This window comes from Spiroplasma endosymbiont of Halictus nicosiae, assembly GCF_978018445.1.
The window spans coordinates 749,728-1,211,100 of the sequence record NZ_OZ389573.1 but is presented as its reverse complement, the minus strand read 5'-3'; the positions used below and the strand labels follow the sequence as shown (position 1 = coordinate 1,211,100).

The following is a 461,373-nucleotide window of genomic DNA, read 5'->3' as shown; positions in this document are numbered from 1 at the left end:
ATAAAAACTACTCAAAATGGATATTATACTGTTTTTACACCATTTTGAAATAAATTAAAAGAACATTTTAACGTTAATAAGATTGTTTCTTATAAGGTTAAATCCTTTTCGCCCCAACAATTAAAAAATCTTGAGATTTTACAAGACATTACAAATGTTAAATCTAGTGATTTTAATTTACCATTAGTATCTGAAAAAGTTAAAACAGCAATTTTTCAGTTAGATCAAAACTATCATCAAACTCGTGATTTTGTTGATTTAGAAACTAGTACAACAAAAATTAGTACTGCCTTAAAATTTGGCATTATTTCAATTCGGCAATGTTATCTTTGAAGCATTGAAAAATTTGGTGTTTTTGATAACGCTTTTGCGCGCCAATTAGCATGGCGATATTTTTATTATCAAGTAACTTAATAATGCGCAATTACATCAACAATGATCTTTTAGTGAAAATTGAAATAAAAAAATAATAATTGACTGGACAAATAATCTAGAATGATTGCAAAAGTGGCAAAATGGTGAAACTGGATATGATTTTATTGATGCTGGAATGAAGGAGTTAAAAGAAACAGGGTTATTACATAATCGAGCAAGAATGGTTTGTGCTTCGTTTTTAGTTAAGAATTTACAAATTGATTGACGTAAAGGCGAACAATATTTTGCTCAACAGTTAATAGATTATGACCCTATTATAAATCAATGCTCATGACAATGAGTAGCAGGGACGGGATTTGATGCTCAACCATTTTTTCGAATTTTTAATCCTGAGTTACAACAAAAAAATATGATCCAACAGCAAAATATTGTAATAAGTTTTTAAAAAACCGCCCCACAATTAATAAAATTTTTGATTACAAAATGTCTGTTAAAAAAGCGTTAGAAATTTATAAAGGTAAATAACCATTATGGAAAAATTCTAGCAAAGTTCATATTTTTATTTTGGAAAAATATTTTATTTTATTAAAAAATAAAAAAATATTGTATTATTTTAATATTAATAGTATACTATGGGTAAGGAAAAGTATTTTTCCTAAATCTCTAAAGTAAACAGAATAATTATATAAAGGATTTATAATTACACTACTATCTCTCCCCTTTAGGTTATTTCTTATCTTTTCTTTTTATTAATTAAGTTACCATAAAAAAATAATTTACATAAATCCTTATTTCGCCAACATAATTATTTTTGTTACCCAAACAGAAAAAAAGCAATCAACCTGTTGGGAAAGCCAGTTGATTGCTTTTTAATTTGTTAATTTAATTTGTTCTAAAAATTCAAATGTTTTTTTCCCAACAATAACTTTTTTTTCAATTTCTCCATCAACTTTATAAATAACTTTATTAAACAAACCATTGATATCAATACCAATCACTTGCGATAAGATAATTTCTTCATCTAAAAAGAAAATGGTTTCATCATTTACTTTAATTCATAAACTATTATTAACTAATGTTTGAATAATTAAATAACTTAAAATTAAGCCATAATTACAAATTGCAATAATTACAAATAAATAAGCAAATGTATTTGAGATACTTGATAAAGTCATTAATAAAATATAATCAATAATAATAAAAATATTAAGTGGAGTTAAAAGCAGATAGATGGTAATAAAGATAAAAATTATCATTGCTTTTCATTTATATTCTTTAATTGCCTTATTATTTTCTTTTTGTTTTTGATAATGAATAAAAAATAAAGTATGAAAAGTATATAAAGTTAACATTAAGATTAATGAAAAAACTAAAATAATATGCATTTTCATTGTTTAATTAACCTCCCCTATTTTGTTGTCATGTTTTAAAAATTGTCATTGATATTTTAACATCATTTGTAATAAAGCGATAAATTTTTTCAGTAGTACTAATAAAAAAACCGATTTGATAAAAACCATTAAGATTAAAAATACTTGGTAAAACAAAATTAATATCTTTTAATCAAATAATAAGATTTTGATCTTTAGTTTCAAAAACTAAGCGGTAATTTGTAACATAAATGGTTTCATTAATTGTTTCCTTACCATTATTAGTAGTAAGATTTAAATAACCAGCCAAGTATTCAATATAATATTGCTCTTTTATTTGTTGAGTTAAGTAGTATATATTTTGTTGAAGTTCTTTTGGTTTTGTTATTTCATAACCAATAATTGGTGCTTGATAATAACAAATTTCATTTTTTGGCAATTCATATTTAATTTTAATTACGACTAAATTATCATTTAAGAATGTTTGATTGTTATCAATCATTTTTTCTAGTTCATTTTTCTTTTGTTTAAAATGTTTTATTTTTTGTTGCTGGCATAAAGCTAAAATAGCAACAATAATTATTGCAACACCTAAAATAGTACTAAATAAAATAATTCCAATTAAATAATTATGATTCATGCTTTCACACCTTATAAATTAGATATGGCGTTTCTAAGCCTTTTACAATAATCATAAAACGTTTTTGTTCCGTATATAAATAAAAGCCTTGATATAGAATATTATTAATTCGAAAAATACTTAATTCAAGATTATTAACTTCACTTAATGGTCAAGTTGTAGTAATGTCTTCATTTATAATTAAAATTCTTTGGTTTGTAATAAACATATGACCATTTTGAAATTTAATTTGATACATTTCTTTAATTCTTTTACCTTGCTCATAACCAACACTAATTCCATTTGAAAATGGAATTGTACATTTGGAATGAGTTTGATTATTTTTTAATTTATGGGTAAGGTAAACAGTAACAGGAATATTACTAAATACTTTTTCACCTGGCTCTAATTTAAATTTAACGTTAATTTCTTGCAAAGTTAATTTTGATAAATTATTATTAATATATTCTTGATTTTCAACTTCTAATTGTTTAAAAATTTGAAAAAAAAGTTGCTTTTTTTTTTGATAAAATCATCCTAAAAAACCAATAAAAATAAATAATAAACTAAGAAAAACTCCAATTATAATTCATGCTAAGATTGTCATTTTCATCAACTTCCTATTTTAAAATATTAATGCCATTATTAAAATTATTAATAAAAGTTTGGAGCATTAATTCTTCTGCTGAATTTCGTGGTTATTCAAACCTATTATAATAATAAATATTAATTAAATTTTTTGTTTTTTGATTTAGTTTATCATAATATTTTTTATTAATTAAAAAATGGGTTCCTTGATTAAGGACAATACTTGATAGATAATTTTGTCATTGTTTTTCATTTTTATTTTTTTCTGCTCATTCAGCAAAGTAAGTATTCAAAATCCGATTATTTTTATGATAAATAAAATGAATTTCCCCTTTTTTCGCATTATTAACTAATCTTGTGTATAAAATTTTATTTGGTAAAAACGGATTATTCGGTGAATTAATTGCTTGAAAAGTGATTGGAGTTAATTGTGCTAATAGAATATCATTGCAAAAAATTGAATGAATTTCTTTTGGCAAAGTTATTTTTTTAACAACATAGCTATGTTGTTGATTATCTAAAACATTTAATAAACGTGATAATTCTAATTGATAAACTAACGCTAATTTCATAATTCGGCAAAGTTTAATTGTTAAAATCACTTGTTTAGCAACACTTAAACTATAATAATAATTAACATATGTTTCATAAACTTCTTGATGATCCACTAAATTATCGTTAATATTCATTAATAATGCTTCTAACTGCGGTACAAACGTTTTGTTTGACTGAAGATATTCATTCAAATGTTTTTGACAAAAAACATTAAAAAAATAAGGTACTTTCTCTGTTGATCTTAAATCTAAAAAAGATGTTTTAATATTTTTAAAAAAATGTTTAAAATGATAACGATTTAAATAATAATGATTTTTACTAATATCAAGCGAATAAAGATTGTGCTGATCAACTTTATTATTACATTCTTGTAAAATACATTTTTGTTTAATACATTTTTTTAAAACTTGTTGATAATGCTTTGTTTCTTGTTCAATATATTGTTCTTTTAATGTTAAGTCCCCTACTGCTTGTAAAATTGAAATATATTGAGCGCGATTTTTAGTTGAATTTAATATCTTCGTTTTGCAACAATTTGCATATTGCTCATTACTTAAACAAATACATGCTTCATTATCATCAAAAGTAAAAATTGGTCGATAATGTTTATGCAAATAATCTAATTGATCATCATCTAAATAATAACTTTTTAATAAAGCATCAAACATTGCTTTCTCGGAACTTTTAAACGTATCTTTCAACTGCTTTTCTAATCCATTTTGCATGTAAAATAATTCCCATCTGTTGTTTATACTCTATTATAATTATAAACTTATCTAGTTAATTTTGCTATAAAAAAGCGTTTTACTGTTAGTAAAACGCTCAAAGGCAACATATAGATTTTTTTCTACCAACATTGCAATTAGTTATTATTAAATAATTTTATAAACAATTACTTTAAAAGTAATATTTTGGACCGTTAAATGATTATACAATTATAAAGAGTACTTATTTACAATGTTGGTTTCATTTTGTAGTTTTTTACAAAGGAAACATATAATTAAAAACATAATTAATTATTAAGATTGGACCATATTAATAACTAATTAGTCTTTATGCAACCTATTTTAACTACATTGTTATTATATTTTATTTGCAAAAATTTTGCAAGTATTTTTTAATTTAACAAATTATTTTATAAAAAAGATTGGGACCGTTGCAAAGATACGGGTTGTTAGTGTAAATTGTACTATGAAGTGTAGCAGTTTATTTATTATCATTATAACATCAATAAAATAAATGTTCAATATAATTTATTTTAAAAAAATTTAGTATTTTTGTTTTAAATTTATGAATTTTAGCACACTGAAAAATAAAATGATTAAAATTTTTATAAGTAATTATATTAAAAATTAAACATTTGTATAAAAACTTCTTTTGAAGATAGTCAATGTAAAGATTTTTTAAGTTTAGAGTTTATTATATTAGCAACTTCTTGATAATAATTTCTTGAATAAATACTTAAATCAATTCCTTTGGAAAATCAATGTCTAAAATCACGAATTGATCTTTCAACTTTGGGTTTTTGAGTTGGAGTTCCAGCATCACAAAAATATACTTTAGCATTTGTTATTTTTTCAATTTTTTCAATCAGCAAATTCTTTGCCTTGATCTGTTATTGTTTTTTTGCATCTATCTTTAAAAAATCTGTTAGAAAAAATTCGTTTTAATACGTTTGTAACTTCTTTTGTTGTTTTTTCTTTTAATGGTTCAATAATTTTAAATTGGGTTAATTCTTCGATTAAAACTAAACAAACACTATTATTTTTACCAACCATAGTATCCATTTGAAATCAACCAAATTTATTTTTATCATGTTTTTCTTCTTCAATAGTTCTAAAATTTCTTATTTTTCCACGGTTATCAATCCTATTTTTTGTTTTATATTTTCTACCATGAAAATACAAATTATCTTTCTTGAAATTTAAAAATCCCAAATGAATATATTTATATAAAGTTTTAAAACATACCGGAAATTTAATACCAAACTCTTTTTCATATTTTTTACAGATTTGTTCTGATAAATCATGAAATTTGTTATATTTTTCATCTAGTCATTCTAAAATATTTAGCAATAATAATGATTTTTTAAAACATTTTTGTTGTTTTTGTAAATAATATTCGTGTGCTAATTTAGTGTCATATTCATTATCTTTTAACCTTTTTATTTCTTGTCTAATTGTATTGCGATTTTTATGCAATATTTTTGCTATTTTAGATATATTGGATTTACCATTTTTTCTTTTTAAAGAATCAAGTTCTAATAAATCTTTTAACATTACTCTTTCTTTAAAAGAAAAATGATGCTTTGTTTTATCAATTTTAAAAAATCCTTTCTTTTATATACAAAGCTAATTATATAGTTTTTTGAGGTTTTGGGCGAGCGGTTGATTTTCTTAAATTTTTGTGATAAAATAACTTACAAGTTAAAAAACTTTTGAGGTTCTTTCAAACAAATTTGGGAACCTTTATAAAATTCTTCGCTTAACGCTTAGAATTTTAATAACCATTATAATTCATCCCCTTTCTAAAATATATTTAAATTGCTTGACTTGCATATATATATATATATATATAATGTCAATAAATCTTGATAAAAAGTTTCAAGATAAGAAAGGAAATTATACAAAATGAAAAAACTTTTAAGTTTATTAAGTGTATTAACAATTAGTAGCTCTGCAATCCCAAAAACAATTGCTGCAAGGCCTTATCAAAAAGAAAATAATAACAACAATCTAAGAGAAACAATGAAATCAGATTCAAATAATTTAGAAACTTCAAATAGAAATAAAAGAGAAGATGAAATTACTTACATTTCCGAACTTTTAGATATTAACTTAGAAGTAGCAGTACCAACTGTTGCTCAAACAGAATCTTTATCTTGTGGCCCAGTAATAGCAGAGTCAATTTTAAGATCTTTAGGTCTTAGAAATTTTAGAACGCCAGATACTCCATTATATTCATGTCAACAACATTTAATTGGTAATATGGAAACAACATTGCAAATAGTAGATAATTTCAACTTTTTAGGAGGAGGAACTATTGTACCAAATTGAACAAATACAGTTAATAATTATATTATTAATAATAGATTAAATAATTTTAGAAGATATATTGCACATTCATTAAATCCAAGTATTAATGACCCCACACTTGCTGGAAGCACTAGAGTTGGCGTTGATTATAATAATTATAGATAATAATTTATATTTTAACTATATGGATCCAGATGGTGGTGTTATGAGAAGATTTTCAAGCAATCAATTAAATTCTTTATTATCTAATGGTGGTTTTTTAATTTATCACGATCCACGAACAATGGATCATAATATTCAAATACACGAATCAATGGAAATTGGTAGTGCTTTATGTAATAACCCCAGAACATCTCTTGGTGCAGCAGCAGGAACCGGTGCTGCAATTGGAGCTATTATTGGTACATTATTAGCTTTAACAATTAGAGTTGTTAAATGTGATTAAATGAAAAAAATATTAAGTCCTTTAAGTTCAATCACTTTAATTTGAACAAGTACAACAAGTTTAGTTGCTTGTTGTAATACAACACAAGAATATACAAAAGAACAATTAGCAAAATTAAAAGAAGAAAATCAAATAAATACAAATAAGCAAGAAATAAAAGACAATTTAGAATGAATGGCGCCACAAGAAAAACCATTTAACAAAATTGATAATAAATGATATTTTGTTGTGTGGCATGGTAATGTAAATGATGATTGAAAAATTATTAAATTTAAATATGATAAGTATGAAAAAAAGTACTTGACCATCTAAATTATTTCATTGTTTTGCTATTCGTGGTTGAATGACACGCGGATTAATACGGCAGTCCAAACAATGTCGTAAATGCTCTTTTTTTCATTTTGATTTATCAATTCAAATGATAATTAAAGAAATTATTAAAGTAATTAAAGGTAATATTGTAAATACTAATCCCGTTTTAGAAACTTTTAATCGTGGAATATCAATTTTCATATCTACTTTTGGTTTACTACTAGCAACAAATATACCCTGAATTCCGTGTGTAAATAAAGGTCTTAATAATATGGCAATTCCATTACCTCAATATTGACCATAATTATATCAATTAATATTATCTTTTATTGCATTAATAATGCCATATTCTAATCAACAATTTAATTCTAAAAATATCAATGTATAAAAACTAACTACTCAACTACGAATTTTATATTTCCTTTCTCATTCTCTAATATCTTTATGAGTTCAATTATAAGTCGGAATAGGGTCTTTTTTAAATCAATTTCAAGGTAAGGCACCCTTTAATCAAGTCGTTTTATCTTGTTTTATAATTATTTACCTCATTTAATTTTTTATTCATTTTTATTTAATTCTAATCATTTTTTATTAAATAATTCTTTAATATCATTTCTATTATTTGAAATAATTCTTCATACTGGGTGTTTTTCAAGTAAGTTTAATTCATTAATAGTTGTTGCACTATTTATTTTTCTTATCACTATATCATAAGAATCCGATGTTTCTTTTGAAAAATCAGTATCCATATCACGCTTATAAATAGAATGCGGTTCATCTTCCCTTAATTCGCTATTATTTATTAATTTTCTTTTAATTGTTAAATCTTTAATAACAATATTATTTGTTTCATTTGAAATTGAGCCATCTTGCTTAATCATTATTCTTTCATATGAATTATCTGCTAAAAATGTAAAAATTGATTTTTGTGATATTGTTTCAAAATAATATGTTACAAATTTATTAGCAGATGCATAATCTGTTATTGAAATTGATATTTTATAGTAATATTTTGTTAAATCATAATTTGGAATTTTAAATGTTAATTTTTCGTTTGCTTCTGGATATACAGCCAAATAAGTTGTATATTATTTTTTCAAGCAGTTACAAAAACTGAAATTTTACTGTGTGGCGGAACCTTTATTGACTGAGACGAAACAATTTATAGTCATAGTTTCTGTTGTTGTTTTAATTTCTGTATCAGAAGAGCTTGAAGTATCTGCTATAGTATAATTTTGCGATCCTCCTCACGTATATCCACCACTAACCTCAACTGCAACTTCAAGTTTTGCTCCTAAAACAACAGGGACACCAGCATTACTACTAGCTTTTGCTGTAACTTTAGTATTTACATTTGTACTTCAATTATCAGTATTTGATGTTGTTTCTGATTTAGTGAATCCATTCATTTTTTGAAATGTATTTGTTTCTGTTAATTGATTAGAACAAGAAACTGTATTCATAATTTGTTCATTATCAGTATTATTTTATAAAGTTGAGTTAAACGCTGGACAAATATTATCAATAACTTGTTCTAAATTATATGATTCATTTTTTGGTTATCATTTATTACAAGATCAGATATTACTATTAAATTATCTAAATTAATGTTAGAAATTGGTCTAGGACTAGAACTGTGATTTTCTTTTTTATTATAGTATAAATATAATCCTCTTTTTATTTGCTCTTTCATATTAATAATATCCTGTTCAATTAATTCTAAAATTTCATACTCATATACACTTTTATCAGAACCTCCTGATCCGAAGTAAAGTTTATTATTTAAGACTACACCAGAAGAAATAATTCTTCCTCCTGTAGTAAGAACAATTTTTTGACTTTCTGTTTCTGGATCATATTCATATACTTTACAATCATAAGATCCAAAATAAACTTTATTATTTAATGCCAAACCAGAAGAAGTAACACTACCGTGTGTAGTAATAACAACTTGTAAAAATGAATCAATTAAATTTGAATCTCTTTTATTTTTTAATAATTTTTCTGAATTATTAGAACTATTGAAGAAGCAAAAGATGATAAATATGAATTTGGTTGATTTCAAATGGACACTATGGTTGGTAAAAATAATAGTGTTTGTTTAGTTTTAATCGAAGAATTAACGCAATTTAAAATCATTGAACCATTAAAAGAAAAAACAACAAAAGAAGTTACAAAGGCATTAAAACGAATTTTTTCTAATAGATTTTTTAAAGATAGATGCAAAGGAATAATAACAGATCAAGGCAAAGAATTTGCTGATTGAGAAAAAAATGAAAAAATAACAAATGCTAAAGTATATTTTTGTGACGTTGGAACTCCAACACAAAAACCCAAAGTTGAAAGAGCAATTCGTGATTTTAGACATTGATTTTCCAAAGGAATTGATTTAAGTATTTATTCAAGAAATTATTATCAAGAAGTTGCTAATATAATAAACTCTAAACTTAAAAAATCTTTACATTGACTATCTTCAAAAGAAGTTTTTATACAAATGTTTAATTTTTAATATAATTACTTATAAAATTTTAATCATTTTATTTTTCGGTGTGTCAAAATTCAAAAATTTAAGACAAAACTACTAAATTTTTAAAAATAAATTATATTGAACATTTATTTTATTGATGTTATAATGAAATCAAATAAAGTACTATACTTCATAGTACAATTTATATCTTGCTAATTAATAGTTATGAATACAGCATTATCTGTTTATCTTAATCAAAGTCATTAATTTACAAAATCGCAAAAAAAAAAAAAAAAAAAAAAAAAAAAAAAAAAAAAAAAAAAAAAACAAGTTAACAGTTCTATTGGTTTCTTTACTGACAAAATGCCATGTTGGGGAACCTTCCACTAAAAAATATGTAATTATAAAATTAAATAATTGTAGAACCAACATATTTAATTTTTAAAGTTAATTTTCAAATAAAAAAATCAACCCAATAAGGGTCGAATTTTTTTGTCCTATTTCATCGTTTATTCTACAAAATTAAATAATACCCGTTTATATGCAACACTCCCAAAAGATTTAAAAAAATAATTTTTTCTTTTTTAAAGATGCCAATAAAATAAGAGTTTTTGAAAAAAAATTAGTTATTAATTTATCCATTCTAGAAAAAATAAATATGTTAAGATATTAGTAAAGGAGGAAAATATGAGAATTTTTAAATATTCTTTTACACATTCTCGGCCTTGACCAATTTTATTATTTTTATAAGCATATGATACCCCGGCTTTTGCTAAAATATCATATTTTACTGCTAAATCAATTAATTCATAATATTTATCAATTCCTTCATTATAATTAATATCAACAAGAGCTGTTTTAAAAGGCGGTGAGACCTTATTTTTAACCACTTTAATTTTTACTCTTTATTGGCGGTTGCTACTCCTGCTGTTGTTAGTGTTTCAGTACGACGAATATCTAATCGGACAAAAGCATAAAAACGAAGAGCACGCCCCCCTGCTGTTGTTTCAGGATTACCAAATAAAACACCAACTTTTTCGCGAATTTGATTAATGAAAATAACGATTGAATTTGTTTTATTAATTACTCCGTTTAATTTTCGTAAAGCTTTACTCATTAATTAAACGTGCTTGCACACCAATTGTTACATCACTCATTTCTCCCTCTAATTCTACTTTGGGCACTAATGCGGCAACAGAATCAATGACAACTAAATCAATTGCATTCGATTTAACAAGTGTTTCTAAAATATCTAATGCTTGTTCACCTGAATCAGGTTGGGCAATAATTAATTCAGCAATATTAACACCAAGTTTTTTAGCATAATTTGGATCTAAATCGTGTTCAGCATCAATAAAGGCTCCTCGCCCACCATTTTTTGTACTTCAGCAATAGCATGTAATGATAGAGTTGTTTTTCCTGATGAATTCTGGCCCAAAAATTTCAATAATTCGTCCTTTAGGATAACCACCAACTCCAATTGCTTCATCAAGTAATAAACTTCCAGTTGAAACAGCTTCAATTGTTAGGTTGCTTTTATCCCCTAATTTCATAATAGCGCCTTTACCATATGTTTTTTCGATTTCTTTCATTACTGTTTTTAAAATTTCATCTTGGTCAACGGTTTTTGTTTCAGGAGGAACTGGTTTATTATCTTCCATTATTTTATTCTCCTTTCTGTTTATTTTTATCTTTTTTTACTATTAATTCCTTGTTTTTTTTCTAAAATTTGTTCTAAATGTTTAATTATTGTTGTAACAGTTGCAATTTTTATTTTTTCTCGTGATCAAGTTGGATTAAATGTTAATGCGAATGTTGTTGCTTGGTTTTGAAAAAGAATAGTTGCAAACACAGTTCCAACTGGCAAGTTGTCTAATTGGCCTGGACCAGCATTACCGGTAAAACTTATGGCAAAATCACTATTAAATTGTTTTTGACAAGCAAAAGCCATTGCCTCAGCTGTTTCTTTTGAAACAACACCATATTTTGTAATTATTGATTGGGAAACATGACCAAGTTTAATTTTAATGTCATTAGTATAAGTAACAATACTGCCTAAAAAAACATGACTAGCATTTGGAACATTAGTTATATAATGACTAAAAAGACCTCCTGTTATTGATTCATATGCTGCAATTGTCATTTGTTTTTGTTGAAGTAATTGTACTAGTTCTTTAACCATTTTTCCCCTCACCTCATAAACTTTCTTTAATATTATACATTTATATAATATAATATGTAAGTAATATTAACATATCAAGGATAAGATATTTTTAGAAAAGAGGACTTAAAATGAATTGAGCTAATCGTATTACATTAATTCGGATTTTTTTAATCCCAGTTATTATTGCTTTAATGGTAATTGTTTCATTTGAAAATAGTTCCTTATATAATGGATGAGATCAATGATTAACAATTAAAGGAGATAATGTTGCTTATTCATTGCCAATTAGTTATTTAATTGCTGGGATTTTATTTATTATTGCTAGTTTAACTGATTTATTAGATGGTTTTATTGCTCGTCGCTACAATCAAGTCACAACATTCGGTAAATTTTTTGATTCAATCGCCGATAAATTACTGACAAATACTGTTTTAATTGTCTTTGCTTGTGCAAACATTATTCCAGTTTGAATGGTTGTATTGTTAATTGCTCGCGATTTTGTAATTGATGTTGTTCGCCAAATTTTAGCAACACAAAAAGTGGTGATGGCTGCTAATCAACTGGGACGTGTGCGAGCAGCAATGGAGATGTTTGGAATGACAATTTTATTTTTTATTGGTTTTCGTATGTTTAATGGTCATTCTTTAAAAACAGGCCAATGAGATGAATTTGGTTGAGTAAACCAAATTATTATGATTCCAATGTATTTAGCAACGGTATTATCATTAGCGGCAGCAGGAAATTATATTTTCTTAAATCGTAAAACATTATTTGATATGACAGTTATTAAAAAACCAAAATTAGAAAATGGACAAGAAAATAATGAAAAAAACAAATAGTAATAGTTTAGAATGAGCTGTTGTTACTGGTGCTAGTAAAGGATTAGGATATTGTTATTGCAAAGAATTATTAAAACTTGGTTATAATGTTGTTGCTGTTGCGCGTGATACAACCCCTGTTACTGCTTTACAACAAAAATATCCAACACAAACAATTAAAATGATTAATTATGATTTAAGTAATTTAGAAAATTGTGAAAAATTATTTAATGATGTTGCAAAAGATAATGTAACAATTTTAATTAATAATGCTGGGTATGGTGTATGAGGTTATTTTAATGAATCTAGTTTAGAGCAAGAAATGAATATGATTGATTTAAATATTAAAGCGCTCCATATTTTAACAAAATTATTTGTACAACGTTTTATAGCGCAACAACAAGGACGTGTTTTAAACATTGGTAGTTTAGCGGCATTTACGCCAGCCCCAGTTTTTTCTAGTTATTATGCATCAAAAGCTTATGTCTGAAGTTTCGGAGTGGCGATTAATACGGAATTGAAAAAAACAAAATCACCAGTTCGAGTTATTACCTTATGTCCAGGACCGTTAAAAACTAATTTCTGAAATCGAAGTAGTAACCAGAAAGATGCAAAATATCATTCAACAGTGAAAGTTATGAAGACATCTACTTATGCTCGAAAAAGTTTACTAAAAGGATTAAAAGTAAAAAGAAAAAATTATATTGTAACAGGTAGTGTTAATAAAATTGTAAAAAAATTAACAAAATGAAGTCCCCAAAATTGAGTATTAACATCGGTTTACAATTATCAAAGAAAACGAAAATAAAAACAACAACAATGTTGTTGTTTTTATTTTTTATATTTCATGTTCTTTATCTGATACATATCCTTCATCAATATTATCAATTTCGTTAAGAATTTTTTGATATTGTTGACCTTGTTTCGGAATATTAGATGTTATCTTTTTTTCTCGCACTGGTTTAATTATTGTTGGATTGCTTTTTTAAAATTGTTTTGGTTTTGACTCTAATGCAATATTTTTAGTATTGTTTTCTAAAACAAAATCTTCCTCATTTTCTTTTGCTATTTTAGCAAGGGCTTCATAATATTGTTTTTCTAATTCAACATTAGTCGTTTTTAACTTATTGACTAATTCTTTATAACCTTCAATATGTTCTTTATATTCTGCTATTTCTTCTTTTAAGAGATGAATAAAATTTTCTGATCTCTTAATAGTTTCAGCTTTGTCAAAACCCATTTTAATTAAAACATGATTAATTGCACCACGTGCTATTTTAAAAGTTTGTGATAGATCACCAATCACTTTCCAACTTACTCTTTTTAGTTTGTTTTTTACTTTCATATTAAATTTTTCTTTTAATAAAAAGTCATTTATTTTAAAATATTAAATAATATTTTAAAATCATATACAATAAATTTTTTCTACCATATTTTTTGTAAAGTTTATATTTAATGATAAACAAACTAGTTTTTTGCGGCAGCAATTTATTAATTATATATAAAAAATACCTAATTTTTATTTTATCTTGTATTCTCATCAATATTTTTATTATTTTCATTTTCGTGTTCTATTGAATTTAATTGTTCATTAACTGATTTAATTTGTTCTTTTTGTCAATTTGATAAGTTTGGTTTAATGGTAGGATTGGGAATTATTCTGTTTGTAAAACTTCTTGGTTTTGGTTCCACTTTTCTTAAATTATTTTTTACTTTGACAATTTCTCCTAATAAATCATTAGTTTTTGATTGTTATAAAATTTGATTTGTTCCAACTCTTGTTTGTATATTTTGATTTTTAACGTCTGGTACATCTTTACTTTGCTTTGAAAATAAAGTATCAAATTCAGCAAGAATATTTTTATAAAATTCTACAAGTTTTTGATTATTAATTTCATCTTTACTATCATCATTTTCAAGATTGTTATTTTTTAAAAGTGCTAACTTTTCTAACAATTGCTCTTCATTTTGTTTATTTTTAAGTTTTTTATTTTTTTGAAATTTTAAAATTAATCATGAAATTAAAGCACCTAACGGACCAAATATAAATGAAGAACAAATAAAAAAAAGAAGTTTTGTAAAATTTTTTCTCATCTTTATTTGCCATATTTCTTGCATTACTTTCTATAATTTTTTAAGTTATTTACTTATAATAAAAGTCATATACTAAACAAATAATACAATATTTAATCATTTATCGCAATACTATTCTAAAAGAAAAAATCAATTAAAAAATTGATTTTTAATAAAAAAGAAATCTTGTTTTTTTACTATCGACCATATGATTCATCTTCTTCAGTTTCTGTTGTTAAATTTTGATTAAATTTTGTTCGTGGTAATGGTACTGGTGCTTTTGCTTCTGTTTTTAATGATGATTGTTTTTCTTCTGCTAAAAAACTATTTAATTCGGTTAGCATAGCTTTATATTTATTAGCTTCTGTTTGATCATTACCATATGTTTTCTTTACTTGTGGTTTTAATGGTTCTACTAAACCTTTAATTTCTGGATTTGGTGTAGATAACAAATCAACTTTTTGCATTTCTTCATTTAAAAATTTACTTATTTCAACTTCTACTGCATTCAAAGTTCGTGTTGTTGCTTCTTGAACCTGACTTTTATTAAGACCAAGTTTTGTTAACATTGTCTTAATTGATTTTCTAATTGATCGATAAGATTCTTTTAAAGCTCCTTTAATTTTTGATGTAATTTTCATCTTAAATTATTCTTTTTCTATATTTAATTAATCTAATAAAATAATTAATTAAAGTCATTAGAATAATTGGGAGTCTTGCATATAAACGGGTATTACTTAATTTATTTAAAAACAAGAAACTTTTTTCTTTTATAAAAACATAATAACACAAAAAAAAAAAAAAAAAAATACAAAAAATAATTTCATATTTTAACATACTAAAAAATAGTTTAAAAACTAAAATTAAATTATTTTAAATTGTAAACTGTAATATTTAGTAACTAAGTATGGAAAAGATAATGTCATTAATACTGTTAATAAGATAGTAACTAATAATGTAAAAGAAAATGAATAAATTATCCGCGTAATTTATTAGCGGTAATTTATTCAATATTGTGAGCGTAGCGAACACGCGAAGTGTGCCGCGCAAGCTAAATTTCTAGGAGGAATTAAGTTATACCAGTATGGTTAACATGAATATTTAGTATTGTTATTATTTTAGGAATTCTTGCTTGAATTGGTTTATCGATTTATCAAAAAATTCGTCAAATTCAAGGAAAAAAAGATAAAAAAGAAATTAAAAATAAGGAGGATAAAGAATAATGTTAGGTATGTATTTAACAACAGATGTTAATTTTCTAGCTGCAGATACTCCTACTATTTCAGGTGGAATGGATTCTATTTGAAGTGGTTTAGAACAAGCTATGATGAAAGTTAAAGATGCTGTTTATGCTGTGTTACCACAATTAATGACATTTCTTGGTGATACATGAATTATTTTAATTCCATTTGGAATTTGAGTAATTATTAAAATATTAAACTTTTTCCGTGTCATGTTAAAAGGATTTTAATATTTATTATAACTGATCCATTCATATATTTTAGCTATGGCACACTAGTTTTTATGTGAGTTGATTAATTATAAACGTATAATTTTATATTTTAATAGCTATTAGTTAAAACTAAGTAGTTATTTTCAGTGTGCCTTAATTTTTAATTTTATATATTTAACAATGTTTATTACAATACATATACATTATTTAAACATTAGTATAACAATGTTTATTACAATACATATACATTATTTAAACATTTTATAGTAAAGGAGGATTAGAATGAAATTTATTAGTCCGTTGTCTTGGCCAGGCGGAAAAGCTAAACACTTTAATAAAATTAAAGCATTATTACCGGCTAAATTTGATAAATTTATAGATTTATTTTGTGGCGGTGCTTCAGTTGGCTTAAATGTGTTAGACCAGCAGTTATGTGTAACAAAGTAGTTTTTAATGATTTACATAGTGACTTGATTAACTTTTGACGGGAAGGGATTCACTTAATCGAATTAGATTATTTACAAAAATTGGCATATCCTAATTCAAAAACTATTGATGAAATGAAAGAAAAGATAGAAAATGATTATTGTTTGAATACAGGCTAAAAATTATTAATTAAAAATGCTTTAACTTTTAACGGAAAAGAATGAGGAACTTGAACAGATAAAAGATTACAACAAAATTTTAATTTTAATAAATTATTGAGAATTCAAAATATTAGAAGACTATTAGTTGATCCTAAAAATAATATTGAGTTCTATAATTTGGACTATAAAAATATTATTAATAAATATTATATGGATAAAAATATTGTTTGATATTTAGATCCACCATATTATTATAATAAAGGAAGAGTTTATAAACATTCAAAAATGAACTTTTATGAACTAAAAGATAATATTTTAAAAATTAAAGGTAAATGAATTTTAAGTATTGATAATTCTGAATTTATTAAAGACTTGTTTAAAGAATTTAATATTAATGAATTTGAATGAGTGTATAGTTCTACTAATTGTCATAATAAAAAGTCAAAACTTGGCTAAGAATTAATTATTACAAATTTTAGGTAGTTTGATTAATTATTAAACTTAAATGTCAAATTTGTCATTCTATTTTGAATAAAAAATTTGTTGGTAGTTTGTTTTGAGTAATGTATCATAAACCAAGTTATAAAAGTGGTTTTAATACGGCATTGTGTAAATATAATATGGAAAGTAAGGTGTTTTTATGAGTTTTTATAAGAAGAATATTAACGTACAAAATTATTTTATTCGAACAGAATTTATAGTTTTTCAAACTGACAAAGCTTCGTTTATAAATTTATTTAACCACAATAAACATATTGGTTTTTGATTAAATAATAAGTTTATTTATTTTAGTAAAAAACATTCTGATCAATTAGCTATTGGTTTGATTTATGATAATTCTTATTCTATTGTGAAATATGATGAAAATTTAAAACGACATTTTTGGAAATATTTAACTGGAACACAAATAATTAATTTGTATAATCAATATAAACAAAATTATTTTATACAAATGAAAAAAGCATTATTCCCTGCTGAACCTCAAAAAGTAAAAACAAATAACAATAATAATTTAACAAATTGAACTGTTGAAAAAGAACAAGAATTGATTAATGATTTGAAAGATTTAAATTAAATGAGTTTATATAATTATTGAGTTCAATTTGTAAATTATATTATTGGTTCAAATGCTCCCGATTTTATATATGTTATATCGTTTGTATTATTTATCGTTTTATTTTTTGGAATGTTTTTTAAACTTATTCAAAAAATGTGGAGTTTTTAAAAATGCAAAATGATTGAGAAAAATTAAAAGAGTTTTTTATTCATGTCTTTTTGTTTATAAATAAAACAAATGTTGAAAATATTACAACTTTAAATTTAACACAAAATGAATATTTAACTTTGATGGTTGGTGTTTGAATTGTAATTTTGTTTTTAACTTGGTTTTTATTGTGAATGATTTTTAAAATAGTTGGGTATTTTAAATAATGAAAAAGTTTGTATTTTTTTTTAAAAAATTATTCTTATATTAGCGGTTCAATGGTTTTGTTTAGTTGAATTGATTTGTTACTTTGAATAATTTCATTAAATTATAATGGTTTAGTATTTTGACTATTATTTGTTTTACAATGTGTATATTTTTTTGGTGATTATGAAAAAATATTTTTTATCAGTTAAATGCATTTAGGTTAGTTGATTTTGTTTGAGATAATCCTTTGTCAGTTATCATTGGTAAGTTAGGAACAGGTAAAACATTATTTTTAACTTATTTGTCTCAGTCTATGAAATTATTAACAGATGAAATTTATAGTAATTATCCATTAGAAAATGACAAGGTTAAAGTTTTAATATTTAAAAATTTGGATTTTACTGATCGAACAAAACCAGTTCCTCCAGATGATAGATAGTGTTATTTTATTTGATGAAAGTTATTTATATATTTATGGAACTAGTCCGCACGATGAGAAAAAAGTTCATAGTGGTAAGATACCGTGAATTGTTTTAGCAAGACATTTTGGACATCGTGCTTTGTTTGCTGCTCAGCGTGAGGGTATGATTTGAAACAATATTAGGCAATTAGCAAGTGGTATTATTATTCCAATTTCACTTAAAAAACCAATTGTTAAAAAAGGATTTAATATTTTTAATCGTTTTTTTATTATGCGAATTGGTATTTTTCAAGATATTACTGATTATGAAATTTGAAAAACAAAATCAGTTGAACGATTGTCAGAAGGTAAACTAGCAAAATATAAGTCGGATGTTGAATTAGGAATTCGGTTTTTTAAGATAATTATTCCGCTTGAATTTGCTAATAAATACGATAGTTATTGATTAAGTTTTGTTCATGATTTGAAAAACGATGAGGTTGTTAATAAAAAAGAATACTTTTGAAAAGATATATCAAAATTAAATAATAAACAACGCTTAGAATTGTTTGATATTGATATTTTGAAAAAGAATTTAAAACCTAAAAAAGAAAAAGGAAGTGGTAAAGATGATTAATTTATTATCAGAAAGTAAGTAATTGAGACAAAATTTTTAGTTTTATTTTTGATGTATTTTTGTTTATTTTTGATGTGATTTGAAATACTAAATTGCCAATGACAAAAACAACGATTGCTTATTTTGTGATCTTTTTTATGGTTATTAAATTATCAATTTATGCTATTCATGGTACATCAACACAATATAATGAATTAGGTTTAACTGTTCAAAATAGTACATCAAAATTATATTCTTCAACAGCTCGTGGAGTTTTAGATAGGCGCTGTGTATATATAAACGGCAAATTTATATCTTGTTAAGTTAATAATAAAATATTTTTAATAAATTGCAACAACTTTTTCAGAAAAAATTAAATTTTTGTAATTTTATCTTATTTTATTCATATTTAAGAACACTAAAAAATAATTTATTAAATTTTAACTAATAAATTTATTTAAAATTTTGTAAAAACATTGTCTTTGCACTTAGTCAATTTAAACATGGTCGGAGTTTATCATTTATAACATTAATTACTCAATCTATTATTTTTTGACTAATATTATTAAAATCAATTCCCTTAGAAAGTCAATATCTAAATTCACCGTTCATATGCTCAATTAATGGTTTTTGTTGTGGTTTACCGGGGTCACAAAAATAAACTTGTGTTTCAGCAAATATTTCCATTTCTTTTCATTTACTAAATTCTTTTTCACGATCTGTTATTATTCCTTTAATTTTTCCAATTAAATTATTATTTTTAGCAATATCTTTAAATTTTTCTAAAACTTCATTAGCAGTATTATTTTTGTAATTTCATTACAAAATAATTTTTACTTGATTGTTCTACTAAAACTAAATTACTAGATTGATGGTCTTTTTCTATAACAGTATCCATTTCAAATCATCCAACATTAGAAACTTTATTTTCAATATCTCAAATTGATTTAAAGTTAGTTAATTTACCACGATTATCAGTTTTTCCTTTTGTTTTATATTTTTTACCACGATGGGGTAAATTTTCTTTTTTTAATCCAAATTCACCTAAGCGAATTCATTTATACAATGTTTTAACACAAGCAGGAAATTTAACACCAAAAAAATATTATTAGAAATTATTATTGATTATCCGACTCTGATCACCTCAATTTAGAATTAAGACATATAGATAATACTATTGCAGCTGATTTTCCTCTCCAATTTGATGGACATTATAATATTCTTTTAGGAGGTGCCGATAGTAGTCATTCAATTAATTGATTTTCTATTCAAAATGCATTTACTACTCTACATAATTGAAGAAATAATAATAGTAATAATGATTTAATAAAAAAGCTTTGGGATATATAATTTTAGTGATTTCAGAAGCTTTAAGATTTAGAAGTGTTTTTAATTTAATTTTAAATAATATAATCGAAGGTTATAGCAATATATATTGAAATCCTACAGAAAATAGTGGTCATACCAATGTTCGTTCTATTGTAACAAATTGACAATCTATAAGCAATAATATTATTGACGCAATTAATAATATTCAAGCAAGATTTGGTAATATCAATGAAGTTATTAATGAATCATTTTATAATTTATTATCACAATTACCATTAAATACAATTGCTCAGGCTCTTGCAAATACAGATGTTAGAATTATTCTTGGGTTACTTATGCAACCAACTTTAAATTGTGATAGAAGAACAAGAAGTATAAATAACAATATAAAAAATGAATATTGTGATGCGATTAAAGGGACAGAACAAAATTACCCTTTAAAAAATAAAAAAATAACTTCTGTTAAAATTTTAGATGAAAATAATAAAGGTGACAATTTAAAAAGTGGAGATATTTTTGTTGGAATAACTGAAGGACTTTATTTTATTCGCAAAAATGGAGTAGTTTTAAAAGTAGATAATATTGATAATGATAAAAATTGACCATACCGAAATAATAAGTATAAAAGAATTTGGCAACGGTAATTTTTATGTTTCTGCAAATGACGAAAAAGTTTATTTTTTAAATACAAAACTTATAAATGATGGACATATTATAGGAGAAATATTATGAAATGCTGAAAGTTCTAGCTTAGAAAAAGAATTAAAATTATATTATGATAAAAATAAAGAAAATAAAAAGTTAGATTTTGAATCAACATTACATAATTATTGAAATACAAAATCATTTTTACTAAATTTAGATAAAATTAACCCTGTTGAAAATTTTAATAAAATAGAATTTTTAGGAGATACCGATAATAATTGTTGAGGAACTATGGTAACTTGAGGAAGTTGAGTTTATACAAACAATTGTAAAGCAAGTTGAGGAAAAGTTAAAAAATTAAAAGGTCAAGATATTAATAGCTTTAAAATAAATGTTCAATATAATTTATTTTAAAAAAATTTAGTAGTTTTGTTTTAAATTTATGAATTTTGGCACACTGAAAAATAAAATGATTAAAATTTTTATAGGTAATTATATTAAAAATTAAACATTTGTATAAAAACTTCTTTTGAAGATAGTCAATGTAAAGATTTTTTAAGTTTAGAGTTTATTATATTAGCAACTTCTTGATAATAATTTCTTGAATAAATACTTAAATCAATTCCTTTGGAAAATCAATGTCTAAAATCACGAATTGCTCTTTCAACTTTGGGTTTTTGAGTTGGAGTTCCAGCATCACAAAAATATACTTTAGCATTTGTTATTTTTTCAATTTTTTCTCAATCAGCAAATTCTTTGCCTTGATCTGTTATTGTTCCTTTGCATCTATCTTTAAAAAATCTGTTAGAAAAAATTCGTTTTAATGCGTTTGTAACTTCTTTTGTTGTTTTTTCTTTTAATGGTTCAATAATTTTAAATTGGGTTAATTCTTCGATTAAAACTAAACAAACACTATTATTTTTACCAACCATAGTATCCATTTGAAATCAACCAAATTCATTTTTATCATGTTTTGCTTCTTCAATAGTTCTAAAATTTCTTATTTTTCCACGGTTATCAATTCTTTTTTTTGTTTTATATTTTCTACCATGAAAATACAAATTATCTTTCTTGAAATTTAAAAATCCCAAATGAATATATTTATATAAAGTTTTAAAACATACCGGAAATTTAATACCAAACTCTTTTTCATATTTTTTACATATTTGTTCTGGTGAATCATGAAATTTGTTATATTTTTCATCTTTAAAGAAAATTGATTTAACTCGATTATTTTGAAATAGATTAAATGATATAGAAAAAAGAATGTGGATAAGACATTTAATATGGGAATCTCTTTCTAGACAATCTCCTATTATGTTTGGTTGTTTATTTGATGACAACGAATATGATGATGAAGGATGTGATAGATCTTATCATGCTGCATTAATTGTTGGAATCAAACCAAATAAAGAAAATATACTTGAAGATACTTATTATGTTAGAGATCCATGAAGAGACAGTGAAGCTGAATTTATTCCAGATCAAACTACAGAAATTTCAATGACGGGGGAACAAATTTTTAATATTTTATTTAATCAAATAGAAAATGGTATCGTATTAATTCATGAAGATGTTTTTCAATTATTTTGTGAAAAAGCTATTAGTATTTTTTCATCAATTTGAGAAATGGTAAAATCATAATTAATAGCAGCTATAGTATAGTAGAATTAAAATATGAAAAAAATATTAAGTCTTTTGGGAACAAACACTTTAATTGGAACAAGTACAACAAATTTAGTTGCTTTTAATAAACCACAATATAGCGAAAAAGAATTAGCAGATTTAAAATAAAAAAATAATATAAAAACAAAAAATGGTATTTTAGAATGAATAGCAATCAAGAAAAACCATTTAATCAAATTGATAATAAATGATATTTTGTTGTGTGGCGTGTTGATGAAAGTGCTGATTGGCGTATTATTAAGTTTAAAAATAATGAAATGACTATTAAAATTGATAATTCTAATAATCGGCAATTGCAGAAAACTGATTTAGGTATGGGAAGAGATTTATATATTACAAATGATTCAGGGTTTGTTAAATATGTGACACATTGAACAGATGATAATGGTTCTTACTTTAAATCAGTTTATCGTTGAAATAATGATAGCGAACCAAAAATATATGTTGAAAATAAATTAAAAAGTTATTTAGATTTATAAATCTAAATAACTTTTTATATTTCTAATGTAATTAATGATAATTTTTCATTATTTTTATTAAATAATTGTAAATTATTAATATTAATTTGTTCTTTTGTGGGTGGATAGGAAAATATTAAACTATTTGATTGTTTTAAAAAAATAAGAACTGTGATATTTGAATATGAGTTTTCATCTTCAATGCCATTTTTATACAAATATCATTCATTATCTTCGATTAATTGTAAATATGTATTTCTGTCTTTTCTACTGACTTTAGTTCCGATAGGACAATTTTTGATTAATTCTAAGTTAATATCTTTTCCTTCAGTAATTTTTTCATTTATTTTTTCAATAAAAATATTTATATCATAATTCCCATAACATCATATGCCAGATATTTCGATTTGATTTAAATTAAATAGTTTTTCGTGTTTTAAAAAAGTTATTTTAATACTGTCCTCAACTAAATTTTTAGTTATACTCACTCAATTTGATTTAGAATAAAGTAATTTATTTCATTGAGAAAAATAGTTTAAATAATCTTTTATTTTGTCATTAGAAACAATTAAATTAGTTAAATATTTGCCATATCACCATCAGATAGTTTAATTTCAGCAGGAATAAGAGAAGGTATATTATTTGTTTCTAATTCACTTGTTATGGATAATCAATTAAAGTAATTTGCTTCTAATTGATAAATATAGTTTTCTGAAATATCTTTGTTTTTAACAGTTACTTTAATTTCATCATTTTTATTAATATTATTTTGATTTTTTAAATTTCAATCTGTAATTTGTCCTGTTTTAGGTAAAATAAACGGTGTATTTGGTTCGCTATCATTATTTCAACGATAAACTGATTTAAAGTAAGAACCATTATCATCTGTTCAATGTGTCACATATTTAACAACCCCTGAATCATTTGTAATATATAAATCTCTTCCCATACCTAAATCAGTTTTCTGCAATTGCCGATTATTAGAATTATCAATTTTAATAGTCATTTCATTATTTTTAAACTTAATAATACGCCAATCAGCATTTTTATCACCACGCCATACAGCAAAATATCATTTATCATCTTTCTCATTAAATGGTTTGTCATTTGAATAAACCTCTTCTCAATAATTTATTGGTGTTGTTGGAATAGAACCACCAGTAAAATTAAAATATGATGAATTTAATTTAACTTTGCAATGTTCAAACTCTCAATATCCAGTTTCTACCTCTCTTGGATTAGATATTAATTCAAAATAATAAGGGGCAAATAATTTAACATCATCATTATAGCCTTTATTAATTGCATATTTACTATATGTATAATTTGATAACATGTATATCACTTGTTTAATTCTTTTTACATATCTTTTATGTAATTCACTTGGATTGTCTAATTTTCAATTTTCAAATAAACCATCAATAACATTTTCGGGTTTTTGACCTTCAAATTTTTGGCGTAGTTCAGCCGCTTTATTAGTGGGATTTCCTTTTTCATCATATTTTGCACCTTGAAATTTTCGATCATAATTATAACGATAAGTTAAATAATTTAATAAAACTTTTTCTAAACCATTATTTTTTATTAAACTTAAAATATCATCTGGTTGAATATATATTTTTGCAATAAACCACGGTAAAAAACTTTCGGTAAATCAATATTGAAATACTCTTAAATTAGGTTTTGTTTCAATAGACATAGATAGCAACGGTACTAAATTAGCATTTTCAACTATTGATGAAGGATAAGAATAAACACCATTAATATTACCTCAACATTTAATATTTCCAAATAACATTGATTTAGGATATTTAATCTCAATCCCAGTAAATACTGTATCTTCGGGTAATGATTTTTGTAAAACTAAATGAATACTATATTTGGTTTTTTAATTTAAAATCAGTCACCTTAACTAAATGAGTAGATTTAATAATATCAACACCATCAGGTGAATAAGGTCTTTTATATTCTTCGATAATATAACATTCATTTTTATTGTCTTCGGTAATTTGTTCATTAATAGATACTATTTTTAAGTCATAGGATTCTAAAAATTCTTTGTCTTTTTTGAAATATCATTAATTAAAATATCTTTTTCTTCAATTATTACATAACTTGTGCTATTATCTTGGACTGTGGTGTTTTGTTGAATTTGTAATTTAAAATTAAAATCACTAATTTCATAACCAGTTATTTTAATATATTCATCTTTGTCAATAAAACCTATTTTAACGCTATTTTGAGAGTAGTTTAAGATTGGTTTTTGCTTTGTCTTAACAAGAGATTATTAATTTTATAAATATATAAGGTTCTTGCACGGGCTTCTGTAAATAATTGTTCTAAATCAGGGTCGCTGTACTGCGATTGACTAGCAAAATCTAATGGAATACTATCAATTGAATAGTCAATTGGTTCATCATTTTCTGCTAATTGTGCTAACATTTTTTCAGATGGTTTTAACATTATTCTTGTTTTCCTTCTTCATTAGGCATATTTATAATAGTTTCATTGTTATTTAATTGTCTGTTTAAAGTAGCATTTACTGGTAAGCGAACATCAATAATTAAATCATCAATATTTTTAATATTAAATGTTCTACTGTTTAAAATAGCATTATCATATTTAATTAACTTAATAATGAATTCAGTTAATTTAATTTCTCTAATATATATCATTTGTTCGTATGATGCGTTTGTTTGAATATTTACTCCCGCAACTTCTGCTTGTGTTTGTTGGACTCCCTTGGCGATTGCGGGAACATGATGGCGATTTATTTTATAGTAATTAGTTAATAATCAATCATATATTTTGGTTAATTGTTCACCTTTAAAATTACCAGCAATATAGTTTACTGGTTGAAAATTACTATCAGAGTCTCCTTCAACTAATAACAAGTCATTTTCAACAAATAAAGCCAACATTTTACTAATTTCTTGGTCAACCACACCAGTAACTCCATTAGTATTAATGGAAAATTTACCACTATTTAATAATGGATCTAACATTATCTTTTCAGCAATAATATCTAAAAAATACTAGCAAATTGTTTACCATAACGAGCAGAAGGCTCAAAATTAGGGTTATTAGGAATAATTTCAATTGGTATAAAATTAAGTGGCAATATTTCTTCTCTTTGTAAAGTTGTATAGTTATTTCATTTAGCATCATCAATATATAAGTCGGTAATAGTGCTGTATAATTGTGTTTTTAACTTTCTAATAACTTTTACTTGTTTAGTTACATAATCAATTTCTAATTTTTCAGTAATAAAAACACTCTGGTCATTTTTAATATAAGGGTAGTAATCAAAAGTACAAGATACTAAATTACCTAATTCGTCATATTGCTTATTATAAAAATAAATAGTAATAAAATTAAGTTTTAAATTATTAGCAAAAATAAAATATGCACCTTTACCATTCTTATTAATTTTATATTCGTTATATCAATTCTTATTAGTAAAGTCTTGCATTTTTAAAAAGTTATTAATTAATTTAGTATCTATCTGTTTATTATTAATTGGATTATAAATGCTAATTTCTAAATCTCGTGGATTTAAAAAATTAGCATTATCTTCACAAATTCTTTTTTCTAAAATCTCCTTATGTTTTTGAACAGTAACATTTTTACGATTAGTAATCGTTGATGCTAAATTAAGATAATAACTATCAATATCATATTCTTTTTTTAATTTCTTTTTTGCTAATAATAATCCCATTTATATCACCTCTTTATTTCGTATCTTCTTTTTTAATAACATCTTCAATACTATCTTGTTTTTGTTGTTTGTTATGAGTTTTGATAAATCTAATAGTTTCAATAATTAAAACTATAATTCCTGCTCCAATAAGCATTGCTGAAACAATAACATATGCTGATCAAGAAATACCCAATGTTTTTTCTCCGATAAAACAAATAATAATTCCGGCAATAAAAAACAATGATGAAACTCCAAAGATTTTCAAAAACATAATCATATCTTTAATAGTTACTTTTGGCATAATACCATCTCCTTCCTAACTTACTTTTTTTCTTTCAATATACAATCCTTTAATTTCAACACTATTTGATATTGATGATAATTTAAACTCACCGTTGGAAAATAATTGAATGGTAATTCAACAACTTGGATTATTTCCATATGATATTCCACTTGCTAATTGACCTTTAAAGTTTATATGCGTAATTATATATAGTTCTATCTCAAGCGTTGTATAACACCATAAACGATAATAATATTCTGACTTATTAAAATTTTTAATTTTATATCCTTTAGAATCTTGAACAAAATCACTAGTATCAACAACTTTTCAATCATTTGATATTTTAGATAAATCTTTTTTCTGTAAATAAAATTTATCTAAATATTTAGTACTACCAAATGTATCATCAGTACTTTCAATTCCCGCAACTGTACTATCAATAATCATATAATCAGCAGTATTTTTACAACCTTCAAAACTAGGGTCTCAAATTCTTAATTCCCCGTTTTCAGCATTAAAATCAGCATTAACACACGACCACTACTATTAGGTAATAAAGTTATTTTATTTTGTTTTAAATCTGAAACCATTAATTCATCAGCAGTATTTTCAATAATTGTTTTATTATCAATTTTAATATCACTACCGCCACTTTGTTTTGCTTTTCAGACACCATTTTTTCATAAATAGTATCATTATCAAAGGGAACATTTATTTCATTATTGTTATTTTTAACAATAGTTTTATTGTCAATCTTAGTTTTTTCTTTTTCTATTAAAGCATCAACTTCTAATTGAGTATAATATGATTCTAAATCAATCATTGTTAAATCAATACCTTCTTTTTGAAAAGTACGAAACATTTTCTTTAAAGTTGTTAAATTAGCCAATGATTTTGCATAGGTAGGCAATAGACCTTGTCAAATAATCATGGGGTCATTTTGCGATGAATAATTAATATCACCAACACTCATATTTGCCGAAGTAAAAAATTCAATTGGAATGCGGTTAAATGTTCAATGCTCAATCGTAATAAACACCATATTAATACAAATTTTCTTTAATAATGGATCTTTAAATGTTTCAAACTTTAGTTTTGAAAATGGATAGTTTAAGTAAGAATTAATCATATTTTGGGCTCTTAAAGCAAATGTTTTAAATCATAATTTTACATCACCTTTAAAAAACTTATTATAACGAACTGGAACTTGTGTAATTTTACCTGTCATTGGAATAAAATTATTATAATTTTCCAAAGTAACATTTTGTCATAATTCATTTAACATTTAATCATCTCCTTATCATTTACTTTTTTAGAATATATTTTCTTTAATATAAATTTTTTACTATTTAGTAATGTTTTTGTTTTAATTGTTTTGTTTAAATCTTGTTTTGTTTTGAGTTGTTTATATGCTTGAAATACTAATCCATTACCTAACAAACTAGTAACCGCACTATCTTCTAGCGTATTTAACAATTTATCTTTATTAAAGTTATTTTTAAATTGTTCTTGCATTTTTAATATCTTAGCAATTGTCCGATATATTTTAAAACTATTTTTTACTACTTGCTGATAAGCAAATGGGGCAAAAGAAACTAAATTAAACAAACTTGTTTTTTTAAATCCCCAACCAATAAACCACTCACTGTTCATATAGAATTTAAACGGTTCGGGAGCCAAAACAAACTGTTCTGCTTTGATTAAAGTTGTCATAACGACAATAGGGACATATTTAGGATTTTTATAATATATTGTTAAAGCAACTTCACCCGCAACTGATAATGGAACAATTTTAACTGCTAAAAAACATCAGAACCATAAGCAAAAGGTAATAATTGACTTTTTTTAATAGCCTTAGTTTCAAATTTAGATAATATTTTTTTAGTTTTATCAGTAATTTTACTAATTACTTTTTACTTAATAGTAATTATTTGTTTTTCAATTGGGGCTAATAATTTTTTAGTTACTTTTTGAATATAAAAATTTGGGTTTAAATGATTTAAAATTTTATTTAATTTAATTGGTTTTTGATGAAAAATATTTAATAATTTATTATTATATATTTTACTGCCTCGCATTAAATTAGCATTTAATATTAGGTTTTTACCAACACCTTTTTTATGAAGATTAGTCATTATGTTATATCACTCATTAGTATTAATTTTGCTTATTTTATCAATATTTAATCCATATTCAGACAATCATTTATTAGTATTTATTTCATTTATGCGTGGTATTTTTTGAACTAATGTAGGACTTATTTTTTGAATATTTTTTTCAATTTTTAATAAATTATTAATTGTTTCTAATTTAGAAACTTTAAAACCCTTATAAAAATCATTTCGGGCTAATTTTTCAATTGTATATAATAAAGTTTCATTATTAGCTTGTTTTGTAAAATCAAATATTAATTTATCAGATAAAATCTTTTTACCTCTAACTTGTCTTACAACATCTTCTAAATTATTAGCAGTTATTACACCTAATTTTTCAAGTAGTTTAGTTTCTTTCGCTAATTTTAAAATTTTAGTTGTTCGAGCAGCACGCGTTAATTTTCCAATACCATCAATTGCTGGTAGCAAATTTAAGGCAGTACTTTTTGCTGTCACTTCTGATGTTAATTTATCGTATATTTGATTTACGGCAAAATCGGTTGCTGTTTCTACTCCAAATGAGATAAATGCTGCGGCAAAATTAGATAATCCCGTGCCAAGACCAACAGCTGAAGCAATACCACCAGTTAAAACTGATAAACCAAGAGCTAAAACTTGAATTCCTAAAAATTCTAATAACTGTAAACCAAAATTTTTTTCTTGTTGTTGGATTGACAATCTAGTTGGATTTTTTTAACAGCATAAATAAGGGCTGTTTTAGATGTTCCAATTGGCTATATATCAAACTAAAAAGTACTATTTTTTAGTACTATTAAGAATTTTTAATTTTAACATCAATCGGATTTGTTTGACCAGTAGCGTTGTTTTTACCTTCAATTTGTACTGCAACTGTTTTATCATTTGTAATATCAATTGGTCAATCTTCACTTTTACTTTCAATAAAGTAATCAAAATCACTTTCAGTTAAAGAACTATTTACTGCTTTTACTGCTTTTAAAACAACATCTTTAAATTGTGGTTTTAACTGTTCGGCTGTTGCTTTTGTTGGGTCTGCAACATGAATAGTTGGTTTTTCTAATTTATTAATTTTACTAATATCAATTTTTGAAACAATATGTTTAATAATTCCTTTTGGTTCAAGCACTACTCCACCTAAATATAAAACTCTTTCCATAATCAAAGTATTACCTATTCCAGTACCTAACGCAGCAGCACCAACTCTTAACGGAGTATGATCTTTTTTGCGTAAAATAAGAGGGTAATATTTTTTGCTAAACTTAAAGGCAATTGCATTAACACCATTTGGTAATAATTCAATTGTTCCTTCTAAACCATCTTTATTAATAATTGGTAATTTTTTAGGAACCATATAGTATGTTGTTCCTTCAACAGTTTTCATTGCTCCACTTGTTGTGATTACACTATTTATTTGGTCGTTTGCTCCAAGTTGTAACTGTAATTTATTACGAATTCCACGAATAAAATCAGCCGAATCTAAAACAATTGTTTCTGATGGAGTAAAGCCGTTTTCATATATTTTATCCATAATTTCATCATGGATTTGTAAAGCATTTGTATCATCTGCTTTTTGGCCTTGAATAGTTGTAACTGTTCCTTTATTAATAATTTCTAAAATTTTATTGCGTTTATAAGCAACCTCAGTATCCATTGTTTGCTCAATATCGGCAGCCCAAAGATTAGGATTAAAATCATTTTCTACAGGGTCTAATTTACGAGCAAAAGTTAAAATTGTATCTAATTCAACAACTCCATCTTCAAATTCTACTGTTGAATATTTTAGAAGATTATCATCGGTATTAAATACTTGTCCATCTTTTCCCAAACCTTCATTATATTTAATATTTTTCTTTCTTTTATATGTTAAACCAAATTTATTTGCTTCTTTTCACGCAAATAAAGCTTCTCAACTAAATTTTTGTTGATAAGTTTGTAAATATCATTGTTCAAATGTTTCTCGGTCTCTTTGTGTTGCTTGATTAGCAATATCGCCAAAAATTGTTTTTGGATCCATATTTTTATTCCTTCTTTTTATTTATTAAATACATTGTCTGTATCTAAAATATTGTTTTCTTTGTTTACTACTTTTGGTACGCCCCCAGTATTAACTGTTTGTACCTTAATTAATTCATCATAAACACTTTGCAATTGTGTTTTAATGATTTCAATATCATCAGTAATATCATAAGATTTTAATAAAACATTTTTAAAATCTTCATTATCAGTTGAAGAATTAATAAAATCAATTACTTCAATTTGTTTTAGTTGAATTGTTTGTTGTTCAATTTGTGAAGTTAACTCAGTATTTTTTGCTTGTAGTTCGTTGATTTGCTGATTATTATTTTCTAAATTACTTGAATTAAATTCTTCAACTTCAGCAGTATTTTTTAAAATAATTTCAGCAGTTTTAATATCTAAACTACCATCTTCATTTTTAATAGGTTCATTATTTTCATTTATAAGAACATATTTTACATTTTTTAATGCCATTGTTTTTCCTCCTATTTTTTAATATTTGTATTTGTTCTTTTTCTAATCGCTTTTTGTATAATTTCAAAACTATCTACTCTAAAAGACAAAAAATAGCGTTTAGTTTTTATATTTAACTGATTAAATACTGAGCCTTTAATTTTTATCTCATCATCTTTTTTTAATTTCAAAAACTCAGTTAAAACAGATGGGTTATATATTGATAATGTTGAGTAATTTAATCCTTCTCACTGACATTTAGCCGAACAAGCATCAACTTCAACACCACCAGCAACAAGAGCCTTAATTTTTGTTTTAATAGGATTTTCATGTAATATAACAGTTAATTCTAACTTATTAACTTTTTTACTTTTTGTTTTTGTCTTATTAGTAGTGATTGTTGTTTTAGATAAATTACTTTTTGTTTTTACCATTATTTATCACTTCCTTTTTTTAAAAATATTGCAAATGTTTTCAAGCATCTAATTCATGCTCTGTCATTTTAATATTTCCTTTATAAACATAATTTTTCTTAACAACTGGTGATTGTAAAACATAATTTAAATTAAATAGATATTTGCATAAAACTTTTAAACCGCCAATGAATTTAGGGGTAGATAATGGATTTTTTATTTTTAAACCTTTGTGAAGTTGATAATCTTCAATTATTACAATAACTTTATTTAAATAATAACAAATTTTATTTTTAAATTGATTTAATATTAAATACACATTATTTATTGCTTCTTCTTCATTTTTGGAATTAAAAGTAATATTATTAATTATTTTCTTTTGCAAAACATTATAGATAATAATACCAGTTTGTCCAATTCCAGCAGGGTCAATTGCAATAATATATTTTAATTTATTTGTTTTATTTTTTTCTCAATTTGTAATATCTTTCAACCATCTTTAGCCAAATCTAAAATATCATTAATTTTGTAATGTTGCATATATGAATTAATAACATCTCATTTATCTTCAAATAAATTTAAATACATTTTTGCTCATTCTAAACACTGTAAATCATAATTATTTTTATGGTGCGAAATACGACAATCAACGGACTTACAATTAACTCAATCAAATGATGTTCTTATTTCATTTCAAGTTTTATTGATATATTTACTTTTATATTCTTGCATAATATTTTTTTCCTTTCTTTTTATTTATATTTTTTAAATAAAAAGAAAAATCCTTTGTTGGTTAATATTTTGTTATTTAGTAAATAATGTATTGTATTTTGCCTTTATTTGAAAGGAAATTTATAAAAAAATATCGTTTATTTTGTGTAGGGAAAACAGAATAACATCTGTTTTTATGATAAAAATTCTAAATTTAAAGATACTATCCGATGAATAATGCAAATAAATTTATGTTTTTAATATAAAAATAAAAAAACAATCTCACAAGAATTGTTTTTTGCCGGTTCATCGTACAGGACGCCTAAAAAAATAAAAACCTTTTAAAATTAGCAATAACCTTAAAAAGTATTTTTTAGTGTGTCAAAATTCATAAATTTATAAATTATTTTTGTTGAATTTTTTATAAATTTTGTTATCATTCAATTATAAGCGAAACTTAATTTGTTTCTAATTACTTAATTTTATTAAAAACCTAAGAATAATGAATACTACCCAAAATATTATCTAAATCAGTATTACTATAATCCTTAGGTAAATTATTTATTAAAGTTGTTCATTTGCCATTAGTATTTGGTTTTTCGTTTCTTGTTAATCATTTTTTAAATTTATTAAGAAGGGATGTCTTTTTTAATGTAAAAGAAACAATAATTCTATCAGAAAATAAAGTATAAAAAATAGTTCCACCAGTTAAAATACTAGCATCATCTGATACAATCAGAAGCCATGTATCATCAGAAAAATGTATAGTTAACGCCTGATAAACTTTATCTAAGTTTCCAACAATAACAGGACTATTATCAGTAATTTGGTCAATAAACTTAATATCACTTTCTTTGATATGCAAATTATGATGAAGAAAAGCAACTTTAATTGTTTCAGAATTATTATTAGGTAATTCTCCTATATTAGGATTTGTTGTTAAAGAAGTTAAAGAAAATTCATTTGTCATGAAATTTACTTCAATGGGTGATTCAGTATTGTCAATATTCAACTCCCTTTCATTATACAGTACTGTTGCAATTGTGTTATTAAAGGATTATCTTCTTGTAATTGGCTTAAAATTGTATGTGAAAAATTATTTTCAAGAGTTCCTAAATTTCGATTTGGAATAACCCTAGATAGAGTAACAACGGGATTATAATTAATTGTAAAAGTATTAATTCTAGAAATTATTCTATTTGTTCCTATCATAATACTTTGTTGTAAATGTCCTGTTGTCCTTGTTTCTGTAATACTATCAAAAATAAAGTTTTCTAAAAAAGATGGCTGTGAAAAAATTGAGTGATTTAATGCCGCATTAACTGTAGATATTAATTCTGCCAATGACTTAGGAGTATTTCTTTTCTCAATGGTATGATCTTTTATTACATAAAAGTTATTTCTTAAATTGGCTTTTTTGCATTATCTGATAATGGATAAACATTATTGGCTAGTAAATTTGGAATAGTTCCAAAAGTTATAGTTACACCAATTAATAAGTGTAATATTTTTTTCACTTTTTTCTTCCTTTCTTTTTATTAGTAAATAGTTAATTCTAAAATATTATAACATTTTTAAAATATATGTTATTTTTGCATTTAATATTATTTTCCGTAAATTTCAGATAATTTAGTTGCAACAGCTTCAACATTTAAACCAATAATAATTTGAATGCCCTTTGTTTTAGAAACTAACACTAAGCCAGCAACGCCGGCTGCTTTAATTGCTGCTTCATCAATTTTTGTGTGTCTTCAACTGTTAAACGTAATCTAGTCATACAGTTATCAACTTTAACTAGATTATCATGCCCAATTGCATCATAAATTACTTGTGCTAATTTTAATGGTCCATTAGGGTCTTTTTGAATGTCAATTAGTTGATTAACACTATTTTGTGAAGTTACAAATTTACTATCCGCTTGACCACTTCCAGGAACATTATTATTTGTTAAAAGTTGTTGTTGACTTGTTTTTTTCTTTGCATTATGTTTAACTGTTTTTTGTAATCCTATTACTTCTTCTTTACGTCCAGGTGTTCCTAAATTCATTTTTTTAATAAGATATTTAAAACCAAAAAAGTAAGCTGCTCCCTCAACTAATCCAATTGGAATAATCATTAATGAGTTCCCTAATACTTTATAAATACCAGCTTGTAAGTTTGATGATATTGTTGACATATCTCATGAAGTTTTAATTGATACAGCTCAATCAATGAAACCAGCCGAGAACCAAACCCAACACGGATTCCAAAGCCAACAGTTAATGTTGAAAATAGACCAGCTAAAACAGCATGTAATCCTAATAAAATCGGAGCTAAGAAAACAAATGAAAATTCAATTGGTTCTGTAATTCCTGTTAAAAAACTAACTCCGGCAGCTGAACCTAAAATCCCGGCATATTCAGCACGACGGATTTTATCTTTAATTGATAAAATCATTGCTGCACAAGCTGCTGGTAAACCAAATATCATCATTGGGAAGAATCCTGATTGGAAAATTCCACTTCCTCCTGCTAAACCAAATTTAGCGTCAGCATATAGTTTTCCTAAAAAGACGTTAATATTACCATTGACTGTAGTAATAATTCCAGTTGTATTTCAATCACTAATTGATAATACACCATTACTATCAATACTATATACAGCTCATTGTAGCATTCCATCAACAATTTGCCATAAATTAGTTCCTTGATAATTCATCAAGTGCCCAATAATTGGTTGTTGGAATCATAAATAAGTGTTTAATACTTGGTGCTAACCAAATGGTAATAATAACCGGTTAAAAATAGCATAGAAGAATGCTCCTAATGGAGGAATCGCTCCTAAACCATAACCTAAGTATTGTAATCCTAATTGAAATCATGATCAAATTGCTGCTAATGCAAATGAACCTAAGAGAAAATAAACTGCTGTGATCATTGGTACAAATCGACGACCTGAAAAAATCCTAAGGCTGCTGGTAACTTAACGTCAGAATATTTGTTATAAATTAGTGCAACAAGACAACCAGCTAAAATTCCGCCAAAAACACCCATACTGATGTTATATTTTGCACCATAACCTTTAACAGCATCACCAACATTAAAATAAAAAACATATAAAATTTGTGAATGCGGTTCTGCCCAAAATTGATTATCTTGAAAATTACCAATTGATGTATTTCCTAACAAAACATTATTGTAATATCACTGTGGGACAATCCTCATTAGTTCTTCTATAACAGTCCATCCAAAGAAAGCAACTAATGCTGCTTCTCCCCGAAAATCTTTGGCCATCCCAAACCCTAATCCGATTGTAAATAATGGTGCTAAATTACCAATAGCAGAATTACCAACCGCTTAAAAAATTGAACCAATATATCAAATTGCTGACAATGTTCCCGTTTGAGTTAATTCTGGATTGATTGAAGCATCATTCATAACCCCCCAATCGTAATAACAAAGCAGCAATTGGTAATACAACAATTGGAAATTGTAATGCTTTTCCTAATTTTTGTAAATATTGTATTTTATTTGTTTCCTTTCTTTTTTAGCTTACATAAGTTGATATGTTTTAACTAAAATGATTAAAAGATTATCTATTAAGTTTAATAATTGTAACTAGGCCAACTATTAAGGATATTGCAAATAATGATGTTAAGATTAAAAAAATATTTCGTTTAATTTCAAACAAAAGACCTCGTTCACGCTGAACTCCTAACCCTTGTTCTTTAAATTTATTATTTTTATTTCGTCAATATAAAAATTAGTAAGTATAAGGTTTGAGCCAATAATTTATTGTCCATTTTAAATATCCTTTTCTACTTTTTAACTATATGTTTTATTATTTTCTTGAATAGTATTTAAAAAATAATGTTATTTTATTAATAAGGGTCGGAAGTCCTAATTGATATTACAATCTGCAATGTCAAAATTTATAATAAAAAAATAAATATTTTAAATATTCTTTGTTTTATAAATAATTTAATTAATATGACTATTATCATTTTTTATACTTTATTTTTATATGAATCAAACAGTTAATTTTAAATGTCCATAATCTTTTTTTCTAAGCATAAGTATGATTACTTATGCTTGCATTATAACACTTTTGTTTTCTAAAAAAAGAAAATATAATTTTTTATAAAAAAATTTTATACTAAATTTAAGAAATTAAAAACCTTCTTTCTCAAGAAGGTTTAAGTATTAGTTTTCCCTAAATTATTTTTGTAATTGTTGATCATAATATTTTTTTGTTTTATTAATATTGTTTTTGCCAACAAAAACAAAGTTATGTTTTGATTTAATACAATCTGGATTGATACAATGCAATTTATACTCACAAGGTTTTGAGCGACAGAAAAACACCGGTTGTTCACACATTTGGCATGATAAAATTGATTTTTGTGATTCTTGCATTGCAGCACATTTTTTACATTCTTCAGCATGTTGTTCGCAGCCAATGAAGACACTATCTGGCATTGCTAATCTTTTTTTTGTTTCAGTTGAATTGTTATTTTTGAAAGCCATAGTTTTTGTGTTCTCCTTTCATAAAATACTTGTAATAAACACCTCTCTTATCAAAAAATTATCGGCGCCAATAGTAAAAACATTAATGCCGATGAATGATAAAACTTATCTTTAAGGGTTAATACAAATTTTAGTATATATTTTTTAGTAAAAATTAACAATGTTATTCCTTTCAAAAATGTTGATTATTAAGGGTTTGATGAAATAATTTGGTAATTTATGGTAAAAATTAAAAAAATAACTTATTTTATTTAAAATAATTTATAATTATTTAATTTGATTTAACTTATAAACTATAAAATAGAATTTATTTTAAGTTTAAACTTGAAAAAATAAAAAAATACAATAAGATTATCGATAATATTAATCGAATAGAAAGGAAACATATAAAAAATGAAAAAAATTTTAGCAATTCTAGGAGCAATTAGTTTTTCGGCAGTTGGAGCAAGTAATGCTATTGCTTGTAATGCAATACATGAAAATGAAATTAAAAGTCTTCAAAATCGATTATCAACATTAAAAGGGAAAATTAATAACTTAAAAAATATTAGTGAAGAAGAAAAAGCACAATTAAAATTTGCCTTAATAGAACTTGAAAATCAGTTACAAACATTAACTTCCCCTGGAATTAAATCAATGTCAAAAACAGAACTTGATTTATTTAAAAAAGCAATATCTTTTTTAGAACAACAATTTAACAAATTAAGTTAAATAAATATTTTTTTTCAAATAGTTAATGTTCTCAATATTTAAATTAAAAATGTTTCTTTTAACTGGGTATTTCCAGTTAAAAGAAACATTTTTTTATTTCATTACAAGTTTTTATTTTTGAAGAGTATCTAAAAATTGATAAACTTCGTCATAATTTGGTTCAGAAGAAATTGGTAAAACAATTTGTAAATAAATAATTTTATTGTCTTGATCTAAAACCATTACACTTCGTAATAATAAGTTATTAAATGGAAAGTATAATTTTGTTTGTGTTCCAAATTCACGATAATTAGTATCAGATAATAGAATATGTTTTGAATTAATAAAAGCTTCACATGCTCGTTTCAAAGCAAATGGCAAATCACGTGAAATTGTTATTAATTGAAAATTAGGATATTTACTAATAATTGTTTCATTAAATTGTTTTGTTTGTGTTAAACAAACACTAGTATCTATACTAGGTACTGTGGAAATAACTTTATATTCTTTTGTTATGGTTGCTAATTCAAAATCTTGTCAATCAACCATATCAGCTTTAAATGATACTTTGTCACCAACTTGAAGATGATCTTTTGCAAGCAAATTTTTAACATCGCCGCTCATTGTTCCTACTGCCATAAAAATTGTTTCCTCCCTTCTTTTATAAGAATATTATATCCTAAAATATTATTATAATAATAAAATATTTCAAGCATTTTCAATTATTGTTGCTATAACTTCGTCAGCAATATAATTAATCGGATTTATTGTTCGTTGTAATAAACAAATAAATTCAATGTTTTTCTTTTTATTTCCTAAAATTGGAGAATAGTCACAATTGATAACACTGAAACCATTATTAAGACCTAAAGTAAAGATTTTTTTAATAACATCATAGTGCGTTGCTTTATGATTAATTTTTCCTTTCTTAACAGCTTCTTTTGTACTCTCAAACTGTGGTTTAATTAAGAAAAAAGCATAATGATTTAATAATAAAATATCTTTTAAAGATGGAATAATTTTATCTAATGAAATAAAAGAAACATCACAGCAAGCAAATTCAATTTCATCAGGGGCAAATAATGCTTTAGTAACATATCGAAAATTAGTTTTCTCTAATGAAACAACCTGCGGATTATTGCGTAATTTTCAAGCTAATTGGTTTGTACCAACGTCGACAGCATAAACTTTTTTAGTATGATTTTGTAATAAACAATCGGTAAAACCACCAGTTGAAGCACCAATGTCAAGGCAAACTAGGTTTTTAACGGTTAAATTAAAAGCAGTTAAACCTTTGGCTAACTTTTCCCCTGCTCGGGAAACATATTTTAATGGTTCACCACGTAATTTAATAATACTATTTTCTTTTACTAGTTCACCTGGTTTTAAAGCTGGGACATTATCAACTAAAACATTGTTTGCTAAAATCATTGCTTTAGCTTTTTCACGCGAAGGAGCTAAATTATTATTAACCATTAACTGGTCTAACCGAATTTTCATTAAAATTTATTTTCCCTTTCATTTACTTTTCTTAAATGCACGTTGGTTTTGATAACGAAATAATAATCGTTGCTTTCGATTTTTTGTTTCCCGATAAGTTTCTAAGATTGTATCTTGTGCTAGGATATAATTAGTAATTTCTTTTAAAAAGTAAGCACCATATGATAATGATCATTTTAATGAAACAAAATTTTGATCAATTTTAGCTTCAATAATTTTTGAATAATTACTAATAATATAATTACATTCTAACATAATGTTATTAATATTATTATATTTAAAAAGATAATATGTTGTTTGTGGTAATTGATATTTTTGTGCTAAAAAAGCAAGATTTTTTGGAATAATTAATTGTTGAGTATCTAAGTCAATTGTAATATCAACTGGTTTTTATAATGGCACATAGTGGATTTTTCCCGATAAAGTTAATAACCGTTGCTAGTATCTTGTGACATTTGTCACTTTTTCCCTCATTTGTTATTTGCTCAATTATAATAATTAAACTTGTTATTTTCCATCTAATCACCCATTTGACTAAAGTAATTATACCAAATTTAGGATGAACAAAAAAGGATTTAGATAATAATTTTATTTGCATTAATTATCCTAATATTTCAAATTTAATATTTATACTTTCACTTATAATTTAGCAAATAATTATAACTTATTTTTTTAAAAAATATATTACTTTTTTTTAAAAAAATAAATATTTTTAAAAGGTAAATTATTTACAATTTTAATCTTAAAAATGGGAAAAAAATTGATATTTTAATAATTATCACTAAATTAATTGTGCCATAAAATGAGAAGAATATAATGAAAGTGTAAATAATATTTACGGCGTCAATATAGATATTTTTACAGGAGATGATTAATAATGTTTGATTATAAGAATATCTTAGTTGGTGTTGGAGCAATTGCGTTGGCAACTACCCCGGCATTATTATTATCGAATACAACATTTATCAATAATACATACAATAAAACTGCACATAATATAAAACCGAGGAAAAACTAGGAATAGCATATCAACAATTTTATCAAAATAATAAATCAAATATTAATCTAACAAATATTAAAAATTTAAAAGATGGGATTAATGAATGGGATTATTATTTTGTTTACTCACACTTATACTTAAATCATGCTTTATTAACCAAGGTTCAAAATTATTTAGGATCAGTTGGCGGAGTTATTACAGCCTTATTCACAATCCCAGAAATTGCAACTGTCGCTGGAATTGTTGCTGCATTATTAATTGCACAATGATATGTCTGAAATATTCCATCATATGATCAGGGTAATGGTGTTGGTATTAACTTAATTGGAGTAGTTCCTCAAATTATAATTTCTGTTTGAGCACAATAAGTTATTAGTTTATTATCAAAAACAGACAAGGCCCAGATTTATTATTTACACTACTGCTAGTTTATACTAGCAGTTTTTAAATTTAGTTTTTAATTAAATTTAAACAAATAAAAAGAGCACTTTGCTCTTTTTTTCTTTCATTTTCAATTTCTTGTTTTTGTTCTTGCTGTGTTGCAATATGTTCTTTATAAATTTTTATCGTTTGTTCTTTAGTTAATTTTTCTAATCTTGCTGGTTTAGGTACTACATTTGGGACGTGTTTTATTCCCCCTGTATAAAAGATTGAATTACCTGTTTGTAATATGTTTTCATTTTTGCTATCAGTTTCAGATGAAGGGTTACGAACTTCTAGTTTTGGATTTGCTTTTAATTCAAAAGTATTTAGTTTACTTTTTAAATTACTTAAAGTTTTCTGTGCGACATCAATAATTTCTGGTCTATTTACAATATTTTCTTTATCTTTATCATTGTCAAAATATTGTAAAACTACCCCATTAAATAATTCATTATAAAAATTTTTAATGTCTGATAGTTCTTCTAAGTTTATTATTTCTTTTAAATTATTATCATTTGAGATAACTTCTTGGTATATTTTATATTTTTCATCTAATTCTGCTTTAAAATCTGCATATTCATTAGCAATAACTTTTAAATTATTAATAAATTCGATTCTTTTCATTGCAATTTTCTTTCAATATTGTTTTTAATTATTATTTATGAAATAATAATTAAAGTAATTTATTTTAAAATTAGTTTTAAAATCATATACTTATTAAGTTTATCATAATTTATTAGTACAAACATTAATAAGAAGCAAATAAAAACTCAACATTTATTGAGTTTTTATTATTTTTGTTAATTAAAATGTTTTAACAACTTTTTGAATTTCTTCATCATATTGGTCAATTAACTCATCTGGACTTAGGGCATTGGTTGGAGTAACTTTTGTTCCTGCAACAAGAATTGGTTTATTAACAGTAGCACCAACAAATTCTCATGTTCCTTTTAAATATTCGGTGTGATTTCCCCATGGATATCAACCAAAAGGAGCTCCTTGGGTTGTTAAAATTTGTATTTTTAAATGTGGTAATAACCCGACTGCATCACCTTTTTTTGCATATTTATATGAAAATGTTTTATCTGCAACTAACACATGATCTAAGTAATTTTTCATTAAGCCAGAAACATTAAAGTTGTTCATTGGACATACAACAATAACTTTTTGTACTTCTTTTAATTGATTAATATAAACATCAGCATCCTCTGCACTAAAATAAGTACCAAAATTATCACGCGTAAGTGTTTTAAGGGCCATTGGGGTTTCGTTTAAATCTAAATGAATAATTTCATCGTTTGCATTTGCTGCTTGATAATATTTAAGAAAACGAGCTGCTAAAGCTTTTGAATATGATTTTTCATTAGGGCTAACCGTTCCATAAATTACTAATACTTTATTTGCCATGATTATCGTTCCTTTCTCGTTTTATTTTATCATATTTTATTTTCTAAACTAATTAATAATATTGTCAGAAACTGTTGCAAATGATAATTTTTGATAATTTAAAAAATTTAACAAAATTTTTAAAATAGCAAATCATTTTTAGCATTTTAATAATATAATAATGTTATGAAAAGAAGAAAAAAATATTATGTATGATAAAAAAAGCAAGGTTATTGTTAAAATAACAAATATCACGCCGTTCGGTGCTTTTTGTGAATTAAAAGATGCAGCTGGTTTAATTCATATTAGTGAATTTTCTGATTTCTTTGTTCGAGATATTCGAGAATTTGTTAATGTTGGTGACAATGTTGAAGTAGAAGTTCTTGATTTTGACCTCGTTAAAAAACATATCAAATTAAGTTACAAAAATTGCCGTCCAGAATTATTGAAAAAGGACAATAATTTATGTAGTATTCATTATTCTTAGGTTTTTAATAAAATTAAGTAATTAAAAACAAATTAAGTTTCGCTTATAATTGAATGATAACAAAATTTATAAAAAATTCAACTTTTTTTAAAAATATAATTTTTAGTTGAAAAAAATAATTTATAAATTTATGAATTTTGACACACTAAAAAATATTTTTTAAAGTTATTGCTAATTTTAAAAGGTTTTTATTTTTTTTATAAAGATAAAAATTGATTTTGAAATTGATTTAAATTAAATATATTAAATTCAATTTTTTCTTTATTATTTTTATTAGTTTTATCAACTTTCTCATCATTAATTTGATTATTAAGTCTTAACATAGAAGCAATTAACATATTGATAAATGTTTCTTTACAATATATTTTTGCGCCACGCCCTTTAACGGCCTTAATATAATGCGATACATCACTCTCAACATGACAACCAATATTATATTCTAATGATTGATTTACAATACCTTCTTCATTACTTTTAATTAATTCAATGGTTTCTAATAAAAATATTTTTTTATTACCATTAACATATGGTAAATGACATATTAAAAAATCTAATAATAATTTATAATTTCCAGTAAAGAAATATATTTTTGCTAATTTATATTTTATTCTATGAATTTTGATTCTATTTCGATTTGGGAATAATTGTTTAAATCTATTTGATATTTGATTAATATCATAAGTATCCATTGATTTAAAAATTTTATCAATAAAATTATCAATATTAGATTTATTATTTTTATTCTTATGATTTTTATTCATCATTTGAAAAACGCCTTTTTTCTTTTTCATTTTTATTCTGGTTTTTGTTGACTTTTCTATTTGCATTCTCTGTTATATGTAAAATATCTTTATATCTTTTTCCATCACCTATAAAAGACACATATTTATTTTTTAAATTTATTTCAATTCTTTCGTATTTTTTTAAACCTAATTCTTAATCTAAAGGATAACGATTTATATTTTCTTTTTTTTCTTTGTAAATTGTACTATGAAGTGTAGCAGTTTATTTGTTATCATTATAACATCAATAAAATAAATGTTCAATATAATTTATTTTTAAAAAATTTAGTAGTTTTGTTTTAAATTTATGAATTTTGGCACACTGAAAAATAAAATGATTAAAATTTTTATAGGTAATTATATTAAAAATTAAACATTTGTATAAAAACTTCTTTTGAAGATAGTCAATGTAAAGATTTTTTAAGTTTAGAGTTTATTATATTAGCAACTTCTTGATAATAATTTCTTGAATAAATACTTAAATCAATTCCTTTGGAAAATCAATGTCTAAAATCGCAAATTGCTCTTTCAACTTTGGGTTTTTGTGTTGGAGTTCCAGCATCACAAAAATATACTTTAGCATTTGTTATTTTTTCAATTTTTTCTCAATCAGCAAATTCTTTCCCGCGGTCTGTTATTATTTCTTTACATCTATCTTTTAAAAATCTGTTAGAAAAAATTCGTTCTACTGCGTTTTTAACTTCTTTTGTTGTTTTTTCTTTTAATGCTTCAATAATTTTAAATTGGGTTAATTCTTCGATTAAAACTAAACAAACACTATTATTTTTACCAACCATAGTGTCCATTTAATATCAACCAAATTCATATTTATCATGTTTTGCTTCTTCAATAGTTCTAAAATTTCTTATTTTTCCGCGATTATCAATCCTATTTTTTGTTTTATATTTTCTACCGTTAAAATACAAATTATCTTTCTTAAAATTTAAAAATCCCAAATGAATATATTTATATAAAGTTTTAAAACATATGGGAAATTTAACACCAAACTCTTTTTCATATTTTTTGCAGATTTGTTCTGGTGAATCATAAAATTTGTTATATTTTTCATCTAGTCATTCTAAAATATTTAGCAATAATGATGATTTTTTAAAACATTTTTGTCGTTTTTGTAAATAATCTTCGTGTGCTAATTTAGCGTTATATTCATTATCTTTTAACCTTTTTATTTCTCGTCTAATTGTATTGCGATTTTTATGCAATATTTTTGCTATTTTAGATATATTGGATTTACCATTTTTTCTTTTTAAAGAATCAAGTTCTAATAAATCTTTTAACATTACTCTTTCTTTAAAAGTAAAATGATGCTTTCTTTTATCCATTTTAAAAAATCCTTTCTTTTATATACAAAGTTAATTTATAGTTTTTTGAGGTTTTGGGCGAGCGGTTGATTTTCTTAAATTTTTGTGATAAAATGACTTATAAATTAAAAAAGATTTTGAGGTTCTTTCAAACAAATTTGGGAACCTTTATAAAATTCTTTGCTTAACGCTTAGAATTTTTCCCAAATATTTTGAAAAGCGCGGCAAAATTTTTTAAACTTTAAGGCATTTTTCACAAAACTTATGGAAATCACCGCGAGCCCAGATTTAGTACAATATAATCAAAATAATAACCATTATAATTCATCTCCTTTCTAAAATATATTTAAAAGCGCTTATATATATAATGTCAATAGATAATGATAATGAATCAATTTGTTCTTTTGTTTCAGCTGTTACTCATCAAAATTCAAATCATGATGAATTTAAAAGAAGCATAGAATCTAATTGTGAATTAAATTATTATCTTGCGTCAAATTCTTGAACACCAAGAAAAATTACTGAAGTACAAGGGCAAGTAACTGCAACAGCAATATTTCAAAAAGATGGTGCAGATAATATAAAATCTAGTAGTTTATATGTTGCAACAACAAAAGGATTATATTATTTTTATAGAGATTCTTGAAATCCAAGCAAAATTACTGGAATTAATGAAATAATTACTAATATTAATCTTGCACCAACCGGAGCAGCATACTTTACAATTTAAAATAAAAAAAATATTAAGTCTTTTGGGAACAATCACTTTAATTGGAGCAAGCACAACAAGTTTAGTTGCTTGTAATACACCACAAAAATATACAACCGAAGAATTAGCAAAAATAAAAGAAGAAAACAAAATAAATACTACTAACCAAGAAATAAGAGATAATTTAGAATGAATATCATTACAAGAAAAACAATTTAATCAAATTGATAATAAATGATATTTTGTAGTATGGCGAAATGATGATAATGGTGATTTAAAAATTAGTAAATTTAAAAATAGTGTAAAATTGAATATTGGCGAGACATATAATATTAACGAGAGCTTACTTTTATTCAATGGAAATTTTGCTGCTAATTTAAAAATTGATTTAGAAGTTATTTTAAAAAACGGAATTCCAATTACCTGATTTTTTGATAGGGATAGCACTTTTTTAAAATCTGTTTATCGTTGAAATTTTAATACAAATATTCCTAGTTTAACTGTTGATTCTAAAACTGGTGAAATAAAAGTTGAAGATAAATAAATATAAAAACTCATTTAATTAATTAAATGAGTTTTTATATTTCTAATGTAATTAATGATAGTTTTTCATTATTTCTACTAAATAATTCCAAATTGTTAATATTAATTTGTTCTTTTTCGGTAAAAATTATAATATCATAATTTCCATAACCTCATATGCCCCATATTTCAATTTGATTTAAAATAAATAGTTTTTCATCATAAGTTATTTTAATAATATCTTCAACCAAATCTTTAGTCATATTTGCTCAAACCGCCTTAGAATAAAGTAATCTATATCATTGTGAAAAATAGTTTAAATATTCTTCTATTTTGTCATTAGAAACAATTAAATTAGTTAAATATTTTCCATATTCGCCATCTGATAATTTAATTTCAGCAGGAATAAGAGAAGGGATATTATTTGTTTCTAATTCATTTGTTAGTGATAACCAATTAAAATAATTTGCTTCTAATTGATAAATAAAATTTTATGAAATATCTTTGTTTTAAACAGTTACTTTAATTTCATCATTATTGTTATTGATATTATTTTGATTTTTTAAATTCCAATCTGTAATTTGTCCTGTTTTAGGTGAAATAAATGGTGTATTTGGTTCTTTATTTCCATTTTAACGATAAACAGATTTTAAAAAAGTGCTATCCCTATCAAAAAATCAGGTAATTGGAATTCCGTTTTTTAAAATAACTTCTAAATCAATTTTTAAATTAGCAGCAAAATTTTTATTGAATAAAAGTAAGCTCTCGTTAATATTATATGTCTCGCCAATATTCAATTTTACATTATTTTTAAATTTACTAATTTTTAAATCACCATTATCATCATTTCGCCATACTACAAAATATCATTTATTATCAATTTGATTAAATTGTTTTTCTTGTAATGATATTCATTCTAAATTATCTCTTATTTCTTGGTTAGTAGTATTTATTTTGTTTTCTTCTTTTATTTTTGCTAATTCTTCGGTTGTATATTTTTGTGGTGTATTACAAGCAACTAAACTTGTTGTGCTTGCTCCAATTAAAGTGATTGTTCCCAAAAGACTTAATATTTTTTTCATTTTAAATTGTAAAGTATGCTGCTCCGGTTGGTGCAAGATTAATATTAGTAATTATTTCATTAATTCCAGTAATTTTGCTTGGATTTCAAGAATCTCTATAAAAATAATATAATCCTTTTGTTGTTGCAACATATAAACTACTAGATTTTATATTATCTGCACCATCTTTTTGAAATATTGCTGTTGCAGTTACTTGCCCTTGTACTTCAGTAATTTTTCTTGGTGTTCAAGAATTTGACGCAAGATAATAATTTAATTCACAATTAGATTCTATGCTTCTTTTAAATTCATCATGATTTGAATTTTGATGAGTAACAGCTGAAACAAAAGAACAAATTGATTCATTATCATTATCTATTGACATTATATATATAAGCGCTTTTAAATATATTTTAGAAAGGAGATGAATTATAATGGTTATTATTTTGATTATATTGTACTAAATCTGGGCTCGCGGTGATTTCCATAAGTTTTGTGAAAAATGCCTTAAAGTTTAAAAAATTTTGCCGCGCTTTTCAAAATATTTGGGAAAAATTCTAAGCGTTAAGCAAAGAATTTTATAAAGGTTCCCAAATTTGTTTGAAAGAACCTCAAAATCTTTTTTAATTTATAAGTCATTTTATCACAAAAATTTAAGAAAATCAACCGCTCGCCCAAAACCTCAAAAAACTATAAATTAACTTTGTATATAAAAGAAAGGATTTTTTAAAATGGATAAAAGAAAGCATCATTTTACTTTTAAAGAAAGAGTAATGTTAAAAGATTTATTAGAACTTGATTCTTTAAAAAGAAAAAATGGTAAATCCAATATATCTAAAATAGCAAAAATATTGCATAAAAATCGCAATACAATTAGACGAGAAATAAAAAGGTTAAAAGATAATGAATATAACGCTAAATTAGCACACGAAGATTATTTACAAAAACGACAAAAATGTTTTAAAAAATCATCATTATTGCTAAATATTTTAGAATGACTAGATGAAAAATATAACAAATTTTATGATTCACCAGAACAAATCTGCAAAAAATATGAAAAAGAGTTTGGTGTTAAATTTCCCATATGTTTTAAAACTTTATATAAATATATTCATTTGGGATTTTTAAATTTTAAGAAAGATAATTTGTATTTTAACGGTAGAAAATATAAAACAAAAAATAGGATTGATAATCGCGGAAAAATAAGAAATTTTAGAACTATTGAAGAAGCAAAAGATGATAAATATGAATTTGGTTGATTTCAAATGGACACTATGGTTGGTAAAAATAATAGTGTTTGTTTAGTTTTAATCGAAGAATTAACGCAATTTAAAATCATTGAACCATTAAAAGAAAAAACAACAAAAGAAGTTACAAAGGCATTAAAACGAATTTTTTCTAATAGATTTTTTAAAGATAGATGCAAAGGAATAATAACAGATCAAGGCAAAGAATTTGCTGATTGAGAAAAAATTGAAAAAATAACAAATGCTAAAGTATATTTTTGTGACGCTGGAACTCCAACACAAAAACCCAAAGTTGAAAGAGCAATTCGTGATTTTAGACATTGATTTTCCAAAGGAATTGATTTAAGTATTTATTCAAGAAATTATTATCAAGAAGTTTCCAATATAATAAACTCTAAACTTAAAAAATCTTTACATTGACTATCTTCAAAAGAAGTTTTTATACAAATGTTTAATTTTTAATATAATTACTTATAAAATTTTAATCATTTTATTTTTCGGTGTGTCAAAATTCATAAATTTAAGACAAAACTACTAAATTTTTTTAAAATAAATTATATTGAACATTTATTTTATTGATGTTATAATGATAACAAATAAACTGCTACACTTCATAGTACAATTTACACTAATAACTGCTTCTTTAGTTTGAATTTGTTATGCTGTTATTAGTCCAGAAATTAATTACCAAATAGCTGTTACAAATATTTTACAAGCTTTTTTCGCTAGTATTATCTTTATAATTAAACTAATTAATGTTATTCGGAAAAAAGATACGAATGAGTTTCGGATTTTATTAGAAAAATGTCATTTTAAAAAACAAAAAAAGACTAAATAGAATGCGAAATAATAAAAGAAAAAGTTATTCTTTGAATAACTTTTTCTTTTATTATGTTTCATTTAACTAATCTTGTTATCTTGTTTTAAAATTATTAATAATTTGTTGTTGAATTTCCAAAAAAACTGCTGGATTCATTTTTAAATATTCTTTTACACGTTCTCGGCCTTGACCAATTTTATTATTTTGATAAGCATATCATACCCCGGTTTTTGCTAAAATATCATATTTTACTGCTAAATCAATTAATTCATAATATTTATCAATTCCTTCATTATAATTAATATCAACAAGAGCTGTTTTAAAAGGCGGTGAGACCTTATTTTTAACCACTTTAATTTTTACTTTATTGGCGGTTGCTACTCCTGCTGTTGTTAGTGTTTCAGCAGGACGAACATCTAATCGGACAGAAGCATAAAAACGAAGAGCACGCCCCCCTGCTGTTGTTTCAGGATTACCAAATAAAACACCAACTTTTTCGCGAATTTGATTAATGAAAATAACGATTGAATTTGTTTTATTAATTACTCCGTTTAATTTTCGTAAAGCTTTACTCATTAAACGTGCTTGCGCACCAATTGTTACATCACTCATTTCTCCCTCTAATTCTACTTTGGGCACTAATGCGGCAACAGAATCAATGACAACTAAATTAATTGCATTCGATTTAACAAGTGTTTCTAAAATATCTAATGCTTGTTCACCTGAATCAGGTTGGGCAATAATTAATTCAGCAATATTAACACCAAGTTTTTTAGCATAATTTGGATCTAAAGCGTGTTCAGCATCAATAAAGGCTCCTCGCCCACCATTTTTTTGTACTTCAGCAATAGCATGTAATGATAGAGTTGTTTTTCCTGATGATTCTGGCCCAAAAATTTCAATAATTCGTCCTTTAGGATAACCACCAACTCCAATTGCTTCATCAAGTAATAAACTTCCAGTTGAGACAGCTTCAATTGTTAGGTTGCTTTTATCCCCTAATTTCATAATAGCGCCTTTACCATATGTTTTTTCGATTTCTTTCATTACTGTTTTTAAAATTTCATCTTGGTCAACGGTTTTTGTTTCTGGAGGAACTGGTTTATTATCTTCCATTATTTTATTCTCCTTTCTGTTTATTTTTATCTTTTTTTACTATTAATTCCTTGTTCTTTTTCTAAAATTTGTTGTAAATGTTTAATTATTGTTGTAACAGTTGCAATTTTTATTTTTTCTCGTGATCAAGTTGAATTAAATGTTAATGCGAATGTTGTTGCTTGGTTTTGAAAAAGAATAGTTGCAAACACAGTTCCAACTGGCAAGTTGTCTAATTGGCCTGGACCAGCATTACTGGTAAAACTTATGGCAAAATCACTATTAAATTGTTTTTGATAAGCAAAAGTCATTTCCTCAGCTGTTTCTTTTGAAACAACACCATATTTTGTAATTATTGATTGGGAAACATGATCAAGTTTAATTTTAATGTCATTAGTATAAGTAACAATACTGTCTAAAAAACATGACTAGCATTTGGAATATTAGTTATATAATGACTAAAAAGACCTCCTGTTATTGATTCATATGCTGCAATTGTTATTTGTTTTTGTTGAAGTAATTGTACTAGTTCTTTAACCATTTTTCCCCTCACCTCATAAACTTTCTTTAATATTATACATTTATATAATATAATATATAAGTAATATTAACATATCAAGGATAAGATATTTTTAGAAAAGAGGACTTAAAATGAATTGAGCTAATCGTATTACATTAATTCGGATTTTTTTAATCCCAGTTATTATTGCTTTAATGGTAATTGTTCCATTTGAAAATAGTTCCTTATATAATGGATGAGATCAATGATTAACAATTAAAGGAGATAATGTTACTTATTCATTGCCAATTAGTTATTTAATTGCTGGGATTTTATTTATTATTGCTAGTTTAACTGATTTATTAGATGGTTTTATTGCTCGTCGCTACAATCAAGTCACAACATTCAGTAAATTTTTTGATTCAATCGCCGATAAATTACTGACAAATACTGTTTTAATTGTCTTTGCTTGTGCAAACATTATTCCAGTTTGAATGGTTGTATTGTTAATTGCTCGCGATTTTGTAATTGATGTTGTTCGCCAAATTTTAGCAACACAAAAAGTGGTAATGGCTGCTAATCAACTGGGACGTGTGCGAGCAGCAATGGAGATGTTTGGAATGACAATTTTATTTTTTATTGGTTTTCGTATGTTTAATGGTCATTCTTTAAAAACAGGCCAATGAGATGAATTTGGTTGAGTAAACCAAATTATTATGATTCCAATAATTGGAGCAGCTATTTATGGTGGTTATTATGCTTACTCACACTGAGATGATATTAAACATTTTACTAGTGAATCATTAAAAACAGTAGAAAGTTATATGACATCGGCCAATAATTACTTTTAAAAAGTATGACAATTTGTAGATAAAATGTTATAAAATAAGATTTTTATAAATATTTAATTAAAAAAGTGCTATTAAGTTAATCTTAATAGCACTTTTTAACTAATTGTCTCTTCGAAAATAGTTTGAATATTATTTAATAAATTTCCTTTAATATATGTTAATTCATTATCTAATAAATGACAACTAGTTTTAACATCATATCATAGGACTTGGTCATTAATTGTTGTTTTTTTAAAGTTAATTTTATTAATATTTTCTTTTAATAATTCTAATAGTTTATCACTTTCCAAATGATCAATAATTAAATTAATTGCTTGTTGATTTGAAGTAAATTTATATCCTTCAAAAAAGTTAATAAAATTCATTGCATATTCTTCTTTTCATTTTGGGTTTGTTGAAAAAATATAATCTTTAAATTCAAATAAATGCATTTTTTGATTAAATGATCAATAAAAAGCTTTAATTTGACTAATAACCTCTGGACTAATTTGTAATTTTTTTTCATTAACATTAAAAGTTGAACTTAAAAATTGCATAAATAAATTAAGAATAATGTTTTCAGCAGCTGTTTTAACTTCTTTATGATATTTATAAAGGTTCTTTTGAATTAAAGGAACATCATAAAATAAATTATAATCAATTAAAAAGACATACTTAATCCGATTTCGTAGATAATTATCATACAAAACTTGATAAATTTTTTTATTCACAATTACATTACTATAATAATTTGTAATTAATTTATCATTAATTGGTAAAGCTAATAAATAATCAATAAAAAACTTATTCAATCCTTGGTACTGAAACGGCATAATTTGATGATATGATAAAAAATATTTTCGATATTGACTAATACTCATTTTTCGTCAAATTGCTTCAGAACTAGTTGGATTAGAAAAATCAAATGTTAATTTTTCTGATTTAACAGTTGTTCATTCCGAAGGTTCTTTGACAATTGGTTCAGGGTCATCTTTTAAAATAATATTCCGTTTTGTTGGGTCAATATAATTATCGTCATCATTTGTCATAATATGTTGTTTGTTAAATTTAAAATATTTTTCTTCATTAGAAGAATTATTAACTATTAAATCAGGAATATCATGTAAAGCAATTACAGGTTTTTCCTTTTCATTTTTAATTGGATATAATAACTGAATAAAATTGAGATACCGGTCTGGGAAAGATAGACTACTAAAATCAATTGTTTTGCGTGGTGATGTTGCTTTTGCTGGTGGTTCAGATTTTTCTTTTTGTTCATAATTAGAACTTAACTTTGCAATTGGCTTTGTTGAAGGCGACACAGATGGTTCAACTATGTCTTCTTTTTCTTGTTCTTGTCGACTAAATGATTCTAATGTTTCATTACCAACATAATGATATCCGCGGAGAAAAATAACCCGGTTATCTTTTAATAATGTAATAAATTGATTTGCCTGGTCAGAAGTTACGGTTGGAAAATAAGTATGAATTAAATTTAATAATTCTGCTTTAATAATCCGATTACCATTTTTTGGTAAATATGTTTTAAATAAATATATTTCTAAATCCTTAAGATTTTTCATTTTTTTAATTTTAGTTAAATCAAATTTCATAAGGCCTCCTATTTACCAATAATTTTTTGAACAATCATATTAATAATATCTGCTTGGTAATTTTTAAATAATCAATTACTATGTAAAATTGCTTCAATTTTTCATCCGCGGTCAACCAAATACTTTTGACGATAAAAATCATATTCTTTTTGTTCAACCCCAATTGGATATGTTAAATCATCACAAATAATGCCTAATACATAATGGTCCTTTTTCTGATCATATACTGTAACATCAATTTGATAAGTTCCTTGCACTGTATATGTTGCAATTTGATAACGTTCATAACCACTTAAGGCTGCTGTTAAAGCAGCGGCAACTTCTGTTGTAAATTGTCGATTAATTTTAGAAATTTGCTGTTCTTGGTCATAACTTTTTGCTGTTGTTAACTTTGCTAATACTTTGTCTTCTTGATCTTTACCACGGTTTAATTGTTCAACATATTCTAAATAATATTTAAAGTACCGCGGACCAGGATGTTTTGAATCTTCTGAAATTAATGCTGATGGAAATGACTTAACAATATAAATTTTTTCTTTAGCCCGCGTAATTGCCACATTTAAGCGATTCTCACCACCTGCTTGCGATAAAGGACCAAAAAATTGTGCAAATTTATTATTTTCATCTCGGGCAAAACCAATTGAAAAAATAATAATGTCACGTTCATCACCTTGAATATTTTCAAGATTTTTAACAAATAATCCTTCATTACCACCATTATGCATTCGATGTAATTCTTTTTCTAATGCTGGTGTTTTTTCAAATTCCTCAGTTAAATATTGTCAAATTAAGTTTTTTTGCACTTCATTAAAAGTAACAACCCCTATTGTTTCTTGTTGTTTTCGAGTTGTAATAATTTCTTTTAGTAACATAACAATTCGTTTTGCTTCAGGAATATTCCCGCGGTTTTTTCATACCCCATCGGGAACATCAATTAATTTTAATGGAAAATCTTTTTTTGTCTTATTTGAAATCATAATTAAATTATTATCATAGAAAGCGGCATTTGAAAAATTAATTAATTCACTATACTTTGACCGATAATGAAATCGTAACATACTAGAATTATATTGCTTACTAGCAAAATCAAGCAAACTCTTATCAGTTAAGGTTGTTTCAAGGGCTAATAATTCTTCGTTTTGTTCTAATCCATCATAATCAAACCGAGATGAAAAGAAATTTGTTGGTCCTAATTGTTTTTTATCCCCAGCAACTAAAATTCGTTCTGCCCGATAAATAATTGGAATTGCGCGCTCAACAAAAATTTGTGATGCTTCATCAAAAATTAATTGGTCAAATTCTTGATGATTTAATGGTAATAATTGCGAGGCAATATCTGGGGTTACCATAATAACAGGAAATAAAATTTTAATTAATTCATAATTATTTTTTAAAAAATAAGTAATTGACCGTTTTGTTTTCTTTCGACATTCTTCAATAATTTTAGGCAATGTTTCAATATAATTTGTTTTAATAACATCCCGAATTTGTTGATGGTATAAATAAGTTAAATATTCTGTTGTATTAACCATTGATTGATTGCTTAATTTAGTTAGTTCTTCTCGTCAATTTAAAGTTCCAACTTTTAATAACTCAGCATGTTCTGATTGAAAACAATGAACAAAATAATGTTGATAAATTAATGGCATATCTGCTTCAGTTTTAACAACAGTTCCTAAGTAAGTATATAAGTCATAATTTTTGTCTTCCCGACGAAGACGATCATTTTGGTCAATCATTTCTAAACGATTAACAAAATAATCAATATTTTTAAATTCCCTTGTTAATGCATCAATTAAAGCTGCTTCCTCAATTTTAAATAAATTAAATTTATTTTCATCAACACTATTAATCGTATAACTAACAATATTATTTTTTAATACATTAAATATTAAAGCTAAAAATTTATGTGGTTTTAAACCTTCTGCTTTTTTTAACATTTTTTTAAATTCTTTTGCCCGAAAACGATGATAAATTTCTGCAAAATGCGGAAAATCATTAAACAATGCTAAAAATTTTTGAACTATCATTGTATTTTGATAAATTCGATGACAATGACAATAATAATCTTCATATTCTAATTCAAAATAATTAAATTGACTTAATAATTCAAAATCTAATGATAATGGATGGTCCTTAACATTATTTAAAAATTGTAAATAATCTTGATAAGTATTTTGGCGCGCAAAAATTTTATATTTCTTAATATTATCAAATAACTGATCCATTTTAGTTAGATACATTGCACTTTCTACTTCTGGATATAATTGATTAATATTATTAATACTATCTAAAATTTTTTGATAAAAACTCTCTTTTTCTTCTAAGTTAGTAATCATTAAACAATAATTTTGAATTTTTTTCATATTATTATAAACAACTTTAATTGCATCTTGTTTTTCAGCACAAAATAGAGCACGTTCCCCACGACATAAATTATTAACAATTAAATTACTAATTGTTTGAGATTTTCCTGTTCCAGGTGGTCCTTGAATAATTGTATTTTTTTCTAATGCTTTCTTAATGGCCACTTTTTGAGAAATATCATAATTGTTAATTGCCATTACTGTTCTTTCATTTAATTCTTCTTGATATCGCAGTTGGTTTTCTGCTCAATCCTCCTCAATATTATATTCATTTTGAAACATTTGACTAACAGAATGATCAGAAACTTTCTCTAAATCACAATAATCACGATATAACGTTGTTGATGAAATATTATACATTCCAAGATAACAATCAAAAACTAATCCTAAATTATTAACTTGATAATTATTAATTAAATATTTATCAAAGTTATCAACAATATTAGAAGATAATTGCTCATTTTGTTTGTAGTAATTTAAATTGTATAAATAATTTATTTTATCTTCATTTTTAATCTTAAATCCTAATGTTTTTAAATCAGTAATTGTTTTTTGAAAAATATCATCTGTTAAAGTTAGAGAATCAAAACTAAATTCTGCAACATTATAATTACTATATTTAATTTGACTTAAGCGAATTGCTGAATTTAATAAAATTTCATCATGTTTTGTTGCTAAAACAATTTTAGTTTTTGTGCGACTAAGTTCATTAAGTGGTCACAATAATAATGGCGCACGAAAAACTTTTTGTGATTGTGTTAGTCCTTCAATGTATGGTCAACCAATATATAATAGATTAATGTTTCGTTCAAAGTAATATAATTTAGCATCTTGTAAAATTCGCGTAAATTTATTAAAAATTTTTGTTGTTTTTTCACTAATAATTTTTTCTAATTTTAATAAGCTTTCCTCACTAACTTTTTTTCCGTCTTTCTTAACAAACAATGTAAAAATAAATTCAAGAATTTTTGAATAATGCAAAATGGGATACTTATTAAATGCATGTTGCTTTAAGTGTGAAGCAAATTCTGCATCATTTTTACTTTTATTAATAATTCCTCCAACGTAACCACAAATTTCCCTAATTGTTTCTCCAGATAATTTAGTAATAATAAGATTTTCTTTCTTATTAATATTTTTTCAAACTTTTTCTGGGTCTTGGTTTGATAAAAATAATAAGTCTAAGAAATTAATAATATTTTTACTTTTTGTGTTAATTCTGGTTAAAAAAATGTCTCCCACTGATTTATCATTTAATAGTCGTTTTTTATACTCACTTAAAATCGTTAGAATATTTTTTTTCATAGTCTTTCTCTTCCTATTAATATTACTTATATTAGCACATTTGTTAAAAGTTGTAAATTATTGTAGAAAGGCAAATGTCTTAAAAATAAAATTTTATGAAATAAATTTAGTTAAAAACTACAATAATTTTCAAAAATAGTATATGATTGAAGTAGTGTATGACTAATTTATTTAGTAGATAACATTATGTTGATGAGGATAATAGTTAAAATTCAAACATTACAAAAAAATTATACCATTAAAGATAATTGCTATTTAGTTCAAAAGAAACAAAATTCAAATGAATATTTCTTTTTTGCTAACGTGAAAATATTACCTTGATGAAATTATGAATATGTATAGTGTAAACCAATTAGAACAAAACAACTCTTATTAAAGGGTTGTTTTTTTATTTGAAATAAAACAACTCCTAAAAGGAGGTAATGATAATTAAGCAACAAAAAATATGTGATGTTAATGATTGTTATAAAGTAATATCATTCATTACCGAAGAATTTTTATCAAATAAAGTTTTATGAACTTGTGAAAAACATAAAGATTTATTGAATAAAGTAAAAGATAAAACACAAAAGCGGTTTTATAAACGTTTAGAAAATTCAAAAATTATCTTTGATTGAGAAACTGGGTTTTTAAAACTTAAATTTTACAAAACAACTTAATGCAGAGTGGGACGGTTATTTTAAATAACTAAGTGCTTCCATAAGAACATGAGTTTATACTCATTCCCACAGCCAGCCGATGCGAGTAATGAAACAGTGTATGAGGAAATATGTAAATCGGCGCTGGTTCATTAGAACTAAGCGATAGTCATGATGTGTCCAAGGCTAACATCAAACGACAATAAATATTGAGATGGTGACACAAACAATTAAATTTGCATTTAGCATTCGGTCCTTTGCATGGGTGCGAGTAAATTTAATTTCAAAAACTGAGCGTCAAATCCCAGAGCGAAAGCACAAATGGGCACGGATAAAGGAAGACATATATATGTCTGGCGTCAATATTAAAAAAACAAATGTGTATTATTAAACATTCAAATAATTAACATACCGCCACCGCTCACCCCCAGTGAAGCGGATGGCGTAGTAAATAAATAGATAAATACTTATATAACTAATTCTCGCTGGCACTCACTCCCAAGTGAAAGTGCCAGCGAGTTAAAACTAGGAGGAATTATAATGACAGAATATAAAAGTAAATATATTAATAAAACTTGGAATGAAATAAAAACATCATTTGATTGAGTTAATTGTCAGCCTATTAATTGTCGTATTTCACATCATAAAAATCATTATGATTTACAATGTTTAGAATGAGCAAAAATGTACTTAAATTTATTTAAAAATAGATGAGATGTTTTTGTTTCTTATATGCAACATTACAAAATTAACGATATTTTAGATTTAGCATCAGATGGTTGAAGAATATTACAAATTGACCAAAAAATTAAAGGAGTAATTTAGGAGGTTTATATGTAAATTGTAAATGCAAATGTAGCACTTTATTTGATTTCATTATAACATCAATAAAATAAATGTTCAATATAATTTATTTTAAAAAAATTTAGTAGTTTTGTCTTAAATTTATGAATTTTGACACACCGAAAAATAAAATGATTAAAATTTTATAAGTAATTATATTAAAAATTAAACATTTGTATAAAAACTTCTTTTGAAGATAGTCAATGTAAAGATTTTTTAAGTTTAGAATTTATTATATTGGCAACTTCTTGATAATAATTTCTTGAATAAATACTTAAATCAATTCCTTTGGAAAATCAATGTCTAAAATCACAAATTGCTCTTTCAACTTTGGGTTTTTGTGTTGGAGTTCCAGCGTCACAAAAATATACTTTAGCATTTGTTATTTTTTCAATTTTTTCTCAATCAGCAAATTCTTTGCCTTGATCTGTTATTATTTCTTTGCATCTATCTTTAAAAAATCTGTTAGAAAAAATTCGTTTTAATGCGTTTGTAACTTCTTTTGTTGTTTTTTCTTTTAATGGTTCAAGAATTTTAAATTGCGTTAATTCTTCGATTAAAACTAAACAAACACTATTATTTTTACCAACCATAGTTTCCATTTGAAATCAACCAAATTCATATTTATCATGTTTTGCTTCTTCAATAGTTCTAAAATTTCTTATTTTGCCGTGATTATCAATCCTATTTTTTGTTTTATATTTTCTACCATGAAAATACAAATTATATTTCTTGAAATTTAAAAATCCCAAATGAATATATTTATATAAAGTTTTAAAACATACTGGAAATTTAATACCAAACTCTTTTTCATATTTTTTACAGATTTGTTCTGGTGAATCATGAAATTTGTTATATTTTTCATCTAGTCATTCTAAAATATTTAGCAATAATGATGATTTTTAAAAACATTTTTGCTGTTTTTGTAAATAATCTTCGTGTGCTAATTTAGCGTCATATTCATTATCTTTTAACCTTTTTATATACAAAGTTAATTATATAGTTTTTTGAGGTTTTGGGCGAGCGGTTGATTTTCTTAAATTTTTGTGATAAAATAATTTATAAGTTAAAAAAAGTTTTGAGGTTCTTTCAAACAAATTTGGGAACCTTTATAAAATTCTTCGCTTAACGCTTAGAATTTTTCCCAAGTATTTTGAAAAGCGCGGCAAAAGTTTTTTTAAACTTTAAGTAATTTTTCGCAAAACTTATGAAAATCACCCTGAGCCCAAATTTAGTACAATACTGACTTTTTATATTTCTAAATCTTCAACTAAATTTTTAGTCATGCTCATTCAAACTGCTTTAGAATAAAGTAAAATATATCATTGCGAAAAATAGTTTAAATAATCTTCTATTTTGTTATTAGAAACAATTAAATTAGTTAAATACTTACCATATTCTCCATCGGACAATTTAATTTCAGCAGGAATTAAAGAAGGAATATTGTTTGTTTCTATTTCGTTTGTTAATGATAATCAATTAAAATAATTTGCTTCTAATTGATAAATGGAGTTTTCTGAAATATCTTTGTTTTTAACAGTTACATTATTGTTATTGTCTTTGTTTTTTTTCACCAATACTTTGTTGTTTTAAATTTCAATCTGTAATTTGCCTTGTTTTAGGGTCAATAATTGGTGTATTTGGATAATTTTTTTTGTTTCAAAGATAAACTGATTTAAAATAATTTGGATAATTTGTTCAATCTTTTCAACTTTTACCATATCCAACTTGTAAATCACCAAAATTCTTCATTAATCAATCGCTAGTGGTATCAATTCTTATTTGTATAGCATTATTATTAAACATACTAATTTTTCATTCATTATTAAACAAACCATGTCATATAACAAAATATCACTTATTATCAATTTCAATAAATGGTTTTTCTTGTGGTGCTATTCATTCTAAATTGTTTTTAATAGTTTCATTTGTTGTATCTATTTAGTTTTCTTTTTTTAAATGTTCCAATTCTTCGGGTGTATATTTATGTATTTTAGTTTTATTATTACAAGCAACTAAATTTGTTGTACTTGTTCCAATTAAAGTGATTGTTCCCAAAAGACTTAATATTTTTTTCATATTTTAATTCTACTTGATTAAATAAAATATTAAAAATTTGTTCCCCCGTCATTGAAATTTCTGTAGTTTGATCTGGAATAAATTCAGCTTCACTGTCTCTTCATGGATCTCTAACATAATAAGTATCTTCAAGTATATTTTCTTTATTTGGTTTGATTCCAACAATTAATGCAGCATGATAAGAGCTATCACATCCTTCATCATCATATTCGTCGTCATCAAATAAACCACCAAACATAATAGGAGATTGTCTAGAAAGAGATTCCCATATTAAATGTCTTATCCACATTCTTTTTTCTATATCATTTAATCTATTTCAAAATAATCGAGTTAAATCAATTTTCTTTAAATTATATCCAAAACTTTCCTTAATTATCGGGTTTGTGTTAAATAATTCAATTACACTTGAGAACGAAACACCCTCATCATTTATAATTTAAATTTTTTAAATTATTTGTTTGTAAATAACTAATATCACTAATTATATTTTCTTCTTTTTGATAAGAACTAGCGGCAATTGTTGTTGGGACAGCAGTTCCACTAATAATTAATACACTTAATAAACTTAAAAGTTTTTTCATTTTGTATAATTTCCTTTCTTTAATCTTGAAACTTTTTATCAAGATCTATTATTGACATTATATATATACAAGCGCTTTTAAATATATTTTAGAAAGGAGATGAATTATAATGGTTATTATTTTGATTATATTGTACTAAATCTGGGCTCAGGGTGATTTTCATAAGTTTTGCGAAAAATTACTTAAAGTTTAAAAAAACTTTTGCCGCGCTTTTCAAAATACTTGGGAAAAATTCTAAGCGTTAAGCGAAGAATTTTATAAAGGTTCCCAAATTTGTTTGAAAGAACCTCAAAAATTTTTTTAACTTATAAATTATTTTATCACAAAAATTTAAGAAAATCAACCGCTCGCCCAAAACCTCAAAAAACTATATAATTAACTTTGTATATAAAAGAAATGATTTTTTAAAATGGATAAAACAAAGCATCATTTTACTTTTAAAGAAAGAGTAATGTTAAAAGATTTATTAGAACTTGATTTTTTAAAAAGAAAAAATGGTAAACCCAATATATCTAAAATAGTAAAAATATTGCATAAAAATCGAAATACAATTAGACGAGAAATAAAAAGGTTAAAAGATAATGAATATGACGCTAAATTAGCACACGAAGATTATTTACAAAAACAACAAAAATGTTTTTAAAAATCATCATTATTGCTAAATATTTTAGAATGACTAGATGAAAAATATAACAAATTTCATGATTCACCAGAACAAATCTGTAAAAAATATGAAAAAGAGTTTGGTATTAAATTTCCAGTATGTTTTAAAACTTTATATAAATATATTCATTTGGGATTTTTAAATTTCAAGAAATATAATTTGTATTTTCATGGTAGAAAATATAAAACAAAAAATAGGATTGATAATCACGGCAAAATAAGAAATTTTAGAACTATTGAAGAAGCAAAACATGATAAATATGAATTTGGTTGATTTCAAATGGAAACTATGGTTGGTAAAAATAATAGTGTTTGTTTAGTTTTAATCGAAGAATTAACGCAATTTAAAATTCTTGAACCATTAAAAGAAAAAACAACAAAAGAAGTTACAAACGCATTAAAACGAATTTTTTCTAACAGATTTTTTAAAGATAGATGCAAAGGAATAATAACAGATCAAGGCAAAGAATTTGCTGATTGAGAAAAAATTGAAAAAATAACAAATGCTAAAGTATATTTTTGTGACGCTGGAACTCCAACACAAAAACCCAAAGTTGAAAGAGCAATTTGTGATTTTAGACATTGATTTTCCAAAGGAATTGATTTAAGTATTTATTCAAGAAATTATTATCAAGAAGTTGCCAATATAATAAATTCTAAACTTAAAAAATCTTTACATTGACTATCTTCAAAAGAAGTTTTTATACAAATGTTTAATTTTTAATATAATTACTTATAAAATTTTAATCATTTTATTTTTCGGTGTGTCAAAATTCATAAATTTAAGACAAAACTACTAAATTTTTTTAAAATAAATTATATTGAACATTTATTTTATTGATGTTATAATGAAATCAAATAAAGTGCTACATTTGCATTTACAATTTACATATTAAACCTCATAATTAATTCTATTTTCTTCTAATGGTTCATTAGTATTAAATAAATTAATTTTATTTTTAAAATTCATCATACTAGTATTTAATTTATTTTTAAGAGTTTTTTCATGATAAGTTGCTTTTTTAACCAAAACACCTTTACAGTAATGTGATATATCACCCTCAATATGACAACCAATATTATTTCATAATGTTTGGTTTCTGACACCTTCTTCATTATTTTTAATTAATTTAATTGTCTCTTTTAAGAATTTCATTTTTGATTCTTTTATAAAAGAAGCACTGTTTTCTAAGCGTTCTAATAATTCTTCATATTTACCATTAAAAAAATAATCGACTGCTTTATGGTATGTTTCTCTGTTTTCTTTGTTTTTACTTTGATAAGGATATAATTTTTTAAATCTACTTGTAAGGTGAAATTTATCTATCGTGTAAAATGTACTTTATTTTTAGGAAAATATTCTTGAATAAATTTTGCCATATTTTTAATTCAAGGTGCACCATCTCCTAATACCATAAATTCAATATTGTCATTAATATCATAATAACTTGTAATTAATGTAAATAATTTACTAACAAAATTAATTAATTTACTATTTTTTTAATATATTCTGGAATATTATCTAGTTCTATAACTCCTAATTTATTTGCAATTACAGGTCTTTTTTAGTTGATTTTGTTTTATCAAAACCAGTATGAACAGTTGAAAATATACTATGTTTTTTTATTTTTTCTTTCCCCTTTTTATTTTCATTTCACATTTTTAAATAAGTTCCATCAATTTGAATATATAAAGTATGAGGTACCTTTATTTTTTTATCAGTTTTATTAATATAATATTCTTTATCAATTTTTGCATTTTTCATAATATTTGAAATTGTTTTTATACAAATTTTTACATGTTCCATAGTATCTAAAATATCTTGATATGTTTTTTTATTGCCAATAAATGATAATATTTTTTCTTTAACAGAATTATCTATTCTTTGTCATTTTTTAATTCCTAAAAGTTTATCCAAAGGAAAAATATATTCTTCTTTACCTGTTTCTTGATTAATTTTATAATATTTTCTTCTTTTAAAAGTTATTTTCCCATTTAAAATAGTTAATTTTCTTGATTTTATTTCTTTTACTTTATAATTTTTAAATTCTTTTAAAGTTTCATCAATTTTATAATTTTTAAAAATTCATTCATCACAATCTTCTAAACTTTGTTGAATAATTTCAATACTTTGTATATTTAATAAATTAATAAAATTCTTTAAAAAATTGTTATCAACATTTATCATTTTTATACCCTCTTTTCTATAGTTTAGGACTTTAGCACAAAAATAATGAAAATGCAAAAAAAGATATTATTTTTTATTTATTGTGTTATAATTAAAGTGTTAATTATTAGCAAATTAATTTAACTGAAAAAAGTAAAATAATTTACTTTTTTTTATTTTGATGTAAAATATAGGTAATAAAAAAAGAACCAACTTGGTTCTTTTGTTATATTTTCAGGATTAATTACTCTTTTATTTAATCATATTGTTTAAATAATAGCAATTTTAATATGCAAAAAGGAGTAAAAAATGAAAGAATTTAATCCAAAAACAGCAAGTTTGGCAACTTTTTATCGTAAAATAGAGCAATTTTGAGAAAATAAATCACCTAATAAACCATATACTTTGAACGATTTAACCGATAAACTCAACCTTTCTAGCAGATGAAGACATGAAACTTACAAGAGCGAAAAAATAATATCTTTAATACAACGACAAGTTGATAGAATTGAAAGTGAAATAATTAATTTTATGATGAAATCACCTGATGGTGTTAAATTATATTGACAACGAGCATTTAATTATAAATATTCACTGCAAGAAAAACAATTAGAACAAGAATTAAACTTAAATAATCAGCAACCAATAATAGTTAATTTACAAACTGATATTAGAGATATTAAAAAAGAAAGTGATAATAATGCTTAATCATTTTACTTATTTGTTAGAAACTCCTTATTGGTTATTACAAAATAGTAGTATTGGTAATAAATACCCCTTTACTAAAAAATATGAGTTAGTTAATGAAATTAATCAAATTGGAACACGATATAGTGGTAAGACTATATCAAATATTAAAATGTTTGGTGAATTATTAAAAATTAGTTTATTAATTAAACAACCAATTTGTATCATTGCTAGTATGTATTGGAGTAAAGATTTAAAAGATAGTGTATTTCAAAATATATGAAATATGTTAGATGAAAATCATATTCCTTATATTATTAATTTATCAAATTTTACTTTTACTTTATCAAATGGTAGCAAAATATATTGTAAAGGTTTACATTCACCAAGTCGGAAAGAAAAATTAAAAGCATTTGCTGATTTAAATAAATATAAATTAGTTATTGATTGACGAGAAGAATGTGACCAATTTCAACAAAAAGATTTAAGTGATTTAGAATTTGCTATTCGTGGTTATCAAAATAAAATAACAATTAATACATGTAATCCTGAAAGTTTTAAAAGATATATTGTTGGTTATTGTAATGAATTATTACCTTTTAATGAAGAAATAATGTGTAGTAAATATGAACAAATAAAATATATTGAAAAATGAAATATGAAAATTATTATTCATTATTCTAGTTGAAGATTAAATTATGAATTACCACAAGATAAAGTTAATGAACAATTAAGATTAGAACAATTAGATATTGAAAGAGCAAGAGTATGAAGTTGAGGTTTACCAGGTAATACTAGTGGTTCAATCTTTGCAAGATATATTGATATTATGCAAGCAACAGATATTATTCAACCAACGAAATTATTAGGTGGTGTTGACTTAGCAAACTCCACTAGCCCCAAAGGACATACAACAGCAGCGAGTTTTTGAATATATAATTCATTTGATAAAAAAGCATATAAAGTTGCTGAATATACACACTCAAATGCTACTCAACAATTTAAAGGACCATTAGAACAAGTAAAAGATATTTTAGAGTTTTACAACAATCAATTAAACCAATACTTTAATTTAATTCAACAAGGTATATCAATTAATGTTGATGATAGTGCTTATGCAACACTAGAAAGTTTAAATAGAGAAAAATATAATTATACTTTTGGTCAATACATGCATTTTAAACCAGCACAAAAGCAGAAGTTTAAAATAAAACATCGTGTAGAAGCATTTACAATGTTAATAAATACTAATCAATTAAAATGATTATGAGAAAAATGTCCTGTAAGTAAAACCCAATATGAATTAATTCAATGAGAAGATAAGCCTGATGCAAGAGAAGAACGAATGTTAGACTTATATGATGATACATTTGATAGTGATTTTTATGCTTTACACTTTGAATTATTACCAATGGTTAAGCATAATAGTTCAGCAGATTATAAATTATGACAACAAAGGGAGTGATTAACTTAATGAAAAAAGATATTTATGTAATACATGATGAGCGTGTAATAAATGCAAAAAGACCTTATATGTCTGTTTGTGGACAAGTTAAAAAAAGACTTTGTCAAGAATTAAAAAAAGATAATATCGCAATATGTAATTTAAATTTATATAACGAATATATTAAGAAATACCAAAAAGTTAAAGTATGTGTACAAGTTTTAGCAAATGAACCAAATTTATTAACAGTAAATATAATTAATTATGCACTTATTTTAAAATTAAAGGAGCAAAATAACAATGAATAACACTTTCCCTAGTTTACCAAACTTAAATGATATTAATAGTGTTTTAAAATATTATAACTATGATTGAACTATTAATTTAGCCAATATTATTGCTCGCCATCAAATGCGATTAGTAAATGGTAAAGATATTTTATTTAAGTCTCATCGTAAAGATATTTTAGAAAAATTAAATTGATGATATGAAACTTATAAAATAAAAGAAAAATTAGATAGTAAAACTATCTTTGGTTTATTAGAAACTAGTGATGGCAATATTGATTTATGAATTAATCCTTTTAACTTTACATCACGCGTAAGTAAAATAAATGAATTAGAACAAGGTGCCGATATTTGATTAAATTATCATCAATCAGATAGTGGTTTTATTTTAAATTTAATTTGTACCAAAGATAAAATAGTTATTAAAGGTTGACCTAAAAATAATGAAGTAATTGTTGGGCAAAGTAAAACACAAATTAAAGATGATGTTAAACCTGTTTTAGTCCAAGAATTTAAAAATAAATTAGGTATAGTACCTTTTTGAGAAATGATAAATGAACCTAATCCTTTATTTTTATCAACATCAACTACTTTAAATCCTTGACCAACAATGGCAAATTGTTATAAATTACAATTTGATTTAGAAGATAGTTTTAATATTAAATCAAAAGAAAGATGAGCAAATCGTACTCATTGATATGGAATATTAGATGATGATTTAATGACTGCTTACAACAAAGGTAATAAAAAAGTATTACAAGATGCTTTTGATGATATTTTTATTCAATCAGGTCAATCAGCAGTTGATGGTCAATTATCACAATCTTTACAAGTAGTACAAGGAACACCAACTTTAGAAACATATACTGAAGATCAAAAAGCAATTATTGAGCAAGTATACTTAGCATGTCATTTTTCTAGTCCTTTTGGTGATAAATCAGATAACGACCAAAATAAAACACAATCATTATTAACTAAAACGAAAGATTTAGAAAAACAAGCTTATTTACAAGCATATCGGATTCAATATTATACTAAAATGTTTGATACAGTTTTAAAATACTATGGTTTATGAGATAGTATTGGTGAACGACCTTATGGTTTTGATTTTATTAGTGCTAGTTTAGTTGACCAAATGCGACAAAATGAATTAATTACTGCTAGATTAGATAATGGTACAATTGAACCAATAAGAGCAATTACTGAATATGATAATATTGATGAATTAGAAGCAACCAAATATTTTGAAAAAGTAGAAGCATGACAAGATAAAATGCAAAATAAAGAAATCGAACATAATAATAAATTACTAGAATATGATGAAACTGGTAATAATCAAAATGCCTTACAAGGTAGAACAGAAATTAAGGAGAATTAATAAATGAGTAGAATTAACCCAGGTGTTATGGAAGAATTAAGAAGACAAGCCCACGATACTTTAATAGATATCAGAGAAAATATACGAGATAATAGACATTGAATGGTATTTCCTTTTAATGTTTATAGTTCATATATTCCTGATACAGAAACTGGTTGAAAACCCAATAATGCTAAACCAAGTGATTATGGTAGTTATTCACGCATATTTGATAATATGGAAAGTACGATTGCTCAATGACAAGGTAGTTTAAAAATAGTCCAAAAATATAAAGGTGAAGAAATTACTATCTTAACGATTGATGATTTTAATAAACAACCTATTAATTCAACTATATGAGCAAATAATGAAACACCTTTTGCTATAAAATTAAAAGATGAAAATAATAATGTTTATTGAAAATTAATTGATGGTGAAAACATTTATGATATTAATAGAATGTTAGAATACTTAAATCAATATAAATTAAGTTATTTTATGAATAATGATAATAAAGCCGATAACTTTTATACAAAAGAGGTTAAAGTTGGTAAATATTGAGATGCATATATGATTGATGATAGAAGTTCAATTCAATTTGGTGAAGCAAAATTTGAACAAGTATTTACTCAACAATCAACTGAAAGACAATATACTTTATTAATTTTAGATGAAGATGTCGATAAATTAAATATAAATGATTATTATAATTTTTATACAGTCTTTAATGACCGTAGTTTAAATATTGGAGGTGGTGATATTAATTCTGCACCACAAGATAGACAATGATTATATCCTTCAAATGTTATTAATTATTATTCACCTTATGATGGTAGTTTCTTATGACAAGAAATTACCTTTTCAAGTATTAATGACAAAATTAGTCATAGTGGTTTATCAGTACGACAATTTATTCAAACAAGTGCCCCAGGTGAGGGTTATTGTTTTCCTAAAATAACTTATGATGAAAAAACAAATACACCAACCATTGAATTAGATGAGGTTTTATTAAAAGACCCGGGCGTTAGAGCAATGGCAGTTAAATTTTATGGTAATCCAATCTTTTTTGATATGCCCGTTATTGGTCGACCAATTATTAAAGGTCAATTTAATAAAAAAGTAATGAATTCTCGTGATTTATTAATGTATAACATGTTTCCTTGTCCACCTGATAAAGTAAATACTTATGCATCACCCGAAGTAAGTTGATATAACATTCAAGGAATACAACCAACAATAATAACTGGTTATAAAGACTGAAAAACAGATATGGAAAGCAGATACGACTTTTGAAAACAGAAAAATAGTGAGGGTATTGTTATAACTGACCCCGCTACTACATCAGCAACCAATTCTACTGTTGGTAGAAATATTCATAAAGAAGATAAAGATTCTAAATTTTACTGATCTAAAGATTGAAAAATAACACCACCAAGCAAAATAAAAACAAACAGTGGTACAGTTAATAATATCATTAGTACGCAAGCATCATCATATTTTAGAAGAAAAGATGAATTTGGTAATACTGTTGGTCAAGTTCAAATTGAATATAATAAAATGGGTTTTTGTAATGTTTGAGATATTTTAAATATGAATAATTTTATTAATCGTCAAATTACCGTATTACCTTTAAACTATACGCAAAAATTAGTATTTAATCCTTTTACTATACCGGGTGGTGTTGGTAAATTCTTAAACTTTATTTCATTTGGTATTCCCTGAGGTTGAGTAATTAATCAAAATGAAAAATCATGACCTAATTTCCAATGATTTAATGGTTTTATGAGTGCAAATATTTATAGTTTTTATAATGATGCATTTTGATCTGAAAACTCAAAAGGTAAAGGTTATTTACCATTTGAAATATTTAGAGAACAAGGAAATGATAAAATTGGTGCTATGATTGGTGCTAATGCTACTAGTTTTAGTTTTACTACTTTATTAACAGACAAATTAAAAGGTACTGTTTTAACTAAGGATGGTAAATCAACAGAACGAATAACTTATTCAACTTATAATTTAAAACAATTAAATCCTAAAACTAATCGTATCTATTTAATTAACGAATTAGTAAGAGCAGTTGATGCACAAACACCAGTTAGTGATAGTGAAAAAGATAATGATTGTGAATTCTTACAAACACCAGATGGTACAAATTGTAGTTATATAATTGATATGTTTTCAATTCAAGCATTATATAAAGGTAATTTTGAAATTATCTTTTATGCTGATAACCCATATACTAACAATGAAGAAGATTATTTAAAATTATCAGTATGAAGTTTTCGTGGTAAAACAAAAAGTGTATTAAACAACTATTTACGAGATATGACAACTAATTATAAAACTAGTTTCTTATTACCCCATGACTATGAAATACCAACATTTAATTATCCAAAATATGTATTACCACCAGTACCATATAACTATAAACCATATACAATAAATATTATGCGTTCTGATGTAGTATTACCATTATTAACTAGAATTACAGCACCAGCACAATGTAAGCAAGATTCATTTAATAATTTATTTTCTGATGAATTTAATGAAGGCTATTATGAAACTGAAATTGATTTAAAACAAATTGACCCAACAATTCAAAGTATTAGTAAATTCCAAGATGCTTATAAAACTATTGAAATAAGTAATTTAGGTAATTTACAAGTTGAGTGTGCACAAGCAAATATAGAGAATTTTATTCCTAATAGAAATGTTGATATTTTAGGTGGTTTAAATAGTTGCAATAATTCTTATGGTTCATTAGAGAATATAACTTTATATGAATCGGGTTATTCACAAACTGATAAAGTTAATTTTGAAAATACAATAACTTTATATACAGATAATATAAATAATGAAATTAAAACATTTGCTACCGCTTTTACTAATGGTTTACCAAAAAAGAATTATTTTAATATATATAACACACCAAATTATAACTATGATTTAAGATTTTTATTACAAATAACAAAATTATTTAATCACGACAAAGATAAAATTAAAGAAACATATTTACAAGCATACTATACAAATAATATGAAATTAAAAATTAGATTTACAAAAGCATTAATTGCTAAATTAGTATTTATTGAAATAGGATATTTTGGTAATAATAAAGATATAACAATAGATGTTTCTAATCCAAATGTTTTGGGAATTAGAAATAAAGGCGATAGTCCAGTTAAAATTACAATTAAACCAAGATAAAAATAAAAAGAGATGTAAAATCTCTTTTTCTATTCTCCGTTAACTTTTACATTACCATCATTATCAATTATTAAGTCGGGTAATTTTTGTTCTTCACCATTTCAACGATAAACTAATTTAAAATATTTCCTGTTGTCTTCAGACCAATATTTAATTTTAAGTGAATCTCTATAAACAAAATATAATTCTTTTTGTCTTTGTTTTCCGACAATAGAATCACCATAATTAATCAATATTTTATCTTTACCATTATTATTAGGTATTATTTGTTTTGGAAATTCATCATTTTTAAATTTATTTATATTTCATTGATTATTTCCTTTTCATACTACAAAATATCATTTATTATCAATATTATTAAATGGTTTTTCTTGTGGTGTTATTCATTCTAAATTGTCTCTAATGGTTTGGTTTTTTGTATCTATTTTGTTTTTCTCTTTTAGTTCTTTTAATTCTTCGGGTGTGTATTCTTGTGTTGTATTACAAGCAACTAAACTTGTTGTATTTGTTCCAATCAAAGTGATTGTTACTAAAATGCTTAGTATTTTTTTCATATTTATTTTTAACTAATTTATTTAACTAATTTATTTGTTAATAATTTTTTATTTTCTACTATAACTTTATTATAATCATTATATTTAGCAATAGAAGTCTTAAGAGTTAACTTCACATTTCTAAGTTGCCCTAAAACAGCATGATCATGTCTTGAACCGGGTGTTCATCATACATTACCGCTTAGTTCAAATTTCATTTTAAAAATATTTTCATTTCATTCTAATGATACATTATGTCAAAGTTGTCCTTTTCTTAAATTACTTTTATCATTATAAGTTTCCATATTATTGAAACCATTTTTTAAATCATTTCCATTTATAGTAACTATTTTATTTAATGGGAAACCAATGTTTTTTCCACCAGAATAAGCTCACCCTTCATTATCTGTTCATCAATTTGACCCATAATCATATTCTAAAATAATTGACGAATAATACTTCAAAAATTCTTCTTTTGATGAAGCATATTTTGTAATATCAACCGAAACGAAATTATCTTCTATAACACTTTTGGTAACGCCATTCCCGCAATTTATATAAACTTCTTCATTAACTGGTCCTATGTTGGGTCGAGAAGGGTCATTGCTTCTATCTTGAATGTATCTTAAAGCTTTATTTGTTAAACTTGTATTTAATTTAACATCTTTAAAATTTTTGTTATTTGTTAAAGTAACATCAAAGACCATAGCACCTTTATAGTTTTTATTATCAACGCTTGCAATTAAAGTTGCATTTTTATATTCTTCAGATTTACCTGGTTCGGGATTTTTCAAATTTACACTTTTAAAGTTTCATCATTCATTATTTTCTAAAAAAGAATAATAAATATCAACAAAAACATCTTGCTCTGAATTATTAGTCATTAATCCCAATAAGATTTCTTGAGCAATTTCTTTTTCTGTATTTAAATTTTCTGTATAAACAATAAAAGGAATTGATTTTAATCTAGTTATATTAATTTTTTCTGTTTCATTATCATTTGGTACTGTTATTATATATGGTTTATTTGCAACTATTGTTGGTACAGCAGTTCCACTAATTGTTAAGACACTTAATAAACTAAGTAACTTTTTCACGCTTGTTGTTCTCCTTTTCTTAATCTTGAAACTTTTTATCAAGATCTACCTGCATTATATATATACAAGCAAAATTAGCGCTTATTTTAATAAATTTATCTTTTAAAATACTCTTAATTACGCGTTTTAAGGGCTAAATTAGCAGTAAAATATATTAAGTTATATTTTCTCTCCCCCTTCTTCTCTATATTAATAGTTGTATTATTAAAATAATAGTGTAAAATAATGTTAACGGTTTATCCTTTTAACAAAAAAGTAATTTACGGTTTATGCTTTCCGCCTTAAAAAGACTTATGCTGACTTGTTATTCGAACAAGAATAAAAAAAGAGAGGTTTATAAAATGGCACTTACAAAAGAACAATTAATAGAACAAGGTTTAAGTGAAGAAATAGCAGATAATATTTTAAATGAATTTCATAATGAAACAAAACAAATTATTGAAGGTATTCAAAAACGAAAAGATACTATTTCAAAAGAAAAGTATTTTAAAGTTGTTAGTGAATTAGATGAATTAAAAGCATTTAAAGATGTTCCATCTACTAAAATTGAAGATATTAAAACTAATTTAAATAAAGTTAGTGGTAGTTCTTTATCTGAAAAAATGCAAACTTTAAAAGAATTAAAACCTGATTTGTTTGTTAAAGAGCAATCATCAGTTTCACCAACTAATTTTATTAAAGATATGATTGAAAAATCAAATGAAAATAAAAATGATGAAATTGAAACTATTAAAGAAAAAGGAGCATATACTCCTGATGAAATTAAAAAAATAACTGATTATACACTTAAAAACCTTAGATAATAAGGGAGTGAAATATTATGGCAACAATTAATTTGCCACAAGTACCTTTTACATTAGAAGGTAATACAACAGGTCAAAAAGCCTATGTTGATATGGTTAATGCATTATTGCGTGGACCTTTATATAATGAATATGCAAGTATTATGCAGTATGCAACAGCAACCGCAGAACAAGTTGCTTGGTTACCTAATGCTGGACAAGCATTATATAATTTAACTCATCGTGTGGTATGGCAAGAGGATTATTCATTACCAAATGGTGGGACAACTCAAACAATGGGATTAACAAGAATTCCAGTTCCTATTGATAAAAGATTTAATTTAAAATTAATGAATGAAGCTTTTGATTTAGCATTAATAGAACAAAATATTAAAAATGGTGTTATTGCTGATGCTATTTCTAGTGTTGTACAGAATAAATTTGTTAATTTAAAATGTGAATTAATTCAGGCTATTTATGATTATTGTTTAGCAGATGGTCAATATGAAGTAATTCCATTTCGTAGTTATACAGCAGAAAATGCAGATGATGCAAATAAAGCATTCTTTACATTAAATGAAACTTTGATTGAATTAACAAATCAAATTAGTAATTTATATTTTGGTTTGCCAACCGATAAAATGTTTATGGTTTTAGGACGAAGAGCATATTTAGGATTAACACCTGCTTATTTAAAAGTAATTGGTTCACAAGCTCAATTAAAAGCAATGGTTAATGGTGAATTATATGAAAATACAGCAATGGGTATTCCAGTATCTAAAAGTTTTCATTTAGAAAAAACATATACAAAAGGACAAGTTAACCGTGATAAAGGTTATAATTTTAATAATGTAAATGGTTTATTATTAAATAAACAAGTATGAGCTTATCCAATTAATATGGATACTATTCAACAAGTTTTAGATAATGATACTGCTAATCCTAAATGAATTGGTAAAGTTCAATATGCAACACCAACTATTTTATATCCTAAAACATGTAAAATTATTTTGGAAAAACAACCAAGCCAAGATGAAATTACTGCCGCTAAAAGTAATCTAAATAAAACTTTTAGAGTTCCAGTTGATTATCTAATTTCAGCATCAAAACCAGAATCAAAACCAAATAATCAAGGTTAATATAAAATGAATTTACTAATATTACGCGTTTTAACTTTATTAGTATCTAATTTAGAAAATAAACCTTTAATAAGTAAATTTGTAAATTTAATTAATAGAGTTAATCAAGTTAAAAATAAAATATTAAAGCCAATTAATTATATTAGTGATAAATATAATAAAATTACAAATAAAGTTGAAGATATTTATCAGTGATTAAATCCATTTACTTATTTAGATTTAATTAAAAAAGGTCATAAAAAAGAAATTCAACAAATATTAAGTCAATTAGAAAAAGATAATAATATTAAAAATAGAAAACAATTTAAAAATGAAAATTATTTAAATACTAATTGACAACCTTTAAATAGTAGTTGACTTGATAGTGGTATGTTTAATATTACAAATAAATTAACTTTAACAGGTAATTTAACTATTTTAATATATACAAAAACAGCAAAACATCCGAAATTTTATGGACCTTATGTTTATCCTAGTGTTCCAGTTGAAATATGAAAATTATTAAGTAATGCTGTATCTAATGCAGGAACTTTATTTTGGCGTTATTGATTAAGAAAATGATTACCTAATCATTTAAGATATTATATTAAAAAACGATTACCACAAGCATTAAAAGAAAAATATCCCAAAGGAACTACTAAATTAACATTACCAACAGTTCAAAAATTACAACAAATTAAAAAGTTTATTAATAATTTAAAAATTGGACATTTTAATTTTAATTTTGCTGGTGAAATTAATAATAAAAAATGATATCGTGAACGCCGAAGTGATGTTAAAAATATTAAGAATTTATATAAAACACCAGTTAAAAATATTTTTTACAAAACTAATCAAACTATTAAAAAAATTAAGAAAGCAAAAGCAAGAGTTAATAGTTATAAGCCAAGTAATTTAAAAAATAAATATCGTAATAAATTAAGAGGTGTATTATATGAAAAATAATTTAAATAATTTATTATTTATAACAGTTGAAGATGTCAAAGAAAGTAAACTTTGACAACCTATTAATGAAAGAAAACAATCTGCTTATAATGATAATTTAATTTATAATGCTATTTTAAAAACTAGTTTATGAATGGATAGATTATCAGGTGGAACAATTTCCGATAAGATTAATAAAAAAGAATTATTTCCATGAGTAAAAAAAGATAATACTGGTTTAATTGAATATGATAAATGATTAAGTTATATTCAATCTGCTTGTTTATTAGCAGTTATTAATTGATATTTACCAAAAGGAGTAAATGATTTAACTGGTAGTGCATCATTTTCACAAGGTGGAGTTGCTTATTCACAAACTAATGACCCTGAAGCAAATGAAAATATTACCAGAGATGTTAAAAATGCTTTAAAATTAGCAGGTGAAATAATTGATATTATATCTAGCTAGTAAAACAGTATCTAGACCATATAATTATAGTTTAGATAATTATGCTCATTCATGAGAAGAAGAATATAAACATATTAGTAAAAAAACTTTTTATCCAACATTATTATTTTGATTAAAAGAACGATTGCAAACAGATAATTCAATAAATATTTTTTATCCAACTGTTAATGATTTTTCTAAAATTGATTATAACGAATATATTAAACTTATTGTTCCATTTGATAATGATAGTATTTATTATGAAAATAATGTCTGAAAAGCAAAACAAAGTGGCGATATTCCAACAGATATTATTAAAGATAGTGATTTAAATAAAAATTATATTGAAAAAGTTGATGGTAAATATATTGTAAAAACATCACAAGATATTAATCTTAAACAAGATAAATTAATAAGTGGAACAAATATTAAAACTATTAATGGTAATTCATTATTAGGTAATGGTGATATACCTATTAATGATGATAGTTGAGAATTAATTAATTATCCAGAAGCAAACGAAAAATTAACATTTAAAATTCCAAATTATGATTTAACAAAATATTACTATAAAATATCAATTTCAATAACAGATTATGCATATGCTAATAAATTTGTAACATATTATTTGAAACAATATCACAAAAATCAATTTTTACATTTTTAGCAGATAATTCATATGAAAGAATAACAATTAAGCAAGACGGCTCAATTTCAAATTACACAAATAATATTGTTATTAAAGATTTAACAATTAAAAGAAAATTAATAAATAATAGCGAATTAAGGGCAGATGAACCGCATTTTATTTATAAGCGTGATATGGATACTGATTTTTCAAAAGAAACATCGGATTCTTATGATATATTGATAAGAAAAATAAATAGTGCAACAACTATTAATGAATTAAACTTACTTGAAAAACACCCAGTATGAAGAATTATTTCAAATAATAGAAATGATATTAAAGAATTATTTAACAAAAAATGATTAGAATTAAATAAAAATGAATAAAAAATTAAATGAGGTAAATAATTATGAAACAAGATAAAATGACTTGATTAAAGGGTGTCTTACCTTGAAATTGATTTAAAAAAGACCCTATTCCGACTTATAATTGAACTCATAAAGATATTAGAGAATGAGAAAGGAAATATAAAATTCGTAGTTGAGTAGTTAGTTTTTATACATTGATATTTTTAGCATTAAATTGTTGATTAGAATATGGCATGATTAATGCAATAAAAGATAATATTAATTGATATAATTATGGTCAATATTGAGGTAATGGAATTGCCATATTATTACCCCCTTTATTTACACACGGAATTCAGGGTATATTTGTTGCTAGTAGTAAACCAAAAGTAGATATGAAAATTGATATACCACGATTAAAAATATCTAAAATGGGATTAGTATTTACAATATTACCTTTAATTACTTTAATAATTTCTTTAATTATTATTTGAATTGATAAATCAAAATGAAAAAAAGACCATTTAAGACATTGTTTAGAATGTCGAATTAATCCGCGTGTTATTCAACCAAGAATAGCAAAACAATGAAATAATTTATAAGAAAGGAAATATTAAAATGGAAATTAGTAATGAAATAGTAATTGCTTTACTTGTATTAGCAGGTGCAGGCGGAATGGGTAGTCTTGGTATTCTTGGATTATCTGCTAAAAAAATTAAAAAATATAAAGCAGAAATTAGAGAATTAAGAACTGCTGTTATTGCCCACGAAAAACATTTACGAGGGCCTGATTATGCAACAGAATTAGCATTAAAAACAGGTCAAATTAAAAATGTTAAAAAACAAGTTAAAGTAAATGACAAAAAACAACAACAAAAAGATGCTATTAGACAACTAACAAATAGCATTTAAAAAATAACCAATTAAGGTTATTTTTTATTTTTCTTTATTGTGTTTTATATAAAAATTAATAAGATGTTCTATTCGTTGTGAATAAGTAAGGCCATTAAATTCATTTCAAACTTTTTCTTCATTTTCATTTAAGTAAATATTAACATTACGAATTAATTTAGAATAATATTTTTCTGTTTTTTGATTATATGAATTTTTCATAATATTAACCTTCATAATTAGCAATAATAATGGCATCTCGTAAATGATTACTTATTTTCTCATTATTATAGAATCAACCTTTACCATATTGATAAGTTAAATTATTATCTTTATCATATTTTCATATACAACTATCATTATATTTACTTAAATTTTCCATATTTTTAACAACTGATTTAGTATGTTTTGGTGATACTCAATTAACATTATTTAATTCGTGTGTATCATATTTAATTACTTCAATTATTTTTAATAAATCATCACGGTCTTTTGAACCATTAGCATTTGTATATAAACAATCTTCAATATTAATAATTGCATCTTGTTTTAACTTATCTAAAATAATATCGGTTTGTGTAATTCAATAATGATTTGTATATTCAGATTTATCAATTAATTTATTATCTTCAAAAATAGCAACGGCCGTAGTGCCAGTTCCTGATGGGTCAATACCTATTTTTATCAAGTCGCTCATTCCTCATCGTTGTTAACTGTTGGTAATACATTTGATATATCTTCTTCTTTTACTACATTATTATCTGTCAATCTTTCATTTGATTCATGTAATAAATTATTATTTGATATATTTTCGTTGCTAATTTGACTCTTATTTATGTTTATATTATTATCATTATCAATATAAATCTTTTCATCATTAGTTGTAATAACTGCTTGGTCTGATTTATAAGCTTGTTGTAATTCGACTGACATAATACCTCATTTTCGCAATAAACTAGTTAATACTGTTTTAAGTGCCATTTCATCAAAACTAGCAATATAAAATGATTTATTTTTAGCATAAGTTTTAGAATATTTCATAAAATGATTTTCCATTTGTTCTTTTGTCATATATAATGTTTTTTCAAAACCATTAACCATTTTAAAATATGCTACATAACCTATAATTGGTAATTTTTCTCTTTCATCTTCATTTTGTATTCAATTAAAACTAGTTCCTTTTAATCTATCATAATTTACTAATTCATTTTCTCTGACGTCTGATACTGACATATCTAAATATTGACCGCTTCTTTGAGCTAATTGAATATAACCTTTATAACCCATTTGAAATTGTGCTTGATTAATTCATTCTTGGATTTCACGACCATTAATAATTCTTGTTATTTTAGTATTATATGGAACGACATAAGCATATCCGAATTGCTTTTCCATAGGTAAATTTAATAAAACACCTTGATAACAAGCGGTCATAATTGTTTTTGGGTCTGCTTTTTGTAATAATTCATTACTGTTTGATATTGAAACTATATTACTCTTAAATCTTGCAATTTCATTTTCATTTGAAAATTTACTTTTTATTCATTCTGTTGCTTTATCTGTTCTTAAAAATTCAACAATATTTGCCATATTATTTTTCTCCTTTATTTATTTTAAAATTAATACCTTTAATACCAATTAAATTAATATCTTTATTACTATCTCATTGTTCTTTAATTTCATTTTTAACAATTTGTTCATCAACAATTAAATAGTTTTTAATAAGATTAATAAGTTCTAATTTATCAGCTTTTTGTAAAAAATCATCATTAATACCTATAACTTCAATATCTTTAACTAATAATTTTTCTTTACGAAAATTACTAGTAATAATTTTTAATTCTTGCTCTTGTTTTGCTACACTTTTAATTTCTAAAAATTGTTCTTTTTTGTGATTTTCAATAATTTCATTTTGTTTTTGAAATTGAATATTAATAACACTATTTTTAAAAGAATCATGATTACTTTTAATATTATTTTCTAAATTCAAAATATCTTTTCTAATAAAATTTAATTCATCTTTAAAATTTTTTATTAATTCTAATGGTTCTCTAAAAATATAATCAATTTTTGAAACTACTAGTTTTAAATCTTTTAGTGATTGTGATTTATATTCTCCATTTATTAATCAAGCTTGTTGTCGATATATAAATTCTGCTAATTCTTGCCCATTTTCATCAATTCATTTTTTAATTGTTAATGCTTTTAAACTTAATTCTTTAAAATCATTTCCTTTTAAATAAAATGGATAAGTAATATTTTTAACTTCATTATTTAATTTTAAGTCTTCCATAATTAAATTTCCTCCAAATTCATATTCATAATTAAATTATCAATATACTCATAAGCACCGTCTTCTGAGTGACATTCTTCTAATGCTATATTAAATAAGTCTTCTTCGGTATAAACCTTACCATCTTCATCTTTTCACATATTTACTCACATCCTTGTCATTTAATATTTTCGTTTTCTAAATCAATAATTGTAGTTTTACAATAATTTAAATTTTCAGAATAAATTCTTGCCTCATCAAATGTATAAAAATATGTAGTATTTAAGCTATATTTATCTTTTGTTACTAATAAGTAACTTTTATTCATAATTTATCACCTCATAATCTGCTTCTTCATCTGCTAAATAATCACTAATTAAACTTTTAACTTCATCAATTTCATATCATTTGCAATTTAAGTCAAAATTTGTTGGCAATGAAATATTACCCACATGTCGTTCCTCATCACCAAATTTAAGATATAAATTTAACTCTAAATTATCTAAATAATCACTATCAATTTGTGCATAAATAATATCTTTATTGGTAATTTTTAATGCTTTATTACATATCATTTTTTATTTCCTCCTAATTTTGTTTTCCTAATGCTCAATGTTCATCAGTCATATCTTCAAATGATACTGAATAACTTTTAAGCATTAATTCATTTAATTTATTTTCTTGATTACATTTTAAGCAATAACCTCAATATCTTTTTTTAAGACAAATTTTATTTAACTTTTTCATATAAACCTCCTAAATTATTCCTTTGATTTTTTTCTCAAATTGCAATATTTTTCAACCATCAGAAGCTAAATCTAAAATATCGTTAATTTTGTAATATTGCATGTAAGAAGCAATAACATTTCATTTATCTTTAAATAAATTTAAGTACATTTTGGCTCATTCTAAACATTGCAAATCATAATGTTTTTTATGATGTGAAATACGACAATTAATAGGTTGACAATTAACTCAATAAAATGATGTTGTTATTTCATTTCAAGTTTTATTAATATATTTACTTTTATATTCTGTCATTTATTTTTTCCTCCTAGTTTTAACTCGCTGGCACTCACTCCCAAGTGAAAGTGCCAAGCGAGAATTAGTTATATAAGTATTTATCTATTTACTTACTACGCCATCCGCCTCACTGGGGTAAGCGGTGGCGATATGTTAATTGTTTGAATGTTTAATAATCCACAGTTGTTTTTTTAATATTGACGCCAGACATATATATCTTCCTTTATCCGTGCCCATTTGTGCTTTTGCTCTGGGATTTGACGTTCAGTTTTTAAATTAAAAATTCACTCGCATTTTAAAGGACCAAATGCTATAAAACTCCAACCAACCACACTTTTCGCAAATTTAATTGTAAAGTCACTATCTTTATTTTTATTGTCGTTTGATATTAACCTTGGACTTATCACGACTATCGCTTAGTTCTAATGAACCAGCGCCGATTTACATTTTTCCTCATACACTATTTCAGTACTTGCCTCGGCCGGCTGTGGAATAAAAACACTTAGTTATTTAAAATAACCGTTCCGCTCTGCATTAAGTTGTTTTATAAAATTTAAGTTTTAATAAACCAGTTTCATAATCAAAGATAATTTTTGAATTTTCTAAGCGTTTATAAAACCGCTTTTGTGTTTTATCTTTTACTTTATTCAATAAATCTTTATGTTTTTTACAAGTTCATAAAACTTTATTTGATAAAAATTCTTCGGTAATGAATGATATTGCTTTATAGCAATTATCAACATCACATATTGTTTGTTGCTTATTAATTTTCATTACCTACTCCTTCCTTTATTAAGTTTTTTTATTAGCAAATTAATTAACTGAAACAGAGAAAGGACAACACCTTAAAATTGGAGAAAAAACACAGGTACACTTTATAAAGATTTCTAAGATATTTAATAAATGTGTAAACAACTTAAAGAGGGTATCAAAAAGTTGTAATAAAAAGTTTCTATTTTAAGAATTTAAGATGCTGTCCTTTCTCTGAATCAATTAATAATTTTGGTTTTACAAATAAAAAAACCATTTTAGTAAATGGTTTATTATTTTTATTCAATTTCTATGTATTTGTTAAAACCCTTCTTTTTTCCATGCGACCTACTGGATCATAAACAATAATTGCTGGTTGTTTTTCATTATTATTTTCATCAAACAAATCAATTACCGGACGATTATCGTTTTCTTTTTTAATACCTATCTTATTTTGCTTTGCTAAATATTGCGGTGAAAAACGATCAATTGGTAACACTTTTTCACTTTTAAGATTAGCAGTATGTAAATTATATTGTTTTGTTAATTCTTTATTTGTTGTATTAACTGTTTTAAAAATATTATCATATTTTGCCAGACTAAAGTTATAAATTCCATCACGGTTAGCTTGTTCACGACGAACTTTTACTGCTTGCATTTCTTTATCACGACGAGCATAATATTCAGCAATCATTTTATTTGCTGGTTCAACCTTACCTGTATTACTATGACGAATTAACTTTTCTAATGTGTAAGAATTTATTTTTTTATTTAATAACTGATTTTCTTTTTGATTTAAGTTTTTATCTTTTGTTTTTTCAATATCCATATTTTCTCCTTATAGTCCTGTTTATTATATCAAATTTTATAAGTATTAACTTATAATAATTTCAAAAATCCATTATTAATTTAGCAAACATTAGTAAATCTTGTTCGTTAACTTCATCTTTTGAAATCTAAGATACCTATTATTATATTGAATAATAATAATTTTTTAAAAAAGCACCCTCGTTCCTTTAACAACTTAATTGCTCAATATAATATTTCCTAAAAATTATTTGTAATACAATTATTCCTTTATAACTTTCTTATTTTAATTTTGCCAAGTTTTCGTAAGTGTTGTTTTAACCCATGATGTCATCAAAAATGACAAGCGTCAGTTATCACAATAATTGTGACAGGAATCATTGCCATTGCTAAACAAGAAGGAATAAAATATCAATTATTTAAATTATAAACTTCTAAATCATTTAAGTTTAGTACTTTATTATTAATTCAAGGAATAAACAAAATAACAATATTTAATAAAACTGCTCCTATTGCAGCATAAATTAATGGTCGATTAATAATTGGAGTAAAACGTTGTTTTATTTTTCAATTTGTTAAAGTAACAGTATTAACAAACATACTTGGTGCACAAGTTAAAGCAATAAAAATTCCTGTTCGACCAAAATCAGAAATTTGCAATTTCATTTCAATTGTAATATTAGAATCACTACTTCGTAAAAAATCAAAAACTATTTGATAACCATAAGCTTCGTATGCTTGAGTTGGAACAAAACTCATTCCAAAATAATAAGCGCCAACACAAACACTTGTTGTTAAAATTGTAATGCGAATCATTGGTCCTCAAATATTTCGAAATAAGGGATTCTTCCCTTGCACAGGTTTAATTGTCATTAATGTATCATCATTATCAGCCATTCCAATACAAATTGCTAAAATTGATTCAATAACTAAATTCATTCATAAAATATCAGTTGCTTCAACTGGTGAAACATGGTTAATTAAGGATAAAATAAAAATTGATAAAACATTTGCTAAATTAACTCCAATCACAAACGTAATTGCTCGGCGAATTTTTTGATAAACATTACGGCCTTCATTAACCCCTTTAATAATTGTTTCAAAATTATCATCCGTTAAAATAACATCAGCTGCTTGTTTTGCAACATCTGTTCCAGTAATTCCCATTGCTACCCCAATATCAGCTTTTACTAAACTTGGAGCATCATTAACCCCATCTCCTGTCATTGACACAAAATAATCTTTCTGCTGTAAAATATTAACAATCCGAACTTTATGTTCAGGATTAACTCGTGCAAATACTTTAATATTATCAACAATTCGAATTAATTGCTTATCTGTCATTGCATTTAACTGCTCTGAAGAAATTACTTCATATTCTGAATAAGCTAAGTCTAATTCTTTTGCAATTGCTAGAGCAGTTGTCGCATGATCACCAGTAATCATAACAACTTTAATTCCAGCAGCATGTGCTTTTTTTACTGCTTCAATAGCAGATTGACGAACAGGGTCAATCATACCAACAGTTCCTAAAAAAATTAATTTTTTTTCTAACGCCTCGGGGTCTTGTTCATCATCAAAATTAGTATTATAAGCAAAAGCTAATACCCGTAATGCTTGCGCTGATAAATCATCTGCTAACTTTAACAACAATTCTTTATCTTTTTTTGTTAATGTTAAAATTTCATTCTGAATCATAATGCGATCACAACGTTCTAATAAACTATCCAATGCACCTTTTGTAAAAGTTGTACTAACCCCTTCAATCACATTTAAAGTTGACATTAATTTCCGTTCAGAATCAAAAGGAACTTCATCAATTCGTTCTCATTTATCACGTGAATCTTGTTCATCATAAGCAAATAATTCAGCATAATCAACTAATGCTAATTCTGTTGGATCACCAATCCGTTCTTTATCTTCAGTAACACTATCATTACATAAAACTAATGCTTTCAAAAATAAATCTTGGTGCTTATCCAGACTACTATTAACGTATTCGTCAGCATTAATTACAGCATTATTCATCATTACTTTTTTAACTGTCATTTTATTTTGTGTTAAAGTTCCTGTTTTATCAGTACAAATAACATTGACACTTCCTAATGTTTCCATACTAGCAAGTTTTTTGACAATCACATTTTGTTTTGCCATTCGTTTGGTTGAAAATGATAAAGTAATCGAAACAACTGCTGCTAATGATTCTGGAATCACCCCAATTGCTAAAGTAATTGCTACCATTAAATAATTAGTTCATCCACTTTTATTACCATTAAAGTATAATGCTAAAAAAATAACAATAGCAATAATAAAACTTAAGCCTGCAATTCAATACGAAAACTTTGTTAGTTTTTTTTCTAAATTTGTAGCAGTTTCTTCTGTTTCATTAATTGTTGTTACAATTTTTCCAATTTCTGTTTGTTGACCAGCCTTAATAACTACACCAACTGCTCGACCATTTGTAATAAAAGTTGACATGAAAGCAATATTTTTCATTTCTGCCAAAATTGTTGTTGATTCAATTGGGTAAGCTGTTTTATGAACAGGAACACTTTCTCCCGTTAAAATTGCTTCATCAATAAATACATCAGATTGTTCAATAATGCGTAGTTCCGCTGGAACATATTTTCCTGCTTCTAAAATAACAATATCACCAACTGTTAATTCATTGGCTGGAATTTCTTGCTGAGAATCATTTCGAATTACGACCGCTTTTGGTTTTGATAAAGATTTTAAAGCTGCCATTGATTTCCGTGCTTTTACTGTTTGGATTGTTTCTAAAATTGCATCAAGGATAACAATTGCTGCAATTACTGAAAAATCAATAAAATATTCGCCCTGAATTTGTCAATTATTTCCAATCATTGGCGCAATTACTGAAATTACAGCTGCTGAAATTAAAATTAATTGGATTGGTTCAATTAAGGCTTTGCCAAAAATAACATATCATGGGGTTACTTTACTTTTTGGTAATTCATTTTTTCCATATTGTTTTTGCCGAGCAATTACTTCTTCTGAAGTTAAGCCCGTTTCAAAATTAGTTTTTAAATTAGTTTCTAAGTTGCTATTATTCTGGGATATGTATTCTTCCATTACTAATGACCTTTCTATTTTACTGTGTTGTTAATTATTATACCTTAAAAATTTTATTTTAAAAAAGTTATTTTTACTTCTTAATCATGAATTTTTTTGTAAATAAAATTATTTATTTTTATTTAAGGTATAAATAAAAAATTAAAATCAGAAATAATATTTCTGATTTTAATTTTACTTAAATTATAAATTTTTATGGCGCTTAACAAGATTCGTTTGGTTAATGCCAAACATTGAATAATAAGGATTTCGTCATTTTACAACACCTTGCCCCATTCGTTTGTAATTGTTTGAAGCATTACGTAATAAATTAATCCTTTGCTTCGTTAATTCTAATAAATTACCTTGCCTAAAAGAAGGTCGCTTTTGATAAATATTTGTTATCTCTTGTTGTTTTTTATTTTTTAATGTCCTTTGCTGAGAATGTTTTTTTGTATCTTTTTTAATTTTTTTTAAACTAAGTTCTTGTTTTCGCTGCTGGGTTTGACCTATTAGACCTGAATTATAATTTGCTTTAATCTTAATATTATATTGTTGTCGCATTAAATTTAAAATTGCTTCTTTTTGAGCAAAAGTTAATTCTGTTTTTGCTTTTAAAATTCGTTCAATTGAAAGAAAATTCAATTTTAGTGAATTTAAAAATTTAAAAGTTTTTAACGCTTTTGGATCTAAATTTAATTTGTTCAACATTACCCATCATTCCTTTTATTGGATATATTATACATTTTTTCTATTGAATTAAAAATATTTTTTCATAAAATAGGTTAAAATTTCTTGTTGTGAATAAATATGAACATTTTTCTTCACTGCAATATAATGATGCTTTTGAAAAAAGCAACAGCTGGTAAAAAATAATCCACAGTAATATCTAAAAAACCGTTTGTTTGTGCTTCTAATTCTAACTGTTTTAGCAATTTTTTGCCAAAATATCACCCTTGATATTCAGGGTCAAGATATAAATCAGTGATTTGATTTTGTTGGGGGTGATAAGCACTATAACCTAAAATTTTATTTTCAAAACTAATTACATATTCTACTTTGGTTTCTAATTTTTTATAAAAATTATTATTCTGAAAATACTGTAAAATAACTTCTTGTTCTAAAAGATTATAATCATCAAGACTAATTTTCTCAATTTTTTTGTCTTAACTGATTAATTTGGTCTTGATCAATAATTGTAGCTTTTCGAATCATTCGTGCTTCCTTCCTTTTACATTTTTCCTTTGCTATTTTAAAATAATCAAAAAAAAAAAAAAAAAAAACACCGATATGAAAGTATTATTATCTACTTTACCTTAATCATAACATAAAACCTGTTAATCCAAACAGATGTTAACTCTAATCTTTGCTAAAAATAATTTTAAAAAAATAACTCATTAGAATGAGTTATTTTTTTTCTTTATGTAAAGTATGTTGGTTACATTTTGAACAATATTTTTTCACTTCTAATTTGTCCTGTTGTTTCTTTTTGTCACGTTTTGCAATGTAGTTTTCTTCCTTACATTGTTCACAACGTAAAATTATTCCTTCACGCATTTGTTTACTCCTTTTTTCTGCTTAAATCTTATTCTTCCCAAATTTTACAACAAATATATTATAGCAAATTAATTTAAATTTGTCAATACAAAAATTGCTTGGCAAAGAATTGCAATTGGAATTAGTACAACGGAAAGAATTAAAACCATTTTTTGACGTCGCAAATTGATCTTTGACAAAAGCTTCAACACTGCCATATTCGGCAACAACATCAACTACTTTTGTTACTTTTGTAATTTCTCCTGCAACCATAAAAATTAAAGTATCACAAAACTTCTCAATTTCTTCCATATTATGGGAAATTAATAATAATGCTTTATTTTCATTTGCTAAAAAAATACTTAAAATCTCATATATTTTATCTTTAATTTCTAAATCTAAGCCTGTTGCTAATTCAACAAAAATAATCAAATCTGGGTCAACAATTAATGCTAATAAAATATTAATCTTTTGTTGTTGTCCGCCAGATAATTTTGAAATATCCTTGTTCATATTTTTTTCAATTTGTAAATTTAATAAAAGTTTATAAATGTTTTCTGGTGGAATTAATAAATTATAAGCTTTTAAATACAAATTTAAAATATCATAACCAGTAATGCCACGAGGATATTTAGATTCTTGCAATTGCATCCCAATCCGAATTCCAACTTGTTTTTCACTGCTGCCATTGGAAAAACGACGTAATTGGGCTAAAATCTCACATAGAGTTGTTTTTCCCTGTTCCATTTGGTCCAACAACTCCAATTTGATCTCCTTTTTGTACAGTTAAACTAACATTTTTTAAGACATGTTGTTTTCGAAAAAATTTATTAATATTAGTACATTTAACTAAAAAGTCTGTTCCCAAATTAGTCATTTTTTATTCACTCCTCGTGTTTTTATCTTTCATTACTAAAATTATATATTAAAAATCAGTCAAAATTGACTGATTTTTAATTTATTTTTTACTTTTATCTAAAATATCATGAATAGTTAATTGTAATTCTTTTGTTTCATCAATTGCTAAATCTTTTTTAAAGTTAGCTTTCGTTACTCTTTTATTTTTAATTTGTTTAAAATCAACTTTTTGCATTGTTTGCTCATGATTATTTGAAGAAACATTTCTTAAGCCAACCTTAATTGTTCCAGCTGGAGCTTGTTCAATTGCTTTTAATCATTCTGTTCGTGATTTTGCTTTAATAATAGGTTTATCTTTTTCGCTATTATTAAACTCAAAATTAATTTGTTGTTGTCTATTTTTAAGCAGAGTTTTCACTGTTGTGACCACTTTTCCAAAAGATGGTTTTTCTTCGTAAAAAGACGGAATTGTCGGTTTTATATTTTTTTGTTGATTATTTTGTTGTGCCTGTGCTTTTACTAAAGCTACTTTAGCTTGCTCACGTTGTTTCTTTTCAATTAACATATCTGCTGTTGTTTTCACTTTTCCAAAGGTTTTGCGAACAAATAATGGCGATGGTTCTTGTTCAGGTGCAGATACTATTCTACTAGTTTCCACATTTGTTAAATTTTGCTCTAATTGTCGTTTACTTTGTTGTTCTTTTCGAATTTTCTTTTTTGTCTCTTTTATATTTTTATTTTTCTGGCGCATTTTTTCTCCGCGTGGTTTACCCACAATGTTTTTGTTAATTGTTTTCTTATTATTTGCATGATAGTCAAGCGTTGTTATTGGTTCTGTTGTTGCAATAACTTGCTCAACTTTATAAATTTCTTCTGGTGGAATCATTAATGCTAATTTAACATTGGGATCACTTTCTTCATCGTTAGTATTTTCTGAGGTGATTGTTTCCTGATTATAACTTTTTTCATTTGGTTCTGTCTTATTAACAGCAGAATTATTCGTTGGTTTTTTTACTTCAATTAGGGATTTGATATTGTTTACATTATCATGTTCATTATGATAAAACGAATGCTTTTTTGCAGCTGCACTACTATTTTCTAATCCTTTTTTTGATGGAATTAGTTTTAAATCATAATAATGGGGAATAACAATATCAACAATATTTTCAAAGCCTAACGTATGATTAACAGTAACTAATTTATGAACAGGCATTTTATCAGTATTAAATATCTCAATTTCATCGTTTTGATTTAAAATATGTAAAATATCTTTCCCTTTTGTTAAAAACGTTCAGCGGAGAAGTTCATTAATATCTTTATTTAACTTATATAATCGTGTTCCTTTTACTGGCCGTGTTGATGTAGGAATTTCTGTTAAATCAATTTTTTTCCCAGTATTAAGATTAGTAATTAATACTAAATTATCATCTTCACAATAACCGGCATTAATAACTACATCATCACGTAGATTAATTGATTTTACCCCTGCTGTTCGTAACCCTAATGTGGGAATTTGTTTTTTACGATATTTAACACTAAAACCGTTTGCTGTTGTTATGACAACATATGGATGATGATCAACTAATTGGCTAGCAACAACTTCATCATCATTTTTTAAATTAATAGCTTTAAGAGCCTTGCTAATTCGTGTTGCTTCAAAATCTTTAACAGCTGTTTTTTTAATCATTCCATTTTTAGTTGCCAACATAATGTATTGTTCTTTTTTATTAAAATCATTTAATAAGAAAGCACTAATAATTTTTTCTTCTCCTGATAACTCAGAAATAGTATTAACATGTTCACCAATATCACGTAACCGAACAGTTTTAATTTTATAAACTGGAATAATAACATAATTTCCTTTTGAAGTAATTAATAAAATTTTATCAGAAGTATTAGCTTGAAAATCAGCAATTCATAAATCCCCTGGTTTTCGTTTAAATTCTTCAGTTGCTAACCGTGCTAATTGATTATTTTCTAACGCTTTTAAATACCCATCTCGTGAAATTCAAATGTTCAAATCTTTTTCAATAATTGTTTCTGTTTTTTGAATTTCAATTGCTTCAATTTCATTCTCAATCACACTACGACGACGTGAAACAAACTTTTTCTTAATTAATTCTAATTGGTGAATAATAACACTATTTAATTTATTAATATCACGTAAAATTGCTTTTAATTCAGCAATTGTTGCAATTAATTCTTTTTGTTCTGCTTTTAATTGTAAAATATCTGTTGAAGTTAACCGGTATAATCGTAACTGGACAATTGCTTCGGCTTGAATTTGGGTAAAACCGAATTTTTTCCCTAAATTATGAATTGCATCACTGCGATCTTTTGAATGGCGAATAACGGCAATTACTTCATCTAAAATACTAATTGTTTTGATTAACCCAGCAACAATTTCTGAGCGTTTTTGTGCTCGTGCTAATTCAAAGCGAGAACGATGAGTAACAACTGCTTGTTGATGTTCAACATAGTGGGTTAAGATTTCCTTTAATCCTAATTGTCGTGGTTGTTTATTTGCAATAGCAACCATATTAAAATTATATGAAATTTGTAAATTAGTATTTTTTAATAAAAATTTCCGTACGGTTTCAACATTAGCTTGTTTACCTAATTCAATCACAATTCGTAACCCTTTGCGGTCTGTTTCATCACGAACTTCCTTAATATTTAATCCTGGTTCATTATATTTAATATCATCAATCTTTTTAACTAAATCTTGTTTAACAACTTCATATGGAATTTCAGTAATTATTAAAGCATTGTTTTCAAATTCAATTTTACTACGAACAATAATTTTGCCTTTTCCTGTTTGGTATGCCTCTAAAATTCCACTTTTTCCCTGAATAATCCCCCCCGTTGGGAAATCAGGTCCTTTAACATATTTTACTAAATCCTTAACCGTGCTGTCTGGTTTTTCAATAAAATGAATTGTCGCATTAATAATTTCATGTAAATTATGTGGTGGAATATTTGTTGCATATCCAGCAGCAATTCCAGTTGAACCATTAACTAATAAATTTGGAAATAAAGCTGGTAATACAACAGGTTCTTGTTCTGAATCATCAAAATTAGGGGCAAAAGCAACTGTTTTTTTATCAAGATCTTGTAGTAAAAATGAGGAAATTTCACTTAAACGAGTTTCAGTATAACGCATTGCAGCCGCTGGGTCCCCATCAATTGAACCATTGTTTCCATGCATATCAATTAATGGATAACGGACTTTTCAATCTTGCGATAACCTTACCATTGCATCATAAACTGATGTATCACCATGCGGATGATATTTACCAATTACTTCTCCGACAATCCGTGCCGATTTTTTATAACTCGTATTAAAAGTTAATCGTAATTCATTCATTGCAAATAAAATACGGCGTTGCACTGGTTTTAAACCATCACGAACATCAGGCAAGGCTCGATCTTGAATAATATATTTGGCATAACGACCAAAGCGTTCTGACATAATATCATTTAAACTATAAACTAATTCATTTTCTTTTTCGTTATTACTCATTTTTAAATTCCTCTCTGTAAATCAACTTTCATCATTTCATTCTTGATTATAAACTTTTTATAATCAATTTAATAAAATAACTTTTGCCCTAATTTTGTTAATATTCAATAATCCTTATATTTATTAGTAAGTAAAGAGTTGCTTGTTGATGAGTTAATAATAATAATGTCCGGAAATATGCTAAGATTGGGTCATTAAGATTATTACAAATTTCGATTAACTGTAACAACTCTGCTAAAATATTTGTTTTGATTATAAATTCTTGTTGATAATAAATTGTTGTTGCTGATTTAATCATATATTTACCCATTTTAGATAACCAATCAATTTCACATTGATAAAATAAGGTTCCTTCAATTAATAATAATTTATAAATTGTTAAATTTAATGTATTTAATTGTTGATTAATTTTTAGTGGTAAATTGTTAGGTTTAATTAATATTCTTTTTTTTAATATTAATTCCCATATTAATTTTTTGCCAAGCAAATAAAATTATTAATATATTATAATTATAATAGTCTAATTCAAATGCAACAATTTTATCGTTAAAAAATAAATGCCTTCTTTTGTTAACAAGTACAAGTTACTACTTGGTTCTAATTGATAAAGCGGTGTTACTTGTTGCATATTTTTTCAAAAAACTTATTTTTCCGCAGTTTGTTGCGCTGCTAATAGTAAACTTTCATAACATCAATTTAATGCTATTTCATCTGCTATCGCAAGTTCAATCGTTGTTCCAATTGTATTTTCACTATCTTCACTGCCATTACTTGTTCAAACTTCTAATGTCAATCTTGTTTTTCTTTCTTTTATTTTAATAAGTCATAACTGAAAATTTTGATATTGACTAAGAGTTAGATTGGTTTGATTTAGGGTATTAATTAACTTTTTGATTGCTTGTAACATTGTTGTCCTACTTAATTAATGATTGCTTGAAAATCATCTTCTAAAGTAAATTTAACATTTTCATCAATTCAATCTTTTCGTTTTTTAGCATCATCACCCATTAAGGTGACAATCCGTCTTTCAGCCATAACAGCATCATCAATTGTTACTAAAATTAGCTGACGAGTTTGGGGATCCATTGTTGTTTCTCATAATTGTTCTGCGTTCATTTCCCCTAGTCCTTTATAACGCTGTAATTCAAATTTACCATGAAATTGACTTAATTTATTTTTTAATTCTGTTTCATCTCATGCGTATTCAATATGTTTATTTTTGGTGCTAGTAATTTTAAATAAAGGTGGTAAAGCAAGATAAACCCGATGATTTTCAATTAATGGTCGCATATAACAATAAAAAAATGTTAGCAATAAAGTTTGAATATGCGCACCATCCGTATCCGCATCAGTCATAATAATTACTTTGCCATAATTGGCATAATTAATATCAAAGCCATTTCCGACTCCAGCACCAATGGCATTAATCAATACATTAATTTCTTCATTATTCATTAAATCTTGAAGTTTTGCTTTTTCAGCATTAATCACTTTCCCGCGTAACGGTAAAATTGCTTGAAAACGACGATCACGCCCTAACTTGGCACTTCCCCCCGCCGAATCTCCTTCAACTAAAAAAATCTCATTATTAAATTTATTTCGATTTTGAGCTGGGGTTAATTTTCCGGTTAATAAGCGATCACTATTACCACGTTTTTTGCTATTACGAGCTGCTTCGCGTGCTTTCCGAGCCTCTTCACGAACATTACGAGCTAATAATGCTTTTTCAATAATAGTATAAGCATTTGTCTTATTTTCTGTTAATCAAAATCCAAATTGCTTTGCTACAATTGTTTCAACAACAAGTCGTGCTTCATAAGTTCCTAATTTTCCTTTCGTTTGACCTTCATACTGAATTAAATTTTCAGGAATTTTTGCTGAAACAATGGCTGTTAATCCTTCCCGTGTATCAACCGAATCAAGATTCTTATCTTTTTCTTTTAATAAACCTTCTTTGCGAGCATAATCATTAATTACTTTTGTTAATCCTGTTCGAAATCCAGCAACATGACTACCACCTTCACTTGTTTTAACATTATTTGCAAAACTAAGTAAATTTTCATTAAATTCAGTTGAATATTGTAACGCTATTTCAACTTCAATTTGTTTTTCTATCCCTTTTAACATAATAATTGGAGTAATACTTTTTTTACCTTCATTCATATAAGTAATGAATTCTTCCAAACCATTATTAAATAAATATGATACTTTTTTATCAGTGCGTTGATCAGTCAATGTCAACTTAACCCCACTATTTAAAAATGCTGATTCACGAATTCGTTCTGAAATTGTGGAAAAAGAAAAATCAATTACTTTAAAAATCTTATGATCAGGTAAAAAAGTAACTGTTGTTCCTGTTTTTGTTGTTGTACCAATTTTTGTTAACGGTTCTTTAACTTGCCCACCATTCGCAAATTTAATACTTCAAACTTTGTGGTCACGATAAATTGTGATATCAAAAGTTGACGATAAAGCATTAACAACAGAAGAACCAACACCATGTAATCCTCCTGATGTTTTATAACCATCACCACCAAATTTTCCCCCAGCATGTAAAACTGAAAAAATTACTTCTGGCGTTGATTTACCAGATGAATGAATTCCGGTTGGAACACCACGACCATTATCTGCCACCGTAATCGCATTATTTTTATAAATAATAATATCAATTTCATTGCAATAACCAGCTAATGCCTCATCAATTGAATTATCAATAATTTCTCAAACTAAATGATGTAATCCACGAACATCAGTTGAACCAATATACATTCCTGGACGTTTTCGAACCGCATCTAGTCCTTCTAAAATCTGAATTGATGATTCATCATATTTTAATGTTTTATCTTCAATACTCATATTCTCTATCATTCCTTTTAAATATAATTTTCACTATTAATATCTTATATTATAATGCTTTTATTTACAATTATTTACTAAATTATTTCTAATTGCTATATAATAATTGCTATATAATAGTAAAAGAGAGGCGAAGGAATGACATTATATGGATATTTAGGGACAGCTATTACGGCAATAATTGGTTACTTAATTGGTTCTTTTAGTTGATCAATCTTTATTAGTAAAAAAATTTATAAAATTGATGTGCGAGATTATCATTCTAAAAATGCCGGAGCCACAAATACTAGTCGTGTTTTAGGAAAAAAATGAGGTTTCGCCATTATGTTTTTAGATATGCTAAAAGTTACTATTACAATGTTTATTGCCTTTGGTATTAGTTGTATTAATATTAATGAGGTTAATTTTGGCTCAACTAGTTATTATATTCCAGCTTTTTTTGTTTTAATTGGTCATTCTTATTCAATTTATTATAAATTTAAAGGCGGTAAAACAGTTTCATCTTTTTTAGGGTTATTATGAATGACTAACCCATATTACTTTTTAATTGCTACAGTTGTTTGATGAAGCACAATTTTTATTTGAAAACGAGTTTCTGTTTCTTCAATTTTAGCAGCATTTTTTACAGGAGCATTATGTTGAATCCCACAATTAAGTGGCATTGATGTTATTAACTTTAATGGTGATTTACTTCAAAATTCTCATCTTGTTTGAGTGAATTACTTACATTATGTTAATTATGAGAATTACTATGATAGTTTAGCTTTAATTAATATTATTATTACTTTAAGTGCTATTTTCTTAATCTTAAAGCATCATCAAAATATTGTTCGTTTATTAAAAGGAACCGAAAAACCTTATGATTTTAAAGGGAAATCTGATTTAGAAAATGGTAATCTTCCAAAACATAATCAAATCAAAAAATATTAATGAATTATCCATGTTTTAATTACTTAATAATTCTAATTGAAAAATGCTTTCAGTTTTTTATAATGAAAGTATTTTTCAATTTTAAAATTTTTATTTATTAATAAAAAATTAACTAACCTTAAACTCTATTATTTGTAAAAATGAATATTTACCATCATTAGGAATGTTCTTAACGTTAGGTTGAAAAAAGAAAGAATAAGATAATAACCCTGAAGCAAAATTTATACCACCGTTTCGTGAACTTTCTAATAATAAGACTTTTGGTCAAAATAATTCTTTCTATAACAAAAGATGATTCTTTTTTGATTAGATTAATTTTCCATGTATTCGTCGTGAATTTATTTACATATGACGTGAATTTATAAACTGTGTTGGTGTTTCTCAATTTAAACAAGGTCTTATCTTATCATTAATTGTATTAATTATTCAATCTATTTTATCTTGTTTAATAATTTTAAAATCAGTACTTTTCATTCTTTCTACAATTTGTTTTTGTGTAGGACTACCTTTATCACAAAAATATACATTTGTTTTAAGATGTTTTTCAATATCTTTTCAATTTCAAAATTCTTTTCCTTGATCAGTTATAATTCCCTTTAAATGTTTTTTTAAAAGTTTATTTTTAAAAATTTGTTTTAAAGTTTTTAATACTTCTGTTGAATTTTTTTCTTTTATTTTTTTTAAAAAGGTAAATTTAGTTAATTCTTCTGTTTTTAGTTAATTCTTCTGTTAATGTTAAACATGCTGATTTCTTATCTTTACCAACAATAGTATCCATTTGAAATCAACCAAAAGTACCTTTTTCATGTTTTGCTTGTTTAATAGTTTTAAAATCATTGCTTAAATTACCACGTTTATATTTTTTCCCTTTATGTATCTTTTTTTACTATGAAAATACAAATTACGTTTATTTAAACCAAATAAACCTAAATAAATATATTTATAAAGTGTTTTAAAACACATAGAGAATTTATCATTAAATTCAATTTCATATAATTTACATATTTGTTTAGGTGTATAATGAAATTTATTAAATTTTTCATCTAATCATAATAATTGTTTAAAAGTTAAAGTAGTTTTCTTTTTACAATTTTTATGATTTTCTAAATATCGTTTATGTTCTTGCATAGGATGATATCGTTTAATATGTTTATAATGTTTTAAGTGATATTTAATAGTACTTTTACTACGACCCATATATCTTGCTATTTTTGATATATTTAAAATATAAATATGTAAATTGTACTATGAAGTCTAGCACTCTACTTAATTTTATTATAACACCAATAAAATAAAATGATTAAAATTTTTATAGGTAATTATATTAAAAATTAAACATTTGTATAAAAACTTCTTTTAAAGATAGTCAATGTAAAGATTTTTTAAGCTTAGAGTTTATTATATTAGCAACTTCATGATAACAAAATTTATAAAAAATTCAACTTTTTTTAAAAACATAATTTTTATTTGAAGAAATAATTTATAAAATTATTAATAATTTATAATTTCCAGTAAAGAAATATATTTTTGCTAATTTATATTTTATTCTATGAATTTTGATTCTATTTCGATTTGGGAATAATTGTTTAAATCTATTTGATAAATGAAATTTATCTAAACTTATGATACAGTGTTATTTTTATATTTTGCTTTTACTACTCTATAAATTTTTTTAATTTGTTTTTCACCATCACTTAATATTAATTAAATCTGCATTTTTAAAAATATTAGATATTGTTCTTTCACAAAGATTAGCGTTTTCAACAGTATCTAAAATATCTTTATATCTTTTTCCATCACCCATAAATGAAGTAATTTTATTTATTAAATTTTGTTCATTTCTTTGGTATTTTTTTAAACCTAATTCTTGATCCAAAGGATAGCGATTTATATATTTATTTTTTTCTTCATCATATTTAACATATCTTCTTCTTTTTAAAGGTATATCTCCATCTTCTGTTCTAATTGTTTTTGGTATTTTTGATACAACCTTATATCCTTGTAATATTTGTCCTTGTTGATATAATTTAAATATCTCATTATCTCTTTCAATCAAGAAATTTTTAGTTTCATTTTTTGTTTCTATTCTTTTATTTTCTTTATAATTTCCTAATAAATTTTGTTTTAATTCCATTTTATAATTTCCTTTCGTAATTAAAGAATTTTTTAAATTATTATATTTAATACTTTAAATAATTTTATCAAAAAAAGGAGGCTAATTAAAAATGCAAGATTTTACTAAAATTAATAACAAAAAACGAGTTACTAGTTATGAACATTTAAATAAAAAATATGATTTAAATTTCAGTGACTATAATTTTGGCTTTGATTAAAAAGTATTTAAAGATTTTGTTGGTGATAGTTATGCCCGATATTTTACTTCGCCAACTTTTTTTAAGTTTGTTTCAGCGGTGCGTGGTACTAATAAAACATGAAATCATTTAGCAGAAAAATTATTTTTTGCATGTAATTTTACCGATGCTTCATCTAATATTCTACGAAGATATGCCAACACTCACGAAGATACTACATTTGGCGATACAATTAATGTCTGTAACTATTTATATGATAAATATGGGATTGATATAGGACCCGACAATGAAAATGGCATTGTTTGACCTAAAAATGTTAAAGAAGGTGGAGAAATTGTTTTTCCTAGTGGTGTTCGCATTGCTTTTGCGGGTTATGCTAATGGTAATAAAATTATGGGAAAAGTTGGTAAAGGTAGTGGTATTATATCGGCGTGAACAGATGAAATGATACATGCTGAAGAAAAAGAAATTTTAACGGACAAAGAACTAGATAAAAGATATAATAATTTAAGAGTTTCAATGTTTCGTTCAAAAAGTTTAAAAGTATCTTATGAAAAATATATAGACGAAAATGATAATGAACAATATAATTTAGATAATCCTATTCCAGTAACAGAATTATCTTGGACATTTCAAGAATGAGACAACATAGCAAAACAATACATACAAGTATATTCAGAAAACAAAAAAGCATTTAATGGTTTGGGTATTTTTAATTTACGATTAACAATGGGTGCTGTTTGAAATAAAATACCTAATATTACTAAAAAACTTGTTTTAACAAACAAACAAGAGCGACCTGATTTATTTGAACTTAAATACTACGGTTTTGAATATAAGGATAATGACCCCAGTATTTATGTTTTACGAAATTATCATAAATATATTAAAGAGTATAATTTACAAGATTTTTATAATTCCAATACAAAACAGTATCAATTTGATAGTTATTCAATTGGTGTGGATTATGCTAATGGTAGTGAAGACCACACGGTGTTTTTATTTAGTGGTTATAAAATTAATGAAAATAATGAATATGATAAATATTTAATTGAAGAAAATGTTGTTACCCCAAAAAACGAAATGAATTTAAATGAAATAGTTGAACATTACGGACAATGAATAATCAATACTTTTGATAAATTTTATGGTTTTGAATATGCTACATTTCATTATGATATTAATGCCCACGATTTTATGCAAAAATTGCAAGAAGATATTTACCCTTATTTGGGTTATAAAATTAAAATGTTTAAAGCTAAAAAACATCAAACTTCGTTGAATAAAGAAGCGGGTATAATCAATCGTGTAACATGAATAAGAAAAATGTTTGTCTAAGGCAAAATATATGGTATTTTAAATAATTTTCCATTTTTAGATAAGTGCATTAGTGAACTAAGATTTAGTGATACCAAAACAAACACACCCGATAGTAAAATGTACCATGACCCATATGATGCTTTGTTTTATGGTTCTTATCCATATCGTTTTAAAATGGGAATATAAAAAAGGTTTTAAAAACCTTCTAAAATTTATAAATTTTATTTACTTTTTATTTATTAAATAAATAGTTCAGGATGACAATTTTTATAACTTAATTTAAGATGTTTTCTAACTGAATTAAAATCTAGTATCTCAACTTCAATTTCATCACCAACATCAAAAAAATCTCTAATATCTCTAACAAAGTAATCTGAAATCTCACTAATATGAATTAAACCATCAGCCTTTTCTGCTCTATAAAAAGCACCATAAGGTGTAATGTTTGTTATTTTAACATTAACTTTATTTCCTTTTTTATACATAAAATTAAATATCCTTCCTTTCTTTAAATGCTTTAATTATATCATTAAGACTATAAAAATCATTTGCAGGAATTGGGTGAGCGGTTGATTTTCTTAAATTTTTGTGATAAAATAATTTACAAGTTAAAAAGATTTTGAGATTCTTTCAAATAAATTTAGGAACCTTTATAAAATTCTTCGCTTAACGCTTAGAATTTTTACTAAGTATTTTGAAAAGCACGGCAAAAGTTTTTTTAAACTTTAAGGCATTTTTCGCAAAACTTATGGAAATCACCGCGAGCCCAGATTGATTAAAAACTTTAAATAATATTGAAAGGATAATTATTATGAAGTTGTTGAAATTAGTTAAAAAACATAAAATAATATCAATATATATAATATTATCTACCATTTTCATTTTATGCATGATACAAACAATCTAATTGTTGAAGGAAGTTATCCTGATAAATTATATTCTATTGCCTTAGGAGGATTTTTCAATAAATTTGAAAAAAAATGAATTTATATAGTTTTAATATAGATACATGAAATTCAGATGTTTATTCAAAAGAATGAGATAGAAAATATCCTGATGATTATTTCATAAATTAAAAAAGTCATTTTAATAAATGACTTTTTTTACATTTCTATTGTAACTAATGATAATTTTTCATTGTTTTTATTAAATAATTCTAAATTATTAATATTAATTTGTTCTTTTTCAGTAAAAATTGTAATATCATAATCTCCATAACCTCATATTCCTGATATTTCAATTTTGCTTAAAAAATTAATATTTTGTGAAAAAAGTATTTTAATATTATTTTCAACAAAATTATTAATTAAATTTAATTATTCTGATTTTGAATATATAATGCTTTCTTTATGAAAATCAAATAGTTTTTCTAAACATATTTCTAATTTATTATTAGAAATAATTAAATTAGTTAAGTATTTGCCATATTCTCCATCTGATAGTTTAATTTCTGCCAGAATAAGTGAAGGAATATTATTTGTTTCTAATTCGTTTGTTATTGATAATCAATTAAAAAAATTTGTTTCTAATTGATAAACTTTATTTTCTGAAATATTATTATTTATATTTTTTAAATTATTTAATTTTATATTTTCTATATTAATATTTTTTAAATCAGAAAAATTAAAATATGATGATTTTAATTTAACTCTGCAATCTTCAAATATTCAGTAATCTTTTTCTGATTCATTTGGTATTGAAACTAGTTCAAAATAATACGGAGCAATTAATTTAATATCATCATTATAACCTTTATTTACTGCCATATTACTATATACATAATTTGACAACATGTATACAGTTTGTTTAAATCTTTTTACTGCCCTATCATTAAGATAAGATGGGTTTCTAAATTTTCATTCTTCAAATAAACCATCAATAACATTTTCTGGTTTTTGTCCTTCAAATTTTTGGCGTAATTCAGCAATTTTATTTATAGGATTTCCTTTTTCATTATATTTAGCACCTTCAAATTTTCTATCATAATTATATCTATAAGTTAGCATTTTTTCAATACATCTGCTAAATTACCTTTTACAGGTGCTTGTTTAAATTCTAAAACAACATTACCATAATTATTATCATTATTATTTTCAATTGTTGATACTCATTTTGCAACATCACGAGTACCAATACCAATACCTAATGAATAATTTGCTACTTGAACATAATCATTATCTTTTATAGTTATTTGATTACCTTCTGGTCAGTTTGGTTTTGGGGCTTCTGAAGGAAATGTTGCACTAGTTCCAGTAAAATTTATTTTTCCACTAGCAATTCTAACATTATTAAATACTTTTTTTGTTTATTAGATGGTAAATCATCTATACTAGTTAAAATTAAACAATCCTTTTCCTCAATATAATTTAATGCAATTACTCATGATAAAAAACTATATCCTAATCAATATTGAAATATTCGTACATTAGGTTTTGTTTCAATTGGCATTGATAGTAAGGGTACTAAGTTAGCATTTTGAATAATTGATTGTGAATAAGAATAAACACCATTCACATTGCCTCAGCATTTAATATTTCCAAATAACATTGATTTAGGATATTTAATTTCAATTCCAGTAAAGACAGTATCTTCGGGTAATGATTTATGTAATACTAAATGAATACTATTTTGATTTTTTCATTTAAAGTCAGTTATTTTAACTAAATGAGTAGATTTAATAATATCAACACCATCAGGTGAATAAGGGCGTTTGTATTCTTCAATGATATAACATTCATTTTTTTGTCTTCGGTAATTGGTTCATTAATAGATACTATTTTTAAGTCATAGGATTCTAAAAATTTTTTGTCTTTTTTTGAAATATCATTAATTAAAATATCTTTTTCTTCAATCATTACATAACTTGTGCTATTATCTTGGACTGTAGTATTTTGTTGAATTTGTAATTTAAAATTAAAATCACTAATTTCATAACCAGTTATTTTAATATATTCATCTTTGTCAATAAAACCTATTTTAACGCTATTTTGAGAGTAGTTTAAGATTGGTTTTTGCTTTGTCTTAACAAGAATTTTTTATTAATTTTATAAATATAAAGGATTCTAGCACGGTCTTCACTAAATAATTGTTCTAAATGGGGGTCGCTATACTGTAATTGAATAGCAAAATCTAACGGAATACTATCAATTGAATAATCAATTAGTTCATCATTTTCTGCTAATTTTGCTAACATTTTTTCAGATGGTTTTAACATTATTCTTGTTCTCCTTCTTCATTAGGAATATTGATAATAGTTTCGTTGTTTTTTAATTGTCTATTTAAAGTAGCATTTACTGGTAAGCGAACATCAACAATTAACTCGTCAATATTTTTAATATTGAATGTTCTACTGTTTAAAATAGCATTATCATATTTAATTAACTTAATAATAAATTCAGTTAATTTAATTTCTCTAATATATATCATTTGTTCGTATGATGCGTTTGTTTGAATATTTACAGCAGCAACTTCTGCCTGAGTTTGTTGTGCTCCCTTAGCAATGGCGGGAACATGATGTCGATTTATTTTATAGTAATTTGTTAATAATCAATCATATATTTTAGTTAATTGTTCACCTTTAAAATTACCAGCAATATAGTCTACTGGTTGAAAATTACTATCAGGGTCTCCTTCAACTAATAACAAGTCATTTTCAATAAATGATGCCAGCATTTTACTAATTTCTTGGTCAACCACACCAGTAACTACATTAGTATTAATAGTAAATTTACCACTATTTAATAATGGATCTAACATTATCTTTTCAGTAATAATATCTAAAATACTAGCAAATTGTTTACCATAACGAGCAGAAGGCTCAAAATTAGGGTTATTAGGAATAATTTGAATTGGAATAAAATTAAGTGGTAATATTTCTTTTCTTTGTAAAGTTATATAGTTATTTCATTTAGCATCATCAATATATAAGTCGGTAATAGTACTATATAATCGTGTTTTTAACTTTCTAATAACTTTAACTTGTTTAGTTACAGCATCAATCTCTAATTTTTCAATAATAAAAATACTCTGGTCATTTTTAATATAAGGGTCATAATCAAAAGTGCAAGATACTAAATTACCTAATTCATCATACTGGTCATTGTAAAAATCAATAGTAATAAAATTAAGTTTTGAATTATTAGCAAAAATAAAATATGCACCCTTACCATTCTTATTAATTTTATATTCGTTATATCAATTTTTATTGGTAAAGTCCTGCATTTTTAAAAAGCTATTAATTAATTTAGTATCTATTTTTTGATTATTAAGTGGATTATAAATGCTAATTTCTAAATCTCGCGAATTTAAAAAATTAGCATTATCTTCACAAATTCTTTTTTTTAAAATCTCATTATGTTTTTGAACAGTAACATTTTTACGATTAGTAATCGTTGATGCTAAATTAAGATAATAACTATCAATATCATATTCTTTTTTTTTTTTTTTGCTGGCAACAATCCCATTTATAACACCTCTTTATTTTGTTTCTTCTTTTTTAATAACATCTTCAATACTATCTTGTTTTTGTTGTTTGTTATGAGTTTTGATAAATCTAATAGTTTCAATAATTAAAACTATAATTCCAGCTCCGATAAGCATTGCTGAAACAATAACATATGCTGGTCAAGAAATACCTAATGTTTTTTCTCCTATAAAACAAATAATAATTCCTGCGATAAAAAACAATGATGAAACTCCAAAGATTTTCAAAAACATAATTACATCTTTAATAGTTACTTTGGGCATAAAATCATCTCCTTCCTAACTTACTTTTTTTCTTTCAATATACAATCCTTTAATTTCAACACTATTTGATATTGATGATAATTTAAACTCACCGTTGGAAAATAATTGAATGGTAATTCAACGACTTGGATTATCTCCATATGATATTCCACTTGCTAATTGACCTTTAAAGTTTATATGCGTAATTATATATAGTTCTATCTCAAGCGTTGTATAACACCATAAACGATAATAATATTCTGACTTATTAAAATTTTTAATTTTATATCCTTTAGAATCTTGAACAAAATCACTAGTATCAACAACTTTTCAATCATTTTATATTTTAGGTAAATCTTTTTTCTGTAAATAAAATTTATCTAAATATTTAGTAGTACCAAATGTATCATCAGTACTTTCAATTCCCGCAACTGTACTATCAATAATCATATAATCAGCAGTATTTTTACCACCTTCAAAACTAGGGTCTCAAATTCTTAATTCACCAGTTTCAGCACTAAAATCAGCATTAACACGACCACTACTATTAGGTAATAAAGTTATTTTATTTTGTTTTAAATCTGAAACCATTAATTCATCAGCAGTATTTTTAATAATTGTTTTATTATCAATTTTAATATCACTACTGCCACTTTGTTTTGCTTTTCAGACACCATTTTTTCATAAATAGTATCATTATCAAAGGGAACATTTATTTCATTATTGTTATTTTTAACAATAGTTTTATTGTCAATCTTAGTTTTTTCTTTTTCTATTAAAGCATCAACTTCTAATTGAGTATAATATGCTTCTAAATCAATCATTGTTAAATCAATATCTTCTTCTTGAAAAGTACGAAACATTTTCTTTAAAGTTGTTAAATTAGCCAATGATTTTGCATAGGTAGGCAATAGACCTTGTCAAGTAATCATAGGGTCATTTTGCGATGAATAATTAATATCACCAACACTCATATTTGCCGAAGTAAAAAAATCAATTGGAATGCGGTTAAATGTTGAATGCTCAATCGTAATAAACACCATATTAATACAAATTTTCTTTAATAATGGATCTTTAAATGTTTCAAACTTTAGTTTTGAAAATGGATAGTTTAAGTAAGAATTAATCATATTTTGGGCTCTTAAAGCAAATGTTTTAAATCATAATTCTACATCACCTTTAAAAAACTTATTATAACAAACTGGAACTTGTGTAATTTTATCTGTCATTGGAATAAAATTATTATAATTTTCCAAAGTAACATTTTGTCATAATTCATTTAACATTTAATCATCTCCTTATCATTTACTTTTTTAGAATATATTTTCTTTAATATAAATTTTTTACTATTTAGTAATGTTTTTGTTTTAATTGTTTTGTTTAAATCTTGTTTTGTTCTGAGTTGTTTATATGCTTGAAATACTAGTCCATTACCTAACAAACTAGTAACCGCACTATCTTCTAGCGTATTTAACAATTTATATTTATTAAAGTTATTTTTAAATTGTTCTTGCATTTTTAATATCTTAGCAATTGTCCGATATATTTTAAAACTATCTTTTACTACTTGCTGATAAACAAGTGGGGACAAAAGAAACTAAATTAAACAAACTTGTTTTTTTAAATCCCCAACCAATAAACCATTCACTGTTCATATAGAATTTAAATGGTTCAGGAGCTAAAACAAACTGTTCTGCTTTGATTAAAGTTGTCATAATGACAATAGGGACATATTTAGGATTTTTATAATATATTGTCAAAGCAACTTCACCCGCAACTGATAATGGAACAATTTTAACTGCTAAAAAAGCATCAGAACCATAAGCAAAAGGTAATAATTGACCTTTTTTAATAGCCTTAGTTTCAAATTTAGATAATATTTTTTTAGTTTTATCAGTAATTTTACTAATTACTTTTTGTTTAATAGTAATTATTTGTTTTTCAATTGGGGCTAATAATTTTTTAGTTACTTTTTGAATATAAAAATTTGGGTTTTAATGATTTAAAATTTTATTTAATTTAATTGGTGTTTGATGAAAAATATTTAATAATTTATTATTAAATATTTTACTGCCCCTCATTAAATTAGCATTTAATAGTAGATTTTTACCAACACCTTTTTATGAAGATTAGTCATTATGTTATATCACCTCATTAGTATTAATTTTACTTATTTTATCAATATTTAATCCATATTCAGACAATCATTTATTAGCATTTATTTCATTTATGCGTGGTATTTTTTGAACTAATGTAGGACTTATTTTTTGAATATTTTTTTTCAATTTTTAATAAATTATTAATTGTTTCTAATTTAGAAACTTTAAAACCCTTATAAAAATCATTTCGGGCTAATTTTCCAATTGTATATAATAAAGTTTCATTATTAGCTTGTTTTGTAAAATCAAATATTAATTTATCAGATAAAATCTTTTTACCTCTAACTGTCTTACAACATCTTCTAAATTATTAGCAGTTATTACACCTAATTTTTCAAGTAGTTTAGTTTCTTTCGCTAATTTTAAAATTTTAGTTGTTCGAGCAGCACGCGTTAATTTTCCAATACCACCAATTGCTGGTAGCAAATTTAAGGCAGTACTTTTTGCTGTCACTTCTGATGTTAATTTATCGTATATTTGATTTACGGCAAAATCGGTTGCTGTTTCTACTCCAAATGAGATAAATGCTGCGGCAAAATTAGATAATCCCGCACCAAGACCAAGAGTCGAAGCAATACCACCAGTTAAAACTAATAAACCAAGTGCTAAAACTTGAATTCCTAAAAATTCTAATAACTGTAAACCAAAATTTTTTTCTTGTTGTTGGATTGACAATCTAGTTGGATTTTTTTAACAGCATAAATAAGGGCTGTTTTAGATGTTCCAATTGTCATATATATCAAACGAAAAAGTACTATTTTTTAGTACTATTAAGAATTTTTAATTTTAACATCAATCGTATTTGTTTGACCAGTAGCGTTGTTTTTACCTTCAATTTGAACTTCAACAGTTTTATCATTTGTAATATTTATTGGTCAATCAACACCAGCACTTTCAATAAAGTAATCAAAATGACTTTCAGTTAAAGAACTATTTACTGCTTTTACTGCTTTTAAAACAACATTTTTAAATTGTGGTTTTAACTGTTCGGCTGTTGCTTTTATTGGGTCTGCAACATGAATAGTTGGTTTATCTAATTTATTAATTTTACTAATATCAATTTTTGAAACAATATGTTTAATAATTCCTTTTGGTTCAACCACTGCTCCACCTAAATATAAAACTCTTTCCATAATCAAAGTATTACCCATTCCAGTACCTAACGCAGCAGCACCAACTCTTAACGGAGTATGATCTTTTTTGTGTAAAATAAGAGGGTCATATTTTTTGCTAAACTTAAAGGCAATTGCATTAACACAATCTGGTAATAATTCAATTGTTCCTTCTGAACCATCTTTATTAATAATTGGTAATTTTTTAGGAACCATATAGTATATTGTTCCTTCAACAGTTTTCATTGCTCCACTTGTTGTGATTACACTATTTATTTGGTCGTTTGCTCCAAGTTGTAACTGTAATTTATTACGAATTCCACGAATAAAATCAGCCGAACCTAAAACAATTGTTTCTGATGGAGTAAAGCCGTTTTCATATATTTTATCCATAATTTCATCATGAATTTGTAAAGCATTTGTATCATCTGCTTTTTTGCCTTGAATAGTTGTAACTGTTCCTTTATTAATAATTTCTAAAATTTTATTGCGTTTATAAGCAACCTCAGTATCCATTGCTTGCTCAATATCGGCAGCCCAAAGATTAGGATTAAAATTATTTTTTACAGGGTCTAATTTACGAGCAAAAGTTAAAATTGTATCTAATTCAACAACTCCATCTTCAAATTCTACTGTTGAATATTTTAGAAGATTATCATCGGTATTAAATACTTGTCCATCTTTTCCCAAACCTTCATTATATTTAATATTTTTCTTTCTTTTATATGTTAAACCAAATTTATTTTCTTCTTTTCACGCAAATAAAGCTTCTCAACTAAATTTTTCTTGATTAGCAATATCGCCAAAAATTGTTTTTGGATCCATATTTTTATTCCTTCTTTTTATTTATTAAATACATTGTCTGTATCTAAAATATTGTTTTCTTTGTTTACTACTTTTGGTACGCCTCCAGTATTAACTGTTTGTACCTTAATTAATTCATCATAAACACTTTGCAATTGTGTTTTAATGATTTCAATATTATCAGTAATATCATAAGATTTTAATAAAACATTTTTAAAATCTTCATTATCAGTTGAAGAATTAATAAAATTAATTACTTCAATTTGTTTTAGTTGAATTGTTTGTTGTTCAATTTTTGAAGTTAACTCAGTATTTTTTGCTTGTAGTTCGTTGATTTGCTGATTATTATTTTCTAAATTACTTGAATTAAATTCTTCAACTTCAGCAGTATTTTCTAAAATAATTTCAGCAGTTTTAATATCTAAACTACCATCTTCATTTTTAATAAGTTCACTATTTTCATTAATAAGAACATATTTTACATTTTTTAATGCCATTGTTTTTCCTCCTATTTTTTAATATTTGTATTTGTTCTTTTTCTAATCGCTTTTTGTATAATTTCAAAACTATTTACTCTAAAAGACAAAAAATAGCGTTTAGTTTTTATATTTAACTGATTAAATCTGAGCCTTTAATTTTTATCTCATCATCTTTTTTTAATTTCAAAAACTCAGTTAAAACAGATGGGTTATATATTGATAATGTTGAGTAATTTAATCCTTCTCACTGACATTTAGTCAAACAAGCATCAACTTCAACCCCACCAGCAACAAGAGTCTTAATTTTTGTTTTAATAGGATTTTCATGTAATCTAACAGTTAATTCTAACTTATTAACTTTTTTATTTTTTATTTTAGGTTTATTAGTTATTGATTTTTTAGATAAATTACTTTTTGTTTAAGACATTATTTAACATCCTTATTAGATAATTTGTCATATTTTGAACTGTCAACTAATATTCAATCGATAGAACCTGTTGAATATGGATTTTTGTAAAAATCTTCTTTATATAATTGTTGTTGTTTTAATTCTTCAATTTCACTACCTAAATTTTGATTAAAATTATGTGCCATATCTATTTGTTGTTTAAAACTATTTATTTATTGCTCTTTTTCAGCAAGTTCTTTTTTAAGTGTTTCATTTTCTTCTTTAAGTTTGTTAAATTTAATTGATTTTGTTATTGTCATTATTTATCACTTCCTTTTTTAAAAAATATTGTAAATGTTTTCAAGCATCTAATTCGTGCTCTGTCATTTTAATGTTTCCTTTATAAATATAATTTTTCTTAACAACTGGTGATTGTAAAACATAATTTAAATTAAATAGATATTTGCATAAAACTTTTAAACCACCAATGAATTTATAAGTAGATAATGGATTTTTTATTTTTAAACCTTTGTGAAGTTGAAAATCTTCAATTATTAAAATAACTTTATTTAAATAAGAACAAATTTTATTTTTAAACTCATTTAATATTAAATACATATTATTTATTGCTTCTTCTTCATTTTTGGAATTAAAAGTAATATTATTAATTATTTTATTTTGTAAAACATTATAAATAATAATACCAGTTTAACCAATTCCAGCAGGGTCAATTGCAATAATATATTTTAATTTATCTGGTTTATTTTTTTGTTAATTTGTAATATTTTTCATCCATCTGATGCTAAATCTAAAATATCGTTAATTTTGTAATGTTGCATATAAGAAGCAATAATATCTCACTTGTTTTCAAATAAAATTAAGTACATTTTTGCTCATTCTAAACATTGCAAATCATAATGCTTTTTATGATGTGAAATACGACAATTAATAGGTTGACAATTAACTCAATCAAAAGATGTTGTTATTTCATTTCAAGTTTTATTAATATACAAACTTTTATATTCTGTAATTATATATACTCCTTAATTTTTTTATTTGTTGATCAAATTTCATCATTAATATTATTTGCAGTTACTGGATAAGCACATATCATTAATTCTTGTAATTTATTTTTAATTTTTTTATTTCATTTTTTCATCAAATATTTTCCTTTCTGTAAAAAAAGATAATATTCCCTTATTAGTTAATATTTTGATATTTAGTAAATAATTTATTTTAGTATTTAATTACTTCGCCGCCCGCTCCACTTTGAAGGTGAGCGGGGGCGGATAGGATATTTTGATAGAGTTTACCCCCATACGGAAATAAACAAAAAAAAATTTACCCAGTTATTAATTAAGCTTAATCCATCCCTAGACAACTTTTTATATAAAGAAAATAACCTTTTGGAGTTCCAACCCTCTTGTTTTTTAGTGTCCGATATTGTTTTTTTCGGTTTAACAGCACTCTTTTTATGAAAACAAGCTAAAAAACACATGCTCTGACATTTCGCAAGTGATTAATCTTGCCGAGAATTAAAAGAAATAAATAGGAGTAGTAAATCCAATCGTTTTCACACTTTCTTTAAAGCTTCGTACCATAGATGAGTTATCCATCTTTAAGCATCAAAATATTAAGTTTTAGATTGCATTACATTATTCATTAGATAGTACCTTTATTAAAAAATGATATTATTAGTTGTTAAACCGAAAAAATATAATAAATTACAGAAAGGAAATTATAAAAATTAACTAATTTGTAGGGTAAAATAGGTTAATTTTTAATTTTAAAGATACTATCTGATGAATAATGCAAATAAAAAAATCGCTCTAATAAACGATTACTTTAATTTGTATTTAATTACTTTATTTATAATTTTTATAAAAAATAAGCTTTTTTCCGACTACCCAAATTATTATCGTTATTTACAAACAAAAACTTCATTAATAAAAGTCGATGAAGAAATTATTACCCTTATTCAAAATGAAAAACTCAATAACAAATTTCTTAATTCCTATGGAATAAGAAGATGAAAAATTTATCTATTTAAGGAATTATACCTTTCTACTGAAAAAATCGTTCCCGTCATATTAAAAAATCATTAAGTCAAAGAAACAAAAAGAATTTACTAAAACGTAAATTTAACCAATTGAAACCAAATCGAGTATGAAGTACTGATATAACTGTCATTAAAAATAATCATACTGAAAAATCCAATTTAATTTCATTCATTGATTTAGCAACAAGAAAAGTAATTGCTTATACAATCTCAGATTCAATGACAACTTCAGTATTAATAAAAACTTTATTAAAAGCAATAGCAACAGTTTCAAATAAAAAAGATCTTAAGAAATTAATAATTCATTCAGATCAAGGCTCAATTTATACTGCTAGAGAATACATTGAATTCTGTAGAAAATATAAATTTAAAATAAGTTACTCAGCAATAGCTACTCCAGCTGATAATGCTGTGCAAGAAAGTTTCTATGCTAGATTAAAGTGTGAAACCTTCTATAACAATTATAATACGCAAAATAAAATAAAAGACATAATTTTTATTAAAAAATATATTGAATTTTATAATACAACTAGGTATCATTAAAAAAATAAAATAAATAAAATTTTGTCCTATTAAAGAGGTACACTCCCATTATTTTATAAAATATCCCATTTAACCTCTTAATTTTTTTCTAATTTAAGTTTAATTTTTATTATTTCTCAAATTTTTTCGGGAATAATACTAAAACTAATAAATTTAAAACTATATCCTTGGTTAATTAAAATAGCTAAAGTAGTTCCATATTTATTTAAATCAACAATGTACATTTTACTAGCATCAGAAGGAATTTTAATTTCAAATAAAAATGGATAATATTGGGGTCCATAAGAAATAAAAAAGTCTTTTCTTGTTGATACATCTGAATAAAAAATATCACTTAAAGCACTCTGTTCATTCCTTTTAAAACTTTGAAATAAATCTTTAATATTTGTCGAATCTTTAATTTTTTGTTTAACTTCTATCATTGTTTTTTTAACAACATCTTGATTAATTTTATTATCAGAAGTTTTCACTATTAATTGTCCTTCTTTTAAATTAAAAGACCTCTCATCCATTCGTCGGTATATAACATTTTGAGAACTACTTTTGACCTCTAATAAAAAATTATTTCCCAAACCATCCGCTATACTACTGTGACTAACTAATCCTGAAATATTACAAGGTGCTAAAATACATGCATGTGATTTTGCAAAATTAGGTAAATTATGAATTAATTGATACATATTTTCTGTAATTAAATATTTAGCAGAAGAAGCCCCTATTCCTTCGGGCTGTATTTTATTATTTTTAAAAAAAGATAACCGATTATCTGCCAATTCACGCCATCTTTTTGATTTTTCAATTTTAGGTAATGGTACTATTAGTCTATTGTCTAAAACTCTTTTTGAATCATTTTTTTCAACAAATGTTATATCTTTAAAATCTTTACTAAGATTATTTTAAAAATCATTTTTCAAAGGTTCATTATTTTGTGTTATATCTTGATTATTACTTTTGATTTTTTTATTTTGTTCACTAACTTCAAATGTTTTCTCATCATCAGAATCATCATCTGTTGGATTAAAAAAAGGTTTATTTAAATTATTAATTATTTTCATCTTATTATTCTACTTTCTTTTTTTTATAAATAACTGCTTATCATAATTTTTTAGTTGATGAATAAGCCTTAAGAAAATTATAACACCTTTTCAATTGCTGCTAATAAATATGCTTTTAATTTTGTTTGTGTTTCATATGTATTTTGTAAAGTATTTGTAAAATTATGTGCGGAAATTGGGGAATGATTATCAATTCCATTTTTGTAAGCATATTGTAATATTTTTACTATCTTATCAAACAAAGTATCTTTGTTATAATCATCAGTTGTATTATGCAAAAAATCAACTAAATCTTGTTTAACTCATTTTGTTGTTTCAATCCCTGTCCAACTTGGATGATCAAGAGAAGTTTGGTCAGTATTAATTCAACAATTACTTGTTTGTTTTGTCTCATCTCATATATTATTTTGTGCATCATACCCACATTGTGCTGAATAAATATTTTTTAATGCATCAAAAGTTGAAGTGGCAATTTGTTTTAAAGCACTAGTCACAACATAATTTTCGCCATAAATTTTAGATTGTTCGGTATCAACACCAACTATCTTAGCATTGACTTTATTAACTTTAATTTGATTAATTGTATCTTGAACTTGTGCACCAGCAACCGGAAAAATAATATGAGCGCCACGAGCTAATAATTCATCACTAATAATTTTGCCATCACCAGCTTGAAATGATTGTGAAAATCATGATTCATTCTGTTTTAAAACATTTTGCACTTTAACAATTGATTGTAAAGTTGTTATTTCTGGATTAATATTTTGAACTTGGTTTAATATATCATGTTTTATATTATTTCATTTACTATTTACTGAAGAATTAATAATAGTATTAAATAAATCAATTCCAACTAAAAAACCTCACATATAATTTGAAACAGCAACTGGATTATCCATCCCACCATAACTACCAACTTTTAAGTGTCCATTATATTCATTTTGGTGCGCATTTAAATAAATGCTTGTTGCTAAACTCACATAAAAGCCAGAAGCTTCAGCTTGATAAGTAATTCCAATAATATTTTTTGCTAATGGTGCCTTCTGGTTCATATTAAGATGAATGTTTTGACTACTTCCATCAATATAAATAATATTATCAACTAAACCTGCTGCTCAACCAATGTTATTACCATGGTTGAAACCAGGTAAAACTAGTGTCTTTGCTCCTGCAATTGAAGATGTAATATAAGCATTTTTATAATCACCAGGCGTTTGATTAACTGATTCAAAGTAACTTGCTCGTCAGTTTGAACTTTTTCAATTTTGTGGTGGAACAATTTGATTTTTTTGTGCAAAAACATATTTACTTGCTCCCTCTCATGCGGATTGATTAAAAGCAAGATCATTTACAGTTCCCCCATCAGTAATAACCCAAATACTATTATCAAAATTATACTTCTTTACACAAGCAAAAACACTGCTCACTGAAGTGCCAATGATACTTATCATCATCAAACTTTGTAAAATTCGTTTCATATTTTTTGCTCCTTTTTTACTTAATGTTTGTAAAAACAAAAAGATCAACCTGGTTTTTCATTAAAATGAGTGGTTAATGTTTAAAAAGCAAAAGCATTAACCTATAGCGTCTTTTTCCAATGGTAAGACGTAGAAACACTAGACCATATTACTAGTATATACAGGTATATCATTTATTTTTATACTTATATCATAACTTCTTTTTTATCAAAAAGCAATTAAAATAAAAAAACAACCCGGGTGAGATTGTTTTTTAAGGTATCCATGAAGTATAAGATAATATAATACAAAGTATGGTCATATTAATAGGGCTAAACTTGTGCTGTTTATTATTAATTTAATAAAAGTACAATTCTTATACTTCCCTAGACATTTATTATTATATAGTTCAAAAAATAAAATTCAATAAGATTTAAATAACTTTTAGATTTTTTTTAAATTTGTTGTACTTTATCCTACAATTTACATTTTAGAACAAAATTGAAATAAAATTAAAACAAAACAGCGTAAATAATGAAAAACTAATTTTAGTCTTGTATTTCTTTGCATTTAGTCGTATGATTATTTTAAAGGATATAGGTAACAATTTTGTAATAAATTAAAATACTGGGTTGTTTATTAGTGGAATTTTAAATCCCCTACTGGTGTTTAAAATTTCCCCCACCATTTACAATAACATATCAAAAAGATTAAAAAGATAAGGGCGTGCAAAAAATGAAAAGATGATGCTGCTGTTTTAAAAACAATTGTTGAACGTTCTCCTTGTCCATTAGTTGCAGACATCCATTTTAATTATGAATTTTCTTTAATTGCTGCTGATGCTGGTATTAGTAAAATTAGAATTAATCCAGAAAACATTGGGAGTATTGAAAATACAAAAAAAGTTGTCAAAAAATGTCTTGAAAAAAAGATTCTAATTCGAATTGGGGTTAATTCTGGTAGTTTGTTATTAGATCTTGTCAATAAATATGGTTGAACTCCTAAAGCAATGATTGAAAGTGCTCGTCGTCATATTGAAATTTTAGAACATCTTAGTTTTTATGATATTATTTTATCTTTAAAAGCAACCGAACCATTAATGGCAATTGAAGCTTATACCTTAGTAGCTAGTCAAGAATGAAATTATCCCCTTCATCTAGGAATTACTGAAGCTGGTAGTCATTATACCGGAACAATTAAATCATGTAGTGGTTTGTTACCGCTTCTTTTTAATGGTATTGGTGATACGATCCGAATTAGTTTATCAACTGATCCAATAAGCGGAGGTGGAAGTTGCTAAACGAATGTTAAATTCATTAGGACTTTATGATAACATTGTTGATGTAATTGCTTGCCCAACATGTGGTCGTTTAGAATATGACCTTTTCCTCGTTCTAAAAGAATTAGAAGAATATACAAAAGATTTAAAAATTCCATTAAAAATTGCCATTTTAGGTTGTGTTGTTAATGGTCCAGGAGAAGCTAAACAAGCTGATTTAGGAATTGCTGGTGGTAAAAATGGTGGAATTATTTTTTAAAAAGGTAAAATTTATAAATCATGTAAACAAGAATATCTTGTTCCAGAATTAAAACTATTAATTGATGAATATTATCAAGAATGACAACAAAAAAACATTCAACAATAATAAAACCTTTTATGATAAAATAAAAATTGGAAAGAAAATAGAGGTGAATGATATGAATATGTGTTGTTCCGCAAAAAATCATGATTGTTTTTCGTGTCGTACTTGTAGTAAACCAAAAGTTGGTTGTCGTTCTTGCTTAATTTGTATTTCTTGTACAGATTGTGTTAATAAAAAATGTGAGTGTTGTAAAAATAAACGTTAAAAAAACTAGGTAATTACCTAGTTTTTTTAATTCGAAATTAAATGACTATATGGAAACTCATTTAGCAAAAAATCAAACCAACCTGGATTTGGATTGATATAGGGATAAATTCGTTCAAATTGCTCCAATGCACTATCAAAGTCATCATGATTAATATATCCTTTTGCTACTAAATACATAAAAACAATTGATGCACTACGGTTAATTCCTCAAACACAATGAACATAAATTTTTTTATTTTTAATATTATTATCAATAATCTTTAATGCTTGAATTACAATATTAGGATCTAATTCTTGTAATGTTGGATAATCTTTAAAATTAAAATAAACATGTTTGTCATCAATTCAAAGATATTCTTGATTATCATTTTTAATATTATATTTTTGAATTTGTTCATGATAAATTTCTTCAGCACAACTAATTACTAACGCAGCATCATGTGGAACACTATGACGATCACCAAGATACAAATTATCGATAATTTTCTTTGCGGACATTTTTATTCTCCTAAATCTATTTTTATTTTACCATTTTGTTGAAATGGGTCAGTAAAGTGTTTTGCCTTAATCATTGCAATTTCATCCTTATAAGGAGCAAATGCATGATTCTTTTCTCCTACATATGGTGTCTCTAAAATCTTAATGATCCCATCTAATTTAGGATGATAAATTATTTTTAAAAGGGTTTCAAATCCCAAGTAACCATAACCAATGTTTTCGTGCCGATCCTTATGGGCATTTAAAGGATTTTTACTGTCATTAATATGTAAACATAATAACCGGTTTAAACCAATTAATTGCTCAAATTCTATAATAATATCATCTAATTCTTCTGTCAAGTGATAACCAGCATCATGCATATGACAAGTATCTCAACAGATTCCTAATTTATCATTTAATTTAACATTATCAATAATATATTTTAGTTGTGCAAAATTTGTTCCTAATTCGCTTCCTTTACCAGCCATTGTTTCTAAAGCAATTGTTGCTTTTTGATTAGGTGTTAAAACTAAATTTAATCCTTCAATAATGCGATCTAATCCAACTTGTTCTGGTGCACCAACCGCGCTTCCAGGATGTAAAACAATTGTTTTAATTCCAATTTCATCAGCACGAGTAATTTCTTTTTTAAAAAATTCAACAGCTATTTCAAAAGTACTAGAATTAGTTGTGTTTGCTAAATTAATAATATAAGGAGCATGAATAATAATATTATTGATATCAAAATGATGTTCTTTTAATTGCTGATAAAATTCTGGAATAAAAAATTGCTCCGTACTAACGCGAATAGTATTCTGGGGTGGTCCTGTATAAATCATCATTGCATTAGCATTATTATTTAAACTTTCATTTAAGGCACCAAGCAAATAATTTTGCTGCTTGTTCATACTAACATGACTTCCTATAATTAAATTATAATCTTTCATTTTAAGGTCTCCCTTTCTTTTTAATTAATTTTATAATATCATATATAAGATAAGAAAAATAACTTATTTATGAAAGGATCAAAATGATTAACGAAAAAAACATTGAAAAAATTAAACTAAGAATTAATCAAATTTACCAAAAAATTATTATTAAAAAGAATGATAAAATTGTAGCTTGAGAAGGAATTAATCTATTATGCTTGTTAAGTTTAATTTTTAATTTTTTGTTAACAATTTTTAATTTTGTTGTAGCATATAACCTACATTTTACTATGCGCAAAGCTGTCTTCTTACCTCTTGGTATTGTTTTTTTACTAATAACTTTAATAAATTTTATCTTATTAATTTTTGTTAAAAAACGTCAGAAAACATTAATTAATCAACTTAAAATTAATTTAAATAAAACATTATTAATTAATATCTATAATGATATCTTTAAGACCATTTTTAAAACATTAACAATTAGTGATATTAGTTCCCAATGAACAATTACACCAAATAATCTGCCACACTTATCTGATTTTAAAGTAAATGACAATATTATCATTGGTCAATATCACGGTTATAATTTTAACTTTGGTTCTATTAATCAAGCAACAACTACGGTTGTTGATAATCTTCAACCAAATTTAATTCCGAAACCTTATAACCTTCAATATTATCGTTATTTATTTTTAACAATAACTGTTCCTTCTTTTAATGATCAAAATTTTGAAATTACACGAAAAAATAAATATCAAAAAAATAACTTAATTTTTGATAACTTTTTTTGATATGACCAAACTAAGGCGGATTTAACATTAACTCTTAAAAATCTTATTCTAGAAAATATGACAACAACAAAAATGATCACAAATATTAAAGTAACCAACCAAACATGATCATTCCAATTAGCAACTAGTGCAATAAATCATAGTAAAGATAATTATAATAGTTTATTAAATATTAGAATTAGTTTAAATGAAAAAGTCATGTTAAAGAATATTTTACTAATGTTAAAACATGACTATGAAATATTACAAAAAGGGTTTGTCTGATTAAATTTAATTGCACAAAAAGATTAATATTTATCTACTTTATAATTAGCAATAAGTTTGTCTAGTTTATGAGCTAAAATTTTAGCTTCTGGATCAGAAACAATAATCGCAGCTTTAATTTTCTTATATTCTAAAACTGAGGTGGAAACAATAATCACTTCATTATTAAGATCATTGCCTTCATAATGATCACGTGCTGGTAAACGAATAATATCATTAGGATAATGAACATATTGTAACCCTGAGACAATAGCATCTGCTTTTGAAGTAATAATCATTAAACTACGATATTTAAATTTTGGGAAGATAATATCAATTGTAATTGCTTGTACTACGACAAGTAAATATGAAGCAAATAAGGCAGAACCAAAGAAGTATTTAATTTTATGACTAGTGAAATCACTACCATATAAACCACCATGATCAATTTTAAAACCAAGGCGTTGAATTTGATCAATATCTGCTGCTCAGTTTTTTCCAAAATAAATACTTGTTAATTCACTACGACTTAATAATGTTGTGTGAATTGCTAACATTACAACAATAATAATATAATTAACAATTCGATTATAATTAGCAATTGAAATTTTCTTTTTAGCTGAATAATAAGCAAAAACAAAATCAGTTCCAGCTGTTGATGCTCCCCCCTTATAAACTAAGCCATAAGCAATTCCATTTAAAATTCCTGCTACCGCTGCAAAAACAAATAATCAAATCTGATACATTCCACCATAATTACTAAAAATATTTAAACTATTATAATTAACAATAAAAAATAATTCTTGCGGATTAATAACCGGGATATAAGCAAATGCAAAGTGAAAACCATTTTGCAAACCAATATAAACAATTGTACGAAAAGAAAAACGAAGTCCAACTTTAATGACGCCAAAAATAAATAATGGGATATTAAACACAAAATAAAAAACTCAGTACATACTTGTTTGCATTTGTAACTGATCTTGGTTTGGTCAAATTCCAACCGCAATTCCACGGGCAATCCCTCCAATTCCACTTGGAGTAATCCCATTACTTGTTGTTGCTGCAATAAAGTAATCATAACTAGCCATTCCTAAAAAAGCAGCAAAAATAATATAAGCATAATCACGGAATAAACGTGATTTAAAATAAGCTTTAAAACGTAAATTAAATTCTTTTCGTGAAATCCGTTCACGACTACGGGTTTTTCTTTCCGTTGTTTTTTCTTTCGGATAAAAATCTGATGGTTTGTTTGTAATACTATCAGGGTTAACTCCAATGTTGTTACTATCTCCTTCTGCTGTTAATCTTTTTTCTTCTTCGTTAACCATTTTTCGTTATTCCATGCCCTTTCTTAACCTTAATTATTACTAATAAGTATAACATCATTTAAAAATTAAAAAACAACCAAAAGGTTGTTTTTTAATAAAATTAATTAATTATTAATTATTCACTTTTTAAACGAATTGTAACTTTGAATGAACCAACTTTGATTGGATCATAATCATTTCTTGTAATATCAACTACAGTATAATCTCGTTGTAACTTTTTGCTTTTTGAAGTTCCAAATTTAACACTTCTGCTTGCTCCTTTGTTTGAAGGAATAAACACTGGAATTTTTTGATAATCTAATGCTGGAATTGTCATATAAACAACAATTTGTTGATATGGTGAGTCAACATCTTTCAATGCTTGATTTAAGTATTTAACAAATTCATTACTTACTAATTGTGTTCCAAAGTTTTTATCTTCCACAAATTGATGTGATTGATTATGGGTAATGTAAAACGAAACTTTTGCATCACAATTTACTAATAAGTATTTTTGTTGTACTGTTGCACCATTATATGTATATGATGATTTATCTTGACATTTTTCAGCAATTGCTGCCGCAATTTCATTTGCAACTGTTTCAATTTTATATAATTTTTCATTATTTAAATCATATTTTGCTGATTTATTTCATAATAATTCATCATCATTAACACGAACTTGTTCTAAAAAAATAATTTACGTAATCATTTTTTAGAAGCATTTTTTCATTCATCTTCCCCTAAAATTACTTTACTTGGTCCTTCTGCTTCTTTTGTTTTTGAACGCATTACTTGAATAATATCTAATGCAACAGGAGTTTTTTCTTGTTTATCAACTAACATTAATGAAGGCCCAAATCCTGATAATACATTATGTGTATTTGGTTTAAATAATTTAATTCATTGGTCATGTTTAATTTCAAATAATTCATTAATTGAATCTAAATCATCTTGTGAAGATTGTGATAAATCAATAATATAATTTGAACTTAATAAGTTAAATAATCTTCTTAATAAATATTTTAATGTATTAACTGTTTCATACATTTTGAATTTATGAATTGGATCATTATCTCATGGTGATAATGCATTATTATAAATAATTTTTAAAGCAATATAATTAATACTTGATTTTTTAGCAACTTGTGCAATTGCCCCTGCTTCAGTATCAATTACATCAATAGTATGCCCATATTTATCAACCATTTCCTTAAATTGTTTTGAGTTATAAATCAGCATATCTGCTGTTCCAGTAACTCCTTCTGTTAACCCTAATTTAAAGTCTTTAACAACTTTAGCGAATTCACCATCGAATTGGAATGATTCAGGTTCATTAACAATATGGTCGCATGTAAAAAAGAAGGGTTTTAACAAATACATAGAAATTGAATAAAAATAATAAACCATTTACTAAAATGGTTTTTTTATTTGTAAAACCAAAATTATTAATTGATTCAGAGAAAGGACAGCATCTTAAATTCTTAAAATAGAAACTTTTTATTACAACTTTTTGATACCCTCTTTAAGTTGTTTACACATTTATTAAATATCTTAGAAATCTTTATAAAGTGTACCTGTTTTTTCTCCAATTTTAAGGTGTTGTTCTTTCTCTGTTTCAGTTAATTAATTTGCTAATAAAAAAACTTAATAAAGGAAGGAGTAGGTAATGAAAATTAATAAGCAACAAACAATATGTGATGTTGATAATTGCTATAAAGCAATATCATTCATTACCAAAGAATTTTTATCAAATAAAGTTTTATGAACTTGTGAAAAACATAAAGATTTATTGAATAAAGTAAAAGATAAAACACAAAAGCGGTTTTATAAACGCCTAGAAAATTCAAAAATTATCTTTGATTATGAAACTGGTTTATTAAAACTTAAATTTTATAAAACAACTTAATGCAGAGCGAAACGGTTATTTTAAATAACTAAGTGTTTTTATTCCACAGCCGGCCGAGGCAAGTACTGAAATAGTGTATGAGGAAAAATGTAAATCGGCGCTGGTTCATTAGAACTAAGCGATAGTCGTGATAAGTCCAAGGTTAATATCAAACGACAATAAAAATAGAGATAGTGACTTTACAATTAAATTTGCGAAAAGTGTGGTTGGTTGGAGTTTTATAGCATTTGGTCCTTTAAAATGCGAGTGAATTTTTAATTTAAAAACTGAACGTCAAATCCCAGAGCAAAAGCACAAATGGGCACGGATAAAGGAAGACATATATATGTCTGGCGTCAATATTAAAAAAACAACTGTGGATTATTAAACATTCAAACAATTAACATATCGCCACCGCTCACCCCCAGTGAGGCGGATGGCGTAGTAAGTAAATAGATAAATACTTATATAACTAATTCTCGCTTGGCACTTTCACTTGGGAGTGAGTGCCAGCAAGTTAAAACTAGGAGGAAAAAAAATGACAGAATATAAAAGTAAATATATTAATAAAACTTGAAATGAAATAACAACATTATTTTATTGAGTTAATTGTCAACCTATTAATTGTCGTATTACACATCATAAAAAACATTATGATTTGCAATGTTTAGAATGAGCCAAAATGTACTTAAATTTATTTAAAGATAAATGAGATGTTATTGCTTCTTATATGCAATATTACAAAATTAACGATATTTTAGATTTAGCTTCTGATGGTTGAAAAATATTACAAATTGACCAAAAAATCAAAGGAATAATTTAGGAGGTTTATATGAAAAAGTTAAATAAAATTTGTCTTAAAAAAAGATATTGAGGTTATTGCTTTAAATGTAATCAAGAAAATAAATTAAATGAATTAATGCTTAAAAGTTATCAGTATCATTTGAAGATATGACTGATGAACATTGAGCATTAGGAAAACAAAATTAGGAGGAAATAAAAAATGATATGTAATAAAGCATTAAAAATTACCAATAAAGATATTATTTATGCACAAATTGATAGTGATTATTCAGATAATTTAGAGTTAAATTTATATCTTAAATTTGGTGATGAGGAACGACATGTGGGTAATATTTCATTGCCAACAAATTTTGACTTAAATTGCAAATGATATGAAATTGATGAAGTTAAAAGTTTAATTAGTGATTATTTAGCAGATGAAGAAGCAGATTATGAGGTGATAAATTATGAATAAAAGATATTTATTAATATCAAAAATGGAATTTGTATTAGGTAATTTTAATAATGTAACTTCACAGTTATTTTATACATTAGAAGAAGCAAAAATTACTGCTAATATTGACAATAAAAAAGGATGATTAACAACAATTATTGATTTAGAAGATAAAAAAATGACAAGGATGTGAATAATATGTGAAAAGATGAAGATAACAATGTTTATACCGAAGATGATTTATTTAATATGGCATTAGAAAAATGTCATTCAGAAGAAAGTGCTTATGACTATATCGATAATTTAATTAATGAAATGGAATTGGAGGAAATTTAATAATGAATAAATTTATTGGAATTGGTAGAATAACAAAAGATATTGAAATTAAAAAAACAAGTAATGGAAAAGAATATGTCATATTTCAATTAGCAATAACTCGGCCATATTCTACTCAAAAAGAAACTGATTTTATACCTTGTCAAGTTTGAAATAAACAAGCAATTACTTTACAAAAATATTGTCAAAAAGGTAGTCAAATAGCAATTACTGGTGTTTTACAATCTTTTAAAGATAAGGATAATAAAATACATTGAATAGTTCAAGTATCTAATTATGAATTTTTACATACAAATAATGATTTAAAAAAATCTGATAAACCACAAGAAAAAATAGAATTTAATTCATCTGAGACAAAAGAATTATTTAATAATGATAATCAAAATATTGGTAATGATGAAACAATTTTATGAGATTAGATTTAAAACCTTTATATATTTTTAATGATGAATTACATAAGTATAGTATTTTAATACCTAGTGTAAGTAAAATTGTTAATATTTTAGTGCCAAAAGATTTTTCACAAATTGATGAGAATATTTTAAAATTAGCACAAAATCGTGGAATATGTTTACATAATATGATTGATGTTTGAATAAAAAATAATTTTGATGATGAATTAATTGAATTTATTGATTGTGAAATAAAATCACATCGTGAATTATTTAAAAATTTTAGAAAACTATATCAAGAAACTTTTAAAGATATTAAATTTAAATATTATGAAACTAAAAAAACACTTTATAGTCCTTTAATGTGTGGGACAACTGATTTTATTGGAATAACAACTGATAATGAATATATAATATGTGATTGAAAAATTACTAGTTCTAATGAGAAAACAGATATTGAACGCTATATTTGGCAGTTAAAACTTTATTATTTATTAGAAAAAGACTTTTGTATAGATAATAAAAAATTAAAAATAGTAATTAAAGAAAAAGTTGATATTACTAAACAAAATTTAGAACAAATTAAAGAAGCAATTTTAATATGACAAGAAAGAGAGGAATGAGAAAATGCCACAAGAAACTAAAAAAACATTAATAGCAAGTATTGGTGAAATACAACACGATTTATCATTATATTTAGAAAAAAACCAAACAATGCAAATGAATGGTAGAACAATTTATAACTATTTTGGTGAAGCACAAGTATTAGAATTAGTTAAAAAAGAATTTAAAAAGCATCATATTACATATATTTGGAGTTATGTGAAAGATACTTTAAAAGTAATTAATGATATACCATATTTTGAAATGGAATTAACTTTATGTAAAGAAACAGAAGAAATTAAAACTTATTGACCTTTTACAGGGAAAAATACTGACCCCGCTAAAAGTATTGGGTCAGCATTAACTTATGGAGTTAAATATGTTTTAAGTAAATTATTAGGTTTACCAACCGAAGAATTAGACCCAGATAATAGTGAAATAAGTAAAATTAATTCTAAGCAAGAAAAAGAACAAACAGAAATTATTAACAATTCAAATCCAAATTGAATGAGTGAACAGCATTTTAATAATATTAAAAATTTTATTACAAATACAAAAATAGAACAAGATATTATTTCAAAAGGTAAAAATTGATTAAAAGAAGAATTAAATGTTGAAAAATTATCACCAGTTCTGATTAGAAAACAAAGCGAAGATTTTTATAATCAATTTAAAGAAAGATTTTTAAGATAATGATAAAAATTGGTATTGACCCATCAGGAACTGGTACTACGGCTATTGCTTTTTTTAAAGATAATAAATTAATTGAAAAATTAGAATTTACAAATAAAGATTGAATTAATCATACAAATGAAATTCGGAGATATAAATTTATTAGTTTATTTAATCCAGACGAATATATGTTTAATATTGAAGATTGTTTATATACATCTGCTAATGCTAGTAAGGATAGAGATGATTTATTACGATTATTAGGTGCAATAGAAAATAAATTAAATGAATTACAAATTAAATTTAATTGAGTATCACCAAAACATACTAAATCTGTTGTTAAAAATATGGAAAATTTAAGTAAGTATAATGATAGTTGTATTCAAGAATTTAGTAAAGATCAAAATTTAACTTATGAATAACAAGGCAATGTTTTTGAAAAAGATGGTAAACCAACAAAACGAATAACTTATTCAACTTATAATTTAAAACAATTAAACCCTAAAACTAATCGTATTTATTTAATTAATGAATTAGTAAGAGCAGTTGATGCTCAAACACCAGTTAGTGATAGTGAAAAAGATAATGATTGCGAATTCTTACAAACACCTGATGGTACAAATTGTAGTTATATAATTGATATGTTTTCAATTCAAGCCTTATATAAAGGTAATTTTGAAATTATCTTTTATGCTGATAACCCATATACTAACAATGAAGAAGATTATTTACGCTTATCTGTATGGAGTTTCAGAGGTAAAACAAAAAGTGTATTAAATAATTATTTACGTGATATGACAACTAATTATAAAACTAGTTTCTTATTGCCTCATTACTATGAAATACCAACATTTAATTACCCACAATATGTATTACCGCCAGTTCCATATAACTATCCAGAGTATACCAAAGATATTATGCCTTCTGATGTAGTACTACCATTAAAAACTAAAATTACAGCACCAGCACAATGTAAAAAAGGAATTAGAGAAAGTGGTCTTCCAGTTAATTTATTTTCTAATGATGAATTTAATTATGGTTATTATGAGATTGAAGTTGATTTAAAACAAATTGACCCAACAATTCAAAGCATCAGTAAATTTCAAGATGCTTATAAAATAATAGAAATAAGTAATCTTAATAGTATACAAGTTGAATGTGGACCACCTGAAATAGAGAATTTTATTCCTAATAGAAATGTTAATTTAAATGGTGGTGGTTTTACTTGTGATTATGATTTTGGTTCATTAGAAAATATTACTTTACAAGAAGGTGGCCGTTCACAAATTGATAAAGTTAATTTTGATAATACAATAACTTTATATACTGATAATATAACTAATGAAATTCAAACATTTACTACTGCGTATACTAATGGTTTACCAAGCCATAATAATTATGAAAATAGATATAAAACAAAAAATAGTGGTTATATAAAATTTTTATTACAAATAACAAAGTTATATAATAATGACAAAGATGAAATTAAAGAAACATTTTTACAAGCATATTATACTAATGATGTAAAATTAAAAATTAGATTCTCAAAAATATTATTATCTAAATTATTTTTAGGTATTAATAATTCTGCTTTTTATCATTTTGGTAATAATAAAGATATTGTATTAGATGTATCTAATCCAAATATATTGGGTATTCGCAATAAAAGTGATAATCCAGTTAAAATTACATTTAAACCAAGATAAAGAAAAAAAGTAGAGTAAGCTGGACTAATCCACTGGGCCTATTACTTTTAAAATAGGGACTTACTCTACTTTTATTAATTTAATTATAACATATAATTATTTAGGTCAATAAAAATCCCAATTATTTCTTTATCATTTATTTTAAATTAACTTTTTATTCTCCATTAACTTTTACATTATCTTTATCATCAATAATTAAAGTAGGTTCTTGTGTATCTAAATTTCAACGATAAACTGATTTAAAATGAGTTCCATCATCTTTTTTTAGTCAAAAATAACTTACAGGCTCTTTTAAAATAAATAAATTAAATAATTTTTTTTCATCATTTGATGATATAAGTTTATATATATCATAATTATCAATAACTTTTTGGCCATTATCATTATAATGTTTAAATTTAACAATTCTTCAATTATCATTTTTATTACCGCGTCATATTACATAATAATATTTATCTTTGTTAAATGGAGATTCTTGTGGTGCCATTCATTCTAAATTATCTCTAATTTCTTGGTTAGTAGTATTTATTTTGTTTTCTTTTTTTAAATGTTCTAATTTTTCTTTTGTATATTCTTGTGGTTTATTACAAGCAATTAAACTTGTTGTACTTGTTCCTATTAAAGTGATTATTCCTAAAATACTTAATATTTTTTTCATTACTTATTTTCTCCTTTATTTTATAAAAATAAAAATTATTAACTTTTTTATTCTAATTAAATATTTTTAATCCTATTCCAATATCTAATCATATTCCTCCTCCAGATTCAGAACCTCAAATTTCTACATCATAAAATGACATAGCTTGTAAAAAAAGTGATTTCTTTTCTCAATAAAAAGTAAAAAAATAAAAATGATGTGCTTTAAAAGTGGCATTCATAAATGTAGTATTAACTTTCTGAATTAAAATAGTATTATCATTATTAATATATTTAATAGCTTCATCCGGATCATTAATTTTATAATTAGTTAATTTATCATTATAATTGTTAATTATTACTCTATTAATTGAAGTACCTACAAAAGCTGTATCTCCCCAACTCATTTTAGTAAAAAAATCTTCTTCATTTCCCAAAAATTTAAACTTAGTATAATTAAATGGAAAATCTGAACCAAAATTTAATGTAAACCATAAAATTCCACCTTTTTGTTTTTTACCTCAATCTATTCAAAAAGATTTTTTCTTATGATCATCATTATAGTATAATATTTTTTCTTGTTTTTTATAAGAACTAGCGGCAATTACTGATGGCACAGCACTTCCACTAATAATTAATAAACTTAATAAATTTAGTAATTTTTTCATTAATTGTATTTCTCCTTTTCTTAATTTTAAAACTTTTATCAAAATATATCGATATTATATATATATATATATATACATACAAGCAAAATTAGCGCTTATTTTAATAAATTTATCTTTTAAAATACTCTTAATTACGCGTTTTAAGGGCTAAATTAGTAGTAAAATATATTAAGTTATATTTTCCTTCTTCTCTATATTAATAGTTGTATTATTAAAATAATAGTGTAAAATAATGTTAACGGTTTATCCTTTTAACAAAAAAGTAATTTATGGTTTATGCTTTCCGCCTTAAAAAGACTTATGCTGACTTGTTATTCGAACAAGAATAAAAAAAGAGAGGTTTATAAAATGGCACTTACAAAAGAACAATTAATCGAACAAGGTTTAAGTGAAGAAATTGCAGATAATATTTTAAGTGAATTTCATAATGAAACAAAACAAATTATTGAAGGTATATAAAAACGAAAAGATACTATTTCAAAAGAAGATTATTTAAAAGTTGCTAATGAATTAGATGAATTAAAAGCATTTAAAGATGTTCCATCTACTAAAATTGAAGATATTAAAACTAATTTAGAAAAAGTTAGTGGTAGTTCTTTATCTGAAAAAATGCAAACTTTAAAAGAATTAAAACCTGATTTGTTTGTACAAGAACAACCAGCAGTTTCACCAACTAATTTTATTAAAGATATAATTGAAAAATCAACTGAAAATAAGAATGATGAAATTGAAACTATTAAAGAAAAAGGAGCATATACTCCTGATGAAATTAAAAAATTAACTGATTATACACTTAAAAACCTTAGATAATAAGGGAGTGAAATATTATGGCAACAATTAACTTGCCACAAGTACCTTTTATATTACAAGGTAATACAACAGACCAAAAAGCGTATGTTGATATGGTTAATGCTTTATTGCGTGGACCTTTATATAATGAATATGCAAGTATTATGCAGTATGCTACTGCAACCGCAGAACAAGTTGCTTGATTACCAAATGCAGGACAAGCACTATATAATTTAACTCATCGTGTGGTATGACAAGATGATTATTCATTACCAAATGGAGGGACAACTCAAACAATGGGATTAACAAGAATTCCAGTTCCTATTGATAAAAGATTTAATTTAAAATTAATGAATGAAGCTTTTGACTTATAGTGTTGTACAGAATAAATTTGTTAATTTAGAATGTGAATTAATTCAGGCTATTTATGATTATTGTTTAGCAGATGGTCCAATATGAAGTAATTCCATTTCGTAGTTATACATCCGAAAATGCAGATGATGCAAATAAAGCATTCTTTACATTAAATGAAACTTTGATTGAATTAACAAATCAAATTAGTAATTTATATTTTGGTTTACCAACAGATAAAATGTTTATGGTTTTAGGTCGAAGATCATATTTAGGATTAACACCTGCTTATTTAAAAGTAATTGGTTCACAAGCACAATTAAAATCGATGGTTAATGGTGAATTATATGAAAATACAGCAATGGGTATTCCAGTATCAAAAAGCTTTCATTTAGAAAAAACATATACAAAAGGACAAGTTAACCGTGATAAAGGTTATAATTTTACTAATGTAAATGGTTTAATTATTAATAAACAAGTATGAGCTTATCCAATTAATATGGATACTATTCAACAAGTTTTAGATAATGATACTGCTAACCCTAAATGAATTGGTAAAGTTCAATATGCAACACCAACTATTTTATATCCAAAAACATGTAAAATTATTTTGGAAAAACAACCAAGCCAAGATGAAATTACTGCCGCTAAAAGTAATCTAAATAAAACTTTTAGAGTTCCAGTTGATTATCTAATTTCAGCATTAAAACCAGAATCAAAACCAAATAATCAAGGTTAATATAAAATGAATTTACTAATATTACGCGTTTTAACTTTATTAGTATTTAATTTAGAAAATAAACCTTTAATAAGTAAATTTGTAAATTTAATTAATAGAGTTAATCAAGTTAAAAATAAAATATTAAAGCCAATTAATTATATTAGTGATAAATATAATAAAATTACAAATAAAGTTGAAGATATTTATCAGTGATTAAATCCATTTACTTATTTAGATTTAATTAAAAAAGGTCATAAAAAAGAAATACAACAAATATTAAGTCAATTAGAAAAAGATAATAATATTAAAAATAGAGAACAATTTAAAAATGAAAATTATTTAAATACTAATTGACAACCTTTAAATAGTAGTTGACTTGATAGTGGTATGTTTAATATAACTAATAAATTAACTTTAACAGGTAATTTAACTATTTTAATATATACAAAAACAGCAAAAAATCCGAAATTTTATGGTCCATATGTTTATCCTAGTGTTCCGGTTGAAATTTGAAAATTATTAAGTAATGCTGTATCTAATGCAGGATCTTTATTTTGGCGTTATTGATTAAGAAAATGATTACCTAGTCATTTAAGAAATTATATTAAAAAGCGATTACCACAAGCATTAAAAGAAAAATATCCCAAAGGAACTACTAAATTAACATTACCAACAGTTCAAAAATTAAATCAAATTAAAAAGTTTATTAATAATTTAAAGATTGGACATTTTAATTTTAATTTTGCTGGTGAAATTAATAATAAAAAATGATATCGTGAACGCCGAAGTGATGTTAAAAATATTAAGAATTTATATAAAACACCAGTTAAAAATATTTTTTACAAAACTAATCAAACTATTAAAAAAATTAAGAAAGCAAAAGCAAGAGTTAATAGTTATAAGCCAAGTAATTTAAAAAATAAATATCGTAATCAATTAAGAGGTGTATTATATGGAAAATAATTTAAGTAATTTGTTATTTATAACAGTTGAAGATGTTAAAGAAAGTAAACTTTGACAACCTATTAATGAAAGAAAACAATCTGCTTATAATGATAATTTAATTTATAATGCTATTTTAAAAACTAGTTTATGAATGGATAGATTATCAGGCGGGACAATTTCCGATAAAATTAATAAAAAAGATTTATTTCCATGAGTAAAAAAAGATAATACTGGTTTAATTGAATATGATAAATGATTAAGTTATATTCAATCTGCTTGTTTATTAGCAGTTATAAATTGATATTTACCAAAAGGAGTTAATGATTTAACTGGTAGTGCATCATTTTCACAAGGTGGAGTTGCATATTCACAAACTAATGACCCTGAGGCAAATGAAAATATTACTCGTGATGTTAAAAATGCTTTAAAATTAGCCGGTGAAATAATTGATATTATATCTAGTAAAACAGTATCTAGACCATATAATTATAGTTTAGATAATTATGCTCATCCATGAGAAGAAGAATATAAACATATTAGTAAAAAAACTTTTTATCCAACATTATTATTTTGATTAAAAGAACGATTACAAACAGATAATTCAATAAATATTTTTTATCCAACTATTAATGATTTTTCTAAAATTGATTATAACGAATATATTAAAATTATTGTTCCATTTGATAATGATAGTATTTATTATGAAAATAATGTCTGAAAAGCAAAACAAGGTGGCGATATTCCAACAGATATTATTAAAGATAGTGATTTAAATAAAAATTATATTGAAAAAGTTGATGATAAATATATTGTAAAAACATCACAAAATATTAATACTAAACAAGATAAATTAGTAAGCGGTACAAATATTAAAACTATTAATGGTTCTTCATTATTAGACAGTGGTGATATATCTATTAGTGGTGGCAATGATTGAGAATTAATTAATTATCCAGAAGCAAACGAAAAATTAACATTTAAAATTCCAAATTATGATTTAACAAAATATTACTATAAAATATCAATTTCAATAACAGATTATGCATCTGCTAATAAATTTGTAACATATTATTTTGAAACAATATCACAAAAATCAATTTTTACATTTTTAGCAGATAATTCTTATGAAAGAATAACAATTAAGCAAGATGGCTTAATAAAAAATGATACAAATAATATTGTTATTAAAGATTTAACAATTAAAAGAAAATTAATAAATAATAGATAATTAATGGTAAATGAACCACATTCTATTTATAAGCGTGATATGAACACTGATTTACCCAAGTATCAAGAAGAAACATCGGATTCTTATTTGAAATTTAAATCATTAATTTTTTCTGACTTATCTTTTAAATTAACTTCTAAAGCAGTTTTCTCCTCAGTAACTTTTTCTAAATTAGTTTTAACTTCTTGTATTTTTTGTTCTAAAGAAAATTTATTTTGTTCACTAGCTGCTAACTTCTCTTTTAACTGAGTAACTTCCATTTCCAATGTAGAAACTTTTTCTTGTGATTCTTTTGTTAACTTACTAATCTCTAGTTTTTTAGTTCTATTTCTGCTTTAAGACTAGTATTGTGACTTGTTGCATCAGCAATTTGTTTTGCTAATCCTTCTTTAACTTGTTGCATCATCTGTAATTGAACCTCAAGTTGTTGCTTGTTTTGTTCTAAAGCAAGTTTTTCTTGTTTAGTAAACATTAACTGAGTTTACAGATTACCAATTGTTAAATTTAACGTACTATTCATTGATTTTGTGATTTCTAATTCCGATTTAAGACTAGTATTGTGACTTGTTGCATCATCTGTAATTGTGTTTCAAGAACTTTCTTACTTTGTTCTAAATCAGTTTTCTCTTGCTCAGTAGCTATTATTTTCTTTCAAAGTAAATCAATTGTTGAACTTAATTCTTTAATTTGTACTTCAGTATCATAAATTACTGGAATAAAATCTCTTAATTTTGGTTTCCCAACATTAGTAGTTAAATAATTAACCTTTCAATCAAAAGATTTTCCGCCATAATTTCATTCTCCTGATAATTTACTATTATTTTCTAAATTGTAAGGATAGATTGCATATCCTGCTGGAATAGCAGTTGATCCAATTGTTAGTATACTTAATAAACTTAAAAGTTTTTTCATTTTTTTATACTCCTTCCTTTCTTAGACAACACTAAGATAATTCTATGATATCCTCAAAACAAAGAAAATAATTTTCCGTTTTTAAATATTTAATAATATTTTTTTGTAAATTATAATATAAAGTGCAATAAAATATCTCAGAAAGGAATTGATTTTTTAATGGAAAGAAAACATTATTTTATTTTACGGTCTTTAGTAGCTAAGTATAGAAAAGATAATGTTATTAATACTGTTAATAAGTTTATTCAATATAGTCAACAATTTTTAGCATTGTTATTATATTAGGTATTTTTGCTTGAATTGGTTTATCGATTTATCAAAAAACTCATCAAATTCGAGGAAAGAAAAAAAGAAATTAAAAGTAAAGAGGATAAAGAATAATGTTAGGTATGTATTTAACATCAGCTATTAATTTTCTAGTTGCAGATACTCCTACTATTTCAGGTAGCATGGATTCTATTTGAACCGAATTAGGTAATGCAATGATGAAAGTTAAAGATGCTATTTATAATGTGTTACTACAGTTAATAACCTTCAAAATCATTAATTTACAATTTACATTTTTGTTTCATTGTCTTGCCATAAGAAAAGAACATCCTTTCAATAAAATTATATAACAGAAAATGTTTGTCTCTTTTTTCTGTCAATTTTATTTTAGATGTTCATTATAAAATTGTTTTTTTATTATTTATTCTACAGTTAAAATTTTAACTTTATAAGGTTCTTGAATTCCCTTAATTTCAACTAAATCTCCAGCTTTTTTGCCAATAATAGCTTTTGCAATTGGTGATTCATTCGAAATTGTATTTTTAAAAGGATTAGATTCAACAGCACCAACAATTTTTAATTCATATTTTTTATTAATCAATAAATTAGTAAATGTTACTGTACTTCCCAATTTAATAATTCCTGTTTTTGATTTAACTTCCTTAATTTCTTTTGCTTTTGTTAATAGTGATTCAATTTCTTTAATTCGTCCTTCAACTTCCGCTTGACGGTTTCGTGCTGCATCATAATCAGCATTTTCTGATAAGTCTCCCTGTGCACGAGCTTCTTTTAACTCTTCAATAACTTCGGGACGAATAACATTAATTAAATTATCTAATTCTTCTTGTAAGTCTTTAATTCCCTCTTTAGTTAACAAAATTTCTTCATTCATGGTGTTCTCTCCGTTCCTCTCTGTTTTTTTAATTACAACAATCATTATTATACCTTAAAAAAGCAATAATAATGGGGTTTTTTATTTTTTATCAAGTAATAAAGCCTTAATTTTTGTTGCAATCATATCAATTGCAATTTCATTTCCTTTATAATATGGCACAATAATATCGGCATATTTAATACTTGGCTCAACAAAGTACTCATGCATTGGTTTTACCGTTGTTAAATACTGATTAATAATACTTTCAACTGTTCGCCCCCGTTCTGATAAATCACGTGTTAAACGTCGAATAAAACGAATATCATCTTCTGTTTTAATAAAGATTTTAATATCCGATAATTTACGAATTTCTTCTAATGCTAAACCTAAAATACCATCAAGAATAATCACATCACCACTTTTTATTTCCGTTGTTTGGATTGAGCGATTAGAAATTGTAAAATCATAATTTGGCATTTGAATATCTTGATGATTTTTTAAAAGTTCTAGATGATTAACTAATAATTCTAAATCAAGGGCATTTGGATGATCAAAATTAATTCTTTTTTGTTCTGCTAATGTCAAATCGTCTAATTTTTTATAATAATGATCCATTTTTAAATAAACGATTTTTTTCCTTGCAAAATTTCAGCAATTTTATTTGCAACTGTTGTTTTGCCACTTGCAGTCCCACCAGCAATAGTAACTAATTGCACCTTTTTTTTTGGTTTTGATTGCATTTAATTCCTCCTCTTATTTTCTTATTCTAGTATATCATAAAGTAAAACAATTTAACTTTTGTTAAATTGTTTGGTTATTCTTCATGCTCTGATTCATCTTTTTTCTCATCAAGACTACTACTTTTTTTAATAATAAGATTTAATTCCGTGAGCAAATGTTCTGCATCTTGATAATTAACATTATTTGTCGCTTGATATAATGCTTGATTTCGTTCTAAATAATTTTTAATTTCATGACGAATTTCTAATGAAACATATTTTCAATCATCTCTAACTTTAAATTCGGTATCCAATTTAGCTTGTAATTCAGGTTATTTTTTCATTCGACGAAGATATTTTGCACGATAGTAAGTAAAATATCAAATTGTTGCAAAACTCACCGAAAAACCAACAAATGCTAACTCAATTGCTGCTTTTGATAATTGCACTCTCTCGCTTTGTACCAGTTGAAGTAACAATATTATTGATTAAACTATAATAATGTCATCCAAAAACAAAGCATAAAATAACAAGGACAATTGGAAACGCAATATACTCTCATATTCGCATCTTAATTTTCCGCTGATAAGCTAATTTTAGTGTTACAGCAATTACCATTCCATAAATAAAAATTGTAATAGCTGATGATGCTTCAGTTAATGATGAAACATCAAATGGTTGTTGATAAGTCATTGCTTCTGCTTCGGTTGCCATAAAACCAAATTGCTTTGTTAAACTAATCCCTTTAATAATATCGGGAATTGCTAACCAAATAAAAATCATTAAACTTGTAATAACTAAGTTTAAAATTGAAGCACGAATTGGTAATCCATCTTTATTTAACTTACGTAAATGATCTGGTAAATACCCTTCTGCCGATAATGGTTACAATGAAGTTCCCCCATATAAAGCATTTTGCATTGCGACATTTACTTTTAATGCTAAAGCACTAATAATCATAATAATTGGACCACCATATAAAATAATCTTATTATTAAAACCTAAACTTCATGTTCCCATTTGCATATTTTGGACAAATTCAGTAAAAGCGGAAAAGAAAATAATTGAAATAACAATATAGAAAATTGTACTAATTAACATAATTAGTGTAATTCCACGGCCAATATTTTTCTCTGGATTACTAATATTTTTCCCAGCAGTTGAAAAAACTTCAAAACCAGCAAAGAAGAAAAAGCATGAATTAAAAGCTTTAATAAATCCTGGCAACGAAAATTTCGTATGATGTCCTCAATAACTTAAATTTTCATTACCATTTTGAACGGCTAATACTAAACCAGCTAAAATTAAAAAACCAGCTGTAACTCATTTAATAATCCCCGTTCCATTTGCTAATTTTTTATATAGTTTCATTCCTCCAAAAATAATTGCTGCTGCTGACATATAAATCGAAATTCCAATAAAATCTAATCATAAGTCACCAAATGATCCTCAGTTCGCAGCATACCAAGGTACAGTAACACTTCGATCTGGATTCATTTTTGATATTCAATCTGCTCCGAATGAACCCCGAATCAACATCATTACTTGAATCCTAATTAAAAATGGTAAGGAAACATATTGCATAAAAGCAACAAAAATTCCCCAAAATTTACCGAAACTTGTTCGAACATAAATGTATGAAGCTCCATTATTATTAGAATGATGAACTCTGACCATTTTAGCAAATGCTCAAACACATATTCCTGCAATTAAACCTTCAACTGCAAATAATCAAATAACATGAATTCCAATTGAGTCAGGTTGTGAGATATTTCATAAAATAGCGAAATTCCCTATAAAACCAATTCCAACAGTATAATTAAAGCCTAATCAAACAAAATCTGCTAAACTAAATTTCTTATTTTGTTCTTTTTTAAGCATAAAATAGTTTTTTCCTTTCTTCTAAAAAACTTGGTTAATATTTAATTGATGATATATTCACATAAAAATTAAATTATAACACTCAAATTATTTAAATTTTTTATAAATAGTTTACTTATAATTATAGCAAACAGAAAAAAATTACAAGTATGATGATAACCTTAGAATAAAGTTTTAGGTACTAACTACTCCCAAAAAAACCATAGTTTTTTGAAAAACTCCTTATATTATATCAGCAATTTTTACTCTTTTAATAAAATTTAACACTTCCAATTTTCATTTTTGTTCAGACATGATATATAGCCATTCAAGAATAAGTACATGAAATTATTCTTGCTTTTAGATATTCTCCTTCAAAAAATAAATTATTAATATATAGACTGGAAAATTGTTCTACATAATTTATAAAAATCATAGGAACAAAATTAAGAAAATCATATTTTTCATTTAATTAAATTTATTTTTTTTACTTTCAATTTTTTTATCATTTGTAATTGGACCAGTTATGCCTCAATTTAAATTTAAATTTTTTAATATTACTGAAGGATTATTTTTTTTATTCAAATTTGCAATCTGTTCATACTTATCACTTTCTTTTAGCAGTGTTGATTTTGAAGGTTTAATTGAACTTTTATTATGTTCATTAGGTCAAACTAACAAATTAATTTTTGTATCTTTTTCATTTGAATCTGAATTATCATTTTTTTGTTTTCTTCTTTTTGTGTTTCTTTATCACCAACATTATTTTCAAAAGAAATTGAAACACTACCAAAATATAATGGGTCATCATCTGAAACAAAAATTCTTGCAGATGTTAATGAAATAAAATTTACATATATATTAGTGTTTCGTAATTGAGGATACAAGTTAAATATTCTTTCTACAACATCTAACTTATTAATCCTTCCTAAATCAGTAATTGTAATTATTGAATTTAAGTCAATTCTTTGTGGGGTAAATGTTACTAATATTTGTGCATCATTTCTTCCAAATGTTGAAGTTAATAAAGTTGCAGTTGAATAAGTAATGTTTTCTAAAACAACATCAGTTCAAGGTTCAATAATATCTAGAAAACCGGGAAAATTATTTATTATATATTGTATAATTGTAGTTCCAGGATTATCTGGTATTATTCCAAGATTAAAGTTGTTTCTATTATCAAATAATACATAAGAATAATTATTTTTATTTGAATTACTTGTGCTTGATTATTTAATAATCTGTTAATAGTTATATCATTTCTATTAATATTTCTATTTAAACGAACAACTTGGTCTAAAATATTTTCTTCGCTATTTGTAGGAATTTTTCCTAATTTAGTATTTTTTATTAATTTTGGTAAAAATTTATCATTATTTTCTCTTTTCTTTCTTTTGCAATTTTCTATATCATTTTTTTCATAACTACTAGCAACAATAACAGTTTGCATTGTAGTTCCACTGATAGTTAATACACATAATAAACGTAGTAATTTTTTCATTTTGTATTTCCTTTCTGAAATTGTGATAATTTTGTTATGTTGCTAAATTAATAATTGATTTTTGGTAGTATTCATTATTCTTAGGTTTTTAATAAAATTAAGTAATTAGAAACAAATTAAGTTTCGCTTATGATTAAATATGATAACAAAATTTATAAAAAATTCAACTTTTTTTAAAAATATAATTTTTAGTTGAAAAAATAATTTATAAATTTATGAATTTTGACACACTAAAAAATACTTTTTAAAGTTATTGCTAATTTTAAAAGGTTTTTATTTTTTTATAAAGATAAAAATTGATTTTGAAATTGATTTAAATTAAATATATTAAATTCAATTTTTTATTTATTATTTTTATTAGTTTTATCAACTTTCTCATCATTAATTTGATTATTAAGTCTTAACATAGAAGCAATTAACATATTGATAAATGTTTCTTTACAATATATTTTTGCGCCACGCCCTTTAACAGCCTTAATATAATGCGATACATCACCCTCAACATGACAACCAATATTATATTCTAATGATTGATTTACAATACCTTCTTCATTACTTTTAATTAATTCAATGGTTTCTAATAAAAATATTTTTTTATTACCATTAACATATGGTAAATGACATATTTAAAAATCTAATAATAATTTATAATTTCCAGTAAAGAAATATATTTTTGCTAATTTATATTTTATTCTATAAATTTTGATTCTATTTCGATTTGGGAATAATTGTTTAAATCTATTTGATAAATGAAATTTATCTAAACTATATGATACAGTGTTATTTTTATATTTTGCTTTTACTGCTCTATAAATTTTTTTAATTTGTTTTTCACCATCACTTAATATTAATATTTTAGTATTTTCATTAATATCATAAATATCCATTGATTTAAAAATTTTATTGATAAAATTATCAATATTAGATTTATTATTTTTATTCTTATGATTTTTATTCATCATTTGAAAAACGCCTCTTTTCTTTTTCATTTTTATTCTGGTTTTTGTTGACTTTTCTTGATCAACACCAACATGCATAGTCGCAAGAAATATTTTATTTTCAATTTTTTTTATTTTCTCGCATTGGTTCAAAAGCTCCGTCAATTTGAATATATAAAACATTATTTGGAATTTTAATTTTATTATTATTTTTATTACCAATGTAATCGATTTCTTCTAAATCGGCATTTTTAAAAATATTAGATATTGTTCTTTCACTAATATTTGCATTCTCTGTTGTATGTAAAATATCTTTATATCTTTTTCCATCACCTATAAAAGACATATATTTATTTTTTAAATTTATTTCAATTCTTTCGTATTTTTTAAACCTAATTCTTCATCTAAAGGATAACGATTTATATTTTCTTTTTTTTCTTCATCATATTTAACATATAATCTTCTTTTTCTGTTTTAATTGTTTTTGGCAATTTTGATATCACCTTATATCCTTGTAATATTTGTCCTTGTTGATATAATTTAAATATCTCATTATCTCTTTCAATCAAGAAATTTTTAGTTTCATTGTTTGTTTCTATTATTTTATCTTTTTTATAATCTTCTAATAAATTTTGTTTTAATTCCATTTTATAATTTCCTTTCATATAAACAAATTATTTTAAAATATGATACTCAATACTTCACATAATCTTATCAAAAAAAGGAGGCTATTTAAAAATGCAGGATTTTACCAAAATTAATAACAAAAAACGGATTACTAGTTATAAATATTTAAATAAAAAATATGATTTGAATTTTAATGACTATAATTTTGGTTTTGATTGAGAAGTATTTAAAGACTTTGTTGGTGATAGTTATGTCCGATATTTTACTTCACCAACTTTTTTAAGTTTGTTTCAGCGGGGCGTGGTACTAATAAGACATGAAATCACATAGCAGAAAAATTATTTTTTGCTTGTAATTTTACTGATGCTTCATCTAACATTTTACAAAGATATGCCAATACCCATGAAGATACTACATTTTGCGATACAATTAATGTATGTAATTATTTATACGATAAATATGGGATTGATATAGGACCCGACAATGAAAATGGCATTGTTTGACCTAAAAATGTTAAAGAAGGTGGCGAAATTGTTTTTCCTAGTGGTGTGAGAATTGCTTTTGTGGGTTATGCTAATGGTAATAAAATTATGGGTAAAGTTGGCAAAGGTAGTGGTATTATATCAGCGTGAACAGATGAAATGATAGATGCTAAAGAAAAAGAAATTTTAATTAAGTGGGTAGATTTAATAATATCAATGCCATCAGGTGAATAAGGACGCTTATATTCTTCAATAATATAACATTCATTTTTATTGTTTTTGGTAATTGGTTCATTAATAGATACTATTTTTAAGTCATAGGATTCTAAAAATTCTTTATCTTGTTTTGAAATATCATTGATTAAAATATCTTTTTTATCAATTATTACATAACTTGTGCTATTATCTTGGACTGTGGTGTTTTGTTGAATTTGTAATTTAAAATTAAAATCACTAATTTCATAACCAGTTATTTTAATATATTCATCTTTGTCAATAAAACCTATTTTAACGCTATTTTAAGAATAGTTTAAGGTTGGTTTTTGTTTTGTCTTAACAAGAGATTATTAATTTTATAAATATATAAGGTTCTTGCACGGGCTTCTGTAAATAATTGTTCTAAATCAGGATCGCTGTACTGCGATTGACTAGCAAAATCTAACGGAATACTATCAATTGAATAGTCAATTGGTTCATCATTTTCTGCTAATTGTGCTAACATTTTTTCAGATGGTTTTAACATTATTCTTGTTCTCCTTCTTCATTAGGCATATTGATAATAGTTTAGTTGTTTTTTAATTGTCTGTTTAAAGTAGCATTTACTGGTAAGCGAACATCAACAATTAACTCGTCAATATTTTTAATATTGAATGTTCTACTGTTTAAAATAGCATTATCATATTTAATTAACTTAATAATAAATTCAGTTAATTTAATTTCTCTAATATATATCATTTCTTCCTATGATGCGTTTGTTTGAATATTTACACCAGCAACTTCTGCCTGAGTTTGTTGTGCTCCCTTAGCAATGGCGGGAACATGATGTCGATTTATTTTATAGTAATTTGTTAATAATCAATCATATATTTTAGTTAATTGCTCACCTTTAAAATTACCAGCAATATAGTCTACTGATTGAAAATTACTATCAGAGTCTCCTTCAACTAATAACAAGTCATTTTCAATAAATGATGCCAGCATTTTGCTAATTTCTTGGTCAACCACACCAGTAACTCCATTAGTATTAATAGTAAATTTATCACTATTTAATAATGGATCTAACATTATCTTTTCAGCAATAATATCTAAAATACTAGCAAATTGTTTACCATAACGAGCAGAAGGCTCAAAATTAGGGTTATTAGGAATAATTTGAATTGGAATAAAATTAAGTGGTAATATTTCTTCTCTTTGTAAAGTTGTATAGTTATTTCATTTAACATCATCAATATATAAATCGGTAATAGTACTATATAATCGTGTTTTTAACTTTCTAATAACTTTAACTTGTTTAGTTACAGCATCAATCTCTAATTTTTCAGTAATAAAAATACTCTGGTCATTTTTAAGATAAGGGTCATAATCAAAAGTGCAAGATACTAAATTACCTAATTCATCATACTGGTCATTGTAAAAATCAATAGTAATAAAATTAAGTTTTGAATTATTAGCAAAAATAAAATATGCACCTTTACCATTCTTATTAATTTTATATTTGTTATATCAATTCTTATTGGTAAAGTCCTGCATTTTTAAAAAGCTATTAATTAATTTAGTATCTATTTTTTGATTAGTAAGTGGATTATAAATGCTAATTTCTAAATCTCGCGGATTTAAAAAATTAGCATTATCTTCACAAATTCTTTTTTCTAAAATCTCATTATGTTTTTGAACAGTAACATTTTTACGATTAGTAATCGTTGATGCTAAATTAATATAATAACTATCAATATCATATTCTTTTTTTAATTTCTTTTTTGCTGGTAATAATCCCATTTATAACACCTCTTTATTTTGTATCTTCTTTTTTAATAACATCTTCAATACTATCTTGTTTTTGTTGTTTGTTATGTGTTTTGATAAATCTAATTGTTTCAATAATCAAAACTATAATTCCAGCTCCGATAAGCATTGCTGAAACAATAACATATGCTGGTCAAGAAATACCTAATGTTTTTTCTCCTATAAAACAAATAATAATTCCTGCGATAAAAAACAATAATGAAACTCCAAATATTTTCAAAAACATAATTACATCTTTAACTTCTACTTTTGGCATAATAACATCTCCTTTCTAATTTACCTTTTTTCTTTCAATAAACACAAATCCCAAAGATCTAAATGTTGCTGGACCATTAACTCCAATATTAATCAATCCATCAGGATTAATAGATAATGCTAAACATGCACTATTAACACCTATTTGATCATATATAACACCTATTGTTTGTCTAAAACTATGCCTTGTTTGCAACATCCCTTGACTTTTTAAATCTCCTTTGATATTTTTTCCTGAGGCTCAAATTCTATAAATATAATTTTCTTTATCAAAATTAGGAATATTATATCCTTTTTGACCAACTTTAAAATCACTAGTATCAACAATTTCTCAATCTGGAACTTTTGGTATAACAATTGATTTTTTTAATTCATCTAAAATTTCTTCTTTTATTTTTGCAAGTTTTCATCTTTAATTTTTTCTATAACAAGTTTATCTAATAAAGCATCAACTTCTAATTGAGTATAATATGCTTCTAAATCAATCATTGTTAAATCAATACCTTCTTCTTGAAAAGTACGAAACATTTTCTTTAAAGTTGTTAAATTAGCCAATGATTTTGCATAGGTAGGCAATAGACCTTGTCATGTTGCCATAGGGTCATTTTGTGAAGAATAATTAATATCACCAACACTCATATTTGCCGAAGTAAAAAACTCAATTGGAATACGGTTAAATGTTCAATGTTCAATCGTAATAAACACGATATTAATATAAATTTTCTTTAATAATGGGTCTTTAAATGTTTCAAATTTTAGCTTTGAAAATGGATAGTTTAAGTAAGAATTAATCATATTTTGGGCTCTTAAAGCAAATGTTTTAAATCATAATTCTACATCACCTTTAAAAAACTTATTATAACGAACTAGAACTTTTGTAATTTTACCTGTCATTGGAATAAAATTATTATAATTTTCCAAAGTAACATTTTGTCATAATTCATTTAACATTTAATCATCTCCTTATCATTTACTTTTTTTAGAATATATTTTCTTTAATATAAATTTTTTACTATTTAGTAATGTTTTTGTTTTAATTTTTTTGTTTAAATCTTGTTTTGTTCTGAGTTGTTTATATGCTTGAAATACTAGTCCATTACCCAATAAACTAGTAATTGCACTATCTTCTAGCGTATTTAACAATTTATCTTTATTAAAGTTATTTTTAAATTGTTCTTGCATTTTTAATATCTTAGCAATTGTCCGATATATTTTAAAACTATCTTTTACTACTTGCTGATAAGCAAGTGGGGCAAAAGAAACTAAATTAAACAAACTTGTTTTTTTTAATCCCCAACCAATAAACCACTCACTGTTCATATAGAATTTAAACGGTTCAGGAGCCAAAAAAACTGTTCTGCTTTGATTAAAGTTGTCATAATGACAATAGGGACATATTTAGGATTTTTATAATATATTGTTAAAGCAACTTCACCCGCAACTGATAAAGGAACAATTTTAACTGCTAAAAAAACATCAGAACCATAAGCAAAAGGTAATAATTGACCTTTTTTAATAGCCTTAGTTTCAAATTTAGATAATATTTTTTTAGTTTTATCAGTAATTTTACTAATTACTTTTTGTTTAATAATAATTATTTGTTTTTCCATTGGGGCTAATAATTTTTTAGTTACTTTTTGAATATAAAAATTTGGGTTTAAATGATTTAAAATTTTATTTAATTTAATTGGTGTTTGATAAAAAATATTTAATAATTTATTATTATATATTTTACTGCCCCTCATTAAATTAGCATTTAATAGTAGATTTTTATCAACACCTTTTTATGAAGATTAGTCATAATATTATATCACTCATTAGTATTAATTTTACTTATTTTTTCAATATTTAATCTATATTCAGACAATCATTTATTAGCATTTTTTCATTCACGCGTGGTATTTTTTGAACTAATTTAGGACTTATTTTTTGAATATTTTTCTCAATTTTTAATAAATTATTAATTGTTTCTAAATTAGAAACTTTAAAACCTTTATAAAAATCATTTCGGGCTAATTTTCCAATTGTATATAATAAAGTTTCATTATTAGCCTGCTTTGTAAAATCAAATATTAATTTAGAAGATAAAATCTTTTTACCTGTAACTTGCCTTACAACATCTTTTAAATTATTAGCAGTTATTACACCTAATTTTTCAAGTAGTTTAGTTTCTTTTGCTAATTTTAAAATTCTAGTTGTTCGAACAGCACGCGTTAATTTACCAATTCCACCAATTGCTGGTAACAAATTTAAGGCGGTACTTTTTGCTGTTACTTCTGATGTTAATTTATCATATATTTGATTTACGGCAAAATCAGTTGCTGTTTCTACTCCAAACGAGATAAATGCTGCGGCAAAATTAGATAATCCCGCACCAAGACCAACAGCCGAAGCAATACCACCAGTTAAAACTGATAAACCAAGAGCTAAAACTTGAATTCCTAAAAATTCTAATAACTGTAAACCAAAACTTTTTTCTTGTTGTTGGATTGACAATCTAGTTGGATTTTTTTAACAGCATAAATAAGGGCTGTTTTAGATGTTCCAATTGGCATATATATCAAACAAAAAAGTACTATTTTTTAGTACTATTAAGAATTTTTAATTTTAACATCAATCGGATTTGTTTGACCAGTAGCGTTGTTTTTACCTTCAATTTGGACAAAAACCTTGGTATCATTTGTAATATTTATTGGTCAATCAACACCAGCACTTTTAATAAAGTAATCAAAATCACTTTCAGTTAAAGAACTATTTACTGCTTTTACTGCTTTTAAAACAACATCTTTAAATTGTGGTTTTTACTGTTCGGCTGTTGCTTTTGTTGGGTCTGCAACATGAATAGTTGGTTTATCTAATTTATTAATTTTACTAATATCAATTTTTGAAACAATATGTTTAATAATTCCTTTTGGTTCAACCACTGCTCCACCTAAATATAAAACTCTTTCCATAATCAAAGTATTACCCATTCCAGTACCTAACACAGCAGCAGCAACTCTTAACGAAGTATGATCTTTTTTGCGTAAAATAAGAGAGTCATATTTTTTGCTAAACTTAAAGGCAATTGCATTAACACCATCTGGTAATAATTCAATTGTTCTTTCTGAACCATCTTTATTAATAATTGGTAATTTTTTAGGAACCATATAGTATGTTGTTCCTTCAACAGTTTTCATTGCTCCACTTGTTGTGATTACATTATTTATTTGGTCGTTTGTTCCAAGTTGTAACTGTAATTTATTACGAATTCCACGAATAAAATCAGCCGAACCTAAAACAATTGTTTCTGATGGAGTAAAGCCGTTTTCATATATTTTATCCATAATTTCATCATGAATTTGTAAAGCATTAGTATCATCTGCTTTTTGGCCTTGAATGGTTGTAACTACTCCTTTATTAATAATTTTTAAAATTTTATTACGTTTATAAGCAACCTCAGTATCCATTGCTTGCTCAATATCGGCAGCCCAAAGATTAGGATTAAAATCATTTTCTACAGGGTCTAATTTACGAGCAAAAGTTAAAATTGTATCTAATTCAACAACTCCATCTTCAAATTCTACTGTTGAATATTTTAGAAGATTATCATCGGTATTAAATACTTGTCCATCTTTTCTTAAACCTTCATTATATTTAATATTTTTCTTTCTTTTATATGTTAAACCAAATTTATTTGCTTCTTTTCACGCAAATAAAGCTTCTCAACTAAATTTTTGTTGATAAGTTTGTAAATATCATTGTTCAAATGTTTCTCGGTCTCTTTGTGTTGCTTGATTAGCAATATCGCCAAAAATTGTTTTTGGATCCATATTTTTATTCCTTCTTTCTATTTATATTAAATACATTGTCTGTATCTAAAATATTGTTTTCTTTGTTTACTACTTTTGATACGCCCCCAGTATTAACTGTTTGTACCTTAATTAATTCATCATAAACACTTTGCAATTGTGTTTTAATGATTTCAATATCATCAGTAATATCATAAGATTTTAATAAAACATTTTTAAAATCTTCATTATCAGTTGAAGAATTAATGAAATCAATTACTTCAATTTGTTTTAATTGAATTGTTTGTTGTTCAATTTGTCAAGTTAACTCAGTATTTTTTGTTTGTAGTTCGTTGATTTGCTGATTATTATTTTCTAAATTACTTGCATTAAATTCTTCAATTTCAGCAGTATTTTTTAAAATAATTTCAGCAGTTTTAATATCTAAACTACCATCTTCATTTTTAATAGGTTCATTATTTTCATTTATAAGAACATATTTTACATTTTTTAATGCCATTGTTTTTCCTCCTATTTTTTAATATTTGTATTTGTTCTTTTTCTAATCGCTTTTTCTATAATTTCAAAACTATCTACTCTAAAAGACAAAAAATAGCGTTTAGTTTTTATATTTAACTGATTAAATACTGAGCCTTTAATTTTTATCTCATCATCTTTTTTTAATTTCAAAAACTCATTTAAAACAAATGGAGTATATATTGATAATGTTGAGTAATTTAATCCGTCTCATTGACATTTAGCCGAACAAGCATCAACTTCAACACCACCAGCAACAAGAGCCTTAATTTTTGTTTTAATAGGATTTTCATGTAATCTAACAGTTAATTCTAACTTATTAACTTTTTTTTTTTTTTATTTTAGGTTTATAAGAAGCAATAATATCTCACTTGTTTTCAAATAAAATTAAGTACATTTTGGCTCATTCTAAACATTGCAAATCATAATGCTTTTTATGATGTGAAATACGACAATTAATAGGTTGACAATTAACTCAATTAAATGATGTTGTTATTTCATTTCAAGTTTTATTAATATATTTACTTTTATATTTTGTCATTTATATATACTCCTTAATTCTTTTTATTTGTTGCTAAAATTTCACCATTAATATCATTTACTGTTACCAGATAAGCTTGTATCATTAATTCTTGTAATTTATTTTTAATTTTTTTATTTCATTTTTTCATCAAATATTTTCCTTTCTGTAAAAACATAATATTCCTTTATTGGTTAATATTTTGATATTTAATAAATAATTTATTTTAATATTTAATTACTTCGCCGCCCGCTCCACTTTGAAGGTGGGCGGGGGCGGATAGGATATTTTGATAGAGTTTACCCCCATACGGAAATAAACAAAAAACAGTTTACCCAGTTATTAATTACGCTTCATCCATCCCTAGACAACTTTATACAAAGAAAATAACCTTTTGGAGTTCCAACCCTCTTGTTTTTTTAGTGTCCGATATTGTTTTTTCGGTTTAACAACACTCTTTTTATGAAAACAAGCCAAAAAACAAATGCTCTGACATTTCACAAGTGATTAATCTTGTCGAGAATTAAAGAAATAAATAGGAGTAGTAAATCCAATCGCTTTCATACTTTCTTTAAGGCTTCGTGCCATAGATGAGTTATCCATCTTTAAGCATCAAAAAATATTAAGTTTTAAAGATTGAATTTTGGATTAATCGTTAGATAGTATCTTTTTTTATCTCATTATCTTTTTTAATTCTTTGTTTATTAAATATATTTTTTAGTAATTATATTTAACAATTAACTAACAACTAAATAAAACAATTATTCAAAATTTTTTAAGAAAAGAAAGGATGGATTTTTCTGAAAAAACATATTTTATTAAGTGTAAAAGATACTATCTAACGATTAATCCAATAAATATAAGTATTTTTTACAAAATAAAAAGCACTTTATTCTTTTTCAATAAAGTGCTACATTTGCATTTACAATTTACAAGTAAAATTATCAACATCTTTAAAATTATTTTCTTTTGTTTCTTTATTAACTTGTTTTAATTTAAATGTATTTCTTCATTGAGCAATAATAGTTGCATTACCAATAATTGCTAATGTAAAATCTGAATAATCTTGGGGAATACTATTAATTGGTTTATATCCACTTGTAGTCATTGGAATAACTCCGTTTGTAATAACAAAAGGAAAGATAAATCATTTATCTAATTCTTGTATTTTTCTTTTAATAACTTTTGAATCAGTAGAGGCCATTCTCATTGCTGTATATAATACTTGGTTATTAATTTGTATTGCTTCTTTTGAATTATTTTTGTTTAAATTTATCTTTTATGCCTCCTGTATTATTGCTTTCGTTTTGTTCATCTTCATTTTCTAAATCAAATTTAGAATTAGTTTCTAATTGTTCTTTATCAATTTTTTCAACTTCTTTTATTGCAAATGTCATAGGAATACTGTCAACAGTATAAATATATTTAGCATGAGACATAGTTGCATTTTCTAATCTTGTGTTATTAATATCTACTAAACGGATTTGGTCAATAATTCCTGCTTGTTTAAATTTTAATGAGTAGGGGCGTTCACTTTTATCTCAATTGTTATTTTCAACTTTTCAATATTTATGAAATATTCATCAACAAGCAAATAAACGATATAAATAATCTAATAAGAACTCTTGTCATACTGCTTGCGATTCAATATCTTCTGCTTGCATAATTAATGTTTGATTTTGATTAGTATAAGTTCCTTGTTCATCTGCTTGTCATGATAAACCAATACCACGAAATACAATTTTTAAAATATGGTCAGTATCTAGATTATAATCACTAGAATTATATTGTCCTTGCGTATAATTAACAGTTGCATTACCACTTTTTTCATCATAATTATTATTTACATTTTGAATAACAAAATCACTTTCATAATCATCTCAGGTTTTTTTCTTATCTTTTACATTACTAATTTCAGCAGCAGTTGCTTGAATATATCCTCTTGCTCTTGAAAATCTTCTTGTTTTCTTTTTAATAAATAAATTATCTTGTAAATCTTCAATTAATCACATAGTAGGATAAATATCTGGATAAGAATTTAACATAGTTGAAGATGCTTGACCTTGTTGATTAACACGAATAAAGTTAGGAATTTGTATTAATGGAAAACGACCTAATTTATTAATATATGTTCTTTTTTCAATTTTTAAACTTTCATTTATTTTGCCACTAACTGCTCCTGCTTCGGTATTTTCATCATTAGGATATGAATCAATTTGAATATATTTATCATTAATAATTACATGAAATATATAACCAGTATCATCTTGATTAGGTAATATTCAAATATCTGCTGCTTGTTCCTCTTCATTAATTTTAGATACAAAATTAGTAAATAAAGCAGTACCTAACATAATATCTAAATCACCATCGCGTGTTTCATATATAAACATAACAGCAACACCTAATAATGATTTAGATCATGACATTTTAATTAATTTTTCATAAACTTTTCTTTTATGATATCAATTTTGTCAATGTATTAATGCTTGTTCATTTTCACTATCACATAATAATCCACGACCAATTTCCATTCTTACTTTTCTTTGAGCAACAATTAATGGAACATTTAATTTTCAATTACGATTATTAAATTCTAATCATCTATTAATATTTTTATTCATTTTCATTTACTCATAATCTAGCAAGATGACAAATTAATAACTTACTTTCTTTTTCTACTTTATCCATTTTTAAGACTCTATATTCATTTTTATACTTATAAACAAAAATATTATTTTTAGGAACATTCTTTTTATATTTTCCAATAATCTTATCTAAATCAATTAAATATATATACATTTTAAATATACTCCCTTATTAATTTGTTATTTGATGATTGAACAATATCTCTAATATATTCAATAGCACCAATAAATGCATTAACATGGTCAGCAACTAATCACACACTTTTATCAACTTCTTCAAATCTTAATAATTTACCATACCGATATTTTTTTCACTATTAAGAACATCAATAAATGCTCTACCACCAGCACCATAATCAACATTAATAGTTAAACCACATTCAATAAAGATAGTACTATTTTTTAAACTAGATAAATAAAATTGAATAATATCATCTGCCTGTTCAAAAACATCTTTATATTCCATTGTTGCATTTGAATGAGTATATTTACCTATTTTATGTACTTTTTTTAAAGTTGAATTATATACCCATAAACTAGCACTTGTTTTATAACCATTAGGACTATCTGCTTGTGCATAATCAACACCAGCCAGTAATTTGTCAAAACTTCATGTTAATTTAGTAAATTTAAGATATCTAGCAAATACAGCACCTTTTAATTGTCCAGGCAATCCTCAACTTCATACTCTTGATCTAATTGGGTCTATTTTTTTTTAACTCTAATTGATTACGAATTACATCATCATCTAAATAAGTATTAAGTCTTCAACTAGAATAATGAATAATAACTGTTTTAGTAAATTTCTTATTCTTTTCATAATAATTAATTTTAAACTTTCCAACTTGATCATATTTTAATCGCATTAATTGTTCATCAAATGGCATTATTTCATTACAATATTTAATAATATATCTTCCTAATGATTCAGGGTTAGATGAATTAATAACAAACTTTCTTTTAGCACCACGAACAGCAAAGGTTAATTCTCTAATATCTTCTTTTGTTAACTGGTCTGCTTCTTCTCTTCATTCAATAGCAAATTCATATTTATCTAAATCAGCAAAGGCTTTTAACTTTTCTCTTTTAGTAGCAGAATGTAGTCCTTTACAAATAATATAAGTACCATTATCTAATGTAAAAGAATGTTCTGATAAATTAATTTTATAATTAATATTCATAGCATTAAGAGTATTTTGTATATTTTCAAATACTCCTTTTCTAATATCTTTATTCATTTTCATAACAGCAATAATAAATATTGGTTTATTTACTAATAATGATATAGCACATGATTTACCAATTGGATTATCTTTAATCATAAATGTTTTAGCACTATAACGACTTCCTATTTCATTATATTCATCAGCAGGATTATATTTTTCTTTTCAAGGTGCATTAGGAACATTTTGCTGATAAAATCATCTTGGTATTTCATCAAGATGTAAAAAATGTTTAAGCATCTTTTATCACCTCTTTTATTTTTGGTAAATCAACATTATCAAAATTAACAACAATATTTGCATTATTTTTATTTGTATCCTTAACATATTTTTCAACATATATTTTCTTACCCCCGCCATATTGGTCATTTAAAAAAGCTAATTCCAATTCTATTTCTAATTTATTTATCATATCCTTAATAAAATCAGCACTTTTTGTATCAACTTTATCTTCTCAATCATTAAATGAAAAAGATTATAAGAAAAAACGAAAAAAATCTATTAAAAAACTGTCTGAATTTACATAAGAACAAAAAGAATGATTAAATATAAGATTTAATAAATATCATGATACACCATCATAAATTATTAGAAAGTTTAAAAAAAGTTTGGTGTTAAATTTCCAGCATGTAAAAAAACTTTATATAAATAAATGAATTTATTTAAATTTATTAGGATTAAATAAACAAAATTTATGCCATCATGGTAAAAAATACAAAAGAAAAGGAAAATCTGATAATGGTGGAAAATTAGATGAAAGATTTAAATCAATATGAGATATTGAAAATAAAGAATCTGATGTTGGTTGATTTGAAATGGATACGGTAGTTGGTAAAGACCATCAATCTTCTGTTTTAGTTTTGGCAGAGAAATCAAGTAAAAAATACTTTGCTATGAAATTAGAAAAAAATAATTCAAGTGAAGTTTTAGAAAAACTTGAATATATAGTTAGAATTAATGGTTTAGTTGGAAAAATTAAAGGAATAATAACTGATCAAGGTAAAGAATTTAGTAAGTTTGAGGAAATGGAAAAGATTACTGGTTTTAATATTTATTTTTGTGACCCTGGTAAACCACAACAAAAACCATTAATTGAGTATATAAATGGTGAGTTTAGACATTGATTTAAAAAGGGAACAGATTTTAATCCTATTAGTCAACAAAAAATAGATTGAGTAGTTGATGTTATGAATGAAAAATAAAGGCCTTGTTTAAATTGAAGAACATCTAGGGAAGTATTTTTAGATAATTTTAGCTAGGTTTATTTACAAAATTTAATAAATTATTTTTCAGTGTGCCTAAATATGCTTAGAATAGACTAAAATTACAAATATTTTATTTTTTTGAAAAAATAGTTGCATTTCTTTAAAAGAGTGTTATTATCAAAACAACAAGAGACAGAATTTGCTGCTTGAATTTACACAGTGCAAAAAAAAAAAAAAAAAAAAAAAAAAAATACTTTAATGCCCATTAAAATATTTTTAAAGATTACTTTCTTTAATTTTGTTACATAATTACATTTAAAACTTATGCTGGTTAATTAACCTTGTTGCTATTTCTTCAATTGTTTTTTTCGTAATTTACGATTAGTAGTCATATTAGGAGGTAGCGTAATATTTAATTTTTGTAATAGAAAATCAAATGAAAATTCAACTTTACTAATTTTAGCAATTTTAATTTGTTTTTTTAATGCATATTGAGTGACATAATATAAATGTAATGGTGAATTTAAAACAAAATTTAACGAATTATTTGCTCGATCATATCAGTTTGGTACTCGGTTTGAATTAAAATAACGAATCATTGCTTGGGGATTATTAGTCACTAGATAATAACTATTTTTAATATTAAAGGCAGCTAATTGCCCCGTATAAATTTGCGTTCCATCCATTACCATTGTAAATTCATCAATATAGTCTTTAATTTCATCTAGTAAATGGGATGAAAAAAAGACAGTTTTACCGCGAAGTGTTAATTGTTTTAAGTAAAAAATAATTTTTTTTCGATTATTAATATCTAATCCCGCTTCTGGTTCATCTAAAATTAAAATTTCAGGATCATAAATAATACCTTGAATAATCATTACTCTTTTTTTCATTCCTGTTGAAAATGAATTAACATCTTTATCACGGTGTTCTCAAATTTCTAATGATTTCATTAAATATTCAATGCGGTCACGAAGATATTTCCCTCGTAAACCATTTGTTTTTCCTAAATATTTTAAAAAATTATAAGAACTAATATTTTCAGGAAAAGTAACAAACTCAGGAACATAACCAATCATTTTTTTCATACTAATTTTTGTTGCTTTTTTACCAAAAATTGTAATATCACCATGAAAGCCCTTTAAACCACCAATTAAAGATTTAATGAAAACTGTTTTTCCACTTCCAGAAACACCTAAAATGGCATGTAATTTTCCACGACTAACATTAAAATTAAATGGACCAACAATACTATTTTTAAACTTTTTGCTAAAATTACGCGAAGCAATTGCCACATCGCTAAGTATTAATGCATTATTATTCATGTTTTAACATCTCCTTTCCCCTACCTTAAGTAATATTTTTGCGACGTAAAATTAAATAAGCATTAATTAAAAATAAACCAGATATTCCTAAATAAACATATAACAATAAATTAATATTTAAAAATGGTGTTACATCAAGGTCAACTTTTTTTTCTTGTTGTAATGCTATTGGGAAATCTTGATAACTCATTAAATAATTGTTTTGAACACTAAAATCAATATTACTTCGTTGCAATGGTTCAAATCAAAATGGAACATATGATAAAGAACTTGTTCAAATTTGATTTCAATGTTCAATAATATTAATTTTAGAAATTAATTCATAAGTTTGCATTAAATCATCATATTTTTGTCATTCGGTATTTATTTTAATTGGTACACTTTCAAGTAATTTATAATCCATTATTTTTTTTAAAATATTAATTTCAATTTCTCTTAAAACATAAAGTGTTTTAATTTCAAAACCATCTTCAATTATATCTTCAGCTCCAAAATAATTAAGAATTCAATCTTGAAACTCAGTACCATTATCATATTCTGAATCAACTGGTGATATCCCAGTTCGAGCAAATTCAAAACGAAAAACATTTACTGGATTAAATCCATTTGGCTCAGATAACTTTCGTTTTTCTGTTCCTACTTTACTATCAGATGATGATAAACTATAATAGGATTTATCTAAATCAAAGTAAAATAATGAATTTCCATTTAAATCATTTGTTCTAAGATACAAGTCTCACGATTTTGCACTTCTTCCAATAAAGTTAATAGCGTCAAGTAATTCTTGATGAATTTTATTATTTGAATCTAATTCTCCTGGTGATTTGAAAAAGAAATTTGTCGCAAAGTTTACTTTCATTTGAAGATTACTTCCGCCAACTTTATTAAAAATTTCAAAAATAGTTTCATCCTTATTATCATATTTATATTTTGTTATTTTATCTCACTTATTAAGTTGGCTAATTGTATAACTATCTTCTTTTGGTTTTGTTAAACCTAATGATTGATAAAATTCTAATCGTTTAATTCGTAAATTAGGATTACTTGTAATATTTTCATAGTCTCGCGTTTTAAAAACTTTATCTAAATCATCATAATCTCACGAATTATAAAAATCTCAAATTTTGCTAGTTAAATTATCATATTTAATTAATTTTTTTTCTAAATTTCTTTTAAAATTAATTGTACTTTTAATAATATGCACAGGATAAGGCTGCTTAGTCATATTAGTGTCAACAAATGATAAATCAATTGTATTAGCTAAACTCATAATTAACGAATATGGCATCCCACCAACTAAAAATAAACTACAGAAAATAACAACAATTAATAAAACTACTTGTGAATTTAAAAAAGTTACCGCAAATAAAATACCACTTGATGCAAAAAAAGATAATGCTAAAGAATATAAAAATAATTTCAATAATAAATTTTGATAAACTTGTAAATACTCTGGATCATTATTAATTAAATAACCAATATAACCAATTCCTAAAGCAAATAAAATAATTGTTTCTAAGAAAAAGATAATCAAAATTCAAAGTGAAATTAATTTTAAGAAAAATAAAGTAAATCGAGAATATGGTTTGGAAATTAAAAGTAAATATGTCCCATCTTCAAATTCTCGACCAAAAATTTTAATGATAACTAACAACACAAACAATAATAATAAAATATTATTAAAAATAAACACTCCGTATTGAAAATTTTTTAAAAAATCATAAATATTTGTTGAAGATAAAAAAAGAGTAATCGCAATTGCACCAAATAAAACAAGTGACAACAACACTAAAACTCAAACTGCCATTGAACGGCGGATTTTAAAAATTGAAAATGATATTATTGAATATCATGAATTTGATTTACCTTTTTTAAGCATTTTATTCTCCATCTATTTTCTTAAATTACTCAATTTATGTCTTTTAATTTTATAGCAAAGTATTTATACAATATGTATTGTATCATTTTTTAATTTGTTTTACTAGTATAACTAATTTTTAAATTATATTTAAAATTACCTTGTAAGTGAAATTAATCAAACACTTGTTCATGAACATATGGCATATATTAATAATTTTTTCATTATTTTTTAAATCAACAAATTTTCAACTAATTTTTAAGTGTTTGACATCACCGTTTTGATAAATATTTGTAACTTCAAGTTTTGGTAGATATTGTTTATTTAGTACCGATGCTAAATTATTTTTTTGGGCTTGAGAAATTTCAATTCTTGTCCCTAATGCTGGTAAATAAGCTTGTCATGCATCAGTAAAGACCATTGAGTTATCATATAATTTTAAAAGAGAATTAAAATGTTTTGTAAAATCTGTTTCAAAATCAGTAAGATATTGATTAACATCTCTTGTCATATTTGTCTTAGTTAAAAGACTGTTTTTACTATCTCATGGCTTTTGACTTGGATCATATGTTCGCAAACTTGCTAGTATTGATTATTCTTAGATTTTTAATAAAATTAAGTAATTAAAAACAAATTAAGTTTCGCTTATGACTAAATGATAACAAAATTTATAAAAAATTCAACTTTTTTTAAAAATATAATTTTTAGTTGAAAAAATAATTTATAAAATTATGAATTTTGACATACTAAAAAATACTTTTTAAAGTTATTGCTAATTTTAAAAGGTTTTTTATTTTTTATAAAGATAAAAATTGATTTTAAAATTGATTTAAATTAAATATATTAAATTCAATCTTTTCTTTATTTTTATTAGTTTTATCAACTTTCTCATCATTAATTTGATTATTAAGTCTTAACATAGAAGCAATTAACATATTGATAAATGTTTCTTTACAATATATTTTTGCGCCACGCCCTTTAACAGCCTTAATATAATGCGATACATCACCCTCAACATGACAACCAATATTATATTCTAATGATTGATTTACAATACCTTCTTCATTACTTTTAATTAATTCAATGGTTTCTAATAAAAATATTTTTTTATTACTGTAAATTGTAAATGCAAATGTAGCACTTTATTGAAAAAATAAAGTGCTTTTTATTTTGTAAAAAATACTTATATTTATTGGATTAATCGTTAGATAGTATCTTTTACACTTAATAAAATATGTTTTTTCAGAAAAATCCATCCTTTCTTTTCTTAAAAAATTTTGAATAATTGTTTTATTTAGTTGTTAGTTAATTGTTAAATATAATTACTAAAAAATATATTTAATAAACAAAGAATTAAAAAAGATAATGAGATAAAAAAATAAAGATACTATCTAACGATTAATCCAAAATTCAATCTTTAAAACTTAATATTTTTTGATGCTTAAAGATGGATAACTCATCTATGGCACGAAGCCTTAAAGAAAGTGTGAAAGCGATTGGATTTACTACTCCTATTTATTTCTTTAATTCTCGGCAAGATTAATCACTTGCGAAATGTCAGAGCATTTGTTTTTTGGCTTGTTTTCATAAAAAGAGTGTTGTTAAACCGAAAAAACAATATCGGACACTAAAAAACAAGAGGGTTGGAACTCCAAAAGGTTATTTTCTTTGTATAAAGTTGTCTAGGGATGGATGAAGCGTAATTAATAACTGGGTAAACTGTTTTTTGTTTATTTCCGTATGGGGGTAAACTCTATCAAAATATCCTATCCGCCCCCGCCCACCTTCAAAGTGGAGCGGGCGGCGAAGTAATTAAATATTAAAATAAATTATTTACTAAATATCAAAATATTAACCAATAAAGGAATATTATGTTTTTTTACAGAACAGTAAATGATATTAATGGTGAAATTTGAGCAACAAATAAAAAGAATTAAGGAGTATAGAAAAATGACAGAATATAAAAGTAAATATATTAATAAAACTTGAAATGAAATAACAACATCATTTGATTGAGTTAATTGTCAACCTATTAATTGTCGTATTTCACATCATAAAAAGCATTATGATTTACAATGTTTAGAATGAGCCAAAATGTACTTAAATTTATTTAAAGACAAGTGAGATATTATTGTTTCATATACGCAATATTATAAAATTAACGATATTTTAGATTTAGCATCCGATAGATGAAAAATATTACAAATTGACAAAAAAATAAAACAAATAAATTAAAATATATTATTGCAATTGACCCTGCTGGAATTGGACAAACTGGTATTATTTTTTATAATGTTTTGCAAAAGAAAATAATTAATAATATTACTTTTAATTCCAAAAATGAAGAAGAAGCAATAAATAATATGTATTTAATATTAAATGAATTTAAAAATAAAATTTGTTCTTATTTAAATAAAGTTATTGTAATAATTGAAGATTATCAACTTCATAAGGGTTTAAAAATAAAAAATCCATTATCTACTCCTAAATTTATTGGTGGTTTAAAAGTTTTATGCAAATATCTATTTAATTTAAAATATATTTTACAATCACCAGCATTAAGAAAAATTATATTTATAAAGGAAATATTAAAATATCAGAGCACGAACACGATGCTTGGAAACATTTACAGTATTTTTAGCAAAAGGAGAGTTGATAAAAATGGCACAAACAAAAAGTAATTTACCTAAAAAATCAATAACTAATAAACCTAAAATAAAAAATAAAAAAGTTAATAAGTTAGAATTAACTGTTAGATTACATGAAAATCCGATTAAAACTAAAATTAAGGCACTGGTTGCTGGTGGTGTTGAAGTTGATGCTTGTTCGGCTAAATGTCAATGAGACGGATTAAATTACTCAACATTATCAATATATAACCCATCTATTTTAACTGAGTTTTTGAAATTAAAAAAAGATGATGAGATAAAAATTAAAGGCTCAGTATTTAATCAGTTAAATATAAAAACTAAACGCTATTTTTTGTCTTTTAGAGTAGACAGTTTTGAAATTATACAAAAAGCGATTAGAAAAAGAACAAATACAAATATTAAAAAATAGGAGGAAAAACAATGGCATTAAAAAATGTAAAATATGTTCTTATTAATGAAAATAGTGAACCTATTAAAAATAAAGATGGTAGTTTAGATATTAAAACTGCTGAAATTATTTTAGAAAATACTGCTGAAGTTGAAGAATTTAATGCAATTAATTTAGAAAATAGTAATCAGCAAATCAACGAACTACAAACAAAAAATACTGAATTAACTTCACAAATTTAACAACAAACAATTCAATTAAAACAAATTGAAGTAATTGACTTTATTAATTCTTTAACTGATAATGAAGAATTTAAAAATGCTTTATTAAAGTTTTATAATATTACTGATGATATTGAAATCATTAAAACACAATTGCAAAGTGTTTATGATGAATTAATTAAGGTACAAACAGTTAATACTGGGGGCGTACCAAAAGTAGAAAACAAAGAAAACAATATTTTAGATACAGACAATGTATTTAATAAATAGAAAGAAGGAAGTAAATTATGGCACAAAACCCACAAAGAATTTTCGGAGATATTGCTAATCAAGCAACAAAACGAGATCGAGAAACATTTGAACAATGATATTTACAAACTTATCAACAAAAATTTAGTTGAGAAGCATTATTTGCGTGAAAAGATGCAAGTAAATTTAGTTTAGCATATAAAAGAAAGAAAAATATTAAATATAATGAAGGTTCTGGTAAAGATGGGAAAGTATTTAATAATGATGATAAATTATTAAATTATTCAGAAGTAGAATTTGATGATGAAATTGTTGAATTAGATACAATTTTAACTTTTTGCTCGTAAATTAGACCCTGTAGAAAGTGATTTTAACCCTAATCTTTGGGCTGCTGATATTGAACAAGCAATGGATACTGAGGTTGCTTATAAACGTAATAAAATTTTAAAAATTATTAATAAAGGAGTAGTTACAACCATTCAAGGCCAAAAAGCAGATGATACTAATGCTTTACAAATTCACGATAAAATTATGGATAAAATATATGAAAATGGATTTACCCCATCAGAAACAGTTTTCTTGGGTTCGGCTGATTTTATTCGTGAAATTCGTAATAAATTACAGTTACACTTGGAGCAAATGACCAAATAAACAATGTAATTGAAACAAGCGGAGCAATGAAAACTGTTGAAGGAACAACATATTATATGGTTCCTAAAAAATTACCAATTATTAATAAAGATGGTTCAGAAGGAACAATTACTTTATTACCAGATGGTGTGTTAATGCAATTGCCTTTAAATTTAGTAAAAAATATGACCCTCTTATCTTACGCAAAAAAGACCATACTCCATTAAGAGTTGGTGCAGCTGCATTGGGTACTGGAATGGGTAATACTTTGATTATGGAAAGAGTTTTATATTTAGGTGGGGCAGTAGTTGAACCTAAGGGAATTATTAAACATATTGTTTCAAAAATTGATATTAGTAAAATTAATAAAATAGATAAACCAAATATTCATGTTACAGACCCAACAAAAGCAACAGCTGAACAGTTAAAATCACAATTTAAAGATGTTGTTTTAAAAGCAGTAAAAGCAGTAAATAGTTCTTTAACTGAAAGTGATTTTGATTACTTTATTGAAAGTAAAGGTGAAGACTGACCAATTAATATTACAAATGATAAAACTGTTGAAGTTCAAATTGAAGGTAAAAACAACGCTACTGGTCAAACAAATTCGATTGATGTTAAAATTAAAAATTCTTAATAGTACTAAAAAATAGTACTTTTTCGTTTGATATATATGCCAATTGGAACATCTAAAACAGTCCTTATTTATGCTGTTAAAAAAATCCAACTAGATTGTCAATCCAACAACAAAAAAATTTTGATTTACAGTTATTAGAATTTTTAGGAATTCAAGTTTTAGCTCTTGGTTTATTAGTTTTAACTGGTGGTATTGATTCGGCTGTTGTTCTTGGTGCGGGATTATCTAATTTTGCCGCAGCATTTATCTCGTTTGGAATAGAAACAGCAACCGATTTTGCCGTAAATCAAATATACGATAAATTAACATCAGAAGTAACAGCAAAAAGCATTGCCTTAAATTTGTTACCATCAATTGGTGGAATTGGTAAATTAACGCGTGCTGTTCGAACAACTAGAATTTTAAAATTAGCAAAAGAAACTAAACTACTTGAAAAATTAGGTGTAATAACTGCTAATAATTTAGAAGATGTTGTAAGGTAAGTTACAGGTAAAAAGATTTTATCTTCTAAATTAATATTTGATTTTACAAAGCAGGCTAATAATGAAACTTTATTATATACAATTGGAAAATTAGCCCGAAATGATTTTTATAAAGGTTTTAAAGTTTCTAATTTAGAAACAATTAATAATTTATTAAAAATTGAGAAAAATATTCAAAAAATAAGTTCTAAATTAGTTCAAAAAATACCACGCGTGAATGAAAAAATGCTAATAAATGATTGTTTGAATATGGATTAAATATTGATAAAATAAGTAAAATTAATACTAATAAGTGATATAACATTATGACTAATCTTCATAAAAAAGGTGTTGGTAAAAATCTACTATTAAATGCTAATTTAATGAGGGGCAGTAAAATATATAATAATAAATTATTAAATATTTTTCATCAAACACCAATTAAATTAAATAAAATTTAAAATCATTTAAACCCAAATTTTTATATTCAAAAAGTAACTAAAAAATTATTAGCCCCAATTGAAAAACAAATAATTACTATTAAACAAAAAGTAATTAGTAAAATTACTGATAAAACTAAAAAAATATTATCTAAATTTGAAACTAAGGCTATTAAAAAAGGTCAATTATTACCTTTTGCTTATGGTTCTGATGTTTTTTTAGCAGTTAAAATTGTTCCTTTATCAGTTGCGGGTGAAGTTGCTTTAACAATATATTATAAAAATCCTAAATATGCCCCTATTGTCGTTATGACAACTTTAATCAAAGCAGAACAGTTTGTTTTAGCTCCTGAACCGTTTAAATTCTATATGAACAGTTAATGGTTTATTGGTTGGGGATTTAAAAAAACAAGTTTGTTTAATTTAGTTTCTTTTGCCCCACTTGTTTATCAGCAAGTAGTAAAAGATAGTTTTAAAATATATCGGACAATTGCTAAGATATTAAAAATGCAAGAACAATTTAAAAATAACTTTAATAAAGATAAATTGTTAAATACGCTAGAAGATAGTGCGGTTACTAGTTTGTTAGGTAATGGACTAGTATTTCAAGCATATAAACAACTCAGAACAAAACAAGATTTAAACAAAACAATTAAAACAAAAACATTACTAAATAGTAAAAAATTTATATTAAAGAAAATATATTCTAAAAAAAGTAAATGATAAGGAGATGATTAAATGTTAAATGAATTATGACAAAATGTTACTTTGGAAAATTATAATAATTTTATTCCAATGACAGGTAAAATTACACAAGTTCCAGTTCGTTATAATAAGTTCTTTAAAGGTGATGTAGAATTATGATTTAAAACATTTGCTTTAAGAGCCCAAAATATGATTAATTCTTACTTAAACTATATATTTTCAAAACTAAAGTTTGAAACATTTAAAGATCCATTATTAAAGAAAATTTGTATTAATATGGTGTTTATTACGATTGAGCATTGAACATTTAACCGCATTCCAATTGAATTTTTTACTTCGGCAAATATGAGTGTTGGTGATATTAATTATTCATCGTAAAATGACCCTATGATTACTTGACAAGGTCTATTGCCTACCTATGCAAAATCATTGGCTAATTTAACAACTTTAAAGAAAATGTTTCGTACTTTTCAAGAAGAAGGTATTGTTTTAACAATGATTGATTTAGAAGCATATTATACTCAATTAGAAGTTGATGCTTTAATAGAAAAAAAAAAAAAAAACTAAGATTGACAATAAAACTATTGTTAAAAATAACAATAATGAAATAAATGTTCCCTTTGATAATGATACTATTTATGAAAAAATGGTGTCTGAAAAGCAAAACAAAGTGGCGGTAGTGATATTAAAATTGATAATAAAACAATTATTAAAAATACTGCTGATTATATGATTATTGATAGTACAGTTGCGGGAATTGAAAGTACTGATGATACATTTGGTACTACTAAATATTTAGATAAATTTTATTTACAGAAAAAAGATTTACCTAAAATATCAAATGATTGAAAAGTTGTTGATACTAGTGATTTTGTTCAAGATTCTAAAGGATATAAAATTAAAAATTTTAATAAGTCAGAATATTATTATCGTTTATGGTGTTATACAACGTTTGAGATAGAACTATATATAATTACGCATATAAACTTTAAAGGTCAATTAGCAAGTGGAATATCATATGGAAATAATTTCCGATGGTGAGTTTAAATTATCATCAATATCAAATAGTGTTGAAATTAAAGGATTGTATATTGAAAGAAAAAAGTAAGTTAGGAAGGAGATGGTATTATGCCAAAAGTAACTATTAAAGATATGATTATGTTTTTGAAAATCTTTGGAGTTTCATTATTGTTTTTTATTACCGGAATTATTATTTGTTTTATCGGAGAAAAAACATTGGGTATTTCTTGACCCATATGTTATTGTTTCAGTAATGCTTATTGGAGCAGGAATTATAGTTTTAATTATTGAAACTATTAGATTTATCAAAACTCATAACAAACAACAAAAACAAGATAGTATTGAAGATGTTATTAAAAAAGAAGATACGAAATAAAGAGGTGATATAAATGGGATTGTTACCAGCAAAAAAGAAATTAAAAAAAGAATATGATATTGATAGTTATTATCTTAATTTAGTATCAACGATTACTAATCGTAAAAATGTTACTGTTCAAAAACATAATGAAATTTTAGAAAAAAGAATTTGTGAAGATAATGCTAATTTTTTAAATACACGAGATTTAGAAATTAGCATTTATAATCCACTTACTAATCAAAAAAAAGATACTTAATTAATTAATAGCTTTTTAAAAATGCAGGCTTTACCAATAAGAATTGATATAACGAATATAAAATTAATAAGAATGGTAAAGGTGCATATTTTATTTTTGCTAATAATTCAAAACTTAATTTTATTACTATTGATTTTTACAATGACCAATATGATGAATTAGGTAATTTAGTATCTTGTGCTTTTGATTATGACCCTTATATTAAAAATGACCAGAGTATTTTTATTACTGAAAAATTAGAAATTGATTATGTAACTAAACAAGTAAAAGTTATTAGAAAGTTAAAAACACGATTATACAGTACTATTACCGACTTATATATTGATGTTGCTAAATGAAATAACTATACAACATTACAAAAAGAAGAAATATTACCACTTAATTTTATTCCAATTGAAATTATTCCTAATAACCCTAATTTTGAGCCTTCTGCTCGTTATGGTAAACAATTTGCTAGTATTTTTTAGATATTATTGCTGAAAAGATAATGTTAGATCCATTATTAAATAGTGGTAAATTTACTATTAATACTAATGGAGTTACTGGTGTGGTTGACCAAGAAATTAGTAAAATGCTGGCATCATTTATTCAAAATGACTTGTTATTAGTTGAAGGAGACCCTGATAGTATTTTTCAACCAGTAGACTATATTGCTGGTAATTTTAAAGGTGAACAATTAACCAAAATATATGATTGATTATTAACAAATTACTATAAAATAAATCGACATCATGTTCCCGCAATCGCCAAGGGGGAGCCCAACAAACACAAGCAGAAGTTGCGGGAGTAAATATTCAAACAAACGCATCATACGAACAAATGATATATATTAGAGAAATTAAATTAACTAAATTTATTATTAAGTTAATTAAATATGATAATGCTATTTTAAACAGTAGAACATTCAATATTAAAAATATTGACGAGTTAATTGTTGATGTTCGCTTACCAGTAAATGCTACTTTAAACAGACAATTAAAAAACAACGAAACTATTATCAATATGCCTAATGAAGAAGGAAAACAAGAATAATGGCAAAATATTGTAAAAATTGTGAATGTCCAGTTAATTTAATTAACTTTGATTATTGTTTATTTTGTAATACGGTCTTATTGAAAAAATGACATCTAAACATATAAACAATTTAAAAAAAACAAAAGAAAAAAGAGGAAAAGAATAATGTTGAAACCATCTGAAAAAATGTTAGCACAATTAGCAGAAAATGATGAATTAATTGACTATTCAATTGATAGTATTCCATTAGATTTTGCTAGTCAATCGCAGTACAGCGACCCTGATTTAAAACAATTATTTACTGAAGACCGTGCTAGAACCTTATATATTTATAAAATTAATAAAAAATCTTGTTAAGACAAAGCAAAAACCAATCTTAAACTACTCTCAAAATAGCGTTAAAATAGATTTTATTGACAAAGATGAATATATTAAAATAACTGGTTATGAAATTAGTGATTTTAATTTTAAATTTATGTAATGATTGATGAAAAAGATATTTTAATTAATGATATTTCAAAAAAAGACAAAGAATTTTTAGAATCCTATGACTTAAAAATAGTATCTATTAATGAACCAATTACCGAAAACAATAAAAATGAATGTTATATTATCAAAGAATATAAAAGATCTTATTCACCTGATGGTGTTGATATTATTAAATCTACTCATTTAGTTAAGGTGACTGATTTTAAATGAAAAAACCAAAATAGTATTCATTTAGTATTACAAAAATCATTACCCGAAGATACAGTATTTACTGGCATTGAAATTAAATACCCTAAATCAATGTTATTTGGAAATATTAAATGTTGAGGTAATATTAATGGTGTTTATTCTTATCCTTCATCAATAGTTGAAAATGCTAATTTAGTACCGTTGCTATCTATGCCTATTGAAACAGAACCTAATTTAAGAGTATTTCAATATTGATTTACCGAATGTTTTTTACCGTGGTTTATTGCAAAAATATATATTCAATCAGATGATATTTTAAGTTTAATAAAAAATAATGGTTTAGAAAAAGTTTTATTAAATTATTTAACTTATCGTTATAATTATGATCGAAAATTTCAAGGGGCAAAATACGATGAAAAAAGCAATCCTACAAATAAAGCGGCTGAATTACGTCAAAAATTCGAAGGACAAAAACCAGAAGATGTTATTGATGGTTTATTTGAAAATTGAAAATTAGACAATCCAAGTGAATTACATAAAAGATATGTAAAAAGAATTAAACAAGTGATATACATGTTATCAAATTATACATATAGTAAATATGCAATTAATAAAGGCTATAATGATGATGTTAAATTATTTGCCCCTTATTATTTTGAATTAATATCTAATCCAAGAGAGGCAGAAACTGGATATTGAGAATTTGAAGATTGTAAAGTTAAATTAAATTCATCATATTTAAATTTTATTGGTGGCGTGAGGCCACCAACTCCAATAAACTATTGAGAAGAGGTTTATACATATGATAAACCATTTAAAGAAGTTGATAATAAATGATATTTTGTCGTGTGACGATATGATGAAAATAAAGATTGAAATCTTGTAAAATTTAAAAACAACACCAATGCAAATTTTGTTAATGTCATAACACTTGAAAAAGTAGATAAATATTATTTATATTTAGGAAATTATTTTAAACCACCTCTAGATATAGGTGCCGGTTTAACTTATACTAACTTGTATATATATAAACCAGCAACTTTTCCTTATGTATATCATTGAGATAAAAATAATAATTATTTTAAATCAGTTTATCGTTGAAATAATCATAGTGAACCAAATACGCCATTTATATCACTTAAAACTGGACAAATTACAGATTGAAATTTAAAACAACAAAATAATATTAATAGTAATGATGAAATTAAATTAACTATTAAAAACAAAGATATTTCAGAAAACCCTATTTATCAATTAGAAACAAATTATTTTAATTTATTATAAATAACAAATGAATTAGAAACAAATAATATCTCTTCTCTTATTCCTGCTAAATACTAATTTGATTTGTTAATTCAATCAAAGTTTCATTTAATGTAAAGAATGCTTTATTTGCATCATCAGCATTTTCAGTTGTATAACTACGAAATGGAATTACTTCATATTGACCATCTGCTAAACAATAATCATAAATAGCCTGAATTAATTCACATTCTAAATTAACAAATTTATTCTGTACAACACTAGAAATAGCATCAGCAATAACACCATTTTTAATATTTTGTTCTATTAATGCTAAGTCAAAAGCTTCATTCATTAATTTTAAATTAAATCTTTTATCAATAGGTACTGGAATTCTTGTTAATCCCATTGTTTGAGTTGTCCCACCATTTGGCAATGAATAATCATCTTGTCATACCACACGATGAGTTAAATTATATAATGCTTGACAAGCATTAGGTAATCAAGCAACTTGTTCTGCTGTTGCTGTTGCATATTGTATAATAATAATCAATTAATTTTTTAATTTCATCAGGAGTATATGCTCCTTTTTCTTTAATAGTTTCAATTTCATCATTCTTATTTTCAGTTGATTTTTCAATCATATCTTTAATAAAATTAGTTAGTAAAACTGATGGTTGTTCTTCAACAAACAAATCAGGTTTTAATTCTTTTAAAGTTTGCATTTTTTCAATTTTTGCTTTGCTTCATTAAACTGATTTAAGATATTTTCTGCAATCTCTTCACTTAAGCCTTGTTCTATTAATTGTTCTTTTGTAAGTACCATTTTATAAACCTCTCTTTTTTTATTCTTCTCTGATAGCAAGTCAGCATAAACTCTTTTTTACGGAAAAAAGATTAAAATAGTTCACAATTACAATATATTTTGTATACAAATACTAAACAAATAATATAAAAGTGTTATAATAAAATTGAAATAATTATTTATTAGTATATAACATAAGGCAAGAATAATGTAGGGTCATTCTCTTTTTTATTTAACTAAAATAATAATATCATACTATTTTACCAATACAATATTTAATACAAAAAAAAAAAAAAAAAATAAACTTAATATATTTTATTGCTAATTTAGCCCTTAAAACGCGTAATAAGGGTTATTTAACAAGATAAATTTATTAAAATAAGCGCTAATTTTGCTTGTATATATAAAAAATACTGGTAAATTTTGATAAAAGGTTTCAAGATAAAGAAAAGGAGAAAAACAAGTATGAAAAAATTACTTAGTTTATTAAGTGTATTAACAATTAGTGGAACTGCTGTACCAACAACAATTGCCGCTAGTCCTTATCAAAAAGAAGAAACTAAATTAGAAAATAATGAAATTAGTTATTTACAAACAAATAATTTAAAAAATTTAAATAGAGTTAAAAGACAAGAAATAACATATTTAATATTAGAAGATGTGTTAATTGATTTAAGAAAAACTAGAATGAAAAAACCAATGCAATTTCAAAAAACTGATTCATGATGTACTATTGCAGTTTTAAAAAATATAATAAACCACTATTACTAATTTTGTCATTAATACTTGAAAAGCTAATTTCTTGTCATAAGAAATCACCATCTTCTACGGAATAATAATTAACATTTGATGGATATAATCATTGTCTATCTTGGGGTGCAGAATTAATATCACCATCACCAATATTTAAACCACGGTCATTAAATACAGTATAAAAATTATAATAATCATTAATATTTAATTTAGTAATATCTTCATCTAAAATTAATAAAGTATATTGTCGTTCTGTTGATTGTTGAGTAAATACTTGTTCAAATTTAGCATCACCAAATTTAATAGAACTTACATCATCAACTATATAAGCATCTCAATATTTACCAACTTTTACCTCTTTTGTATAAAAGTTATCGGCTTTATTATCATTATTCATAAAATAACTTAATTTATATTGATTTAAGTATTCTAACATTCTATTAATATCATAAATATTTTCACCATCAATTAATTTTCAATAAACATTATTATTTTCATCTTTTAATTTTAAAGCAAAAGGTGTTTCATTATTAGCTCATATAGTTGAGTTAATTGATTGATTTTTAAAATCATCAATCGTTAAAATATTAATTTCTTCACCTTTATATTTTTGGACTATTTTTAAACTACCTTGTCATTGAGCAATCGTACTTTCCATATTATCAAATATTCGTGAATAACTACCATAATCACTTGGTTTAGCATTATTAGGTTTTCAACCTGTTTCAGTTTCAGGAATATATGAACTATAAACATTAAAAGGAAATACCATTCAATGTCTATGTTCTTTTATACTTTCTCTTATATCTATTGCAGTAGCACCTGCTCCTGTTCTTAATCATTGCATAGCTGCTGGACTAATTTTTTGCATTTGTTAATTCTCCTTTATTTTTGTTCTACCTTGTACGGCATTTTGATTATTACCAGTTTCATCATATTCCATTAATTTATTATTATGTTTTATCTTTTGTGCATGCCTTTTATCTCAGTATTTTTCAATTTTTTCATAATATTTGATTGCTTCTAATTCATCAACATTATCATATTCAGTTATCGCTCTTATTGGCTCCATTGTTCAATTATCTAATCTAGTAGTAATTAATTCATTTTGTCGCATTTGATCTACTAAACTAGCACTAACAAAATCAAAACCATAAGGGCCTTCACCATTTCCATCTCATAAACCATAATATTTTAAGACAGTATCAAACATTTTAGTATAATATTGTTTACGATATGCTTGTAAATATGCTTGTTTTTCTAAGTCTTTTGTTTTTTTTATTAATGATTGGGTTTTATTTTCTTCACTATCTGAGGCATCACCAAAAGGACTAGAAAAATTACATGCTATATATACTTGTTCAATAATTACTTTTTGGTCTTGTGTATATGTTTCTAAGGTTGGTGCCCCTTGTACTACTTGTAAAGATTGAGATAATTGACCATCTACTGTTGATTGACCTGATTGAATAAAAATATCATCAAAAGCATCTTGTAATACTTTTTTATTGCCTTTGTTATAAGCAGTCATTAAATCATCATCTAATATCCCATATCAATGCGTACGATTTGCTCATCTTTCTTTTGATTTAATATTAAAACTATCTTCTAAATCAAATTGTAATTTATAACAATTTGCCATTGTAGGTCATGGATTTAAAGTTGTTGATGTTGATAAAAATAAAGAATTAGGTTCATTTATCATTTCTCAAAAGGGCACTATACCTAATTTATTTTTAAATTATTGAACTAAAACAGGTCTAACATCATCTTTAATTTGTGTTTTACTTTGACCAACAACTACTTCATTATTTTTAGGTCAACCTTTAATAACTATTTTATCTTTGGTACAAATTAAATTTAAAATAAAACCACTATCTGATTGATGATAATTTAATCAAATATCAGCACCTTGTTCAATTTCGTTTATTTTACTTACGCGTGTTGTAAAGTTAAAAGGGCTAATTCATAAATCAATATTTCCATCACTAGTTTTTAATAAACCAAAGATAGTTTTACCCATTAAACTTACTGTTAATTCATTTTTATCTAATTTTTATTTTATTTTATAAGTTTCATATCATCAATTTAATTTTTCTAAAATATCTTTACGATGCGACTTAAATAAAATATCTTTACCATTTATTAATCGCATTTGATGAATAGTTCAATCATAATTATAAAATTTTAAAACACTATTAATATCATTTAAGTTTGGTAAACTAGGGAAAGTATTATTCATTGTTATTTTGCTCCTTTAAATTTAAGATAAGTACATAATTAATTATATTTACTGTTAATAAATTTGGTTCATTTGATAAAACTTGTACACATACTTTAACTTTTTGATATTTCTTAATATATTCGTTATATAAATTTAAATTACATATTGCGATATTATCTTTTTTTAATTCTTGACAAAGTCTTTTTTTAACTTGTCCACAAACAGACATATAAGGTCTTTTTGCATTTATTACACGCTCATCATGTATTACATAAATATCTTTTTTCATTAAGTTAATCACTCCCTTTGTTGTCATAATTTATAATCTGCTGAACTATTATGTTTAACCATTGGTACTAATTCAAAGTGTAAAGCATAAAAATCACTATCAAATGTATCATCGTATAAGTCCAACATTCGTTCTTCTCTGGCATCTGGTTTATCTTCTCATTGAATTAATTCATATTGAGTTTTACTTACAGGACATTTTTCTCATAATCATTTTAATTGATTAGTATTTATTAACATTGTGAATGCTTCAATACGATGCTTTATTTTAAATTTCTGCTTTTGTGCTGGTTTAAAATGCATATATTGACCAAAAGAATAATTATATTTTTCTCGGTTTAAACTTTCTAATGTTGCATAAGCACTATCATCAACATTGATTGATATACCTTGCTGTATTAAATTAAAATATTGATTTAATTGATTGTTGTAAAACTCTAAAATATCTTTTACTTGTTCTAATGGTCCTTTAAATTGTTGTGTAGCATTTGAGTGTGTATATTCTGCTACTTTATATGCTTTTTTATCAAATGAATTATATATTCAAAAACTCGCTGCTGTTGTATGTCCCTTAGGACTAGTAGAGTTTGCTAAATCAACACCACCTAATAATTTAGTTGGTTGAATAATATCTGTTACTTGCATAGTATCAATATATCTTGCAAATATTGACCCACTAGTATTGCCTGATAAACCTCAACTCCATACTCTTGCTCTTTCAATATCTAACTGTTCTAATCTTAATTGTTCATTAACTTTATCTTGTGGTAATTTATAATTTAATCTTCAACTAGAATAATGAATAATAATTTTCATATTTCATTTTTCAATATACTTAATTTGCTCATATTTACTACGCATTATTTCTTCATCAAAAGGCATTAATTCATTACAATAACCAACAATATATCTTTTTAAACTTTCAGGATTACATGTATTAATTGTTATTTTATTTTGATAACCACGAATAGCAAATTCTAAATCACTTAAATCTTTTTGTTGAAATTGATCACATTCTTCTCTTCAATCAATAACTAATTTATATTTATTCAAATCAGCAAAAGCTTTTAATTTTTCTTTCCGACTTGGTGAATGTAAACCTTTACAATATATTTTGCTACCATTTGATAAAGTAAAAGTAAAATTTGATAAATTAATAGTATAAGGTATATTATTTTCATCTAACATATTTCAGATATTTTGAAATACACTATCTTTTAAATCTTTACTCCAATACATACTAGCAATAATACAAATTGGTTCTTTAATTAATAAACTAATTTTTAATAATTCACAAAACATTTTTATATTTGAAATAGTCTTACCACTATATCGTGTCCCAATTTGATTAATTTCATTAACTAACTCATATTTTTAAGCAAATGGATATTTATTACCAATACTACTATTTTGTAATAACCAATAAGGAATTTCTAACAAATAAGTAAAATGATTAAGAATTATTATCACTTTCTTTTTTAATATCTCTAATATCCGTTTGTAAATTAACAATTATTGGTTGTTGATTATTTAAGTTTAATTCTTTTTCAAGTTCTTTTTCTTGTAGTGAATATTTATAATTAAATGCTCGTTGCCAATATAATTTAGCACCATCTGGTGATTTCATCATAAAGTTAATTATTTCACTTTCAATTTTATCAACTTGTTTTTCAAGCAAAGGAACTATTTTTTCGCTCGCATAAGTATCATATCTTCACTTGCGAGAAAGGTTGAATTCATTGGTTAAAACATTCAAAGTATAGAGTTTATTAGGTGATTTATTTTCTCAAAATTGCTCTATTTTACGATAAAAAGTTGCCAAACTTGCTGTTTTTGGATTAAATTCTTTCATTTTTTACTCCTTTTTGCATATTAAAATTGCTATTATTTAAACAATATGATTAAATAAAAGAGTAATTAATCCTGAAAATATAATAAAAGAACCAACTTGGTTCTTTTTTTATTACCTATATTTTACATCAAAATAAAAAAAGTAAATTATTTTACTTTTTTCAGTTAAATTAATTTGCTAATAATTAACACTTTAATTATAACACAATAAATAAAAAATAATATCTTTTTTTGCATTTTCATTATTTTTGTGCTAAAGTCCTAAACTATAGAAAAGAGGGTATAAAAATGATAAATGTTGATAACAATTTTTTAAAGAATTTTATTAATTGGCACTGTGTATATATAAACTGCAAATTTATATCTTGTTAAGTTAATAATAAAATATTTTTAATAAATTGCAACAACTTTTTCAGAAAAAATTAAATTTTTGTAATTTTATCTTATTTTATTCATATTTAAGCACACTAAAAAATAATTTATTAAATTTTAACTAATAAATTTATTTAAAATTTTGTAAAAACATTGTCTTTGCACTTAGTCAATTTAAACATGGTCGGAGTTTATCATTTATAACATTAACTACTCAATCTATCATTTTTTGACTAATATTAGTAAAATCAATTCCCTTAGAAAGTCAATATCTAAATTCACCGTTCATATGCTCAATTAATGGTTTTTGTTGTGGTTTACCGGAGTCACAAAAATAAACTTGTGTCTCAGCAAATATTTCCATTTCTTTTCATTTACTAAATTCTTTTCCACGATCTGTTATTATTCCTTTAATTTTTCCAATTAAATTATTATTTTTAGCAATATCTTTAAATTTTTCTAAAACTTCATTAGCAGTATTATTTTTTAATTTCATTACAAAATAATTTTTACTTGATTGTTCTACTAAAACTAAATTACTAGATTGATGGTCTTTTTCTACAACAGTATCCATTTCAAATCATCCAACATTAGAAACTTTATTTTCAATATCTCAAATTGATTTAAAGTTAATTAATTTACCACGATTATCAGTTTTTCCTTTTGTTTTATATTTTTTACCACGATGGGGTAAATTTTCTTTTTTTAATCCAAATTCACCTAAGCGAATTCATTTATATAATGTTTTAACACAAGCAGGAAATTTAACACCAAACTCCAAGAAATAACGATAAATTAATTGCTCGGGTGTATCGTGGTATTTATTAAATCTTATTTTAATAAAATCTAACTGCTCTTTTGTAAATCTAGGTAGTTTTTTAATGCATTTTTTACGTTTTTGTTTATAATCTTTGTGTGCTTGATATGGATTATAATCTTGTATATTTTTAAATCGATTTATTTCTCTTTTAACAGTATTAACTCCACGACCCGTTTGTCGTGATATTTCAGATAAATTAATTGTGTCATTTTTCTTTTTACAAGTATCAGATAATAATAAATCCTTAAATAAATCTCGTTCATCAAATATTAAATGTTTAAATTTTCTCATTTTTATACAAATTCCCTTCATTTTTTCTTATTTAGTTATGAACATTTAAATAAAAAATATGATTTAAATTTTAGTGACTATAATTTTGGTTTTGATTGAGAAGTATTTAAAGATTTTGTTGGTGATAGTTATGCTCGATATTTTACTTCGCCAAGTTTTTTTAAGTTTGTTTCAGCGGGTCCTGATACTAATAAAACATGAAATCATTTAGCAGAAAAATTATTTTTTGCTTGTAATTTTACTGATGCTTCATCTAATATTTTGCGAAGATACGCCAACACCCACGAAGATACTACATTTGATGATACAATTAATGTGTGTAACTATTTATATGATAAATATGGGATTGATATAGGGACCAACAATGAAAATGGAATTGTTTGACCTAAAAATGTTAAAGAAGGCGGCGAGATTGTTTTTCCTAGTGGTGTTCGTATTGCTTTTGCTGGTTATGCTAATGGTAATAAAATTATGGGTAAGATTGGTAAAGGTAGCGGTATTATATCGACATGAACAGATGAAATGATACATGCTGAAGAAAAAGAAATTTTAACTGATAAAAAACTAGATAAAAGATATAATAATTTAAGAGTTTCAATGTTTCGTTCAAAAAGTTTAAAAGTATCTTATGAAAAATATACTGATGATGATGGTAATAAACAATATAATTTAGATAATCCTATTCCTAAAAAAAGAATTATCTTGGACATTTCAAGAATGAGATAATATAACAAAAAAATATATAACAGTAACAACATATTTTCATAAAACATATTCTAATCAATTTACTTTTAATCCTTTTGATAAATACCATGTTTTTTATGAAAAATTTGTAACACCATTTTTACCTTTAAATGAAAGAATTAAAAATATTTTAAAAGAACACAATCAGGTATATTCAGAAAACAAACAAGCATTTAATGGTTTGGGTATTTTTAATTTGCGTTTAACTATGGGTGCTGTTTGAAATAAAATACCTGATATTACTAAAAAATTGTTTTAGCAAATAAAGAAGAACGAGCCGATTTATTTGAACTTGAATACTACGGTTTTGAATATAACGATAATGACCCCAGTATTTATGTTTTACGAAATTATCGTAAATATATTAAAGAATATAATTTACAAGATTTTTATAATACAAATACAAAACAGTATCAATTTGATAATTATTCAATTGGTGTTGATTATGCTAATGGTAGTGAAGACTACACGGTCTTTTTATTTAGTGGTTATAAAATTAATGAAAATAATGAATATGATAAATATTTAATTGAAGAAAATATTGTTACACCAAAAAAGGCAATGAATTTAAATGAAATAGTTGAACATTACGGGCAATGAATAATTAATACATTTGATAAATTTGATGGTTTTGAATATGCTACATTTCATTATGATATTAATGCACACGACTTTATGCAAAAATTACAAGAAGATATTTACCCTTATTTGGGTTATAAAATTAAAATGTTTAAAGCTAAAAAACATTAGACATCCCTTAACAAAGAAGCAGGTATAATCAATCGTGTAACATGAATAAGAAAAATGTTTATTCAAGGCAAAATATATGGCATGTTGGATAACTTCCCATTTTTAGATAAGTGTATTAGTGAACTAAGATTTAATGATACCAAAACAAACACACCCGACAGTAAAATGTACCATGACCCATATGATGCTTTGTTTTATGGTTCTTATCCGTATCGTTTTAAAATGGGAATTTAAAATATTTATGTTAATACTATTGAAATAAAATTAAAGAATATTTCACTTAATTTTTATCTATATGTTTATTAAATCTGAAATAGCAGATTTTTTTAGGTTTTGGGCGAGCGGTTGATTTTCTTAAATTTTTGTGATAAAATGACTTACAAGTTAAAAAAGATTTTGAGGTTCTTTCAAACAAATTTGGCAACCTTTATAAAATTCTTCGCTTAACGCTTAGAATTTTTCCCAAGTATTTTGAAAAGCGCGGCAAAAGTTTTTTTAAACTTTAAGTAATTTTTCGCAAAACTTATGAAAATCACCGCGAGCCCAGATTGACCCTTTCCCTATAAATAAATTAAATAATTTCCTTTCAAACTCTTAAATAGCCCTTGTATATATATAATTGTGACAACCAAGTTTAGTTGCTTGTAATATTTTTAATAAAGATTTTAATAATAAAATTAAAACACTTGAATATACAAAAGAAGAATTAAAAAAACTTAAAGAAAAAAACAAAATAAAGACAGCAAATCAACAAATAAAAGATAATTTAGAATGACTAGCACCACAAGAAAAGCCACTTAATAATGTTGATAATAGATATTATTTTGTTGTATGGCGTGAACAAAAAGAAGATAATTGATATAGTACTTTATTTATACATAATTCTGACAAAGCTAGAACAATAGACAGATTATTAGCTATTACTAAGGGAGGGGGATTCCTTGATTTATTTGCAGGTGGTCGCGGTGGTGGCATTTTAGAAAGAGCATGAATTAATGATAATGGTACATATTTTAAATCAGTTTATCGTTGAAATAATAATACAGATATACCAATTTGAATATAAATAAAAAAACTGGTAAAGTAAAAGTTAATGAAATATAAAAAGTCATTTATTAAAATGACTTTTTATATTTCTAATGTAATTAATGATAATTTTTCATTGTTTTTATTAAATAATTCTAAATTACTAATATTAATTTGTACTTTTTCGGTAAAAATTGTAATTTCATAATGTCCATATCCTCATATTCCAGATATTTCAATTTGATTTAAATTAAATAGTTTTTTATCAAAAGTTATTTTAATACTATAATGAATTAAATCTTCGATTGTACTAATTCAATCTATTTTAGAATAAAGTAATTTATATCATTCAGAAAAATAATTTAAATAGTCTTCTATTTTGTCATTAGAAATAATTAAATTAGTTAAATATTTTCCATATTCTCCGTTTGATAATTTAATTTCAACAAAAATAAGGAAGGGTATATTGTTTGTTTCTAATTCATTTGTTATTGATAATCAATTAAAGTAATTTGCCTATAATTGATAAATAGGATTTTCTGAAATATCTTTATTTTTAACATTTACTTTAATTTCATTATCTTTGTTATTATTAACTTGTTGTTTTAAATTTCAATCTATAATTTGTCCTGTTATTGGGTCAATAATTGGTGTATTCGGGTAATTATTTGTGTCTCAACGATAAACTGATTTAAAATAATTTGGATAATTTGTTCAATCTTTTCAACTTCTACCATATCCAACTTGTAAATCATCAAAATTTTTCATTAATCAATCGCTAGTGGTATCAACTCGTATTTGTACTGCATTATTATTAAACATATTAATTTTTCATTCATTATTAAATAAACCATGTTATATAACAAAATATCATTTATTATCAACTTTTTTAAATGGTTTTTCTTTTGCATAAACTTCTTTTCAATAATTTATTGGTTCAGGTAGAATAGGACCACTATCACTAAAATTAAAATACATTGAATTTAATTCAACCACACAATTTTTAAATTCTCAATAACCAACTTCCCCTATCTCTGTAGGTTTAGATATTAACTTAAAATAGTAAGAAGAAAATAACTTAATATCATCATTATAACCTTTATTAATGGAGTATTTGCTATACGTGTAATTTGAAAGCATATAGATAATTTGTTTAAATATTTTGACAGATTTGTGATTAATAAGGGTTGGATTATCTAATTTTCAATTTTCAAATAAACCATCAATTACATCCTCGGGTTTTTGCCCTTCAAATTTCTGTCTTAATTTAGCACTTTTATTTATAGGATTACCCTTTTCGTCGTATTTTGCCTCTTTAAATTTTCTATCATAATTATAACGATAAGTTAAATAATTTAATAAAACCAATTTTAAACTATCTTTGTCTATTAAATATAAAATATCTTCTCCTTGAATATAGTTTTTGGCAATATTTCATGGTAAAAAACTTTCGGTAAATCAATATTGAAATATTCTTAAATTAGGTTCTGTTTCAATTGGCATTGATAATAAAGGTACTAAACTAGCATTTTCAACAATTGAAGATGAATAAGAATAAACACCATTCACATTTCCTCAACATTTAATATTTCCAAATAACATAGATTTAGGGTATTTAATTTCAATTCCAGTAAATAATGTGTCTTCTGGCAATGATTTTTGTAAAACTAAATGAATACTATTCTGATTTTTTCACTTAAAATCAGTTATTTTAACTAAGTGGGTAGATTTAATAATATCAATGCCATCAGGTGAATAAGGGCGTTTGTATTCTTCAATGATGTAACATTTATTTTTGTTGTCTTCTGTAATTTGTTCATTAATAGATACTATTTTTAAGTCTAATGCTTCTAAAAATTCTTTATCTTGTTTTGAAATATCATTAATTAAAATATCTTTTTCATCAATAATTACATAACTTGTGCTATTATTATCTTGAATTGTGGTGTTTTGTTGAATTTGTAATTTAAAATTAAAATCACTAATTTCATAACCAGTTATTTTAATATATTCATCTTTGTCAATAAAACCTATTTTAACACTATTTTGTGAGTAGTTTAAAGTAGGTTTTTGTTTTGTCTTAACAAGATTATTAATTTTATAAATATATAAGGTTCTGGCACGGTCTTCTGTAAATAATTGTTCTAATTCAGGGTCGCTATATTGTGATTGAGTAGCAAAATCTAATGGAATACTATCAATTGAATAGTCAATTGGTTCATCATTTTCTGCTAATTGTGCTAACATTTTTTCAGATGGTTTTAACATTATTCTTGTTCTCCTTCTTCATTAGGCATATTGATAATAGTTTCGTTGTTTTTTAGTTGTCTGTTTAAAGTAGCATTTACTGGTAAGCGAACATCAACAATTAACTCGTCAATATTTTTAATATTGAATGTTCTACTGTTTAAAATAGTATTATCATATTTAATTAACTTAATAATGAATTCAGTTAATTTAATTTCTCTGATATATATCATTTGTTCATACGAAGCATTTGTTTGAATATTAACACCAGCAACTTCCGCTTGTGTTTGTTGAGCCCCCTTAGCGATTGCGGGAACATGGTGGCGATTTATTTTATAGTAATTAGTTAATAATCAATCATATATTTTGGTTAATTGTTCACCTTTAAAATTACCAGCGATATAGTCTACTGGTTGAAAATTACTATCGGGGTCTCCTTCAACCAATAATAAGTCATTTTCAATAAACGAAGCCAACATTTTACTAATTTCTTGGTCAAGAACACCAGTCACTCCATTAGTATTAATAGTAAATTTACCACTATTTAATAATGGGTCTAACATTATCTTTTCAGCAATAATATCTAAAATACTAGCAAATTGTTTACCATAACGAGCAGAGGGATCAAAATTAGGGTTATTAGGAATAATTTCAATGGGTATAAAATCAATTGGTAGTATTTCTTCTCTTTGTAATGTTGTATAGTTATTTCATTTAGCATCATCAATATATAAGTCGGTAATAGTACTATATAATTGTGTTTTTAACTTTCTAATAACTTTTACTTGTTTAGTTACAGAATCAAGTTTTAATTTTTCAGAAATAAAAATACTTTGATCATTTTTAAGATAGGGGTCATAATCAAAAGTACAAGATACTAAATTACCTAACTCGTCATATTGGTCATTATAAAAATCAATAGTAATAAAATTAAGTTTTGAATTATTAGCAAAAATAAAATATGCACCTTTACCATTCTTATTAATTTTATATTCGTTATATCAATTCTTATTAGTAAAGTCTTGCGTTTTTAAAAAGTTATTAATTAATTTAGCATCTATCTGTTTATTATTAATTGGATTATAAATGCTAATTTCTAAATCTCGTGGATTTAAAAAATTAGCATTATCTTCACAAATTCTTTTTTCTAAAATCTCATTATGTTTTTGAACAGTAACATTTTTACGATTAGTAATCGTTGATGCTAAATTAAGATAATAACTATCAATATCATATTCTTTTTTTAATTTCTTTTTTGCTGGCAACAATCCCATTTATAACACCTCTTTATTTTGTTTCTTCTTTTTTAATAACATCTTCAATACTATCTTCTTTTTGTTTTTTGTTATGTGTTTTGATAAATCTAATTGTTTCAATAATTAAAACTATAATTTTAGCTCCGATAAGCATTGCTGAAACAATAACATATGCTGGTCAAGAAATACCCAATGTTTTTTCTCCGATAAAACAAATAATAATTCCGGCAATAAAAAAGAATGATGAAACTCCAAATATTTTCAAAAACATAATTACATCTTTAACTTCTACTTTTGGCATAATAACATCTCCTTTCTAATTTACCTTTTTTCTTTCAATAAACACAAATCCCAAAGGTCTAAATGTTGCTGGACCATTGACTCCAATATTAATCAATCCATCAGGATTAATAGATAATGCTAAACATGCACTATCAACACCTATTTGATCATATATAACACCTATTGTTTGTTTAAAACTATGCCTTGTTTGCAACATTCCTTGACTTTTTAAATCTTCTTTGCTATCTTTTTTTGAGGCTCAAATTCTATAAATATAATTTTCTTTATCAAAATTAGGAATATTATATCCAGTTTGACCAACTATAAAATCACTAGTATCAACAATTTCTCAATCTGGAACTTTTGGTATAACAATTGATTTTTTTAATTCATCTAAAATTTCTTCTTTTATTTTTGCAAGTTTTTCATCTTTAATTTTTTCTATAACAAGTTTATCTAATAAAGCATCAACTTCTAATTGAGTATAATATGCTTCTAAATCAATCATTGTTAAATCAATACCTTCTTCTTGAAAAGTACGAAACATTTTCTTTAAAGTTGTTAAATTAGCAAATGATTTTGCATAACTAGGTAATAAACCTTGTCATGTTGTCATTGGGTCATTTTGTGAAGAATAATTAATATCACCAACACTCATATTTGCCGAAGCAAAAAACTCAATTGGAATGCGGTTAAATGTTCAATGCTCAATCGTAATAAACACCATATTAATACAAATTTTCTTTAATAATGGATCTTTAAATGTTTCAAACTTTAGTTTTGAAAATGGATAGTTTAAGTAAGAATTAATCATATTTTGGGCTCTTAAAGCAAATGTTTTAAATCATAATTTTACATCACCTTTAAAAAACTTATTATAACGAACTGGAACTTGTGTAATTTTACCTGTCATTGGAATAAAATTATTATAATTTTCCAAAGTAACATTTTGTCATAATTCATTTAACATTTAATCATCTCCTTATCATTTACTTTTTTTAGAATATATTTTCTTTAATATAATTTTTTTACTATTTAGTAATGTTTTTGTTTTAATTTTTTTGTTTAAATCTTGTTTTGTTCTGAGTTGTTTATATGCTTGAAATACTAGTCCATTACCTAACAAACTAGTAACCACACTATCTTCTAGCGTATTTAACAATTTATCTTTATTAAAGTTATTTTTAAATTGTTCTTGCATTTTTAATATCTTAGCAATTGTCCGATATATTTTAAAACTATCTTTTACTACTTGCTGATAAACAAGTGGGGCAAAAGAAACTAAATTAAACAAACTTGTTTTTTAAAATCCCCAACCAATAAACCACTCACTGTTCATATAGAATTTAAACGGTTCAGGAGCCAAAACAAACTGTTCTGCTTTGATTAAAGTTGTCATAACGACAATAGGGACATATTTAGAATTTTTATAATATATTGTTAAAGCAACTTCGCCCGCAACTGATAATGGAACAATTTTTACTGCTAAAAAAACATCAGAACCATAAGCAAAGGGTAATAATTGGCCTTTTTTAATAGCTTTAGTTTCAAATTTAGAGAATATTTTTTTAGTTTTATCAGTAATTTTATTAATTACTTTTTGTTTAATTGTAATTATTTGTTTTTCAATTGGGGCTAATAATTTTTTAGTTACTTTTTGAATATAAAAATTTGGGTTTAAATGATTTAAAATTTTATTTAATTTAATTGGTGTTTGGTGCAAAATATTTAATAATTTATTATTATATATTTTACTGCTCCGCATTAAATTAGCATTTAATAGTAGATTTTTACCAACACATTTTTTATGAAGATTAATCATAATATTATATCACTCATTAGTATTAATTTTGCTTATTTTATCAATATTTAATCCATATTCATATAACAATTTATTAGCATTTTTTTTATTTACGCGCGGTATTTTTTGAACTAATGTAGGGCTTATTTTTTTGAATATTTTTCTCAATTTTTAATAAATTATTAATTGTTTCTAAATTAGAAACTTTAAAACCTTTATAAAAATCATTTCGGGCCAATTTACCAAATGTATATAATAAAGTTTCATTATTAGCCTGCTTTTAAAAATCAAATATTAATTTATCAGATAAAATCTTTTTGCCTGTAACTTGTTTTACAACATCTTCTAAATTATTAGCAGTTATTGTACCTAATTTTTCAAGTAATTTAGTTTCTTTTGCTAATTTTAAAATTCTAGTTGTTCGAGCAGCACGCGTTAATTTTCCAATACCACCAATCGCTGGTAACAAATTTAAGGCGGTGCTTTTTGCTGTCACTTCTGAGGTTAATTTATCGTATATTTGATTTACAGCAAAATCAGTTGCTGTTTCTACTCCAAATGAGATAAATGCTGCGGCAAAATTAGATAATCCCGCACCAAGACCAACGGCGGATGCTACACCACCAGTTAAAACTGATAAACCAAGGGCTAAAACTTGAACTCCTAAAAATTCTAATAACTGTAAACCAAAATTTTTTTCTTGTTGTTGGATTGACAATCTAGTTGGATTTTTTTTAACAGCATAAATAAGAGCTTTTTTAGATGTTCCAATTGGCATATCTATCAAACGAAAAAGTACTATTTTTTAGTACTATTAAGAATTTTTAATTTTAACATCAATCGGAGATGTTTGACCAGTAGCGTTGTTTTTACCTTTAATTTGAACAGAAACAATTTTATCATTTATAATATTAATTGGTCAATCTTCACCTTTACTTTCAATAAAGTAATCAAAATCACTTTCAGTTAAAGAACTATTTACTGCTTTTACTGCTTTTAAAACAACATCTTTAAATTGTGATTTTAACTGTTCTGCTGTTGTTTGTGTTGGATTTGCAACATGAATAGTTGGTTTATCTAATTTATTAATTTTACTAATATCAATTTTTGTAACAATATGTTTAATAATTCCTTTAGGTTCAACTACTGCTCCACCTAAATATAAAACTCTTTCCATAATTAAAGTATTACCCATTCCAGTACCTAACGCAGCAGCACCAACCCTTAGCGGATATGGTCTTTTTTGCGTAAAATAAGAGGGTCATATTTTTTACTAAATTTAAAGGCAATTGCATTAACTTCGTTTGGTAATAATTCAATTGTTCCTTCTGAACCATCTTTATTAATAATTGGTAATTTTTTAGGAACCATATAATATGTTGTTCCTTCAACAGTTTTCATTGCTCCACTTGTTTCAATTACGCTATTTATTTGGTCATTTGCGCCAAGTTGTAACTGTAATTTATTACGAATTCCACGAATAAAATCAGCCGAACCCAAGACAACTGTTTCTGATGGCGTAAAGCCATTTTCATATATTTTATCCATAATTTCATCGTGGATTTGTAAAGCATTTGTATCATCTGCTTTTTGTCCTTGAATAGTTGTAACAGTTCCTTTATTAATAATTTCTAAAATTTTATTGCGTTTATAAGCAACTTCAGTATCCATTGCTTGCTCAATATCAGCCGCCCAAAGATTGGGATTAAAATCACTTTCTACAGGGTCTAATTTACGAGCAAAAGTTAAAATTGTATCTAATTCAACTGTTCCATCTTCAAACTTTACTTCAGTGTAGTTTAAAAGACTGTCATCAGTATTAAATACTTTTCCATCTTTTCCTATACCTTCATTATATTTAATATTTTTCTTTCTTTTATATGTTAAACCAAACTTATTTGCTTCTTTTCACGCAAATAATGTCTCTCAGCTAAATTTTTGTTGATAAGTTTGTAAATATCATTGGTAAAATGATTCACAATCTTTTTGTGTTGCTTGATTAACAATATCGCCGAATATTCTTTGTGGATTTTGTGCCATAATTTTATACCTTCTTTCTTATTTATTAAATACATTGTCTGTATCTAAAATATTGTTTTCTTTATTTTCTGATTTTGGTACGCCCCCAGTATTAACTGTTTGTACCTTAATTAATTCATCATAAACACTCTGCAATTGTGCTTTAATGATTTCAATATCATCAGTAATATCATAAGATTTTAATAAAACATTTTTAAAATCTTCATTATCAGTTAAAGAATTAATAAAATCAATTACTTCAATTTGTTTTAATTGAATTGTTTGTTCTTCAATTTGTGAAGTTAACTCAGTATTTTTTGCTTGTAGTTCGTTGATTTGTTGATTACTATTTTCTAAATTACTTGCATTAAATTCTTCAACTTCAACAGTATTTTTTAAAATAATTTCAGTAGTTTTAATATTTAAACTACCATCTTCATTTTTAATAGGTTCATTATTTTTATCAATAAGAACAAATTTTACATTTTTTAATGCCATTGTTTTTCCTCCTATTTTTTAATATTTGTATTTATTCTTTTTCTAATCGCTTTTTGTATAATTTCAAAACTATCTACTCGAAAAGAAAAAAAATAGCGTTTAGTTTTTATATTTAATTGATTAAATACTGAGCCTTTAATTTTTATCTTATCATCTTTTTTTAATTTCAAAAAAGCAGATACAACTGACGGATTATAAATTAATAATGTTGAGTAATTTAATCCTTCTCACTGACATTTCGCAGAACAAGCATCAACTTCAACACCGCCAGTAACCAGTGCCTTAATTTTAGTTTTAATTGGGTTTTTATGTAATCTAACAGTTAATTCTAATTTATTAACTTTTTTATTTTAGATTTATTAGTTATTGATTTTTTAAGTAAATTACTTTTTGTTTGTGCCATTTTTATCAACTCCTTCTGTTATAAAATATTGTAAATATTTTCAAGCATCGTGTTCGTGCTCTGTCATTTTAATATTTCCTTTATAAATATAATTTTTCTTAACAACTGGCGATTGTAAAACATAATTTAAATTAAATAGATATTTACATAAAACTTTTAAACCACCAATAAATTTAGGAGTAGCTAATGGATTTTTTATTTTTAAACCTTTATTAAGTTGATAATCTTCAATTATTACAATAACTTTATTTAAATAAGAACAAATTTTATTTTTAAACTCATTTAATATTAAATACATATTATTTATTGCTTCTTCTTCATTTTTAGAATTAAAAGTAATATTATTAATTATTTTCTTTTGCAAAACATTATAAATAATCATACCAGTTTGTCCAATTCCAGCAGGGTCAATTGCAATAATATATTTTAATTTATCTGGTTTATTTTTTTGTCAATTTGTAATATTTTTCATCCATCTGATACTAAATCTAAAATATCGTTAATTTTGTAATGTTGCATATAAGAAGCAATTACATCTCAATTGTTTTCAAATAAAATTAAGTACATTTTGGCTCATTCTAAACATTGCAAATCATAATGCTTTTTATGATGTGAAATACGACAATTAACAGGCTGACAATTAACTCAATCAAATGACGTTGTTATTTCATTTCAAGTTTTATTAATATACAAACTTTTATATTCTGTCATTTATTTATACTCCTTAATTATTTTTATTTGTTGCTCAAATTTCATCATTAATATCATTTACCGTTACTAGATAAGCTCGTATCATTAATTCTTGTAATTTATTTTTAATTTTTTTATTTCATTTTTTCATCAAATATTTTCCTTTCTGTGTAAAAAAACATAATATTCCTTTATTGGTTAATATTTTGATATTTAGTAAATAATTTATTTTAGTATTTAATTACTTCGCCGCCCGCTTCACTTTGAAGGTGAGCGGGGGCGGGATAAGATATTTTGATATAGTTTACCCCTATACGGAAATAAACAAAGAAACAGTTTACCCAGTTATTAATTACGCTTCATCCATCCCTAGACAACTTTATATAAAGAAAATAACCTTTTGGAGTTCCAACCCTCTTGTTTTTTTAGTGTCCGATATTATTTTTTTCGGTTTAACAGCACTCTTTTTATGAAAACAAGCCAAAAAACACATGCTCTGACATTTCGCAAGTGATTAATCTTGCCGAGAATTAAAGAAATAAATAGGAGTAGTAAATCCAATCGCTTTCACACTTTCTTTAAGGCTTCGTGCCATAGATGAGTTATTCATCTTTAAGCATCAAAATATTAAATTTTAAGTGCCGCATTATTCATCGGATAATACCTTTATCGAAAGGATTTATAAAAATATCGTTTATTTTGTGTAGGGAAAACAGAATTTAATCTGTTTTTTTATGATAAAAGTTCTAAATTTAAAGATACTATCCGATGAATAATGCAAATAAATTTATGTTTTTTAATATAAAAATAAAAAAACAATCTCACAAGAGTTGTTTTTTGCCGGTTCATCGTACAGGACGCTATTTATTAAATATACAAAGTATTGAAATTATTCAACAAAGTTTAGAAGATTGTGATGAATGAATTTTTAAAAATTATAAAATTGATGAAGCTTTAAAAGAATTTAAAAATTATAAAGTAAAAGAAATAAAACCAAGAAAATTAACTATTTTAAATGGGAAAATAACTTTTAAAAGAAGAAAATATTATAAAATTAATCAAGAAACAGGTAAAGAAGAATATATTTTTCCTTTGGATAAACTTTTAGGAATTAAAAAATGACAAAGAATAGATAATTCTGTTAAAGAAAAAATATTATCATTTATTGGCAATAAAAACATATCAAGATATTTTAGATACTATGGAACATCTAAAAATTTGTATAAAAACAATTTCAAATATTATGAAAAATGCAAAAATTGATAAAGAATATTATATTAATAAAACTGATAAAAAAATAAAGGTACCTCATACTTTATATATTCAAATTGATAGAACTTATTTAAAAATGTGAAATGAAAAAAAGGGGAGAGAAAAAAAAAAAAAAAAAACATAGTATATTTTCAACTGTTCATACTGGTTTTGATAAAACAAAATCAACTAAAAAAAGACCTGTAATTGCAAATAAATTAGGAGTTATAGAACTAGATAATATTCCAGAATATATTAAAAAAAATAGTAAATTAATTAATTTTGTTAGTAAATTACTTACATTAATTACAAGTTATTATGATATTAATGACAATATTGAATTTATGGTATTAGGAGATGGTGTACCTTGAATTAAAAATATGGCAAAATTTATTCAAGAATATTTTCCTAAAAATAAAGTACATTACACGATAGATAAATTTCACCTTACAAGTAGATTTAAAAAATTATATCCTTATCAAAGTAAAAACAAAGAAAACAGAGAAACATACCATAAAGCAGTCGATTATTTTTTTAATGGTAAATATGAAGAATTATTAGAACGCTTAGAAAACAGTGCTTCTTTTATAAAAGAATCAAAAATGAAATTCTTAAAAGAGACAATTAAATTAATTAAAAATAATTAAGAAGGTGTCAGAAATCAAACATTATGAAATAATATTGGTTGTCATATTGAGGGTGATATATCACATTACTGTAAAGGTGTTTTGGTTAAAAAAGCAACTTATCATGAAAAAACTCTTAAAAATAAATTAAATACTAGTATGATAAATTTTAAAAATAAAATTAATTTATTTAATACTAATGAACTATTATAAGAAAATAGAATTAATTATTCAGTTAATAATTTTGTAAATAATAATTTACAACCAAACTTATATTTTTATTAATTTTATCTAATAAATTAAATAACTTTAATAAACATGTATTTTTGTCGTGGAAAAATTTAAAAAATGTTAAAATATTGTTGACAATAAAATTAAAAGTAATATAACTTAGATAAGTAAGTGGTATTTTTATTCCACAATTTCTAAGATATTAATTAAAACCCTTAAATAATACATACAGCCTATTATTTTCATTATCTAAATAAAAATGGTTAAAACGAAAATTACTAATTACATCTTTTATATTATAAATATTATTTTTATAAAGTTTTTTATTAGTAAAAATATAAATATTTCTGTTTATATTTTTATCTAATGAAAAACCATGAATATTTCCATCTCTTCCGGACTCATCACCTTGATGTATTAGTTGTAAATTTCCCTTTTCTGTAATTTTATATAAATTATTAGTTTTTCTAGTAAAAAAAATAAAGATTGTTTTTAAAATAATCAAACTTAATATTTTTAACTTCAGAATCTATTAAGGTTTCTAATTCTTCAAATTCTATATTAATTTCTTTTATTAAAAAATTTAATTTAATAGAATTAATAACATTATTTTTTAAATTGTCAACTTTTTCTAATATATTGTTTTTAATTTTATCATAATTTTCTGTAATATAATCTTTAGTTTCTTCAATTTTTTTAGTTCCTATTTTTCAAAGAGAAAAAGCATAATCTCACAAAAAATAGTTATTATTTTCTAAATGTGATAAAACAGTATAATCAAACCCATTATTTTCTAATTTATTTAATTTTTCTTCTTTTTGATAAGGACTAGCTGCAATTGTTGTTGGTACAGCAGTTCCACTAACTGTTAATACACTTAATAAATTTAAAAGTTTTTTTTATAATTTCCTTTCTTTTATCTTGAAAATTTTTGTCAAGATCTATTGACATTATATATATACAAGCACTTTTTAAGTATATTGGAGAAAGGCAATTATTTAAAATGATTATTATTGTTATTATATTGTACTAAATCTGGGCTCGCGGAATTTTCATAAGTTTGTGAAAAATGCCTTAAAGTTTAAAAAACTTTTGCCGCGCTTTTTAAAATACTTGGGAAAAATTCTAAGCGTTAAGCAAAGAATTTTATAAAGGTTCCCAAATTTATTTGAAAGAACCTCAAAACTTTTTTTAACTTATAAATTATTTTATCACAAAAATTTAAGAAAATCAACTGCTCGCCCAATTCCTCAAAAACTATATAATTAGCTTTGTATATAAAAGAAAGGATTTTTTAAAATGGATAAAACAAAGCATCATTTTACTTTTAAAGAAAGAGTAATGTTAAAAGATTTATTAGAACTTGATTCTTTAAAAAGAAAAAATGGTAAATCCAATATATCTAAAATAGCAAAAATATTGCATAAAAATCGCTATACAATTAGACAAAAAATAAAAAGGTTAAAAGATAATGAATATGACGCTAAATTAGCACACGAAGATTATTTACAAAAACGACAAAAATGTTTTAAAAAATCATTATTATTGCTAAATATTTTAGAATGACTAGATGAAAAATATAACAAATTTCATGATTCACCAGAACAAATCTGTAAAAAATATGAAAAAGAGTTTGGTATTAAATTTCCGGTATGTTTTAAAACTTTATATAAATAAATTCATTTGGGATTTTTAAATTTCAAGAAAGATAATTTGTATTTTCATGATAGAAAATATAAAACAAAAAATAGAATTGATAACCGTGGAAAAATAAGAAATTTTAGAACTATTGAAGAAGCAAAATATGATAAAAATGAATTTGGTTGATTTCAAATGGATACTATGGTTGGTAAAAATAATAGTGTTTGTTTAGTTTTAATCGAAGAATTAACCCAATTTAAAATTATTGAACCATTAAAAGAAAAAACAACAAAAGAAGTTACAAACGCATTAAAACGAATTTTTTCTAACAGATTTTTTAAAGATAGATGCAAAGGAATAATAACAGATCAAGGCAAAGAATTTGCTGATTGAGAAAAAATTGAAAAAATAACAAATGCTAAAGTATATTTTTGTGATGCTGGAACTCCAACTCAAAAACCCAAAGTTGAAAGAGAAATTCGTGATTTTAGACATTGATTTTCCAAAGAAATTGATTTAAGTATTTATTCAAGAAATTATTATCAAGAAGTTGCTAATATAATAAACTCTAAACTTAAAAAATCTTTATATTGACTATCTTCAAAAGAAGTTTTTATACAAATGTTTAATTTTTAATATAATTACCTATAAAAATTTTAATCATTTTATTTTTCAGTGTGCCAAAATTCATAAATTTAAAACAAAAATACTAAATTTTTTTAAAATAAATTATATTGAACATTTATTTTATTGGTGTTATAATAAAATATAAATAAAAATTTGGTAATAACTTTGCAAGGTATTATCAAATTCATAATATTTTTCTTTTTTCTATAGTTACTTCGCTATTAAATTATTAATGATGATAAGCGATACTAATATTTTTTGGTTTAATTTGTAACGAATAACTTAATTCTTTCATAATTGCTTCATTAATTTCAACTGTTAAATCATTTAGGTTTTCTTTTGCCATTACTTTTCCACTAATATAAATGTGCAATAATGAATTATCAATCATACGACATTCAACTTTATCTGCAAAATATTGGTGAGTCATATCACGGATTGCATATAAAATAATCTTTTTAATTGTTAATAAACTAACAACAATTGTCCCACGATGATTATTTTCAAATGTTAATTCATTAAAATTATTATTCATCTTCAATCTCTCCCTTTTATGAATTGTTAAAATTAAGCTCGTCCGGAATATTTTCCATCACTAGTTGAAACAGTAATAACTTCGCCTTCTTTAATAAACAACGGAACCTGTAATTCTCAGCCAGTTTCTAGCACTGCTTTTTTCATTGCACCAGAACTAGTATCACCTTTTACTGCTGCTTCTGCCTCAGTAACTGTTAGATCGACCTTATCTGGTAAAATAATTCCCAATATTTCACCATCATATTTGGTAACAGAAGCCATTACTCCTTCTTTAAAAAAGTTTTTTTCTCAAACTAAATTAGTTGAGGGAATTTCTAATTGTTCATAAGTTTGCGTATCCATAAAAATGACATTCGTACCATCATAATATAAATATTGCATTTCAACCTTATCAATCATTGCTTTTTCAACTTTATCACCACCAGTGAAAGTAATATTTGTTGTTGCATTGTTACGCAAATTTTTAACTTTTGTTTTAACATGTGCTTGCCCACGACCAGATTTTGAATGTTGTGCTTCAATTACTACGTAAATATTACCCTCATATTGAAACGTTAATCCTGGGCGGAAATCGTTTACACTAATCATCTTCTTCTTCCTTTTCTATTGTTCGTAGTTTAATTATATCGTAATTTTAAACAGATAGTTATTAAAATCAATAAAAAGGAGAGAATTTCTTTTAAACAAATTTTCTCCAAATATTTTAATTTTATAAAATTGTAAGGTAACCTAAATATTAATACGATTTTCACCACGATATCGATTTGAGGTTGATAACGCGCCTTAATAATAACATAATCAGTTGTTTTAGTAATTGCAAAATGACGGGGTGAGAAATAAAATGTTGGATTTAAGATAGCAAAATAAGTCATCATATCCTCAACTGGTAAGGCTTTTAACACTTTTGCTTCATAATTAAATGTAATGGTATCTAATGCAAGTGGTTGGGTTTGATATAATGTTATCGAAATAATATCAGTTTTATCTGCAAAATGGATACTATTCTTATTAGCAATAATTTGTACTCATAATAATGCTGTCTTTGCACGGCCACTTGCTAGTGGTTGTCATGGTAAATCAGTTCACGATTTTGAAATTCCATCCTTGTCATAATAAATAAATTTTAATTCCGCATTTGGAATTTCACCATGATATTCGTTTGTTTCTAATGCATCATAAACTGCATTTTGAAATATCGTTTCAGTTACTTTTGTGGTTGGTTGTTTGTTTCAAAAACAGGAATTAAAGCTAATTCACTTTTAAATAAAGATAATGAAATTTTACTACGATCACGCATTTCCATTCTAGCACAACTGACAACAGTCGCAGGAACACTAATAACCATTAAAGTCGTAAAAGATGTTAACAACTTTTTCATATTAATAATCCTCCCTAAACGCCGCATAATCAGTTTGAATAATTGCTAATTGTTGTTGATAACGTTTTTCAATAATTTGCCGTTTTTGTGTCGTCAGTAAGTACGGATTTAAAACCATTACTCAATCTTTATATTTTGAACTACCATACCCAATTGTAACTTGTGTTCGTGGTGTTACATATGAAATTCGAATTTTATATGATCCATTTGGAACATAAACTGGAATAAACATAAAATTAGTATAAATAGCATTAAATTCAACTTCGGCAAAGCCTCGATAACGATCAGCTAAGCGAACGGGATCAGTAATTTCATCACTTGCCGCAACTTGGTTAGTATAATTTTTAAAAACATTATAAAAATTTTCAATTACTGTTGTATTTTTTAAAAGATTTCAATATGGATTATTCAATTTATCCTTAACTGTTGCATAGTCTGGTGCAAGATTATTCGTTAATTTTAGGTCACTAAAAATCCGTGAAGTTCCAAAATAATATTGTAAATCACCACCTAAGGAAAAGGTATGTAAGTAAGTATATGGATCAGCATAATCTGGTGACCATCCTTCTGCTTGCATATCTCAATTTGCTTTTTTACAACGGGTTTCATATTCTGTAGCGTCAACAGTAATATCTGGAATAATTTTAATTACATCATTTTCAGCGTTAAATGAGTCAATCATATTCAATAAAAATTTATTAATTGTTAATGTGTATGCTCCATTCATTAAAAAGCGAAATTCAACTTGTGAAGCACCAATATTTGTTTGTAATCAAGTGCGAATATTATTTAAAATATTATCATCATTTTTTAATAAATCTTTGTTACGATATAAAGCATCACTACCATCTTTTAATAGTTGGCTGGCAGCCATTGCATTATCATCTAAAAAATGGTTTGCATATGCTTCTTCAACATATGATGCATAATCAACATCCCCATTATAAACAAAATAACGTGCAGTATAAACATTTCGTAAAAACTTGGAAGTTGGTGAATCATCTAGGGCTTCGGAATAATATTTAACAAATTTACTACGGTCTAGTTCGGTTGATAAATATTTTCGAACTTTATCATATTGTAACGCCTTACTTGCATTTAATGCTTGCTTAGCACGAACTGGATTTGAATTTAAAATATCACTATTCGCATAATTATGAATAATTGTATATCTTGTTGGATCAGGATTAATAATACTTGATGCACCACTAAAAATTGGATTAGCAGGATTAGAACCAACAGATTTCTTTCAACCATTACTATCTGTTGGTTCAACTAGAAAATCATTAACATCACCTGATTCAAATAAAACACGTTCATGCGAAACATCATTATTTGCTAAATAAGTATAATTTAATTTATCAATGTATGTTAATTTGGCATGTCGATAAGCAGGGTTTTTTCGCAATAAAATTTGTGAAGTTGAACTATATTTTTCAACTAAATATGCTCCTGAATACCAAATATTTTTATAATTGGTCCCATAATTATAACCTTGTCGTAACGCCTTTTCTGGTAATGGTGCAAAAGCTAAATAAGTCATTAAAGTATCAAAATATTCTGCTGACTTTGTTAATTTAATGGTAATTTCATCATCAGCCTCATTAATTGTCATTTCTAATTTTTTTCAAATTGAACATTATAATAATCTGGTTGATAATTACCTGCCTGAAAATACTCTCAAATTTCTTGTGCCCCACTAATAAAAGTTCGTGATAATCTTGATGTTGCCGATAAATTCTTTGGAAATAAAACAAACTTAGCAGTATTAATCATATCACTAGCTTTAACTTGCCGTTGAAAATTACCTTGATAATCAAATCATTTTGCTTGTGGTGAAATTTTATATTTTCATTCACTTTGATCAGCATTAGGAATTCCAACATATTTTGATGTTTTATCTTTTTGCTCAGCAAGATCACTGAAACTACGATTATATTTATCAGTTGCTACTAATGTTCCAAGAACATCAGCTAAAATTTTATTATCATCAACTAACATTGTTGATGCACTTGACCATGATGTTAAGGGAAATTTAAAAATAGAACGAAAAACATTATCGGTAATTAAACGATTTGCTAACAAATCTAAACTAATTCCACACGAAACAACTAATGGTGTTACTGTTGTTATTGCCGTAAAACTAGCAAAAAATGCCAATTTCTTTTTAAACATCGTTACCCCTCCTTTCTGCCAACTGCCATAGCAAGTTTAGCTTTTGCTGCAGCAATTTCACGTGAATTCCCAAATAAATAGTGCCCCGTTTTAATTTCAGTAAACTCTGGTAAATCAAATAAGTAATCTCAATGTTCTTTTTCTGGTTCATAGATAAAATGAACTTTTTCTTTTTCATAATTTGGATTAGGTAACGGAATTGCTGATAATAATGCACGCGTATATGGATGTAATGGATTAGTAAATAACTCTTCAGCGTTTTCTAATTCAACAAGTTGACCATGATAAATAACAGCAATTCGGTCAGCAATAAACCGAGCAACCGATAAATCATGGGCAACAAAAATATAAGTTAAATTATATTGTTGTTGAAATTTTTTTAATAAATTTAAAACTTGGGCTCTAATTGAAACATCTAATGCTGAAATTGGTTCATCAGCAATAATAAATTGTGGTTTCATAATTAATGCCTGAGCAATACCAATTCGTTGTCGTTGTCCTCCTGAAAATTCATATGAATAACGTGATAAATGTTCTGGTAATAATCCAACCTTTTTTAAAATGTTTAAAATTAAGAAATGTTTAACATCACGATCTTTAATTTGCTCTAACTTTAATGGTTTTTCATTTTTTCCTAAATTATTATTATAATAAGTTAAATATAACTGGCGAGCAGTATTATTTTGATATAATTCAGGAAAATTTGTTAACCCTTCTCCAATAATTTCTTCAACTAATGGTAAATCTAATAAATCTAATAAACGATTATTAAAAGCAATAATGTTCGATTCTGAAGTTTTATACTTCTTACCTACTCATTGATAATATAATTTAATTGTTGTTTGATCACGAAAAACCCCATGTCGTGATAAATATGATAAATCAGCAAGCATCATTTGTTGCTGTTCTACTGTTGCACTTTTCTTAATCAAAGTCATTAATCCTTCTTTTCATTCATTATCTGGTAATGCTGCTAAACTTGTTTTCAAATTAGATGTAGTTGCTAATTCATTTAATGTCTTTACCATATCTGTTGTTGCAATTTTTATCATTAAAGCACTGGTTTGATATACTTGCTGTAAGGCAATAATTGCTTGTGGATTTGTTTGCAATTCTAATTCCAATTTTTGTAATTCCTGTAAATATGCCTTTTCAAAATCATTTTTAAAAACATTAAAACGTTTATTATAACTTAAAATATATTTTTTTTGTTTTCCCTTCGGAACAAAAAGAATAAAAACTGCCCGTTGATTTTTATGTAAAAAATGAATCTCATTTAACAATTTAGTATGAATTGATAATAAATTTGCTAATTGTTCAAAAGAAGCATCATAATATTTTTGTGCTTGTTCTAATACAAGGTTTTCTTTTAGAGCATTACGATTTTCTTCTAATTTTAAAAGAACTTTATAAATTTGATGCCCTAATAAAATATTTCTTTCAATAATTTCAATATTTCCGCGGACACGACCTTTGATTTCTTCTTCTAGGGCAAGAGATAATGAGTGTAACATTTTATTTGATTTCATTATAACACCAATAAAATAAATGTTCAATATAATTTATTTTAAAAAAATTTAGTAGTTTTGTTTTAAATTTATGAATTTTGGCACACTGAAAAATAAAATGATTAAAATTTTTATAGGTAATTATATTAAAAATTAAACATTTGTATAAAAACTTCTTTTGAAGATAGTCAATGTAAAGATTTTTTAAGTTTAGAGTTTATTATATTAGCAACTTCTTGATAATAATTTCTTGAATACATACTTAAATCAATTCCTTTGGAAAATCAATGTCTAAAATCGCGGATTGCTCTTTCAACTTTGGGTTTTTGTGTTGGAGTTCCAGCATCACAAAAATATACTTTAGAATTTGTTATTTTTTCAATTTTTTCTCAATCAGCAAATTCTTTGCCTTGATCTGTTATTATTCCTTTGCATCTATCTTTAAAAAATCTGTTAGAAAAAATTCGTTCTACTGCGTTTGTAACTTCTTTTGTTGTTTTTTCTTTTAATGGTTCAATGATTTTAAATTGGGTTAATTCTTCGATTAAAACTAAACAAACACTATTGTTTTTACCAACCATAGTATCCATTTGAAATCAACCAAATTCATATTTATCATGTTTTGCTTCTTCAATAGTTCTAAAATTTCTTATTTTTCCACGGTTATCAATTCTATTTTTTGTTTTATATTTTCTATCATGAAAATACAAATTATCTTTCTTGAAATTTAAAAATCCCAAATGAATATATTTATATAAAGTTTTAAAACATACCGGAAATTTAATACCAAACTCTTTTTCATATTTTTTACAGATTTGTTCTGGTGAATCATGAAATTTGTTATATTTTTCATCTAGTCATTCTAAAATATTTAGCAATAATGATGATTTTTTAAAACATTTTTGTCGTTTTTGTAAATAATCTTCGTGTGCTAATTTAGCGTCATATTCATTATCTTTTAACCTTTTTATTTCTCGTCTAATTGTATTGCGATTTTTATGCAATATTTTTGCTATTTTAGATATATTGGATTTACCATTTTTTCTTTTTAAAGAATCAAGTTCTAATAAATCTTTTAACATTACTCTTTCTTTAAAAGTAAAATGATGCTTTGTTTTATTCATTTTAAAAAATCCTTTCTTTTATATACAAAGCTAATTATATAGTTTTTTGAGGTTTTGGACGAGCGGTTGATTTTCTTAAATTTTTGTGATAAAATGACTTACAAGTTTAAAAAAGATTTTGAGGTTCTTTCAAACAAATTTGGGAACCTTTATAAAATTCTTCGCTTAACGCTTAGAATTTTTCCCAAGTATTTTGAAAAGCGCGGCAAAAGTTTTTTTAAACTTTAAGTAATTTTTCATAAAATTATGAAAATCACCGCGAGCCCAGATTAGTACAATATAATCACAATAATAATCATTCTAAGTCAATAGATCTTGATAAAAAGTTTCAAGATAAGAAAGGAAATTATATAAAATGAAAAAACTTTTAAGTTTATTAAGTGTATTAACAATTAGTGGAACTGCTGTACCAACAACAATTGCCGCTAGTCCTTATCAAAAAGAAGAAACTAAATTAGAAAATAATGAAATTAGTTATTTACAAACAAATAATTTAAAAAATTTAAATAGAGTTAAAAGACAAGAAATAACATATCCAATATTAGAAGATGTGTTAATTGATTTAAGAAAAACTAGCATGAAAAAACCAATGCAATTTCAAATAACTAATTCATGATGTGTTATTGCAGTTTTAAAAAATATATTTGATAATAATATTCTTAATAATAAAGATCTTAAAGAAATAGAACAAGAAGAAATTGCAAGTTTTTTTTCAGAAATAAATGTAAATAATGGTGTTAAATTTTCAGAAGTAATTGAACTATTAAAATTAAACCCGATAATTGAGAAAAATTTGGGATTTAATTTAAAGAATATTGATTTAAATCAATGATTTTGAAATAGATTAAATGATATAGAAAAAAGAATGTGGATAAGACATTTAATATGGGAAACTCTTTCTAGACAAGTTCCTGTTATGTTTGATGGTTTATTTGATTTTGGCGAAAGATATGGTAGCAGTTTTCATGCTGCATTAATTGTTGGAATCAAACCAAATAAAGAAAATATACTTGAAGATACTTATTATGTTAGAGACCCATGAAGAGACAGTGAAGGTGAATTTATTCCAGATCAAACTACAGAAATTTCAATGACGGGGGAACAAATTTTTAATATTTTATTTAATCAAATAGAAAACGGTATCGTACTAATACATGAAGATGTTTTTCAATTATTTTGTGAAAAAGCTATTAGTATTTTTTCATCAATTTGAGAAATGGCAGAACCAGAATTAATAGCAGCTATAGTATAGTGGAATTAAAATATGAAAAAATTATTAAGTATCATTAGTACAATATCATTAGTAGGAACAAGTGCAACAAGTTTAGTTGCTTGTAATACGTCACAAGAATATACATCTGAAGAATTAGCAAAATTAAAAGAAGAAAACAAAATTAAAACAAATAACCAAAAAATCAGAGATAATTTAGAATGAATAGCGCCACAAGAAAAACCATTTAATACAGTAGATAATAAGTGATATTATGTAGTTTGTCGTGGTCATAAAAATAATAATTGAGAAATTGCTAAATTTAAAAATAATTTTAATGATAATAAATTTAAAGTTATTAAAAAATTAAATATTGGTGAGTTAAAATTACTTTATAATATGGATTATGATAAACATTTACAAGTAGGATATGATATTTCTAAAAAATGAATATCAAATATTAATAATGACTATTTTAAATCTGTTTATCGTTGAAATTTAGATACTAATATATCTGATTTATTAGATATTGATGAAAATGGTAATATAAATGTTAACGGTGAATAAAAAAAGAGATAATTAAATCTCTTTTTTTGTTTTTTATCTTGGTTTAAATGTAATTTTAACTGGGTTAGTATTTTTATTGCGAATACCCAATACATTTGGATTAGAAACATCTAATATAATATCTTTGTCATTACCTAAATAATTTCAAATAACAAGTAATAATCTTGCTGATAATTTAACAAATATTGTTTTTGAAAATTTAATTTTTAATTTTACATCATTAGTATAATATGCTTGTAAATATGTTTCTTTAATTTTATCTTTATCACTATTAGATAATTTTGTTATTTGTAATAAAAAGTTAATATTTATTTTCTTTTGATTATCAACATAACTATTTTTATAGTTATCACTTGGTAAACCATTAGTTTTAAAAGTATCAATTGTTTTAATATCATTAGTTATTTCTTTCGTATCTATTGTAAAAGTATTTGGAAAATTAACTTTATCAACTTGTGAGCAACCATATTGACTTAAAATAGAAACATCTATTAATGAACATACATTATTATTACAACTATTAACTCCACCACTTAAATTAATATTTCTATTAGGAATAAAATTTCCTATATTAGGTGGTCCACATTCAACTTGTATATTATTAAGATTACTTATTTCAATAGTTTTATAAGCATCTTGGAATTTACTAATACTTTGAATTGTGGGGTCAATTTGCTTTAAATCAATTTCAATTTCATAATAAGCATCATAAAATTCATCAGGAAATAAATCAATTTTTGTATAACTTGAAGATATTGATTTTTTACATTGTGCTGATGCAACAATTTTAGTTTTTAATGTTTGTACTGCTTCAACGGGCATAATATCTTTTGTATAAGGTTTATAGTTATATGGAACTGGTGGTAATACATATTGTGGGTAATTAAATGTTGGTATTTCATAATCATGTGGTAATAAGAAACTAGTTTTATAATTCGTTGTCATATCTCGTAAATAATTATTTAATACGCTTTTTGTTTTACCACGAAAACTTCATACTGATAATTTTAAATAATCTTCTTCATTGTTAGTATATGGGTTATCAGCATAAAAGATAATTTCAAAATTACCTTTATATAATGCTTGTATTGAAAACATATCAATAATATAACTACAATTTGTCCCATCAGGTGTTTGTAAGAATTCGCAATCATTATCTTTTTCACTATCACTAACTGGTGTTTGTGCATCAACTGCTCTTACTAATTCATTAATTAAATATATGCGATTAGTTTTAGGGTTTAATTGTTTTAAATTATAAGTTGAATAAGTTATTTGTTCTGTTGGTTTACCATCTTTTTCAAAAACATTGCCTTGTATTTTATCAGTTAATAAAATAGTAAAACTAAAACTAGTAGCATTAGCACCAATCATAGCACCAATTTTATCATTTCCTTGTTCTCTAAATATTTCAAACATTAGCACTCATAAAGCCATTAAGTCACGGGAAATTAGGTCATTTATCATCTTGGGTAATTGTTAAATTACCAATTCAGTCCCAAGGAATACCAAACGAAACAAAATTTAAAAACTTTCCAATAGCAGGTATCGTAAAAGGATTAAATACTAATTTTTGCGTATAGTTTAAAGGTAATACTGTAATTTGGCGATTAATAAAATTATTCATATTTAAAATATCTCAAACATTACATTTACCCATTTTATTATATTCAATTTGTACTTGTCCAACAGTATTACCGAATTCATCTTTTCTTCTAAAATATGATGAGGCTTGGGTACTAATAATGTTATTAACAGTTCCACTATTTACTTTTACTTTATCAGGTGGAGTAATCATTCAATTTTTAGACCAATAAGGCTTAGAATTTTTGTCTTCTTCCTTAATAGTTGTTCCAACAGTCGGATTGGTTGCTGTTGAACTTGCTTTATCTGTTATTATCATACCCTCATTATTTTTTTCAATTCAAAAATCAGACATTGATTGAATATGTTCTTTTCAATCTTTATATCCAGTAATAATAGTTGGTTGAATACCTTGAATGTTATATCAACTTACTTCGGGTGAAGCATAAGTATTTATTTTATCAGGTGGTGCAGGAAACATGTTATACATTAATAAATCACGAGAATTCATTATTTTTTTATTAAATTCACCTTTAATAATTGGTCTCCCAATAACAGGCATATCAAAAAAGATAGGATTACCATAAAATTTAACTGCCACTGCTCTAACCCCTGGGTCTTTTAATAAAATCTCATCTAATTCAACAATACCTTTATTTAGTTTTTCATCATAAGTTATTTTTGGAAAACAATAACCTTCACCTGGGGCACTTGTTTCAATAAATTGTCTTACTGATAAACCACTATTACTAATTTTGTCATTAATACTTGAAAAGGTAATTTCTTGTCATAAGAAATCACCATCTTCTAGGGAATAATAATTAATAACATTTGATGGATATAATCATTGTCTATCTTGGGGTGCAGAATTAATATCACCACCACCAATATTTAAACCACGGTCATTAAATACAGTATAAAAATTATAATAATCATTAATATTTAATTTAGTAATATCTTTATCTAAAATTAATAAAGTATATTGTCGTTCTGTTGATTGTTGAGTAAATACTTGTTCAAATTTAGCATCACAAAATTTAATAGAACTTACATCATCAACCATATAAGCATCTCAATATTTACCAACTTTTACCTCTTTTGTATAAAAGTTATTGGCTTTATTATCATTATTCATAAAATAACTTAATTTATATTGATTTAAGTATTCTAACATTCTATTAATATCATAAATATTTTCACCATCAATTAATTTTCAATAAACATTATTATTTTCATCTTTTAATTTTATAGCAAAAGGTGTTTCATTATTTGCTCATATTGTTGAATTAATAGGTTGTTTATTAAAATCATCAATCGTTAAGATAGTAATTTCTTCACCTTTATATTTTTGGACTATTTTTAAACTACCTTGTCATTGAGCAATCGTACTTTCCATATTATCAAATATTCTTGAATAACTACCATAATCACTTGGTTTAGCATTATTAGGTTTTCAACCTGTTTCAGTATCAGGAATATATGAACTATAAACATTAAAAGGAAATACCATTCAATGTCTATGTTCTTTTATACTTTCTCTTATATCTATTGCAGTAGCACCTGCTCCTGTTCTTAATCATTGCATAGCTGCTGGACTAATTTTTTGCATTTGTTAATTCTCCTTAATTTCTGTTCTACCTTGTACGGCATTTTGATTATTACCAGTTTCATCATATTCTAGTAATTTATTATTATGTTCAATTTCTTTGGCTTGCATTTTATCTTGTCATTTTTCTACTTTTTCAAAATATTTGGTTGCTTCTAATTCATCAATATTATCATATTCAGTAATTGCTCTTATTGGCTCCATTGTGCCATTTTCTAATCTAGCAGTAATTAATTCATTTTGTCACATTTGGTCTATTAAACTAGCACTAACAAAATCAAATCCATAAGGGCGTTCACCATTTCCATCTCATAAACCATAATATTTTAAAACAGTATCAAACATTTTAGTATAATATTGTTTACGATATGATTGTAAATATGCTTGTTTTTTTAAATCTTTGGTTTTAGTTAATAATGATTGTGTTTTATTTTGGTCATTATCTGATTTATCACCAAAAGGACTAGAAAAATGACATGCTAAGTATACTTGTTCAATAATAGATTTTTGGTCTTCGGTATATGTTTCTAAGGTTGGTGTACCTTGTACTACTTGTAAAGATTGGGATAATTGACCATCTACTGTTGATGAACTTGATTGAACAAAAATATCATCAAATACATCTTGTAGCACTTTTTTATTGCCTTTGTTATAAGCAGTCATTAAATCATCACTTAGTATCCCATATCAATGCGTACGATTTGCATATCTTTCTTTTGATTTAATATTAAAACTATCTTCTAAATCAAATTGTAATTTATAACAATTTGCCATAGTTGGTCATGGATTTAAAGTGGTTGATGTTGATAAAAATAAAGGATTAGGTTCATTTATCATTTATCAAAAGGGGACTATACCTAATTTATTTTTAAATTCTTGTACTAAAACAGGTCTAACATCATCTTTAATTTGTGTTTTACTTTGACCAACAACTACTTCATTATTTTTGGGTTAACCTTTAATGACTATTTTATCTTTGGTACAAATTAAATTTAAAATAAAACCACTATCTGATTGATGATAATTTAATCAAATATCAGCACCCTGTTCAATTTCATTTATTTTACTTACACGAGATGTAAAGTTAAAAGGGTTAATTCATAAATCAATATTGCCATCACTAGTTTCTAATAAACCAAAGATAGTTTTACCCATTAAACTTGCTGTTAATTCATTCTTATCTAATTTTTCTTTTATTTTATAAGTTTCATATCATCAATTTAATTTTTCTAAAATGTCTTTACGATGCGACTTAAATAAAATATCTTTACCATTTATTAATCGCATTTGATGGCGAGCAATAATATTTGCTAAATTAATAGTTCAATCATAATTATAAAATTTTAAAACACTATTAATATCATTTAAGTTTGGTAAAGATGGATAGGTATTATTCATGGTTATTTTGCTCCTTTAAATTTAAAATAAGTGCATAATTAATTATATTTACTGTTAATAAACTAGGTTCATTTGCTAAAACTTGTACACATACTTTAACTTTTTGATATTTTTTAATATATTTGTTATATAAATTTAATTTATACATTGCTATATTATCTTTTTTTAATTCTTGACAAAGCTTTTTTTAACTTGTCCACAAACAGACATATAAGGTCTTTTTGCATTTATTACACGCTCATCATGTATTACATAAATATCTTTTTTCATTAATTTATTCACTCCCTTTGTTGTCATAATTTATAATCTGCTGAACTATTATGCTTAACCATTGGTATTAATTCAAAATGTAAAGCATAAAAATCACTATCAAATGTATCATCATATAAGTCTAATACTTTTTCTTCTCTTGCTTCAGGCTTATCTTCTCATTGTATTAATTCATATTGGGTTTTACTTACAGGACATTTTTCTCATAATGATTTTAATTGATTAGTATTTATTAACATTGTGAACGCCTCTACACGATGTCTTACTTTAAATTTTTGTTTTTGTGCTGGTTTAAATGTCATATATTGACCAAAAGAATAATTATATTTTTCTCGGTTTAAACTTTGCAATGTTGAATAAGCACTATCATCAACATTAATTGATATTCCTTGTTGTATTAAATTAAAATATTGATTTAATTGATTGTTATAAAAATCTAAAATATCTTTAACTTGTTCTAATTCAGTTTTAAATTGTTGTGTAGCATTTGAATGAGTATATTCAGCAACTTTATAGGTTTTTTTATCAAATGAGTTATATATTCAAAAACTAGCCGCTGTTGTATGTCCTTTAGGACTAGTAGCATTAGCAATATCAACACCACCTAATAATTTAGTTTGTTGAATAATATCTGTTGCTTGCATAATATCAATATATCTATCAAAAATTGACCCACTTGTATTGCCAGGTAATCTTCAACTCCATACTCTTGCTCTTTCAATATCTAACTGTTCTAATCTTAATTGTTCATTAACTTTATCTTGTGGTAATTCATAATTTAATCTTTAATTTGCTCCCATTTGATAAAGCAAAAGTAAAATTTGATAAATTAATAGTATAAGGTATATTATTTTCATCTAACATATTTCAGATATTTTGAAATACACTATCTTTTAAATCTTTACTCCAATACATACTAGCAATGATACAAATTGGTTCTTTAATTAATAAACTAATTTTTAATAATTCACCAAACATTTTAATATTTGATATAGTTTTACCATTATATTGCGTCCCAATTTGATTAATTTCATTAACTAATTCATATTTCTTAGCAAATGGATATTTATTACCAATACTACTATTTTGTAACAACCAATGAATATTTATAATTAAATGCTCGTTGTCAATATAATTTAGCACCATCAGGTGATTTCATCATAAAGTTAATTATTTCACTTTCTATTCTATCAACTTGTTTTTCAAGCAAATGAACTATCTTTTCGCTCGCATAAGTATCATATCTTCACTTGCGAGAAAGATTGAATTCATTGGTTAAATCGTTCAAAGTATATGGTTTATTAGGTGATTTATTTTGCCAAAATTCATCTATTTTACGATAAAATGTTCGTAAACTTGCTGTTTTTGGATTAAATTCTTTCATTTTTTACTCCTTTATATGGTTAAATATAAGTAGAGAAAAACATGTACTGAAGAACTTGATACGGTTCTTTTTTTATTATTTATAATTTTACATCAAAATAAAAAAAAGTAAAGTAATTTACTTTTTTCAGTTAAATTAATTTGCTAATAATTAACAATTAAATTATAACACAATAAATAAAAAATAATATCTTTTTTTGCATTTTTATTATTTTTGTGTTAATGTGTAGAACTAAGGAAAGAGGATAAAAAAATGATAAATATTGATAACAATTTTTTTAAGAATTTTAATAATTTGTTATATATACAAAGTATTGAAATTATTCAACAAAATTTAGAAGATTGTGATGAATGAATTTTTAAAAATTATAAAATTGATGAAACTTTAAAAAAATTTAAAGATTATAAAGTAAAAGAAATAAAACCAAGAACATTAACTATTTTAAATGGGAAAATAACTTTTAAAAGAAGAAAATATTATAAAATTAATCCAGAACAGGTAAAGAAGAATATATTTTTCCTTTGGATAAACTTTTAGGAATTGAAAAATGACAAAGAATAGATAATTCTGTTAAAGAAAAAATATTATCATTTATTGGCAAGAAAAAAACATATCAAGATATTTTAGATACTATGGAACATGTAAAAATTTGTATAAAAACAATTTCAAATATTATGAAAAATTCAAAAACTGATAAAGAATATTACCTTAATAAAACTGATAAAAAAATAAAGATACCTCATACTTTATATATTCAAATTGATGGGACTTATTTAAAAATGTGAAATGAAAAGAAAAAAGGAAAAGAAAAAATAAAAAAACATAGTATATTTTCAACTGTTCATACTGGTTTTGATAAGGCAAAATCAACGAAAAAAAGACCTGTAATTCAAGATAAATTAGGTGTTATAGAGCTAGATAATATTCCAGAATATATTAAAAAAATAGTAAATTAACTAATTTTGTTAATAAATTACTTACATTAATTACAAGTTATTATGATGTTAATGACAATATTGAATTTATGGTATTAGGAAATGGCGCACTTTGAATTAAAAATATTGTAAAATTTATTCAAGAATATTTTCCTAAAAATAAAGTACATTACACGATAGATAAATTCCACCTTACAAGTAGATTTAAAAAATTATATCCTTATCAAAGTAAAAAGAAAGAAAACAGAGAAAGATACCATAAAGCAGTCGATTATTTTTTTAATGCTAAATATGAAGAATTATTAGAATGTTTAGAAAACAGTGCTTCTTTTATAAAAGAATCAAAAATTAAATTCTTAAAAGAGACAATTAAATTAATTAAAAATAATGAAGAAGGTGTCAGAAATCAAACATTATGAAATAATATTGGTTGTCATATTGAGGGTGATATATCACATTACTGTAAAGGTGTTTTGGTTAAAAAAGCAACTTATCATGAAAAAACTCTTAAAAATAAATTAAATACTAGTATAATGAATTTTAAAAATAAAATTAATTTTTTTAATACTAATGAACCATTAGAAGAAAATAGAATTAATTATTCAGTTAATAATTTTGTAAATAATAATTTACAACCAAACTTATATTTTTATTAATTTTATCTAATAAATTAAATAACTTTAATAAACATATATTTTTGTCATGGAAAAATTTAAAAAATGTTAAAATATTGTTGACAATAAAATTAATTGCTCGTGCAAAGATATATAACACTAATTCTCCTGGTTGTGCTACTGATGTTGAAAAAACAACTGCTAAGTAAAATCATGTTGTAACTTTTTCACCAACTAATTCACCAGTTATTGGATCAAAAGCACTATTAATAATTATTGTTTTTTAATAAAAGGCATAATATTTCGTAAATATGTTCCTAATTGACTTTAAATTGAACCATATACTCCAAAAATTTTCATTCTTTGCTCCAATAAAGCATTATATTCTGGTGTACCTGGTAAAATATTTAATTTATTAATATCAATGTCTTTAATATAAATATCATCGGGAGTTACTAATCGCAATAAAATAAAAATTACACAAATTGCTAGTAATAAAGTAATAATTGCAAAAAAGATTCTTTTTAATGAATAACCTATTTATTAATGGAAAACGATCAAAAAACTCCCGACGGTGATGATTAAAAATTGCCATTTTATATTTCATTTCAGTAAAAAGTGATGTTCGTTTATTTGCTTGTTGATAATCTAAATAAACATTAACAAACTTCTTATCATATTCTTTACTAATATCAAAATTGGTTTTAGAAATATATTTCTCTTTTTTAATATTTTTCATATATTTTTTCCCTCCCTAGTTCTAAGGAAAAATAAAATGTCCCTTTTATCAAATTTTAATAAAATAATGTGCTTAAAATAACTTATTCAAAATAATGTACTTGATACAAAATATAATTTTATATTATATAATTATATTTTACTTTTTGTAAAAATACAATATAATTTAATAATAAATTTAAAAAATATTAATGTGAGGGAAATAATGGCAAAAAAGAAAAATATTTTTAAAGAATTACATCAATTAAAACGTGAAGAAAAAGAAATTCATGAAAAAGAAGTTAAAGAAATTGTTGAAGAAACATACCATAATCAAACAATAAAATTAGAAACTTATCAAAAACTAAAAAAAATTACTTGATACCATTATTTAATTGCTATTTTAACTAGTGCATTTTTACTTTGAATTAGTTTTTTATTAGGAATTTTTGCCTTTAAAGATATCAAAAAAACAGAATGAATTGTTGTTAGCTTCTTTGTTTTAATTTTATTAATCTGATTAATTTTAGGCTGATATAAAAATAAGCAAGCCGCAGCTTACTTTAATGATCATCATCGCCGTTACCGACCCACTTTAACTGACGAAGAAGCAATAATTAAAAAAACACGAAAAATATTATTAATCATTGCTGGAATATTATTAATTTCTTCAGTAATTATCTTTTTTACTATTTAATTTATTTTTATAAAAATTAACCAACCTTAAATTCTAGTATCTGTAAAAATCTAAAGTCACTATCATTAATATTCCTTTCATCATCATTAGAATGAAAAAAGAAACTATAGCCAAAACTATAATAAAAGTTTGCATAATAGTGTTGAGGCCTGGTGTTTAACCACTCTTGGTACGAGTTATATATTTCATTATCGTATAATTCTATTTCGGGATGAAATAATTTAATAGTAAAAATATTATTTTTAATTAAATTAACTTTATATTTTTTTTACCAGGATTTGATATGAAAGGACTAAAATACGGTTTTTCTGATGAATCTAATGTGCTTTTAAAAAATTGATTGAAAAATTGGTTGAAGGCTTATTATGTTTAATTTTTTTTCTAAAACACTAGCACTTTCAACTAATGCATCAAACTCATTTTGCCGCATTTTAAAAACAAGGCGATGATACTCATTATATGTTTCTAATTTATAATAATGTCAAAAAGCCATTATCACCTTAGCAAATTCTTCTAACTTTTCGTGAACTTTATCTTTTTCCTTTAATATTTTAACTTGTGATTTTAGTTTTATTCTAGAAAAATTACATTTAAATAATAAATTTTCAATTGTAAAATTAACTGGAATAATGCTTTTTATGTTTTCAAAATAATAATACTTTTCTTCACTTAATATCGCTGCTTTTTTTATATAAAATTTTAAAAAGTTTTCTGGTGTCAATTTATCAGGGTTATACCCCTCTCCCGCTCACATCAAGGTAGAATCCGATTTGCAAAAATGAAGACGATTAGATCTCTCTGTAAAAGAATTAGAAACTGATTCAAAGTCAAAAAATAAAAAATTAATATTATTAAACAAAAGATTTGCTTCTTTTAACTTATTTTCAATATTTGTTCTTAATATATTTAGCCTTGTAAAAGCATCTACATTTACTTCTGCTGGTACAATAAACCTAAAATTTTGGGTAGTATTCATTATTCTTAGGTTTTTAATAAAATTAAGTAATTAGAAACAAATTAAGTTTCCCTTATAATTGAATGATAACAAAATTTATAAAAAATTCAACTTTTTTTAAAAATATAATTTTTAGTTGAAAAAATAATTTATAAATTTATGAATTTTGACACACTAAAAAATACTTTTTAAAGTTATTGCTAATTTTAAAAGGTTTTTTATTTTTTATAAAGATAAAAATTGATTTTGAAATTGATTTAAATTAAATATATTAAATTCAATTTTTTCTTTATTATTTTTATTAGTTTTATCAACTTTCTCATCATTAATTTGATTATTAAGTCTTAACATAGAAGCAATTAACATATTGATAAATGTTTCTTTACAAAATATATTTTTGCGCCACGCCCTTTAACAGCCTTAATATAATACGATACATCACCCCTCAACATGACAACCAATATTATATTCTTATGATTGATTTACAATACCTTCTTCATTACTTTTAATTAATTCAATGGTTTCTAATAAAAATATTTTTTTATTACCATTAACATATGGTAAATGATATATTAAAAAATCTAATAATAATTTATAATTTCCAGTAAAGAAATATATTTTTGCTAATTTATATTTTATTCTATGAATTTTGATTCTATTTCGATTTGGGAATAATTATTTAAATCTATTTGATAAATGAAATTTATCTAAACTATATGATACAGTGTTATTTTTATATTTTGCTTTTACTGCTATATAAATTTTTTTAATTTGTTTTTCACCATAACTTAATATTAATATTTTAGTATTTTGATTAATATCATAAGTATCAATTGATTTAAAAATTTTATCAATAAAATTATCAATATTAGATTTATTATTTTTATTCTTATGATTTTTATTCATCATTTGAAAAACGCCTTTTTTCTTTTTCATTTTTATTCTGGTTTTTGTTGACTTTTCTTGTTCAACACCAACATGCATAGTCGCAAGAAATATTTTATTTTCAATTTTTTTCTCGCATTGGTTCAAAAGCTCCGTCAATTTGAATATATAAAACATTATTTGGAATTTTAATTTTATTATTATTTTTATTACTAATGTAATCGATTTCTTCTAAATCGGCATTTTTAAAAATATTAGATATTGTTCTTTCACTAATATTTGCATTCTCTGTTGTATGTAAAATATCTTTATATCTTTTTCCATCACCTATAAAAGACATATATTTATTTTTTAAATTTATTTCAATTCTTTCGTATTTTTTTAAACCTAATTCTTCATCTAAAGGATAACGATTTATATTTTCTTTTTTTCTTCATCATATTTAACATATAATCTTCTTTTAATAGGAATATCTCCATATTCTGTTTTAATTGTTTTTGGAAATTTTGATATCACCTTATATCCTTGTAATATTTGTCCTTGTTGATATAATTTAAATATCTCATTATCTCTTTCAATTAAGAAATTTTTAGTTTCATTGTTTGTTTCTATTATTTTATCTTTTTTATAATCTTCTAATAAATTTTGTTTTAATTCCATTTTATAATTTCCTTTCATATAAACAAATTATTTTAAAATATGATACTCAATACTTCACATAATCTTATCAAAAAAAGGAGGCTATTTAAAAATGCAGGATTTTACCAAAATTAATAACAAAAAACGGATTACTAGTTATAAATATTTAAATAAAAAATATAATTTGAATTTTAGTGACTATAATTTTGGTTTTGATTAAGAAGTATTTAAAGACTTTGTTGGTGATAGTTATGCCCGATATTTTACTTCACCAACTTTTTTTAAGTTTGTTTCAGCGGGGCGTGGTACTAATAAGACATGAAATCACATAGCAGAAAAATTATTTTTTGCTTGTAATTTTTCTGATGCTTCATCTAACATTTTACGAAGATATGCCAACACACACGAAGATACTACATTTGGCGATATAATTAATGTATGTAATTATTTATACGATAAATATTGTTTTTCCTAGTGGTGTGAGAATTGCTTTTGCGAATTATGCTAATGGTAATAAAATTATGGGAAAAGTTGGTAAAGGTAGTGGTATTATATCAGCGTGAACAGATGAAATGATACATGCTGAAAAAAATAAATTTTAACTGATAAAGAATTAGATAAACGTTATAATAATTTGCGAATTTCCATGTTTAGATCAAAAAGCTTAAAAGTATCTTATGAAAAATATACTGATGAAAATGATAATGAACAATATAATTTAGATAATCCTATTCCAGTAAAAGAATTATCTTGGACATTTCAAGAATGAGACAACATAGCAAAACAATACATAACAGTAATAACATATTTTCATAAAACATATTCTAATCAATTTACTTTTAATCCTTTTGATAAATACCATGTCTTTTATGAAAAATTTGTAACCCCATATTTACCCTTAAATGAAAGAATTAAAAATATTTTAAAAGAACACAATCAAGTATATTCAGAAAACAAACAAGCATTTAATGGTTTGGGTATTTTTAATTTAGGATTAACAATGGGTGCTGTTTGAAATAAAATACCTGATATTACTAAAAAACTTGTTTTAACAAACAAACAAGAGCGACCTGATTTATTTGAACTTGAATACTACGGATTTGAATATAACGATAATGACCCCAGTATTTATGTTTTACGAAATTATCGTAAATATATTAAAGAGTATAATTTACAAGATTTTTATAATTCCAATACAAAACAGTATCAATTTGATAGTTATTCAATTGGTGTGGATTATGCTAATGGTAGTGAAGACCAGACGGTGTTTTTATTTAGTGGTTATAAAATTAATGAAAATAATGAATATGATAAATATTTAATTGAAGAAAATGTTGTTACACCAAAAAACGCAATAAATTTAAATGAAATAGTTGAACATTACGGGCAATGAATAATTAATACATTTGATAAATTTGATGGTTTTGAATATGCTACATTTCATTATGATATTAATGCACACGACTTTATGCAAAAATTACAAGAAGATATTTTCCCTTATTTAGGCTATAAAATTAAGATGTTTAAAGCAAAAAACATCAGACATCTCTTAATAAAGAAGCAGGTATAATCAATCGCGTAACCTGAATAAGAAAAATGTTTGTTCAAGGTAAAATATATGGCATATTAGATAACTTCCCATTTTTAGATAAGTGCATTAGTGAACTAAGATTTAGTGATACCAAAACAAACACACCCGATAGTAAAATGTACCATGACCCATATGATGCTTTGTTTTATGGTTCTTATCCATATCGTTTTAAAATGAGAATATAAAAAAGGTTTTAAAAACCTTCTAAAATTTATAAATTTTATTTACTTTTTATTTATTAAATAATTAGTATTTAATGTTTTTTCTAAACTAGGTGATTTTTCTTGTATTTTATTACCATCATCATTTTTCAATAGTTCAGGATGACAATTTTTATAACTTAATTTAAGATGTTTTCTAACTGAATTAAAATCTAGTATCTCAACTTCAATTTCATCACCAACATCAAAAAAATCTCTAATATCTCTAACAAAGTAATATGAAATATCACTAATATGAATTAAACCATCAGCCTTTTCTGCTCTACAAAAAGAACCATAAGGTATAATGTTTATTATTTTAACATTAACTTTATTTCCTTTTTTATACATAAAATTAAATATACTTCCTTTCTTTAAATGCTTTAATTATATCATTAAGACTATAAAAATCATTTGCAGGAATTGGGCGAGCGGTTGATTTTCTTAAATTTTTGTAACAAAATAACTTATGGGAACCTTTATAAAATTCTTCGCTTAACGCTTAGAATTTTTCCCAAGTATTTTGAAAAGCGTGGCAAAAAATTTTTTAAACTTTAAGTAATTTTTCGCAAAACTTATGGAAATCACCGCAAGCCCAGATTGACCCTTTCCATTTAAATAGTCCTTGTATATATATAATTGTGATTGTAAAAAGATTTAGCGAAAGGAATTATAATAATGAAAAAGATATTAAGTCTTTTAGGCACAATCACTTTAATTGGAACAAGTACAACAAATTTAGTTGCTTGTAATAAACCACAATATAGCGAAAAAGAATTAGCAGATTTAAAAGAAAAGAATAATATAAAAACAAACGATGGTATTTTAGAATGAATAGCACCACAAGAAAAACCATTTAATCAAGTGGATAATAAATGATATTTTGCTATATGGAAACCTAATAATTCTATTTATTGAAAAATATCAAAATTTAAACACAATACAAATAAAGGAAAAAAATTGAGGCTTGAGATCCATTAAAACCATATTATATTGATCTCTTTTTATGGGTTTTTGAAACAAAAGAACAAGATTTATTAATAGATGATCAATCGGAAGGCAAAATCGAACGAATTTTTTGAAATGAAGATAAGGGACAAAATTTTAAAGCAGTTTATCGTTGAAATTTAGAAGATACTAATGTACCTAATTTAATTATTGATAAAACCGGTAATGTAAAAGTTAATGAATAATAAAAAGTCATTTATTAAAATGACTTTTTATATTTCTAATATAATTAATGATAATTTTTCATTATTTTTATTAAATAATTGTAAATTATTAATATTAATTTGTTCTTTTTCTGTAAAAATTGTAATTTCATAATTACCATAACCTCATATACCTGATATTTCAATTTGATTTAAATTAAATAGTTTTTTTCAAAAGTTATTTTAATACTATAATCAATTAAATCTTCGATTGTACTAATTCAATCTATTTTAGAATAAAGTAATTTATATCATTCAGAAAAATAATTTAAATAGTCTTCTATTTTGTCATTAGAAACAATTAAATTAGTTAAATATTTACCATATTCACCATCAGATAATTTAATTTCTGATGGAATAAGATTTGCTTCTAATTGATAAATAGGATTTTCTGAAATATCTTTGTTTTTAACACTTACTTTAATTTCATTATCTTTGTTATTATTAACATTTGGTTGTTGTTTTAAATTTCAATCAATAATTTTTCCAGTACTTGAATCAATTAAAGGTTTAAGAGGTTCACCACCACCATTTCAACGATAAACTGCCTTAAAATTTTGCTCTTATCTTCATTTCAAAAAATTCGTTCGATTTTGCCTTCCGATTGATCATCTATTAATAAATCTTGTTCTTTTGTTTCAAAAACCCATAAAAAGAGATCAATATAATATGGTTTTAATGGATCTCAAGCCTCAATTTTTTTCCTTTATTTGTATCGTGTTTAAATTTTGATATTTTTCAATAAATAGAATTATTAGGTTTCCATATAGCAAAATATCATTTATTATCCACTTGATTAAATGATTTTTCTTGTGCTTTAATTTCTTTTCAATAATTTACTGGAATTGGTGGATTAGAACTAATAAAATCAAAATATAATGAATATATTTGTACTTGACAATCTGAAAAATAAAAATATCCTTCTTCTAATCTATTTGGTTTTGAAATTAGTTTGAAATAATAAGGAGAAAATAATTTAATATCATCATTTTGACCTTTGTTAATAGCATATTTGCTATATGTGTAATTTCAAAACATATAGATAATTTGTTTAAATATTTTAATAATTTTATCCTTAATAAGGGTTGGATTATCTAATTTTCAATTTTCAAACAAACCATCAATTACATCTTCGGGTTTTTGTCCTTCAAATTTTTGGCGTAATTCAGCCGCTTTATTAGTAGGATTCCTTTTTCATCGTATTTTACCCCTTGAAATTTACGGTCATAATTATAACGATATGTTAAATAATTCAATAAAACTTTATCTAAACCATTTTTATTTATTAAATATAAAATATCTTTACCTTGAATATAGTTTTTTGCAATACTTCATGATAAAAAACTTTCGGTAAATCAATATTGAAATACTCTTAAATTAGGGTTTGTTTCAATTGGCATTGATAATAATGGTACTAAACTAGCATTTTCAATATTTGATGATGGATAAGAATAAACACCATTGATATTGCCTCAACACTTAATATTTCCAAATAACATTGATTTAGGGTATTTAATTTCAATGCCAGTAAATACTGTATCTTCTGGCAATGATTTTTGTAAAACTAAATGAATACTATTCTGATTTTTTCAAAAATAATTAATTAAAGTCATTTATTTTAAAAATATCAATATTTATATTTTTAAATCATATACATTTTCACTCTATCATATTTATATTAATTTAGCAACAATTTTAAAATTAAACCCCCCTTGGTAATTCTAAATCATTTTGTTTTTAAATATATATTATAGATTGTTAAAAATACCCTTTTAATAATTAAAACAGAATTTTTTTATTTTTAACATAAAAAATAAAAAATCTTTTAAATAAAATTATTTTAAAACATTCTTATTAAATGGCTAAAATAAAAATAATATTATTCAAAGATTTTACCTTAGTTTATCATTTTATCTTTCAACAGTATTTTCTTCTACTGCATCATTTTCATTTTCTGTGATATTTTTATACACATCGCTAACTTTTGTTGAATCTAACTTTGGAACTGTAATAATTGTTTCTTTTTTTTTAATTCTGGAACTGGTTTTGCTGGTGGTAAATAATCATAGATTGGTTCATTTTTAGAAGATGGAATATTATCATAAATTGGCTCAGGAATTGCCTCATAAATTGGCTCATCATTTAATTTAATCGGAATTTCATAACCATCTTCATCTTTAGTACTATCATTATTTAAAAAAGTTCAAGATATATTAGTTAAAAAACCTGGTTCAAAATTTAAATTTTGCTCTGAATCAGTAATTTTTCGATAACTTTCCATTGTTTCTATTAAATTATGTGTGTTTTTTGTTGCAATTTGTACTGATTGCTTTTTACTAAAACCTAATGCTCTTGCAAGTTTTTTAATTTGTTTTCTTGTATTTTTTAGAATTTTTTTTACTAATTTTTCAACTTTTACCATAGCACACATAGTTTTTACCCTTTATCATTATTATATTTATTAAGGACTAACAAATATAAGCCATGTACTTTAAAAAACTATTTTTTAAATCATATACAACAAGATACTACTATACTTAAATTATTTTGTTAATTTAGAGTTAAAACAAAGAAAATAAAAATGTATCAATTTGATACATTTTAAAAATTAGTTTGTGCCAAAAACATTTTTGAAAACTTCATCATATGTTTCAACTGGAATAATATTCAATGTTTCTTGCACTTCTTTTGGAATATCTTCAATATCTTTAATATTTTTATGTGGAATTAAAATTGTTTTTAAACCACTACGGTTGGCAGAAATTGATTTTTCTCGTAAACCACCAATTGATAAGACTTGTCCTCGTAAAGTAATTTCACCAGTCATTCCAATATCTTTCGATACTGGACGATTACTTAAAGCACTGATAATTGCTGTTGTTAAGGTAATTCCAGCTGATGGTCCATCTTTTGGTACTGCTCCTTCTGGAACATGAATATGAATATCATGTGTTTCAAAGAATTTTGGATCAATATTAAATTTGCCAGAATTTGCTTTTACATAGTCTAACGCAATTGATGCTGATTCTTTCATTATGTCACCTAATTTTCCAGTTAACACTAATGAACCTTTTCCTAAGAAACTATTAACTTCAATTGGTAAAATATCACCACCAAATTGAGTATATGCTAATCCTGTTACAACTCCAACTTGTGATTCTTTTTCTTTTTCGGTATGTTCAAAACGACGTTTACCTAATAAATCATTAACAGTATCTGGTTTAACTGTTAAATTAACCATTTCTTTATTTAAAAACTTAACAATAAATTTCCGTGCAACAGCATTTAAATCTCGTTCTAACTGACGAACTCCTGCTTCACGCGTATAATATTTAATTATTTCATTAATTGCATCATCGGTAATTATTAATTGTCCATCTGCTAAACCATTATTACTTAATACTTTTGGAACTAAATAATCTTTTGCAATATTGAATTTTTCCAATTCAGTATATGATGATAATTGAATAATTTCCATTCGGTCAATTAAAGCTTCTGGAATATTATCATAATAATTGGCTGTTGCAATAAACATAACATCACTTAAATCATATGTTTCTTCTAAGTAGTGGTCAGAAAAGGTTGAATTTTGTTCTGGATCTAATACTTCTAACATTGCACTAGCGGGGTCACCACGATAATCTGATGCTATTTTGTCAATTTCATCTAATAAAAATAATGGATTTATTGAACCAGCACGTTTCATTGACTGAATAATGCGCCCTGGCATCGCTCCAATATATGTTTTACGATGCCCACGAATTTCTGATTCATCTTTTACGCCTCCCAAGGCCATTTTAACAAATTTTCGTCCTGTTGCTTCAGCAATTGATTTTGCTAAACTTGTTTTCCCAACCCCTGGTGGTCCTACTAAACAAATAATTTGTCCTTTTAAAGATTTAGTCATTGTTTTAACGGCTAAGTATTCAATAATTCTTTCCTTAACTTTATCTAAACCAAAATGATATTTATCTAACACTTCTTTTGCAAATTTTAAATCATTTTTTTCTTCTGTTTTTTCTCATCATGGAATTTGCATCATTCAATCAATATAAGTTCGAATAATATTTGATTCACTTGATGCTTGTGGTAATGCTTCGTAACGAGTGATTTCTTGTTCAATTCGTTCTTTAATATTTTTTGGAAATGGTTCTTTTGCTAATCGTTCTTTATATAATTTCATTTCGTCAGCGGCGCCATCAAATTCATCTAGTTCATCTTTAATTGCTTTTAATTTTTCTCGTAAGTAATATTCACGTTGTTGTTCATCAACTCGTTCTTTAATTTTTTTGCTAATTTTATTATCAATATCATTGGCTTGTTGTTTATTAACTAAATGATCAAAAATAATTTGAAGTCTTTTTTCAACATCTAATTCTTCAATAATTTCTTGTTTTTTTGCCACTGGAATAAATGGTAAAAATTGGGCAATTGTATCAACAACTTCATTCCCATTAACTGAATCACCAATTTGATCTAATAAATCTTCTGGCAAAATATCTTGTAATTCCATTAATTCTTTAATATTCGCTGTTAATTTTTCAACAATTTTATCTTCTGATTTAACAAATGATTTTAAAATATCAATATCAGCAGCATAAAATTCTCCTTCGCGTAAATCTAAAATTTTTACTCGATCAACTGCTTTAAAATTAACTGTTAGACTACCATCTTCCCATACTTTACGAATTTTTAACTCTGCTAAAATCCCAATTCGATAAATTTCAGATAATTTTGGATTATCTTCTAACGGTTTTTTTTGACTAACTAACACAATATGATTATCAAAATCCTTGCTAGCTGTATTCACCGCTAAAATTGATTTATCTCGTCCTACCTCTAATACTTGTTCAAAGCCTGGAAAAATATAACTACCCCGTGTTACAAGAATGGGTACATTTTTTAATTGTGTTATTTTTGAATCCATCTTCAAAACACCTCCTGTTTCTTTTCTTCACTTATATTGACAATATCTTATCTTATTTTTAAAAATATCGCAATATAAATTTAAGTTACACAAAAATTATAACAAAAAAATCATCTCACCTATTGTTTATTATATTTTTACCCCAAAATTAAGGAATACCAGTTTAATACTTAATAATATTCTTATTATATTCACCATTATTTTGATATAAAAAGGCAAATACCTTATTATGCATAACTTGTTCTTTTACTTGTTGGTCGGATACTAATTTTGTTTCTTTTAATGCTTTACCATCAATTCCAAATTGTTTTCCTAACTTTTCATATTGTTCATCAATTTCTGCATCAGTTACAGTAATATTTTCATTTTGAACAACTGCATCAACAATAACAACATTTTCTAAACGATTCTTAGCGTCTTTAAATAACTCATTAAAAATATCTTCTTCTGACATTCCTGTTCGTTTTTTATACGTTTTTATATCCATTTGTTGACCTTGTAATTTTTGTTCAAACTCATGTTTTAATTGATTTGCTTCTTTACGAATAATTGATTCTGGTAAAGCAATCTTTGAATCTTCTGCAATTAAGTGGAATAAATGGCCAATAAAATGATCATATTCTTGTTTTAATAATTGCTCATAAATATTATTTTTAACATGCGCCTCCAATTTAGCTAACGTATCAATACCTTTTAAATTAACATCTTTTGCTAATTCATCATTTAATTCTGGTAATTTTTTTGTTTTAACTTGCTTAATATTTAACTTAAAAATAGGCGAAGTTGATTTTAATTCTTCAACATGATAATCAGATGGGAAAGTAACATCAATTTCTTTTTTATCACCTGTTTTTAAACCAATCATGGCTTCTTCAAAACCGGGAATAAATTGACCACTCCCAATTTCTAAAGTAAAATCTGTTGCTTTACCACCCTTAAATGGTTTTCCATCAACAAAACCTTCAAAATCAAAAATTACTGTATCGCCAGTTGTAATTTCTGTTGTTTTTGGTTTAAAAATTGCAAAACGATTACGTAATTGATTAATATTATAGTCAATATCTGCTTTTTTAACTTCAATTTTTGTCTTTTTTAATTCTTTATCAGTAAAACCAGTATACTTACTAATTTTAACTTCTGGTTTTAAATCAAATTCTAATTGTAAGATATACTCTGTTTTACTAATTTTTTGTACACTTGGAACTGGTGATGAAAATGGTTCAATATCTGATTTTTGATCAAACGCAAACTTATAAGCTTTATTAACAACTAAATGATGTGCCGCATCTAAAATTTTTGCTTCAGTTAGATGTTTTTTAATTAAATCAGTAGGTACTTTCCCTTTTCGAAAGCCAGGAACCTCTAATTGCTCTGCTGCTTTTTTTCAGCTTTTTTAATATAATCTGTCCATTCTGTACCATCAATGGTTACATATCATTTTCCAATTCCTTTATCTTGTATTTTTTCCGCTTTAAATTTCATATTTTACTCCTTAACTAATTATTGCACATAATTTATTATAACAAAAAGAATGACTTTAAATAACTTTTTTCCCCAATTTATTTTGCTTTTTTGGTCTAATTCTAAATAATAATTTATTTTATAATTCTTGTTGGGCTAAGTAAGGAAGATATTTTTTTACTATTTCAACTTGAACTGTAAATTGTTCTGCCAGATCTTGGATTACTATTTTTTCACCATACATCCCATGACCTTGATATATAATTGCAATTGTTAATGCTTTTTCTTCATTATTTTCTAAAAAATAAGGATATAAGTTATAATAATATGTTTCTAACAAATATAAACAAGTATGGTATAAACTAGGATTATAATTATAAACTCATTGGTCTAATAATTTCATTATGGTTTTAACTTGTTCATTTTCTTTATATGGTATTATTTGACTTGGATTCAAGTGAAAAATACCATTTGTTTTTTTCACTTCAAATATTTCTGTAATTTCTTGTTTTTTTAATAAGTATAATAAATAAATCTTTGCAAAATCAGTGACTTTTTTATTCAGAAAATATTGACGAATTACTGGTAAAATTTGTCGTAAATTTTGGTCTTTTAAATATTGAAAAGCTAATAATTGAGTTTCCTCATCAGATGGATTCGCTAAAATATAACTAATTTTTGCTAATGTTCAAACTGTTGTTTCACTTGGCTTTTGTTCTCGAATTTTTTCATTAACTTCTTGTAATAATGTTGTTAATACTTTCTCAACTTGTTGAGGAATATAAGGCATCAGCAATTCATCATTAATTTTGATAAGTGCACCATTGTAATTATGATTACTAATTAATTCTTTAATTTCATTAATTAATTCATCATAATAATTTAATGGTGTTTGCATTTAATAAATCCTTCTTAGATAAAACAATCTTTTATATTATTATAACAATTTTTTAAAAAATAAAACCTTATTTAATCATTTAAATAAGGTTTTTAATTTAATTACAATTTAAAAAATGGCGCCCACGAAGAGATTCGAACTCCCGACCCTACGCTTAGAAGGCGCATGCTCTCTCCTACTGAGCTACGTGGGCATATCATACAAATAATAACATAAATTAAAGAATATTTTCAAGAAAATAAGTTTGCTTTTTTAAAAATAAATTTCATCAATAATATTATAATCATGTAATACTTCTGTTACTTTTTTTGTTGGTTTTATTATTATAAATTGCTTTTGAAGGTGAATTACTGCACGATAAATTAAGATAAAAACAATACTATTAATTGTAAATTTCAATAAATTAAAAGGAATAACTATCGGTACTAAAATACTTTTAAATCATTGTACTGTTTCGCGGGGAAGATGTAAGAAATGAGCATACATGTCATAAATAAATAATCAATTAAATAATGTCATTACAAATGAAGCAATAATTGTTGCTAAACTAACATTTATTGTTGTAATTAAATAATCAGCTTTTTTTGAAAAATTATTTTTAAACAAGTGATTAAATCCTTTTCGTAAAAAATTATCGCCTAATCAAAAAACTAATAAAAAAATTAAATCTGCTAACATTAAAGCAAATACATCAATGGGAGTATCACCTAAATAAACCATTCGTAATCAACTAACACTAATAGTTAAAAAACTAGCATAAATAATACCAAACAAACGAAGAGATAATAACATTAAAAAATCAGTTAACTCAATTTTTAAAAATGGAGCAACGGGAAAAACTGTTAAATTCATTATTTTACTTAATCATGACAATAAAACATATAAAGCAATCACAATTGCCATTGCCACAATTCTTTTTGTATCTAAGTAAAATAAATTTTTTATTTTTGTTTGCATATTATCACCTTGTTTAATTATAAATTATTTTTAAAATATAGCAAAGTAAAAACTAATTGTAAAAATTATTCAGTTGGATATAAAATGCTTTGTAGAATCATATACAAAGCATTTTATATCCAACAATTTATTCTGTTTCAGGTTTAACATTTCCTAAACCAATTGTTGCATTGTATTCATTTTTAGGAAAACTTATAGTAACTATAATACGATTAAATTCTTCAGTTAAAATTGTAGTTTTATTAGTTTTTGCAATTGATATATTTTCACTAGTTAACTCTTTTACTAAGTTAACAAGTTTTTCTTTAATTTTAATATTTTTAATATCTTCTCTGTTTGTTATTGCCTCTATCGTATCTTTTTTGTTTTTATCAATAAAGTTTCATATATAAGGCAATGCTACTTCTAATTTTTGTTTTGCATTCAATTCTGAACCATCAGCTATTCCTTTGTTTAGAATTTGAACTAAAATTGCATATGCAGTATATTCTAATGTATCAGGGTCTTGTGACAATTGAACACTATCTAATATAATATGTATTGTATCTTTTGCAGAACCAAGTTTAAATCAATTAAAATCTCATTATTTTCTGTTCTTAAAACAGCATTTTCTTCAGTGATTTTTGCATCACTATTTTTCAAGCTATTTATTAATTTAATAATCTCTTCCCTAACGTTTTTATCACTAATATTGTTTGCTTTTTTTACTGCTTTAATTTTAGATTGCTCAATGGCAACTCATAATAATTGGAAAGCAGTATTATAAGTTTGTCCTGCATATAAAGTTGATCCATCAACTGATTCAATTTCACCAATTGCTTCTTTAATGTAAGTTAAAGCAATTGCTTCTAATCCACAGTTACAATCAGAATCTCTTAAAACATCTTGATTTGAGTTAAAACTTGGTAATGAAGTTGTTGTAACAATTGGTCCAGTTAAAAATCCTGCTTTTAAAATGACTAATACATAATTGCACTGGTCAATCACCTTGCATTTTTCTTACTAAATCATCATTTTTATCTTTTTTAAATCTTGCTAATACCTTTCTTTTACAATTTGGCATTTTTTGGCCATTTTTTAATCCTTTTTGCATATTAAAATTGCTATTATTTAAACAATATGATTAAATAAAAGAGTAAAAAACTGTATTAATGTATAAAAGAACTCTCACAAGTTCTTTTTTTATTATCTATATTTTACATAAAAAAAGACTTTTGCAAGTCTATATTTTTGTAATTTTCTAAAACAGGTTAAGAGTAGGAAAATTCTTCCTTTTTAGATTTACAATATTATCTTATCATCATTAAATTTAATGTCAATAATTTACTTTTATTTTTTTTATTGTATTATGTAAATATTTTAAGAAAGGGTAGGAGAAAATGAAAAAGTTTAAACATTTAAGTTTTATTGAAAGATGTAATTTAAAAGAAGCGTTAGAATCTGATATTTTTAAGAAAAAAAATGGCACTCTTAATATATCAAAAATAGCAAGATATATGGGTCGTAGTAAAAGTACTATTAAATATCACTTAAAACAATTATAAACATATTAAACGATATTATCCTATGCAAGAACATAAACGATATTTAGAAAATCGTAAAAATTGTAAAAAGAAAACTACTTTAACTTTTAAACAATTATTATGATTAGATGAAAAATTTAATAAATTTCATTATACACCTAAACAAATATGTAAATCATATGAAATTGAATTTAATGATAAATTCCCTATGTGTTTTAAAACACTTTATAAATATATTTATTTAGGTTTATTTGGTTTAAATAAACGTAATTTGTATTTTCATAGTAAAAAAAGATACATAAAGGGAAAAAATATAAACACAAATTTTTAAAAATAAACTTTTAAAAAAACATTTAAAGGGAATTATAACTGATCAAGGAAAAGAATTTTAAAATTGAAAAGATATTGAAAAACATCTTAAAACAAATGTATATTTTTGTGATAAAGGTAGTCCTACACAAAAACCAATTGTAGAAAGAATGAATAGAGATATAAGGCGAGAATTACCAAAAAGTACTGATTTTAGAATTATTAAACAAGATAAAATAGATTGAATAATTAATACAATTAATGATAAGATAAGACCTTGTTTAAATTGAGAAACACCAACACAGTTATTTAATAAATATATTAAATAAATTTATTAAATAAAAAAACTTAATAAATTATTTTTTAGTGTGCCCAAATATACTAATTTTAAATAAATTAAAAAAATAATTTAAAAATACTTGCAAACTTATTTTTAAGTGCTATTATTTTAATTAATAAGAGTAGGAAATAACTAATTGTATTTACACTATACACTTTACATAAAAATAATAATTATCTTTTATTTTTTTGAATATAACACAATACTTTTATTTGATCTTACTGCGAAAAAACAAAAAGGAATTAAAAAGACATAACATTATTTGCCTTTCTATGCTATATTAATAATTAGGAAAGTAATGAAAGGAAGAAAAATAATGAGTAAAAATAATGTTTTACCAATTATCGTTGAAATCCCTAAGGGGTCTGGTCATAAATATGAATATGATCTTAAAACAGGGCGAATTGTTTTAGACCGGGCTTTATATGGTGCTAATTTTTATCCAGGAGAATATGGTTTTATTGAAAACACATTAGATTGAGATGGTGATCCCCTTGATGTAATTTCATTAAGCACTTACCCCACAATTCCTGGTTGTCAAATCAATGTTCGTATTTTGGGAACAATTAATATGATTGATAACGGGGAAATTGACACAAAATTAATGGCTGTGATGGCTGATGATCCGCGTTTTAATCATATTCAAACTTTAGAAGATGTTCCATTCGCAATACGAAATGAAATTGAAACTTTCTTTTTACAATATAAAACTTTGCAAAAAAAAGAAGTTAAAATTAATGGTTGAAGTGGCTTAGACCAAGCTTTAAAAGAAATTAAAGAATGTCAAGAACGTTATTTAGAATACAAAGATATTTTAGAAACAAAAGGAAAAGATACTGTAATGAAAATTTGAAAAGAAAAAGGATTAGGGCAAATTTAAACAAATAAAAACTAGTGTTGACACTAGTTTTTATTGTCTTATTTCTTTTCAATTAATTTTTCTGAAATTATGGTAACAATTTCTTCTGGTGTTTTATGATTGGCATCAATAACTAAAAAATTAAACTTATCTTTTGAGCGTTCATATCATTTCTCATATTTTCGGTTTAATAATGTTCAATAAGCACTGCCAATATTTTGTTCACTAGCTCGGCCTCTTTTGGTAATTCGTTCCATTGCTATTTCTGGATCAACTCGTAAATAAACAACTAATTCTGGTTTAATGTTTTCATCTAAATATAAACTTTGTAAAACAACAACATCATAAAATTCTTTATAAACTTTATAATCTGTTGTATTCATATATCCTAGTTCATATAAGACATCAACAAAAATTGGATCCTCTAAAATACTACGGTCAAAAATAATATTAGATGTTATTTTTGCTTGTTTTAATTGTTTACTACGCGCCATTACCATATATACTTGCATTTTAAAAGCCATATCTTTTGGATCAGCATAATACTGATCTAAATATGGATTTTCCTCAACTGGCTCATCCATTACCATATAATGATGTTTTTCTCCCAATAGCTTACTAACAGTTGATTTCCCTACTCCAACAACTCCTGCTAACGTAATCCGCATTGTTTTTTTCTCCTTTATTTTGTTTTTAAGTGTGATGCTATTCCAAAAAAACGTTTAATTTCTTTGGGTTTTAAATAACGTCATTCACCAGGCTTTAATGTTTCATCTAATTGAAAAAAACCAATTGCAATTTGTTTTAATTTAATAACTTCATGTCCTAATGCTTGTATGATTTTTTTAACTTGATGTTTTCTGCCTTCATGAATTGTTAATAAAAGAATCGAAACATTTTTTGCTTCTTCATATTTTACTAATTTTGCTTGCGCTTTGCTTGTTATAATTCCTGGTTCATTTTCAAGTCCTGTTGCTAATTGTTGTAATTGTTGTTTTGAAAGATAACCAGAAACCAAAACATGATATGTCTTATTAATAATATGACTTGGGTGTGTAATAATATTAGTAAATTCTCCATCATTAGTCAATAGCAAAAGCCCACTAGTATCATAGTCTATAAACGACCCACCGGATAAATTCGCTCTGAAACACCTTTAACATAGTTTATTTAAAACTGTTTTGCGATGTTGCGGGTCATAATTGTTGAAACACAATTTCGTGGTTTATTCAACATCAAATAAACCTTATTTGCATTTTCATTCGTAAGGATTTGATTGTTTATCTGTATTTGATCATTTTTGCTAACTTTAGTACCTAACGTTGTTACCACAATATTATTAACTTTAACTCGTCCTTGAATAATTAATTTTTCTGCTGCAATAACTTTTTGTAAGCGTTCCATTATTTAAATAAATCCTGCTCTTTTTCTATCACAGTTTCCTTAATTTGTGGTAAATCTGCTAAAGAAGTTAAATTAAAAACTTTTAAAAATTCTTCAGTAATATGATATGTCATTGGTTTCCCTGGTAATTCGCTTTTACCAACTTCATCAATTAAATCACGTGCGCGTAATTTGTTAATAACACTGTCAGAATTAACTCCTCGTAACTCTTCAATTTCTGGTTTACTAATTGGCCCACGATAGGCAATAATTGCTAATGTTTCTAATGCTGCTTGTGATAAACGTGCTTCTATTTTATTATTAGCTAATTTTAAATAAAATTGATAATATTCTTGCTTTGTTGCTAAGCGATATTTATCAGCAAAAGATGTTATTGTTAACCCACGATTATTATTAGTTTGATATTCTAGTTTTAATTTTGCTAAAACCTCCTCACACTCAGGAACAGAAATTTCAAGAATATGAGCAATTTCTTTTAAATTAATTCCTTCATCACCACTGATAAATAATAGCCCTTCTAAAACAGCCATTTTTTTATTTAAATTCATCTAATTTAATTCCCCTATTTCTGTAAGTATGGTCTAATGTAAATTGCTTCTAAATGTTGGTATTGCTCAATTTCAATTTTTTGATGACAAGCTAAATCTAACAAAGCAATAAAACAAGCAACAAAAACTTGTAATGATAAAGTAAAATTACCTAGCAATTCTTCTAATATTCATTCTTTATCATCTTGCGCTAATAATGCCATAATTCGCTCCGCCATTTCTTCTGGAGAAACTTCAGTAATAACAACATTTGATTCTAATGGTTTTGCTGCATTAATTCGTTCTAACATTTTTAAAAAACTATTAGTTAATTTATCAATATTAATTTTTGGCGACAATGGTAAATCTTCTTCTTTAATTGGATTTCCTTTAATAATTGTTCGTGGTTTTGATAAATAACGAATTCCCTCTTGATGTTGATCTTTAAAATATTGACTAACTTCTTTAATTTTTTTATATTCTAGTAAACGATTAATTAGTTCATCACGAGCATCTTTTTCATAATTATCATCAATTTCAACTTCTTCTTTTGGTAACACTAATTTTGTTTTTGTCTCAACTAAATAACTTGCCATTGTTAAATATTCTGATGCAATTTCAATATTTAATTGTTCCATTTCTCTAATATATGCTAAAAATTGATCAGTAATTTCTGTCAATTTAATTGCAAAAAGGTCCATTTCCTTTTCTTTAACTAAATGCAACAACAAATCTAATGGTCCTGAAAAATTATTAAGTTTTACTTCATAGCGCGGCAAATGTAACATTCTTTTTCTCCCATGTTTATTTTCTTAGTTAATAATACCGCTATTTTTTTAAAAAATAAAGACATTAAAACAAAAAAGTGATTAACTTAAAGCATCACTTTTATTGAATTATCTCATAAACTAATTCTTCTTGTGGTGGTTTTGTTGAAACAATTCGAAAAGTTCGTTGTGCTCAATCATAAACTGGGGCAGTAACATAACGGTTAGTATATAAAGTCATTACAACATCATTTTTTGCAACTTTTTCACCAGTTTTTTTGTTTAAATAAATACCAGCATGATAATCAATTGTTTCATCTTTTGTATTACGGCCAGCTCCTAAACGAACAGCTAATAATCCTAACTCATTAGTATCAATAATTTCCATAAATCCCGCTTGGGTTGCTTTAATTTCAACTATATTTTTTACTTTTAATACTTCTTTTAAAGTTAAATCATTATCAATAAAACTTAAATCTCCACCTTGCTCGTTCACAAAAGCACGGAAGTAATTTAACGGTTCTTCCGTTTGTAATTTTTCTTCACAGGATTTAACTGCCATTGCTAAATCTTTAAAAAGCCCTGCTTGGCATAAACTTAAAGCTGCTGCTTCACATACAATGTAAGTCAAATCATCAGGTCCTTTCCCTCGTAATGTTTGTAATGCTTCATAAATTTCAATTGCATTACCGATAGTACGGCCTAATGGTTCTGTCATATTAGTAATTTCAGCAGCAATCTTCTTATTAAATTTAATTCCAAGTTCAACCATAATTTGTGCTAATTTCCGTGCATCAGATATTGTTTTCATAAAAGCGCCACTACCACATTTAACATCTAACACAATTCCATCACTACCAGTCGCAATTTTTTTACACATAATACTTGCTGCCACTAATGGCAATGAATCAACTGTTGCCGTCACATCCCGTAAGGCATAAATCTTTTTATCAGCAGGAACAAGATTATCAGATTGAGCCATAATTGATAAATTTGTTTTATTAATAACATCCTTAAATTCATTAAAAGAAAGTTCAACTTTAAAACCGGGAATACTTTCCAGCTTATCAATTGTTCCTCCTGTTTGGCCTAATCCTCGTCCTGACATTTTTGCCACTTTTAAACCAAATGCAGCAACTAAAGGCACATAAATTAAACTAACCTTATCACCAACTCCACCAGAAGAATGTTTATCAACTTTAAAACCAGGAATCGTAGTTAAATCATATACTTTCCCTGAATTAATCATTGCTTCAGTTAAAAACGAAATTTCTGTAACTGACATTGATTGAAAATAAATTGCCATTAAAAAAGCTGACATTTGATAATCTGGAATAATCCCCGATGTATATCCTTTGACAATAAAGTTAATTTCTTCTCGTGATAACTCTTGTCCATTTTTCTTTTTATCAATTAATTCTAAAATATTCACTATTCGATACCTTCTTTTTTTAAGTCGTTTTTTTCTTTAATGAAGTTTTATATTCTTCATAATCTTTTTTATGATCAACATCTTGATATTGATCAATTCCTTTTTGAATAATTTGTTTAACATTATTTGCAATTAATTCAGTTGATTTGGTCATAAACGTATCTGGCTTAATTGGCTTATGAAACACAACATGAACATACTTTTTCCCTCTTTTTTTAAATTCTTTATTAAAAATTGGATAAGAGTTAACAATTGAAACAGGAATAATTGGAACATGTGCTTTCTGGGCAATTTTAAAACTTCCAGCATGAAATTCTCCCATTTCTTGTCTGCGACTTCGTGTTCCTTCCGGAAAAACAACCATTGTTCGTGGTACACGAATTAAATCATTTGCCTCTTTAATAATTTCTAAGGCCTGGCGAGGGTTTTCCCGATCTAAAAATAAAACATCAATTAATGTTAAGAAATTTCGATATGTTCGGTTATCTTGTAATTCTTTTTTAGCAATAAATGCACAAGGTGCCGTTTTATTAAAATCATTTAGAGCAAATAATAATGCCGGATCCACATTCGATTGATGATTTGCAATCATTAAACAACCCTTATCAATTCAATTATCACGATCATAAACAATTATTTTAACATCGTGCACTCATAACATATAGCGTGTTCGTTTTTGCAATCAATGATAACGATATTCTTCTGAAACAATATTTGGATCTCGTTTAATTTTTTTACTAATACTCCTTACCTTAGTAATTGTTCGTAAAAATCGTGGTCATGTCAGAAGAATTTTTCAAATATTTAACATTTTAACTTTGTTCCTTTCTTTTATAATATTTTATTACAAATTGCTGATATTCGTTTGATTTAATTAAAGTAAATTGGTTTAAATCAAACGAAGGAAAATAAGTATCACCTTTATATTTTCCCTTAATATAACTAATGATTAATTCATCAACATATGGTAATGTTGCCTCATAAATTTTTTTCCCCCCACAAATATAAATATCTTCGTTTGGATTTTGATGATAAAAATTAATAATTGCTGTTAAATCAGTTACTACTTCCACATCCGGATGATTAATTTGATAATCAAGTTGTCTTGTTAAAACTAATGTTTTTCGTTTTGATAATGGTCGTCCAATTCCTTCATAAGTTAATCGACCAAATAAAATTGTTTGCCCTAATGTTGTTTCTTTAAAATGCTGTAATTCTTCTCTTAAATGTCATGGTAATTGGTTATTTTGACCAATTAAATTATTTTCATCCATTGCTCATAATAACTTAATCATTATACTGCGACAGTTCCCTTAATTAATGGGGCTGAGTCATAATTTTCCAACATAATATCTTCAAATTTAAAATCAAATAACGAAGTAATGGTTTGATTTAACTTCAAAGTTGGTAATTTTCACGGAGAACGTGTTAATTGTTCTTTAATTTGATTAAAATGATTTTTATAAATATGACAATCTCCTAAAGTATGGACAAAATCACCAACATCTAAACCAACAACTTGGGCAATTAAATGGGTTAATAAAGCATAACTTGCTATATTAAAAGGGACACCTAAAAAAACATCCGCACTACGTTGATATAATTGACAACTTAATTTATTATCTTTTGAAACATAAAACTGAATTAAAGTATGACATGGTGGTAAAACCATCTCATCAACTTCTGCTGGATTTCAGGCACTAATAATATGACGACGTGAATATGGATTTTTTTTTAAATTTTCTAATAATTTTGCTAACTGATCAACTCGGTTAAAGTTTCGTCATTGTTTCCCATATACTGGTCCTAAATCACCAAATTCAGCAGCAAAATTTGCATCAGTTTTAATTTTTTCAATAAATTCAGCTAATGTTTCATTATTATATTTTGCTGATGCTTGATATTTTTCATATGGTCATTCATTTCAAATTCGAACATCATGATCTACTAAATATTTAATATTAGTATCGCCTTTAATAAATCATAATAATTCATAAACTACTGACTTAAAATGAACTTTTTTTGTTGTTAAAAGTGGAAATCCTTTGCTTAAATTAAAACGCATTTGATAACCAAAAAAAGAAATTGTTCCTGTATTTGTTCGATCATCTTTTTCTTGCCCGTGTTCTAAAATAAAACGAGCCATATTAAGATATTGTTCCATCATTTTCACCCTATTTTCTATTCTCATATACTTAAATCTTACCTTATTTAAAAATAAAATCATCTAAAAAAATAAAAAAAATCTTAAGAAGATTATTTTTTTATGTTATCATATTACTAAAATTATATTAGAAGAAAAAGATAATAATTGTCAATATGATAAACAAATTATTAAAAAAATTAATCGTTTTTAAAAACCTAATAAAAATAATATTTTAGTAATTTTAGGTTTTGTTGTTTGGTTTTTTAAAATCAAAAATAGTACATTACCACCACAAGATTTTAAAAAGACAATACAAGCAAAATAAATTAACGACCTAAAATAATAAAATAATTTTTTCATATAAAAAACTTTGGTCGTATAAATTATTTAAGGGTTTTAAATTAATATCTTAGAAATTGTGGAATAATATACCACTTACTTATTTAGATTATATTACTTTTAATTTTTTTGTCAATATATTTTTCTATTTTTTTAAATTTTTCCACAACAAAAAATACATTTTTATTAAAAATACAAAATTATTAACTGAATAATTAAATTTATTTTCTTCTAACAATTGTTCATTACTATTAAATAAATCAATTCTATTTTTTAATCCCATCATACTAGCATTTAATTTATTTTTAATAGTTTTTTCACTATAAATGGCCTTTTTAATCATAGTACCTTTTCAATAATGAGAAATATCACCTTCAATATCACAACCAATATTATTCCATAGTGTTTGATTTTTGACACCTTCTTGATTATTTTTAATTAATCTAATAGTTTTATTCAAAAAAACTAATTTAGCATCGCTTATAAAAGATTTACTATCTTCTAAACACTGTAATAATTTTTCATATTTACCATTAAAAAATAATCAACTGCTTTATGATATGTTTATTTATTTTGCTTGTTTTTACTTTGAAACGGATATAGTTTTTTAAATCTACTTGTAAGATGAAATTTATCTATTGTATAGTGAATTTTATTTTTAGGAAAATATTGATGCATAAAGTTTTTAGTATTTTTAATTCATAATGCACCATCACCCAAAATCATAATTTCAGTATTGGATGTCATGTTGCAATGAGTTTCAATTAAAGTAAATAATTTTATAAGAACTGGTTTTAAATTTACTTCTTTATTAAGATAATCTGGAATATTATTTATTTCAAAAACACCTAGTTTATTTGCAATTACAGGTCTTTTTTTAGTTGATTTTATTTCATCAAAACCAGTATGAACAGTACATGCTATTGTGTGTTTTTTTATCTTTTTTCTTCCTTGTTTTGTTGAATCTAACATTTTCAAATAAGTTCCATCCATTTGAATATATAAAGTATGTGGAATATCTATTTTTTTATTAGTTTTATTAATATAATATTCTTCATCAGTTTTTGCATTTTTAATAATATTAGATATTGTCATTAAACTAATTTTTATATGTTCCATAGTATCTAAAATATCTTTATATCTTTTTTTCTCAGTAATAAATGATAATATTTTTTCTTTAACAGAATTATCTGTTCTTTGTCATTTTTCAATTCCTAAAAGTTTATTCAAAGGAAAAATATATTCTTCTTTGCCTGTTTCTGGATTAATTTTATAATATTTTCTTCTTTTAAAAGTTATTTTACCATTTAAAATATTTAATGTTCTTGGTTTTATTTCTTTTACTTTATAATCTTTAAATTCTTTTAAAGTTTCATCAATATTTTTATTTTTAAAAATTCATTCATCAAAATTTTCTAAATTTTGTTGAATAATTTCAATACTTTGTATATATAACAAATTATTAAAATTATTAAAAAAGTTTTTATCAACATTTATCATTTTTTTTACCCTCTTTCCTATAGTTAAGGACTCTATCACAAAAATAATGAAAATGAAAAAATTCAAAAAAAAGATAATATTTTTTATTTATTGTGTTATAATTTATTTTTTAATTATTAGCAAATTAATTTAACTGAAAAAATTAAATTACTTTACTTTTTTTATTTTGATGTAAAATATAGATAATAAAAAAAGAACTTGTGAAAGTTCTTTTATACATTTTAATACAATTTATTACTCTTTTATTTAATCATATTGTTTAAATAATAGTAATTTTAATATGCAAAAAGGAGTAAAAAATGAAAGAATTTAATCCAAAAACAGCAAGTTTGGCAACTTTTTATCGTAAAATAGAGCAATTTTTAGAAAATAAATCACCTAATAAACCCTATACTTTAAATGATTTAACCAATGAATTCAACCTTTCTCGCAAGTGAAGATATGATACTTATGCGAGCGAAAAGATAGTTCCTTTGCTTGAAAAACAAGTTGATAAAATTGAAAGTGAAATAATTAACTTTATGATGAAATCACCAGATGGTGCTAAATTATATTGACAACGAGCATTTAATTATAAATATTCACTACAAGAAAAAGAACTTGAAAAAGAATTAAACTTAAATAATCAACAACCAATAATTGTTAATTTACAAACGGATATTAGAGATATTAAAAAAGAAAGTGATAATAATTCTTAATCATTTTACTTATTTGTTAGAAATTCCTTATTGGTTATTACAAAATAGTAGTATTGGTAATAAATATCCATTTGTTTAAAAATATGAGTTAGTTAATGAAATTAATCAAATTGGGACATGATATAGTGGTAAGACTATTTCAAATATAAAAATGTTTGGTGAATTATTAAAAATTAGTTTATTAATTAAAGAACCAATTTGTATTATTGCTAGTATGTATTGGAGTAAAGATTTAAAAGATAGTGTATTTCAAAATATCTGAAATATGTTAGATGAAAATAATATACCTTATACTATTAATTTATCAAATTTTACTTTTACTTTATCAAATGGGAGCAAATTAAAGATTAAATTATGAATTACCACAAGATAAAATTAATGAGCAATTAAGGTTAGAGCAATTAGATCTTGAAAGATCAAGAGTATGGAGTTGAGGTTTGCCTGGTAATACTAGTGGTTCAATCTTTGTGCGATATATTAATATTATGCATGCAACAGATATTATTCAACCAATTAAATTATTAGGTGGTGTTGATTTAGCAAACTCTACTAGTCCCAAAGGACATACAACAGCGGCGAGCTTTTGAATATATAATTCATTTGATAAAAAAGCATATAAAGTAGCAGAATATACACACTCAAATGCTACACAACAATTTAAAGGACCATTAGAACAAGTAAAAGATATTTAAGAGTTTTACAACAATTAATTAAATCAATATTTTAATTTAATACAGCAAGGTATAATCAATCAATGTTGATGATAGTGCTTATGCAACATTAGAAAGTTTAAACCGAGAAAAATATAATTATTCTTTTGGTCAATATATGCATTTAAAACCAGCACAAAAGCAGAAATTTAAAATAAAGCATCGTATTGAAGCATTCACAATGTTAATAAATACTAATCAATTAAAATGATTATGAGAAAAATGTCCTGTAAGTAAAACTCAATATGAATTAATTCAATGAGAAGATAAACCAGATGCCAGAGAAGAACGAATGTTGGACTTATACGATGATACATTTGATAGTGATTTTTATGCTTTACACTTTGAATTAGTACCAATGGTTAAACATAATAGTTCAACAGATTATAAATTATGACAACAAAGGGAGTGATTAACTTAATGAAAAAAAAGATATTTATGTAATACATGATGAGCGTGTAATAAATGCAAAAAGACCTTATATGTCTGTTTGTGGACAAGTTAAAAAAAGACTTTGTCAAGAATTAAAAAAAGATAATATCGCAATATGTAATTTAAATTTATATAACGAATATATTAAGAAATATCAAAAAGTTAAAGTATGTGTACAAGTTTTATCAAATGAACCAAATTTATTAACAGTAAATATAATTAATTATGCACTTATCTTAAATTTAAAGGAGCAAAATAACAATGAATAATACTTTCCCTAGTTTACCAAACTTAAATGATATTAATAGTGTTTTAAAATTTTATAATTATGATTGAACAATTAATTTAGCCAATATTATTGCTCGCCATCAAATGTGATTAGTAAATGGTAAAGATATTTTATTTAAGTCTCATCGTAAAGACATTTTAGAAAAATTAAATTGATGATATGAAACTTATAAAATAAAAAAAAAATTAGATAAAAATGAATTAACAGCAAGTTTAATGGGTAAAACTATCTTTGGTTTATTAGAAACTAGTGATAGCAATATTGATTTATGAATTAATCCTTTTAACTTTAGATCACGCGTAAGTAAAATAAATGAATTAGAACAAGGTGCCGATATTTGATTAAATTATCATCAATCAGATAGTGGTTTTATTTTAAATTTAATTTGTACCAAAGATAAAATAGTTATTAAAGGTTGACCTAAAAATAATGAAGTAGTTGTTGGGTAAAGTAAAACACAAATTAAAGATGATGTTAAACCTGTTTTAGTACAAGAATTTAAAAATAAATTAGGTATAGTACCTTTTTGAGAAATGATAAATGAACCTAATCCTTTATTTTTATCAACATCAACTACATTAAACCCATGACCTACAATGGCAAATTGTTATAAATTACAATTTGATTTAGAAGATAGTTTTAATATTAAATCAAAAGAAAGATATGCAAATCGTACACATTGATATGGAATACTAAGTGATGATTTAATGACTGCTTATAACAAAGGTAATAAAAAAGTACTGCAAGATGTATTCGATGATATTTTTGTTCAATCAAGTTCATCAGCAGTAGAAGGTCAATTATCTCAATCTTTACAAGTAGTACAAGGGACACCAACCTTAAAAACATATACACAAGACCAAAAAGCAATTATTGAACAAGTATATATAGCATGTAATTTTTCTAGTCCTTTTGGTGATGCCTCAGATAGTGAAGAAAATAAAACCCAATCATTAATAAAAAAACAAAAGACTTAGAAAAACAAGCATATTTACAAGCATATCGTAAACAATATTATACTAAGATGTTTGATACTGTTTTAAAATATTATGGTTTATGAGATGGTACTGGTGAACGCCCTTATGGATTTGATTTTGTTAGTGCTAGTTTAATAGACCAAATGCGACAAAATGAATTAATTACTGCTAGATTAGAAAATGGCACAATGGAGCCAATAAGAGCAATAACTGAATATGATAATATTGATGAATTAGAAGCAACCAAATATTTTGAAAAAGTAGAAAAATGACAAGATAAAATGCAAGCCAAAGAAATTGAACATAATAATAAATTACTAGAATATGACGAAACTGGTAATAATCAAAATGCCGTACAAGGTAGAACAGAAATTAAGGAGAATTAACAAATGCAAAAAATTAGTCCAGCAGCTATGCAATGATTAAGAACAGGAGCAGGTGCTACTGCAATAGATATAAGAGAAAGTATAAAAGAACATAGACATTGAATGGTATTTTCTTTTAATGTTTATAGTTCATATATTCCTGATACTGAAACAGGTTGAAAACCTAATAATGCTAAACCAAGTGATTATTGTAGTTATTCAAGAATATTTGATAATATGGAAAGTACGATTGCTCAATGACAAAGTAGTTTAAAAATAGTCCAAAAATATAAAGGTGAAGAAATTAATATTTTAACGATTGATGATTTTAAAAATCAATCAATTAACTCAACTATATGAGCCAATAATGAAACACCTTTTGCTATAAAATTAAAAAATGAAAATAATAATGTTTATTGAAAATTAATTGATGGTGAAAATATTTATGATATTAATAGAATGTTAGAATACTTAAATCAATATAAATTAAGTTATTTTATGAATAATGATAATAAAGCCGATAACTTTTATACAAAAGAGGTAAAAGTTGGTAAATATTGAGATGCTTATATGGTTGATGATGTAAGTTCTATTAAATTTGGTGATGTTAAATTTGAACAAGTATTTACTTAACAATCAACAGAACGACAATATACTTTATTAATTTTAGATGAAGATATTACTAAATTAAATATTAATGATTATTATAATTTTTATACTGTATTTAATGACCGTGGTTTAAATATTGGTGGTGGTGATATTAATTCTGCACCCCAAGATAGACAATTATTATATCCATCAAATGTTATTAATTATTATTCCGTAGAAGATGGTGATTTCTTATGACAAGAAATTACCTTTTCAAGTATTAATGACAAAATTAGTAATAGTGGTTTATCAGTAAGACAATTTATTCAAACAAGTGCCCCAGGTGAAGATTATTGTTTTCCAAAAATAACTTATGATGAAAAACTAAATAAAGGTATTGTTGAATTAGATGAGATTTTATTAAAAGACCCAGAGGTTAGAGCAGTGGCAGTTAAATTTTATGGTAATCCTATCTTTTTTGATATGCCTGTTATTGGGAGACCAATTATTAAAGGTGAATTTAATAAAAAAGTAATGAATTCTCGTGATTTATTAATGTATAACATGTTTCCTGCACCACCTGATAAAATAAATACTTATGCTTCACCCGAAGTAAGTTGATATAACATTCAAGGTATTCAACCAACTATTATTACTGGATATAAAGATTGAAAAGAACATATTTAATCAATGTCTGATTTTTGAATTGAAAAAAATAATGAGGGTATGATAATAACAGATAAAGCAAGTTCAACAGCAACCAATCCGACTGTTGGAACAACTATTAAGGAAGAAGACAAAAATTCTAAGCCTTATTGGTCTAAAAATTGAATGATTACTCCACCAGATAAAGCAAAAGTAAATAGTGGAACTATTAATAATATTATTAGTACCCAAGCCTCATCATATTTTAGAAGAAAAGATGAATTCGGTAATACAGTTAGTAATGTTCAAATTGAATATAATAAAATGGGTAAATGTAATGTTTGAGATATTTTAAATATGAATAATTTTATTAATCGCCAAATTACAGTATTACCTTTAAACTATACGCAAAAATTAGTATTTAATCCTTTTACGATACCTGCTATTGGAAAGTTTTTAAACTTTGTTTCGTTTGGTATTTCTTGGGACTGAATTGGTAATTTAACAATTACACAAGATGACAAATGACCTAATTTTCCATGACTTAATGGTTTTATGAGTGCTAATGTTTATAGTTTTTATAATGATGCCTTTTGAGGTGATAAGGCTGCTGGTAAAGGTTATTTACCATTTGAAATTTTTAGAGAACAAGGAAATGATAAAATTGGTGCTATGATTGGTGCTAATGCTACTAGTTTTAGTTTTACTACTTTATTAACTGATAAAATACAAGGCAATGTTTTTGAAAAAGATGGTAAACCAACAGAACGAATAACTTATTCAACTTATAATTTAAAACAATTAAACCCTAAAACTAATCGTATATATTTAATTAATGAATTAGTAAGAGCAGTTGATGCACAAACACCAGTTAGTGATAGTGAAAAAGATAATGATTGCGAATTCTTACAAACACCAGATGGAACAAATTGTAGTTATATAATTGATATGTTTTCAATTCAAGCACTATATAAAGGTAATTTTGAAATTATCTTTTATGCTGATAACCCATATACTAACAATGAAGAAGATTATTTAAAATTATCAGTATGAAGTTTTCGTGGTAAAACAAAAAGCGTATTAAATAATTATTTACGAGATATGACAACTAATTATAAAACTAGTTTCTTACTCCCACACGATTATGAAATACCAACATTTAATTATCCACAATATGTATTACCACCAGTACCATATAATTACAAACCTTATACAAAAGATATTATGCCTTCTGATGTAGTACTACCATTAATAACTAAAATTACTGCATCAGCACAATGTAAATGAAAAAATAATTATGGTTATTATAATAATATATTTTCTGATGAATTTAAGGATGCTTATTATGAGGTTGAAATTGATTTAAAACAAATTGACCCAACAATTCAAAGTATCAGTAAATTTCAAGATGCATATAAAACTATTGAAATAAGTAATTTAGGTAATTTACAAGCTGAGTGTGGACCACCTGAAATAGAAAATTTTATTCCTAATAGAAATGTTAATTTATCTGCGGGAGAATATTCATGTAATCAGAATTTTGGTTCCTTAGCAAATTTGACTTTAAAAGAAAGTGGTCGCTCACAAACTGATAAAGTTAATTTTGATAATACAATAACTTTATACACTGATAATATAAAATTAAATGATATTCAAATATTTTCTACTGCACATACTAATGGTTTACCAAGTGATAATTATCAAAATAGTTATACAACTGAAAAAAATAATGGAAATATTAAATTTTTATTACAAATAACAAAATTATCTAATAATGATAAAGATAAAATCAAAGAAACATATTTACAAGCATATTATACTAATGATGTAAAATTAAAAATTAGATTTTTAAAAGTAATATCTCCTAAATTAGTTATTGCTTGAGATTATTTTGGCAATGATAAAGATATTATATTAGATGTTTCTAATCCAAATGTTTTGGGAATTAGAAATAAAGGCGATAGTCCAGTTAAAATTACAATTAAACAAAGATAAAAATAAAAAGAGATGTAAAATCTCTTTTTCTATTCTCCGTTAACTTTTACATTACCATCATTATCAATTATTAAGTCGGGTAATTTTTGTTCTTCATCATTTCAATGATAAACATATTTAAAATAAGTACCATTGTCATTTTCCCAATAAATTTCTTTAAAAGTTCATGCAATATTTAATGTTTGTCCTGACCCAAATTTATAAGGGCTACTTTTTCATAAATCTGCTTTTTCAAAATTATCAATTTCTATAAAATCGAGTGTATTATTTTTAAATTTAATTAATCTTCAATTCTCATTTTTATCACCACGCCATACTACATAATATCATTTATTATCAACCTCATTAAATGGTTTTTCTTGTGGTGCTATTCATTCTAAGTTGTTTTTAATAGTTTCATCATTTGTATTTATTTGATTTTGTTTTTTTAATTTTGCTAATTCTTCGGGTGTATATTCATTTGGTGTATTACAAGCAACTAAACTTGTTGTACTTGTTGCTGTTAAAGTGACTGTTACTAAAATACCTAATATTTTTTTAATTTTAGTACCCACCCCTTCTTAAAATATTTTTACATTAATAATATATATAAACTACATATATTTAATATAACTAATTTATAGTATTTAAACTAAAATATAATTGATTATATTTTAATAACATTCATTAATTAAATCTACAACAGAATAAGATGTGCCAACTCCAGTGCCTAATACAACACCAATAAATCCACCAACTAAAGTACCAATAACTGGAACAAAACTACCAACTACTGCACCCGTCAAAAGCCCACCAACACTTCCGATAGAAGAATCTTTCAAAAGTATATTAGCTTTTTCGTTTGTTTCACAAACTTTTTTAAAGTCTCATCCGTGTAAATTTAAATGATATTTTAAGTTATTTGTTTTAAGAAAAACACTTCCTAAGTAATTTTTTCATACTTGTTTTTCTCCTTTTCTTTATCTTGAAACCTTTTATCAAGATTTACCAGTATTATATATATATATATATATATATACAAGCAAAATTAGCGTTTATTTTAATAAATTTATCTTGTTAAATAACCCTTATTACGCGTTTTAAGGGCTAAATTAGCAATCAAAGATATTAAGTTTAGAAAAATAAATAATATATATAATATATAATAAATAATAATATTATTTATATATAAATATATAAAATATAAAGTGTTGCATTTGTGAACTATTAGTGTAAAATACTTATAATGGTTTATCCTTTTAACAAAAAAGTAATTTACGGTTTATGCTTTCCGCCTTAAAAAGACTTATGCTGACTTGTTATTCGAACAAGAATAAAAAAAGAGAGGTTTATAAAATGGCACTTACAAAAGAACAATTAATCGAACAAGGTTTAAGTGAAGAAATTGCAGATAATATTTTAAATGAATTTCATAATGAAACAAAACAAATTATTGAAGGTATACAAAAACGAAAAGATACTATTTCAAAAGAAGATTATTTAAAAGTTGCTAATGAATTAGATGAATTAAAAGCATTTAAAGATGTTCCATCTACTAAAATTGAAGATATTAAAACTAATTTAGAAAAAGTTAGTGGTAGTTCTTTATCTGAAAAAATGCAAACTTTAAAAGAATTAAAATCTGATTTGTTTGTTGAAGAGCAACCATCAGTTTCACCAACTAATTTTATTAAAGAAATGATTGAAAAATCTAGTGAAAATATGACTGATGAAATTGAAACTATTAAAGAAAAAGGAGCATATACTCCTGATGAAATTAAAAAAATAACTGATTATACACTTAAAAACCTTAGATAATAAGGGAGTGAAATATTATGGCAATAATTAATTTGCCACAAGTATCTTTTATATTACAGGGTAATACAACAGGACAAAAAGTCTATGTTGATATGGTTAATGCTTTATTGCGTGGACTTTATATAATGAATATGCAAGTATTATGCAGTATGCAACAGCAACCGCAGAACAAGTTGCTTGATTACCAAATGCAGGACAAGCACTATATAATTTAACTCATCGTGTGGTATGACAAGATGATTATTCATTACCAAATGGTGGGACAACTCAAACAATGGGATTAACAAGAATTCCAGTTCCTATTGATAAAAGATTTAATTTAAAATTAATGAATGAAGCTTTTGACTTAGCATTAATAGAACAAAATATTAAAAATGGCGTTATTGCTGATGCTATTTCTAGTGTTGTACAGAATAAATTTGTTAATTTAGAATGTGAATTAATTCAGGCTATTTATGATTATTGTTTAGCAGATGGTCAATATGAAGTAATTTCATTTCGTAGTTATACAGCTGAAAATGCTGATGATGCAAATAAAGCATTCTTTACATTAAATGAAACTTTGATTGAATTAACAAATCAAATTAGTAATTTATATTTTGGTTTACCAACAGATAAAATGTTTATGGTTTTAGGACGAAGAGCATATTTAGGATTAACACCTGCTTATTTAAAAGTAATTGGTTCACAAGCTCAATTAAAAGCAATGGTTAATGGTGAATTATATGAAAATACTGCAATGGGTATTCCAGTATCAAAAAGCTTTCATTTAGAAAAAACATATACAAAAGGACAAGTTAACCGTGATAAAGATTATAATTTTACTAATGTAAATGGTTTAATTATTAATAAACAAGTATGAGCTTATCCAATTAATATGGATACTATTCAACAAGTTTTAGATAATGATACTGCTAACCCTAAATTAATTGGTAAAGTTCAATATGCAACACCAACTATTTTATATCCAAAAACATGGAAAATTATTTTGGAAAAACAACCAAGCCAAGATGAAATTACTGCCGCTAAAAGTAATCTAAATAAAACTTTTAGAGTTCCAGTTGATTATCTAATTTCAGAATCAAAACCAGAATCAAAACCAAATAATCAAGGTTAATATAAAATGAATTTACTAATATTACGCGTTTTAACTTTATTAGTATCTAATTTAGAAAATAAACCTTTAATAAGTAAATTTGTAAATTTAATTAATAGAGTTAATCAAGTTAAAAATAAAATATTAAAGCCAATTAATTATATTAGTGATAAATATAATAAAATTACAAATAAAGTTTAAGATATTTATCAGTGATTAAATCCATTTACTTATTTAGATTTAATTAAAAAAGGTCATAAAAAAGAAATACAACAAATATTAAGTCAATTAGAAAAAGATAATAATATTAAAAATAGAGAACAATTTAAAAATGAAAATTATTTAAATACTAATTGACAACCTTTAAATAGTAGTTGACTTGATAGTGGTATGTTTAATATTACAAATAAGTTAACTTTAACAGGTAATTTAACTATTTTAATATATACAAAAACAGCAAAACATCCGAAATTTTATGATCCATATGTTTATCCTAGTGTTCCAGTTGAAATTTGAAAATTATTAAGTAATGCTGTATCTAATGCAGGAACTTTATTTTGGCGTTATTGATTAAGAAAATGATTACCTAGTCATTTAAGAAATTATATTAAAAAACGATTACCGCAAGCATTAAAAGAAAAATACCCAAAAGGAACTACTAAATTAACATTACCAACAGTTCAAAAATTACAACAAATTAAAAACTTTATTAATAATTTAAAGATTGGACATTTTAATTTTAATTTTGCTGGTGAAATTAATAATAAAAAATGGTATCGTGAACGTCGAAGTGATGTTAAAAATATAAAAATAAATATCGTAATCAATTAAGAGGTGTTTTATATGGAAAATAATTTAAGTAATTTGTTATTTATAACAGTTGAAGATGTTAAAGAAAGTAAACTTTGACAACCTATTAATGATAGAAAACAATCTGCTTATAATGATAATTTAATTTATAATGCTATTTTAAAAACTAGTTTATGAATGGATAGATTATCAGGTGGGACAATTTCCGATAAAATTAATAAAAAAGATTTATTTCCATGAGTAAAAAAAGATAATACTGGTTTAATTGAATATGATAAATGATTAAGTTATATTCAATCTGCTTGTTTATTAGCAGTTATTAATTGATATTTACCAAAAGGAGTAAATGATTTAACTGGTAGTGCATCATTTTCACAAGCTGGTGGAGTTGCATATTCACAAACTAATGACCCTGAGCAAATGAAAATATTACTCGTGATGTTAAAAATGCTTTAAAATTAGCAGGTGAAATTATTGATATTATATCTAGTAAAACAGTATCTAGACCTTATAATTATAGTTTAGATAATTATTCTCATCCATGAGAAGAAGAATATAAACATATTAGTAAAAAAACTTTTTATCGAACATTATTATTTTGATTAAAAGAACGATTGCAAACAGATAATTCAATAAATATTTTTTATCCAACTGTTAATGATTTTTCTAAAATTGATTATAACGAATATATTAAACTTATTGTTCCATTTGATAATGATAGTATTTATTATGAAAATAATGTCTGAAAAGTAAAACAAGGTGGCGATATTCCAACAGATATTATTAAAGATAGTGATTTAAATAAAAATTATATTGAAAAAGTTGATGGTAAATATATTGTAAAAACATCACAAGATATTAATCTTAAACAAGATAAATTAATAAGTGGAACAAATATTAAAACTATTAATGGTAATTCATTATTAGGTAATGGTGATATACCTATTAATGATGATAGTTGAGAATTAATTAATTATCCAGAAGCAAACGAAAAATTAACATTTAAAATTCCAAATTATGATTTAACAAAATATTACTATAAAATATCAATTTTAATAACAGATTATGCATCTGCTAATAAATTTGTAACATATTATTTTGAAACAATATCACAAAAATCAATTTTTACATTTTTAGCAGATAATTCATATCAAAGAATAATGATTAAGCAAGATGGCTCAATTTCAAATGAAACAAATAATATTGTTATTAAAGATTTAACAATTAAAAGAAAATTAATAAATAATAGCGAATTAAGGGCAGATGAACCGCATTCTATTTATAAGCGTGATATGGATACTGATTTTTCAAAAGAAACATCGGATTCTTATGATATAGTGATAAGAAAAATAAATAGTGCAACAACTATTAATGAATTAAACTTACTTGAAAAACACCCAGTATGAAGAATTATTTCAAATAATAGAAATGATATTAAAGAATTATTTAATAAAAAATGATTAGAATTAAATAAAAATGAATAAAAAATTAAATGAGGTAAATAATTATGAAACAAGATAAAACAACTTGATTAAAGGGTGCCTTACCTTGAAATTGATTTAAAAAAAGACCCTATTCCGACTTATAATTGAACTCATAAAGATATTAGAGAATGAGAAAGGAAATATAAAATTTGTAGTTGAGTAGTTAGTTTTTATACATTGATATTTTTAGCATTAAATTGTTGATTAGAATATGGCATGATTAATGCAATAAAAGATAATATTAATTGATATAATTATGGTCAATATTGAGGTAATGGAATTGCCATATTATTAACACCTTTATTTACACACGGAATTCAGGGTATATTTGTTGCTAGTAGTAAACCAAAAGTAGATATGAAAATTGATATTCCACGATTAAAAGTTTCTAAAACGGGATTAGTATTTACAATATTACCTTTAATTACTTTAATAATTTCTTTAATTATTATTTGAATTGATAAATCAAAATGAAAAAAAGACCATTTACGACATTGTTTGGACTGCCGTATTAATCCGCGTGTCATTCAACCACAAATAGCAAAACAATGAAATAATTTAAATGGCATAACAGAAGAAAAATTAAAAAATATACAAAATGAAAATATTAAAAAACAAAAACAAGAAGAAAATAAACAAGAATTAAATATAAACAATAATAATTAAATTTTATTAAAATATACTATATATAGGGGCGGTTGATATTTTTGGGTGGTTATATAGTTTAATTTATAAATTATTTTGTTTTGAAAGGATAGATGGCCACTGTTTGAGTAAGGATAAGAAAGGAATTAAATAAAATGAATGAAACATTAATGATTGCTTTACTTGTGTTAGCAGGTGCAGGTGGAATGGGTAGTCTTGGTATTCTTGGATTATCTGCTAAAAAAATTAAAAAATATAAAGCAGAAATTAGAGAATTAAGAACTGCTGTTATTGCCCACCAAAAACATTTACGAGGACCTGAATATGCAACAGAATTAGCATTAAAAACAGGTCAAATTAAAAATGTTAAAAAGCAAGTTAAAGTAAACAAACAAAAAACAAGAACAAAAAGATGCTATTAGACAACTAACAAATAGTATTTAAAAAAAATAACCAATTAAGGTTATTTTTTATTTGTTTTTAAGATAATTAAATTATTTTCACTATATTTATTGATTAAATATTCTCAGTCTCAGGTTGAATTGATATTTACATCTTCAATATCAGTACCAGTTATATATTCACCAAGGGGATTTTTACAAGGGCGATTACCTTGTTCTGAACGATAACATAAAATATATTTATTCATGTTTATCAACGCCTTTATTGTGTTTTATATAAAAATTAATAAGATATTCTATTCGTTGTGAATAAGTAAAGTCATTGAATTCATTTCAAACTTTTTCTTCATTTTCATTTAAGTAAATATTAACATTACGAATTTTGCAAGAATAATATTTTCCTGTTTTTTGATTAAATGAATGTTTCATAATATTAACACTTATAATTAGCAATAATAATGGCATCTCTTATATGATGAGATATTTTTTCATTATTATATTTTCAACCTTTACCATATTGATAAGTTAAATTATTATCTTTACTAAATTCTTGAATACAATTATATTTACTTAAATTTTCTATATTTTTAACAACTGATTTAGTATGGCGTGGTGATATTCAATTAATATATATTTCTCATTCAGTAAAATATCATTCTGCTACTCCTAATAACCTTAATAAATCATGGCGGTCTTTTGAACCATTAGCATTTGTATATAAGCAATTTTCAATATTCACAATTGCTGTGTAACTTTCAAGAATTAAATAGTTATTTTCATCATCAGCATAATAATATTTATCTATTAAATCATAAATAAATTCATAATGTTTTTTTCAATCTTTATTTATAACTTCTTTTTTGTCTAATAAAATATTATCTTGATATATAACAATAGCAGTAGTACCAGTACCTGATGGGTCAATACCAATTTTTATCATTATCTTAAAAATCTTTCTTTAAATTGATAATAAAAATCTTCACTTTGTTTTCTAATCAGAACTGGTGATAATTTTTCAACATTTAATTCTTCTTTTAATCAATTTTTACCTTTTGAAATAATATCTTGTTCTATTTTTGTATTTGTAATAAAATTTTTAATATTATTAAAATGCTGTTCACTCATTCAATTTGGATTTGAATTCTTAATAATTTCTTTAATAACTTGATTACTATTTTCTTTACTTATTTCAGTAGAATCAGGGTCTAATTCATCGGTTGCTATTCCAAAAGTTTTACATAATCAATAACGAGCCCCATAAGTTAAAGCACTACCAATTGCTTTTGCAATATCTGAATTTTGTGCTGATAAAATAATTCCTAATTCTAATTTTTCACTACCTTTATAAAGTGTTAATAATCCTTTTGAATAATAATTTGTTAATTTTCCACCTTTACTACTTTGTGTTTCTGTAAAAGTTGGTTTTCCAACTGCTTGAATAGTATAAGTTATACCTTGTTTACGTAATTGTGGTTTTAAAGTTTGATAGAGGTCACTTTCTGTAAAATAATTATAATTATTATGTTCATTTCTAGCATTTTTACCAACAAAAAGATTTATATCAGATTGAATTTCTCCAATACTTTCAATTAATGTTTTTGTTTTAGTTTCTTGTGGCATTTTCTCATTCCTCTCTTTCTTGTCAGATTAAAATTGCTTCTTTAATTTGTTCTAAATTTTGTTTAGTAATATTAACTTTTTCTTTAATTACTATTTTTAATTTTGGATTTATAATTATCATTAATATTTTTTTATTATCTATACAAAATTCTTTTTCTAATAAATAATAAAGTTTTAATTGCCAAATATAGCGTTCAATATCCGTTTTCTCATTAGAACTAGTAATTTTTCAATCACATATTACATATTCATTATTAGTTGTTATTCCAATAAAATCAATTCTACCACACATTAAAGGACTATAAAGTATTTTTTCAGTTTTATAATATTTAAATTTAATATCTTTAAAAGTTTCTTGATATAATTTTGTAAAATTTTTAAATAATTCATGATGTGATTTTATATCACAATCAATAAATTCAATTAATTCATCATCAAAATTATTTTTTATTCAACAATCAATCATATTGTGTATACATATTCCACGAGTTTGTGCTAATTTTAAAATATTCTCATCAATTTGCGAAAAATCTTTTGGTACTAAAATATTAACAATTTGACTTACACTTGGTATTAAAATACTATACTTATGTAATTCATCATTATAAATATATAATGGTTTTAAATCTAATCTCATAAAATTGTTTCATCATTACCAATATTTTGATTATCATTATTAAATAATTCTTTTGTATCAGATGAATTAAATTCTATTTTTTCTTGTGGTTTTTCAGATTTTTTTAAATCATTATTTGTATGTAAAAATTCATAATTAGATACTTGAACTATTCATTCAGTTTTATTATCTTTATTTTTAAAAGATTTTAAAACACCAGTAATTGCTATTTGACTACCTTTTTGACAATATTTTTGTAAAGTAATTGCTTGTTTATTTCAAACTTGACAAGAAATAAAATCAGTTTATTTTTGTTTTGAATATGGGCGAGTAATTGCTAAATTAAAAATAGTATATTCTTTTCCATTACTTGTTTTCTTAATTTCAATATCTTTTTTTGTTATACCAATTCCAATAAATTTATTCATTATTAAATTTCCTCCAAATTCTTTTCTTCAATTAAACTATCAATATAGTAATAAGCACTTTCTTCTGAATCACATTCTTCTAATGCTTCATTAAATAAATCTTCTTCGGTATAAACTTTGCCATTTTCATCTTTTCACATATTATTGACATCCTTGTCATTTAATATTTTCATTTTCTAAATCAATAATAGTTGTTAATCATTCTTGTTGATTTTTAACATTAGCAGTAGTTTTTGCTTCTTCTAATGTATAAAAATAGCTCGTTTTAAAATCACTATATTTACTTTTCATTACCAATAAGTATCTTTTATTCATAATTTAATTCCTCATAATTCTTTTTAGTATTTAATGCTCAATGTTCATCTGTAATATCTTCAAATGATACTGAATAACTTTTAAGCATTAATTCACTTAATTTATTTTCTTGATTGCATTCTTTATGAAAACAATAACCTCAATATCTTTTTTTAATACAAATTTTATTTAACTTTTTCATATATACCTCCTAAATTATTCCTTTGATTTTTTTCTCAAATTGCAATATTTTTCAACCATCAGAAGCTAAATCTAAAATATTGTTAATTTTGTAATATTGCATATAAGAAGCAATAACATCTCATTTATCTTTAAATAAATTTAAGTACATTTTGGCTCATTCTAAACATTGCAAATCATAATGTTTTTTATGATGTGAAATACGACAATTAATAGGTTGACAATTAACTCAATAAAATGATGTTGTTATTTCATTTCAAGTTTTATTAATATATTTACTTTTATATTCTGTCATTTATTTTTTCCTCCTAGTTTTAACTCGCTTGGCACTCACTCCCAAGTGAAAGTGCCAAGCGAGAATTAGTTATATAAGTATTTATCTATTTACTTACTACGCCATCCGCCTCACTGGGGGTGAGCGGTGACGATATGTTAATTGTTTGAATGTTTAATAATCCACAGTTGTTTTTTTAATATTGACTCCAGACATATATATGTTTTCCTTTATTCGTGCCCATTTGTGCTTTTGCTCTGGGATTTGACGTTCAGTTTTTAAATTAAAAATTCACTCGCATTTTAAAGGACCAAATGCTATAAAACTCCAACCAACCACACTTTTCGCAAATTTAATTGTAAAGTCACTATCTCTATTTTTATTGTCGTTTGATATTAACCTTGGACTTATCACGACTATCGCTTAGTTCTAATGAACCATCGCCGATTTACATTTTTCCTCATACACTATTTCAGTACTTGCCTCGGCAGGCTGTGGAATAAAAACACTTAGTTATTTAAAATAACCCTTCCGCTCTGCATTAAGTTGTTTTATAAAATTTAAGTTTTAATAAACCAGTTTCATAATCAAAGATAATTTTTGAATTTTCTAAGCATTTATAAAACCGCTTTTGTGTTTTATCTTTTACTTTATTCAATAAATCTTTATGTTTTTCACAAGTTCATAAAACTTTATTTTATAAAAATTCTTCGGTAATGAATGATATTGCTTTATAGCAATTATCAACATCACATATTGTTTGTTGCTTATTAATTTTCATTACCTACTCCTTCCTTTATTAAGTTTTTTTATTAGCAAATTAATTAACTGAAACAGAGAAAGGACAACACCTTAAAATTGGAGAAAAAACAGGTACACTTTATAAAGATTTCTAAGATATTTAATAAATGTGTAAACAACTTAAAGAGGGTATCAAAAAGTTGTAATAAAAAGTTTCTATTTTAAGAATTTAAGATGCTGTCCTTTCTCTGAATCAATTAATAATTTTGGTTTTACAAATAAAAAAACCATTTTAGTAAATGGTTTATTATTTTTATTCAATTTCTATGTATTTGTTAAAACCCTTCTTTTTTCCATGCGACCAAAACTTTTCAAATTTTAAATAATAGTTAAAAATCTAGATTTTAATCCTTATCTAGTTTTTTTTATTTTATTAAAATAAAAAAATGTTATTAAATAACATTTTTAAAACCACGGCTCAAATAGTACATCAAGGCCAAATCAACCATTAATTAAGTCATGAACTGCTTCTATATTAAAATACAACATTACAATTGTTATAACTGCTAAAACTAAAAGTACTAGCACAACAATTAAAACTATTGCTCAAACTGGTAATTTTCGCTTGCTTGTTTCTTCATCATATTGAAATGGCATTTTTGTTGCATCAATTTTACCCAAGACATTGCTATTATTAAAACCATCTGATGGAGCAAAATCAGGTGATGAACTAAAGCTTGGTGCTGCATTAAAATCTGGTGTTGGTTCAAAATTTGAATTTCCTTGGCCAAAATCATTTTGACCAGAAAAATTAGCACTACCAAAGTCATTTGTTTGATTAAAATCATGGTTTGCCCCAAAAGGAGTTCCCTCATTAAACGTATCATCAAAATTATCATCAAAATCGTTATTGATTCCCTGTTGTTGTTTCGTCAAATCTGGATTCATAATTGCGTAATGACGACCTGAATCTTGCGAATACTGTCTTTTATTAAAATTAGAATCTTGACCAGCAAATTGTTGCTCTACTTCTGGTCCTGCCATTGGAGGATAAGTTAACATTCCGGGATATTGTGACATTTGCGGATAACCCATCATCATTGGAAATTGTGGCATCATTGGATAAGGGAACATTTGCGGATAACCCATCATCGGATTATATGCCCCCATTCCCATCGCATTCATTGGATTAGGCATAATAGGCATAACAAATGGTTGATAAATAATTGGTTGATAAATTGGTTTATTATGTTGCGGTTTAACTTCTGTTCCATTAATTCCCAAAGCTTTTGAAATGTAAGAAGAATTAAAAGGTGGATTAGTTTTTGTTTTAAAATCGTTTGGATTACCAGGAACTCTAATTGGTTTTGTTAGTGATGTTACTGATGCATTTTTGTTTAATAAATTATCATTGTCAAAACTATTGCTATTTTCAAACGAATTAAAATGATTTTCATTTCCACCACTAAATTTTGGATCATTATTATTCATGCTATACCCCTCCATATCAATATGCCCACTTTTCTTATAGATAAATTATATCACATATTTAAGTAAAATTAAAATAAACTATTGTCATAATTATTAGAAAGGTATATAATTGTTTACCATTTTATTTAAGTTTAATACCTTGTTTGTTGTTTTTTACTTTGCAAATATTCTTGATCTTTTTCATCAACTTCATTAAAAATATGATAACGATGTTTGTATCAAAATAAATATAAAATAATACCTACAATGATAGCTGAAATTAAATCATTTAACCCTAAATAATATAAAATAATAAATATTACTTTGGTCTGTGCCATCCGATAATCCATGTGCTAAGAAATATCCACATAACATTAAAATTGGTAACACAATAAAAGCACGAAATTAAGAGCATAATGCTGCTTTTCGTGCGTTATTCATCCCTTGAAATAACGAAACACCTAAAAATGAAATAGCAGCACAAGGATAACTCATTAACATTAAAACTGCTATTCACCGATATTCATCAACTAAATCAGCAGGAAAAGCAAAAGCCATTAACAATTGTGGCCCAAGAGCAATAAATAATAATAAAGTAAAAAGTAATCAACCACTAATAATTACTAATCCATATCAACAAGTTTGATACATTCGTAAATATTTTTTTGCTCCATAATTATACCCAATAATTGTTTTCATCCCTTTTAATGAAACAATAATAAAAATTCATGAAATAATTGTTCCTAACATTGTACCTTCTAACAACATTCGACCATATTTTACAAAAACAATTGAAAATAAGACATTAATTGCAATTGCTCCAATTGTAATGTAAATTGCAACATGACTTTTTCCATCTGTTCGTAATAATGTTAGTAATAAATAACTAACAAACATTAAAGGACTAGCAAGTAACATTGGAAAAACATAATGCTAAGTTAAATCTTGTACGATTCAGGTTCCTTTTTTACTTAATTGAATTAAAATCATAATATTATCTCATTGTGGAAAAACTAAACAAAAAACAAAAAAAGCTGCAACAAATGAAAATAAAACGGTAATTGTTAAAGCATTTCCTACTAAAGATTGTGTTTGTTGTTTATTACTTTGCCCAGATTTAATTGCAAATGTAATTGATGTTCCAATCGCAAATAAAATTGCAAAAGCAAATAATAAGTTATAAATTTGCATTGAAAAATGGGTTGACAAATTAACAAAAATTTTTGCTGATTCATATGTTCATAATTTACCATTATTAATTGTAAAATGTTCTTTATATCAATCCAAATATGGCTGATGATGAAAAACATTTGGTGTTACAAATGTTAAAGCAATAAATTTATCGAAGATTGGATATAATGCTGTAATTGCCATCATAAAGACAGTTGGTAAAGAAAAAATAAAAATTGTTTTTCATAAATTGTCATAACGTAACTTAATCTCGTTTTTTGAAAAACGGTTTTGTTCATTATCTTCGTTCCCCCTTTACAATACTATATATTTATTATTTTATCATATTTTTAATTAAATTGCCAGATTCAAAGGAGGCCGGGTGAGTAAATTAAATACGGGTTTTTTCTTTTAAGGATTAATTATTGTTCCTAAATGAAACAACCTCTCTTTATTTGTTAAATTTATATTAACACATTATTTTAATAAGACGACCAAAAAGTAATAAATTTTTAAATTTACCTTATTTTAATTATTTAAAAGTATAAAAATTCTTAATATTTGCTATTACATCAATTTTATTTATTTTTGCTAATTTTAAGTATAGTAAATTTTTATATGTTTTATATTCGTAGGCTTTTGCCCCATACCCCAAAGTTGATTTAAGAAATCAAGATATATCACTCTCAGCTGAAACACCAATGTTATATTCTAATTTTTGGTTTTTAATGCCTTTACTATGATTTTTAATATATCTAACTAATTCAGTTTTGTGATAAGAATTAGCAATTTTTAATAATTTATCATACTTACCATTAATAAACAAATTATAACATTCATTATAAATATTTGTTTTTGTTATTTGCTAATACTTTTCTGTTATATTTACATTTTTTAAAATTAAAACCAGTATTAAATGTTGTAATCCGACATCTAAAATCTTTAATTTGTTTATCTTCTTTTAATGAAACAAAACCTTCGTCCATAAAAATATAAAGACATGAATTTTCTTCTAACTTAATCTTTTCAAATTCATTAAATAAATGACTACTAAAATACTCAATATCATATTTTCTAATAACATTTGAAATTGTCATTCTAGTTAAGTTTATGTTTGGAAAACAATGTAAAATATCTTTTTGTCTTTTTCCCTCAGATAATTCTAATATTTTTAATTCTAAATTTAAAGTTAATGTTTGATATTTTAAAACTCCTATTTTTTCATCTACAAATGCTTTGTTTTCTCATGAATTAGTTTCTTTATTTCATCTACGATAAATTCTTCGTAGATAAATTAATTCTCCTCATTCATCAACTATTTTTCTAGATCGTTTTTCTTTTACGAATCATCCATCTTTCTTATATTCTTTTTTAGAAAATATTTCATCATCAAGGTTTTTAATATGTTCTATAAATAAAATTTTACTTTCTTCATATTTATTAGCAAAAAAAAGAGTCAATAAAATTATCTTGTTTTTCTAACAAATTAATCACACCCTTAAATCAGGAGTTAATATTAAAATATTAACTTTATTAATTATAACTCTAGATCTAAGGAGGAATAAAAGATGTACAATAAAAAGAAAACTACTAGTTATTTTCATTTAAATAAAAAATATGATTTGAATTTTAGTGACTATAATTTTGGTTTTGATTGAGAAATATTTAAAGACTTTGTACCGGATGTATATGCCAGATATTTTACGTGTTCTTGTTTTTTTAAGTTTGTTTCTGCAGGACGGGGTACAAACAAAACCTGAGTTCACATTGCATATAAATTATTTTTAGCATGTAATTTTTTTGATGCTTCATCTAATATTTTAAAAAGATATGCAAATACTCATGATGATACAACTTTCGGTGACGCTATAAATCTATGCAATTATTTATATGATAAATATGATATTGATTTAGGACCTGATAATGAAAATGAAATTGAATAACCTAAAAATTTAAAAGAGGGTGGTGAAATTATATTTCCTAGTGGTGTGAGAATTGCTTTTGCGGGTTATGCTAATGGTAATAAAATTATGGGAAAAGTTGGTAAGGAAACCGGGATTTTATCTACATGAACAGATGAAATAATCCATGCCAAAGAAAAAGAAATTTTAACTGACAAAGAACTGGATAAAAAATATAATAATTTAAGAGTTTCAATGTTTCGTTCAAAAAGTTTAAAAGTTTCTTTCGAAAAATACATTGATGAAAATAGTAATGAACAATATAATCTTGATTATCCTATTCCGATTAAAGAATGAGAATGAACATTTAAAGAATGAGATGTTATAAAACAAAAATATGTTGAAGTTACTACATACTTTCATAAAACATATTCTAATGAGTTTACATTTAATCCTTTTGATAAATATCATATTTTTTATAAAAAATTTGTTACACCTTTTTTACCTTTAAATGAAAAAAATAAAGCTATTTTAAAAGAAAAAAATCAAGTTTTTTCAGAAAATAAACAAGCTTTTAATGGCTTAGGAATTTTTAATTTACGATTAACTATGGGAGCGGTTTGAGATAAAATTCCACAAATTACAAAAAAATTAGTTTTAGCTAACAAAGAAGAACGCCCCGATTTATATGAACTTGAATACTACGGATTTGAATATAACGATAATGACCCCAGTATTTATGTTTTAAGAGGTTATAGAAAATACATTAACAAATTTAATTTACAAGATTTTTATAACACAAATACAAAACAGTATGAATTTGATTTATATTCAATTGGTGTTGATTATGCCAATGGTAGTGAAGATCACACGGTGTTTTTGCTATCAGGATACAAATTAAACGAAAATGGTAATTATGATAAATACATAATTGAAGAAAAAGTAACTACTCCTTAAGATGCTTTAAATTTAAATGATACAATTGAACATTATGGCCAATGAATAATTAACTGTTTTGATAAATTTAATGGATTTGAAAACACAACTTTTCACTATGATATAAACGCACATGATTTTATGCAATTACTACAAAAAAATTAGTATCTTATTTAGGTGTATAGTGTAAACCAATTAGAACAAAACAACTCTTATTAAAGGGTTCTTTTTTGAAATAAAACAACTCCTAAAAGGAGGTAATGATAATTAAGCAACAAAAAATATGTGATGTTAATGATTGTTATAAAGTAATATCATTCATTACCGAAGAATTTTTAATTAACATACCGCCACCGCTCACCCCCAGTGAAGCGGATGGCGTAGTAAATAAATAGATAAATACTTATATAACTAATTCTCGCTTGGCACTTTCACTTGGGAGTGAGTGCCAGCGAGTTAAAACTAGGAGGAATTATAATGACAGAATATAAAAGTAAATATATTAATAAAACTTGAAATGAAATAACAACATCTTTTGATTGAGTTAATTGTCAACCTATTAATTGTCGTATTTCACATCATAAAAAGAATTATGATTTACAATGTTTAGAATGAGCCAAAATGTACTTAAATTTATTTAAAAATAGATGAGATGTTATTGTTTCTTATATGCAACATTACAAAATTAACGATATTTTAGATTTAGCATCAGATGGATGAAAAATATTACAAATTGACCAAAAAATTAAAGGAGTAATTTAGGAGGTTTATATAAAAAAGTTAAATAAAAAACCTTGAAAGTTTTTAAGTAAAAAGAAATTACATAAGAAAAAAATTGAGCGTGCTAATGAAAGAGGAAGAATAGAAAATAGTAAGGAATTAAATAAATATAAAAAAGTTAAATAAAACTTGTCTTAAACAAAGATATTGAAGTTATTGTTCAAAATGCGATTGTAAATTGTACTATGAAGTGTAGCAGTTTATTTGCTATCATTATAACATCAATAAAATAAATGTTCAATATAATTTATTTTAAAAAAATTTAGTAGTTTTCTCTTAAATTTATTAATTTTGACACACCGATAAATAAAATTATTAAAATTTTATAAGTAATTATATTAAAAATTAAACATTTGTATAAAAACTTCTTTTGAAGATAGTCAATGTAAAGATTTTTTAAGTTTAGAATTTATTATATTGGCAACTTCTTGATAATAATTTCTTGAATAAATACTTAAATCAATTCCTTTGGAAAATCAATGTCTAAAATCACGAATTGCTCTTTCAACTTTGGGTTTTTGAGTTGGAGTTCCAGCGTCACAAAAATATACTTTAGCATTTGTTATTTTTTCATTTTTTTCTTAATCAGCAAATTCTTTGTCTTGATCTGTTATTATTCCTTTGCATCTATCTTTAAAAAATCTGTTAGAAAAAATTCGTTTTAATGCGTTTGTAACTTCTTTTGTTGTTTTTTCTTTTAATTATTTAATCAAAAACCAATATGTTTATTGTGGTTAGGTAAATTTATAAACGAAGCTTTGTCAGTTTGAAAAACTATAAATTCTGTTCGAATAAAATAATTTTGTACGTTAATATTCTTCTTATAAAAACTCATAAAAACACCTTACTTTCCATATTATATTTACACAATGTCGTATTAAAACCACTTTTATAACTTGGTTTATGATACATTACTCAAAACAAACTACCAACAAATTTTTTATTCAAAATAGAATGACAAATTTTTAATAAATTCAGAATTATCAATACTTAAAATTGATTTACCTTTAATTTTTAAAATATTATCTTTTAGTTCATAAAAGTTCATTTTTGAATGTTTATAAACTCTTCCTTTATTATTTTAGGATCAACTAATAGTCTTCTAACATTTTGAATTCTCAATAATTTATTAAAATTAAAATTTTGTTGTAATCTTTTATCTGTTCAAGTTCCTCATTCTTTTCCGTTAAAAGTTAAAGCATTTTTAATTAAAAATTTTTCGCCTGTATTCAAACAATAATCATTTGCTATCTTTTCTTTCATTTCATCAATAGTTTTTGAATTAGGATATACCAATTTTTGTAAATAATCTAATTCGATTAAGTGAATCCCTTCCCGCCAAAAGTTAATCAAGTCACTATGTAAATCATTAAAGACTATTTTGTTACATAACTGCTGGTCTAACACATTTAAGCCAACTGAAGCACCGCCACAAAATAAATCTATAAATTTATCAAATTTAGCCGGTAATAATGCTTTAATTTTATCAAAGTGTTTTGCTTTTCCACCAGCCCAAGATAACGAACTAATAAATTTCATAAATAAATACTCCTTAACTATAATAAAGATTGTTATACTAATGTTTAAATAATGTATATGTATTGTAATAAACATTGCTAAATATATAAAATTAAAAATTAAGGCACACTGAAAATAACTACTTAGTTTTAACTAATAGCTATTAAAATATAAAATTATACGTTTATAATTAATCAACTCACATAAAAGCTAGTGTGCCATAGTTAAAATATATGATCAGTTATAATAAATATTAAAATCCTTTAACCATAACACGGAAAAAGTTTAATATTTTAATAATTACTCAAATTCCAAATGGAATTAAAATAATTCAAGCGTCACTTAAAAAGGTCATTAATTGTAATAACACAGCATAAACAGCGTCTTTAACTCTTTAATCATAACTTGTCCTAAACCACTTCAAATAGAATCCATTCCATCTGAAATAGTAGGAGTATCTGCAGCTAGAAAATTAACAACTGTTGTTAAATACATACCTAACATTATTCTTTATCCTCCTTATTTTTAATTTCTTTTTTATCTTTTTTTTCCTTGAAATTGACGAATTTTTTGATAAATCGATAAACCAATTCAAGCAAGAATTCCTAAAATAATAACAATACTAAATATTCATGTTAACCATACTGGCATAACTTAATTCCTCCTAGAAATTTATCTTGCGCGGCACGCTTCGCGTGTTCACTACGCTCAAAATAATTAGTTACTATCTTATTAACAGTATTAATAACATTATCTTTTCCATACTTAGTTACTAAGGACCGAAAAATAAAATAATGTTTTCTTTCCATTAAAAAACAACTCCTTTCTGAGTTGATTTGTTGCACTTCATATTACAGTTTACATTATTTGTTGATAAGTTTATTAAATTTTGTACCATATTAAAACCCTTTCGTAATTTTAAATTTTTGTCTCCTAAAAACTTACATTACAATGCTAATTATTACTAAAATAATATAAATATAACACTAAAATTTATTATTTAAATCAGTTTCTGTTACTACTGACAATACTGTTTTAATATGTTCAACTGCTTTAACTTTCCGTCATTCTTGAATAATCTTAAAATCATTATCCAGCAAAAAAGTGCTTCGTTCAATGTCAAGATAAATATTATTAAACATTTTCTTTTCTTTCAAGACACCAAACATTTCACATAATTTAGAATCAATATCACATAACATAGGGAAACTAACATTATTATCATTTTGAAACTTAGTTTGTTTTTTTAAATTATCACGACTAATACCAATAACATTATAACCAGCAGTTAAAAATTTTTGATAATAATGATTATAAGCAACTATTTCTAAAGTACAGCCTGGTGTTGCTGCTTTCGGAAAAAAAAAAAAAATATAGTCCTTTTCTTTTTGAAAATCAGTAATAAGATGTTCTTCTCCATCTGTAAACAAAAACTTTTCTTGTTTTAAATCCATTTTTAAATAACCTCCCCTAAAAATAATAATATAAAAGACAATAATAATTAATTACTGTCTTTGAAAAAGTTGGATTAAATATTTTGTTACTTCTAACTTATTTTTTAAAATATTAAATGATAATTTTAAATCTAAAAAAATTAAATATAGTGAAATTTCGGTAATATCAAACTTATATTCTAAATCATTAATTTCCTTAGCAATATTGGCAATTTGCTCACCAATAGTATCATATTTATCGAGAACAGCATTCGTTTGTAAACTTGCTCGTTCTTGTAATTCAGTAAGATCTAAATTAATTGCTTGAATTGTTGACATTAGTTCATTCAAAGTTTGTTCAATTTTTTCTTCACGCAAAGACATTTGCTCTACTTTATTTTCCATTTTTTACTTTCACCTACTTATAATTATAATATATCATAAAACTAAAAAAGATTAGTTTTAATAATTAATTACTAATCCTTTAAAACGTGTCACTGAATTAATTGTTTCACGAATCCCTTGAACTCCTTGTCCAGAATCATGAATTCCTAAAAACGGGAATGAATCAGGTCCTCGTTGAGTACGACCATTAATATTAACCGTTCCTGTTTCTAATTCATTAGCAATATTAAATGCTGCATTAATATCTTTTGTAAAAATACATGCTTGCAATTTAAAATTTGATTTATTTGCTAAAGTAATCATTTCTTCAACATTCTTACAACGAATAATTGGTAAGACTGGACCAAATGGTTCTTCTCATGCTAATCGCATTTCTGAGGTAACATGGTCAATTAAAGTTGCACTAATTAAATTATCTTTTCGTTGATTGCCAAGAATTAATGTTGCTTTTTTTACTAAAGCATCATCAATTAAACCTTGTACAAAATCTGCAGCTTTTAAATCAATGACAGGAATAATAGCTTTATTATCTAATGGCGAACCTGCTTCTAACTTGCTAACTTCTATTTTTAATAATTTTACTAGTTCATCAGCAATTGTTTCATCTACTAATACTCGCTTAACAGCCGTACAACGTTGTCCAGAATATGCATAAGCACCAGCAACAATTTCTTTTACTGCTTTTGTTAAATCAGCATCTTTTAATACTAAAGCTGGATCTTTTCCTCCTAATTCTAATACTAAGTCTTTTCCATGTCCTAATTTGCGAATATGATTGCCAACAGCAACTGACCCAGTAAATGAAATAACATCAATTTCAGGATTTAAAACTAATAAATCTCCAATATCACGTCCACGACCAGTTACAACATTAAAAACACCTTTCGGAAAACCAACTTCAAAAGTTAATTTTGCCATATATAACCCAGTTAAACTGCCATTTGTTGCCGGTTTAAAAACAACAGTATTACCAACAACTAAACTTGGTACAATTTTTGCAATACTTAAATTAACAGGATAATTAAATGGTGAAATTGCCAAAATAACACCTTTTGGAACACGAGAAAAAATCCCTAATTTATTTTTAATATTTCAACCATCCCCAGTTAATGTTTCTGGAAAAACTCGTTTTGCTTCTTCAATTGTGTAATCAATATATTCAATACTACGTTTTACTTCAACTTGACCATCTTTTAAACTTTTTCCAATTTCATGGACCATAATTTTCGCAAGTTCTGTTTTATGACTTTCTAATAATTTTGCTCATTTTTGCAAATAACTAATTCGTTCAAATAAAGTTAAATTTGCTCATTCTTTTTGTGACTGTCGAGCCCACTTAAACGCTTCATTTATTTCTTTTTCTTTTAGAGCTGGAACACGGCCATATGGCTTATTATTAATTGGTGAAATTATTTCTAATCAATCCCCATTATTGATTAATTCACCATTAATTAATGCATTCAATTCCAAATTCATTTTTACCGCCTCGTTTCTTTATGCATTATTCTATTTATATTTTATGCTTTTTTAAAATTATTAAAAGATACTTTCCACATTTAAATTATTGTTTATAATAAAATGTTTTAATGTTGTTAACGCACGTTCACTATATGCTAAATATTTTTCATTTTTACTTTTAAAATGTTGTTCAAAGGGAGGGATAATGCCAAAATTTGCTTTCATTGGCTGAAAATTAGTTTTCGAAGCATTAATAATATAATTCACTAATGCGCCCATCATTGTTTCGGGTGGAAATGTTAACATTGGATCGTTATTTAATAATCATGCAATATTTAGGGTACTAATAATTCCTGTGGTTGCTGATTCAACATATTCTTCAACACCAATAATTTGACCAGCAAAAAATACATTCTGATGTTTTTTTACTTGTAAAAATTGATTTAATAAAATTGGAGAATTAATAAAATTATTCTTATGAATAACACCATATCGTACAATCTGAGCATTTGCTAAACCTGGAATTATACTAATAAGGCGTTGCTGCTCTGGAAACTTCAAATTAGTTTGAAAAACAACTAAATTATATAATGTATCAATTGCATCATCTTGACATAATTGCACAACAACATATGGACGGTTACGATTTGTGGTTTCTAAACCAATTGGTTTTAATGGTCCAAACAATAATGACTTAATCCCCTTTTTTGCCATTACCTCAATTGGCATACATCCTTCAAAATAAATTTCTTTTTCAAAATCATGTAAAGCTACTGTTTCTGCTGTAATTAATGCTTGAACTCATAATTCAAATTCATCCTTGCTCATTGGACAATTAATATAATCTTTACTATTGCCTTGATCATAACGTGATTTATAATATACCTTAGTAAAATCAATACTTTCTTTTGTAATAATTGGTGCGGCTGCATCATAAAAGTAAAAATATTCTTGCCCCAATAATCCTTGAATGGTCGTTTGAAATTTTGATGTTGTTAAGGGTCCAGAAGCAATCAATGTAATTGCTTTATCATCAATAGTTGTTGCCTCTTGATCAATTAAAGTGACATTTGAATTATTTGTTAACCATGTTGTAATATATTCTGAAAACTGATTCCGATCAACAGCTAATGCTCCCCCATCTGGAACACGGCTTGCATAAGCTGCTTTAATAATTAATGAATTAAATGCTAGCATTTCTTGTTTTAATAAATCAACACCATTCGTTAAACTTTCACTACGTATCAAATTTGAACAAACCAATTCTGCAAAGGAATTTTGTTTTTGCACTGGATTTTTTATTAATCGTTTACTTTCATATAAATTAACCTTAAAACCTCGTCGTGCTAATTGATACGCTGCCTCGGTTCCTGCTAATCCAGCCCCAATAATATTAATCGTTGAAATTGCCATTTGTTATTTTTCCTTTTAATTGTTGATATTGTTCTAAATATTGGGCATATTTTTCTTGTTCAAGTTTAATCTTTTGAGGATTTGCTTTTGCTAAAAAACTTGGATTATTTAAAATATTTTTGCTTCGTTCTAGTTCTTGTTCGAAACGAGTTAATTCCCCATTGATTTTTTGTTGCTCTACTGTTTCATCAACAATATCATTCAATCCAACTTCTAAAATAACATTTGTCAATGGAATTGTGGCATATTTTTGGTTTGCATCTTTTTCTTGAAGCACGCCCATCACTTTACTATTAACCATTTTTAAAATAAATTCATTAATTAATGTAATAACATTTGTAGTAATATTATTTTTACTACTTATTTGATCAAATCAAATTTCAATAATATCTTCTTTTTTAATTTGATAATTACTTCGCAATTCACGGATTGCAGCAACAATTTTCGTTACTAAATTCAAATAATCAACATTATAATTAAAATTAATTTTTGAGTAAACTTCTAACATAATTGACTCTTTCAAATTTAATTTTTGATAAATTTCTTCTGTTACAAATGGAATAAATGGATGTAACATAATTAAAATTTGTTTTAAAACATAAAACAATGTTTGAATTGTTATCTTCTTGATTGTGGCATTATTACTTTGCAAATTAACTTTTGTTAATTCAATATATCATGAACAAAACTTATTTCATACAAAATCATACAAATCTTTGCCAACTAAAACAAATTCATATTTTTCCATATTCGTTTGTACTTTAGCAATTGTTTTTGTTAATTCAGTTAAAATTCATTGATCAATAGCATTTTCTTGATGGTTTAATAATAAGTTTTTAATTTCTGTTTCAAAATTAATCAATGGTTTAAAATCACTTGTTAAATTCAGTTCAACATAACGAGCAGCATTTCATAACTTATTAATAAAATTTCAAGCACTATTAATTTTTTCTAAAGAAAAACGTAAATCTTGTCCTGGTGCACTATTTGTAACTAAAAAATAACGTAATGTATCTGCACCATATTCTTTGATAACATCCATCGGATCAATCCCATTCCCTAATGACTTACTCATTTTTCGGCCTTCTTTATCACGAATTAAACCATGAATTAAAACATCATTAAATGGTTTTTCCTTTGTAAACTCTAATGAGTCAAACATCATTCTTGAAACTCAAAAGAAAATAATATCATAACCAGTCACCAAAACATTAGTTGGAAAATAGTTATGAAATAATGTTTTATCTCAATTTCATCCTAAAGTTGTCATTGGTCATAATGCTGATGAAAATCAAGTATCTAAAACATCTCCATCTTGAATTCAATTTTTACTATTATTTGGTGGAGTTAAACCAACATGAATTTTTGTTGAATCATCTTTATGATATCATGCTGGAATTTGATGTCCTCATCATAGTTGCCGTGAAATACATCAATCTTGAACATTTTTCATTCAATTAATTAATGTTGTATTAAATCGAGATGGATAAAATTGAATTTTATTTGGTGATGATTGAAATTTAATAATTTTTTCAGCAAAATATTCCATTTTAACAAATCATTGGTCTGATAAATATGGTTCAACAATAGCACCACTTCGTTCTGAAAAACCAACTTGATGAGAATGATCTTTAATTTCAACAATTAACTTTTGGTGATCTAAATCATGAACTAAATTTTGACGGGCAGTAAAACGATCTTGGTGATGATATTTTCCAGCCAATTCGTTCATTGTCCCATCTAAATTCATACAAATTGGCATTGCTAAATGATGACGCAAAGCAATTTCAAAATCATTAGCATCATGTGCTGGTGTACATTTCATTGCTCCCGTTTCAAAATCTTGGTCAACATAATTATCACAAATAATAGGAAGCAATTCACCATTTGCTGGATTTATCACTTTTTTATTTCAATATTTGCGATAACGATTATCATTTGGGTTAACAACAACACATTGATCAGCAAACATTGTTTCTGGGCGTGTTGTTGCAATTGTCAAAAACTCACTTGTACTATTTTCTAAAAAATATTTAAAATAATACATTTTGCCTTGTTGCTCTTGATAAATAACTTCAATATTTGATAAAGCGGTTTTTTGTACAGGGTCTCAAGAAATAATTCGTTTACCACGATAAATTAATCCTTTTTGGTATAAATCAATAAAAACTTTTTGTATTGCTGATGTTAAATTATTATTTAATGTAAATTGCTCACGTGAATAATCTAATGCTAATCCTAATTTAGCTCATTGCTCACGAATAATTTCAGCATATTCTTCCTTTCATGCTCAAACTTGTTCAATAAACTTTTCTCGTCCTAAATCATGTCGTAAAATATTTTTTGTTATACGTAAACGTTCTTCTACTTTTGCCTGTGTAGCAATTCCCGCATGGTCCATTCCTGGTAAATATAAAGTATCAAATCCTAGTAATTTTTTATAGCGAATAATCAAGTCTTGCAATGTTGTATCTCAGGCATGACCTAAATGTAATTTCCCAGTCACATTTGGGGGTGGAATAACAATACTAAACTTTGACTGTTTACTTGTAACATCTGCAGTAAAATAACCTTTTTTCTTTCAAAATTGATATTTTCCTGTTTCGACCAAGGCATGATCATATTTCTTTGTTAATTCTTTTCCCATTTTTGTTTCCTTTCTAAATAAAAACTCCTATTATTTAAATAAAATAATAGGAGCAATTATTTTCTAAATAATTACGATACCATCCTTTTTTAATAAGTATCACTTATTACCTTAATTAAAATATCAAATTAAAATATTTAGCAACCTTCATTAAAAGAATAGATTAATTTCACACCATCAATTAAATCTCTGAACTATTTTTTTAATTACTCCTCTAATATTTATGGTTTTATTATAATTCTTTTTCAATTAATTGCAACCTTTTTTTGTTTCTCCAAGAATATTATTCTAAAATAAAAATAAAAGTTATAATTAACTTTTATTTTTATTTTTTTCTAATTTTGTGTCTTCTGCCCTTTTAATATTATTGTTTCAATCTTTATACATAAAAAAGAAAAATCCGCCAAATAAAACAAGAAACAACACAATAATAATCGTCAATGTAATAATTAATCAAGTTGCCATCATTTAGTTCTTCAATCCTTCTTGTCACATTCCAACTGGTACTGGTTTAATTTGATATTTTCTTAACACAGTAACCGATAAAATACTACATATTAACGGCATAATAATTCCTAATAATACTGCTAATACTGATAATCATCAAGGTTTTGATAACCCTGAACTAATAAAGACATAAAACATAAAAACACTATTAACTGCTAACAACAATGGTGTTAAATACGAAATCGCAAATTTATATGTTTTACCAATTTTAATTCACGAATGTGCATTATTGTAGGCAATCATTATTGGTAATTTTTTGTAAATATGAATAAATAAAATAATTTCAACTAAAGCCATCACTAACATATTAATACTACCAGCTAAAGCTTGGAACGAATAAAGTAATTGGTTAGTATCTTTAAACATTAAGACTAAACCAATGGCAGCCATTAAAATCATTAAAATAATAATAACTTGTTTTTCCTTTACCTTGTAATTTGAAAAAATTCCATTTATGACAACTTCAATCATTGCAATAATACTACTTAATCCAGCAAATAATAATGCTGTAAAAAATAAAATGCCTAAAAAGTTTCCAAAACCAACAAAGGTTTGTTTATTAATAACATTAAAAGTTTGTGGAAAAACATTAAAGATAAAACTAGCACCATCATTCTTTGGAAACGCTTCATCAATTGCTTTGGTATAATCATCAATCGTAATTAATCCAGGATTTTGTTCATGAACTAAAATGCCTGCTGAACCAAAAACCATAATTAATGTTAAAAGTGAAATTGCTAAAACACCAAATGATAAAATATATGCTTTATTTGTATTATCCTGTGTTTTTGGTGCTGCACCAGCAAATAACATCATAAATCCTGAACCAACACAAACCGTAAACACACCTAATCCAAAGGCATCACTTCATACTTGCAAGTTACCAAAGGAACTTAAGGTTCTTTGCGTTGGCATTAAAACTGTTCCTAGTCCTTCTAATGCTCCTGGAATTGTTAAAACGTAAATTGCTAAAACTAATAAAATAACAAATAAAACTGGAATAAAAATAACATTTGCTTTTTCAATTCCTTTTGCTCGAAACATTACAATTGTCCCAGCAATAATAACAATTGCATTAAAGGCTAAGTATGCTAATCATTGAAAATTAGCATTACCGGCTACACCAATTCCACCAGGATTTAAAATATTATTATCAAATCATAATGGTGTATTAATTGACGATGTAAAATTTAATATTAATGAAATTAAAACATAACCAATTAATACGGTATAGTAATTAGCAACAATAAACATAAAGGCTGATTCAAATCAACCGATAAACCCACTTGCTTTTGGGTTTTCTTCATCAAAAATATTAATTAACGATTTACGTCGCATATTACCAATGTTGAATTCTAAAATTAATAACGGAATGCCACAAATAATAATTGCTAAAATATATAAAACAAAAAATGCTAAACCTCCATTTTGTTTTAATAAGGTGGGGAACCCCCATACATTACCAAGTCCAATTGCTGCCCCTAATGTGGAAACAATAAAACCAAACTTGCTAACATGCTTCTTCTTTTTCATTTTTTAATTCCTTTCTTTTAAAAATAAAAAACAATTACTAATAAATTATTAATAATTGTCCTTAACGAATAATATTTCTTTTGATTAATAAAAAAATATCGCTGCATTTCTTTCTCAAATTTTTCTTATTATTATAATTCTGTCTCTAAAAAATTGAATAATAGTTTTAGTTTAGAAAACTAATTCTGAAACAACTATCACTGTGTTCAGAAATCATCGTGCACCAAATACTCCTGCAAATACTTGATGCACATTTAAGAAAAATATTGATAGGGGCATGCCTTCCCTGTTTGGTAATGACACTTCCCATGGACTATATTAATAATTTTTCCAATAATTGGATAAAAATAAAATTTTCAAAGATTTTGTTCTTGATAAATATTTGTTCCTGTTATCTCACTTTGATATTTTATAAAAGATAAGAAATAAATAATCATCACAATTGAGCCTATGATATAAATATATTGAATTGATAAAACAACACTAAAAAAACTAAAGCCAATTAAAATGGCAAACAATAATTGGTAATAAACTTGTCAATCTTTTCAAGTTTTTTTATTGCAAATCATTCTAATCCTCCTTTTAATAGATATATTATAACCATAAAAAAATACTAATTCTACTTTTTTTCAAAAATTAGTATTTTTTTTATTTATTTAACTTGTTTTTGATAAACTGATGCTTTTGTTTTATTTTGTCCAAATTTTTCAAACTTAACAATCCCATCAATTAAGGCAAATAAGGTATCATCACCACCACGCCCAACATTTACTCCTGGGTGAACTTTTGTTCCACGTTGACGATAAATGATTGATCCTGCTCTAATTGTTTGGCCATCAGCTCTTTTTGCACCCAATCGTTTTGAATGTGAATCACGACCATTTTTAGTCGATCCTACTCCTTTTTTTGAAGCAAATAACTGTAAGCCTAATGCGAACTTCATCATTATTCTTCAACCTCCTTTACACTAATAAATTTTTGATATTGCTGATAAATTGTTAAAAATTGATAATAAATTGTTTGTAACATAACTTGTAAGTCAGCACTATTATTTTTTACTGTAATAATAATTAGTCCTTCCTTAACAATGAATTGACAACTATTTGGTTTAATTTGATCAATTGCATTTAAACCACCAATTGCAATTCCTGTTATTGCGGCACAAACAAGATCTTTACCATATTCAGCTGCTTTAGCATGACCAGTAATTTCAATTTTCTTAATTTTTTTCTCATTTTTTGTAATTATAATCTTAATCATAATGTTTTACTTGTCACTTTGTTTTGTTTTTGATGCTGGTTTTTTTGCTGATGTTGTTGATGAACTTTTAGCTGCTGGCTTTGCCGCTACTGGTTTTTTATCACCTGAACAAACTGCTTTTGTTGTTGCTGTTTTTTTGTTGTTACTGGTTTTTTATCAGCAACAGGTTTTACAGTTGACTTTGTAGCAGTTGTTGATTTTGTTACCGTAGGTTTAGCTTTGGCATCTGTTGTTGTTCCTTTAGCAGAACCTGATAACAAAATTTGATCAATTTTAACTTTTGTATATGGCTGACGATGCCCATATTTTTTATGTTGTGTTTTCTTTGGTTTATAATGGAAAACAACAATTTTCTTTTGCTTTCCTTGTTTTAAAATTGTTCCTGCTACTGATGCCCCTTTAATAAAAGGAGTTCCTACTTCTCCATCAATCATTAAAACTTCAGTGAAATTAACTTTTTCACCTTCATTATCATTTAACATTTCAACAAATATTTCATCACCTTGAAAAACACGAAGTTGTTTCCCTCCAGTTTTAATTATTGCAAACATTTTTACACCTCCAGTTTAGACTCGCCTTGTAAGTAGATAAGTATTGCATATCCTTTAGGTACTTAAAAGTCAAAGAGCGGTTGAAACTGAAACAACCATAATTAATTATATCGTTATCTTAAAAAAATTCAATAAATTTTATGTTTTTCTTAAAAATAAATTATTCTTCAGATTGTAAGACAAGTTCTTTTTTATTACAATTACAACATTCTTCGCAACTATCGCATACTTTACAATCTGGATCTAAATCATTAATTTTGTTGCATTTTTTTCCACAATCACAAGTAATTTCACGATATGTCCCCATAATGTTTATATACGTTCCCATTTATTTGCACTCCAATCTTTTTGTTAATTTTATCCCTATTTTTTTTTATTACATATCTTATTATTTCTTATTATCGACTATATGTTTTATCTTCTTCAACTTGTTCAACAGTAAATCTTGAATTCGTTTTGTTTAATTCTTTTCTATATTCATTAGCATAATCTTGATTATATCTTTTATTGTTTTCAATATTTTTATTTTTTACATTAAATATTGGTTCTAATGCTTCGGCATCAATTTCAGCATTAATTCCACTATTTACATATGTTTCTAATGTTTCATCAATGTGGTCAAAAATTTTAGTTGATATTTTAATAGTTTCATTTTTATTAAAACCAAGTTTTTTTAAAAATATATTAAGCTCTTTTTTAACTGATTTATAACTTCTTTTAAAGGTAGACTTTATTTCTGATTTATATAAGCAAAGTAATTTATTTTAAAAATATTATTTCTATTTTTAAAATCATCTAGATCGTGGTTGATTTTACAATTTTTAATGTAAAGTGTGAATAAGGTATAATAAAGAAAAATTATAATAATCTTTGGGACCGTTGCAAAGATACGGGTTGTTAGTTAAAAACAAGATATAATCTTGTTTTTTCTTTATAGTAACTAATAATGTAAAAGAAAATGAATAAATTATCCGCGTAATTTATTAGCGGTAATTTATTCAATATTGTTTATTTTTGAGCGTAGCAAACACGCGGAGCGTGTCGCGCAAGCTAAATTTTTAGGAGGAATTAAATTATGCCAGTATGGTTAACATGAATATTTAGTATTGTTATTGTTTTAGGAATTTTGCTTGAATTGGTTTATCGATTTATCAAAAAATTCGTCAGTATAACAATGTTTATTACAATACATATACATTATTTAAACATTAGTATAACAATGTTTATTACAATACATATACATTATTTAAACATTAGTATAACAATGTTTATTACAATACATATACATTATTTAAACATTTTATAGTAAAGGAGGATTAGAATGAAATTTATTAGTCCGTTGTCTTGGCCAGGTGGAAAAGCTAAACACTTTGATAAAATTAAAGCATTATTACCGGCTAAATTTGATAAATTTATAGATTTATTTTGTGGCGGTGCTTCAGTTGGCTTAAATGTGTTAGACCAGCAGTTATGTAACAAAGTAGTTTTTAATGATTTGCATACTAGTTTAATTGAATTTTGACAATATGGTATTCATTTAATTGAATTGAATTATTTGAAAAAATTAGCATATCCTAATTCAAAAACTATTAACGAATTGAAAGAAAAAATGTTTGATGATTATTGTTTAAATTTTGGTAGTCGGAAAAAATCTTAGTTTTTATAAAAATTATAAATAAAGTAATTAAATACAAATTAAAGTAATCGCTTATTAGAACGATTTTTTTATTTGCATTATTCATCAGATAGTATCTTTAAAATTAAAAATTAATCTATTTTGCCCTACAAACTAGTTAATTTTTATAATTTCCTTTCTGTGATTTATTATATTTTTTCGGTTTAACAACTAATAATATCATTTTTAATAAAGGTACTATCTGATGAATAATGCAATACTAAAACTTAATATTTTGATGCTTAAAGATGGATAACTCATCTATGGCACGAAGTCTTAAAGAAAGTGTGAAAGCGATTGGATTTACTCTCCTATTTATTTCTTTAATTCTCGACAAGATTAATCACTTGTGAAATGTCAGAGCATGTGTTTTTTGGCTTGTTTTTATAAAAAAGTGCTGTTAAACCGAAAAAAACAATACCGGACACTAAAAAAACAAGAGGATTGGAACTCCAAAAGGTTATTTTCTTTATATAAAGTTGTGTAGGGATGGATGAAGCGTAATTAATAACTGGGTAAACTGTTTTTTTATTTCTGTATGGGGGTAAACTCTATCAAAATATCCTATCCGCCCCTGCTCACTCCCCAAAGTGAAGCGGGCGGCGAAGTAATTAAATATTAAAATAAATTACAAGAATTAATGATATGTGCTTATCCAGTAACTGCAAATAATATTAATGATGAAATTTGAGCAACAAATAAAAAGAATTAAGAAGTATAGATAAATGACAGAATATAAAAGTTTGTATATTAATAAAACTTGAAATGAAATAACAACATCTTTTGATTGAGTTAATTGTGAACCTATTAATTGTCGTATTTCACATCATAAAAAGCATTATGATTTTCAATGTTTAGAATGAGCAAAAATGTACTTAATTTTATTTGAAAACAAGTGAGATATTATTGCTTCTTATTATGCAACATTACAAAATAAACGATATTTTAGATTTAGCATCAGATGGATCAAAAATATTACAAATTGACAAAAAAATAAACCAGATAAATTAAAATATATTATTGCAATTGACCCTGCTGGAATTGGTCAAACTGGTATTATTATTTATAATGTTTTACAAAATAAAATAATTAATAATATTACTTTTAATTTTAAAAATGAAGAAGAAGCAATAAATAATATGTATTTAATATTAAATGAGTTTAAAAATAAAATTTGTTCTTATTTAAATAAAGTTATTGTAATAATTGAAGATTATCAACTTCATAAGGGTTTAAAAATAAAAAATCCATTATCTACTCCTAAATTTATTGGTGGTTTAAAAGTTTTATGCAAATATCTATTTAATTTAAAATATATTTTTCAATCACCAGTCATTAAGAAAAATTATATTTATAAAGGAAATATTAAAATGTCAGAGCACGAACACGATGCTTGAAAACATTTACAGTATTTTTTAGCAAAAGGAGTTGATAAAAATGACACAAACAAAAAGTAATTTACCTAAAAAATCAATAACTAATAAACCTAAAATAAAAAATAAAAAAGTTAATAAGTTAGAATTAACTGTTAGATTACATGAAAATCCTATTAAAACAAAAATTAAGGCTCTTGTTGCTGGTGGTATTGAAGTTGATGCTTGTTCGGCTAAATGTCAGTGAGAAGGATTAAATTACTCAACATTATTAATATATAACCCATCTGTTTTAACTGAGTTTTTGAAATTAAAAAAAAATTATGAGATAAAAATTAAAGGCTCAGTATTTAATCAGTTAAATATAAAAACTAAACGCTATTTTTTGTCTTTTAGAGTAGATAGTTTTGAAATTATACAAAAAGCGATTAGAAAAAGAACAAATACAAATATTAAAAAATAGGAGAAAAAAACAATGGCATTAAAAAATGTAAAATATGTTCTTATAAATGAAAATAATGAACCTATTAAAAATGAAGATGGTAATTTAGATATTAAAACTTGCTGAAATTATTTTAGAAGATACTGCTGAAATTGAAGAATTTAATGCAAGTAATTTAGAAAATAATAATCAGCAAATCAACGAACTACAAGCAAAAAATACTGAGTTAACTTCACAAATTGAACAACAAACAATTCAACTAAAACAAATTGAAGTAATTGATTTTATTAATTCTTCAACTGATAATGAAGATTTTAAAAATGTTTTATTAAAATCTTATAATATTACTGATGATATTGAAATCATTAAAACACAATTGCAAAGTGTTTATGATGAATTAATTAAGGTACAAACAGTTAATACTGGGGGCGTACCAAAAGTAGTAAATAAAGAAAACAATATTTTAGATACAGACAATGTATTTAATAAATAGAAAGAAGGAAGTAAATTATGGCACAAAACCCACAAAAAATTTTCGGAGATATTGCTAATCAAGCAACACAAAGAGACCGAGAAACATTTGAACAATGATATTTACAAACTTATCAACAAAAATTTAGTTGAGAAGCTTTATTTGCGTGAAAAGAAGAAAATAAATTTGGTTTAACATATAAAAGAAAGAAAAATATTAAATATAATGAAGGTTTGGGAAAAGATGGACAAGTATTTAATACCGATGATAATCTTCTAAAATATTCAACAGTAGAATTTGAAGATGGAGTTGTTGAATTAGATACAATTTTAACTTTTGCTCGTAAATTAGACCCTGTAGAAAATGATTTTAATCCTAATCTTTGGGCTGCCGATATTGAGCAAGCAATGATACTGAGGTTGCTTATAAACGCAATAAAATTTTAGAAATTATTAATAAAGGAACAGTTACAACTATTCAAGGCAAAAAAGCAGATGATACAAATGCTTTACAAATTCATGATGAAATTATGGATAAAATATATGAAAACAGCTTTACTCCATCAGAAACAATTGTTTTAGGTTCGGCTGATTTTATTCGTGGAATTCGTAATAAATTACAGTTACAACTTGGAGCAAACGACCAAATAAATAGTGTAATCACAACAAGTGGAGCAATAAAAACTGTTAAAGGAACAACATACTATATGGTTCCTAAAAAATTACCAATTATTAATAAAGATGGTTCAGAAGGAACAATTGAATTATTACCAGATGGTGTTAATGCAATTGCCTTTAAGTTTAGCAAAAAATATACCCTCTTATTTTACGCAAAAAAGATCATACTCCGTTAAGAGTTAGTGCTGCTGCGTTAGGTACTGGAATGGGTAATACTTTGATTATGGAAAGAGTTTTATATTTAGGTGGAGCAGTGGTTGAACCAAAAGGAATTATTAAACATATTGTTTCAAAAATTGATATTAGTAAAATTAATAAATTAGATAAACCAACTATTCATGTTGCAGACCCAACAAAAGCAACAGCCGAACAGTTAAAACCACAATTTAAAGATGTTGTTTTAAAAGCAGTAAAAGCAGTAAATAGTTCTTTAACTGAAAGTGATTTTGATTACTTTATTGAAAGTGATGGTGTTGATTGACCAAAAAATATTACAAATGATACCAAGGTTTTTGTCAAAATTGAAGGTAAAAACAACACTACTGGTCAAACAAATCCGATTGATGTTAAAATTAAAAATTCTTAATAGTACTAAAAAATAGTACTTTTTCGTTTGATAAATGATATGCCAATTGGAACATCTAAAACAGCCCTTATTTATGCTGTTAAAAAAAATCCAACTAGATTGTCAATTCAACAACAAGAAAAAAGTTTTGGTTTACAGTTATTAGAATTTTTAGGAATTCAAGTTTTAGCACTTGGTTTATCAGTTTTAACTGGTGGTATTGCTTCGACTGTTGGTCTTGGTGCGGGATTATCTAATTTTGCCGCAGCATTTATCTCATTTGAAGTAGAAACAGCAACCGATTTTGCCGTAAATCAAATATATGATAAATTAACATCAGAAGTAACAGCAAAAAGTACCGCCTTAAATTTGTTACCAGCAATTGGTGAAATTGGTAAATTAACGCGTGCTGTTCGAACAACTAGAATTTTAAAATTAGCAAAAGAAACTAAACTACTTGAAAAATTAGGTGTAATAACTGCTAATAATTTAGAAGATGTTGTAAGGCAAGTTACAGGTAAAAAGATTTTATCTTCTAAATTAATATTTGATTTTACAAAGCAGGCTAATAATGAAACTTTATTATATACAATTGGAAAATTAGCCCGAAATGATTTTTATAAAGGTTTTAAAGTTTCTAATTTAGAAACAATTAATAATTTATTAAAAATTGAGAAAAATATTCAAAAAATAAGTCCTACATTAGTTCAAAAAATACCACGCATAAATGAAATAAATGCTAATAAATGATTGTCTGAATATGGATTAAATATTGATAAAATAAGCAAAATTAATACTAATGAGTGATATAACATTATGACTAATCTTCATAAAAAGGTGTTGGTAAAAATCTACTATTAAATGCTAATTTAATGAGGGGCAGTAAAATATATAATAATAAATTATTAAATATTTTTCATCAAACATCAATTAAATTAAATAAAATTTTAAATCATTTAAACCCAAATTTTTATATTCAAAAAGTAACTAAAAAATTATTAGCCCCAATTGAAAAACAAATAATTACTATTAAACAAAAAGTAATTAGTAAAATTACTGATAAAACTAAAAAAATATTATCTAAATTTGAAACTAAGGCTATTAAAAAAGGTCAATTATTACCTTTTGCTTATGGTTCTGATGTTTTTTTAGCAGTTAAAATTGTTCCTTTATCAGTTGCGGGTGAAGTTGCTTTAACAATATATTATAAAAATCCTAAATATGTCCCTATTGTCATTATGACAACTTTAATCAAAGCAGAACAGTTTGTTTTGGCTCCTGAACCGTTTAAATTCTATATGAACAGTGAATGGTTTATTGGTTGGGGATTTTAAAAAACAAGTTTGTTTAATTTAGTTTCTTTTGCCCCACTTGCTTATCAGCAAGTAGTAAAAGATAGTTTTAAAATATATCGGACAATTGCTAAGATATTAAAAATGCAAGAACAATTTAAAAATAACTTTAATAAAGATAAATTGTTAAATACGCTAGAAGATAGTGCAATTACTAGTTTATTGGGTAATGGACTAGTATTTCAAGCATATAAACAACTCAGAACAAAACAAGATTTAAACAAAAAAGTAAAAAATTTATATTAAAGAAAATATATTCTAAAAAAAGTAAATGATAAGGAGATAATTAAATGTTAAATGAATTATGACAAAATGTTACTTTGGAAAATTATAATAATTTTATTCCAATGACAGGTAAAATTACAAAAGTTCCAGTTCGTTATAATAAGTTCTTTAAAGGTGATGTAGAATTATGATTTAAAACATTTGCTTTAAGAGCCCAAAATATGATTAATTCTTACTTAAACTATCCATTTTCAAAGCTAAAATTTGAAACATTTAAAGACCCATTATTAAAGAAAATTTGTATTAATATGGTGTTTATTACGATTGAACATCGAACATTTAACCGTATTCCAATTGAGTTTTTTACTTTGGCAAATATGAGTGTTAGTGATATTAATTATTCTTCACAAAATGACCCTATTACAACATGACAAGGTCTATTGCCTACCTATGCAAAATCATTGGCTAATTTAACAACTTTAAAGAAAATGTTTCGTACTTTTCAAGAAGAAGGTATTGATTTAACAATGATTGATTTAGAAGCATATTATACTCAATTAGAAGTTGATGCTTTATTAGATAAACTTGTTATAGAAAAAATTAAAGATGAAAAACTTGCAAAAATAAAAGAAGAAATTTTAGATGAATTAAAAAAATCAATTGTTATACCAAAAGTTCCAGATTGAGAAATTGTTGATACTAGTGATTTTATAGTTGGTCAAACTGGATATAATATTCCTAATTTTGATAAAGAAAATTATATTTATAGAATTTGAGCCTCAGGAAAAAATATCAAAGGAGATTTAAAAAGTCAAGGGATGTTGTAAACAAGGCATAGTTTTAGACAAACAATATGTGTTATATAATCAAATAGCAGTTAATAGTGCATGTTTAGCATTATCTATTAATCCTGATGGATTGATTAATATTGGAGTTAATGGTCCAGCAACATTTAAACCTTTGGGATTTGTGTTTATTGAAAGAAAAAAGGTAAATTAGAAAGGAGATGTTATTATGCCAAAAGTAGAAGTTAAAGATGTAATTATGTTTTTGAAAATATTTGGAGTTTCATCATTGTTTTTTATTGCAGGAATTATTATTTGTTTTATAGGAGAAAAAACATTAGGTATTTCTTGATCAGCATATGTTATTGTTTCAGCAATGCTTATCGGAGCTGAAATTATAGTTTTGATTATTGAAACAATTAGATTTATCAAAACACATAACAAACAACAAAAACAAGATAGTATTGAAGATGTTATTAAAAAAGAAAAAACAAAATAAAGAGGTGTTATAAATGGAATTATTACCAGCAAAAAAGAAATTAAAAAAAGAATATGATATTGATAGTTATTATCTTAATTTAGCATCAACGTTTACTAATCGTAAAAATGTTACTGTTCAAAAACATAATGAGATTTTAGAAAAAAGAATTTGTGAAGATAATGCTAATTTTTTAAATCCGCGAGATTTAGAAATTAGCATTTATAATCCACTTACTAATCAAAAAATAGATACTAAATTAATTAATAGCTTTTTAAAAATGCAGGACTTTACCAATAAGAATTGATATAACGAATATAAAATTAATAAGAATGGTAAAGGTGCATATTTTATTTTTGCTAATAATTCAAAACTTAATTTTATTACTATTGATTTTTACAATGACCAGTATGATGAATTAGGTAATTTAGTATCTTGCACTTTTGATTATGACCCTTATATTAAAAATGACCAGAGTATTTTTATTACTGAAAAATTAGAGATTGATGCTGTAACTAACAAGTTAAAGTTATTAGAAAGTTAAAAACACGATTATATAGTACTATTACCGACTTATATATTGATGATGTTAAATGAAATAACTATACAACTTTACAAAGAGAAGAAATATTACCACTTAATTTTATTCCAATTCAAATTATTCCTAATAACCCTAATTTTGAGCCTTCTGCTCGTTATGGTAAACAATTTGTTAGTATTTTAGATATTATTGCTGAAAAGATAATGTTAAATCCATTATTAAATAGTGGTAAATTTACTATTAATACTAATGGAGTTACTGATTTGGTTGACCAAGAAATTAGTAAAATGCTGGCATCATTTATTGAAAATGACTTGTTATTAGTTGAAGGAGACCCTGATAGTAATTTTCAACCAGTAGACTATATTGCTGGTAATTTTAAAGGTGAGCAATTAACTAAAATATATGATTGCTAAGCGAGCACAACAAACTCAGGCAGAAGTTGCTGGTGTAAATATTCAAACAAACGCTTCGTATGAACAAATGATATATATTAGAGAAATTAAATTAACTGAATTTATTATTAAGTTATTAGCAGAAAATGATGAACCAATTGACTATTCAATTGATAGTATTCCGTTAGATTTTGCTAGTCAATCGCAGTACAGCGACCCTGATTTAGAACAATTATTTACAGAAGCCCATGCAAGAACCTTATATATTTATAAAATTAATAATCTTGTTAAGACAAAACAAAAACCAACCTTAAACTATTCTCAAAATAGCGTTAAAATAGGTTTTATTAACAAAGATGAATATACTAAAATAAATGGTTATGAAATTAGTGATTTTAATTTTAAATTACAAATTCAACAAAATACCACAATCCAAGATAATAGCACAAGTTATGTAATGATTGATGAAAAAGATATTTTAATCAATGATATTTCAAAACAAGATAAAGAATTTTTAGAATCCTATGACTTAAAAATAGTTTCTATTAATGAACCAATTACCGAAAACAATAAAAATGAATGTTATATTATTGAAGAATATAAGCGTCCTTATTCACCTGATGGCATTGATATTATTAAATCTACCCACTTAATTAAAATAACTGATTTTAAGTGAAAAAATCAGAATAGTATTCATTTAGTTTTACAAAAATCATTGCCAGAAGATACAGTATTTACTGGCATTGAAATTAAATACCTTAAATCAATTATTTGGAAATATTAAGTATTGAGGCAATATCAATGGTGTTTATTCTTTTCCATCATCAAATATTGAAAATGCTAGTTTAGTACCATTATTATCAATGCCAATTGAAACAAATCCTAATTTAAGAGTATTTCAATATTGATTTACAGAAAGTTTTTTATCATGAAGTATTGCAAAAAACTATATTGAAGGTAAAGATATTTTAGATTTAATAAATAAAAATGGTTTAGATAAAGTTTTATTGAATTATTTAACATATCGTTATAATTATGACCGTAAATTTCAAGGAGCAAAATACGATGAAAAAGGTAATCCTACTAATAAAGCGGTTGAATTACGCCAAAAATTTGAAGGTCAAAAACCCGAAGATGTAATTGATGGTTTGTTTGAAAATTGAAAATTAGATAATCCAACCCTTATTAAGGGTAAAATTATTAAAATATTTAAACAAATTATCTATATGCTTTCAAATTACACATATAGCAAATATGCTATTAATAAAGGTTATAATGATGATATTAAATTATTTTCTCCTTATTATTTCAAACTAATTTCAAAACCAAATAGATTAGAAGAAGGATATTTTTATTTTTCAGATTGTCAAGTACAAATATATTCATTATATTTTGATTTTATTGGTTCTAATCCACCAATTCCAGTAAATTATTGAAAAGAAATTAAAGCACAAGAAAAACCATTTAATCAAGTGGATAATAAATGATATTTTGCTATATGGAAACCTAATAATTCTATTTATTGAAAAATATCAAAATTTAAACACGATACAAATAAAGAAAAAAATTGAGGCTTGAAATCCATTAAAACCATATTATATTGATCTCTTTTTATGGGTTTTTGAAACAAAAGAACAAGATTTATTAATAGATGATCAATCAGAAGGTAAAATAGAACGAATTTTTTGAAATAAAGATAAGGGACAAAATTTTAAAGCAGTTTATCGTTGAAATGGTGGTGGTAAACCTCTTAAACCTTTAATTGATTCAAGTACTGGAAAAATTATTGATTGAAATTTAAAACAACAACCAAATGTTAATAATAACAAAGATAATGAAATTAAAGTAAATGTTAAAAACAAAGATATTTCAGAAAATCCTATTTATCAATTAGAAGCAAATTTTTTTAATTGATTATCATTAACAAATGAATTAGAAACAAATAACATTCCTTCTCTTATTCCATCAGAAATTAAATTATCTGATGGTGAATATGGTAAATATTTAACTAATTTAATTGTTTCTAATGACAAAATAGAAGACTATTTAAATTATTTTTCTGAATGATATAAATTACTTTATTCTAAAATAGATTGAATTAGTACAATCGAAGATTTAATTGATTATAGTATTAAAATAACTTTTGATAAAAAACTATTTAATTTAAATCAAATTGAAATATCAAGTATATGAGGTTATCGTAATTATGAAATTACAATTTTTACAGAAAAAGAACAAATTAATATTAATAATTTACAACTATTTAATAAAAATAATGAAAAATTATCATTAATTATATTAGAAATATAAAAAGTCATTTTAATAAATGACTTTTTATTATTCATTAACTTTTACATTACCGGTTTTATCAATAATTAAATTAGGTACATTAGTATCTTCTAAATTTCAATGATAAACTGCTTTAAAATTTTGTCCCTTATCTTCATTTCAAAAAATTCGTTCTATTTTACCTTCTGATTGATCATCTATTAATAAATCTTGTTCTTTTGTTTCAAAAACCCATAAAAAGAGATCAATATAATATGGTTTTAATGGATCTCAAGCCTCAATTTTTTTTCTTTATTTGTATCGTGTTTAAATTTTGATATTTTTCAATAAATAGAATTATTAGGTTTCCATATAGCAAAATATTATTTATTATCCACTTGATTAAATGGTTTTTCTTGTGGTGCTATTCATTCTAAAATACCATCGTTTGTTTTTATATTATTCTTTTCTTTTAAATCTGCTAATTCTTTTTCGCTATATTGTGGTTTATTACAAGCAACTAAATTTGTTGTACTTGTTCCAATTAAAGTGATTGTATTTAAAAGACTTAATATCTTTTTCATTATTATAATTCCTTTCGCTAAATCTTTTTAGAATCACAATTATATATATAAAAGGACTATTTAACAGTTTGAAAGGAAATTATTTAATTTATTATATGGAAAGGATCAATCTGGGCTCGCGGTTATTTTCATAAGTTTGTGAAAAATTACTTAAAGTTTAAAAAAATTTTTGCCGCGCTTTTCAAAATACTTGAGAAAAATTCTAAGTATTAAGCGAAGAATTTTATAAAAGTTCCCAAATTTATTTGAAAAAACCTTAAAACTTTTTTTAACTTGTAAGTCATTTTATCACAAAAATTTAAGAAAATCAACCGCTCGCCCAATTCCTGCAAATGATTTTTATAGTCTTAATGATATAATTAAAGCATTTAAAGAAAGGAAGTATATTTAATTTTATGTATAAAAAAGGAAATAAAGTTAATGTTAAAATAACAAACATTATACCTTATGGTTTTTTTGCAGAGCAGAAAAGGCTGATGGTTTAATTCATATTAGTGATATTTCAGATTACTTTGTTAGAGATATTAGAGATTTTTTTGATGTTGGTGATGAAATTGAAGTTGAGATACTAGATTTTAATTCAGTTAGAAAACATCTTAAATTAAGTTATAAAAATTGTCATTCTGAACTATTGAAAAATTATGATGGTAATAAAATACAAGAAAAATCACCTAGTTTAAAAAAAACATTAAATACTAATTATTTAATAAATAAAAAGTAAATAAAATTTATAAATTTTAGAAGGTTTTTAAAACCTTTTTTATATTCCCATTTTAAAACGATATGGATAAGAACCATAAAACAAAGCATCATATGGGTCATGGTACATTTTACTATCGGGTGTGTTTGTTTTGGTATCACTAAATCTTAGTTCACTAATGCACTTATCTAAAAATGGGAAGTTATCTAATATGCCATATATTTTACCTTGAACAAACATTTTTCTTATTCAGGTTACGCGATTGATTATACCTGCTTCTTTATTAAGAGATGTCAGATGTTTTTTTGCTTTAAACATCTTAATTTTATAGCCTAAATAAGGGTAAATATCTTCTTGTAATTTTTGCATAAAGTCGTCTGCATTAATATCATAATGAAATGTAGCATATTCAAAATCATCAAATTTATCAAATGTATTAATTATTCATTGCCCGTAATGTTCAACTATTTCATTTAAATTCATTGCGTTTTTTGGTGTAACAACATTTTCTTCAATTAAATATTTATCATATTCATTATTTTCATTAATTTTATAATCACTAAATAAAAGCACCGTGTGGTCTTCACTACCATCAGCATAATCCACACCAATTGAATAACTATCAAATTGATACTGTTTTGTATTGGAATTATAAAAATCTTGTAAATTATACTCTTTAATATATTTACGATAATTTCGTAAAACATAAATACTGGGGTCATTATCATTATATTCAAAACCGTAGTATTCAAGTTCAATAAATCAGGTCGCTCTTGTTTGTTTGTTAAAACAAGTTTTTTAGTAATATCAGGTATTTTATTTCAAACAGCACCCATTGTTAATCGTAAATTAAAAATACCCAAACCATTAAATGCTTGTTTATTTTCTGAATATACTTGATTGTGTTCTTTTAAAATATTTTTAATTCTTTCATTTAAGGGTAAATATGGGGTTACAAATTTTTCATAAAAGACATGGTATTTATCAAAAGGATTAAAAGTAAATTGATTAGAATATGTTTTATGAAAATATGTTATTTAAATTATATTGTTCATTATCATTTTCATCAGTATATTTTTCAAAAGATACTTTTAAGTTTTTTGATCTAAACATCGAAATTCGCAAATTATTATAACGTTTATCTAATTCTTTATCAGTTAAAATTTCTTTTTCTTCAGCATGTATCATTTCATCTGTTCACGCTGATATAATACCACTACCTTTACCAACTTTTCCCATAATTTTATTACCATTAGCATAACCCACAAAAGCAATTCTCACACCACTAGGAAAAACAATTTCGCCACCTTCTTTAACATTTTTAGGTCAAATAATGCCATTTTCATTGTCGGGTCCTATATTAATCCCATATTTATCGTATAAATAATTACATACATTAATTATATCGCCAAATGTAGTATCTTCATGGGTATTGGCATATCTTCGTAAAATGTTAGATGAAGCATCAGTAAAATTACAAGCAAAAAATAATTTTTCTGCTAAATGATTTCATGTTTTATTAGTACCACGCCCCGCTGAAACAAACTTAAAAAAAGTTGGTGAAGTAAAATATCGGGCATAACTATCACTAACAAAGTCTTTAAATACTTCTCAATCAAAACCAAAATTATAGTCACTAAAATTCAAATCATATTTTTTATTTAAATATTTATAACTAGTAATCCGTTTTTTGTTATTAATTTTGGTAAAATCCTGCATTTTTAAATAGCCTCCTTTTTTTGATAAGATTATGTGAAGTATTGAGTATCATATTTTAAAATAATTTGTTTATATGAAAGGAAATTATAAAATGGAATTAAAACAAAATTTATTAGAAGATTATAAAAAAGATAAAATAATAGAAACAAACAATGAAACTAAAAATTTCTTGATTGAAAGAAATAATGAGATATTTAAATTATATCAACAAGAACAAATATTACAAGGATATAAGGTGATATCAAAATTGCCAAAAACAATTAAAACAGAATATGGAGATATTCCTTTTAAAAGAAGATTATATGTTAAATATGATGAAGAAAAAAAGAAAATATAAATCGTTATTCTTTAGATGAAGAATTAGGTTTAAAAAATACGAAAGAATTGAAATAAATTTAAAAAATAAATATATGTCTTTTATAGGTGATGGAAAAAGATATAAAGATATTTTACATACAACAGAGAATACAAATATTAGTGAAAGAACAATATCTAATATTTTTAAAAGTGCCGATTTAGAAGAAATCGATTACATTAGTAATAAAAATAACAATAAAATTAAAATTCCAAATAATGTTTTATATATTCAAATTGACGGAGCTTTTGAACCAATGCGAGAAAATAAAAAAAATTGAAAATAAAATATTTCTTGCGACTATGCATGTTGGTGTTGATCAAGAAAAGTCAACAAAAACCAGAATAAAAATGAAAAAGAAAAAAGGCGTTTTTCAAATGATGAATAAAAATAATAAGAATAAAAATAATAAATCTAATATTGATAATTTTATTGATAAAATTTTTAAATCAATGTATACTTATGATATTAATCAAAATACTAAAATATTAATATTAAGTGATGGTGAAAAACAAATTAAAAAAATTTATAGAGCAGTAAAAGCAAAATATAAAAATAATACTGTATCATATAGTTTAGATAAATTTCATTTATCAAATAGATTTAAACAATTATTCCCAAATCGAAATAGAATCAAAATTCATAGAATAAAATATAAATTAGCAAAAATATATTTCTTTACTAGAAATTATAAATTATTATTAGATTTTTTAATATGTCATTTACCATATGTTAATGGTAATAAAAAAATATTTTTATTAGAAATCATTGAATTAATTAAAAGTAATGAAGAAGGTATTGTAAATCAATCATTAGAATATAATATTGGTTGTCATGTTGAGGGTGATGTATCGCATTATATTAAGACTGTTAAAGGGCGTGGCGCAAAAATATATTGTAAAGAAAAACATTTATCAATATGTTAATTGCTTCTATGTTAAGACTTAATAATCAAATTAATAATGAGAAAGTTGATAAAACTAATAAAAATAAAGAAAAGATTGAATTTAATATATTTAATTTAAATCAATCTCAAAATCAATTTTTATCTTTATAAAAAATAAAAAACCTTTTAAAATTAGCAATAACTTTAAAAAGTATTTTTTAGTATGTCAAAATTCATAATTTTATAAATTATTTTTTCAACTAAAAATTATATTTTTAAAAAAAGTTGAATTTTTTATAAATTTTGTTATCATTTAGTCATAAGCGAAACTTAATTTGTTTCTAATTACTTAATTTTATTAAAAACCTAAGAATAATGAATACTACCAAAATTAACTAGTTTGTAGGGCAAAATAGGTTAATTTTTAATTTTAAAGATACTATCTGATGAATAATGCAAATAAAAAAATCGTTCTAATAAGCGATTACTTTAATTTGTATTTAATTACTTTATTTATAATTTTTATAAAACCTAAGATTTTTTCCGACTACAAATATTGAAAAGATATATCAAAATTAAATAATAAACAACGCTTAGAATTGTTTGATATTGATATTTTAAAAAAGAATTTAAAACTTAAAAAAGAAAAAGGAAGTGGTAAAGATGATTAATTTATTATCAGAAAGTAGTAATTGAGACAAAATTTTTAGTTTTATTTTTGATGTATTTTTGTTTATTTTTGATGTGATTTGAAATACTAAATTGCCAATGACAAAAACAACGATTGCTTATTTTGTGATCTTTTTTATGGTTATTAAATTAACAATTTATGCTATTCATGGTACATCAATACAATATAATGAATTAGGTTCAACTGTTCAAAATAGTACATCAAAATTATATTCTTCAACAGCTCGTGGAGTTTTAGATAGCAAACAAGGTATACAAAAACATGTTGAAGAACGTAAACAATTTAAAATTAATCGTAATAAACAACAATTATCAAGTTTAGCTAGGTAAGCAAAAACAAGAGAACAAGGATACCGAAGGGTGAATAAATAATGATTAGATTAGTTTTTTTAGTAGCGGCAATCGTTATATTTGGAACCGGATTTATTATGGTTATTATTAAATTATGGTTATTATTAATCAGTTGACATCAGCAAAAATATTATTATGAATTTATATAATTCTGATACTTTTTTACTTTCTTTGTTTGGCAAAATGGCAATTTTATTTAGTCATCCACTAATGTTAACGATATCAAGTTTATATATAGTTGGGTTTATTGTTTCAAAAACATTCTATAGTTAGGAGTAGTTAAATATGAAAAAAACAATATCTTTATTTTCAATATTTATTTTAGGTATTTTAAGCTTAGTTATTCCTTTGATTACTTTAACAGCGTTTAAACCTCTAAAACAAAGTTATAATGTTAAGCAACAATCAACAGGAATGAATGAAACAGATTTTATTAATACAATGTTTTTACGCAGTAGTTTTTTTGAAAATTGGTCAGAAACAAATTACTTTATTAATCCGACTTTAAAAACATCACAATCATTAACTTATAATGATAAGTGATATTTAGATTTTTAAAAGGATAGTTATTCAACGGGAATTTCATTTGATAAACCTAGTGATGAATTTATGGATTTATATAAAAATTGAGATAGTTATGTTAAACAATATAACATTGATAAATTCTATGATGTTGATAAAAAACAATTTTTAAAAGAATTAACAAATTTTTCGTATTCATTTGCAAAATATTTTAATACTGTTGAAATTATAAATAAATTAGAAAAAAGTGTTGATAATTTGCAACAAGTTAATTTAAATTATGATTTTGATAATTGAAAATTAGTATCAAGTATTTTAGGAGAAGGAAATACTAAAAAATGATACATAGGTATTTTTAAAAAAGATAATAAATGAAATATTATAAAATGAAATGGAAACAAAGAATTTTATTCATATTATTATGATAAAATTTATCGTTGAGATGGAGAAGGTCAACCACAAACACCAAAAATTGATAGTGGTGGAAATGTTAAGTTTGAAGTAGATATTTATAAAGAAAAAGTTAAGGATTTTTTAAATAATTATTTAGATGTTATTATCCAAGAAAATATTCGAATTCAACAAGGTGGTAACCCTGATTATGATGATCCAAATTTGAGTAGTCAAAGAATAATATTTGATTTTGAAATTATTAATAATTTGGATAAGTCTAGTACTGGCACTATTTTAACTAAAAAATCAATTTATCGGATGATTTTGACGATTGATGAAAAGAAAAATATTATTGCTGGGAGTTTAGAGTTAACACATCTTAAGCAATATTGAAATGGATATGATTATAATAATTATCGGTATACTGATGATTTAGGTTTTTTATTTTCTTTTATGAAAGATAAGGAAAATACATTTAATTTTAGTGCTGAAACATATAATTATTATCAGGGTAATACTCCTAATACTGGTAAAGAGATTTTTGAACAGATGAAAGGTCAACCAGTATTTCAAAATCGTAGTAATTTTATTGAAAGTGGATATATTGATAATTTACAATATGATACGGTTTTAATTAACTTTTTTGGTTTAAAATTAGTTAATTTTACAGATGTATTAATTGAGGAAAGCAATATTAATAAAACTCAATTTCAAAAATTATTAAATAGTATGTTTACGGTTTCTCAAAATTTTTATAAAGATTATTTACGAACAATTTTTGATTTAGAAAATAATACTTATGTGCAAGGATATAATAAAAAATATGGTTTATTAGTGAATAATAGTTTTAAAATTTATCCACGTTACTTTTATTTTTCTGATAAATACAAACAATTAGATATTAAATTGTATTCAGCGTTTAAAAATCGGTTTTATAATACAAATTATGGTAATGTGTTTAACTATAATTTTTCAGTTGCAAATAATTATAATATTAATCAAAATGAAGGTTATGTTTTTGAAGGTGCTTTAAAAGATAAATATGGTTTAAAATATAAAAAAATTGAAGAACAAAAAATTGGTTATAATGTTTTTGAATTACAAGCACAAAAAGAAAATGATATGTATTGTTATTATGATTTTAATTTTGATATTTATAACTGACAAGAAATAAATAATGGTGGATTATTTTTTGATGGTCAATGATGACAAGCACAATATGAAAGTTGTAGTTGATATAACTTAGTATGTCATATTCGTAATGCGGCAATTTGAATTGTTAATAATATTCCGGGTGTAAAACAAGTTAATGAATTAGCGAGTGGAGTTGGAAAAATTTTTGAAACAATATATAGTTTTTTTAATCAAACATTTGAGGTATGAAAATTTAGTCCAGCATTATATAATACAATAACAAATATATTTTTATTAATTATTTTTATGAAATTTGTACGATTAATATAAAAAGGACTAATAAAGTTCTTTTATTCTTTTCAATCTATAATTTTACCAGTACTGGGATTAATTGATGGTATTTGTAAATCATTAGATTCATTATTACCATTTCAATAATAAACTTTATCATAATAATATGAATAAAATTCTTTGTTTCCATTTCATTTTATAATATTTCATTTATTATCTTTTTTTAAAATACCTATGTATCATTTTTTAGTATTTCCTTCTCCTAAAATACTTAATAACTTTTTCATATATTTATTCCTTTCTGTAAAATATTATAATTACTTTAATTATACTATACATTAACGAAAGGAAATAATAAAATGTTTAATTTTAATAAATTTAGTGCAAATATTTATGAAAATGCTTTAAATCAGTTAAAAGAAAAGATAGAAAGAATTGATAATATAATTTTTAAAAAACGAGATAAAATAAAATATTTTGTAAAAGAAATAAAAACTAGAAAAATTAAAACAGAATTTGCAATATTAATTTATAAGAGAAGAATTTACAAATATCTTTATAAGGGTAAGTGAAAATATGTTCCTCTTGTTGATAAACAATTTGGAGTTGAAAAATGACAAAGAATAATTAATGATTTAAAATTAAAAATAATTGCTGAAATAGTAAAAAATAAAAGATATAGTGATATATTAGATATGTTTAATTGTAAATTGCATTTTTCATCTGTTTCGCGTATTTTACGAAAAGCATTAATAAAAAGAAAAGATAAAAAATATGTAACTTTAAAAAATAAAAATAATAAATCTTATTTGCAAACTGTTAGAATAATTTCATTTAATACTGGAAAAGAAAATAATAAATCTTTAAATAAAAAATATTGTTATTTTTTTCTTAATAAGAAAACTCGAGGAGCAGAATTTAATGCTTTATTTATTAAAAAACAAATTTAAAAATTTTTTTAAAATTATGAAAATATTAAATTAATTATTGGTGGGGATAGTGCTAAATGAATTAAAAAAACTGCTAAAATTTTTGATGGTATGTTTATATTTCATAGATTTCATGCAATAAGAGAATTAAAGAATAATATATATTGTGGTAATCGTAGTAAAGAATCCTTTAAAAATTATTTACACGCAAAGGAATTATTTTTACAAGGAAAATACGACGAATTTATAACTTTTTTAAAATTATTGCAGAATGAAAGAATTAAATTAAGGTATTTTATTAATTTAAAAAATGGTATTTTAAATCAAAATAAAGAGTGAAATATTGGCGTATCTGCTGAAAGTGATGTTTCAAGAGTTGTAAAATCTTGTTTGGGATATGGGAATAAAACATTTTCATTTTCAACATTTAAAAATATTTTGGATTTAAAAATTATGAGATTTAATTTTAGTTAATTTAAAATAATTTAATTTTAGTTTTTAAACTATTTTTTAGTATTTTAAAATATGAAATTATTTTTTGTATTTTTATTTTTTGTGTTATTATGTTTTTATAAAAGAAAAAAGTTTCTTGTTTTTAAATAAATTAAGTAATACCCCGTTTATATGCAACACTCCCTAATCTTTATTAAATTTATTTTTAAAATCAACATATTTTAATATTAGTTTCCTTAAAAACACGATATAATATATATAATTTAAGGTGGATGAAAAAATGAAACAAAAAAAGTATCGACAGAATCCGAAAATTAAGCGAATGTTTCGAATTAAAGGTGAGTATGAGGCAACAAAATTAGCACAAAATTTTGTCCGTTATATGACCAATCCCTTTCAAGATAAACGAATTCGAAATGAATTAATTGATACTGAAAATGAAATTTATATGACCGATATTAGCAACGATGATGATAAAACATATACCATTGCAATTAGTACCCAATTAGATTACCAAGAAGATGCTACACGTGTTAAAGAGTTAGTAAAAGACTATGTTGATAATGACTTAGACTTTTTATGATATACCATTGGTGAACAAATTGATGAAAAAGAACAAGCTTTTTTTGAATCATTAGGATTTATTCAAAATGAAATTTTAGTTGGAATGGTACTTGATTTAACAAAATGAAAAAAAGTAAAATTAAAAGTTGATAAAAATCTTAAATTTCGACGTGTTAATGATAATAAACGATTAAATGATTTTAGTAAAATTCTTGAAAGTGCAATGGGATCAAAAAGTTGAGATTATGCATTTTATAAAACTTTATTAAAATTAAATAAAAATAAAGATACCGCTGAAATTGATTTATTATATAAAAATGATCTTCCTGCAGCAACTGGAAATATTTACTTTGAAAAAGATATTGCAATTATTGATGATATTTCAACTCATCAAAATTTTCGCCAACAAGGATTAGCAAAACTAATGATGAATCATTTAATTAATCGTGTTTATAATCAAGGTTACGATTTGGTTGGGTTGATTGCAACATCACAAGGATATAATGTTTATCGCAAATTAGGATTTCGTCCAATTAACTTATATTTAAGTGAATACATTACAAAAACAAAAAGCACTAATTTAAGTCAAATTACAACCAAAATTAGTCGTGGTAAGATTAAACATCTTCAAACAATGAACCAAACAGCAATTAATCAAATGATAAATAATTTTAGTTGTAAGAAATGTAATAAAGAAATTACTGATAATAAATATTTAATGGCTTTTAAAGAATTAAATGATTTTTCTATTAACAATTATCACCAAAACTGTTATAGTTTTTCAATAAAAGATAAATGAGTAATTTTAGTTGAAAGAGATGATAATAATTAATTTATCTTATAAATTTATCTTATAATCAATAACAAATAATCTTCAATAAAATAGACACATAAAATTAATTTTATGTGTCTATTTTAGTTATTCAAACCTTGTTATTTTTTTTGTTGATGTTTCACTTTTAAAACTTTTTTAGTTCGTAAATCTTCTTGATATTCATTAAAATATGGATCAGGTTCATCAACTAATTTGTTACGATATTTTCTTCAGTAGTAAACTAAAATTGGAATAATAATTGCTGCTGAAATTAAATCATTTAAACCAATAAAGACATAATAGAAAATTGGATTTCCAGTTGCTTGACTAACGCCAAAACCAATTCCAATTAATGGTAAAATTACAACAATTGAACGTAAACTACTTGTAAATGTTGCTAAAAAGGAACGATTAATTCCTTGGAACAATGTTAAAGTAATATAAGTTAATGAACAAAATGGATAAGTCATAAAGTTTAAAACAATTCATCAACGATATTTCGTTGCATATTTTTCAGGAAAAGCAAATAACATCATCATATCTTTTCCAAAAATAATAAAGACAATTAACATTAAACAAAATCAAATAATAATTAATAAACTAACCCGTTTTAAAACTTCTCAAATTCGAGCATTCTTTTTTGCCCCATAATTATAAGCAATAATACTACGAGCCCCTTGTGTAACACCAACCCCTGCTGATAATACTAATATCATTCATGGCACAATTGAAGAATAAAGTTCCTGCAAAACAGCAATCCCATTATGATATTCTTGGTTTGGTAACTGAACAACAAGGAATGTTGCAACATAAGATGTAACGACTAAAGCAGCATTATTAATAAAATTTGGTAATCCTGCTTTAGTAAAATTAGCAATATTTTTTCCTTCAATTTGGAATAAGTCATTTCAGTAAAATTTTGAATAACTATTTTTTGTTTTAAAAACAATAATAAATCCTCAAATTACTTGTACTGTTCAAGAAAAAACTGTCCCCAACATTGCTCCTGACATTCCAAGATGACAAACTCTCATAAAGAAAATGGCCGCTGCAGCATTAATTAATAATGAACTTAAAATCATAATTATTACTCATTTCATTCGTCCTTCACTACGAATTAACGACATAAAATAATAACTTAAAAACATCATTGGTGCTGCTGCTAACATTGGAAATGAATATTCTCAACATAAACTTTCTGTAATTGGATTATAATGTTTTCCCATTTGAGAAGTAATAAATATAGCGTTTCATCCCGGAAATACAATACAAAAAATTGCAAATGCGACGATGATTGAAAAAAGAACTGTTAATGAAAAACCATTTCCTGCAATTCGACGCATACTTGGAATATCACGTTGCCCATAAGCAATTGAAAAATTCATTGCACAACCCATTCCAATCATAATACTAAACGACCATTGTAAGTTATATGTTTGTGAAGCATATTGAGTTGCAACATTAATAAATGACTGCATATCAGCTAAAGGAATTTCTGTAACACTAATATTTTTTAACCGATTATATGCATCAATATAAAATTGATCATGAATTAAATCAGGTGCGGCAAATGATAATGCTAAACTTTTATCAACAATATTGTATAACCCTTGAACAATCATTAAGAAAACAGTTGGAACACAAAAGTATGCTATTGTTTTTCAAGGTTTTTCAAACCGTAATTTTTTTTCACGACCTGTTAAAACTTCTGACAAATTAATTTCCTCCCGCCCTAATAAAAAAAACCTTACGATGTAAAGTAATTTTAAAACTACATTAATAATCTTCGTTATAATTATAGCTTAAAAAAATTATTTTACTAAGGTTTTTAAACATTAATTACTTAATGCACTTGCTTTACCAAAATTTTTATTAACTGAAAAAACAACACGATCGTAAATTTCGATAATATTTGGCGTCCTGTACAATGAACCGGCAAAAAACAATTCTTGTGAGATTGTTTTTTGCCGGTTCATTGTACAGGACGCCTAATTTTTATTAAATAATTTATTTGCCCGTTCTCTTGCTTTTTCTTTTTTAATTTTTTTAATTGATTCTTTAATGTGACTTCTACGAACTTGTTTTTTAAATTCATCAATTTCCGCTTTCCGTTTTTTCTTATAACCAGGTTTAATTTTTTTATTATTATCTTTTGTTTTATAACGATGAATAATTTTATTAATTTCATTCTCAACTGCAAGAGAAGAATGTTTTTTAGGCTTATCATCACTAAGAACTGTTTCAACCAATTCTCCTTGTTGATTTCATTTCTTTGTTTTAAAAATAATTCCTTTTGTCATTAATTGTTGCACTAAATTTAAATTTTTTGTATCATAAAGAACATAACTATAGCCAGTATAATTTGCCCGCCCAGTACGACCACTACGATGAATATAATATTCTAAATAATTTGGTAAATCAATTGAAATAACATGACTAACACCAATAAAATCAATTCCACGCGCTGCAATATCACTGGCAATAACATACTTATATTCTAAATTTCGAATTCGTTTAACAACTTGTGTTCGTAATCGTGGTTCTAATCCAGCATGTAATTGGATGACAGAATAATTATGTTCTAATAACAAATCATAATACTTATTAATATCTGTTTTTTTATTAACAAAAATTAAACATAAATATGGATCAAATGTTTTTAAAAGTTTTAATAAAATTGTTTCTCGCTCTTGATGTTTTGTTGGAATTAAAATATGTGTAATGTTTTGATTTGTTATTTGATTGGCATTTAAATCTAAATAATGTGGATTTTTTAAATACTTGATTAAAAAAGGTTTTAACTCAGGCGGAATTGTTGCAGAAAAAACAGATACTTGAACATTAGGATTCACTTTGCTCAAAATATAATCAACATTTTCAATAAAACCTAAATCAAAAAGCATATCACATTCATCAATAATAAAAGTTGTTAATTTACCTAAATTTAAGCTTTGTTGTTCAAACAAATCTTTTAGTCGCGTTGGAGTAGCAATAATAATGTGGGGTTGGATTCGTTGCAATTGTTTAATTTGACGTTTAATATCTTCGCCACCAATAAAATAATTAACTTGTAAATTTGGTTCAAATTTTTTAAAAAAACGAATATTATCATAAATTTGTTTTGCTAATTCACGGGTTGGGGTTACAATAATAGATTGGATTTTTGTTTGCTCATAATTTATATTATTTAAAATTGGTAAACAAAACGCAAATGTTTTTCCAGTTCCTGTATGTGCCTTACATATAACATTTTGATGTTTTAATAATAATGGCATTACTTTTTCTTGCACAATAATTGGTTCAACAAATTTTAATTCAGCAAGGCCTAAATTTAAAAACCGCTTAAAACCAAATTGATTAAAATTACTCATAATTTAACCCCCTTTTCTCACCTTCCAAATTATAACATATTTAAAAAATGAAATTATTGCTAATTTCATTATATAACTTTTATTTTTTACCGGTAGTTACTAATTTTTTCACAACTGGTTTTTTATTATCCTGAGCTTTAAAAAGTTCTTCTTCTTTAAGAAAATCTGTTTCAGCATTAACAATTAAATTAGCTCATCGTTCTTGTTCTCGTGCTAATGTTGTGGATGTTTCATGTTCCTTGCGAACAGCTATATTCATTTTTTTCAGTGCTTTTCTAGCTTGTTTTATTGTTTTTTTCAATTTTTTCTGTGTGTCTAAATATTCAATTGAATAAGGATGTGTCATTGCTTTTATCATTTTTTTGTAACATATATTCCAATTAAGATTAAAACGGGAACCGCCACTAATAGAACAATTAATAGACTACCAACTACTTCTGCAAAATTTGTTCCGGCTTCTAATTCATAATTTTGGGGTCATTGAATCACTCCACTATTATTAACATTACCCGGTTGGTGCAACCATGTCATTAAATCAATTCCTCGCCCACCATCAGGTACAATAATATTTGAATATCCTCAAATAAATGATCCCGAGGATACTAATCGCATTAATTTGTCAATTCCCAAGTGACCTATTAACTGATAACCATTATCATGAAATGTTTTAATATCATTAATATTAACTGGTAATCCTTTTCCTTCTCAATAATAAGCATCATAATATATTCCCAAAAAAACTAAGGCTAAAACTAAAATAATTAATACAATAATTCATATTAAAGCTATACTTCACTTGCCAAATGATTTCATGATCCAACCTCTTTTCTTTTATATTATAGTCCTAATTATTTAAAATTCTTAATCTTATTTTTCTATTTTATAAAAACAGGAAAAATATTAATAAAAATTTTAAATAAAACAATAACTAGAAAATCTAGTTATTGTTAACATTACTTATTTTTTGTCCCTACTTTTTTCAAAGGTTTTTTTGCTGCTGCTTTTTAGCAGGTTTTTTGTTATCCTTTGAATTTAACATTTGAGTGGCCTTCTTTTTATTTTGCACTTCAATTGCTTTTCGTTGAGTTGCTGTTTTTCCTAAACGTTCTGCAATTAGTCTTTCTGCTGTAATTGCAGTAGTAATGGCACTTCCATCTTTTGCCCGATAATCCGCTGCTGTTTTTGTATAAATATCTCCTAATGAACGATCGATTGATCTTTTCATAGCTGAAGTTGAATCAATAACTGCTTGTGATTTAATGAATAATCATTTTTCTTCTGTTGCATTTTTTGCTACTGGTTTTTTCAACTGGGCCACCTTTTTGCTTTTAGCTTTCAAGCTTACTGGCATACTCAATCTCCTTTCATAATGTAAATTGTACTATGAAGTGTAGCACCCTACTTAATTTTATTATAACACCAATAAAATAAATGTTCAATATAATTTATTTTAAAAAAATTTAATATTTTTGTTTTAAATTTATGAATTTTGGCACACTGAAAAATAAAATGATTAAAATTTTTATAGGTAATTATATTAAAAATTAAACATTTGTATAAAAACTTCTTTTAAAGATAGTCAATGTAAAGATTTTTTAAGTTTAGAGTTTATTATATTAACAACTTCTTGATAATAATTTCTTGAATAAATACTTAAATCAATTCCTTTGGAAAATCAATGTCTAAAATCACGAATTGCTCTTTCAACTTTGGGTTTTTGAGTTGGAGTTCCAGCATCACAAAAATATACTTTAGCATTTGTTATTTTTTCAATTTTTTCTCAATCAGCAAATTCTTTGCCTTGATCTGTTATTGTTCCTTTGCATCTATCTTTAAAAAATCTTTTAAAAAAAATTCGTTTTAATGCGTTTGTAACTTCTTTTGTTGTTTTTTCTTTTAATGGTTCAATAATTTTAAATTGGGTTAATTCTTTGATTAAAACTAAACAAACACTATTATTTTTACCAACCATAGTATCCATTTGAAATCAACCAAATTCATTTTTATCATGTTTTGCTTCTTCAATAGTTCTAAAATTTCTTATTTTTCCACGGTTATCAATTCTATTTTTTGTTTTATATTTTCTACGATGAAAATACAAATTATCTTTCTTGAAATTTAAAAATCCCAAATGAATATATTTATATAAAGTTTTAAAACATACCGGAAATTTAATACCAAACTCTTTTTCATATTTTTTACAGATTTGTTCTGGTGAATCATGAAATTTGTTATATTTTTCATCTAGTCATTCTAAAATATTTAGCAATAATGATGATTTTTTAAAACATTTTTGTCGTTTTTGTAAATAATCTTCGTGTGCTAATTTAGCGTCATATTCATTATCTTTTAACCTTTTTATTTCTTGTCTAATTGTATTGCGATTTTTATGCAATATTTTTGCTATTTTAGATATATTGGATTTACCATTTTTTCTTTTTAAAGAATCAAGTTCTAATAAATCTTTTAACATTACTCTTTCTTTAAAAGTAAAATGATGCTTTGTTTTATCTATTTTAAAAAATCCTTTCTTTTATATACAAAGCTAATTATATAGTTTTTTGAGGTTTTGGGCGAGCGGTTGATTTTCTTAAATTTTTGTGATAAAATAACTTACAAGTTAAAAAAGATTTTGAGGTTCTTTCAAACAAATTTGGGAACCTTTATAAAATTCTTCGCTTAACGCTTAGAATTTTTCCCAAGTATTTCGAAAAGCGCGGCAAAAGTTTTTTTAAACTTTAAGGCATTTTTCACAAACTTATGAAAATAACCGCGAGCCCAGATTTAGTACAATATAGTATAGTAGAATTAAAATATGAAAAAAATATTAAGTCTTTTGGGAACAATCACTTTAATTGGAACAAGTACAACAAATTTAGTTGCTTGTAATAAACCACAATATAGCGAAAAAGAATTAGCAGATTTAAAAGAAAAAAATAATATAAAAACAAAAAATGGTATTTTAGAATGAATAGCATATCAAGAAAAACCATTTAATCAAATTGATAATAAATGATATTTTGTTGTGTGGCGTGTTGATGAAAGTGCTGATTGGTGTATTATTAAGTTTAAAAATAATGAAATGACTATTAAAATTGATAATTCTAATAATCGGCAATTGCAGAAAACTGATTTAGGTATGGGAAGAGATTTATATATTACAAATGATTCAGGGTTTGTTAAATATGTGATACATTGAACAGATGATAATGGTTCTTACTTTAAATCAGTTTATCGTTGAAATAATGATAGCGAACCAAATATATATGTTGAAAATAACTTTTTATATTTCTAATGTAATTAATGATAATTTTTCATTATTTTTATTAAATAATTGTAAATTATTAATATTAATTTGTTCTATTGCATATTTACTATATGTATAATTTGATAACATGTATATCACTTGTTTAATTCTTTTTAGATATCTTTTATGTAATTCACTTGGATTGTCTAATTTTCAATTTTCAAATAAACCATCAATAACATCTTCTGGTTTTTGTCCTTCAAATTTTTGACGTAATTCAGCCGCTTTATTAGTGGGATTTCCTTTTTCATCATATTTTGCACCTTGAAATTTTCGATCATAATTATAACGATAAGTTAAATAATTTAATAAAACTTTTTCTAAACCATTATTTTTTATTAAACTTAAAATATCATCTGGTTGAATATATATTTTTGCAATAAACCACGGTAAAAAACTTTCGATAAATCAATATTGAAATACTCTTAAATTAGGTTCTGTTTCAATAGGCATAGATAGCAACGGTACTAAACTAGCATTTTCAACTATTGATGAAGGATAAGAATAAACACCATTAATATTACCTCAACATTTAATATTTCCAAATAACATTGATTTAGGGTATTTAATCTCAATCCCAGTAAATACTGTATCTTCGGGTAATGATTTTTGTAATACTAAATGAATACTATTTTGGTTTTTTCATTTAAAATCAGTCACCTTAACTAAATGAGTAGATTTAATAATATCAACACCATCAGGTGAATAAGGTCTTTTATATTCTTCGATAATATAACATTCATTTTTATTGTCTTCGGTAATTCGTTCATTAATAGATACTATTTTTAAGTCATAGGATTCTAAAAATTCTTTGTCTTTTTTTGAAATATCATTAATTAAAATATCTTTTTCATCAATCATTACATAACTTGTGCTATTATCTTGGACTGTGGTACTTTGTTGAATTTGTAATTTAAAATTAAAATCACTAATTTCATAACCAGTTATTTTAATATATTCATCTTTGTCAATAAAATCTATTTTAACGCTATTTTGAGAGTGGTTTAAGATTGGTTTTTGCTTTGTCTTACAAGATATTTATTAATTTTATAAATATATAAGGTTCTAGCACGGTCTTCAGTAAATAATTGTTCTAAATCAGGGTCGCTGTACTGCGATTGACTAGCAAAATCTAATGGAATACTATCAATTGAATAGTCAATTGGTCCATCATTTTCTGCTAATTGTGCTAACATTTTTTCAGATGGTTTTAACATTATTCTTGTTTTCTTTCTTCATTAAGCATATTTATAATAGTTTCATTGTTATTTAATTGTCTGTTTAAAGTAGCATTTACTGGTAAGTGAACATCAATAATTAAATCATCAATATTTTTAATATTAAATGTTCTACTGTTTAAAATAGCATTATCATATTTAATTAACTTAATAATGAATTCAGTTAATTTAATTTCTCTAATATATATCATTTGTTCGTATGATGCGTTTGTTTGAATATTTACTCCCGCAACTTCTGCTTGTGTTTGTTGGGCTCCCCCTTGGCGATTGCGGGAACATGATGGCGATTTATTTTATAGTAATTAGTTAATAATCAATCATATATTTTGGTTAATTGTTCACCTTTAAAATTACCAGCAATATAGTCTACTGGTTGAAAATTACTATCAGGGTCTCCTTCAACTAATAACAAGTCATTTTCAATAAATGAAGCCAACATTTTGCTAATTTCTTGGTCAACCACACCAGTAACACCATTAGTATTAATGGTAAATTAACCACTATTTAATAATGGATCTAACATTATCTTTTCAGCAATAATATCTAAAATACTAGCAAATTGTTTATTATAACGAGCAGAAGGCTCAAAATTAGGGTTATTAGGAATAATTTCAATTGGTATAAAATTAAGTGGCAATATTTCTTCTCTTTGTAAAGTTGCATAGTTATTTCATTTAGCATCATCAATATATAAGTCGGTAATAGTGCTGTATAATCGTGTTTTTAACTTTCTAATAACTTTTACTTGTTTAGTTACATAATCAATTTCTAATTTTTCAGTAATAAAAACACTCTGGTCATTTTTAATATAAGGGTCATAATCAAAAGTACAAGATACTAAATTACCTAATTCGTCATATTGGTCATTATAAAAATCAATAGTAATAAAATTAAGTTTTGAATTATTAGCAAAAATAAAATATGCACCTTTACCATTCTTATTAATTTTATATTCGTTATATCAATTCTTATTAGTAAAGTCTTGCATTTTTAAAAAGTTATTAATTAATTTAGTATCTATCTGTTTATTATTAATTGGATTATAAATGCTAATTTCTAAATTTCGTGGATTTAAAAAAATAGCATTATCTTCACAAATTCTTTTTTCTAAAATCTCCTTATGTTTTTGAACAGTAACATTTTTACGATTAGTAATCGTTGATGCTAAATTAAGATAATAACTATCAATATCATATTCTTTTTTTAATTTCTTTTTTGCTGGTAACAATCCCATTTATATCACCTCTTTATTTCGTATCTTCTTTTTTAATAACATCTTCAATACTATCTTGTTTTTGTTATTTGTTATGAGTTTTGATAAATCTAATAGTTTCAATAATTAAAACTATAATTCCTGCTCCAATAAGCATTGCTGAAACAATAACATATGCTGGTCAAGAAATACCCAATGTTTTTTCTCCGATAAAACAAATAATAATTCCGGCAATAAAAAACAATGATGAAACTCCAAAGATTTTCAAAAACATAATCATATCTTTAATAGTTACTTTTGGCATAATACCATCTCCTTCCTAACTTACTTTTTTTCTTTCAATATACAATCCTTTAATTTCAACACTATTTCATATTGATGATAATTTAAACTCACCGTTGGAAAATAATTGAATGTTAATTCAACGACTTGGATTATTTGCATATGATATTCCACTTGCTAATTGACCTTTAAAGTTTATATGCGTAATTATATATAGTTCTATCTCAAGCGTTGTATAACACCATAAACGATAATAATATTCTGACTTATTAAAATTTTTAATTTTATATCCTTTAGAATCTTGAACAAAATCACTAGTATCAAGAACTTTTCAATCATTTGATATTTTAGGTAAATCTTTTTTCTGTAAATAAAATTTATCTAAATATTTAGTAGTACCAAATGTATCATCAGTACTTTCAATTCCCGCAACTGTACTATCAATAATCATATAATCAGCAGTATTTTTACCACCTTCAAAACTAGGGTCTCAAATTCTTAATTCCCCGTTTTCAGCATTAAAATCAGCATTAACACGACCACTACTTTTAGGTAATAAAGTTATTTTATTTTGTTTTAAATCTGAAACCATTAATTCATCAGCAGTATTTTTAATAATTGTTTTATTATCAATTTTAATATCACTACCGCCACTTTGTTTTGCTTTTCAGACACCATTTTTTCATAAATAGTATCATTATCAAAGGGAACATTTATTTCATTATTGTTATTTTTAACAATAGTTTTATTGTCAATCTTAGTTTTTTCTTTTTCTATTAAAGCATCAACTTCTAATTGAGTATAATATGATTCTAAATCAATCATTGTTAAATCAATACTTCTTCTTGAAAAGTACGAAACATTTTCTTTAAAGTTGTTAAATTAGCCAATGATTTTGCATAGGTAGGCAATAGACCTTGTCAAATAATCATGGGGTCATTTTGCGATGAATAATTAATATCACCAACACTCATATTTGCCGAAGTAAAAAATTCAATTGGAATGCGGTTAAATATTCAATGCTCAATCGTAATAAACACCATATTAATACAAATTTTCTTTAATAATGGATCTTTAAATGTTTCAAACTTTAGTTTTGAAAATGGATAGTTTAAGTAAGAATTAATCATATTTTGTGCTCTTAAAGCAAATGTTTTAAATCATAATTCTACATCACCTTTAAAAACTTATTATAATGAACTGGAACTTGTGTAATTTTACCTGTCATTGGAATAAAATTATTATAATTTTCCAAAGTAACATTTTGTTATAATTCATTTAACATTTAATCATCTCCTTAATCATTTACTTTTTTTAGAATATATTTTCTTTAATATAAATTTTTTACTATTTAGTAATGTTTTTGTTTTAATTGTTTTGTTTAAATCTTGTTTTGTTCTGAGTTGTTTATATGCTTGAAATACTAGTACATTACCTAACAAACTAGTAACCGCACTATCTTCTAGTGTATTTAACAATTTATCTTTATTAAAGTTATTTTTAAATTGTTCTTGCATTTTTAATATCTTAGCAATTGTCCGATATATTTTAAAACTATCTTTTACTACTTGCTGATAAACAAGTGGGGCAAAAGAAACTAAATTAAACAAACTTGTTTTTTTAAATCCCCAACCAATAAACCACTCACTGTTCATATAGAATTTAAACGGTTCAGGAGCCAAAACAAACTGTTCTGCTTTGATTAAAGTTGTCATAACGACAATAGGGGCATATTTAGGATTTTTATAATATATTGTTAAAGCAACTTCACCCGCAACTGATAATGGAACAATTTTAACTGCTAAAAAAACATCAGAACCATAAGCAAAAGGTAATAATTTACTTTTTTTAATAGCCTTAGTTTCAAATTTAGATAATATTTTTTTAGTTTTATCAGTAATTTTACTAATTACTTTTTGTTTAATAGTAATTATTTGTTTTTCAATTGGGGCTAATAATTTTTTAGTTACTTTTTGAATATAAAAATTTGGGTTTAAATGATTCAAAATTTTATTTAATTTAATTGGTGTTTGATAAAAAATATTTAATAATTTATTATTATATATTTTACTGCCCAGCATTAAATTAGCATTTAATATTTGGTTTTTACCAACACCTTTTTTATGAAGATTAGTCATTATGTTATATCACTCATTAGTATTAATTTTGCTTATTTTATCAATATTTAATCCATATTCAGACAATAATTTATTAGTATTTATTTCATTTATGCGTGGTATTTTTTGAACTAATGTAGGACTTATTTTTTGAATATTTTTTTCAATTTTTAATAAATTATTAATTGTTTCTAATTTAGAAACTTTAAAACCCTTACAAAAATCATTTCGGGCTAATTTTCCAATTGTATATAATAAAGTTTCATTATTAGCTTGTTTTGTAAAATCAAATATTAATTTATCATATAAAATCTTTTTACCTCTAACTTGTCTTACAACATCTTCTAAATTATTAGCAGTTATTACACCTAATTTTTCAAGTAGTTTAGTTTCTTTCGCTAATTTTAAAATTTTAGTTGTTCGAGCAGCACGCGTTAATTTTCCAATACCACCAATTGCTGGTAGCAAATTTAAGGCAGTACTTTTTGCTGTCACTTCTGATGTTAATTTATCGTATATTTGATTTACGGCAAAATCGGTGGTTGCTGTTTCTACTCCAAATGAGATAAATGCTGCGGCAAAATTAGATAATCCCGCACCAAGACCAACAGCCGAAGCAATACCACCAGTTAAAACTGATAAACCAAGAGCTAAAACTTGAATTCCTAAAAATTCTAATAACTGTAAACCAAAATTTTTTTCTTGTTGTTGGATTGACAATCTAGTTGAATTTTTTTAACAGCATAAATAAGGGCTGTTTTAGATGTTCCAATTGGCATATATATCAAACGAAAAAGTACTATTTTTTAGTACTATTAAGAATTTTTAATTTTAACATCAATCGGATTTGTTTGACCAGTAGCGTTGTTTTTACCTTCAATTTGAACTTCAACAGTTTTATCATTTGTAATATTAATTGGTCAGTCTTCACCTTTACTTTCAATAAAGTAATCAAAATCACTTTCAGTTAAAGAACTATTTACTGCTTTTACTGCTTTTAAAACAACATCTTTAAATTGTGATTTTAACTGTTCGGCTGTTGCTTTTGTTGGGTCTGTAACATGAATATTTGGTTTATCTATTTTATTAATATCAATTTTTGAAACAATATGTTTAATAATTCCCTTAGGTTCAACTACTGCCCCACCTAAATATAAAACTCTTTCCATAATCAAAGTATTATCCATTCCAGTACCCAATGCAGCTGCACCAACTCTTAATGGAGTATGGTCTTTTTTACGTAAGATAAGAGGGTCATATTTTTTACTAAATTTAAAGGCAATTGCATTAACACCATCTGGTAATAGAGTAATTGTTCCTTCTGAACCATCTTTATTAATAATTGGTAATTTTTTAGGAACCATATAATATGTTGTTCCTTCAACAGTTTTCATTGCTCCGCTTGTTTCAATTACATTGTTTATTTGGTCATTTGCTCCAAGTTGTAACTGTAATTTATTACGAATTCCACGAATAAAATCAGCCGAACCCAAGACAACTGTTTCTGATGGGGTAAATCCATTTTCATATATTTTATCCATAATTTCATCGTGAATTTGTAAAGCATTAGTATCATCTGCTTTTTGGCCTTGAATGGTTGTAACTACTCTTTTATTAATAATTTCTAAAATTTTATTACGTTTATAAGCAACCTCAGTATCCATTGCTTGTTCAATATCAGCAGCCCAAAGATTAGGGTTAAAATCACTTTCTACAGGGTCTAATTTACGAGCAAAAGTTAAAATTGTATCTAATTCAATAATTCCATCATCAAATTCTACTTCTGAATAATTTAATAATTTATCATCAATATTAAATACTTTCCCATCTTTTTCAGAACCTTCATTATATTTAATATTTTTCTTTCTTTTATATGCTAAACTAAATTTACTTGCATCTTTTCACGCAAATAATGCTTCTCAACTAAATTTTTGTTGATAAGTTTGTAAATATCATTGTTCAAATGTTTCTCGATCTCGTTTTGTTGCTTGATTAGCAATATCTCCGAAAATTCTTTGTGGGTTTTGTGCCATAATTTACTTCCTTCTTTCTATTTATTAAATACATTGTCTGTATCTAAAATATTGTTTTCTTTGTTTACTACTTTTGGTACGCCCCCAGTATTAACTGTTTGTACCTTAATTAATTCATCATAAACACTCTGCAATTGTGTTTTAATGATTTCAATATCATCAGTAATATCATAAGACTTTAATAAAACATTTTTAAATTCTTCATTATCAGTTAAAGAATTAATAAAGTCAATTACTTCAATTTGTTTTAATTGAATTGTTTTGTTGTTCAATTTGTAAAGTTAATTCAGTATTTTTTGTTTGTAGTTCGTTGATTTGCTGATTACTATTTTCTAAATTAATTGCATTAAATTCTTCAACTTCAGCAGTATTTTCTAAAATAATTTCAGCAGTTTTAATATCTAAACTACCATCTTCATTTTTAATAGGTTCACTATTTTCATTAATAAGAACATATTTTACATTTTTTAATGCCATTGTTTTTCCTCCTATTTTTTAATATTTGTATTTGTTCTTTTTCTAATCGCTTTTTGTATAATTTCAAAACTGTCTACTCTAAAAGACAAAAAATAGCGTTTAGTTTTTATATTTAACTGATTAAATACTGAGCCTTTAATTTTTATCTCATCATCTTTTTTTAATTTCAAAAACTCAGTTAAAACAGATGGGTTATATATTGATAATGTTGAGTAATTTAATCCTTCTCACTGACATTTAACCGAATAAGCATAAACTTCAATACCACCAGCAACCAGTGCCTTAATCTTAGTTTTAATCGGATTTTCATGTAATCTAACAGTTAATTCTAACTTATTAACTTTTTTATTTTTTATTTTAGGTTTATTAGTTATTGATTTTTTAGGTAAATTACTTTTTGTTTGTGTCATTTTTATCAACTCCTTTTGCTAAAAAATACTGTAAATGTTTTCAAGCATCGTGTTCGTGCTCTGACATTTTAATATTTCCTTTATAAATATAATTTTTCTTAATGACTGGTGATTGAAAAATATATTTTAAATTAAATAGATATTTGCATAAAACTTTTAAACCACCAATAAATTTAGGAGTAGATAATGGATTTTTTATTTTTAAACCCTTATGAAGTTGATAATCTTCAATTATTACAATAACTTTATTTAAATAAGAACAAATTTTATTTTTAAACTCATTTAATATTAAATACATATTATTTATTGCTTCTTCTTCATTTTGGGAATTAAAAGTAATATTATTAATTATTTTCTTTTGCAAAACATTATAAATAATAATACCAGTTTGTCCAATTCCAGCAGGGTTAATTGCAATAATATATTTTAATTTATTTGTTTTATTTTTTTGTCAATTTATAATATTTTTCATCCATCGGATGCTAAATCTAAAATATCGTTAATTTTATAATATTGCGTATATGAAACAATAACATCTCACTTGTCTTTAAATAAATTTAAGTACATTTTGGCTCATTCTAAACATTGCAAATCATAATGCTTTTTATGATGTAAAATACGACAATTAATAGGTTGACAATTAACTCAATCAAATGATGTTGTTATTTCATTTCAAGTTTTATTAATATATTTACTTTTATATTCTGTCATTTATCTATACTCCTTAATTCTTTTTATTTGTTGCTCAAATTTCACCATTAATATCATTTACTGTTATTAGATAAGCTTGTATCATTAATTCTTGTAATTTATTTTTAATTTTTTTATTTCATTTTTTCATAAAATATTTTCCTTTCTGTAAAAAACATAATATTCCTTTATTGGTTAATATTTTGATATTTAGTAAATAATTTATTTTAATATTTAATTACTTCGCCGCCCGCTCCACTTTGAACGTGGGCGGGGGCGGATAGGATATTTTGATAGAGTTTACCCCCATACGGAAATAAACAAAAAACAGTTTACCCAGTTATTAATTACGCTTCATCCATCCCTACACAACTTTATATAAAGAAAATAACCTTTTGGAGTTCCAACCCTCTTGTTTTTTAGTGTCCGATATTGTTTTTTTCGGTTTAACAACACTCTTTTTATGAAAACAAGCCAAAAAAACACATGCTCTGACATTTCGCAAGTGATTAATCTTGCCGAGAATTAAAGAAATAAATAGGAGTAGTAAATCCAATCGCTTTCACACTTTCTTTAAGGCTTCGTGCCATAGATGAGTTATCCATCTTTAAGCATCAAAAAATATTAAGTTTTAAAGATTGAATTTTGGATTAATCGTTAGATAGTATCTTTTTTTTTTTTTTTATCTTATTATCTTTTTTAATTCTTTGTTTATTAAATATATTTTTTAGTAATTATATTTAACAATTAACTAACAACTAAATAAAACAATTATTTAAAATTTTTTAAGAAAAGAAAGGATGGATTTTTCTGAAAAAACATATTTTATTAAGTGTAAAAGATACTATCTAACGATTAATCCAATAAATATAAGTATTTTTTACAAAATAAAAAGCACTTTATTTTTTTCAATAAAGTGCTACATTTGCATTTACAATTTACATAATGAAATCAAACCAATGTTGGTTGCTAATGTTAAAATAGCATTAATCATTAGTTTTTTGCATTAAATATTTTTTTATCCCAAATTGAATTTAGTATTTAAGATAATTGTAATATTTTAAGAAAAAGATAAAATTTTTACTTAAAATAGACAAATTAATTATATCAAATTTAGTTTAATTAATAAATAAGTTTAAGATATTATTTTAAAATGATGAAAGAGATTTTTAGTTATGATATTATATAAGTAGATAAAAATTGATTGGTGAAAAAATGAAAGTTGTAAAAGTGACACCTCGTGGTTATTGTCTTGGTGTTATCAAGTCAATTAAATGAGCAAAAGAAGCTGCTGTCAAATATGCTGGACGGCAAATTTATATGTTAGGTTATCTTGTCCATAATAAACATGTTATTGATAAAATTGTTAATTTAGGTGTTATTCTGGTCAACGATTTTAAACTTAATCGCCTTGCGCTAATGCAAACACTACCAGATAATGCTGTTGTGATTTTAAGTGCACATGGTAGTGATGACCGGATTAAAGATGTCGCAGCACAGAAAAACATTACACTTGTTGATACTGAATGTGAATGAGTAACTATCACGAAAAATTTAATTAAGGAATATTTAGTAAAACCTAATTATCAAATTATTTTTATTGGAAAACACTTTCATCCAGAAACAAATGCAATGTTAGCGCTTAGTCCAAGCATCAATCTTGTGACAACAGAACAAGAAGTTGAAAACATTTTGCCTAATCTTGATCCAACTAAAAAGATTTTAATTACAAACCAAACAACCCTTTCTAAAATTGATATTGAAGCAATTGTGAAAAAAATTAAAACCCTTGTTCCAAATGAAATTCTTTTTAAAAATGATTTATGTAATGCAACATTAGAACGACAAAATGCTGTTCTAAATTTAGATCCAACAACAATTGACCTTTTACTTGTTGTTGGTGATGAACGAAGTAGTAACACCTTAAAGCTAGTTGCAATGGGCGAACAAATTGGGATTGAATGATATCGTATTAATGATAAAAATGATATTCAAGCAACTTGGTTGACAAATAAAACCTGTGTTGCTGTTACTGCGGGGGCATCAACACCTAGCATCATTCAGTTAGAAGTAATTCGTTATTTAGAGCAAATATAAAAATATTATTAACGATAGTTAATAATATTTTTGATATGATATGGAATTATTGTTAAAGTTGGAAACTTTCGGGTTAAGTATCCAACAAAAGCAGCAGTAAAAAAATCTTCCATATAATGGTTGAAGCAAATAACTGCTAATTGTTTTTCATTTGCTAATACTCATTGATCTCATTTTACTTCCCCAGTAATAAAGAGGTCAATATTTTGGTTAATTTTTGCAATCACATCACCTGCCGCTCCTGCTGCTAAGGCAACTGTTTTAATAGGTTGCTCTAACGTCGATAAATTGTGCTGCACTGTTGTAATTTTAAAAATTGCTTTTAATTTCGTAATAATTTTATCAGCTGTTAAACTGACATACCCAATCATTGTTAAATCATCATCAAAGGAAACAATTTTTTGGGGATTTAATTCTTGTAAAATCAATTCATTCATTAAACCATCATAATTTGTGTGTAAAGCATAAACAGTTATCTGATGTTTATTAAGAAGATCAATAATTGCTCGTTTGTAAGGAATCTGTTGAATTCTTTTTTTCTTGCCAAAACAAAAAGGATGATGAGTTATAATAACATTAATTTGCTTAGCGACTGCTGCTGTAATTACTTCGCTTGTTAAATCTAAACTAACCATAATTTTTGCTACAAAATGATTTTTGTTTCCATATTGATGACCACTATAATCTCACTTACAAGCTGCTTTTAATGAAAAATCAGTTTCAATTTCTTGATATAATTTTTTAATTAACATTATATCATCTTATTAATCATTTTTAGTTTTGCTTTAACTTCTTGATAGCGCTTAGTGTTTGCAGGAATCTTGTTTAACAATGTTAAATAATAATCATTTTTTAACAATCATTTCTCTTGAAAAAGTTTACTATGTTCTTTGCGAAGATAAGGACCGAAGTATAAGTCTTTTTTATTTTTGACTTTTTGACCAGAAGTTTTATTAACAGCAATAATCTCATAAATAATATGATTTTCCTTAATTAATAATTCTTTTTCAATAAAGTACTTATGTTTTTTAATTCATTTTCGTAATAAAAATGGATCATCATTAGGACATAAAATATAACGATCAATTAAATCAGAATCTCGTTGCAAAATGGTTAAAATTGTTGTACTCCCTAATCCTGAAATAATACATGTATCAATCTTAATGTCCGAAACTCCTGTTAAACCATCTGCTAAAATTGGGGTAATAAGTTCTTCAGTATGATATTTTGTAATATTTTTTTTCGCTTGGGCTAAGGGTTGTGCTGCAATGTCGCATGCATAAGCTTTGGTAATTAAATTTCCTTTTGCTAAATAAATTGGAATCATTGCATGATCTGTCCCAATATCACAAATAATGTCTTTTTCATTAACTTGTTTGGCAATTAATAATAAACGTTCTGATAATCTATCCATTTTTTAAAACCCCTATCCTTTAAAAAAGTCTTTTAATACTTTTGCTTTCGAATTAGCTTGGTTTGGCTTAAACTTACGAATTGTTTTTGCTTCAATTTGGCGAATTCGTTCACGTGTTACTTTAAATTCTTTGCCTACTTCTTCTAATGTTTTTGGTGAATCATATTTTGATAAATGCTTATCAATTAAAGCATTTTTTTGACTTTGTACTTTTTCAATTGGTGTATCATAATGAATATCAAGAGCTTTAACTGTTTGAACTAATTCGGGGAAAGTTTCATCTTCACATTCTTTTGCTAACCGTAATACTGTTCGTAACTTTGTTGGTAAAAGTCCAAACCGCATTCTAATTACTTTTTCTTCTCGTGCTGATAAAATTTCATGGAAAACTTCATCAATTACTTCTCGTAATGATTCTTTTTCAGCATATTCATCCGGTGTAAAAATATCTTTATCATCAACAAAATCACCAAAATGAGTATCATCCTCATCACCAATTGGTTTTTCTAATGAAACTGGTTCAATTGATAGTCTCTTAATTTCACGAACTTTTTCGCCAACCATTCCTTGCCCCATTTTTTCAGCAATTTCATTGTAACTTGGTTCGTGTCCTAACTCTTGTGTTAATTGCCGTTCAATTCTTGTTAACTTATTAATTGTTTCAACCATATGAACAGGAATCCGAATTGTTCGCGCTTGATCAGCAATTGCCCGGGTTGTTGCTTGTCTAATTCATCATGTAGCATATGTTGAAAATTTAAAACCACGCTTATAATCAAACTTATCAACAGCTTTCATTAACCCAATGTTCCCTTCTTCAATTAAATCTGAAAAATCTAATCCCCGGTTTAAATGTTTACGAGCAACTGAAACAACTAACTTCAAGTTAGAAGTAATTAATTTATCCCGTCCAAAACGTTTTTCTTCTGGATCAGATGATTCTAACATTTTAGCATATTTAATTTCTTCCTCACGAGTTAAAATCTTACTTGTTCCCAAAATATTAAAGTAAGCTTTAATAATATCTTGAATTTTTGTTTCATTTGAAATTCCACCAACTTTGTAACGTAATTTTTCATCTGGTTGTTTTTTCGTTACTTTTTCTGGTTCAGGAACTTCATTTTCTTCTAACTCTTCTAAATTAATATCACTAAATTCAACACCATTAGCAACTAATTCTTCGAAATATTCTTTAATATCATTATCATCAACTTCAAAATGATCATTAATTAATGTTATTAATTTTTCTTGTTCAATCTCATTGTTATTTTCTTCTAAATATTTATTAATATATTCTTTAAATTCATAAAAAGATTTCATATCTCTGACTTCTTTTTTTGATAATCCCATTCTCTCTACCCCTTTTTAAATTTTAATCGTTGATTCAACTTGTCAATTTCCATTGAAATTGCCTGTTGTTCAATTAAATTACTTGCTTTTTCTAACTTATTTCATAGCATTGCAATCTCTTTTTCATTAGCAAAATCATCAATTAAGAGCGCATAGTCTTCTAATTCTTTCCTATTATATTTAATTTTAATCGTTGATTTATTAATAATATCCATTAATATTTTTTTTAAATTTGGATCACTTATTTCTTGACACAACATATTAATTTTAACATTTTCTGCCCCAAAATGTCCATTATAATAAGTAATTATATCATTTGCTAACAAACGATAACCATCAAAATTTAAATTTCCAATTTTTCTTTGATAAAAATCTGCTGCTTTTCGAGAACCAAGTAATTGTAAAACCATATTTTTCTCTGCTAAAAGATATCGTTTTAAATTTTTAATTTTATATTTTGTATTTTTAACTACACCAGTCTTACTTTGGTGTGGTTTGAACCTTGGTGGCGGATTTTGCTGATAATTATTATCATTTGTTTCATTAGGAATTGGTTCTGACAGAGCAGGTGAAAAAACTGTTTTTTGATATGTTTTAATTTGTCCAATTTTTGTTGTAATTGTTTCTTTAGATATTCCTGTTATTTTAACTAAATTATTAACCGCTAATTCTTGTTCCAATTGATTTGGACTAGCTTTAATTAAAGGTGCAACAATATTAATAAATTCTTCTAATTCATTTGCTGCTTGTAAATTAAATTTATTTTGAAAATAATCAAGAGCAAAATTAATTGGATGTTGGGCATTTGCTAACATTGTATGAATTAATTCCCCCTGACCACTATTAACTAATTCGTCAGGGTCTTGTTGCGTCTGATTCAAGACAATTTTAACTTTTAGATTATGACTTAATAATTTAATTGCTGCTTTTAAACTAGCATTAATTCCAGCCTTATCACCGTCTAAAAAAATTAAACACTCATTTGTTAATCTTTTAATTTCTTTTAAATGATATTCACTTAAATTAGTTCCCATTAAAGCAACGGTATTTTTAAGATTTAATTTTTCTAAACTAATAACATCCATATATCCTTCAAGTAAAATTAAATTATTTTGCTGGCGAATAAACGGTTTCGCCCGGTGAATATTATACATTAGTTGTTCTTTTTTAAAAACCTTTGTTTCAGAAGTATTAAGATATTTTGCTACCTGGTTAGTAACCCTAATTACTCGTCCAGAAAAACCAATAATATAACTATCTTCATTTTTAATCGGAAAAATTAAACGATTATTAAAATAATCATACACCTTGCCATTTTTAATTGTAATTAAACCCGCTTGTTGAATATCATTAATTGAATATCCTTTTTTAATTAAAAAATGGTACAAATGATCAAAACCACTCTCAGCATAACCAATCTCAAATAATTCAATTTCAGTATTATTAATGTTCCGCTTTGTTAAATATTCCTTTGCATCATAAGCCTTTTTGGTTTCTAAATTATTACTAAAGTAAGCGCTTGCTAAGGCATTAATTTCAAAAATTAACTGTTCACTTTTATCATATTTTGGTTTTTCTTGATAAGTAGTCAATTCATCTAAGGAAATATTGGCCATTACCGCAACTTTTTTTAAAGCTTCAATAAAACTAATATTTTCATATTCTTGTAAAAAAATAAAAGCATTGCCTCCAGCTGAACAAGCAAAACAACGGTAAATTTGCTTTTCTGGTGAAATACTCATTGAAGGATGTGAATCTTCATGAAACGGACAAACTGCTCAATAATTACGACCCCGTTTTTCAAGCGATAAATATTCTGACATTACGGTAACAATATTTACTTTTGACTTAATTAAATCAATTTTTTCATTACTAATTAATGCCATACCTTTCACTCCTTTTAATTATTTTAATATTGCGGTAAAATAGCTTTCTAAATTAGCAATTGCCACTCGTTCTTGTTTCATTGTATCACGATTACGAACTGTAACTTTTTGGTCTTTTTGACTGTTAAAATCAACTGTTACACAAAATGGTGTTCCAATCGCATCTTGACGACGATAACGCTTTCCAATATTTCCTGTTTCATCATAAGTGCATTGAAAACGACCTAAGAGTTTTTCAAATAACTGATAAGCATCGTTGTTTAATTGTTTACTTAATGGAATCACCGCAATTTGATATGAAGCTAATAACGGGCTTAATTTTAAAACAATTCTTGTCTCATTATCATCAACTTTTTCAACATGGTAAGCATCATATAAAATCGCTAACATCAAGCGCCCAACACCAACCGATGGTTCAATTACATGCGGGATAATTTTTTCATTTGTTTCTTGATTTAAATACGACAAATCATTTTTACTCATTTCACTGTGACGACGTAAATCATAATCCCCCCGGTCAGCAATCCCTCATAATTCACCTATGCCAAACGGAAACTTATATTCAATATCAATAGTTCGTTTTGCATAATGGGCTAACTCATTAGCGTTATGCTCACGAAAATGATAGTTTTCTGGTTTTAAATCAATTAATTCTAAAAACTTGGTTACTTCTTTAACTCAATATTCAAATCAATCAATCTTTTCGTTACTATCATAAAAAAATTCTAATTCCATTTGTTCAAATTCACGTGTACGAAAAATAAAATTTCCTGGGGTAATTTCATTCCGAAATGACTTTCCAATTTGACCAACACCAAAAGGTAATTTTTTTCGCAAAGAACGTTGAACATTTTTAAAATTAACAAAAATTCCTTGTGCTGTTTCTGCTCGCAGATAAACAGCTGATTTTTCATCTTCAATGACACCTTGGTTTGTTTTAAACATTAATTCAAACTGACGAATTTCAGTAAAATCATGCCCTCCACAATTTGGACATAAAATATTTTTTTCGGTAATAAAAGTCTCTAATTGTTCATTAGTTCAACCACCACAATTTAATTTTGGATAATTATCTTCAATCAGTTTATCTGCCCGCATTCGGCTTTTACATTTTTTACAATCTAATAATGGGTCAGCAAAATTGCCAAGATGTCCAGAAGCTTTTCAAACATTATTGTTCATTAAAATAGCACTATCAAGACCAACATTATATTTTGATTTTGTAATAAAATGTTGTCATCATAAATTTTTTAAATTTCGTTCTAATTCAACCCCCAATGGTCCAAAATCTCAGCTGTTTGCTAAACCACCATAAATTTCACTCCCTTGAAAAACAAAACCTTGTGTTTTTAAATGATTAACAACTTCTTCTAATGTATATTGCATTAATGTAACTCCTTCTTATTTCTCTATTCTCAATTATACTATGTTATTCTTTAAAATAAATTGATTTTTGTCGCATTTCATAAATACTACACGAAAATATTCCAACTTTTGTTAAATAATACTCACATAGCATTTTAAATAATATTATTAAAGCTTTTATATTAATCTTATTGTAAAAATAAAAATTAGTATGAAAATTACTATTAAAAACTTTCACTAATTCAATTGGAAAAAGATAATCTCTTGGTAATAAACAATTTTTACAAAGATATCCTTCCTCAAGAAAACTAATTGTTTTAATGTGTTGTTTGCTGCCACACCGTTTACACATCGTAAAGTCTCATTCTAATCCATATCATTTTAAAGCACGAAACATAAAAGCAATTACAATACTTAAATTATCTTCTCATGCAACTAAATTGTCTAATGTTGTTGTTAATAATTCGTACAATTCATTATCAGCTTGACGGTCAACAACCGCTTGCTCAGCAATTTCACAAATTAATGTTGCTAATAAATAATCATCATAATTTTGTGCTAATTTAATTCTTGTTTTTAATAAATTTCCTGTCTTTAATTTACTTAACTTATTATTATGATATGATAAAAATATTTCAAATTCACTTGTTGCTAAGAATTGTACTGCATACTGATTTTTTGATGTAATTTTTTGTACCCCAGGTGCAAAAAAAGTTAATTTTCCTAATTCTTGTGACAAAATCGTAATAATTGCACTGTTATCATCATAAGGTCGTTTATGCAATACCATTCCTGTTAATTTTTGAATCATTTTAATAACTTTCTTTGTTATAACCTAGACGGGCAATCATTGAAGGTTTATCCCGTCATTTATCCACTACTTTAACAAATAATTCTAAAAATATTTTTGTTCCTAAAATTTGTTCTAATTCTAAGTGGGCTTGCGTTCCAATTTGTTTAATTAAACGGCCTTGTTTCCCAATAATAATTCCTTTTTGCGAATCCCGTTCAACACAAATTGAAGCCATAATTTTTAATAGCTGTGGTTGATCATCAATTTTATCAATTAAAATGGCAACACTATGCGGAATCTCATCTTCTGTCAACAACAAAATTTTTTCACGAATAATTTCACGAATTAAAAACTTTTCTGGTTGATCAGTTAACATATCATCAGGATAATATTGTGGTCCTACTGCTAAATGTGTTTTTAATAAAGTTAATAATGTTTCAAGATTTTTATGTTTGACGGCTGAAACGGGAATGATAGCAGTAAACTGATGAATTTTTTCTCATTCAGCAATTTTTACCATTAAATCACCTTTGGAAACTAAATCAATTTTTGTTACAACTAAAATAATTGGAATTGCGCGCTCTTGTAGTGCTCTGATAATATAACGATCATTATCATCAATGTGTTCATTTGCTGGAGCTAAAAATAAAATAACATCGGCTGCTTTTGTTGCTGATAAAGCAACTTTATTCATAAATTTCCCCATTTCATGATGAGCTTTATGAATGCCTGGGGTATCCATAAAAACAATTTGTGATTCTTGATCATTATAAATCCCTTGAATACGGTTTCGTGTTGTTTGTGCCTTTGCTGTTACAATTGCTACTTTATTATTTAAAATTGTATTTAATAATGTTGATTTACCAACATTTGGTCGCCCCACAATTGCAACAAAACCTGATTTAATTGCCATTTTCTTCACCTCTTAATTATTCTAATTATAAAGGAAAATATCATAAAAAATTATCTTATTTAAAACTCAAACGCAATTTGATCATCTAATGATAAATCTTTTAAAATTCCAAGTTCTTCAAATGATTCTAAATGAGCTTTTGTAATATTTGTTCGTTTTTGTAAATCAGCAATTGATAAAAATGGTTTTTCATGGCGAGCATTAATAATGCTATCGCCAACAGCTCCGCCCAAACCATCAATTGCAGAAAATGGCGGTAAAATAATTTTTTCATTATTTTCATTTGTAATAACGGTAAAATTTTTATTTCGACTTGTTTTTAAATCAATATTGCTCATTTTAATTCCTCGGGCATACATTTCTAATGCTACTTCATAAACGGGAATTAAATCTTTTTCTTTTTGTGTTGGTTTATTAGGAGCATTAAAATCTTTATTATCCAAACGAGTTTGAATATCGCGTAAAACTTGTTTGATTGTTTCTGCTCCTTTTAAAATTGTTTTAATATCAAAAACATCTGTTCGAGTTGAAAAAAATGTTGCATAATATTCAACTGGATAATTAATTTTATATCATGCTACTCGTCACGCCATTAAGACATAGGCTGTTGCATGTGCTTTTGGGAACATATACTTAATTTTATTACACGAATCAATATATCATTGTTCAACATTATTATCCCGCATTAATTGTTCATGTTCAGTTGTTAATCCCTTGCCCTTCCGAACATCTTCCATAATCTTAAAAGCACTTTGAGCAGGTAACCCTTTATAAATTAAATTAACCATAATATCATCACGACATCCAATTACTTCTGAAATACTAATATTTTGATTTCGAATTAATTCTTGGGCATTGCCAATTCAAACATCTGTTCCGTGTGACAATCCTGAAATTTGGACTAAATCTGCAAATGAAGTTGGTTTTGTATCTAATAACATTTTACGAACAAAAAAGGTACCAAATTCAGGAATACCAATTGCACCAGTTTTTTCACCATTAATATCTTCTGGTTTAATGTTTAAAACATCTAAACTTCGAAAAAGACTTAAAACTGCTTTATCATTTGTTGGAATTGTTTTTGGATCCACTCCCGTTAAATCTTGCAGCATTCGCAAAGCAGTTGGGTCAACATGACCTAAAATATCTAACTTTAAAATATTATCATGAATTGCGTGGAAATCAAAATGAGTTATTAATCAATTTGATTTGATATCATCAGCAGGAAAATTAACTGGTGTAAATGCTTCAACTTCATATTCATTTGGAATAACAACAATTCCACCTGGATGTTGTCCAGTTGTTCGTTTAACTCCCTCACAACCTTTGGCAATTCGTTCTAATTCTGCGCGACGTTTTAAATGTAAAATATTTTTACTTTCAAAATAACCTTTCACATAACCATATGCAGTTTTTTCTGCCACCGTTGAAATTGTTCCGGCACGATAAACACTACGTTCTCCAAACATTTCTTTAGTAAAGTCATGTGCAATTGGTTGATATTCTCCTGAAAAGTTTAAATCAATATCCGGAACTTTATCTGCTTCAAACCCTAAAAATGTTTCAAAGGGAATATTATGCCCTTCCCCTTTTAATGGTTTTTGACACTTTGGACAAGTACGAACTGGTAAATCATATCCACACTTAACTGAACCATCAACAATAAATTCACTATAACTACAATAAAAACATAAATAATGTGGTTGTAATGGATTTACTTCAGTAATATTACTCATTGTTGCAACAAAACTACTACCAACACTTCCCCGTGACCCGACTAAATAGCCATCTTGCAATGATTTATCAACTAATTTATGTGCAATTCAGTAAATAACAGCAAAACCATGCTTAATAATAGCATTTAATTCACGCTCTAAGCGTGATGCAACAATTTCTGGTAATGACTTACCATAAATTTTATAAGCATTTTGATAACATAATTCTTTTAATAATTGGTCACTACTCTCAATTTTAGGTGTATATAATTTATCTTTAATAATTTCAACTTTTTCAATTTGGTCAGCAATTAAATTTGGATTTGTTACTACAATTTCATAAATTAATTCATCATCATTTAAAAACTTAAATTCGTTCATCATTTCCATTGTTGTTCTTAAAAACTGATCAGGATTATCAGTTACTCGTTGCTTATAATCATATAAAGGATGTGGACGGCCACCAATTCCTTTTGCATTAATATAAACTTCACGGAAAATTTTATCTTCTGGGTTAAGATAGTGCACATCACCAGTAGCAACAACTAATTTATTTAATTTTTTTGCTGTAAAAATAATATCTTTAATGACTGTTAATAATCGTTTTTCTGATAAATCTCCCATTTGAACTAAATGTTTATATACACTAGGAGATTGAATTTCAACATAATCATAAAACTTAATTGTTTCTGTTAATTCCGATGCATCTTTATTTCGTGCCACTTCAAAAACATCACCATTAACACATGATGATCCAATCAATAAATTACTACGATGTTGTTCAATTACACTTCGTAATAATTTTGGTGATGAATAAAAATATTTAGTATGCGCAGCAGTTATTAGTTTAAATAATTCTAATAAACCTAACTGATTTTTTGCTAAAATTGTCATATGTTTTGGTCGCAGTTTTTTATAAACAGCAGGGTCATGAATTTTCTCAATATCATCATCAAACTCAATACTATAAGTATTAATCATTTTCCGTAGCTGATGCTCATAGATGTCTGTTAAAACAATTGCATCATAATCACCACGGTGAGCAACTTCTTCATTATAAATAACATTATAACAACGAGCAATTGTTTCCAACCGATAATTTTTCAAATTTGGTTCTAAAATCCGTGATAATTGTAAAGTATCAATTACTGTGTTATTAATTTCTACGCGTCCAGCTTTTTTTAACCACGATTGAATAAAACCAAGGTCAAACTCAGCATTATGTGCAATTAAAATTGCATCCTTAAAATATTCTAAAATTTGGTCAATTGATTCAATAAAAGTTGGTTTATCCGCTAATAATTCATCTGTAATTCCTGTTAATTCAGTTGTAAATGATGATAACTTAACGGATGGTTTAAACAAATGATTAATTGTTTGACGTTCACCACTAATACCATCCATAATAACCGCACCAAATTCAATGATTTCATCATAGCTACTACTTAAGCCAGTTGTTTCTAAGTCGAAAATAACATATTTTGCAGTTCGTAAATTATGATAATGCGGGTTTTTAACATATGAGACTTTATCATCTAAAACATCTGCTTCAACACCATAAATAACTTTAACATCAGGATATTTCTTATTAAGATTATAAATTTCTGGATAAGCTTGAACATTTAAATGGTCAGTAAAAGCAATTGCTTTATGATTCCAATGTACTAATGTTTTAAAAAGCATTGCAAGATCTGTTACTCCATCCATAACACTCATTTTAGTATGGAGATGTAACTCCACGCGTTTTTCAGGCGCATTATCTTTACGATATAAATCTTCACGCTCTAAACGAGAAATTTTTTTAATAAAAAACATTTGTTCATTAGCATAAGTATCATACCGAATATCGCCAAAAAGACTAACTCATTCATTCATTTTTAATTCTTCAATAAAATCATCTGGTTGTTCTGTTCGAGTAAAAAATTTTGCGCGAATTGTATCACTATAATCAGTAATTGTTATTACATAAATAAATTTCTTTGTTGAAATTAACTGTCGTTCTTTACTTAAAATTTTTCCATAAATTGTAACATTCGGAGCATCTTGATCAATATCAATTAACCGTTCATAACTTGCTTCTCCATTTTTTGCTCTCTGATAACTATTTAATTCTCTTCGTACTGGATTAGTCCCATTGGTTGGTTTAGAAATTAACTGTTCTGTTTTTTGCGCTGTTTCTTGATATTTAATTAATTCTTGTTCATTAATTTCTAAAATATTATTTTCTCGTAAATCAATCACTAGGGCTAATTGTAAATCACTAAAACCATAGCGACGAAGTTTTTTTTGATAATAATTACAATGTTCACCCACTAATTTTTGTTCACTTTCCGAATGAACAGTAATTTTTAAAATATTATCAGTTAAAGCAAAACGTTCTGGGGATAATTTACTAAAAAAACTATTTTTTAATTCCGATTTATTTAATCGAATATATTCTAAGAAACTAAAAATAGTTTCTAATTCGTATTGTTCTTTTCGAACCCGTAAAGAAATCTTTGTGGGTAATGTTTTATTTTCTAATAAAGTTTGTTCTAATTTTAGTAAAACTTCTAGTGGTAAAAAATCATTAATTTCAATCACAACACGAAAAAAACCTTCACTAGTACTATATTCTGCTTTAATGACTTTAGCATCATCAAAATAATTTCCAGTAAATTCTAAATTATTTGCTGTAAATAGTTTTTTCAATTGTTGGTCCATCATCTAATCCTCGCCTAGCTTTTATGCTTAAAAAAAGACATCTTTAATTGTTATTCCAATAAATAATAAAATAAAGACTATTGCTCCCGTTACATTAATAATAATCTTTGCCTTATGCGGTAACTGTAATTTTTGCTCTTTTGCTTGATATTCTTTTAATAATACTTTTTGTTCCGCTGGATCATGGCGTTTCTTTCAAATCCTTAACCGACCATTTAAGCGTTTTACTCCACCAACTATTCCTTCAATTGATGTTTCAAAAAACTTGTATCCATCTAATGGTGGAATTGGAATTAAGTTCAAAACAAATAAATTAGCAGATAACATGGCCACATACATAAAGAAAAGAGCTGGTCCTTCTGTTAACATTGAAGAAACTGTTCTTGCAATTCCAACTGGACCAGATAATTGTCCTCACTGACCAGTAAATAATAATCCAAATGATTTTAAAATTGTCACTGATTGTCTAAATGTTTCTCCTCAACCATAGCCATATGCTTGCGCAGTTGAAGCAAACTGACGATCAGGAGCTCTAATTCCGACTGTATAAGTATTGTTGGCTTCTGTTAACTTAACTGGTTCAGTTTGAAATAAACCATCCGAAGCCGTTGTAACTTTTTGTTTACTATTTACACGAGCAAAAGCAAGAGTAATATAATTAATTTTTTCATCATTATTACTATTATCATATTGTTGTTTTAAATTTTTAATAAAATTAAAAACTGTTGTTTGATAAGTTGGAATCTTATCTACTGTTCCCACATGACTTGCTAAAATATGATTCTCCTTATTATCAGCTTTATCTTTCTTATTAACACGATAATATTCTTGTGCTACTTTAAGTTTTTCAATATTAGGACCTAATCAATAATCTAAAATCACAATATCTTGAGTAACATTTTGACCACTCGTTTTTAGAGCAGCATATGCTGCACCATTAGAATCATACTTAGCTCCTCAATATGTCATATCAGATGGTTTATAATTTAATGCTGCAAAAGTTGTGGTAAAAATAAAAACAGCAATAAAAAAATTCATTAAAGCTCCTGCGACAATAAAAATTAAGCGTTTTCATTTTGCAATATTTTCCATTTTTCGTTCTTCAGGAACTTTTTCCTCTTCACGCCCTTTTGGTGGATCAACTAATTGACTTGCAATATAAACATATCCTCCAAAAGGAAAAATTCGGATTGAATAACGAGTTTCTTTTTTTCCTCAAGAAAAAATTTTGGGACCAAAACCAATTGCAAATTCATAAACATATGCTCCCGCTAATTTTGCAATAATAAAATGTGCAAATTCATGAATTGTAACTAACATTAATAAAATTATAATCCCAATTATAAAACCTAAAACTACCATTCCTGCTGACATTTATTTCTTAACTCCTTACTTTTTTATAGAAAAATAATTAATAATATCTCTTTTAATGATATCATTTAATTCTTTGATTTCACGATAATTAACTAATTTTTGCGGTTTAATTTGATTCATAAAATATTCAATATAATCAACAATTTGATAAAATTTAATTCTTCCGGCTAAGAAAAGCGAACGTAATGTTTCGTTTGCTGCATTAAAAGCAATGGCTAATGAATTATTTTTATTTAAGCAACGATAGGCTAATTGTAGCGCTTTTCAACGAGATAAATCAGCTTTTTGAAATGTTAAGGTTATTAATTCCTCAAAATTTAATGGTTTTAAGAACGAACTATGTTTTCGAATTGGATAATATAAAAAATAATTTAAAACTTGTAACATTGAAGGTTTTGATAATTGTCCAATAATTGAAGAATCGGCATATTGTACGGCTGAATGTAAAATAGCTTGTGGATGTAAAATAACAGTGATTTTTGAAGTTTTAAATAAATGATAAACTTCTATAATTTTAAATCCTTTGTTTACCATTGTTGAAGAATCAATGGTAATATTTTGCCCCATCTTTCAAGTTGGATGTTGCAAAGCTTGTTGCTCATCAATTGTTTTTAAATCAGCTAATGTTTTATTAGCAAACATCCCCCCCTGAAGCTGTTAAAATAATTTCTGAACACGGGTTGGTTTGCTCTAAACATTGAAAAATAGCGCAATGTTCAGAATCAATTAGATATAATTGATTATTATTTTTTGCTAATAAATTGTTAATTAAATCCCCTGATACTACTAACGATTCTTTATTTGCTAATAATAACGTACGGTTTTTACCATATAAAGTTTGTAATGTTGGGTACAATCCTGCAAAACCACTAACTGCATTTAAAACCAAAGCTGTCGGAAAAGCAACTAACATTGCATTAATTCCTGTTTCTCCAGTTACAAAAGTTATATTTGGATATTGCGCTGTTAAAATAGCTTGTTGTGTTTCATCACCAAGATGAACAATTCTAATTGTGCGATGTTTCTCTAAAATCTTAATTAGAACTGAAATATTATGATAAATACTAACAGCGGTAATTTGAAAATCATTTGGATTTGATTCAATAATTTGTAACACTTGTTGACCAATATTTCCAGACGCACCAAAAACAATAATATTTCGCATCATAAATTATAGTTGTAACACTATATTTGAAATAATAAACATTACAAAAAAGACTAATGAAAATGAATCCAAACGATCTAAAATACCACCATGGCCAGGCAATAAATTACTAAAATCTTTAATATTATTATAACGACGTTTAATTCATGAAAATGATAAATCCCCTAATTGTGACAAAATGCTTAATACAAACGCTAGCAAAACATAAATTACATAACGCATTACATTTTGATTATTATCATTTGAGAAAAAGTTAAAAACCCAATGGTTACTAGTTGCAAAATGAAACATTAAAATAGCATAAGTAATTACAATTCCTGCTGCTAAGATTGTTCCCGTTACAGCACCTTCTCATGTTTTGTTTGGAGATATTGTTGACGCTAATTTATGTTTTCCATAAGTAACACCGCCAACAAAAGCAAAAGTATCAGTTAAAATAATAATTAATGCTAATCATACCACACTACTTCAACCATAAGCAGGATTTAACATAAATTTATTCATTGCTTTTAAAGCAAAAGTTAAATACAAGGTAAAAATTAAAACTAATGTCATTTTACCAAAAGTAATTTCTTTTGAACTAAATACTAAACAATAATATCCTAAAATCGCACATAAATAAATAATAAAAATAATTCAGGGTTTTAATCAATTTCAATTTAATAATGTATAAAATGGGTAATTAATTGAACCAATTCCACCATATTCTGTTGCGATTGATTCAGCTGGAAACAAAAATAAAAAAATTATTAATAAATATGTAATGACTTGCGTATAAATTGGTCACTTTGTTCCTCCAACTAACCGCAAAATTTCATAGTTAACTAAACCTAAAATAACAGCATTAATGCCAATAAAAACATAATTAGCAATTTCAATATGTGGAACATTACCATGTCATTCTGTTGCAATTGCCCCTGTGAATAAATATAAACCTAAAAAGACTAATAACAAATAAAATGTAATATGACGAGCAACATATTTTTTTAGAAACATACCTTTATGTTCCTTACTTTTTGACGCTTTATTTGTTAAATTATCATCTCCTGTTGATTTTTCATTTTCATTAACAAGAACATTATCTTCCTGATTGTTTATCACTTTCAATTCCTCCAAATCTTCTATTTCTATTATTATAATCTAATATTGCTTCAGTTAAAGCATTTTCATCAAATTCTGGTCAAAATGCTTTGGTAAAATATAATTCAGCATAACGATTTTGTAATAATAAAAAATTACTTAACCTTTGTTCACCACCACATCGAATCATTAAATCAACATCTGGTAAATTTGGGGTATATAAATGTTGAAATAATCTCTGTTCATCAACAGTTGCTAATTTTTCACTTATCATTTGATTAATTGCTGTTAATAATTCTTCAATGGCTCCATAGTCAAAAGCAAATGTTAAAACCATTCCATTATTATCTTTTGTCCGTAAAATAGCATTATCAATTGCTGTTAATGTTTTAAGCGGCATTTTTGTACGCCGACCAATATGATTTAAAACAATATTTTCATTCTTAAAATTATTAACTTGTTTATTATTTAATAATCGCTCTGGCATCGCCATTAAATATGCAACTTCTTGTGCACTTCATTTTCAATTTTCAGTTGAAAAACAATAAATCGTTAAATATTAACACCAAGAGCATTTGCTTTTAATGCGACATCTTTAATCCGTTTTGCTCCTTCTTCATGGCCAGCTGTTCGTTCTAAACCTTGCTTAGTTGCCCAACGACCATTGCCGGTATTTTCATGCCTTATCTCCTTCTTCCCCATTTTGTTAATTATACCGAGAGTCATAAAAAAAATGAAAGTTTTAAACTTCCATTAGTTCTTTTTCTTTTAGAGTTGCTTTTTCATCAATTTTTTTAATAAATTGGTCCGTTAATTTTTGAACTTCCCCTTCATAATATTTTTTATCATCTTCAGTTAATTCAGAATCTTTTTTAAGGTGTTCATTACTATCTCGTCGTTCATTCCGAATTGCTACTTTAAACTGTTCACTAGCTTTTCACATTTCCTTAACCAACATTTTACGACGTTCTTCAGTTAGCGGAGGAATATTTAACCGAATTAAATCTGCTTCTGAATTTGGTGTTAAACCTAAATCTGCTTTATTAATTGCTGTTACAATTAAATTAATAATTGAACGATCATATGGTTTAATAACTAATTGTCGTGCTTCTGGCACCATGATATTAGCCAATTGTTGAATTGGTGTTAGTGTTCCATAATAATCAATTATAATATGTGATAACATATTTGGATTGGCACGACCAGTACGAATTTTAATTAATTCATTTTCAAATGAAACGATTACTTTTTCCATCTTTTCTTTTGTTTGATTAATAACTTCTTGCGACATTTATTTTTTCCCTCCTGTAACAATTGTTGAACGCGCATTACCATGTGCTGCCTTATAAATATTATCTGGTTCATTAATATCAAAAACAACGATTTTAACATCATCTTCCATTGCTAAACTAGATGCTGTTAAATCCATTACTTTTAATTGTTTTTTTTGCAATTCATTTAAACTAATATTATCAAAGCGAACTGCATCAGCATTATGGCGCGGATCTTTATCATAAATACCATCAACCCCATTTTTTGCCATTAACATAACATCTGCATCAATTTCAATTGCTCTAATTGTTGCTGCTGTATCAGTTGTAAACTTTGGTTGGCCAGTTCCTCCAGCCATAATAACAATTGCTCCTTTTTCCAAAGCAGCTTTTGCTTTTTTAAACAAATATGGTGAAGCAACTTCCGGAACTTGAATTTTTGAAGTTACAACAACATTCTGACTACCTTCATTTTTTAATACAGCCTCTAATGCTAAAGCATTCATTACTGTTGCTAACATTCCCATATAATCTGCACTAATTGGATTCATTTTAATTGTGTCAGCACGATTACCGCGTCAAATATTACCACCGCCAACAACAATAGCAATTTGTAATCCTTCTTTTTGTAATTTAACAATTTGTTTTGCAATATCATAAATTTTTTTCGCATCATATAAATCATCAGAATTCCCTAATGCTTCACCAGATAATTTTAGTAAAACTCGCTTATATTGTAATGCCATTATAACTTTCCTCTCTTTTTTCTATTTTATTCTAATATATTATAAATTGTTTTAACAAATAATCAAAATAAAATTACAAATTAGTAAAGAAATTTACTTTATCAAAAACTACTTAATATTAAGTTAAACTTGGCAAATAAGATGTTAAAAACTCATGTCAAAATTCTCATGCTTTTGTTTTTAAAGCATCACTTGTTAAAAGTCAATATACAAATCCCTCCGCAAAAAATTCAAAATTATCTTTAAATGAAAATTTACTAAGATAAAATAATTGAAAAATCTTTTCTTTTGTTAAACTTTGTTGCTGGTGAAAGTTATTAATTTTTTTTAATAAAAATGTTTTTAATTGTTCAATCACATTAATTTTATAATCTAATTTATAACGATAGTGCAACAAATGTCCAAGTTCATGACATAGAGTGTAAAAAATACTTTGTTGTGAAATTCCACCTTCAACCCAATTTTGCTTTCATATCTCTTCATAGTTACAATTTATTGCATCATATGCAATTGCAATTTGCCGGTTGTTTGAATTTGTATAACCCTTTGTTTCTAAAAATTGTCCATCTTTAATAATAACAGAACTTAAAACTTTATTAATTTCTTGTTTTGCTCAAAGAAAAGCACAAATATTATAAAATAATGTAATAATTTCTTTTAATTTATTTTGATAAGTTGAACAATAGAAATAAATGCTTTTTGATCATAGAATGGTAAATTAGTATAATTAGCTGGACTTAAAAAAGCATTTGTTAAATTTTGTTCAAGTTTTGTTGCAATATTATTATTAATTCACATTCCTCGGTAACCTCGATTTTGTACTCAAGTTTTATTTGGAGCATATTGTAGATTTAAATCAATTTGATTAGCAATTGATTTATCAAGAGTATAATAAAGAATCACTGATCCTCGATAAAACGAAAAATCACTTGAAACAATTGTTGCTGATGAAGAACTAATGTTATCTTTAATTTTTATTTTATTAATATTTAAATTAGGAAATTGTTGTTTTAATTTTTCTTTAATCTGTATTTTTTTCGGAATATGTAAGCCATTAGTTTTAAGGGTTTTTAAATTGGGGGTCAATAACAATTGTCCCTAACTCAAGTGGTCTTGGATTTAAATAACCAAGATATCAGACATACAGAATAAAACTGACAAAAACCGTTACCATTAAAACTAATGTTGAATTAATCATTCACCATTTTTTGCTATTTTCTTTCATATGTTTTTCCTTTTCTAAAACTTTTAATAATTTATAATGTTCAATCTTGGATAGTCATTTTATTATTTAGAAATAATTTTGTTAAAACAACATTATTTTGTGTCACAAAATAAAAACTGTTTAAAAAACAGTTTTCTTAAATAGATTAATTAAAACCCATTCCGCTTAGACCACCCATCCCAGGAATATTTGGCATACGCCCTGATTTAATTTGACGAGCAATTTCATCAACTTGTTTTTTTGTTTTTTCAAATTGATTAATTAGCTCATTATATTCTTTTTCAGTTCGTCCTGAGCCTTTTAAAATCCGATTTTTTCGTGATAAATGTTTTAATAATCGTGGTTCACGACGTTCTTTCACTGTCATTGATGATAATAATACTTCGGTTACTTTTAATTTTCGTTCAGCATCAGCAATTTTTTCATCACTTAATTTTGGCATTCCAGGTAATAATTTCATAATTCCGCCCATTTTACCCATTTTTGAAATTTGGCGCATTTGGTTTAATAAATCTTGCAAATCAAACTGTCCCATCATCATTCGATTCATTGTTTTTTTTATATCACGTTCATCTAATACATCTTTTGCTTTTTCAACTAAGGTTTGAACATCTCCCATTCCTAAAATTCGATCAGCCATTCGGTCAGGATAAAAGATTTGTAAATTACTCATTCCTTCTCCAGTTCCAATAAAAGTAATTGGTAATTTTGTTAAATGTGTAATTGACAAAGCAGCCCCACCACGAGCATCACCATCTAGTTTTGTAACAACTACTCCTGTTAATTTTAATAACTGATTAAATTCAGTTGCAACATTAATAATGTCTTGCCCTGTCATCCCATCAACAACAAGAAAAATTTCATCCGGGGTAATATTATTTTTAATTTCTTTTAATTCTTGCATTAACTCAGCATCAATATGTAAACGTCCAGCTGTATCAATTAAAATAAAATTATTTTTATTATCTTTTGCATAAGTAATTGCTTGTTGCGCAGTCCTTACTGGATTTTGTGTTCCGCGCTCAAAAACTTCAATATTTAAATTTTTCCCAATTGTTTTTAATTGTTCAATCGCTGCTGGTCGATAAATATCACAAGCAACTAATAATGGTTTTTTGTGATATTTCTTTTCAACTAACTTAGCAATTTTCCCCGTTGTGGTTGTTTTACCACTTCCTTGTAAACCAACCATCATTACAATTGTTGGTTTTGAAGTAAATGATAATTCTTTAACTGTTTTTCCAAATATATTAACTAATTCTTCATGCACAATTTTAACCATCATTTGTGATGTATTTAATCCATCAAGAATATATTCACCCCGTGCTTTTGCTTCAACAGCTTTAATAAAATCTTTAACTACTTCATTATTAATATCAGCCTCCAATAATGCTAATCGAATTTCATGCATTGTTTCAGTAATAGCATCAGTCGTTAAAGTTGATTTTTTCATATTTTTTTCAATTGATTTTTTCAATCGATTCGCTAAAAAATCTCCAATCATATTTTTTCTCCTTTAATTTTTATAACAAATACACTCTTATTAATTAATTATACTAAAATTAACATAAAAAAAGAATAAAAATTTTATTCTTTAAATAACAGTTTCCGTAACTCGTAATTCACGGATAACTGTAATAACAATATCACCAGGAATTGCCTTTGCTTGTTTAATTTTTTCCTTAATATCAAGCGCAATTTTATGAGTACGAGCATCATCATTAATAATTGGATTAACAATAACTCGAATTTGTCGTCCTGCTTGTAAAACATAAGCTGATTGGACACCATGGACTGTTTGGCAAATTTTTTCTAACTCATTCATTCGAGCAATATAATTTTCAACAGTATTATTACGACTGCCTGGACGAGCAGCTGACAACGTATCAGCTGCTGATACTAAAACAGAATAAGGATTAGTTACTGGTACTTCGCCATGATGCGAAGCAATTGAATTAATAATAATTGGATGTTCATTACATTTTGTTGCAATTTGAACACCTAAAGTAACATGACTTCCCTCATTTTCAAAATCAACTGCTTTTCCAATATCATGTAATAACCCAGCACGCATTGCAATTGCAGGGTCTAACCCCAGTTCACTTGCCATTATTGCTGCTAATTTTGCTACTTCGACAGAATGTAATAAGACATTTTGACCATAACTAGTTCGATATTTTAAAATTCCTAAGTGACGAATTAATTCAATATCTAAATTATCAATTGCTAATTCAGCCGCAATTTCTTTTCCTGCTTCAAGAATTGTCATTTCGATTTCTTCTTGTTTTAATTTGATTGTTTCTTCAATTCGCGTTGGTTGAATTCGGCCATCAAGTAATAATTTTTCTAAAGTTTTTTTTGCAATTTCCCGACGAATTGGGTTAAAAGATGAAATTTGTACAACATTAGGTGTATCATCAATAATTAAATCAATGCCTGCCGCTATTTCAAATGTACGAATATTACGTCCATCTTTTCCAATAATTCGTCCTTTCATATTATCATCTTCTAAATAAATTGAAGTTGTTGTTTTTTCTGCCACAACTTTTGTTGCATAACGTTCAATTGCAGTAGTAATAATGTTAATGGCTGTTTGTTTGGCATTAATTTTTGCAGTATTTTCAGCATTTCGTAAAAATTCACCAATTTCCTTTTGATACCGATCACTTATTTCTTTAAAAAGAACATCTTTTGCTTCTTCAAGTGAATATCCGGCAACTTTTTCAAGTTGATGAAGATTTCGTTCTACCATTTCTTGATAATAGTTAATCTTTCCTTGCAATTCTTCTTTCTTGCGAAACACTTCTTGCTCTTTGCCATTTAATACTTCTTCTCTCTCAACAATTAAACGTTCTCTATCTAATAAAAATTTTTCGGTTGCTAAAAATTCTTCACGTTTGCGAGTTAATTCATCTTTCATTTCTTGTCTAATTTGTGCTGCTTCAACGCGTCCATCTGCTTTAGCAGCATTAATAATTTTTTTTGCTTTATCTTCTGCTTTTTTGATTAATTTAAATCTTAAATATTTTTCAAATAAATATCCAAAAAAGTAAGAACCTATTGCAACAGCAATAAGGATAATTACTCATATGTGTGTTTGCATAATTATTTCTCCTTTACTTAAAAGATTAAGTAAGAAGTATTAATTTTAAATATATAAGTGGAATACTATCAATGAAATCATTGCCACATATTATTATACTCTTTTTTAGAAAAATTTTCGCAGAAAATTTCAATTTTATACGAATATTTTTTCATTTCAACCCTATATTTTAATATTTTTTTATTATTTTTATTAACTTTTAACATAATTTTAATCAATTTCAACATCATATTTCTTTTTAATTTCATTAGAAAAAAAATCATTTAATATTTTGGGAGTGTTGCATATAAACGGGTATTACTTAATTTATTTAAAAACAAGAAACTTTTTTCTTTTATAAAAACATAATAACACAAAAAAATAAAAATACAAAAAATAATTTCATATTTTAACATACTAAAAATAGGGGGCCATTGCAAAGATACGGGTTGTTAGTTAAAAACAAGATTATATCTTGTTTTTTCTTTTATGTATAGAAAATTTAATTTAAGGAGTTGAAATTATGCAAACAAAACATTATTATAATTAATTCTATTTTCTTCTAATGGTTCATTAGTATTAAATAAATTAATTTTATTTTTAAAATTCATTATACTAGTATTTAATTTATTTTATTATTTCATAATGTTTGATTTCTGACACCTTCTTCATTATTTTTAATTAATTTAATTGTTTCTTTTAAGAATTTCATTTTTGCTTCTTTTATAAAAGAAGCACTGTTTTCTAAACATTCTAATAATTCTTCATATTTAGCATTCTTGAATTACAGGTCTTTTTTTCGTTGATTTTACCTTATCAAAACCAGTATGAACAGTTGAAAATATACTATGTTTTTTTATTTTTTCTTTTCCTTTTTTCTTTTCATTTCAAATTTTTAAATAAGTCCCATCAATTTGAATATATAAAGTATGAGGTATCTTTATTTTTTTATCAGTTTTATTAAGGTAATATTCTTTATCAGTTTTTGCATTTTTCATAATATTTGAAATTGTTTTTATACAAATTTTTACATGTTCCATAGTATCTAAAATATCTTGATATGTTTTTTTCTTGCCAATAAATGATAATATTTTTTCTTTAACAGAATTATTTATTCTTTGTCATTTTTCAATTCCTAAAAGTTTATCCAAAAAAGGAAAAATATATTCTTCTTTTAAAAGTTATTTTTCCATTTAAAATAGTTAATGTTCTTGGTTTTATTTCTTTTACTTTATAATCTTTAAATTTTTTTAAAGTTTCATCAATTTTATAATTTTTAAAAATTCATTCATCACAATCTTCTAAATTTTTTTGAATAATTTCAATACTTTGTATATATAACAAATTACAAAAATAATAAAAATGCAAAAAAAAAGATATTATTTTTTATTTATTGTGTTATAATTTAATTGTTAATTATTAGCAAATTAATTTAACTGAAAAAAGTAAATTACTTTACTTTTTTTATTTTGATGTAAAATTATAAATAATAAAAAAAGAACTGTGTCAAGTTCTTCAGTACATGTTTTTCTCTACTTATATTTAACCATATAAAGGAGTAAAAAATGAAAGAATTTAATCCAAAAACAGCAGGTTTACGAACATTTTATCGTAAAATAGATGAATTTTGGCAAAATAAATCACCTAATAAACCATATACTTTGAACGATTTAACCAATGAATTCAATCTTTCTCGCAAGTGAAGATATGATACTTATGCGAGCGAAAAGATAGTTCCTTTGCTTGAAAAACAAGTTGATAGAATAGAAAGTGAAATAATTAACTTTATGATGAAATCACCTGATGGTGCTAAATTATATTGACAACGAGCATTTAATTATAAATATTCACTGCTAATACATGTAATCCTGAAAGTTTAAAAAGATATATTGTTGGTTATTGTAATGAATTATTACCTTTTAATGAAGAAATAATGCGTAGTAAATATGAGCAAATTAAATATATTGAAAAATGAAATATGAAAATTATTATTCATTATTCTAGTTGAAGATTAAATTATGAATTACCACAAGATAAAGTTAATGAACAATTAAGATTAGAACAGTTAGATATTGAAAGAGCAAGAGTATTGAGTTGAGGATTGCCTGGCAATACAAGTGAGTCAATTTTTGATAGATATATTGATATTATGCAAGCAACAGATATTATTCAACCAACTAAATTATTATGTGGTGTTGATATTGCTAATGCTACTAGTCCTAAAGGACATACAACAGCGGCTAGTTTTTGAATATATAACTCATTTGATAAAAAAGCCTATAAAGTTGCTGAATATACTCATTCAAATCCTACACAACAATTTAAAACTGAATTAGAACAAGTTAAAGATATTTTAGATTTTTATAACAATCAATTAAATCAATACTTTAATTTAATACAACAAGGAATATCAATTAATGTTGATGATAGTGCTTATTCAACATTGCAAAGTTTAAACCGAGAAAAATATAATTATTCTTTTGGTCAATATATGACATTTAAACCAGCACAAAAACAAAAATTTAAAGTAAGACATCGTGTAGAGGCATTCACAATGTTAATAAATACTAATCAATTAAAATGATTATGAGAAAAATGTCCTGTAAGTAAAACCCAATATGAATTAATACAATGAGAAGATAAGCCTGAAGCAAGAGAAGAAAAAGTATTAGACTTATACGATGATACATTTGATAGTGATTTTTATGCTTTACATTTTGAATTAATACCAATGGTTAAGCATAATAGTTCAGCAGATTATAAATTATGACAAGAAAGGGAGTGAATAAATTAATGAAAAAAGATATTTATGTAATACATGATGAGCGTGTAATAAATGCAAAAAGACCTTATATGTCTGTTTGTGGACAAGTTAAAAAAAGACTTTGTCAAGAATTAAAAAAAGATAATATAGCAATGTGTAAATTAAATTTATATAACGAATATATTAAAAAATATCAAAAAGTTAAAGTATGTGTACAAGTTTTAGCAAATGAACCTAGTTTATTAACAGTAAATATAATTAATTATGCACTTATTTTAAATTTAAAGGAGCAAAATAACCATGAATAATACCTATCCATCTTTACCAAACTTAAATGATATTAATAGTGTTTTAAAATTTTATAATTATGATTGAACTATTAATTTAGCAAATATTATTGCTCGCCATCAAATGTGATTAATAAATGGTAAAGATATTTTATTTAAGTCGCATCGTAAAGACATTTTAGAAAAATTAAATTGATGATATGAAACTTATAAAATAAAAGAAAAATTAGATAAGAATGAATTAACAGCAAGTTTAATGGGTAAAACTATCTTTGGTTTATTAGAAACTAGTGATGGCAATATTGATTTATGAATTAACCCTTTTAACTTTACATCTCGTGTAAGTAAAATAAATGAAATTGAACACAGTGCTGATATTTGATTAAATTATCATCAATCAGATAGTGGTTTTATTTTAAATTTAATTTGTACCAAAGATAAAATAGTCATTAAAGGTTGACCCAAAAATAATGAAGTAGTTGTTGGTCAAAGTAAAACACAAATTAAAGATGATGTTAGACCTGTTTTAGTACAAGAATTTAAAAATAAATTAGGTATAATCCCCTTTTGAGAAATGATAAATGAACCTAATCCTTTATTTTTATCAACATCAACCACTTTAAATCCATGACCAACTATGGCAAATTGTTATAAATTACAATTTGATTTAGAAGATAGTTTTAATATTAAATCAAAAGAAAGATATGCAAATCGTACGCATTGATATGGGATACTAAGTGATGATTTAATGACTGCTTATAACAAAGGCAATAAAAAAGTGCTACAAGATGTATTTGATGATATTTTTGTTCAATCAAGTTCATCAACAGTAGATGGTCAATTATCCCAATCTTTACAAGTAGTACAAGGTACACCAACCTTAGAAACATATACCGAAGACCAAAAATCTATTATTGAACAAGTATACTTAGCATGTCATTTTTCTAGTCCTTTTGGTGATAAATCAGATAATGACCAAAATAAAACACAATCATTATTAACTAAAACCAAAGATTTAGAAAAACAAGCATATTTACAAGCATATCGTAAACAATATTATACTAAGATGTTTGATACTGTTTTAAAATATTATGGTTTATGAGATGGAAATGGTGAACGCCCTTATGGATTTGATTTTGTTAGTGCTAGTTTAGTAGATCAAATGCGACAAAATGAATTAATTACTGCTAGATTAGAAAATGGCACAATGGAGCCAATAAGAGCAATAACTGAATATGATAATATTGATGAATTAAAAGCAACCAAATATTTTAAAAAAGTAGAAAAATGACAAGATAAAATGCAAGCCAAAGAAATTGAACATAATAATAAATTACTAGAATATGATGAAACTGGTAATAATGAAAATGCCGTACAAGGTAGAACAGAAATTAAGGAGAATTAACAAATGCAAAAAATTAGTCCAGCAGCTATGCAATGATTAAGAACAGGAGCAGGTGCTACTGCAATAGATATAAGAGAAAGTATAAAAGAACATAGACATTGAATGGTATTTCCTTTTAATGTTTATAGTTCATATATTCCTGATACTGAAACAGGTTGAAAACCTAATAATGCTAAACCAAGTGATTATGGTAGTTATTCAAGAATATTTGATAATATGGAAAGTACGATTGTTCAATGACAAGGTAGTTTAAAAATAGTCCAAAAATATAAAGGTGAAGAAATTACTATCTTAACGATTGATGATTTTAATAAACAACCTATTAATTCAACAATATGAGCAAATAATGAAACACCTTTTGCTATAAAATTAAAAGATGAAAATAATAATGTTTATTGAAAATTAATTGATGGTGAAAATATTTATGATATTAATAGAATGTTAGAATACTTAAATCAATATAAATTAAGTTATTTTATGAATAATGATAATAAAGCCAATAACTTTTATACAAAAGAGGTAAAAGTTGGTAAATATTGATATGCTTATATGGTTGATGATGTAAGTTCTATTAAATTTGGTGATGCTAAATTTGAACAAGTATTTACTCAACAATCAACAGAACGACAATATACTTTATTAATTTTAGATGAAGATATTACTAAATTAAATATTAATGATTATTATAATTTTTATACTGTATTTAATGACCGTGGTTTAAATATTGGTGGTGGTGATATTAATTCTGCACCCCAAGATAGACAATGATTATATCCATCAAATGTTATTAATTATTATTCCGTAGAAGATGGTGATTTCTTATGACAAGAAATTACTTTTTCAAGTATTAATGACAAAATTAGTAATAGTGGTTTATCAGTACGACAATTTATTCAAACAAGTGCCCCAGGTGAAGGTTATTGTTTTCCTAAAATAACTTATGATGAAAAACTAAATAAAGGTATTGTTGAATTAGATGAGATTTTATTAAAAGACCCAGGTGTTAGAGCAATGGCAGTTAAATTTTATGGTAATCCAATCTTTTTTGATATGCCAGTTATTGGCCGACCAATTATTAAAGGTCAATTTAATAAAAAAGTAATGAATTCAAAAGATTTATTAATGTATAACATGTTTCCTGCACCACCTGATAAAATAAATACTTATGCTTCACCCGAAGTAAGTTGATATAACATTCAAGGAATACAACCAACTATTATTACTGGATATAAAGATTGAAAAGAACATATTCAATCAATGTCTGATTTTTGAATTGAAAAAATAATGAGGGTATGATAATAACAGATAAAGCAAGTTCAACAGCAACTAATCCAACTGTTGGAACAACTATTAAGGAAGAAAATTCAAATTCTAAGCCTTATTGGTCTAAAAATTGAATGATTACTCCACCAGATAAAGTAAAAGTAAATAGTGGAACTATTAATAACATTATTAGTACCCAAGCATCATCATATTTTAGAAGAAAAGATGAATTTGGTAGTACTGTTGGTCAAGTTCAAATTGAATATAATAAAATGGGTGCATGTAATGTTTGAGATATTTTAAATATGAATAATTTTATTAATCGCCAAATTACAGTATTACCTTTAAACTACACTCAAAAACTAGTATTTAATCCTTTTACTATACCTGCTATTGGAAAGTTTTTAAACTTTGTTTCGTTTGGTATTCCTTGGGACTGAATTGGTAATTTAACAATTACCCAAGATGATAAATGACCTAATTTTCCATGACTTAATGGCTTTATGAGTGCTAATGTTTATAGTTTTTATAATGATGCCTTTAGTTTTACTACTTTATTAACTGATAAAATACAAGGCAATGTTTTTGAAAAAGATGGTAAACCAACAGAACGAATAACTTATTCAACTTACAATTTAAAACAATTAAACCCTAAAACTAATCGCATATATTTAATTAATGAATTAGTAAGATCAGTAGATGCTCAAACACCAGTTAGTGATAGTGAAAAAGATAATGATTGCGAATTCTTACAAACACCTGATGGGACAAATTGTAGTTATATAATTGATATGTTTTCTATTCAAGCATTATATAAAGGTAATTTTGAAATTATCTTTTATGCAGATAACCCATATACAAATAATGAAGAAGATTATTTACGCTTATCTATATGGAGTTTCAGAGGTAAAACAAAAAGCGTATTAAATAATTATTTACGAGATATGACAACGAATTATAAAACTAGTTTCTTATTACCCCATGACTATGAAATACCAACCTTTAATTACCCACAATATGTTCTCCCACCAGTACCATATAACTATAAACCTTATACCAAAGATATTATGCCTTCTGATGTAGTACTACCATTATTAACCAAAATTACAGCACCAGCACAATGTAAAAAAGCACAAAATTATTCAATTCTTGTTAATTTATTTTCTGATGAATTTAATTATGCTTATTATGAAACTGAAATTGATTTAAGACAAATTGCCCCAACTATTCAAAGTATTAGTAAATTTCAAGATGCTTATAAAACTATTGAAATAAGTAATTTAGGTAATTTGCAAGTTGAATGTGGACCACCAGAAATAGAAAATTTTATTCCTAATAGAGATATTAATATATTTGGAGGGACTGATACTTGTAGCAATAATTTATTTTCATTAGCAAATATAACTTTACAAGAAAGTGGTTGTTCACAAACTGATAAAATTAATTTTGAAAATACAAAAACTTTATATACTAAAAATATAAAAGTAAATAATACTGAAACAAAATATGCTACTGGTGTTGTTAATGGAACATCAACTGAAAATTATCTTAATGTATATCATACATTGGATAATATTTTCGGTCTAAGATTTTTTTACAAATAACAAAATTAGTTTTTACTGATAAAGATAAAATTAAAGAAACATATCTACAAGCATATTATACTAATGATTTAAAATTAAAAATTAGATTTACAAAAGTACTATTACCTATCTTACAATGTTTTTATGTTGATTTTTATGCAAAACCAAAGTATTGGGGTAATGTTAAAGATATTGTAAAAGAGAAATAATTCTCTTTTTTATTCACCATTAACTTTTACATTTCCATCATTATCAATAATTAAATTAGGTTCTTGTCTATTTAAATTTCAACGATAAACTGATTTAAAATAATTATCATTTTTATTTTTTCAATAATGGAAATAAAACTCTTTTCCTTCAAAATTATTTTTTTACTATGTATTCCAAAATACCCATTAACTCTATACATTAAACTATAATCATCTTTATAACCTCTAATAATTATTGTATCGTATGTATTATTATTAAATTTAGTTAAATATCAACTATCATTTTTATTACCGCGTCATACTACATAATATCATTTATTATCCACTTGATTAAATGGTTTTTCTTGTGTTGCTATTCATTCTAAATTGTTTTTAATATTTTCATCAATTGTATTTATTTGGTTTTCTATTTTTAATTTTGCTAATTCTTCGTGTGTATATTCTTGTGGTGTATTACAAGCAACTAAACTGGTTGTACTTGTTCCAATTAAAGTGATTGCTCCTATGATACTTAATATTTTTTTTATATTTTAATTCCACTATACTATAGCTGCTATTAATTCTGGTTCTGTCATTTTTCAAATTGATGAAAAAATACTAATAGCTTTTTCGCAAAATAATTGAAAAACATCTTTATGTATTAATACGCTACCGTTTTTTATTTGATTAAATAAAATATTAAAAATTTGTTCCCCTGTCATTGAAATTTCTGTAGTTTGATCTGGAATAAATTCATCTTCACTGTCTCTTCATGGATCTCTAACATAATAAGTATCTTCAAATATATTTTCTTTATTTGGTTTGATTCCAACAATTAATGCAGAGTGCATATAGTTATCACTTTCACTATCATATTCTTCATCAAATTCTTCATCAAATAAACCACCAAATATAACAGGAGCTTGTCTAGAAAGAGATTCCCATATTAAATGTCTTATCCACATTACTTTTTCTATTTCATTTAATTTATTTCAAAATAATCGATTTAATTCAATAATCTTTAAATTATATCCCAAACTTTCCTTAATTATCGGCTTTGAGTTTAATAGTTTAATCATTTCTGAGTCTGTAACACCATCATTTGCATTGTTTGAAAATAAACTTGCAATTTCTTCTTGTTTCATTTTTCTAAGATCTTTATTATTAAGAATATTATTATCAAATATATTTTTTAAAACTGCAATAGTACATCATGAATCAGTTATTTGAAATTCCATTGGTTTTTTCATACTAGTTTTTCTTAAATCAATTAACACATCTTCTAATATTGGATATGTTATTTCTTGTCTTTTAACTCTATTTAAATTTTTTAAATTATTTGTTTGTAAATAACTAATTTCATTATTTTCTAATTTAGTTTCTTCTTTTTGATAAGGACTAGCGGCAATTGTTGTTGGTACAGCAGTTCCACTAATTGTTAATACACTTAATAAACTAAGTAATTTTTTCATACTTGTTTTTCTCCTTTTCTTAATATTGAAACTTTTTATCAAGATCTATTGACATTATATATATATAAGCGCTTTTAAATATATTTTAGAAAGGAGATGAATTATAATGGTTATTATTTTGATTATATTGTACTAAATCTGGGATCGCGGTGATTTCCATAAGTTTTGTGAAAAATGCCTTAAAATTTAAAAAAATTTTGCCGCGCTTTTCAAATACTTGGGAAAAATTCTAAGCGTTAAGCAAAGAATTTTATAAAGGTTCCCAAATTTGTTTGAAAGAACCTCAAAAGTTTTTTTAACTTGTAAGTCATTTTGTCACAAAAATTTAAGAAAATCAACCGCTCACCCAAAACCTCAAAAAACTATAAATTAACTTTCTATATAAAAGAAAGCATTTTTTAAAATGGATAAAACAAAGCATCATTTTACTTTTAAAGAAAGAGTAATGTTAAAAGATTTATTAGAACTTGATTCTTTAAAAAGAAAAAATGGTAAATCCAATATATCTAAAATAGCAAAAATATTGCATAAAAATCGCAATACAATTAGACGAGAAATAAAAAGGTTAAAAGATAATGAATATGATGCTAAATTAGCACACGAAGATTATTTACAAAAACGACAAAAATGTTTTAAAAAATGATCATTATTGCTAAATATTTTAGAATGACTAGATGAAAAATATAACAAATTTCATGATTCACCAGAACAAATCTGTAAAAAATATGAAAAAGAGTTTGGTGTTAAATTTTCCATATGTTTTAAAACTTTATATAAATATATTCATTTAGGATTTTTAAATTTTTAAAAAAATAATTTGTATTTTTACAGTAGAAAATATAAAACAAAAAATAGGATTGATAATCGCGGAAAATAAGAAATTTTAAAACTATTGAAGAAGCAAAACATAATAAATATGAATTTGGTTGATATCAAATGGACACTATGGTTGGTAAAAATAATAGTGTTTGTTTAGTTTTAATCGAAGAATTAACCCAATTTAAAATTATTGAAGCATTAAAAAACAACAAAAGAAGTTACAAACACAGATTTTTAAAAGATAGATGTAAAGGAATAATAACAGACCGCGGGAAAGAATTTGCTGATTGAGAAAAAATTGAAAAAATAACAAATGCTAAAGTATATTTTTGTGATGCTGGAACTCCAACACAAAAACCCAAAGTTGAAAGAGCAATTCGCGATTTTAGACATTGATTTTCCAAAGGAATTGATTTAAGTATTTATTCAAGAAATTATTATCAAGAAGTTGCTAATATAATATACTCTAAACTTAAAAAATCTTTACATTGACTATCTTCAAAAGAAGTTTTTATACAAATGTTTAATTTTTAATATAATTACCTATAAAAATTTTAATCATTTTATTTTTCAGTCTGCCAAAATTCATAAATTTAAAACAAAACTACTAAATTTTTTTAAAATAAACTATATTGAACATTTATTTTATTGATGTTATAATGATAACAAATAAACTGCTACACTTCATAGTACAATTTACAAGAAAAAACATTTTTTCATGCTTGGGGACTAAAAGGGTCAATAACTGTTAAAGTATCTGGTTCTTCTTTTTCTCTCATTTTTCGATCAATTTTATAATAACTATTATTTGACATTTTAATTCATTCAATAATATCTTTTACTTCAGTTAATTCTTCATAAAAGTCAATAATAAATCAATCATAAAATTTATAAGTAACTAAATCACCAACTGTATTGGCATGCTGTGCTAATTTATTTGTTAATTCAGCAAAATATGCTCGTTTTGTTTGATAGGTTTCCAATAATTCAATAATATTTTTAATATCTTTATATTCTTCAGCAATATTTTTAATCTGATAATGTCCATCGCAGTCTAAAACAAAATTCATAATTCGACGTTGATGTAAAACTTCATCCTGTGCTTGAACTTGGAAATAATGGCTAAAACCAGGAAACCCTAACTTATCAGCGGCTGAACTTAAATTATAGTAAAAGAATTGCATTTTAATGTGTTCATCAATATAATCTTGTAAATCTTTTTCAATGTCGTTTGTTAACATAATTTTTCCTCTCTTTCTATTATTATTGTACACTCTTAAAAGTTAATTATTCTCATTTTAATTTAAAAGCAATTTTTTTATTAAAGTAATAAAATTGATTTTCTTTAAATTGGAATTTTGATATTTCATTTTTTTTTGCTTTTGGATTAATTTTTAATTCATCAAAAGCAATTAAATCATTCAAATCAAGATCAAAAATTGTTGTTTTTTGTTCATTAATATGAGGATAAAATTGATACCACCTCGTTTTAATTTCATTTGCCTTTTCAGGAGTATGAATAATAGCATTTAATAATAATCCCAATTGTTTTTTCGTTAAGGTAAAATAATTATTGTCATCAGGTTTTGATAAGATTAATGTTGTTTGTTGTAAAATTTTACTTAAATTAAATTTAAAAGTTTGATTAAGAACTAATTCATTAATAAATTTATTATTTGTTCCTGGTAAAGCAACTATTTTAAAACTATAATTAATAACTTCGTGCTTGCTTGCTTCTTGTTCATTTGTTTTAACATATTTTAATTCAAAATATTTTTCAAAAGGTTCACCTTGATATCCTAAGAATTCCATAACTTTTGTCTTAATGACTACTGGTAATTTATTAACATAATTATCTTCGCCAATAATGATATTATTATTTAAATATTTTTCAAATTTTCATGTTTGCAAACTATGAAAATCAACATATTCTTTTTCATACATAAATCCATTTTTGCGGAATTTTTTCGGCGCTCCTCATTGCGCATAAATTGCTAATCCTAAACCAATTAGGGCAATTAAAATTAAGACCGTATAATCTAGCGTACGATGATTTTTAATAAATAAACTTGTGTCATCATCACGTTGTGTTTCTAAAATAAAACGAATCAAATTTCATAAAAAGAAATAAAAACCAGTTTGCACCCCGCTACGTGTGATTGCATAACGCCCCGTATTATTTAATTTTGTTAATGCAGCACTATCATTATGTCATCATTTTTTAATTCTATTGGTAAAACCAGTTTGTTCTTTTGAACTATCTATTTGCCCACTTTTTTTAGCCATTTCATCTAATTGCTTTTGGTTTGGTACATAGTTAAAATATGCTTTATCCCAAACTTCTTTTCAAGTCATTTTATCAGGTTTAAGATATTTTCGATTAAAAAAATGAATAAAATTATATTTTAAATCAAAAGGATATTCTTTAGGGTCTTTTTTCCATGGTTTTTTACTAAATAATTGTCCAGCAACAGGAATAAAAAAAGTAATAAATAATCATGCTAAGAAATTAAAGAATGATTCATATAAAAAGATCGGTTGGCTAAAGACAATTTCACCAAGGTTATTTGTTTGTGGTGATAAACCATCTCACTGCCATAAGTTATCCCGAATAAAAGCTGGTAATCAACGTAATGAATCATATGAAGTAACACTTCCTAATAATTCATGATTAAAAAAATTACCTCAACGACCTAATACTTGTCCTAATAAAATGTTTGGAATAATACAATCCGTATAAACTCAAAGTGAAACTTTTGCTTTTCGACCAACAATGCCAAAAACAATTAAGCCAATAATTGTTCCGAACAAAACACCACCATGAATACTCATCCCAGCTTTTCAAAACGCAAATAAAGACAAAAATGGAACATCACCTGGTTTTAAAATTCAAGGATCATTAACATCATTATTAAATTTTCCAAAAAAACTTGCTCCAAATAATGAAAATGGAATAATAGCAAAAATTGATCAAATTAATGGTTCAATCGAAACCTTTTTTAATTTTAGTCGAATAAAACAGGCTAAAACCGAACAAATCATTCCTATTGTAATAAAAACAGCATACATATGAATTCATCCGCCATATGTTGCCAAAATATTATGTGATGTATTACTTGGTGTAATTCATTCTGGATTTGGTGGTACGCTTGTTAATAATAAACTGTTCATTTATTTTTTCACTCCTTAAGTGTTTTTATTTTCTAAATTATAAAACAATGCATAATTATTATATACCAAGTTCAAATAAAAAAGTCTATTTATTTTTAGGACTTAATTGTAATCTTACTTTTTTTAAATTATAATTTACCTAAAACAATATTACTTTTTTAGAAAGCTATGTGAAATAACAAATGACTAGCACTGCGTTATCAGAAACAGCAGTTAATAAAATTAAAGCACTTCACCAAGAACATATACAAAATCATTATCAAAAAATTACTAGTTTTTGACGTAAATCAATCATTATTGATGTTATTTTCAGTTCATTAATCTTAATTTTTACTACTGCTTTATTTATTGGTATTATTCTTACTTTTATTGCTAATAATAATGACCCTGCACTTACATTTTATTTAATATACTTACCTTTACCGCTGTTAGTAATAACAATTATTGTTTATATGTTGATTAAAGCCGGTGCTATTAGTATTAGTCTTTTTCTTAATCGATTAGATTATAATGAATATTACCGAATTGCAATTGCTGATCTTTGAAAAGATGAAGTTATTTTAGATGAAATAAGTAATAATTTTAAGATTATCCCAGAACCCAATTTCACTAGTTTTAGTAAAAATCCAAAAAAAAATAATTTATTAGAACAAAGTTTAATTCGCGTTAGTAGCTTAGAAGAAAAAATTGATAATAAAGTTATCAATGGCACAATAAAAAAAATACCTTTTCATTAGGTATTATTACGGTTCGTAAAACAATGGTTTTTTAAAAAACATTAATTTTTTGTCTTTTTATTGGTTTAATTGTTTTAGCATCGCTTTCTAATAGTAAATCAAAAGGCCAAAAAACATCAAATAGTATTGCAAATGGAATTAATATCACCTATTTATTATTATGAATCGAAATGAAGCGTTCTGAAAATTACTTTTTCTTTGCAGCTACTTTACCAAAAAACCTTGAAATTGAAGCCAATATTGTGCCACACCAAAGTAAATTTAAAAAATTTATTTTAAATAATAAAGAAATTGAATTAGAAGGAACAGAATTTCCTAATCTTTTTGATACTAATACAACAGACCCTATAAAATTACGTAAAATTTTAACCCCAAAAGCAATGGCTAATTTAATCGATAATAGTAACAAATATCAAGAAGTTTTATCAATGTCATTTGTTAATGATAAATTTACTCTTTTATTAGATAAATACTTCTATAGCACAAAATCCCACGATCAAAACCAAATTTGAAAACCAATAATTGCAAGAAATAGAAATATCCAAAATTGTATTGATGACTTAATTGCTAAAATTGAACTAGATTTATTTCATTTAAAAAGGATTTGATTATTTAAATGGTTTTGACATTAAATAATCAAACACAAGAACTTGATAAGGATTAATTTTTTTATCAAAAGTTGAGTAATTGTTATACATCGTTTTTTCAGGCAATAAATTATCTGGCATTGGAATTGTTTGCGCAGATAAATTAATTAATACTAAAAATTTGTTTTGTTTATAATAACGATAAAAGCTTAATATTAGTGGATTAATTTCAACAAATTTAATCTCGCCATAACTAAAGGCAAGATTATTTTTGTAAAATTGAATTAACATTTGATAAGCTTTAAAAATTGATTGTGGACTATGATAATCTTTTTCTCAATTAATTTTTAAATAATTCATATTAACATCAATTCATGGTTTATGTGTACTAAACCCAGCAAATTGCTGATTATTTCATTGCATTGGAGTACGAGCATTATCGCGTGAACGTGCACTTAATACTTTTAAAATAGCATCTGGTTGTTCTCCTTCATTTTGAAGAATGTGATAATAATTAATTGATTCAACATCTTTTAACTGTTCAATCTTGGTATAATTATTATTTTCCATGCCAAATTCTTCTCCTTGATAAAGATATGGCGTTCCTCGTAGTAACAAGACAACAGCTGCTAAAGCTGTAGCTGATTCAAAACGATAATTTTCCGGATCACCAAAGCGTGATAATGCGCGTGGTTGATCATGATTATTTAAAAAATTAGCTAACTAATCACCTGCTGCTTGCACCGGGCTCTGTCATTCCTTAATTTTTGTTACTAGTTTAGCCGGTTCATAGGGCGCTAATTTTCATTTTTCATTATTTAAATAATCAATTTTTAAATGATGGAAAGTAAAAGCCATATTTAATTCTTGGGCCACTGGCTTTGTATATAAAATTGCTTGTTTTATTGATGTTGATGATAACTCACCAACAGTAATAATATCATTTGTTTTCAAATAAGTATTTTGAGCAATTTCTTGTAAATATGTATGAACTTGTGGTGTGTCAGTATAATATTTCCGACCATCACCAGTTAAATCATTTTCAAAAGTATTTGGTTTACCAATTAAATTAATAACATCAAATCGTAACCCTCGAACTCCTTTTTGTAATCAATAGTTAACAATTTGATAAAATATCTTGGCGTAGACTTTCATTCGTTCAATTTAAATCAGCTTGTGTTTTATCAAATAAATGTAAATAAAACATTTTTAATTTATCATGATATTCTCATACTGAACCACCAAACTTACTTTGCCAATTATTTGGGCAATTTGCTTTGTTACCAGGAAGAAAGAAAAATCGTTGCAAATAATCTGGATTTCCTGTCTGTGCTTTTTGAAATCATTCATGTTTTGTTGAGCAATGATTAAAAATCATATCCATCATAATAAAAATGTTCCGTTTTTTTGCTTCTGTAACTAGCATTTCAAAATCATCCATTGTTCCAAAAAGCGGATTAATATTTTTGTAATCTGAAACATCATAACCATTATCTTTTTGTGGTGATACATAATAAATTGGATTTAATCATAAATAATTAACTCCTAGCATTGCTAAATAATCTAATTTTTGAATAATTCCTTGTAAATCACCAACACCATCATGATTGCTGTCATAAAACGATTGTGGGTGAATTTCATACACAATCGCTTCTTGAAAATTTATTTTATTCATTGATAATCTCCTTTATCGTTTCACTAATTAAACTTGTCCCCTTAACTTGTAATATTTCATCTCGTAATTTTGTAAAACGTGGAAATTTTTCTAAAAATCATGTTAAGGCCATTGTTACGCTCATTGTTAGTAATGCACTAAGAATAAATCACGTATACCCCGTACCAATAAATGTTTGAACACCTTGTATTTGACTAAATGATTGAATTGATAAAATTCCTAATCATTCCCCATTTCCAATTCCATTTGAAGTTACGCCTGCAACGGTTAATAACATTGCGCCACTTGCTGAACCAACAATTGCTGCTAAGAATGGATACAGAAAGCGTAAATTAATTTCATATAATGCTGGCTCAGTTACTCCCAATCAAGCCGACGTTGTGGCAGAAATTCCAATTTCTTTTATTTTTGGGTCCTTTCGGTTATTAACTGAAATTGCACTTCCAATGATATAGAAAGTCAAATGTTGGTGCCACATCAAAAATTCATAATGAATTATTAGCACCTTAATAATCCAAAGAACTGGCGAACCTCCCATTTTGGCAAATATTGATCAACAAATTGTAACTGGAATATATCAAAAGACAGCTTGGGCTTGAATTCACAAAAAATCATCTAACCCTTTAGCAAATCCTGAAATACTTACCAATGAAGTTCCTTCCCCATTTCAATTTGCTTCTAAAATGTTACGAAATCTCAAAATTAATCCCCTGCTATTAAGGCTGGGACTATAATACACATTTTTTAAAATATAAACTTATTTTAAGTTGGCTGTATGTATTATTTAAGGGTTTTAATTAATATCTTAGAAATTGTAGAATAAAAATATCACTTACTTATCTAAGTTATATTACTTTTAATTTTATTGTCAACAATATTTTAACATTTTTTAAATTTTTCCACGACAAAAATACATGTTTATTAAAGTTATTTAATTTATTAGATAAAATTAATAAAAATATAAGTTTGGTTGTAAATTATTATTTACAAAATTATTAACTGAATAATTAATTCTATTTTCTTCTAATGGTTCATTAGTATTAAATAAATTAATTTTATTTTTAAAATTTATCATACTAGTATTTAATTTATTTTTAAGAGTTTTTTCATGATAAGTTGCTTTTTTAACCAAAACACCTTTACAGTAATGTGATATATCACCCTCAATATGACAACCAATATTATTTCATAATGTTTGATTTCTGACACCTTCTTCATTATTTTTAATTAATTTAATTGTCTCTTTTAAGAATTTCATTTTTGATTCTTTTATAAAAGAAGCACTGTTTTCTAAACATTCTAATAATTCTTCATATTTACCATTAAAAAATAATCGACTGCTTTATGGTATGTTTCTCTGTTTTCTTTGTTTTTACTTTGATAAGGATATAATTTTTTAAATCTACTTGTAAGGTAAAATTTATCTATCGTATAATGTACTTTATTTTTAGGAAAATATTCTTGAATAAATTTTGCCATATTTTTAATTCAAGATGCACCATCTCCTAATACCATAAATTCAATATTGTCATTAATATCATAATAACTTGTAATTAATGTAAGTAATTTACTAACAAAATTAATTAATTTACTATTTTTTTTAATATATTCTGGAATATTATCTAGTTCTATAACTCCTAATTTATTTGCAATTACAGGTCTTTTTTTAGTTGATTTTGTTTTATCAAAACCAATATGAATAAGTTCCATCAATTTAAATATATAAAGTATGAGGTACCTTTATTTTTTTATCAGTTTTATTAATATAATATTCTTTATCAATTTTTGCATTTTTCATAATAAATGATAATATTTTTTCTTTAACAGAATTATCTATTCTTTGTCATTTTTTAATTCCTAAAAGTTTATAATTTTTAAAAATTCATTTATCACAATCTTCTAAACTTTGTTGAATAATTTCAATACTTTGTATATGTTAATAAATTAATAAAATTCTTTTAAAAATTGTTACCAACATTTATCATTTTTATACCCTCTTTTCTATAGTTTAGGACTTTAGCACAAAAATAATGAAAATGCAAAAAAAAGATATTATTTTTTATTTATTGTGTTATAAATAAAGTGTTAATTATTAGCAAATTAATTTAACTGAAAAAAGTAAAATAATTTACTTTTTTTATTTTGATGTAAAATATAGATAATAAAAAAAGAACCAAGTTGGTCTTTTGTTATATTTTCAGGATTAATTACTCTTTTATTTAATCATATTGTTTAAATAATAGCAATTTTAATATGCAAAAAGGAGTAAAAAATGAAAGAATTTAATCCAAAAACATCAAGTTTGGTAACTTTTTATCGTAAAATATAGCAATTTTGAGAAAATAAATCACCTAATAAACTCTATACTTTGAATGATTTAACCAATGAATTCAACCTTTCTCGCAAGTGAAGATATGATACTTATACGAGCGAAAAGATAGTTCCTTTGCTTGAAAAACAAGTTGATAAAATTGAAAGTGAAATAATTAACTTTATGATGAAATCACCAGATGGTGCTAAATTATATTGGCAACGAGCATTTAATTATAAATATTCACTACAAGAAAAAGAACTTGAAAAAGAATTAAACTTAAATAATCAACAACCAATAATTGTTAATTTACAAACGTATATTAGAGATATTAAAAAAGAAAGTGATAATAATTCTTAATCATTTTACTTATTTGTTAGAAATTCCTTATTGGTTATTACAAAATAGTAGTATTGGTAATAAATATCCATTTGCTAAAAAATATGAGTTAGTTAATGAAATTAATCAAATTGGGACACGATATAGTGGTAAGACTATTTCAAATATAAAAATGTTTGGTGAATTATTAAAAATTAGTTTATTAATTAAAGAACCAATTTGTATTATTGCTAGTATGTATTGGAGTAAAGATTTAAAAGATAGTGTATTCCAAAATATATGAAATATGTTAGATGAAAATAATATACCTTATACTATTAATTTATCAAATTTTACTTTTACTTTATCAAATGGTAGCAAAATATATTGTAAAGGTTTACATTCACCAAGTTGGAAAGAAAAATTAAAAGCTTTTGCTGATTTGAATAAATATAAATTAGTTATTGATTGAAGAGAAGAATGTGATGAATTTCAACAAAAAGATTTAAGTGATTTAGAATTTGCTATTCGTGGTTATCAAAATAAAATAACAATTAATACATGTAATCCTGAAAGTTTAAAAAGATATATTGTTGGTTATTGTAATGAATTAATGCCTTTTGATGAAGAAATAATGCGTAGTAAATATGAGCAAATTAAGTATATTGAAAAATGAAATATGAAAATTATTATTCATTATTCTAGTTGAAGATTAAATTATGAATTACCACAAGATAAAGTTAATGAACAATTAAGATTAGAACAGTTAGATATTGAAAGAGCAAGAGTATGGAGTTGAGGTTTACCAGACAATACTAGTGGGTCAATATTTGCAAGATATATTGATATTATGCAAGCAACAGATATTATTCAACCAACTAAATTATTAGGTGGTGTTGATTTAGCAAACTCTACTAGTCCTAAGGGACATACAACAGCAGCGAGTTTTTGAATATATAATTCATTTGATAAAAAAGCATATAAAGTAGCAGAATATACACACTCAAATGCTGCACAACAATTTAAAGGATCATTAGAACAAGTAAAAGATATTTTAGAGTTTTACAACAATCAATTAAATCAATATTTTAATTTAATACAGCAAGGTATATCAATCAATGTTGATGATAGTGCTTATGCAACATTAGAAAGTTTAAACCGAGAAAAATATAATTATTCCTTTCGTCAATATATTCATTTTAAACCAGCACAAAAGCAGAAATTTAAAATAAAGCATCGTATTGAAGCATTCACAATGTTAATAAATACTAATCAATTAAAATGATTATGAGAAAAATGTCCTGTAAGTAAAACTCAATATGAATTAATTCAATGAGAAGATAAACCAGATGCCAGAGAAGAACGAATATTGGACTTATACGATGATACATTTGATAGTAATTTTTATGCTTTACACTTTGAATTAGTACCAATGGTTAAACATAATAGTTCAGCAGATTATAAATTATGACAACAAAGGGAGTGATTAACTTAATGAAAAAAGATATTTATGTAATACATGATGAGCGTGTAATAAATGCCAAAAGACCTTATATGTCTGTTTGTGGACAAGTTAAAAAAAGACTTTGTCAAGAATTAAAAAAAGATAATATTGCAATATGTAATTTAAATTTATATAACGAATATATTAAGAAATATCAAAAAGTTAAAGTATGTGTACAAGTTTTATCAAATGAACCAAATTTATTAACAGTAAATATAATTAATTATGCACTTATCTTAAATTTAAAGGAGAAAAATAACAATGAATAATACTTTCCCTAGTTTACCAAACTTAAATGATATTAATAGTGTTTTAAAATTTTATAATTATGATTGAACTATTAATTTAGCAAATATTATCGCTTGTCATCAAATGCGATTAATAAATGGTAAAGATATTTTATTTAAGTCGCATCGTAAAGATATTTTAGAAAAATTAAATTGATGATATGAAACTTATAAAATAAAAGAAAAATTAGATAAAAATGAATTAACAGCAAGTTTAATGGGTAAAACTATCTTTGGTTTATTAGAAACTAGTGATGGAAATATTGATTTATGAATTAACCCTTTTAACTTTACATCACGCGTAAGTAAAATAAACGAAATTGAACAAGGTGCTGATATTTGATTAAATTATCATCAATCAGATAGTGGTTTTATTTTAAATTTAATTTGTACCAAAGATAAAATAGTTATTAAAGGTTGACCTAAAAATAATGAAGTAGTTGTTGGTCAAAGTAAAACACAAATTAAAGATGATGTTAGACCTGTTTTAGTTCAAGAATTTAAAAATAAATTAGGTATAGTGCCCTTTTGAGAAATGATAAATGAACCTAATCCTTTATTTTTATCAACATCAACAACTTTAAAACCATGACCTACAATGGCAAATTGTTATAAATTACAATTTGATTTAGAAGATAGTTTTAATATTAAATCAAAAGAAAAATGAGCAAATCGTACGCATTGATATGGGATATTAGATGATGATTTAATGACTGCTTATAACAAAGGCAATAAAAAAGTATTACAAGATGCTTTTAATGATATTTTTATTCAATCAGGTCAATCAGCCGTAGATGGTCAATTATCCCAATCTTTACAAGTAGTACAAGGGGCACCAACCTTAGAAACATATACACAAGATCAAAAAGCAATTATTGAACAAGTATATATAGCATGTAATTTTTCTAGCCCTTTTGGTGATGCCTCAGATAGTGAAGAAAATAAAACCCAATCATTAATAAAAAAACAAAAGACTTAGAAAAACAAGCATATTTACAAGCATATGGTAAACAATATTATACTAAAATGTTTGATACTGTCTTAAAATATTATGGTTTATGAGATGAAAATGGTGAACGCCCTTATGGTTTTGATTTTGTTAGTGCTAGTTTAGTAGATCAAATGCGACAAAATGAATTAATTACTACTAGATTAGATAATTGAACAATGGAGCCAATAAGAGCGATAACTGAATATGATAATGTTGATGAATTAGAAGCAATCAAATATTATGAAAAAATTGAAAAATACTGAGATAAAAGGCATGTCCAAGAGATAAAACATAATAATAAATTAATGGAATATGATGAAACTGGTAATAATCAAAATGCCGTACAAGGTAAAACAGAAATAAAGGAGAATTAACAAATGCAAAAAATTAGTCCAGCAGCTATGCAATGATTAAGAACAGGAGCAGGTGCTACTGCAATAGATATAAGAGAAAGTATAAAAGAAGATAGACATTGAATGGTATTTCCTTTTAATGTTTATAGTTCATATATTCCTGAAACTGAAACAGGTTGAAAACCTAATAATGCTAAACCAAGTGATTATGGTAGTTATTCACGAATATTTGATAATATGGAAAGTACGATTGCTCAATGACAAGGTAGTTTAAAAATAGTCCAAAAATATAAAGGTGAAGAAATTAATATTTTAACGATTGATGATTTTAAAAATCAATCAATTAACTCAACTATATGAGCCAATAATGAAACATCTTTTGCTATAAAATTAAAAGATGAAAATAATAATGTTTATTGAAAATTAATTGATGGTAAAAATATTTATGATATTAATAGAATGTTAGAATACTTAAATCAATATAAATTAAGTTATTTTATGAATAATGATAATAAAGCCGATAACTTTTATACAAAAGAGGTAAAAGTTGGTAAATATTGAGATGCTTATATGGTTGATGATGTAAGTTCTATTAAATTTGGTGATGCTAAATTTGAACAAGTATTTACTCAACAATCAACAGAACGACAATATACTTTATTAATTTTAGATGAAGATATTACTAAATTAAATATTAATGATTATTATAATATTTATCAAATGTTATTAATTATTATTCCGTAGAAGATGGTGATTTCTTATGACAAGAAATTACCTTTTCAAGTATTAATGACAAAATTAGTAATAGTGGTTTATCAGTAAGACAATTTATTCAAACAAGTGCCCCAGGTAAAGGTTATTGTTTTCCAAAAATAACTTATGATGAAAAACTAAATAAAGGTATTGTTGAATTAGATGAGATTTTATTAAAAGACCCAGGGGTTAGAGCAGTGGCAGTTAAATTTTATGGTAATCCAATCTTTTTTGATATGCCAGTTATAGGAAGATCAATTATTAAATGTGAATTTAATAAAAAAGTAATGAATTCAAGAGATTTATTAATGTATAACATGTTTCCTGCACCACCTGATAAAATAAATACTTATGCTTCACCCGAAGTAAGTTGATATAACATTCAAGGAATACTACCAACTATTATTACTGGATATAAAGATTGAAAAGAACATATTCAATCAATGTCTGATTTTTGAATTGAAAAAAATAATGAGGGTATGATAATAACAGATAAAGCAAGTTCAACAGCAACTAATCCAACTGTTGGAACAACTATTAAGGAAGAAAATTCAAATTCTAAGCCTTATTGGTCTAAAAATTGAATGATTACTCCACCAGATAAAGTAAAAGTAAATAGTGGAACTATTAATAACATTATTAGTACCCAAGCATCATCATATTTTAGAAGAAAAGATGAATTTGGTAATACTGTTGGTCAAGTTCAAATTGAATATAATAAAATGGGTGCATGTAATGTTTGAGATATCTTAAATATGAATAATTTTATTAATCGTCAAATTACAGTATTACCTTTAAACTATACGCAAAAATTAGTATTTAATCCTTTTACGATACCTGCTATTGGAAAGTTTTTAATCTTTGTTTCGTTTGGTATTCCTTGGGACTGAATTGGTAATTTAACAATTACACAAGATGATAAATGACCTAATTTCCCGTGACTTAATGGGGTTTTATGAGTTCTAATGTTTATAGTTTTTATAACGATGCCTTTTGAGGTGATAAGCGCTGGTAAAGGTTATTTACCATTTGAAATATTTAGAGAACAAGAAAATGATAAAATTGGTTCTATGATTGGTGCTAATGCTATTAGTTTTAGTTTTACTACTTTATTAACTGATAAAATACAAGGTAATGTTTTAGAAAAAAATGGTAAACCAACTGAACGAATAACTTATTCAACTTACAATTTAAAACAATTAAACCCTAAAACTAATCGCATATATTTAATTAATGAATTAGTAAGATCAGTAGATGCTCAAACACCAGTTAGTGATAGTGAAAAAGATAATGATTGTGAATTCTTACAAACACCTGATGGGAGAAATTGTAGTTATATTATTGATATGTTTTCAATACAAGCATTATATAAAGGTAATTTTGAAATTATCTTTTATGCAGATAACCCATATACAAATAATGAAGAAGATTATTTACGCTTATCAGTATGGAGTTTTCGTCGTAAAACAAAAAGCGTATTAAATAATTATTTACGAGATATGACAACGAATTATAAAACTAGTTTCTTATTACCACATGATTATGAAATACCAACATTTAATTACCCACAATATGTTCTTCCACCAGTCCCATATAACTATAAACCATATACCAAAGATATTATAGCTGCTGGTGTAATACAACCGTTATTAACAAAAATTACTGCGCAACCACAATGCAAAATAACTGATACTCAAATAGCAACTATGTTTATGGTTAATATATTTGATGATACAGAAGAATATACAGGTTATTATGAAACTGAAATTGATTTAAAACAAATTGATCCCACAATTCAAAGTATAGAAAAATTTATTAGTTCTTATAAAACAATAGAAATAAGTAATCTTAATAATTTACAAGTTGAATGTGGATTACCAAATATAGAAAATTTTATTCCTAATAGAAATATTAATATATTTGGCGGAACTGATGATTGTAGCAATAATTTATTTTCATTAAAAAATATAACTTTAAAAAATATTGGTTTATCACAAACTGATAAAATTAATTTTGATAATACAATAAGTTTATATACTGATAATATAAAAATAAATGATATCAAAACAAAACATGCTACTGGTGTTGCTAATGGGTTACCTTTAAAAGGGTATTCCACCATATATGAAACATCAACTATTAATAGTGTAAAATTTTTATTACAAACAACATATTTACCTAAATATGGAGTTAATAATAAAATCAGGGAAACATATTTACAAGCGTATTATACAAATAATATGAAATTAAAAATTAGATTTCCAAAAGTAATATTGCCACTTTTACAGTTTTATTATATGGATGCTTATAGAAAACGAAAATATTTTGGTAATGATAAAGATATTACATTAGATATTAATAATCCAAATGTATTGGGTATTAAAAATAATAGTAATAATGCTGTTAAAATTACATTTAAACCAAGATAAAAATATAAAAAGAGATTTTTAAAAATCTCTTTTTATATTACCATCTTCATCAATATTTAAATTAGGTAATTTCTGTTCTTCACCATTTCAACGATAAACTGATTTAAAATAAGTGCCATTATCTTCTAATCAATAGTAATAAAAAGATGGTTTAAAAACAACTAAATCATATGGAAAAATTGATATACTTTCACTTACCCCCCTTTTTTCCTATTTTTAAACTTATATTATTTTCAATATATTTAGTATTATGTAAGTAATCAGAATGCTTAAATTTAACAATTTTTCAATTATCTCTTTTATCACCACGCCATACTACATAATAATATTTATTATCTACATTATTAAATGGTTTTTCTTGTGGTGTTATTCATTCTAGGTTATCTCTGATTTCTTGGTTTTTAGTATCTATTTTTTTCTTTTCTTTAAGTTCTTTTAATTTTTCTGGTGAATATTTATCTTGTGTTGTATTACAAGCAACTAAACTTGTTGTACTTGTTCCAATTAAAGTGATTGTTCCTAAAATAGTTAATATTTTTTTCATATTTTAATTCCACTATACTATAGCTGCTATTAATTCTGGTTCTGTCATTTCTCAAATTGATGAAAAAATACTAATAGCTTTTTTACAAAATAATTGAAAAACATCTTCATGTATTAATACGCTACCGTTTTCTATTTGATTAAATAAAATATTAAAAATTTGTTCCCCCGTCATTGAAATTTCTGTAGTTTGATCTGAAATAAATTCATCTTCACTGTCTCTTCATGGATCTCTAACATAATAAGTATCTTCAAATATATTTTCTTTATTTGGTTTGATTCCAACAATTAATGCAGAGTGCATATAGATATCACTTTGACTATCATATTCTTCATCAAATTCTTCATCAAATAAACCATGAAATATAACAGGAGCTTGTCTAGAAAGAGATTCCCATATTAAATGTCTTATCCACATTACTTTTTCTATTTCATTTAATTTATTTCAAAATAATTGATTTAATTCAATAAGCTTTAAATTATATCCCAAACTTTCCTTAATTATCGGGTTTGAGTTTAATAGTTTAATCATTTCTGAGTCTGTAACACCATCATTTGTATTTTCTGGAAAAAAACTTGCAATTTCTTCTTGTTCCATTTCTCTAATATCTTTATTATTAAGAATATTATTATCAAATATATTTTTTAAAACTGCAATAGTACATCATGAATCAGTTTTTTGAAATTGCATTGATTTTTTCATGCTAGTTTTTCTTAAATCAATTAACACATCTTCTAATATTGGATATGTTATTTCTTGTCTTTTAACTCTATTTAAATTTTTTAAATTATTTGTTTGTAAATAACTAATTTTATTATTTTCTAATTTAGTTTGTTCTTTTTGATAAGGACTAGCGGCAATTGTTGTTGGTACAGCAGTTCCACTAATTGTTAATACACTTAATAAACTAAGTAATTTTTTCATACTTGTTTTTCTCCTTTTCTTTATCTTGAAACCTTTTATCAAGATTTACCAGTATTTTATATATATACAAGCAAAATTAGCGCTTATTTTAATAAATTTATCTTGTTAAATAACCCTTATTACGCGTTTTAAGGGCTAAATTAGCAATAAAATATATTAAGTTTATTTATTTATTTTTTTTTTTTTTTTGTATTAAAGTATTGTATTGGTAAAATAGTATGATATTATTATTTTAGTTAAATAAAAAAGAGAATAACCCTACATCATTCTTGCCTTATGTTATATACTAATAAATAATTATTTCAATTTCATTATAACACTTTTATATTATTTGTTTAGTATTTGTATACAAAATATATTGTAATTGTGAACTATTGGTATAGAGAGGTTTATAAAATGGCACTTACAAAAGAACAATTAATAGAACAAGGCTTAAGTGAAGAGATTGCAGAAAATATATTAAATCAGTTTAATAATGAAGCAAAGCAAATTAGAGAAAGTGTGCAAAAATGCGAAGATGTTATATCAAAAGAAGACTTTATTAAATTATCTAATGAATTTGTTTGTTGAAGAACAACCATCAGTTTCACCAACTAATTTTATTAAAGATATGATTGAAAAATCAACTGAAAATAAGAATGATAAAATTGAAACTATTAAAGAAAAAGGAGCATATACTCCTGATGAAATTAAAAAATTAACTGATTATACACTTAAAAACCTTAGATAATAAGGGAGTGAAATATTATGGCAACAATTAATTTGCCACAAGTACCTTTTACATTAGAAGGTAATACAACAGGGCAAAAGGCTTATGTTGATATGGTTAATGCTTTATTGCGTGGACCTTTATATAAAGAATATGCAAGTATTATGCAATATGCAACAGCAACAGCAGAACAAGTTGCTTGATTACCTAATGCTGGTCAAGCATTATATAATTTAACTCATCGTGTGGTATGACAAGATGATTATTCATTGCCAAATGGTGGTACAACTCAAACAATGGGATTAACAAGAATTCCAGTACCTATTGATAAAAGATTTAATTTAAAATTAATGAATAAAGCTTTTTACTTAGCATTAATAGAACAAAATATTAAAAATGGTATTATTGCTGATGCTATTTCTAGTGTTGTACAGAATAAATTTGTTAATTTAGAATGTAAATTAATTCAGGCTATTTATGATTATTGTTTAGCAGATGGTCAATATGAAGTAATTCCATTTCGTAGTTATACAGCTGAAAATGCTGATGATGCAAATAAAGCATTCTTTACATTAAATGAAACTTTGATTGAATTAACAAATCAAATTAGTAATTTATATTTTGGTTTAACAACAGATAAAATGTTTATGGTTTTAGGTCGAAGATCATATTTAGGATTAACACCTGCCTATTTAAAAGTAATTGGTTCACAAGCACAATTAAAATCGATGGTTAATGATGAATTATATCAAAATACAGCAATGGGTATTCCAGTATCAAAAAGCTTTCATTTAAAAAAAACATATACAAAAGGACAAGTTAACCGAGATAAAGGTTATAATTTTACCAATGTAAATGGTTTAATTATTAATAAACAAGTATGAGCATATCCAATTAATATGGATACTATTCAACAAGTTTTAGATAATAATACTGCTAACTCTAAATGAATTGGTAAAGTACAATATGCAACACCAACAATTTTATATTCAAAAACATGTAAAATTATTTTGGAAAAACAACCAAGCCAAGATGAAATTACTGCCGCTAAAAGTAATCTAAATAAAACTTTTAGAGTTCCAGTTGATTATCTAATTTCAGCATCAAAACCAGAATCAAAACCAAATAATCAAGGTTAATATAAAATGAATTTACTAATATTACGCGTTTTAACTTTATTAGTATCTAATTTAAAAAATAAACCTTTAATAAGTAAATTTGTAAATTTAATTAATAGAGTTAATCAAGTTAAAAATAAAATATTAAAGCCAATTAATTATATTAGTGATAAATATAATAAAATTACAAATAAAGTTGAAGATATTTATCAGTGATTAAATCCATTTACTTATTTAGATTTAATTAAAAAAGGTCATAAAAAAGAAATACAACAAATATTAAGTCAATTAGAAAAAGATAATAATATTAAAAATAGAGAACAATTTAAAAATGAAAATTATTTAAATACTAATTGACAACCTTTAAATAGTAGTTGACTTGATAGTGGTATGTTTAATATAACTAATAAATTAACTTTAACAAATAATTTAACTATTTTAATATATACAAAAACAGCAAAAAATCCGAAATTTTATGGTCCATATGTTTATCCTAGTGTTCCGGTTGAAATTTGAAAATTATTAAGTAATGCTGTATCTAATGCAGGATCTTTATTTTGGCGTTATTGATTAAGAAAATGATTACCTAGTCATTTAAGAAATTATATTAAAAAGCGATTACCACAAGCATTAAAAGAAAAATATCCCAAAGGAACTACTAAATTAACATTACCAACAGTTCAAAAATTAAATCAAATTAAAAAGTTTATTAATAATTTAAAGATTGGACATTTTAATTTTAATTTTGCTGGTGAAATTAATAATAAAAAATGGTATCGTGAACGCCGAAGTGATGTTAAAAATATTAAGAATTTATATAAAACACAAGTTAAAAATATGTTTTACAAAACTAATCAAACTATTAAAACAATTAAGAAAACAAAAACAAGAGTTAATAGTTATAAGCCAAGTAATTTAAAAAATAAATATCGTAATCAATTAAGAGGTGTTTTATATTGAAAATAATTTAAGTAATTTGTTATTTATAACAGTTGAAGATGTTAAAGAAAGTAAACTTTGACAACCTATTAATGATAGAAAACAATCTGCTTATAATGATAATTTAATTTATAATGCTATTTTAAAAACTAGTTTATGAATGTATAGATTATCAGGTGGGACAATTTCCGATAAAATTAATAAAAAAGATTTATTTCCATGAGTAAAAAAAGATAATACTGGTTTAATTGAATATGATAAATGATTAAGTTATATTCAATCTGCTTGTTTATTAGCAGTTATAAATTGATATTTACCAAAAGGAGTTAATGATTTAACTGGTAGTGCTTCATTTTTACAAGGTGGAGTTGCTTATTCACAAACTAATGACCCTGAAGCAAATGAAAATATTACCAGAGATGTTAAAAATGCTTTAAAATTAGCCGGTGAAATAATTGATATTATATCTAGTAAAACAGTATCTAGACCATATAATTATAGTTTAGATAATTATGCTCATCCATGAGAAGAAGAATATAAGCATATTAGTAAAAAAACTTTTTATCCAACATTATTATTTTGATTTAAAAAACGATTACAAACAGATAATTCAATAAATTTTTTTATCCAACTGTTAATGATTTTTCTAAAATTGATTATAATGAACATATTAAAATTACTGTTCCGTTTGATAATGACACTATTTATTATGAAAATAATGTTTGAAAAGCAAAACAAAGTGGTAAAATTCCATCAGATGTTATTAAAGATAGTGATTTAAATAAAGATTATATTGAAAAAGTTGATGGTAAATATATTGTAAAAACATCACAAGATCTAAAAAGTAATTATTATAATAAAAATGCAGTTGATAATTTTTTAGGAAATAAACAAGATAAATTAATAAGTGGAACAAATATTAAAACTATTAATGGTAATTCATTATTAGGTAGTGGTGATATATCTATTAGTAGTGGTGATATATCTATTAGTAGTGGTGATATATCTATTAGTAGTGGTGATATATCTATTAGTAGTGGCAATGATTGAGAATTAATTAATTATCCAGAAGCAAACAAAAAATTAACATTTAAAATTCCAGATTATGATTTAACAAAATATTACTATAAAATATCAATTTCAATAACAGACTATTCATCTGCTAATAAATTTGTAACACATTATTTTGAAACAATATCACAAAAATCAATTTTTTCATTTTTAGCAGCTAATTCTTATGAAAGCATAACAATTAAGCAAGATGGATCAATTAAAAATGAAACAAATAATATTGTTATTAAAGATTTAACAATTAAAAGAAAATTAATAAATAATAGCGAATTAATATCAGATGAACCACATTCTATTTATAATCGTGATATGGATATTGATTTACCAAAAGAAACATCGGATTCTTATGATATAGTGATAAGAAAAAAATAATGCAACAACTATTAATGAATTAAATTTAATTGAAAAACATCCAATATGAAGAATTATTTTAAATAATAGAAATGATATTAAAGAATTATTTAATAAAAAATGATTAGAATTAAATAAAAATGAATAAAAAATTAAATGAGGTAAATATTTATGAAACAAGATAAAACAACTTGATTAAAGGGTGCCTTACCTTGAAATTGATTTAAAAAAGACCCTATTCCGACTTATAATTGAACTCATAAAGATATTAGAGAATGAGAAAGAAAATATAAAATTCGTAGTTGAATAGTTAGTTTTTATACATTAATATTTTTAGTATTAAATTGTTGATTAGAATATGGAATGATTAATGCAATAAAAGATAATATTAATTGATATAATTATGGTCAATATTGAGGTAATGGAATTGATATTTTACTAACACCTTTATTTACACACGGAATTCAAGGTATATTTGTTGCTAGTAGTAAACCCAAAGTAGACATGAAAATTGATATACTAAGATTAAAAATATCTAAAATGGGATTAGTATTTACAATATTACCTTTAATTATCATTTGAATTGATAAATCAAAATGAAAAAAAGACCATTTACGACATTGTTTGAACTGCCGTATTAATCCGCGTGTCGTTCAACCACGAATAGCAAAACAATGAAATAATTTAGATGGTATAACAAAAGAAAAATTAAAAAATATACAAAATGAAAATATTAAAAAACAAAAACAAGAAGAAAATAAACAAGAATTAAATATAAACAATAATAATTAAATTTTATTAAAATAGACTATATATAGGGGCGGTTGATATTTTTGGGTGGTTATATAGTTTAATTTATAAATTATTTTGTTCTGAAAGGATAGATGGTTACTGTTTGAGCCTAGGCTTATCTGCTAAAAAAATTAAAAAATATAAAGCAGAAATTAGAGAATTAAGAACTGCTGTTATTGCCCACGAAAAACATTTACGAGGATCTGATTATGCAACAGAATTAGCACTTAAAACAGGTCAAATTAAAAATGTTAAAAAACAAGTTAAAGTAAACAACAAAAAACAAGAACAAAAAGATGCTATTAGACAACTAACAAATAGTATTTAAAAAAATAACCTTAATTGGTTATTTTTTTTTTTTTTTTTTTTTTTTTTTCTTTATTGTGTTTTATATAAAAATTAATAAGATGTTCAATTCGTTGTGAATAAGTAAAGTCATTAAATTCATTTCAAACTTTTTTTTCATTTTCATTTAAGTAAATATTAACATTACGAATTAATTTAAAATAATATTTTCCTGTTTTTTGATTAAATGAATGTTTCATAATATTAGCCCTTATAATAGAGCAATAATAATTGTATCGCGTAAATGATTACTTATTTTTTCATTATTATAAAATCAACCTTTACCATATTCATAAGTTAAATTTTCATCTTTACTAAATTCTTGAATACAACCATCATTATGCTTACTTAAATTTTCCATATTTTTAACCACTGATTTAGTATAACGGGGTGATATTCAATTAACATTATTTAATTCGTGTGTATCATATTTAATTACACCAATTATTTTTAATAAATCATCACGGTCTTTTGAACCATTAGCATTTGTATATAAACAATCTTCAATATTAATAATTTCATTTTCATTTAATATACATAAAATAAAATTAGCTTGATAAATTCAATCTTTATTTGTAAATTCTTGTTTTTCAATTAATTTATTATCTTCGTAAACAATAATATCCGTAGTACCAGTTCCTGATGGGTCAATACCTATTTTTATCATTAGGCGTCCTGTACGGTGAACCGGCAAAAAACAACTCTTGTGAGATTGTTTTTTTATTTTTATATTAAAAAACATAAATTTATTTGCATTATTCATCGGATAGTATCTTTAAATTTAGAACTTTTATCATAAAAAACAGATTAAATTCTGTTTTCCCTACACAAAATAAACGATATTTTTATAAATCCTTTCAATAAAGGTATTATCCGATGAATAATGCGGCACTTAAAATTTAATATTTTGATGCTTAAAGATGAATAACTCATCTATGGCACGAAGCCTTAAAGAAAGTGTGAAAGCGATTGGATTTACTACTCCTATTTATTTCTTTAATTCTCGGCAAGATTAATCACTTGCGAAATGTCAGAGCGCGTGTTTTTTGCTTGTTTTCATAAAAAGAGTGCTGTTAAACCGAAAAAAATAATATCGGACACTAAAAAAACAAGAGGGTTGGAACTCCAAAAGGTTATTTTCTTTATATAAAGTTGTGTAGGGATGGATGAAGCGTAATTAATAACTGGGTAAACTGTTTCTTTGTTTATTTCCGTATGGGGGTAAACTCTATCAAAATATCTTATCCCGCCCCCGCTCACCTTCAAAGTGAAGCGGGCGGCGAAGTAATTAAATACTAAAATAAATTATTTACTAAATATCAAAATATTAACCAATAAAGGAATATTATGTTTTTTTACAGAAAGGAAAATATTTGATGAAAAAATGAAATAAAAAAATTAAAAATAAATTACAAGAATTAATGATACGAGCTTATCTAGTAACGGTAAATGATATTAATGATGAAATTTGAGCAACAAATAAAAATAATTAAGGAGTATAGATAAATGACAGAATATAAAAGTTTGTATATTAATAAAACTTGAAATAAAATAACAACGTCATTTGATTGAGTTAATTGTCAGCCTGTTAATTGTCGTATTTCACATCATAAAAAGCATTATGATTTGCAATGTTTAGAATGAGCCAAAATGTACTTAATTTTATTTGAAAACAATTGAGATGTAATTGCTTCTTATATGCAACATTACAAAATTAACGATATTTTAGATTTAGCATCAGATGGATGAAAAATATTACAAATTGACAAAAAAATAAAACAAATAAATTAAAATATATTATTGCAATTGACCCTGCTGGAATTGGACAAACTGGTATGATTATTTATAATGTTTTGCAAAAGAAAATAATTAATAATATTACTTTTAATTCTAAAAATGAAGAAGAAGCAATAAATAATATGTATTTAATATTAAATGAGTTTAAAAATAAAATTTGTTCTTATTTAAATAAAGTTATTGTAATAATTGAAGATTATCAACTTCATAAGGGTTTAAAAATAAAAAATCCATTATCTACTCCTAAATTTATTGGTGGTTTAAAAGTTTTATGTAAATATCTACTTAATTTAAATTATGTTTTACAATCGCCAGTTGTTAAGAAAAATTATATTTATAAAGGAAATATTAAAATGACAGAGCACGAACACGATGCTTGAAAACATTTACAATATTTTATAACAGAAGGAGTTGATAAAAATGGCACAAATAAAAAGTAATTTACTTAAAAAATCAATAACTAATAAATTTAAAATAAAAAAGTTAATAAATTAGAATTAACTGTTAGATTACATGAAAACCCAATTAAAACTAAAATTAAGGCACTGGTTGCTGGGGGTGTTGAAGTTGATGCTTGTTCTGCTAAATGTCAGTGAGAAGGATTAAATTACTCAACATTATCAATTTATAATCCGTCAGTTGTATCTGCTTTTTTGAAATTAAAAAAAGATGATGAGATAAAAATTAAAGGCTCAGTATTTAATCAGTTAAATATAAAAACTAAACGCTATTTTTTGTCTTTTAGAGTAGATAGTTTTGAAATTATACAAAAAGCGATTAGAAAAAGAACAAATACAAATATTAAAAAATAGGAGGAAAAACAATGGCATTAAAAAATGCAAAATATGTTCTTATAAATGAAAATAATGAACCTATTAAAAATGAAGATGGTAGTTTAGATATTAAAACTGCTGAAATTATTTTAGAAAATACTGTTGAAGTTGAAGAATTTAATGCAAGTAATTTAGAAAATAGTAATCAACAAATCAATGAACTACAAACAAAAAATACTGAATTAACTTCACAAATTGAAGAACAAACAATTCAATTAAAACAAATTGAAGTAATTGATTTTATTAATTCTTTAACTGATAATGAAGATTTTAAAAATGTTTTATTAAAATCTTATGATATTACTGATGATATTGAAATCATTAAAGCACAATTGCAGAGTGTTTATGATGAATTAATTAAGGTACAAACAGTTAATACTGGTGGCGTACCAAAATCAGAAAATAAAGAAAACAATATTTTAGATACAGACAATGTATTTAATAAATAAGAAAGAAGGTATAAAATTATGGCACAAAATCCACAAAGAATATTCGGTGATATTGTTAATCAAGCAACACAAAAAGATTGTGAATCATTTGACCAATGATATTTACAAACTTATCAACAAAAATTTAGCTGAGAGGCATTATTTGCGTGAAAAGAAGCAAATAAGTTTGGTTTAACATATAAAAGAAAGAAAAATATTAAATATAATGAAGGTATAGGAAAAGATGGAAAAGTATTTAATACTGATGACAGTCTTTTAAACTACACTGAAGTAAAGTTTGAAGATGGAACAGTTGAATTAGATACAATTTTAACTTTTGCTCGTAAATTAGACCCCGTAGAAAGTGATTTTAATCCCAATCTTTGGGCGGCTGATATTGAGCAAGCAATGGATACTGAAGTTGCTTATAAACGCAATAAAATTTTAGAAATTATTAATAAAGGAACTGTTACAACTATTCAAGGACAAAAAGCAGATGATACAAATGCTTTACAAATCCACGATGAAATTATGGATAAAATATATGAAAATGGATTTACCTCATCAGAAACAGTAGTCTTGGGTTCGGCTGATTTTATTCGTGGAATTCGTAATAAATTACAGTTACAACTTGGCGCAAATGACCAAATAAATAGCGTAATTGAAACAAGTGGAGCAATGAAAACTGTTGAAGGAACAACATATTATATGGTTCCTAAAAAATTACCAATTATTAATAAAGATGGTTCAGAAGGAACAATTGAATTATTACCAAACGGAGTTAATGCAATTGCCTTTAAATTTAGTAAAAAATATGACCCTCTTATTTTACGTAAAAAAGACCATACTCCGCTAAGGGTTGGTGCTGCTGCGTTAGGTACTGGAATGGGTAATACTTTGATTATGGAAAGAGTTTTATATTTAGGTGGAGCAGTAGTTGAACCTAAAGGAATTATTAAACATATTGTTACAAAAATTGATATTAGTAAAATTAATAAATTAGATAAACCAACTATTCATGTTGCAAATCCAACACAAACAACAGCAGAACAGTTAAAACCACAATTTAAAGATGTTGTTTTAAAAGCAGTTAAAGCCGTAAATAGTTCTTTAACTGAAAGTGATTTTGATTACTTTATTGAAAGTAAAGGTGAAGATTGACCAATTAATATTACAAATGATAAAACTGTTTCTGTTCAAATTGAAGGTAAAAATAACGCTACTGGTCAAACATCTCCGATTGATGTTAAAATGAAAAATTCTTAATAGTACTAAAAAATAGTACTTTTTCGTTTGATAGATATGCCAATCGGAACATCTAAAACAGCTCTTATTTATGCTGTTAAAAAAAATCCAACTAGATTGTCAATCCAACAACAAGAAAAAAATTTTGGTTTACAGTTATTAGAATTTTTAGGAGTTCAAGTTTTAGCTCTTGGTTTATCAGTTTTAACTGGTGGTGTAGCATCCGCCGTTGGCTTGGTGCGGGATTATCTAATTTTGCCGCAGCATTTATCTCATTTGGAGTAGAAACAGCAACTGATTTTGCTGTAAATCAAATATACGATAAATTAACCTCAGAAGTGACAGCAAAAAACACCGCCTTAAATTTGTTACCAGCAATTGGTGGTATTGGAAAATTAACGCGTGCTGCTCGAACAACTAGAATTTTAAAATTAGCAAAAGAAACTAAATTACTTGAAAAATTAGGTGTAATAACTGCTAATAATTTAGAAGATGTTGTAAAACAAGTTAGAGGTAAAAAGATTTTATCTGATAAATTAATATTTGATTTTAAAAAGCAGGCTAATAATGAAACTTTATTATATACATTTGGTAAATTGGCCCGAAATGATTTTTATAAAGGTTTTAAAGTTTCTAATTTAGAAACAATTAATAATTTATTAAAAATTGAGAAAAATATTCAAAAAATAAGCCCTACATTAGTTCAAAAAATACCGCGCGTAAATGAAAAAAATGCTAATAAATTGTTATATGAATATGGATTAAATATTGATAAAATAAGAAAAATTAATACTAATGAGTGATATAACATTATGACTAATCTTCATAAAAAAGGTGTTGGTAAAAATCTACTATTAAATGCTAATTTAATGCGGAGCAGTAAAATATATAATAATAAATTATTAAATATTTTGCACCAAACACCAATTAAATTAAATAAAATTTTAAATCATTTAAACCCAAATTTTTATATTCAAAAAGTAACTAAAAAATTATTAGCCCCAATTGAAAAACAAATAATTACAATTAAACAAAAAGTAATTAATAAAATTACTGATAAAACTAAAAAAATATTGTCTAAATTTGAAACTAAGGCTATTAAAAAAGGCCAATTATTACTTTTTGCTTATGGTTCTGATGTTTTTTTAGCAGTAAAAATTGTTCCTTTATCAGTTGCGGGTGAAGTTGCTTTAACAATATATTATAAAAACCCCCAATATGCCCCTATTGTCGTTATGACAACTTTAATCAAAGCAGAACAGTTTGTTTTGGCTCCTGAACCGTTTAAATTCTATATGAACAGTGAGTGGTTTATTGGTTGGGGATTTAAAAAAACAAGTTTGTTTAATTTAGTTTCTTTTGCCCCACTTGTTTATCAGCAAGTAGTAAAAGATAGTTTTAAAATATATCGGACAATTGCTAAGATATTAAAAATGCAAGAACAATTTAAAAATAACTTTAATAAAGATAAATTGTTAAATACGCTAGGAGATAGTGCGGTTACTAGTTTGTTAGGTAATGGACTAGTATTTCAAGCATATAAACAACTCAGAACAAAACAAGATTTAAACAAAACAATTAAAACAAAAACATTACTAAATAGTAAAAAATTTATATTAAAGAAAATATATTCTAAAAAAAGTAAATGATAAGGAGATTATTAAATGTTAAATGAATTATGACAAAATGTTACTTTGGAAGATTATAATAATTTTATTCCAATGACAGGTAAAATTACACAAGTTCCAGTTCGTTATAATAAGTTCTTTAAAGGTGATGCAGAATTATGATTCAAAACATTTGCTTTAAGAGCCCAAAATATGATTAATTCTTACTTAAACTATCCATTTTCAAAACTAAAGTTTGAAACATTTAAAGATCCGTTATTAAAGAAAATTTGTATTAATATGGTGTTTATTACGATTGAGCATTGAACATTTAATCGTATTCCAATTGAGTTTTTTACTTCGGCAAATATGAGTGTTGGTGATATTAATTATTCTTCACAAAATGACCCTATGGCAACATGACAAGGTCTATTGCCTACTTATGCAAAATCATTGGCTAATTTAACAACTTTAAAGAAAATGTTTCGTACTTTTCAAGAAGAAGGTATTGATTTAACTATGATAGATTTAGAAGCATATTATACCCAGTTAGAAGTTGATGCTTTATTAGATAAACTTGTTATAGAAAAAATTAAAGATGAAAAACTTGCAAAAATAAAAGAAGAAATTTTAGATGAATTAAAAAAATCAATTGTTATACCAGATATAACAGATTGAGAATTGGTTGATACTAGTGATTTTGTATCTTTTTCTAACAAAAAATATAAAATTAAAAATTATGATTCTACAAAATATATATACAAAATATGAATTGGTATTAATGAAAATAATAAAGAAATTATTAATATTATGATTGAAACATATAAAAATCATTATGAATTTAATTTAATTGCTGGTTTTCTCCCTATAGATATTAATAAAAATGGCGAAATAATTTCTGAAAATAATAAATTAATGGCATTACATGTTGAAAGAAAAAAAGTAAGTTAGAAAGGAGATGTTATTATGCCAAAAATAGAAGTTAAAGATGTAATTATGTTTTTGAAAATATTTGGAGTTTCATCATTGTTTTTTATCGCAGGAATTATTATTTGTTTTATAGGAGAAAAAACATTAGGTATTTCTTGACCAGCATATGTTATTGTTTCAGCAATGCTTATCGGAGCTGGAATTATAGTTTTGATTATTGAAACAATTAGATTTATCAAAACACATAACAAAAAACAAAAAGAAGATAGTATTGAAGATGTTATTAAAAAAGAAGAAACAAAATAAAGAGGTGTTATAAATGGGATTGTTGCCAGCAAAAAAGAAATTAAAAAAGAGTTATGATATTGATAGTTATTATCTTAATTTATCATCAACGATTACTAATCGTAAAAATGTTACTGTTCAAAAACATAATGAGATTTTAGAAAAAAGAATTTGTGAAGATAATGCTAATTTTTTAAATCCGCGAGATTTAGAAATTAGCATTTATAATCCACTTACTAATCAAAAAATAGATACTAAATTAATTAATAGCTTTTTAAAAATGCAGGACTTTACCAATAAGAATTGATATAACGAATATAAAATTAATAAGAATGGTAAGGGTGCATATTTTATTTTTGCTAATAATTCAAAACTTAATTTTATTACTATTGATTTTTACAATGACCAATATGATGAATTAGGTAATTTAGTATCTTGCACTTTTGATTATGACCCTTTTCTTAAAAATGACCAAAGTATTTTTATTACTGAAAAATTAGAAATTGATTATGTAACTAAACAAGTAAAAGTTATTAGAAAGTTAAAAACACGATTATATAGTACTATTACCGACCTATATATTGATGATACTAAATGAAAAAACTATACAACATTACAAAGAGAAGAAATATTGCCACTTAATTTTATTCCAATTCAAATTATTCCTAATAACCCTAATTTTGAGCCTTCTGCTCGTTATGGTAAACAATTTGCTAGTATTTTAGATATTATTGCTGAAAAGATAATGTTAGATCCATTATTAAATAGTGGTAAATTTACTATTAATACTAACGGCGTGACTGGTGTGGTTGACCAAGAAATTAGTAAAATGCTGGCATCATTTATTGAAAATGACTTGTTATTAGTTGAAGGAGACCCTGATAGTAATTTTCAACCAGTAGACTATATTGCTGGTAATTTTAAAGGTGAGCAATTAACTAAAATATATGATTGATTATTAACAAATTACTATAAAATAAATCGCCATCATGTTCCCGCCATTGCTAAGGGGGCTCAACAAACTCAGGCAGAAGTTGCTGGTGTAAATATTCAAACAAACGCATCATACGAACAAATGATATATATTAGAGAAATTAAATTAACTGAATTTATTATTAAGTTAATTAAATATGATAATGCGATTTTAAACAGTAGAACATTCAATATTAAGAATATTGATGAGTTAATTGTTGATGTTCGTTTACCAGTAAATGCTACTTTAAACAGACAATTAAAAAACAACGAAACTATTATCAATATGTCTAATGAAGAAGGAGAACAAGAATAATGTTAAAACCATCTGAAAAAATGTTAGCACAATTAGCAGAAAATGATGAACCAATTGACTATTCAATTGATAGTATTCCATTAGATTTTGCTAGTCAATCGCAGTACAGTGACCCCGATTTAGAACAGTTATTTACTGAAGATCGTGCAAGAACCTTATATATTTATAAAATTAATAATCTTGTTAAGACAAAGCAAAAACCAACCTTAAACTACTCTCAAAATAGCGTTAAAATCGGTTTTATTGACAAAGATGAATATATTAAAATTATCGGGTATGAAATTAGTGATTTTAATTTTAAATTACAAATTCAACAAAATACCACAGTCCAAGATAATAGTACAAGTTATGTAATGATTGATGAAAAAGATATTTTAATTAATGATATTTCAAAAAAAGACAAAAAATTTATAGAATCTTATGATTTAAAAATAGTTTCTATCAATGAACCAATTAGTGAAAAAAATAAAAATGAATGTTATATCATTGAAGAATATAAACGCCCTTATTCACCTAATGGTGTAGACATTATCAAATCTACTCATTTAGTTAAAATAACTGACTTTAAATGAAAAAACCAAAATAGTATTCATTTAGTTTTACAAAAATCATTGCCCGAAGATACTGTTTTTACTGGGATTGAAATTAAATACCCTAAATCAATGTTATTTGGAAATATTAAGTGTTGAGGCAATGTCAATGGTGTTTATTCTTATCCATCATCAAATATTGAAAACGCTAGTTTAGTACCTTTACTATCAATGCCCATTGAAACAAACCCTAATTTAAGAGTATTTCAATATTGATTTACCGAAAGTTTTTTATCATGAAGTATTGCAAAAAACTATATTCAAGGTAAAGATATTTTAGATTTAATAAATAAAAATGGTTTAGATAAAGTTTTATTGAATTATTTAACATATCGTTATAATTATGACCGTAAATTTCAAGGGGCAAAATACGATGAAAAAGGTAATCCTACTAATAAAGCGGCTGAACTACGCCAAAAATTTGAAGGACAAAAACCAGAAGATGTTATTGATGGTTTATTTGAGAACTGAAAACTAGATAATCCTACATCGCTTAATGACAGTGCTGTTAAAAAATTTAAACAAATTATCTATATGTTATCAAATTATACATATAGTAAATATGCAATTAATAAAGGCTATAATGATGATGTTAAATTATTTGCCCCTTATTATTTTGAATTAATATCTAATCCAAGAGAGGTAGAAACTGGATATTGAGAATTTGAACATTGTAAAGTTAAATTAAATTCATCATATTTTAATTTTAGTGGTGGCTCTACTCCACCAACATCAATAAATTATTGAGAAGAAGTTCATCCTGATGACCAACCATTTAATACAGTTGATAATAAATATTATTTTGTAGTGTGGCGTGGTGAAAAAACTGATGATTGAAGAATTATTAAATTTAAACACTCTGATTTGCAAGAAAAGATTTTAGATAGTTATAATAGATTTAAACTTAAACTAAAAATAGGTCTACATCCTTACCCAGATTTAGTTATTGATGTAAATATTTTTAATCATGAGTGATGAGAATTTAATATCAATATTTATTTTAAATCTGTTTATCGATGAAATAATGATAGTGAACCAAACACACCATTTATTTCACCTAAAACTGGACAAATTACAGATTGAAATTTAAAGCAACAAGTTAATATTAATAACAACAAAAATAATGAAATTAAAGTAAATGTTAAAAATAATGATATTTCAGAAAACCTCATTTATCAATTAGAAGCAAATTATTTTAATTGACTATCAATAACAAATGAATTAGAAACAAATAGCATTCCTTCTCTTATTCCTGCTGAAATTAAATTATCAGATGGAGAATATGGCAAATATTTAACTAATTTAATTGTTTCTAACTACAAAATAGAAGAATATTTAAACTATTTTTCACAACGATATAGATTAATTTATTCTAAGGCGGTTTGGACAAGTATGACTAAAAATTTAGTTGAAAATAGTATTAAAATAACTTATAATGTTAAACTATTTATTTTAAATCAAATTGAAATATCTGGGATATGGGGTTATGGAAATTATGATATTACAATTTTTACTGAAAAAGAACAAATTAATATTAATAAGTTAAAATTATTTAATAAGAACAATGAAAAATTATCATTTATTACATTAGAAATATAAAAAGTCATTTTAATAAATGACTTTTTAACTAACTTGGATTACACCGCCTTTATTAACTATTAAATTAGGTTCTTGTGAATATGAATTTCATCGATAAACAGATTTAAAATAAATATTGATATTAAATTCTCATCACTCATGATTAAAAATATTTACATCAATAACTAAATCTGGGTAAGGATGTAGACCTATTTTTAGTTTAAGTTTAAATCTATTATAACTATCTAAAATCTTTTCTTGCAAATCAGAGTGTTTAAATTTAATAATTCTTCAATCATCAGTTTTTTCACCACGCCACACTACAAAATAATATTTATTATCAACTGTATTAAATGGTTTTTCTTGTGGTGCTATTCATTCTAAAATACCGTCTTTTGTATTTATATTTTTTTTGTTTTTTAGTTCTTGTAATTGTTCTTCGGTTATATTTGTATTACAAGAAACTAAACTTGTTGTACTTGTTCCAATTAAAGTGATTGTACATAAAAAAGTTAATATATTTTTCATTTTTATAAATTAACTATTTTTGTTTCACTGCTAGAATCTTGTTCAAAACCACAAGTATATTTTGTTACAATTTTTCCTGTTCACGTAATTGAATTATCTTGATTATTTATAGTAATTTCTTTTGGCAAAAGATCATTTTCTTTCAATAAAATCATAATTTCTTTAATAGAAATATTTAATGTTTCATAATTATTATTTTTATTAATTAATGCACTAATTGAACCATTAATTTTTTTTGTTAAATTTCAAATATCTTCACAATTATACTTATAAATTTTACTATTATAAATAAGTTTTTTATTAGGGGCAATTGAAATTTGTTGAGATTTAATTGTTTTTTTACTAATTCCTTTTTTTTCTTCTTTTCTTATATTTGAAGAATTAAAACTATTTTCTAATGTTATTTCTGTAGAATAAGAACTTTCATTTGAAAAACTATAATCTGTTCTAGTTTCACCAGATAATCTAAATCCACTTCCAAAAAATTTTGCTTCAGCGTCTACTCCAACAGTTATTCCAAAACTGCCTATATTTCCTGTTGTTTTAGTTGTTGTTTCTGATTTTCCCTGTGTAATACTTAATCCTTTTTGAATTTCAATTGATTTTGTAATTTCTTCACTTATCTCATCGTCTGGAGAATTATAAATTATTTCCTTTTCTGAGGTATTTAATTTTTCTTCGTGATAATTATAAAAGGGCAATAATATTTTTTGTTGTTGTTTTGAAAGTGTTTTAATTGCTTTTGTTTCGATATAATTTAAATTATCTAAATTTATACTAGAAATATTTTTAATATTAGAGTTAATATTTTGTTTTTTATAATATATATATGATCCTATTCTTATTTGTTCTTGCAAATTAATAATATCAGACTCAATTAATTCTAATGGATTATATTCATAAACATTACCATCCGCTGAACCAAAGTACACTTTATTATTTAAGACAACACCAGAAGATTCAATTACACTACCAGCTGTTATAACAATTTTTTGACTTCCTGTTTCTGGATCATATTCATATACCTTATGATCATAAGATCCAAAATAAACTTTATTATTTAAGACAACACCAGAAGATTCAATTGCACTACCAGCTGTTATAACAATTTTTTGACTTCCTGTTTCTGGATCATATTCATATACCTTATGATCATAAGATCCAAAATAAACTTTATTATTTAAGACAATACCAGAAGAATAAATACGCCCATTTGTATTAATAACTATTTTTTGTTGTCCGGTTGCCGGATTATATTCATAAACATTATTATCTCATGAACCAAAGTACACTTTATTATTTAAGACAACACCAGAAGAAACAACACCCCCATTTGTATTAATAACTATTTTTTGTTGTCCGGTTGCTGGATCATATTCATAAACATTATTTCATACTGAACCAAAGTACACTTTATTATTTAAGACAACACCAGAAGAAACAACACCCCCATTTGTATTAATAACTATTTTTTGTTGTCCGGTTGCAGGATTATATTCATAAACATTATTATCTCATGAACCAAAGTACACTTTATTATTTAAGACAACACCAGAAGAAACAACACCACCCCCATTTGTATTAATAACTATTTTTTGTTGTTCGGTTGCTGGATCATATTCATAAACATTATTATCTCCTGAACCAAAGTACACTTTATTATTTAAGACAACACCAGAAGAAACAACACCCCCATTTGTATTAATAACTATTTTTTGTTGTCCGGTTGCTGGATTATATTCATAAACATTATTATCTCATGAACCAAAGTACACTTTATTATTTAAGACAACACCAGAAGAATAAATACCCCCGTTTGTTGTAATTACAATTTTTGTTATTCCAGTAATTTTATTTTCATTATTTTGTCTTTTATTTCTAATTATTAAATTTTCTAAATTATTTTCTTTTTTTTGATAAGGATTAGCGGCAATTGTTGTGGGTACAGTACTTACGCTAATTGTAAATACACTTAATAAACTTAAAAGTTTTTTCAATTTTTATAATTTCCTTTCTTATCTTGAAACTTTTTTATCAAGATCTATTGACATTATATATATATATATATATATACAAGCACTTTTTTTAAATATATTTTAGAAAGGAGGTTAAATATGATTATTATCCTAGTTATATTACACTAATCTGGGCTCGCGGTGATTTTTATAATTTTGTAAAAAATGCCTTAAAGTTTAAAAAAAATTTGCCGCGCTTTTCAAAATACTTGGGAAAAATTCTAAGCGTTAAGCGAAGAATTTTATAAAGGTTCCCAAATTTGTTTGAAAGAACCTCAAAATCTTTTTTAACTTGTAAGTCATTTTATCACAAAAATTTAAGAAAATCAACCGCTCGCCCAATAACAAAATTAGTTATAATCCCATTTTAAAACGATATGGATAAGAACCATAAAACAAAGCATCGTATGGGTCGTGGTACATTTTACTATTGGGTGTGTTTGTTTTGGTATCACTAAATCTTAGTTCACTAATGCACTTATCTAAAAATGGAAATTTATCTAAAATACCATATATTTTGCCTTGAACAAACATTTTTCTTATTCATGTTACGCGATTGATTATACCTGCTTCTTTATTAAAAGATGTCTGATGTTTTTTGGCTTTAAACATCTTAATTTTATAGCCTAAATAAGGGTAAATATCTTCTTGTAATTTTTGCATAAAGTCGTGTGCATTAATATCATAATGAAATGTAGCATATTCAAAACCATCAAATTTATCAAATGTATTAATTATTCATTGTCCGTAATGTTCAACTATTTCGTTTAAATTCATGGAATTTTTTGGTGTAACAACATTTTCTTCAATTAAATATTTATCATATTCATTATTTTCATTAATTTTATAACCACTAAATAAAAACACCGTGTGGTCTTCACTACCATTAGCATAATCAACGCCAATTGAATAACTATCAAATTGATATTGTTTTGTATTTGGATTATAAAAATCTTGTAAATTATATTCTTTAATATATTTACGATAATTTCGTAAAACATAAATACTGGGGTCATTATCGTTATATTCAAATCCGTAGTATTCAAGTTCAAATAAATCAGGCCGTTCTTCTTTGTTTGTTAAAACAAGTTTTTTAGTAATATTAGGTATTTTATTTCAAACAGCACCCATTGTTAATCGTAAATTAAAAATACCCAAACCATTAAATGCTTGTTTGTTTTCTGAATATACTTGATTGTGTTCTTTTAAAATATTTTTAATCCTTTCATTTAAAGGTAAATATGGCGTTACAAATTTTTCATAAAAGACATGGTATTTATCAAAAGGATTAAAAGTAAATTGATTAGAATATGTTTTATGAAAATATGTTGTTACTATTATGTATTGTTTTGCTATGTTGTCTCATTCTTGAAATGTCCAAGATAATTCTTTTACTGGAATAGGATTATCTAAATTATATTGTTCATTATCATTTTCATCAGTATATTTTTCATAAGATACTTTTAAACTTTTAGAACGAAACATTGAAACTCTTAAATTATTATATCTTTTATCTAGTTCTTTATCAGTTAAAATTTCTTTTTCTTCAGCATGTATCATTTCATCTGTCCATGCTGATATAATACCGCTACCTTTACCAACTTTTCCCATAATTTTATTACCATTTGCATAACCCGCAAAAGCAATGCGAACACCACTAGGAAAAACAATTTCGCCACCTTCTTTAACATTTTTAGGTCAAACAATACCATTTTCATTGTCGGGTCCTATATCAATCCCATATTTATCATATAAATAGTTACAGACATTAATTGTATCGCCAAATGTAGTATCTTCGTGAGTGTTGGCATATCTTCGTAGAATATTAGATGAAGCATCGGTAAAATTACAAGCAAAAAATAATTTTTCTGCTAAATGATTTCATGTTTTATTAGTACCACGCCCCGCTGAAACAAACTTAAAAAAAGTTGGCGAAGTAAAATATCGGGCATAACTATCTCCAACAAAGTCTTTAAATACTTCTCAATCAAAACCAAAATTATAGTCACTAAAATTTAAATCATATTTTTTATTTAAATGTTTATAACTAGTAATTCGTTTTTTGTTATTAATTTTACTAAATTCTTGCATATTTATTGACCTCTTTATTTTAAAGATAATACATTATAAGAAAAAATGAAAGGAATTTGTATAAAAATGAGAAAATTTAAACATTTAATATTTGATGAACGATATTTATTTAAAGATTTATTATTATCTGATACTTGTAAAAAGAAAAATGGCACAATTAATTTATCTGAAATATCACGACAAACGGGTCGTGGAGTTAATACTGTTAAAAGAGAAATAAATCGATTTAAAAATATACAAGATTATAATCCATATCAAGCACAAAAAGATTATAAACAAAAACGTAAAAAATGCATTAAAAAACTACCTAAATTTACAAAAGAGCAGTTATATTTTATTAAAATAAGATTTAATAAATACCACGATACACCCGAACAATTAATTTATCGTTATTTCTTGGAGTTTGGTGTTAAATTTCCTGCTTGTGTTAAAACATTGTATAAATGAATTCGCTTAGGTGAATTTGGATTAAAAAAAGAAAATTTACCCCATCGTGGTAAAAAATATAAAACAAAAGGAAAAACTGATAATCGTGGTAAATTAACCAACTTTAAATCAATTTGAGATATTGAAAATAAAGTTTCTAATGTTGGATGATTTGAAATGGATACTGTTGTAGGAAAAGACCATCAATCTAGTAATTTAGTTTTAGTAGAACAATCAAGTAAAAATTATTTTGTAATGAAATTAAAAAATAATACTGCTAATGAAGTTTTAGAAAAATTTAAAGATATTGCTAAAAATAATAATTTAATTGGAAAAATTAAAGGAATAATAACAGATCGTGGAAAAGAATTTAGTAAATGAAAAGAAATGGAAATATTTGCTGAGACACAAGTTTATTTTTGTGACTCCGGTAAACCACAACAAAAACCATTAATTGAGCATATGAACGGTGAATTTAGATATTGACTTTCTAAGGGAATTGATTTTAATAATATTAGTCAAAAAATGATAGATTGAGTAGTTAATGTTATAAATGATAAACTCCGACCATGTTTAAATTGACTAAGTGCAAAGACAATGTTTTTACAAAATTTTAAATAAATTTATTAGTTAAAATTTAATAAATTATTTTTTAGTGTGCTTAAATATGAATAAAATAAGATAAAATTACAAAAATTTAATTTTTTCTGAAAAAGTTGTTGCAATTTATCAAAAATATTTTATTATTAACTTAACAAGATATAAATTTGCCGTTTATATCTACACAGCGCCTTATCTTAAAAATCTTTCTTTAAATTTATAATAAAAATCTTCGCTTTGTTTTCTAATCAGAACTGGTGATAATTTTTCAACATTTAATTCTTCTTTTAATCAATTTTTACCTTTTGAAATAATATCTTGTTCTATTTTTGTATTTGTAATAAAATTTTTAATATTATTGAAATGCTGTTCACTCATTCAATTTGGATTTGAATTGTTAATAATTTCTGTTTGTTCTTTTTCTTGTTTAGAATTAATTTTACTTACTTCACTATTATCGGGGTCTAATTCTTCGGTTGGTAAACCTAATAGTTTGCTTAAAACATATTTAACTCCATAAGTTAATGCTGACCCAATACTTTTAGCGGGGTCAGTATTTTTCCCTGTAAAAGGTCAATAAGTTTTAATTTCTTCTGTTTCTTTACATAAAGTTAATTCTATTTCAAAATATGGTATATCATTAATTACTTTTAAAGTTTCTTTCACATAACTCCAAATATATGTAATATGATGCTTTTTTAAATTCTTTTTTAACTAATTCTAATACTTGTGCTTCACCAAAATAGTTATAAATTGTTCTACCATTCATTTGCATTGTTTGGTTTTTTTTTAAATATAATGATAAATCGTGTTCTATTTCACGAATACTTGCTATTAATGTTTTTTTAGTTTCTTGTGGCATTTTCTCATTCCTCTCTTTCTTGTCATATTAAAATTGCTTCTTTAATTTGTTCTAAATTTTGTTTAGTAATATCAACTTTTTCTTTAATTACTATTTTTAATTTTGGATTTATAATTATCATTAATATTTTTTTATTATCTATACAAAAATCTTTTTCTAATAAATAATAAAGTTTTAATTGCCAAATATAGCGTTCAATATCTGTTTTCTCATTAGAACTAGTAATTTTTCAATCACATATTATATATTCATTATCAGTTGTTATTCCAATAAAATCAGTTGTCCCACACATTAAAGGACTATAAAGTGTTTTTTCAGTTTCATAATATTTAAATTTAATATCTTTAAAAGTTTCTTGATATAGTTTTGTAAAATTTTTAAATAATTCACGATGTGATTTTATTTCACAATCAATAAATTCAATTAATTCATCATCAAAATTATTTTTTATTCAAACATCAATCATATTATGTAAACATATTCCACGATTTTGTGCTAATTTTAAAATATTCTCATCAATTTGTGAAAAATCTTTTGGCACTAAAATATTAACAATTTTACTTACACTAGGTATTAAAATACTATACTTATGTAATTCATCATTAAAAATATATAAAGGTTTTAAATCTAATCTCATAAAATTGTTTCATCATTACCAATATTTTGATTATCATTATTAAATAATTCTTTTGTCTTAGATGAATTAAATTTTATTTTTTCTTGTGGTTTATCAGATTTTTTTAAATCATTATTTGTATGTAAAAATTCATAATTAGATACTTGAACTATTCATTCAGTTTTATTATCTTTATTTTTAAAAGATTGTAAAACACCAGTAATTTCTATTTGACTACCTTTTTGACAATATTTTTGTAAAGTAATTGCTTCTTTATTTCAAACTTGACAAGGAATAAAATCAGTTTCTTTTTGTTTTGAATATAGGCGAGTAATTGCTAAATTAAAAATAGTATATTCTTTTCCATTACTTGTTTTCTTAATTTCAATATCTTTTGTTGTTATACCAATTCCAATAAATTTATTCATTATTAAATTTCCTCTAAATTCTTTTCTTCAATTAAAGTATCTATATATTCATAAGCACTTTCTTCTGAATGACATTCTTCTAATGCTTCATTAAATAAATCTTCTTCGGTATAAACTTTGCCATTTTCATCTTTTCACATATTATTCACATCCTTGTCATTTAATATTTTCATTTTCTAAATCAATAATAGTTGTTAATCATTCTTGTTGATTTTCAACATTAGCAGTAGTTTTTGCTTCTTCTAATGTATAAAAACAGCTCGTTTTAAAATCACTATATTTACTTTTCATTACTAATAAGTATCTTTTATTCATAATTTAATTCCTCCTAATAATTCTTTTTAGTATTTAATGCTCAATGTTCATCTGTAATATCTTCAAATAATACTGAATAACTTTTAAGCATTAATTCACTTAATTTATTTTCTTGATTGCATTCTTTATAAAAACAATAACCTCAATATCTTTTTTTAATACAAGTTTTATTTAACTTTTTCATATAAACCTCCTAAATTACTCCTTTGATTTTTTTCTCAAATTGCAATATTTTTCAACCATCAGAAGCTAAATCTAAAATATCGTTAATTTTGTAATATTGCATACAAGAAGCAATAACATCTCATTTATCTTTAAATAAATTTAAGTACATTTTGGCTCATTCTAAACATTGCAAATCATAATGCTTTTTATGATGTGAAATACGACAATTAATAGGTTGACAATTAACTCAATAAAATGATGTTGTTATTTCATTTCAAGTTTTATTAATATATTTACTTTTATATTCTGTCATTTATTCTTTCCTCCTAGTTTTAACTCGCTGGCACTCACTCCCAAGTGAAAGTGCCAAGCGAGAATTAGTTATATAAGTATTTATCTATTTACTTACTATGCCATCCGCCTCACTGGGGGTGAGTGGTGGCGATATGTTAATTGTTTGAATGTTTAATAATCCACAGTTGTTTTTTTAATATTGACGCCAGACATATATATGTCTTCCTTTATCCGTGCCCATTTGTGCTTTTGCTCTGGGATTTGACCTTCAGTTTTTAAATTAAAAATTCACTCGCATTTTAAAGGACCAAATGCTATAAAACTCCAACCAACCACACTTTTCGCAAATTTAATTGTAAAGTCACTATCTCTATTTTTATTGTCGTTTGATATTAACCTTGGACTTATCACGACTATCGCTTAGTTCTAATGAACCAGCGCCGATTTACATTTTTGCTCATACACTATTTCAGTACTTGCCTCGGCCGGCTGTGGAATAAAAACACTTAGTTATTTAAAATAACCGTTCCGCTCTGCATTAATTTGTTTTATAAAATTTAAGTTTTAATAAACCAGTTTCATAATCAAAGATAATTTTTGAATTTTCTAAGCGTTTATAAAACCGCTTTTGTGTTTTATCTTTTACTTTATTCAATAAATCTTTATGTTTTTCACAAGTTCATAAAACTTTATTTGATAAAAATTCTTCGGTAATGAATGATATTGCTTTATAGCAATTATCAACATCACATATTGTTTGTTGCTTATTAATTTTGATTACCTACTCCTTCCTTTATTAAGTTTTTTTATTAGCAAATTAATTAACTGAAACAGAGAAAGGACAACACCTTAAAATTGGAGAAAAAACAGGTACACTTTATAAAGATTTCTAAGATATTTAATAAATGTGTAAACAACTTAAAGAGGGTATCAAAAAGTTGTAATAAAAAGTTTCTATTTTAAGAATTTAAGATGCTGTCCTTTATCTGAATCAATTAATAATTTTGGTTTTACAAATAAAAAAACCATTTTAGTAAATGGTTTATTATTTTTATTTAATTTCTATGTATTTGTTAAAACCCTTCTTTTTTCCATGCGACCAAAAAGTTTTAATCTCATAACTTAAACATTCAATTGTTTTATTTTTTGTCATATTATTTCCATATAAAATTTGCTTTAACTTGAGAATTATTTTTGTTGCTAATTCACCATAGTTAATGGCAATATAATAATGTTTTGGTAAAATTGGCAGAAAAAAGTCATTACTATTACAAATATCTGTTAGTAAACTATTAGTAATATTATTTTTCATTAAAAAGGAAATAACAACTTTATAGCAGGTATGTGTTCCTGCAATAATAATTTTATTATTTAAATCAATTGCTTTGACTAATTCTCAAATTATTCGTTCTTGATTCTCAGAAAAAAGTACGATTGAAATTGATAATTACGACGTTTAAATCAATCAACAACAGTATCATATCGCGCAAATCCAGTTGGTAAATTTGTCACTGGATTCTCACCAATATAAAGAATTTCTTTTTGCTTGTCAAATTCATGATTCAACGCCATTTCTTGAAGCAAAGCATACATCATTTCATTATCATTATTAATAAAAACGGTATCCCCTCATTGACGACCATACACAATAATTGGAACATTAATCGTTTGTAAAAAGGGTCGAATATTTTGATCATTACTAATCGTAAATAAAATTAAAGCAGCTGGTTTACGGCGAACAATTTCTTGTAAATGTAATAAATAACGCTCCTCATCATAAGTTGTTTCAACAATAAAAGGAACTACTTTAGCAAAATCATCATTAATCTGTTTTAAAATTGTTTTAACAATAAATGTATTACTACTTGTTAAATCAGGAATTAAAATATATACTTCTAACATTTTCTTTTTAATTGAGTGCGCAGCAAAATCAGGTTGAAAATTATATTTTTCCACAACTTTTTGAATTAAAAGACGCTTTTCTTGACTAACATAATTGCCATTAAAATAACGTGATATTGTCCCAACACCAACGTCACATTCAGCAGCAATTGTTTTAATTGAAATTTTTTTATTTTTCATTAAAATCTTTTTTTAAAAACCAATTTTGCTTAATAATGGGACTAAATAATAAAAATAGTACACAATAAAGCATTATTATTGCAATAATAAAAATAAAGAAATAAGGAAAATCTCATCGTTTAATATATAAAAATTGAAATAACAGTCCAGTTATAATTTCAGTCATAAGAAAAATTAGATGATAAAACCATGGGATTTTCTTAAAAATTTTTTGTCAAAGGCCTTTTTCTTTTGTCAATGAAAAACTATTCATGTTAACCACTCCTTATGTGTCATAATTATATGTTAATTTAATAAAAATAGTTTTAATAAGTTTATTAATTTAAAATATTTTAACTATTCATTAAAATTTAATAATTTTGCAAATAATGCTCAACATTCATCACGGGCAATTTTATTTCGACTTGATGTTTTATTAAAATAATCACTATCAGCAAAATTTAATTTAGCTTTAATAATCTTTTCATGCTTTTGAATATCATTCTTTTTGACCTTATCAAGTTTTGTTCCAATTAAAACGGTCAAAATGTTAAAATGTTTTAAATATTGATACATTTCATAATCATCTTGAGTTGGTGGATGACGTAAATCTACTAACAAACAGACAAATTTTAAATTTTGGCGTTGAGTTAAATATTCTTCCATCATTTTTGCAAAATCCATCTTATATTGGTTGCCAACTTTTACAAACCCATATCCGGGTGCATCAACAATTCGAAATTGATTATTATTAATTGCAAAAAAATTTAACATACGGGTTTTCCCGGGAATTTGCGAAACTTTTGCTAATTGGCGCTGATTTGTCAACATATTTAAAAAACTTGATTTACCAACATTACTTTTCCCTAAAAAAGCAATTTCTAATAAATCATCATTAATTCAACCTGCTTTATTAACCGCTGATGTAACATAACTTGCATTTTTAAACTTAAACATTATTTTTCCTCCATCTGACGATTAATTTCATACATTAAAATTGTTCCTGCCTGAGCAACATTTAATGACTCAAGTTGTGAATTAATTTTAATTTGGACATTATAATCACTAATTTCTTGCAATGTGGTGGAAAGGCCATGACCCTCATTACCCAATGCTAAAATATACCGGTCATTTTGCTTAAACTGACAATCTTGTAAATAAACACTTTTTTGATTTAAACCTGTCGTAATAATTTTATATTGGTTTAATTGGAAGTTTTTAATTTCATTTAAACCAATCTCTTTAATTGCAACTTTAAAAATCGCACCTTGACTAGCACGTAAAACTTTATCATTAAAAAGATCAACAGTATGATTATACAAAATAATATTTGTAAAACCAAAACCAAGGCCAGTTCTGATTAATGTTCCAACATTACCTGGATCTTGAATGTTTTCTAATAAAAGAATATTTTGATTAAATTGAAAATTATTTTGTTCCTTAACCTTCGTTAAATCAATCAGACCGATAATATTTTGACTATTTTTGCTTTGACTCAACTTAGTTAAAATTAATTCCGGAACTATTGTTAATAAAATATTATTAAAATTCTTTAATTTTGGTTGATTTGCTTTTGTTGTTAAAATTTCAACAACAATATTTTGTTGTAATGCTTCATCAATAATGTTTCATCCTTCAATTAAGGCTAAATTAAATTCTTTTCGGTATTTTTTTTCTTTTAATTTTGCCAATAATTTAATATGTTTATTTTGCGTTGAATTAATTTCTCGATAATTTATAAGATGGAATGCTTTCTTAATTGACATACATAAAACCAACAAGGTATTTTTTGGTTTTTGGGTCATCTCATTTTTCTTTTGTCTTTGCTGTTTCGCGCATTACAACAGCCATTACTCGGGGGCGTTTTGGTGGATCTTGCATTTTCCCTAATAAAACCGCTAATCCAGACCTATTATTTTTATCATTAATTTCTTTATTATAATCTTCGGCATCCTTAACTCCAATTTGTTTTGCCATAATTTTAACCTTGTTTTTTTCATATCAATGCTGAAATTTTTGATATTTTTCAAAAGACCATTCTTTTTCTTCTCAACCTAAGAAAATGCGGTCTTTCTCTTCATCTCAACTAGTTAAATAATCACGAAAATTTGTTTGTGCAGTTGGTCCTTGTTCCATCATTTTAAAAGTTTGATTAATTGTTTCTTCTAATGTATCATACTCATAACCAATAAAAGCATTACCAATTCAATGATGTTTATAAATTGGTTTTAATGGATTAAGAGGTTCAGTAAATGTAAGAGCATATGCTCAATATTTGTCGTCTGCTTTACTACGAAAAAGTTCATATCCAAATTTTTGATGCTTAATAACAACAGCATCTTTTTTAATTTTACAAACTAAATGCTTAAAAGCTGTTACAATAGCATTAATTTCGCCATCAGTTAATGGTGCCTTTAATTTTGGTTGTTTTAATTTTAAAATATGTTCTGTATAATATGATGGCATTCCCTCAACCTCCTTTTTAGTTAAAATTAACTACTAATTATAATTTTATCTTGGATATTTTGTTAAGTAAAGTAATAATTTGAAATTAACAAACAATCCATTATAATCATAATTTCATAATAATTAAAAAAGGAAATTAATTTCCTTTTTTAATTATAAAATTTATTTTACTTGAGCATTTAAATAATCTTTTAAACATTTTAATGAACAAACATTAACTTTATCAATGCGCATTATTTTTGGTTTAAGTTTATCACATTGATAGCAAACAAATGCTTTTGATTCATTTAAGTGATGACTACAAGTTTTTTCTTTATGAACTCAACATTCAGTAATTGCTTCTCCTAATAATTCAAAATTATCACCATGGTCATTCAGAATGCGTGAAAAATTAACTCCTTTCGCAATATCATGCCCACAAGTTGTTTTAATTAAAACTGATAATATTTCATATGATGAATTAGCAAAAAGTAAATTTGACGATTAATTTTCATAATTACATGTATGACAATCAACATATGGGATATTCGTTAGTGTTTGAATTTTTACTACTGATTCAGCTATTTTATCTAATCATTTATTGTTATTCAAAACTTTGGTTTTCATAACTTACTCTCCTTCTTTAATTGTTTTATTCAGATATTTGCGTAAACATTCTCGTGAGCAATAATTATTATTATCAAGTAATAAGTGTTCGTCATCTTGGCAAAGTAATTTCTTGCAATAAATACATGCAACATTATTTTGTAATACTTTAATATATGAATTAGTAACATCATTCATTTGATTACATTCGTTACATAACTCAACAATAAAATGACCAATTGTTTCTGTTTTAACATTAATCTTATCAAAACTAAATCCGAAAAAAAGATCATAAATATTTAAATCATAAATATCTTTCCCCTGGTGGCAATTATTACAATAAAACATCTTAATTTTACCAAGTTTTATTATTTCTAATAAGTACTCAAATAACTCATCTTTAAATTTGATTCAATATTTATAATGTTTTTTAACAAGTTCTTCGTTATTTTTTAAATTTGTAAGGTCATTATTGTTATGTGAGTTTTTTACATTTATTATTATTTCCTCCAAAAACTGAGCATAATTATTATATCATAAATTAAAATAAAGAAAATTTTTGAATTAGATAATAAGTTTGTAATAAACATTATATATATCTGAAAGGAAGCTTTATTATGGCCAAAAGAATGCTATCATCGCTTTTTAATATTCTTTTTTGTTAATTAAATGTTATTTTATGAATTTTCAATGTTAATCCTGTTGGGACTTTAATTTTTGGAACAGACTTTCCAAAGGATCGAAAAGGAAAGTTTATTTACGGATTATGTTCCTTTTTACAATGAATTTTAATGGTAACAGTTATTGGAACCGTTTTTGTTATTATCTTCTGAGCAAAAGGTGAACCATCAATTGCTCAACGTCTTGCTAAAACAGTATAATAAAATAAAAAGATAATATATTTAATATTATCTTTTTTAATAATTACATTTATTTGGTTCAAAAGGCGGTCCTGTACGATGAACCGGCAAAAAAACAATTCTTGTGAGATTGTTTTTTTATTTTTATATTAAAAACATAAATTTATTTGCATTATTCATCGGATAGTATCTTTAAATTTAGAATTTTATCATAAAAACAGATGTTATTTTGTTTTCCCTACACAAAATAAACCATATTTTTTTATAAATTTCCTTTCAAATAAAGGTATTATCCGATGAATAATGCAACCCCTAAAACTTAATATTTTTTGATGCTTAAAGATGGATAACTCATCTATGGCACGAAGCCTTAAAGAAAGTGTAAAAGCGATTGGATTTACTACTCCTATTTATTTCTTTAATTCTCGGCAAGATTAATCACTTGCGAAATGTCAGAGCATGTGTTTTTTAGCTTGTTTTCATAAAAAGAGTCTTGTTAAATCGAAAAAAACAATATCGGACACTAAAAAAACAAGAGGGTTGGAACTCCAAAAGGTTATTTTCTTTATATAAAGTTGTGTAGGGATGGATAAAGCGTAATTAATAACTGGGTAAACTGTTTTTTGTTTATTTTCGTATGGGGGTAAACTCTATCAAAATATCCTATCCGCCCCCGCCCACCTTCAAAGTGGAGCGGGCGGCGAAGTAATTAAATATTAAAATAAATTATTTACTAAATATCAAAATATTAACCAATAAAGCAATATTATGTTTTTTACAGAAAGGAAAATATTTGATGAAAAAATGAAATAAAAAAATTAAAAATAAATTACAAGAATTAATGATACAAGCTTATCTGGAACAGTAAATGATATTAATGGTGAAATTTGAGCAACAAATAAAAAGAATTAAGGAGTATAGATAAAATGACAGAATATAAAAGTAAATATATTAATAAAACTTGAAATGAAATAACAACATCATTTGATTGAGTTAATTGTCAACCTATTAATTGTCGTATTTCATATCATAAAAAGCATTATGATTTGCAATGTTTAGAATGAGCCAAAATGTACTTAAATTTTTTTAAAGACAAGTGAGATATTATTGCTTCTTATATGCAACATTACAAAATTAACGATATTTTAGATTTAGCATCAGATGGATGAAAAATATTACAAATTGACAAAAAAATAAACCAGATAAATTAAAATATATTATTGCAATTGACCCTGCTGGAATTGGAAAAACTGGTATTATTTTTTATAATGTTTTGCAAAAGAAAATAATTAATAATATTACTTTTAATTCCAAAAATGAAGAAGAAGCAATAAATAATATGTATTTAATATTAAATGAGTTTAAAAATAAAATTTGTTCTTATTTAAATAAAATTATTGTAATAATTGAAGATTATCAACTTCATAAGGGTTTAAAAATAAAAAATCCATTATCTACTCCTAAATTTATTGGTGGTTTAAAAGTTTTATGCAAATATCTATTTAATTTAAAATATATTTTGCAATCACCAGTCATTAAGAAAAATTATGTTTATAAAGGAAATATTAAAATGACAGAGCATGAATTAGATGCTTAAAAACATTTGCAATATTTTTTAAAAAAGGAAGTGATAAATAATGGTAAAAACAAAAAGTAATTTATCTAAAACAACAATCACTACTAATAAGACAAAAACAAAAAATAAAAGAGTTAATAAGTTAGAATTAACTGTTAGATTACATGAAAATCCTATTAAAACAAAAATTAAGGCTCTTGTTGCTGGTGGTGTTGAAGTTGATGCTTGTTCGGCTAAATGTCAGTGAGAAGGATTAAATTACTCAACATTATCAATATATAACCCATCTGTTTTAACTGAGTTTTTGAAATTAAAAAAAGATGATGAGATAAAAATTAAAGGCTCAGTATTTAATCAGTTAAATATAAAAACTAAACGCTATTTTTTGTCTTTTAGAGTAGACAGTTTTGAAATTATACAAAAAGCGATTAGAAAAAGAACAAATACAAATATTAAAAAATAGGAGGAAAAACAATGGCATTAAAAAATGTAAAATATGTTCTTATAAATGAAAATAATGAACCTATTAAAAATGAATATGGTAGTTTAGATATTAAAACTGCTGAAATTATTTTAAAAAATACTGCTGAAGTTCAAGAATTTAATTCAAGTAATTTAGAAAATAATAATCAGCAAATCAACGAACTACAAACAAAAAATACTGAGTTAACTTCACAAATTGAACAACAAACAATTCAACTAAAACAAATTGAAGTAATTGATTTTATTAATTTTTCAACTGATAATTAAGATTTTAAAAATGTTTTATTAAAATCTTATGATATTACTGATGATATTGAAATCATTAAAACACAATTGCAAAGTGTTTATGATGAATTAATTAAGGTACAAACAGTTAATACTGGGGGCGTACCAAAAGTAGTAAACAAAGAAAACAATATTTTAGATACAGACAATGTATTTAATAAATAGAAAGAAGGAATAAAAATATGGATCCAAAAACAATTTTTGGCGATATTGCTAATCAAGCAACACAAAGAGACCGAGAAACATTTGAACAATGATATTTACAAACTTATCAACAAAAATTTAGTTAAGAAGCTTTATTTGCGTGAAAAGAAGCAAATAAAATTTGGTTTAACATATAAAAGAAAGAAAAATATTAAATATAATGAAGGTTTAGGAAAAGATGGACAAGTATTTAATACCGATGATAATCTTCTAAAATATTCAACAGTAGAATTTGAAGATGGAGTTGTTGAATTAGATACAATTTTAACTTTTGCTTGTAAATTAGACCCTGTAGAAAATGATTTTAATCCTAATCTTTGGGCTGCCGATATTGAGCAAGCAATGGATACTGAGGTTGCTTATAAACGCAATAAAATTTTAGAAATTATTAATAAAGGAACAGTTACAACTATTCAAGGCAAAAAAGCAGATGATACAAATGCTTTACAAATTCATGATGAAATTATGGATAAAATATATGAAAACGGTTTTACTCCATCAGAAACAATTGTTTTAGGTTCGGCTGATTTTATTCGTGGAATTCGTAATAAATTACAGTTACAACTTGGAGCAAACGACCAAATAAATAGTGTAATCACAACAAGTGGAGCAATGAAAACTGTTGAAGGAACAACATACTATATGGTTCCTAAAAAATTACCAATTATTAATAAAGATGGTTCAGAAGGAACAATTGAATTATTACCAGATGGTGTTAATGCAATTGCCTTTAAGTTTAGCAAAAAATATGACCCTCTTTTTTTACGCAAAAAAGATCATACTCCGTTAAGAGTTGGTGCTGCTGCGTTAGGTACAGGAATGGGTAATACTTTGATTATGGAAAGAGTTTTATATTTAGGTGGAGCAGTGGTTGAACCAAAAGGAATTATTAAACATATTGTTTCAAAAATTGATATTAGTAAAATTAATAAATTAGATAAACCAACTATTCATGTTGCAGACCCAATAAAAGCAACAGCCGAACAGTTAAAACCACAATTTAAAGATGTTGTTTTAAAAGCAGTTAAAGCAGTAGATGTTTCTTTAACTGAAAATGATTTTGATTACTTTATTGAAAGTAAAGGTGAAGACTGACCAATTAATATTACAAATGATAAAACAGTTGCAGTGCAAATTGAAGGTAAAAACAACGCTACTGGTCAAACAAATCCGATTGATGTTAAAATTAAAAATTCTTAATAATACTAAAAAATAGTACTTTTTCGTTTGAAAAATGATATGCCAATTGGAACATCTAAAACAGCCCTTATTTATGCTGTTAAAAAAATCCAACTAGATTGTCAATCCAACAACAAGAAAAAAGTTTTGGTTTACAGTTATTAGAATTTTTAGGAATTCAAGTTTTAGCTCTTGGTTTATCAGTTTTAACTGGTGGTATTGCTTCGGCTGTTGGTCTTGGTGCGGGATTATCTAATTTTGCCGCAGCATTTTTCTCGTTTGGAGTAGAAACAGCAACCGATTTTGCCGTAAATCAAATATATATTAAATTAACATCAGAAGTAACAGCAAAATTTGTTACCAGCAATTGGCGGTGTTGGTAAATTAACGCGTGCTGCTCGAACAACTAAAATTTTAAAATTAGCAAAAGAAACTAAATTACTTGAAAAATTAGGTGTAATAACTGCTAATAACTTAGAAGATGTTGTAAGACAAGTTACAGGTAAAAAGATTTTATCTTCTAAATTAATATTTGATTTTACAAAGCAGGCTAATAATGAAACTTTATTATATACAATTGGAAAATTAGCCCGAAATGATTTTTATAAAGGTTTTAAAGTTTCTAATTTAGAAACAATTAATAATTTATTAAAAATTGAAAAAAATATTCAAAAAATAAGTCCTACATTAGTTCAAAAAATACCACGCATAAATGAAATAAATGCTAATAAATGATTGTCTAAATATGGATTTGTAAATTGTACTATGAAGTGTAGCACCCTATTTAATTTTATTATAACACCAATAAAATAATTGTTCCTTTGCATCTATCTTTAAAAAATCTGTTAGAAAAAATTCGTTCTACTGCGTTTGTAACTTCTTTTGTTGTTTTTTCTTTTAATGGTTCAATAATTTTAAATTGGGTTAATTCTTCGATTAAAACTAAACAAACACTATTATTTTTGCCAACCATAGTATCCATTTGAAATCAACCAAATTCATTTTTATCATGTTTTGCTTCTTCAATAGTTCTAAAATTTCTTATTTTTTCACGGTTATCAATTCTATTTTTTGTTTTATATTTTCTACCATGAAAATACAAATTATCTTTCTTGAAATTTATTATATTTCTAATGTAATTAATGATAATTTTTCATTATTTTTATTAAATAATTGTAAATTATTAATATTAATTTGTTCTTTTGTGGGTGGATAGGAAAATATTAAACTATTTGATTGTTTTAAAAAATTAACAACTGCGATATTTGAATATGAGTTTTCATCTTCAATGCCATTTTTATACAAATATCATTCATTATCTTCGATTAATTGTAAATATGTATTTCTGTCTTTTCCACTGACTTTAGTTCCGATAGGACAATTTTTGATTAATTCTAAGTTAATATCTTTTCCTTCAGTAATTTTTTCATTTATTTTTTCAATAAAAATATTTATATCATAATTCCCATAACATCATATGCCAGATATTTCGATTTGATTTAAATTAAATAGTTTTTCGTGTTTTAAAAAAGTTATTTTAATACTGTCCTCAACTAAATTTTTAGTTATACTCACTCAATTTGATTTAGAATAAAGTAATTTATTTCATTGAGAAAAATAGTTTAAATAATCTTTTATTTTGTCATTAGAAACAATTAAATTAGTTAAATATTTGCCATATTCACCATCAGATAGTTTAATTTCAGCAGAAATAAGAGAAGGTATATTATTTGTTTCTAATTCACTTGTTATGGATAATCAATTAAAGTAATTTGCTTCTAATTGATAAATATAGTTTTCTGAAATATCTTTGTTTTTAACAGTTACTTTAATTTCATCATTTTTATTAATATTATTTTGATTTTTTAAATTTCAATCTGTAATTTGTCCTGTTTTAGGTAAAATAAACGGTGTATTTGGTTCGCTATCATTATTTCAACGATAAACTGATTTAAAGTAAGAACCATTATCATCTGTTCAATGTGTCACATATTTAACAAACCCTGAATCATTTGTAATACATAAATCTCTTCCCATACCTAAATCAGTTTTCTGCAATTGCCGATTATTAGAATTATCAATTTTAATAGTCATTTCATTATTTTTAAACTTAATAATACGCCAATCAGCATTTTTATCACCACGCCACACAGCAAAATATCATTTATCATCTTTCTCATTAAATGGTTTGTCATTTGAATAAACCTCTTCTCAATAATTTATTGGTGTTGTTGGAATAGAACCACCAGTAAAATTAAAATATGATGAATTTAATTTAACTTTGTAATGTTCAAACTCTCAATATCCAGTTTCTACCTCTCTTGGATTAGATATTAATTCAAAATAATAAGGGGCAAATAATTTAACATCATCATTATAGCCTTTATTAATTGCATATTTACTATATGTATAATTTGATAACATGTATATCACTTGTTTAATTCTTTTTACATATCTTTTATGTAATTCACTTGGATTGTCTAATTTTCAATTTTCAAATAAACCATCAATAACATCTTCTGGTTTTTGTCCTTCAAATTTTTGACGTAATTCAGCCGCTTTATTAGTGGGATTTCCTTTTTCATCATATTTTGCACCTTGAAATTTTCGATCATAATTATAACGATAAGTTAAATAATTTAATAAAACTTTTTCTAAACCATTATTTTTTATTAAACTTAAAATATCATCTGGTTGAATATATATTTTTGCAATAAACCACGGTAAAAAACTTTCGGTAAATCAATATTGAAATACTCTTAAATTAGGTTTTGTTTCAATAGACATAGATAGCAACGGTACTAAATTAGCATTTTCAACTATTGATGAAGGATAAGAATAAAGACCATTAATATTACCTCAACATTTAATATTTCCAAATAACATTGATTTAGGGTATTTAATCTCAATCCCAGTAAATACTGTATCTTCGGGTAATGATTTTTGTAATACTAAATGAATACTATTTTGGTTTTTTCATTTAAAATCAGTCACCTTAACTAAATGAGTAGATTTAATAATATCAACACCATCAGGTGAATAAGGTCTTTTATATTCTTCGATAATATAACATTCATTTTTATTGTCTTCGGTAATTGGTTCATTAATAGATACTATTTTTAAGTCATAGGACTCTAAAAATTCTTTGTATTTTTTTGAAATATCATTAATTAAAATATCTTTTTCTTCAATCATTACATAACTTGTGCTATTATCTTGGACTGTGGTATTTTGTTGAATTTGTAATTTAAAATTAAAATCACTAATTTCATAACCAGTTATTTTAATATATTCATCTTTGTCAATAAAACCTATTTTAACGCTATTTTTAGAATAGTTTAAGATTGGTTTTTGATTTGTCTTAACAAGATTTATTAATTTTATAAATATATAAGGTTCTAGCACGGTCTTCAGTAAATAATTGTTCTAAATCAGGGTCGATGTACTGCGATTGACTAGCAAAATCTAACGGAATACTATCAATTGAATAGTCAATTGGTTCATCATTTTCTTCTAATTGTGCTAACATTTTTTCAGATGGTTTTAACATTATTCTTGTTCTCCTTCTTCATTAGGCATATTTATAATAGTTTCATTGTTATTTAATTGTCTGTTTAAAGTAGCATTTACTGGTAAGCGAACATCAATAATTAAATCATCAATATTTTTAATATTAAATGTTCTACTGTTTAAAATAGCATTATCATATTTAATTAACTTAATAATGAATTCAGTTAATTTAATTTCTCTAATATATATCATTTGTTTGTATGATGCGTTTGTTTGAATATTTACTCCCGCAACTTCTGCTTGTGTTTGTTGGGCTCCCTTGGCGATTGCGGGAACATGATGGCGATTTATTTTATAGTAATTAGTTAATAATCAATCATATATTTTGGTTAATTGTTCACCTTTAAAATTACCAGCAATATAGTCTACTGGTTGAAAATTACTATCAGAGTCTCCTTCAACTAATAACAAGTCATTTTCAATAAATGAAGCCAACATTTTACTAATTTCTTGGTCAACCACACCAGTAACACCATTAGTATTAATGGTAAATTAACCACTATTTAATAATGGATCTAACATTATCTTTTCAGCAATAATATCTAAAATACTAGCAAATTGTTTACCATAACGAGCAGAAGGTTCAAAATTAGGGTTATTAGAAATAATTTCAATTGGTATAAAATTAAGTGGCAATATTTCTTCTCTTTGTAAAGTTGTATAGTTATTTCATTTAGCATCATCAATATATAAGTCAGTAATAGTGCTGTATAATCATGTTTTTAACTTTCTAATAACTTTTACTTGTTTAGTTACATAATTAATTTCTAATTTTTCAGTAATAAAAACACTCTGGTCATTTTTAATATAAGGGTCATAATCAAAAGTACAAGATACTAAATTACCTAATTCGTCATATTGGTTATTATAAAAATCAATAGTAATAAAATTAAGTTTTAAATTATTAGCAAAAATAAAATATGCACCTTTACCATTCTTATTAATTTTATATTCGTTATATCAATTCTTATTAGTAAAGTCTTGCATTTTTAAAAAGTTATTAATTAATTTAGTATCTATCTCTTTATTATTAATTGGATTATAAATGCTAATTTCTAAATCTCGTGGATTTAAAAAATTAGCATTATCTTCACAAATTCTTTTTTCTAAAATCTCCTTATGTTTTTAAACAGTAACATTTTTACGATTAGTAATCGTTGATGCTAAATTAAGATAATAACTATCAATATCATATTCTTTTTTTAATTTCTTTTTTTCTAATAACAATCCCATTTATATCACCTCTTTATTTCGTATCTTCTTTTTTAATAACATCTTCAATACTATCTTGTTTTTGTTGTTTGTTATGAGTTTTGATAAATCTAATAGTTTCAATAATTAAAACTATAATTCCTGCTCCAATAAGCATTGCTGAAACAATAACATATGCTGGTCAAGAAATACCCAATGTTTTTTCTCCGATAAAACAAATAATAATTCCGGCAATAAAAAACAATGATGAAACTCCAAAGATTTTCAAAAACATAATCATATCTTTAATAGTTACTTTTGGCATAATACCATCTCCTTCCTAACTTACTTTTTTTCTTTCAATATACAATCCTTTAATTTCAACACTATTTGATATTGATGATAATTTAAACTCACCGTTGGAAAATAATTGAATGGTAATTCAACGACTTGGATTATTTCCATATGATATTCCACTTGCTAATTTACCTTTAAAGTTTATATGCGTAATTATATATAGTTCTATCTCAAGCGTTTTATAACACCATAAACGATAATAATATTCTGACTTATTAAAATTTTTAATTTTATATCCTTTAGAATCTTGAACAAAATCACTAGTATCAACAACTTTTCAATCATTTGATATTTTAGGTAAATCTTTTTTCTGTAAATAAAATTTATCTAAATATTTAGTAGTACCAAATGTATCATCAGTACTTTCAATTCCCGCAACTGTACTATCAATAATCATATAATCAGCAGTATTTTTACCACCTTGAAAACTAGGGTCTCAAATTCTTAATTCCTCGTTTTCAGCATTAAAATCAGCATTAACACGACCACTACTATTAGGTAATAAAGTTATTTTATTTTGTTTTAAATCTGAAACCATTAATTCATCAGCAGTATTTTTAATAATTGTTTTATTATCAATTTTAATATCACTACCGCCACTTTGTTTTGCTTTTCAGACACCATTTTTTTCATAAATAGTATCATTATCAAAGGGAACATTTATTTCATTATTGTTATTTTTAACAATAGTTTTATTGTCAATCTTAATTTTTTCTTTTTCTATTAAAGCATCAACTTCTAATTGAGTAGAATATGATTCTAAATCAATCATTGTTAAATCAATACCTTCTTCTTGAAAAGTACGAAACATTTTCATTAAAGTTGTTAAATTAGCCAATGATTTTGCATAGGTAGGCAATAGACTTTGTCAAATAATCATGGGGTCATTTTGCGATAAATAATTAATATCACCAACACTCATATTTGCCGAAGTAAAAAATTCAATTGGAATACGGTTAAATGTTCAATGCTCAATCGTAATAAACACCATATTAATACAAATTTTCTTTAATAATGGATCTTTAAATGTTTCAAACTTTAGTTTTGAAAATGGATAGTTTAAGTAAGAATTAATCATATTTTGGGTTCTTAAAGCAAATGTTTTAAATCATAATTCTACATCACCTTTAAAAAACTTATTATAACGAACTGGAACTTGTGTAATTTTACCTGTCATTGGAATAAAATTATTATAATTTTCCAAAGTAACATTTTGTCATAATTCATTTAACATTTAATCATCTCCTTATCATTTACTTTTTTTAGAATATATTTTCTTTAATATAAATTTTTTACTATTTAGTAATGTTTTTGTTTTAATTGTTTTGTTTAAATCTTGTTTTGTTCTGAGTTGTTTATATGCTTGAAATACTAGTCCATTACCTAACAAACTAGTAACCGCACTATCTTCTAGCGTATTTAACAATTTATCTTTATTAAAGTTATTTTTAAATTGTTCTTGCATTTTTAATATCTTAGCAATTGTCCGATATATTTTAAAACTATCTTTTACTACTTGCTGATAAATAAGTAGGGCAAAAGAAACTAAATTAAACAAACTTGTTTTTTTAAATCCCCAACCAATAAACCACTCACTGTTCATATAGAATTTAAACGGTTTAGGAGCCAAAACAAACTGTTCTGCTTTGATTAAAGTTGTCATAACGACAATAGGGGCATATTTAGGATTTTTATAATATATTGTTAAAGCAACTTGACCCGCAACTGATAATGGAACAATTTTAACTGCTAAAAAAACATCAGAACCATAAGCAAAAGGTAATAATTGACCTTTTTTAATAGCCTTAGTTTCAAATTTAGATAATATTTTTTTAGTTTTATCAGTAATTTTACTAATTACTTTTTGTTTAATAGTAATTATTTGTTTTTCAATTGGGGCTAATAATTTTTTAGTTACTTTTTGAATATAAAAATTTAGGTTTAAATGATTTAAAATTTTATTTAATTTAATTGGTGTTTGATGAAAAATATTTAATAATTTATTATTATATATTTTACTGCCCCGCATTAAATTAGCATTTAATATTAGGTTTTTACCAACACCTTTTTATGAAGATTAGTCATTATGTTATATCACTCATTAGTATTAATTTTGCTTATTTTATCAATATTTAATCCATATTTAGAGAATCATTTATTAGCATTTATTTCATTTATACGTGGTATTTTTTGAACTAATATAGGACTTATTTTTTGAATATTTTTTTCAATTTTTAATAAATTATTAATTGTTTCTAATTTAGAAACTTTAAAACCCTTATAAAAATCATTTCGGGCTAATTTTCCAATTGTATATAATAAAGTTTCATTATTAGCTTGTTTTGTAAAATCAAATATTAATTTATCAGATAAAATCTTTTTACCTCTAACTTGTCTTACAACATCTTCTAAATTATTAGCAGTTATTACACCTAATTTTTCAAGTAGTTTAGTTTCTTTCGCTAATTTTAAAATTTTAGTTGTTCGAGCAGCACGCGTTAATTTTCCAATACCATCAATTGCTGGTAGCAAATTTAAGGCAGTACTTTTTGCTGTCACTTCTGATGTTAATTTATCGTATATTTGATTTACGGAAAAATCGGTTGCTGTTTCTACTCCAAATGAGATAAATGCTGCGGCAAAATTAGATAATCCCGCACCAAGACCAACAGCCGAAGCAATACCACCAGTTAAAACTGATAAACCAAGTGCTAAAACTTGAATTCCTAAAAATTCTAATAACTGTAAACCAAAATTTTTTTCTTGTTGTTGGATTGACAATCTAGTTGGATTTTTTTAACAGCATAAATAAGGGCTGTTTTAGATGTTCCAATTGGCATATATATCAAACGAAAAAGTACTATTTTTTAGTACTATATAAGAATTTTTAATTTTAACATCAATCGGATTTGTTTGACCAGTAACGTTGTTTTTACCTTCAATTTGAACTTCAACAGTTTTATCATTTGTAATATTAATTGGTCAGTCTTCACCTTTACTTTCAATAAAGTAATCAAAATCACTTTCAGTTAAAGAACTATTTACTGCTTTTACTGCTTTTAAAACAACATCTTTAAATTGTGATTTTAACTATTCGGCTGTTGCTTTTGTTGGGTCTGTAATATGAATATTTGGTTTATCTATTTTATTAATTTTACTAATATCAATTTTTGAAACAATATGTTTAATAATTCCCTTAGGTTCAACCACTGCCCCATTTAAATATAAAACTCTTTCCATAATCAAAGTATTACCCATTCCAGTACCCAATGCAGCTGTACCAACTCTTAATGGAGTATGGTCTTTTTTGCGTAAGATAAGAGGGTCATATTTTTTACTAAATTTAAAGGCAATTGCATTAACACCATCTGGTAATAGAGTAATTGTTCCTTCTGAACCATCTTTATTAATAATTGGTAATTTTTTAGGAACCATATAATATGTTGTTCCTTAAACAGTTTTCATTGCTCCGCTTGTTTCAATTACATTGTTTATTTGGTCATTTGCTCCAAGTTGTAACTGTAATTTATTACGAATTCCACGAATAAAATCAGCCGAACCCAAGACAACTGTTTCTGATGGGGTAAATCCATTTTCATATATTTTATCCATAATTTCATCGTGAATTTGTAAAGCATTAGTATCATCTGCTTTTTGGCCTTGAATGGTTGTAACTACTCCTTTATTAATAATTTCTAAAATTTTATTACGTTTATAAGCAACCTCAGTATCCATTGCTTTTTCAATATCAGCAGCCCAAAGATTAGGGTTAAAATCACTTTCTACAGGGTCTAATTTACAAGCAAAAGTTAAAATTGTATCTAATTCAACAATTTCATCATCAAATTCTACTTCTGAATAATTTAATAATTTATCATCATTATTAAATACTTTCCCATCTTTACCAGAACTTCATTATATTTAATATTTTTCTTTCTTTTATATGCTAAACTAAATTTACTTGCATCTTTTCACGCAAATAATGTTTCTTAACTAAATTTTTGTTGATAAATTTGTAAATATCATTGTTCAAATGTTTCTCGATCTCGTTTTGTTGCTTGATTAGCAATATCTCCGAAAATTCTTTGTGGGTTTTGTGCCATAATTTACTTCCTTCTTTCTATTTATTAAATACATTGTCTGTATCTAAAATATTGTTTTCTTTGTTTACTACTTTTGGTACGTCACCAATATTAACTGTTTGTACCTTAATTAATTCATCATAAACACTTTGCAATTGTGTTTTAATGATTTCAATATCATCAGTAATATCATAAGACTTTAATAAAACATTTTTAAATTCTTCATTATCAGTTAAAGAATTAATAAAGTCAATTACTTCAATTTGTTTTAATTGAATTGTTTGTTGTTCAATTTGTGAAGTTAATTCAGTATTTTTTGTTTGTAGTTCGTTGATTTGCTGATCACTATTTTCTAAATTAATTGCATTAAATTCTTCAACTTCAGCAGTATTTTCTAAAATAATTTCAGCAGTTTTAATATTTAAACTACCATCTTCATTTTTAATAGGTTCACTATTTTCATTAATAAGAACATATTTTACATTTTTTAATCTTATTGTTTTTCCTCCTATTTTTTAATATTTGTATTTGTTCTTTTTCTAATCGCTTTTTGTATAATTTCAAAACTGTCTACTCTAAAAGACAAAAAATAGCGTTTAGTTTTTATATTTAACTGATTAAATACTGAGCCTTTAATTTTTATCTCATGATCTTTTTTTAATTTCAAAAACTCAGTTAAAACAGATGGGTTATATATTGATAATGTTGAGTAATTTAATCCTTCTCACTGACATTTAGCCAAACAAGCATCAACTTCAACACCACCACCAACCAGTGCCTTAATCTTAGTTTTAATCGGATTTTCATGTAATCTAACAGTTAATTCTAACTTATTAACTTTTTTATTTTTTATTTTAGGTTTATTAGTTATTGATTTTTTAGGTAAATTACTTTTTGTTTGTGCCATTTTTTCAACTCCTTTTGCTAAAAAATACTGTAAATGTTTTCAAGCATCGTGTTGGTGCTCTGACATTTTAATATTTCCTTTATAAATATAATTTTTCTTAATGACTGGTGATTGCAAAATATATTTTAAATTAAATAGATATTTGCATAAAACTTTTAAACCACCAATAAATTTAGGAGTAGATAATGGATTTTTTTTAAACCCTTATGAAGTTGATAATCTTCAATTATTACAATAACTTTATTTAAATAAGAACAAATTTTATTTTTAAACTCATTTAATATTAAATACATATTATTTATTGCTTCTTCTTCATTTTTGGAATTAAAAGTAATATTATTAATTATTTTCTTTTGCAAAACATTATAAATAATAATACCAGTTTGTCCAATTCCAGCAGGGTCAATTGCAATAATATATTTTAATTTATTTGTTTTATTTTTTTGTCAATTTGTAATATTTTTGATCCATCAAATGCTAAATCTAAAATATCGTTAATTTTATAATATTGCGTATATGAAATAATAACATCTCACTTGTCTTTAAATAAATTTAAGTACATTTTGGCTCATTCTAAACATTGCAAATCATAATGCTTTTTATGATGTGAAATACGACAATTAATAGGTTGACAATTAACTCAATCAAATTATGTTGTTATTTCATTTCAAGTTTTATTAATATATTTACTTTTATATTCTGTCATTTATCTATACTCCTTAATTCTTTTTATTTGTTGTTCAAATTTCACCATTAATATCATTTACTGTTACCAGATAAGCTTGTATCATTAATTCTTGTAATTTATTTTTAATTTTTTTATTTTATTTTTTCATCAAATATTTTCATTTCTGTAAAAAAACATAATATTGCTTTATTGGTTAATATTTTGATATTTAGTAAATAATTTATTTTAATATTTAATTACTTCGCCGCCCGCTTCACTTTGAAGGTGGGCGAGGGCGGATAGGATATTTTGATATAGTTTACCCCGATACAGAAATAAACAAAAAACAGTTTACCCAGTTATTAATTACGCTTCATCCATCCCTACACAACTTTATATAAAGAAAATAACCTTTTGGAGTTCCAACCCTCTTGTTTTTTTAGTGTCGGATATTGTTTTTTTTTTTCGGTTTAACAACACTCTTTTTATGAAAACAAGCCAAAAAACACATGCTCTGACATTTCGCAAGTGATTAATCTTGCCGAGAATTAAAGAAATAAATAGGAGTAGTAAATCCAATCGCTTTCACACTTTCTTTAAGGCTTCGTGCCATAGATGAGTTATCCATCTTTAAGCATCAAAAAATATTAAGTTTTAAAGATTGAATTTTGGATTAATCGTTAGATAGTATCTTTATTTTTTTATCTCATTATCTTTTTTAATTCTTTGTTTATTAAATATATTTTTTAGTAATTATATTTAACAATTAACTAACAACTAAATAAAACAATTATTCAAAATTTTTTAAGAAAAGAAAGGATGGATTTTTCTGAAAAAACATATTTTATTAAGTGTAAAAGATACTATCTAACGATTAATCCAATAAATATAAGTATTTTTTACAAAATAAAAAGCACTTTATTCTTTTTCAATAAAGTGCTACATTTGCATTTACAATTTACAGTTAAAAAAATTTTTGCCGCGCTTTTCAAAATACTTGGGAAAAATTCTAAGCGTTAAGCGAAGAATTTTATAAAGGTTCCCAAATTTGTTTGAAAGAATCTCAAAACTTTTTTTAACTTACAAATAATTTTATCACAAAAATTTAAGAAAATCAACCGCTCGCCCAAAATCTCAAAAAACTATATAATTAACTTTGTATATAAAAGAAAGGATTTTTTAGAATGAATAAAACAAAACATCATTTTACTTTTAAAGAAAGAGTAATGTTAAAAGATTTATTAGAACTTGATTCATTAAAAAGAAAAAAATGGTCAACCCAATATATCTAAAATAGCAAAAATATTGCATAAAAATCGCAATACAATTAGACGAGAAATAAAAAGATTAAAAGATAATGAATATGATGCTAAATTAGCACACGAAGATTATTTACAAAAACGATAAAAATGTTTTAAAAAATCATCATTATTGTTAAATATTTTAGAATGATTAGATGAAAAATATAACAAATTTCATGATTCATTAGAACAAATTTGTAAAAAATATGAAAAAGAATTTGGTATTAAATTTCCAGTATCTTTTAAAACTTTATATAAATATATTCATTTGGGATTTTTAAATTTCAAGAAATATAATTTGTATTTTCATGGTAGAAAATATAAAACAAAAAATAGAATTGATAACCGTGGAAAAATAAGAAATTTTAGAACTATTGAAGAAGCAAAACATGATAAATATGAATTTGGTTGATATCAAATGGATACTATGGTTGGTAAAAACAATAATGTTTGTTTAGTTTTAATCGAAGAATTAACCCAATTTAAAATTATTGAAGCATTAAAAAAAACAACAAAAGAAGTTACAAACGCAGTAGAACGAATTTTTTATAACAGATTTTTAAAAGATAGATGTAAAGGAATAATAACAGATCAAGGCAAAGAATTTGCTGATTGAGAAAAAAATGAAAAAATAACAACTGCTAAAGTATATTTTTGTGATGCTGGAACTCCAACACAAAAACCCAAAGTTAAAAGAGCAATCCGTGATTTTAGACATTGATTTTTAAAAGGAACTGATTTAAGTATTTATTCAAGAAATTATTATCAAGAAATTGCTAATATAATAAATTCTAAACTTAAAAAATATTTACATTGACTATCTTCAAAAGAAGTTTTTATACAAATGTTTAATTTTTAATATAATTATCTATAAAAATTTTAATCATTTTATTTTTCAGTGTGCCAAAATTTATAAATTTAAAACAAAACTAATAAATTTTTTTAAAATAAATTATATTGAACATTTATTTTATTAGTGTTATAATAAAATAAAATAAAGTGCTACATTTGCATTTACAATTTACACGTTAAATAATTACATACATTAATTGTATCGCCAAATGTAGTATCTTCATGGGTATTGGCATATCTTCGTAAATTATAGTCACTAAAATTCAAATCATATTTTTTATTTAAATATTTATAACTAGTAATCCGTTTTTTGTTATTAATTTTGGTAAAATCCTGCATTTTTAAATAGCCTCCTTTTTTTGATAAGATTATGTGAAGTATTGAGTATCATATTTTAAAATAATTTGTTTATATGAAAGGAAATTATAAAATGGAATTAAAACAAAATTTATTAGAAGATTATAAAAAGGATATAAGGTGATATCAAAATTGCCAAAAACAATTAAAACAGAATATGGAGATATTCCTATTAAAAGAAGATTATATGTTAAATATGATGAAGAAAAAAAGGAAAATATAAATCGTTATTCTTTAGATAAAGAATTAGGTTTAAAAAAATACGAAAGAATTGAAATAAATTTAAAAAATAAATATATGTCTTTTATAGGTGATGGAAAAAGATATAAAGATATTTTATATACAACAGAGAATACAAATATTAGCGAAAGAACAATATTTAATATTTTTAAAAATGCCGTTTTAGAAGAAACCGATTACATTAGTAATAAAAATAACAATAAAATTAAAATTCCAAATAATGTTTTATATATTCAAATTGACGGAGCTTTTGAACCAATGCGAGAAAATAAAAAAAATTGAAAATAAAATATTTCTTGCGACTATGCATGTTGATGTTGATCAAGAAAAGTCAACAAAAACCAGAATAAAAATGAAAAAGAAAAAAGGCGTTTTTCAAATGATGAATAAAAATAATAAAAATAAAAATAATAAATCTAATATTGATAATTTTATTGATAAATTTTTTAAATCAATGGATACTTATGATATTAATCAAAATACTAAAATATTAATATTAAGTGATGGTGAAAAACAAATTAAAAAAATTTATAGAGCAGTAAAAGAAAAATATAAAAATAACACTGTATCATATAGTTTAGATAAATTTCATTTATCAAATAGATTTAAACAATTATTCCCAAATCGAAATAGAATCAAAATTCATAGAATAAAATATAAATTAGCAAAAATATATTTCTTTACTGGAAATTATAAATTATTATTAGATTTTTTAATATGTCATTTACCATATGTTAATGGTAATAAAAAAATATTTTTATTAAAAACCATTGAATTAATTAAAAGTAATGAAGAAGATATTGTAAATCAATCATTAGAATATAATATTGGTTGTCATGTTGAGGGTGATGTTTCGCATTATATTAAGACTGTTAAAGGGCGTGGCGCAAAAATATATTGTAAAGAAACATTTATCAATATGTTAATTGCTTCTATGTTAAGACTTAATAATCAAATTAATGATGAGAAAGTTGATAAAACTAATAAAAATAATAAAAAAAATTGAATTTAATATATTTAATTTAAATCAATTTCAAAATCAATTTTTATCTTTATAAAAAAATAAAAACCTTTTAAAATTAGCAATAACTTTAAAAAGTATTTTTTAGTGTGTCAAAATTCATAAATTTATAAATTATTTTTTCAACTAAAAATTATATTTTAAAAAAAGTTGAATTTTTTATAAATTTTGTTATTATTCAATTATAAGCGAAACTTAATTTGTTTCTAATTACTTAATTTTATTAAAAACCTAAGAATAATAAATACTATCTATTTTTTTATCTTTATTTGCTAATACAACACAACTTAATAATGCTATTAATTCATCAATAGAATATGTTTTACCTGCTTTACGACTACCAGCTAAATTAATTTCATCTGCAATATATTCTGTATTATTTATTAAGCTAGTTATTATTTTATAAAGATAACTATATTCTTTTAATATTGCCATTATATATCACGCCAATCAGGTATATTAATATTAATAGGGGCATAATTTATTTCAGTTTCATTTTCACGGCCATAATACTGTGCATATACTGATACACCCCCCTTAGTTTCGTTTAAGAGATGTAATTTTATATTATTTTCTAATATTCTTATTTTCATTTTAAATTTATTAAACGCTAATAAATTAGTGTCTTTTAAGTCATTATATTCATCTTCTTCTAAATTACAAAAGATTAATAAGGTTTCTTTTGTGACAAGTTTGATATTATTTTCTTTACAATATTCATAAAATTTTGTTAATTTTTGCTTTATTTTTGTTAAATTTGCCATTATTCATCACTTTTTATCTACTTTTGCCATCTTTTTTGCATTTTTTGTCATCACCATTCTACAAAAAAATATCAAAAAGTAAAATAAATTAAAAAAAGACTTTTTCAAGTCTCTATTTTTTAGTAATTTTTAAATAAGCGATTAAGGGCTAGTAAATTCTACTTGTATTAAATTACATCACTATCTTACCATCATTTAAAGTATTGTCAACAAAATTTTAATTTTTAGTGTATAAATATTTTAATAGAAAGGGCTAGGTTGTCTTATGAAAAAATAAAAGAAAAAATTTAAACATTTTAATTTAGTAGAAAGAAATGACTTAAAAGAATATTTAATATACGAAAAATTTAAAAAGAAAGATGGCACACCTAATTATTCTAAAATAGGAAAAATAATGAATAAAAGTCGTAATACAATTAGATTAGAGGCTAAAAGACTTAAAGAAAAATACGATCCTAAAAAATCGAATGATGATTATAAAAATAAAAGAAAAAAATCTATAAAATATACTACAATTAGAAAAAAAGTTGTAAATCATATAAGAAAAATTTTAAGTAAAAGACGATATTCACCAATGTTAATTATTTTTGAATATGAAAAAAAGTATAATGAAAAGTTTCCATTTTCACATGTGACACTTTACAAATATATTGAATATGGAGTTTTTGATAATGAAAATACTGAAATTAAGAAAAAACTGCCATTTAAAGGTAAAAAGTTTAAAACAAAAAAGAGAAAAGATAATCGTGGACAATTAACAAATATTAGATTTATTGAAGAAGCAGAACATGAAAAAGGGACTTTTGGTTGATTTCAAATGGACTGTATAGTAGGTAAAGACCATCAATCTGCTTGTTTGACTTTTACAGAAGAAAAAAGTTTATATACGATTTGTTTTAAATTAGACCACCATAATTCAGAAGAGGTTAATAAAGCCATTAAAAGTATTTTTAAAAATAAACTTTATAAAGAAAATATAAAAGGAATAATAACTGATAGAGGAAAATAATTTTCAGATTGAAAAGGAATTGAAAAAATTACTGGTACTAATGTTTATTTTTGTGACCCAGGTTCACCTAAACAAAAACCCAAAGTTGAAAGAATGAATAGAGATATTAGAGAATATATCATTAAGGGAATGGATTTTAATAATATTACTTAAAAAGAAATTAATAAAGTTATGAAAATTATTAATGAGAAACTACGACCAAGTTTAGGTTGATTATCCTCCAAAGAGGTATTTTTGCAAAATATTTAATAGTTTAATTATTAATTTTAGATTTTTAACAAAAATCATTTTTCGTGGTGCTGAAATAACTACATAATTCAAAAAAAATATTTTTTTTGAAAAAATAGTTGCAATTTTTAATAAAAGATATAATATTGACTTAATAAGGGCAAGTTGTCCTATTTGCATCTTTACTTTACATTGATAAAAAAAGCACATTCATGCCCTTAACAAATTATTTGCAAGATAAAATTTATCTTGCAAATAAAAAAGATTAAGAAATGATATTTTTAAAATATAATGCTATTTTCATATAAAAAATGTTTCTCCTAACATTATAATTTAATAATAAACAATAACAATTATTATTTATCTTTTGGTTAAGAAAAACATTATCAATTATTTTTAAAACAATATTTAATTTCGGTTAAACCAACGACCAAGTAATGCATCACCGTTTCGTTTACGACGACGAGAAATTAATCATGGAATTGAAATTACTAGTGTTAAAATAATTAAGAAAATAATAAAAATTACTAAACAAATACGATTTGTTTTTTTCTTTAAAGCTGCTAATTCTTCTGGATGAATAATTTCATATCCATAATAACCAATAATATTTGCTTTTCTTTTTTTTGTTAAAACAATATTCGCAATATGAACGCCTAATGTTACGATTAAAATAATAATTGTAATTGTAATGGCTGCTGTTAAATCATCAACAATGCCTCAACTTCAAAAACCAAACCGAAACTCTTCACCTGAATGTTGTTGAAAACCATATAAAATTCCTAAAATAATTCCACCAAAGAAATAAGTCGGAAATGCTAATCAATTTAAAACAATACTACGAACAGTCATTTTTTTATAATTATCAATTAAGAAATGCGGAATAGTATGATTACCTCGTGTTAAATTAGAAAGATAACTATTTGTTTCAATTCGAACTCGTGATAAATCAAAAATACCGGCAAACAATAATCCTAGAGAAATTAACAAAAAAGTAATTGTCAAAAATGGATGAGGAATATATTTCGCTTTAATTCCCATAATTGCTTTTAATTCTTGTTGATGAGAAATAAAATATAAGGCAATAAATAAACTTGTCATCATTGTGCCAAGAAAACCAATAATAATCATAATTAAGGTACGAACTTTTTCCGAACGAATCTCACGAGCAATTTCTAAAGGAATTAAACGGTTAGCATATTCCTTATTAAAACGACGACAACGTTGTTTTTCTGATAACTGTGGTTGAAAAGCATAACGATTATTTTCCCTACTGTTTGTTAAAGCTGGTGGGTCAAATTGCGCTGATGGAGTAAAATGACTATTTTGATAATACGCTGGTGGAGCTGGCATTGAATTTGTCATCATTTGATTATCATCAAAATATTGTGCTGAATTTGCACCACGATAGGCACCTTTGCTATCATAAGCTAATTCTGAACGATTAAATTGTTCATTAACTTGTGATTGATGATACGGTGATGCAACACGTGATTCATAAAGAGGACGATATTGATTTGCATACATATTATCATCGTTAACATAACCATCACGGTGGTTCTGATATCCCATAAATTCAGCATTGTCATATCGCCCTTGATTTTGTTGTCCTGACCAATATTGATCATAATTAGAACTTGCTACATGCTGCTGAATTCGGCGTGGCAAAATTTGTTGATGAACTGGACGCGAATAATTTTGCGCCGCATCATGATTATAATATGGCTCAACATAACCAGGTGGCATTTGTGAAGCATTTACATTCATTACCTCACGGTCTTCTTCAAGATACTGGCGGTCATAATTATTAGCATAATAATTATATTGGTTACTTAAGTTCATTCGTACTGGACGAATTGTATTATTATTTTGATATAATATTTCCATATTATTTAATTGGTTTTGTTTATATGCTTCATTTGGACGAAAGTATTGATTTGACGAAAGATGATTTTGAGGCATTCCATTTGGATAGCGTTGATTTTGACTAAAATCAACATTATTTTGGTTTCTTAATTCAGGATTAAAATTATCACCAAAACGATTTGCTGATTGCATTGGTGGTTGCTCATGTTGTTTATCTTTCACCATAAACGATTTAACTGTATTAAAAAAACCCACGCTTTGTTTCACCTGCCCTAAATGTGAATAACATTGTATTAATAAAAAAGAAACTGCTAGTTTTTATCACCCATTTTTTTAGCTAGCATAATTTCTTGTTCAAAATACTCAATGTTTTCCTTAAAATTAGTTTCTTGTTTTAATTTTACAATATTCGTTCAATTACTACTGCTTTTTTTACTTCGAAATAAAGAAAAAGTAATAATAAAATAAACAAATAATAATAGCGCTGCAAATCCTAGTAGAAAACCAATTAACCCGATTACTGGAATGTCTAAATCTAAGATTGTTATGCTTGTTGTCAAGAAGCCCTCCATATAAACACCACACTATCTATCAATATTATACTATACTTTTTAAAATTTATGCAAAAAATATATTATTTTTATCCTAAACCCTTTTCTAATGTCTCTAATAATTTAGTTTTTACACCTGTATGTATTATTTAAGGGTTTTAATTAATATCTTAAAAATTGTGAAATAAAAATACCACTTACTTATCTAAATTATATTACTTTATTTATTAGATAAAATTAATAAAAATATAAGTTTGGTTGTAAATTATTATTTACAAAATTATTAACTGAATAATTAATTCTATTTTCTTCTAATGGTTCATTAGTATTAAATAAATTAATTTTATTTTTAAAATTTATCATACTAGTATTTAATTTATTTTTAAGAGTTTTTTCATGATAAGTTGCTTTTTTAACCAAAACACCTTTACAGTAATGTGATATATCACCCTCAATATGACAACCAATATTATTTCATAATGTTTGATTTCTGATACCTTCTTCATTATTTTTAATTAATTTAATTGTCTCTTTTAAGAATTTCATTTTTGATTCTTTTATAAAAGAAGCACTGTTTTCTAAGCGTTCTAATAATTCTTCATATTTACCATTTTAAAAAATAATCGACTGCTTTATGGTATGTTTCTCTGTTTTCTTTGTTTTTACTTTGATAAGGATATAATTTTTTAAATCTACTTGTAAGGTGAAATTTATCTATCGTGTAATGTACTTTATTTTTAGGAAAATATTCTTGAATAAATTTTGCCATATTTTTAATTCAAGGTGCACCATCTCCTAATACCATAAATTCAATATTGTCATTAATATCATAATAACTTGTAATTAATGTAAATAATTTACTAACAAAATTAATTAATTTACTATTTTTTTAAATATATTCTGGAATATTATCTAGTTCTATTGATATCAAGTTATTTTCTTCTTACTATTTTAAGTTAATATCTAAACCTACAGAGATAGGGGAAGTTGGTTATTGAGAATTTAAAAATTGTGTGGTTGAATTAAATTCAATGTATTTTAATTTTAGTGATAGTGGTCCTATTCCACCTGAACCAATAAATTATTGAAAAGAAGTTTATGCAGAAGAAAAACCATTTAAAAAAGTTGATAATAAATGATATTTTGTTATATGACATGGTTTATTTAATAATGAATGAAAAATTAATGTGTTTAATAATAATGCAGTACAAATACGAGTTGATACCACTAGCGATTGATTAATGAAAAATTTTGATGATTTACAAGTTGGATATGGTAGAAGTTGAAAAGATTGAACAAATTATCCAAATTATTTTAAATCAGTTTATCGTAACAGGACAAATTATAGATTGAAATTTAAAACAACAAGTTAATAATAACAAAGATAATGAAATTAAAGTAAATGTTAAAAATAAAGATATTTCAGAAAATCCTATTTATCAATTAGAGGCAAATTACTTTAATTGATTATCAATAACAAATGAATTAGAAACAAACAATATACCCTTCCTTATTCCTGCTGAAATTAAATTATCAAACGGAGAATATGGAAAATATTTAACTAATTTAATTATTTCTAATGACAAAATAGAAAAATATTTAAACTATTTTTCGCAATGATATAAATTACTTTATTCTAAAGCAGATTGAATGAATATAGCTAAAAAGTTAGTTGAAGATAATATTAAAATAACTTTTGATGAAATGAAAAACTATCATTAATTAAATTAGAAATATAAAAAGTCATTTATTAAAATGACTTTTTATTATTCATTAATTTTTAAATTACCATATTTATCAATAATTAAATTAGGTTTTTGTATATCTAAATTTCAACGATAAACTGATTTAAAATAATTTGGATAATTTGTTCAATCTTTTCAACTTCTACCATATCCAACTTGTAAATCATCAAAATTTTTCATTAATCAATCGCTAGTGGTATCAACTCGTATTTGTACTGCATTATTATTAAACACATTAATTTTTCATTCATTATTAAATAAACCATGTCATATAACAAAATATCATTTATTATCAACTTTTTTAAATGGTTTTTCTTGTGGTGCTATTCATTCTAAAATACCATCTTTTGTATTTATATTATTTTTTTCTTTTAAATCTGTTAATTCTTTTTCAGTATAAGTATATTGTGATGTGTTACAAGCAACTAAACTTGTTGTACTTGTTCCAATTAAAGTTATTATTCCTAAAAGATTTAATATTTTTTTATACTATGTTTATAATTAATTTTTTATAACCCTACGCCCATTGTGTTATCTTTAAATGTTTCATTTTGTTCATATGAATTTAATGGAATAGCTTCTCCAATTTCAGTCTGATGCATAATTATTTCTTTTTGACTTTTAATATCATAAGAAAATTTTATGCTATTATCATTATTTATTATAATTTTTGAAGGTAAAATATTATTTTCTAGTAAGCTAGACATAGCATCTTTTATTGAAATAAAAACTGTTGTTCTATTATTGTTTTTATCAAGGAAATCGACACTAACCATACCTTGAACTTTTTGATAATAACTTAAAATAAGTACTATATTATTCTTTCAGGCATTAACAGAAATTGAAATTTTACTATGTGGTGATATTTTTACTGGTTGAGAAGGGAGATTTATTGTCATAGTTTCAGTAGTTGTTTTAATTTCTGTATTAGAAGAATTTGTAACTTCTCCTATAGAATAATTTTTTGATCCCCCTCATGTTTTACCCGCTCCAACTTCACCCGTAACTTCAAGTTTTGCACCAAAAACAAGTGGAACACCAGCATTACTACTAGTTTTTACTGTAACTTTACCATTTCAATTTCAATTTCAATTTTCAGTATTTGATGTTAATTTTGATTTAGAAAATCCATTCATTTTTTGAAATGTATTTGTTTCTGTTAATTGTTTAGAAAAAGAAACTGTATTTTGTGTTTGTTCGATACTACTATTATTTATAAATGTTGAGTCAGAATCTTTACAAAAATCATTAATATGTAACATCAGATAATGTTAAATTTTCTAAATTAATATTGTAAATTTTTTTAATTTCATAACTAGGATTTTGTTTTTTATAGTATAAATATAATCCTAGTTTTATTTGTTCTTGAATATTAATGATTTCAGATTCAATTAATTCTAAAGGATCATATTCATAAACATTATTATCATCTGAAGCAATATATAATTTATTATTTAACACAACTCCTGAAGAACAAATGGTTCCATCTGTTAATACACTTAATAAACTTAAAAGTTTTTTCATTTTATATAATTTTCTTTCTTTCATCTTGAAACTTTTTATCAAGATCTATTGACATTATATATATAAGTCAAGCATTTTTAAATATGTTTTAGAAAGGAGATTGTTTAGAATGATTGTTATTGTAATTATATTTTATTACTAATCTGGGCTCGCGGTTATTTTCATAAGTTTGTGAAAAATGCCTTAAAGTTTAAAAAACTTTTGCCGCGCTTTTCAAAATACTTGGGAAAAATTCTAAGCGTTAAGCGAAGAATTTTATAAAGGTTCCCAAATTTGTTTGAAAGAACCTAAAAATCTTTTTTAATTTGTAAATTATTTTATCACAAAAATTTAAGAAAATCAACCGCTCGCCCAAAACCTAAAAAAATCTGCTATTTCAGATTTAATAAACATATAGATAAAAGTTAAGTGAAATATTCTTTAATTTTATTTCAATAGTATTAACATAAATATTTTAAATTCCCATTTTAAAACGATACGGATAAGAACCATAAAACAAAGCATCATATGGGTCATGGTACATTTTAATATCAGGTGTGTTTGTTTTGGTATCATTAAATCTTAGTTCACTAATACACTTATCTAAAAATGGGAAGTTATCCAACATGCCATATATTTTGCCTTGAACAAACATTTTTCTTATTCATGTTACACGATTGATTATACCTGCTTCTTTGTTAAGGGATGTCTGATGTTTTTTAGCTTTAAACATTTTAATTTTATAACCCAAATAAGGGTAAATATCTTCTTGTAATTTTTGCATAAAGTCGTGTGCATTAATATCATAATGAAATGTAGTATATTCAAAACCATCAAATTTATCAAATGTATTAATTATTCATTGCCCGTAATGTTCAACTATTTCATTTAAATTCATTGCGTTTTTTGGTGTAACAATATTTTCTTCAATTAAATATTTATCATATTCATTATTTTCATTAATTTTATAACCACTAAATAAAAACACCGTGTGATCTTCACTACCATTAGTATAATCAACACCAATTGAATAACTATCAAATTGATACTGTTTTGTATTTGTATTATAAAAATCTTGTAAATTATATTCTTTAATATATTTACGATAATTTCGTAAAACATAAATACTGGGGTCATTATCGTTATATTCAAAACCGTAGTATTCAAGTTCAAATAAATCGGGTCGTTCTTCTTTATTTGCTAAAACAATTTTTTAGTAATATCAGGTATTTTATTTCAAACAGCACCCATAGTTAAACGCAAATTAAAAATACCCAAACCATTAAATGCTTGTTTGTTTTCTGAATATACCTGATTGTGTTCTTTTAAAATATTTTTAATTCTTTCATTTAAAGGTAAAAATGGTGTTACAAATTTTTCATAAAAAACATGGTATTTATCAAAAGGATTAAAAGTAAATTGATTAGAATATGTTTTATGAAAATATGTTGTTACTGTTATAAATTTTTTTGTTATATTATCTCATTCTTGAAATGTCCAAGATAATTCTTTTTTTAGTAATAGGATTATCTAAATTATATTGTTTATTACCATCATCATCAGTATATTTTTCATAAGATACTTTTAAACTTTTTGAACGAAACATTGAAACTCTTAAATTATTATATCTTTTATCTAGTTCTTTATCAGTTAAAATTTCTTTTTCTTCAGCATGTATCATTTCATCTGTTCATGTCGATATAATACCGCTACCTTTACCAACCTTACCCATAATTTTATTACCATTAGCATAACCAGCAAAAGCAATACGAACACCACTAGGAAAAACAATCTGGCCGCCTTCTTTAACATTTTTAGGTCAAACAATTCCATTTTCATTGTCGGGCCCCTATATCAATCCCATATTTATCATATAAATAGTTACACACATTAATTGTATCGCCAAATGTAGTATCTTCGTGGGTGTTGGCCTATCTTCGCAAAATATTAGATGAAGCATCAGCAAAATTACAAGCAAAAAATAATTTTTCTGCTAAATGATTTCATGTTTTATTAGTACCAGGACCCGCTGAAACAAACTTAAAAAAACTTGGCGAAGTAAAATATCGAGCATAACTATCACCAACAAAATCTTTAAATACTTCTCAATCAAAACCAAAATTATAGTCACTAAAATTTAAATCATATTTTTTATTTAAATGTTCATAACTAATAATTCGTTTTTTATTGTTAACTTTACTAAATTCTTGCATATTTATTAACCTCTTTATTTTATATATAATACATTATAAGAAAAAATGAAGGGAATTTGTATAAAAATGAGAAAATTTAAACATTTAATATTTGATGAACGAGATTTATTTAAGGATTTATTATTATCTGATACTTTTAAAAAGAAAAATGGCACAATTAATTTATCTGAAATATCACGACAAACGGGTCGTGGAGTTAATACTGTTAAAAGAGAAATAAATCGATTTAAAAATATACAAGATTATAATCCATATCAAGCACAAAAAGATTATAAACAAAAACGTAAAAAATGCATTAAAAAACTACCTAGATTTACAAAAGAGCAGTTAGATTTTATTAAAATAAGATTTAATAAATACCAGGATACACCCGAACAATTAATTTATCGTTATTTCTTGGAGTTTGGTGTTAAATTTCCTGCTTGTGTTAAAACATTGTATAAATGAATTCGCTTAGGTGAATTTGGATTAAAAAAAGAAAATTTACCCCATCGTGGTAAAAAATATAAAACAAAAGGAAAAACTGATAATCGTGGTAAATTAATTAACTTTAAATCAATTTGAGATATTGAAAATAAAGTTTCTAATGTTGGATAATTTGAAATGGATACTGTTGTAGGAAAAGACCATCAATCTAGTAATTTAGTTTTAGTAGAACAATCAAGTAAAAATTATTTTGTAATGAAATTAAAAAATAATACTGCTAATGAAGTTTTAGAAAAATTTAAAGATATTGCTAAAAATAATAATTTAATTGGAAAAATTAAAGGAATAATAACAGATCGTGGAAAAGAATTTAGTAAATAAAAAGAAATGAAAATATTTGCTGAGACACAAGTTTATTTTTGTGACTCCGGTAAACCACAACAAAAACCATTAATTGAGCATATGAACGGTGAATTTAGATATTGACTTTCTAAGGGAATTGATTTTACTAATATTAGTCAAAAAATGATAGATTGAGTAGTTAATGTTATAAATGATAAACTCCGACCATGTTTAAATTGACTAAGTGCAAAGACAATGTTTTTACAAAATTTTAAATAAATTTATTAGTTAAAATTTAATAAATTATTTTTTAGTGTGCTTAAATATGAATAAAATAAGATAAAATTACAAAAATTTAATTTTTTCTGAAAAAGTTGTTGCAATTTATTAAAAATATTTTATTATTAACTTAACAAGATATAAATTTGCCGTTTATATCTACACAGAGCCTTAATATCATTTACTGTTACCAGATAAGCTTGTATCATTAATTCTTGTAATTTATTTTTAATTTTTTTATTTCATTTTTTATTCAAATATTTTCCTTTCTGTAAAAAAACATAATATTCCTTTATTGGTTAATATTTTGATATTTAGTAAATAATTTATTTTAATATTTAATTACTTCGCCGCCCGCTCCACTTTGAAGGTGGGCGGGGGCGGATAGGATATTTTGATAGAGTTTACCCCCATACGGAAATAAACAAAAAACAGTTTACCCAGTTATTAATTATGCTTCATTTATCCCTACACAACTTTATATAAAGAAAATAACCTTTTGGCTTTTGGAGTTCCAACCCTCTTGTTTTTTTAGTGTCCGATATTGTTTTTTCGGTTTAACAACACTCTTTTTATGAAAACAAGCCAAAAAAGACATGCTCTGACATTTCGCAAGTGATTAATCTTGCCGAGAATTAAAGAAATAAATAGGAGTAGTAAATCCAATCGCTTTCACACTTTCTTTAAGGCTTCGTGCCATAGATGAGTTATCCATCTTTAAGCATCAAAAAATATTAAGTTTTAAAGATTGAATTTTGGATTAATCGTTAGATAGTATCTTTTTTTATCTCATTATCTTTTTTAATTCTTTGTTTATTAAATATATTTTTTAGTAATTATATTTAACAATTAACTAACAACTAAATAAAACAATTATTCAAAATTTTTTAAGAAAAGAAAGGATGGATTTTTCTGAAAAAACATATTTTATTAAGTGTAAAAGATACTATCTAACGATTAATCCAATAAATATAAGTATTTTTTACAAAATAAAAAGCACTTTATTTTTTCAATAAAGTGCTACATTTGCATTTACAATTTACAATCCAAAAAAACTAATCAAAAATTACAAGTTTTATTATGAATGAGTATTTATCAATTTCGTTTTTTAGATCGTATCCCTAATTATGCAATTGTTAATAAAGCTGTTAATATTAGTAAAAATCTAAATCCAAAGTATGCTGGTTTTATTAATGCTACGTTAAAAAAGATTTTTGCCAGTAAAGATGAGATTTTTGAAATTAAGATTGCTGATGAAACAAAAAAATTAAGTATTAAATATAGTTTTCCATCATCATTATATTTAATTCTTCGTAATAAATATAGTGAAGATATTGCTCAGCAAGTAATGGTTGATAGTTTAACAATTCCAAAACTTTCATTTCGCGTTAATACCCTAAAAATTAGTCGAGATGAATTATTAGTTCAATATTCAAATTATAATTTAACAAAAAGTTTAGTATCTTCTGTGGGTGTAATTGCCGATAAACCAATTGTTAATTCAGAAATGTTTAAAAAAGATTTAATTTTTATTCAAGATGAAATGAGTATGCGCATTGCAGAAGTATTAAATCCGCAAGAAACTGATCGCGTGTTAGATATGTGCAGTGCACCGGGTGGCAAAACAACACATTTAAGTCAAATCATGAACAACAAAGGGATTATTGATGCATATGATATTAGTGAAAAGAAGATTAATTTAATTAAAATGAATGCTAGTCGATTAGGAATTACGAATATTTATCCACATTTATTAGAAGCTAGAAAAATTAATCCTGAAATTCAATATGATAAAATTCTTTGTGATGCCCCCTGCAGTGGTTTAGGGGTAATTAAACGAAAACCAGAAATTAAATATCATACTTTGACTAATCAAGAATTAGCAAATTTAGTTGAGATTCAAGAACAATTATTAGAGAAAGCTTATCAATTGTTAAAGCCAGGTGGAATTTTGGTTTATTCTATTTGTACTTTTGGTGGATATGAAAATACTGTTCAAATCCGCAATTTTTTAGCAAAACATCCGGATTTAAAAATTATTGTAACAGAACAAATTTTTGGTTATGAAAATAATACTGATGGATTTTATTATTGTAAAATTAAAAAAAAGATAAGTAATTATAAAAACTATGTAAAATATATATAAATAAAAGAAGAAAGGAACCACAATTATGAATACGAATGTTAAATTAATTGAAAATCTGTTAGAAGAGTACTTAAAGGCAAATAATTTAACAACACCAGTGATGGTTGAAAAACCACGTCAAGAAGGATTTGGTCATTTATCAACCAATTTGGCTTTGTTACTAGAAAAAAAATTAAAAAAGGCACCAAATAAAATTGCTGAAGAAGTTATTGCTTTTATTGAAAAAAATAATAAATCATATTTTAAAAAGATTGAAATTGCTGGTGCGGGATTTATTAATTTTACCTTAGCTGTTGATCAGTTACATCAAGTTATTAATGAGGTTTTAAAACGAGAAGAAAAATATGGATATTCAGCTCCAAAGAATTTTACTTATAATTTAGAAATTGTTTCAGCTAATCCAACGGGATTTTTACATATTGGTCATGCTCGGAATGGTGCCATTGGTGATAGTGTTGCTCGGATTTTGCGAGCAGCTGGTTATCATGTTCAAACTGAATATTATGTTAATGATGCTGGTAATCAAATAAATACTTTAGCAGTGACGGTTTTTGTTAGTTATTTAAATTTATTGGGTAAAAAAACCGAATTACCTCCTGATGCATATCGTGGCGATATGTATGATTATGTTGCAAAATATTTTGTTGACAATTATCAAGATAAATTTATTAATTTAACTTTTGAAAAGGATTATAAAATTAGTGATCCAAAGGTACATGAAATGTTTCGCAAAAAATCAGTTGATTTATTTTTAGATATTATTAAAAAGCAATTAAAATTATTTCGAGTTGATATTGAATATTATTCTTCTGAAGCTGTAATGTACGAGGGAGGAAAAATTGATGCAACATTAGCCCAATATGCCAAATTGGGAAAAACTTATGAACAAGATGGTGCATTATGATTAAAAACAACTGACTTTGGTGATGATAAAGATCGTGTTTTAGTTAAATCAAATGGTGATTTAACTTATATTACTCCTGATTTAGCATCACATAATGAACGTTTAATGCGAAGCAAAGCAGATAAATTGGTTAATTTTTGAGGTGGTGATCATCACGGTTATATTGTGCGAATGTTAGCGGGGTTACAGTTATTAGGGTATAAAAAAGACATTTTAGATATTGATATGATTCAAATGGTACGGTTAATTAAAGAGGGTGTTGAATATAAAATGAGTAAACGAAAAGGAACAGCAGTTTGATTAATTGACTTAATAGAAGAAATTGGAGTTGACCCAATTCGTTATATGTTAGCTTCAAAAAGTGCTCAAAGTCATATGGACTTAGATATTGGTATTTTAAAAGAGCATTCTTCAAAAAACCCTGTTTATTATGCACAATATGCAACAGCGCGTTGTAATAGCGTGCTAAAACAAGCCAAAATGAGCAAAATTAATATTACGGATGTTAAAACCTTTGAATTATTAACGTCACAAAAAGAATTAGACCTTTTAAATGAGATTGATTTATTTAATCGTTGCATTGAAGGAGCAGCAAAATTACGTCAACCACATCTTGTTTGTGATTATGTGCAAAATATTGCGCGGCAATTCCATTCATATTATAATGAATCAAAAGTTATTAATTTAGATAACTTAGAATTAACAAAACAGCGTTTAGTATTTATTAAAGTAATTTATCAAGTTTTATCAAATGCCTTTAATTTATTAGGGGTTAATGTTATTGAACAGATGTAATTATTTAGGTTATGTTATAATTTATAAGACAGAAAGAGGGTGCAGATGTGTTACAAAATAATTGAGGTGTTTTTTTATTTAATCCATTAATGTTATTATTGTTATTTGTTCTTTACATATTAATTTTAATAAAAAACATTAAAATTAAACATACTAGTCAGAAGGCATTCTTTATTCAAACGTTTTTATATTGATTTGCATTATCATCAATTATTGGTGATAATTTTGAGTTTCGTGTTTTATTCTTTGCCGCATCAATTAATAATATGGAAGGAATTGCCATTATTGCAGCAACTTCCCTTTCTCTTTATGCTTTTTTGGCGATGATTCCTTATGTATTTTTACATAAGTTTTTTTCTCGTATTGGTTGACATTTTTTTCAATATACAATGCTTGGAATATCAATGCTTGGAATTTTTATTTTAATTGTTTATCCTTCCGCACCAACATTAATTATCGCGGCAATTTTTCTTGGTTTTGGAATTATTACAAAGGCTAGTTATTTTTTATCATATAATGAAGCATATGGCCGTAAGTTTTTTCCATTTAAAACAATTAGTTTAGTAGCGCCATTAATGACATTTGCACTTATTTTTGGCAGTGAGTTTAATAATATTGTTATTACAGTAGGAAGTAATTTAACTAATCAGTTGCAAATAGGAATTATTGGAATTGGTGCAATAATTGCTATTGCGGGTGCAACCATTTTATATGCTTTATTTTCACATAAAGAATTTAAATCAACATCATTTACGATTGAACAGCAAAAAATGTTTGAACCATTTAAATGAGGAAAAGTATTAATTATCTTTTTTATGGTAATTTTAATTATTATTTTAAAAGAAGTGTCTCAATCAAATATTTATCTTTGATTGTTAGGCCAACGCACATGAGAAAAATACCATGATGTTTGAAAAGTCAACCAATTTGTTCGTTTAAATGAACAATTATTCCTAATTCCACAATTTTTTGGTGCTTATTTAGCTTGTCATTTACTGTATAATAAAATTGGTGTTAAATATTGCTTTGGGTTAGGGTTATTACTATGATTTATTTTTTTTAGTATTACTGCATTTAATCATTCGCCAGAAGCTTACTTAGCATTGCAAGTTATTAATGGATTATCTTTTGCTATGTGTTTTAATATTTTGTTTGCTATGACGTGTGAATGAAAATATCGTTCACCAGCAAATAAACCGATTGTAGCACAATTTCAATTATTATGATTTGGGTTAGAATTCATTATTAAATTTGTTGATGATGTGATGCGTGATAAAAAGGTTGGTATATTTAAAGAATATGTTTATGGTCAACAATATATTCCCCCTGATAGTTTTGCGATTCAAATTGATAATATTACAACAATTATTTCAACAATTTGTGCCACAATTGTTTTACTTTTATTGTTAATATTTTATTATACTTCAGACCTAATTTTAGCTGAATATCGTAATCATTTACGTTTATTAGTTCCGAAAGTTAATCTATTATTACGCGAAAGTTTTATTAGTCGTGTTAAATTAAATATTAATTCTGAAACAAATAACAAGGAAAAAACTTAAATAAAATAATTGTTGTTTTAATAAAAGAATATTTTTAGTATTTTTTTAAATTATGGTTAAAGGAGATTAGAATGAAAAAAAATTAAGATTTTAATGGCACTACAAATAGGCACTACTTCTGCTAGTTTTTTAATATCTTGTGTTAAAAAATACCAATATATGTATGATATTTGGGTAATTACTATTGGTGGGTCAATTAATGATAAATCTTATATTCAATCAGCGTGAGAAGGAGCAAGCAAATATATCGTGTCACAATTTACCCAAGTTTTATCAATGACACAATGACAAGATAGTCCATTGCGAGCTAGCTATTTTGAACCAAATGGTATTAGACCAGGTGAATTTAAAGCAGATTATATTACAGCTAGTATTGCTGGGGCAAAGACGCTAATTTTACCTGGTTTTAGTCATGCCAATACCATTGGTTGAGCAGCAAACTTAGTGGATAATTTTATTTTTATTGATGGTAGTGGTCAGAATGTCCATAAAAATATGGACCCATATGGTCCGTTAGCTGATAATATTGTCGGAATTTTATTTTAAAAAGAAATTGCTGGTTTTTTAGCGGGTCTTGTTACAGCAATATGACTTAATTTGCATCAAACAGAATTTTAACAACAGTTAAATATTGCAACTTATGGAGGAATGGATAATCCAGTTGGTGTTTCAAATTATTTATAAGAATTTTTATTATCAGCGGATGTGTTTAATGAAATTATTAAGACTGATATTAGATATCCTAATTTACATCAATTGATAACAGATATTTTAGCAATAATTAAAGACATAAACCCCAAAATTAATAATTTATTATCAATAAGAAAAGTTCAAGAAGTATTAAATGACAATGAATCATGGTTTTCACAATCATTTAATCAAGGAGAAGGAAAAGTGATTTCTGATTATTTAATTAATAAAAAAGCAAGTATTATTTTTCCTGTTGCAGGACCACAAACCCAAGATACAATTGACCGAATTAAATATAATAAAACGAAAACAAAAGTTGTTGGAGTTGATACAGCACAATCTCAAATATATGGTGATGAATATATTATTACTAGTGGGTTATTAAATATTGCACAAGCAACAGAAGATGCTTTATTTAATATCTATTCACCAACTTGTAGTTATAATAATGTAACTAAACAATGAGATAATAAGCAACTTGATTCTTGTTGAATTAATACTGACCAATCTTCAAAAACAAATTCAAATTGATTAGGGATTGAAAAAACAAATCCGATTGATGATAGTATTATTAATTATATTAATAACGATGCAAAGATTACTAAATTAACAACAACAATTGGGATTATTTATAATCAAATTAAACAAGAGCACTTTACTGATTGTAAATTGTAAATGCAAATGTAGCACTTTATTTGATTTTATTATAAGACTAATAAAATAAATGTTCAATATAATTTATTTTAAAAAAATTTATTAGTTTTGTTTTAAATTTATGAATTTTGGCACACTGAAAAAAATGATTAAAATTTTTATAGGTAATTATATTAAAAATTAAACATTTGTATAAAAACTTCTTTTGAAGATAGTCAATGTAAAGATTTTTTAAGTTTAGAATTTATTATATTAGCAATTTCTTGATAATAATTTCTTGAATAAATACTTAAATCAGTTCCTTTTAAAAATCAATGTCTAAAATCACGGATTGCTCTTTCAACTTTGGGTTTTTGTGTTGGAGTTCCAGCATCACAAAAATATACTTTAGCAGTTGTTATTTTTTCAATTTTTTCTCAATCAGCAAATTCTTTGCCTTGATCTGTTATTATTCCTTTACATCTATCTTTTAAAAATCTGTTAGAAAAAATTCGTTCTACTGCGTTTGTAACTTCTTTTGTTGTTTTTTCTTTTAATGCTTCAATAATTTTAAATTGGGTTAATTCTTCGATTAAAACTAAACAAACACTATTGTTTTTGCCAACCATAGTATCTATTTGATATCAACCAAATTCATATTTATAATGTTTTGTTTCTTCAATAGTTCTAAAATTTCTTATTTTTCCACGGTTATCAATTCTATTTTTTGTTTTATATTTTCTACCATGAAAATACAAATTATATTTCTTGAAATTTAAAAATCCCAAATGAATATATTTATATAAAGTTTTAAAAGATACTGGAAATTTAATACCAAATTCTTTTTCATATTTTTTACAAATTTGTTCTGGTGAATCATGAAATTTGTTATATTTTTCATCTAATCATTCTAAAATATTTAACAATAATGATGATTTTTTAAAACATTTTTATCGTTTTTATAAATAATCTTCGTATGCTAATTTAGCATCATATTCATTATCTTTTAATCTTTTTATTTCTAGTCTAATTGTATTGCGATTTTTATGCAATATTTTTGCTATTTTAGATATATTGGGTTGACCATTTTTTCTTTTTAATGAATCAAGTTCTAATAAATCTTTTAACATTACTCTTTCTTTAAAAGTAAAATGATGTTTTGTTTTATTCATTCTAAAAAATCCTTTCTTTTATATACAAAGTTAATTATATAGTTTTTTGAGGTTTTGGGCGAGCGATTGATTTTCTTAAATTTTTGTGATAAAATAACTTACAAGTTAAAAAAGTTTTGAGATTCTTTCAAACAAATTTGGGAACCTTTATAAAATTCTTCGCTTAACGCTTAGAATTTTTCCCAAGTATTTTGAAAAGTGCGGCAAAAATTTTTTTAAACTGTAAATTGTAAATGCAAATGTAGCACTTTATTGAAAAAAATAAAGTGCTTTTTATTTTATAAAAAAAACTTATATTTATTGGATTAATCGTTAGATAGTATATTTTACACTTAATAAAATATGTTTTTTCAGAAAAATCCATCCTTTCTTTTCTTAAAAAATTTTGAATAATTGTTTTATTTAGTTGTTAGTTAATTGTTAAATATAATTACTAAAAAATATATTTAATAAACAAAGAATTAAAAAAGATAATTAGATAAAAAAATAAAGATACTATCTAACGATTAATCCAAAATTCAATCTTTAAAACTTAATATTTTTTGATGCTTAAAGATGGATAACTCATCTATGGCACGAAGCCTTAAAGAAAGTGTGAAAGCGATTGGATTTACTACTCCTATTTATTTCTTTAATTCTCGGCAAGATTAATCACTTGCGAAATGTCAGAGCATGTGTTTTTTGGCTTGTTTTCATAAAAAGAGTGTTGTTAAACCGAAAAAAACAATATCGGACACTAAAAAACAAGAGGGTTGGAACTCCAAAAGGTTATTTTCTTTATATAAAGTTGTGTAGGAATGGATGAAGCGTAATTAATAACTGGGTAAACTGTTTTTTGTTTATTTCCGTATGGGGGTAAACTCTATCAAAATATCCTATCCGCCCCCGTCCACCTTCAAAGTGGAGCGGGTGGCGAAGTAATTAAATATTAAAATAAATTATTTACTAAATATCAAAATATTAACCAATAAAGGAATATTATGTTTTTTTACAGAAAGGAAAATATTTGATGAAAAAATGAAATAAAAAAATTAAAAATAAATTACAAGAATTAATGATACAAGCTTATCTGGCAACAGTAAATGATATTAATGGTGAAATTTGAACAACAAATAAAAAGAATTAAGGAGTATAGATAAATGACAGAATATAAAAGTAAATATATTAATAAAACTTGAAATGAAATAACAACATCATTTGATTGAGTTAATTGTCAACCTATTAATTGTCGTATTTCACATCATAAAAAGCATTATTATTTGCAATGTTTAGAATGAGTCAAAATGTACTTAAATTTATTTAAAGACAAGTGAGATGTTATTGTTTCATATACGCAATATTATAAAATTAACGATATTTTAGATTTAGCATTTGATGGATGAAAAATATTACAAATTGATAAAAAAATAAAACAAATAAATTAAAATATATTATTGCAATTGACCCTGCTGGAATTGAACAAACTGGTATTATTATTTATAATGTTTTGCAAAAGAAAATAATTAATAATATTACTTTTAATTCCAAAAATGAAGAAGAAGCAATAAATAATATGTATTTAATATTAAATGAGTTTAAAAATAAAATTTGTTCTTATTTAAATAAAGTTATTGTAATAATTGAAGATTATCAACTTCATAAGGGTTGTTTAAAAATAAAAAATCCATTATCTACTCCTAAATTTATTGGTGGTTTAAAAGTTTTATGCAAATATCTATTTAATTTAAAATATATTTTACAATCACCAGTCATTAAGAAAAATTATATTTATAAAGGAAATATTAAAATGTCAGAGCACGAACACAATGCTTGAAAACATTTACAGTATTTTTTAGCAAAAGGAGTTGAAAAAATGGCACAAACAAAAAGTAATTTACCTAAAAAATCAATAACTAATAAACCTAAAATAAAAAATAAAAAAGTTAATAAGTTAGAATTAACTGTTAGATTACATGAAAATCCGATTAAAACTAAGATTAAGGCACTGGTTGCTGGTGGTGTTGAAGTTGATGCTTGTTCGGCTAAATGTCAGTGAGAAGGATTAAATTACTCAACATTATCAATTTATAATCCGTCAGTTGTATCTGCTTTTTTGAAATTAAAAAAAGATGATGAGATAAAAATTAAAGGCTCAGTATTTAATCAGTTAAATATAAAAACTAAACGCTATTTTTTGTCTTTTAGAGTAGATAGTTTTGAAATTATACAAAAAGCGATTAGAAAAAGAACAAATACAAATATTAAAAAATAGGAGGAAAAACAATGGCATTAAAAAATGTAAAATATGTTCTTATTAATGAAAATAGTGAACCTATTAAAAATGAAGATGGTAGTTTAGATATTAAAACTGCTGAAATTATTTTAGAAAATACTGCTGAAGTTGAAGAATTTAATGCAATTAATTTAGAAAATAGTAATCAGCAAATCAACGAACTACAAACAAAAAATACTGAATTAACTTCACAAATTGAACAACAAACAATTCAATTAAAACAAATTGAAGTAATTGACTTTATTAATTCTTTAACTGATAATGAAGAATTTAAAAATGTTTTATTAAAGTCTTATGATATTACTGATGATATTGAAATCATTAAAGCACAATTGCAGAGTGTTTATGATGAATTAATTAAGGTACAAACAGTTAATACTGGTGGCGTACCAAAAGTAGAAAACAAAGAAAACAATATTTTAGATACAGACAATGTATTTAATAAATAGAAAGAAGGAAGTAAATTATGGCACAAAACCCACAAAGAATTTTCGGAGATATTGCTAATCAAGCAACAAAACGAGATCGAGAAACATTTGAACAATAATATTTACAAACTTATCAACAAAAATTTAGTTAAGAAGCATTATTTGCGTGAAAAGATGCAAGTAAATTTAGTTTAGCATATAAAAGAAAGAAAAATATTAAATATAATGAAGGTTCTGGTAAAGATGGGAAAGTATTTAATAATGAGGCGTCCTGTACGGTGAACCGGCAAAAAACAACTCTTGTGAGATTGTTTTTTTATTTTTATATTAAAAAACATAAATTTATTTGCATTATTCATCGGATAGTATCTTTAAATTTAGAACTTTTATCATAAAAAACAGATTAAATTCTGTTTTCCCTACACAAAATAAACGATATTTTTATAAATCCTTTCAATAAAGGTATTATCCGATGAATAATGCGGCACTTAAAATTTAATATTTTGATGCTTAAAGATGAATAACTCATCTATGGCACGAAGCCTTAAAGAAAGTGTGAAAGCGATTGGATTTACTACTCCTATTTATTTCTTTAATTCTCGGCAAGATTAATCACTTGCGAAATGTCAGAGCGCGTGTTTTTTGCTTGTTTTCATAAAAAGAGTGCTGTTAAACCGAAAAAAATAATATCGGACACTAAAAAAACAAGAGGGTTGGAACTCCAAAAGGTTATTTTCTTTATATAAAGTTGTGTAGGGATGGATGAAGCGTAATTAATAACTGGGTAAACTGTTTCTTTGTTTATTTCCGTATGGGGGTAAACTCTATCAAAATATCTTATCCCGCCCCCGCTCACCTTCAAAGTGAAGCGGGCGGCGAAGTAATTAAATACTAAAATAAATTATTTACTAAATATCAAAATATTAACCAATAAAGGAATATTATGTTTTTTTACAGAAAGGAAAATATTTGATGAAAAAATGAAATAAAAAAATTAAAAATAAATTACAAGAATTAATGATACGAGCTTATCTAGTAACGGTAAATGATATTAATGATGAAATTTGAGCAACAAATAAAAATAATTAAGGAGTATAGATAAATGACAGAATATAAAAGTTTGTATATTAATAAAACTTGAAATAAAATAACAACGTCATTTGATTGAGTTAATTGTCAGCCTGTTAATTGTCGTATTTCACATCATAAAAAGCATTATGATTTGCAATGTTTAGAATGAGCCAAAATGTACTTAATTTTATTTGAAAACAATTGAGATGTAATTGCTTCTTATATGCAACATTACAAAATTAACGATATTTTAGATTTAGCATCAGATGGATGAAAAATATTACAAATTGACAAAAAAATAAAACAAATAAATTAAAATATATTATTGCAATTGACCCTGCTGGAATTGGACAAACTGGTATGATTATTTATAATGTTTTGCAAAAGAAAATAATTAATAATATTACTTTTAATTCTAAAAATGAAGAAGAAGCAATAAATAATATGTATTTAATATTAAATGAGTTTAAAAATAAAATTTGTTCTTATTTAAATAAAGTTATTGTAATAATTGAAGATTATCAACTTCATAAGGGTTTAAAAATAAAAAATCCATTATCTACTCCTAAATTTATTGGTGGTTTAAAAGTTTTATGTAAATATCTACTTAATTTAAATTATGTTTTACAATCGCCAGTTGTTAAGAAAAATTATATTTATAAAGGAAATATTAAAATGACAGAGCACGAACACGATGCTTGAAAACATTTACAATATTTTATAACAGAAGGAGTTGATAAAAATGGCACAAATAAAAAGTAATTTACTTAAAAAATCAATAACTAATAAATTTAAAATAAAAAAGTTAATAAATTAGAATTAACTGTTAGATTACATGAAAACCCAATTAAAACTAAAATTAAGGCACTGGTTGCTGGGGGTGTTGAAGTTGATGCTTGTTCTGCTAAATGTCAGTGAGAAGGATTAAATTACTCAACATTATCAATTTATAATCCGTCAGTTGTATCTGCTTTTTTGAAATTAAAAAAAGATGATGAGATAAAAATTAAAGGCTCAGTATTTAATCAGTTAAATATAAAAACTAAACGCTATTTTTTGTCTTTTAGAGTAGATAGTTTTGAAATTATACAAAAAGCGATTAGAAAAAGAACAAATACAAATATTAAAAAATAGGAGGAAAAACAATGGCATTAAAAAATGCAAAATATGTTCTTATAAATGAAAATAATGAACCTATTAAAAATGAAGATGGTAGTTTAGATATTAAAACTGCTGAAATTATTTTAGAAAATACTGTTGAAGTTGAAGAATTTAATGCAAGTAATTTAGAAAATAGTAATCAACAAATCAATGAACTACAAACAAAAAATACTGAATTAACTTCACAAATTGAAGAACAAACAATTCAATTAAAACAAATTGAAGTAATTGATTTTATTAATTCTTTAACTGATAATGAAGATTTTAAAAATGTTTTATTAAAATCTTATGATATTACTGATGATATTGAAATCATTAAAGCACAATTGCAGAGTGTTTATGATGAATTAATTAAGGTACAAACAGTTAATACTGGTGGCGTACCAAAATCAGAAAATAAAGAAAACAATATTTTAGATACAGACAATGTATTTAATAAATAAGAAAGAAGGTATAAAATTATGGCACAAAATCCACAAAGAATATTCGGTGATATTGTTAATCAAGCAACACAAAAAGATTGTGAATCATTTGACCAATGATATTTACAAACTTATCAACAAAAATTTAGCTGAGAGGCATTATTTGCGTGAAAAGAAGCAAATAAGTTTGGTTTAACATATAAAAGAAAGAAAAATATTAAATATAATGAAGGTATAGGAAAAGATGGAAAAGTATTTAATACTGATGACAGTCTTTTAAACTACACTGAAGTAAAGTTTGAAGATGGAACAGTTGAATTAGATACAATTTTAACTTTTGCTCGTAAATTAGACCCCGTAGAAAGTGATTTTAATCCCAATCTTTGGGCGGCTGATATTGAGCAAGCAATGGATACTGAAGTTGCTTATAAACGCAATAAAATTTTAGAAATTATTAATAAAGGAACTGTTACAACTATTCAAGGTGTATACTGTAAAACTAAACGATAAAAAGTTAAAAAAATTATAACAAATTAAAAATAAAAATCAATAATTACAAAAAATAACAAAATAAAAATATTGTTTTTAATATTTATTTTCAAAATTATAAAATTAAACACAAAAAAATAAAGTTTACTAATCTTATACAAACAATAAATTTAATTTAATTTAAAAAAATTTTTTTAAAATATTGTCTTGATGTAAAATTTCCCAAGCAAGGTCTAATTGTAGTATTTAATATATCTAAAATAGATTTTAATCTACTACGAATATTAATTAATGGTTCATTTTGACCTAATCAACGCCTTATATCTCTATTTATTCTTTCTACTAATGCTTTCTGACGAGGTTTACCAGCATCACAAAAATAAACTCTTATTTTAAAATGTTTTTCTATTGTTTTTCATCTATAAAATTCTTTTCCTCTATCGGTTAAAATACAACTAAATTTGCTAATACCAATTTGTTTAATCATTTTCATTAAAATTATTAATACAATACTTGCCTTTTTACTAAATAAAATATGATAAAAAAGTATCTTTGATTTACGATTTACTAAAACTAACAAATGAAAATTACCACAATTAATAGTATCCATTTCTCAAATTCCACTAAAACTTAAATCATCTCCATAATTATTTAAAAATTGCTTATAATCTCTAATATTAATTAATTTTCCACGATTATCATTTTTTTCACCATTTATTGTTTTTCTTTTTTTATTTTTAAAATATAACATTTCTTTTTTTAAATTAAAATAACCTAATCTAATATATTTATACATTGTTTTAAAACATACACCAAATTTTACATTATATTGTAATTCATACGAAGTAATAATATTTTGTGGCGAACGACCAAAATTATTATATTCATTCGAAAAATAACTTAGTTCTTGTGAATTTAACATTGAATATTTACGACATTGTTTTTTCTTTTTATCGTGTATTTTTTGTGCTTTTGTAACATTATAATCATTAATATTATCAAATATATTTAATTCTTCTCAAATAATTTTTCCAAATTTACTCTTTCATTAATATCTAATCTTTCATATTTTTTCACACTTTACCTCCTAAAATATTAAAATATGTTATAATTTATATAAATTAATTATAGCATTTTAAGTAAGGAGATAAAAATATGAAAAAGATACTTATCATTTTAGGAACGATTGGATTAACAGCAACAAGTACAACATCATTAATTAGTTGTGAAAAACTAAATAACAATGAAAATGGGGGGAGTAATAAACCAGAACCACCATATAATCCAGTTGAACTAGAAGATATTAAAAATTTAAAAAAAATAACTGATATTAGTGAATGAGTTAACAATATTACTGTTGATAGTAAAAACAACATTTATTTTGGTACACATAAGGGTGTTTATAAGTTGACTGCTGGTTCAGACACACCAACCAAAATTGACGGTATTAGTGAAAGGATTTTGTCAATAGTTGTTGATAAAATGGATAATATTTATATTGGTACTATTCAAAAAGGTCTATATAAGTTGATTGCTGGTTCAGACACACCAATTAAAATAAATGTAATAGATATTTTTAGTGTTCAAGTTATTACTGTTGATAGTAAAAATAATATTTACTTTGCTACATTTGATAGTATGTATAAATTATCTGCTAGTTCAGATACACCGATTAAAATCGCTGATATAAGTGATTATTTTTATTCGATTGCAGTTGATAAAAATAACAATGTTTACCTTGGAACAATAGGTGGTGTTTATATATTAAAGCAAGGTGCAAACACAGCAACTAAATTAAGTGTGGAAAGTAACAGTAACAGCAGAGTAATTTCAGATAATGTTATTTGAGATATTATTGTTGACAGTAAAAATAATATTTACTTTGGAACAAATGATGGAGTATTTGTTTTGAAACAGGGAAAAACAACAGCAACTCAAATTAATTCAATATCGACAACTTCAGCAGCGGTTGATAGTAAAAATAATATTTACTTTGCTACATTTGATAGTATGTATAAATTATCTGCTAGTTCAGATACACCGATTAAAATCGCTGATGTCAGTAAGTTAAATTTTTCTGGTATTTTTATTGATAGCAAAAACAATATTTATTTGAACACATATCTTGGAATATTTATTTTAAAGTAAATGTAAAATTTAGGACACTAAAATAAATTATTTTCAATATAAGAAAAACAAGTATTATTGACAGTAAAAACAATCCTACAAAGAGTTTATCAAATAAAGGAGATTATAAAAAATGAAAAAATGACTGAGTATTTTAGGAACAATCGGATTAATAGCAACAAGCACAGCAACATTAATTAGTTGTGAAAAACCAAATAACAATGAAAACGGAGGGGATAATAAACCTGAACCTACACCAAAACCACAACAACCACCAGAAAATAGTAATTGAAAATTAGATAATAATCCAAATTTTATTAATTATAAAGTTGATAATAAATGATATATTGCAATTTTTAAAAATAATACAAAAAATTGATATATTATTAATTTTTTAAATAATAGTCAAAATGATAAAGTCTTAGGTAAATTTTCTTTTAATGGTGTTATTACAAATCTTTATTTATCTGACCTTAGAAATTATTTTAAAAATGGTGATGTGAAAACAGTTTATCGTTGAAATAATACTAATAAACCACAAACACCAACTATTGATAAAAATACAGGTAAAATTACAGATTGAAAAGAACAAAAGGACTTATAGTCCTTTTTTAAATCAATCGTACAAATTTCATAAATATAATTAATAAGAATAAATTAGTTATTGTACTATACAATGCGGGACTAAATTTTCATACTTCGAATGTTTGACTAAAAAAACTATATATTGTTTGAAATATTTTTCCAACACCACTCGCTAATTCGTTTACTTGTTTTATCCCGGGTATATTATTAACTATTCAAATTGCCGCATTTCTGATATGACACGCTAAATTATATCAACTACAACTTTCATATTGTGCTTGTCATCATTGACTATCAGGAAATAATCCACCATTGTTTATTTCTTGTCAGTTATAAATCCCAAAATTAAAATCATAATAACGATACATATCATTTTCTTTTTGGGCTTGTAATTCAAAGACATTATAACCGATTTTTTGTTCTTCCATTTTCTTATATTTTAAACCGTATTTTTCTTTTAAAGTATCGTCAAAAACATAACCCTCATTTTGATTAATATTATAATCATTTGAGACTGAAAAATCATAGTTAAATACATCTCCATAATTTGTGTTATAAAACCGATTTTTATAAGCAGAATACATCTTAAAATCTAATGATTTATATTTATCAGAAAAATAAAAATATCGTGGGTAAATTTTAAACCCATTATTGGCTAATAAACCATATTTTTTGTTATATCCCTGCGTATAAGTATTATTATCTAAATCAAACATTGTTCGTAAATAATCTTTATAAAAATTTTGCGAAACTATAAACATACTATTTAATAATTCTTTAAATTTATTATAAGAAACTAAAAACTTTTTCTTTTGTTCTTCAAATTCTTTTTTCTCTACTTCGGATTTTAAAACTTTTTTATTATTTTCAAATTTATAAATATAGTTATTATAGTCATCAAAAAATGTTATTGACTTTCCATTTTCATCTAAAATAACATCTTTAAAATTTTCTAATTTTAAACCAAAAAAATTAATTAAAACAGTATTGTATTGTAAATTATCAATATAACCACTTTCAATAAAATTACTACGATTTTGAAATACAGGTACCAAAGCGTGTGCAAAAAATGCTTTTAAAAATTTATTAATATCAATTTGTCCTTTCATTTTTTCATAATATTTAATATTTCCATTTTCTAAATATGAATTAGTATTTCCTTCAAAATTAAATATATAATCTTTTTCCTTCATAAAAGTAAACAAAAAACTTAATTTATCTTTTTGATTTTTAACTGGTTCATAAAGATATTTTCAGTTATGGAATAATTCCAAACTACCAGCAATAATATTTTTCTTTTCATCAATCGTTAAAATCATACGATAAATTGATTTAAAACTATTTCTTGCTAAACTTTCATCAATAATTTCAAAATCAAATATTATTCGTTGTGTTCCAACAATAGAACTCTCATAATCAGGATTTCCACCTTGTTGAACTCGAATATTTTCTTTAATTACTTCATCAATAATTTCATCAAATAAATTTGCTTCACTACCAACTTCTCAATCTGTAATTTTACCTGTATTTTTATCAATAGTTGGTGTTTGTGGTTTATTAGTATTATTTCAAGAATAAACTGTTTTCACATCACCATTTTTAAAATAATTTCTAAGGTCAGATAAATAAAGATTTTTAATAACACCATCAAAATAAAATTTACCTAAGACTTTATCATTTTGACTATTATTTAAAAAATTAATAATATATCAATTTTTTGTATTATTTTTAAAAATTGCAATATATCATTTATTATCAACTTTATAATTAATAAAATTTGGATTATTATCTAATTTTCAATTATCTTCATTAAATTTTACTTGTTCTAAATTTTTAATAACATTTTCAAATTTAAACAAAGAATCTATATCACGATACTTAATAAAATATGTATACATAAAATTTGTTAACTCTTTTAAGAAAAATTTTTTATCAACATAATAAAACCGATCTAACCGATACTGTTTAACATAATTATCTCAATTTCGATATAACTCTAAAAATTTATCACTAGGTTTATCATAAGAAACACCAGTTGAATAACTATCCTTTAAAAAATCTAAGTATCATTTATCATTATAAGTTAATGATTTTGATGTTTTTAAAGTAGGATTAATAAAATAATTAGTATCACTTCAATTTTCAAAAAAAGTACTGCGTAAAAACATTGTATTAATAAAATCAGTTTCATTCATTCCTATTGTTTGTTGATTAACAGTATAAGTTTGTTGTGATTGATGGTTTTGTTGTAATGTCATCGCCTCTAATGAGAAAAAAGAAATCAATAAAATTGGTACAAACGAAAATAATACTAAAAACTTACGCATTATTTTTTACCAACTTATTTTTACGATGTTCTTTTATTAATTTGATAATTTCATTAAATAAATAACCATAGAAATAACGGATTATTAAAATATCTCATAATATATCAAATCATAAACCATAAAATATATAACCATTTATACCAACATATTTCTCTTTTAATTCATCAATCGTTGAAACTGTATCTAAAATACATACAAACGCTAATAAACAACTAATAATAAAATATAAAATTAAATCAACCCAAGAAATAAATAAACCATTTTGTTTCTTTTCTTTTTTATTTTCTACATTACTTTTCATAAATTTACTCCTAACTATATAATGTTTTTGAAATAATAAAACCAATAATATATAAACTTGATATTGTTAACATTAATGGATGACTAAATAAAATCGCCATTTTACCAAAAATAGATAACAACCAAGTATCAGAATTATATAAATCCATAATAATATTTTTTGCTGATGTCAACTGATTAATAATAACTGTAATAAAACCAGTTCCAAATATAGCGATTGCCGCTACCAATAAAACTAACTTAATCATATAAAATCAACTCCTTACTTATTTTTTTATTCTTTTAGTGGTATGAATTCTTTTAAAACCTAATTCTCTTGTTTTTGCTTGTCTTGCTAAACTTGATAACTGTTGTTTATTGCGACTAACTTTAAATTGTTTTCGTTCTTTAATATGTTTTTGTAAACCTTGTTTAGTACTAGAAACACCGCGAACAGTAGCACCGTATAGTTTAGAACTATTAATAACACCACTTTTAACTGTTGAACCTAAATCGTTATAATTAGTTGATGTTCCGTGAATTGCATAAATTGATAACTTAATAACCATAAAAAAGATTAAAAAATAAGCAATCGTTATATTTGTCATTGGTAATTTAGTATTTCAAATCACATCAAAAACAAATAAAAAAGTATCAAAAATAAAACTAAAAATCTTATTTCAATTATCGTTATTAACACTTTCACTTAATAAATTACTCATCTTTTTTATTTCCTTTCATTTTTTTTGCTTTTAAATTTTCTTTCAAAATATCAATATCAAACAATTCTAAGCGTTGTTTATTATTTAATTTTGATATATCTTTTCAAAAATATTCTTTTTTATTAACAACTTCATCATTTTTTAAATCACGGACAAAACTTAATCAATGACTATCGTATTTATTTGCAAATTCAAGCGGAATAATTATCTTAAAAAACCGAATTCCTAATCCAACATCCGACTTATGTTTTGCTCGTTTACCTTCGGCTGTACGTTCTACTGATTTTGTTTTTCAAATTTCATAATCTGTAATATCTTGGAAAATGCCAATTCGCATAACAAAACTACGATTAAAAATATTACCTAATTTAGATTTAACGGGTTTTTTCAATGAAATCGGAATAATAATACCACTTGCTAAATGACGAATATTATTTCACATCATTCCCTCACGCTGTACGGTAAAAATCGCTCTATTTTTAAAATGTCTTGCTAAAACAATCCACACACTTTTACCACCATGAACTTTTTTAACTTCGTGGGGACTAGTTCCATCAATATATAAAAAACTTTCATCAAACAAAATTAAACTATTGTCAGGAGGGACTAATTTAGTTCTATCAGTAAAATCTAAGTTATTAAAAGTTAAAAGTTTTATTGCATTATCTTCGATTGGATAATTACTATAAATTTTCTTCGTTAAAAGTTTCATAACTTGTGATAAAAAGGTTAAAAGTAATGTTTTACCAGTTCCTAATTTACCAATAATTACGGATAATGGATTATCTCAAATAAAGTAAACTAAACGAAAAACATTTAACTGATAAAAAACATTTTTTCAAACTCACCAAACAAAATATACACATTGTAAAGCAAATAATAGTCAAAATACTAAACCAGTATAATTTAATGAAATTATTCAAAGTAATAAATCAATTAAACTAAACAAAACCATTGAACCACTAATATAACAAAAATTTATTAGAAAAAATACAAACTTTTTCATTTTACCTCCAATAGTTATTTATAATTAAACTAGTATTATTATGGTTTTCTCTCCCCACAAATCAAAAAGGAAAGTGATAAAAATTAAAAAAATTTTAAAAATAATTTCAATATTATTGCCTATTATTGGAATTATAAACTTTTTAATTAATCCTATCGGAAAATTAATTACTACAATTAATTTTGTAGAATGAATATTTAAAAATATTAGTCAAATAAATGCAAAAGAAATATTTTTTACAACATTTTTTATATTAAAAATTACTGCATTCATAATGAAAATATATATTAATTCAAAAAAAGATTTTAAAATTTTGTGGGGAGAGAAAACCATAATAATAACAAAATTTAATTATTTAAAATAACTAATTATTTTAAAAACCATTCACAATAAAAACCACGTTAAAAATAAAATAACAATTCAAACACCAACCATCAAGGTTAAATATTCATTTTGCGTTAAATTTCAAGTTGTAATATTTTCAATATTTGTTTTATCTATAAACAAAAAGACATGAATAAAAAACTCTTTTAATTTTTCTCAATCATTTTGCATATTTAAAAACTCCACATTTTTTGAATAAGTTTAAAAAACATTCCAAAAAATAAAATGATAAATAACACAAACGATATAACATATAAAAATTCAGGGGCATTTGAACCAATAATATAACTAACAAATTGAACTCAATAGTCATATAAACTCATTTAATTTAAACCTTCTAAATCATTGATTAATTGTTGCACTTTTTCATCACTTCAATTTGTTAAATTATTGTTATTATTTATTTTTACTTTTTTAGGTTCATTTTGAAATAATGCTTTATGCATAAGAATAAAATAGTTTTGTTTATATTTATTATACAAATCAATTATTTCTGTTCCAGTTAAACATTTTCAATCGTGTTGTTTTAAGTTTTCATCATATTTCACAATACGATAAGAATTATCATAAATTAAACCGATTGCTACTTGTTCTGAATGTTTTTGACTAGGATAAATAAACTTATTACTCAATCAAAAACCAATATGGCGATTATGATTAGGTAAATTTATAAAACTTGCTTTATCTGTTTCAAAAGGTATAAGTTCCTTAGAAATAAAATAATTTGCTATATTTTGATTTTTCTTATAAAAATTACTCAATTTTATCAACTCCTAACTAAATATTTGTTTAATAAATAATGTTATATTTAATGTTTATATATTGCTTATTTATTGATAAAAACACTGATTATTAACAATGTTATACATAATGCTAATATATTGTTTATTTAATGTTTAATAAACAATGTTATTAACAATGTTAAAAATATAAAATAATAAAAATTGGCACACTGAAAAATACTATTAAGTTTTAAAGTAATAGTTATTTAAAATAAATTAATAAAAAATAAATAAACTAGTGTGCCTTAGTTTTTGTTAAAATACTTTGAATATAGAGTAATATACTCTTAAAATCCTTTAACCATATGACGGAAAAAGTTTAATATCTTAATGATAATAAATAATCCAAATGGAATTAAAATAATTCACGCATCACCTAAAAAGGTCATTAATTGCGGTAAAATACCATATACAGCATCTTTTACTTTACCCATTGCATTACCTAAACCAGTTCAAATGGAATTCATTCCAGTCCCAAAAGTAACTACATCTGCTAAAAAATTCATTATTTTCTATCCTCCTTTTTTTCAAGTTCTTTTTTTTCTTTTTTCTTACCTTGAATTTGTTTAACTTTTTGATAAATTGATAAACCAATTCATGCAAAAATTCCTAACAAAATCAAAATACTAAATATTCATGTTAACCATACTGGCATGATATAACTCCTTTCAATAAATTAAAAAATTGAAATTTGTAAACTCGCTCCGCTCGTTGTCGCCTTACTCCATTAAAAACATTATTGAATAAATTATCTGCTAATAAATTACGCGGAATAATTTATTCTTTTACTTTTTAATTTCAATATCATTTACAATCTTATTGACAGTATTAATAACAATATCTTTACCATACTTTTTCACTAACGACCGTAAAATTAAATATTGCTTTGTTTGCATAATTTCAACCTCCTATAATTAACTTAAAAAAGTTAACTAAATTAATAGTTAACTTTTTATCGGTTGGCATTTACAATTTACAACTAAAACTATATATTGTTTGAAATATTTTTCCAACACCACTCGCTAATTCGTTTACTTGTTTTATCCCGGGTATATTATTAACTATTCAAATTGCCGCATTTCTGATATGACACGCTAAATTATATCAACTACAACTTTCATATTGTGCTTGTCATCATTGACTATCAGGAAATAATCCACCATTGTTTATTTCTTGTCAGTTATAAATCCCAAAATTAAAATCATAATAACGATACATATCATTTTCTTTTTGGGCTTGTAATTCAAAGACATTATAACCGATTTTTTGTTCTTCCATTTTCTTATATTTTAAACCGTATTTTTCTTTTAAAGTATCGTCAAAAACATAACCCTCATTTTGATTAATATTATAATCATTTGAGACTGAAAAATCATAGTTAAATACATCTCCATAATTTGTGTTATAAAACCGATTTTTATAAGCAGAATACATCTTAAAATCTAATGATTTATATTTATCAGAAAAATAAAAATATCGTGGGTAAATTTTAAACCCATTATTGGCTAATAAACCATATTTTTTGTTATATCCCTGCGTATAAGTATTATTATCTAAATCAAACATTGTTCGTAAATAATCTTTATAAAAATTTTGCGAAACTATAAACATACTATTTAATAATTCTTTAAATTTATTATAAGAAACTAAAAACTTTTTCTTTTGTTCTTCAAATTCTTTTTTCTCTACTTCGGATTTTAAAACTTTTTTATTATTTTCAAATTTATAAATATAGTTATTATAGTCATCAAAAAATGTTATTGACTTTCCATTTTCATCTAAAATAACATCTTTAAAATTTTCTAATTTTAAACCAAAAAAATTAATTAAAACAGTATTGTATTGTAAATTATCAATATAACCACTTTCAATAAAATTACTACGATTTTGAAATACAGGTACCAAAGCGTGTGCAAAAAATGCTTTTAAAAATTTATTAATATCAATTTGTCCTTTCATTTTTTCATAATATTTAATATTTCCATTTTCTAAATATGAATTAGTATTTCCTTCAAAATTAAATATATAATCTTTTTCCTTCATAAAAGTAAACAAAAAACTTAATTTATCTTTTTGATTTTTAACTGGTTCATAAAGATATTTTCAGTTATGGAATAATTCCAAACTACCAGCAATAATATTTTTCTTTTCATCAATCGTTAAAATCATACGATAAATTGATTTAAAACTATTTCTTGCTAAACTTTCATCAATAATTTCAAAATCAAATATTATTCGTTGTGTTCCAACAATAGAACTCTCATAATCAGGATTTCCACCTTGTTGAACTCGAATATTTTCTTTAATTACTTCATCAATAATTTCATCAAATAAATTTGCTTCACTACCAACTTCTCAATCTGTAATTTTACCTGTATTTTTATCAATAGTTGGTGTTTGTGGTTTATTAGTATTATTTCAAGAATAAACTGTTTTCACATCACCATTTTTAAAATAATTTCTAAGGTCAGATAAATAAAGATTTTTAATAACACCATCAAAATAAAATTTACCTAAGACTTTATCATTTTGACTATTATTTAAAAAATTAATAATATATCAATTTTTTGTATTATTTTTAAAAATTGCAATATATCATTTATTATCAACTTTATAATTAATAAAATTTGGATTATTATCTAATTTTCAATTATCTTCATTAAATTTTACTTGTTCTAAATTTTTAATAACATTTTCAAATTTAAACAAAGAATCTATATCACGATACTTAATAAAATATGTATACATAAAATTTGTTAACTCTTTTAAGAAAAATTTTTTATCAACATAATAAAACCGATCTAACCGATACTGTTTAACATAATTATCTCAATTTCGATATAACTCTAAAAATTTATCACTAGGTTTATCATAAGAAACACCAGTTGAATAACTATCCTTTAAAAAATCTAAGTATCATTTATCATTATAAGTTAATGATTTTGATGTTTTTAAAGTAGGATTAATAAAATAATTAGTATCACTTCAATTTTCAAAAAAAGTACTGCGTAAAAACATTGTATTAATAAAATCAGTTTCATTCATTCCTATTGTTTGTTGATTAACAGTATAAGTTTGTTGTGATTGATGGTTTTGTTGTAATGTCATCGCCTCTAATGAGAAAAAAGAAATCAATAAAATTGGTACAAACGAAAATAATACTAAAAACTTACGCATTATTTTTTACCAACTTATTTTTACGATGTTCTTTTATTAATTTGATAATTTCATTAAATAAATAACCATAGAAATAACGGATTATTAAAATATCTCATAATATATCAAATCATAAACCATAAAATATATAACCATTTATACCAACATATTTCTCTTTTAATTCATCAATCGTTGAAACTGTATCTAAAATACATACAAACGCTAATAAACAACTAATAATAAAATATAAAATTAAATCAACCCAAGAAATAAATAAACCATTTTGTTTCTTTTCTTTTTTATTTTCTACATTACTTTTCATAAATTTACTCCTAACTATATAATGTTTTTGAAATAATAAAACCAATAATATATAAACTTGATATTGTTAACATTAATGGATGACTAAATAAAATCGCCATTTTACCAAAAATAGATAACAACCAAGTATCAGAATTATATAAATCCATAATAATATTTTTTGCTGATGTCAACTGATTAATAATAACTGTAATAAAACCAGTTCCAAATATAGCGATTGCCGCTACCAATAAAACTAACTTAATCATATAAAATCAACTCCTTACTTATTTTTTTATTCTTTTAGTGGTATGAATTCTTTTAAAACCTAATTCTCTTGTTTTTGCTTGTCTTGCTAAACTTGATAACTGTTGTTTATTGCGACTAACTTTAAATTGTTTTCGTTCTTTAATATGTTTTTGTAAACCTTGTTTAGTACTAGAAACACCGCGAACAGTAGCACCGTATAGTTTAGAACTATTAATAACACCACTTTTAACTGTTGAACCTAAATCGTTATAATTAGTTGATGTTCCGTGAATTGCATAAATTGATAACTTAATAACCATAAAAAAGATTAAAAAATAAGCAATCGTTATATTTGTCATTGGTAATTTAGTATTTCAAATCACATCAAAAACAAATAAAAAAGTATCAAAAATAAAACTAAAAATCTTATTTCAATTATCGTTATTAACACTTTCACTTAATAAATTACTCATCTTTTTTATTTCCTTTCATTTTTTTTGCTTTTAAATTTTCTTTCAAAATATCAATATCAAACAATTCTAAGCGTTGTTTATTATTTAATTTTGATATATCTTTTCAAAAATATTCTTTTTTATTAACAACTTCATCATTTTTTAAATCACGGACAAAACTTAATCAATGACTATCGTATTTATTTGCAAATTCAAGCGGAATAATTATCTTAAAAAACCGAATTCCTAATCCAACATCCGACTTATGTTTTGCTCGTTTACCTTCGGCTGTACGTTCTACTGATTTTGTTTTTCAAATTTCATAATCTGTAATATCTTGGAAAATGCCAATTCGCATAACAAAACTACGATTAAAAATATTACCTAATTTAGATTTAACGGGTTTTTTCAATGAAATCGGAATAATAATACCACTTGCTAAATGACGAATATTATTTCACATCATTCCCTCACGCTGTACGGTAAAAATCGCTCTATTTTTAAAATGTCTTGCTAAAACAATCCACACACTTTTACCACCATGAACTTTTTTAACTTCGTGGGGACTAGTTCCATCAATATATAAAAAACTTTCATCAAACAAAATTAAACTATTGTCAGGAGGGACTAATTTAGTTCTATCAGTAAAATCTAAGTTATTAAAAGTTAAAAGTTTTATTGCATTATCTTCGATTGGATAATTACTATAAATTTTCTTCGTTAAAAGTTTCATAACTTGTGATAAAAAGGTTAAAAGTAATGTTTTACCAGTTCCTAATTTACCAATAATTACGGATAATGGATTATCTCAAATAAAGTAAACTAAACGAAAAACATTTAACTGATAAAAAACATTTTTTCAAACTCACCAAACAAAATATACACATTGTAAAGCAAATAATAGTCAAAATACTAAACCAGTATAATTTAATGAAATTATTCAAAGTAATAAATCAATTAAACTAAACAAAACCATTGAACCACTAATATAACAAAAATTTATTAGAAAAAATACAAACTTTTTCATTTTACCTCCAATAGTTATTTATAATTAAACTAGTATTATTATGGTTTTCTCTCCCCACAAATCAAAAAGGAAAGTGATAAAAATTAAAAAAATTTTAAAAATAATTTCAATATTATTGCCTATTATTGGAATTATAAACTTTTTAATTAATCCTATCGGAAAATTAATTACTACAATTAATTTTGTAGAATGAATATTTAAAAATATTAGTCAAATAAATGCAAAAGAAATATTTTTTACAACATTTTTTATATTAAAAATTACTGCATTCATAATGAAAATATATATTAATTCAAAAAAAGATTTTAAAATTTTGTGGGGAGAGAAAACCATAATAATAACAAAATTTAATTATTTAAAATAACTAATTATTTTAAAAACCATTCACAATAAAAACCACGTTAAAAATAAAATAACAATTCAAACACCAACCATCAAGGTTAAATATTCATTTTGCGTTAAATTTCAAGTTGTAATATTTTCAATATTTGTTTTATCTATAAACAAAAAGACATGAATAAAAAACTCTTTTAATTTTTCTCAATCATTTTGCATATTTAAAAACTCCACATTTTTTGAATAAGTTTAAAAAACATTCCAAAAAATAAAATGATAAATAACACAAACGATATAACATATAAAAATTCAGGGGCATTTGAACCAATAATATAACTAACAAATTGAACTCAATAGTCATATAAACTCATTTAATTTAAACCTTCTAAATCATTGATTAATTGTTGCACTTTTTCATCACTTCAATTTGTTAAATTATTGTTATTATTTATTTTTACTTTTTTAGGTTCATTTTGAAATAATGCTTTATGCATAAGAATAAAATAGTTTTGTTTATATTTATTATACAAATCAATTATTTCTGTTCCAGTTAAACATTTTCAATCGTGTTGTTTTAAGTTTTCATCATATTTCACAATACGATAAGAATTATCATAAATTAAACCGATTGCTACTTGTTCTGAATGTTTTTGACTAGGATAAATAAACTTATTACTCAATCAAAAACCAATATGGCGATTATGATTAGGTAAATTTATAAAACTTGCTTTATCTGTTTCAAAAGGTATAAGTTCCTTAGAAATAAAATAATTTGCTATATTTTGATTTTTCTTATAAAAATTACTCAATTTTATCAACTCCTAACTAAATATTTGTTTAATAAATAATGTTATATTTAATGTTTATATATTGCTTATTTATTGATAAAAACACTGATTATTAACAATGTTATACATAATGCTAATATATTGTTTATTTAATGTTTAATAAACAATGTTATTAACAATGTTAAAAATATAAAATAATAAAAATTGGCACACTGAAAAATACTATTAAGTTTTAAAGTAATAGTTATTTAAAATAAATTAATAAAAAATAAATAAACTAGTGTGCCTTAGTTTTTGTTAAAATACTTTGAATATAGAGTAATATACTCTTAAAATCCTTTAACCATATGACGGAAAAAGTTTAATATCTTAATGATAATAAATAATCCAAATGGAATTAAAATAATTCACGCATCACCTAAAAAGGTCATTAATTGCGGTAAAATACCATATACAGCATCTTTTACTTTACCCATTGCATTACCTAAACCAGTTCAAATGGAATTCATTCCAGTCCCAAAAGTAACTACATCTGCTAAAAAATTCATTATTTTCTATCCTCCTTTTTTTCAAGTTCTTTTTTTTCTTTTTTCTTACCTTGAATTTGTTTAACTTTTTGATAAATTGATAAACCAATTCATGCAAAAATTCCTAACAAAATCAAAATACTAAATATTCATGTTAACCATACTGGCATGATATAACTCCTTTCAATAAATTAAAAAATTGAAATTTGTAAACTCGCTCCGCTCGTTGTCGCCTTACTCCATTAAAAACATTATTGAATAAATTATCTGCTAATAAATTACGCGGAATAATTTATTCTTTTACTTTTTAATTTCAATATCATTTACAATCTTATTGACAGTATTAATAACAATATCTTTACCATACTTTTTCACTAACGACCGTAAAATTAAATATTGCTTTGTTTGCATAATTTCAACCTCCTATAATTAACTTAAAAAAGTTAACTAAATTAATAGTTAACTTTTTATCGGTTGGCATTTACAATTTACAAGGACAAAAAGCAGATGATACAAATGCTTTACAAATCCACGATGAAATTATGGATAAAATATATGAAAATGGATTTACCTCATCAGAAACAGTAGTCTTGGGTTCGGCTGATTTTATTCGTGGAATTCGTAATAAATTACAGTTACAACTTGGCGCAAATGACCAAATAAATAGCGTAATTGAAACAAGTGGAGCAATGAAAACTGTTGAAGGAACAACATATTATATGGTTCCTAAAAAATTACCAATTATTAATAAAGATGGTTCAGAAGGAACAATTGAATTATTACCAAACGGAGTTAATGCAATTGCCTTTAAATTTAGTAAAAAATATGACCCTCTTATTTTACGTAAAAAAGACCATACTCCGCTAAGGGTTGGTGCTGCTGCGTTAGGTACTGGAATGGGTAATACTTTGATTATGGAAAGAGTTTTATATTTAGGTGGAGCAGTAGTTGAACCTAAAGGAATTATTAAACATATTGTTACAAAAATTGATATTAGTAAAATTAATAAATTAGATAAACCAACTATTCATGTTGCAAATCCAACACAAACAACAGCAGAACAGTTAAAACCACAATTTAAAGATGTTGTTTTAAAAGCAGTTAAAGCCGTAAATAGTTCTTTAACTGAAAGTGATTTTGATTACTTTATTGAAAGTAAAGGTGAAGATTGACCAATTAATATTACAAATGATAAAACTGTTTCTGTTCAAATTGAAGGTAAAAATAACGCTACTGGTCAAACATCTCCGATTGATGTTAAAATGAAAAATTCTTAATAGTACTAAAAAATAGTACTTTTTCGTTTGATAGATATGCCAATCGGAACATCTAAAACAGCTCTTATTTATGCTGTTAAAAAAAATCCAACTAGATTGTCAATCCAACAACAAGAAAAAAATTTTGGTTTACAGTTATTAGAATTTTTAGGAGTTCAAGTTTTAGCTCTTGGTTTATCAGTTTTAACTGGTGGTGTAGCATCCGCCGTTGGTCTTGGTGCGGGATTATCTAATTTTGCCGCAGCATTTATCTCATTTGGAGTAGAAACAGCAACTGATTTTGCTGTAAATCAAATATACGATAAATTAACCTCAGAAGTGACAGCAAAAAACACCGCCTTAAATTTGTTACCAGCAATTGGTGGTATTGGAAAATTAACGCGTGCTGCTCGAACAACTAGAATTTTAAAATTAGCAAAAGAAACTAAATTACTTGAAAAATTAGGTGTAATAACTGCTAATAATTTAGAAGATGTTGTAAAACAAGTTAGAGGTAAAAAGATTTTATCTGATAAATTAATATTTGATTTTAAAAAGCAGGCTAATAATGAAACTTTATTATATACATTTGGTAAATTGGCCCGAAATGATTTTTATAAAGGTTTTAAAGTTTCTAATTTAGAAACAATTAATAATTTATTAAAAATTGAGAAAAATATTCAAAAAATAAGCCCTACATTAGTTCAAAAAATACCGCGCGTAAATGAAAAAAATGCTAATAAATTGTTATATGAATATGGATTAAATATTGATAAAATAAGAAAAATTAATACTAATGAGTGATATAACATTATGACTAATCTTCATAAAAAAGGTGTTGGTAAAAATCTACTATTAAATGCTAATTTAATGCGGAGCAGTAAAATATATAATAATAAATTATTAAATATTTTGCACCAAACACCAATTAAATTAAATAAAATTTTAAATCATTTAAACCCAAATTTTTATATTCAAAAAGTAACTAAAAAATTATTAGCCCCAATTGAAAAACAAATAATTACAATTAAACAAAAAGTAATTAATAAAATTACTGATAAAACTAAAAAAATATTGTCTAAATTTGAAACTAAGGCTATTAAAAAAGGCCAATTATTACTTTTTGCTTATGGTTCTGATGTTTTTTTAGCAGTAAAAATTGTTCCTTTATCAGTTGCGGGTGAAGTTGCTTTAACAATATATTATAAAAACCCCCAATATGCCCCTATTGTCGTTATGACAACTTTAATCAAAGCAGAACAGTTTGTTTTGGCTCCTGAACCGTTTAAATTCTATATGAACAGTGAGTGGTTTATTGGTTGGGGATTTAAAAAAACAAGTTTGTTTAATTTAGTTTCTTTTGCCCCACTTGTTTATCAGCAAGTAGTAAAAGATAGTTTTAAAATATATCGGACAATTGCTAAGATATTAAAAATGCAAGAACAATTTAAAAATAACTTTAATAAAGATAAATTGTTAAATACGCTAGGAGATAGTGCGGTTACTAGTTTGTTAGGTAATGGACTAGTATTTCAAGCATATAAACAACTCAGAACAAAACAAGATTTAAACAAAACAATTAAAACAAAAACATTACTAAATAGTAAAAAATTTATATTAAAGAAAATATATTCTAAAAAAAGTAAATGATAAGGAGATTATTAAATGTTAAATGAATTATGACAAAATGTTACTTTGGAAGATTATAATAATTTTATTCCAATGACAGGTAAAATTACACAAGTTCCAGTTCGTTATAATAAGTTCTTTAAAGGTGATGCAGAATTATGATTCAAAACATTTGCTTTAAGAGCCCAAAATATGATTAATTCTTACTTAAACTATCCATTTTCAAAACTAAAGTTTGAAACATTTAAAGATCCGTTATTAAAGAAAATTTGTATTAATATGGTGTTTATTACGATTGAGCATTGAACATTTAATCGTATTCCAATTGAGTTTTTTACTTCGGCAAATATGAGTGTTGGTGATATTAATTATTCTTCACAAAATGACCCTATGGCAACATGACAAGGTCTATTGCCTACTTATGCAAAATCATTGGCTAATTTAACAACTTTAAAGAAAATGTTTCGTACTTTTCAAGAAGAAGGTATTGATTTAACTATGATAGATTTAGAAGCATATTATACCCAATTTGAAGTTGATGTTTTAATAGAAAAAGAAAAAACTAAGATTGATAATAAAAGTATTATTAAAAATAATAATGGAGAAATTGCGGTTTCAGATTTAAAACAAAATAAAATTACTTTAATGCTAAATGTTAGTAAGCGTAATAATGCTGATTTTAGTGCTGAAACTGGTGAATTAAGAATATGAGACCCAAGCTTCCAAAATAATGACCAAGTTGCAGATTTTAGTGTTGTTAAAACAAACAAAACGCCCGGACTAGAAGCAACAGATGACACATTACCAACTACTAAATACATTAATGAACATTATGCTTTAAAAAAAGTATTGAGCAGTGAAAAGAAGTTGGAGAAAGGTAAACAAAAAAGTAATTAAATATAAATTTATTTTAGGGAAAAAATATAAAGTTCATTTTATTTGAGAACGACCAACCGCAGATTTTGTTATAATAACTTGTTTTGAATGTAAAAATAATGGTGGTGGTTTGCAAACTATTTCAACTAGTTTGGCCTTGGGAAAAGGCGGGGCAACAAGAATTGGTTTTTTAAATGTAGATAATTCTTCTAATAATCATAAAGTAGTAATTTCAATGACGGGTCATGAATATTCGCCAACAATTCTAAAATTAGAAGAGTTACAATAAATTAACGAAGATAATTATGTTTAATAAAAATATTACAATTAAAAATAATAATGAATTAATTACAAATTAATGCTAATTTATTAAAATAAAAAAATAATTTAGAAAGAAAGTAGAGTGTTATAAATGAATTTAAAAGATTATAAATCAGAAATTTTATTATTAATTCGTAAAATATTTATTTGGGGATTAGGGGCAATTTTAATAATAAGTGCAATTTTGTTATTTTTTTGCAAAGCATTTAAAGTAATTGAAATTTCATGACCAGAATATTTTTATATTGATTTATCATTACTTATTAGTGGTGTTTTAGTCTATTTAATTGATAAAATTTTTGAATTTTTTAAGAAAGATAAAAAACAAGATAGTATTGAAGATGTTATTAAAAAAGAAGAAACAAAATAAAGAGGTGTTATAAATGGGATTGTTGCCAGCAAAAAAGAAATTAAAAAAGAGTTATGATATTGATAGTTATTATCTTAATTTATCATCAACGATTACTAATCGTAAAAATGTTACTGTTCAAAAACATAATGAGATTTTAGAAAAAAGAATTTGTGAAGATAATGCTAATTTTTTAAATCCGCGAGATTTAGAAATTAGCATTTATAATCCACTTACTAATCAAAAAATAGATACTAAATTAATTAATAGCTTTTTAAAAATGCAGGACTTTACCAATAAGAATTGATATAACGAATATAAAATTAATAAGAATGGTAAGGGTGCATATTTTATTTTTGCTAATAATTCAAAACTTAATTTTATTACTATTGATTTTTACAATGACCAATATGATGAATTAGGTAATTTAGTATCTTGCACTTTTGATTATGACCCTTTTCTTAAAAATGACCAAAGTATTTTTATTACTGAAAAATTAGAAATTGATTATGTAACTAAACAAGTAAAAGTTATTAGAAAGTTAAAAACACGATTATATAGTACTATTATTGACTTATATATTGATGATACTAAATGAAATAACTATACAACATTACAAAGAGAAGAAATATTACCACTTAATTTTATTCCAATTCAAATTATTCCTAATAACCCTAATTTTGAACCTTCTGCTCGTTATGGTAAACAATTTGCTAGTATTTTAGATATTATTGCTGAAAAGATAATGTTAGACCCATTATTAAATAGTGGTAAATTTACCATTAATACTAATGGAGTTACTGGTGTTGTTGACCAAGAAATTAGTAAAATGTTGGCTTCATTTATTGAAAATGACTTGTTATTAGTTGAAGGAGACCCTGATAGTAATTTTCAACCAGTAGACTATATTGCGGGTAATTTTAAAGGTGAACAATTAACAAAAATATATGATTGATTACTAACTAATTACTATAAAATAAATCGCCATCATGTTCCCGCAATTGCTAAGGGAGCACAACAAACCCAAGCAGAAGTTGCGGGTGTAAATATTCAAACAAACGCATCATACGAACAAATGATATATATTAGAGAGATTAAATTAACTGAATTTATTATTAAGTTAATTAAATATGATAATGCAATTTTAAATAGTAGAACATTTAATATTAAAAATATTGATGAGTTAATTGTTGATGTTAGATTACCCGTAAATGCTACTTTAAACAGACAACTAAGAAACAATGAAAATATTATCAATATATCTAATGAAGAAGGAGAAAAAAAATAATGTTAAAACCATCTGAAAAAATGTTTGCACAATTATCAGAAAATGATGAACCAATTGACTATTCAATTGATAGTATTCCGTTGGATTTTGCTAATCAATCACAATATAGCGACCCCGACTTAGAACAATTATTTACTGAAGACCGCGCAAGAACCTTATATATTTATAAAATTAATAATCTTGTTAAGACAAAGCAAAAACCAATCTTAAATTACTCTCAAAATAGCGTTAAAATAGGTTTTATTGACAAAGATGAATATATTAAAATAACTGGTTATGAAATTAGTGATTTTAACTTTAAATTACAAATTCAACAAAATACCACAGTCCAAGATAATAGCACAAGTTATGTAATGATTGATGAAAAAGATATTTTAATTAATGATATTTCAAAAAAAGACAAAGAATTTTTAGAATCCTATGACTTAAAAATAGTATCTATTAACGAAACAATTAGTGAAGATAACAAAAATGAATGTTATATCATTGAAGAATACAAACGCCCTTATTCACCCGATGGTGTTAATATTATTAAATCTATGCATTTAGTTAAAATAACTGATTTTAAATGAAAAAACCAAAATAGTATTCATTTAGTATTACAAAAATCATTATCCGAAGACACAGTATTTATTGGGATTGAAATTAAATACCCTAAATCAATGTTATTTGGAAATATTAAGTGTTGAGGCAATGTTAATGGTGTTTATTCTTATCCATCATCAATAGTTGAAAATGCTAGTTTAGTACCGTTGCTATCTATGCCTATTGAAACAGAACCTAATTTAAGAGTATTTCAATATTGATTTACCGAAATTTTTTTACCGTGAAGCATTGCAAAAAACTATATTCAAGGTAAAGATATTTTAGATTTAGTAAATAAGAATGATTTAGATAAAGTTTTATTAAATTTTTTAACATATCGTTATAATTATGATCGAAAATTTCAAGGGGCAAAATACGACGAAAAAGGTAATCCCACTAATAAAGCGGCTGAATTACGCCAAAAATTCGAAGGACAAAAACCCGAAGAAGTAATTGATGGTTTATTTGAAAATTGAAAATTAAATAATCCCACATCTCTTAATGAAAATGCTGTCAAAAGATTTAAACAAATTATTTATATGTTATCAAACTATACATATAGTAAATACGCAATTAATAAAGGTTATAATGATGATATTAAATTAATTGTGCCCTATTATTTTGAATTATTATCAATACCTGATGAAATTGAAGAAAATTATTGAGAATTTAAAAGTTGTATAGTAAAATTAAATTCACTTTATTTTAATTTTTATGGTGGTTTTCCAGAAAATCATTGAAAAATTTTTTATGCAACTAATAAACCCTTTAATATTATTGATGATAAATATTTTTTTGTTATATGACGAGGTAATAAAGAACTTGATTGAAGAATTATTAAATTTCAGAATAATAAAAATATAAGATTAGCGGGTGGTTTTAAATTTGTTCTTGATTATTATGGTAGAGTTGATGATCCTAATAAAATAAATTTAGTTTTTGATGCTAAACTAAATAATTTAAGAGCAAATGACCAAATTTGAACAGATAATAGTATTAATTTTAACTCTGTTTATCGTTGAGAAATATATGGAGAACCAAATACACCAATTATTGATCCAAAAACTGGACAAATTATCGATTGAAATTTAAAACAACAAAATATTATAAACAATAATAATGAAATTAAAGTAACTGTTAAAAACAAAGATATTTCAGAAAATCCTATTTATCAATTAGAAGCAAATTATTTTAATTGGTTATCAATAACAAATGAATTACAAACAAATAATATTCCTTCTCTTATTCCTTCAGAAATTAAATTGTCAGATGGAGAATATGGTAAGTACTTAACCAATTTAATTATTTCTAATGAAAAAATAGAAGACTATTTAAACTATTTTTCGCAATGATATAGATTACTTTATTCAAAAGCAGTTTGAACAAGTATAAATAAAGATTTAGTTGAAGATATTATTAAAATAATTTTTTATAAACACGAAAAACTATTTAATTTAAATCAAATTGAAATATCGGGTATATGGGGTTATGGTAATTATTACATTTCAATTTTTATTGAAAAACCAAATGAAAAAATTATTGAAGGAAAAGATATTAATTTAGAATTAATTCAAAATACTCCGATCGGAACTAAAGTCAGTGGAAAAGACAGAAATACATATCTTCAGTTAATAAAAGAAGATACATGATATCTTTGAAAAAATGGTGTTGAAGATGAAAAATCATATTCAAATATTGCGGTTGTTAATTTTCTAAAACAATCAAATAGTGTAATATTTTTATATCCACCAATAAAAGAAGAAATTAATATTAATAATTTAGAATTATTTAATAAAAACAATGAAAAATTATCATTAATTACATTAGAAATATAAAAAGTTATTTAGATTTATAAATCTAAATAACTTTTTAATTTATTTTCAACATTTATACTTGGTTCATTATTATTATTTCAACGATAAACAGAGTTAAAATTAATACTATTATCTGTTCAAATTTGGTCATTTGCTCTTAAATTATTTAGTTTAGCATCAAAAACTAAATTTATTTTATTAGGATCATCAACCCTACCATAATAATCAAGAACAAATTTAAAACCACCCGCTAATCTTATATTTTTATTATTCTGAAATTTAATAATTCTTCAATCATTATTTTCATTAGCTCGTCATATAACAAAATAATATTTATTATCAACTTGATTAAATGGTTTTTCTTGTGGTGCTATTCATTCTAAAATATCATCTTTTGTATTTATATTATTTTTCTTTTTTAAATCTGATAATTTTTCTTTTGTATATTCTTGTGGTGTATTACAAGCAACTAAACTGGTTGTACTTGTTCCAATTAAAGTGATTGTACATAAAAAAGTTAATATATTTTTCATTTTTATAAATTAACTATTTTTGTTTCACTGCTAGAATCTTGTTCAAAACCACAAGTATATTTTGTTACAATTTTTCCTGTTCACGTAATTGAATTATCTTGATTATTTATAGTAATTTCTTTTGGCAAAAGATCATTTTCTTTCAATAAAATCATAATTTCTTTAATAGAAATATTTAATGTTTCATAATTATTATTTTTATTAATTAATGCACTAATTGAACCATTAATTTTTTTTGTTAAATTTCAAACATCTTCACAATTATACTTATAAATTTTACTATTATAAATAAGTTTTTTATTAGGGGCAATTGAAATTTGTTGAGATTTAATTGTTTTTTTACTAATTCCTTTTTTTCTTCTTTTCTTATATTTGAAGAATTAAAACTATTTTCTAATGTTATTTCTGTAAAATAAGAACTTTCATTTGAAAAACTATAATCTGTTCTAGTTTCACCAGAAAATCTAAATCCACTTCCAAAAAATTTTGCTTCAGCTTCTAATCCAACAGTTATTCCAAAACTGTCTGTATTTCCTGTTGTTTTAGTTGTTGTTTCTGATTTTCCCTGTGAATACTTAATCCCTTTTGAATTTCAATTGATTTTGTAATTTCTTCACTTATCTCATCGTCTGGAGAATTATAAATTATTTCCTTTTCTGAGGTATTTAATTTTTCTTCGTGATAATTATGAAAGGGCAATAATATTTTTTGTTGTTGTTTTGAAAGTGTTTTAATTGCTTTTGTTTCGATATAATTTAAATTATCTTAATAATATCAGACTCAATTAATTCTAATGGATCATATTCATAAACATTATTATCTTTTGAACCAAAGTACACTTTATTATTTAAGACAACACCAGAAGAATCAACACCCCCATTTGTATTAATAACTATTTTTTGTTGTCCGGTTGCTGGATCATATTCATAAACATTATTATCTCATGAACCAATATTTCTAATTATTAAATTTTCTAAATTATTTTCTTTTTTTTGAAAATACACTTAATAAACTTAAAAGTTTTTTCAATTTTTATAATTTCCTTTCTTATCTTGAAACTTTTTTATCAAGATCCATTGTCATTATATATATACAAGAACTTTTTTAAAATATATTTTAGAAAGGAGGTTAAATATGATTATTATCCTAGTTATATTACACTAATCTGGGCTCGCGGTGATTTTCATAAGTTTGTGAAAAATTACTTAAAGTTTAAAAAAACTTTTGCTGCACTTTTCAAAATACTTGGGAAAAATTCTAAGCGTTAAGCAAAGAATTTTATAAAGGTTCCCAAATTTGTTTGAAAGAATCTCAAAAACTTTTTTAACTTGTAAGTCATTTTATCACAAAAATTTAAGAAAATCAACCGCTCGCCCAATAGCAATTATGATAAAATTAAAATAGAGAATATTTTGCTCCAATTTATCAATTAATTATTTGAGGGGGCAATTTTATAATAATAAAACTATATTTTGCTCTCTTTTTAAAAATGGGGGGTGAAATTATGTCAAAGTGTAAAGTAAAAGTTAAATCTTATACTCGTTCATGTCCTAAAACTAAGAAAAAACAAAAAATCTGCTATACAGATTTAATAATAGATAAAAGTCAAACAAAATATTCTCTAATTTTATTTCAATAATATTATAATATATTTTAATTGATTGAAAAATAGTTTTTTTAAAATTTATTTAATAATTTTAAAAAAACTATTTTATATTCCCATTTTAAAACGATATGGATACGAACCATAAAATAAAGCGTCATATGGGTCATGGTACATTTTACTATCGGGTGTGTTTGTTTTGGTGTCACTAAATTTTAATTCACTAATGCACTTATCTAAAAATGGGAAGTTATCTAATATGCCATATATTTTGCCTTGAACAAACATTTTTCTTATTCAGGTTACGCGATTGATTATACCTGCTTCTTTATTAAGAGATGTCTGATGTTTTTTGGCTTTAAACATTTTAATTTTATAGCCTAAATAAGGGTAAATATCTTCTTGTAATTTTTGCATAAAGTCGTGGGCATTAATATCATAATGAAATGTAGCATATTCAAAACCATCAAATTTATCAAATGTATTAATTATTCATTGTCCGTAATATTCAACTATTTCATTTAAATTCATTACGTTTTTTGGGGTAACAACATTTTCTTCAATTAAATATTTATCATATTCATTATTTTCATTAATTTTATAACCACTAAATAAAAACACTGTATGGTCTTCACTACCATTAGCATAATCCACACCAATTGAATAACTATCAAATTGATATTGTTTTGTATTTGGATTATAAAAATCTTGTAAATTATATTCTTTAATATATTTACGATAATTTCGTAAAACATAAATACTGGGGTCATTATCGTTATATTCAAATCCGTAGTATTCAAGTTCAAATAAATCAGGCCGTTCTTCTTTGTTTGTTAAAACAAGTTTTTTAGTAATATTAGGTATTTTATTTCAAACAGCACCCATTGTTAATCGTAAATTAAAAATACCCAAACCATTAAATGCTTGTTTGTTTTCTGAATATACTTGATTGTGTTCTTTTAAAATATTTTTAATTCTTTCATTTAAGGGTAAATATGGAGTTACAAATTTTTCATAAAAGACATGGTATTTATCAAAAGGATTAAAAGTAAATTGATTAGAATATGTTTTATGAAAATATGTTGTTACTGTTATGTATTGTTTTGCTATGTTGTCTCATTCTTGAAATGTCCAAGATAATTCTTTTACTGGAATAGGATTATCTAAATTATATTGTTCATTATCATTTTCATCAGCATATTTTTCATAAGATACTTTTAAACTTTTAGAACGAAACATTGAAACTCTTAAATTATTATATCTTTTATCTAGTTCTTTATCAGTTAAAATTTCTTTTTCTTCAGCATGTATCATTTCATCTGTCCATGCTGATATAATACCACTCCCTTTACCAACTTTTCCCATAATTTTATTACCATTAGCATAACCCGCAAAAGCAATGCGAACACCACTAGGAAAAACAATTTCACCACCTTCTTTAACGTTTTTAGGTCAAACAATACCATTTTCATTGTCGGGTCCTATATCAATCCCATATTTATCATATAAATAGTTACAGACATTAATTGTATCGCCAAATGTAGTATCTTCGTGGGTGTTGGCATATCTTCGTAAAATATTAGATGAAGCATCAGTAAAATTACAAGCAAAAAATAATTTTTCTGCTAGGTGATTTCATGTCTTATTAGTACCACGCCCCGCTGAGACAAACTTAAAAAAACTTGGTGAAGTAAAATATCGGGCATAACTATCACCAACAAAATCTTTAAATATTTCTCAATCAAAACCAAAATTATAGTCACTAAAATTTAAATCATATTTTTTATTTAAATGTTCATAACTAGTAATTCGTTTTTTATTATTAATTTTACTAAATTCTTTCATATTTATTGACCTCTTTATTTTATATATAATACATTATAAGAAAAAATGAAAGGAATTTGTATAAAAATGAGAAAATTTAAACATTTAATATTTGATGAACGAGATTTATTTAAGGATTTATTATTATCTGATACTTGTAAAAAGAAAAATGGCACAATTAATTTATCTGAAATATCAAGACAAATGGGACGCGGAATTAATACCATTAAAAGAGAAATAAATCGATTTAAAAATATACAAGATTATAATCCATATCAAGCACAAAAAGATTATAAGAAAAAGCGTAAAAAATGTATTAAAAAACTACCTGAATTTACAAAAGAGCAATTAGATTTTATTAAAATAAGATTTAATAAATACCACGATACACCCGAACAATTAATTTATCGTTATTTCTTGGAGTTTGGTGTTAAATTTTCTGCTTGTGTTAAAACGTTGTATAAATGAATTCGCTTAGGCGAATTTGGATTAAAAAAAGAAAATTTACCCCATCGTGGTAAAAAATATAAAACAAAAGGAAAACCTGATAATCGTGGTAAATTAACTAACTTTAAATCAATTTGAGATATTGAAAATAAAGTTTCTAATGTTGGATGATTTGAAATGGATACTGTTGTAGGAAAAGACCATCAATCTAGTAATTTAGTTTTAGTAGAACAATCAAGTAAAAATTATTTTGTAATGAAATTAAAAAATAATACCGCTAATGAAGTTTTAGAAAAATTTAAAGATATTGTTAAAAATAATAATTTAATTGGGAAAATTAAAGGAATAATAACTGATAGAGGAAAAGAATTTAGTAAATGAAAAGAAATGGAAATATTTGCTGAAACACAATTTTATTTTTGTGACCCCGGTAAACCACAACAAAAACCATTAATTGAGCATATGAACGGTGAATTTAGATATTGACTTTCTAAGGGAATTGATTTTAATAATATTAGTCAAAAAATGATAGATTGAGTAGTTAATGTTATAAATGATAAACTCCGACCATGTTTAAATTGACTAAGTGCAAAGACAATGTTTTTACAAAATTTTAAATAAATTTATTAGTTAAAATTTAATAAATTATTTTTAGTGTGCTTAAATATGGATAAAATAAGATAAAATTACAAAAATTTAATTTTTTCTGAAAAAGTTGTTGCAATTTATTAAAAATATTTTATTATTAACTTAACAAGATATAAATTTGCCGTTTATATCTACACAGAGCCTGATGATAAATTATTAAATTATTCAAAAGTAGAATTTGATGATGAAATTGTTGAATTAGATACAATTTTAACTTTTGCTTGTAAATTAGACCCTGTAGAAAGTGATTTTAACCCTAATCTTTGGGCTGCTGATATTGAACAAGCAATGGATACTGAGGTTGCTTATAAACATAATAAAATTTTAGAAATTATTAATAAAGGAGTAGTTACAACCATTCAAGGCCAAAAAGCAGATGATACTAATGCTTTACAAATTCACGATGAAATTATGGATAAAATATATGAAAATGGATTTACCCCATCAGAAACAGTTGTCTTGGGTTCGGCTGATTTTATTCGTGGAATTCGTAATAAATTACAGTTACAACTTGGAGCAAATGACCAAATAAACAATGTAATTGAAACAAGCGGAGCAATAAAAACTGTTGAAGGAACAACATATTATATGGTTCCTAAAAAATTACCAATTATTAATAAAGATGGTTCAGAAGGAACAATTACTCTATTACCAGATGGTGTTAATGCAATTGCCTTTAAATTTAGTAAAAAATATGACCCTCTTATCTTACGTAAAAAAGACCATACTCCATTAAGAGTTGGTACAGCTGCATTGGGTACTGGAATGGGTAATACTTTGATTATGGAAAGAGTTTTATATTTAGGTGGGGCAGTAGTTGAACCTAAAGGAATTATTAAACATATTGTTTCAAAAATTGATATTAGTAAAATTAATAAAATAGATAAACCAAATATTCATGTTACAGACCCAACAAAAGCAACAGCCGAACAGTTAAAATCACAATTTAAAGATGTTGTTTTAAAAGCAGTAAAAGCAGTAAATAGTTCTTTAACTGAAAGTGATTTTGATTACTTTATTGAAAGTAAAGGTGAAGACTGACCAATTAATATTACAAATGATAAAACTGTTGAAGTTCAAATTGAAGGTAAAAACAACGCTACTGGTCAAACAAATCCGATTGATGTTAAAATTAAAAATTCTTAATAGTACTAAAAAATAGTACTTTTTCGTTTGATATATATACCAATTGGAACATCTAAAACAGCCCTTATTTATGCTGTTAAAAAAATTCAACTAGATTGTCAATCCAACAACAAGAAAAAAATTTTGGTTTACAGTTATTAGAATTTTTAGGAATTCAAGTTTTAGCACTTGGTTTATTAGTTTTAACTGGTGGTATTGCTTCGGCTGTTGGTCTTGGTGCGGGATTATCTAATTTTGCCGCAGCATATTTATCTCATTTGGAGTAGAAACAGCAACCGATTTTGCCGTAAATCAAATATACGATAAATTAACATCAGAAGTGACAGCAAAAAGTACTGCCTTAAATTTGCTACCAGCAATTGGCGGTATTGGAAAATTAACGCGTGCTGCTCGAACAACTAAAATTTTAAAATTAGCGAAAGAAACTAAACTACTTGAAAAATTAGGTGTAATAACTGCTAATAATTTAGAAGATGTTGTAAGACAAGTTAGAGGTAAAAAGATTTTATCTGATAAATTAATATTTGATTTTACAAAACAAGCTAATAATGAAACTTTATTATATACAATTGGAAAATTAGCCCGAAATGATTTTTATAAGGGTTTTAAAGTTTCTAAATTAGAAACAATTAATAATTTATTAAAAATTGAAAAAAATATTCAAAAAATAAGTCCTACATTAGTTCAAAAAATACCACGCATAAATGAAATAAATGCTAATAAATGATTGTCTGAATATGGATTAAATATTGATAAAATAAGCAAAATTAATACTAATGAGTGATATAACATAATGACTAATCTTCATAAAAAGGTGTTGGTAAAAACCTAATATTAAATGCTAATTTAATGCGGGGCAGTAAAATATATAATAATAAATTATTAAATATTTTTCATCAAACACTAATTAAATTAAATAAAATTTTAAATCATTTAAACCCAAATTTTTATATTCAAAAAGTAACTAAAAAATTATTAGCCCCAATTGAAAAACAAATAATTACTATTAAACAAAAAGTAATTAGTAAAATTACTGATAAAACTAAAAAAATATTATCTAAATTTGAAACTAAGGCTATTAAAAAGGTCAATTATTACCTTTTGCTTATGGTTCTGATGTTTTTTAGCAGTTAAAATTGTTCCATTATCAGTTGCGGGTGAAGTTGCTTTAACAATATATTATAAAAATCCTAAATATGCCCCTATTGTCGTTATGACAACTTTAATCAAAGCAGAACAGTTTGTTTTGGCTCCTGAACCGTTTAAATTCTATATGAACAGTGAGTGGTTTATTGGTTGGGGATTTAAAAAAACAAGTTTGTTTAATTTAATTTCTTTTGCCCCACTTGTTTATCAGCAAGTAGTAAAAGATAGTTTTAAAATATATCGGACAATTGCTAAGATATTAAAAATGCAAGAACAATTTAAAAATAACTTTAATAAAGATAAATTGTTAAATACGCTAGAAGATAGTGCGGTTACTAGTTTGTTAGGTAATGGACTAGTATTTCAAGCATATAAACAACTCAGAACAAAACAAGATTTAAACAAAACAATTAAAACAAAAACATTAATAAATAGTAAAAAATTTATATTAAAGAAAATATATTCTAAAAAAAGTAAATGATAAGGAGATGATTAAATCTTAAATGAATTATGACAAAATGTTACTTTGGAAAATTATAATAATTTTATTCCAATGACAGGTAAAATTACACAAGTTCCAGTTCGTTATAATAAGTTTTTTAAAGGTGATGTAGAATTATGATTTAAAACATTTGCTTTAAGAGCCCAAAATATGATTAATTCTTACTTAAACTATCCATTTTCAAAACTAAAGTTTGAAACATTTAAAGATCCATTATTAAAGAAAATTTGTATTAATATGGTGTTTATTACGATTGAGTATTGAACATTTAACCGCATTCCAATTGAATTTTTTACTTCGGCAAATATGAGTGTTGGTGATATTAATTATTCATCGCAAAATGACCCCATGATTATTTGACAAGGTCTATTGCCTACCTATGCAAAATCATTGGCTAATTTAACAACTTTAAAAAAATGTTTCGTACTTTTCAAGAAGAAGGTATTGATTTAACAATGATTGATTTAGAATCATATTATACTCAATTAGAAGTTGATGCTTTAATAGAAAAAGAAAAAACTAAGATTGACAATAAAACTATTGTTAAAAATAACAATAATGAAATAAATGTTCCCTTTGATAAAGATACTATTTATGAAAAAATGGTGTCTGAAAAGCAAAACAAAGTGGCGGTAGTGATATTAAAATTGATAATAAAACAATTATTAAAAATACTGCTGATGAATTAATGGTTTCAGATTTAAAACAAAATAAAATAACTTTATTACCTAATAGTAGTGGTCGTGTTAATGCTGATTTTAATGCTGAAAACGGGGAATTAAGAATTTGAGACCCTAGTTTTGAAGGTGGTAAAAATACTGCTGATTATATGATTATTGATAGTACAGTTGCGGGAATTAAAAGTACTGATGATACATTTGGTACTACTAAATATTTAGATAAATTTTATTTACAGAAAAAAGATTTACCTAAAATATCAAATGATTGAAAAGTTGTTGATACTAGTGATTTTGTTCAAGATTCTAAAGGATATAAAATTAAAAATTTTAATAAGTCAGAATATTATTATCGTTTATGGTGTTATACAACGCTTGAGATAGAACTATATATAATTACGCATATAAACTTTAAAGGTCAATTAGCAAGTGGAATATCATATGGAAATAATCCAAGTCGTTGAATTACCATTTAATTATTTTCCAACGGTGAGTTTAAATTATCATCAATATCAAATAGTGTTGAAATTAAAGAATTGTATATTGAAAGAAAAAAAGTAAGTTAGGAAAGAGATGGTATTATGCCAAAAGTAACTATTAAAGATATGATTATGTTTTTGAAAATCTTTGGAGTTTCATCATTGTTTTTTATTGCCGGAATTATTATTTGTTTTATCGGAGAAAAAACATTGGGTATTTCTTGACCAGCATATGTTATTGTT

614 protein-coding genes, 1 tRNA gene, 27 pseudogenes and 1 riboswitch (2 of these 643 cut by a window edge) are annotated in these 461,373 nt (G+C 24.8%); of the genes and pseudogenes, 254 read left to right on the top strand and 388 right to left on the bottom strand.

All coding sequences use genetic code 4. The features are described from left to right. Positions 1-414 carry the 3' portion of a deoxyribodipyrimidine photo-lyase gene (locus ACZ91P_RS08360; RefSeq protein ID WP_465158884.1) on the top strand. It extends 372 nt beyond the left edge of the window, so 414 of the gene's 786 nt are visible here — the last part of the coding sequence; its start codon lies beyond the left edge, outside the window; its stop codon occupies positions 412-414. 85 nt (positions 415-499) lie between these two features. Continuing rightward, positions 500-820: an FAD-binding domain-containing protein gene (locus ACZ91P_RS08355; RefSeq protein WP_465158883.1), complete on the top strand. Its 321-nt coding sequence runs from the start codon at positions 500-502 to the stop codon at positions 818-820. Positions 821-1,244: 424 nt separating this feature from the next. On the opposite strand, the gene ACZ91P_RS08350 is transcribed toward ACZ91P_RS08355, so the two are convergent. The 5 genes and pseudogenes from ACZ91P_RS08350 to ACZ91P_RS08330 all read right to left on the bottom strand — a co-directional run bounded on the left by ACZ91P_RS08350 (position 1,245) and on the right by ACZ91P_RS08330 (position 5,828). Further along, a complete protein-coding gene (locus ACZ91P_RS08350) occupies positions 1,245-1,766 on the bottom strand; it encodes a hypothetical protein (RefSeq protein ID WP_465158882.1) in 522 nt (173 codons plus the stop codon). A gap of 7 nt (positions 1,767-1,773) precedes the next feature. After that, positions 1,774-2,385 carry a hypothetical protein gene (locus ACZ91P_RS08345; protein ID WP_465158881.1) on the bottom strand — a complete coding sequence of 204 codons (612 nt, stop codon included), beginning with the start codon at positions 2,383-2,385 and terminating at the stop codon, positions 1,774-1,776. Then, positions 2,375-2,971 carry a hypothetical protein gene (locus tag ACZ91P_RS08340; protein ID WP_465158880.1) on the bottom strand — a complete coding sequence of 199 codons (597 nt, stop codon included), beginning with the start codon at positions 2,969-2,971 and terminating at the stop codon, positions 2,375-2,377. Before ACZ91P_RS08340 ends, ACZ91P_RS08345 begins: the two co-directional genes overlap by 11 nt. Positions 2,972-3,062: 91 nt before the next feature. Further along, positions 3,063-4,232 (bottom strand): hypothetical protein, encoded by a 1,170-nt coding sequence (locus ACZ91P_RS08335; RefSeq protein ID WP_465158879.1) that lies wholly within the window; start codon positions 4,230-4,232, stop codon positions 3,063-3,065. Between the two features lie 620 nt (positions 4,233-4,852). Then, positions 4,853-5,828 (bottom strand): annotated as a pseudogene (locus ACZ91P_RS08330) (IS30 family transposase). A gap of 309 nt (positions 5,829-6,137) precedes the next feature. Here ACZ91P_RS08330 and ACZ91P_RS08325 point away from each other — a divergent pair. Genes ACZ91P_RS08325 through ACZ91P_RS08310 form a run of 4 tightly spaced genes read left to right on the top strand, consistent with a single transcriptional unit; the run spans position 6,138 to position 7,603 of the window. Continuing rightward, positions 6,138-6,707, top strand: a complete 570-nt coding sequence (locus tag ACZ91P_RS08325; RefSeq protein ID WP_465158878.1) for a hypothetical protein — start codon at positions 6,138-6,140, stop codon at positions 6,705-6,707. Next, a complete protein-coding gene (locus ACZ91P_RS08320) occupies positions 6,685-6,987 on the top strand; it encodes a hypothetical protein (protein ID WP_465158877.1) in 303 nt (100 codons plus the stop codon). Before ACZ91P_RS08325 ends, ACZ91P_RS08320 begins: the two co-directional genes overlap by 23 nt. Continuing rightward, entirely contained in the window at positions 6,988-7,299 is a 312-nt protein-coding gene (locus ACZ91P_RS08315) for a lipoprotein (protein WP_465158876.1), read from the top strand. Then, positions 7,235-7,603, top strand: a complete 369-nt coding sequence (locus ACZ91P_RS08310) for a hypothetical protein (protein ID WP_465158875.1) — start codon at positions 7,235-7,237, stop codon at positions 7,601-7,603. Before ACZ91P_RS08315 ends, ACZ91P_RS08310 begins: the two co-directional genes overlap by 65 nt. 253 nt (positions 7,604-7,856) lie before the next feature. On the opposite strand, the gene ACZ91P_RS08305 is transcribed toward ACZ91P_RS08310, so the two are convergent. From ACZ91P_RS08305 to ACZ91P_RS08295, 3 genes are all read right to left on the bottom strand, one after another. Further along, positions 7,857-8,375: a hypothetical protein gene (locus ACZ91P_RS08305; RefSeq protein ID WP_465158874.1), complete on the bottom strand. Its 519-nt coding sequence runs from the start codon at positions 8,373-8,375 to the stop codon at positions 7,857-7,859. 45 nt (positions 8,376-8,420) lie between these two features. After that, on the bottom strand, positions 8,421-8,762 hold the full coding sequence (locus ACZ91P_RS08300; RefSeq protein WP_465158873.1) for a hypothetical protein: 342 nt from the start codon (positions 8,760-8,762) through the stop codon (positions 8,421-8,423). 71 nt (positions 8,763-8,833) lie between these two features. Continuing rightward, positions 8,834-9,364 carry a hypothetical protein gene (locus ACZ91P_RS08295; protein WP_465158872.1) on the bottom strand — a complete coding sequence of 177 codons (531 nt, stop codon included), beginning with the start codon at positions 9,362-9,364 and terminating at the stop codon, positions 8,834-8,836. Between ACZ91P_RS08295 and ACZ91P_RS08290 the strand changes: the two are divergent. Continuing rightward, positions 9,314-9,808, top strand: a pseudogene (locus ACZ91P_RS08290) (IS30 family transposase); the annotation flags it as partial. The gene ACZ91P_RS08295 and the pseudogene ACZ91P_RS08290 overlap by 51 nt on opposite strands. Positions 9,809-10,395: 587 nt before the next feature. Here ACZ91P_RS08290 and ACZ91P_RS08285 read toward each other — a convergent pair. Genes ACZ91P_RS08285 through ACZ91P_RS08270 form a run of 4 tightly spaced genes read right to left on the bottom strand, consistent with a single transcriptional unit; the run spans position 10,396 to position 11,948 of the window. Further along, positions 10,396-10,656 (bottom strand): hypothetical protein, encoded by a 261-nt coding sequence (locus ACZ91P_RS08285; protein ID WP_465158871.1) that lies wholly within the window; start codon positions 10,654-10,656, stop codon positions 10,396-10,398. A gap of 8 nt (positions 10,657-10,664) precedes the next feature. Then, entirely contained in the window at positions 10,665-10,883 is a 219-nt protein-coding gene (locus ACZ91P_RS08280) for a hypothetical protein (RefSeq protein WP_465158870.1), read from the bottom strand. Next, positions 10,876-11,427 carry a recombinase RecA family protein gene (locus ACZ91P_RS08275; protein WP_465158869.1) on the bottom strand — a complete coding sequence of 184 codons (552 nt, stop codon included), beginning with the start codon at positions 11,425-11,427 and terminating at the stop codon, positions 10,876-10,878. Before ACZ91P_RS08275 ends, ACZ91P_RS08280 begins: the two co-directional genes overlap by 8 nt. 26 nt (positions 11,428-11,453) lie before the next feature. Further along, positions 11,454-11,948 (bottom strand): CinA family protein, encoded by a 495-nt coding sequence (locus ACZ91P_RS08270; RefSeq protein ID WP_465158868.1) that lies wholly within the window; start codon positions 11,946-11,948, stop codon positions 11,454-11,456. A gap of 110 nt (positions 11,949-12,058) precedes the next feature. On the opposite strand from ACZ91P_RS08270, the gene pgsA (ACZ91P_RS08265) reads away from it, so the two are divergent. Further along, entirely contained in the window at positions 12,059-12,769 is a 711-nt protein-coding gene (gene pgsA / locus ACZ91P_RS08265; RefSeq protein ID WP_465158867.1) for a CDP-diacylglycerol--glycerol-3-phosphate 3-phosphatidyltransferase, read from the top strand. Beyond that, positions 12,753-13,556, top strand: coding sequence for an SDR family NAD(P)-dependent oxidoreductase (locus tag ACZ91P_RS08260; protein WP_465158866.1), 804 nt, complete (start codon positions 12,753-12,755; stop codon positions 13,554-13,556). The genes pgsA (ACZ91P_RS08265) and ACZ91P_RS08260 overlap by 17 nt, the downstream gene beginning before the upstream one ends. A gap of 177 nt (positions 13,557-13,733) precedes the next feature. Here ACZ91P_RS08260 and ACZ91P_RS08255 read toward each other — a convergent pair whose 3' ends face one another. From ACZ91P_RS08255 to ACZ91P_RS08240, 4 genes are all read right to left on the bottom strand, one after another. Next, positions 13,734-14,054, bottom strand: coding sequence for a hypothetical protein (locus ACZ91P_RS08255; RefSeq protein ID WP_465158865.1), 321 nt, complete (start codon positions 14,052-14,054; stop codon positions 13,734-13,736). Between the two features lie 218 nt (positions 14,055-14,272). Beyond that, the gene (locus ACZ91P_RS08250; protein ID WP_465158864.1) at positions 14,273-14,440 is read right to left on the bottom strand and encodes a hypothetical protein; all 168 of its coding nucleotides are present in this window, start codon (positions 14,438-14,440) and stop codon (positions 14,273-14,275) included. Between the two features lie 60 nt (positions 14,441-14,500). Further along, positions 14,501-14,842 carry a hypothetical protein gene (locus ACZ91P_RS08245; RefSeq protein ID WP_465158863.1) on the bottom strand — a complete coding sequence of 114 codons (342 nt, stop codon included), beginning with the start codon at positions 14,840-14,842 and terminating at the stop codon, positions 14,501-14,503. Positions 14,843-15,018: 176 nt separating this feature from the next. After that, on the bottom strand, positions 15,019-15,462 hold the full coding sequence (locus ACZ91P_RS08240) for a hypothetical protein (protein WP_465158862.1): 444 nt from the start codon (positions 15,460-15,462) through the stop codon (positions 15,019-15,021). 435 nt (positions 15,463-15,897) lie between these two features. Here ACZ91P_RS08240 and ACZ91P_RS08235 point away from each other — a divergent pair, with 435 nt between their 5' ends. The 10 genes and pseudogenes from ACZ91P_RS08235 to ACZ91P_RS08190 form a co-directional block, all read left to right on the top strand. Further along, positions 15,898-16,044 (top strand): hypothetical protein, encoded by a 147-nt coding sequence (locus ACZ91P_RS08235; protein ID WP_465158970.1) that lies wholly within the window; start codon positions 15,898-15,900, stop codon positions 16,042-16,044. Then, on the top strand, positions 16,044-16,292 hold the full coding sequence (locus tag ACZ91P_RS08230) for a hypothetical protein (RefSeq protein WP_465158861.1): 249 nt from the start codon (positions 16,044-16,046) through the stop codon (positions 16,290-16,292). The genes ACZ91P_RS08235 and ACZ91P_RS08230 overlap by 1 nt, the downstream gene beginning before the upstream one ends. 264 nt (positions 16,293-16,556) lie before the next feature. Next, complete coding sequence (locus tag ACZ91P_RS08225; RefSeq protein ID WP_465158860.1) at positions 16,557-16,721, top strand: DNA adenine methylase; 165 nt, start codon at positions 16,557-16,559, stop codon at positions 16,719-16,721. Further along, entirely contained in the window at positions 16,706-16,879 is a 174-nt protein-coding gene (locus ACZ91P_RS08220; RefSeq protein WP_465158859.1) for a hypothetical protein, read from the top strand. Before ACZ91P_RS08225 ends, ACZ91P_RS08220 begins: the two co-directional genes overlap by 16 nt. A 96-nt stretch (positions 16,880-16,975) precedes the next feature. Then, on the top strand, positions 16,976-17,317 hold the full coding sequence (locus tag ACZ91P_RS08215) for a DNA adenine methylase (protein ID WP_465158858.1): 342 nt from the start codon (positions 16,976-16,978) through the stop codon (positions 17,315-17,317). A 184-nt stretch (positions 17,318-17,501) separates the two neighbouring features. Next, positions 17,502-17,936, top strand: a complete 435-nt coding sequence (locus tag ACZ91P_RS08210) for a DUF3627 domain-containing protein (RefSeq protein WP_465158857.1) — start codon at positions 17,502-17,504, stop codon at positions 17,934-17,936. Positions 17,937-18,088: 152 nt separating this feature from the next. Then, positions 18,089-18,292, top strand: a complete 204-nt coding sequence (locus ACZ91P_RS08205) for a DUF2649 family protein (protein WP_465158856.1) — start codon at positions 18,089-18,091, stop codon at positions 18,290-18,292. Positions 18,293-18,519: 227 nt separating this feature from the next. Then, positions 18,520-18,711, top strand: coding sequence for a hypothetical protein (locus ACZ91P_RS08200; RefSeq protein ID WP_465158855.1), 192 nt, complete (start codon positions 18,520-18,522; stop codon positions 18,709-18,711). After that, entirely contained in the window at positions 18,701-19,309 is a 609-nt protein-coding gene (locus ACZ91P_RS08195; RefSeq protein ID WP_465158854.1) for a hypothetical protein, read from the top strand. Before ACZ91P_RS08200 ends, ACZ91P_RS08195 begins: the two co-directional genes overlap by 11 nt. Then, positions 19,302-19,575 (top strand): annotated as a pseudogene (locus tag ACZ91P_RS08190) (hypothetical protein); the annotation flags it as partial. The gene ACZ91P_RS08195 and the pseudogene ACZ91P_RS08190, both read left to right, overlap by 8 nt. A 166-nt stretch (positions 19,576-19,741) precedes the next feature. On the opposite strand, the pseudogene ACZ91P_RS08185 reads toward ACZ91P_RS08190, so the two are convergent. Further along, positions 19,742-20,387, bottom strand: a pseudogene (locus ACZ91P_RS08185) (IS30 family transposase); the annotation flags it as partial. Positions 20,388-20,643: 256 nt separating this feature from the next. On the opposite strand from ACZ91P_RS08185, the gene ACZ91P_RS08180 reads away from it, so the two are divergent. Together ACZ91P_RS08180 and ACZ91P_RS08175 are read left to right on the top strand one after the other, a co-directional pair. Beyond that, positions 20,644-21,261 carry a hypothetical protein gene (locus tag ACZ91P_RS08180; protein ID WP_465158853.1) on the top strand — a complete coding sequence of 206 codons (618 nt, stop codon included), beginning with the start codon at positions 20,644-20,646 and terminating at the stop codon, positions 21,259-21,261. Beyond that, positions 21,206-21,676 carry a hypothetical protein gene (locus tag ACZ91P_RS08175; protein WP_465158852.1) on the top strand — a complete coding sequence of 157 codons (471 nt, stop codon included), beginning with the start codon at positions 21,206-21,208 and terminating at the stop codon, positions 21,674-21,676. The genes ACZ91P_RS08180 and ACZ91P_RS08175 overlap by 56 nt, the downstream gene beginning before the upstream one ends. An 83-nt stretch (positions 21,677-21,759) precedes the next feature. On the opposite strand, the pseudogene ACZ91P_RS08170 reads toward ACZ91P_RS08175, so the two are convergent. Next, positions 21,760-22,467 (bottom strand): annotated as a pseudogene (locus tag ACZ91P_RS08170) (IS30 family transposase); the annotation flags it as partial. Between ACZ91P_RS08170 and ACZ91P_RS08165 the strand changes: the two are divergent. The 3 genes from ACZ91P_RS08165 to ACZ91P_RS08155 are packed head-to-tail and all read left to right on the top strand — an operon-like array spanning position 22,451 to position 23,427. Further along, positions 22,451-22,906, top strand: coding sequence for a hypothetical protein (locus tag ACZ91P_RS08165; protein WP_465159039.1), 456 nt, complete (start codon positions 22,451-22,453; stop codon positions 22,904-22,906). The pseudogene ACZ91P_RS08170 and the gene ACZ91P_RS08165 overlap by 17 nt on opposite strands. Positions 22,907-22,939: 33 nt before the next feature. Further along, the gene (locus tag ACZ91P_RS08160; RefSeq protein WP_465158851.1) at positions 22,940-23,056 is read left to right on the top strand and encodes a lipoprotein; all 117 of its coding nucleotides are present in this window, start codon (positions 22,940-22,942) and stop codon (positions 23,054-23,056) included. 35 nt (positions 23,057-23,091) lie between these two features. Beyond that, positions 23,092-23,427 carry a hypothetical protein gene (locus tag ACZ91P_RS08155; RefSeq protein ID WP_465158850.1) on the top strand — a complete coding sequence of 112 codons (336 nt, stop codon included), beginning with the start codon at positions 23,092-23,094 and terminating at the stop codon, positions 23,425-23,427. 14 nt (positions 23,428-23,441) lie between these two features. Here the strand turns inward: ACZ91P_RS08155 and ACZ91P_RS08150 are convergent, their stop codons facing one another. The 22 genes from ACZ91P_RS08150 to ACZ91P_RS08045 all read right to left on the bottom strand — a co-directional run bounded on the left by ACZ91P_RS08150 (position 23,442) and on the right by ACZ91P_RS08045 (position 37,619). Beyond that, on the bottom strand, positions 23,442-23,894 hold the full coding sequence (locus ACZ91P_RS08150) for a hypothetical protein (RefSeq protein ID WP_465158849.1): 453 nt from the start codon (positions 23,892-23,894) through the stop codon (positions 23,442-23,444). Positions 23,895-23,983: 89 nt separating this feature from the next. Continuing rightward, a complete protein-coding gene (locus ACZ91P_RS08145; RefSeq protein ID WP_465158848.1) occupies positions 23,984-25,204 on the bottom strand; it encodes a hypothetical protein in 1,221 nt (406 codons plus the stop codon). A 452-nt stretch (positions 25,205-25,656) separates the two neighbouring features. Next, the gene (locus tag ACZ91P_RS08140) at positions 25,657-25,869 is read right to left on the bottom strand and encodes a hypothetical protein (protein WP_465158847.1); all 213 of its coding nucleotides are present in this window, start codon (positions 25,867-25,869) and stop codon (positions 25,657-25,659) included. After that, complete coding sequence (locus ACZ91P_RS08135) at positions 25,869-26,411, bottom strand: hypothetical protein (protein WP_465158846.1); 543 nt, start codon at positions 26,409-26,411, stop codon at positions 25,869-25,871. Before ACZ91P_RS08135 ends, ACZ91P_RS08140 begins: the two co-directional genes overlap by 1 nt. 20 nt (positions 26,412-26,431) lie before the next feature. Further along, on the bottom strand, positions 26,432-27,124 hold the full coding sequence (locus tag ACZ91P_RS08130) for a hypothetical protein (RefSeq protein ID WP_465158845.1): 693 nt from the start codon (positions 27,122-27,124) through the stop codon (positions 26,432-26,434). Between the two features lie 13 nt (positions 27,125-27,137). Then, positions 27,138-27,407: a hypothetical protein gene (locus ACZ91P_RS08125; protein ID WP_465158844.1), complete on the bottom strand. Its 270-nt coding sequence runs from the start codon at positions 27,405-27,407 to the stop codon at positions 27,138-27,140. Positions 27,408-27,422: 15 nt separating this feature from the next. Continuing rightward, positions 27,423-27,836, bottom strand: coding sequence for a hypothetical protein (locus ACZ91P_RS08120; RefSeq protein ID WP_465158843.1), 414 nt, complete (start codon positions 27,834-27,836; stop codon positions 27,423-27,425). 142 nt (positions 27,837-27,978) lie between these two features. Further along, the gene (locus ACZ91P_RS08115; protein WP_465158842.1) at positions 27,979-28,674 is read right to left on the bottom strand and encodes a hypothetical protein; all 696 of its coding nucleotides are present in this window, start codon (positions 28,672-28,674) and stop codon (positions 27,979-27,981) included. Then, positions 28,668-29,102, bottom strand: a complete 435-nt coding sequence (locus tag ACZ91P_RS08110; protein ID WP_465158841.1) for a hypothetical protein — start codon at positions 29,100-29,102, stop codon at positions 28,668-28,670. The genes ACZ91P_RS08115 and ACZ91P_RS08110 overlap by 7 nt, the downstream gene beginning before the upstream one ends. A 200-nt stretch (positions 29,103-29,302) precedes the next feature. After that, on the bottom strand, positions 29,303-30,220 hold the full coding sequence (locus ACZ91P_RS08105; RefSeq protein ID WP_465158840.1) for a hypothetical protein: 918 nt from the start codon (positions 30,218-30,220) through the stop codon (positions 29,303-29,305). A gap of 94 nt (positions 30,221-30,314) precedes the next feature. Next, complete coding sequence (locus ACZ91P_RS08100) at positions 30,315-31,535, bottom strand: hypothetical protein (RefSeq protein WP_465158839.1); 1,221 nt, start codon at positions 31,533-31,535, stop codon at positions 30,315-30,317. A 17-nt stretch (positions 31,536-31,552) separates the two neighbouring features. Continuing rightward, positions 31,553-32,011: a hypothetical protein gene (locus ACZ91P_RS08095; protein ID WP_465158838.1), complete on the bottom strand. Its 459-nt coding sequence runs from the start codon at positions 32,009-32,011 to the stop codon at positions 31,553-31,555. An 11-nt stretch (positions 32,012-32,022) separates the two neighbouring features. Continuing rightward, positions 32,023-32,424, bottom strand: a complete 402-nt coding sequence (locus ACZ91P_RS08090) for a hypothetical protein (RefSeq protein WP_465158837.1) — start codon at positions 32,422-32,424, stop codon at positions 32,023-32,025. Between the two features lie 19 nt (positions 32,425-32,443). Further along, positions 32,444-32,896, bottom strand: coding sequence for a hypothetical protein (locus tag ACZ91P_RS08085; RefSeq protein ID WP_465158836.1), 453 nt, complete (start codon positions 32,894-32,896; stop codon positions 32,444-32,446). Next, positions 32,851-33,135, bottom strand: coding sequence for a hypothetical protein (locus tag ACZ91P_RS08080; protein ID WP_465158835.1), 285 nt, complete (start codon positions 33,133-33,135; stop codon positions 32,851-32,853). The genes ACZ91P_RS08085 and ACZ91P_RS08080 overlap by 46 nt, the downstream gene beginning before the upstream one ends. Positions 33,136-33,607: 472 nt before the next feature. After that, entirely contained in the window at positions 33,608-34,084 is a 477-nt protein-coding gene (locus ACZ91P_RS08075) for a hypothetical protein (RefSeq protein ID WP_465158834.1), read from the bottom strand. Between the two features lie 5 nt (positions 34,085-34,089). Next, the gene (locus tag ACZ91P_RS08070; protein ID WP_465158833.1) at positions 34,090-34,458 is read right to left on the bottom strand and encodes a hypothetical protein; all 369 of its coding nucleotides are present in this window, start codon (positions 34,456-34,458) and stop codon (positions 34,090-34,092) included. A 352-nt stretch (positions 34,459-34,810) separates the two neighbouring features. Continuing rightward, complete coding sequence (locus ACZ91P_RS08065; RefSeq protein WP_465158832.1) at positions 34,811-35,230, bottom strand: PTS transporter subunit EIIB; 420 nt, start codon at positions 35,228-35,230, stop codon at positions 34,811-34,813. A gap of 11 nt (positions 35,231-35,241) precedes the next feature. Then, positions 35,242-35,811: a PTS transporter subunit EIIC gene (locus ACZ91P_RS08060; RefSeq protein ID WP_465158831.1), complete on the bottom strand. Its 570-nt coding sequence runs from the start codon at positions 35,809-35,811 to the stop codon at positions 35,242-35,244. Positions 35,812-35,865: 54 nt separating this feature from the next. Continuing rightward, positions 35,866-36,030, bottom strand: coding sequence for a hypothetical protein (locus ACZ91P_RS08055; protein ID WP_465158830.1), 165 nt, complete (start codon positions 36,028-36,030; stop codon positions 35,866-35,868). Then, positions 36,003-36,386, bottom strand: a complete 384-nt coding sequence (locus ACZ91P_RS08050) for a hypothetical protein (RefSeq protein WP_465158829.1) — start codon at positions 36,384-36,386, stop codon at positions 36,003-36,005. Before ACZ91P_RS08050 ends, ACZ91P_RS08055 begins: the two co-directional genes overlap by 28 nt. A 924-nt stretch (positions 36,387-37,310) precedes the next feature. Further along, a complete protein-coding gene (locus ACZ91P_RS08045; protein WP_465158828.1) occupies positions 37,311-37,619 on the bottom strand; it encodes a hypothetical protein in 309 nt (102 codons plus the stop codon). A 393-nt stretch (positions 37,620-38,012) separates the two neighbouring features. Between ACZ91P_RS08045 and ACZ91P_RS08040 the strand changes: the two genes are divergently transcribed. Next, on the top strand, positions 38,013-38,330 hold the full coding sequence (locus tag ACZ91P_RS08040) for a lipoprotein (protein ID WP_465158827.1): 318 nt from the start codon (positions 38,013-38,015) through the stop codon (positions 38,328-38,330). Positions 38,331-38,441: 111 nt separating this feature from the next. Here ACZ91P_RS08040 and ACZ91P_RS08035 read toward each other — a convergent pair whose 3' ends face one another. The 3 genes from ACZ91P_RS08035 to ACZ91P_RS08025 are packed head-to-tail and all read right to left on the bottom strand — an operon-like array spanning position 38,442 to position 40,064. After that, positions 38,442-38,948, bottom strand: a complete 507-nt coding sequence (locus tag ACZ91P_RS08035; RefSeq protein WP_465158826.1) for a redoxin family protein — start codon at positions 38,946-38,948, stop codon at positions 38,442-38,444. Positions 38,949-38,999: 51 nt separating this feature from the next. Next, positions 39,000-39,809 (bottom strand): TlyA family RNA methyltransferase, encoded by an 810-nt coding sequence (locus tag ACZ91P_RS08030; protein WP_465158825.1) that lies wholly within the window; start codon positions 39,807-39,809, stop codon positions 39,000-39,002. A gap of 6 nt (positions 39,810-39,815) precedes the next feature. Continuing rightward, positions 39,816-40,064, bottom strand: coding sequence for a hypothetical protein (locus ACZ91P_RS08025; RefSeq protein ID WP_465158824.1), 249 nt, complete (start codon positions 40,062-40,064; stop codon positions 39,816-39,818). A 622-nt stretch (positions 40,065-40,686) separates the two neighbouring features. Here ACZ91P_RS08025 and ACZ91P_RS08020 point away from each other — a divergent pair. Then, complete coding sequence (locus ACZ91P_RS08020) at positions 40,687-40,827, top strand: hypothetical protein (RefSeq protein ID WP_465158823.1); 141 nt, start codon at positions 40,687-40,689, stop codon at positions 40,825-40,827. A 151-nt stretch (positions 40,828-40,978) separates the two neighbouring features. Here the strand turns inward: ACZ91P_RS08020 and ACZ91P_RS08015 are convergent, their stop codons facing one another. From ACZ91P_RS08015 to ACZ91P_RS08005, 3 genes are all read right to left on the bottom strand, one after another. Next, positions 40,979-41,206: a hypothetical protein gene (locus tag ACZ91P_RS08015; protein ID WP_465158822.1), complete on the bottom strand. Its 228-nt coding sequence runs from the start codon at positions 41,204-41,206 to the stop codon at positions 40,979-40,981. A 53-nt stretch (positions 41,207-41,259) separates the two neighbouring features. After that, a complete protein-coding gene (locus tag ACZ91P_RS08010; protein ID WP_465158821.1) occupies positions 41,260-41,856 on the bottom strand; it encodes a hypothetical protein in 597 nt (198 codons plus the stop codon). A 180-nt stretch (positions 41,857-42,036) separates the two neighbouring features. Continuing rightward, positions 42,037-42,639 (bottom strand): FMN-dependent NADH-azoreductase, encoded by a 603-nt coding sequence (locus tag ACZ91P_RS08005; protein ID WP_465158820.1) that lies wholly within the window; start codon positions 42,637-42,639, stop codon positions 42,037-42,039. 187 nt (positions 42,640-42,826) lie between these two features. Between ACZ91P_RS08005 and ACZ91P_RS08000 the strand changes: the two genes are divergently transcribed. Then, positions 42,827-43,105: a S1 RNA-binding domain-containing protein gene (locus ACZ91P_RS08000; protein ID WP_465158819.1), complete on the top strand. Its 279-nt coding sequence runs from the start codon at positions 42,827-42,829 to the stop codon at positions 43,103-43,105. A 197-nt stretch (positions 43,106-43,302) separates the two neighbouring features. On the opposite strand, the gene ACZ91P_RS07995 is transcribed toward ACZ91P_RS08000, so the two are convergent. Both ACZ91P_RS07995 and ACZ91P_RS07990 read right to left on the bottom strand, forming a co-directional pair. Next, entirely contained in the window at positions 43,303-43,896 is a 594-nt protein-coding gene (locus ACZ91P_RS07995; RefSeq protein ID WP_465158818.1) for a hypothetical protein, read from the bottom strand. A 353-nt stretch (positions 43,897-44,249) separates the two neighbouring features. Continuing rightward, positions 44,250-45,227: pseudogene (locus tag ACZ91P_RS07990) on the bottom strand (IS30 family transposase). 346 nt (positions 45,228-45,573) lie between these two features. Between ACZ91P_RS07990 and ACZ91P_RS07985 the strand changes: the two are divergent. Beyond that, positions 45,574-45,936, top strand: coding sequence for a hypothetical protein (locus tag ACZ91P_RS07985; protein WP_465158813.1), 363 nt, complete (start codon positions 45,574-45,576; stop codon positions 45,934-45,936). Then, positions 45,902-46,459: a lipoprotein gene (locus ACZ91P_RS07980; RefSeq protein WP_465158817.1), complete on the top strand. Its 558-nt coding sequence runs from the start codon at positions 45,902-45,904 to the stop codon at positions 46,457-46,459. Before ACZ91P_RS07985 ends, ACZ91P_RS07980 begins: the two co-directional genes overlap by 35 nt. A 34-nt stretch (positions 46,460-46,493) precedes the next feature. On the opposite strand, the gene ACZ91P_RS07975 is transcribed toward ACZ91P_RS07980, so the two are convergent. Further along, positions 46,494-46,700, bottom strand: a complete 207-nt coding sequence (locus tag ACZ91P_RS07975; protein ID WP_465158816.1) for a hypothetical protein — start codon at positions 46,698-46,700, stop codon at positions 46,494-46,496. 70 nt (positions 46,701-46,770) lie between these two features. Between ACZ91P_RS07975 and ACZ91P_RS07970 the strand changes: the two genes are divergently transcribed. After that, the gene (locus ACZ91P_RS07970) at positions 46,771-46,902 is read left to right on the top strand and encodes a hypothetical protein (RefSeq protein ID WP_465158815.1); all 132 of its coding nucleotides are present in this window, start codon (positions 46,771-46,773) and stop codon (positions 46,900-46,902) included. A 167-nt stretch (positions 46,903-47,069) separates the two neighbouring features. Here ACZ91P_RS07970 and ACZ91P_RS07965 read toward each other — a convergent pair whose 3' ends face one another. Together ACZ91P_RS07965 and ACZ91P_RS07960 are read right to left on the bottom strand one after the other, a co-directional pair. Further along, entirely contained in the window at positions 47,070-47,519 is a 450-nt protein-coding gene (locus ACZ91P_RS07965; RefSeq protein WP_465158814.1) for a lipoprotein, read from the bottom strand. A 1-nt stretch (position 47,520) separates the two neighbouring features. Next, entirely contained in the window at positions 47,521-47,883 is a 363-nt protein-coding gene (locus tag ACZ91P_RS07960) for a hypothetical protein (protein ID WP_465158813.1), read from the bottom strand. A 346-nt stretch (positions 47,884-48,229) separates the two neighbouring features. On the opposite strand from ACZ91P_RS07960, the gene ACZ91P_RS07955 reads away from it, so the two are divergent. Continuing rightward, positions 48,230-49,207 carry an IS30 family transposase gene (locus tag ACZ91P_RS07955; RefSeq protein ID WP_465158812.1) on the top strand — a complete coding sequence of 326 codons (978 nt, stop codon included), beginning with the start codon at positions 48,230-48,232 and terminating at the stop codon, positions 49,205-49,207. Between the two features lie 451 nt (positions 49,208-49,658). Here ACZ91P_RS07955 and recA read toward each other — a convergent pair whose 3' ends face one another. Continuing rightward, entirely contained in the window at positions 49,659-50,681 is a 1,023-nt protein-coding gene (gene recA, locus ACZ91P_RS07950; RefSeq protein WP_465158811.1) for a recombinase RecA, read from the bottom strand. 26 nt (positions 50,682-50,707) lie between these two features. Next, positions 50,708-51,201 (bottom strand): annotated as a pseudogene (locus ACZ91P_RS07945) (CinA family protein). A gap of 110 nt (positions 51,202-51,311) precedes the next feature. On the opposite strand from ACZ91P_RS07945, the gene pgsA (ACZ91P_RS07940) reads away from it, so the two are divergent. Further along, on the top strand, positions 51,312-52,010 hold the full coding sequence (gene pgsA, locus ACZ91P_RS07940) for a CDP-diacylglycerol--glycerol-3-phosphate 3-phosphatidyltransferase (RefSeq protein WP_465158810.1): 699 nt from the start codon (positions 51,312-51,314) through the stop codon (positions 52,008-52,010). Between the two features lie 95 nt (positions 52,011-52,105). Here the strand turns inward: pgsA (ACZ91P_RS07940) and ACZ91P_RS07935 are convergent, their stop codons facing one another. After that, positions 52,106-53,602, bottom strand: a complete 1,497-nt coding sequence (locus tag ACZ91P_RS07935; protein WP_465158809.1) for a hypothetical protein — start codon at positions 53,600-53,602, stop codon at positions 52,106-52,108. Positions 53,603-53,610: 8 nt separating this feature from the next. Next, positions 53,611-57,273: an AAA domain-containing protein gene (locus ACZ91P_RS07930; RefSeq protein ID WP_465158808.1), complete on the bottom strand. Its 3,663-nt coding sequence runs from the start codon at positions 57,271-57,273 to the stop codon at positions 53,611-53,613. Between the two features lie 422 nt (positions 57,274-57,695). On the opposite strand from ACZ91P_RS07930, the gene ACZ91P_RS07925 reads away from it, so the two are divergent. Together ACZ91P_RS07925 and ACZ91P_RS07920 are read left to right on the top strand one after the other, a co-directional pair. Beyond that, the gene (locus ACZ91P_RS07925; protein WP_338989369.1) at positions 57,696-57,932 is read left to right on the top strand and encodes a hypothetical protein; all 237 of its coding nucleotides are present in this window, start codon (positions 57,696-57,698) and stop codon (positions 57,930-57,932) included. 519 nt (positions 57,933-58,451) lie between these two features. Then, positions 58,452-58,736: a hypothetical protein gene (locus tag ACZ91P_RS07920; protein ID WP_465158807.1), complete on the top strand. Its 285-nt coding sequence runs from the start codon at positions 58,452-58,454 to the stop codon at positions 58,734-58,736. A 176-nt stretch (positions 58,737-58,912) separates the two neighbouring features. Here the strand turns inward: ACZ91P_RS07920 and ACZ91P_RS07915 are convergent. From ACZ91P_RS07915 to ACZ91P_RS07890, 6 genes and pseudogenes are all read right to left on the bottom strand, one after another. After that, positions 58,913-59,737: pseudogene (locus ACZ91P_RS07915) on the bottom strand (IS30 family transposase); the annotation flags it as partial. Between the two features lie 267 nt (positions 59,738-60,004). After that, entirely contained in the window at positions 60,005-60,328 is a 324-nt protein-coding gene (locus ACZ91P_RS07910; protein WP_465158806.1) for a hypothetical protein, read from the bottom strand. Further along, on the bottom strand, positions 60,306-60,587 hold the full coding sequence (locus tag ACZ91P_RS07905; RefSeq protein WP_465158805.1) for a hypothetical protein: 282 nt from the start codon (positions 60,585-60,587) through the stop codon (positions 60,306-60,308). Before ACZ91P_RS07905 ends, ACZ91P_RS07910 begins: the two co-directional genes overlap by 23 nt. A 108-nt stretch (positions 60,588-60,695) precedes the next feature. Next, the gene (locus tag ACZ91P_RS07900; RefSeq protein WP_465158804.1) at positions 60,696-60,812 is read right to left on the bottom strand and encodes a hypothetical protein; all 117 of its coding nucleotides are present in this window, start codon (positions 60,810-60,812) and stop codon (positions 60,696-60,698) included. Continuing rightward, positions 60,760-61,122 (bottom strand): hypothetical protein, encoded by a 363-nt coding sequence (locus tag ACZ91P_RS07895; RefSeq protein WP_465158803.1) that lies wholly within the window; start codon positions 61,120-61,122, stop codon positions 60,760-60,762. Before ACZ91P_RS07895 ends, ACZ91P_RS07900 begins: the two co-directional genes overlap by 53 nt. A 97-nt stretch (positions 61,123-61,219) precedes the next feature. After that, positions 61,220-61,414: a hypothetical protein gene (locus ACZ91P_RS07890; protein WP_465158801.1), complete on the bottom strand. Its 195-nt coding sequence runs from the start codon at positions 61,412-61,414 to the stop codon at positions 61,220-61,222. Between the two features lie 409 nt (positions 61,415-61,823). Between ACZ91P_RS07890 and ACZ91P_RS07885 the strand changes: the two are divergent. Continuing rightward, positions 61,824-62,801, top strand: a pseudogene (locus ACZ91P_RS07885) (IS30 family transposase). Between the two features lie 168 nt (positions 62,802-62,969). On the opposite strand, the gene ACZ91P_RS07880 reads toward ACZ91P_RS07885, so the two are convergent. Continuing rightward, positions 62,970-63,233: a hypothetical protein gene (locus tag ACZ91P_RS07880; RefSeq protein WP_465158800.1), complete on the bottom strand. Its 264-nt coding sequence runs from the start codon at positions 63,231-63,233 to the stop codon at positions 62,970-62,972. 396 nt (positions 63,234-63,629) lie between these two features. Then, positions 63,630-64,265, bottom strand: coding sequence for a UPF0236 family transposase-like protein (locus ACZ91P_RS07875; protein WP_465158799.1), 636 nt, complete (start codon positions 64,263-64,265; stop codon positions 63,630-63,632). A gap of 288 nt (positions 64,266-64,553) precedes the next feature. Here ACZ91P_RS07875 and ACZ91P_RS07870 point away from each other — a divergent pair, with 288 nt between their 5' ends. The 5 genes from ACZ91P_RS07870 to ACZ91P_RS07850 are packed head-to-tail and all read left to right on the top strand — an operon-like array spanning position 64,554 to position 71,229. Further along, positions 64,554-64,952 (top strand): hypothetical protein, encoded by a 399-nt coding sequence (locus ACZ91P_RS07870; protein WP_465158798.1) that lies wholly within the window; start codon positions 64,554-64,556, stop codon positions 64,950-64,952. Further along, entirely contained in the window at positions 64,945-66,405 is a 1,461-nt protein-coding gene (locus ACZ91P_RS07865; protein WP_465158797.1) for a PBSX family phage terminase large subunit, read from the top strand. Before ACZ91P_RS07870 ends, ACZ91P_RS07865 begins: the two co-directional genes overlap by 8 nt. After that, positions 66,378-66,683: a hypothetical protein gene (locus tag ACZ91P_RS07860; protein ID WP_465157672.1), complete on the top strand. Its 306-nt coding sequence runs from the start codon at positions 66,378-66,380 to the stop codon at positions 66,681-66,683. The genes ACZ91P_RS07865 and ACZ91P_RS07860 overlap by 28 nt, the downstream gene beginning before the upstream one ends. Next, positions 66,676-68,040 carry a hypothetical protein gene (locus ACZ91P_RS07855; RefSeq protein ID WP_465158796.1) on the top strand — a complete coding sequence of 455 codons (1,365 nt, stop codon included), beginning with the start codon at positions 66,676-66,678 and terminating at the stop codon, positions 68,038-68,040. The genes ACZ91P_RS07860 and ACZ91P_RS07855 overlap by 8 nt, the downstream gene beginning before the upstream one ends. A gap of 3 nt (positions 68,041-68,043) precedes the next feature. After that, positions 68,044-71,229 carry a hypothetical protein gene (locus ACZ91P_RS07850; RefSeq protein WP_465158795.1) on the top strand — a complete coding sequence of 1,062 codons (3,186 nt, stop codon included), beginning with the start codon at positions 68,044-68,046 and terminating at the stop codon, positions 71,227-71,229. A gap of 29 nt (positions 71,230-71,258) precedes the next feature. On the opposite strand, the gene ACZ91P_RS07845 is transcribed toward ACZ91P_RS07850, so the two are convergent. Then, positions 71,259-71,783 (bottom strand): lipoprotein, encoded by a 525-nt coding sequence (locus ACZ91P_RS07845; RefSeq protein ID WP_465158794.1) that lies wholly within the window; start codon positions 71,781-71,783, stop codon positions 71,259-71,261. A 17-nt stretch (positions 71,784-71,800) separates the two neighbouring features. Next, complete coding sequence (locus tag ACZ91P_RS07840) at positions 71,801-72,859, bottom strand: hypothetical protein (protein WP_465158793.1); 1,059 nt, start codon at positions 72,857-72,859, stop codon at positions 71,801-71,803. Between the two features lie 269 nt (positions 72,860-73,128). On the opposite strand from ACZ91P_RS07840, the gene ACZ91P_RS07835 reads away from it, so the two are divergent. The 8 genes from ACZ91P_RS07835 to ACZ91P_RS07800 all read left to right on the top strand — a co-directional run bounded on the left by ACZ91P_RS07835 (position 73,129) and on the right by ACZ91P_RS07800 (position 78,039). Then, positions 73,129-73,662 carry a hypothetical protein gene (locus ACZ91P_RS07835; protein ID WP_465158792.1) on the top strand — a complete coding sequence of 178 codons (534 nt, stop codon included), beginning with the start codon at positions 73,129-73,131 and terminating at the stop codon, positions 73,660-73,662. A gap of 17 nt (positions 73,663-73,679) precedes the next feature. Further along, entirely contained in the window at positions 73,680-74,780 is a 1,101-nt protein-coding gene (locus tag ACZ91P_RS07830; protein ID WP_465158791.1) for a hypothetical protein, read from the top strand. A 6-nt stretch (positions 74,781-74,786) separates the two neighbouring features. Continuing rightward, the gene (locus tag ACZ91P_RS07825) at positions 74,787-75,725 is read left to right on the top strand and encodes a hypothetical protein (protein ID WP_465158284.1); all 939 of its coding nucleotides are present in this window, start codon (positions 74,787-74,789) and stop codon (positions 75,723-75,725) included. Next, positions 75,715-76,173 (top strand): hypothetical protein, encoded by a 459-nt coding sequence (locus ACZ91P_RS07820; protein WP_465158790.1) that lies wholly within the window; start codon positions 75,715-75,717, stop codon positions 76,171-76,173. Before ACZ91P_RS07825 ends, ACZ91P_RS07820 begins: the two co-directional genes overlap by 11 nt. Beyond that, positions 76,154-76,819 (top strand): hypothetical protein, encoded by a 666-nt coding sequence (locus ACZ91P_RS07815; protein ID WP_465158789.1) that lies wholly within the window; start codon positions 76,154-76,156, stop codon positions 76,817-76,819. The genes ACZ91P_RS07820 and ACZ91P_RS07815 overlap by 20 nt, the downstream gene beginning before the upstream one ends. Positions 76,820-76,974: 155 nt before the next feature. Further along, positions 76,975-77,166, top strand: a complete 192-nt coding sequence (locus ACZ91P_RS07810) for a hypothetical protein (RefSeq protein WP_465158788.1) — start codon at positions 76,975-76,977, stop codon at positions 77,164-77,166. Between the two features lie 23 nt (positions 77,167-77,189). Further along, entirely contained in the window at positions 77,190-77,729 is a 540-nt protein-coding gene (locus ACZ91P_RS07805; RefSeq protein ID WP_465158787.1) for a hypothetical protein, read from the top strand. A gap of 16 nt (positions 77,730-77,745) precedes the next feature. Continuing rightward, a complete protein-coding gene (locus ACZ91P_RS07800) occupies positions 77,746-78,039 on the top strand; it encodes a hypothetical protein (RefSeq protein ID WP_465158786.1) in 294 nt (97 codons plus the stop codon). A 24-nt stretch (positions 78,040-78,063) separates the two neighbouring features. On the opposite strand, the gene ACZ91P_RS07795 is transcribed toward ACZ91P_RS07800, so the two are convergent. The 20 genes from ACZ91P_RS07795 to parE form a co-directional block, all read right to left on the bottom strand. Next, a complete protein-coding gene (locus ACZ91P_RS07795; protein WP_465155643.1) occupies positions 78,064-78,240 on the bottom strand; it encodes a hypothetical protein in 177 nt (58 codons plus the stop codon). A 4-nt stretch (positions 78,241-78,244) separates the two neighbouring features. Next, on the bottom strand, positions 78,245-78,715 hold the full coding sequence (locus ACZ91P_RS07790) for a hypothetical protein (RefSeq protein ID WP_465158785.1): 471 nt from the start codon (positions 78,713-78,715) through the stop codon (positions 78,245-78,247). After that, positions 78,700-79,608 carry a recombinase RecT gene (locus ACZ91P_RS07785; protein ID WP_465155639.1) on the bottom strand — a complete coding sequence of 303 codons (909 nt, stop codon included), beginning with the start codon at positions 79,606-79,608 and terminating at the stop codon, positions 78,700-78,702. The genes ACZ91P_RS07790 and ACZ91P_RS07785 overlap by 16 nt, the downstream gene beginning before the upstream one ends. Before the next feature lies 1 nt (position 79,609). Beyond that, the gene (locus tag ACZ91P_RS07780; protein ID WP_465157680.1) at positions 79,610-80,311 is read right to left on the bottom strand and encodes a hypothetical protein; all 702 of its coding nucleotides are present in this window, start codon (positions 80,309-80,311) and stop codon (positions 79,610-79,612) included. Between the two features lie 2 nt (positions 80,312-80,313). Then, the gene (locus ACZ91P_RS07775; RefSeq protein WP_465155635.1) at positions 80,314-80,451 is read right to left on the bottom strand and encodes a hypothetical protein; all 138 of its coding nucleotides are present in this window, start codon (positions 80,449-80,451) and stop codon (positions 80,314-80,316) included. A 2-nt stretch (positions 80,452-80,453) separates the two neighbouring features. Then, a complete protein-coding gene (locus ACZ91P_RS07770) occupies positions 80,454-80,618 on the bottom strand; it encodes a hypothetical protein (protein ID WP_465158784.1) in 165 nt (54 codons plus the stop codon). After that, on the bottom strand, positions 80,611-80,865 hold the full coding sequence (locus tag ACZ91P_RS07765; protein WP_465157682.1) for a hypothetical protein: 255 nt from the start codon (positions 80,863-80,865) through the stop codon (positions 80,611-80,613). Before ACZ91P_RS07765 ends, ACZ91P_RS07770 begins: the two co-directional genes overlap by 8 nt. 13 nt (positions 80,866-80,878) lie before the next feature. Then, a complete protein-coding gene (locus ACZ91P_RS07760) occupies positions 80,879-81,037 on the bottom strand; it encodes a hypothetical protein (protein WP_465157683.1) in 159 nt (52 codons plus the stop codon). 9 nt (positions 81,038-81,046) lie between these two features. Continuing rightward, on the bottom strand, positions 81,047-81,331 hold the full coding sequence (locus tag ACZ91P_RS07755) for a hypothetical protein (RefSeq protein WP_465157684.1): 285 nt from the start codon (positions 81,329-81,331) through the stop codon (positions 81,047-81,049). Between the two features lie 516 nt (positions 81,332-81,847). Next, positions 81,848-82,087 (bottom strand): hypothetical protein, encoded by a 240-nt coding sequence (locus tag ACZ91P_RS07750; protein ID WP_465158783.1) that lies wholly within the window; start codon positions 82,085-82,087, stop codon positions 81,848-81,850. Between the two features lie 286 nt (positions 82,088-82,373). Then, entirely contained in the window at positions 82,374-82,892 is a 519-nt protein-coding gene (locus tag ACZ91P_RS07745; protein WP_465158782.1) for a hypothetical protein, read from the bottom strand. A 248-nt stretch (positions 82,893-83,140) separates the two neighbouring features. Beyond that, positions 83,141-85,963 carry a cation-translocating P-type ATPase gene (locus tag ACZ91P_RS07740; protein ID WP_465158781.1) on the bottom strand — a complete coding sequence of 941 codons (2,823 nt, stop codon included), beginning with the start codon at positions 85,961-85,963 and terminating at the stop codon, positions 83,141-83,143. 183 nt (positions 85,964-86,146) lie between these two features. After that, positions 86,147-86,653, bottom strand: a complete 507-nt coding sequence (locus tag ACZ91P_RS07735; protein ID WP_465158780.1) for a hypothetical protein — start codon at positions 86,651-86,653, stop codon at positions 86,147-86,149. Between the two features lie 74 nt (positions 86,654-86,727). Further along, entirely contained in the window at positions 86,728-86,967 is a 240-nt protein-coding gene (locus ACZ91P_RS07730) for a GNAT family N-acetyltransferase (protein ID WP_465158968.1), read from the bottom strand. Between the two features lie 382 nt (positions 86,968-87,349). After that, positions 87,350-87,499, bottom strand: a complete 150-nt coding sequence (gene rpmG, locus ACZ91P_RS07725; protein WP_004028258.1) for a 50S ribosomal protein L33 — start codon at positions 87,497-87,499, stop codon at positions 87,350-87,352. 21 nt (positions 87,500-87,520) lie between these two features. Beyond that, a complete protein-coding gene (locus ACZ91P_RS07720; RefSeq protein WP_465158779.1) occupies positions 87,521-88,243 on the bottom strand; it encodes an ATP-binding cassette domain-containing protein in 723 nt (240 codons plus the stop codon). A 193-nt stretch (positions 88,244-88,436) separates the two neighbouring features. Continuing rightward, positions 88,437-91,859 carry a DNA topoisomerase IV subunit A gene (gene parC, locus ACZ91P_RS07715; RefSeq protein WP_465158778.1) on the bottom strand — a complete coding sequence of 1,141 codons (3,423 nt, stop codon included), beginning with the start codon at positions 91,857-91,859 and terminating at the stop codon, positions 88,437-88,439. A gap of 97 nt (positions 91,860-91,956) precedes the next feature. Continuing rightward, a complete protein-coding gene (locus tag ACZ91P_RS07710; protein ID WP_465158777.1) occupies positions 91,957-92,346 on the bottom strand; it encodes a hypothetical protein in 390 nt (129 codons plus the stop codon). Positions 92,347-92,502: 156 nt separating this feature from the next. After that, positions 92,503-92,652 carry a hypothetical protein gene (locus ACZ91P_RS07705; RefSeq protein ID WP_465158776.1) on the bottom strand — a complete coding sequence of 50 codons (150 nt, stop codon included), beginning with the start codon at positions 92,650-92,652 and terminating at the stop codon, positions 92,503-92,505. Positions 92,653-92,777: 125 nt separating this feature from the next. Beyond that, positions 92,778-94,715: a DNA topoisomerase IV subunit B gene (gene parE, locus ACZ91P_RS07700; protein WP_465158775.1), complete on the bottom strand. Its 1,938-nt coding sequence runs from the start codon at positions 94,713-94,715 to the stop codon at positions 92,778-92,780. Between the two features lie 138 nt (positions 94,716-94,853). Between parE and plsY the strand changes: the two genes are divergently transcribed. Then, entirely contained in the window at positions 94,854-95,645 is a 792-nt protein-coding gene (plsY, locus tag ACZ91P_RS07695; protein ID WP_465158774.1) for a glycerol-3-phosphate 1-O-acyltransferase PlsY, read from the top strand. Positions 95,646-95,987: 342 nt separating this feature from the next. On the opposite strand, the gene ACZ91P_RS07690 is transcribed toward plsY, so the two are convergent. The 3 genes from ACZ91P_RS07690 to ACZ91P_RS07680 all read right to left on the bottom strand — a co-directional run bounded on the left by ACZ91P_RS07690 (position 95,988) and on the right by ACZ91P_RS07680 (position 97,779). Further along, positions 95,988-96,119 (bottom strand): hypothetical protein, encoded by a 132-nt coding sequence (locus ACZ91P_RS07690; protein ID WP_465158773.1) that lies wholly within the window; start codon positions 96,117-96,119, stop codon positions 95,988-95,990. Positions 96,120-96,485: 366 nt separating this feature from the next. Then, a complete protein-coding gene (locus tag ACZ91P_RS07685) occupies positions 96,486-96,842 on the bottom strand; it encodes a transposase family protein (protein WP_465158772.1) in 357 nt (118 codons plus the stop codon). Positions 96,843-97,317: 475 nt separating this feature from the next. After that, a complete protein-coding gene (locus ACZ91P_RS07680; protein WP_465158771.1) occupies positions 97,318-97,779 on the bottom strand; it encodes a hypothetical protein in 462 nt (153 codons plus the stop codon). 277 nt (positions 97,780-98,056) lie between these two features. Here ACZ91P_RS07680 and ACZ91P_RS07675 point away from each other — a divergent pair, with 277 nt between their 5' ends. Beyond that, positions 98,057-99,295, top strand: a complete 1,239-nt coding sequence (locus ACZ91P_RS07675; RefSeq protein ID WP_465158770.1) for a hypothetical protein — start codon at positions 98,057-98,059, stop codon at positions 99,293-99,295. Between the two features lie 221 nt (positions 99,296-99,516). Here the strand turns inward: ACZ91P_RS07675 and ACZ91P_RS07670 are convergent, their stop codons facing one another. From ACZ91P_RS07670 to ACZ91P_RS07645, 6 genes are all read right to left on the bottom strand, one after another. Continuing rightward, a complete protein-coding gene (locus tag ACZ91P_RS07670) occupies positions 99,517-99,762 on the bottom strand; it encodes a S1 RNA-binding domain-containing protein (protein WP_465158769.1) in 246 nt (81 codons plus the stop codon). 831 nt (positions 99,763-100,593) lie between these two features. After that, positions 100,594-101,283, bottom strand: coding sequence for a hypothetical protein (locus ACZ91P_RS07665; protein ID WP_465158768.1), 690 nt, complete (start codon positions 101,281-101,283; stop codon positions 100,594-100,596). Between the two features lie 253 nt (positions 101,284-101,536). After that, entirely contained in the window at positions 101,537-101,824 is a 288-nt protein-coding gene (locus ACZ91P_RS07660) for a hypothetical protein (protein ID WP_465158767.1), read from the bottom strand. 113 nt (positions 101,825-101,937) lie between these two features. After that, positions 101,938-102,132 carry a hypothetical protein gene (locus tag ACZ91P_RS07655; protein ID WP_465158766.1) on the bottom strand — a complete coding sequence of 65 codons (195 nt, stop codon included), beginning with the start codon at positions 102,130-102,132 and terminating at the stop codon, positions 101,938-101,940. Between the two features lie 143 nt (positions 102,133-102,275). Then, positions 102,276-102,491: a hypothetical protein gene (locus ACZ91P_RS07650; protein WP_465158765.1), complete on the bottom strand. Its 216-nt coding sequence runs from the start codon at positions 102,489-102,491 to the stop codon at positions 102,276-102,278. Continuing rightward, entirely contained in the window at positions 102,491-103,498 is a 1,008-nt protein-coding gene (locus tag ACZ91P_RS07645) for a hypothetical protein (protein WP_465158764.1), read from the bottom strand. The genes ACZ91P_RS07650 and ACZ91P_RS07645 overlap by 1 nt, the downstream gene beginning before the upstream one ends. A gap of 58 nt (positions 103,499-103,556) precedes the next feature. On the opposite strand from ACZ91P_RS07645, the gene ACZ91P_RS07640 reads away from it, so the two are divergent. Beyond that, positions 103,557-103,688 (top strand): hypothetical protein, encoded by a 132-nt coding sequence (locus ACZ91P_RS07640; RefSeq protein WP_465158763.1) that lies wholly within the window; start codon positions 103,557-103,559, stop codon positions 103,686-103,688. 65 nt (positions 103,689-103,753) lie between these two features. Here the strand turns inward: ACZ91P_RS07640 and ACZ91P_RS07635 are convergent, their stop codons facing one another. The 14 genes from ACZ91P_RS07635 to ACZ91P_RS07570 form a co-directional block, all read right to left on the bottom strand. After that, the gene (locus ACZ91P_RS07635) at positions 103,754-104,023 is read right to left on the bottom strand and encodes a hypothetical protein (RefSeq protein WP_465158762.1); all 270 of its coding nucleotides are present in this window, start codon (positions 104,021-104,023) and stop codon (positions 103,754-103,756) included. A 318-nt stretch (positions 104,024-104,341) separates the two neighbouring features. Then, entirely contained in the window at positions 104,342-104,593 is a 252-nt protein-coding gene (locus tag ACZ91P_RS07630; protein ID WP_465158761.1) for a hypothetical protein, read from the bottom strand. Further along, on the bottom strand, positions 104,593-105,288 hold the full coding sequence (locus ACZ91P_RS07625) for a hypothetical protein (protein ID WP_465158760.1): 696 nt from the start codon (positions 105,286-105,288) through the stop codon (positions 104,593-104,595). The genes ACZ91P_RS07630 and ACZ91P_RS07625 overlap by 1 nt, the downstream gene beginning before the upstream one ends. Beyond that, the gene (locus tag ACZ91P_RS07620; RefSeq protein ID WP_465158759.1) at positions 105,282-105,593 is read right to left on the bottom strand and encodes a hypothetical protein; all 312 of its coding nucleotides are present in this window, start codon (positions 105,591-105,593) and stop codon (positions 105,282-105,284) included. The genes ACZ91P_RS07625 and ACZ91P_RS07620 overlap by 7 nt, the downstream gene beginning before the upstream one ends. After that, the gene (locus tag ACZ91P_RS07615; RefSeq protein WP_465158758.1) at positions 105,556-105,762 is read right to left on the bottom strand and encodes a hypothetical protein; all 207 of its coding nucleotides are present in this window, start codon (positions 105,760-105,762) and stop codon (positions 105,556-105,558) included. Before ACZ91P_RS07615 ends, ACZ91P_RS07620 begins: the two co-directional genes overlap by 38 nt. 381 nt (positions 105,763-106,143) lie before the next feature. After that, positions 106,144-106,287: a hypothetical protein gene (locus ACZ91P_RS07610; RefSeq protein ID WP_465158757.1), complete on the bottom strand. Its 144-nt coding sequence runs from the start codon at positions 106,285-106,287 to the stop codon at positions 106,144-106,146. 126 nt (positions 106,288-106,413) lie between these two features. Beyond that, positions 106,414-106,836, bottom strand: a complete 423-nt coding sequence (locus ACZ91P_RS07605) for a hypothetical protein (RefSeq protein ID WP_465158756.1) — start codon at positions 106,834-106,836, stop codon at positions 106,414-106,416. Between the two features lie 95 nt (positions 106,837-106,931). Beyond that, positions 106,932-108,098 (bottom strand): hypothetical protein, encoded by a 1,167-nt coding sequence (locus ACZ91P_RS07600; RefSeq protein WP_465158755.1) that lies wholly within the window; start codon positions 108,096-108,098, stop codon positions 106,932-106,934. 17 nt (positions 108,099-108,115) lie between these two features. Next, positions 108,116-108,574, bottom strand: coding sequence for a hypothetical protein (locus ACZ91P_RS07595; RefSeq protein WP_465158754.1), 459 nt, complete (start codon positions 108,572-108,574; stop codon positions 108,116-108,118). A 112-nt stretch (positions 108,575-108,686) separates the two neighbouring features. Beyond that, positions 108,687-108,818, bottom strand: coding sequence for a hypothetical protein (locus tag ACZ91P_RS07590; protein WP_465158753.1), 132 nt, complete (start codon positions 108,816-108,818; stop codon positions 108,687-108,689). 164 nt (positions 108,819-108,982) lie between these two features. After that, complete coding sequence (locus ACZ91P_RS07585; protein ID WP_465158752.1) at positions 108,983-109,150, bottom strand: hypothetical protein; 168 nt, start codon at positions 109,148-109,150, stop codon at positions 108,983-108,985. Between the two features lie 91 nt (positions 109,151-109,241). Further along, entirely contained in the window at positions 109,242-109,562 is a 321-nt protein-coding gene (locus tag ACZ91P_RS07580) for a hypothetical protein (protein WP_465158751.1), read from the bottom strand. A 128-nt stretch (positions 109,563-109,690) separates the two neighbouring features. Continuing rightward, positions 109,691-109,957: a hypothetical protein gene (locus ACZ91P_RS07575; RefSeq protein ID WP_465158750.1), complete on the bottom strand. Its 267-nt coding sequence runs from the start codon at positions 109,955-109,957 to the stop codon at positions 109,691-109,693. 17 nt (positions 109,958-109,974) lie between these two features. Beyond that, on the bottom strand, positions 109,975-110,103 hold the full coding sequence (locus tag ACZ91P_RS07570; RefSeq protein ID WP_465158749.1) for a hypothetical protein: 129 nt from the start codon (positions 110,101-110,103) through the stop codon (positions 109,975-109,977). A 990-nt stretch (positions 110,104-111,093) separates the two neighbouring features. On the opposite strand from ACZ91P_RS07570, the gene ACZ91P_RS07565 reads away from it, so the two are divergent. Continuing rightward, positions 111,094-111,546, top strand: coding sequence for a transposase (locus ACZ91P_RS07565; protein WP_465158748.1), 453 nt, complete (start codon positions 111,094-111,096; stop codon positions 111,544-111,546). A gap of 77 nt (positions 111,547-111,623) precedes the next feature. Here ACZ91P_RS07565 and ACZ91P_RS07560 read toward each other — a convergent pair whose 3' ends face one another. The 3 genes from ACZ91P_RS07560 to ACZ91P_RS07550 form a co-directional block, all read right to left on the bottom strand. After that, the gene (locus tag ACZ91P_RS07560) at positions 111,624-112,319 is read right to left on the bottom strand and encodes an ADP-ribosyltransferase family protein (RefSeq protein ID WP_465158747.1); all 696 of its coding nucleotides are present in this window, start codon (positions 112,317-112,319) and stop codon (positions 111,624-111,626) included. Between the two features lie 123 nt (positions 112,320-112,442). Further along, positions 112,443-112,601, bottom strand: coding sequence for a hypothetical protein (locus ACZ91P_RS07555; RefSeq protein WP_465158746.1), 159 nt, complete (start codon positions 112,599-112,601; stop codon positions 112,443-112,445). Positions 112,602-112,678: 77 nt separating this feature from the next. Further along, positions 112,679-114,079 carry a BMP family ABC transporter substrate-binding protein gene (locus ACZ91P_RS07550; protein WP_465158745.1) on the bottom strand — a complete coding sequence of 467 codons (1,401 nt, stop codon included), beginning with the start codon at positions 114,077-114,079 and terminating at the stop codon, positions 112,679-112,681. An 84-nt stretch (positions 114,080-114,163) separates the two neighbouring features. Beyond that, positions 114,164-114,263, bottom strand: a riboswitch (purine riboswitch). A 495-nt stretch (positions 114,264-114,758) separates the two neighbouring features. Here ACZ91P_RS07550 and ACZ91P_RS07545 point away from each other — a divergent pair. Together ACZ91P_RS07545 and ACZ91P_RS07540 are read left to right on the top strand one after the other, a co-directional pair. Then, positions 114,759-115,358 carry a flavodoxin-dependent (E)-4-hydroxy-3-methylbut-2-enyl-diphosphate synthase gene (locus ACZ91P_RS07545; protein ID WP_465158966.1) on the top strand — a complete coding sequence of 200 codons (600 nt, stop codon included), beginning with the start codon at positions 114,759-114,761 and terminating at the stop codon, positions 115,356-115,358. 4 nt (positions 115,359-115,362) lie between these two features. Then, positions 115,363-115,596 (top strand): hypothetical protein, encoded by a 234-nt coding sequence (locus tag ACZ91P_RS07540; protein ID WP_465158744.1) that lies wholly within the window; start codon positions 115,363-115,365, stop codon positions 115,594-115,596. A gap of 336 nt (positions 115,597-115,932) precedes the next feature. Here ACZ91P_RS07540 and ACZ91P_RS07535 read toward each other — a convergent pair whose 3' ends face one another. Together ACZ91P_RS07535 and ACZ91P_RS07530 are read right to left on the bottom strand one after the other, a co-directional pair. Then, the gene (locus tag ACZ91P_RS07535) at positions 115,933-116,406 is read right to left on the bottom strand and encodes a protein-tyrosine phosphatase family protein (protein WP_465158743.1); all 474 of its coding nucleotides are present in this window, start codon (positions 116,404-116,406) and stop codon (positions 115,933-115,935) included. Between the two features lie 2 nt (positions 116,407-116,408). Beyond that, positions 116,409-117,335, bottom strand: coding sequence for a deoxyribonuclease IV (locus tag ACZ91P_RS07530; protein ID WP_465158742.1), 927 nt, complete (start codon positions 117,333-117,335; stop codon positions 116,409-116,411). 83 nt (positions 117,336-117,418) lie between these two features. Here ACZ91P_RS07530 and ACZ91P_RS07525 point away from each other — a divergent pair, with 83 nt between their 5' ends. Next, positions 117,419-118,399 carry a hypothetical protein gene (locus ACZ91P_RS07525; RefSeq protein ID WP_465158741.1) on the top strand — a complete coding sequence of 327 codons (981 nt, stop codon included), beginning with the start codon at positions 117,419-117,421 and terminating at the stop codon, positions 118,397-118,399. On the opposite strand, the gene ACZ91P_RS07520 is transcribed toward ACZ91P_RS07525, so the two are convergent. The 3 genes from ACZ91P_RS07520 to fib (ACZ91P_RS07510) all read right to left on the bottom strand — a co-directional run bounded on the left by ACZ91P_RS07520 (position 118,396) and on the right by fib (ACZ91P_RS07510) (position 121,071). Further along, positions 118,396-119,682, bottom strand: coding sequence for a YitT family protein (locus tag ACZ91P_RS07520; protein WP_465158740.1), 1,287 nt, complete (start codon positions 119,680-119,682; stop codon positions 118,396-118,398). The two genes, ACZ91P_RS07525 and ACZ91P_RS07520, sit on opposite strands and share 4 nt — an antisense overlap. 115 nt (positions 119,683-119,797) lie before the next feature. After that, entirely contained in the window at positions 119,798-120,319 is a 522-nt protein-coding gene (fib, locus tag ACZ91P_RS07515; protein WP_465158965.1) for a cytoskeletal motor fibril protein Fib, read from the bottom strand. A gap of 29 nt (positions 120,320-120,348) precedes the next feature. Further along, on the bottom strand, positions 120,349-121,071 hold the full coding sequence (gene fib, locus ACZ91P_RS07510; RefSeq protein ID WP_465158739.1) for a cytoskeletal motor fibril protein Fib: 723 nt from the start codon (positions 121,069-121,071) through the stop codon (positions 120,349-120,351). Positions 121,072-121,330: 259 nt separating this feature from the next. Between fib (ACZ91P_RS07510) and ACZ91P_RS07505 the strand changes: the two genes are divergently transcribed. The 10 genes from ACZ91P_RS07505 (at position 121,331) to ACZ91P_RS07460 (ending at position 126,495) form a co-directional block, all read left to right on the top strand. Next, positions 121,331-121,570, top strand: coding sequence for a hypothetical protein (locus ACZ91P_RS07505; RefSeq protein ID WP_465158738.1), 240 nt, complete (start codon positions 121,331-121,333; stop codon positions 121,568-121,570). A gap of 517 nt (positions 121,571-122,087) precedes the next feature. Further along, complete coding sequence (locus ACZ91P_RS07500) at positions 122,088-122,372, top strand: hypothetical protein (protein ID WP_465158737.1); 285 nt, start codon at positions 122,088-122,090, stop codon at positions 122,370-122,372. A 9-nt stretch (positions 122,373-122,381) separates the two neighbouring features. Beyond that, positions 122,382-122,525, top strand: coding sequence for a hypothetical protein (locus tag ACZ91P_RS07495; protein ID WP_465158736.1), 144 nt, complete (start codon positions 122,382-122,384; stop codon positions 122,523-122,525). Between the two features lie 27 nt (positions 122,526-122,552). After that, positions 122,553-122,807: a hypothetical protein gene (locus ACZ91P_RS07490; RefSeq protein WP_465155631.1), complete on the top strand. Its 255-nt coding sequence runs from the start codon at positions 122,553-122,555 to the stop codon at positions 122,805-122,807. Positions 122,808-122,984: 177 nt separating this feature from the next. Next, complete coding sequence (locus ACZ91P_RS07485) at positions 122,985-123,122, top strand: hypothetical protein (RefSeq protein ID WP_465157738.1); 138 nt, start codon at positions 122,985-122,987, stop codon at positions 123,120-123,122. A gap of 2 nt (positions 123,123-123,124) precedes the next feature. Further along, positions 123,125-123,541, top strand: coding sequence for a single-stranded DNA-binding protein (locus ACZ91P_RS07480; protein WP_465158082.1), 417 nt, complete (start codon positions 123,125-123,127; stop codon positions 123,539-123,541). Further along, a complete protein-coding gene (locus ACZ91P_RS07475) occupies positions 123,532-124,158 on the top strand; it encodes a hypothetical protein (protein ID WP_465158735.1) in 627 nt (208 codons plus the stop codon). Before ACZ91P_RS07480 ends, ACZ91P_RS07475 begins: the two co-directional genes overlap by 10 nt. Continuing rightward, positions 124,142-124,810 (top strand): ERF family protein, encoded by a 669-nt coding sequence (locus ACZ91P_RS07470; RefSeq protein ID WP_465158734.1) that lies wholly within the window; start codon positions 124,142-124,144, stop codon positions 124,808-124,810. The genes ACZ91P_RS07475 and ACZ91P_RS07470 overlap by 17 nt, the downstream gene beginning before the upstream one ends. Beyond that, on the top strand, positions 124,810-125,211 hold the full coding sequence (locus ACZ91P_RS07465; RefSeq protein WP_465158733.1) for a hypothetical protein: 402 nt from the start codon (positions 124,810-124,812) through the stop codon (positions 125,209-125,211). Before ACZ91P_RS07470 ends, ACZ91P_RS07465 begins: the two co-directional genes overlap by 1 nt. Positions 125,212-125,430: 219 nt before the next feature. Then, the gene (locus tag ACZ91P_RS07460) at positions 125,431-126,495 is read left to right on the top strand and encodes a hypothetical protein (RefSeq protein WP_465158732.1); all 1,065 of its coding nucleotides are present in this window, start codon (positions 125,431-125,433) and stop codon (positions 126,493-126,495) included. Positions 126,496-126,649: 154 nt separating this feature from the next. Here the strand turns inward: ACZ91P_RS07460 and ACZ91P_RS07455 are convergent, their stop codons facing one another. Both ACZ91P_RS07455 and ACZ91P_RS07450 read right to left on the bottom strand, forming a co-directional pair. Beyond that, positions 126,650-127,153 (bottom strand): lipoprotein, encoded by a 504-nt coding sequence (locus ACZ91P_RS07455; RefSeq protein WP_465158731.1) that lies wholly within the window; start codon positions 127,151-127,153, stop codon positions 126,650-126,652. A gap of 52 nt (positions 127,154-127,205) precedes the next feature. Continuing rightward, entirely contained in the window at positions 127,206-127,799 is a 594-nt protein-coding gene (locus ACZ91P_RS07450; RefSeq protein WP_465158730.1) for a hypothetical protein, read from the bottom strand. Between the two features lie 276 nt (positions 127,800-128,075). On the opposite strand from ACZ91P_RS07450, the gene ACZ91P_RS07445 reads away from it, so the two are divergent. The 6 genes from ACZ91P_RS07445 (at position 128,076) to ACZ91P_RS07420 (ending at position 131,833) form a co-directional block, all read left to right on the top strand. Continuing rightward, positions 128,076-128,258: a hypothetical protein gene (locus tag ACZ91P_RS07445; RefSeq protein ID WP_465158729.1), complete on the top strand. Its 183-nt coding sequence runs from the start codon at positions 128,076-128,078 to the stop codon at positions 128,256-128,258. Positions 128,259-128,408: 150 nt separating this feature from the next. Then, positions 128,409-128,609, top strand: coding sequence for a hypothetical protein (locus tag ACZ91P_RS07440; RefSeq protein WP_465158728.1), 201 nt, complete (start codon positions 128,409-128,411; stop codon positions 128,607-128,609). Between the two features lie 17 nt (positions 128,610-128,626). Beyond that, on the top strand, positions 128,627-128,962 hold the full coding sequence (locus ACZ91P_RS07435) for a hypothetical protein (RefSeq protein ID WP_465158727.1): 336 nt from the start codon (positions 128,627-128,629) through the stop codon (positions 128,960-128,962). Between the two features lie 71 nt (positions 128,963-129,033). Further along, entirely contained in the window at positions 129,034-129,678 is a 645-nt protein-coding gene (locus ACZ91P_RS07430; protein ID WP_465158726.1) for a hypothetical protein, read from the top strand. A gap of 6 nt (positions 129,679-129,684) precedes the next feature. Beyond that, positions 129,685-130,623: a hypothetical protein gene (locus ACZ91P_RS07425; protein WP_465158725.1), complete on the top strand. Its 939-nt coding sequence runs from the start codon at positions 129,685-129,687 to the stop codon at positions 130,621-130,623. Next, entirely contained in the window at positions 130,613-131,833 is a 1,221-nt protein-coding gene (locus ACZ91P_RS07420; RefSeq protein ID WP_465158724.1) for a hypothetical protein, read from the top strand. Before ACZ91P_RS07425 ends, ACZ91P_RS07420 begins: the two co-directional genes overlap by 11 nt. Before the next feature lie 83 nt (positions 131,834-131,916). Here ACZ91P_RS07420 and ACZ91P_RS07415 read toward each other — a convergent pair whose 3' ends face one another. The 3 genes from ACZ91P_RS07415 to ACZ91P_RS07405 all read right to left on the bottom strand — a co-directional run bounded on the left by ACZ91P_RS07415 (position 131,917) and on the right by ACZ91P_RS07405 (position 132,745). Further along, positions 131,917-132,099, bottom strand: coding sequence for a hypothetical protein (locus ACZ91P_RS07415; RefSeq protein WP_465158723.1), 183 nt, complete (start codon positions 132,097-132,099; stop codon positions 131,917-131,919). 44 nt (positions 132,100-132,143) lie between these two features. Further along, positions 132,144-132,305 (bottom strand): hypothetical protein, encoded by a 162-nt coding sequence (locus tag ACZ91P_RS07410; RefSeq protein ID WP_465158722.1) that lies wholly within the window; start codon positions 132,303-132,305, stop codon positions 132,144-132,146. Between the two features lie 62 nt (positions 132,306-132,367). Continuing rightward, entirely contained in the window at positions 132,368-132,745 is a 378-nt protein-coding gene (locus tag ACZ91P_RS07405) for a hypothetical protein (protein ID WP_465158721.1), read from the bottom strand. 159 nt (positions 132,746-132,904) lie between these two features. Between ACZ91P_RS07405 and ACZ91P_RS07400 the strand changes: the two genes are divergently transcribed. Both ACZ91P_RS07400 and ACZ91P_RS07395 read left to right on the top strand, forming a co-directional pair. Further along, a complete protein-coding gene (locus ACZ91P_RS07400) occupies positions 132,905-133,030 on the top strand; it encodes a hypothetical protein (RefSeq protein ID WP_465158720.1) in 126 nt (41 codons plus the stop codon). Beyond that, positions 133,006-133,104 (top strand): hypothetical protein, encoded by a 99-nt coding sequence (locus ACZ91P_RS07395; RefSeq protein WP_465158963.1) that lies wholly within the window; start codon positions 133,006-133,008, stop codon positions 133,102-133,104. The genes ACZ91P_RS07400 and ACZ91P_RS07395 overlap by 25 nt, the downstream gene beginning before the upstream one ends. Positions 133,105-133,433: 329 nt before the next feature. Here ACZ91P_RS07395 and greA read toward each other — a convergent pair whose 3' ends face one another. From greA to ACZ91P_RS07370, 5 genes and pseudogenes are all read right to left on the bottom strand, one after another. Continuing rightward, positions 133,434-133,904 (bottom strand): transcription elongation factor GreA, encoded by a 471-nt coding sequence (greA, locus tag ACZ91P_RS07390; RefSeq protein ID WP_338988767.1) that lies wholly within the window; start codon positions 133,902-133,904, stop codon positions 133,434-133,436. Between the two features lie 81 nt (positions 133,905-133,985). Next, positions 133,986-134,626, bottom strand: a pseudogene (gene udk, locus ACZ91P_RS07385) (uridine kinase). 74 nt (positions 134,627-134,700) lie between these two features. Then, complete coding sequence (locus ACZ91P_RS07380; RefSeq protein WP_465158719.1) at positions 134,701-134,919, bottom strand: hypothetical protein; 219 nt, start codon at positions 134,917-134,919, stop codon at positions 134,701-134,703. 1 nt (position 134,920) lies between these two features. Then, on the bottom strand, positions 134,921-135,388 hold the full coding sequence (locus tag ACZ91P_RS07375) for a hypothetical protein (protein WP_465158718.1): 468 nt from the start codon (positions 135,386-135,388) through the stop codon (positions 134,921-134,923). Positions 135,389-135,490: 102 nt separating this feature from the next. Then, a complete protein-coding gene (locus tag ACZ91P_RS07370; protein WP_465158717.1) occupies positions 135,491-136,486 on the bottom strand; it encodes an amino acid permease in 996 nt (331 codons plus the stop codon). A 705-nt stretch (positions 136,487-137,191) separates the two neighbouring features. On the opposite strand from ACZ91P_RS07370, the gene ACZ91P_RS07365 reads away from it, so the two are divergent. Then, positions 137,192-137,509, top strand: coding sequence for a hypothetical protein (locus ACZ91P_RS07365; protein ID WP_465158716.1), 318 nt, complete (start codon positions 137,192-137,194; stop codon positions 137,507-137,509). Positions 137,510-137,615: 106 nt separating this feature from the next. Here the strand turns inward: ACZ91P_RS07365 and ACZ91P_RS07360 are convergent, their stop codons facing one another. The 4 genes from ACZ91P_RS07360 to ACZ91P_RS07345 form a co-directional block, all read right to left on the bottom strand. Continuing rightward, positions 137,616-137,966, bottom strand: coding sequence for a hypothetical protein (locus ACZ91P_RS07360; protein WP_465158715.1), 351 nt, complete (start codon positions 137,964-137,966; stop codon positions 137,616-137,618). A 626-nt stretch (positions 137,967-138,592) separates the two neighbouring features. Then, the gene (locus ACZ91P_RS07355; RefSeq protein WP_465158714.1) at positions 138,593-138,928 is read right to left on the bottom strand and encodes a hypothetical protein; all 336 of its coding nucleotides are present in this window, start codon (positions 138,926-138,928) and stop codon (positions 138,593-138,595) included. A 91-nt stretch (positions 138,929-139,019) separates the two neighbouring features. Continuing rightward, positions 139,020-139,250 (bottom strand): hypothetical protein, encoded by a 231-nt coding sequence (locus ACZ91P_RS07350; RefSeq protein WP_465158713.1) that lies wholly within the window; start codon positions 139,248-139,250, stop codon positions 139,020-139,022. 73 nt (positions 139,251-139,323) lie between these two features. After that, positions 139,324-139,551: a hypothetical protein gene (locus ACZ91P_RS07345; RefSeq protein WP_465158712.1), complete on the bottom strand. Its 228-nt coding sequence runs from the start codon at positions 139,549-139,551 to the stop codon at positions 139,324-139,326. Between the two features lie 91 nt (positions 139,552-139,642). On the opposite strand from ACZ91P_RS07345, the gene ACZ91P_RS07340 reads away from it, so the two are divergent. Together ACZ91P_RS07340 and ACZ91P_RS07335 are read left to right on the top strand one after the other, a co-directional pair. Then, complete coding sequence (locus tag ACZ91P_RS07340; RefSeq protein WP_465158711.1) at positions 139,643-139,861, top strand: hypothetical protein; 219 nt, start codon at positions 139,643-139,645, stop codon at positions 139,859-139,861. Between the two features lie 218 nt (positions 139,862-140,079). Then, the gene (locus ACZ91P_RS07335) at positions 140,080-140,247 is read left to right on the top strand and encodes a hypothetical protein (RefSeq protein WP_465158710.1); all 168 of its coding nucleotides are present in this window, start codon (positions 140,080-140,082) and stop codon (positions 140,245-140,247) included. Positions 140,248-140,542: 295 nt separating this feature from the next. Here the strand turns inward: ACZ91P_RS07335 and ACZ91P_RS07330 are convergent, their stop codons facing one another. The 19 genes from ACZ91P_RS07330 to ACZ91P_RS07240 all read right to left on the bottom strand — a co-directional run bounded on the left by ACZ91P_RS07330 (position 140,543) and on the right by ACZ91P_RS07240 (position 151,400). After that, positions 140,543-140,755 carry a hypothetical protein gene (locus tag ACZ91P_RS07330; RefSeq protein WP_465158709.1) on the bottom strand — a complete coding sequence of 71 codons (213 nt, stop codon included), beginning with the start codon at positions 140,753-140,755 and terminating at the stop codon, positions 140,543-140,545. 41 nt (positions 140,756-140,796) lie between these two features. After that, positions 140,797-140,967 (bottom strand): hypothetical protein, encoded by a 171-nt coding sequence (locus tag ACZ91P_RS07325; RefSeq protein ID WP_465158708.1) that lies wholly within the window; start codon positions 140,965-140,967, stop codon positions 140,797-140,799. 6 nt (positions 140,968-140,973) lie between these two features. Beyond that, positions 140,974-142,008, bottom strand: coding sequence for a hypothetical protein (locus ACZ91P_RS07320; RefSeq protein ID WP_465158707.1), 1,035 nt, complete (start codon positions 142,006-142,008; stop codon positions 140,974-140,976). 13 nt (positions 142,009-142,021) lie between these two features. Continuing rightward, entirely contained in the window at positions 142,022-142,291 is a 270-nt protein-coding gene (locus tag ACZ91P_RS07315) for a hypothetical protein (protein ID WP_465158706.1), read from the bottom strand. 15 nt (positions 142,292-142,306) lie between these two features. Then, positions 142,307-142,489 carry a hypothetical protein gene (locus ACZ91P_RS07310; RefSeq protein ID WP_465158705.1) on the bottom strand — a complete coding sequence of 61 codons (183 nt, stop codon included), beginning with the start codon at positions 142,487-142,489 and terminating at the stop codon, positions 142,307-142,309. A gap of 191 nt (positions 142,490-142,680) precedes the next feature. Continuing rightward, on the bottom strand, positions 142,681-143,241 hold the full coding sequence (locus ACZ91P_RS07305; RefSeq protein ID WP_465158704.1) for a hypothetical protein: 561 nt from the start codon (positions 143,239-143,241) through the stop codon (positions 142,681-142,683). A gap of 12 nt (positions 143,242-143,253) precedes the next feature. Further along, entirely contained in the window at positions 143,254-143,637 is a 384-nt protein-coding gene (locus tag ACZ91P_RS07300) for a hypothetical protein (protein ID WP_465158703.1), read from the bottom strand. Continuing rightward, positions 143,577-144,035: a hypothetical protein gene (locus ACZ91P_RS07295; protein ID WP_465158702.1), complete on the bottom strand. Its 459-nt coding sequence runs from the start codon at positions 144,033-144,035 to the stop codon at positions 143,577-143,579. The genes ACZ91P_RS07300 and ACZ91P_RS07295 overlap by 61 nt, the downstream gene beginning before the upstream one ends. A gap of 103 nt (positions 144,036-144,138) precedes the next feature. After that, positions 144,139-144,786, bottom strand: coding sequence for a hypothetical protein (locus ACZ91P_RS07290; protein ID WP_465158701.1), 648 nt, complete (start codon positions 144,784-144,786; stop codon positions 144,139-144,141). A gap of 305 nt (positions 144,787-145,091) precedes the next feature. Further along, positions 145,092-146,102 carry a hypothetical protein gene (locus ACZ91P_RS07285; RefSeq protein ID WP_465158700.1) on the bottom strand — a complete coding sequence of 337 codons (1,011 nt, stop codon included), beginning with the start codon at positions 146,100-146,102 and terminating at the stop codon, positions 145,092-145,094. A gap of 4 nt (positions 146,103-146,106) precedes the next feature. Then, positions 146,107-146,580, bottom strand: coding sequence for a hypothetical protein (locus tag ACZ91P_RS07280; protein WP_465158699.1), 474 nt, complete (start codon positions 146,578-146,580; stop codon positions 146,107-146,109). Positions 146,581-146,591: 11 nt separating this feature from the next. After that, positions 146,592-146,750 (bottom strand): hypothetical protein, encoded by a 159-nt coding sequence (locus ACZ91P_RS07275; protein ID WP_465158698.1) that lies wholly within the window; start codon positions 146,748-146,750, stop codon positions 146,592-146,594. Positions 146,751-146,916: 166 nt separating this feature from the next. After that, entirely contained in the window at positions 146,917-147,138 is a 222-nt protein-coding gene (locus tag ACZ91P_RS07270) for a hypothetical protein (protein WP_465158697.1), read from the bottom strand. A 901-nt stretch (positions 147,139-148,039) separates the two neighbouring features. After that, complete coding sequence (locus ACZ91P_RS07265) at positions 148,040-148,327, bottom strand: hypothetical protein (protein ID WP_465158696.1); 288 nt, start codon at positions 148,325-148,327, stop codon at positions 148,040-148,042. Between the two features lie 46 nt (positions 148,328-148,373). Then, the gene (locus tag ACZ91P_RS07260; protein WP_465158695.1) at positions 148,374-149,741 is read right to left on the bottom strand and encodes a hypothetical protein; all 1,368 of its coding nucleotides are present in this window, start codon (positions 149,739-149,741) and stop codon (positions 148,374-148,376) included. Continuing rightward, positions 149,734-149,919, bottom strand: coding sequence for a hypothetical protein (locus ACZ91P_RS07255; RefSeq protein WP_465158694.1), 186 nt, complete (start codon positions 149,917-149,919; stop codon positions 149,734-149,736). The genes ACZ91P_RS07260 and ACZ91P_RS07255 overlap by 8 nt, the downstream gene beginning before the upstream one ends. A gap of 129 nt (positions 149,920-150,048) precedes the next feature. Continuing rightward, the gene (locus ACZ91P_RS07250; protein ID WP_465158693.1) at positions 150,049-150,438 is read right to left on the bottom strand and encodes a hypothetical protein; all 390 of its coding nucleotides are present in this window, start codon (positions 150,436-150,438) and stop codon (positions 150,049-150,051) included. 22 nt (positions 150,439-150,460) lie between these two features. Further along, positions 150,461-151,228 (bottom strand): PBSX family phage terminase large subunit, encoded by a 768-nt coding sequence (locus ACZ91P_RS07245; RefSeq protein ID WP_465158692.1) that lies wholly within the window; start codon positions 151,226-151,228, stop codon positions 150,461-150,463. After that, a complete protein-coding gene (locus tag ACZ91P_RS07240) occupies positions 151,221-151,400 on the bottom strand; it encodes a hypothetical protein (protein ID WP_465158691.1) in 180 nt (59 codons plus the stop codon). The genes ACZ91P_RS07245 and ACZ91P_RS07240 overlap by 8 nt, the downstream gene beginning before the upstream one ends. 52 nt (positions 151,401-151,452) lie before the next feature. On the opposite strand from ACZ91P_RS07240, the pseudogene ACZ91P_RS07235 reads away from it, so the two are divergent. Beyond that, positions 151,453-152,190, top strand: a pseudogene (locus ACZ91P_RS07235) (IS30 family transposase); the annotation flags it as partial. A gap of 350 nt (positions 152,191-152,540) precedes the next feature. On the opposite strand, the gene ACZ91P_RS07230 reads toward ACZ91P_RS07235, so the two are convergent. The 3 genes from ACZ91P_RS07230 to ACZ91P_RS07220 all read right to left on the bottom strand — a co-directional run bounded on the left by ACZ91P_RS07230 (position 152,541) and on the right by ACZ91P_RS07220 (position 155,953). Then, complete coding sequence (locus ACZ91P_RS07230; RefSeq protein ID WP_465158690.1) at positions 152,541-153,518, bottom strand: ABC transporter ATP-binding protein; 978 nt, start codon at positions 153,516-153,518, stop codon at positions 152,541-152,543. A gap of 25 nt (positions 153,519-153,543) precedes the next feature. After that, a complete protein-coding gene (locus tag ACZ91P_RS07225; RefSeq protein ID WP_465158689.1) occupies positions 153,544-155,397 on the bottom strand; it encodes an ABC transporter permease in 1,854 nt (617 codons plus the stop codon). Between the two features lie 118 nt (positions 155,398-155,515). Further along, entirely contained in the window at positions 155,516-155,953 is a 438-nt protein-coding gene (locus tag ACZ91P_RS07220; protein WP_465158688.1) for a hypothetical protein, read from the bottom strand. A gap of 1,373 nt (positions 155,954-157,326) precedes the next feature. On the opposite strand from ACZ91P_RS07220, the gene ACZ91P_RS07215 reads away from it, so the two are divergent. The 20 genes from ACZ91P_RS07215 (at position 157,327) to ACZ91P_RS07120 (ending at position 166,368) form a co-directional block, all read left to right on the top strand. Then, positions 157,327-157,611: a hypothetical protein gene (locus ACZ91P_RS07215; RefSeq protein WP_465158687.1), complete on the top strand. Its 285-nt coding sequence runs from the start codon at positions 157,327-157,329 to the stop codon at positions 157,609-157,611. Further along, the gene (locus tag ACZ91P_RS07210; RefSeq protein ID WP_465158686.1) at positions 157,566-158,057 is read left to right on the top strand and encodes a hypothetical protein; all 492 of its coding nucleotides are present in this window, start codon (positions 157,566-157,568) and stop codon (positions 158,055-158,057) included. Before ACZ91P_RS07215 ends, ACZ91P_RS07210 begins: the two co-directional genes overlap by 46 nt. Next, the gene (locus ACZ91P_RS07205; protein ID WP_465158685.1) at positions 158,038-158,436 is read left to right on the top strand and encodes a hypothetical protein; all 399 of its coding nucleotides are present in this window, start codon (positions 158,038-158,040) and stop codon (positions 158,434-158,436) included. The genes ACZ91P_RS07210 and ACZ91P_RS07205 overlap by 20 nt, the downstream gene beginning before the upstream one ends. An 11-nt stretch (positions 158,437-158,447) precedes the next feature. Beyond that, positions 158,448-158,657, top strand: coding sequence for a hypothetical protein (locus tag ACZ91P_RS07200; RefSeq protein WP_465158684.1), 210 nt, complete (start codon positions 158,448-158,450; stop codon positions 158,655-158,657). A 266-nt stretch (positions 158,658-158,923) separates the two neighbouring features. Beyond that, positions 158,924-159,232, top strand: coding sequence for a hypothetical protein (locus tag ACZ91P_RS07195; protein WP_465158683.1), 309 nt, complete (start codon positions 158,924-158,926; stop codon positions 159,230-159,232). Positions 159,233-159,293: 61 nt separating this feature from the next. Beyond that, positions 159,294-159,536, top strand: a complete 243-nt coding sequence (locus ACZ91P_RS07190) for a hypothetical protein (protein ID WP_465158682.1) — start codon at positions 159,294-159,296, stop codon at positions 159,534-159,536. Positions 159,537-159,562: 26 nt separating this feature from the next. Continuing rightward, a complete protein-coding gene (locus ACZ91P_RS07185; RefSeq protein ID WP_465158681.1) occupies positions 159,563-159,742 on the top strand; it encodes a hypothetical protein in 180 nt (59 codons plus the stop codon). 17 nt (positions 159,743-159,759) lie between these two features. Then, complete coding sequence (locus ACZ91P_RS07180) at positions 159,760-160,152, top strand: hypothetical protein (RefSeq protein ID WP_465158680.1); 393 nt, start codon at positions 159,760-159,762, stop codon at positions 160,150-160,152. 95 nt (positions 160,153-160,247) lie between these two features. Further along, positions 160,248-160,634 carry a hypothetical protein gene (locus tag ACZ91P_RS07175; RefSeq protein ID WP_465158679.1) on the top strand — a complete coding sequence of 129 codons (387 nt, stop codon included), beginning with the start codon at positions 160,248-160,250 and terminating at the stop codon, positions 160,632-160,634. Between the two features lie 239 nt (positions 160,635-160,873). Then, positions 160,874-161,074, top strand: coding sequence for a hypothetical protein (locus ACZ91P_RS07170; protein ID WP_465158678.1), 201 nt, complete (start codon positions 160,874-160,876; stop codon positions 161,072-161,074). 393 nt (positions 161,075-161,467) lie between these two features. After that, the gene (locus ACZ91P_RS07165) at positions 161,468-161,779 is read left to right on the top strand and encodes a hypothetical protein (RefSeq protein WP_465158677.1); all 312 of its coding nucleotides are present in this window, start codon (positions 161,468-161,470) and stop codon (positions 161,777-161,779) included. Positions 161,780-161,791: 12 nt separating this feature from the next. Next, positions 161,792-162,136 carry a hypothetical protein gene (locus tag ACZ91P_RS07160; RefSeq protein WP_465158676.1) on the top strand — a complete coding sequence of 115 codons (345 nt, stop codon included), beginning with the start codon at positions 161,792-161,794 and terminating at the stop codon, positions 162,134-162,136. A 9-nt stretch (positions 162,137-162,145) separates the two neighbouring features. Beyond that, a complete protein-coding gene (locus ACZ91P_RS07155) occupies positions 162,146-162,325 on the top strand; it encodes a hypothetical protein (RefSeq protein WP_465158674.1) in 180 nt (59 codons plus the stop codon). 162 nt (positions 162,326-162,487) lie between these two features. Next, positions 162,488-162,805, top strand: a complete 318-nt coding sequence (locus ACZ91P_RS07150; RefSeq protein WP_465158673.1) for a hypothetical protein — start codon at positions 162,488-162,490, stop codon at positions 162,803-162,805. Between the two features lie 127 nt (positions 162,806-162,932). After that, positions 162,933-163,154, top strand: a complete 222-nt coding sequence (locus tag ACZ91P_RS07145; RefSeq protein ID WP_465158672.1) for a hypothetical protein — start codon at positions 162,933-162,935, stop codon at positions 163,152-163,154. Between the two features lie 13 nt (positions 163,155-163,167). Beyond that, on the top strand, positions 163,168-163,392 hold the full coding sequence (locus tag ACZ91P_RS07140) for a hypothetical protein (RefSeq protein ID WP_465158671.1): 225 nt from the start codon (positions 163,168-163,170) through the stop codon (positions 163,390-163,392). Between the two features lie 487 nt (positions 163,393-163,879). After that, positions 163,880-164,182, top strand: coding sequence for a hypothetical protein (locus ACZ91P_RS07135; protein ID WP_465158670.1), 303 nt, complete (start codon positions 163,880-163,882; stop codon positions 164,180-164,182). Positions 164,183-164,211: 29 nt separating this feature from the next. Next, positions 164,212-164,424, top strand: coding sequence for a hypothetical protein (locus tag ACZ91P_RS07130; protein ID WP_465158669.1), 213 nt, complete (start codon positions 164,212-164,214; stop codon positions 164,422-164,424). 147 nt (positions 164,425-164,571) lie between these two features. Beyond that, on the top strand, positions 164,572-164,763 hold the full coding sequence (locus tag ACZ91P_RS07125; RefSeq protein WP_465158668.1) for a hypothetical protein: 192 nt from the start codon (positions 164,572-164,574) through the stop codon (positions 164,761-164,763). Positions 164,764-164,886: 123 nt separating this feature from the next. After that, complete coding sequence (locus tag ACZ91P_RS07120) at positions 164,887-166,368, top strand: hypothetical protein (protein ID WP_465158667.1); 1,482 nt, start codon at positions 164,887-164,889, stop codon at positions 166,366-166,368. A 46-nt stretch (positions 166,369-166,414) separates the two neighbouring features. On the opposite strand, the gene ACZ91P_RS07115 is transcribed toward ACZ91P_RS07120, so the two are convergent. Both ACZ91P_RS07115 and ACZ91P_RS07110 read right to left on the bottom strand, forming a co-directional pair. Beyond that, complete coding sequence (locus ACZ91P_RS07115; RefSeq protein WP_465158666.1) at positions 166,415-166,879, bottom strand: hypothetical protein; 465 nt, start codon at positions 166,877-166,879, stop codon at positions 166,415-166,417. Continuing rightward, entirely contained in the window at positions 166,821-167,051 is a 231-nt protein-coding gene (locus ACZ91P_RS07110; RefSeq protein ID WP_465158665.1) for a hypothetical protein, read from the bottom strand. Before ACZ91P_RS07110 ends, ACZ91P_RS07115 begins: the two co-directional genes overlap by 59 nt. Positions 167,052-167,596: 545 nt before the next feature. On the opposite strand from ACZ91P_RS07110, the gene ACZ91P_RS07105 reads away from it, so the two are divergent. Continuing rightward, the gene (locus ACZ91P_RS07105) at positions 167,597-167,902 is read left to right on the top strand and encodes a hypothetical protein (protein ID WP_465158663.1); all 306 of its coding nucleotides are present in this window, start codon (positions 167,597-167,599) and stop codon (positions 167,900-167,902) included. Here the strand turns inward: ACZ91P_RS07105 and ACZ91P_RS07100 are convergent. From ACZ91P_RS07100 to ACZ91P_RS07065, 8 genes are all read right to left on the bottom strand, one after another. Continuing rightward, on the bottom strand, positions 167,862-168,755 hold the full coding sequence (locus tag ACZ91P_RS07100; protein ID WP_465158662.1) for a hypothetical protein: 894 nt from the start codon (positions 168,753-168,755) through the stop codon (positions 167,862-167,864). The two genes, ACZ91P_RS07105 and ACZ91P_RS07100, sit on opposite strands and share 41 nt — an antisense overlap. Positions 168,756-168,758: 3 nt before the next feature. Next, entirely contained in the window at positions 168,759-169,589 is an 831-nt protein-coding gene (locus ACZ91P_RS07095; protein WP_465158661.1) for a hypothetical protein, read from the bottom strand. Positions 169,590-169,625: 36 nt separating this feature from the next. Beyond that, on the bottom strand, positions 169,626-169,907 hold the full coding sequence (locus ACZ91P_RS07090) for a hypothetical protein (protein ID WP_465158660.1): 282 nt from the start codon (positions 169,905-169,907) through the stop codon (positions 169,626-169,628). A gap of 33 nt (positions 169,908-169,940) precedes the next feature. After that, positions 169,941-170,126, bottom strand: a complete 186-nt coding sequence (locus ACZ91P_RS07085) for a hypothetical protein (protein WP_465158659.1) — start codon at positions 170,124-170,126, stop codon at positions 169,941-169,943. Beyond that, positions 170,119-170,424, bottom strand: coding sequence for a hypothetical protein (locus ACZ91P_RS07080; protein WP_465158658.1), 306 nt, complete (start codon positions 170,422-170,424; stop codon positions 170,119-170,121). Before ACZ91P_RS07080 ends, ACZ91P_RS07085 begins: the two co-directional genes overlap by 8 nt. Beyond that, the gene (locus tag ACZ91P_RS07075; protein WP_465158961.1) at positions 170,397-171,749 is read right to left on the bottom strand and encodes a PBSX family phage terminase large subunit; all 1,353 of its coding nucleotides are present in this window, start codon (positions 171,747-171,749) and stop codon (positions 170,397-170,399) included. The genes ACZ91P_RS07080 and ACZ91P_RS07075 overlap by 28 nt, the downstream gene beginning before the upstream one ends. A 100-nt stretch (positions 171,750-171,849) precedes the next feature. Further along, positions 171,850-172,248 carry a hypothetical protein gene (locus tag ACZ91P_RS07070; protein ID WP_465158657.1) on the bottom strand — a complete coding sequence of 133 codons (399 nt, stop codon included), beginning with the start codon at positions 172,246-172,248 and terminating at the stop codon, positions 171,850-171,852. A 501-nt stretch (positions 172,249-172,749) separates the two neighbouring features. Further along, entirely contained in the window at positions 172,750-173,730 is a 981-nt protein-coding gene (locus tag ACZ91P_RS07065; RefSeq protein ID WP_465158656.1) for an IS30 family transposase, read from the bottom strand. On the opposite strand from ACZ91P_RS07065, the gene ACZ91P_RS07060 reads away from it, so the two are divergent. The 4 genes from ACZ91P_RS07060 to ACZ91P_RS07045 all read left to right on the top strand — a co-directional run bounded on the left by ACZ91P_RS07060 (position 173,713) and on the right by ACZ91P_RS07045 (position 176,290). Continuing rightward, on the top strand, positions 173,713-174,456 hold the full coding sequence (locus ACZ91P_RS07060; RefSeq protein WP_465158654.1) for a hypothetical protein: 744 nt from the start codon (positions 173,713-173,715) through the stop codon (positions 174,454-174,456). The two genes, ACZ91P_RS07065 and ACZ91P_RS07060, sit on opposite strands and share 18 nt — an antisense overlap. A gap of 579 nt (positions 174,457-175,035) precedes the next feature. Then, on the top strand, positions 175,036-175,224 hold the full coding sequence (locus ACZ91P_RS07055; protein ID WP_465158653.1) for a hypothetical protein: 189 nt from the start codon (positions 175,036-175,038) through the stop codon (positions 175,222-175,224). 54 nt (positions 175,225-175,278) lie between these two features. After that, a complete protein-coding gene (locus tag ACZ91P_RS07050) occupies positions 175,279-175,458 on the top strand; it encodes a hypothetical protein (protein WP_465158652.1) in 180 nt (59 codons plus the stop codon). Between the two features lie 385 nt (positions 175,459-175,843). Further along, positions 175,844-176,290, top strand: coding sequence for a hypothetical protein (locus ACZ91P_RS07045; protein ID WP_465158651.1), 447 nt, complete (start codon positions 175,844-175,846; stop codon positions 176,288-176,290). Positions 176,291-176,766: 476 nt separating this feature from the next. Here ACZ91P_RS07045 and ACZ91P_RS07040 read toward each other — a convergent pair whose 3' ends face one another. From ACZ91P_RS07040 to ACZ91P_RS06975, 14 genes are all read right to left on the bottom strand, one after another. Then, positions 176,767-177,072, bottom strand: a complete 306-nt coding sequence (locus ACZ91P_RS07040; RefSeq protein WP_465158650.1) for a hypothetical protein — start codon at positions 177,070-177,072, stop codon at positions 176,767-176,769. A gap of 33 nt (positions 177,073-177,105) precedes the next feature. Then, positions 177,106-178,518 (bottom strand): hypothetical protein, encoded by a 1,413-nt coding sequence (locus ACZ91P_RS07035; protein WP_465158649.1) that lies wholly within the window; start codon positions 178,516-178,518, stop codon positions 177,106-177,108. After that, positions 178,518-179,771, bottom strand: a complete 1,254-nt coding sequence (locus ACZ91P_RS07030) for a hypothetical protein (RefSeq protein WP_465158648.1) — start codon at positions 179,769-179,771, stop codon at positions 178,518-178,520. The genes ACZ91P_RS07035 and ACZ91P_RS07030 overlap by 1 nt, the downstream gene beginning before the upstream one ends. A gap of 13 nt (positions 179,772-179,784) precedes the next feature. Then, a complete protein-coding gene (locus ACZ91P_RS07025; RefSeq protein ID WP_465158647.1) occupies positions 179,785-180,054 on the bottom strand; it encodes a hypothetical protein in 270 nt (89 codons plus the stop codon). Between the two features lie 15 nt (positions 180,055-180,069). Further along, entirely contained in the window at positions 180,070-181,005 is a 936-nt protein-coding gene (locus ACZ91P_RS07020) for a hypothetical protein (RefSeq protein WP_465158646.1), read from the bottom strand. Between the two features lie 12 nt (positions 181,006-181,017). Further along, a complete protein-coding gene (locus ACZ91P_RS07015) occupies positions 181,018-181,329 on the bottom strand; it encodes a hypothetical protein (protein WP_465158645.1) in 312 nt (103 codons plus the stop codon). Between the two features lie 9 nt (positions 181,330-181,338). Further along, positions 181,339-181,926, bottom strand: coding sequence for a hypothetical protein (locus tag ACZ91P_RS07010; RefSeq protein ID WP_465158644.1), 588 nt, complete (start codon positions 181,924-181,926; stop codon positions 181,339-181,341). Positions 181,927-182,116: 190 nt separating this feature from the next. Further along, entirely contained in the window at positions 182,117-182,614 is a 498-nt protein-coding gene (locus tag ACZ91P_RS07005; protein WP_465158643.1) for a hypothetical protein, read from the bottom strand. 36 nt (positions 182,615-182,650) lie between these two features. Continuing rightward, positions 182,651-183,031: a hypothetical protein gene (locus tag ACZ91P_RS07000; protein WP_465158642.1), complete on the bottom strand. Its 381-nt coding sequence runs from the start codon at positions 183,029-183,031 to the stop codon at positions 182,651-182,653. Between the two features lie 29 nt (positions 183,032-183,060). Beyond that, positions 183,061-183,876, bottom strand: coding sequence for a hypothetical protein (locus ACZ91P_RS06995; protein WP_465158641.1), 816 nt, complete (start codon positions 183,874-183,876; stop codon positions 183,061-183,063). A gap of 18 nt (positions 183,877-183,894) precedes the next feature. Next, complete coding sequence (locus ACZ91P_RS06990) at positions 183,895-184,353, bottom strand: hypothetical protein (protein WP_465158640.1); 459 nt, start codon at positions 184,351-184,353, stop codon at positions 183,895-183,897. A gap of 11 nt (positions 184,354-184,364) precedes the next feature. Further along, on the bottom strand, positions 184,365-184,523 hold the full coding sequence (locus ACZ91P_RS06985) for a hypothetical protein (RefSeq protein WP_465158639.1): 159 nt from the start codon (positions 184,521-184,523) through the stop codon (positions 184,365-184,367). Between the two features lie 213 nt (positions 184,524-184,736). Next, entirely contained in the window at positions 184,737-185,228 is a 492-nt protein-coding gene (locus ACZ91P_RS06980; protein ID WP_465158638.1) for a hypothetical protein, read from the bottom strand. Further along, complete coding sequence (locus tag ACZ91P_RS06975; RefSeq protein ID WP_465158637.1) at positions 185,183-185,467, bottom strand: hypothetical protein; 285 nt, start codon at positions 185,465-185,467, stop codon at positions 185,183-185,185. Before ACZ91P_RS06975 ends, ACZ91P_RS06980 begins: the two co-directional genes overlap by 46 nt. 816 nt (positions 185,468-186,283) lie before the next feature. On the opposite strand from ACZ91P_RS06975, the gene ACZ91P_RS06970 reads away from it, so the two are divergent. Together ACZ91P_RS06970 and ACZ91P_RS06965 are read left to right on the top strand one after the other, a co-directional pair. After that, positions 186,284-186,712: a UPF0236 family transposase-like protein gene (locus ACZ91P_RS06970; protein WP_465158636.1), complete on the top strand. Its 429-nt coding sequence runs from the start codon at positions 186,284-186,286 to the stop codon at positions 186,710-186,712. Between the two features lie 89 nt (positions 186,713-186,801). Beyond that, a complete protein-coding gene (locus ACZ91P_RS06965; RefSeq protein ID WP_465158635.1) occupies positions 186,802-187,344 on the top strand; it encodes a UPF0236 family transposase-like protein in 543 nt (180 codons plus the stop codon). Positions 187,345-187,756: 412 nt separating this feature from the next. Here ACZ91P_RS06965 and ACZ91P_RS06960 read toward each other — a convergent pair whose 3' ends face one another. Continuing rightward, positions 187,757-188,059, bottom strand: a complete 303-nt coding sequence (locus ACZ91P_RS06960; protein WP_465158634.1) for a hypothetical protein — start codon at positions 188,057-188,059, stop codon at positions 187,757-187,759. Continuing rightward, a complete protein-coding gene (locus ACZ91P_RS06955; RefSeq protein ID WP_465158633.1) occupies positions 188,022-188,291 on the bottom strand; it encodes a hypothetical protein in 270 nt (89 codons plus the stop codon). Before ACZ91P_RS06955 ends, ACZ91P_RS06960 begins: the two co-directional genes overlap by 38 nt. 562 nt (positions 188,292-188,853) lie before the next feature. Between ACZ91P_RS06955 and ACZ91P_RS06950 the strand changes: the two are divergent. Next, positions 188,854-189,831: pseudogene (locus tag ACZ91P_RS06950) on the top strand (IS30 family transposase). 220 nt (positions 189,832-190,051) lie between these two features. On the opposite strand, the gene ACZ91P_RS06945 reads toward ACZ91P_RS06950, so the two are convergent. The 8 genes from ACZ91P_RS06945 to ACZ91P_RS06910 form a co-directional block, all read right to left on the bottom strand. Continuing rightward, the gene (locus tag ACZ91P_RS06945; RefSeq protein WP_465158632.1) at positions 190,052-190,357 is read right to left on the bottom strand and encodes an MMB_0454 family protein; all 306 of its coding nucleotides are present in this window, start codon (positions 190,355-190,357) and stop codon (positions 190,052-190,054) included. A gap of 32 nt (positions 190,358-190,389) precedes the next feature. Beyond that, positions 190,390-190,947, bottom strand: coding sequence for an elongation factor P (gene efp, locus ACZ91P_RS06940; RefSeq protein WP_465158631.1), 558 nt, complete (start codon positions 190,945-190,947; stop codon positions 190,390-190,392). Between the two features lie 29 nt (positions 190,948-190,976). Further along, positions 190,977-191,261 (bottom strand): hypothetical protein, encoded by a 285-nt coding sequence (locus ACZ91P_RS06935; protein WP_465158630.1) that lies wholly within the window; start codon positions 191,259-191,261, stop codon positions 190,977-190,979. 302 nt (positions 191,262-191,563) lie between these two features. After that, positions 191,564-191,737: a hypothetical protein gene (locus tag ACZ91P_RS06930; protein ID WP_465158629.1), complete on the bottom strand. Its 174-nt coding sequence runs from the start codon at positions 191,735-191,737 to the stop codon at positions 191,564-191,566. Between the two features lies 1 nt (position 191,738). Beyond that, positions 191,739-193,352: an ABC transporter substrate-binding protein gene (locus ACZ91P_RS06925; RefSeq protein WP_465158628.1), complete on the bottom strand. Its 1,614-nt coding sequence runs from the start codon at positions 193,350-193,352 to the stop codon at positions 191,739-191,741. A 2-nt stretch (positions 193,353-193,354) separates the two neighbouring features. Next, the gene (locus tag ACZ91P_RS06920; protein ID WP_465158627.1) at positions 193,355-193,912 is read right to left on the bottom strand and encodes a hypothetical protein; all 558 of its coding nucleotides are present in this window, start codon (positions 193,910-193,912) and stop codon (positions 193,355-193,357) included. Positions 193,913-193,914: 2 nt separating this feature from the next. After that, positions 193,915-195,441, bottom strand: a complete 1,527-nt coding sequence (locus ACZ91P_RS06915) for an ATP-binding cassette domain-containing protein (RefSeq protein ID WP_465158626.1) — start codon at positions 195,439-195,441, stop codon at positions 193,915-193,917. Between the two features lie 125 nt (positions 195,442-195,566). Then, positions 195,567-196,544: an IS30 family transposase gene (locus ACZ91P_RS06910; RefSeq protein ID WP_465158625.1), complete on the bottom strand. Its 978-nt coding sequence runs from the start codon at positions 196,542-196,544 to the stop codon at positions 195,567-195,569. 355 nt (positions 196,545-196,899) lie between these two features. Here ACZ91P_RS06910 and ACZ91P_RS06905 point away from each other — a divergent pair, with 355 nt between their 5' ends. Both ACZ91P_RS06905 and ACZ91P_RS06900 read left to right on the top strand, forming a co-directional pair. After that, the gene (locus ACZ91P_RS06905) at positions 196,900-197,796 is read left to right on the top strand and encodes a hypothetical protein (RefSeq protein ID WP_465158624.1); all 897 of its coding nucleotides are present in this window, start codon (positions 196,900-196,902) and stop codon (positions 197,794-197,796) included. 12 nt (positions 197,797-197,808) lie between these two features. Then, positions 197,809-198,321: a lipoprotein gene (locus tag ACZ91P_RS06900; protein WP_465158623.1), complete on the top strand. Its 513-nt coding sequence runs from the start codon at positions 197,809-197,811 to the stop codon at positions 198,319-198,321. Positions 198,322-198,354: 33 nt separating this feature from the next. Here ACZ91P_RS06900 and ACZ91P_RS06895 read toward each other — a convergent pair whose 3' ends face one another. The 9 genes from ACZ91P_RS06895 to ACZ91P_RS06855 all read right to left on the bottom strand — a co-directional run bounded on the left by ACZ91P_RS06895 (position 198,355) and on the right by ACZ91P_RS06855 (position 204,563). Next, positions 198,355-199,740 (bottom strand): hypothetical protein, encoded by a 1,386-nt coding sequence (locus ACZ91P_RS06895; RefSeq protein WP_465158622.1) that lies wholly within the window; start codon positions 199,738-199,740, stop codon positions 198,355-198,357. Further along, entirely contained in the window at positions 199,724-201,514 is a 1,791-nt protein-coding gene (locus ACZ91P_RS06890; RefSeq protein WP_465158621.1) for a hypothetical protein, read from the bottom strand. The genes ACZ91P_RS06895 and ACZ91P_RS06890 overlap by 17 nt, the downstream gene beginning before the upstream one ends. Positions 201,515-201,517: 3 nt before the next feature. Then, positions 201,518-202,348: a hypothetical protein gene (locus tag ACZ91P_RS06885; RefSeq protein WP_465158620.1), complete on the bottom strand. Its 831-nt coding sequence runs from the start codon at positions 202,346-202,348 to the stop codon at positions 201,518-201,520. Positions 202,349-202,462: 114 nt separating this feature from the next. Then, positions 202,463-202,909, bottom strand: coding sequence for a hypothetical protein (locus ACZ91P_RS06880; RefSeq protein WP_465158619.1), 447 nt, complete (start codon positions 202,907-202,909; stop codon positions 202,463-202,465). Further along, positions 202,902-203,057, bottom strand: a complete 156-nt coding sequence (locus tag ACZ91P_RS06875; RefSeq protein ID WP_465158618.1) for a hypothetical protein — start codon at positions 203,055-203,057, stop codon at positions 202,902-202,904. Before ACZ91P_RS06875 ends, ACZ91P_RS06880 begins: the two co-directional genes overlap by 8 nt. A 17-nt stretch (positions 203,058-203,074) precedes the next feature. Next, on the bottom strand, positions 203,075-203,206 hold the full coding sequence (locus tag ACZ91P_RS06870) for a hypothetical protein (protein ID WP_465158617.1): 132 nt from the start codon (positions 203,204-203,206) through the stop codon (positions 203,075-203,077). Next, positions 203,179-203,847, bottom strand: coding sequence for a PBSX family phage terminase large subunit (locus ACZ91P_RS06865; RefSeq protein WP_465158960.1), 669 nt, complete (start codon positions 203,845-203,847; stop codon positions 203,179-203,181). The genes ACZ91P_RS06870 and ACZ91P_RS06865 overlap by 28 nt, the downstream gene beginning before the upstream one ends. A gap of 88 nt (positions 203,848-203,935) precedes the next feature. Beyond that, complete coding sequence (locus ACZ91P_RS06860; RefSeq protein WP_465158616.1) at positions 203,936-204,274, bottom strand: hypothetical protein; 339 nt, start codon at positions 204,272-204,274, stop codon at positions 203,936-203,938. Next, a complete protein-coding gene (locus ACZ91P_RS06855; RefSeq protein WP_465158615.1) occupies positions 204,261-204,563 on the bottom strand; it encodes a hypothetical protein in 303 nt (100 codons plus the stop codon). Before ACZ91P_RS06855 ends, ACZ91P_RS06860 begins: the two co-directional genes overlap by 14 nt. 252 nt (positions 204,564-204,815) lie before the next feature. Between ACZ91P_RS06855 and ACZ91P_RS06850 the strand changes: the two genes are divergently transcribed. From ACZ91P_RS06850 to ACZ91P_RS06840, 3 genes are all read left to right on the top strand, one after another. After that, the gene (locus tag ACZ91P_RS06850) at positions 204,816-205,100 is read left to right on the top strand and encodes a hypothetical protein (protein WP_465158614.1); all 285 of its coding nucleotides are present in this window, start codon (positions 204,816-204,818) and stop codon (positions 205,098-205,100) included. Next, a complete protein-coding gene (locus tag ACZ91P_RS06845) occupies positions 205,085-205,519 on the top strand; it encodes a hypothetical protein (protein WP_465158613.1) in 435 nt (144 codons plus the stop codon). The genes ACZ91P_RS06850 and ACZ91P_RS06845 overlap by 16 nt, the downstream gene beginning before the upstream one ends. A 68-nt stretch (positions 205,520-205,587) precedes the next feature. Next, entirely contained in the window at positions 205,588-206,154 is a 567-nt protein-coding gene (locus ACZ91P_RS06840; RefSeq protein WP_465158612.1) for a hypothetical protein, read from the top strand. Between the two features lie 285 nt (positions 206,155-206,439). Here the strand turns inward: ACZ91P_RS06840 and ACZ91P_RS06835 are convergent, their stop codons facing one another. Next, positions 206,440-206,577: a hypothetical protein gene (locus ACZ91P_RS06835; protein ID WP_465158611.1), complete on the bottom strand. Its 138-nt coding sequence runs from the start codon at positions 206,575-206,577 to the stop codon at positions 206,440-206,442. A gap of 478 nt (positions 206,578-207,055) precedes the next feature. Here ACZ91P_RS06835 and ACZ91P_RS06830 point away from each other — a divergent pair, with 478 nt between their 5' ends. After that, positions 207,056-207,526, top strand: a complete 471-nt coding sequence (locus ACZ91P_RS06830; protein WP_465158610.1) for a hypothetical protein — start codon at positions 207,056-207,058, stop codon at positions 207,524-207,526. Positions 207,527-207,854: 328 nt separating this feature from the next. On the opposite strand, the gene ACZ91P_RS06825 is transcribed toward ACZ91P_RS06830, so the two are convergent. The 6 genes from ACZ91P_RS06825 to ACZ91P_RS06800 form a co-directional block, all read right to left on the bottom strand. Beyond that, positions 207,855-208,247: a hypothetical protein gene (locus ACZ91P_RS06825; protein ID WP_465158609.1), complete on the bottom strand. Its 393-nt coding sequence runs from the start codon at positions 208,245-208,247 to the stop codon at positions 207,855-207,857. A 459-nt stretch (positions 208,248-208,706) separates the two neighbouring features. Beyond that, entirely contained in the window at positions 208,707-208,847 is a 141-nt protein-coding gene (locus tag ACZ91P_RS06820) for a hypothetical protein (RefSeq protein ID WP_465158037.1), read from the bottom strand. 309 nt (positions 208,848-209,156) lie between these two features. Next, positions 209,157-209,417, bottom strand: a complete 261-nt coding sequence (locus tag ACZ91P_RS06815) for a hypothetical protein (protein ID WP_465158608.1) — start codon at positions 209,415-209,417, stop codon at positions 209,157-209,159. Positions 209,418-209,481: 64 nt separating this feature from the next. After that, entirely contained in the window at positions 209,482-209,706 is a 225-nt protein-coding gene (locus ACZ91P_RS06810; protein ID WP_465158607.1) for a hypothetical protein, read from the bottom strand. Positions 209,707-209,780: 74 nt separating this feature from the next. Further along, complete coding sequence (locus ACZ91P_RS06805; protein ID WP_465158606.1) at positions 209,781-210,026, bottom strand: hypothetical protein; 246 nt, start codon at positions 210,024-210,026, stop codon at positions 209,781-209,783. A 228-nt stretch (positions 210,027-210,254) separates the two neighbouring features. Then, on the bottom strand, positions 210,255-210,386 hold the full coding sequence (locus ACZ91P_RS06800) for a hypothetical protein (RefSeq protein ID WP_465158605.1): 132 nt from the start codon (positions 210,384-210,386) through the stop codon (positions 210,255-210,257). A 53-nt stretch (positions 210,387-210,439) separates the two neighbouring features. On the opposite strand from ACZ91P_RS06800, the gene ACZ91P_RS06795 reads away from it, so the two are divergent. From ACZ91P_RS06795 to ACZ91P_RS06785, 3 genes are read left to right on the top strand one after another with little or no spacing between them, the layout of a single operon-like run. Beyond that, on the top strand, positions 210,440-210,607 hold the full coding sequence (locus ACZ91P_RS06795) for a hypothetical protein (RefSeq protein WP_465158604.1): 168 nt from the start codon (positions 210,440-210,442) through the stop codon (positions 210,605-210,607). Positions 210,608-210,651: 44 nt separating this feature from the next. Further along, positions 210,652-211,575, top strand: coding sequence for a hypothetical protein (locus ACZ91P_RS06790; protein WP_465158603.1), 924 nt, complete (start codon positions 210,652-210,654; stop codon positions 211,573-211,575). A gap of 26 nt (positions 211,576-211,601) precedes the next feature. After that, positions 211,602-211,781, top strand: coding sequence for a hypothetical protein (locus ACZ91P_RS06785; protein ID WP_465158602.1), 180 nt, complete (start codon positions 211,602-211,604; stop codon positions 211,779-211,781). Between the two features lie 39 nt (positions 211,782-211,820). Here ACZ91P_RS06785 and ACZ91P_RS06780 read toward each other — a convergent pair whose 3' ends face one another. Beyond that, positions 211,821-212,147, bottom strand: coding sequence for a S1 RNA-binding domain-containing protein (locus ACZ91P_RS06780; protein ID WP_465158601.1), 327 nt, complete (start codon positions 212,145-212,147; stop codon positions 211,821-211,823). A 327-nt stretch (positions 212,148-212,474) separates the two neighbouring features. On the opposite strand from ACZ91P_RS06780, the gene ACZ91P_RS06775 reads away from it, so the two are divergent. After that, entirely contained in the window at positions 212,475-212,777 is a 303-nt protein-coding gene (locus ACZ91P_RS06775) for a lipoprotein (RefSeq protein WP_465158600.1), read from the top strand. Between the two features lie 905 nt (positions 212,778-213,682). On the opposite strand, the gene ACZ91P_RS06770 is transcribed toward ACZ91P_RS06775, so the two are convergent. The 10 genes from ACZ91P_RS06770 to ACZ91P_RS06725 form a co-directional block, all read right to left on the bottom strand. After that, a complete protein-coding gene (locus tag ACZ91P_RS06770) occupies positions 213,683-214,123 on the bottom strand; it encodes a hypothetical protein (protein WP_465158599.1) in 441 nt (146 codons plus the stop codon). Positions 214,124-214,131: 8 nt separating this feature from the next. After that, on the bottom strand, positions 214,132-214,620 hold the full coding sequence (locus ACZ91P_RS06765; protein WP_465158598.1) for a hypothetical protein: 489 nt from the start codon (positions 214,618-214,620) through the stop codon (positions 214,132-214,134). A gap of 380 nt (positions 214,621-215,000) precedes the next feature. Then, entirely contained in the window at positions 215,001-215,429 is a 429-nt protein-coding gene (locus tag ACZ91P_RS06760; protein ID WP_465158597.1) for a hypothetical protein, read from the bottom strand. A gap of 186 nt (positions 215,430-215,615) precedes the next feature. After that, on the bottom strand, positions 215,616-217,934 hold the full coding sequence (gene lon, locus ACZ91P_RS06755) for an endopeptidase La (protein WP_465158596.1): 2,319 nt from the start codon (positions 217,932-217,934) through the stop codon (positions 215,616-215,618). Positions 217,935-218,097: 163 nt separating this feature from the next. Beyond that, the gene (tig, locus tag ACZ91P_RS06750) at positions 218,098-219,258 is read right to left on the bottom strand and encodes a trigger factor (protein ID WP_465158959.1); all 1,161 of its coding nucleotides are present in this window, start codon (positions 219,256-219,258) and stop codon (positions 218,098-218,100) included. 276 nt (positions 219,259-219,534) lie between these two features. Then, positions 219,535-220,293, bottom strand: a complete 759-nt coding sequence (locus ACZ91P_RS06745) for a DUF3196 family protein (RefSeq protein WP_465158595.1) — start codon at positions 220,291-220,293, stop codon at positions 219,535-219,537. Between the two features lie 116 nt (positions 220,294-220,409). Beyond that, positions 220,410-220,486 (bottom strand) — tRNA-Arg (locus ACZ91P_RS06740). Between the two features lie 59 nt (positions 220,487-220,545). Beyond that, complete coding sequence (locus ACZ91P_RS06735; protein WP_465158594.1) at positions 220,546-221,250, bottom strand: ECF transporter S component; 705 nt, start codon at positions 221,248-221,250, stop codon at positions 220,546-220,548. A gap of 127 nt (positions 221,251-221,377) precedes the next feature. Continuing rightward, positions 221,378-221,764 (bottom strand): hypothetical protein, encoded by a 387-nt coding sequence (locus ACZ91P_RS06730; protein ID WP_465158593.1) that lies wholly within the window; start codon positions 221,762-221,764, stop codon positions 221,378-221,380. 11 nt (positions 221,765-221,775) lie between these two features. Further along, positions 221,776-222,237, bottom strand: coding sequence for a hypothetical protein (locus ACZ91P_RS06725; RefSeq protein WP_465158592.1), 462 nt, complete (start codon positions 222,235-222,237; stop codon positions 221,776-221,778). 392 nt (positions 222,238-222,629) lie between these two features. On the opposite strand from ACZ91P_RS06725, the pseudogene ACZ91P_RS06720 reads away from it, so the two are divergent. Together ACZ91P_RS06720 and ACZ91P_RS06715 are read left to right on the top strand one after the other, a co-directional pair. Next, positions 222,630-223,411 (top strand): annotated as a pseudogene (locus ACZ91P_RS06720) (IS30 family transposase). A gap of 327 nt (positions 223,412-223,738) precedes the next feature. Further along, positions 223,739-224,302: an inorganic diphosphatase gene (locus tag ACZ91P_RS06715; protein ID WP_465158591.1), complete on the top strand. Its 564-nt coding sequence runs from the start codon at positions 223,739-223,741 to the stop codon at positions 224,300-224,302. Between the two features lie 38 nt (positions 224,303-224,340). Here the strand turns inward: ACZ91P_RS06715 and ACZ91P_RS06710 are convergent, their stop codons facing one another. From ACZ91P_RS06710 to ACZ91P_RS06660, 11 genes are all read right to left on the bottom strand, one after another. Continuing rightward, on the bottom strand, positions 224,341-224,949 hold the full coding sequence (locus ACZ91P_RS06710) for a deoxynucleoside kinase (protein ID WP_465158590.1): 609 nt from the start codon (positions 224,947-224,949) through the stop codon (positions 224,341-224,343). Positions 224,950-224,963: 14 nt separating this feature from the next. Next, positions 224,964-225,371, bottom strand: a complete 408-nt coding sequence (locus ACZ91P_RS06705; RefSeq protein ID WP_465158589.1) for a pseudouridine synthase — start codon at positions 225,369-225,371, stop codon at positions 224,964-224,966. A gap of 80 nt (positions 225,372-225,451) precedes the next feature. Beyond that, positions 225,452-225,685 carry a S4 domain-containing protein gene (locus ACZ91P_RS06700; protein WP_465158587.1) on the bottom strand — a complete coding sequence of 78 codons (234 nt, stop codon included), beginning with the start codon at positions 225,683-225,685 and terminating at the stop codon, positions 225,452-225,454. Continuing rightward, positions 225,685-226,233: an SMC-Scp complex subunit ScpB gene (gene scpB, locus ACZ91P_RS06695; protein WP_338992699.1), complete on the bottom strand. Its 549-nt coding sequence runs from the start codon at positions 226,231-226,233 to the stop codon at positions 225,685-225,687. The genes ACZ91P_RS06700 and scpB overlap by 1 nt, the downstream gene beginning before the upstream one ends. A 14-nt stretch (positions 226,234-226,247) precedes the next feature. Beyond that, on the bottom strand, positions 226,248-227,000 hold the full coding sequence (locus ACZ91P_RS06690; RefSeq protein WP_465158586.1) for a segregation and condensation protein A: 753 nt from the start codon (positions 226,998-227,000) through the stop codon (positions 226,248-226,250). 100 nt (positions 227,001-227,100) lie between these two features. Further along, on the bottom strand, positions 227,101-228,411 hold the full coding sequence (locus ACZ91P_RS06685) for a thymidine phosphorylase (protein ID WP_465158585.1): 1,311 nt from the start codon (positions 228,409-228,411) through the stop codon (positions 227,101-227,103). Positions 228,412-228,430: 19 nt separating this feature from the next. After that, positions 228,431-229,222: a lysophospholipid acyltransferase family protein gene (locus tag ACZ91P_RS06680; protein ID WP_465158584.1), complete on the bottom strand. Its 792-nt coding sequence runs from the start codon at positions 229,220-229,222 to the stop codon at positions 228,431-228,433. A 1-nt stretch (position 229,223) separates the two neighbouring features. Continuing rightward, positions 229,224-229,706 carry a dihydrofolate reductase gene (locus ACZ91P_RS06675; RefSeq protein WP_465158583.1) on the bottom strand — a complete coding sequence of 161 codons (483 nt, stop codon included), beginning with the start codon at positions 229,704-229,706 and terminating at the stop codon, positions 229,224-229,226. After that, positions 229,706-230,575, bottom strand: a complete 870-nt coding sequence (thyA, locus tag ACZ91P_RS06670; protein WP_465158582.1) for a thymidylate synthase — start codon at positions 230,573-230,575, stop codon at positions 229,706-229,708. Before thyA ends, ACZ91P_RS06675 begins: the two co-directional genes overlap by 1 nt. 466 nt (positions 230,576-231,041) lie before the next feature. Continuing rightward, complete coding sequence (locus ACZ91P_RS06665) at positions 231,042-231,356, bottom strand: hypothetical protein (protein WP_465158581.1); 315 nt, start codon at positions 231,354-231,356, stop codon at positions 231,042-231,044. 104 nt (positions 231,357-231,460) lie between these two features. Further along, complete coding sequence (locus ACZ91P_RS06660) at positions 231,461-232,396, bottom strand: Mbov_0401 family ICE element transposase-like protein (RefSeq protein WP_465158580.1); 936 nt, start codon at positions 232,394-232,396, stop codon at positions 231,461-231,463. Positions 232,397-232,695: 299 nt separating this feature from the next. Between ACZ91P_RS06660 and ACZ91P_RS06655 the strand changes: the two genes are divergently transcribed. The 11 genes from ACZ91P_RS06655 to ACZ91P_RS06605 all read left to right on the top strand — a co-directional run bounded on the left by ACZ91P_RS06655 (position 232,696) and on the right by ACZ91P_RS06605 (position 239,095). Then, positions 232,696-233,094: a hypothetical protein gene (locus ACZ91P_RS06655; RefSeq protein WP_465158579.1), complete on the top strand. Its 399-nt coding sequence runs from the start codon at positions 232,696-232,698 to the stop codon at positions 233,092-233,094. A 151-nt stretch (positions 233,095-233,245) separates the two neighbouring features. Continuing rightward, positions 233,246-233,467 carry a hypothetical protein gene (locus ACZ91P_RS06650; RefSeq protein ID WP_465158578.1) on the top strand — a complete coding sequence of 74 codons (222 nt, stop codon included), beginning with the start codon at positions 233,246-233,248 and terminating at the stop codon, positions 233,465-233,467. Positions 233,468-233,531: 64 nt separating this feature from the next. Beyond that, a complete protein-coding gene (locus tag ACZ91P_RS06645; RefSeq protein WP_465158577.1) occupies positions 233,532-233,786 on the top strand; it encodes a hypothetical protein in 255 nt (84 codons plus the stop codon). A 136-nt stretch (positions 233,787-233,922) separates the two neighbouring features. Then, positions 233,923-234,225, top strand: a complete 303-nt coding sequence (locus tag ACZ91P_RS06640; protein WP_465158576.1) for a hypothetical protein — start codon at positions 233,923-233,925, stop codon at positions 234,223-234,225. Between the two features lie 61 nt (positions 234,226-234,286). After that, positions 234,287-234,505 (top strand): hypothetical protein, encoded by a 219-nt coding sequence (locus ACZ91P_RS06635; protein WP_465157096.1) that lies wholly within the window; start codon positions 234,287-234,289, stop codon positions 234,503-234,505. Then, on the top strand, positions 234,498-234,974 hold the full coding sequence (locus ACZ91P_RS06630) for a hypothetical protein (protein WP_465158575.1): 477 nt from the start codon (positions 234,498-234,500) through the stop codon (positions 234,972-234,974). The genes ACZ91P_RS06635 and ACZ91P_RS06630 overlap by 8 nt, the downstream gene beginning before the upstream one ends. 84 nt (positions 234,975-235,058) lie before the next feature. After that, positions 235,059-235,502 carry a hypothetical protein gene (locus ACZ91P_RS06625; protein WP_465158574.1) on the top strand — a complete coding sequence of 148 codons (444 nt, stop codon included), beginning with the start codon at positions 235,059-235,061 and terminating at the stop codon, positions 235,500-235,502. A 47-nt stretch (positions 235,503-235,549) separates the two neighbouring features. Then, entirely contained in the window at positions 235,550-235,888 is a 339-nt protein-coding gene (locus ACZ91P_RS06620; RefSeq protein WP_465158573.1) for a hypothetical protein, read from the top strand. A gap of 3 nt (positions 235,889-235,891) precedes the next feature. Further along, the gene (locus tag ACZ91P_RS06615) at positions 235,892-236,500 is read left to right on the top strand and encodes a hypothetical protein (protein WP_465158572.1); all 609 of its coding nucleotides are present in this window, start codon (positions 235,892-235,894) and stop codon (positions 236,498-236,500) included. A 399-nt stretch (positions 236,501-236,899) separates the two neighbouring features. After that, a complete protein-coding gene (locus tag ACZ91P_RS06610; protein ID WP_465158571.1) occupies positions 236,900-237,142 on the top strand; it encodes a hypothetical protein in 243 nt (80 codons plus the stop codon). A gap of 3 nt (positions 237,143-237,145) precedes the next feature. Then, positions 237,146-239,095: a hypothetical protein gene (locus ACZ91P_RS06605; RefSeq protein ID WP_465158570.1), complete on the top strand. Its 1,950-nt coding sequence runs from the start codon at positions 237,146-237,148 to the stop codon at positions 239,093-239,095. A 29-nt stretch (positions 239,096-239,124) separates the two neighbouring features. Here the strand turns inward: ACZ91P_RS06605 and ACZ91P_RS06600 are convergent, their stop codons facing one another. Together ACZ91P_RS06600 and ACZ91P_RS06595 are read right to left on the bottom strand one after the other, a co-directional pair. Next, entirely contained in the window at positions 239,125-239,649 is a 525-nt protein-coding gene (locus tag ACZ91P_RS06600) for a hypothetical protein (RefSeq protein WP_465158569.1), read from the bottom strand. Between the two features lie 99 nt (positions 239,650-239,748). Next, positions 239,749-239,916 carry a hypothetical protein gene (locus ACZ91P_RS06595; protein ID WP_465155657.1) on the bottom strand — a complete coding sequence of 56 codons (168 nt, stop codon included), beginning with the start codon at positions 239,914-239,916 and terminating at the stop codon, positions 239,749-239,751. Positions 239,917-240,358: 442 nt separating this feature from the next. Here ACZ91P_RS06595 and ACZ91P_RS06590 point away from each other — a divergent pair, with 442 nt between their 5' ends. The 8 genes from ACZ91P_RS06590 (at position 240,359) to ACZ91P_RS06555 (ending at position 245,349) form a co-directional block, all read left to right on the top strand. Further along, on the top strand, positions 240,359-240,892 hold the full coding sequence (locus tag ACZ91P_RS06590) for a hypothetical protein (protein ID WP_465158568.1): 534 nt from the start codon (positions 240,359-240,361) through the stop codon (positions 240,890-240,892). Positions 240,893-241,034: 142 nt separating this feature from the next. Continuing rightward, positions 241,035-242,009 carry a hypothetical protein gene (locus tag ACZ91P_RS06585; protein WP_465158567.1) on the top strand — a complete coding sequence of 325 codons (975 nt, stop codon included), beginning with the start codon at positions 241,035-241,037 and terminating at the stop codon, positions 242,007-242,009. A gap of 6 nt (positions 242,010-242,015) precedes the next feature. Beyond that, positions 242,016-242,189, top strand: a complete 174-nt coding sequence (locus tag ACZ91P_RS06580) for a hypothetical protein (RefSeq protein ID WP_465158566.1) — start codon at positions 242,016-242,018, stop codon at positions 242,187-242,189. Positions 242,190-242,378: 189 nt separating this feature from the next. After that, complete coding sequence (locus ACZ91P_RS06575) at positions 242,379-242,819, top strand: hypothetical protein (RefSeq protein WP_465158565.1); 441 nt, start codon at positions 242,379-242,381, stop codon at positions 242,817-242,819. A 12-nt stretch (positions 242,820-242,831) separates the two neighbouring features. Further along, entirely contained in the window at positions 242,832-243,254 is a 423-nt protein-coding gene (locus ACZ91P_RS06570) for a hypothetical protein (protein WP_465158564.1), read from the top strand. 158 nt (positions 243,255-243,412) lie between these two features. Continuing rightward, positions 243,413-244,282 (top strand): hypothetical protein, encoded by an 870-nt coding sequence (locus ACZ91P_RS06565; RefSeq protein WP_465158563.1) that lies wholly within the window; start codon positions 243,413-243,415, stop codon positions 244,280-244,282. 54 nt (positions 244,283-244,336) lie between these two features. Further along, on the top strand, positions 244,337-244,948 hold the full coding sequence (locus ACZ91P_RS06560; protein WP_465158562.1) for a hypothetical protein: 612 nt from the start codon (positions 244,337-244,339) through the stop codon (positions 244,946-244,948). Between the two features lie 134 nt (positions 244,949-245,082). Next, a complete protein-coding gene (locus tag ACZ91P_RS06555) occupies positions 245,083-245,349 on the top strand; it encodes a hypothetical protein (protein WP_465158561.1) in 267 nt (88 codons plus the stop codon). A gap of 41 nt (positions 245,350-245,390) precedes the next feature. On the opposite strand, the gene ACZ91P_RS06550 is transcribed toward ACZ91P_RS06555, so the two are convergent. The 15 genes from ACZ91P_RS06550 to ACZ91P_RS06480 form a co-directional block, all read right to left on the bottom strand. Then, positions 245,391-245,576: a hypothetical protein gene (locus tag ACZ91P_RS06550; protein WP_465158560.1), complete on the bottom strand. Its 186-nt coding sequence runs from the start codon at positions 245,574-245,576 to the stop codon at positions 245,391-245,393. After that, positions 245,569-245,757: a hypothetical protein gene (locus tag ACZ91P_RS06545; RefSeq protein ID WP_465156311.1), complete on the bottom strand. Its 189-nt coding sequence runs from the start codon at positions 245,755-245,757 to the stop codon at positions 245,569-245,571. Before ACZ91P_RS06545 ends, ACZ91P_RS06550 begins: the two co-directional genes overlap by 8 nt. A gap of 4 nt (positions 245,758-245,761) precedes the next feature. After that, positions 245,762-246,268 carry a hypothetical protein gene (locus tag ACZ91P_RS06540; protein WP_465158559.1) on the bottom strand — a complete coding sequence of 169 codons (507 nt, stop codon included), beginning with the start codon at positions 246,266-246,268 and terminating at the stop codon, positions 245,762-245,764. Then, positions 246,268-246,948 carry an ERF family protein gene (locus ACZ91P_RS06535; RefSeq protein ID WP_465158558.1) on the bottom strand — a complete coding sequence of 227 codons (681 nt, stop codon included), beginning with the start codon at positions 246,946-246,948 and terminating at the stop codon, positions 246,268-246,270. The genes ACZ91P_RS06540 and ACZ91P_RS06535 overlap by 1 nt, the downstream gene beginning before the upstream one ends. Then, positions 246,932-247,585, bottom strand: a complete 654-nt coding sequence (locus ACZ91P_RS06530) for a PD-(D/E)XK nuclease family protein (protein WP_465158557.1) — start codon at positions 247,583-247,585, stop codon at positions 246,932-246,934. Before ACZ91P_RS06530 ends, ACZ91P_RS06535 begins: the two co-directional genes overlap by 17 nt. A 284-nt stretch (positions 247,586-247,869) precedes the next feature. Then, complete coding sequence (locus ACZ91P_RS06525; RefSeq protein WP_465158556.1) at positions 247,870-247,992, bottom strand: hypothetical protein; 123 nt, start codon at positions 247,990-247,992, stop codon at positions 247,870-247,872. 2 nt (positions 247,993-247,994) lie between these two features. Further along, positions 247,995-248,132: a hypothetical protein gene (locus ACZ91P_RS06520; RefSeq protein ID WP_465158555.1), complete on the bottom strand. Its 138-nt coding sequence runs from the start codon at positions 248,130-248,132 to the stop codon at positions 247,995-247,997. 1 nt (position 248,133) lies between these two features. Then, positions 248,134-248,307 carry a hypothetical protein gene (locus ACZ91P_RS06515; RefSeq protein ID WP_465158554.1) on the bottom strand — a complete coding sequence of 58 codons (174 nt, stop codon included), beginning with the start codon at positions 248,305-248,307 and terminating at the stop codon, positions 248,134-248,136. Continuing rightward, on the bottom strand, positions 248,300-248,488 hold the full coding sequence (locus ACZ91P_RS06510) for a hypothetical protein (RefSeq protein ID WP_465158553.1): 189 nt from the start codon (positions 248,486-248,488) through the stop codon (positions 248,300-248,302). The genes ACZ91P_RS06515 and ACZ91P_RS06510 overlap by 8 nt, the downstream gene beginning before the upstream one ends. A 9-nt stretch (positions 248,489-248,497) precedes the next feature. Beyond that, the gene (locus tag ACZ91P_RS06505) at positions 248,498-248,782 is read right to left on the bottom strand and encodes a hypothetical protein (protein ID WP_465158552.1); all 285 of its coding nucleotides are present in this window, start codon (positions 248,780-248,782) and stop codon (positions 248,498-248,500) included. Positions 248,783-249,967: 1,185 nt separating this feature from the next. Next, positions 249,968-250,993 (bottom strand): hypothetical protein, encoded by a 1,026-nt coding sequence (locus ACZ91P_RS06500; RefSeq protein WP_465158551.1) that lies wholly within the window; start codon positions 250,991-250,993, stop codon positions 249,968-249,970. Positions 250,994-251,377: 384 nt separating this feature from the next. Beyond that, positions 251,378-251,890: an MATE family efflux transporter gene (locus ACZ91P_RS06495; protein ID WP_465158550.1), complete on the bottom strand. Its 513-nt coding sequence runs from the start codon at positions 251,888-251,890 to the stop codon at positions 251,378-251,380. A 15-nt stretch (positions 251,891-251,905) separates the two neighbouring features. Then, a complete protein-coding gene (locus ACZ91P_RS06490) occupies positions 251,906-252,349 on the bottom strand; it encodes a hypothetical protein (protein WP_465158549.1) in 444 nt (147 codons plus the stop codon). A 325-nt stretch (positions 252,350-252,674) separates the two neighbouring features. After that, complete coding sequence (locus ACZ91P_RS06485; protein ID WP_465158548.1) at positions 252,675-252,968, bottom strand: hypothetical protein; 294 nt, start codon at positions 252,966-252,968, stop codon at positions 252,675-252,677. Positions 252,969-252,981: 13 nt separating this feature from the next. After that, the gene (locus ACZ91P_RS06480; RefSeq protein ID WP_465158547.1) at positions 252,982-253,602 is read right to left on the bottom strand and encodes a UPF0236 family transposase-like protein; all 621 of its coding nucleotides are present in this window, start codon (positions 253,600-253,602) and stop codon (positions 252,982-252,984) included. A 108-nt stretch (positions 253,603-253,710) separates the two neighbouring features. Here ACZ91P_RS06480 and ACZ91P_RS06475 point away from each other — a divergent pair, with 108 nt between their 5' ends. From ACZ91P_RS06475 to ACZ91P_RS06460, 4 genes are all read left to right on the top strand, one after another. Beyond that, positions 253,711-254,085 carry a hypothetical protein gene (locus tag ACZ91P_RS06475; protein WP_465158546.1) on the top strand — a complete coding sequence of 125 codons (375 nt, stop codon included), beginning with the start codon at positions 253,711-253,713 and terminating at the stop codon, positions 254,083-254,085. 45 nt (positions 254,086-254,130) lie between these two features. Further along, on the top strand, positions 254,131-255,000 hold the full coding sequence (locus ACZ91P_RS06470; RefSeq protein WP_465158545.1) for a hypothetical protein: 870 nt from the start codon (positions 254,131-254,133) through the stop codon (positions 254,998-255,000). Positions 255,001-255,239: 239 nt separating this feature from the next. Continuing rightward, positions 255,240-255,374: a hypothetical protein gene (locus ACZ91P_RS06465; RefSeq protein ID WP_465158544.1), complete on the top strand. Its 135-nt coding sequence runs from the start codon at positions 255,240-255,242 to the stop codon at positions 255,372-255,374. An 82-nt stretch (positions 255,375-255,456) separates the two neighbouring features. After that, positions 255,457-255,741, top strand: a complete 285-nt coding sequence (locus ACZ91P_RS06460) for a hypothetical protein (RefSeq protein ID WP_465158543.1) — start codon at positions 255,457-255,459, stop codon at positions 255,739-255,741. Positions 255,742-256,097: 356 nt separating this feature from the next. Here ACZ91P_RS06460 and ACZ91P_RS06455 read toward each other — a convergent pair. The 17 genes and pseudogenes from ACZ91P_RS06455 to ACZ91P_RS06375 all read right to left on the bottom strand — a co-directional run. Continuing rightward, positions 256,098-256,460 (bottom strand): annotated as a pseudogene (locus tag ACZ91P_RS06455) (transposase); the annotation flags it as partial. Further along, positions 256,460-256,594 (bottom strand): annotated as a pseudogene (locus ACZ91P_RS06450) (DUF3627 domain-containing protein); the annotation flags it as partial. The pseudogenes ACZ91P_RS06455 and ACZ91P_RS06450, both read right to left, overlap by 1 nt. Positions 256,595-256,788: 194 nt before the next feature. After that, positions 256,789-257,298 (bottom strand): DNA adenine methylase, encoded by a 510-nt coding sequence (locus tag ACZ91P_RS06445; protein WP_465158542.1) that lies wholly within the window; start codon positions 257,296-257,298, stop codon positions 256,789-256,791. Between the two features lie 333 nt (positions 257,299-257,631). Further along, positions 257,632-257,781: a hypothetical protein gene (locus ACZ91P_RS06440; RefSeq protein ID WP_465158541.1), complete on the bottom strand. Its 150-nt coding sequence runs from the start codon at positions 257,779-257,781 to the stop codon at positions 257,632-257,634. A 131-nt stretch (positions 257,782-257,912) separates the two neighbouring features. Further along, entirely contained in the window at positions 257,913-258,086 is a 174-nt protein-coding gene (locus ACZ91P_RS06435) for a hypothetical protein (protein ID WP_465159037.1), read from the bottom strand. Positions 258,087-258,263: 177 nt separating this feature from the next. Next, positions 258,264-258,731, bottom strand: coding sequence for a peroxiredoxin (locus ACZ91P_RS06430; protein ID WP_465158540.1), 468 nt, complete (start codon positions 258,729-258,731; stop codon positions 258,264-258,266). A gap of 51 nt (positions 258,732-258,782) precedes the next feature. Then, positions 258,783-259,115, bottom strand: coding sequence for a hypothetical protein (locus ACZ91P_RS06425; protein ID WP_338989025.1), 333 nt, complete (start codon positions 259,113-259,115; stop codon positions 258,783-258,785). A gap of 57 nt (positions 259,116-259,172) precedes the next feature. Continuing rightward, entirely contained in the window at positions 259,173-260,591 is a 1,419-nt protein-coding gene (locus ACZ91P_RS06420) for an NADP-dependent glyceraldehyde-3-phosphate dehydrogenase (protein ID WP_465158539.1), read from the bottom strand. Between the two features lie 60 nt (positions 260,592-260,651). Further along, positions 260,652-261,986 (bottom strand): methylenetetrahydrofolate--tRNA-(uracil(54)-C(5))-methyltransferase (FADH(2)-oxidizing) TrmFO, encoded by a 1,335-nt coding sequence (gene trmFO / locus ACZ91P_RS06415; protein WP_465158538.1) that lies wholly within the window; start codon positions 261,984-261,986, stop codon positions 260,652-260,654. Next, positions 261,967-264,633, bottom strand: a complete 2,667-nt coding sequence (locus ACZ91P_RS06410; protein WP_465158537.1) for a valine--tRNA ligase — start codon at positions 264,631-264,633, stop codon at positions 261,967-261,969. The genes trmFO and ACZ91P_RS06410 overlap by 20 nt, the downstream gene beginning before the upstream one ends. A 312-nt stretch (positions 264,634-264,945) precedes the next feature. After that, the gene (locus ACZ91P_RS06405) at positions 264,946-265,101 is read right to left on the bottom strand and encodes a hypothetical protein (protein ID WP_465158536.1); all 156 of its coding nucleotides are present in this window, start codon (positions 265,099-265,101) and stop codon (positions 264,946-264,948) included. Then, the gene (locus tag ACZ91P_RS06400) at positions 265,102-266,673 is read right to left on the bottom strand and encodes a sodium-dependent transporter (RefSeq protein WP_465158535.1); all 1,572 of its coding nucleotides are present in this window, start codon (positions 266,671-266,673) and stop codon (positions 265,102-265,104) included. Between the two features lie 254 nt (positions 266,674-266,927). After that, positions 266,928-267,242: a hypothetical protein gene (locus tag ACZ91P_RS06395; protein ID WP_465158534.1), complete on the bottom strand. Its 315-nt coding sequence runs from the start codon at positions 267,240-267,242 to the stop codon at positions 266,928-266,930. Between the two features lie 83 nt (positions 267,243-267,325). Continuing rightward, entirely contained in the window at positions 267,326-267,616 is a 291-nt protein-coding gene (gene rpmA, locus ACZ91P_RS06390) for a 50S ribosomal protein L27 (protein ID WP_465158957.1), read from the bottom strand. A gap of 2 nt (positions 267,617-267,618) precedes the next feature. Further along, positions 267,619-267,933, bottom strand: a complete 315-nt coding sequence (locus tag ACZ91P_RS06385) for a ribosomal-processing cysteine protease Prp (RefSeq protein ID WP_465158533.1) — start codon at positions 267,931-267,933, stop codon at positions 267,619-267,621. A gap of 260 nt (positions 267,934-268,193) precedes the next feature. Further along, positions 268,194-268,484 (bottom strand): annotated as a pseudogene (gene rplU / locus ACZ91P_RS06380) (50S ribosomal protein L21); the annotation flags it as partial. Between the two features lie 160 nt (positions 268,485-268,644). After that, positions 268,645-268,812 (bottom strand): hypothetical protein, encoded by a 168-nt coding sequence (locus ACZ91P_RS06375; RefSeq protein WP_465158532.1) that lies wholly within the window; start codon positions 268,810-268,812, stop codon positions 268,645-268,647. 993 nt (positions 268,813-269,805) lie between these two features. On the opposite strand from ACZ91P_RS06375, the gene ACZ91P_RS06370 reads away from it, so the two are divergent. The 17 genes from ACZ91P_RS06370 to ACZ91P_RS06290 all read left to right on the top strand — a co-directional run bounded on the left by ACZ91P_RS06370 (position 269,806) and on the right by ACZ91P_RS06290 (position 279,774). Further along, the gene (locus ACZ91P_RS06370) at positions 269,806-270,141 is read left to right on the top strand and encodes a DNA adenine methylase (protein ID WP_465158531.1); all 336 of its coding nucleotides are present in this window, start codon (positions 269,806-269,808) and stop codon (positions 270,139-270,141) included. Positions 270,142-270,884: 743 nt separating this feature from the next. Continuing rightward, entirely contained in the window at positions 270,885-271,616 is a 732-nt protein-coding gene (locus ACZ91P_RS06365; RefSeq protein WP_465157820.1) for a hypothetical protein, read from the top strand. Then, the gene (locus ACZ91P_RS06360) at positions 271,597-271,995 is read left to right on the top strand and encodes a hypothetical protein (protein ID WP_465158530.1); all 399 of its coding nucleotides are present in this window, start codon (positions 271,597-271,599) and stop codon (positions 271,993-271,995) included. Before ACZ91P_RS06365 ends, ACZ91P_RS06360 begins: the two co-directional genes overlap by 20 nt. Positions 271,996-272,007: 12 nt before the next feature. Then, positions 272,008-272,139: a hypothetical protein gene (locus tag ACZ91P_RS06355; protein WP_465158529.1), complete on the top strand. Its 132-nt coding sequence runs from the start codon at positions 272,008-272,010 to the stop codon at positions 272,137-272,139. Between the two features lie 345 nt (positions 272,140-272,484). Next, positions 272,485-272,892: a hypothetical protein gene (locus tag ACZ91P_RS06350; RefSeq protein ID WP_465158528.1), complete on the top strand. Its 408-nt coding sequence runs from the start codon at positions 272,485-272,487 to the stop codon at positions 272,890-272,892. Further along, on the top strand, positions 272,829-273,299 hold the full coding sequence (locus tag ACZ91P_RS06345; RefSeq protein ID WP_465158527.1) for a hypothetical protein: 471 nt from the start codon (positions 272,829-272,831) through the stop codon (positions 273,297-273,299). Before ACZ91P_RS06350 ends, ACZ91P_RS06345 begins: the two co-directional genes overlap by 64 nt. 29 nt (positions 273,300-273,328) lie before the next feature. Continuing rightward, the gene (locus ACZ91P_RS06340) at positions 273,329-273,709 is read left to right on the top strand and encodes a hypothetical protein (protein WP_465158526.1); all 381 of its coding nucleotides are present in this window, start codon (positions 273,329-273,331) and stop codon (positions 273,707-273,709) included. 39 nt (positions 273,710-273,748) lie between these two features. Beyond that, on the top strand, positions 273,749-274,549 hold the full coding sequence (locus tag ACZ91P_RS06335) for a hypothetical protein (RefSeq protein ID WP_465158525.1): 801 nt from the start codon (positions 273,749-273,751) through the stop codon (positions 274,547-274,549). An 11-nt stretch (positions 274,550-274,560) separates the two neighbouring features. Continuing rightward, entirely contained in the window at positions 274,561-275,022 is a 462-nt protein-coding gene (locus ACZ91P_RS06330) for a hypothetical protein (RefSeq protein ID WP_465158524.1), read from the top strand. Between the two features lie 9 nt (positions 275,023-275,031). Next, complete coding sequence (locus tag ACZ91P_RS06325; protein ID WP_465158523.1) at positions 275,032-275,286, top strand: hypothetical protein; 255 nt, start codon at positions 275,032-275,034, stop codon at positions 275,284-275,286. Positions 275,287-275,330: 44 nt separating this feature from the next. Then, positions 275,331-276,092, top strand: a complete 762-nt coding sequence (locus ACZ91P_RS06320; protein WP_465158522.1) for a hypothetical protein — start codon at positions 275,331-275,333, stop codon at positions 276,090-276,092. Between the two features lie 28 nt (positions 276,093-276,120). After that, complete coding sequence (locus ACZ91P_RS06315) at positions 276,121-276,264, top strand: hypothetical protein (RefSeq protein WP_465158521.1); 144 nt, start codon at positions 276,121-276,123, stop codon at positions 276,262-276,264. 15 nt (positions 276,265-276,279) lie between these two features. Then, positions 276,280-276,549, top strand: a complete 270-nt coding sequence (locus ACZ91P_RS06310) for a hypothetical protein (protein ID WP_465158520.1) — start codon at positions 276,280-276,282, stop codon at positions 276,547-276,549. A gap of 13 nt (positions 276,550-276,562) precedes the next feature. Next, complete coding sequence (locus tag ACZ91P_RS06305) at positions 276,563-277,072, top strand: hypothetical protein (RefSeq protein WP_465158519.1); 510 nt, start codon at positions 276,563-276,565, stop codon at positions 277,070-277,072. Between the two features lie 200 nt (positions 277,073-277,272). Further along, positions 277,273-277,485, top strand: a complete 213-nt coding sequence (locus ACZ91P_RS06300) for a hypothetical protein (protein WP_465158518.1) — start codon at positions 277,273-277,275, stop codon at positions 277,483-277,485. Continuing rightward, the gene (locus ACZ91P_RS06295) at positions 277,475-278,248 is read left to right on the top strand and encodes a hypothetical protein (RefSeq protein ID WP_465158517.1); all 774 of its coding nucleotides are present in this window, start codon (positions 277,475-277,477) and stop codon (positions 278,246-278,248) included. Before ACZ91P_RS06300 ends, ACZ91P_RS06295 begins: the two co-directional genes overlap by 11 nt. A 707-nt stretch (positions 278,249-278,955) precedes the next feature. Beyond that, positions 278,956-279,774 carry a hypothetical protein gene (locus ACZ91P_RS06290; protein WP_465158516.1) on the top strand — a complete coding sequence of 273 codons (819 nt, stop codon included), beginning with the start codon at positions 278,956-278,958 and terminating at the stop codon, positions 279,772-279,774. A 341-nt stretch (positions 279,775-280,115) separates the two neighbouring features. Here the strand turns inward: ACZ91P_RS06290 and ACZ91P_RS06285 are convergent, their stop codons facing one another. Beyond that, on the bottom strand, positions 280,116-280,316 hold the full coding sequence (locus tag ACZ91P_RS06285; RefSeq protein ID WP_465158515.1) for a lipoprotein: 201 nt from the start codon (positions 280,314-280,316) through the stop codon (positions 280,116-280,118). A gap of 445 nt (positions 280,317-280,761) precedes the next feature. Between ACZ91P_RS06285 and ACZ91P_RS06280 the strand changes: the two are divergent. After that, positions 280,762-280,869, top strand: a pseudogene (locus ACZ91P_RS06280) (RNA-binding protein S1); the annotation flags it as partial. A 207-nt stretch (positions 280,870-281,076) separates the two neighbouring features. On the opposite strand, the gene ACZ91P_RS06275 reads toward ACZ91P_RS06280, so the two are convergent. Both ACZ91P_RS06275 and ACZ91P_RS06270 read right to left on the bottom strand, forming a co-directional pair. After that, a complete protein-coding gene (locus ACZ91P_RS06275) occupies positions 281,077-281,622 on the bottom strand; it encodes a hypothetical protein (RefSeq protein WP_465155082.1) in 546 nt (181 codons plus the stop codon). A 414-nt stretch (positions 281,623-282,036) separates the two neighbouring features. Beyond that, on the bottom strand, positions 282,037-282,735 hold the full coding sequence (locus tag ACZ91P_RS06270) for a hypothetical protein (RefSeq protein ID WP_465158514.1): 699 nt from the start codon (positions 282,733-282,735) through the stop codon (positions 282,037-282,039). A 91-nt stretch (positions 282,736-282,826) separates the two neighbouring features. Here ACZ91P_RS06270 and ACZ91P_RS06265 point away from each other — a divergent pair, with 91 nt between their 5' ends. The 9 genes and pseudogenes from ACZ91P_RS06265 to ACZ91P_RS06225 all read left to right on the top strand — a co-directional run bounded on the left by ACZ91P_RS06265 (position 282,827) and on the right by ACZ91P_RS06225 (position 287,396). Further along, on the top strand, positions 282,827-283,072 hold the full coding sequence (locus ACZ91P_RS06265; protein ID WP_465158513.1) for a hypothetical protein: 246 nt from the start codon (positions 282,827-282,829) through the stop codon (positions 283,070-283,072). 73 nt (positions 283,073-283,145) lie between these two features. Further along, entirely contained in the window at positions 283,146-283,376 is a 231-nt protein-coding gene (locus tag ACZ91P_RS06260; RefSeq protein ID WP_465158512.1) for a hypothetical protein, read from the top strand. 64 nt (positions 283,377-283,440) lie between these two features. Continuing rightward, complete coding sequence (locus tag ACZ91P_RS06255; protein ID WP_465158511.1) at positions 283,441-284,016, top strand: hypothetical protein; 576 nt, start codon at positions 283,441-283,443, stop codon at positions 284,014-284,016. After that, positions 284,010-284,147, top strand: coding sequence for a hypothetical protein (locus tag ACZ91P_RS06250; RefSeq protein ID WP_465158510.1), 138 nt, complete (start codon positions 284,010-284,012; stop codon positions 284,145-284,147). Before ACZ91P_RS06255 ends, ACZ91P_RS06250 begins: the two co-directional genes overlap by 7 nt. Positions 284,148-284,422: 275 nt before the next feature. Further along, positions 284,423-284,647: a hypothetical protein gene (locus tag ACZ91P_RS06245; RefSeq protein WP_465159036.1), complete on the top strand. Its 225-nt coding sequence runs from the start codon at positions 284,423-284,425 to the stop codon at positions 284,645-284,647. Further along, a complete protein-coding gene (locus tag ACZ91P_RS06240; protein ID WP_465158509.1) occupies positions 284,640-284,996 on the top strand; it encodes a hypothetical protein in 357 nt (118 codons plus the stop codon). The genes ACZ91P_RS06245 and ACZ91P_RS06240 overlap by 8 nt, the downstream gene beginning before the upstream one ends. Positions 284,997-285,037: 41 nt before the next feature. Beyond that, positions 285,038-285,166 carry a hypothetical protein gene (locus tag ACZ91P_RS06235; protein WP_465158508.1) on the top strand — a complete coding sequence of 43 codons (129 nt, stop codon included), beginning with the start codon at positions 285,038-285,040 and terminating at the stop codon, positions 285,164-285,166. After that, on the top strand, positions 285,153-285,290 hold the full coding sequence (locus tag ACZ91P_RS06230) for a hypothetical protein (RefSeq protein WP_465158507.1): 138 nt from the start codon (positions 285,153-285,155) through the stop codon (positions 285,288-285,290). The genes ACZ91P_RS06235 and ACZ91P_RS06230 overlap by 14 nt, the downstream gene beginning before the upstream one ends. A gap of 12 nt (positions 285,291-285,302) precedes the next feature. Beyond that, positions 285,303-287,396: pseudogene (locus ACZ91P_RS06225) on the top strand (spiroplasma phage ORF1-like family protein). A gap of 20 nt (positions 287,397-287,416) precedes the next feature. Here the strand turns inward: ACZ91P_RS06225 and ACZ91P_RS06220 are convergent. Further along, complete coding sequence (locus tag ACZ91P_RS06220) at positions 287,417-287,644, bottom strand: hypothetical protein (protein WP_465158506.1); 228 nt, start codon at positions 287,642-287,644, stop codon at positions 287,417-287,419. 72 nt (positions 287,645-287,716) lie between these two features. Between ACZ91P_RS06220 and ACZ91P_RS06215 the strand changes: the two genes are divergently transcribed. The 3 genes from ACZ91P_RS06215 to ACZ91P_RS06205 all read left to right on the top strand — a co-directional run bounded on the left by ACZ91P_RS06215 (position 287,717) and on the right by ACZ91P_RS06205 (position 290,135). Further along, complete coding sequence (locus tag ACZ91P_RS06215) at positions 287,717-288,307, top strand: UPF0236 family transposase-like protein (protein WP_465158505.1); 591 nt, start codon at positions 287,717-287,719, stop codon at positions 288,305-288,307. A gap of 90 nt (positions 288,308-288,397) precedes the next feature. After that, on the top strand, positions 288,398-288,760 hold the full coding sequence (locus ACZ91P_RS06210; protein ID WP_465158504.1) for a hypothetical protein: 363 nt from the start codon (positions 288,398-288,400) through the stop codon (positions 288,758-288,760). A gap of 259 nt (positions 288,761-289,019) precedes the next feature. Beyond that, positions 289,020-290,135: a GNAT family N-acetyltransferase gene (locus ACZ91P_RS06205; protein WP_465158503.1), complete on the top strand. Its 1,116-nt coding sequence runs from the start codon at positions 289,020-289,022 to the stop codon at positions 290,133-290,135. Positions 290,136-290,236: 101 nt separating this feature from the next. Here ACZ91P_RS06205 and ACZ91P_RS06200 read toward each other — a convergent pair whose 3' ends face one another. The 6 genes from ACZ91P_RS06200 to ACZ91P_RS06175 form a co-directional block, all read right to left on the bottom strand. Next, a complete protein-coding gene (locus ACZ91P_RS06200; RefSeq protein ID WP_465158502.1) occupies positions 290,237-291,832 on the bottom strand; it encodes an MATE family efflux transporter in 1,596 nt (531 codons plus the stop codon). Positions 291,833-292,105: 273 nt separating this feature from the next. Continuing rightward, positions 292,106-293,488, bottom strand: coding sequence for a DEAD/DEAH box helicase (locus ACZ91P_RS06195; protein ID WP_465158501.1), 1,383 nt, complete (start codon positions 293,486-293,488; stop codon positions 292,106-292,108). Positions 293,489-293,567: 79 nt separating this feature from the next. Beyond that, positions 293,568-293,834, bottom strand: coding sequence for a hypothetical protein (locus ACZ91P_RS06190; protein WP_465158500.1), 267 nt, complete (start codon positions 293,832-293,834; stop codon positions 293,568-293,570). A 5-nt stretch (positions 293,835-293,839) separates the two neighbouring features. Beyond that, positions 293,840-294,301, bottom strand: a complete 462-nt coding sequence (locus ACZ91P_RS06185) for a hypothetical protein (protein WP_465158499.1) — start codon at positions 294,299-294,301, stop codon at positions 293,840-293,842. A gap of 157 nt (positions 294,302-294,458) precedes the next feature. After that, positions 294,459-294,839 carry a hypothetical protein gene (locus tag ACZ91P_RS06180; protein ID WP_465158498.1) on the bottom strand — a complete coding sequence of 127 codons (381 nt, stop codon included), beginning with the start codon at positions 294,837-294,839 and terminating at the stop codon, positions 294,459-294,461. A gap of 186 nt (positions 294,840-295,025) precedes the next feature. After that, positions 295,026-296,003: an IS30 family transposase gene (locus ACZ91P_RS06175; protein ID WP_465158956.1), complete on the bottom strand. Its 978-nt coding sequence runs from the start codon at positions 296,001-296,003 to the stop codon at positions 295,026-295,028. Positions 296,004-296,303: 300 nt separating this feature from the next. Between ACZ91P_RS06175 and ACZ91P_RS06170 the strand changes: the two genes are divergently transcribed. Further along, complete coding sequence (locus ACZ91P_RS06170; protein ID WP_465158497.1) at positions 296,304-296,783, top strand: lipoprotein; 480 nt, start codon at positions 296,304-296,306, stop codon at positions 296,781-296,783. Here ACZ91P_RS06170 and ACZ91P_RS06165 read toward each other — a convergent pair. From ACZ91P_RS06165 to ACZ91P_RS06090, 16 genes are all read right to left on the bottom strand, one after another. Continuing rightward, positions 296,772-297,656: a hypothetical protein gene (locus tag ACZ91P_RS06165; RefSeq protein ID WP_465158496.1), complete on the bottom strand. Its 885-nt coding sequence runs from the start codon at positions 297,654-297,656 to the stop codon at positions 296,772-296,774. The genes ACZ91P_RS06170 and ACZ91P_RS06165 overlap by 12 nt on opposite strands. A 143-nt stretch (positions 297,657-297,799) precedes the next feature. Next, positions 297,800-298,012 carry a hypothetical protein gene (locus ACZ91P_RS06160; RefSeq protein WP_465158495.1) on the bottom strand — a complete coding sequence of 71 codons (213 nt, stop codon included), beginning with the start codon at positions 298,010-298,012 and terminating at the stop codon, positions 297,800-297,802. Then, on the bottom strand, positions 298,012-298,224 hold the full coding sequence (locus tag ACZ91P_RS06155) for a hypothetical protein (protein WP_465158494.1): 213 nt from the start codon (positions 298,222-298,224) through the stop codon (positions 298,012-298,014). The genes ACZ91P_RS06160 and ACZ91P_RS06155 overlap by 1 nt, the downstream gene beginning before the upstream one ends. A 29-nt stretch (positions 298,225-298,253) precedes the next feature. Beyond that, on the bottom strand, positions 298,254-298,496 hold the full coding sequence (locus tag ACZ91P_RS06150; protein WP_465158493.1) for a hypothetical protein: 243 nt from the start codon (positions 298,494-298,496) through the stop codon (positions 298,254-298,256). Between the two features lie 30 nt (positions 298,497-298,526). After that, positions 298,527-299,267 (bottom strand): hypothetical protein, encoded by a 741-nt coding sequence (locus tag ACZ91P_RS06145; RefSeq protein WP_465158492.1) that lies wholly within the window; start codon positions 299,265-299,267, stop codon positions 298,527-298,529. Between the two features lie 64 nt (positions 299,268-299,331). After that, entirely contained in the window at positions 299,332-299,550 is a 219-nt protein-coding gene (locus ACZ91P_RS06140) for a hypothetical protein (protein WP_465158491.1), read from the bottom strand. A 15-nt stretch (positions 299,551-299,565) separates the two neighbouring features. Beyond that, on the bottom strand, positions 299,566-300,120 hold the full coding sequence (locus tag ACZ91P_RS06135) for a hypothetical protein (protein WP_465158490.1): 555 nt from the start codon (positions 300,118-300,120) through the stop codon (positions 299,566-299,568). Beyond that, a complete protein-coding gene (locus tag ACZ91P_RS06130; RefSeq protein ID WP_465158489.1) occupies positions 300,120-300,353 on the bottom strand; it encodes a hypothetical protein in 234 nt (77 codons plus the stop codon). The genes ACZ91P_RS06135 and ACZ91P_RS06130 overlap by 1 nt, the downstream gene beginning before the upstream one ends. Positions 300,354-300,355: 2 nt before the next feature. Beyond that, the gene (locus ACZ91P_RS06125) at positions 300,356-300,658 is read right to left on the bottom strand and encodes a hypothetical protein (protein WP_465158488.1); all 303 of its coding nucleotides are present in this window, start codon (positions 300,656-300,658) and stop codon (positions 300,356-300,358) included. Positions 300,659-300,769: 111 nt separating this feature from the next. After that, on the bottom strand, positions 300,770-302,365 hold the full coding sequence (locus ACZ91P_RS06120) for a hypothetical protein (protein ID WP_465158487.1): 1,596 nt from the start codon (positions 302,363-302,365) through the stop codon (positions 300,770-300,772). Positions 302,366-302,460: 95 nt separating this feature from the next. Then, positions 302,461-303,678, bottom strand: coding sequence for a hypothetical protein (locus ACZ91P_RS06115; RefSeq protein WP_465158486.1), 1,218 nt, complete (start codon positions 303,676-303,678; stop codon positions 302,461-302,463). 17 nt (positions 303,679-303,695) lie between these two features. Continuing rightward, positions 303,696-303,950 carry a hypothetical protein gene (locus ACZ91P_RS06110; protein ID WP_465158485.1) on the bottom strand — a complete coding sequence of 85 codons (255 nt, stop codon included), beginning with the start codon at positions 303,948-303,950 and terminating at the stop codon, positions 303,696-303,698. Beyond that, positions 303,898-304,155: a hypothetical protein gene (locus ACZ91P_RS06105; RefSeq protein ID WP_465158484.1), complete on the bottom strand. Its 258-nt coding sequence runs from the start codon at positions 304,153-304,155 to the stop codon at positions 303,898-303,900. The genes ACZ91P_RS06110 and ACZ91P_RS06105 overlap by 53 nt, the downstream gene beginning before the upstream one ends. A gap of 11 nt (positions 304,156-304,166) precedes the next feature. Continuing rightward, the gene (locus ACZ91P_RS06100; protein ID WP_465158483.1) at positions 304,167-304,565 is read right to left on the bottom strand and encodes a hypothetical protein; all 399 of its coding nucleotides are present in this window, start codon (positions 304,563-304,565) and stop codon (positions 304,167-304,169) included. After that, positions 304,546-305,037 (bottom strand): hypothetical protein, encoded by a 492-nt coding sequence (locus tag ACZ91P_RS06095; RefSeq protein ID WP_465158482.1) that lies wholly within the window; start codon positions 305,035-305,037, stop codon positions 304,546-304,548. Before ACZ91P_RS06095 ends, ACZ91P_RS06100 begins: the two co-directional genes overlap by 20 nt. Continuing rightward, positions 305,022-305,276 (bottom strand): hypothetical protein, encoded by a 255-nt coding sequence (locus ACZ91P_RS06090; RefSeq protein ID WP_465158481.1) that lies wholly within the window; start codon positions 305,274-305,276, stop codon positions 305,022-305,024. Before ACZ91P_RS06090 ends, ACZ91P_RS06095 begins: the two co-directional genes overlap by 16 nt. A gap of 1,194 nt (positions 305,277-306,470) precedes the next feature. Between ACZ91P_RS06090 and ispH the strand changes: the two genes are divergently transcribed. Beyond that, entirely contained in the window at positions 306,471-307,352 is an 882-nt protein-coding gene (gene ispH / locus ACZ91P_RS06085; protein ID WP_465158480.1) for a 4-hydroxy-3-methylbut-2-enyl diphosphate reductase, read from the top strand. Between the two features lie 8 nt (positions 307,353-307,360). On the opposite strand, the gene ACZ91P_RS06080 is transcribed toward ispH, so the two are convergent. The 21 genes and pseudogenes from ACZ91P_RS06080 to ACZ91P_RS05980 all read right to left on the bottom strand — a co-directional run bounded on the left by ACZ91P_RS06080 (position 307,361) and on the right by ACZ91P_RS05980 (position 330,778). Continuing rightward, the gene (locus tag ACZ91P_RS06080) at positions 307,361-308,104 is read right to left on the bottom strand and encodes a Nif3-like dinuclear metal center hexameric protein (protein ID WP_465158479.1); all 744 of its coding nucleotides are present in this window, start codon (positions 308,102-308,104) and stop codon (positions 307,361-307,363) included. Beyond that, positions 308,104-308,766 carry a tRNA (adenine(22)-N(1))-methyltransferase gene (locus ACZ91P_RS06075; protein ID WP_465158478.1) on the bottom strand — a complete coding sequence of 221 codons (663 nt, stop codon included), beginning with the start codon at positions 308,764-308,766 and terminating at the stop codon, positions 308,104-308,106. The genes ACZ91P_RS06080 and ACZ91P_RS06075 overlap by 1 nt, the downstream gene beginning before the upstream one ends. Before the next feature lie 12 nt (positions 308,767-308,778). Beyond that, positions 308,779-310,116, bottom strand: coding sequence for a sigma-70 family RNA polymerase sigma factor (locus ACZ91P_RS06070; protein WP_465158477.1), 1,338 nt, complete (start codon positions 310,114-310,116; stop codon positions 308,779-308,781). 5 nt (positions 310,117-310,121) lie between these two features. Further along, positions 310,122-312,002, bottom strand: coding sequence for a DNA primase (gene dnaG, locus ACZ91P_RS06065; protein ID WP_465158476.1), 1,881 nt, complete (start codon positions 312,000-312,002; stop codon positions 310,122-310,124). A gap of 18 nt (positions 312,003-312,020) precedes the next feature. After that, positions 312,021-313,388 (bottom strand): glycine--tRNA ligase, encoded by a 1,368-nt coding sequence (locus ACZ91P_RS06060; protein WP_465158475.1) that lies wholly within the window; start codon positions 313,386-313,388, stop codon positions 312,021-312,023. 43 nt (positions 313,389-313,431) lie between these two features. Next, positions 313,432-314,178, bottom strand: coding sequence for a DNA repair protein RecO (gene recO, locus ACZ91P_RS06055; RefSeq protein WP_465158474.1), 747 nt, complete (start codon positions 314,176-314,178; stop codon positions 313,432-313,434). Position 314,179: 1 nt separating this feature from the next. Beyond that, positions 314,180-315,073 carry a GTPase Era gene (gene era, locus ACZ91P_RS06050; RefSeq protein WP_465158473.1) on the bottom strand — a complete coding sequence of 298 codons (894 nt, stop codon included), beginning with the start codon at positions 315,071-315,073 and terminating at the stop codon, positions 314,180-314,182. Between the two features lie 59 nt (positions 315,074-315,132). Further along, a complete protein-coding gene (locus tag ACZ91P_RS06045) occupies positions 315,133-319,494 on the bottom strand; it encodes a PolC-type DNA polymerase III (RefSeq protein ID WP_465158472.1) in 4,362 nt (1,453 codons plus the stop codon). A gap of 24 nt (positions 319,495-319,518) precedes the next feature. Further along, entirely contained in the window at positions 319,519-320,865 is a 1,347-nt protein-coding gene (locus ACZ91P_RS06040; RefSeq protein WP_465158471.1) for a site-2 protease family protein, read from the bottom strand. Positions 320,866-320,880: 15 nt separating this feature from the next. After that, the gene (locus tag ACZ91P_RS06035) at positions 320,881-321,507 is read right to left on the bottom strand and encodes a hypothetical protein (RefSeq protein WP_465158470.1); all 627 of its coding nucleotides are present in this window, start codon (positions 321,505-321,507) and stop codon (positions 320,881-320,883) included. After that, complete coding sequence (locus ACZ91P_RS06030; protein ID WP_465158469.1) at positions 321,497-322,033, bottom strand: hypothetical protein; 537 nt, start codon at positions 322,031-322,033, stop codon at positions 321,497-321,499. Before ACZ91P_RS06030 ends, ACZ91P_RS06035 begins: the two co-directional genes overlap by 11 nt. Before the next feature lie 3 nt (positions 322,034-322,036). Beyond that, positions 322,037-323,131, bottom strand: coding sequence for a phosphatidate cytidylyltransferase (locus ACZ91P_RS06025; protein WP_465158468.1), 1,095 nt, complete (start codon positions 323,129-323,131; stop codon positions 322,037-322,039). Next, positions 323,109-323,812, bottom strand: a pseudogene (gene uppS / locus ACZ91P_RS06020) (polyprenyl diphosphate synthase). The gene ACZ91P_RS06025 and the pseudogene uppS overlap by 23 nt, the downstream one beginning before the upstream one ends. 40 nt (positions 323,813-323,852) lie before the next feature. Then, complete coding sequence (frr, locus tag ACZ91P_RS06015) at positions 323,853-324,401, bottom strand: ribosome recycling factor (RefSeq protein ID WP_465158467.1); 549 nt, start codon at positions 324,399-324,401, stop codon at positions 323,853-323,855. Further along, positions 324,402-325,127 (bottom strand): UMP kinase, encoded by a 726-nt coding sequence (gene pyrH / locus ACZ91P_RS06010; RefSeq protein ID WP_004028566.1) that lies wholly within the window; start codon positions 325,125-325,127, stop codon positions 324,402-324,404. 118 nt (positions 325,128-325,245) lie between these two features. Beyond that, positions 325,246-325,521 (bottom strand): hypothetical protein, encoded by a 276-nt coding sequence (locus tag ACZ91P_RS06005; RefSeq protein WP_465158466.1) that lies wholly within the window; start codon positions 325,519-325,521, stop codon positions 325,246-325,248. Between the two features lie 263 nt (positions 325,522-325,784). Beyond that, a complete protein-coding gene (locus ACZ91P_RS06000) occupies positions 325,785-326,213 on the bottom strand; it encodes a hypothetical protein (protein WP_465158465.1) in 429 nt (142 codons plus the stop codon). Between the two features lie 284 nt (positions 326,214-326,497). Further along, the gene (gene ffh, locus ACZ91P_RS05995; RefSeq protein WP_465158464.1) at positions 326,498-327,856 is read right to left on the bottom strand and encodes a signal recognition particle protein; all 1,359 of its coding nucleotides are present in this window, start codon (positions 327,854-327,856) and stop codon (positions 326,498-326,500) included. Positions 327,857-327,946: 90 nt separating this feature from the next. Further along, on the bottom strand, positions 327,947-329,455 hold the full coding sequence (gene rny, locus ACZ91P_RS05990; RefSeq protein ID WP_465158463.1) for a ribonuclease Y: 1,509 nt from the start codon (positions 329,453-329,455) through the stop codon (positions 327,947-327,949). A gap of 749 nt (positions 329,456-330,204) precedes the next feature. Further along, positions 330,205-330,585, bottom strand: a complete 381-nt coding sequence (locus tag ACZ91P_RS05985; protein ID WP_465158462.1) for a hypothetical protein — start codon at positions 330,583-330,585, stop codon at positions 330,205-330,207. Beyond that, positions 330,578-330,778: a hypothetical protein gene (locus ACZ91P_RS05980; protein ID WP_465158461.1), complete on the bottom strand. Its 201-nt coding sequence runs from the start codon at positions 330,776-330,778 to the stop codon at positions 330,578-330,580. The genes ACZ91P_RS05985 and ACZ91P_RS05980 overlap by 8 nt, the downstream gene beginning before the upstream one ends. A 221-nt stretch (positions 330,779-330,999) precedes the next feature. On the opposite strand from ACZ91P_RS05980, the gene ACZ91P_RS05975 reads away from it, so the two are divergent. The 6 genes from ACZ91P_RS05975 to ACZ91P_RS05950 are packed head-to-tail and all read left to right on the top strand — an operon-like array spanning position 331,000 to position 336,757. Further along, entirely contained in the window at positions 331,000-331,314 is a 315-nt protein-coding gene (locus ACZ91P_RS05975; protein ID WP_465158460.1) for a hypothetical protein, read from the top strand. 53 nt (positions 331,315-331,367) lie between these two features. Then, positions 331,368-332,228, top strand: a complete 861-nt coding sequence (locus ACZ91P_RS05970) for a PBSX family phage terminase large subunit (RefSeq protein WP_465158459.1) — start codon at positions 331,368-331,370, stop codon at positions 332,226-332,228. Continuing rightward, positions 332,201-332,506, top strand: coding sequence for a hypothetical protein (locus ACZ91P_RS05965; protein ID WP_465158457.1), 306 nt, complete (start codon positions 332,201-332,203; stop codon positions 332,504-332,506). The genes ACZ91P_RS05970 and ACZ91P_RS05965 overlap by 28 nt, the downstream gene beginning before the upstream one ends. Continuing rightward, on the top strand, positions 332,499-333,890 hold the full coding sequence (locus tag ACZ91P_RS05960; RefSeq protein WP_465158456.1) for a hypothetical protein: 1,392 nt from the start codon (positions 332,499-332,501) through the stop codon (positions 333,888-333,890). The genes ACZ91P_RS05965 and ACZ91P_RS05960 overlap by 8 nt, the downstream gene beginning before the upstream one ends. A 3-nt stretch (positions 333,891-333,893) precedes the next feature. Then, complete coding sequence (locus tag ACZ91P_RS05955; RefSeq protein WP_465158455.1) at positions 333,894-335,189, top strand: hypothetical protein; 1,296 nt, start codon at positions 333,894-333,896, stop codon at positions 335,187-335,189. Beyond that, positions 335,183-336,757 (top strand): hypothetical protein, encoded by a 1,575-nt coding sequence (locus ACZ91P_RS05950; RefSeq protein WP_465158454.1) that lies wholly within the window; start codon positions 335,183-335,185, stop codon positions 336,755-336,757. Before ACZ91P_RS05955 ends, ACZ91P_RS05950 begins: the two co-directional genes overlap by 7 nt. Before the next feature lie 259 nt (positions 336,758-337,016). On the opposite strand, the gene ACZ91P_RS05945 is transcribed toward ACZ91P_RS05950, so the two are convergent. The 3 genes and pseudogenes from ACZ91P_RS05945 to ACZ91P_RS05935 all read right to left on the bottom strand — a co-directional run bounded on the left by ACZ91P_RS05945 (position 337,017) and on the right by ACZ91P_RS05935 (position 338,396). Next, a complete protein-coding gene (locus ACZ91P_RS05945; protein WP_465158453.1) occupies positions 337,017-337,271 on the bottom strand; it encodes a hypothetical protein in 255 nt (84 codons plus the stop codon). Positions 337,272-337,406: 135 nt separating this feature from the next. Next, positions 337,407-337,463, bottom strand: a pseudogene (locus ACZ91P_RS05940) (hypothetical protein); the annotation flags it as partial. Between the two features lie 21 nt (positions 337,464-337,484). After that, complete coding sequence (locus ACZ91P_RS05935; RefSeq protein ID WP_465158452.1) at positions 337,485-338,396, bottom strand: hypothetical protein; 912 nt, start codon at positions 338,394-338,396, stop codon at positions 337,485-337,487. Between the two features lie 403 nt (positions 338,397-338,799). Here ACZ91P_RS05935 and ACZ91P_RS05930 point away from each other — a divergent pair. Beyond that, a pseudogene (locus tag ACZ91P_RS05930) lies at positions 338,800-339,749 on the top strand (IS30 family transposase). A 143-nt stretch (positions 339,750-339,892) separates the two neighbouring features. Here ACZ91P_RS05930 and ACZ91P_RS05925 read toward each other — a convergent pair. Both ACZ91P_RS05925 and ACZ91P_RS05920 read right to left on the bottom strand, forming a co-directional pair. Then, positions 339,893-340,456 (bottom strand): ferritin, encoded by a 564-nt coding sequence (locus ACZ91P_RS05925; RefSeq protein WP_465158451.1) that lies wholly within the window; start codon positions 340,454-340,456, stop codon positions 339,893-339,895. 46 nt (positions 340,457-340,502) lie between these two features. Next, positions 340,503-342,386: a prolipoprotein diacylglyceryl transferase family protein gene (locus tag ACZ91P_RS05920; RefSeq protein WP_465158450.1), complete on the bottom strand. Its 1,884-nt coding sequence runs from the start codon at positions 342,384-342,386 to the stop codon at positions 340,503-340,505. Positions 342,387-342,568: 182 nt separating this feature from the next. On the opposite strand from ACZ91P_RS05920, the gene ACZ91P_RS05915 reads away from it, so the two are divergent. Continuing rightward, entirely contained in the window at positions 342,569-343,123 is a 555-nt protein-coding gene (locus ACZ91P_RS05915; protein WP_465158449.1) for a hypothetical protein, read from the top strand. 170 nt (positions 343,124-343,293) lie between these two features. Next, positions 343,294-343,755, top strand: coding sequence for a DUF3137 domain-containing protein (locus tag ACZ91P_RS05910; RefSeq protein ID WP_465158448.1), 462 nt, complete (start codon positions 343,294-343,296; stop codon positions 343,753-343,755). Here ACZ91P_RS05910 and ACZ91P_RS05905 read toward each other — a convergent pair. The 4 genes and pseudogenes from ACZ91P_RS05905 to ACZ91P_RS05890 all read right to left on the bottom strand — a co-directional run bounded on the left by ACZ91P_RS05905 (position 343,732) and on the right by ACZ91P_RS05890 (position 347,095). Then, positions 343,732-345,385 (bottom strand): annotated as a pseudogene (locus ACZ91P_RS05905) (alpha,alpha-phosphotrehalase). The gene ACZ91P_RS05910 and the pseudogene ACZ91P_RS05905 overlap by 24 nt on opposite strands. Then, on the bottom strand, positions 345,378-346,085 hold the full coding sequence (locus tag ACZ91P_RS05900) for a hypothetical protein (protein ID WP_465158447.1): 708 nt from the start codon (positions 346,083-346,085) through the stop codon (positions 345,378-345,380). The pseudogene ACZ91P_RS05905 and the gene ACZ91P_RS05900 overlap by 8 nt, the downstream one beginning before the upstream one ends. 249 nt (positions 346,086-346,334) lie before the next feature. After that, positions 346,335-346,643 (bottom strand): hypothetical protein, encoded by a 309-nt coding sequence (locus tag ACZ91P_RS05895; protein ID WP_465158446.1) that lies wholly within the window; start codon positions 346,641-346,643, stop codon positions 346,335-346,337. Between the two features lie 41 nt (positions 346,644-346,684). After that, positions 346,685-347,095 carry a hypothetical protein gene (locus ACZ91P_RS05890; protein WP_465158445.1) on the bottom strand — a complete coding sequence of 137 codons (411 nt, stop codon included), beginning with the start codon at positions 347,093-347,095 and terminating at the stop codon, positions 346,685-346,687. A 658-nt stretch (positions 347,096-347,753) separates the two neighbouring features. On the opposite strand from ACZ91P_RS05890, the gene ACZ91P_RS05885 reads away from it, so the two are divergent. The 7 genes from ACZ91P_RS05885 (at position 347,754) to ACZ91P_RS05855 (ending at position 354,331) form a co-directional block, all read left to right on the top strand. After that, complete coding sequence (locus ACZ91P_RS05885; RefSeq protein ID WP_465158444.1) at positions 347,754-348,056, top strand: hypothetical protein; 303 nt, start codon at positions 347,754-347,756, stop codon at positions 348,054-348,056. After that, positions 348,040-349,509 (top strand): PBSX family phage terminase large subunit, encoded by a 1,470-nt coding sequence (locus ACZ91P_RS05880; RefSeq protein WP_465158443.1) that lies wholly within the window; start codon positions 348,040-348,042, stop codon positions 349,507-349,509. Before ACZ91P_RS05885 ends, ACZ91P_RS05880 begins: the two co-directional genes overlap by 17 nt. Then, positions 349,482-349,787, top strand: coding sequence for a hypothetical protein (locus ACZ91P_RS05875; protein WP_465158442.1), 306 nt, complete (start codon positions 349,482-349,484; stop codon positions 349,785-349,787). Before ACZ91P_RS05880 ends, ACZ91P_RS05875 begins: the two co-directional genes overlap by 28 nt. Next, a complete protein-coding gene (locus ACZ91P_RS05870) occupies positions 349,780-350,784 on the top strand; it encodes a hypothetical protein (RefSeq protein WP_465158441.1) in 1,005 nt (334 codons plus the stop codon). Before ACZ91P_RS05875 ends, ACZ91P_RS05870 begins: the two co-directional genes overlap by 8 nt. 47 nt (positions 350,785-350,831) lie before the next feature. Beyond that, a complete protein-coding gene (locus ACZ91P_RS05865; RefSeq protein ID WP_465158440.1) occupies positions 350,832-351,170 on the top strand; it encodes a hypothetical protein in 339 nt (112 codons plus the stop codon). 3 nt (positions 351,171-351,173) lie between these two features. Next, entirely contained in the window at positions 351,174-351,893 is a 720-nt protein-coding gene (locus ACZ91P_RS05860) for a hypothetical protein (RefSeq protein WP_465158439.1), read from the top strand. Between the two features lie 206 nt (positions 351,894-352,099). Beyond that, positions 352,100-354,331 carry a hypothetical protein gene (locus ACZ91P_RS05855; RefSeq protein ID WP_465158438.1) on the top strand — a complete coding sequence of 744 codons (2,232 nt, stop codon included), beginning with the start codon at positions 352,100-352,102 and terminating at the stop codon, positions 354,329-354,331. Between the two features lie 151 nt (positions 354,332-354,482). Here ACZ91P_RS05855 and ACZ91P_RS05850 read toward each other — a convergent pair whose 3' ends face one another. Both ACZ91P_RS05850 and ACZ91P_RS05845 read right to left on the bottom strand, forming a co-directional pair. Beyond that, entirely contained in the window at positions 354,483-354,875 is a 393-nt protein-coding gene (locus ACZ91P_RS05850) for a lipoprotein (protein WP_465158437.1), read from the bottom strand. A gap of 12 nt (positions 354,876-354,887) precedes the next feature. Then, a complete protein-coding gene (locus ACZ91P_RS05845; RefSeq protein WP_465158436.1) occupies positions 354,888-355,799 on the bottom strand; it encodes a hypothetical protein in 912 nt (303 codons plus the stop codon). A 396-nt stretch (positions 355,800-356,195) separates the two neighbouring features. Here ACZ91P_RS05845 and ACZ91P_RS05840 point away from each other — a divergent pair, with 396 nt between their 5' ends. From ACZ91P_RS05840 to ACZ91P_RS05810, 7 genes are all read left to right on the top strand, one after another. Next, positions 356,196-356,396 carry a hypothetical protein gene (locus ACZ91P_RS05840; RefSeq protein WP_465158435.1) on the top strand — a complete coding sequence of 67 codons (201 nt, stop codon included), beginning with the start codon at positions 356,196-356,198 and terminating at the stop codon, positions 356,394-356,396. Beyond that, positions 356,353-356,529, top strand: coding sequence for a hypothetical protein (locus ACZ91P_RS05835; protein WP_465158434.1), 177 nt, complete (start codon positions 356,353-356,355; stop codon positions 356,527-356,529). The genes ACZ91P_RS05840 and ACZ91P_RS05835 overlap by 44 nt, the downstream gene beginning before the upstream one ends. A 17-nt stretch (positions 356,530-356,546) precedes the next feature. Next, a complete protein-coding gene (locus ACZ91P_RS05830; protein WP_465158433.1) occupies positions 356,547-357,647 on the top strand; it encodes a hypothetical protein in 1,101 nt (366 codons plus the stop codon). A gap of 6 nt (positions 357,648-357,653) precedes the next feature. Further along, positions 357,654-358,592, top strand: a complete 939-nt coding sequence (locus tag ACZ91P_RS05825) for a hypothetical protein (protein ID WP_465158432.1) — start codon at positions 357,654-357,656, stop codon at positions 358,590-358,592. A gap of 10 nt (positions 358,593-358,602) precedes the next feature. After that, positions 358,603-359,346 carry a hypothetical protein gene (locus tag ACZ91P_RS05820; RefSeq protein ID WP_465158431.1) on the top strand — a complete coding sequence of 248 codons (744 nt, stop codon included), beginning with the start codon at positions 358,603-358,605 and terminating at the stop codon, positions 359,344-359,346. Positions 359,347-360,158: 812 nt separating this feature from the next. Next, positions 360,159-360,779 carry a hypothetical protein gene (locus ACZ91P_RS05815; protein WP_465158430.1) on the top strand — a complete coding sequence of 207 codons (621 nt, stop codon included), beginning with the start codon at positions 360,159-360,161 and terminating at the stop codon, positions 360,777-360,779. Between the two features lie 103 nt (positions 360,780-360,882). Next, complete coding sequence (locus tag ACZ91P_RS05810; protein WP_465158429.1) at positions 360,883-361,107, top strand: hypothetical protein; 225 nt, start codon at positions 360,883-360,885, stop codon at positions 361,105-361,107. A gap of 10 nt (positions 361,108-361,117) precedes the next feature. On the opposite strand, the gene ACZ91P_RS05805 is transcribed toward ACZ91P_RS05810, so the two are convergent. Both ACZ91P_RS05805 and ACZ91P_RS05800 read right to left on the bottom strand, forming a co-directional pair. After that, positions 361,118-361,324 carry a hypothetical protein gene (locus ACZ91P_RS05805; protein ID WP_465158428.1) on the bottom strand — a complete coding sequence of 69 codons (207 nt, stop codon included), beginning with the start codon at positions 361,322-361,324 and terminating at the stop codon, positions 361,118-361,120. 11 nt (positions 361,325-361,335) lie between these two features. Next, the gene (locus ACZ91P_RS05800) at positions 361,336-361,791 is read right to left on the bottom strand and encodes a hypothetical protein (protein ID WP_465158427.1); all 456 of its coding nucleotides are present in this window, start codon (positions 361,789-361,791) and stop codon (positions 361,336-361,338) included. Positions 361,792-362,630: 839 nt separating this feature from the next. Between ACZ91P_RS05800 and ACZ91P_RS05795 the strand changes: the two genes are divergently transcribed. The 11 genes from ACZ91P_RS05795 (at position 362,631) to ACZ91P_RS05745 (ending at position 371,726) form a co-directional block, all read left to right on the top strand. Then, entirely contained in the window at positions 362,631-362,915 is a 285-nt protein-coding gene (locus tag ACZ91P_RS05795; protein WP_465155225.1) for a hypothetical protein, read from the top strand. Continuing rightward, the gene (locus tag ACZ91P_RS05790; RefSeq protein ID WP_465155223.1) at positions 362,870-363,361 is read left to right on the top strand and encodes a hypothetical protein; all 492 of its coding nucleotides are present in this window, start codon (positions 362,870-362,872) and stop codon (positions 363,359-363,361) included. The genes ACZ91P_RS05795 and ACZ91P_RS05790 overlap by 46 nt, the downstream gene beginning before the upstream one ends. A gap of 213 nt (positions 363,362-363,574) precedes the next feature. Continuing rightward, positions 363,575-363,733 carry a hypothetical protein gene (locus tag ACZ91P_RS05785; protein ID WP_338989005.1) on the top strand — a complete coding sequence of 53 codons (159 nt, stop codon included), beginning with the start codon at positions 363,575-363,577 and terminating at the stop codon, positions 363,731-363,733. 11 nt (positions 363,734-363,744) lie between these two features. After that, the gene (locus tag ACZ91P_RS05780; protein WP_465155221.1) at positions 363,745-364,203 is read left to right on the top strand and encodes a hypothetical protein; all 459 of its coding nucleotides are present in this window, start codon (positions 363,745-363,747) and stop codon (positions 364,201-364,203) included. 18 nt (positions 364,204-364,221) lie between these two features. Beyond that, positions 364,222-365,448, top strand: coding sequence for a hypothetical protein (locus ACZ91P_RS05775; RefSeq protein WP_465155219.1), 1,227 nt, complete (start codon positions 364,222-364,224; stop codon positions 365,446-365,448). Positions 365,449-365,484: 36 nt separating this feature from the next. Further along, positions 365,485-365,712, top strand: a complete 228-nt coding sequence (locus ACZ91P_RS05770; RefSeq protein ID WP_465155218.1) for a hypothetical protein — start codon at positions 365,485-365,487, stop codon at positions 365,710-365,712. A gap of 53 nt (positions 365,713-365,765) precedes the next feature. Continuing rightward, positions 365,766-367,079, top strand: a complete 1,314-nt coding sequence (locus tag ACZ91P_RS05765) for a hypothetical protein (RefSeq protein ID WP_465155216.1) — start codon at positions 365,766-365,768, stop codon at positions 367,077-367,079. A gap of 12 nt (positions 367,080-367,091) precedes the next feature. Next, positions 367,092-367,985 (top strand): hypothetical protein, encoded by an 894-nt coding sequence (locus tag ACZ91P_RS05760; protein ID WP_465155214.1) that lies wholly within the window; start codon positions 367,092-367,094, stop codon positions 367,983-367,985. A 15-nt stretch (positions 367,986-368,000) separates the two neighbouring features. Then, on the top strand, positions 368,001-368,270 hold the full coding sequence (locus tag ACZ91P_RS05755; protein WP_465155212.1) for a hypothetical protein: 270 nt from the start codon (positions 368,001-368,003) through the stop codon (positions 368,268-368,270). 13 nt (positions 368,271-368,283) lie between these two features. Continuing rightward, entirely contained in the window at positions 368,284-369,537 is a 1,254-nt protein-coding gene (locus ACZ91P_RS05750; RefSeq protein ID WP_465158426.1) for a hypothetical protein, read from the top strand. Next, positions 369,537-371,726 (top strand): hypothetical protein, encoded by a 2,190-nt coding sequence (locus ACZ91P_RS05745; RefSeq protein WP_465155840.1) that lies wholly within the window; start codon positions 369,537-369,539, stop codon positions 371,724-371,726. The genes ACZ91P_RS05750 and ACZ91P_RS05745 overlap by 1 nt, the downstream gene beginning before the upstream one ends. Before the next feature lie 24 nt (positions 371,727-371,750). Here the strand turns inward: ACZ91P_RS05745 and ACZ91P_RS05740 are convergent, their stop codons facing one another. The 3 genes from ACZ91P_RS05740 to ACZ91P_RS05730 all read right to left on the bottom strand — a co-directional run bounded on the left by ACZ91P_RS05740 (position 371,751) and on the right by ACZ91P_RS05730 (position 376,339). Next, complete coding sequence (locus tag ACZ91P_RS05740) at positions 371,751-372,233, bottom strand: hypothetical protein (protein WP_465155842.1); 483 nt, start codon at positions 372,231-372,233, stop codon at positions 371,751-371,753. Between the two features lie 2 nt (positions 372,234-372,235). After that, positions 372,236-374,230: an outer membrane protein assembly factor BamB family protein gene (locus tag ACZ91P_RS05735; RefSeq protein ID WP_465155845.1), complete on the bottom strand. Its 1,995-nt coding sequence runs from the start codon at positions 374,228-374,230 to the stop codon at positions 372,236-372,238. 372 nt (positions 374,231-374,602) lie between these two features. Continuing rightward, the gene (locus ACZ91P_RS05730; protein ID WP_465155847.1) at positions 374,603-376,339 is read right to left on the bottom strand and encodes a hypothetical protein; all 1,737 of its coding nucleotides are present in this window, start codon (positions 376,337-376,339) and stop codon (positions 374,603-374,605) included. Positions 376,340-376,405: 66 nt separating this feature from the next. On the opposite strand from ACZ91P_RS05730, the gene ACZ91P_RS05725 reads away from it, so the two are divergent. Further along, positions 376,406-377,386, top strand: a complete 981-nt coding sequence (locus ACZ91P_RS05725; RefSeq protein ID WP_465155849.1) for an IS30 family transposase — start codon at positions 376,406-376,408, stop codon at positions 377,384-377,386. Positions 377,387-377,557: 171 nt separating this feature from the next. On the opposite strand, the gene ACZ91P_RS05720 is transcribed toward ACZ91P_RS05725, so the two are convergent. The 17 genes from ACZ91P_RS05720 to ACZ91P_RS05640 form a co-directional block, all read right to left on the bottom strand. Further along, positions 377,558-378,031 carry an ERF family protein gene (locus tag ACZ91P_RS05720; protein WP_465158424.1) on the bottom strand — a complete coding sequence of 158 codons (474 nt, stop codon included), beginning with the start codon at positions 378,029-378,031 and terminating at the stop codon, positions 377,558-377,560. Next, the gene (locus tag ACZ91P_RS05715; RefSeq protein WP_465158423.1) at positions 378,006-378,227 is read right to left on the bottom strand and encodes a hypothetical protein; all 222 of its coding nucleotides are present in this window, start codon (positions 378,225-378,227) and stop codon (positions 378,006-378,008) included. The genes ACZ91P_RS05720 and ACZ91P_RS05715 overlap by 26 nt, the downstream gene beginning before the upstream one ends. After that, positions 378,211-378,864, bottom strand: a complete 654-nt coding sequence (locus ACZ91P_RS05710; protein ID WP_338988702.1) for a hypothetical protein — start codon at positions 378,862-378,864, stop codon at positions 378,211-378,213. The genes ACZ91P_RS05715 and ACZ91P_RS05710 overlap by 17 nt, the downstream gene beginning before the upstream one ends. Beyond that, positions 378,855-379,271, bottom strand: a complete 417-nt coding sequence (locus tag ACZ91P_RS05705; RefSeq protein ID WP_465158422.1) for a single-stranded DNA-binding protein — start codon at positions 379,269-379,271, stop codon at positions 378,855-378,857. The genes ACZ91P_RS05710 and ACZ91P_RS05705 overlap by 10 nt, the downstream gene beginning before the upstream one ends. Before the next feature lie 2 nt (positions 379,272-379,273). Continuing rightward, positions 379,274-379,411, bottom strand: a complete 138-nt coding sequence (locus ACZ91P_RS05700; protein WP_465158421.1) for a hypothetical protein — start codon at positions 379,409-379,411, stop codon at positions 379,274-379,276. Between the two features lies 1 nt (position 379,412). Beyond that, on the bottom strand, positions 379,413-379,586 hold the full coding sequence (locus ACZ91P_RS05695; RefSeq protein WP_338988935.1) for a hypothetical protein: 174 nt from the start codon (positions 379,584-379,586) through the stop codon (positions 379,413-379,415). A 13-nt stretch (positions 379,587-379,599) separates the two neighbouring features. Continuing rightward, positions 379,600-379,770 (bottom strand): hypothetical protein, encoded by a 171-nt coding sequence (locus tag ACZ91P_RS05690; protein ID WP_465158420.1) that lies wholly within the window; start codon positions 379,768-379,770, stop codon positions 379,600-379,602. A 9-nt stretch (positions 379,771-379,779) separates the two neighbouring features. Then, positions 379,780-380,064, bottom strand: a complete 285-nt coding sequence (locus tag ACZ91P_RS05685) for a hypothetical protein (RefSeq protein ID WP_465158419.1) — start codon at positions 380,062-380,064, stop codon at positions 379,780-379,782. A gap of 1,032 nt (positions 380,065-381,096) precedes the next feature. Beyond that, positions 381,097-381,357, bottom strand: coding sequence for a hypothetical protein (locus ACZ91P_RS05680; RefSeq protein ID WP_465158418.1), 261 nt, complete (start codon positions 381,355-381,357; stop codon positions 381,097-381,099). An 89-nt stretch (positions 381,358-381,446) separates the two neighbouring features. Continuing rightward, positions 381,447-382,127, bottom strand: coding sequence for a LacI family DNA-binding transcriptional regulator (locus ACZ91P_RS05675; RefSeq protein ID WP_465158417.1), 681 nt, complete (start codon positions 382,125-382,127; stop codon positions 381,447-381,449). After that, entirely contained in the window at positions 382,117-382,380 is a 264-nt protein-coding gene (locus ACZ91P_RS05670) for a TIGR04570 family membrane protein (protein WP_465158416.1), read from the bottom strand. Before ACZ91P_RS05670 ends, ACZ91P_RS05675 begins: the two co-directional genes overlap by 11 nt. An 83-nt stretch (positions 382,381-382,463) precedes the next feature. Further along, positions 382,464-383,063, bottom strand: a complete 600-nt coding sequence (yihA, locus tag ACZ91P_RS05665; RefSeq protein WP_465158415.1) for a ribosome biogenesis GTP-binding protein YihA/YsxC — start codon at positions 383,061-383,063, stop codon at positions 382,464-382,466. Next, positions 383,063-383,872: a TrmH family RNA methyltransferase gene (locus ACZ91P_RS05660; protein ID WP_465158414.1), complete on the bottom strand. Its 810-nt coding sequence runs from the start codon at positions 383,870-383,872 to the stop codon at positions 383,063-383,065. The genes yihA and ACZ91P_RS05660 overlap by 1 nt, the downstream gene beginning before the upstream one ends. Further along, on the bottom strand, positions 383,862-384,572 hold the full coding sequence (locus ACZ91P_RS05655) for a hypothetical protein (RefSeq protein ID WP_465158413.1): 711 nt from the start codon (positions 384,570-384,572) through the stop codon (positions 383,862-383,864). The genes ACZ91P_RS05660 and ACZ91P_RS05655 overlap by 11 nt, the downstream gene beginning before the upstream one ends. Before the next feature lie 483 nt (positions 384,573-385,055). Further along, a complete protein-coding gene (locus ACZ91P_RS05650) occupies positions 385,056-385,178 on the bottom strand; it encodes a hypothetical protein (RefSeq protein ID WP_465158412.1) in 123 nt (40 codons plus the stop codon). 3 nt (positions 385,179-385,181) lie between these two features. After that, a complete protein-coding gene (locus ACZ91P_RS05645) occupies positions 385,182-385,670 on the bottom strand; it encodes a hypothetical protein (protein ID WP_465158411.1) in 489 nt (162 codons plus the stop codon). Between the two features lie 244 nt (positions 385,671-385,914). Next, a complete protein-coding gene (locus ACZ91P_RS05640) occupies positions 385,915-386,100 on the bottom strand; it encodes a hypothetical protein (protein ID WP_465158410.1) in 186 nt (61 codons plus the stop codon). A gap of 843 nt (positions 386,101-386,943) precedes the next feature. Between ACZ91P_RS05640 and ACZ91P_RS05635 the strand changes: the two genes are divergently transcribed. The 7 genes from ACZ91P_RS05635 to ACZ91P_RS05605 all read left to right on the top strand — a co-directional run bounded on the left by ACZ91P_RS05635 (position 386,944) and on the right by ACZ91P_RS05605 (position 390,557). Next, positions 386,944-387,228, top strand: coding sequence for a hypothetical protein (locus ACZ91P_RS05635; RefSeq protein WP_465158409.1), 285 nt, complete (start codon positions 386,944-386,946; stop codon positions 387,226-387,228). After that, entirely contained in the window at positions 387,183-387,614 is a 432-nt protein-coding gene (locus ACZ91P_RS05630) for a hypothetical protein (protein WP_465158407.1), read from the top strand. Before ACZ91P_RS05635 ends, ACZ91P_RS05630 begins: the two co-directional genes overlap by 46 nt. Before the next feature lie 40 nt (positions 387,615-387,654). After that, positions 387,655-388,056, top strand: coding sequence for a hypothetical protein (locus tag ACZ91P_RS05625; RefSeq protein WP_465158406.1), 402 nt, complete (start codon positions 387,655-387,657; stop codon positions 388,054-388,056). 11 nt (positions 388,057-388,067) lie between these two features. Beyond that, entirely contained in the window at positions 388,068-388,343 is a 276-nt protein-coding gene (locus ACZ91P_RS05620) for a hypothetical protein (protein ID WP_465158405.1), read from the top strand. A gap of 318 nt (positions 388,344-388,661) precedes the next feature. Next, positions 388,662-389,765 carry a hypothetical protein gene (locus tag ACZ91P_RS05615; protein ID WP_465158403.1) on the top strand — a complete coding sequence of 368 codons (1,104 nt, stop codon included), beginning with the start codon at positions 388,662-388,664 and terminating at the stop codon, positions 389,763-389,765. 98 nt (positions 389,766-389,863) lie between these two features. Further along, positions 389,864-390,127, top strand: coding sequence for a hypothetical protein (locus ACZ91P_RS05610; RefSeq protein WP_465158401.1), 264 nt, complete (start codon positions 389,864-389,866; stop codon positions 390,125-390,127). Beyond that, on the top strand, positions 390,099-390,557 hold the full coding sequence (locus ACZ91P_RS05605) for a hypothetical protein (RefSeq protein ID WP_465158399.1): 459 nt from the start codon (positions 390,099-390,101) through the stop codon (positions 390,555-390,557). The genes ACZ91P_RS05610 and ACZ91P_RS05605 overlap by 29 nt, the downstream gene beginning before the upstream one ends. Here the strand turns inward: ACZ91P_RS05605 and ACZ91P_RS05600 are convergent. From ACZ91P_RS05600 to ACZ91P_RS05545, 12 genes are all read right to left on the bottom strand, one after another. Next, positions 390,538-390,846 (bottom strand): hypothetical protein, encoded by a 309-nt coding sequence (locus tag ACZ91P_RS05600; protein WP_465158397.1) that lies wholly within the window; start codon positions 390,844-390,846, stop codon positions 390,538-390,540. The genes ACZ91P_RS05605 and ACZ91P_RS05600 overlap by 20 nt on opposite strands. A 20-nt stretch (positions 390,847-390,866) precedes the next feature. Next, entirely contained in the window at positions 390,867-393,149 is a 2,283-nt protein-coding gene (locus tag ACZ91P_RS05595; protein WP_465158395.1) for a hypothetical protein, read from the bottom strand. After that, positions 393,106-393,294, bottom strand: a complete 189-nt coding sequence (locus tag ACZ91P_RS05590; RefSeq protein WP_465158393.1) for a hypothetical protein — start codon at positions 393,292-393,294, stop codon at positions 393,106-393,108. The genes ACZ91P_RS05595 and ACZ91P_RS05590 overlap by 44 nt, the downstream gene beginning before the upstream one ends. Continuing rightward, complete coding sequence (locus ACZ91P_RS05585; protein ID WP_465158391.1) at positions 393,294-393,776, bottom strand: hypothetical protein; 483 nt, start codon at positions 393,774-393,776, stop codon at positions 393,294-393,296. The genes ACZ91P_RS05590 and ACZ91P_RS05585 overlap by 1 nt, the downstream gene beginning before the upstream one ends. 30 nt (positions 393,777-393,806) lie before the next feature. Further along, complete coding sequence (locus ACZ91P_RS05580) at positions 393,807-394,301, bottom strand: hypothetical protein (protein WP_465158389.1); 495 nt, start codon at positions 394,299-394,301, stop codon at positions 393,807-393,809. Between the two features lie 259 nt (positions 394,302-394,560). Next, a complete protein-coding gene (locus tag ACZ91P_RS05575; RefSeq protein ID WP_126821249.1) occupies positions 394,561-394,830 on the bottom strand; it encodes a hypothetical protein in 270 nt (89 codons plus the stop codon). A gap of 15 nt (positions 394,831-394,845) precedes the next feature. Further along, the gene (locus tag ACZ91P_RS05570; protein WP_465158387.1) at positions 394,846-396,096 is read right to left on the bottom strand and encodes a hypothetical protein; all 1,251 of its coding nucleotides are present in this window, start codon (positions 396,094-396,096) and stop codon (positions 394,846-394,848) included. A gap of 12 nt (positions 396,097-396,108) precedes the next feature. Then, on the bottom strand, positions 396,109-396,891 hold the full coding sequence (locus tag ACZ91P_RS05565) for a hypothetical protein (protein WP_465158385.1): 783 nt from the start codon (positions 396,889-396,891) through the stop codon (positions 396,109-396,111). Between the two features lie 17 nt (positions 396,892-396,908). Further along, positions 396,909-397,643, bottom strand: a complete 735-nt coding sequence (locus ACZ91P_RS05560; protein ID WP_465158383.1) for a hypothetical protein — start codon at positions 397,641-397,643, stop codon at positions 396,909-396,911. A gap of 309 nt (positions 397,644-397,952) precedes the next feature. After that, entirely contained in the window at positions 397,953-398,297 is a 345-nt protein-coding gene (locus tag ACZ91P_RS05555) for a hypothetical protein (protein WP_465158381.1), read from the bottom strand. Between the two features lie 15 nt (positions 398,298-398,312). After that, complete coding sequence (locus tag ACZ91P_RS05550; protein WP_465158379.1) at positions 398,313-398,597, bottom strand: hypothetical protein; 285 nt, start codon at positions 398,595-398,597, stop codon at positions 398,313-398,315. Positions 398,598-399,452: 855 nt separating this feature from the next. After that, complete coding sequence (locus ACZ91P_RS05545) at positions 399,453-399,917, bottom strand: hypothetical protein (RefSeq protein WP_465158377.1); 465 nt, start codon at positions 399,915-399,917, stop codon at positions 399,453-399,455. Positions 399,918-399,951: 34 nt separating this feature from the next. Here ACZ91P_RS05545 and ACZ91P_RS05540 point away from each other — a divergent pair, with 34 nt between their 5' ends. Then, positions 399,952-400,089 carry a hypothetical protein gene (locus tag ACZ91P_RS05540; RefSeq protein ID WP_465158375.1) on the top strand — a complete coding sequence of 46 codons (138 nt, stop codon included), beginning with the start codon at positions 399,952-399,954 and terminating at the stop codon, positions 400,087-400,089. Between the two features lie 183 nt (positions 400,090-400,272). Here ACZ91P_RS05540 and ACZ91P_RS05535 read toward each other — a convergent pair whose 3' ends face one another. Beyond that, positions 400,273-400,437 (bottom strand): hypothetical protein, encoded by a 165-nt coding sequence (locus tag ACZ91P_RS05535; RefSeq protein WP_465158373.1) that lies wholly within the window; start codon positions 400,435-400,437, stop codon positions 400,273-400,275. 1,265 nt (positions 400,438-401,702) lie between these two features. Between ACZ91P_RS05535 and ACZ91P_RS05530 the strand changes: the two are divergent. Further along, positions 401,703-402,678: pseudogene (locus tag ACZ91P_RS05530) on the top strand (IS30 family transposase). A 155-nt stretch (positions 402,679-402,833) separates the two neighbouring features. Here ACZ91P_RS05530 and ACZ91P_RS05525 read toward each other — a convergent pair. Further along, positions 402,834-403,010: a hypothetical protein gene (locus tag ACZ91P_RS05525; protein ID WP_465158372.1), complete on the bottom strand. Its 177-nt coding sequence runs from the start codon at positions 403,008-403,010 to the stop codon at positions 402,834-402,836. Between the two features lie 138 nt (positions 403,011-403,148). Here ACZ91P_RS05525 and ACZ91P_RS05520 point away from each other — a divergent pair, with 138 nt between their 5' ends. Together ACZ91P_RS05520 and ACZ91P_RS05515 are read left to right on the top strand one after the other, a co-directional pair. Further along, on the top strand, positions 403,149-403,556 hold the full coding sequence (locus ACZ91P_RS05520) for a UPF0236 family transposase-like protein (RefSeq protein ID WP_465158371.1): 408 nt from the start codon (positions 403,149-403,151) through the stop codon (positions 403,554-403,556). Positions 403,557-403,620: 64 nt separating this feature from the next. Then, positions 403,621-404,280 (top strand): hypothetical protein, encoded by a 660-nt coding sequence (locus tag ACZ91P_RS05515; RefSeq protein ID WP_465158370.1) that lies wholly within the window; start codon positions 403,621-403,623, stop codon positions 404,278-404,280. 240 nt (positions 404,281-404,520) lie between these two features. Here the strand turns inward: ACZ91P_RS05515 and ACZ91P_RS05510 are convergent, their stop codons facing one another. Then, complete coding sequence (locus ACZ91P_RS05510) at positions 404,521-404,724, bottom strand: hypothetical protein (RefSeq protein WP_465158369.1); 204 nt, start codon at positions 404,722-404,724, stop codon at positions 404,521-404,523. Beyond that, entirely contained in the window at positions 404,724-405,083 is a 360-nt protein-coding gene (locus ACZ91P_RS05505) for a hypothetical protein (protein ID WP_465158368.1), read from the bottom strand. The genes ACZ91P_RS05510 and ACZ91P_RS05505 overlap by 1 nt, the downstream gene beginning before the upstream one ends. Positions 405,084-405,354: 271 nt before the next feature. On the opposite strand from ACZ91P_RS05505, the pseudogene ACZ91P_RS05500 reads away from it, so the two are divergent. After that, positions 405,355-406,311 (top strand): annotated as a pseudogene (locus ACZ91P_RS05500) (IS30 family transposase). 387 nt (positions 406,312-406,698) lie between these two features. On the opposite strand, the gene ACZ91P_RS05495 reads toward ACZ91P_RS05500, so the two are convergent. The 4 genes from ACZ91P_RS05495 to ACZ91P_RS05480 form a co-directional block, all read right to left on the bottom strand. Then, positions 406,699-408,381, bottom strand: a complete 1,683-nt coding sequence (locus ACZ91P_RS05495; protein ID WP_465158367.1) for an MSC_0882 family membrane protein — start codon at positions 408,379-408,381, stop codon at positions 406,699-406,701. A gap of 86 nt (positions 408,382-408,467) precedes the next feature. Beyond that, entirely contained in the window at positions 408,468-408,716 is a 249-nt protein-coding gene (locus ACZ91P_RS05490) for a hypothetical protein (RefSeq protein WP_465158365.1), read from the bottom strand. A gap of 228 nt (positions 408,717-408,944) precedes the next feature. Beyond that, positions 408,945-409,253 carry a hypothetical protein gene (locus ACZ91P_RS05485; protein ID WP_465158364.1) on the bottom strand — a complete coding sequence of 103 codons (309 nt, stop codon included), beginning with the start codon at positions 409,251-409,253 and terminating at the stop codon, positions 408,945-408,947. Positions 409,254-409,311: 58 nt separating this feature from the next. Further along, positions 409,312-409,476: a hypothetical protein gene (locus ACZ91P_RS05480; RefSeq protein WP_465158363.1), complete on the bottom strand. Its 165-nt coding sequence runs from the start codon at positions 409,474-409,476 to the stop codon at positions 409,312-409,314. Positions 409,477-409,720: 244 nt separating this feature from the next. Between ACZ91P_RS05480 and ACZ91P_RS05475 the strand changes: the two genes are divergently transcribed. Continuing rightward, positions 409,721-410,080 carry a hypothetical protein gene (locus ACZ91P_RS05475; protein ID WP_465158362.1) on the top strand — a complete coding sequence of 120 codons (360 nt, stop codon included), beginning with the start codon at positions 409,721-409,723 and terminating at the stop codon, positions 410,078-410,080. Then, a complete protein-coding gene (locus ACZ91P_RS05470) occupies positions 409,980-410,429 on the top strand; it encodes a hypothetical protein (protein WP_465158361.1) in 450 nt (149 codons plus the stop codon). Before ACZ91P_RS05475 ends, ACZ91P_RS05470 begins: the two co-directional genes overlap by 101 nt. A 44-nt stretch (positions 410,430-410,473) precedes the next feature. Here the strand turns inward: ACZ91P_RS05470 and ACZ91P_RS05465 are convergent, their stop codons facing one another. The 6 genes from ACZ91P_RS05465 to ACZ91P_RS05440 all read right to left on the bottom strand — a co-directional run bounded on the left by ACZ91P_RS05465 (position 410,474) and on the right by ACZ91P_RS05440 (position 414,168). After that, a complete protein-coding gene (locus ACZ91P_RS05465) occupies positions 410,474-410,632 on the bottom strand; it encodes a hypothetical protein (protein WP_465158360.1) in 159 nt (52 codons plus the stop codon). Positions 410,633-410,961: 329 nt separating this feature from the next. Beyond that, positions 410,962-411,714 carry an ETX/MTX2 family pore-forming toxin gene (locus tag ACZ91P_RS05460; RefSeq protein WP_465158359.1) on the bottom strand — a complete coding sequence of 251 codons (753 nt, stop codon included), beginning with the start codon at positions 411,712-411,714 and terminating at the stop codon, positions 410,962-410,964. Continuing rightward, positions 411,701-411,976 (bottom strand): hypothetical protein, encoded by a 276-nt coding sequence (locus ACZ91P_RS05455; protein WP_465158358.1) that lies wholly within the window; start codon positions 411,974-411,976, stop codon positions 411,701-411,703. The genes ACZ91P_RS05460 and ACZ91P_RS05455 overlap by 14 nt, the downstream gene beginning before the upstream one ends. 454 nt (positions 411,977-412,430) lie before the next feature. After that, a complete protein-coding gene (locus ACZ91P_RS05450; protein ID WP_465158357.1) occupies positions 412,431-412,943 on the bottom strand; it encodes a hypothetical protein in 513 nt (170 codons plus the stop codon). Between the two features lie 489 nt (positions 412,944-413,432). Further along, positions 413,433-413,687, bottom strand: a complete 255-nt coding sequence (locus tag ACZ91P_RS05445) for a hypothetical protein (RefSeq protein ID WP_465158356.1) — start codon at positions 413,685-413,687, stop codon at positions 413,433-413,435. A gap of 199 nt (positions 413,688-413,886) precedes the next feature. Beyond that, complete coding sequence (locus ACZ91P_RS05440; RefSeq protein ID WP_465158355.1) at positions 413,887-414,168, bottom strand: hypothetical protein; 282 nt, start codon at positions 414,166-414,168, stop codon at positions 413,887-413,889. 66 nt (positions 414,169-414,234) lie between these two features. Here ACZ91P_RS05440 and ACZ91P_RS05435 point away from each other — a divergent pair. The 6 genes and pseudogenes from ACZ91P_RS05435 to ACZ91P_RS05410 all read left to right on the top strand — a co-directional run bounded on the left by ACZ91P_RS05435 (position 414,235) and on the right by ACZ91P_RS05410 (position 421,987). Further along, positions 414,235-415,215 (top strand): annotated as a pseudogene (locus ACZ91P_RS05435) (IS30 family transposase). 982 nt (positions 415,216-416,197) lie between these two features. Then, positions 416,198-417,361 (top strand): 16S rRNA (cytosine(967)-C(5))-methyltransferase RsmB, encoded by a 1,164-nt coding sequence (gene rsmB, locus ACZ91P_RS05430; RefSeq protein WP_465158954.1) that lies wholly within the window; start codon positions 416,198-416,200, stop codon positions 417,359-417,361. Positions 417,362-417,386: 25 nt separating this feature from the next. Next, on the top strand, positions 417,387-419,060 hold the full coding sequence (gene argS / locus ACZ91P_RS05425) for an arginine--tRNA ligase (protein ID WP_465158354.1): 1,674 nt from the start codon (positions 417,387-417,389) through the stop codon (positions 419,058-419,060). A gap of 47 nt (positions 419,061-419,107) precedes the next feature. Then, the gene (locus tag ACZ91P_RS05420) at positions 419,108-420,622 is read left to right on the top strand and encodes a hypothetical protein (RefSeq protein ID WP_465158353.1); all 1,515 of its coding nucleotides are present in this window, start codon (positions 419,108-419,110) and stop codon (positions 420,620-420,622) included. Between the two features lie 93 nt (positions 420,623-420,715). Beyond that, on the top strand, positions 420,716-421,168 hold the full coding sequence (locus ACZ91P_RS05415; protein WP_465158352.1) for a type 1 periplasmic-binding domain-containing protein: 453 nt from the start codon (positions 420,716-420,718) through the stop codon (positions 421,166-421,168). A 159-nt stretch (positions 421,169-421,327) separates the two neighbouring features. Further along, on the top strand, positions 421,328-421,987 hold the full coding sequence (locus ACZ91P_RS05410) for a BMP family ABC transporter substrate-binding protein (protein ID WP_465158351.1): 660 nt from the start codon (positions 421,328-421,330) through the stop codon (positions 421,985-421,987). Positions 421,988-422,139: 152 nt separating this feature from the next. On the opposite strand, the pseudogene ACZ91P_RS05405 reads toward ACZ91P_RS05410, so the two are convergent. Next, a pseudogene (locus tag ACZ91P_RS05405) lies at positions 422,140-423,117 on the bottom strand (IS30 family transposase). Between the two features lie 1,139 nt (positions 423,118-424,256). On the opposite strand from ACZ91P_RS05405, the gene ACZ91P_RS05400 reads away from it, so the two are divergent. The 8 genes from ACZ91P_RS05400 (at position 424,257) to ACZ91P_RS05365 (ending at position 428,981) form a co-directional block, all read left to right on the top strand. Continuing rightward, complete coding sequence (locus ACZ91P_RS05400; protein WP_465158350.1) at positions 424,257-424,541, top strand: hypothetical protein; 285 nt, start codon at positions 424,257-424,259, stop codon at positions 424,539-424,541. Between the two features lie 62 nt (positions 424,542-424,603). Further along, complete coding sequence (locus ACZ91P_RS05395; protein ID WP_465158349.1) at positions 424,604-425,368, top strand: hypothetical protein; 765 nt, start codon at positions 424,604-424,606, stop codon at positions 425,366-425,368. Positions 425,369-425,379: 11 nt separating this feature from the next. Beyond that, entirely contained in the window at positions 425,380-425,838 is a 459-nt protein-coding gene (locus ACZ91P_RS05390; protein ID WP_465158348.1) for a hypothetical protein, read from the top strand. A gap of 1,081 nt (positions 425,839-426,919) precedes the next feature. Next, a complete protein-coding gene (locus ACZ91P_RS05385) occupies positions 426,920-427,204 on the top strand; it encodes a hypothetical protein (RefSeq protein ID WP_465155225.1) in 285 nt (94 codons plus the stop codon). Continuing rightward, positions 427,159-427,650: a hypothetical protein gene (locus ACZ91P_RS05380; RefSeq protein WP_465155223.1), complete on the top strand. Its 492-nt coding sequence runs from the start codon at positions 427,159-427,161 to the stop codon at positions 427,648-427,650. The genes ACZ91P_RS05385 and ACZ91P_RS05380 overlap by 46 nt, the downstream gene beginning before the upstream one ends. Before the next feature lie 213 nt (positions 427,651-427,863). Next, positions 427,864-428,022: a hypothetical protein gene (locus ACZ91P_RS05375; protein ID WP_338989005.1), complete on the top strand. Its 159-nt coding sequence runs from the start codon at positions 427,864-427,866 to the stop codon at positions 428,020-428,022. A gap of 11 nt (positions 428,023-428,033) precedes the next feature. Then, entirely contained in the window at positions 428,034-428,492 is a 459-nt protein-coding gene (locus ACZ91P_RS05370; RefSeq protein ID WP_465155221.1) for a hypothetical protein, read from the top strand. A gap of 18 nt (positions 428,493-428,510) precedes the next feature. Continuing rightward, positions 428,511-428,981, top strand: coding sequence for a hypothetical protein (locus ACZ91P_RS05365; protein ID WP_465158347.1), 471 nt, complete (start codon positions 428,511-428,513; stop codon positions 428,979-428,981). A gap of 154 nt (positions 428,982-429,135) precedes the next feature. Here ACZ91P_RS05365 and ACZ91P_RS05360 read toward each other — a convergent pair. After that, positions 429,136-430,037: pseudogene (locus ACZ91P_RS05360) on the bottom strand (IS30 family transposase). A gap of 78 nt (positions 430,038-430,115) precedes the next feature. Here ACZ91P_RS05360 and ACZ91P_RS05355 point away from each other — a divergent pair. Further along, positions 430,116-431,108 carry a two-component regulator propeller domain-containing protein gene (locus tag ACZ91P_RS05355; protein ID WP_465158346.1) on the top strand — a complete coding sequence of 331 codons (993 nt, stop codon included), beginning with the start codon at positions 430,116-430,118 and terminating at the stop codon, positions 431,106-431,108. Between the two features lie 112 nt (positions 431,109-431,220). Continuing rightward, on the top strand, positions 431,221-431,691 hold the full coding sequence (locus tag ACZ91P_RS05350; RefSeq protein WP_465158345.1) for a spiroplasma phage ORF1-like family protein: 471 nt from the start codon (positions 431,221-431,223) through the stop codon (positions 431,689-431,691). Positions 431,692-431,698: 7 nt separating this feature from the next. Here the strand turns inward: ACZ91P_RS05350 and ACZ91P_RS05345 are convergent, their stop codons facing one another. From ACZ91P_RS05345 to ACZ91P_RS05260, 18 genes are all read right to left on the bottom strand, one after another. Continuing rightward, complete coding sequence (locus ACZ91P_RS05345) at positions 431,699-433,999, bottom strand: spiroplasma phage ORF1-like family protein (RefSeq protein WP_465158344.1); 2,301 nt, start codon at positions 433,997-433,999, stop codon at positions 431,699-431,701. Then, entirely contained in the window at positions 433,992-434,300 is a 309-nt protein-coding gene (locus tag ACZ91P_RS05340) for a hypothetical protein (protein ID WP_465158342.1), read from the bottom strand. The genes ACZ91P_RS05345 and ACZ91P_RS05340 overlap by 8 nt, the downstream gene beginning before the upstream one ends. A gap of 10 nt (positions 434,301-434,310) precedes the next feature. Then, positions 434,311-434,547 carry a hypothetical protein gene (locus tag ACZ91P_RS05335; RefSeq protein ID WP_004028554.1) on the bottom strand — a complete coding sequence of 79 codons (237 nt, stop codon included), beginning with the start codon at positions 434,545-434,547 and terminating at the stop codon, positions 434,311-434,313. A gap of 18 nt (positions 434,548-434,565) precedes the next feature. Beyond that, positions 434,566-435,000 carry a hypothetical protein gene (locus ACZ91P_RS05330; RefSeq protein ID WP_465158341.1) on the bottom strand — a complete coding sequence of 145 codons (435 nt, stop codon included), beginning with the start codon at positions 434,998-435,000 and terminating at the stop codon, positions 434,566-434,568. After that, entirely contained in the window at positions 434,993-436,006 is a 1,014-nt protein-coding gene (locus ACZ91P_RS05325; RefSeq protein ID WP_465158340.1) for a hypothetical protein, read from the bottom strand. Before ACZ91P_RS05325 ends, ACZ91P_RS05330 begins: the two co-directional genes overlap by 8 nt. A 351-nt stretch (positions 436,007-436,357) precedes the next feature. After that, positions 436,358-436,561, bottom strand: coding sequence for a DUF2649 family protein (locus tag ACZ91P_RS05320; RefSeq protein ID WP_465158339.1), 204 nt, complete (start codon positions 436,559-436,561; stop codon positions 436,358-436,360). Positions 436,562-436,713: 152 nt separating this feature from the next. Continuing rightward, positions 436,714-437,151 (bottom strand): DUF3627 domain-containing protein, encoded by a 438-nt coding sequence (locus tag ACZ91P_RS05315; protein WP_465158338.1) that lies wholly within the window; start codon positions 437,149-437,151, stop codon positions 436,714-436,716. Positions 437,152-437,459: 308 nt separating this feature from the next. Then, the gene (locus tag ACZ91P_RS05310) at positions 437,460-437,678 is read right to left on the bottom strand and encodes a hypothetical protein (RefSeq protein WP_465158337.1); all 219 of its coding nucleotides are present in this window, start codon (positions 437,676-437,678) and stop codon (positions 437,460-437,462) included. Next, on the bottom strand, positions 437,678-437,827 hold the full coding sequence (locus ACZ91P_RS05305) for a hypothetical protein (RefSeq protein WP_465158336.1): 150 nt from the start codon (positions 437,825-437,827) through the stop codon (positions 437,678-437,680). The genes ACZ91P_RS05310 and ACZ91P_RS05305 overlap by 1 nt, the downstream gene beginning before the upstream one ends. 311 nt (positions 437,828-438,138) lie before the next feature. Continuing rightward, positions 438,139-440,349: a spiroplasma phage ORF1-like family protein gene (locus ACZ91P_RS05300; RefSeq protein ID WP_465158343.1), complete on the bottom strand. Its 2,211-nt coding sequence runs from the start codon at positions 440,347-440,349 to the stop codon at positions 438,139-438,141. Continuing rightward, positions 440,342-440,650, bottom strand: a complete 309-nt coding sequence (locus ACZ91P_RS05295) for a hypothetical protein (RefSeq protein ID WP_465158342.1) — start codon at positions 440,648-440,650, stop codon at positions 440,342-440,344. The genes ACZ91P_RS05300 and ACZ91P_RS05295 overlap by 8 nt, the downstream gene beginning before the upstream one ends. Positions 440,651-440,660: 10 nt before the next feature. Further along, positions 440,661-440,897, bottom strand: coding sequence for a hypothetical protein (locus ACZ91P_RS05290; protein WP_004028554.1), 237 nt, complete (start codon positions 440,895-440,897; stop codon positions 440,661-440,663). 18 nt (positions 440,898-440,915) lie between these two features. Beyond that, positions 440,916-441,350, bottom strand: a complete 435-nt coding sequence (locus ACZ91P_RS05285) for a hypothetical protein (protein WP_465158341.1) — start codon at positions 441,348-441,350, stop codon at positions 440,916-440,918. Next, entirely contained in the window at positions 441,343-442,356 is a 1,014-nt protein-coding gene (locus ACZ91P_RS05280; RefSeq protein WP_465158340.1) for a hypothetical protein, read from the bottom strand. Before ACZ91P_RS05280 ends, ACZ91P_RS05285 begins: the two co-directional genes overlap by 8 nt. 351 nt (positions 442,357-442,707) lie before the next feature. Continuing rightward, positions 442,708-442,911, bottom strand: a complete 204-nt coding sequence (locus ACZ91P_RS05275) for a DUF2649 family protein (RefSeq protein WP_465158339.1) — start codon at positions 442,909-442,911, stop codon at positions 442,708-442,710. A 152-nt stretch (positions 442,912-443,063) separates the two neighbouring features. Beyond that, entirely contained in the window at positions 443,064-443,501 is a 438-nt protein-coding gene (locus tag ACZ91P_RS05270) for a DUF3627 domain-containing protein (protein WP_465158338.1), read from the bottom strand. Positions 443,502-443,809: 308 nt separating this feature from the next. Then, positions 443,810-444,028: a hypothetical protein gene (locus ACZ91P_RS05265; RefSeq protein WP_465158337.1), complete on the bottom strand. Its 219-nt coding sequence runs from the start codon at positions 444,026-444,028 to the stop codon at positions 443,810-443,812. Further along, positions 444,028-444,177 (bottom strand): hypothetical protein, encoded by a 150-nt coding sequence (locus tag ACZ91P_RS05260; RefSeq protein ID WP_465158336.1) that lies wholly within the window; start codon positions 444,175-444,177, stop codon positions 444,028-444,030. The genes ACZ91P_RS05265 and ACZ91P_RS05260 overlap by 1 nt, the downstream gene beginning before the upstream one ends. A 372-nt stretch (positions 444,178-444,549) precedes the next feature. Here ACZ91P_RS05260 and ACZ91P_RS05255 point away from each other — a divergent pair, with 372 nt between their 5' ends. The 7 genes from ACZ91P_RS05255 (at position 444,550) to ACZ91P_RS05225 (ending at position 452,146) form a co-directional block, all read left to right on the top strand. Next, positions 444,550-445,284, top strand: coding sequence for a hypothetical protein (locus ACZ91P_RS05255; RefSeq protein ID WP_465158335.1), 735 nt, complete (start codon positions 444,550-444,552; stop codon positions 445,282-445,284). A gap of 36 nt (positions 445,285-445,320) precedes the next feature. Next, positions 445,321-446,916 carry a hypothetical protein gene (locus ACZ91P_RS05250; RefSeq protein ID WP_465158334.1) on the top strand — a complete coding sequence of 532 codons (1,596 nt, stop codon included), beginning with the start codon at positions 445,321-445,323 and terminating at the stop codon, positions 446,914-446,916. A 12-nt stretch (positions 446,917-446,928) separates the two neighbouring features. Continuing rightward, positions 446,929-447,789, top strand: coding sequence for a hypothetical protein (locus ACZ91P_RS05245; RefSeq protein ID WP_465158333.1), 861 nt, complete (start codon positions 446,929-446,931; stop codon positions 447,787-447,789). Then, complete coding sequence (locus tag ACZ91P_RS05240; protein WP_465155092.1) at positions 447,749-448,057, top strand: hypothetical protein; 309 nt, start codon at positions 447,749-447,751, stop codon at positions 448,055-448,057. The genes ACZ91P_RS05245 and ACZ91P_RS05240 overlap by 41 nt, the downstream gene beginning before the upstream one ends. A 123-nt stretch (positions 448,058-448,180) precedes the next feature. Beyond that, positions 448,181-448,459: a hypothetical protein gene (locus ACZ91P_RS05235; RefSeq protein ID WP_465155090.1), complete on the top strand. Its 279-nt coding sequence runs from the start codon at positions 448,181-448,183 to the stop codon at positions 448,457-448,459. Between the two features lie 13 nt (positions 448,460-448,472). Then, on the top strand, positions 448,473-449,726 hold the full coding sequence (locus ACZ91P_RS05230; RefSeq protein WP_465155209.1) for a hypothetical protein: 1,254 nt from the start codon (positions 448,473-448,475) through the stop codon (positions 449,724-449,726). Continuing rightward, on the top strand, positions 449,726-452,146 hold the full coding sequence (locus ACZ91P_RS05225; RefSeq protein ID WP_465158332.1) for a hypothetical protein: 2,421 nt from the start codon (positions 449,726-449,728) through the stop codon (positions 452,144-452,146). Before ACZ91P_RS05230 ends, ACZ91P_RS05225 begins: the two co-directional genes overlap by 1 nt. Positions 452,147-452,160: 14 nt before the next feature. Here the strand turns inward: ACZ91P_RS05225 and ACZ91P_RS05220 are convergent, their stop codons facing one another. The 4 genes from ACZ91P_RS05220 to ACZ91P_RS05205 form a co-directional block, all read right to left on the bottom strand. After that, positions 452,161-452,658 (bottom strand): hypothetical protein, encoded by a 498-nt coding sequence (locus ACZ91P_RS05220; RefSeq protein ID WP_465155205.1) that lies wholly within the window; start codon positions 452,656-452,658, stop codon positions 452,161-452,163. Between the two features lie 2 nt (positions 452,659-452,660). Beyond that, entirely contained in the window at positions 452,661-452,813 is a 153-nt protein-coding gene (locus ACZ91P_RS05215; protein WP_465158331.1) for a hypothetical protein, read from the bottom strand. A gap of 600 nt (positions 452,814-453,413) precedes the next feature. Further along, entirely contained in the window at positions 453,414-453,662 is a 249-nt protein-coding gene (locus ACZ91P_RS05210; protein WP_465155201.1) for a hypothetical protein, read from the bottom strand. A gap of 707 nt (positions 453,663-454,369) precedes the next feature. Next, the gene (locus ACZ91P_RS05205; RefSeq protein WP_465155199.1) at positions 454,370-456,106 is read right to left on the bottom strand and encodes a hypothetical protein; all 1,737 of its coding nucleotides are present in this window, start codon (positions 456,104-456,106) and stop codon (positions 454,370-454,372) included. 66 nt (positions 456,107-456,172) lie between these two features. Between ACZ91P_RS05205 and ACZ91P_RS05200 the strand changes: the two genes are divergently transcribed. The 10 genes from ACZ91P_RS05200 to ACZ91P_RS05155 all read left to right on the top strand — a co-directional run. Beyond that, positions 456,173-457,153, top strand: coding sequence for an IS30 family transposase (locus tag ACZ91P_RS05200; RefSeq protein ID WP_465155197.1), 981 nt, complete (start codon positions 456,173-456,175; stop codon positions 457,151-457,153). 315 nt (positions 457,154-457,468) lie between these two features. Then, the gene (locus ACZ91P_RS05195) at positions 457,469-458,326 is read left to right on the top strand and encodes a hypothetical protein (protein WP_465158330.1); all 858 of its coding nucleotides are present in this window, start codon (positions 457,469-457,471) and stop codon (positions 458,324-458,326) included. 95 nt (positions 458,327-458,421) lie between these two features. After that, a complete protein-coding gene (locus tag ACZ91P_RS05190) occupies positions 458,422-458,592 on the top strand; it encodes a hypothetical protein (RefSeq protein ID WP_465158329.1) in 171 nt (56 codons plus the stop codon). A 53-nt stretch (positions 458,593-458,645) separates the two neighbouring features. Beyond that, positions 458,646-459,158: a hypothetical protein gene (locus ACZ91P_RS05185; RefSeq protein ID WP_465158328.1), complete on the top strand. Its 513-nt coding sequence runs from the start codon at positions 458,646-458,648 to the stop codon at positions 459,156-459,158. A gap of 17 nt (positions 459,159-459,175) precedes the next feature. Continuing rightward, positions 459,176-459,460 carry a hypothetical protein gene (locus ACZ91P_RS05180; RefSeq protein ID WP_465158327.1) on the top strand — a complete coding sequence of 95 codons (285 nt, stop codon included), beginning with the start codon at positions 459,176-459,178 and terminating at the stop codon, positions 459,458-459,460. Positions 459,461-459,539: 79 nt separating this feature from the next. Next, a complete protein-coding gene (locus tag ACZ91P_RS05175; RefSeq protein WP_465158326.1) occupies positions 459,540-459,956 on the top strand; it encodes a hypothetical protein in 417 nt (138 codons plus the stop codon). Between the two features lie 42 nt (positions 459,957-459,998). Further along, positions 459,999-460,427, top strand: a complete 429-nt coding sequence (locus tag ACZ91P_RS05170; protein ID WP_465158325.1) for a hypothetical protein — start codon at positions 459,999-460,001, stop codon at positions 460,425-460,427. Then, on the top strand, positions 460,391-460,663 hold the full coding sequence (locus tag ACZ91P_RS05165; protein ID WP_465158324.1) for a hypothetical protein: 273 nt from the start codon (positions 460,391-460,393) through the stop codon (positions 460,661-460,663). The genes ACZ91P_RS05170 and ACZ91P_RS05165 overlap by 37 nt, the downstream gene beginning before the upstream one ends. Then, complete coding sequence (locus tag ACZ91P_RS05160) at positions 460,663-461,127, top strand: hypothetical protein (RefSeq protein WP_465158323.1); 465 nt, start codon at positions 460,663-460,665, stop codon at positions 461,125-461,127. The genes ACZ91P_RS05165 and ACZ91P_RS05160 overlap by 1 nt, the downstream gene beginning before the upstream one ends. A gap of 105 nt (positions 461,128-461,232) precedes the next feature. Further along, positions 461,233-461,373, top strand: partial view of a hypothetical protein gene (locus ACZ91P_RS05155; protein ID WP_126821249.1) — the 5' portion only. The gene runs 129 nt beyond the window's last position; the window shows 141 of its 270 coding nt (coding positions 1-141); it begins with the start codon at positions 461,233-461,235; its stop codon lies beyond the right edge, outside the window.